This window comes from Arthrobacter sp. TJ-170, from assembly GCF_058269305.1.
In genome coordinates this window covers 1-335,721 of the sequence record NZ_JBZCNL010000005.1, presented here as the reverse complement: position 1 = coordinate 335,721, position 335,721 = coordinate 1, and the positions used below count along the sequence as shown (strand labels likewise).

At 63.8% G+C, this 335,721-nt stretch carries 298 protein-coding genes, 11 tRNA genes, 1 other RNA gene, 1 pseudogene and 2 riboswitches; of the genes and pseudogenes, 165 read left to right on the top strand and 146 right to left on the bottom strand.

From position 1 onward, the window contains the following. Together AC4D1W_RS11880 and AC4D1W_RS11875 are read left to right on the top strand one after the other, a co-directional pair. Window positions 1-570: beta/alpha barrel domain-containing protein (locus tag AC4D1W_RS11880; RefSeq protein ID WP_490898858.1), on the top strand; the 570-nt coding region annotated here is incomplete at its 5' end. 132 nt (window positions 571-702) lie between these two features. Then, the gene (locus AC4D1W_RS11875) at window positions 703-1,935 is read left to right on the top strand and encodes a CapA family protein (protein WP_490898857.1); all 1,233 of its coding nucleotides are present in this window, start codon (window positions 703-705) and stop codon (window positions 1,933-1,935) included. 10 nt (window positions 1,936-1,945) lie between these two features. On the opposite strand, the gene AC4D1W_RS11870 is transcribed toward AC4D1W_RS11875, so the two are convergent. Then, window positions 1,946-2,656: a GNAT family N-acetyltransferase gene (locus AC4D1W_RS11870; RefSeq protein ID WP_490898856.1), complete on the bottom strand. Its 711-nt coding sequence runs from the start codon at window positions 2,654-2,656 to the stop codon at window positions 1,946-1,948. Further along, window positions 2,653-4,671 (bottom strand): M3 family metallopeptidase, encoded by a 2,019-nt coding sequence (locus tag AC4D1W_RS11865; RefSeq protein WP_490898855.1) that lies wholly within the window; start codon window positions 4,669-4,671, stop codon window positions 2,653-2,655. The genes AC4D1W_RS11870 and AC4D1W_RS11865 overlap by 4 nt, the downstream gene beginning before the upstream one ends. A gap of 113 nt (window positions 4,672-4,784) precedes the next feature. Between AC4D1W_RS11865 and AC4D1W_RS11860 the strand changes: the two genes are divergently transcribed. Next, window positions 4,785-6,044 carry a CapA family protein gene (locus AC4D1W_RS11860; RefSeq protein WP_490898854.1) on the top strand — a complete coding sequence of 420 codons (1,260 nt, stop codon included), beginning with the start codon at window positions 4,785-4,787 and terminating at the stop codon, window positions 6,042-6,044. 18 nt (window positions 6,045-6,062) lie between these two features. On the opposite strand, the gene AC4D1W_RS11855 is transcribed toward AC4D1W_RS11860, so the two are convergent. After that, window positions 6,063-6,803, bottom strand: coding sequence for a type 1 glutamine amidotransferase (locus AC4D1W_RS11855; protein ID WP_490898853.1), 741 nt, complete (start codon window positions 6,801-6,803; stop codon window positions 6,063-6,065). Further along, window positions 6,800-8,080: a DUF1727 domain-containing protein gene (locus AC4D1W_RS11850; protein ID WP_490898852.1), complete on the bottom strand. Its 1,281-nt coding sequence runs from the start codon at window positions 8,078-8,080 to the stop codon at window positions 6,800-6,802. Before AC4D1W_RS11850 ends, AC4D1W_RS11855 begins: the two co-directional genes overlap by 4 nt. A gap of 113 nt (window positions 8,081-8,193) precedes the next feature. Here AC4D1W_RS11850 and pdxT point away from each other — a divergent pair, with 113 nt between their 5' ends. The 9 genes from pdxT to AC4D1W_RS11805 all read left to right on the top strand — a co-directional run bounded on the left by pdxT (window position 8,194) and on the right by AC4D1W_RS11805 (window position 18,337). Then, window positions 8,194-8,919 (top strand): pyridoxal 5'-phosphate synthase glutaminase subunit PdxT, encoded by a 726-nt coding sequence (gene pdxT / locus AC4D1W_RS11845; protein ID WP_490898851.1) that lies wholly within the window; start codon window positions 8,194-8,196, stop codon window positions 8,917-8,919. Continuing rightward, window positions 8,903-9,661: a YebC/PmpR family DNA-binding transcriptional regulator gene (locus AC4D1W_RS11840; protein WP_490898850.1), complete on the top strand. Its 759-nt coding sequence runs from the start codon at window positions 8,903-8,905 to the stop codon at window positions 9,659-9,661. Before pdxT ends, AC4D1W_RS11840 begins: the two co-directional genes overlap by 17 nt. A gap of 30 nt (window positions 9,662-9,691) precedes the next feature. After that, complete coding sequence (gene ruvC, locus AC4D1W_RS11835; protein WP_490891410.1) at window positions 9,692-10,264, top strand: crossover junction endodeoxyribonuclease RuvC; 573 nt, start codon at window positions 9,692-9,694, stop codon at window positions 10,262-10,264. Window positions 10,265-10,400: 136 nt separating this feature from the next. Beyond that, window positions 10,401-11,030, top strand: coding sequence for a Holliday junction branch migration protein RuvA (ruvA, locus tag AC4D1W_RS11830; RefSeq protein ID WP_490898849.1), 630 nt, complete (start codon window positions 10,401-10,403; stop codon window positions 11,028-11,030). Then, on the top strand, window positions 11,030-12,151 hold the full coding sequence (ruvB, locus tag AC4D1W_RS11825; RefSeq protein ID WP_490898848.1) for a Holliday junction branch migration DNA helicase RuvB: 1,122 nt from the start codon (window positions 11,030-11,032) through the stop codon (window positions 12,149-12,151). Before ruvA ends, ruvB begins: the two co-directional genes overlap by 1 nt. 228 nt (window positions 12,152-12,379) lie before the next feature. Continuing rightward, a complete protein-coding gene (locus AC4D1W_RS11820) occupies window positions 12,380-12,847 on the top strand; it encodes a preprotein translocase subunit YajC (protein WP_490891413.1) in 468 nt (155 codons plus the stop codon). Window positions 12,848-12,914: 67 nt separating this feature from the next. Continuing rightward, window positions 12,915-14,678 (top strand): protein translocase subunit SecD, encoded by a 1,764-nt coding sequence (gene secD / locus AC4D1W_RS11815; RefSeq protein WP_490891414.1) that lies wholly within the window; start codon window positions 12,915-12,917, stop codon window positions 14,676-14,678. After that, window positions 14,675-15,712, top strand: a complete 1,038-nt coding sequence (gene secF / locus AC4D1W_RS11810; protein WP_490898847.1) for a protein translocase subunit SecF — start codon at window positions 14,675-14,677, stop codon at window positions 15,710-15,712. Before secD ends, secF begins: the two co-directional genes overlap by 4 nt. 321 nt (window positions 15,713-16,033) lie before the next feature. Continuing rightward, entirely contained in the window at window positions 16,034-18,337 is a 2,304-nt protein-coding gene (locus tag AC4D1W_RS11805; protein ID WP_490891763.1) for a RelA/SpoT family protein, read from the top strand. Here the strand turns inward: AC4D1W_RS11805 and AC4D1W_RS11800 are convergent. From AC4D1W_RS11800 to AC4D1W_RS11790, 3 genes are all read right to left on the bottom strand, one after another. Next, window positions 18,334-18,945 carry a hypothetical protein gene (locus tag AC4D1W_RS11800; protein WP_490898846.1) on the bottom strand — a complete coding sequence of 204 codons (612 nt, stop codon included), beginning with the start codon at window positions 18,943-18,945 and terminating at the stop codon, window positions 18,334-18,336. The two genes, AC4D1W_RS11805 and AC4D1W_RS11800, sit on opposite strands and share 4 nt — an antisense overlap. Window positions 18,946-19,096: 151 nt before the next feature. Next, window positions 19,097-20,596 carry a DUF349 domain-containing protein gene (locus AC4D1W_RS11795; RefSeq protein WP_490898845.1) on the bottom strand — a complete coding sequence of 500 codons (1,500 nt, stop codon included), beginning with the start codon at window positions 20,594-20,596 and terminating at the stop codon, window positions 19,097-19,099. A 51-nt stretch (window positions 20,597-20,647) separates the two neighbouring features. Next, the gene (locus tag AC4D1W_RS11790; RefSeq protein ID WP_490898844.1) at window positions 20,648-21,421 is read right to left on the bottom strand and encodes a peptidylprolyl isomerase; all 774 of its coding nucleotides are present in this window, start codon (window positions 21,419-21,421) and stop codon (window positions 20,648-20,650) included. A gap of 196 nt (window positions 21,422-21,617) precedes the next feature. Here AC4D1W_RS11790 and hisS point away from each other — a divergent pair, with 196 nt between their 5' ends. Continuing rightward, entirely contained in the window at window positions 21,618-22,955 is a 1,338-nt protein-coding gene (gene hisS / locus AC4D1W_RS11785; RefSeq protein WP_490898843.1) for a histidine--tRNA ligase, read from the top strand. 2 nt (window positions 22,956-22,957) lie between these two features. On the opposite strand, the gene AC4D1W_RS11780 is transcribed toward hisS, so the two are convergent. Continuing rightward, window positions 22,958-24,196 carry an APC family permease gene (locus AC4D1W_RS11780; RefSeq protein WP_490898842.1) on the bottom strand — a complete coding sequence of 413 codons (1,239 nt, stop codon included), beginning with the start codon at window positions 24,194-24,196 and terminating at the stop codon, window positions 22,958-22,960. A 126-nt stretch (window positions 24,197-24,322) separates the two neighbouring features. Here AC4D1W_RS11780 and aspS point away from each other — a divergent pair, with 126 nt between their 5' ends. The 9 genes from aspS (at window position 24,323) to hisF (ending at window position 32,236) form a co-directional block, all read left to right on the top strand. Then, entirely contained in the window at window positions 24,323-26,161 is a 1,839-nt protein-coding gene (gene aspS / locus AC4D1W_RS11775) for an aspartate--tRNA ligase (RefSeq protein ID WP_490891422.1), read from the top strand. Window positions 26,162-26,308: 147 nt separating this feature from the next. Then, window positions 26,309-26,445, top strand: a riboswitch (FMN riboswitch). A 96-nt stretch (window positions 26,446-26,541) separates the two neighbouring features. Then, window positions 26,542-27,660 (top strand): bifunctional diaminohydroxyphosphoribosylaminopyrimidine deaminase/5-amino-6-(5-phosphoribosylamino)uracil reductase RibD, encoded by a 1,119-nt coding sequence (gene ribD, locus AC4D1W_RS11770; RefSeq protein WP_490898841.1) that lies wholly within the window; start codon window positions 26,542-26,544, stop codon window positions 27,658-27,660. Then, window positions 27,661-28,290 carry a riboflavin synthase gene (locus AC4D1W_RS11765; RefSeq protein ID WP_490891424.1) on the top strand — a complete coding sequence of 210 codons (630 nt, stop codon included), beginning with the start codon at window positions 27,661-27,663 and terminating at the stop codon, window positions 28,288-28,290. Next, window positions 28,287-28,970: a 3,4-dihydroxy-2-butanone-4-phosphate synthase gene (gene ribB / locus AC4D1W_RS11760; protein WP_490898840.1), complete on the top strand. Its 684-nt coding sequence runs from the start codon at window positions 28,287-28,289 to the stop codon at window positions 28,968-28,970. The genes AC4D1W_RS11765 and ribB overlap by 4 nt, the downstream gene beginning before the upstream one ends. Beyond that, complete coding sequence (gene ribA / locus AC4D1W_RS11755) at window positions 28,967-29,614, top strand: GTP cyclohydrolase II (RefSeq protein ID WP_490891426.1); 648 nt, start codon at window positions 28,967-28,969, stop codon at window positions 29,612-29,614. Before ribB ends, ribA begins: the two co-directional genes overlap by 4 nt. Before the next feature lie 78 nt (window positions 29,615-29,692). After that, on the top strand, window positions 29,693-30,184 hold the full coding sequence (ribH, locus tag AC4D1W_RS11750; RefSeq protein WP_490898839.1) for a 6,7-dimethyl-8-ribityllumazine synthase: 492 nt from the start codon (window positions 29,693-29,695) through the stop codon (window positions 30,182-30,184). An 81-nt stretch (window positions 30,185-30,265) separates the two neighbouring features. Further along, the gene (locus AC4D1W_RS11745; RefSeq protein WP_490891428.1) at window positions 30,266-30,529 is read left to right on the top strand and encodes a phosphoribosyl-ATP diphosphatase; all 264 of its coding nucleotides are present in this window, start codon (window positions 30,266-30,268) and stop codon (window positions 30,527-30,529) included. Window positions 30,530-30,609: 80 nt separating this feature from the next. Then, a complete protein-coding gene (hisG, locus tag AC4D1W_RS11740; RefSeq protein ID WP_490891429.1) occupies window positions 30,610-31,452 on the top strand; it encodes an ATP phosphoribosyltransferase in 843 nt (280 codons plus the stop codon). A gap of 13 nt (window positions 31,453-31,465) precedes the next feature. Then, window positions 31,466-32,236, top strand: coding sequence for an imidazole glycerol phosphate synthase subunit HisF (hisF, locus tag AC4D1W_RS11735; RefSeq protein WP_490898838.1), 771 nt, complete (start codon window positions 31,466-31,468; stop codon window positions 32,234-32,236). Between the two features lie 10 nt (window positions 32,237-32,246). On the opposite strand, the gene AC4D1W_RS11730 is transcribed toward hisF, so the two are convergent. Further along, complete coding sequence (locus AC4D1W_RS11730; protein ID WP_490891765.1) at window positions 32,247-32,891, bottom strand: TIGR03085 family metal-binding protein; 645 nt, start codon at window positions 32,889-32,891, stop codon at window positions 32,247-32,249. 145 nt (window positions 32,892-33,036) lie between these two features. Here AC4D1W_RS11730 and hisI point away from each other — a divergent pair, with 145 nt between their 5' ends. From hisI to pyk, 11 genes are all read left to right on the top strand, one after another. Further along, complete coding sequence (gene hisI, locus AC4D1W_RS11725) at window positions 33,037-33,438, top strand: phosphoribosyl-AMP cyclohydrolase (RefSeq protein ID WP_490891433.1); 402 nt, start codon at window positions 33,037-33,039, stop codon at window positions 33,436-33,438. Between the two features lie 82 nt (window positions 33,439-33,520). Next, a complete protein-coding gene (locus tag AC4D1W_RS11720) occupies window positions 33,521-35,083 on the top strand; it encodes an anthranilate synthase component I (RefSeq protein WP_490898837.1) in 1,563 nt (520 codons plus the stop codon). Then, complete coding sequence (locus tag AC4D1W_RS11715) at window positions 35,080-35,715, top strand: Trp biosynthesis-associated membrane protein (RefSeq protein ID WP_490898836.1); 636 nt, start codon at window positions 35,080-35,082, stop codon at window positions 35,713-35,715. Before AC4D1W_RS11720 ends, AC4D1W_RS11715 begins: the two co-directional genes overlap by 4 nt. 73 nt (window positions 35,716-35,788) lie before the next feature. Next, on the top strand, window positions 35,789-36,097 hold the full coding sequence (locus AC4D1W_RS11710; protein ID WP_490891437.1) for an HGxxPAAW family protein: 309 nt from the start codon (window positions 35,789-35,791) through the stop codon (window positions 36,095-36,097). Continuing rightward, complete coding sequence (trpC, locus tag AC4D1W_RS11705) at window positions 36,098-36,898, top strand: indole-3-glycerol phosphate synthase TrpC (protein ID WP_490891439.1); 801 nt, start codon at window positions 36,098-36,100, stop codon at window positions 36,896-36,898. It begins immediately after the preceding gene. 54 nt (window positions 36,899-36,952) lie between these two features. Beyond that, a complete protein-coding gene (gene trpB / locus AC4D1W_RS11700) occupies window positions 36,953-38,272 on the top strand; it encodes a tryptophan synthase subunit beta (protein WP_490898835.1) in 1,320 nt (439 codons plus the stop codon). Then, the gene (gene trpA / locus AC4D1W_RS11695; protein WP_490898834.1) at window positions 38,269-39,069 is read left to right on the top strand and encodes a tryptophan synthase subunit alpha; all 801 of its coding nucleotides are present in this window, start codon (window positions 38,269-38,271) and stop codon (window positions 39,067-39,069) included. Before trpB ends, trpA begins: the two co-directional genes overlap by 4 nt. A gap of 2 nt (window positions 39,070-39,071) precedes the next feature. Beyond that, window positions 39,072-40,127: a prolipoprotein diacylglyceryl transferase gene (lgt, locus tag AC4D1W_RS11690; RefSeq protein ID WP_490898833.1), complete on the top strand. Its 1,056-nt coding sequence runs from the start codon at window positions 39,072-39,074 to the stop codon at window positions 40,125-40,127. Between the two features lie 269 nt (window positions 40,128-40,396). Continuing rightward, window positions 40,397-44,992: a glutamate synthase large subunit gene (gene gltB, locus AC4D1W_RS11685; protein WP_490898832.1), complete on the top strand. Its 4,596-nt coding sequence runs from the start codon at window positions 40,397-40,399 to the stop codon at window positions 44,990-44,992. Continuing rightward, window positions 44,985-46,442, top strand: a complete 1,458-nt coding sequence (locus AC4D1W_RS11680; protein ID WP_490891445.1) for a glutamate synthase subunit beta — start codon at window positions 44,985-44,987, stop codon at window positions 46,440-46,442. Before gltB ends, AC4D1W_RS11680 begins: the two co-directional genes overlap by 8 nt. Before the next feature lie 59 nt (window positions 46,443-46,501). Then, window positions 46,502-47,995: a pyruvate kinase gene (gene pyk / locus AC4D1W_RS11675; RefSeq protein WP_490891447.1), complete on the top strand. Its 1,494-nt coding sequence runs from the start codon at window positions 46,502-46,504 to the stop codon at window positions 47,993-47,995. A gap of 86 nt (window positions 47,996-48,081) precedes the next feature. Here the strand turns inward: pyk and AC4D1W_RS11670 are convergent, their stop codons facing one another. Next, window positions 48,082-48,684 (bottom strand): ANTAR domain-containing response regulator, encoded by a 603-nt coding sequence (locus AC4D1W_RS11670; RefSeq protein ID WP_490891448.1) that lies wholly within the window; start codon window positions 48,682-48,684, stop codon window positions 48,082-48,084. A gap of 164 nt (window positions 48,685-48,848) precedes the next feature. On the opposite strand from AC4D1W_RS11670, the gene AC4D1W_RS11665 reads away from it, so the two are divergent. Further along, window positions 48,849-48,930: transfer RNA gene (locus AC4D1W_RS11665), tRNA-Leu, on the top strand. Between the two features lie 76 nt (window positions 48,931-49,006). Here the strand turns inward: AC4D1W_RS11665 and AC4D1W_RS11660 are convergent. Next, window positions 49,007-49,489, bottom strand: coding sequence for a PaaI family thioesterase (locus AC4D1W_RS11660; RefSeq protein WP_490898831.1), 483 nt, complete (start codon window positions 49,487-49,489; stop codon window positions 49,007-49,009). A gap of 163 nt (window positions 49,490-49,652) precedes the next feature. On the opposite strand from AC4D1W_RS11660, the gene polA reads away from it, so the two are divergent. From polA to rpsA, 3 genes are all read left to right on the top strand, one after another. Then, complete coding sequence (gene polA / locus AC4D1W_RS11655) at window positions 49,653-52,286, top strand: DNA polymerase I (RefSeq protein ID WP_490898866.1); 2,634 nt, start codon at window positions 49,653-49,655, stop codon at window positions 52,284-52,286. A gap of 54 nt (window positions 52,287-52,340) precedes the next feature. Beyond that, window positions 52,341-53,654, top strand: a complete 1,314-nt coding sequence (locus AC4D1W_RS11650; RefSeq protein WP_490898830.1) for a GNAT family N-acetyltransferase — start codon at window positions 52,341-52,343, stop codon at window positions 53,652-53,654. A gap of 259 nt (window positions 53,655-53,913) precedes the next feature. Beyond that, entirely contained in the window at window positions 53,914-55,392 is a 1,479-nt protein-coding gene (rpsA, locus tag AC4D1W_RS11645; RefSeq protein ID WP_490898829.1) for a 30S ribosomal protein S1, read from the top strand. 95 nt (window positions 55,393-55,487) lie between these two features. On the opposite strand, the gene AC4D1W_RS11640 is transcribed toward rpsA, so the two are convergent. Next, complete coding sequence (locus tag AC4D1W_RS11640; RefSeq protein WP_490898828.1) at window positions 55,488-56,651, bottom strand: class I SAM-dependent methyltransferase; 1,164 nt, start codon at window positions 56,649-56,651, stop codon at window positions 55,488-55,490. 212 nt (window positions 56,652-56,863) lie between these two features. On the opposite strand from AC4D1W_RS11640, the gene nhaA reads away from it, so the two are divergent. The 5 genes from nhaA to AC4D1W_RS11615 all read left to right on the top strand — a co-directional run bounded on the left by nhaA (window position 56,864) and on the right by AC4D1W_RS11615 (window position 64,690). Then, the gene (nhaA, locus tag AC4D1W_RS11635) at window positions 56,864-58,231 is read left to right on the top strand and encodes a Na+/H+ antiporter NhaA (protein ID WP_490898827.1); all 1,368 of its coding nucleotides are present in this window, start codon (window positions 56,864-56,866) and stop codon (window positions 58,229-58,231) included. An 83-nt stretch (window positions 58,232-58,314) separates the two neighbouring features. Next, window positions 58,315-59,535: a dephospho-CoA kinase gene (coaE, locus tag AC4D1W_RS11630; protein WP_490898826.1), complete on the top strand. Its 1,221-nt coding sequence runs from the start codon at window positions 58,315-58,317 to the stop codon at window positions 59,533-59,535. A 73-nt stretch (window positions 59,536-59,608) separates the two neighbouring features. After that, on the top strand, window positions 59,609-61,696 hold the full coding sequence (uvrB, locus tag AC4D1W_RS11625; RefSeq protein ID WP_490898825.1) for an excinuclease ABC subunit UvrB: 2,088 nt from the start codon (window positions 59,609-59,611) through the stop codon (window positions 61,694-61,696). A 3-nt stretch (window positions 61,697-61,699) separates the two neighbouring features. Continuing rightward, window positions 61,700-63,472, top strand: a complete 1,773-nt coding sequence (locus AC4D1W_RS11620; RefSeq protein WP_490898824.1) for a hypothetical protein — start codon at window positions 61,700-61,702, stop codon at window positions 63,470-63,472. A gap of 183 nt (window positions 63,473-63,655) precedes the next feature. Beyond that, window positions 63,656-64,690 (top strand): TerC family protein, encoded by a 1,035-nt coding sequence (locus tag AC4D1W_RS11615; RefSeq protein ID WP_490891459.1) that lies wholly within the window; start codon window positions 63,656-63,658, stop codon window positions 64,688-64,690. Window positions 64,691-64,766: 76 nt separating this feature from the next. Here AC4D1W_RS11615 and AC4D1W_RS11610 read toward each other — a convergent pair whose 3' ends face one another. The 3 genes from AC4D1W_RS11610 to AC4D1W_RS11600 all read right to left on the bottom strand — a co-directional run bounded on the left by AC4D1W_RS11610 (window position 64,767) and on the right by AC4D1W_RS11600 (window position 69,169). Continuing rightward, complete coding sequence (locus AC4D1W_RS11610; RefSeq protein ID WP_490898865.1) at window positions 64,767-66,035, bottom strand: alpha/beta fold hydrolase; 1,269 nt, start codon at window positions 66,033-66,035, stop codon at window positions 64,767-64,769. Window positions 66,036-66,070: 35 nt separating this feature from the next. Further along, window positions 66,071-66,553, bottom strand: coding sequence for a GNAT family N-acetyltransferase (locus AC4D1W_RS11605; RefSeq protein WP_490891460.1), 483 nt, complete (start codon window positions 66,551-66,553; stop codon window positions 66,071-66,073). Window positions 66,554-66,634: 81 nt separating this feature from the next. Beyond that, window positions 66,635-69,169, bottom strand: a complete 2,535-nt coding sequence (locus AC4D1W_RS11600; protein ID WP_490898864.1) for a DEAD/DEAH box helicase — start codon at window positions 69,167-69,169, stop codon at window positions 66,635-66,637. 94 nt (window positions 69,170-69,263) lie between these two features. On the opposite strand from AC4D1W_RS11600, the gene AC4D1W_RS11595 reads away from it, so the two are divergent. Continuing rightward, on the top strand, window positions 69,264-70,067 hold the full coding sequence (locus AC4D1W_RS11595; protein WP_490898823.1) for a trans-aconitate 2-methyltransferase: 804 nt from the start codon (window positions 69,264-69,266) through the stop codon (window positions 70,065-70,067). On the opposite strand, the gene AC4D1W_RS11590 is transcribed toward AC4D1W_RS11595, so the two are convergent. Then, window positions 70,053-70,691, bottom strand: coding sequence for an MBL fold metallo-hydrolase (locus AC4D1W_RS11590; protein WP_490898822.1), 639 nt, complete (start codon window positions 70,689-70,691; stop codon window positions 70,053-70,055). The genes AC4D1W_RS11595 and AC4D1W_RS11590 overlap by 15 nt on opposite strands. 86 nt (window positions 70,692-70,777) lie before the next feature. Here AC4D1W_RS11590 and AC4D1W_RS11585 point away from each other — a divergent pair, with 86 nt between their 5' ends. From AC4D1W_RS11585 to AC4D1W_RS11520, 14 genes are all read left to right on the top strand, one after another. Further along, complete coding sequence (locus tag AC4D1W_RS11585; protein WP_490891464.1) at window positions 70,778-71,155, top strand: GntR family transcriptional regulator; 378 nt, start codon at window positions 70,778-70,780, stop codon at window positions 71,153-71,155. A 122-nt stretch (window positions 71,156-71,277) separates the two neighbouring features. Then, window positions 71,278-74,133, top strand: coding sequence for an excinuclease ABC subunit UvrA (gene uvrA, locus AC4D1W_RS11580; RefSeq protein WP_490898863.1), 2,856 nt, complete (start codon window positions 71,278-71,280; stop codon window positions 74,131-74,133). A gap of 62 nt (window positions 74,134-74,195) precedes the next feature. Then, window positions 74,196-74,900, top strand: a complete 705-nt coding sequence (locus AC4D1W_RS11575) for an HAD hydrolase-like protein (RefSeq protein WP_490898821.1) — start codon at window positions 74,196-74,198, stop codon at window positions 74,898-74,900. Beyond that, window positions 74,887-75,552 (top strand): lysophospholipid acyltransferase family protein, encoded by a 666-nt coding sequence (locus AC4D1W_RS11570; protein WP_490891469.1) that lies wholly within the window; start codon window positions 74,887-74,889, stop codon window positions 75,550-75,552. Before AC4D1W_RS11575 ends, AC4D1W_RS11570 begins: the two co-directional genes overlap by 14 nt. Before the next feature lie 65 nt (window positions 75,553-75,617). Further along, entirely contained in the window at window positions 75,618-77,615 is a 1,998-nt protein-coding gene (uvrC, locus tag AC4D1W_RS11565) for an excinuclease ABC subunit UvrC (protein WP_490898820.1), read from the top strand. Window positions 77,616-77,688: 73 nt separating this feature from the next. Further along, window positions 77,689-78,588 (top strand): RNase adapter RapZ, encoded by a 900-nt coding sequence (gene rapZ, locus AC4D1W_RS11560; RefSeq protein WP_490891473.1) that lies wholly within the window; start codon window positions 77,689-77,691, stop codon window positions 78,586-78,588. Then, window positions 78,588-79,619, top strand: coding sequence for a gluconeogenesis factor YvcK family protein (locus AC4D1W_RS11555; RefSeq protein ID WP_490898818.1), 1,032 nt, complete (start codon window positions 78,588-78,590; stop codon window positions 79,617-79,619). The genes rapZ and AC4D1W_RS11555 overlap by 1 nt, the downstream gene beginning before the upstream one ends. Window positions 79,620-79,629: 10 nt before the next feature. Beyond that, window positions 79,630-80,610, top strand: coding sequence for a DNA-binding protein WhiA (gene whiA, locus AC4D1W_RS11550; RefSeq protein ID WP_490898817.1), 981 nt, complete (start codon window positions 79,630-79,632; stop codon window positions 80,608-80,610). Window positions 80,611-80,733: 123 nt separating this feature from the next. Then, window positions 80,734-81,360 (top strand): superoxide dismutase, encoded by a 627-nt coding sequence (locus tag AC4D1W_RS11545; RefSeq protein ID WP_490891477.1) that lies wholly within the window; start codon window positions 80,734-80,736, stop codon window positions 81,358-81,360. 219 nt (window positions 81,361-81,579) lie between these two features. Next, complete coding sequence (gap, locus tag AC4D1W_RS11540; protein WP_490891478.1) at window positions 81,580-82,590, top strand: type I glyceraldehyde-3-phosphate dehydrogenase; 1,011 nt, start codon at window positions 81,580-81,582, stop codon at window positions 82,588-82,590. A gap of 7 nt (window positions 82,591-82,597) precedes the next feature. Next, the gene (locus tag AC4D1W_RS11535) at window positions 82,598-83,845 is read left to right on the top strand and encodes a phosphoglycerate kinase (RefSeq protein ID WP_490898816.1); all 1,248 of its coding nucleotides are present in this window, start codon (window positions 82,598-82,600) and stop codon (window positions 83,843-83,845) included. 35 nt (window positions 83,846-83,880) lie between these two features. Beyond that, on the top strand, window positions 83,881-84,696 hold the full coding sequence (gene tpiA / locus AC4D1W_RS11530; RefSeq protein WP_490898815.1) for a triose-phosphate isomerase: 816 nt from the start codon (window positions 83,881-83,883) through the stop codon (window positions 84,694-84,696). Window positions 84,697-84,716: 20 nt separating this feature from the next. Beyond that, complete coding sequence (secG, locus tag AC4D1W_RS11525; protein WP_026543639.1) at window positions 84,717-84,968, top strand: preprotein translocase subunit SecG; 252 nt, start codon at window positions 84,717-84,719, stop codon at window positions 84,966-84,968. 135 nt (window positions 84,969-85,103) lie between these two features. Next, window positions 85,104-85,478: an RNA polymerase-binding protein RbpA gene (locus tag AC4D1W_RS11520; protein ID WP_490891486.1), complete on the top strand. Its 375-nt coding sequence runs from the start codon at window positions 85,104-85,106 to the stop codon at window positions 85,476-85,478. On the opposite strand, the gene pgl is transcribed toward AC4D1W_RS11520, so the two are convergent. Genes pgl through tkt form a run of 6 tightly spaced genes read right to left on the bottom strand, consistent with a single transcriptional unit; the run spans window position 85,475 to window position 93,731 of the window. Then, complete coding sequence (gene pgl, locus AC4D1W_RS11515) at window positions 85,475-86,284, bottom strand: 6-phosphogluconolactonase (RefSeq protein WP_490891488.1); 810 nt, start codon at window positions 86,282-86,284, stop codon at window positions 85,475-85,477. The genes AC4D1W_RS11520 and pgl overlap by 4 nt on opposite strands. After that, window positions 86,274-87,215 (bottom strand): glucose-6-phosphate dehydrogenase assembly protein OpcA, encoded by a 942-nt coding sequence (locus AC4D1W_RS11510; protein ID WP_490891490.1) that lies wholly within the window; start codon window positions 87,213-87,215, stop codon window positions 86,274-86,276. Before AC4D1W_RS11510 ends, pgl begins: the two co-directional genes overlap by 11 nt. Next, window positions 87,212-88,753 carry a glucose-6-phosphate dehydrogenase gene (zwf, locus tag AC4D1W_RS11505; protein WP_490891492.1) on the bottom strand — a complete coding sequence of 514 codons (1,542 nt, stop codon included), beginning with the start codon at window positions 88,751-88,753 and terminating at the stop codon, window positions 87,212-87,214. The genes AC4D1W_RS11510 and zwf overlap by 4 nt, the downstream gene beginning before the upstream one ends. Further along, window positions 88,754-90,391 carry a phosphoglucose isomerase-related protein gene (locus AC4D1W_RS11500; protein ID WP_490898814.1) on the bottom strand — a complete coding sequence of 546 codons (1,638 nt, stop codon included), beginning with the start codon at window positions 90,389-90,391 and terminating at the stop codon, window positions 88,754-88,756. It abuts the gene before it with no gap. 6 nt (window positions 90,392-90,397) lie between these two features. Then, window positions 90,398-91,510 (bottom strand): transaldolase, encoded by a 1,113-nt coding sequence (gene tal, locus AC4D1W_RS11495; protein WP_490898813.1) that lies wholly within the window; start codon window positions 91,508-91,510, stop codon window positions 90,398-90,400. Window positions 91,511-91,559: 49 nt separating this feature from the next. Beyond that, window positions 91,560-93,731 carry a transketolase gene (gene tkt / locus AC4D1W_RS11490; RefSeq protein WP_490898862.1) on the bottom strand — a complete coding sequence of 724 codons (2,172 nt, stop codon included), beginning with the start codon at window positions 93,729-93,731 and terminating at the stop codon, window positions 91,560-91,562. 441 nt (window positions 93,732-94,172) lie between these two features. Here tkt and AC4D1W_RS11485 point away from each other — a divergent pair, with 441 nt between their 5' ends. Both AC4D1W_RS11485 and AC4D1W_RS11480 read left to right on the top strand, forming a co-directional pair. After that, window positions 94,173-95,123, top strand: a complete 951-nt coding sequence (locus AC4D1W_RS11485; RefSeq protein ID WP_490898812.1) for a heme o synthase — start codon at window positions 94,173-94,175, stop codon at window positions 95,121-95,123. A gap of 30 nt (window positions 95,124-95,153) precedes the next feature. Next, window positions 95,154-96,059, top strand: coding sequence for a dihydrodipicolinate synthase family protein (locus AC4D1W_RS11480; protein ID WP_490898811.1), 906 nt, complete (start codon window positions 95,154-95,156; stop codon window positions 96,057-96,059). A gap of 3 nt (window positions 96,060-96,062) precedes the next feature. Here AC4D1W_RS11480 and AC4D1W_RS11475 read toward each other — a convergent pair whose 3' ends face one another. The 3 genes from AC4D1W_RS11475 to AC4D1W_RS11465 are packed head-to-tail and all read right to left on the bottom strand — an operon-like array spanning window position 96,063 to window position 98,702. Beyond that, window positions 96,063-97,013 carry a COX15/CtaA family protein gene (locus tag AC4D1W_RS11475; RefSeq protein ID WP_490898810.1) on the bottom strand — a complete coding sequence of 317 codons (951 nt, stop codon included), beginning with the start codon at window positions 97,011-97,013 and terminating at the stop codon, window positions 96,063-96,065. Between the two features lie 4 nt (window positions 97,014-97,017). Next, window positions 97,018-97,758 carry an ABC transporter permease gene (locus AC4D1W_RS11470; RefSeq protein WP_490898809.1) on the bottom strand — a complete coding sequence of 247 codons (741 nt, stop codon included), beginning with the start codon at window positions 97,756-97,758 and terminating at the stop codon, window positions 97,018-97,020. Continuing rightward, window positions 97,755-98,702 carry an ABC transporter ATP-binding protein gene (locus tag AC4D1W_RS11465; protein WP_490898808.1) on the bottom strand — a complete coding sequence of 316 codons (948 nt, stop codon included), beginning with the start codon at window positions 98,700-98,702 and terminating at the stop codon, window positions 97,755-97,757. The genes AC4D1W_RS11470 and AC4D1W_RS11465 overlap by 4 nt, the downstream gene beginning before the upstream one ends. A 176-nt stretch (window positions 98,703-98,878) precedes the next feature. On the opposite strand from AC4D1W_RS11465, the gene AC4D1W_RS11460 reads away from it, so the two are divergent. The 6 genes from AC4D1W_RS11460 (at window position 98,879) to AC4D1W_RS11435 (ending at window position 104,078) form a co-directional block, all read left to right on the top strand. Continuing rightward, window positions 98,879-99,718: a helix-turn-helix transcriptional regulator gene (locus tag AC4D1W_RS11460; RefSeq protein WP_490898807.1), complete on the top strand. Its 840-nt coding sequence runs from the start codon at window positions 98,879-98,881 to the stop codon at window positions 99,716-99,718. After that, window positions 99,718-101,190 (top strand): Fe-S cluster assembly protein SufB, encoded by a 1,473-nt coding sequence (gene sufB, locus AC4D1W_RS11455; protein WP_490891503.1) that lies wholly within the window; start codon window positions 99,718-99,720, stop codon window positions 101,188-101,190. Before AC4D1W_RS11460 ends, sufB begins: the two co-directional genes overlap by 1 nt. Next, on the top strand, window positions 101,190-102,500 hold the full coding sequence (gene sufD, locus AC4D1W_RS11450; RefSeq protein ID WP_490898806.1) for a Fe-S cluster assembly protein SufD: 1,311 nt from the start codon (window positions 101,190-101,192) through the stop codon (window positions 102,498-102,500). Before sufB ends, sufD begins: the two co-directional genes overlap by 1 nt. Continuing rightward, complete coding sequence (locus AC4D1W_RS11445) at window positions 102,500-102,874, top strand: non-heme iron oxygenase ferredoxin subunit (RefSeq protein WP_490898805.1); 375 nt, start codon at window positions 102,500-102,502, stop codon at window positions 102,872-102,874. The genes sufD and AC4D1W_RS11445 overlap by 1 nt, the downstream gene beginning before the upstream one ends. 71 nt (window positions 102,875-102,945) lie before the next feature. Continuing rightward, complete coding sequence (gene sufC, locus AC4D1W_RS11440; protein ID WP_490891506.1) at window positions 102,946-103,719, top strand: Fe-S cluster assembly ATPase SufC; 774 nt, start codon at window positions 102,946-102,948, stop codon at window positions 103,717-103,719. Window positions 103,720-103,748: 29 nt separating this feature from the next. Next, entirely contained in the window at window positions 103,749-104,078 is a 330-nt protein-coding gene (locus AC4D1W_RS11435; RefSeq protein ID WP_490891507.1) for a metal-sulfur cluster assembly factor, read from the top strand. 83 nt (window positions 104,079-104,161) lie between these two features. Here AC4D1W_RS11435 and AC4D1W_RS11430 read toward each other — a convergent pair whose 3' ends face one another. Further along, the gene (locus AC4D1W_RS11430; RefSeq protein ID WP_490898804.1) at window positions 104,162-104,695 is read right to left on the bottom strand and encodes an O-acetyl-ADP-ribose deacetylase; all 534 of its coding nucleotides are present in this window, start codon (window positions 104,693-104,695) and stop codon (window positions 104,162-104,164) included. Window positions 104,696-104,800: 105 nt separating this feature from the next. Between AC4D1W_RS11430 and AC4D1W_RS11425 the strand changes: the two genes are divergently transcribed. Both AC4D1W_RS11425 and AC4D1W_RS11420 read left to right on the top strand, forming a co-directional pair. After that, window positions 104,801-106,207 (top strand): class I adenylate-forming enzyme family protein, encoded by a 1,407-nt coding sequence (locus AC4D1W_RS11425; protein WP_490898803.1) that lies wholly within the window; start codon window positions 104,801-104,803, stop codon window positions 106,205-106,207. Further along, window positions 106,191-107,375, top strand: coding sequence for a thiolase family protein (locus AC4D1W_RS11420; protein WP_490898802.1), 1,185 nt, complete (start codon window positions 106,191-106,193; stop codon window positions 107,373-107,375). Before AC4D1W_RS11425 ends, AC4D1W_RS11420 begins: the two co-directional genes overlap by 17 nt. 14 nt (window positions 107,376-107,389) lie before the next feature. Here AC4D1W_RS11420 and AC4D1W_RS11415 read toward each other — a convergent pair whose 3' ends face one another. Genes AC4D1W_RS11415 through AC4D1W_RS11405 form a run of 3 tightly spaced genes read right to left on the bottom strand, consistent with a single transcriptional unit; the run spans window position 107,390 to window position 109,391 of the window. Beyond that, complete coding sequence (locus AC4D1W_RS11415) at window positions 107,390-108,043, bottom strand: energy-coupling factor transporter transmembrane component T family protein (RefSeq protein ID WP_490898801.1); 654 nt, start codon at window positions 108,041-108,043, stop codon at window positions 107,390-107,392. Beyond that, window positions 108,040-108,750, bottom strand: a complete 711-nt coding sequence (locus tag AC4D1W_RS11410) for an energy-coupling factor ABC transporter ATP-binding protein (RefSeq protein ID WP_490898800.1) — start codon at window positions 108,748-108,750, stop codon at window positions 108,040-108,042. The genes AC4D1W_RS11415 and AC4D1W_RS11410 overlap by 4 nt, the downstream gene beginning before the upstream one ends. A gap of 5 nt (window positions 108,751-108,755) precedes the next feature. After that, complete coding sequence (locus tag AC4D1W_RS11405; protein WP_490898799.1) at window positions 108,756-109,391, bottom strand: biotin transporter BioY; 636 nt, start codon at window positions 109,389-109,391, stop codon at window positions 108,756-108,758. A 141-nt stretch (window positions 109,392-109,532) separates the two neighbouring features. Between AC4D1W_RS11405 and AC4D1W_RS11400 the strand changes: the two genes are divergently transcribed. Continuing rightward, the gene (locus AC4D1W_RS11400) at window positions 109,533-111,131 is read left to right on the top strand and encodes an ABC-F family ATP-binding cassette domain-containing protein (protein WP_490898798.1); all 1,599 of its coding nucleotides are present in this window, start codon (window positions 109,533-109,535) and stop codon (window positions 111,129-111,131) included. On the opposite strand, the gene AC4D1W_RS11395 is transcribed toward AC4D1W_RS11400, so the two are convergent. Genes AC4D1W_RS11395 through AC4D1W_RS11385 form a run of 3 tightly spaced genes read right to left on the bottom strand, consistent with a single transcriptional unit; the run spans window position 111,128 to window position 112,619 of the window. Next, entirely contained in the window at window positions 111,128-111,943 is an 816-nt protein-coding gene (locus AC4D1W_RS11395; protein WP_490898861.1) for an SURF1 family cytochrome oxidase biogenesis protein, read from the bottom strand. The genes AC4D1W_RS11400 and AC4D1W_RS11395 overlap by 4 nt on opposite strands. Window positions 111,944-111,945: 2 nt before the next feature. Continuing rightward, the gene (locus AC4D1W_RS11390) at window positions 111,946-112,212 is read right to left on the bottom strand and encodes a hypothetical protein (RefSeq protein WP_490898797.1); all 267 of its coding nucleotides are present in this window, start codon (window positions 112,210-112,212) and stop codon (window positions 111,946-111,948) included. Further along, window positions 112,209-112,619 (bottom strand): DUF3099 domain-containing protein, encoded by a 411-nt coding sequence (locus tag AC4D1W_RS11385; protein WP_490891516.1) that lies wholly within the window; start codon window positions 112,617-112,619, stop codon window positions 112,209-112,211. Before AC4D1W_RS11385 ends, AC4D1W_RS11390 begins: the two co-directional genes overlap by 4 nt. A gap of 114 nt (window positions 112,620-112,733) precedes the next feature. Between AC4D1W_RS11385 and AC4D1W_RS11380 the strand changes: the two genes are divergently transcribed. Together AC4D1W_RS11380 and AC4D1W_RS11375 are read left to right on the top strand one after the other, a co-directional pair. Continuing rightward, window positions 112,734-113,477: a beta-ketoacyl-ACP reductase gene (locus tag AC4D1W_RS11380; RefSeq protein ID WP_490898796.1), complete on the top strand. Its 744-nt coding sequence runs from the start codon at window positions 112,734-112,736 to the stop codon at window positions 113,475-113,477. A 74-nt stretch (window positions 113,478-113,551) separates the two neighbouring features. Continuing rightward, a complete protein-coding gene (locus AC4D1W_RS11375; RefSeq protein WP_490898795.1) occupies window positions 113,552-114,295 on the top strand; it encodes an SDR family oxidoreductase in 744 nt (247 codons plus the stop codon). 29 nt (window positions 114,296-114,324) lie between these two features. On the opposite strand, the gene serB is transcribed toward AC4D1W_RS11375, so the two are convergent. Further along, window positions 114,325-115,206 (bottom strand): phosphoserine phosphatase SerB, encoded by an 882-nt coding sequence (serB, locus tag AC4D1W_RS11370; RefSeq protein ID WP_490898794.1) that lies wholly within the window; start codon window positions 115,204-115,206, stop codon window positions 114,325-114,327. A gap of 156 nt (window positions 115,207-115,362) precedes the next feature. On the opposite strand from serB, the gene AC4D1W_RS11365 reads away from it, so the two are divergent. From AC4D1W_RS11365 to lplAB, 5 genes are all read left to right on the top strand, one after another. Beyond that, window positions 115,363-116,148, top strand: coding sequence for an ABC transporter ATP-binding protein (locus tag AC4D1W_RS11365; RefSeq protein ID WP_490898793.1), 786 nt, complete (start codon window positions 115,363-115,365; stop codon window positions 116,146-116,148). Between the two features lie 17 nt (window positions 116,149-116,165). After that, entirely contained in the window at window positions 116,166-116,942 is a 777-nt protein-coding gene (locus tag AC4D1W_RS11360; protein WP_490891521.1) for a sulfite exporter TauE/SafE family protein, read from the top strand. Window positions 116,943-116,961: 19 nt separating this feature from the next. After that, window positions 116,962-117,756 (top strand): TrmH family RNA methyltransferase, encoded by a 795-nt coding sequence (locus AC4D1W_RS11355; protein WP_490898792.1) that lies wholly within the window; start codon window positions 116,962-116,964, stop codon window positions 117,754-117,756. 122 nt (window positions 117,757-117,878) lie between these two features. Continuing rightward, window positions 117,879-118,133, top strand: a complete 255-nt coding sequence (locus AC4D1W_RS11350) for a type B 50S ribosomal protein L31 (protein WP_490891523.1) — start codon at window positions 117,879-117,881, stop codon at window positions 118,131-118,133. Window positions 118,134-118,228: 95 nt separating this feature from the next. Next, window positions 118,229-119,302, top strand: a complete 1,074-nt coding sequence (gene lplAB / locus AC4D1W_RS11345; RefSeq protein ID WP_490898791.1) for a lipoate-protein ligase LplAB — start codon at window positions 118,229-118,231, stop codon at window positions 119,300-119,302. On the opposite strand, the gene pepN (AC4D1W_RS11340) is transcribed toward lplAB, so the two are convergent. Next, window positions 119,237-121,903: an aminopeptidase N gene (gene pepN / locus AC4D1W_RS11340; protein ID WP_490898790.1), complete on the bottom strand. Its 2,667-nt coding sequence runs from the start codon at window positions 121,901-121,903 to the stop codon at window positions 119,237-119,239. The two genes, lplAB and pepN (AC4D1W_RS11340), sit on opposite strands and share 66 nt — an antisense overlap. A 118-nt stretch (window positions 121,904-122,021) precedes the next feature. Here pepN (AC4D1W_RS11340) and AC4D1W_RS11335 point away from each other — a divergent pair, with 118 nt between their 5' ends. Genes AC4D1W_RS11335 through AC4D1W_RS11325 form a run of 3 tightly spaced genes read left to right on the top strand, consistent with a single transcriptional unit; the run spans window position 122,022 to window position 125,384 of the window. Continuing rightward, on the top strand, window positions 122,022-123,617 hold the full coding sequence (locus tag AC4D1W_RS11335; protein ID WP_490898789.1) for a circularly permuted type 2 ATP-grasp protein: 1,596 nt from the start codon (window positions 122,022-122,024) through the stop codon (window positions 123,615-123,617). After that, window positions 123,610-124,536 carry an alpha-E domain-containing protein gene (locus AC4D1W_RS11330; RefSeq protein WP_490891527.1) on the top strand — a complete coding sequence of 309 codons (927 nt, stop codon included), beginning with the start codon at window positions 123,610-123,612 and terminating at the stop codon, window positions 124,534-124,536. Before AC4D1W_RS11335 ends, AC4D1W_RS11330 begins: the two co-directional genes overlap by 8 nt. After that, window positions 124,533-125,384, top strand: coding sequence for a transglutaminase family protein (locus AC4D1W_RS11325; RefSeq protein ID WP_490898788.1), 852 nt, complete (start codon window positions 124,533-124,535; stop codon window positions 125,382-125,384). Before AC4D1W_RS11330 ends, AC4D1W_RS11325 begins: the two co-directional genes overlap by 4 nt. A gap of 47 nt (window positions 125,385-125,431) precedes the next feature. Here the strand turns inward: AC4D1W_RS11325 and glgC are convergent, their stop codons facing one another. After that, window positions 125,432-126,679, bottom strand: coding sequence for a glucose-1-phosphate adenylyltransferase (glgC, locus tag AC4D1W_RS11320; protein WP_490891776.1), 1,248 nt, complete (start codon window positions 126,677-126,679; stop codon window positions 125,432-125,434). A 79-nt stretch (window positions 126,680-126,758) separates the two neighbouring features. Here glgC and glgA point away from each other — a divergent pair, with 79 nt between their 5' ends. Then, window positions 126,759-127,952, top strand: a complete 1,194-nt coding sequence (gene glgA, locus AC4D1W_RS11315; RefSeq protein ID WP_490891778.1) for a glycogen synthase — start codon at window positions 126,759-126,761, stop codon at window positions 127,950-127,952. Here glgA and AC4D1W_RS11310 read toward each other — a convergent pair. Beyond that, window positions 127,949-130,036, bottom strand: coding sequence for an acyl-CoA dehydrogenase family protein (locus tag AC4D1W_RS11310; protein WP_490898787.1), 2,088 nt, complete (start codon window positions 130,034-130,036; stop codon window positions 127,949-127,951). The two genes, glgA and AC4D1W_RS11310, sit on opposite strands and share 4 nt — an antisense overlap. Next, window positions 130,033-130,731 (bottom strand): TetR family transcriptional regulator, encoded by a 699-nt coding sequence (locus AC4D1W_RS11305; protein WP_490898860.1) that lies wholly within the window; start codon window positions 130,729-130,731, stop codon window positions 130,033-130,035. The genes AC4D1W_RS11310 and AC4D1W_RS11305 overlap by 4 nt, the downstream gene beginning before the upstream one ends. Window positions 130,732-130,869: 138 nt before the next feature. Between AC4D1W_RS11305 and AC4D1W_RS11300 the strand changes: the two genes are divergently transcribed. From AC4D1W_RS11300 to AC4D1W_RS11275, 6 genes are all read left to right on the top strand, one after another. After that, window positions 130,870-132,210: an acetyl-CoA C-acetyltransferase gene (locus tag AC4D1W_RS11300; RefSeq protein WP_490898786.1), complete on the top strand. Its 1,341-nt coding sequence runs from the start codon at window positions 130,870-130,872 to the stop codon at window positions 132,208-132,210. A 2-nt stretch (window positions 132,211-132,212) separates the two neighbouring features. Further along, window positions 132,213-133,553, top strand: coding sequence for a 3-oxoacyl-ACP reductase (locus AC4D1W_RS11295; RefSeq protein ID WP_490898785.1), 1,341 nt, complete (start codon window positions 132,213-132,215; stop codon window positions 133,551-133,553). Then, window positions 133,553-134,482, top strand: a complete 930-nt coding sequence (locus AC4D1W_RS11290; protein WP_490898784.1) for a MaoC family dehydratase — start codon at window positions 133,553-133,555, stop codon at window positions 134,480-134,482. The genes AC4D1W_RS11295 and AC4D1W_RS11290 overlap by 1 nt, the downstream gene beginning before the upstream one ends. A gap of 87 nt (window positions 134,483-134,569) precedes the next feature. Beyond that, a complete protein-coding gene (gene kynU, locus AC4D1W_RS11285; RefSeq protein ID WP_490898783.1) occupies window positions 134,570-135,793 on the top strand; it encodes a kynureninase in 1,224 nt (407 codons plus the stop codon). An 85-nt stretch (window positions 135,794-135,878) separates the two neighbouring features. Next, window positions 135,879-135,962: transfer RNA gene (locus AC4D1W_RS11280), tRNA-Leu, on the top strand. Between the two features lie 678 nt (window positions 135,963-136,640). Further along, a complete protein-coding gene (locus AC4D1W_RS11275) occupies window positions 136,641-137,651 on the top strand; it encodes a 1-aminocyclopropane-1-carboxylate deaminase (RefSeq protein WP_490898782.1) in 1,011 nt (336 codons plus the stop codon). A gap of 110 nt (window positions 137,652-137,761) precedes the next feature. On the opposite strand, the gene AC4D1W_RS11270 is transcribed toward AC4D1W_RS11275, so the two are convergent. Continuing rightward, complete coding sequence (locus AC4D1W_RS11270) at window positions 137,762-138,364, bottom strand: DUF6318 family protein (RefSeq protein WP_490891535.1); 603 nt, start codon at window positions 138,362-138,364, stop codon at window positions 137,762-137,764. A gap of 183 nt (window positions 138,365-138,547) precedes the next feature. On the opposite strand from AC4D1W_RS11270, the gene AC4D1W_RS11265 reads away from it, so the two are divergent. Next, window positions 138,548-139,849 (top strand): M20/M25/M40 family metallo-hydrolase, encoded by a 1,302-nt coding sequence (locus AC4D1W_RS11265; protein WP_490898781.1) that lies wholly within the window; start codon window positions 138,548-138,550, stop codon window positions 139,847-139,849. Window positions 139,850-139,888: 39 nt separating this feature from the next. Further along, the gene (locus AC4D1W_RS11260; RefSeq protein ID WP_490898780.1) at window positions 139,889-141,007 is read left to right on the top strand and encodes an acyl-CoA dehydrogenase family protein; all 1,119 of its coding nucleotides are present in this window, start codon (window positions 139,889-139,891) and stop codon (window positions 141,005-141,007) included. 10 nt (window positions 141,008-141,017) lie between these two features. Here AC4D1W_RS11260 and AC4D1W_RS11255 read toward each other — a convergent pair whose 3' ends face one another. After that, window positions 141,018-141,251 (bottom strand): DUF5703 family protein, encoded by a 234-nt coding sequence (locus AC4D1W_RS11255; RefSeq protein WP_490891538.1) that lies wholly within the window; start codon window positions 141,249-141,251, stop codon window positions 141,018-141,020. Window positions 141,252-141,292: 41 nt separating this feature from the next. On the opposite strand from AC4D1W_RS11255, the gene AC4D1W_RS11250 reads away from it, so the two are divergent. Further along, window positions 141,293-141,538 (top strand): hypothetical protein, encoded by a 246-nt coding sequence (locus AC4D1W_RS11250; RefSeq protein ID WP_490891539.1) that lies wholly within the window; start codon window positions 141,293-141,295, stop codon window positions 141,536-141,538. Between the two features lie 23 nt (window positions 141,539-141,561). Here the strand turns inward: AC4D1W_RS11250 and AC4D1W_RS11245 are convergent, their stop codons facing one another. Next, window positions 141,562-142,497, bottom strand: coding sequence for an aldo/keto reductase (locus AC4D1W_RS11245; protein ID WP_490891540.1), 936 nt, complete (start codon window positions 142,495-142,497; stop codon window positions 141,562-141,564). Between the two features lie 50 nt (window positions 142,498-142,547). On the opposite strand from AC4D1W_RS11245, the gene AC4D1W_RS11240 reads away from it, so the two are divergent. Together AC4D1W_RS11240 and mshC are read left to right on the top strand one after the other, a co-directional pair. Continuing rightward, a complete protein-coding gene (locus AC4D1W_RS11240) occupies window positions 142,548-143,372 on the top strand; it encodes an undecaprenyl-diphosphate phosphatase (protein WP_490891541.1) in 825 nt (274 codons plus the stop codon). Window positions 143,373-143,437: 65 nt separating this feature from the next. Continuing rightward, window positions 143,438-144,721: a cysteine--1-D-myo-inosityl 2-amino-2-deoxy-alpha-D-glucopyranoside ligase gene (mshC, locus tag AC4D1W_RS11235; protein WP_490891542.1), complete on the top strand. Its 1,284-nt coding sequence runs from the start codon at window positions 143,438-143,440 to the stop codon at window positions 144,719-144,721. Here mshC and AC4D1W_RS11230 read toward each other — a convergent pair. Beyond that, on the bottom strand, window positions 144,718-145,614 hold the full coding sequence (locus tag AC4D1W_RS11230) for a proteasome assembly chaperone family protein (RefSeq protein WP_490891543.1): 897 nt from the start codon (window positions 145,612-145,614) through the stop codon (window positions 144,718-144,720). The genes mshC and AC4D1W_RS11230 overlap by 4 nt on opposite strands. 104 nt (window positions 145,615-145,718) lie before the next feature. Here AC4D1W_RS11230 and AC4D1W_RS11225 point away from each other — a divergent pair, with 104 nt between their 5' ends. From AC4D1W_RS11225 to AC4D1W_RS11140, 18 genes are all read left to right on the top strand, one after another. Next, the gene (locus tag AC4D1W_RS11225) at window positions 145,719-146,486 is read left to right on the top strand and encodes an HAD family hydrolase (RefSeq protein WP_490891544.1); all 768 of its coding nucleotides are present in this window, start codon (window positions 145,719-145,721) and stop codon (window positions 146,484-146,486) included. Then, a complete protein-coding gene (locus tag AC4D1W_RS11220) occupies window positions 146,483-147,637 on the top strand; it encodes a site-2 protease family protein (protein ID WP_490898779.1) in 1,155 nt (384 codons plus the stop codon). The genes AC4D1W_RS11225 and AC4D1W_RS11220 overlap by 4 nt, the downstream gene beginning before the upstream one ends. 56 nt (window positions 147,638-147,693) lie before the next feature. Then, on the top strand, window positions 147,694-148,788 hold the full coding sequence (locus AC4D1W_RS11215) for a tRNA (adenine-N1)-methyltransferase (protein WP_490891546.1): 1,095 nt from the start codon (window positions 147,694-147,696) through the stop codon (window positions 148,786-148,788). A gap of 135 nt (window positions 148,789-148,923) precedes the next feature. Further along, window positions 148,924-150,663 carry a proteasome ATPase gene (gene arc / locus AC4D1W_RS11210; protein WP_490891779.1) on the top strand — a complete coding sequence of 580 codons (1,740 nt, stop codon included), beginning with the start codon at window positions 148,924-148,926 and terminating at the stop codon, window positions 150,661-150,663. A 62-nt stretch (window positions 150,664-150,725) separates the two neighbouring features. Next, window positions 150,726-152,309, top strand: coding sequence for a depupylase/deamidase Dop (gene dop / locus AC4D1W_RS11205; RefSeq protein WP_490898778.1), 1,584 nt, complete (start codon window positions 150,726-150,728; stop codon window positions 152,307-152,309). Window positions 152,310-152,347: 38 nt separating this feature from the next. Continuing rightward, a complete protein-coding gene (locus AC4D1W_RS11200) occupies window positions 152,348-152,557 on the top strand; it encodes a ubiquitin-like protein Pup (RefSeq protein ID WP_490898777.1) in 210 nt (69 codons plus the stop codon). Window positions 152,558-152,563: 6 nt separating this feature from the next. Beyond that, on the top strand, window positions 152,564-153,379 hold the full coding sequence (gene prcB / locus AC4D1W_RS11195) for a proteasome subunit beta (RefSeq protein ID WP_490891780.1): 816 nt from the start codon (window positions 152,564-152,566) through the stop codon (window positions 153,377-153,379). Window positions 153,380-153,381: 2 nt separating this feature from the next. Next, window positions 153,382-154,113: a proteasome subunit alpha gene (gene prcA / locus AC4D1W_RS11190; RefSeq protein WP_490891549.1), complete on the top strand. Its 732-nt coding sequence runs from the start codon at window positions 153,382-153,384 to the stop codon at window positions 154,111-154,113. Then, on the top strand, window positions 154,113-155,474 hold the full coding sequence (gene pafA, locus AC4D1W_RS11185) for a Pup--protein ligase (protein WP_490891550.1): 1,362 nt from the start codon (window positions 154,113-154,115) through the stop codon (window positions 155,472-155,474). The genes prcA and pafA overlap by 1 nt, the downstream gene beginning before the upstream one ends. Window positions 155,475-155,604: 130 nt before the next feature. Next, window positions 155,605-156,540, top strand: a complete 936-nt coding sequence (locus AC4D1W_RS11180) for an FKBP-type peptidyl-prolyl cis-trans isomerase (protein ID WP_490898776.1) — start codon at window positions 155,605-155,607, stop codon at window positions 156,538-156,540. Between the two features lie 21 nt (window positions 156,541-156,561). Further along, window positions 156,562-156,957, top strand: a complete 396-nt coding sequence (locus AC4D1W_RS11175; RefSeq protein WP_490898775.1) for an FKBP-type peptidyl-prolyl cis-trans isomerase — start codon at window positions 156,562-156,564, stop codon at window positions 156,955-156,957. Between the two features lie 97 nt (window positions 156,958-157,054). Next, a complete protein-coding gene (locus tag AC4D1W_RS11170; protein ID WP_490898774.1) occupies window positions 157,055-159,034 on the top strand; it encodes a helix-turn-helix transcriptional regulator in 1,980 nt (659 codons plus the stop codon). A 9-nt stretch (window positions 159,035-159,043) separates the two neighbouring features. Beyond that, window positions 159,044-159,376, top strand: coding sequence for a hypothetical protein (locus AC4D1W_RS11165; RefSeq protein WP_490898773.1), 333 nt, complete (start codon window positions 159,044-159,046; stop codon window positions 159,374-159,376). Between the two features lie 40 nt (window positions 159,377-159,416). After that, window positions 159,417-159,710, top strand: coding sequence for a Sec-independent protein translocase subunit TatA (gene tatA, locus AC4D1W_RS11160; protein WP_490891555.1), 294 nt, complete (start codon window positions 159,417-159,419; stop codon window positions 159,708-159,710). 5 nt (window positions 159,711-159,715) lie between these two features. Continuing rightward, window positions 159,716-160,543, top strand: coding sequence for a twin-arginine translocase subunit TatC (gene tatC / locus AC4D1W_RS11155; RefSeq protein ID WP_490891556.1), 828 nt, complete (start codon window positions 159,716-159,718; stop codon window positions 160,541-160,543). A gap of 51 nt (window positions 160,544-160,594) precedes the next feature. After that, window positions 160,595-163,408, top strand: a complete 2,814-nt coding sequence (locus AC4D1W_RS11150) for a DEAD/DEAH box helicase (RefSeq protein ID WP_490898772.1) — start codon at window positions 160,595-160,597, stop codon at window positions 163,406-163,408. Window positions 163,409-163,446: 38 nt separating this feature from the next. Then, window positions 163,447-165,075 carry an amidohydrolase gene (locus AC4D1W_RS11145; RefSeq protein ID WP_490898771.1) on the top strand — a complete coding sequence of 543 codons (1,629 nt, stop codon included), beginning with the start codon at window positions 163,447-163,449 and terminating at the stop codon, window positions 165,073-165,075. A gap of 494 nt (window positions 165,076-165,569) precedes the next feature. Next, a complete protein-coding gene (locus AC4D1W_RS11140; RefSeq protein ID WP_490891560.1) occupies window positions 165,570-166,322 on the top strand; it encodes a polyprenol monophosphomannose synthase in 753 nt (250 codons plus the stop codon). A gap of 104 nt (window positions 166,323-166,426) precedes the next feature. On the opposite strand, the gene AC4D1W_RS11135 is transcribed toward AC4D1W_RS11140, so the two are convergent. The 4 genes from AC4D1W_RS11135 to AC4D1W_RS11120 all read right to left on the bottom strand — a co-directional run bounded on the left by AC4D1W_RS11135 (window position 166,427) and on the right by AC4D1W_RS11120 (window position 169,514). Continuing rightward, window positions 166,427-166,774, bottom strand: a complete 348-nt coding sequence (locus tag AC4D1W_RS11135; protein ID WP_026543576.1) for an RNA polymerase-binding protein RbpA — start codon at window positions 166,772-166,774, stop codon at window positions 166,427-166,429. A 236-nt stretch (window positions 166,775-167,010) separates the two neighbouring features. Next, window positions 167,011-167,961, bottom strand: a complete 951-nt coding sequence (locus AC4D1W_RS11130) for an SPFH domain-containing protein (RefSeq protein WP_490891562.1) — start codon at window positions 167,959-167,961, stop codon at window positions 167,011-167,013. Window positions 167,962-167,998: 37 nt separating this feature from the next. Next, window positions 167,999-168,478: an NfeD family protein gene (locus AC4D1W_RS11125; RefSeq protein WP_490891564.1), complete on the bottom strand. Its 480-nt coding sequence runs from the start codon at window positions 168,476-168,478 to the stop codon at window positions 167,999-168,001. A gap of 145 nt (window positions 168,479-168,623) precedes the next feature. Then, window positions 168,624-169,514 carry a putative RNA methyltransferase gene (locus AC4D1W_RS11120; protein ID WP_490891565.1) on the bottom strand — a complete coding sequence of 297 codons (891 nt, stop codon included), beginning with the start codon at window positions 169,512-169,514 and terminating at the stop codon, window positions 168,624-168,626. 64 nt (window positions 169,515-169,578) lie between these two features. On the opposite strand from AC4D1W_RS11120, the gene AC4D1W_RS11115 reads away from it, so the two are divergent. After that, window positions 169,579-171,594, top strand: a complete 2,016-nt coding sequence (locus tag AC4D1W_RS11115; protein WP_490898770.1) for a S9 family peptidase — start codon at window positions 169,579-169,581, stop codon at window positions 171,592-171,594. A 20-nt stretch (window positions 171,595-171,614) separates the two neighbouring features. On the opposite strand, the gene AC4D1W_RS11110 is transcribed toward AC4D1W_RS11115, so the two are convergent. From AC4D1W_RS11110 to AC4D1W_RS11090, 5 genes are all read right to left on the bottom strand, one after another. Next, complete coding sequence (locus tag AC4D1W_RS11110) at window positions 171,615-172,244, bottom strand: peptide deformylase (RefSeq protein ID WP_490891567.1); 630 nt, start codon at window positions 172,242-172,244, stop codon at window positions 171,615-171,617. A 9-nt stretch (window positions 172,245-172,253) separates the two neighbouring features. After that, complete coding sequence (locus tag AC4D1W_RS11105; protein ID WP_490898769.1) at window positions 172,254-173,522, bottom strand: MFS transporter; 1,269 nt, start codon at window positions 173,520-173,522, stop codon at window positions 172,254-172,256. Window positions 173,523-173,550: 28 nt separating this feature from the next. Beyond that, entirely contained in the window at window positions 173,551-174,714 is a 1,164-nt protein-coding gene (locus AC4D1W_RS11100; RefSeq protein WP_490891570.1) for an alpha/beta fold hydrolase, read from the bottom strand. A 202-nt stretch (window positions 174,715-174,916) separates the two neighbouring features. After that, a complete protein-coding gene (locus AC4D1W_RS11095; RefSeq protein WP_490891571.1) occupies window positions 174,917-175,336 on the bottom strand; it encodes a VOC family protein in 420 nt (139 codons plus the stop codon). Window positions 175,337-175,483: 147 nt separating this feature from the next. After that, a complete protein-coding gene (locus tag AC4D1W_RS11090) occupies window positions 175,484-175,756 on the bottom strand; it encodes a DUF2277 domain-containing protein (protein WP_490898768.1) in 273 nt (90 codons plus the stop codon). A 114-nt stretch (window positions 175,757-175,870) separates the two neighbouring features. Here AC4D1W_RS11090 and AC4D1W_RS11085 point away from each other — a divergent pair, with 114 nt between their 5' ends. Both AC4D1W_RS11085 and AC4D1W_RS11080 read left to right on the top strand, forming a co-directional pair. Further along, the gene (locus AC4D1W_RS11085; protein ID WP_490898767.1) at window positions 175,871-176,317 is read left to right on the top strand and encodes a DUF3054 domain-containing protein; all 447 of its coding nucleotides are present in this window, start codon (window positions 175,871-175,873) and stop codon (window positions 176,315-176,317) included. Beyond that, on the top strand, window positions 176,314-176,595 hold the full coding sequence (locus AC4D1W_RS11080; RefSeq protein WP_490891575.1) for an Lrp/AsnC family transcriptional regulator: 282 nt from the start codon (window positions 176,314-176,316) through the stop codon (window positions 176,593-176,595). The genes AC4D1W_RS11085 and AC4D1W_RS11080 overlap by 4 nt, the downstream gene beginning before the upstream one ends. Window positions 176,596-176,603: 8 nt before the next feature. Here AC4D1W_RS11080 and trpD read toward each other — a convergent pair whose 3' ends face one another. Further along, entirely contained in the window at window positions 176,604-177,662 is a 1,059-nt protein-coding gene (gene trpD, locus AC4D1W_RS11075; RefSeq protein ID WP_490891576.1) for an anthranilate phosphoribosyltransferase, read from the bottom strand. A 148-nt stretch (window positions 177,663-177,810) separates the two neighbouring features. Here trpD and ctaE point away from each other — a divergent pair, with 148 nt between their 5' ends. The 4 genes from ctaE (at window position 177,811) to qcrB (ending at window position 182,143) form a co-directional block, all read left to right on the top strand. Continuing rightward, window positions 177,811-178,449, top strand: a complete 639-nt coding sequence (ctaE, locus tag AC4D1W_RS11070; protein ID WP_490898766.1) for an aa3-type cytochrome oxidase subunit III — start codon at window positions 177,811-177,813, stop codon at window positions 178,447-178,449. 111 nt (window positions 178,450-178,560) lie between these two features. Next, window positions 178,561-179,355 (top strand): cytochrome bc1 complex diheme cytochrome c subunit, encoded by a 795-nt coding sequence (gene qcrC, locus AC4D1W_RS11065; RefSeq protein ID WP_490891578.1) that lies wholly within the window; start codon window positions 178,561-178,563, stop codon window positions 179,353-179,355. A 77-nt stretch (window positions 179,356-179,432) separates the two neighbouring features. After that, on the top strand, window positions 179,433-180,461 hold the full coding sequence (gene qcrA, locus AC4D1W_RS11060) for a cytochrome bc1 complex Rieske iron-sulfur subunit (protein ID WP_490891579.1): 1,029 nt from the start codon (window positions 179,433-179,435) through the stop codon (window positions 180,459-180,461). Continuing rightward, window positions 180,458-182,143, top strand: coding sequence for a cytochrome bc1 complex cytochrome b subunit (qcrB, locus tag AC4D1W_RS11055; RefSeq protein WP_490898765.1), 1,686 nt, complete (start codon window positions 180,458-180,460; stop codon window positions 182,141-182,143). The genes qcrA and qcrB overlap by 4 nt, the downstream gene beginning before the upstream one ends. A gap of 117 nt (window positions 182,144-182,260) precedes the next feature. Here the strand turns inward: qcrB and AC4D1W_RS11050 are convergent, their stop codons facing one another. The 6 genes from AC4D1W_RS11050 to AC4D1W_RS11025 form a co-directional block, all read right to left on the bottom strand. Further along, complete coding sequence (locus AC4D1W_RS11050; protein WP_490891582.1) at window positions 182,261-183,043, bottom strand: GntR family transcriptional regulator; 783 nt, start codon at window positions 183,041-183,043, stop codon at window positions 182,261-182,263. A gap of 177 nt (window positions 183,044-183,220) precedes the next feature. Continuing rightward, entirely contained in the window at window positions 183,221-183,622 is a 402-nt protein-coding gene (locus tag AC4D1W_RS11045) for a cytochrome c oxidase subunit 4 (RefSeq protein ID WP_490891584.1), read from the bottom strand. After that, window positions 183,623-185,344 (bottom strand): aa3-type cytochrome oxidase subunit I, encoded by a 1,722-nt coding sequence (ctaD, locus tag AC4D1W_RS11040; RefSeq protein ID WP_490891585.1) that lies wholly within the window; start codon window positions 185,342-185,344, stop codon window positions 183,623-183,625. 4 nt (window positions 185,345-185,348) lie between these two features. Continuing rightward, on the bottom strand, window positions 185,349-186,230 hold the full coding sequence (gene ctaC / locus AC4D1W_RS11035; RefSeq protein WP_490891587.1) for an aa3-type cytochrome oxidase subunit II: 882 nt from the start codon (window positions 186,228-186,230) through the stop codon (window positions 185,349-185,351). A gap of 217 nt (window positions 186,231-186,447) precedes the next feature. Next, window positions 186,448-186,831: a HesB/IscA family protein gene (locus AC4D1W_RS11030; protein WP_490891588.1), complete on the bottom strand. Its 384-nt coding sequence runs from the start codon at window positions 186,829-186,831 to the stop codon at window positions 186,448-186,450. Window positions 186,832-187,032: 201 nt separating this feature from the next. After that, the gene (locus AC4D1W_RS11025) at window positions 187,033-188,433 is read right to left on the bottom strand and encodes a dipeptidase (protein ID WP_490898764.1); all 1,401 of its coding nucleotides are present in this window, start codon (window positions 188,431-188,433) and stop codon (window positions 187,033-187,035) included. 138 nt (window positions 188,434-188,571) lie between these two features. Between AC4D1W_RS11025 and AC4D1W_RS11020 the strand changes: the two genes are divergently transcribed. Next, window positions 188,572-189,081: a DUF3043 domain-containing protein gene (locus AC4D1W_RS11020; RefSeq protein ID WP_490898859.1), complete on the top strand. Its 510-nt coding sequence runs from the start codon at window positions 188,572-188,574 to the stop codon at window positions 189,079-189,081. Between the two features lie 89 nt (window positions 189,082-189,170). Here the strand turns inward: AC4D1W_RS11020 and AC4D1W_RS11015 are convergent, their stop codons facing one another. Continuing rightward, window positions 189,171-190,247: a quinone-dependent dihydroorotate dehydrogenase gene (locus tag AC4D1W_RS11015; protein ID WP_490891593.1), complete on the bottom strand. Its 1,077-nt coding sequence runs from the start codon at window positions 190,245-190,247 to the stop codon at window positions 189,171-189,173. A 65-nt stretch (window positions 190,248-190,312) separates the two neighbouring features. Here AC4D1W_RS11015 and AC4D1W_RS11010 point away from each other — a divergent pair, with 65 nt between their 5' ends. Beyond that, window positions 190,313-191,407, top strand: coding sequence for an alpha/beta hydrolase (locus AC4D1W_RS11010; RefSeq protein ID WP_490898763.1), 1,095 nt, complete (start codon window positions 190,313-190,315; stop codon window positions 191,405-191,407). Here AC4D1W_RS11010 and AC4D1W_RS11005 read toward each other — a convergent pair. The 3 genes from AC4D1W_RS11005 to leuA form a co-directional block, all read right to left on the bottom strand. After that, entirely contained in the window at window positions 191,374-192,165 is a 792-nt protein-coding gene (locus AC4D1W_RS11005) for an isoprenyl transferase (protein WP_490898762.1), read from the bottom strand. The two genes, AC4D1W_RS11010 and AC4D1W_RS11005, sit on opposite strands and share 34 nt — an antisense overlap. Beyond that, entirely contained in the window at window positions 192,162-192,911 is a 750-nt protein-coding gene (recO, locus tag AC4D1W_RS11000; protein ID WP_490898761.1) for a DNA repair protein RecO, read from the bottom strand. Before recO ends, AC4D1W_RS11005 begins: the two co-directional genes overlap by 4 nt. Before the next feature lie 73 nt (window positions 192,912-192,984). After that, window positions 192,985-194,715, bottom strand: a complete 1,731-nt coding sequence (gene leuA / locus AC4D1W_RS10995) for a 2-isopropylmalate synthase (protein WP_490891598.1) — start codon at window positions 194,713-194,715, stop codon at window positions 192,985-192,987. A gap of 229 nt (window positions 194,716-194,944) precedes the next feature. Here leuA and AC4D1W_RS10990 point away from each other — a divergent pair, with 229 nt between their 5' ends. Further along, a complete protein-coding gene (locus tag AC4D1W_RS10990) occupies window positions 194,945-196,894 on the top strand; it encodes a M13 family metallopeptidase (RefSeq protein WP_490898760.1) in 1,950 nt (649 codons plus the stop codon). 6 nt (window positions 196,895-196,900) lie between these two features. Here the strand turns inward: AC4D1W_RS10990 and AC4D1W_RS10985 are convergent, their stop codons facing one another. From AC4D1W_RS10985 to AC4D1W_RS10965, 5 genes are all read right to left on the bottom strand, one after another. After that, complete coding sequence (locus AC4D1W_RS10985) at window positions 196,901-198,427, bottom strand: LCP family protein (protein WP_490898759.1); 1,527 nt, start codon at window positions 198,425-198,427, stop codon at window positions 196,901-196,903. Window positions 198,428-198,543: 116 nt separating this feature from the next. After that, on the bottom strand, window positions 198,544-199,473 hold the full coding sequence (gene era, locus AC4D1W_RS10980; protein ID WP_490891601.1) for a GTPase Era: 930 nt from the start codon (window positions 199,471-199,473) through the stop codon (window positions 198,544-198,546). Beyond that, a complete protein-coding gene (locus tag AC4D1W_RS10975) occupies window positions 199,470-200,789 on the bottom strand; it encodes a hemolysin family protein (protein WP_490898758.1) in 1,320 nt (439 codons plus the stop codon). Before AC4D1W_RS10975 ends, era begins: the two co-directional genes overlap by 4 nt. Window positions 200,790-200,820: 31 nt before the next feature. Continuing rightward, complete coding sequence (ybeY, locus tag AC4D1W_RS10970; RefSeq protein ID WP_490898757.1) at window positions 200,821-201,294, bottom strand: rRNA maturation RNase YbeY; 474 nt, start codon at window positions 201,292-201,294, stop codon at window positions 200,821-200,823. Beyond that, window positions 201,284-202,330 carry a PhoH family protein gene (locus tag AC4D1W_RS10965; protein ID WP_490891604.1) on the bottom strand — a complete coding sequence of 349 codons (1,047 nt, stop codon included), beginning with the start codon at window positions 202,328-202,330 and terminating at the stop codon, window positions 201,284-201,286. The genes ybeY and AC4D1W_RS10965 overlap by 11 nt, the downstream gene beginning before the upstream one ends. A gap of 377 nt (window positions 202,331-202,707) precedes the next feature. Between AC4D1W_RS10965 and AC4D1W_RS10960 the strand changes: the two genes are divergently transcribed. Continuing rightward, on the top strand, window positions 202,708-203,667 hold the full coding sequence (locus AC4D1W_RS10960) for a GerMN domain-containing protein (RefSeq protein WP_490898756.1): 960 nt from the start codon (window positions 202,708-202,710) through the stop codon (window positions 203,665-203,667). A 39-nt stretch (window positions 203,668-203,706) separates the two neighbouring features. Here the strand turns inward: AC4D1W_RS10960 and AC4D1W_RS10955 are convergent, their stop codons facing one another. The 3 genes from AC4D1W_RS10955 to hrcA all read right to left on the bottom strand — a co-directional run bounded on the left by AC4D1W_RS10955 (window position 203,707) and on the right by hrcA (window position 206,688). Then, window positions 203,707-204,462: a 16S rRNA (uracil(1498)-N(3))-methyltransferase gene (locus AC4D1W_RS10955; RefSeq protein WP_490898755.1), complete on the bottom strand. Its 756-nt coding sequence runs from the start codon at window positions 204,460-204,462 to the stop codon at window positions 203,707-203,709. A gap of 15 nt (window positions 204,463-204,477) precedes the next feature. Beyond that, window positions 204,478-205,605, bottom strand: a complete 1,128-nt coding sequence (dnaJ, locus tag AC4D1W_RS10950; RefSeq protein ID WP_490891607.1) for a molecular chaperone DnaJ — start codon at window positions 205,603-205,605, stop codon at window positions 204,478-204,480. 66 nt (window positions 205,606-205,671) lie between these two features. Further along, window positions 205,672-206,688, bottom strand: a complete 1,017-nt coding sequence (gene hrcA / locus AC4D1W_RS10945; RefSeq protein WP_490891608.1) for a heat-inducible transcriptional repressor HrcA — start codon at window positions 206,686-206,688, stop codon at window positions 205,672-205,674. Window positions 206,689-206,832: 144 nt separating this feature from the next. On the opposite strand from hrcA, the gene AC4D1W_RS10940 reads away from it, so the two are divergent. Further along, on the top strand, window positions 206,833-207,684 hold the full coding sequence (locus tag AC4D1W_RS10940) for a DUF3097 domain-containing protein (protein ID WP_490898754.1): 852 nt from the start codon (window positions 206,833-206,835) through the stop codon (window positions 207,682-207,684). Between the two features lie 114 nt (window positions 207,685-207,798). Then, a complete protein-coding gene (locus AC4D1W_RS10935; RefSeq protein WP_490898753.1) occupies window positions 207,799-208,230 on the top strand; it encodes a DUF4870 domain-containing protein in 432 nt (143 codons plus the stop codon). A 4-nt stretch (window positions 208,231-208,234) separates the two neighbouring features. On the opposite strand, the gene hemW is transcribed toward AC4D1W_RS10935, so the two are convergent. Beyond that, complete coding sequence (hemW, locus tag AC4D1W_RS10930; protein ID WP_490898751.1) at window positions 208,235-209,464, bottom strand: radical SAM family heme chaperone HemW; 1,230 nt, start codon at window positions 209,462-209,464, stop codon at window positions 208,235-208,237. A 27-nt stretch (window positions 209,465-209,491) separates the two neighbouring features. Then, the gene (gene lepA / locus AC4D1W_RS10925; RefSeq protein WP_490898749.1) at window positions 209,492-211,345 is read right to left on the bottom strand and encodes a translation elongation factor 4; all 1,854 of its coding nucleotides are present in this window, start codon (window positions 211,343-211,345) and stop codon (window positions 209,492-209,494) included. Window positions 211,346-211,486: 141 nt separating this feature from the next. On the opposite strand from lepA, the gene AC4D1W_RS10920 reads away from it, so the two are divergent. Both AC4D1W_RS10920 and rpsT read left to right on the top strand, forming a co-directional pair. Then, the gene (locus AC4D1W_RS10920) at window positions 211,487-211,942 is read left to right on the top strand and encodes a type II toxin-antitoxin system PemK/MazF family toxin (protein WP_490898748.1); all 456 of its coding nucleotides are present in this window, start codon (window positions 211,487-211,489) and stop codon (window positions 211,940-211,942) included. Window positions 211,943-212,143: 201 nt separating this feature from the next. Continuing rightward, window positions 212,144-212,407: a 30S ribosomal protein S20 gene (gene rpsT, locus AC4D1W_RS10915; protein ID WP_490891617.1), complete on the top strand. Its 264-nt coding sequence runs from the start codon at window positions 212,144-212,146 to the stop codon at window positions 212,405-212,407. Window positions 212,408-212,507: 100 nt separating this feature from the next. Here rpsT and holA read toward each other — a convergent pair whose 3' ends face one another. The 5 genes from holA to leuS all read right to left on the bottom strand — a co-directional run bounded on the left by holA (window position 212,508) and on the right by leuS (window position 220,604). Then, window positions 212,508-213,536 (bottom strand): DNA polymerase III subunit delta, encoded by a 1,029-nt coding sequence (gene holA / locus AC4D1W_RS10910; protein WP_490898747.1) that lies wholly within the window; start codon window positions 213,534-213,536, stop codon window positions 212,508-212,510. Window positions 213,537-213,585: 49 nt separating this feature from the next. Next, window positions 213,586-216,174, bottom strand: a complete 2,589-nt coding sequence (locus tag AC4D1W_RS10905; RefSeq protein WP_490898746.1) for a ComEC/Rec2 family competence protein — start codon at window positions 216,172-216,174, stop codon at window positions 213,586-213,588. Then, window positions 216,175-217,065: a ComEA family DNA-binding protein gene (locus tag AC4D1W_RS10900; RefSeq protein WP_490898745.1), complete on the bottom strand. Its 891-nt coding sequence runs from the start codon at window positions 217,063-217,065 to the stop codon at window positions 216,175-216,177. Window positions 217,066-217,158: 93 nt separating this feature from the next. Further along, window positions 217,159-218,082 (bottom strand): DegV family protein, encoded by a 924-nt coding sequence (locus AC4D1W_RS10895; RefSeq protein ID WP_490898744.1) that lies wholly within the window; start codon window positions 218,080-218,082, stop codon window positions 217,159-217,161. Between the two features lie 23 nt (window positions 218,083-218,105). Continuing rightward, the gene (leuS, locus tag AC4D1W_RS10890) at window positions 218,106-220,604 is read right to left on the bottom strand and encodes a leucine--tRNA ligase (RefSeq protein ID WP_490898743.1); all 2,499 of its coding nucleotides are present in this window, start codon (window positions 220,602-220,604) and stop codon (window positions 218,106-218,108) included. Between the two features lie 364 nt (window positions 220,605-220,968). Between leuS and AC4D1W_RS10885 the strand changes: the two genes are divergently transcribed. Next, window positions 220,969-224,439, top strand: a complete 3,471-nt coding sequence (locus AC4D1W_RS10885) for a bifunctional proline dehydrogenase/L-glutamate gamma-semialdehyde dehydrogenase (protein ID WP_490898742.1) — start codon at window positions 220,969-220,971, stop codon at window positions 224,437-224,439. 84 nt (window positions 224,440-224,523) lie between these two features. Here the strand turns inward: AC4D1W_RS10885 and glpK are convergent, their stop codons facing one another. The 3 genes from glpK to AC4D1W_RS10870 form a co-directional block, all read right to left on the bottom strand. Next, a complete protein-coding gene (gene glpK / locus AC4D1W_RS10880; protein ID WP_490891625.1) occupies window positions 224,524-226,038 on the bottom strand; it encodes a glycerol kinase GlpK in 1,515 nt (504 codons plus the stop codon). 81 nt (window positions 226,039-226,119) lie between these two features. Further along, the gene (locus AC4D1W_RS10875) at window positions 226,120-226,860 is read right to left on the bottom strand and encodes an MIP/aquaporin family protein (protein WP_490891626.1); all 741 of its coding nucleotides are present in this window, start codon (window positions 226,858-226,860) and stop codon (window positions 226,120-226,122) included. Window positions 226,861-226,997: 137 nt separating this feature from the next. Beyond that, entirely contained in the window at window positions 226,998-228,734 is a 1,737-nt protein-coding gene (locus AC4D1W_RS10870; protein ID WP_490898741.1) for a glycerol-3-phosphate dehydrogenase/oxidase, read from the bottom strand. A 212-nt stretch (window positions 228,735-228,946) separates the two neighbouring features. Here AC4D1W_RS10870 and AC4D1W_RS10865 point away from each other — a divergent pair, with 212 nt between their 5' ends. From AC4D1W_RS10865 to AC4D1W_RS10850, 4 genes are read left to right on the top strand one after another with little or no spacing between them, the layout of a single operon-like run. Beyond that, window positions 228,947-229,858 (top strand): sugar-binding transcriptional regulator, encoded by a 912-nt coding sequence (locus AC4D1W_RS10865; protein ID WP_490891782.1) that lies wholly within the window; start codon window positions 228,947-228,949, stop codon window positions 229,856-229,858. Between the two features lie 56 nt (window positions 229,859-229,914). Continuing rightward, a complete protein-coding gene (locus tag AC4D1W_RS10860; protein WP_490891628.1) occupies window positions 229,915-230,751 on the top strand; it encodes an aldo/keto reductase in 837 nt (278 codons plus the stop codon). A 1-nt stretch (window position 230,752) separates the two neighbouring features. After that, a complete protein-coding gene (locus AC4D1W_RS10855; protein ID WP_490898740.1) occupies window positions 230,753-231,634 on the top strand; it encodes an alpha/beta fold hydrolase in 882 nt (293 codons plus the stop codon). Beyond that, window positions 231,631-232,740, top strand: a complete 1,110-nt coding sequence (locus tag AC4D1W_RS10850; protein WP_490898739.1) for a glycosyltransferase family 4 protein — start codon at window positions 231,631-231,633, stop codon at window positions 232,738-232,740. Before AC4D1W_RS10855 ends, AC4D1W_RS10850 begins: the two co-directional genes overlap by 4 nt. On the opposite strand, the gene AC4D1W_RS10845 is transcribed toward AC4D1W_RS10850, so the two are convergent. The 13 genes and pseudogenes from AC4D1W_RS10845 to pyrR form a co-directional block, all read right to left on the bottom strand. Further along, window positions 232,737-234,821, bottom strand: a complete 2,085-nt coding sequence (locus AC4D1W_RS10845; protein ID WP_490898738.1) for a primosomal protein N' — start codon at window positions 234,819-234,821, stop codon at window positions 232,737-232,739. The genes AC4D1W_RS10850 and AC4D1W_RS10845 overlap by 4 nt on opposite strands. 16 nt (window positions 234,822-234,837) lie before the next feature. Then, a complete protein-coding gene (gene metK, locus AC4D1W_RS10840; RefSeq protein ID WP_490898737.1) occupies window positions 234,838-236,052 on the bottom strand; it encodes a methionine adenosyltransferase in 1,215 nt (404 codons plus the stop codon). Window positions 236,053-236,146: 94 nt separating this feature from the next. Beyond that, window positions 236,147-237,385: pseudogene (gene coaBC / locus AC4D1W_RS10835) on the bottom strand (bifunctional phosphopantothenoylcysteine decarboxylase/phosphopantothenate--cysteine ligase CoaBC); the annotation flags it as partial. Between the two features lie 24 nt (window positions 237,386-237,409). Continuing rightward, window positions 237,410-237,670 (bottom strand): DNA-directed RNA polymerase subunit omega, encoded by a 261-nt coding sequence (gene rpoZ, locus AC4D1W_RS10830; RefSeq protein WP_309070006.1) that lies wholly within the window; start codon window positions 237,668-237,670, stop codon window positions 237,410-237,412. 44 nt (window positions 237,671-237,714) lie between these two features. Then, window positions 237,715-238,284 (bottom strand): guanylate kinase, encoded by a 570-nt coding sequence (gmk, locus tag AC4D1W_RS10825; RefSeq protein WP_490898736.1) that lies wholly within the window; start codon window positions 238,282-238,284, stop codon window positions 237,715-237,717. Between the two features lie 14 nt (window positions 238,285-238,298). Further along, window positions 238,299-238,634, bottom strand: coding sequence for an integration host factor, actinobacterial type (gene mihF, locus AC4D1W_RS10820; RefSeq protein ID WP_490891635.1), 336 nt, complete (start codon window positions 238,632-238,634; stop codon window positions 238,299-238,301). A gap of 98 nt (window positions 238,635-238,732) precedes the next feature. Next, on the bottom strand, window positions 238,733-239,581 hold the full coding sequence (gene pyrF, locus AC4D1W_RS10815; RefSeq protein WP_490898735.1) for an orotidine-5'-phosphate decarboxylase: 849 nt from the start codon (window positions 239,579-239,581) through the stop codon (window positions 238,733-238,735). Window position 239,582: 1 nt separating this feature from the next. Continuing rightward, entirely contained in the window at window positions 239,583-242,894 is a 3,312-nt protein-coding gene (gene carB / locus AC4D1W_RS10810) for a carbamoyl-phosphate synthase large subunit (RefSeq protein ID WP_490891637.1), read from the bottom strand. Then, complete coding sequence (gene carA, locus AC4D1W_RS10805; protein WP_490898734.1) at window positions 242,895-244,139, bottom strand: glutamine-hydrolyzing carbamoyl-phosphate synthase small subunit; 1,245 nt, start codon at window positions 244,137-244,139, stop codon at window positions 242,895-242,897. Then, a complete protein-coding gene (locus AC4D1W_RS10800; RefSeq protein WP_490891639.1) occupies window positions 244,136-244,666 on the bottom strand; it encodes a PH-like domain-containing protein in 531 nt (176 codons plus the stop codon). The genes carA and AC4D1W_RS10800 overlap by 4 nt, the downstream gene beginning before the upstream one ends. Window positions 244,667-244,669: 3 nt before the next feature. Next, window positions 244,670-245,989, bottom strand: coding sequence for a dihydroorotase (locus tag AC4D1W_RS10795; RefSeq protein WP_490898733.1), 1,320 nt, complete (start codon window positions 245,987-245,989; stop codon window positions 244,670-244,672). Continuing rightward, the gene (locus AC4D1W_RS10790; RefSeq protein WP_490891641.1) at window positions 245,986-246,984 is read right to left on the bottom strand and encodes an aspartate carbamoyltransferase catalytic subunit; all 999 of its coding nucleotides are present in this window, start codon (window positions 246,982-246,984) and stop codon (window positions 245,986-245,988) included. Before AC4D1W_RS10790 ends, AC4D1W_RS10795 begins: the two co-directional genes overlap by 4 nt. Further along, window positions 246,981-247,556, bottom strand: a complete 576-nt coding sequence (gene pyrR / locus AC4D1W_RS10785) for a bifunctional pyr operon transcriptional regulator/uracil phosphoribosyltransferase PyrR (RefSeq protein ID WP_490891642.1) — start codon at window positions 247,554-247,556, stop codon at window positions 246,981-246,983. The genes AC4D1W_RS10790 and pyrR overlap by 4 nt, the downstream gene beginning before the upstream one ends. 99 nt (window positions 247,557-247,655) lie before the next feature. Here pyrR and AC4D1W_RS10780 point away from each other — a divergent pair, with 99 nt between their 5' ends. Next, on the top strand, window positions 247,656-248,927 hold the full coding sequence (locus AC4D1W_RS10780) for a PrsW family intramembrane metalloprotease (RefSeq protein ID WP_490898732.1): 1,272 nt from the start codon (window positions 247,656-247,658) through the stop codon (window positions 248,925-248,927). Between the two features lie 56 nt (window positions 248,928-248,983). Here the strand turns inward: AC4D1W_RS10780 and nusB are convergent, their stop codons facing one another. From nusB to AC4D1W_RS10715, 13 genes are all read right to left on the bottom strand, one after another. Next, complete coding sequence (gene nusB, locus AC4D1W_RS10775) at window positions 248,984-249,394, bottom strand: transcription antitermination factor NusB (RefSeq protein ID WP_490891645.1); 411 nt, start codon at window positions 249,392-249,394, stop codon at window positions 248,984-248,986. Beyond that, complete coding sequence (gene efp / locus AC4D1W_RS10770) at window positions 249,391-249,954, bottom strand: elongation factor P (protein ID WP_490891646.1); 564 nt, start codon at window positions 249,952-249,954, stop codon at window positions 249,391-249,393. Before efp ends, nusB begins: the two co-directional genes overlap by 4 nt. A 121-nt stretch (window positions 249,955-250,075) precedes the next feature. Then, a complete protein-coding gene (aroB, locus tag AC4D1W_RS10765; RefSeq protein ID WP_490898731.1) occupies window positions 250,076-251,167 on the bottom strand; it encodes a 3-dehydroquinate synthase in 1,092 nt (363 codons plus the stop codon). Continuing rightward, a complete protein-coding gene (locus AC4D1W_RS10760; RefSeq protein ID WP_490898730.1) occupies window positions 251,157-251,672 on the bottom strand; it encodes a shikimate kinase in 516 nt (171 codons plus the stop codon). Before AC4D1W_RS10760 ends, aroB begins: the two co-directional genes overlap by 11 nt. Before the next feature lie 41 nt (window positions 251,673-251,713). Continuing rightward, window positions 251,714-252,913 (bottom strand): chorismate synthase, encoded by a 1,200-nt coding sequence (gene aroC / locus AC4D1W_RS10755; protein WP_490898729.1) that lies wholly within the window; start codon window positions 252,911-252,913, stop codon window positions 251,714-251,716. A 31-nt stretch (window positions 252,914-252,944) separates the two neighbouring features. Then, the gene (locus AC4D1W_RS10750) at window positions 252,945-253,841 is read right to left on the bottom strand and encodes a shikimate dehydrogenase (protein WP_490898728.1); all 897 of its coding nucleotides are present in this window, start codon (window positions 253,839-253,841) and stop codon (window positions 252,945-252,947) included. Then, window positions 253,842-255,065, bottom strand: a complete 1,224-nt coding sequence (mltG, locus tag AC4D1W_RS10745) for an endolytic transglycosylase MltG (protein ID WP_490898727.1) — start codon at window positions 255,063-255,065, stop codon at window positions 253,842-253,844. Further along, the gene (ruvX, locus tag AC4D1W_RS10740; RefSeq protein ID WP_490891652.1) at window positions 255,062-255,640 is read right to left on the bottom strand and encodes a Holliday junction resolvase RuvX; all 579 of its coding nucleotides are present in this window, start codon (window positions 255,638-255,640) and stop codon (window positions 255,062-255,064) included. The genes mltG and ruvX overlap by 4 nt, the downstream gene beginning before the upstream one ends. 15 nt (window positions 255,641-255,655) lie before the next feature. Continuing rightward, on the bottom strand, window positions 255,656-258,334 hold the full coding sequence (alaS, locus tag AC4D1W_RS10735; RefSeq protein WP_490898726.1) for an alanine--tRNA ligase: 2,679 nt from the start codon (window positions 258,332-258,334) through the stop codon (window positions 255,656-255,658). A 71-nt stretch (window positions 258,335-258,405) separates the two neighbouring features. After that, complete coding sequence (locus tag AC4D1W_RS10730) at window positions 258,406-258,633, bottom strand: hypothetical protein (RefSeq protein WP_490898725.1); 228 nt, start codon at window positions 258,631-258,633, stop codon at window positions 258,406-258,408. A gap of 45 nt (window positions 258,634-258,678) precedes the next feature. After that, window positions 258,679-259,053, bottom strand: coding sequence for a DUF948 domain-containing protein (locus AC4D1W_RS10725; RefSeq protein ID WP_490891656.1), 375 nt, complete (start codon window positions 259,051-259,053; stop codon window positions 258,679-258,681). 150 nt (window positions 259,054-259,203) lie between these two features. Further along, window positions 259,204-259,830: a 30S ribosomal protein S4 gene (gene rpsD, locus AC4D1W_RS10720; RefSeq protein WP_490891658.1), complete on the bottom strand. Its 627-nt coding sequence runs from the start codon at window positions 259,828-259,830 to the stop codon at window positions 259,204-259,206. Window positions 259,831-260,072: 242 nt separating this feature from the next. Beyond that, the gene (locus AC4D1W_RS10715) at window positions 260,073-261,497 is read right to left on the bottom strand and encodes a replication-associated recombination protein A (protein ID WP_490898724.1); all 1,425 of its coding nucleotides are present in this window, start codon (window positions 261,495-261,497) and stop codon (window positions 260,073-260,075) included. 60 nt (window positions 261,498-261,557) lie between these two features. Here AC4D1W_RS10715 and AC4D1W_RS10710 point away from each other — a divergent pair, with 60 nt between their 5' ends. Then, on the top strand, window positions 261,558-262,232 hold the full coding sequence (locus AC4D1W_RS10710; RefSeq protein WP_490891662.1) for an acVLRF1 family peptidyl-tRNA hydrolase: 675 nt from the start codon (window positions 261,558-261,560) through the stop codon (window positions 262,230-262,232). Between the two features lie 38 nt (window positions 262,233-262,270). Here AC4D1W_RS10710 and rpe read toward each other — a convergent pair whose 3' ends face one another. From rpe to AC4D1W_RS10685, 5 genes are all read right to left on the bottom strand, one after another. Further along, window positions 262,271-262,924: a ribulose-phosphate 3-epimerase gene (gene rpe / locus AC4D1W_RS10705; RefSeq protein WP_490891664.1), complete on the bottom strand. Its 654-nt coding sequence runs from the start codon at window positions 262,922-262,924 to the stop codon at window positions 262,271-262,273. 40 nt (window positions 262,925-262,964) lie between these two features. After that, the gene (locus tag AC4D1W_RS10700) at window positions 262,965-264,464 is read right to left on the bottom strand and encodes an RsmB/NOP family class I SAM-dependent RNA methyltransferase (protein ID WP_490898723.1); all 1,500 of its coding nucleotides are present in this window, start codon (window positions 264,462-264,464) and stop codon (window positions 262,965-262,967) included. Continuing rightward, window positions 264,461-265,378, bottom strand: coding sequence for a methionyl-tRNA formyltransferase (fmt, locus tag AC4D1W_RS10695; RefSeq protein WP_490898722.1), 918 nt, complete (start codon window positions 265,376-265,378; stop codon window positions 264,461-264,463). The genes AC4D1W_RS10700 and fmt overlap by 4 nt, the downstream gene beginning before the upstream one ends. Further along, window positions 265,375-265,962, bottom strand: a complete 588-nt coding sequence (def, locus tag AC4D1W_RS10690) for a peptide deformylase (RefSeq protein ID WP_490898721.1) — start codon at window positions 265,960-265,962, stop codon at window positions 265,375-265,377. The genes fmt and def (AC4D1W_RS10690) overlap by 4 nt, the downstream gene beginning before the upstream one ends. Before the next feature lie 125 nt (window positions 265,963-266,087). Continuing rightward, the gene (locus tag AC4D1W_RS10685) at window positions 266,088-267,044 is read right to left on the bottom strand and encodes a cytochrome (RefSeq protein WP_490891669.1); all 957 of its coding nucleotides are present in this window, start codon (window positions 267,042-267,044) and stop codon (window positions 266,088-266,090) included. A 202-nt stretch (window positions 267,045-267,246) separates the two neighbouring features. Here AC4D1W_RS10685 and AC4D1W_RS10680 point away from each other — a divergent pair. The 4 genes from AC4D1W_RS10680 (at window position 267,247) to AC4D1W_RS10665 (ending at window position 267,645) form a co-directional block, all read left to right on the top strand. Then, a tRNA-Gly gene (locus AC4D1W_RS10680) sits at window positions 267,247-267,320 on the top strand. A 54-nt stretch (window positions 267,321-267,374) separates the two neighbouring features. Continuing rightward, window positions 267,375-267,448 (top strand) — tRNA-Cys (locus tag AC4D1W_RS10675). Window positions 267,449-267,468: 20 nt separating this feature from the next. Next, a tRNA-Val gene (locus tag AC4D1W_RS10670) sits at window positions 267,469-267,540 on the top strand. 31 nt (window positions 267,541-267,571) lie between these two features. Next, a tRNA-Gly gene (locus AC4D1W_RS10665) sits at window positions 267,572-267,645 on the top strand. Between the two features lie 64 nt (window positions 267,646-267,709). Here the strand turns inward: AC4D1W_RS10665 and AC4D1W_RS10660 are convergent. Then, window positions 267,710-268,024: a DMT family transporter gene (locus AC4D1W_RS10660; RefSeq protein ID WP_490891693.1), complete on the bottom strand. Its 315-nt coding sequence runs from the start codon at window positions 268,022-268,024 to the stop codon at window positions 267,710-267,712. A gap of 15 nt (window positions 268,025-268,039) precedes the next feature. Then, window positions 268,040-268,105: riboswitch (guanidine-III (ykkC-III) riboswitch) on the bottom strand. Between the two features lie 137 nt (window positions 268,106-268,242). Here AC4D1W_RS10660 and AC4D1W_RS10655 point away from each other — a divergent pair. Next, the gene (locus AC4D1W_RS10655) at window positions 268,243-268,494 is read left to right on the top strand and encodes an antitoxin (RefSeq protein ID WP_490891694.1); all 252 of its coding nucleotides are present in this window, start codon (window positions 268,243-268,245) and stop codon (window positions 268,492-268,494) included. A gap of 94 nt (window positions 268,495-268,588) precedes the next feature. Here AC4D1W_RS10655 and zapE read toward each other — a convergent pair whose 3' ends face one another. Beyond that, a complete protein-coding gene (gene zapE, locus AC4D1W_RS10650; protein WP_490891695.1) occupies window positions 268,589-269,623 on the bottom strand; it encodes a cell division protein ZapE in 1,035 nt (344 codons plus the stop codon). Between the two features lie 275 nt (window positions 269,624-269,898). Between zapE and AC4D1W_RS10645 the strand changes: the two genes are divergently transcribed. Beyond that, window positions 269,899-270,810 (top strand): sulfurtransferase, encoded by a 912-nt coding sequence (locus tag AC4D1W_RS10645; protein ID WP_490898720.1) that lies wholly within the window; start codon window positions 269,899-269,901, stop codon window positions 270,808-270,810. A 60-nt stretch (window positions 270,811-270,870) separates the two neighbouring features. After that, window positions 270,871-271,317 (top strand): SufE family protein, encoded by a 447-nt coding sequence (locus tag AC4D1W_RS10640; protein ID WP_490891699.1) that lies wholly within the window; start codon window positions 270,871-270,873, stop codon window positions 271,315-271,317. Here the strand turns inward: AC4D1W_RS10640 and AC4D1W_RS10635 are convergent. Beyond that, window positions 271,303-272,544, bottom strand: coding sequence for an alpha/beta hydrolase family protein (locus AC4D1W_RS10635; protein ID WP_490898719.1), 1,242 nt, complete (start codon window positions 272,542-272,544; stop codon window positions 271,303-271,305). The two genes, AC4D1W_RS10640 and AC4D1W_RS10635, sit on opposite strands and share 15 nt — an antisense overlap. Window positions 272,545-272,644: 100 nt before the next feature. Between AC4D1W_RS10635 and AC4D1W_RS10630 the strand changes: the two genes are divergently transcribed. From AC4D1W_RS10630 to AC4D1W_RS10590, 9 genes are all read left to right on the top strand, one after another. Beyond that, window positions 272,645-273,133, top strand: a complete 489-nt coding sequence (locus tag AC4D1W_RS10630; RefSeq protein ID WP_490891701.1) for a hypothetical protein — start codon at window positions 272,645-272,647, stop codon at window positions 273,131-273,133. 14 nt (window positions 273,134-273,147) lie between these two features. After that, window positions 273,148-273,582, top strand: a complete 435-nt coding sequence (gene msrB / locus AC4D1W_RS10625) for a peptide-methionine (R)-S-oxide reductase MsrB (protein ID WP_490898718.1) — start codon at window positions 273,148-273,150, stop codon at window positions 273,580-273,582. A 183-nt stretch (window positions 273,583-273,765) separates the two neighbouring features. Beyond that, entirely contained in the window at window positions 273,766-275,142 is a 1,377-nt protein-coding gene (locus tag AC4D1W_RS10620; RefSeq protein WP_490898717.1) for a DUF6421 family protein, read from the top strand. Continuing rightward, window positions 275,139-275,876 carry an SDR family NAD(P)-dependent oxidoreductase gene (locus AC4D1W_RS10615; RefSeq protein WP_490898716.1) on the top strand — a complete coding sequence of 246 codons (738 nt, stop codon included), beginning with the start codon at window positions 275,139-275,141 and terminating at the stop codon, window positions 275,874-275,876. The genes AC4D1W_RS10620 and AC4D1W_RS10615 overlap by 4 nt, the downstream gene beginning before the upstream one ends. A 17-nt stretch (window positions 275,877-275,893) precedes the next feature. Continuing rightward, on the top strand, window positions 275,894-276,967 hold the full coding sequence (locus AC4D1W_RS10610; protein WP_490891705.1) for a threonine aldolase family protein: 1,074 nt from the start codon (window positions 275,894-275,896) through the stop codon (window positions 276,965-276,967). A 100-nt stretch (window positions 276,968-277,067) separates the two neighbouring features. After that, complete coding sequence (locus AC4D1W_RS10605) at window positions 277,068-277,697, top strand: DUF3000 domain-containing protein (RefSeq protein ID WP_490891784.1); 630 nt, start codon at window positions 277,068-277,070, stop codon at window positions 277,695-277,697. An 86-nt stretch (window positions 277,698-277,783) separates the two neighbouring features. Beyond that, window positions 277,784-279,088: an HRDC domain-containing protein gene (locus AC4D1W_RS10600; RefSeq protein WP_490898715.1), complete on the top strand. Its 1,305-nt coding sequence runs from the start codon at window positions 277,784-277,786 to the stop codon at window positions 279,086-279,088. A gap of 74 nt (window positions 279,089-279,162) precedes the next feature. Next, the gene (locus tag AC4D1W_RS10595; RefSeq protein ID WP_490898714.1) at window positions 279,163-280,410 is read left to right on the top strand and encodes a thiolase family protein; all 1,248 of its coding nucleotides are present in this window, start codon (window positions 279,163-279,165) and stop codon (window positions 280,408-280,410) included. Then, on the top strand, window positions 280,407-282,518 hold the full coding sequence (locus AC4D1W_RS10590; RefSeq protein WP_490898713.1) for a 3-hydroxyacyl-CoA dehydrogenase NAD-binding domain-containing protein: 2,112 nt from the start codon (window positions 280,407-280,409) through the stop codon (window positions 282,516-282,518). The genes AC4D1W_RS10595 and AC4D1W_RS10590 overlap by 4 nt, the downstream gene beginning before the upstream one ends. Window positions 282,519-282,614: 96 nt before the next feature. Here AC4D1W_RS10590 and AC4D1W_RS10585 read toward each other — a convergent pair whose 3' ends face one another. The 6 genes from AC4D1W_RS10585 to AC4D1W_RS10560 all read right to left on the bottom strand — a co-directional run bounded on the left by AC4D1W_RS10585 (window position 282,615) and on the right by AC4D1W_RS10560 (window position 290,392). Continuing rightward, window positions 282,615-283,577 (bottom strand): aldo/keto reductase, encoded by a 963-nt coding sequence (locus AC4D1W_RS10585; RefSeq protein ID WP_490898712.1) that lies wholly within the window; start codon window positions 283,575-283,577, stop codon window positions 282,615-282,617. Window positions 283,578-283,637: 60 nt separating this feature from the next. Beyond that, window positions 283,638-284,054, bottom strand: a complete 417-nt coding sequence (gene ndk, locus AC4D1W_RS10580) for a nucleoside-diphosphate kinase (protein ID WP_490891711.1) — start codon at window positions 284,052-284,054, stop codon at window positions 283,638-283,640. Window positions 284,055-284,116: 62 nt separating this feature from the next. Beyond that, entirely contained in the window at window positions 284,117-284,575 is a 459-nt protein-coding gene (locus tag AC4D1W_RS10575) for a DUF4233 domain-containing protein (protein ID WP_490891712.1), read from the bottom strand. A 9-nt stretch (window positions 284,576-284,584) separates the two neighbouring features. Then, the gene (locus AC4D1W_RS10570; protein ID WP_490891786.1) at window positions 284,585-285,985 is read right to left on the bottom strand and encodes a bifunctional folylpolyglutamate synthase/dihydrofolate synthase; all 1,401 of its coding nucleotides are present in this window, start codon (window positions 285,983-285,985) and stop codon (window positions 284,585-284,587) included. 8 nt (window positions 285,986-285,993) lie between these two features. Then, entirely contained in the window at window positions 285,994-289,302 is a 3,309-nt protein-coding gene (gene ileS, locus AC4D1W_RS10565) for an isoleucine--tRNA ligase (protein ID WP_490898711.1), read from the bottom strand. Window positions 289,303-289,639: 337 nt separating this feature from the next. Further along, the gene (locus AC4D1W_RS10560) at window positions 289,640-290,392 is read right to left on the bottom strand and encodes an SDR family oxidoreductase (protein ID WP_490898710.1); all 753 of its coding nucleotides are present in this window, start codon (window positions 290,390-290,392) and stop codon (window positions 289,640-289,642) included. Between the two features lie 66 nt (window positions 290,393-290,458). On the opposite strand from AC4D1W_RS10560, the gene valS reads away from it, so the two are divergent. After that, entirely contained in the window at window positions 290,459-293,095 is a 2,637-nt protein-coding gene (gene valS, locus AC4D1W_RS10555) for a valine--tRNA ligase (RefSeq protein WP_490898709.1), read from the top strand. Window positions 293,096-293,177: 82 nt separating this feature from the next. Here the strand turns inward: valS and AC4D1W_RS10550 are convergent, their stop codons facing one another. From AC4D1W_RS10550 to AC4D1W_RS10525, 6 genes are all read right to left on the bottom strand, one after another. After that, entirely contained in the window at window positions 293,178-293,798 is a 621-nt protein-coding gene (locus tag AC4D1W_RS10550) for a mycothiol-dependent nitroreductase Rv2466c family protein (protein WP_490891717.1), read from the bottom strand. 116 nt (window positions 293,799-293,914) lie between these two features. Continuing rightward, complete coding sequence (gene clpX / locus AC4D1W_RS10545) at window positions 293,915-295,207, bottom strand: ATP-dependent Clp protease ATP-binding subunit ClpX (protein ID WP_490891718.1); 1,293 nt, start codon at window positions 295,205-295,207, stop codon at window positions 293,915-293,917. A 186-nt stretch (window positions 295,208-295,393) separates the two neighbouring features. Then, window positions 295,394-296,068: an ATP-dependent Clp protease proteolytic subunit gene (locus AC4D1W_RS10540; protein ID WP_490891719.1), complete on the bottom strand. Its 675-nt coding sequence runs from the start codon at window positions 296,066-296,068 to the stop codon at window positions 295,394-295,396. 46 nt (window positions 296,069-296,114) lie between these two features. After that, complete coding sequence (locus AC4D1W_RS10535; RefSeq protein WP_490891787.1) at window positions 296,115-296,711, bottom strand: ATP-dependent Clp protease proteolytic subunit; 597 nt, start codon at window positions 296,709-296,711, stop codon at window positions 296,115-296,117. A 195-nt stretch (window positions 296,712-296,906) separates the two neighbouring features. Then, a complete protein-coding gene (gene tig, locus AC4D1W_RS10530; protein ID WP_490891720.1) occupies window positions 296,907-298,334 on the bottom strand; it encodes a trigger factor in 1,428 nt (475 codons plus the stop codon). Window positions 298,335-298,444: 110 nt separating this feature from the next. Next, window positions 298,445-298,518 (bottom strand) — tRNA-Pro (locus tag AC4D1W_RS10525). 145 nt (window positions 298,519-298,663) lie between these two features. On the opposite strand from AC4D1W_RS10525, the gene AC4D1W_RS10520 reads away from it, so the two are divergent. Beyond that, window positions 298,664-298,737, top strand: a tRNA-Gly gene (locus AC4D1W_RS10520). A 59-nt stretch (window positions 298,738-298,796) separates the two neighbouring features. Here the strand turns inward: AC4D1W_RS10520 and AC4D1W_RS10515 are convergent. Further along, a complete protein-coding gene (locus tag AC4D1W_RS10515; protein WP_490898708.1) occupies window positions 298,797-299,693 on the bottom strand; it encodes an Fpg/Nei family DNA glycosylase in 897 nt (298 codons plus the stop codon). Further along, entirely contained in the window at window positions 299,693-300,166 is a 474-nt protein-coding gene (locus AC4D1W_RS10510; RefSeq protein ID WP_490898707.1) for a ribose-5-phosphate isomerase, read from the bottom strand. The genes AC4D1W_RS10515 and AC4D1W_RS10510 overlap by 1 nt, the downstream gene beginning before the upstream one ends. 176 nt (window positions 300,167-300,342) lie before the next feature. On the opposite strand from AC4D1W_RS10510, the gene AC4D1W_RS10505 reads away from it, so the two are divergent. After that, window positions 300,343-301,938 (top strand): multicopper oxidase family protein, encoded by a 1,596-nt coding sequence (locus AC4D1W_RS10505; protein ID WP_490891723.1) that lies wholly within the window; start codon window positions 300,343-300,345, stop codon window positions 301,936-301,938. Between the two features lie 274 nt (window positions 301,939-302,212). On the opposite strand, the gene AC4D1W_RS10500 is transcribed toward AC4D1W_RS10505, so the two are convergent. After that, window positions 302,213-305,596, bottom strand: a complete 3,384-nt coding sequence (locus AC4D1W_RS10500) for a chitobiase/beta-hexosaminidase C-terminal domain-containing protein (protein WP_490898706.1) — start codon at window positions 305,594-305,596, stop codon at window positions 302,213-302,215. Window positions 305,597-305,814: 218 nt separating this feature from the next. Further along, window positions 305,815-308,367, bottom strand: coding sequence for an IPT/TIG domain-containing protein (locus AC4D1W_RS10495; protein WP_490898705.1), 2,553 nt, complete (start codon window positions 308,365-308,367; stop codon window positions 305,815-305,817). Window positions 308,368-308,581: 214 nt separating this feature from the next. Between AC4D1W_RS10495 and pepN (AC4D1W_RS10490) the strand changes: the two genes are divergently transcribed. The 4 genes from pepN (AC4D1W_RS10490) to AC4D1W_RS10475 all read left to right on the top strand — a co-directional run bounded on the left by pepN (AC4D1W_RS10490) (window position 308,582) and on the right by AC4D1W_RS10475 (window position 312,941). Continuing rightward, complete coding sequence (gene pepN / locus AC4D1W_RS10490) at window positions 308,582-311,134, top strand: aminopeptidase N (RefSeq protein WP_490898704.1); 2,553 nt, start codon at window positions 308,582-308,584, stop codon at window positions 311,132-311,134. Window positions 311,135-311,200: 66 nt separating this feature from the next. Further along, window positions 311,201-311,722, top strand: a complete 522-nt coding sequence (locus AC4D1W_RS10485; RefSeq protein ID WP_490891728.1) for an OsmC family protein — start codon at window positions 311,201-311,203, stop codon at window positions 311,720-311,722. Window positions 311,723-311,853: 131 nt separating this feature from the next. Next, window positions 311,854-312,471: a mechanosensitive ion channel family protein gene (locus tag AC4D1W_RS10480; RefSeq protein WP_490891729.1), complete on the top strand. Its 618-nt coding sequence runs from the start codon at window positions 311,854-311,856 to the stop codon at window positions 312,469-312,471. Then, a complete protein-coding gene (locus AC4D1W_RS10475; RefSeq protein ID WP_490891730.1) occupies window positions 312,468-312,941 on the top strand; it encodes a globin in 474 nt (157 codons plus the stop codon). Before AC4D1W_RS10480 ends, AC4D1W_RS10475 begins: the two co-directional genes overlap by 4 nt. A gap of 22 nt (window positions 312,942-312,963) precedes the next feature. Here AC4D1W_RS10475 and AC4D1W_RS10470 read toward each other — a convergent pair whose 3' ends face one another. Next, entirely contained in the window at window positions 312,964-313,635 is a 672-nt protein-coding gene (locus AC4D1W_RS10470; protein WP_490891731.1) for a DUF8185 domain-containing protein, read from the bottom strand. A 220-nt stretch (window positions 313,636-313,855) separates the two neighbouring features. Between AC4D1W_RS10470 and AC4D1W_RS10465 the strand changes: the two genes are divergently transcribed. Continuing rightward, complete coding sequence (locus AC4D1W_RS10465) at window positions 313,856-314,812, top strand: acyl-CoA thioesterase (protein WP_490891732.1); 957 nt, start codon at window positions 313,856-313,858, stop codon at window positions 314,810-314,812. Between the two features lie 77 nt (window positions 314,813-314,889). On the opposite strand, the gene ettA is transcribed toward AC4D1W_RS10465, so the two are convergent. The 3 genes from ettA to AC4D1W_RS10450 all read right to left on the bottom strand — a co-directional run bounded on the left by ettA (window position 314,890) and on the right by AC4D1W_RS10450 (window position 317,723). Next, window positions 314,890-316,572: an energy-dependent translational throttle protein EttA gene (gene ettA, locus AC4D1W_RS10460; protein WP_490898703.1), complete on the bottom strand. Its 1,683-nt coding sequence runs from the start codon at window positions 316,570-316,572 to the stop codon at window positions 314,890-314,892. 70 nt (window positions 316,573-316,642) lie between these two features. Further along, a complete protein-coding gene (locus AC4D1W_RS10455) occupies window positions 316,643-317,137 on the bottom strand; it encodes a DUF6993 domain-containing protein (RefSeq protein ID WP_490898702.1) in 495 nt (164 codons plus the stop codon). 37 nt (window positions 317,138-317,174) lie between these two features. Beyond that, a complete protein-coding gene (locus tag AC4D1W_RS10450; protein WP_490898701.1) occupies window positions 317,175-317,723 on the bottom strand; it encodes a single-stranded DNA-binding protein in 549 nt (182 codons plus the stop codon). Between the two features lie 185 nt (window positions 317,724-317,908). Here AC4D1W_RS10450 and AC4D1W_RS10445 point away from each other — a divergent pair. Then, a tRNA-Arg gene (locus AC4D1W_RS10445) sits at window positions 317,909-317,981 on the top strand. A gap of 5 nt (window positions 317,982-317,986) precedes the next feature. Here AC4D1W_RS10445 and AC4D1W_RS10440 read toward each other — a convergent pair. Further along, on the bottom strand, window positions 317,987-318,397 hold the full coding sequence (locus AC4D1W_RS10440; protein ID WP_490898700.1) for a DUF3224 domain-containing protein: 411 nt from the start codon (window positions 318,395-318,397) through the stop codon (window positions 317,987-317,989). Window positions 318,398-318,449: 52 nt separating this feature from the next. Then, window positions 318,450-319,964: a polyprenol phosphomannose-dependent alpha 1,6 mannosyltransferase MptB gene (gene mptB / locus AC4D1W_RS10435; protein WP_490898699.1), complete on the bottom strand. Its 1,515-nt coding sequence runs from the start codon at window positions 319,962-319,964 to the stop codon at window positions 318,450-318,452. A gap of 212 nt (window positions 319,965-320,176) precedes the next feature. Between mptB and orn the strand changes: the two genes are divergently transcribed. The 4 genes from orn (at window position 320,177) to def (AC4D1W_RS10415) (ending at window position 322,878) form a co-directional block, all read left to right on the top strand. Further along, window positions 320,177-320,785: an oligoribonuclease gene (gene orn, locus AC4D1W_RS10430; RefSeq protein ID WP_490898698.1), complete on the top strand. Its 609-nt coding sequence runs from the start codon at window positions 320,177-320,179 to the stop codon at window positions 320,783-320,785. Between the two features lie 147 nt (window positions 320,786-320,932). After that, window positions 320,933-321,008 (top strand) — tRNA-His (locus AC4D1W_RS10425). 120 nt (window positions 321,009-321,128) lie between these two features. Next, window positions 321,129-322,283 carry an acyl-CoA dehydrogenase family protein gene (locus AC4D1W_RS10420; RefSeq protein WP_490891741.1) on the top strand — a complete coding sequence of 385 codons (1,155 nt, stop codon included), beginning with the start codon at window positions 321,129-321,131 and terminating at the stop codon, window positions 322,281-322,283. Window positions 322,284-322,308: 25 nt separating this feature from the next. Further along, the gene (gene def / locus AC4D1W_RS10415; RefSeq protein ID WP_490891742.1) at window positions 322,309-322,878 is read left to right on the top strand and encodes a peptide deformylase; all 570 of its coding nucleotides are present in this window, start codon (window positions 322,309-322,311) and stop codon (window positions 322,876-322,878) included. Here the strand turns inward: def (AC4D1W_RS10415) and AC4D1W_RS10410 are convergent. The 3 genes from AC4D1W_RS10410 to rnpB form a co-directional block, all read right to left on the bottom strand. Continuing rightward, a complete protein-coding gene (locus AC4D1W_RS10410) occupies window positions 322,875-323,504 on the bottom strand; it encodes an MFS transporter (RefSeq protein ID WP_490898697.1) in 630 nt (209 codons plus the stop codon). The two genes, def (AC4D1W_RS10415) and AC4D1W_RS10410, sit on opposite strands and share 4 nt — an antisense overlap. 29 nt (window positions 323,505-323,533) lie before the next feature. Next, complete coding sequence (locus AC4D1W_RS10405; protein ID WP_490898696.1) at window positions 323,534-324,058, bottom strand: MFS transporter; 525 nt, start codon at window positions 324,056-324,058, stop codon at window positions 323,534-323,536. Window positions 324,059-324,272: 214 nt separating this feature from the next. Further along, an RNA gene (gene rnpB / locus AC4D1W_RS10400) (RNase P RNA component class A) lies at window positions 324,273-324,656 on the bottom strand. Between the two features lie 98 nt (window positions 324,657-324,754). On the opposite strand from rnpB, the gene AC4D1W_RS10395 reads away from it, so the two are divergent. Further along, a complete protein-coding gene (locus AC4D1W_RS10395) occupies window positions 324,755-325,522 on the top strand; it encodes a YaaA family protein (RefSeq protein ID WP_490898695.1) in 768 nt (255 codons plus the stop codon). A 24-nt stretch (window positions 325,523-325,546) separates the two neighbouring features. Here AC4D1W_RS10395 and AC4D1W_RS10390 read toward each other — a convergent pair whose 3' ends face one another. The 3 genes from AC4D1W_RS10390 to AC4D1W_RS10380 form a co-directional block, all read right to left on the bottom strand. Further along, complete coding sequence (locus AC4D1W_RS10390; protein ID WP_490898694.1) at window positions 325,547-326,503, bottom strand: reverse transcriptase-like protein; 957 nt, start codon at window positions 326,501-326,503, stop codon at window positions 325,547-325,549. 19 nt (window positions 326,504-326,522) lie between these two features. Continuing rightward, window positions 326,523-327,263: a zinc ribbon domain-containing protein gene (locus AC4D1W_RS10385; protein WP_490891748.1), complete on the bottom strand. Its 741-nt coding sequence runs from the start codon at window positions 327,261-327,263 to the stop codon at window positions 326,523-326,525. Window positions 327,264-327,352: 89 nt separating this feature from the next. Beyond that, window positions 327,353-328,243, bottom strand: a complete 891-nt coding sequence (locus tag AC4D1W_RS10380) for a Nif3-like dinuclear metal center hexameric protein (RefSeq protein WP_490891750.1) — start codon at window positions 328,241-328,243, stop codon at window positions 327,353-327,355. Window positions 328,244-328,357: 114 nt separating this feature from the next. On the opposite strand from AC4D1W_RS10380, the gene msrA reads away from it, so the two are divergent. From msrA to epsC, 3 genes are all read left to right on the top strand, one after another. Further along, the gene (gene msrA / locus AC4D1W_RS10375) at window positions 328,358-328,882 is read left to right on the top strand and encodes a peptide-methionine (S)-S-oxide reductase MsrA (RefSeq protein ID WP_490891751.1); all 525 of its coding nucleotides are present in this window, start codon (window positions 328,358-328,360) and stop codon (window positions 328,880-328,882) included. A 74-nt stretch (window positions 328,883-328,956) separates the two neighbouring features. Beyond that, a complete protein-coding gene (gene cysK, locus AC4D1W_RS10370) occupies window positions 328,957-329,892 on the top strand; it encodes a cysteine synthase A (protein ID WP_490891752.1) in 936 nt (311 codons plus the stop codon). Window positions 329,893-329,917: 25 nt separating this feature from the next. Next, window positions 329,918-330,505, top strand: a complete 588-nt coding sequence (epsC, locus tag AC4D1W_RS10365) for a serine O-acetyltransferase EpsC (RefSeq protein WP_490891753.1) — start codon at window positions 329,918-329,920, stop codon at window positions 330,503-330,505. A gap of 65 nt (window positions 330,506-330,570) precedes the next feature. On the opposite strand, the gene gnd is transcribed toward epsC, so the two are convergent. Then, window positions 330,571-332,007: an NADP-dependent phosphogluconate dehydrogenase gene (gene gnd, locus AC4D1W_RS10360; RefSeq protein ID WP_490891754.1), complete on the bottom strand. Its 1,437-nt coding sequence runs from the start codon at window positions 332,005-332,007 to the stop codon at window positions 330,571-330,573. A gap of 287 nt (window positions 332,008-332,294) precedes the next feature. Here gnd and AC4D1W_RS10355 point away from each other — a divergent pair, with 287 nt between their 5' ends. Next, window positions 332,295-332,444, top strand: coding sequence for a hypothetical protein (locus tag AC4D1W_RS10355; RefSeq protein WP_490898693.1), 150 nt, complete (start codon window positions 332,295-332,297; stop codon window positions 332,442-332,444). A gap of 23 nt (window positions 332,445-332,467) precedes the next feature. Here AC4D1W_RS10355 and AC4D1W_RS10350 read toward each other — a convergent pair. The 4 genes from AC4D1W_RS10350 to AC4D1W_RS10335 form a co-directional block, all read right to left on the bottom strand. Continuing rightward, window positions 332,468-332,543, bottom strand: a tRNA-Val gene (locus AC4D1W_RS10350). 75 nt (window positions 332,544-332,618) lie between these two features. Beyond that, window positions 332,619-333,527 carry an NAD-dependent protein deacetylase gene (locus tag AC4D1W_RS10345; RefSeq protein ID WP_490898692.1) on the bottom strand — a complete coding sequence of 303 codons (909 nt, stop codon included), beginning with the start codon at window positions 333,525-333,527 and terminating at the stop codon, window positions 332,619-332,621. 44 nt (window positions 333,528-333,571) lie between these two features. Continuing rightward, a complete protein-coding gene (locus tag AC4D1W_RS10340; RefSeq protein WP_490891758.1) occupies window positions 333,572-334,057 on the bottom strand; it encodes a peroxiredoxin in 486 nt (161 codons plus the stop codon). Next, window positions 334,058-334,477 (bottom strand): DUF3052 domain-containing protein, encoded by a 420-nt coding sequence (locus AC4D1W_RS10335; RefSeq protein ID WP_490898691.1) that lies wholly within the window; start codon window positions 334,475-334,477, stop codon window positions 334,058-334,060. It abuts the gene before it with no gap. A gap of 396 nt (window positions 334,478-334,873) precedes the next feature. Between AC4D1W_RS10335 and AC4D1W_RS10330 the strand changes: the two genes are divergently transcribed. Continuing rightward, the coding region (locus AC4D1W_RS10330) for a thiamine pyrophosphate-binding protein (RefSeq protein ID WP_490898690.1) at window positions 334,874-335,721 on the top strand (848 nt) is incomplete at its 3' end.

Genomic DNA, 335,721 nt, shown 5'->3' with positions numbered 1-335,721 from the left:
GTGCTCACGCCGGCGGATTTCACCAACCACATTGATAAGTGGAAGTTCACTGTTCCCTTCGTGTGTGGTGCCACCAACCTGGGGGAGGCGCTGCGCCGTATCAATGAGGGGGCGGCGATGATCCGTTCGAAGGGTGAGGCCGGTACCGGGGATGTGTCCAACGCGACCATGCACATGCGCAAGATCCGTTCGGAGATCGCGCGGCTGAGTTCGCTGCCGGAGGATGAGCTGTACGTTGCTGCGAAGGAACTGCAGGCTCCGTATGAGCTGGTGAAGGAAGTTGCTGCTGCGGGCAAGCTGCCGGTTGTGCTGTTCACCGCCGGGGGTATCGCTACTCCGGCGGATGCGGCGATGATGATGCAGCTTGGTGCTGATGGTGTGTTCGTGGGGTCGGGGATCTTCAAGTCCGGTAACCCGGCTGAGCGTGCCGCGGCGATCGTGAAGGCCACCACGTTCCATGATGATCCGGACATGCTCGCGAAGGTCTCCCGGGGCCTGGGCGAGGCTATGGTCGGTATCAACGTTGAGGAGATCCCGCAGCCGCACCGCCTCGCCGAACGCGGCTGGTAAACGCTGCCGGAAAAATGCCCGTCCTGTGAAGGGCCGGACGCCTGGAAACTATCCGGCGTCCGGCCCTTCGTCGTCGGCGCGGTTCACCGCGACAATGGGTCTGACGGCCGGCTACGGCGTTAGGCTGACCGTGTGAGCCGTCGTCCCACCTCCATCATTCAGACAGCAGTACTTGCGGCGTTGCTGCTGGTTCCCGGGTGCTCGGGTTCCGCAACCGTTCCAGCGCCCGCAGGCCCGGAGAACAGTGGTTCAGTGCCGACGTCGTCGCCCGCACGGTCATCGGGACCTTCAAGCCCGCCGGAGGACGCATCCGCGTCACCGAGTCCGGAAGAGCCACCTCCATCCACCACCGTGGTGCTGACCGGGGATCTCCTCCTCCACGAAAGACTGTGGGAGCAGGCGGCAGTCGACGGCGGCGGCGATCTTGACTTCGGACCGATGCTCTCAGCGCAGGAAGAGTACGTGGCCCCCGCGGATCTCGCGATCTGCCACCAGGAGACACCACTGGCGAATCCCGAGGGCCCGTACTCAGGATTTCCCGCCTTCAACGTCCCACCGCAGGTCGCGGAGGCCGTAGCGGACCTGGGCTACGACGCCTGCACCACCGCAAGCAATCACACTCTTGACGCCGGGACAGCCGGTCTGAACCGCACGCTCGACGCCCTGGACCGTGCAGGTCTCGACCATACGGGTTCCTACCGCTCGCCCGAGGCAGCCGCTGAGCCTTTGATCGCCGAGACGGCGGACGCCCGGGTCGCGATCATCACGGGCACCTATGCGCTCAACGGGCTGTCACCGGAATTCCCCTGGCAGGTTGACCTGCTTGACCCTGCCTCGATGATCGCCAAGGCGCGGCTCGCCCGCGAGGCCGGTGCCGACGTCGTACTGGCGGCGGTTCACGCCGGCGACGAGTACGCCGACTACGCCAACGCCCAGCAACAGCAGGTTGCGCACGCGCTGGTGGACAGCGGTGAATTCGACCTGGTCTACGGTCACCACAGCCACTCCGTCCTGCCCGTCGAAAAGTACAACGGTGTGTGGATTGTCTATGGCCTCGGTAACACCATCGCCGCCCATCTGACGCCGGACATCCGCAACACGGAGGGCCTCCTGGTGGAAGTTTCCTTCGAGCAGAACGACGACGGCGGGTGGCATGCCGCCGACCTCCGCTGGCTTCCTGCCACCTGGAACGGACCAGGCCACCGCTGGTGCCCGGTCGCCGCCTACAGGCTGGAGCAGATGGCCGCGGACGGAACAGCCTGCGTTTCCTCCGAAGCCGACGCGGCGAGCAGGGAGCGCACCAGGGCAACCGTGGAGTCCATGGGCGCTGCCGAAGCGGGCGCCGTCGAGTGGTCGGGCGAATGATGCGCGCCGCTCACGCCAGCTGAAGCCACCAGGTCTGCCCGCGGCCGATGAGCTCGAAGCCGCGGTGCGAATACAACTCGTAGCCCTCGGGCGTGGCGTTCAGAGCAAGTTCCCGCGCTCCCGCTGCCGCGGCCTGCTGTGTGACTGACGCGAGCAGTGCGGTGCCCAGTCCGCGGCGCCGGAACTGGGGGAGCACCTCCATGTTGAAGATCCCGCCGAGTGCCCGCGGGTTGTCGGTCCCGTCGTAGAAGGAGTACGCCGCCCCCGCAAGGTCTCCCTGCTCGCGTGCTTCCGCGTGCCAGGCTCTTGCCGGTTCGCAGCGGGCGAGCGCCAGCTCCTTCGCCGGAGCGCCGGAATATTCAGGCACCGACGCCGTCACGGACGTGCCGGCAGTATCGAACGCGCTGACGGCGCTCACCGGGGCGCTCATCCACCATGGCTGCCCGCCGGGTTCAAACCCGAAGCCCACCAGCTCGCGGCCCCGAACGGCCCCATTGAGCCACACCCCAACGGTGCGGGCTCCGAGCCGGACACCCTCAGCGAGTCCAGGCCGGAGGCCCGCCGGGGACAGGGAGGTGGGAAACATCAGCATGAGCTCGCGCCGCGCGGGCAGCCAGATCCAGTCGCATTCGTGCGTAGAGAAGGTCCGGCCGCCGGTCGCCTCCGCCATTGCGGCGAACCAGGTCCGCTGCAGCCGCTGGCAACCGGCGATCGTGGTCATGAGTGCTCAGCCAGGCCTCGACGCTCGAGCAGCGGTTCGATGCTTGCTGCCCGGCCACGAAATGCAGTGAAAGCCTGCAGCGGATCAACGCTGTAACCCCGGGAGAGCAGCTCGCGGCGGAAGTGCTCCCCGTTCTCCCGCGTAAGGCCGCCCGACTCCTTGAACCACTCGACGCTGTCCGCGTCCAGCACTTCGCTCCAGATATAGGCGTAGTAGGCCGCTGAGTAGCCGCCGGCGAAGATGTGCTTGAAATAGCCGGTGCGGTAACGCGGGGGAACCGGTGCGTAGTCCACGCCGGCGTCGCGCAGTGCCTGCGTCTCAAACGCAAGGGGGTTCTCCACCGTGCTTCCCGGCGAAAGCTCGTGCCATGCGAGGTCAAGGAGGGCGGCTCCAAGGTACTCGGTCGTGGCGAAACCTTCACCCCATTGCCGGGCAGCAACGAGTTTGTCGATCGTGTCCTGCGCAAGTGGCTCACCCGTCTGGTGGTGGCGCGCGTAGTTGCCCACTACCTCGGGCCAGAGCATCCACATCTCGTTGACCTGCGAGGGGTACTCGACGAAGTCCCGCGGCACGCTGGTGCCGGAGAACAGCGGATACGTGACGTTCGAGAAGAGTCCGTGCAGCGCGTGTCCGAACTCATGGAAAGTGGTTCGCACCTCGTCGAAGGTGAGCAGTGTGGGCTCGCCCGCCGGCGGCCTGGAAATGTTGAGGTTGTTGACGACGACGGCCCGTGTTCCGGCCAGCCGTGACTGCTCCACGAAGGAGTTCATCCATGCACCGCCGTTCTTGGTGTCGCGGGTGTAGTAATCACCGAGGAAGAGTCCAAGCTCGGAGCCGTCCTGTTCGCGGACCTCCCAGATCCGTACGTCCGGGTGGTAGCCCTGCAGGTCCTCCCGTTCATGGAACGTGAGTCCGTAGAGCCTGTTCGCCGCGAAGAACACCCCGTCCTTCAATACCCGGTCGAGCTCGAAGTAGGGGCGCAGCGCGGCGAGGTCGACGTCATACCGTTCGGCCCGCACCTTCTCCGAGTAGAACGACCAGTCCCAGGCCTCGATCGGATGGCCGGCGACTTCCTCAAGCTGTTCGGCCTCCGCTCGCGCATTCCGGACGGCCGGTTTCGCGAGCCTGCCGAGCATGTCGTGGATCGCGTCCAGCGATGGCGCGGTCTGGTCATCCGTGGCCAGTTCGGCGTGGTTGGCGAAGCCGAGGAGGGCCGCCCGTTCGGCACGCAGTGCTGCCATGCTTGCTGCGACACCAACGGTGTTGTCCGCGTTATCGCGGGAACCCCTGTTGATGGAGGCTTCGTGGAGGCGTCGGCGGGTGTCCCGGTTGGTCAGTGATTCCAGCGCCGGTTGGGACGTGGGCAGGATGAGCGTCAGAAGGTACTTGCCGCCGTGACCGGCGGCTTCGGCGGCGTCCCGGGCGGAGGCGATGTCGTCTGCGGACAGGCCATCGAGCTCGGACGCATCGTCCACAAGCAGGGCCGAGGCATTGGTATCACGGAGCAGCCGCTGCCCGAACTCGGTGCCGAGGCGGGAGAGCTCGCCGTTCAGTTCGCGCAGTCGCTGCTGTGCGCCGCCGTCGAGCTGTGCGCCGGCACGGATGAAGCGCTGCCGGTACTCGTCGGCCAGACGAGCGGATTCAGGGTCGAGACCGGAGACATCGACAACTTTCACCCGCTCAAAGAGCGCAGCGTTGAGATAGATATTGTCCTCGTGGGCGGCCAGACGGGGCGCGATCTCTTTCTCCACCGCCTGAATTCCCTCGGTGGAGTGCGCGGACGAGTTGTTGTGGAACACCAGCGCGACCCGGCGAAGGGCCTGACCCGCGCGTTCCATCGCCACAATCGTGTTGTCAAAGGATGCGGGTTCGGGATTGGCAACAATCGCATCGATCTCGGCCAGGTGCTCATCGATACCGGTTTCGAAGGCCGGCAGGAAGTCCTCCTCGCGGATCCGCGCGAAAGGCGGCAGCTGGTACGGCAGCGTGCTCGGGTTCAGAAAAGGGTTGCTCATGGGAACCAACCTTGGCATAACGTGCAGCGCCGCTCCAGCAGGTATGCGCGTTTTCTCCGTTGTTTCACCCCGGGTCGCACCTATCATTGGGAGTCACATCTAGGGAGGTCTTCGTGTCTCAAAAGACGCTATTCCGGGGCAAATGGGCAGCGCTGGTGCTGGCTTCCACGCTCGCCAGTTCCGGCTGTATGGGCGCAGGCGAGGGGCCAACTACCCAGGGCGCGGAACCAACGACGACGGCGCCCTCCGCCTCTTCCGAGCCTGCAACTGCGCAGGCGACCTCCGAAGCTCCCGAGCCCACACCGGAGCCGACGCCCGGGAAGGGGCCTGACTGCCCCACCGACCGTTGTTTCTCCTTCATGGCTTCCGGCGATCTGCTGGTGCACCCGCAGCTGTGGGAGCAGGCCGCGGTCGATGCGCAGCAGACCGGCAAGGGCTCCCTCGACTTCGAGCCGCTCCTCGCCGGACAACGCCCGTATATCGAGGCCAGCGACCTGGCGGTGTGCCACATGGAGACGCCGGTGGCCACACCGGAAGGACCGTTCAGCGGCTACCCGCAATTCAACGTTCCCCCGCAGATCCTCGACGCAGCGAAAGCTGTCGGCTACCAGGCATGCACCACTGCCAGCAACCACACAATTGACGCCGGCACGGAGGGGCTGGTACGCACCCTGGACACGCTCGACCGGCTCGGGCTGGAACACACGGGCTCCTACCGCACCGAAGAAGACGCCCAGGAGTTGATGATCCTTGAGACGCCGGCGGCGCGGGTTGCGGTGATCGAAGCCACCTACGGGCTCAACGGACTGACTCCCGAGTTCCCGTGGCAGGTGGACATGCTCGACAGACCCACCATGATCGCGAAGGCGGAGAGGGCTCGCGAGGAGGGGGCCGACGTCGTTATCGCCGCCATCCACGCCGGCGACGAATATGCTTCGCTGCCCAACCAGCAGCAGGTCGACCTCGCCCACGCGCTGGCGGACAGCGGCGCGGTGGACTTCATCTACGGCCACCACACGCACTCCGTGCTGCCGATCGAGTACTACAACGACACCTGGATTGTCTACGGACTCGGTAACGGCGTCACTGAGCTGTCGCCGGTGTATGACGTCAACAACGAGGGGCTCACCATCCGGGCGCAGTTCGCGGCCGACGAGTCGGGGGAGTGGACGGTCAGCGACCTGGCCTGGCTTCCCTCGGTCATTGTGCGTGACCCGTACCGCTGGTGCTCGCTCGCCCCGGATCAAGAGCCCGGTGCCTGCTCAAGCCCCGAACATGAAGCGGCGGTCAAGGCGCGCACCCTGGCGACGGTGGACACCTTCGGAGCGTCCGATGACGGCGCTCACCAGTGGCTGGTGTCCGAGGAAGACTGACCGGCCTGCGGGCGAAGCTCAGCGCGGACGGGCGGCAGCGTGCCGGCGTGCGAGCTCGGCAATGTTGTCATCCACCTCACCGGGTTCGAACGAGCCGTACTTGCGGGTGGCAGCCTCACGAATCAGGAAGTCGGCAATTGCGGGATTCTTCGGCAGCAGGGAGCCGTGCAGGTAGCTGGCGACGATGTTGAGGTGTCTTGCCCCTTCATGGTCGTCCGTCGAGTTGTTCCCCTCGCCCTTGGTCACCGCGGCGAGCGGCCGGACACCCGGACCGAGGAAAGTCTGCCCGCTGTGGTTCTCGTAGCCATGGATGTCGCCGAACTCCTCGCTGCGGGCCACCACGTTCCCGATCAGCCGTTCGCTGCCGCCGTGCGTCTCGATGTCCAGGAGGCCGATCCCGGGAATCACCGTGCCGTCATGGGTCTTGAAGAACTTCCCGAAGAGTTGATAGAGGCCGCAGATCGCGAGCATCGGCGTACCGTCTTCAGCCAGCGCCCGAAGGCGCGCTGCGTTCGACTGAAGGTCTTGCTGGATCACTACCTGCCCGCTGTCCTGCCCGCCGCCGCCGATCAGGATGTCCGCGTCGTCCAGGAATGTGTCACCGGCGTTGTGTTCGAGAATGACAGCGTCATACCCGTGCCACGCAAGGCGTTGCTTGAGCACCAGTACGTTGCCCCAGTCGCCGTAGATGTTCATATCTCGCGGGTACAGCTGCAGGATCCGCAGGGTGCCTTTGCTGGCCGGAGTAGCGGAACTCATGAGACCACCTTCACGTCAGTAATTTTGGACAGGTCCCTGCGGATGGCGAGCATCGCGGTGTAGGTGCAGAAGATCCGCTTCGGCCGGCCTTTCGCGCTGCGGATGAAGGTGCGCAGCGCTGATCCGGTGTCAGGGTCGATGTCCCGGGCGGCGACGTCGTCGTACTGGAGGCGCAGCGCCATGTCATAGGCACGGACGCCGCTGACCATCTCAACTCCGCCGGCCGCCAGACTGTCGAAATCGACGTCCCAGAGCCAGGACATGTCCCGGCCGTCCGCGTAGTTGTCGTTGATGGCGATCATCGTCGCGTAGCCGACCGCGTCGAAGGATTTCAGGCCCAGCCGGAAGCCGCTCGGATTCTTCACGAGGACCAGCTCCAGGGGCTGCCCGTCCACCACCAGGGACTCACCACGGCCGAAAGCCGGCTCGACCGCTGCGAGCGAGCGCAGCATCGCGTCCCGCCTGGATTCACCGCCCAGGATGATCCGGGCCATTGCCAGCGCCGCAGCGGCGTTGAAGATGTTGTAGACCCCGCGGAGGGTGAGGTCCACGGTGCTTGCCTCACCGTCCATCAGGAACGTCGCAGTGTTTGAATTCACCGACTCAAGCACGACGTCGGCCGGCAGGCTCGAGGCGGGAGCTGTGCCCGTGGCACCGCGGAGGTCGTCGTCGCTGGGGAACGTGTCCCTGAGCGACTCGTCCAGTCCGAAGTAGGCCACAGAAGCGTCCCGCACCGATGACGCGATCGAGGCAACCCGTGGATCCTCCCGGTTCAGCACTACGGTTCCCGTGGTCTTCACCGCGATCTGCTCCAGCAGCCTCGTGGTCTTGTCGATTTCGCCAAAGCGGTCAAGCTGGTCCCGGAGGACGTTGAGCAACAGGCAATGGGTCGGGGGAACCAGGTTTACGAAGTGGACGGCATGTGCCTCGTCCAGTTCCAGAACGGCGACGTCGGCGCTGAGCCGTCCGCGCCAATCGACCTCGCCAAGGAGCGCGGCTGCCACCCCGCGGGTGAAATTGCTGCCGGTACGATTGGTGAAGACCTCCAAGCCCTGGCCCTCAAGGAGTTCCACCACCATTTTGGTGGTAGTGGTCTTCCCGTTGGTCCCGCTGACGACAATCACACCCTTGGGTAGGTTCCGTAGGGCCCGCGCCATGAATCCGGGGTCGATGCGTTCAACCACCAGACCCGGGAATGCCGAACCACCGCCGCGCAGACGCGAAAGTGCCCGAACTGTTTTGCCCAGGGGCACGCTCAAGCTAGACAGACCAGACATGGTCTCTAACTTATCGTGCTTTGAACGGCGCACAGGCATGACGTCTGTGGTCGAGGCGGCGGTGATGGAGGCCGATTCGCAGGGACCGCCCCGCGCCAAACTAGAATGGAGTGGTGACTTCCACCATTCCTTCCGAAGGCTCCACCCTGCGCGTCGGCGTTCTCGCCGTGCAGGGTGATGTACGCGAGCATATCCGGGTGATCGAATCCCTGGGCGGAGAAGCCTTTCCGGTCCGTCGTGCCAGCGAACTGGAGCAGGCCGAGGGCCTCATCATCCCCGGCGGTGAATCCACCACCATGGACAAGCTCACCCGCGCCTTCGACCTCGCCGAACCTCTGCGCCGGCGCATCCGGGACGGATTCCCGGTTTACGGGTCCTGTGCGGGGATGATCATGTTGGCGGACACCATCGCCGATCCCTCGCTGGATCTGAAGGGCAATCCGCAGCAGACGCTCGGCGGGCTGGATATTGTAGTCCGCCGCAATGCTTTCGGCCGGCAGCGCGAGTCCTTCGAGACGGACCTGCCGTTCGATGAGCTGCCAGGCGACGGCGTTGACGTCCACGCCGTGTTCATCCGTGCGCCGTGGGTGGAGAAGGTCGGGGAATCGGTCAAGATCCTTGCACAGGTCGACGCACCGGATACGCCGCCCGCAGAACACGGAGCCGGCCGCGACGCCGACAAGGATGAAGCGCGGCCGGTCGCTAGAATTGTCGCAGTCCGCTCGGGAAACCTGCTCGCCACCAGCTTCCATCCGGAGGTCACCGGTGAGCACCGCATCCACGAGCTTTTCCTATCGATGATCGCCAAAAGAAGGGCAGAGCATGTCGGGGCACTCTAAATGGGCTACCACCAAACACAAGAAGGCCGTGATTGACGCCAAGCGCGCAAAGTCCTTCGCCAAGCTGATCAAGAACATTGAGGTTGCTGCCCGCGCCGGCGGTGCGGATATGTCCGGTAACCCCGCGCTGGAACTTGCCGTACAGAAGGCCAAGAAGACCTCTGTGCCCAACGACAACATCGACCGTGCGATCAAGCGTGGCGCAGGCCTGACCGGCGAGGTCGTCGACTACTCCGAGATCATCTATGAAGCGCGCGGACCGCAGGGATCCGCTCTGCTCATCGAGTGCCTGACGGACAACAAGAACCGTGCAGCGTCAGAGGTCCGCGTCGCCATCACCCGCAACGGGGGTACGGTTGCAGATCCCGGCTCCGTTGCGTACCTGTTCGCACGCAAGGGCGTTGTCTCGCTGCCGAAGAATAACCTCTCGGAAGACGATGTCCTGATGGCCGTCCTCGACGCCGGTGCCGAGGAAGTCAAGGAATCCGGCGACTCGTTCGATGTTCATTCCGAACCGACTGACCTGCGCGCGGTCGTCGCGGGGCTCGAAGAGGCCGGCATCGAGTACGAGACCGATGAGATTGAATTTGTCCCGTCAATGCAGGTGGAACTTGACGCAGACGCGGCACGCAAGTTCCTCAAGCTGGTGGACGCGCTCGAAGAGCTTGACGACGTCCAGAACGTGTACTCGAACGCAGACCTGAACGAGGACGTCATGGCCGAGCTGGAGAGCGACGATTAGTTCTGTCGCCGCGCGCCCGGGTCAACACCGATGACGCTGCGCGTCATGGGGGTTGACCCCGGGCTCACCCGCTGCGGGCTCGCTGTGGTCGATGTCGAGCCGAACCGTCGCGCCACGCTTGTGGCGGTCGGGGTGGTCGGCACTCCCTCGGACCACACTCTCGACCGCCGGCTGTTGATGATTGCGGAGTCGGTGGACATCTGGCTCGACACGCACGCACCGGACGTTCTCGCCGTCGAACGCGTCTTCAGCCAGCTCAACGTGAGCACCGTGATGGGAACCGCCCAGGCTTCCGGGGTGGTGATTGCGGCTGCTGCGCGCCGGGGGATTCCGGTTGCCCTCCATACGCCGACTGAGGTGAAGGCCGCCGTGACCGGCAACGGTCAGTCCGATAAGGCGGCGGTCACCAAGATGGTTACGAAGATTCTGCGGCTCGCCTCCGCGCCCACGCCGGCGGATGCTGCCGACGCTCTTGCGCTTGCCATCACGCACGCCTGGCGCACCGGGTCATCCGCTTCCGTAAGGACGCAGGGCGGTTCCGGACAGACCGCAGCCCAACGGCTGTGGGCAGAGGCTGAAGCCAAAGCGCGACGACGGCGCTGAGCTGCCGCCTGCGGATCAGGCACCGATGGCTGGTCCCGGTGTGGCGGAAACGAAATAGTCGGTCCCTGCCCGTACGCTGATTCGTAGATATGTTCGGTGATATTCCTTTCCATCCTCAGCTCCTGGAGCCGCACACATGATCAGCTCTCTGACCGGGACAGTAAGCCATGTAGGCCTGCACTCGGCCGTTCTCGACGTCAACGGGTTCGGGATGCAGGTACAGGCAACTCCCCAGACCCTCTCCACCCTCCGTCTGGGCAGCCAGGCTAGGGTCTTCACCTCGATGATCGTCCGCGAGGACTCCATGACCCTCTTTGGATTCACTGACACGGAGGAGCGGGAGGTCTTCGAAACCCTGCTCGGAGTCAGTGGAGTGGGCCCCAGGCTGGCGCTTGCGGTCCTCGCGGTTCACCCGCCGGCCGCCATCCGGACGGCTGCGTCCTCGGGAGATGACAAGGCGTTCAGTAAGGTACCCGGAATCGGCCCCAAGGGCGCCCGGCGCATTGTGCTTGAACTCGCCGACAAGCTCGTTCCGCTCGAGACGGACTCCCCGACCACAGCAGCGGGCGCCTGGCAGTCCCAGGTCCTCGCCGCCATAATGGGCCTGGGCTGGTCGGAGAAGGACGCCGGCTCAGCCATCGACTCGGCGGTGAAGGAATCGCCGGAGATTGCAGCAACCGGTGATGTCGGTTCCATCCTCAAACTCACCCTGCGTAGGCTTGGCCAGGACGGGGCGCGCAGCTCGGCACGGGCCTCGGTGAACTGATGGCGGAAGATCAGGAACAGCCCCTTGTTTCTCCCTCGGTTGACCCCGAGGACCGCGCGGTCGAGGCAGCCCTCCGCCCCAAGAACCTGGACGACTTCGTCGGTCAGACCAGAGTGCGCCGCCAGCTGTCACTGGTTCTTGAAGCATCGCGTATGCGCGGCCGGAGCGCTGATCATGTGTTGCTCTCCGGGCCTCCGGGGCTTGGCAAGACCACCCTCGCAATGATCATCGCGGCCGAAATGAACGCACCGCTGCGCATCAGTTCCGGCCCCGCCATTCAGCACGCCGGCGACCTCGCGGCTATTCTTTCCTCGCTCACCGAAGGTGAAGTGCTGTTCCTCGACGAGATCCACCGTATGTCCCGCCCAGCCGAGGAAATGCTCTACATGGCCATGGAAGACTTCCGGGTGGACATTATCGTCGGCAAGGGACCGGGTGCCACGGCGATTCCGCTGGACCTTCCACCGTTCACCCTTGTCGGGGCGACTACGCGGGCCGGATTGTTGCCTGGACCCCTGCGTGACCGCTTCGGCTTTACAGGGCATCTGGAGTTTTACTCCACGGCCGAACTTGAACTCGTACTCCGGCGCTCGGCAATGATGATGGACATGAGGGTCAACTCCGCGGCCTTTGCCGAGGTGGCCGGGCGGTCGCGGGGCACACCCAGAATCGCGAACAGGCTGTTGCGCCGGGTGCGCGACTGGGCTCTGGTGAACAACGTGGATGTCATCGATGCCAGGTGCGCCGGTGCCGCGCTGGACATGTACGAGGTGGACGCCAAAGGGCTTGACCGTCTGGACCGGGCTGTCCTGACCGCATTGGTGACGAAGTTCAACGGCGGGCCGGTTGGCCTGTCCACCCTCGCCATAGCGGTGGGGGAGGAACCCGAGACGGTTGAGACGGTCGCTGAGCCGTATCTCGTCCGGGAAGGAATGCTTGGGCGGACCCCCCGCGGACGCATCGCCACCGCGGCTGCGTGGGAGCACCTCGGGCTCGCCATGCCTCCAACAGTGGCCGCTGCCATGCCGGAGGACCTGTTCTCCGTGTACCAGGAGGATTCCGTTCCGCAGATCGAAAGCGGGATGGGTGCTGAGACGGGGTGGAGCCGCAACGAGGGCTAGTGCGTAACTTGCTCCGTGTTCACCGTAGACTGATATGACGTGTGGCACACCGCGCGGTCAAAAGCTACGGAGTCGCTGTTGAAGGTTCCCTGCTCCGTTTTCGTCTTTGCGAAAACAGGGGCCGTGAAAGCAGTACTCCCGCAGACCGTGCGTGGCCGCGGAACTCGGTGTCGGTTCGCATGCATGGCGTCCGGCTGCGCTGACCAAATATAGAAACGGATTTTTTCTGTGCTCGCAAATGTAGTTGCCCAGACCACTCAGACAACGGGTGGCGGGTTTGATATCTTCAGCCTGCTCCTTCCGCTGGCCCTCGCCTTCCTGATCTTCACCATGTTCCGCAAGCAGCGGAAGATGAAGCAGGAGGTCGCCGCGCAGCGTACCCAGATGCTTCCGGGTACCGAGGTCATGACCAACTTCGGGCTGTTCGGCACCATCGTCTCGCTCGATGATGACAACAACAAGGCACTCATTGAGATCTCGCCCGGTGTTACCGCCACCGTTCACACCCAAACGCTGAGCAAGGTCGTTACTCCGGAGCCTGTGGTTGAGGAAGAGCACACGGTTCCCGATGACGCGTCGTCTCTGACCACCGCGGACACGGACGCGGACCGTCCCCTTCGCGAGGAGACTCCAGAGGAAACAGTTGAGCGGTTGAATAGGGAGAACCCCCGCAACCGAAACGACAAAGACCAGTAATCCTGATTCGGCCGCCCCGATGGCCGAAGTCAAGTCTCGAGTTCCAACACTTAAGGATTCACGCACCATGGCACGAACAGGCCCAGGCTCCGCCGCCAAACGCACCCTCGTGTGGCTCGGCGTAGTCTTCGCACTCCTTGCGCTGCTGCTCGGCGGCGGCTCGCTGTGGAGCAACGCCAGCTGGACACCAAAGCTTGCCCTCGACCTCGAGGGCGGTACGCAGATGATTCTTTCGCCGCAGGTTCAGGGAGGCAGTGACGAGATCACGCCCGAGCAGTTGGACCAGGCGGTTGAAATCATCCGCCAGCGTGTCGACGGCAGCGGTGTGGCTGAGGCAGAGATCAGCACCCAGTCCGGACGAAATGTGATCGTCGCGCTGCCGGGCATACCTGAACCGGAGACACGTGAACTGATCCAGGCGTCCGCCCAGATGGAGTTCCGGCCTGTACTGCTCGGTGGACCCGGGCTGGCTCCGGCGGCTGAAACGCCGACACCGGAAGATCAGCTGCCGACACCGACTGCGGAGCCCACGAACGCCAGCGACCCGAACTGGATCACGCCCGAAGTCCTGCAGGAATTCGAATCCACTGACTGCACCAGTCCAGAGGCCCTGCAGCCTGCAGTGGAGCCGGCTCCGGCTGATCAGCCCATGGTCGCCTGTGAACCGGATACCCAGGGCAAGTACATCCTTGGACCGGTTGAGGTTCGTGGCACCGAGATTGAGTCTGCTGATTACGGTATGGCCCGCAGTGCGCAGGGCCAGACCCTGAATGAGTGGGTTGTCAACATCGACTTCAACGATGAGGCAACTCAGACCTTCCGTGAGGTCACCGAACGGCTGTTCGCCATCGGCTCGGGAGACCCGAGGAACCAGTTCGCCATCGTGCTCGACGGCGTGATCGTCTCCGCTCCCACCACCAACGCTGTGATCCCCGACGGCCGACCGCAGATCAGCGGCAGCTTCACCGAGGAATCGGCTGCAGCACTGGCGGAGCAGCTCAAGTACGGTGCGCTGCCGATCAGCTTTGAAATTCAGAGCGAGCAGCAGATCTCCGCAACGCTCGGTGCTGACCAGCTGCGGCTCGGGCTCATTGCCGGCATCATCGGTCTTGTTCTCGTAGCGGCGTACTCGCTGTTCCAGTACCGGATGCTTGGCCTGGTGACAATCGCCTCACTCGTTGTCGCCGGCGCGCTCACCTATCTCGCGATTTGTATCCTCGGATGGACCGAGAACTACCGGCTGTCCCTCGCCGGTGTGGCCGGCCTCATCGTGGCGATCGGACAGACGGCAGACTCGTTCATCGTCTACTTCGAACGCATCCGTGATGAGCTCCGCGACGGCCGCGGTCTGGTGTCGGCTGTGGAGAACGGCTGGCGGCGAGCCAAGCGAACCGTGCTCGCGTCCAAGGCAATGAACCTGCTTGCCGCCGTCGTGCTGTACTTCGTGGCCGTCGGTAACGTGCGCGGTTTTGCCTTCACCCTCGGCCTGACAGCTATCGCCGACCTCGTCGTCGTGTTCATGTTCACCCACCCGGTAATGCGTCTGCTCGCCATGACGCGGTTCTTCGGGGAAGGCCACCGCTGGTCGGGAATGGATCCGACGCGCCTTGGCGCAATGCCGTTCTACCGCGGTGCCGGGCGCGTGCGGCACAAGCCTGCCGAGCGTCCCGTGGCGGTGGAACTGCGCGGCCGGAACAAGGCCTCTGCAGGAGAGGCCGAACGGCGGATGACCATCGCCGAGCGGCGCCTGGCGGAACAGCGGAAAGCTGCTGAAGAACAAAAGACCGTCGCTGCGCAAGCACGCGGATCCGAGAAAGGGGAAAACCGATGAGCCGTTTCAGCTTCGCCGAATTCGGAAATGAACTGTATACCGGCAAACGGTCCTACCCCTTTGTGGGGAAGCGGAACCTGTGGTTTGCGATCGCTGGCGTCGCTATTCTGCTGTCGCTTCTCATCCCGGTCATCAAGGGCGGGTTCAACCTGGGCATCGACTTCCGGGGTGGTTCCGAGTTCACCGTGTCCAACGTGCAGGACACGAGCATTGCAGCGGGCGAACAGGCCGTCACCGATGTTGTGCCAGATGCTGTTCCGCGCGTGACAAATATTGCGCCGGAAACCATGCGCATCCAGACAGAGCGCCTGAGCGATGACCAGACCCTGAGCGTCCGCGACGCGCTGATCGGCGCCTACGACGTCACTGAGGAAGATGTAACCTCCAACTTCGTGGGACCGACCTGGGGTGAGGACGTCAGCCGCCAGGCGATCATTGGCCTGATTGTGTTCGTGGCCCTCGCCGCCGCGCTGATGGCGATCTACTTCCGCACGTGGAAGATGTCGGTCGCTGCGATGGCGGCGCTCGTGGTGGTCATGATCACCTCCGCCGGAATCTATTCGCTCAGCGACTTCGAAGTTACGCCATCGGCGGTCATCGGTTTCCTCACGATCCTGAGCTATGCGCTGTATGACACGGTCGTGGTCTTCGACAAGATCCGGGAGAACACCGCTGACGTGGACGTTTCCAGCAAACGGACCTTCGGCGAGCAGGTCAACCTGGCGGTCAACCAGACTCTTGTCCGATCGATCAACACGTCGGTCGTCGCCGTCCTGCCAGTGGCTGCCATCTTGTTCATCGGTGCCATGCTCCTCGGGGCAGGAACCCTGAGGGACCTGTCGCTCGCGCTCTTTGTCGGCATCATCATCGGCACGCTTACCACCGTGTTCATCGCTGCCCCTTTGTACGCGATGCTGCGGATGAAGGAGCCGGAAATCCAGAAGCAGGAAAAGCGGGTGCTTCATCGTCGCTCGCTCGAAGCGAAGGAACCGGAACGGTCCCGGCTTAGCTGCGCTACAGCGTGGCGGCGCTGAGCGCTCGTACACGGATCCTGAAACGGCCCGGCACATCCTTGTGCCGGGCCGTTCTGCATGCCTCAGGCCCAGATAAATATTGATCCTTACGTTTCGAGGCAAAACGTGTAGGGGAGACCTCCAGCGGTGGATAAACTTGGATAGTCAACCAGGGTGTGGCATGTTGTAGCCTTACCTGTCCCGGTGGGGCTGGTTGGAACTGCAACGGAAGTGGGGTTTTGGGTGGCTGAAGCCAGTGGTCCCGGACGCCCGTCCGGAACCGGACCTTCCACGGGTTCGGGGGTTGAATCCCGCGCGCAACCAACCCGAGTGGTAGCGCCTGTGCCGGTGCGCCCCGGGCCGTCGTCGTCGGTTCCCACCGAGGGGCCGAGCGCCCCCGGCCGGAGGGAGCGCACGCGCGCCCGTCTCGCACGCCTGGCCGGGCTCGGAAGCACTGGCTATTCTCCTGTCCTGGAGCCGCTGCTGCGCACCGTTCGTGCGAACAACCCCAAAGAGGATCTGGAGTTCATCAAACGCGCGTATGAGGTGGCCGAGCGCAGCCACGAGGGACAGAAGCGCAAGAGCGGCGATCCGTACATCACCCACCCCGTAGCTGTTGCCACGATTTTGGCTGAGCTCGGCATGACCGGGACCACGCTGGCTGCAGCCCTCCTGCACGACACGGTCGAAGACACCAGCTGCACCCTTGATGACATCCGTCGGGACTTCGGCCAGGAAGTGGCCATGCTTGTGGACGGCGTGACCAAGCTGGACAAGGTTTCCTTTGGGGACGCAGCGCAGGCGGAGACTGTCCGCAAGATGGTCGTCGCCATGGCGAAGGACATCCGCGTCCTCGTCATCAAGCTGGCCGACCGGCTCCACAACGCGCGGACCTGGCGCTTCGTCTCACCGGAGTCCTCCGCCCGCAAGGCGCGGGAAACCCTTGAAATCTTCGCTCCGCTGGCGCATCGCCTGGGTATGAACACCATCAAGTGGGAGCTGGAGGACCTCTCGTTTGCGGCGTTGCACCCGAAGGTCTACGAAGAAATCGTGCGGATGGTCGGCGACCGCACCCCTGAACGTGAAAAGCACCTGAACCTGGTCCGGGACCAGATCGGCGAGGATCTTCGCTCGGTCAAGATCAAGGCCACGATCACGGGGCGGCCGAAGCACTACTACTCCATCTACCAGAAGATGATCGTCAGGGGTAAGGACTTCGACGACATCCATGACCTGATGGGCGTAAGGGTCCTCGTTGATTCCGTGCGCGACTGCTACGCCACCCTTGGCCAGCTCCACGCGCGGTGGAACCCGCTTCCGGGCCGGTTCAAGGACTACATCGCGATGCCTAAGTTCAACATGTACCAGTCGTTGCACACCACGGTGATCGGACCCGGCGGGCGGCCCGTCGAGATACAGATCCGTACGCATGACATGCACCGTCGCGCCGAATACGGTGTAGCTGCACACTGGAAGTACAAGAACCAGGGCGGAGCCGGCACCAGCGGTGCCCCGGACAACAGCGATATGGGTTGGCTGCGCAGTCTCGTGGACTGGCAGCAGGAGACGTCGGATCCTGACGAGTTCCTCGACTCGCTGCGCTTTGAAATCAACGCCCGCGAAGTATTCGTGTTTACGCCCAAGGGCGAGGTCATGGCGTTGCCGGCTGGGTCAACGCCCGTCGATTTCGCGTACGCGGTGCACACGGAAGTCGGGCACCGCACTATCGGTGCCCGTGTCAACGGCAAGCTCGTCCCGCTCAACAGCGAGCTGAACCACGGCGACTGGGTGGAGATCTTCACCTCCAAGGCGGAGGGTGCGGGCCCAAGCCAGGACTGGCAGGGATTCGTCAAGAGCCCGCGGGCACGCAACAAGATCCGTCAGTGGTTCACCAAGGAACGCCGGGAAGAAGCGATTGAAAAGGGCAAGGACCAGCTGACCCGCACCATGCGGAAGCAGAACCTTCCCCTGCAGCGCATGATGACCCACGACGCGCTCATGGCGGTAGCCCAGGAACTGCGCCACACAGACATCTCAGCGCTGTACGCTGCGGTCGGTGATGGCCACACCTCGGCCCAGAACGTCATCGAGCATTTGGTCACCCTGATGGGCGGCCACGCCGGCGCTGAAGAGGACATCGCCGAGGCGACGGTCGCCACCCAGCCGAGACGGCCCAAGTTCTCCGACTCCGGTGTGACTGTACGTGGGGTCGGAGATGTGTGGGTCAAGCTGGCCCGCTGTTGCACGCCCGTTCCACCCGACCCGATTGTCGGCTTCGTCACGCGGGGCTCCGGTGTCTCAGTGCACCGCAATGACTGCCGTAACGTCCAGGAGCTTCGGGACCAGCCCGACCGAATTGTCGACGTCGAATGGGCTCCTACGCAGTCGAGCGTGTTCCTGGTGGAGATCCAGGTGGAAGCGCTGGACCGGAAGAGCCTGCTTTCGGACGTGACCAGGGTGCTGTCCGAGAACCACGTGAATATTCTGGCGGCGAGCGTGAACACCTCGACTGACCGGGTGGCGATGTCCCGTTTCGCCTTCGAGATGGGGGACCCCAAGTACCTCAGCCACATCCTCAGCGCGGTACGGCGGATCGACGGAGTGTTTGACGTCTACCGCACCACAGGCTCTCAGCGCCGTATTTAGCGGCTCACACGCATAGCCTCGCGAAGCCTGCCCAATGCACGGGATTTGCCCGGGACGCGTGGTGAACTCTCCAGCGAGAGGATCACGAGGTGCAGCGGGCAGCGCAGTTCCGGCGCTGCAGCGATGTTCTTCAGCGTCTCCACGGCCCACGAATCCTGACCGTGCACTGCGACGTCGAGAGCCGTCCGCAGGGGAGAGGTTACGTCCACCCCGCCGATGGTGTGAAGATCGCAGGGCCCAAGCGTCACCTGATGCATGACCGCTTCACTGAATGGGGGAAGAGCGGTGGTGCGCCGGCGATGATCTGTGACAAGACTGACAACGGCGGGCGCAGGAGCGCACCCGTACACCCACGCTGCGCTCTGGCGGGCGAGCGCTACCCGCCGATGCAGCGACCTGGGAACGGCGTTGATGGCCGACTGCGCTCGAATGGCTGGAGTGGACGGCTGATCCGTGCGTACATAGGACTCTCCGCACACATGGACCATCAGGCCGTCAAGCCGCATTGCCTGCAGCTCCACGTGGCTGAAGAGGGTTCCACCATGGAACAGCACTCCGCCCGTGGAGTTGATGGCAAGGTCCCGCCGGGCGGATGTGCGCCCCTGCACGGGAGATCCTTGCGTGAATGGCATGCATACAGCTTCTCCAACATGCCGACAAAGAGAAAGTCCCGGTCGAGCCGCTGTGGATAACGGTTCGACCGGGACTCGCGTCCTCAGCGTGCGGTGCCTGTAAGAACCCGCCTGAGGACGCCAGTGCCTATGAGAAGTCCTGTGCGGACTTCTGCAACATGTCCAGCCACTGCCGCCGCGCCTCGAGCGCCTCGCGTGCTGCGGCAATCCGGCGGGCGTCGCCGTTTTTCTCTGCTGCGGCCAGATCCTCTTCGAGGGAGGCGATGGTGCTTTCCAGTTGGCTGAGGGCGCTGTTGGTGCGCGCCTTCGTCTCCGGGTTGGTGCGCTGCCAATGCTCCTGCTCGGCCGCCTGTACGGCGTCTTCCACTTCCCGCAGGCGCGCCTCAACGCGACCCATGTCGGCGCGGGGAACCTTCCCCGCGTCCTCCCAGCGATCCCGGATGGACTGCAACACCTTCCGGGCAGCAGTAGCGTCCTTGACCGGCAAGAGCTGCCGGGCCTCCGCCAGGAGGGCTTCCTTCACCGAGAGGTTGGCGCCGTACTCCTCGTCGATCGCCTCATTCGCCGCCTTACGCGCGGCGAAGAAGGTGTCCTGGGCAGCGCGGAAGCGTGACCACAGTGCGTCGTCGTCCTTGCGGCTCGCCCGCTTTGAAGCTTTCCACTCGTCCATAAGCTGGCGGTACTCGGCTGCCGTGTGGCCCCAGTCGGTGGAGGTGGACAGCTCCTCGGCACGACGGATCAGCGCTTCCTTGGCGCGTTTGGCCTCCGCGTTCTCATTGTCGAGCTGCGAGAAGTAGGCCCTCCGGTGCCGGTCGAAAACGGTACGGGCGGAGCGGAACCGCTTCCATAGGGCGTCTTCCGTGCCGCGTCCAAGCCGCATCCCTGACTTCTGGGCGGCTTTCCACTGCTCGAACAGTTCATTCATGCGGTTGCTGCTGGCCTTCCACTGCACCGTGGACGGATCCCGGCCCGCAATGTCCTCAGCTTCCGCAACGATCGCCTCGCGCGCTTCCAGCTCACGGGAACGAGCGGCATCCAGCTCCGCCTTCTCAGCGGATTCAAGTTCACTGATCAGGGTGATCAGCGCGTCCAAACGCGCTTCGAGCGCGCGGACATCGCCCACCATCTTCCGCTCGGCCACCTGCTCAGCCAGGTGCGCAGCGGTCTTTCGCATGTCCGTTGTAGGCGCCTTCGCGTGCACCCGCTGCTCAAGCAGCGTCACCTGGCCCGCGACGTCGTCGTACTTGCGGACGAAGTAGCCCAGTGCTTCCTCACGCGGTGCGTCAGGGTACTGACCGACGGGGAATTCCTCGCCGTCCACGAGAAGGAAGACGTGACCGTCCTCTTCGACGCGGGCGAACTTCTCCGCTTCTTCCAGCGGAGTGGTGTGGATCGGGGGCGCGGCGACGACGGTGGGCGCTGCAGGACCGCTGGACCGGGGGGCGATGGCGGCCGGCGTCGGGCGGGGCCGTGCGGGCTTGCCGGGAACGGGAACAGGGGTGGCCTGCTGTTCGGGAGCCGGATCAGCCTGCTGCTCAGGAGCAGAGGGGCCCTCGGCAGCGTCGGGTTGTTCGGTTTCGGCCGCTTCGGTTACAGGCGTTTCGTCGGATTTCTGACTGTTTGTCACCGCTAAAAGTCTTTCGCTCGATGGACGGCGCAGCGGCCGCCTCCCGGTTGATTACTGCAGGGTTAATGAGTCTATCGCCACAGGAGTAGCCGGGGCTCCGTCCTCGCCGCCGCCCTCCACACCGTTTTCGGCGATCTGCCGGACAACGTCCAGTCCTGAGGTCACGGAACCCATGATGGTGTATCCGCCCGTGTTCTGTGGAATCTGCGAGTCGTTGTAAACGATGAAGAACTGCGTGCCGTTGCTGTCTGTACTTGCTCCGCGGGCCACAGCAATGCTCCCGGCAGGGTACACGCCGTCCTCCGGCGTGTTCTCGACCGGCCCCCACTGGTAGTTTGGATCACCCGCGCCGTCGCCGTTGAGGGATCCGCACTGCAGCACGCCCATGGTCTCAGCGGTGGTCAGCCGGTGGCAGGTCTTGCCCGCGAAGAAGCCTTCCTCAGCCAGGGACGTGAAGACGGCGACGGCCTGCGGGGCAAGGTTCCCGTCAAGCTGTACGCCGATGTCGCCGGCACTGGTGGCAAGGGAACCGGTGAATACCTTCCCCTCGGCGACCGACGGATCCGGAATGTTCGCGCTGTTGGCTGTCGGCTGGGCCGTGGAGCTCTCGGTAGCTCCGGGAGCTTCCAGCTGTGCCGCGGTGGGATTCGAACTGAACCAGAACAACTGAAGAGCGAGGGCAAGGGCCAGGACCGCTATTGCCGCAACGCCGGCCACGGTGCTGTCCCTCCGGCGCCGTTTCTCCTGGGTACGCTTCAGCTCCCGACGTGCTTCGATCTGGCTGATATGACGGCGCATTTCGCGTCCGCGTCGGTCAATGGCCACGCGACCTCCTGGATCCGACGGTTCTTTCGCGTTGCTCGGGCATAGGACGGCGGGTTAGCGCGGCCCACCACGTACCCCTAAAATGAATGCCGCAGACAGTGTAGGCACAGCCGACCGTTTACCTCACGATTCCTCGCACGATCCCGAACCGCCTGGTTGGGGACGCAAGCGTCATTGCCCAAGGAGAGTTGCTTACATGGCACGAAAGTCCTCGTTGTCCGGATTCCCCGAATGGTTGCCTCAGGAGCGCCTCGTGGAGCTGCACATTCTGGACACCCTGCGACGGACGTTCGAGCTTCACGGCTTCTCCAGCGTCGAGACACGCGCCGTTGAGACAGTCGGGCAGCTGCTCCGCAAGGGCGAGATCGACAAGGAGGTGTATGCGGTATCACGGCTGCAGGATGAGGACGCCGCAGGTGTATCAGGCGATGACTCGCTCGCGCTTCACTTCGACCTGACTGTGCCGTTTGCCCGCTACGTAGTCGAAAATGCCGGCTATCTTGCGTTCCCCTTCCGCCGCTACCAGATCCAGAAGGTCTGGCGCGGGGAACGTCCCCAGGAGGGGCGTGCCCGCGAGTTCACGCAGGCCGACATCGACGTGGTCGGTGACGGGTCCCTGCCTTTCCGCTATGACGTCGAGCTTGCCCTCGTGATCGCTGAGGCGCTCGGTGCCCTGCCGATCCCCGATTTCCAACTGCGCATCAACAACCGCAAGCTCGCGGAAGGCTTCTACCGGGGGATCGGCCTAATTGACACCCCCGGTGTCCTCCGCAGCATCGACAAACTGGAGAAGATCGGAGCAGACCGGGTTGCCGAACTGCTGAAGACGGAACTGGGTGCTACGGACGAGCAGGCTAAGGCCGCGCTCAGCCTGGCGGCGATCCGCACCGAAGACACCTCGTTCGTTGAACAGGTGCGCGCCTTCGGTGTCGAAGACCCGTTGTTGGACGAGGGACTGGCGGAACTCGAGCAGGTCATCGCCGAGGCCTCGAAACGCGCTCCCGGGAAGGTGATTGCCGATCTCAGCATCGCCCGCGGCCTGGACTACTACACCGGCACGGTCTACGAGACGGTGCTGGTCGGCCACGAGGCCCTCGGATCCATCTGCTCAGGCGGGCGCTACGACGCGTTGGCGAGCAAGGGCAACCGGTCCTTCCCCGGCGTCGGGCTCTCCATCGGCGTCACCCGCCTGGTGACGCGTATCCTGAGCCAGGACTTCGCCACTGCAACCCGTCAGGTCCCGACCGCGGTGCTGGTCACCCTCGCCAATGACGACTCGTGGTCCGCAGCCCAGGACGTCGCCTCGGAACTGCGCGGCCGGGGCATCCCGGTGGAGGTTGCAGCGTCGGCGGAGAAATTCGGCAAGCAGATCAAATTCGCCGACCGCCGGGGTATCCCGTTCGTCTGGTTCACCTCGGAGGACGGCACCCACGAGGTCAAGGACATTCGCTCAGGCGAGCAGGTGTCCGCTGACCCGTCGTCATGGACGCCGCCCGTCGAGGATCAGTGGCCGGCGGTCCTGCCTCAGGGCTGACGCTACGTGTGACGCCGTCGTCTCCTCAGCAGAACCACGGCGGCGCGGCCCAGCAGCCCTAGCAGGAGTATGACGGTCATGGTCAGCACGGACTGGACCGGAAGAGTGAACGCCAGCACCAGGCAGCCCACCACTCCGAGCACATTCAGGGCCCGCGGCGCATACCAGGGCCGGGTGGTCAGCGTGAGCGCCGAGAGGTTGGCCACCGCGTAGTAGAGCAGCACACCGAAGCTGGAGAAGCCCACCACCGTCAGAATGTCTGTTCCCAGCAGCAGCCCAATGACGACGACGGCGGCCGCCAGTTCAGCGACGAACGGGGTGGCCCGGCGCGCCGAGACAGCGCTGAACACCCGCGGCAGGTCACCTTCGCGCGCCATCGCCATGGTTGTGCGCGCGATCCCGCTGATCAGCGCAAGCAACGCGCCGAGACTCGCCAGCGCAGCGGCCATCGCAACCGCCAGCACAGGTATCGATTGACCGCTCGAAAAGACTTCGGTCAGGGGAGCGGCCGACTCGGCGAGGGCGTCCGGTCCGACTGCACGCAGCAGGCCGAATGCGAGTAGCAGGTACAGCGCCAGGGTGAAACACAGTGCGCCGAAGATGGCGCGCGGTATGTTGCGTCCCGGCTCCCGCACCTCCTCGCCCATGGTGGCGATGCGCGCATACCCGGCAAAAGCGAAGAACATGAGCCCTGCCGCCTGCAGGACTCCGGTGGGTCCGGATGCCGGCGAACCGCCGTCGTTCGCGGGTTGTGTGAAGGCAACCACGATGACGAACGCGAGCACCGGCACCACCAGTGACACGATGATTCGCGTCATCGTCGCGGTACGCGTTATACCGAGCAGGTTCACGGCCGTCAGTGCCACCACTGCAGCCACTCCCGCCGCCTTCTCGAAGCCGGGGACCGCGTACAGCCCAAACGTGAGCGCCATCGCCGCGCACGAGGCGAGCTTGCCCGTGATGAAGCTCCACCCGGCGAGGAACCCGGGCCATTCGCCGAGCTGGCGCCTTCCATAGGTGTAGGTTCCGCCGCTCACCGGGTGAACCGTTGCCAGTTGGGCGGACGCCGCTGCGTTGGCGTAGGCGACCATCGCGGCGAGGGCGACGGCGAGGGGCAGCAGGGTGCCTGCAGCCGCTGCGGCGGGGGAGAAGACGACAAAGACCCCCGCCCCGATCATTGATCCGATGCCTACGGTTGTTGCATCGAAGCCGCCGAGTTGTCTGTTCAGCGCCTGCGGCATGCGCGGGCCCCCGTCCCGTGATGAGGTGTGGCCGGGAGTGCAGTACATCCGGCGGTAAACTCGAACATAGTGATTCAATCCAGCGATCTAATCCACTGATCTTAACCACACACCGGAAGGAATTCTGTGCTGCGCACACATGACCTTGGTTCCCTGCGGACCGGGCACATTGGACAAACCGTTACTCTCGCCGGATGGGTGGCCCGCCGTCGTGATCACGGTGGCGTGGCATTCCTCGATCTGCGTGATGCTTCCGGTGTCGCCCAGGTGGTGGTGCGGGAAGAGGATGTGTTCTCCAGCCTGCGCAACGAGTACGTGCTCCAGATCATCGGCACCGTCGAGAAGCGCCCCGAGGGCAACGAGAACCCGGCGCTGGCAACCGGGGAGATCGAGGTCATTGCCGAGAAGGTGACCATCCTGAACACCTCGGACCCGCTGCCGTTCCAGATTGACGAGCACGTCGAGGTGGGTGAGGAAGCGCGCCTCAGGCACCGCTACCTCGACCTCCGCCGTCCCGCTCCGAACGCTAACCTCCGCCTGCGCTCCGAAGCCAACCGGGTTGCCCGCGAGCTTCTGCACACGGACGGTTATGTGGAGATCGAAACTCCAACCCTCACCCGGTCGACGCCCGAGGGCGCCCGTGACTTCCTGGTCCCGGCGCGCCTGGCGCCCGGCTCCTGGTACGCGCTCCCGCAGTCGCCCCAGCTCTTCAAGCAGCTTCTCCAGGTGGGCGGCTTCGAGAAGTACTACCAGATCGCCCGCTGCTACCGTGACGAGGACTTCCGGGCCGACCGGCAGCCCGAGTTCACGCAGCTGGATATCGAGGCGAGCTTCGTTGAGCAGGATGACATCATCGCGCTCAGTGAGCAGCTCGTAGAAGCGTTGTGGAAGCTGATCGACGTCGAAATCCCGACCCCCATCCAGCGCATGACCTACGCCGACGCCATGGCGCGCTACGGCTCCGACAAGCCGGACCTGCGCTTTGGCCTTGAACTGACTGAGCTCACCGAGTACTTCAAGGACACCGAATTCGGTGTGTTCAAGGCGTCATACGTCGGCGCCGTCGTCATGCCCGGCGGAGCCGCCCAGCCTCGCCGGCAGCTCGACGCGTGGCAGGAATGGGCCAAGCAGCGCGGCGCCAAGGGCCTGGCGTATGTCCTCATCGACGACGACGGCAGCCTCCGCGGTCCCGTTGCCAAGAACCTGACCGACGCCGAACGCGAGGGCCTGGCCGACGCCGTCGGCGCTAAGCCGGGCGACTGCATCTTCTTCGCGGCGGGCGAGAAGTCTTCCTCGCGTGCGCTGCTCGGCGCCGCCCGCGTGGAGATCGGTCACCGGACCGGCCTGATCGATCCCGATGCGTGGGCATTCGTGTGGGTTGTTGACGCGCCGATGTTCGAACCGGCGTCGGACGCAGTGGCGGCAGGCGACGTCGCGGTGGGTTCGGGCGCATGGACCGCTGTCCACCACGCGTTCACCTCGCCGAAGCCCGAATTCGTGGACTCCTTCGACACCGATCCGGGCAGCGCGCTGGCGTACGCCTACGACATTGTCTGCAACGGCAATGAAATTGGCGGCGGATCGATCCGTATCCACCGCCGGGATGTCCAGGAGCGCGTCTTCGCGGTCATGGGTATCAGCGCCGAGGATGCACAGGAGAAGTTCGGCTTCCTGCTCGAGGGCTTCAAGTACGGCGCGCCGCCGCACGGCGGCATTGCGTTCGGCTGGGACCGCGTGGTTGCCCTCTTGGCGGGCAGCGATTCCATCCGCGATGTCATCGCTTTCCCGAAGTCCGGCGGTGGCTACGACCCGCTCACCGCGGCGCCTGCACCGATCACCGCGCAGCAGCGGAAGGAAGCAGGTGTCGACGCAAAACCGGACGCAAAGCCGGTTGTGAAGGCAGGCGTCAAGCCGGAGGCGTCGGCAGAGCCGAAAGCTGAAGAGAAAGCCGGCGCGAAGGCCTGACCGCGCCGCCGGGTGTGCACATAATGCTGGAATGCCAGCGTGTTTCCGCCATTATCTCCACATCCGGCTATGCGCAAAGCGGCGGTGGACGTCTTCAAACGTCATCCCCTGCGTTCGTCCAAAAATATGGAAGAATGAACGTCGTACAACGTGCTCCGGGGTCGGTGTAATTCCGAACCGGCGGTTATAGTCCGCGACCCGCGTGCAGCCTTTCGGGGCAGCAAACGGTTGAGCCGGTGAAATTCCGGCACCGACAGTTAAAGTCTGGATGGGAGAAGCACGTGCAGCCACGGCTGTGCCCTGTCGTCGGCGCTTCGCGCGCCCTCGCCGGCGCCGGCCCTGCCTGTCGTTCCCCGGAGCCGTAAGAGCTAGGTGAGGGAATGATATGGACTTTCAGCCGTCGCCTCCGCGTGGAGGCCGCCATGACCGGTGCTGACCACGCCTTCACCGCGCACGAAATGATGGCCATGGAGCACGCGCTGCTGCTTGCCGGCCAGGGTGTGCGCGGTGCCAACCCGCTGGTGGGGGCTGTGATTCTCGACGGCGACGGCGCGATCGTTGCCGCCGGCGCCCACCTCGGTGCCGGGACCGATCACGCGGAAGTCGCGGCACTGAAGGAAGCGGCCCTGCAGGGTGTGGACCTGACCGGCTGCACCATGGTGGTGACGCTTGAGCCGTGCAACCACACCGGACGCACAGGCCCCTGTACCGAGGCCATCCTGGCGGCCGGCATCACACGCGTGGTGTACGCCGCCTCCGACCCGAACCCTCACGCCGCCGGTGGAGACGCACTCCTCACCCGCCGCGGAATCGAAGTGGTTGGCGGGCTCCTCGCTGACCCTGCAACAGAGCTGAACCGCCGCTGGCTCGCCGCCGTCCAGGCCAGGCGTCCGTTCGTCACCGTCAAAGTGGCGCAGAGCCTCGATGCGCAATCTGCAGCTGCCGACGGTTCAAGCCAGTGGATCACCGGCCCGCATGCCCGCGCCGATGGGCACACCATCCGTACCCGGGTCGACGCCGTGCTGGTGGGCACCGGCACAGTCCTCACCGATGACCCCCGCCTCACGGCGCGGGCGCTCGACGGATCGGACGCGGACCGCCAGCCGCTGCGTGTCGCCGTCGGGTTGCGGGATATCCCGGAAGAGGCCGCCATGCGCGGAAAGGGCTTTCTTCACCTGCGCACCCACGATCCCATCGCCGCGCTGGAAGAGCTGTACGTCCGGGGTGTGCGGCACGTCCTGGTGGAAGGCGGCCCCCAACTGGTCGGGGTCTTCCTCATGGCGGACCTGGTGGACGAACTCTTCACCTACATCGCGCCCATGCTCCTCGGCGCCGGCGTACCGGCCTTCCAACGCCTGGGCGTCGCAACGCTGACCGATGCGCACGTGTGGCGTCTCGACCCCGACGGCGCCGCTGCAGTGACGCAGATCGGCGACGATGTCCGACTTCATTTCAAACCCATAGCGCCGGTTCCGGCGCCCTTCGTGAAAGGCCCTTGAGTGTTTACAGGAATTGTTTCCGGACGGGGCACAATTTCGTCCCTCCAACCTTCTCCGGACGGAGCGAGCGCGGTGCTTGTGTTCGACGCCGGTGCGACGGCAACCGGATTGGACCTCGGCGGGTCCATCGCAGTCGACGGCGTCTGCCTGACCGCCACCACCATCGATGGCGGTCGTATCAGTGTTGACGTGATGGGAGAGACCCTGGCCCGAACAACCATCGGCCGGCTGGCCGAGGGCGACCGCGTCAACCTCGAACGCTGCGTTCCGGCCACCGGCCGGCTGGACGGGCACGTTGTGCAGGGCCACGTCGACGGCGTCGGTACGCTTCTTGAGCGCGAGGACCTCGGCGCCTGGGAGCGTCTGCGCTTCAGTCTTCCTTCCCCGCTGGACCGTTATGCCGCGGAGAAGGGCTCCATTGCGGTCGACGGTGTCTCACTGACTGTGACCGCCGTGAGCGACGCGGGAGTACAGGACCCCTGGTTCGAGGTTGGGCTCATTCCGACAACCCTCAGTGAGACGGGGCTGGGTGCCAAGAGCATTGGAGATTTTGTAAACCTCGAAATGGATGTGCTGGCCAAGTACGCGGAGCGTCTGCTTGCTTTCACGGGGAATGGAGTTCGCGCATGAACGCCCAGGGAAACAGCGGCGCAGCGGACACGCCTGCCGGCGTCGTGCTGGAAATCCGCCTGGATTCAGTGGAGGCGGCAGTCGCCGCCATGGCAGCGGGCCGCGCCGTCGTCGTTGTTGATGACGCCAATCGCGAGAATGAAGGAGACATCATCTTCGCTGCCCAGTTCGCCACCGCGGAACTGACGGGATGGACTATCCGGTACACCTCGGGCGTCCTGTGTGTTCCACTCACCGGAGAGACCGCGGACAGGCTGGACCTGCCCGCCATGGTGCTGAACAACCAGGACTCCAAGCAGACCGCGTACACCGTCTCGTGCGACGCGGCGGTCGGCGTGAGCACCGGTATCAGTGCCGCGGACAGGGCGCTGACCGCGCGGGTGCTTGCCTCCGCTTCTTCGAGCCCGTCGGATCTCACCCGGCCCGGTCACATGTTCCCCCTGCGCGCGGTCGATGGCGGCGTGCGTGAGCGACCCGGGCATACCGAGGCCGCGGTCGACCTGTGCCGGCTCGCCGGAGTGGAGCCTGCAGCCGTCATTGCGGAGGTTACCCACGACGACGGCGGGATGATGCGCCTGCCTGCGTTGCGGGAGTTCGCCACGCGTTTCGGGGCGCCGCTGATTTCCATCGAGGATCTTGCGGACTATCTCGCCGGGAGCGGCAGAGGAGTCGCCGAATGAGCACGGTCACCGGGGGTCCCGTGGTCACCATTCCGACGGCGTTCGGATCGTTCACCGCGCAGGCCTGGATTGTTGCGTCCTTGGGCGTGGAGCACCTGACGCTGTCCGCGCCAGGGACCAACAGGGCCAATGGCGCACCGCTGGTACGCCTGCACTCGGAATGCCTCACCGGTGATGTCTTCGGCTCCTACCGCTGTGACTGCGGCGAACAGCTTGAGCAGGCGCTCGGACTGGTTCACGAGCAGGGCGGAACGGTGGTTTACCTCCGTGGTCAGGAGGGCCGTGGAATCGGCCTCGCCAACAAACTCCGCGCCTACGCCCTCCAGGAAAACGGCGCAGACACGGTGGAGGCGAATGAACAGCTCGGATTGCCCGTCGACGCGCGCGACTACCAGGCAGCAGCTGACATCCTCACCAAACTCGGCATCACCAGAATCCGACTGTTGAGCAACAATCCGGTCAAGCGGGAGCACCTCGAACGGTACGGCGTCACCGTGGCGTCCATGGTGCCGTCCGAAATCCCGTCAAGGCTCGAGAACCAGCATTACCTCGAGACCAAGCGTGACCGTCTCAACCACCAGCTGTCCCACCTGGAGGAACGGTTCCACAAGAGGCCGCAGGAGAAGATCGTTCAGCAGAGCTGACCGTCCGGCCTCCAGAGCCACCCAGATCGCATCCGCAATTCCCTACATCTTCCTACACCCAAATTCCAGAGGAGAACCATGGCCGGACACGGCGCCCCCACCATCGACATCACCAGCATCGCGCAGCAGCAGGAACAGCAGCAGCCGGTTCGGCTTGCGGTCATCGCCGCCAGCTGGCACACCGCGATCATGGATGGACTGCTCGACGGCGCCCGCCGGGCCGCCGCGGACGCGGGCATCGAACCCGACGTGCTCCGCGTACCGGGCAGCTTCGAGCTGTCCGTCGCGGCGGCGAGGCTGGCACCGCACTACGACGCCGTCGTCGCGCTCGGTGTGGTCATCCGGGGCGGAACGCCCCACTTCGATTACGTCTGCCAGGCTGCAACGTCGGGACTCACCGAGGTCAGCGTCCGCACCGGTGTTCCGGTGGGCTTCGGGGTGCTCACCTGCGACACGGAAGAGCAGGGCCTGGACCGCGCCGGCCTCGCCGGTTCGAGTGAGGACAAGGGATACGAGGCGACCGTTGCCGCGCTGGCAACGGCTGCGGTGCTGAGCCCATGGAGCAACTGAAGGCATAGCGGCAGATAGAGGTTCGTCACATAGAACGGGCGCGATACGGCGGATCCGGTGGAACCCAGTAACCTAGACAGAGTGAAATCCTTCGATACCCTCTTTGCCGAGCTGAGCGAGAAAGCTGCCGCCCGCCCATCCGGGTCACGGACCGTGGCTGAACTGGAGTCAGGCGTGCACGGCATCGGCAAGAAGGTCGTCGAGGAGGCTGCCGAAGTGTGGATGGCCGCCGAGTATGAGTCGAATGAGGCAGCCGCAGAGGAGATCTCCCAGCTGCTCTATCATCTTCAGGTCATGATGATCGCCAAGGGACTCACGCTCGAAGACGTCTACAAGCATCTTTAGCCGCGCGCCCGAGCCCTCGGAAGAACTCTCGCGCGGCAAACGCCTGCTTCAAGGAAACCCTCCTCACCGAAGGAAAACCCATGCTTCGAGTAGCAGTCCCCAACAAGGGATCCCTGTCCGAATCCGCCTCCGCAATGCTCAGCGAGGCGGGCTATCGCCAGCGCCGCGACACCCGCGAACTGGTGATGGTGGACCCCGAGAACGAAATCGAATTCTTCTTCCTCCGGCCTCGCGACATCGCGGTGTACGTCGGATCCGGAACGCTCGACGTCGGAATCACCGGACGCGACCTGTTCCTCGATGCCCAGGTGGACGCCGAGGAGCTCCTGCCTCTCGGCTTCGGTGCATCAACGTTCCGTTTCGCCGGCCCGGTGGGCCACTTCGCGTCCGTCTCCGAACTGGAGGGACGGCGTCTGGCCACCAGTTACGACGGACTGCTGCGCGCTTTCCTGGCTGAGCAGGGTGTCGAGGCGACAGTGGTCCGCCTGGACGGCGCGGTGGAGTCCTCCGTGCGCCTCGGCGTCGCGGATGCCATCGCCGACGTCGTCGAGACAGGGAACACGCTGAAGGCCGCCGGTATGGAGATCTTCGGTGAGCCGATCCTGCGCAGCGAAGCGGTCCTCATCGGACGCAAGGGCGCAACACCCGTGGGGCTGGACATCCTGATTCGTCGGCTTCAGGGTGTGCTCGTCGCACGGCAGTATGTCCTGCTCGACTATGACATCCGCAAGGAGCTGGTCGACCAGGCCGCGGCGCTGACACCGGGCCTTGAGTCACCCACCGTCTCGCCGCTGCGCGACTCGGAGTGGGTTGCCGTGCGCTCCATGGTGAAGCGTCACAGCACCAACCAGATCATGGACGAGCTCTACGATCTCGGTGCCCGTGCCATTCTGGTCAGCACCATCCACGCGTGCCGGATCTAGGACGGGGCAAAACATGAGCGTGGCAATACGGGTCATACCCTGCCTCGACGTGGACGCCGGTCGCGTGGTCAAGGGAATCAACTTCGAGGACCTCCGCGATGCCGGGGACCCGGTTGAACTGGCACACCGCTATGACCGGGCGGGTGCCGACGAGCTGACGTTCCTCGACGTCACAGCCTCTTCCGGCAATCGCGCCACCACCTTCGACGTGGTCGCGAAGACGGCCGAGGAAGTCTTCATTCCGCTGACGGTGGGAGGCGGCGTCCGGGAAATTTCCGACGTCGACCGGTTGCTGCGTGCGGGCGCCGACAAAGCGTCCATCAACACCGCGGCGGTTGCGCGTCCGCAGGTCATCGACGAGATCACATCCCAATTCGGGTCGCAGGTCCTGGTGCTGAGCCTCGACGCGCGCCGAACCCATGACGACTCGACGCCGTCGGGCTTCGAAGTCACCACGCACGGCGGCCGGAAGGGTACCGGAATAGACGCGGTCGTCTGGGCCCGCGAGGCGGCCGACCGCGGCGTGGGAGAGATTCTGCTGAACTCGATAGATGCCGACGGCACCCGCGAGGGCTTCGACCTGGAAATGATCAGGATTGTCCGCGCTGCAGTGAAGGTGCCGCTCATTGCCTCGGGCGGCGCGGGCGAGCCTGCACACTTCCCACCGGCTGTGGCCGCAGGGGCGGATGCGGTACTCGCTGCGTCTGTGTTCCACTTCGGTCCCGTCGACGCGATCGCCGAAGTGAAAAGGGCTATCCGGGACGCCGGATTTCCTGTTCGCTGAGAACCGGAGGTTAGAGTCCTACTTCGGCGCTCTCCAGAAGAGCGACGGCGTCAGGCTGTCCTTCAAAGGTGACCAACGCGTGGCGGGTACGCCCGTGGGCGTGCATGAGCAGCTCGCCGGGCTCGCCGACGATCGCCACTGAAACCGGTGCGCGTTTGGCGACGTGCCTCGGGCCGTCCGGCCGTACAAGCACAATGCCAAGGTCAACGCCGCGGTAAAGGATGGCGGCGCGCTTGATCAGTTCGTCCCAGAGCGCGCTCGAGTATTCCTCATCCAGGGCACGCGGCGCCCATCTGCTGGTCGCCCGGCGCACGTCTTCGGTATGAACGAAGTATTCAATGAGGTTGGTGCTGGTGTCTATGGAGCGCAGGCGCATCGGAGAATAGAACGGATGGCCCCTGCGGAAGTCGTTCACAAGTGCCTCGTAAGCCGGTGCGGATGCGGATTTGGCGGCGAGTTTGCGCGTTGCCTTCTCCGAGACGACCGAAAGCGGCTTGATGAGCGCGCCGATCCCAACGCTGGGTTTGTGGCCCCGGAGGTACAGGTGCGCGGCCAGTTCCTTCGTCTGCCAACCGTCGCACAGCGTGGGGGAGTGGGGCCCGGCCGCGAGCAGAGTTTCGGCGAGGACTTCACGGGAGGGGTCAACGAAATGCATCACTGTTGAAAATAGCATGATAAGCATCTCCATGCCCGGGTTCTGGCGCGTACTGCTCCGGCGGACGAACCTGAGGGAACTTCACACACCCCGTACACGGCGCCCGATGCGGCAGCCCGGTCCGGCACGACTAGAATCAGTTGCGATGTCACAACACCCCGAACCCGCCACATTCCCAGCTGCCGGCGAAACGCCCGAGCTAGATCCAGCGGTTGCCGACGCGCTCAAGCGGGACGCCGCCGGCCTCGTCGCCGCGATCGTCCAGGCCGATGACACGGGGGAGGTGCTGATGCTCGGTTGGATGGATGATGAGGCCCTTCGGCGGACCCTGACCAGCGGTCGCGTCACCTTCTACTCGAGGTCCCGCCAGGAGTACTGGCGCAAGGGCGACACCTCGGGCCACGTGCAGTACGTGAAATCCGTCGCGCTGGATTGCGACGGCGACGCACTGCTCGTGAGGGTGGATCAGGTGGGCGCGGCGTGCCACACCGGCACCCGGACGTGTTTCGACGGCAGGGATCTCGCCGCCGTCGTCGGCTCCGCATAAGCTTCGCCGCAGAGGAACACCGCAGGCAGGAACAACTACGCCCTTCAGAGCGATGGGCGCGAGGATTTAGGAAACGCATTTCATGGATGAGCTCGGAGTAATCACCCCCGGTCTGGAGGAGTTCCGCGCGCTGGCCCGGGACCGGCGGGTCATACCTGTCCGCCTGACTGTGCTCGACGATGCTCACACTCCGATCGGCATCTACCGGAAGCTGACCGACGGGCACCCGGGCACCTTCCTCATGGAATCCGCTGCAGAGGGCGGCGTATGGTCGCGGTATTCGTTCATCGGTGTCAACTCCCGGGCCACCCTCACCACCAGGGACGGCGAGGCGTGCTGGCTAGGGGAGCCTCCGGCGGGAGTACCCGTGGACGGCAACCCCGTCGAGGCCCTTCGGCGGACAGTGGAGGAACTCCAGACCGCGCGATTCGACGGGCTTCCGCCCTTCACCTCCGGCATGGTCGGATTCATCGGCTGGGAATCCGTCCGTCACTGGGAGAGGCTTACTTCCCCGCCGGAGGATGACCTCGAACTGCCTGAACTGGCAATGAACCTTGTCACGGATATGGCCATCCACGACAACGCAGGCGGCAGGGTCACCCTGGTGGCCAACGCCATCAACTATGACAACTCATCCGCCCGCGTGGATGAAGCCTGGCACGACGCCGTAGCCCGACTGCGGAGCATGCTTCAGCGGCTTGCCTCCGCGTCCAACCAGCCGGTGTCCGTCCTGGCCGACGGCGCCTCCGACAGTACAGCGCTGATGTCCCGCGTCCGGGAGCGCTGGGACCGGGACCGTTACCTTGCTGCGATCGAGCGCGGCAAGGAAGCCATCGTGGACGGCGAAGTGTTCCAGGTGGTCATTTCGCGCCGATTCGAACTGGACTGCGAGGCGTCCGCCCTCGACGTCTACCGGGTGCTGCGCACCACAAACCCAAGCCCGTACATGTACCTCTTCAGTCTTGAGGACGCGGCAGGACGGCCGTATTCCATCGTCGGGTCCTCACCGGAAGCACTCGTCACCGTCAAGGGCGCGGAGGTCATCACCCATCCGATCGCGGGCTCGCGGCCGCGCGGCAAGACCGCCGAGCAGGACCGGGTCCTTGCAGAGGAACTGCTTGCGGATGAGAAGGAGCGTGCCGAGCACCTCATGCTGGTGGACCTCGCGCGTAATGACATCTCCAAGGTGTGCCGGCCGGGAACAGTGGACGTTACGCAGTTTATGGAGGTCGAGCGGTTCAGCCACATCATGCACCTCGTCTCGACCGTCGTGGGACAGTTGGATCCGGCCCGCTCCGCTTATGACGTGCTGGCCGCGACCTTCCCCGCTGGAACCCTGTCCGGTGCGCCCAAGCCCCGGGCACTCCGGTTGCTCGATGAACTCGAACCGCACAAGCGCGGCATTTACGGCGGAGTGGTGGGGTATTTCGACTTCGCCGGTGACATGGATATGGCGATCGCGATCCGGTCCGCGCTGCTGCGCGACAACCGTGCCTACGTACAGGCCGGCGGGGGAATCGTCGCTGATTCGGAACTTGAGGCTGAGGCGCTGGAGACGGTCAACAAGGCCGCGGCTCCGCTGCGCGCGGCGCTGATGGCTGCGAGCCTGCGCCCGGTAACTGATACCGGCGAAGGCACGCCGTGAGCTCCGCCCCGGAGCCGGGCCCATCGGCTCAGTCCCGTACCCCCGCCCTGCGAAGCAAGGGCGTCGTCGTCCTCGCGACGGTCCTCGCGGCGCTGGTGGCCTTTGGCAGTACCACCCAGACATGGCTTTCGGTCACCCTGCCGCAAACCGACGTCCAGACTCCATCCATTCAGGTCGCAGGATCGGACGCTGCGACGGCAGTGACCGCGTTCGCACTGGTGGGCCTGGTGGCTGCGCTGGCCGCGTCCATCGCCGGACGAACCGCCCGCTGGATCATCGCGGTCATACTGACGGTGGCCGGCGCAGGCATCATCTTCAGCAGCCTGGCGGTCGTTACGGACCCGGCGGTCTCTGCCGCGCCCGCCATCGGAGAAGCACTCGGTGTCACCAGCCAGGACGGCGTGTCCGTTACGGCCACCGCCATGCCGTGGCTTGCAACCGTAGGGGGCCTGTTGCTGGTGTTTTGCGCGGTATGGCTGCTCATCGCAGGCAAGGGTTGGCGCTCGGCGCGCCGCTATGAAAGCCGGGTCGAACAGTCGGGCGTGCGCAACCGGCCAGGAAAGGCCGATACGAACGCTGATGAGATCGACAGTTGGGACAGGCTAAGCCGGGGAGAGGACCCAACCGGTTGAGTGTCCGGCCGAATCAACGCCCTGCCGAATCAATGGCAGAATGGACACAGACCACAGCACAAGGAGATACGCCATGGCTAGTACCGCGCCTGAAACCCGTTCCAATGAAACCCCTATGGCTGAGCATTCAGCGGCCCGCGATGAAACTATCGGACACGGCAACAGCCCGGCAGCGTGGACGTGCGTCTTCGTGATGCTCGCCGGCGCGGCACTGTCCTCATTCGCGTTCATCTTCGCCAGTACCGAGGGCAACATGGACGCCGGCACCATCCTGTTCTGGATCGGGATCCTCATCATGGTGATCGGCCTGGCCCTTGGAATCATCCTGAAGATGCTTGGATTCGGCGTAGGTGGCCACCGGCTCAAGAATTCCGGGCACTAAGTGAGCGTTCTCGACGAGATCATTGTCGGGGTCCGGGAGGATCTCGATGGACGCAGGCAGCACCTCCCCCTGGGAGAAGTACGCGCTATGGCAGAGCAGGCGCCTGCGCCGCGGAACGCCTATGCTGCCCTCAGCGCGCAGGGCAGCGGCGTGCGCGTCATCGCGGAGGTCAAGCGGAAGAGCCCGTCCAAGGGTGAACTTTCGGACATCCAGGACCCCGCTGAACTCGCCGCCGCTTACGAGCGCGGCGGAGCTGCGGTGATCAGTGTCCTCACCGAAGAGCGCCGTTTTGGCGGATCGCTGGCCGACCTCGACGCCGTCCGCGCAGCCGTGGATCTTCCGCTCCTGCGCAAGGATTTTACGATTGATGAGTACCAGATCTGGGAAGCGCGTGCCCACGGCGCGGACCTGATTCTCCTCATCGTCGCCGCGCTCGACGACGCCACCTTGGCGTCTTTCCTCGAGCTCACCGAACGGCTCGGCATGCATGCCCTCGTCGAAACGCACACGGCCGAGGAAGTGCAGCGCGCAATTGCCGTCGGCGCCCGGATCATCGGCGTCAACGTGCGCAACCTCAAGACACTGGACATCGACCGGTCGGTCTTCCCGGCACTGGCAGGGCTCATCCCGGCCAACGCCGTCGTGGTCGCTGAGTCAGGCGTCCGGGACACCGCCGACGTCGAACTCTATGTTGCCGAGGGAGCGAAAGCGGTCCTCGTCGGCGAGGCGCTCGTCCGTCACTCGAATCCCGAGGAGACTGTCCGCGAGTTCGCCCGCGCGGGCAGCGCACTGCACCACTGAAGCTGTCGCCGTCGACACGGACAGCAGCACACCATCACGAAGGACAGCAGGTTCATGACCGACATTCCACAGCCGCAGTCTGCAACTGACAACCCAGCGGAGGCATTTCTCGGCGGTGAATCGCTGCGCCACGCGCAGGGTCCGTACTTCGGCGCCTACGGCGGGCGATGGATGCCCGAGTCCCTGATCGCTGCGTTGGATGAGCTGGAGGACACTTTCGACAAGGCCAAGTCGGACCCGGAGTTCCTGGCGCAGGTCGCCGAGCTCAACCGGTCCTACTCCGGCCGTCCGTCCCTGCTGACTGAAGCGCACCGTTTCTCCGAGCACGCCGGCGGCGTCCGGGTTTTCCTCAAGCGCGAGGACCTGAACCACACCGGGTCGCACAAGATCAACAACGTGCTGGGTCAGGCACTGCTCGCCAAGCGGATGGGAAAGACCCGCGTCATTGCCGAGACCGGTGCCGGCCAGCATGGCGTTGCAAGTGCCACCGCTGCCGCCCTGCTTGGACTCGAGTGCGTTGTTTACATGGGGGCCGAGGACTGCAGGCGCCAGGCCCTGAACGTCGCTCGCATGCAACTGCTTGGTGCGGAGGTTATCCCCGTCACCAACGGATCGCAGACGCTCAAGGACGCCATCAATGACGCGCTGCGTGACTGGGTTGCCAACGTGGACACCACTCACTATCTGCTCGGCACGGCTGCCGGCGCGCACCCCTTCCCCGCGATGGTCCGTTACTTCCACGAGGTCATCGGCGAAGAGGCGCGGGAGCAGATGCTCAGCACCGCCGGCCGCCTCCCGGACGCGGTCTGCGCCTGCATCGGGGGCGGGTCCAACGCCATCGGAATCTTCCACGGCTTCCTGGACGACCGTGAAGTTGCACTGTACGGATTCGAAGCGGGCGGCGACGGGGTCGAGACCGGCCGGCACGCCGCAACGATCACGCTCGGCCGGCCCGGAGTGCTCCACGGCGCACGCTCATACCTGATGCAGAACGATGATGGACAGACCATTGAGTCACACTCCATCTCGGCCGGTCTGGACTACCCCGGCGTGGGGCCCGAACATGCCTTCCTGGCCGATATCGGCCGGGCGAATTACGAGCCGATCACTGACGCCGAAGCCATGGAAGCGTTCCGGCTGCTATGCCGGACAGAGGGCATCATTCCTGCCATCGAGTCCGCGCATGCATTGGCAGGAGCGCTGAAGGTCGGGCAGCGCCTTGCAGCAGAGCCTGGGGATCCTCGCGAGAAAATCGTCCTCGTCAACTTGTCCGGCCGTGGTGACAAGGACGTCGCTACGGCGGCGGAGTGGTTTGACCTGCTGCCTGAAGACAGCGCAGAGGCCGAGATCGGCGCCGAAGGGGAGCAGCTGTGAGTACCGGAACCGTAAGCAAGTCGGCCGCAGCGATCGAGCGCGCCCGCGCCGACGGACGCACCGCTCTGGTCGCCTACCTGCCTGCGGGCTTCCCCGACGTCCAGACCACGATCGATGCTGCTGTTGCGCTTGCTGAAAACGGGGTGGACCTGATCGAGATCGGTATTCCGTACTCTGATCCGGTCATGGACGGAGTGGTTATCCAGCAGGCAACGGTCGAGGCGCTCCAGAACGGTTTCGCCGTGCGGCAGATCTTCGACGTCGTCGCGGGAATCACCAGCCGCACCGACGCGGCCGTGCTTGTGATGACCTACTGGAACCCCGTCATGCGGATGGGCGTCCGCGAATTCGCGCGCCGCCTCGCCGAAGCCGGCGGCGCCGGCCTCATCACGCCGGACCTCATTCCGGACGAGGCAGACGAATGGATAACTGCGTCGGACGAGTTCGGTCTTGACCGCGTCTTCCTGGTTGCGCCCTCGAGCTCCCCGGAACGCATGCAGTCCACCGTCGACGCAACCCGCGGGTTCGTCTATGCGGTGTCCATTATGGGCATCACGGGCGCACGGTCCTCCGTCAGTTCAGCGGCACGCGAGGTCGTGGCTGCCGCGCACCGCGCCGGCGCCGAGCGGGCATGCGTCGGGCTTGGCGTCTCCACCGCGGAGCAGGTGCGCGAAATCGGTGCCTACGCGGACGGGGCGATCGTCGGCACTGCGCTGGTGGCCGCACTTCGGGACGGCGGCGTCCCCGCTGTGGCGGCCCTGGCCAAGGACCTGAGCACCGGAACCCCGAAGGGTTGAGCATGATCCCCGCCAGCATCCCCAGTCCGCCCGCGGAATGGGCAAGCTTCTCCATCGGACCGGCCACCATACACGCTTACGCGCTGTGCATCCTGGCCGGCATTATCGTCGCACTGCTACTCACCTCCGCCCGTTGGAAGCGTTACGGCGGCAACCCCGACGTCGTCTGGGATGTAGCCATCTGGGCTGTCCCCTTCGGTCTCGTCGGCGGCCGTCTTTACCATGTCTTCTCCTCGCCGGACGCCTACTTCGGTCCTGACGGAGATCTGTCCCGCATACCCAGGATCTGGGAAGGCGGTCTGGGCATCTGGGGGGCCGTGGCCCTGGGCGCGGTCGGAGCCTGGATCGGATGCCGTCGTGCGGGTGTCCGCCTGTCCGCCTTCGCCGATGCTGCCGCTCCGGGAGTCTTGCTGGCGCAGGCTATCGGCCGCTGGGGAAACTGGTTCAACCAGGAGCTGTTCGGCGCGCCCACCAACCTGCCCTGGGGTCTGGAGATCGATGCTGACAACCCCAACTTCCCTGCGGACGCTGCTCCGGGAACGCTGTTCCATCCCACCTTCCTCTACGAGTCGCTGTGGAATCTCGCGGGTGTTGCGCTTCTGCTCCTCCTGGACCGCAGGTTCACTCTGCGCGGCGGCCGTATGTTCTGGCTGTACGCCGCCTACTACACCGCCGGTCGTGTCTGGATCGAGGCGCTGCGAATCGATGATGCCGAAATGATTACCCTGCTGGGCGTGACACAGCGGCTGAACGTCTGGACGAGTGTGCTTGTACTCCTCGTTTCCCTCGCAATCTTCATCTACCTCACGGTGAAGCAACAGGGCGTCACGGAGCACTCCGTGTACCTGCCCGGACGTGCTCCTGCCGCCGCCGATGACACCGTCGCAGCCGTCCCTGTCACAGATAACGGATCGGGCACAGAGGTCCATAGTTCGGACACATCAGCTGAGACAGGTCCGGACCGTGGTAATCTTCCAGAAATAAAAGACGCCTCAGGTACGGCCGCCTCCGCGGAACCAAACCCCGAGGAATCCAGGGAATCAGACTCCCGCAAGTAGCGTCCAGCGGGGCCACCGCCCCTTCCCAAGGACGATGTCACAGCGTCGTGGCTCCGCTCGGTACATCAGCTAGCTCACCGGCTTTGCGCCGTATCGGGAATTGATCAGGCCCATCGCCATCAATCCGCGCCCGCAAGCCATGCTGGCGTGAGGTGTGTCGGCCCTACAATGTGCACTAAGAAAATGACGCGCCTCCCGGAAGGGCAAGCGCGCCTCGGGGCCGAAGCCGTCCCCTCCCGACGCTCCATCATGGGGGAAGGACTCTATCTATGACTGCACCCATCACCGGTACTCTGCCGGACAGTATCCACGCGGAATCGCCGTTCTCACGGTTCGCTTCCTACCCGAAGGCATCCGGGCTTTACAACCCGGAAAACGAGAAAGACGCCTGCGGCCTGGCCGTCATCGCCACGCTTCGCGGTGAACCCGGCCACGACATTGTCGATGCCGCCCTCACTGCGCTGCGCAACCTCGAACACCGCGGTGCCGTCGGCGCCGACGAGGGCACGGGCGACGGCGCGGGCCTCCTCACCCAGGTACCCGACGAGTTCTTCCGGGCCGTCGTTGACTTCGAGCTTCCGGCGCCCGGCAGTTATGCCGTGGGAACCGCGTTTCTTCCGGCTGAGGCGGGTGAGGAGTCAACCGCCCGTGCCGGCATCGAGAGCCTCGCCGAGTCCGAGGGCCTCACAGTCCTGGGCTGGCGCGAGGTCCCGGTGGCAGCTGACCTCGTCGGGTCCATGGCCCGGGCGTGCATGCCGCATTTCGTTCAGCTCTTCATCGCTCCTGTCGGCGGCAAGGTCGAGGACCTCGACGCCAAGGCTTTCCGCCTGCGCAAGCGCGCCCAGAACAAGTACGGGGTGTACTTCCCCTCGCTGTCGTCCAGGACGATGGTCTACAAGGGGATGCTCACCACCGCTCAGCTCGAGCCGTTCTACCCGGACCTGTCAGATCCCCGGTTCAAGACCAAGCTCGGGATTGTTCACTCGCGTTTCTCGACGAACACCTTCCCCTCATGGCCGTTGGCCCAGCCGTTCCGCAGCATTGCGCACAACGGCGAAATCAACACTGTGAAGGGCAACCGGAACTGGATGCGCGCACGCCAGTCGCAGCTCGCGCACCCGTTGCTGGGTGATTCGCCCGAGGAGCTGTACCCGATCTGTACCCCTGGAGCTTCTGACTCCGCGTCGTTCGACGAGGTGGCGGAACTCCTGATGCTCGCGGGTCGCCCCATCACCCACGCGATCATGATGATGATCCCGGAGGCGTGGGAAAACCACACCTCGATGGACCCCGCGCGGCGCGCCTTCTACCAATACCACTCCATGCTGATGGAGCCGTGGGACGGACCGGCAGCTGTGTCCTTCACGGACGGACGACTCGTCGGAGCGGTCCTGGACCGCAACGGGCTCCGCCCCGCCCGCTACTGGGTCATGGAGGATGGACTTGTAGTCCTGGCCTCGGAGGTTGGCGTCATCGACGTCGAACCTTCCAAGATCGTGCGCAAGGGACGCGTCTCGCCCGGCAAGATGTTCCTCGTTGATACCGAGGACGGCCGGATCATCGAAGACCAGGAGGTCAAGGCTGAGATTGCCGCCGCCAACCCCTGGGGCGAATGGGTCAAGGAAAACCTGCTCGATCTGAAGGACCTTCCTGAGCGCGAGCACGTCGTGCACACGAAGGCGTCCATCAACCGCCGGCAGCGGACCTTTGGTTACACCCAGGAGGAACTGCGTATCCTGCTGGGCCCCATGGCGAGGGCCGGGGCAGAGCCGCTTGGAGCCATGGGTTCCGATACTCCCATTGCCGTGCTGTCCAAGCGCCCGCGACTGTTGTTCGACTACTTCGTGCAGTCCTTTGCCCAGGTCACGAACCCGCCGTTGGACGCGATCCGGGAAGAACTGGTCACGTCCATGGGCGTCACCATCGGTCCCGATGGCAACCTTTTGTCCTCGAGCCGAGTGCGTTCCAAGCAGATCGCGCTGGACTTCCCGGTCATCAACAATGATGAGCTGGCGAAAATCGCCAATCTTGAGTCCGACGACGGCGACCGCCTCACAGTCCGAGTACGCGGCCTGTACCGGGTCGACGGCGGGGAGGCGTCCCTGCGTGCACGGCTGGCGGAGATCTGCGAGCAGGTGTCGAGCGCAATCAACCGCGGCATCCAGTATGTGGTCCTCTCAGATCGCGATTCGAACGCCCAGTGGGCCCCGATTCCTTCTCTGCTGCTGACCAGCGCCGTCCATCACCACCTGCTCAAGAGCGCCACCCGGACCAAGACCTCCCTGGTGGTCGAAGCGGGCGACGTCCGCGAAGTCCACCACGTCGCTGTGCTCATCGGGTACGGTGCCTCCGCCATCAACCCTTACCTCGCGATGGAAAGCTGCGAGGAACTGGTGCGCAACGGAGACATCACCGGCGTTACCGCCGAGCAGGCAGTCGCCAACCTGATCAAGGGCCTCGGCAAGGGCGTCCTGAAGATCATGTCGAAGATGGGTATCTCCACCGTCAGCTCCTACTGCGGTGCGCAGACTTTCGAGGCCCTCGGCCTTGCCCAGGACCTCGTGGACGAATACTTCCACGGCACGCAGACCCAGCTCGGCGGCGTCGGACTCGACGTGGTTGCCGCTGAGGCAGCGGCCCGGCACGAGTTCGCCTACCCGCAGGACGGCATCGAAGACCCGTACCGCAGCCTGGACAACGGCGGCGAGTACCAGTGGCGCCGTGAAGGTCCGCCGCACCTGTTCAACCCTGAAACGGTGTTCAGGCTGCAGCACGCCACGCGGGAACGGCGCTACGACATCTTCAAGTCCTATACCAGGGGAGTCGACGACCAGTCCCGCGAGCTGATGACCCTGCGCGGTCTGCTCGGCTTCAAGGCAGGGTTGCGCCCTCCGGTACCGCTCGAGGAGGTCGAGCCGGTCTCCAGCATCGTCAAGCGCTTCTCCACCGGCGCCATGAGCTACGGATCCATCTCGCAGGAAGCCCACGAAACCCTTGCGATCGCGATGAATCGTATCGGCGCCAAGTCGAACACCGGTGAAGGCGGCGAGGACGTGGACCGGCTGCTCGATCCTGAGCGCCGCTCCGCGATCAAGCAGGTTGCGTCGGGACGTTTCGGTGTCACCAGTCTGTACCTGACCAACGCTGACGACATCCAGATCAAGATGGCGCAGGGAGCCAAGCCCGGCGAGGGCGGCCAGCTGATGAGCCAGAAGGTCTACCCCTGGGTGGCCCGGACACGGCACTCCACTCCGGGAGTCGCGCTCATCTCTCCGCCGCCGCACCACGACATCTACTCGATCGAGGACCTGGCGCAGCTCATCTATGACCTGAAGCGCGCGAATACCTCGGCACGTGTGCACGTGAAGCTCGTTTCGGAGGTCGGGATCGGCACCGTGGCGGCTGGCGTCACAAAGGCCAAAGCCGACGTCGTACTTATTTCAGGGCATGACGGCGGAACGGGCGCCAGCCCGCTCAATTCCCTCAAGCACGCGGGTGTTCCGTGGGAACTCGGCGTCGCTGAAACACAGCAGACGCTGATGCTCAACGGACTTCGCGACCGCGTGGTTGTCCAGGTGGACGGTCAGCTGAAGACCGGACGTGACGTGCTGATCGCCGCACTGCTCGGCGGCGAGGAGTTCGGGTTCGCTACCGCTCCGCTGGTGGTCTCCGGCTGCATTATGATGCGCGTCTGCCACCTCGACACCTGTCCTGTCGGCGTCGCGACACAGAACCCCGAACTGCGGAGCCGCTTCACCGGCAAGCCTGAGTTCGTGGTGAACTTCTTTGAGTTCATCGCCGAGGAGGTCAGGGAACTGCTTGCGGAGCTCGGGTTCCGCTCACTCGATGAGGCCATCGGCCGCAGCGAGGTTCTCGATGTGCAGCGCGCCGTCCAACACTGGAAGGCGGACGGGCTGGACCTGGACCCCATCCTGCGGGGCAACGAGTTCGGCGAGGACGCTCCCCTGCGGAACATGCTCCCGCAGAACCACGAGCTGGACCAGCACTTCGACAACAAGCTGATCGACATGAGCAGCGACGCGCTGAACCACCGCGCTCCTGTGAGAATCACGCTCGACGTCGTCAACACCGACCGGTCAGTCGGCACCATGCTCGGTTACGAGGTCACGCGCCGGTTCGGCACGGATACGTTGGCGACGGACACCATCGACGTCACCCTGACCGGCCACGCGGGGCAGTCGCTCGGCGCCTTCCTTCCGGCGGGTATCACGCTGCGGCTGCTGGGAGACTCCAACGACTACGTGGGCAAGGGGCTTTCGGGCGGGCGAATCATCGTGCGTCCGGACAGGGCCAACGTCTTCGCCGCCGACCGCAACGTGATTGCCGGCAACGTCATCGGTTACGGCGCAACCAGCGGCGAGATCTTCCTTCGCGGTCAGGTGGGGGAGCGGTTCCTGGTACGCAACTCCGGTGCCACTGCAGTCGTAGAAGGCATCGGTGACCACGGGTGTGAGTACATGACCGGTGGCCAGACTCTCATCCTCGGCCGAACCGGCCGGAACTTCGGCGCCGGCATGTCGGGAGGCACGGCCTACGTCCTTGACCTCGATGAAACCCGGGTGAATGTCCAGGCGCTGAACAGCGGCGAACTGAAACTGGAGAAACTCGACGCGGAAGACATCGAGATTGTCCGGCAGCTGCTCCTGCGGCACCAGGAAGAAACCGAGTCGACGCTCGCTGCCAAACTACTCGAGGATTTCGAGGCAACTGTCCCGCGCCTGACCAAGGTGCTGCCGCGTGACTTCGCACGCGTTCTCGATGCACGGGCCGCTGCCATTGAAGAGGGACTCGATCCCGACGGCGAAGAGGTCTGGAACAGGATTTTGGAGGTTACCGGTGGCTGACCCACGCGGATTTATGAAGGTGCGCGAGCGGCAGACGCAGCCGCGCAGGCCTGTCCCGGTCCGGATCATGGACTGGAAAGAAGTGTACGAAGCCCAGGAAAAGGGCGTCCTCAAGAGCCAGGCGGGCCGCTGCATGGATTGCGGTATTCCGTTCTGCCACCAGGGATGCCCGCTCGGCAACCTCATTCCGGAGTGGAATGACCTGACGTGGCGTGACAAGGGCCGCGAGGCGATCGACCGGCTGCACGCCACGAACAACTTCCCCGAGTTCACGGGCAGGCTGTGCCCCGCTCCGTGCGAGGCATCCTGCGTGCTCGGAATAAACCAGCCTCCGGTCACGATCAAGCAGGTCGAGGTCTCGATCATTGACGAGGCGTTCGACAATGACTGGGTCCACCCGCATCCTCCGGAGCGGCTCACAGGTAAGACCATCGCCGTCGTCGGTTCCGGTCCCGCAGGCCTTGCCGCAGCCCAGCAGCTTACCCGGGCCGGTCATACCGTGGCCGTGTACGAGCGTGACGACCGCATCGGTGGCCTCCTGCGCTACGGAATTCCGGACTTCAAGATGGAAAAGATCCAGCTTGATCGCCGCCTTGACCAGATGAAGGCTGAGGGGACCCGCTTCCGGGCAGGCGTCGAGGTGGGCCGTGACATCAGCTGGGACCAGCTGCGCCGCCGGTACGACGCCGTAGTAATCGCCACCGGCGCCACAGTCCCGCGCGACCTGCCGATCCCCGGCCGCGACCTCGATGGCGTGCACTTCGCCATGGAGTACCTCGTGGACGCCAACCGTGTTGTCGCCGGCGAGGAAGTCGAAGACCAGATCCACGCTGAAGGCAAGCACGTTGTCATCCTGGGCGGCGGTGACACAGGCGCCGACTGCATCGGTACCGCACACCGTCACAAGGCTGCATCCGTCACCACCCTCGCAATCGGCCAGCAGCCGCCGAGTGAGCGTATGCCCAACCAGCCGTGGCCGACTTTTCCCACGCTCTTCGAGGTCGCCAGCGCACACGAGGAAGGCGGCGAACGCACTTATCTGGCGTCCACCGTTGAATTCGTTGGCGAGGACGGCAAGCTGAAGGCGGTCCGGGTCGCTGAAACCGAGTTCATCAATGGAAAGCGGCTCCCCAAGGCCGGGACCGAACGGGATATCCCGGCGGATCTGGTGTTCCTGGCGCTTGGCTTCACCGGCCCCGAACCCGCGGGAATTCCCGAGCAGCTCGACGCTGCTTTTGACGGCCGCGGTAACGTTGAGCGTGACGGATATTACATGACCAATACGCCCGGCATCTTCGTAGCAGGCGACGCAGGACGCGGACAATCGCTCATTGTGTGGGCAATCGCCGAAGGGCGGGCGTGTGCTGCCGCGGTTGATCAGTGGCTGATGGGTCAGACCAAGCTGCCTGCGCCAGTGGCACCGACAGACCGCGCTCTCAACGTCCTGTAATTCCTGCGGGCGCCGGAGCGAACAGCAATCCACGAACACGATACGACAGGCAAGGTTTTATGAGACGCGCAAAGATAGTGGCCACTTTCGGCCCGGCAATCGCGAGCTATGAGAACACCCTCGCAGTTCTAGAGGCCGGGGTGGACGTAGCTCGAATGAACATGAGTCACGGAGACCACTCCGTGCATAACCAGACCTACGAGTTTGTCCGGAAGGCGGCCGAAGAACTTGGCCGTCCAGTAGGCATCTTCGCTGACCTCCAGGGACCCAAGATCCGTCTTGGCCGCTTCGTCGATGGACCGCACGTCCTGTTTCCCGGTGACACCTTCACCATCACCACCGAGGACGTCGAGGGCACCGCGGAAATCTGCTCGACCACTCACAAGGGACTGCCGCAGGACGTCAACGTCGGCGACACCCTCCTGATCGACGACGGCAAGGTCGCGATGCGCGCGGTCGCTGTTGATGACGTCAAGGTCACCGCGGAGGTCACCGTTGGCGGCGCGGTCTCCAACAACAAGGGCATCAACCTGCCCGGCGTGGCCGTCAACGTCCCCGCACTCAGCGACAAGGATGAGGAAGACCTTCGCTGGGCAATCCAGCGCGGCGTCGACATGGTGGCGCTGTCCTTCGTCCGGAATGCCGGCGACGTCGACCGCGTGCACGAGATCATGGACGAGGAGGGCCGGCGTGTTCCGGTCATCGCCAAGATCGAGAAGCCGCAGGCCGTGGACGCGATCGAAGAAATCATTGATGCCTTCGACGCCATCATGGTGGCCCGAGGCGATCTCGGTGTTGAACTGCCTCTCCAGGACGTCCCCATCGTGCAGAAGCGCGCCATCGAGCTCGCCCGGCGCTGGGCCAAGCCGGTCATCGTGGCCACCCAGGTCCTCGAATCCATGATCGACAATCCCCGTCCCACCCGCGCCGAGGCTTCCGACTGCGCCAACGCCGTGCTCGACGGCGCGGACGCCGTCATGCTGTCCGGCGAGACCAGCGTAGGCAAGTACCCGATCGATACCGTCCGCACCATGGCCGACATCATCGAATCCACCGAAAAACACGGTCTTGACCGTGTTCCGCCGCTGGGCAGCAAGCCCAAGACCCGCGGTGGCGCAATCACCCGTGCGGCCGTGGAAATCGCCGATCAGCTGGATGCGAAGTACATCTGTACCTTCACGCAGTCGGGCGACTCCGCACGCCGTCTGTCCCGCCTGCGCCCGACGAAGCCGGTCTTTGCCTTCACCCCCGCGCAGTCCACGCTCAACCAGATGTCCCTGATCTGGGGTGTTCAGCCGATGCTCGTGGAGTACGCCGAGCATACTGACCAGATGACTGCGCAGGTTGACCGCGTGCTGTTCGAGCAGAAGCTTGTGGACCTGAACGATCTGGTGGTTATCGCTGCCGGGTCCCCTCCAGGCCAGGCCGGCTCAACGAACTCCATCAAGGTTCATAAGGTGGGCGACATCGCCGACGCGGGCCAGCTCCCCGATAACTACACGCCGAGCAAGGAGAAGGTCGGCCCCTGGCCGGTCAAAAACAAGCTCAAGTAGACGCAAAAACGTCATAGTGAAAAGGGACCCCGCCGAGGCGGGGTCCCTTTTCACATATGTTCAGCTGTAGAACCAGCTGACGGGCGTCAGTTGACCTGGTTGATGATGGTCTCTGCGACCTCGCGCATGCTGAGGCGGCGGTCCATGGACGTCTTCTGGATCCAGCGGAATGCCTCGGGCTCCGTGAGTCCCATCTTGGTGGTGAGCAGGCTCTTCGCGCGCTCAACGAGCTTGCGGGTGGCGAACTGCTCCTGGAGGTCCGTTACCTCGTTCTCCAGGATCTTGATCTCCTCGTGGCGGGAGAGGGCGATCTCGATCGCGGGCACCAGATCGGCGGGGGTGAAGGGCTTGACCACGTACGCCATCGCGCCGGCGTCGCGAGCGCGCTCCACAAGTTCCTTCTGGCTGAAGGCGGTCAGCAGCACGACGGGCGCGATACGCGCTTTCACGATCTGCTCGGCTGCGGTGATCCCGTCCATGACGGGCATCTTCACGTCCATGAGTACGAGGTCCGGCTTGTGCTCCTTTGCCAGCTCAACTGCTTTTTCGCCGTTGTCGGCTTCGGCGACGACGTCGTATCCTTCGCCACGCAGGATCTCCACAATGTCGAGGCGAATGAGGGTTTCATCCTCAGCGACGATGACGCGCCGTGCCGGGCTCGAGTTAGCTGAGTCGCGGTTCTGGGACACTGAGGCTCCTTGGTATGCGTTTATTGATTCTGCGCTATCCCGGCGGGGAGCTCTGCTCGGGAGTTGCCCTGCACCGGTTCATGGAACAGCCTATCGGCATGTAGAGTAGATTCGCGCACTCGGGGGTCCATGAGTCACGGAACTCACGTCGGGTGCACTGTTCGGCCCGAATGGCGGAATTGGCAGACGCGCTGCACTCAAAATGCAGTATCGAAAGGTGTGTGGGTTCGAGTCCCACTTCGGGCACCGTCCATGGTTCATGACTCAGCACGGGTCAGCTGGGAGCCGCTGCTCGCAGCCGCGCGTAATCTCGGCTCCTCGCTTAGCGCGCATCCCGAATCAAATTGGTGATGCGGGCAGTGGAGAGCCGCTTGCCCTCTTCATCAGTCATGACCACTTCGTGGGTGACAAGCGTGCGGCCCAGATGAATTGCGACGGCGGTTCCCGTCACCAGTCCTGTCGATGCGGACCGGTGGTGCGTAGCGCTGATTTCTATACCCACTGCCTGCCGGTTCGGGCCTGCGTGGATGCCGGCAGCGAACGAGCCGAGGGTTTCCGCGAGCACAAGGTGGGCGCCGCCATGCAGGATCCCGGCCACCTGCTGATTGCCCTCGACTGGCATGGTGCCGACCATTCTCTCCGCGCTCATCTCCTGGAAAACAATTCCCATCTTCGCGGCCAGCCGCCCAATGCCGTGGCCACGAAGCCATTCGTGCATGTGCTCCGGAACACCCGCTCCCGTCAGCTCGGCAAGATAGGGGTGCTCGCCGTCGGAACCGTGCTCCGGAGTGAATTTGTCATCCATGGGAACTAGGCTGGCACCTGTGAGCCAAACAAACCAAACCGTAGATTCGGATGTGCAGACCGACGTGCAAAGCAGCGTTCAAACCGACGTCAACGCGGGTGCAGCACCTGCGCCTGCGCACACTCTGGAGCGTTCGCGTCTTTTGGTCGTCGATGGCCACTCGATGGCGTTTCGGGCTTTCTACGCGCTGCCGGCTGAGAACTTCTCCACCGATACCGGCCAGCACACCAACGCGGTTTACGGGTTTACCGCCATGCTGATCAACCTGCTGCGCGATCAGGAGCCGACCCACGTAGCCGTAGCCTTCGACCTCGATACGCCGACCTTCAGGGACGCGGAGTACTCCGAGTACAAGGGCGGGCGGTCCCGCACCCCCGAGGAGTTCCACGGCCAGATCGACCTGATCATCAAGGTGCTGGAAGCCATGCGCATTCCCACCCTGTCGATGGAGGGCTATGAGGCCGACGACGTGCTCGCCACCCTCGCGGTGGATGCCGCCAACCGGGGTTGGGACGTCCAGGTAGTCAGCGGGGACCGCGATGTCTTCCAGCTCGTCAACGACCGCGTGACGGTGCTGTACCCGAAGCAGGGCGTCACCAACATCCCCCAGATGGATGCCAAGGCGGTGGAAGAGAAGTACTTCGTTCCGCCGCACCTCTACTCCGACCTGGCAGCGCTCGTGGGCGAGACCGCAGATAACCTTGCGGGTGTTCCGGGCGTCGGCCCCAAGACCGCGGCGAAGTGGATCCTGAAGTATGGCGGCCTTGACGGCATTCTGGAGAATCTGGAATCCATCGGCGGCAAGGTGGGGATTGCCCTGCGGGAGAACGTTGAGAACGTCAAGCGCAACCGACGCCTCAACCGCCTCCTGACGGATCTGGAATTGCCCGTCGACCTGCAGGCTATGGCCGCACAGCGTCCCGACCGCGACGCAGTGGAGGACCTGTTCGACGCGCTCCAGTTCAACGTGCTCAGGAAGCGCCTGTTCGATCTGTTCGGTGAGGAAGAGCCGGACACCGCCCGGGACGAAATGGCGCCACCCGACCACCACACTCTCACAGACGCGGATGAGCTGACCGGCTGGTTCAATGGAACCAACCAGTCCACCGCGGCCGTGCATGTGGTCACGCGGTCCACGAGCGGGGGAGAGGAGGCCATCGGCGTCGCTCTGGTCACGGCGTCGGCGGCGGTCTACATACCGTTCGAGGAACTTGACGCTGGAGCTGAGCGCGTCGTCGGGCAGTGGCTTCAGGATCTGGACGCACCCAAAGTGGTGCATGATTTCAAGGCAGCTTACAAGCTGCTCCACGCACGGGGCTTCACCCTGGCCGGAGAAGTGGATGACACGGCAATCTCCGGCTACCTCATCCAGCCTGACCGGCGCAGCTATGAACTTGCTGACCTCAGCCAGGTTCACCTGAAGCTCACGCTGCCGACGTCGGCGGCTGCCGCCGGCGGCCAGCAGGCTCTGGCACTTGAGGAGGAAGACGTCGCAACTCCTGCGGTTGCCGCCGCCTTTGCGGCGCTCGAGCTCAGCCGCCACTTCGCCGGCCAGTTGGTCGAGCGCGGCGCCAATCAGCTGCTCGCGGGACTGGAGCTTCCCCTCTCCGAGGTGCTGGCGCGCATGGAGCTGACCGGAATCAGCGTCGCCGTCGATGGTCTCGATCGCCTCTACGACGACTTCTCCGCGACGATGGCAAACACCAGCGCTGAGGCGTTCAGGATCATCGGCAAGGAGATCAACCTCGGTTCACCCAAACAGCTGCAGGCTGTGCTGTTCGACGAGCTCGCCCTCCCGAAGACCAAGAAGATCAAGACCGGTTACTCCACCGACGCGGATGCCCTCACAGATCTGATCGTGAAGACTGGGCATCCGTTCCTGGAGCAGTTGCTGGCCCACCGGGACGCCTCGAAGCTCCGTCAGACCGTGGAAGGCCTGCGCAAGTCAGTTGCCGACGACGGCCGCATCCACACCACGTACGTACAGACGATCGCGGCGACGGGGCGTCTCTCGTCAATGAACCCGAACCTGCAGAACATCCCGATCCGCTCCGACGAGGGGCGCAGGATCAGGGAGGCCTTCGTGGTGGGAGAGGGCTATGACTGCCTGATGACGGCCGATTACTCGCAGATCGAGATGCGCATCATGGCGCACCTCTCCGGTGACGAGGGTCTTATCGAGGCGTTCAATGAGGGCGAGGATCTTCACCGTTTCGTCGGCTCCCACATCTTCAACGTGGCCCCCGAAGCGGTCAGCAACGCCATGCGTTCCAAGGTCAAGGCCATGTCCTACGGGCTGGTTTACGGCCTGAGCTCGTTCGGGCTGTCCAAGCAGCTGGCGATCTCCGTGGATGAAGCCAGGACGTTGATGGGTGACTACTTCGACCGGTTTGGCGCCGTGCGGGATTATCTGCGCGGAATTGTTGAACAGGCGCGCAAGGACGGTTTTACATCGACCATCGAGGGGAGACGGCGCTATCTGCCGGATCTCTCGAGCGACAACCGCCAGCTTCGGGAGATGGCGGAACGTGCAGCCCTCAATGCACCCATACAGGGGTCAGCAGCCGACATCATCAAGAAGGCAATGCTCGGCGTTGACGATCAGCTGCGGTCCCGTGGGCTGATCTCGAGGATGCTGCTGCAGGTACATGACGAACTGGTCCTCGAAATTGCACCCGGGGAGCAGGATGAGGTGGAGCAGCTCGTGCGTGCTGAAATGGCCGGAGCCGCCGATCTCTCGGTTCCGCTCGATGTTTCGGTGGGCACCGGTGCGAGCTGGCACGAAGCGGCGCACTAGCACCGGGTACATGGGCATAGCCCGTCAATGTGGGGAGGGTTAGGCTGGGGTCTCGTGAGCACGCAAACATCCCCTGACACGTCAGCACCTCCGATCCGCATCGAAACTTTTTCAGTAGGTCCGGACACCGACACCTCCGCTGAGGGTCCGCTCGCTGCATGGTTCGAGGGCGTGAGCTTCGGCTTCCACGAAGGCCGGCTCGAGATCGAGGACCTGCCGAAGCTCGCTGAGGCGTATGCATCCGACCGGCGCATCCTGTGGGGCGCGTACGACAACAATCCCGGCCCCCATGCCTGGAACCCGCGGATTCCCGTCGCGACGTACGGCACCATGGTCAACTCGCTCAACGTGGGTGGCGGCAGGTTCCTCGATGCCCACCTGGTCACAGCCGTCACGGTCCGGCCTACACACCGGCGGCGGGGATTGCTCCGCCGCATGATCACCGCCGACCTGCAGGGGGCGGTCGAGCGCGGCCATGCCATCGCTGCCCTGACGGCGTCGGAGGCAACCATCTACGGCCGCTTCGGTTTTGGAACGGCAACCCACACCACTTCGATCGAGGTGGATGTCCGGGAACGGTTCGCCGTCACGTCCCCACCGTACGGGCGCATGGAGGTCGTAGGGGCGGATGCCGTCGAGATCACGCAAAGGGTCTTTGCCGGTTTCCACGCCCGTTCCAGGGGGTCGATCGGCCGCCAGTTCGCCTATGCCCGCCGGTCAGCTGGTCTGTGGGGGGACGATCGTCCGCAACCGGACAAGGCGCTGCGCACCGCTGTCCATTACGACGACGACGGCCGCCCGGATGCTTTCGTTTCCTACTCGTTCGCCGGGTGGGAGAAGACCCCGTACACGATGCGGGTGAAGGACCTCGTGGCCGTGTCGGATGCCGCCTACCTTGAGCTATGGCGCTATCTCGGCTCACTGGACCTGATTGACCGGGTGACCTTCGGCATGGCGCCGGTTCATGACCCGCTCCCGTGGGCCCTGACGGACCGACGCTGCCGGGAACTGAAGTCGGACGAGGACGCGCTGTGGCTGCGAATTCTTGATCCGGTGGCGGCTCTGGGCCAGCGCCATTACGAGCACGACGGCGCACTGTCCCTGTCGATCAGGGATGCGCTCGGCCACGCCGAGGGGGCGTTCCAACTCACCGTCGCGAACGGCGTGGGCACCGTGCGGAAGCTCGACGACGGCGCAGAGACCGACATCAACCTCGACGTCTCCGCCCTGGGTTCGCTGTACCTCGGAGGCGTGGACGCGGAGATCCTGGCGGCAGGTACCCTGACCGAGCGTTCGCCGGGCGGAGCCGAGCAGGCCGCGAAGCTCTTTGCGGTAGCCAGGGCGCCCTACTGCATCACGCACTTCTGATTCGCTGACGGGAGCCGTTGCCCGATCCGCCGCGCGGACAGTTCGTACACTTTGACCCGCGTTGCGGCACAACGCTAGACTGGGTGGGCATGTCCCGCGCACAGTGGGTCCTGCTATGTGTTCTGCACAGCGTTATTTCCATATTTCCATTTGTCCGCATCCGGGCAGGTTCCTCACGGTGGGTACATAAAGTGTGTCTCTCCGTGTGGTCCCGAAAGAGTCCGGATCAACTCATAATCCACAACGGAGCCCCAACTACATGACCATCACCACCACCGAGAAGCCAGGTGCCCCGCAGGTCGCTATCAACGACATCGGCACCGCTGAGGACTTCCTCGCAGCCATTGACGCCACCATCAAGTACTTCAACGACGGAGACCTCGTTGAAGGAACGGTAGTCAAGGTTGACCGCGATGAAGTTCTGCTCGACATCGGTTACAAGACCGAAGGTGTCATCCCTTCCCGCGAGCTTTCCATCAAGCACGATGTCGATCCGGGGGACGTGGTCTCCGTTGGTGACGAGGTTGAAGCGCTTGTCCTCACGAAGGAAGACAAAGAAGGCCGCCTGATCCTCTCCAAGAAGCGCGCACAGTACGAGCGCGCCTGGGGCGACATCGAGAAGGTCAAGGAAGAAGACGGTGTTGTCACCGGTACGGTCATCGAGGTCGTCAAGGGTGGTCTTATCCTCGACATCGGCCTGCGCGGCTTCCTTCCCGCTTCGCTCGTCGAGATGCGTCGTGTACGCGATCTCGCTCCGTACATCGGTCAGCAGATCGAAGCCAAAATCATCGAGCTGGACAAGAACCGCAACAACGTTGTGCTCTCCCGCCGTGCGTGGCTCGAGCAGACCCAGTCCGAGGTGCGCTCCACCTTCCTCAACAAGCTGGAAAAGGGTCAGGTCCGTCCGGGCGTTGTCTCGTCCATCGTCAACTTCGGTGCTTTCGTCGATCTCGGCGGCGTAGACGGTCTGGTTCACGTTTCCGAGCTTTCCTGGAAGCACATCGACCACCCGTCCGAGGTCGTTGAGGTTGGTCAGGAAGTCACCGTGGAGGTACTCGAAGTTGACCTGGACCGCGAGCGCGTTTCGCTGTCGTTGAAGGCAACCCAGGAAGATCCGTGGCAGACCTTCGCCCGCACTCACGCGCTGGGCCAGGTCGTTCCCGGTAAGGTCACCAAGCTGGTTCCGTTCGGTGCGTTCGTGCGTGTCGAAGACGGCATCGAGGGCCTCGTCCACATCTCCGAGCTCGCTGTGCGCCACGTTGAACTGGCTGAGCAGGTTGTCTCCGTCAATGACGAGCTGTTCGTCAAGGTCATCGACATCGACCTCGAGCGCCGCCGTATCTCGCTGTCCCTCAAGCAGGCCAACGAGGGCGTCGACGCCGACAGCACCGAATTCGATCCGGCTCTCTACGGCATGGCCGCTGAGTACGACGAAGAGGGCAACTACAAGTACCCCGAGGGCTTCGATCCCGAGTCCAACGAGTGGCTTGAAGGTTATGAGACGCAGCGCGCGGCATGGGAAGCTCAGTACGCTGAGGCCCAGTCCCGCTGGGAGGCTCACAAGAAGCAGGTTGTACAGCACGCGTCCGACGACGCCGCTGCAGCCAACGAGCCTGTTGACTCCGGCACCACCAGCTACTCCTCGGAGCCTGCCCCCGAGTCCAACGCAGCAGGGTCCGGTACCCTCGCGTCGGATGAGGCTCTTGCGGCACTTCGTGAGAAGCTGACCGGCAACTAGGTCGCATCAATGCAGGAAGCCTCCGTCCACCGGGCGGGGGTTTCCTGCGTTAACGGCGGTTTTCGACGCTCCGCCGGGGTGGGGTTGTGGAGGAATCAGGCTCTGCGCGTGGACACGGTGACGGTGAACTTCCGGTCGCGAGCCACCTGACGGGTGGGCCCCACGAGGCGTTCGAGGGCCCCACGGTACTGCAGGTGGCTGTTCCATACGGTCCATAATTCGCCTCCCGGTTCCAGAACCCGCCCGGCCTCGGCGAACAGCTTCAGCGCGATCCCCGCATGGACGGTATGACCGGAGTGGAACGGCGGATTCAGTACTACGAGCTCGTCTCCGGCATCGGCCCGCCCCGAGAGGGCATCATCACGTACGACGACGACCTGTCCGCCGACGCGGTTCGCCTCGACTGTAGCGCTGGTGGCAGCCACAGCCGCTGCCGAGGTGTCAGTGGCGGTCACCGGGAGACCCGGGTGAATCAACGCCAGATATGCGGCAATGGACCCATTCCCGCACCCGAGGTCCACGGCACGGGTTGCTGGGCGCACGTCGCTCAGGTGGGGCAGGAGGAACCGGGTGCCGGGATCGAGTTTCGCGCCTCCGAAAGTCGCGCCGTAGGCGCGCAGCTGGAGCGGATGGGGGAGCCCGACGTCGTACGCTGCTGCCGTAGGAAATGGCGGCGGACCCACCGGGACAGAGCGGGAGCCTGTGAGCACACGGGACTTCTGGCGTGCCAGCCCGGCGGTGACGGTGTGGAAGTAACGGCCCAGGACCGCAGTCATGGCGGGAGTCATGTGCTTGATCCTTCCCCCCGCCAGGACAGTGACGCCGGCGTCGGCACCTGCGGCGATACACCAGGCGATCTCCTCCAGCGCCTCGAGGGAACGGGGAAGCTGCAGCAGCACCAACCGGACGCCGTCGAATAGATTCTTGCTGAGAGCAGTGGAGGTGTACTGTCCGTCGAACCCGAAGGTGCGTGCGTTCGCGTGCAGAGCCCGTTCACCGGTGAGTGAGTCCTGATGGACGAGTATCCGCTCGGCGCCCGCATGCAGCGCTCCGAGGGTGAGAGCGCCGTGGGTGTCACCGACCACGGCGACCTCACCGGGGGCGGACTGGCGCAGGCCGTCGGCGGCGATATCCAGGAGGAGCCGGTCCGTTGCGTCGGCGGCAAAAAGGTTCTCTGCCTCAATGTCGGGCCACCGCCGCAGCGACTCGAAGCTGAACCCGCTAGTGCGGGGTTCGGGGCGTGCCGGCCGTTCAGTCACCACCCCAGTCTAGGCATTGACTGCGCCGACTTCGGTTTGCGCTTGCCCTCCCCGCGCAGCAGCGGACAGCGCCGCCGTCTTCCGTCGGATGCCTCGGGTGGGCGGGTCGTAAACTCGCCCTCAATGGGATTTCTCCGTAGACTGACGATCTGGAGAGCCGGGAAGTCTGGTCGGCGCGCACATTGTTGAGCCCGAATCCCAAGGAGTCGCCCATGTCGAGCCATGACCCCACTGTCCGCCCCGAGGATCACAGCCGCGACACGCTGAGGCGCGGCAGCTACCGTGAAGTCCTGCGCGTGAGGGAGATCCTGCGCAAGGAAACCGTTGGCGGCATACTGCTGGTGGTCGCAGCTCTGATCGCGATCGTGTGGGCGAACTCTCCTGCCGCGGACACCTACTTCGCTTTGCGTGACTACGAGATCGGCTATGAGCCCTGGCACCTGCGGCTCAGTCTTGGCGCGTGGGCGGCGGACGGGTTGCTGGCCATTTTCTTCTTCCTCGTGGGGCTGGAACTGAAGCGTGAGTTCGTTGCCGGTGACCTCCGGCAGTTCAGCAAAGCTCTCGTCCCGGTCGCCGCAGCAGTCGGCGGGGTTGTTGTTCCCGCGCTGATCTACGCCGGATTCAACCTGGCCATACCGGAGACGGTGAGCGGTTGGGCCATTCCCACAGCCACAGATATCGCGTTCGCCCTGGCGGTGCTGGCCATCATCGGTTCCCACCTGCCTCCGGCACTGCGGTTGTTCCTGCTGACTCTCGCGGTAGTGGACGACCTGCTGGCCATAACGATCATCGCCGTTTTTTACACCGATGACGTGGCGTTCACGCCGCTGCTCCTCGCATTGATTCCCTTGGCGGTCTTCGCCTTCCTCGCCCACCGCATGTCCCGGTTCTTCAGCCTGCATGCCTGGGCGGCCTGGGTGATTTTGCTGCCCCTTGGGATAGTGGTCTGGATACTGGTGCACGAGGCCGGTGTGCACGCCACCGTTGCCGGAGTTCTACTTGGTTTCGCAATCCCGGTGATGCGCAGCAAGGCCAGCGGAGGCCCTGAGGCCGGGCCCGGGCTCGCCGAAGAATTCGAGCACCGCTTCCGCCCTATCTCCGCAGGCTTCGCCGTACCCGTGTTCGCGTTTTTCTCCGCGGGTGTCGCAGTAGGCGGCTGGGAAGGGTTCACCACAGCGCTTGTCGCCCCCGTCACTCTGGGTGTCATCGTGGGGCTCATAGTCGGCAAGCCCATAGGAATTGTGGGCGCCACCTGGCTTACGACGAAGATAACCCGCCGACACCTCGATCCGTCTTTCCGCTGGATCGACCTGGTGGGAGTCTCGCTGCTGGCAGGCATCGGGTTCACTGTCTCGCTGCTTATCGCTGAACTCAGCTTCGCGGCCGGCAGCATAGAGACCGACTACGCGAAGGTCGCCGTTCTGACGGCATCGGTAGGTGCTGCGCTGTTGGCCGCGGTAATCCTTGTATCCCGGAACCGCCATTACCGCGAGGTCGAAGCGCTGGAGTCCGTCGATGCGGATCATGACGGTATTCCGGACGTCTATGAGGAGGACGAAATCTCCGATCGCCGCTCGTAGGAACGTGCTCTCCAGGGTAACCGTTTCCGCCGTTGTCAGGAGCGGGGCTCACCCCGTGGTTACCCGGGGGTAGCCTTGCACTCATGCTGAGAGTCGGATTGACGGGCGGGATCGCCGCGGGGAAGTCAGCGGCGGCGTCTGTGCTGCAGGAACTCGGAGCAGTACTCATCGACGCCGATCAGCTTGCGCGGGCCGTGGTGGAGCCGGGCACGGAAGGTCTTCGCGAGGTGGTCGCCGCATTCGGGGACGGGGTGCTTCAGCAGGACGGCTCCCTGGACCGGCCGGCATTGGGCGCAAGGATCTTCGCCGATCCCGACGGTCGTGCCACCCTGAACGCGATCATCCACCCTCGGGTCCGGCGGGAGGCTGCGGGAGCCGAGGCGGCGGCCCGCGCAGCGTCAGCGGGTGCCGTCGTCGTGCATGACATCCCGCTCCTCGTGGAGACCCGGCAGGAGGACAGCTTCCATCTTGTGATTGTCGTCGATGCACCGGCGGAGACCCGCGTGCGTCGAATGGTGGCGAACCGGGGGATGACTGAGCAGGAGGCACGGAAGCGTATCGCCGCGCAGACGGATTCAGCCACGCGGAACGCGGCGGCCGACGTCGTGCTTGATAACTCGGGATCACAGGAGGGCCTGGTCCGCGCGGTGCAGGGTCTGTGGACGGGACGGATTGTTCCCTTCGCCCGGAACATCGAGAAAGGCCAGCGGGCTGAACGCCGTGGGGGCCCCGTACTGATGCAGGACGGGGACTGGCCCCGGCAGGCGGCTCTCCTGTCCCGGCGGGTGGCCCGGATTGATCCCCGCGTACTCCGTGTGGACCACATCGGCTCCACATCGATTCCCGGGCTGCCGGCCAAGGACATCCTGGACCTGCAGATGACGGTCGCGTCGCTTGATGATGCCGACGCTCTCGCAGACCCTCTGGCCGAGGCGGGTTTCCCCCGCCTTCCGGGCACGTGGCATGACACTCCCACCAAGGAAGTGCCCGAGCAGGAGAAGTGGCAGAAGCGCCTTCACGGAAACGCCGATCCAGGGCGGCCGGTGAACCTGCACCTACGTGTGAAGGGCTCGCCCGGCTGGGAGTATGCCCTGGCATTCCGCGACTGGCTGCGCGCCGAACCGGACATGCTGGCCGCGTATGCGGCCGAAAAGGACCGGTGCGCCCGGATCCATCGGGACGACGCCGGTACCGCCGGCTACGCCGCCTGCAAGGAGGATTGGTTCACCACCTTCGCGGCGCCCCGGCTGCGCGCGTGGAGGAACGACGCCGGCTGGTCACCGGGACCTCCGGTGTCACCGTAAGCGACGTTCAGCCTCCAGCAAAGAGCCCCCTCTGCGGACTGAGTTTGTCCGGGGTGGGCGGTAACGTAAGACTATGAGTCTTGCGCAGGAGATCAACCGCGTTGTCGCCCCTTTCGAGGTGATCAGCGAGTATCAGCCGGCCGGCGATCAGCCCACTGCCATAAAGGAACTTTCCGAGCGCATCAACGCCGGTGAAAAGGATGTGGTGCTGCTTGGCGCCACAGGTACGGGCAAGAGCGCCACCACGGCGTGGCTCATCGAACAGGTGCAGCGGCCCACCCTCGTCATGGTGCAGAACAAGACCCTCGCAGCGCAGCTCGCCAACGAGTTCCGGGAGCTGCTGCCCAACAACGCGGTCGAGTACTTCGTCTCCTACTACGACTACTACCAGCCCGAAGCCTACGTACCGCAGACCGATACTTTCATCGAGAAGGACTCCTCCATCAATGAGGAAGTCGAACGGCTCCGGCACTCGGCCACCAACGCCCTGCTGACGCGGCGCGACGTCATTGTGGTTGCCACGGTTTCCTGTATCTACGGTCTGGGAACTCCTGAGGAATATGTCGCCGCCATGGTCACCCTCCGGCAGGGCCAGGAGATGAACCGGGATGACCTGCTGCGCCAGTTCGTCGCAATGCAGTACGTCCGCAATGACATGGACTTCCATCGCGGAACGTTCCGCGTGCGGGGAGACACCGTGGAGATCATCCCCATGTATGAGGAACTCGCGCTGCGCATCGAGTTCTTCGGCGACGAGGTAGAGCGGATCTACACGCTGCATCCGCTCACCGGCGAGGTGGTGCGCGAAGAAACGGAGATGTACGTGTTCCCGGCCTCGCACTACGTGGCAGGCCCGGAGCGCATGAGCCGCGCGATCACCCGGATCGAGGATGAGCTGCGGGTACGCCTGGAAGAGCTCGAGTCGCAGAACAAGCTGGTCGAAGCCCAGCGGCTGCGGATGCGCACCACCTATGACCTCGAAATGATGCAGCAGATGGGGTTCTGCAACGGCATCGAGAATTATTCGAGGCATATCGACGGGCGGATCAAGGGCAGCGCACCGCATTGCCTCATCGATTACTTCCCCGACGACTTCCTGCTCGTGGTTGACGAATCACACGTGACCATCCCGCAGATCGGCGCCATGTATGAGGGGGATATGTCACGCAAGCGCACGCTCGTGGACCACGGCTTCCGTCTGCCCTCCGCCATGGACAACCGACCGCTGAAATGGGACGAGTTCCTGGAACGTATCGGTCAGACGGTCTACCTCTCGGCTACCCCGGGCAAGTACGAGCTCAGCAAGTCCGACGGCTACGTCCAGCAGATCATCCGGCCCACGGGCCTGGTGGATCCGGAGGTCATTGTCAAGCCAAGCAAGGGGCAGATCGATGACTTGCTGGGAGAAATTCAGACGCGCGTCGAGCGGAACGAGCGGGTCCTCGTCACCACGCTGACCAAGCGCATGGCGGAAGACCTCACGGGGTACCTGCTTGAGCACGGCGTGAAAGTCGAATACCTCCACTCCGACGTCGATACCCTGCGCCGGGTAGAGCTTCTTCGCGAACTCCGGATGGGCACCTTCGACGTACTGGTGGGAATCAACCTGCTGAGGGAGGGCCTCGACCTTCCGGAGGTTTCCCTTGTCAGCATCCTGGACGCAGACAAGGAGGGCTTCCTGCGCAGCTCGACGTCGCTGATCCAGACGATCGGCCGTGCAGCCCGAAACGTCTCGGGACAAGTCCATATGTACGCGGACCGGATTACCGACTCCATGGCGAAGGCGATCGAGGAAACCAACCGTCGCCGGGACATCCAGATTGCCTTCAACAAGAAGAACGGCGTGGATCCGCAACCGCTGCGCAAGCGCATCGCGGACATCACCGACACACTGGCCAAGGAAGACGCAGACACACGTGCGCTCCTCGAAAAGACGGCAAAGACGTCCCGGGGCAAGGGTAAGGGCAAGGCATCGGTTGTTCGGCGGGACGGTCTTGCCGCCGTGCCGGCTGAAGATCTTACCGACCTGATCAGCCAGCTGACGGAGCAGATGCATGCTGCGGCCGAAGAACTCCAGTTCGAGCTCGCTGCACGCCTGCGCGACGAAGTGAGCGACCTGAAAAAGGAGCTGCGGCAGATGCAGTCCGCCGGGCACGCCTGACCCATGGTGGAGCAGGCAGGAACCGGCAGCGGGTCGTTCACCGAGATCCGGATCCACGGCATCGGGGACCACGAGTACTACACCAGCCTCGGGCTGCCCGTTGAGAAGCGGTTGAACGCCTGGGTCCAGGTCGCAACGCCGCCGCCGCTGCCGGATCATCGATTGCGCATCCTCAACTGGTCCCGGTCCCGCCGGCAGACAACAGGCTTCCTGTGGTACCTCGCGTTCCCGTTCACGCTCGCGAACGTGGCCGGGCGCATGGAGCCCGTCGGAGCAGGTGCCGCCCCCGCCGCCTTCCTGCGCGCAATCGTGGCCGCAGTCGCAGTAGTTCTGACCCTGTCGCAGCTTGCCTGGCTGATCGTGCTGGGTGAAACAATCCTGCGCTATCTCAACCTCCCGCCGTCCCTCCTGCGGGCTGTGCCGCTGATCGCGGGAGCCCTGCTCACTGCGTGGCTGGCGCACCGCTTCCTGACTGTGGTGAAAGCCCAGTCAGGCCAGCTTCGCTCCCATGTCCTGCCGCTGGCTCATGCAGCAGTCGTGATCGGTGCGGGAATTCTCCTGAGCCTCGCCCCACCTGCCCAGCTCATCCACGGCGGGTGGCCATCAACACCCATGCCCGATGGTGTTTCCCGGCTGGACGCCATGGCACTGTGGATCGCATTGAGCACTGGCATCGCTTTCGCTGCATCGCTTCTTCTGGCCATCCGCAGCAATGTCGGTTCTGATGGCGGAAACCGCCTGAGTGCGCCGCTCGCGGCCGCAGGCATCCTGCTTGCCGTCGCCGTACCGCTCATGCACGCGGTCACTGCTCTGGTCCGTATGGTTCTGGATAACCTGCTGGGTTATGTCACAGGCCTGTTCGGATGGGTCCGCGGGCCGCAGCCGCACTCGGGCATTCTCCTTCCGTACGACAATCCTGCTGACCCAGGCGACAGCCGGCTCGATCTCTTTCCTTTTCTCGCGCTCATCGCCGTGGTGGCGGCGCTGGTGGCAGCCGCAGTCGTGCTGGTTTCGGCTCCGGCTGCGGGGCCGGGCCTGCCGCCCGTCACCGGCGGCAGGGCGGCCCGCGGGCGCTGGTGGCACGACTTCTCTGCGGCGGCACCGCGGTTGCTGCCCCGGATACTCCCGCTCGCGATCGTGCTCGCGTTGGCCGCTATGACCGCGGCGGTGCTCCTTGGCGAAGGCCGACTTGGGGGTCCGTGGCTGGCTCTGGCTATTCTGGGTTTGCAGATCGCGGGTGCGGTAGTCGTGCTGGTGGTGCTTCTCGGCCAGCTCCGTACCCTGCGGGAGGTGCTCGGGAAGATTGCCGACGTCGCCGGTTTTTGGCCCGTAAGGGACCATCCGTTGGCCGGTTCGTCATATCGGGACGCAGTGGTCGACGGCATCTCCGAGCTCGTTGCCCGCCACTCCGGGGGTGAGGTGATACTCGTCGCCCACAGCCAGGGGTCGGTGCTCTGCGCGTGGCTCATTGCGCGGGCACGCACTGCCGCGGTGCGTCCGTACCTGGTCACGGCGGGGTCGCCGCTGGGCTCGGTGTACACCCGGTTCTTTCCAGCCACCTTTACGCCGCAGCTCCTGGCTGAGGTCGCGGCCGAGACCCGGAGCTGGACCAATTTCTGGAGGGACACCGACCCGGTCGGCTTCCCTGTTCCCCATGCCTCGAACCGCGAGCTTCCGGACCCGCGCGCCGACGGGATAGTCCGTAGCCACAGCGACTACTGGACCGAGCCGGAAATCGTTGCCCGCGTCGCGGCGCTTGCTCCGCGGCGTTTCTGACGCGCGACACGTTTCCACATCGGAACCGAAACGCAGGTACGATGGGGCGATCGTAGGGGAGTATCCTTTCGCGCTACGGACGTCAACACGCGGGCCGACGACGGCCCGCCGGGCGTAGCGGTCGCACACAGTATTGCGGCGGAGAGACTTGCGAATCCCGTCGTACCTTGGAAAGGGTCCCTTGTGCTTGAACTGCCCGCTGCCTTTCAGATAGGCACCTTTGTCGTCCTGGGTCTGATACTCCTGTTCGACCTCCTGCTCGTGGTGAAGCGCCCACATGAGCCGTCCATGAAGGAAGCCGGGCTGTGGGTGTCGTTCTATGTGGCACTCGCGCTTATCTTCGCGGCCATTATGTTTGCCGTCACCGGGCCCGAGTTCGGCGGCCAGTTCGTTGCCGGCTGGGTAACTGAATACAGCCTGAGCATCGACAACCTGTTCGTCTTCATCATCATCATGGCCAGGTTCTCGGTCCCGAGGAAGTATCAGCAGGAAGTGCTGATGGTGGGCATCATCATCGCCCTTATCCTGCGCGGTATTTTTATCATGCTCGGCGCCGCGTTGATCAGCAACTTCTCCTGGATCTTCTACATCTTCGGCGCCTTCCTCCTCTGGACCGCCTATCACCAGGCGAAGGACTCCGGTGAGGAAGAAGAGGAGAAAGAGAACAAGCTCATCGGTAAGCTGCGTGGCGTGCTGCCGATGTCCGAGCACTACGACGGCAACAAGCTCCGTACGGTGGTGGACGGCAAGAAGGTCTTCACTCCGATGATCATCGTGTTCATCACGATCGGCCTGACCGACCTGCTGTTCGCCGTGGATTCCATCCCGGCGATCTTCGGACTGACTCAGAGTCCGTTCATCGTCTTCACGGCCAACCTCTTTGCACTTATGGGCCTGCGCCAGCTGTACTTCCTCCTGGGCGGTCTCATGACCCGCCTGATCTTCCTCAAGCACGCGCTCTCGATCATCCTCGCCTTCATCGGCGTAAAGCTGATCCTGCACGCGATGCACGAGAACGAACTGCCCTTCATCAACGGTGGCCAGCACATCGAGTGGGCACCCGTGATCCCGACGTTCGCGTCGCTCGGCTTCATTGTCGCCACCATTGTCATCGCGGTCATCGCAAGCCTGCTCAGCCCGGCGGGCAAGCGGGCGAAGATCGACGCCGAACTCGCAGCGGACGCCGAGCGCGCACGCACCGGTGGTCCGGAGCACTGAGACACTCCTGACTGACAGCGCAAAAGGCGCCGGTCCTGCAACTGCAGGACCGGCGCCTTTACCTTGGCGGGAGGCTCTAGCCCGGGTGGGTCATTGCGAGCAGGCGGGAGAAGATGGCGTCGCCGTCGTCGTTGATCCCGTCGTGGTGGAATTCAGAGGTTTCCCAGACCCGCAGGCCCCGGATCGAGGCCGCCGTCTCCATGGACAGATCCCTGTCGACGTAGATGTCGTCGCTGTACACGGCGGCTGCTACCGGCACTGTGTTGGCGGCCAGCTGCGGGAGGTCGTACAGGGTTTCCCAATCGTCAACTGCGGCGATCAGCCGAGCCGTTTCCTTGAGCGGAACGAGCGCCGGGTCCTCGTCGAAATACCAGGGGTAGATCATCTCGCCGGTCAGCAACGGATCAGGTGCGTCGGGCGCAAAGTCCGGGTACTCCTCCAACACCCGCCACGCAGCCCAATTGGACGGTCCGCCCTGGCAGTAGATGGACTCGTGGAGGAGCGCGTAGAGCGGGTTCGAACGCCTGCTCACCACGGACTGCAGCTGGTCGAGGAAGGCGGGGGAGAGCCGATCGTCCCTGGCAGCTCCAGCGAACGCCTCCTCAAGGAGGTAATGGAGGGCATCGACCCGCGTGTTGCCACCCAGGTACGAGCCGACCATCTGGAAGCGCCGCGGGCTGAGGCGTTCACCACTGGGCAGGCACTCCTCGACACGCTCGAGGTGGCGCATGATGCGGGTGGTGATGGCCCTATCCTCGGGATAGCGGGCGAAGTACTCGGCATTGCGTTTGGCCACGCGCCCGAAAGTGGAGCGGTATACGCGTTCGGGTAGACCGGTCAGCGGCGCTAACCCGCCGGTGATGAGCGCACGCTCTACTCCTTCCGGCGCGAAGGACAGGTAGGAGAGGGTGCAGAATCCGCCGAAACTTTGCCCGAGCACCGTCCAGGGTGGTGAGTCCAGGGCCAACCGCATCAGTTCCGCGTCCCGAATGATGGAATCGGCGCGGAAGTGGCGTAGGTACTGCGCCTGCTCCATCGGAGTGCCACGGCAGGGAAGGGTCATCAGGTCTGCGGGAGTGGAGAGTCCCGTACCACGCTGGTCAAGCATCAGGATGCGGAAGTCGCGGGCAGCGGCCTTCATCCAGCCGGAGAGCTGTGTGGAGCGATTGCCGCGTACACCGGGCCCGCCCTGCAGGAACAGCAGCCACGGAAGCTGTGCGGCAGCGGCGTCGTCATGGTCCGTGGAACTGTATTCGCGCGCGAAGAGCAAAATATGCTCGCCGCCCGGGTTCCCATGATCAAGCGGCACAGTGAACCGGTGCGGAGTGGTCTGCACGCCACGCATCACACGGGTGGCTCCCGCCTGGTGCCTCGCGGAGCTCACGTGCCGGATCCCGCGAACTCAGCCAGCGGCGCTCCAGTCAGCCGGAAGGTCGTCCACTCATCCTGAGGCAGGGCTCCCAGGCTCCGGTAGAACTCAATGGAAGGCTCGTTCCAGTTCAGTACGGACCACTCGACCCTCGCGTACCCTCGTTCGGCGGCAATGCCGGCAAGGGTCCGCAAAAGCGCTTTCCCGTAACCCGACCCGCGCGCTTCCGGGCGCACATACAGGTCCTCCAGGTAGATGCCGTGGACACCTTCCCAGGTTGAGTAATTGAGGAACCACAGAGCGAACCCCTGGACGCCGCCGTCGTCCTCGGCCACGTGGGCGAAGATGCGAGGGTTCGCACCGAACAGTGCTTCCTCGAGCCCTTCGACCGTGTTGCGGACGGCGTCAGGCTCCTTCTCATAAATTGCGAGGTCGTGGATCAGTTGCAGGATGGTGGGCACGTCTTCACGACGTGCTTCGCGGATCGCAGTCATGGTTCCCAAGCGTACTGGCCGAGGGGGCCGCACCGAACGTCAGCGGGGTGTGGGAGGCCGGGAGGCGCTACGGGCCGAGGGTCAGGGGCCCCCGACCGACGCGACCGCGACGACCGGGAAACCGGCCTCGTCCGAGGCTGCCAGATCGATCACCGCGTTGATGCCCCAGTCCTGGTCACCCGCCGGGTCCTTGAAAATCTGGCGCACTTCCCAGCGGCCGGGAACCTGTCGGATGATGAGCAACGCCGGGCCGCGCGCGTCGGGGCCCTCGTCGATGTCGTCATGGGCGTCAAAGTAACCGTCCATGGCTTCGGCCCAGCGGTCCGCATCCCAGCCGGATGCCTCGTCCAGCCGGCCAAGCGCTTCGTCGTCCTCCGCTGCGAAAAGCTGCACCCGCTGGAACATTTCGTTGCGGACCATGACGCGAAAGGCACGCTCGTTGGAGGTGACCGAATCGGGCTCCGGCGGGAGGTCGACGGTTCCCGAAGTCGAACTGCCCGCGCCGGCGGCCAGCTGCTCCCATTCGTCGAGCAGGCTCGAATCCACCTGCCGGATCAACTCGCCGAGCCACTCGATGATGTCGGTCAGATCTTCGCGCAGCGCATCCCGGGGCACGGTCTGGCGGAGGGCCTTGAAGCAGTCAGCCAGGTACCGCAGGAGGATGCCCTCCGACCGTGCTAGGGAGTAGAACGCGATGTACTCGCCGAAGTTCATTGCGCGCTCATACATGTCGCGGACGACTGACTTCGGGGTCAGCTCGAAGTCACCGAGCCAGGGCGCGCCGGACCGGTAGGTTTCGAAAGCGTGCTGCAGCAACTCCGCGAGCGGCTGCGGGTAGGAAACCTCCTCGAGCAGGGCCATTCGCTGGTCGTAATCGACGCCGTCGGCCTTCATAGCGGTGATCGCCTCGCCGCGTGCCTTCTTCTCCTGGGCGCTGAGTACCTGCCGAGGCTTCTCCAGCGTAGCCTCGATGACGGAAACGACGTCGAGCGCGTAGGCGGGACTTTCCGGGTCAAGGAGTTCCAGACTGGCGAGGGCGAAGGGTGATAGCGGCTGATTCAGTGCGAAGTTGGCCTGCAGATGGACCTTGAGCCGCACTGTTCTGCCTTCCTCGTCCGGCTCGGGAAGTCGCTCCACGATGCCTGCGGTCACAAGCTCGCGGTAGATGCTGATTGCCCTCCGAAGGTGCGCGTACTGCCGTGCGGGCGGTTCGTGGTTGCCGCGCAGCAGGTTCTGGACAGCACGGAGGGGATCTCCGGGGCGCTCGAGAAGGTTCAGCAGCATTGAGTGACTAACGGCGAAGCTGGACCCCAGCGGCTCCGGAGTACCCTCGACAAGTCGGTCGTAGGTGGGTTTGCCCCAGGAGACGAAACCCTGCTGCGGCTTCTTGCGGACCACCTGGCGGAGCTTCTTCTGGTCGTCACCGAATTTTGCGACTGCCTTTGCCATGGCCTTGGTGTTCTCGACCACGTGGTCCGGCGCCTGCACCACCACCGTCCCGGATGTGTCGTAGCCTGCCCGTCCCGCACGGCCTGCAATCTGGTGGAACTCCCGCACGTTGAGCAGTCGGGTGCGGACGCCGTCGTACTTGCTGAGCGCGGTCAGCAGGACGGTGCGGATGGGAACATTGATTCCTACGCCGAGCGTGTCGGTACCGCAGATCACCTTGAGCAGTCCCGCCTGGGCCAGTTGCTCCACCAGCCGCCGGTACTTCGGCAGCATTCCGGCGTGATGCACACCGATGCCGTGGCGTACCAGCCGGTTCAGCGTCTTGCCGAAGCCGGACGAGAACCGGAAGTTCGCAATGAGCGCCGCAATCCGATCCTTCTCCTCACGCGTGCAGACGTTGACGCTCATCAGGTTCTGTGCGCGCTCAATCGCTTCCGCCTGGCTGAAGTGCACCACATAGACGGGCGCCTGATGCGTCGACAGCAGCTCCTCGAGTGCTTCCTGGAGCGGGTTTTCTGAGTAGTAGAAGTTGAGCGGAATGGGCCGGTCCGCGGAACTGACCAGCACCGTCGCACGCCCTGTCCGCTCAGTAAGTTCCTTTTCGAAACGCTCGACGTCGCCGAGTGTTGCGGACATCAGGAGGAACTGGGCCTGCGGAAGCTCCAGGAGCGGTACCTGCCAGGCCCAGCCGCGCTGCGGGTCCGAATAGAAGTGGAACTCGTCCATGATAACGGTGCCGACATCCGCGCGGTCACCCTCGCGCAGCGCGATATTCGCCAGGATTTCCGCGGTACAGCAGATAATGGGAGCGTCCTGGTTCACGCCCGAGTCACCGGTGACCATACCGACATTCTCAGCGCCGAAGATCGCGCACAGTGCAAAGAACTTCTCGGAGACCAGCGCCTTGATAGGAGCGGTGTAGTAGCTCCGGCGTCCTTCAGCGATCGCGTGGAAATGGGCCGCAACGGCTACCAGCGACTTCCCGGAACCGGTGGGAGTCGCGAGGATCACGTTGTTCCCGGATACGAGCTCGAGAACGGCCTCGTCCTGCGCGGGGTACAGGGTGATTCCCGTGCTCTCGGACCACGAATGAAAAGCTGAGTACACGGCGTCGGCGTCGAGTGTGCCCGGGCGCCCGGTCTGGGGGAGGTGGTCCTGGATGCTCATGTCCTCCCAGCCTATCCGGTCGACCTGACGTACGCTCACGGCGCCCGCCCCTCACGAGTGCTCGCCGCGGTCCCTCGACCGTAGGCTTAGGGTCATGCGCTGGGACCCCGCACAGTACGCCGTCTTTTCCGATTACCGTTCCCGACCCTTCTTCGACCTCGTGGGACGCATCGGCCATTCCGCCCCGCGGCAGGTCGTCGATCTGGGCTGTGGATCCGGTGAACTCACCGCTTTGCTTGCGCTCAGGTGGCCGGACGCCCCGGTGCTTGGCATCGATTCCTCCCGGGAGATGATCGAGCGCGCCGAGCGACTGGATGACACACCCTCGAACCTGTCCTTCGCCGTGGCGGATGTCCGCGACTGGGCGCCGGAGCCGGGCACCGACGTCGTTGTTTCCAACGCAGTGCTGCAGTGGGTCCCGGGCCATCAGGCCCTGCTCGCGCGATGGGCAGCGGAACTTGGGCAGGGCGCCTGGCTGGCGTTCCAGGTCCCCGGCAACTTCTCCGCGCCTTCGCACGTGCTGATGCGCACACTGGCGGAGTCGGAGCGCTGGAAAGCGCAGCTTGGTTCGGTCCTGAGGCACGACGACGCCGTCAGCGCACCGCACGAATACCACCGCCTTCTGCGCTTCGCAGGCCTGGATACCGACGCGTGGGAGACCACTTACCAGCATCTGCTCGCCGGAGCGGATCCCGTGCTCCAGTGGGTTCGGGGGACCGGCCTGCGTCCGGTGCTCGATGCGCTTCCTGCCGTAGAGGCGGCGGAGTTTGAGCGCACCTATGCCGACATGCTCGCCGATGCGTATCCCCGCGAGCCCGACGGCGGCACGATCTTCCCGTTCAGGCGGATCTTTGCGGTGGGCGTCAAGCCTGCACCTGCGGCCTCACCAGCCGCGTGAGCGCCATTCCGGGAGCGACGGCCGCTCCGCACCGAGCGTGGTCGGTTTCCCATGGCCGGGATGGACGATCGTATCGTCGTCAAACTTGTTGAAGAGGCGCTCCACCACGTCCTTGTACAGGGACTCGAAACGCTCCGGATCCCCGCCCGTGTTGCCGAGGCCACCGGGGAAGAGGGAATCACCCGTGAACAGGTGGACCGGACCGTTGGGGTCCCGGTAAGCGAGCGCCACCGACCCGGGAGTATGACCACGCAGTGAGATGGCTTCCAGCGTGAACCCGGCGAAGGTGCCGATATCCCCATTCCTGAGCGAAACATCGGTGGGCACCGCAATGTCATCGACATCGTCCACGCCAGCAGCGGTGCGGGCGCCCGTCGCGCCCACCACACCGGCCAGCGCACGCACATGGTCCCAGTGTGAGTGGGTCGTGACAATGAGGGCGAGCTTCGCGGGAACGTCGGCATCCTGTGCGCCGTCGGCGATCAAACGCTGGATGGCGGGAGCGTCGTCGGCGGCGTCGATGAGGACCTGCGCTCCGGTCGCCTTCGCTGTGATGAGGTAGACGTTGTTATCCATCTCGCTGACAGAGATGCTCCGGATGGTCACCTCGGAAAGGTCATGCATGCTGGCCACTCTAGTACCGATGGTGATGCACCACACCGCATGGCAGAATGTGAGCACCCTTCCACTGTCGTCCAGGAGCGCGCACCGTGAATTCTGATGTATCGGCGTGGCTGCGGATCGATTCGAACAGCTCAGTGCCTCCGTATGAACAGCTGCGTGTTCAGATCCTGGACGCTGCCAATGACGGCTCCCTGCCGGTTGGTACGCGTCTGCCGCCCGTGCGGACTCTCGCGGGGCACCTCGGCGTGGCAGTCAATACGGTCGCGCGGGCCTACCGGGAACTGGAACAGGCGCACATAGTTGTCACCCGCTCGCGGGCGGGGACCGTCGTCGCGGCGGCGGGGGACGAGGCACGGCGCAAGGCAGCGGAAGGCGCGGCCGAATACGCCCGCCTCATCAAGGCCAACGGACTCACCGAGGAGGAAGCAGTCTCCTACCTGCGCGCGGCTCTGCGCCGTCGGTGAACATTTTGCGCGACACGCCGCCTATGGCGCCGTTCGAACAAGTCTTCGAACGGTGTTTCCTCTAAAGTGGGATGGTGTCTATAGCAACCTCCGTGGATTCCGCCCTGTCCCACCCTGACAAAATGCCGCAGGACCTCTCGCGGCTCATCGTCAAGGGCGCACGGGAACACAACCTGCGCAACGTGGATCTCGACCTGCCGCGGGACGCGATGATCGTCTTCACCGGCCTGTCCGGCTCCGGTAAATCCTCCCTTGCCTTCGACACCATCTTCGCCGAGGGCCAGCGCCGCTACGTCGAGTCGCTCTCTGCCTACGCCCGCCAGTTCCTCGGCCAGGTGGACAAGCCGGACGTTGACTTCATCGAGGGCTTGTCGCCGGCGGTGTCCATCGACCAAAAATCCACCAGCAAGAACCCGCGCTCCACCGTCGGAACCATTACCGAGATCTACGACTACATGCGGTTGTTGTGGGCCCGCGTGGGGAGGCCGCATTGCCCGGTGTGCGGTGAAGCGGTCACCAAGCAGACTCCGCAGCAGGTCGTCGACCAGCTCATGGAACTCGAAGAGGGCACCCGCTTCCAGGTACTTGCGCCCGTGGTGCGAGGCCGCAAGGGCGAATTCGTGGATCTCTTCCAGGACCTGGCGGCAAAGGGCTACTCGCGTGCGCGGGTAGACGACGAACTTGTTCAACTGACCGATCCGCCCAAGCTGGGCAAGCAGTTCAAGCACACCATAGAGGTGGTGGTGGACCGGCTGGTCATCAAGCCCGGCATCCGGCAACGGCTCACCGATTCAGTCGAAACAGCGCTCAAACTCGCCGAGGGCCGGGTGCTTGCGGACTTCGTCGACCTGGACTCGGACGATCCCCACCGTTTGCGTGCATTCTCGGAGAACCTGGCGTGCCCCAATGAGCACCCGCTCGCGATCGACGAAATCGAGCCGCGATCGTTCTCCTTCAACAATCCCTTCGGGGCCTGTCCCGCCTGCACGGGCATCGGCACCAAACTCGAGGTTGATGAGGAACTCGTCGTTCCCAACCCCGACCTCTCGCTCCGTGAGGGAGCTATAGCGCCTTGGGCGCTCGGCACAGCCACGCTCGAGTACTGGACCCGTCTCCTGGAGGGACTGTCCAAGGAACTGAACTTCTCCATGGACGCGGCCTGGAAGAAGCTGCCCGCGCACGCCCGTGATGCCGCCCTGTACGGCAAGGACCACAAGGTCGTGGTGCAGTATCGCAACCGCTTCGGTCGCGAACGGAAGTACAGCACCGGGTTCGAGGGCGCCGTCCAGTACATTCACCGAAAGCACCTCGAGACGGAGTCCGACTACGCGCGGGATCGCTACGAGGAATACATGCGGCAGGTCCCATGCCCGGAATGCGGGGGAGCGCGGCTGAACCCGGCATCGCTGTCCGTCCTGATCAACGGGCGGTCGATCGCCGAGGTGGCTGCGCTGCCCATGCGGGACTGCGCCGACTTCCTGAACAACCTTGTCCTCACGGGACGTGAAGCCCAGATCGCGTCCCAGGTGCTGAAGGAGATCCAGGCTCGGCTCCGCTTCCTTCTCGATGTTGGACTTGAGTACCTCAACCTCGAACGGGCTGCGGGAACGCTCTCCGGCGGGGAGGCACAGCGCATACGCCTTGCCACCCAGATCGGATCCGGCCTGGTGGGAGTCCTGTACGTCCTGGACGAGCCCTCCATCGGGCTCCACCAGCGCGACAACCGGCGTCTGATTGAGACCCTGACCCGGCTGCGGAACCTGGGAAACACACTGATCGTCGTCGAGCATGACGAGGACACCATCAACGAGGCTGACTGGATTGTCGACATCGGCCCCGGCGCCGGTGAGCACGGGGGGCAGGTTGTCCACTCGGGTTCGCTGGAGGATCTCCTCCGGAACGAGCAGTCCATCACCGGCGATTACCTGTCGGGTCGGCGGAAGATCGAGCCGCCGGCCAAACGTCGCAAGATCGACCGCTCCAGGCAGCTCAAAGTCGTGGGCGCCCGCGAACACAATTTGAAGGGCGTAGACGCAACCTTCCCGCTGGGTGTGCTGACTGCGGTGACGGGCGTGAGTGGATCGGGCAAGTCGACGCTGGTCAACGAAATTCTGTACAAGGTTCTCGCCAACAAGCTCAACGGTGCAAAGCAGGTTGCCGGACGCCATCGCCGGATCGATGGACTGCAGCACCTCGACAAGGTAATCCACGTGGACCAGGGCCCGATCGGCAGGACCCCGCGATCCAATCCAGCCACCTACACCGGGGTCTTCGACAACATTCGCAAGTTGTTCGCGGAGACCACCGAGGCGAAGGTCCGGGGCTACCTGCCCGGCAGGTTCTCCTTCAACGTCAAGGGCGGGCGCTGCGAGGCCTGCTCCGGCGACGGCACGCTGAAGATCGAAATGAATTTCCTGCCCGATGTCTATGTGCCGTGCGAGGTGTGTCACGGCGCGCGCTACAACCGGGAAACACTTGAGGTGCACTACAAGGGAAAAACCATTGCGGATGTGCTGGACATGCCGATCGAGGAGGCAGCGGAGTTCTTTGCAGCGTTCACCCCGATCGCACGGCACCTGAACACCCTGGTTGACGTCGGTCTCGGCTACGTACGCCTGGGACAGCCGGCCACCACCCTCTCCGGCGGCGAAGCGCAGCGTGTGAAGCTCGCCAGTGAATTGCAGAAGCGATCTAACGGACGCAGTATCTACGTCCTCGATGAACCCACAACCGGGCTCCACTTCGAAGACATCCGCAAGCTGCTCCTGGTACTTCAGGGCCTGGTGGAAAAGGGAAACACCGTCATCACCATCGAGCACAATCTGGACGTGATCAAGAGTGCTGACTGGGTGATCGACCTCGGCCCCGACGGCGGTTCCGGCGGCGGTGAAATCATCGCGACGGGTACTCCTGAGCAGGTTGCGGCCACCGAGGGAAGCCACACGGGTCAGTTCCTTGCCGAGGTCCTGAGCGCATAACTCCATATTCCGGTACCGGAATGCAATTTCGGGCGCAGCACGCGCTATGGGAAACTTGCCCGGTGAAGAATACGCGGCTCCTCCTCCTTTTCGACCTGGACGGAACGCTGGTGGACCCGGAGGGCGCGATCACAGGGGGCATCTCCAGGGCCCTGCAGACACTGGGGCTGCAGGTGCCGGGTGCGGAGGAAATGCGACGCATGGTCGGGCCCGCGTTAGTGCGTTCGCTCACGGACATCGCCAAAGTGCCGCAGGACCGCATCGACGAGGTGATTTCCGTCTACCGTGCCGGTTACCGTGCGAACGGCATGGCGGAGAGCAGGCCGTACCCGGGAATCATCGACACAGTCCGCGCACTCCGGGAGCGTGGTCACCTTGTCGCCGTGGCCACTCAAAAGCCCGAACGCCTGGCTCGTGAGCTACTCGAAGTCCAGGGCATGACACAGCTTTTCGAGTCCATCCACGGCTCACCGGACGATGAGCAGGCCGCCGCCCTGCTGGATGGTAAAAAAACCATCATCGGCGCCGCACTGGCCGAGCACGAAGGCCGCTTTGACCGGGCATTGATGATCGGGGACCGTTCCCACGACATCGAAGGCGCCGCAGCCAACGGGCTGGACTGCATCGCAGTCGAATGGGGATTCGGCAGTGCACACGAGTTCGCGGCAGCCCAGCCCGCCGCCGTCGTGTCTTCCTCACCAGCGCTGCTCGAGCGCGTGCTCGCCTACGCCGAGCCCGACCGGGCGGTGAGCCATGGGCGTCTATGACCTCACGCGCAGCAGCACCCGCGGATTGATCGCGGGCCTGTGCCGACCCACCGTCCTCGGGCTGGAGAATGTTCCGGCCAGCGGCGGGTTCATTGTCGCTCCGAACCATCTCTCCTTCCTGGACAGCGTCCTCGTACAGGCGCTCATGCCGCGTCCCGTTGCCTTCTTCGCGAAGGCCGAGTACTTCACCGGCAGGGGGGTGAAGGGCACGCTGATGCGCTCCTTCTTCGAGGGGGTCGGGTCCATTCCCGTGCAGCGGGGCCAGCAGGCGGCGAGTGTCCAGGCGCTCAAGACCCTGCTTGAATTGCTCGAAGCCGGTGACGGCGTCGGTATCTACCCGGAAGGCACACGCTCCCGCGACGGCCTGCTGTACCGGGGAAGAACTGGTGTGGGATGGCTTGCCCTGACTACGGGGGCGCCGGTTGTGCCGGTGGGCCTGCTCGGCACCGATCGCCTTCAGCCGGCGGGCAGCCGCCTGATCCGGCCGCAGCACTTCACCATGACGGTGGGCGAACCGCTGTACTTCGAACGGACCGGGCCGGATCATTCGCTGCCGGCGCGCAGACAGGCAACTGACACGATCATGGACGCCATCGCGGCGCTGACAGGCCAGCGCAGGGCCGCCGGCTACAACAAGGGTCCAACCGAATGACCGGTGTTACCGGAATCAGTGGTGGGCCCAACCGATCGTCTGTAACGCGCCGGTAGGATATATGGGTGGCAGATCCAGCAATGTACCGCCCGAAAGCCGGTGAGATCCCACTGGGTCCGGGGGTTTATCGGTTCCGTGACCAGCATCGGCGGGTTGTGTACGTCGGTAAGGCGAAGAACCTTCGCTCCCGGCTCAATTCTTATTTCGCGAATCCCCAAGGGCTGATGCCGCGCACGCGCGCCATGGTGCATACGGCCGCCAGCGTCGAGTGGACGGTTGTCGGCAGCGAGCTCGAGGCGCTCCAGCTGGAGTACACCTGGATCAAGGAGTTCAATCCTCGTTTCAACGTGATGTTCCGCGACGACAAGTCCTACCCGTACCTCGCGGTCACGCTGGGGGAGAAGTACCCGAGGGTCCAGGTCATGCGCGGTGACCGGCGAAAGGACACCCGTTACTTCGGGCCGTTTTATCCGGCGAAGGCGATCCGCGAGACGGTCGATACCCTCCTGCGCGTCTTCCCCGTCCGGACCTGCAGCACAGGCGTGTTCAAGCGCGCCGAGCGCTCGGGGCGGCCGTGCCTGCTGGGATACATCGACAAATGCTCGGCGCCCTGCGTCGGACGGATCTCACCGGAAGAGCACCGCGAGCTCGCGGCCCAGTTCTGCGACTTCATGTCCGGTCAGGCCAACCGCTTCATTCGCGAGTTGGAGCAGAAGATGGCCGCTGCCGTCGCTGAGTTGGATTACGAGTCGGCCGCCCGCGTCCGCGACGACATTGCGGCGCTGAAGCGGGTGTTCGAACGCAACACGGTGGTTCTCAGTGAAGACACCGATGCGGATGTGTTTGCCCTCGCCGAGGACGAACTCGAGGCGGCCGCGCAGGTTTTCCACGTACGTGGAGGCAGAATCCGCGGCCAGCGCGGCTGGGTGGTCGAAAAGGTCGAGGACATGACCACCGCCGACCTCGTCGAGCACCTCCTGCAGCAGGTCTATGGCGAGGGCAGCAGCAGCAACAACCGCATCCCGCGGGAGGTCCTCGTCCCCGAATTGCCGAGCAACGAAGAGCAGATGCGCGAGTGGCTCCATGGGCTGCGGGGCGCCCGGGTGGATATCCGGGTACCCCAGCGGGGAGACAAGGCAACCCTGCTCGGTACGGTTGCCCAGAACGCGGCCGATTCATTGAGGCTCCACAAAAGCCGCCGTGCGGGTGACATCACTACCAGGTCCGCAGCGCTGCAGGAGCTGCAGGAGGCGCTGGACCTGCCCATGCCGCTCATGCGGATCGAGTGTTTCGACATCTCCCACGTCCAGGGCACCAACGTGGTGGCGTCCATGGTGGTGGTCGAGGACGGGTTGCCGCGCAAGGCTGACTATCGCAGGTTCTCCATTACCGGAGACGCCGCACGGGATGACACATCGTCCATGTACGACGTCATCTCGCGCCGCTTCCGCAACTATCTTGCCGAGCGGAATCCGCTCGATTCCCTCCCAGGCGACGACGGCGGCGCTTCCGGTCCGGTCACGGACGAGCCGACAGCACCGGTGCGCCAGAAGTTTGCCTATCCTCCCAACCTTGTGGTTGTGGACGGCGGCCAGCCCCAGGTGCGCGCTGCTGCGCGCGCGCTGGAGGATTTGGGGATCGACGACGTCTTCGTCATCGGACTGGCGAAGCGGCTCGAAGAGGTCTGGCTGCCTGAGGGGGACTTCCCGGTCATCCTGCCCCGTGCATCCGAAGGGCTGTTCCTTCTCCAGCGTATCCGCGACGAAGCCCACCGGTTTGCGCTGGCATACCACCGGCAGAAGCGCGGGAAGTCCATGACGGTGTCAGCTCTGGACGAGGTGCCCGGCCTCGGCCCGGCGAAACGCCGCTCCCTGCTGAAACACTTCGGGTCAGTACGGAAACTGAAGGCGGCAAGCATCGAAGAGTTGCAGGAAGTGCAGGGGGTAGGCCCGGCGCTGGCAGCAACAATACGACGTCAACTCGCCCAGGGCAGCGCTGAAGGGGCCGACAGGGCGCCTGCCCCTGCCGTGAATATGATGACCGGCGAAATACTCGATTCTTAGTTAGGGTAGACGTGGATGCCGGCCGCAAGGCCCGGCTTACATTGCGTGCAACGGTGGGACGGAAAACGAACACATGAATCAGACTGACGGTCTTACGCCGGTCAAACCTGCCGAATCCGAACTGCTTGTAGTGACGGGTATGTCAGGTGCCGGCCGTAGTACGGCAGCAAACGCCCTGGAAGACCACGGCTGGTATGTGGTGGAGAACCTTCCGCCGCAAATGCTGAGCACCCTCACCGAGATCGTGTCGAGAACCCCGGAATCCATCCCCAAGCTCGCCGTGGTCATTGACGTGCGGAGCAAGGAGCTGTTCCAGAACGTGCAGGGTTCCCTCGCAGCGCTGAGGGCGGCAGGAATCACCTACCGCATCCTGTTCCTGGATGCAGCAGATGACACCCTGGTGCGGCGTTTCGAGCAGGGCAGGCGCCCCCATCCGCTTCAGGGCGACGGTCGCATCCTTGACGGCATCTCGGACGAGCGGGAGGTGCTGAAGGAGCTGAAGCAGGCATCCGACGTCGTGGTGGACACAACACAGCTGAACGTGCACGCGCTGGCCACCACAATCACCGAACTGTTTTCCGAGTCCGGACCGATCGTTCTGCGGTTGAATGTCATGAGCTTCGGTTTCAAGTATGGGCTGCCGGTCGATGCCAACTTCGTCGCGGACGTCCGCTTCATCCCGAACCCCCACTGGGTGCCGGTACTCCGCCCGCAGACGGGCATGGATGGGCCGGTCCGGGATTATGTGCTCGAAGCGAACGGCGCTTCCCAGTTCATCGACCGTTATGTCAGTGCTCTCGAACCCGTGCTTGAGGGGTATCGCCGCGAGAACAAGCACTACGCCACGATTGCTGTCGGCTGCACCGGTGGTAAGCACCGATCCGTTGCAGTGACCGAGGAGATTGCAAAGAGACTCGCGCAGCTGCCCCGCCTGCAGGTGACTGCCCACCACCGCGACCTCGGGCGGGAATGATGGCGATCCTCACCGGATCGCTGCCGATGATTCCAGCGAACTCGGTTGTCCGTTCCGGATCCGGGTCGCAGGACAATGCTCCGTCGGTGGTCGCGCTGGGGGGCGGACACGGGCTGTCGGCGTCGTTGTCCGCCCTACGCCTGTTGACCTCCGAACTCACCGCCGTGGTAACAGTGGCTGACGACGGCGGCTCCTCCGGGCGCCTGCGCCACGAACTCGGCGTCCTGCCGCCCGGTGACCTTCGGATGGCGCTGGCAGCGCTCTGTGATGACACCGACTGGGGGAGGACCTGGCGTGACGTGATGCAGCACCGCTTCGCGTCCCGGGACGGTGTGGAGGGTTCGCTCGACAACCACGCGCTGGGCAACCTCCTCATCGTCACCCTGTGGGAGCTGCTGGGGGACCCCGTGGCAGGCCTGCAGTGGGCTGGCGCGCTCCTCGGCGCACGGGGACGTGTGCTGCCCATGGCGAGCGTACCCTTGACGATCGAGGGCGATGTACTGACAGAGGTGGACGGCGGCCTGCGGCTGCGCAAGGTATCGGGCCAGGCGCAGCTTGCCACGGCAGGAACCTCCGGGAACGTGAGCAAGGTGCGGTTGCTTCCCGAAGACGCTCCCGCCTGCGTTGACGCGCTCAATGCCATCGAACTGGCCGACTGGGTCATTCTTGGACCGGGGTCCTGGTACACCTCGGTGCTCCCGCATCTCCTTCTGCCGGAGCTGAGGGACGCGCTGTGCAACACCACCGCACGGCGCTGCCTGACCATGAACCTGAGTAACGACACCAGGGAAACGCAGGGAATGAGCGCGGTGGACCACCTCTCTGTGATCAGGCGCTATGCCCCCGAGTTCCGTATTGACGCCGTCGTCGCCGACCCTTCGGTGGTCGCGGACCGCGATGAATTCGAAGCAGCGGTGCGCGAGATGGGAGGCCGCGCTTTCTTGGGTAAAGTAGGGTCATCAAGCGGCGGACCGGTTCATGACGCGTTGCGCCTGGCAACGGCCTACCAAGACATGTTCGGCGAATTCTAGGAGGGTGTCTGTGGCGTTGACCGCGGATGTGAAAGAGGAACTTTCACACCTCAATGTGAAAAAGTCGTCGGTACGCAAGGCCGAGGTTTCCGCACTCCTGCGCTTCGCCGGCGGCCTGCACATCATTTCCGGGCGAATCGTTATCGAGGCTGAAGTTGACCTTGCTTCTACTGCGCGCAGGCTGCGTACAGCCATATCGGACGTCTATGGGCACAGTAGCGAGATCATCGTCGTGTCGGGCAACGGTCTGCGGCGTGGGAACCGCTATGTGGTTCGGGTGGTGCGGGATGGCGAGTCGCTCGCGCGGCAAACCGGGCTGCTGGACAACCGTGGAAGACCAGTGCGCGGGCTGCCGTCCGTCGTCGTCAATGGTTCCGCCGCGGATGCTGAAGCGGTATGGCGCGGAGCCTTTCTTGCCCATGGTTCGCTGACCGAGCCGGGCCGTTCATCCGCTTTGGAAGTCACCTGCCCCGGACCGGAATCGGCCCTGGCCCTTGTCGGTGCGGCGCGCCGGCTCGGCATTACGGCCAAAGCCCGGGAAGTCCGCGGCGTGGACCGCGTGGTCATCCGCGATGGTGACACCATCGCGGTCCTCCTCACCCGCATGGGTGCCCATGATGCCCTGATGGTGTGGGAGGAGCGGCGCATGCGCAAGGAAGTCCGCGCCACAGCCAACCGGCTGGCGAACTTCGACGATGCGAATCTGCGACGGTCAGCGCAGGCCGCAGTCGCCGCGGGGGCGCGCGTGGAGCGTGCGTTGGAGATCCTCGGAGAAGAAGTGCCCGACCACCTGAAGTATGCTGGGGAGCTTCGCGTGGCCCACAAGCAGGCGAGCCTTGACGAGCTTGGCCGGATTGCGGATCCGCCCATGACCAAGGACGCAATTGCGGGCCGTATCCGCCGGTTGCTCGCGATGGCGGACAAGCGCGCTGTGGAACTCGGAATCCCGGGAACCGATGCCAATGTGACCGCCGACATGCTGGATGACTGAATACGTGCATAGGATGGAAGTCCAAGGGGTTTCCGTGTGCCGTCAGGCAGGCGGGCCCCGCCTGGAGAACCGTAACAGCCGGGCTGCAAGTCCGGAACAGCAACACAGGACCTGGAGGATTTCGTGAGCGAATACGTACTGCCCGAACTCAACTACGACTACGCGGCGCTTGAACCGCATATCTCGGCGCGGATCATGGAGCTTCACCACAGCAAGCACCACGCAGCGTACGTCAAGGGAGCCAACGACGCCCTCGCGCAGCTCGCCGAGGCGCGCCAGAACGGGGACTTCACCAACATCCCCAAGCTGTCCAAGGACCTTGCGTTCCACACCGGTGGGCACGTCAACCACTCCGTCTTCTGGAACAATCTTTCGCCGGACGGCGGCGACAAGCCCGAGGGCGAGCTCGCTGCTGCGATCGATGATGCGTTCGGATCCTTCGATGCATTCCGCGGGCACTTCAACGCAGCCGCACTGAGCCTGCAGGGCTCGGGATGGGCACTGCTTGCCTGGGAGCCCATCGGCGGCAATCTCGTGATCGAGCAGCTCTACGATCAGCAGGGCAACATCCCTGTCGGAACGACCCCGTTGCTCATGCTTGATATGTGGGAGCACGCGTTCTACCTCGATTACGTCAACGTCAAGGCCGACTACGTCAAGGCGTTCTGGAACATCGTCAACTGGCCTGATGTGGCTCGCCGTTTCGAGGCTGCCCGCGCCAACGCGAGCGGACTGATCACTCTCTCGTAGTCCTCTTCCTGCGCCGGCGTAACCTTTCCTGCCCGACCGGACAGGAAAGGTGGCCGGTGCGTAAGATGTTCACTGTTGCCTGCGTCACACTCGGTGGTGTCAGACACGCTTGCTTTACAAACGCGCACAGTGCGGTGCATTGATTTCAGACGCCGGAACGGTCCGCCTTTTTGAGGGCAGCAGCCGCCGGCAGTAACCCCTATCAAGGAGATAGAAACAGTGACTACCCGTATAGGAATCAATGGGTTCGGGCGCATTGGGCGCAATTACTTCCGCGCAGCCCTCGAACAGGGTGCCGATCTCGAAATCGTCGCCGTCAATGACCTCACCAGCCCCGAGACGCTGGCCCACCTCCTGAAGTATGACTCCGTCACCGGCCGGCTTGGCGTCAGCGTGGAGGTTGCCGACGGCGGTCTCGTCGTAGACGGCAAGACCATCAAGGTGCTTGCAGAGCGCGATCCCTCGAACCTGCCGTGGGCAGACCTCGGAGTGGACATCGTCATCGAGTCCACCGGTTTCTTCACCAAGGCCTCGGATGCACGGAAGCACATCGACGCGGGTGCCAAGAAGGTCCTGATCTCTGCTCCCGCATCAGACGAGGACATCACTGTCGTGCTCGGCGTCAATGACGACCAGTATGATCCCGAGAACCACCACATCATTTCGAACGCGTCATGCACCACCAACTGCCTCGGCCCGCTGGCCAAGGTTCTCAATGACACCTTCGGCATCGAGCGCGGATTGATGACTACCATCCACGCCTACACCGCGGACCAAAACCTGCAGGACGGGCCGCACAAGGATCTTCGCCGCGCCCGGGCAGCAGCTATCAACATGGTTCCGACGTCCACCGGTGCGGCAAAGGCAATCGGCCTGGTTCTGCCGGAACTGAAGGGGAAGCTCGACGGCTACGCCATCCGCGTCCCTGTCCCCACGGGTTCCGCCACTGACCTCACCGTCACCGTCAGCCGCGAGGTTTCCGTCGAGGAAGTCAACGCTGCCTACAAGGCGGCTGCCGAGGAGGGACCGCTCAAGGGCTACCTCACCTACACAGAGGCGCCGATCGTGTCCTCCGATATCGTCACTGACCCGGCGTCGTCGATCTTCGACTCCGGCCTGACCAAGGTAATCGGCAACCAGGTCAAGGTCGTTTCCTGGTACGACAACGAGTGGGGCTACTCGAACCGCCTCGTTGACCTCACCGAAATCGTCGCGTCAAAGCTCTCCTAAGGAAAACGTGAGTTACTCATCCCTGGATGACCTGTTGAGTGTTGGCGTCCGCGGGCGGCGCGTACTGGTCCGGTCGGACCTGAACGTGCCGCTCGACGGCGACCTCCCCAACTTGCGTGTGACCGATGACGGCCGCATCCGTGCCTCCCTGCCGGTTCTGCGCAAGCTCACCGAGGCCGGCGCCGCGGTGATCGTGATGGCCCACCTCGGCCGCCCGAAGGGTGCACCCGAGGAAAAGTATTCACTCAAGCCCGCCGTCGACCGGCTTGCGGAGCTTGCAGACTTCGACGTGGTCTTCGCCGACGACGTGACCGGCGAAAGCGCCCGTGACCGTGCCGCGGTCCTCTCCGAGGGGAGCGTTCTTGTCCTGCAAAACGTTCGGTTCGATGCGCGTGAGACAAGTAAGGATGATTCCGAACGTGGAGCTTTCGCTGACGAGCTCGTGCAGCTCACCGGCGAGAGCGGCGCCTACGTGGATGATGCGTTCGGTGCGGTGCACCGTAAGCATGCGAGCGTTTACGACGTCGCATCGCGTCTGCCCGCCTATCAGGGTGATCTCGTCAAGGCTGAAGTTGACGTGCTGCAGCGGCTCACCACTGATCCGGAGCGGCCGTTCGTGGTTGTGCTCGGCGGTTCGAAGGTCTCTGACAAGCTGGCGGTGATCGAGAACCTCATCGGCACGGCCGACCAGCTGCTGGTCGGCGGTGGCATGGTGTTCACGTTCCTCGCCGCCCAGGGCCACTCGGTAGGTTCAAGCCTGCTGGAGGAGGACCAGCTCGATAGGGTCCGTGGCTATCTGGACCGCGCGAAGGAGGCAGGCACGGAGTTCGTGCTTCCCACCGACATCGTGGTGGCAGAGAAGTTCGCGGCCGACGCCGGCAGCGAGACCCTTGCGGCAGACGCCATGGAATCCGGGCAATATGGTGCGTCGGGGTTGGGGCTGGATATCGGACCCGAATCGGGCAGTGCCTTCGCCCGCCACATCTCGCAGGCACGCACCGTTTTCTGGAACGGGCCCATGGGCGTGTTCGAGTTCGATGCATTCGCGGCCGGTACCAAGGCTGTGGCGCAGGCACTGGCGGACGCAACCGCGGCCGGCGCGCTCACAGTAGTCGGCGGCGGTGATTCGGCCGCAGCGGTACGTGGGCTCGGCTTCGGTGAATCGAGCTTCAGCCACATCTCAACCGGTGGCGGCGCGAGCCTCGAATACCTTGAAGGCAAGGAACTCCCTGGCTTGACCGCCCTGCAGCGCTGACATCAACAAGCAGTACTTCTAGAACTGGAGACCCCATGACTTCCTCGACGAACGGCACATTTGACCGTCGTCCACTGATCGCCGGCAATTGGAAGATGAACCTGGACCATGTCCAGGGCATCACCCTGCTGCAGAAGCTCGCGTGGACCCTCGACGACGCCAAGCATGACTATTCGCGTGTTGAGGTGGCTGTGTTCCCGCCCTTCACCGACCTGCGCGGCGTACAAACGCTCGTAAAGGGTGATGACCTCGACGTCGTCTACGGCGGTCAGGATCTTTCGCCGGCTGACTCAGGGGCGTACACGGGGGACATCTCCGGGCAGTTTCTCGAGAAGCTCGGATGTACTTACGTGCTAGTCGGCCATTCAGAGCGGCGAACCATCCATGGCGAGTCCGATGAGCTTTTGAACCAGAAGGTTCAGGCCGCGTACCGTCATAACCTGGTTCCCGTCCTGTGCGTGGGCGAGGGGCTGGAGGTTCGCCAGGCGGAAAGTCATGTTGAGCACACGCTCGGCCAGCTCCGGACGGATGTTGCGGGCCTGAGCGCAGAGCAGGCAGCCGAGCTGGTCATTGCTTATGAGCCGGTGTGGGCCATCGGGACCGGAGAAGTCGCCGGTCCGGACGATGCACAGGAAATGTGTGCCGCCATTCGCGCGGAACTGGCCGCGCTCTTCGACGAGTCGGTCGCTGCGCGCGTCAGGCTTCTCTATGGAGGCTCCGTCAAGGCATCCAATGCTGCGGCGATACTCAAGGAACGCGACGTCGACGGTGTGCTCGTCGGCGGAGCGAGCCTCGACGTCGATGAGTTTGCTAACATTGTCAGGTTCGAGCACCATCTGGTGACCGACTAAGGTCACGTTGAAAGGTCACCGTGGAAATTCTCCGTATCATCCTGTTGGTACTGCTGGGTATCACCAGCCTGCTGCTGACACTGCTCATTCTGCTGCACAAAGGCAGGGGCGGTGGAATGTCCGACATGTTCGGCGGCGGCATGACAACCAGCATGGGATCGTCCGGAGTCGCTGAGCGCAACCTCAACCGTTTCACGGTGGCCCTCGGGCTCGCCTGGGGCGTCGTCATCGTTGCCCTTGGGCTGATACAGCGCTTCGCCGGAGACTCGTAACGGAGCAGCGCTGGATTCGGCCGAAGATCCAGCCCGCAGCGCTTTAGGGTACTCAAAGCTATCCCGCGTCCACCACTTCACGGCGTACACTGAACCTCGAACGCAGGTCGTGTGCGGTACTGATGGGAGAAATCCATGGTGAACGCGGGACACGCTTTTAAGGGAACACGGATCGGGTCGGGCTATAGCGACGGCGCATCCGGACGTCATCTTGACGCGGAACGCTCACAGGGTGTGGCTGACCGCACCGTAGTCAGCTACTGGTGTCTGGACAGCCACGAAACCAGGCCAACTTTTGCGAAGCTGAGTGAGGCCGAGATTCCCGAGGTCTGGGAGTGCGGTCGGTGCGGCCGGCCGGCCGGCCGTTCGCCGGGAGCGGATCTCAACGTCGACGGTGACGAGCCGTTCAAGAGCCACCTGCAGTACGTGAAAGAGCGCCGCACCGAGGCGGAAGCAACGAAAGTGCTGGAGAACGCACTGGCGCAGCTGCGCCAGCGCCATTCCCTCTAGCGGGCGTCGGCCTCGCCGGCGTCGATCAGACGACCAGGAAGCTGGCTTGCCGCTTCCTGGTCAATAAGCCACAGCGTCTTGCGTCGACCCCGTGCGCCTGCTGCGGGCACCTGGACAGGACCTGCTCCGGCAAGCGCGAGACCCACGGCCCCGGCCTTGTCTTGACCGGCAACTGCCAACCAAACTTCCTCGGCGGAGTTGATTGTTTCGAGGGTGAGGCTCACGCGTTCGGGCGGAGGCTTCGGAGCGTCGCTGACGCCCACCACCGTTTGTCCCTTCGTTCGGATTCCGGCCATCTCCGGGAACAGGGAAGCAACATGAGCGTCCGGCCCCACACCGAGCAGGAGGATGTCGAACCGGGGCAGACGCGGGTCGCGGAGTTCCACGCCGAGTGCGGCGTCCTTATCCGCAGCCGCCTGGAGACGTGCCGCGTAGTCGGCTGCGGCGTCGTCCTGGCTGCTGAAGGCGTCCGACGTTCCGAACTCGTGCACGCGGTCCTCGGAAACTTCAAGCTGGTCGAGAAGCGCGGCCCGGGCCTGGACAGCGTTCCGGTCCTCGTGGCCGGCAGGCAGGAACCGTTCGTCGCCCCACCAGAAATCCACTGCTGACCAGTCGACTGCTGAAAGTGCCGGGGACTCGGCGAGCGCACGGAGCGCACCGATGCCCAGCGTTCCACCCGTGAGCACCACAGTGGCCGTGCCGCGTTCATTCTGAACATCGACAAGCCGTGTGACGAGTCGGGCTGCTACTGACGCTGCAAGCAGCTCCGCGTGGGGGTGGATACTGACTTTCGGTTCAGTGTTCACTGGTCCGTACGCTCCTCAGGTTGGTTCGTGCGAGCCCCTCGGTGATGACTTCCCCGAATACGTCATCGGGATCGAGGCGGCGCAGCTCTTCCGCGAGACAGTCTTTCAGGCTACGCCGGGGGAGGGAAATCCTCTGCACCGGCTGGTCCGGCTGGTGCAGTTCCGCCACTGACCGCCGCGGACGGTTCAGTTCAACGTCTCCGGCAGGGCGAGACAGACACACGCGGTGCAGACCCGTCCCCGGCTCGCCCGCCTCGATGGACACAGGTGTGTCGAGCGCCAGCGTCAGCCAGGCCGCGAGCAGCACCGTGCTGGGGGAATCGGAGGCACCTTCGACTGTGACCGCAGTGATGGGCGACCCATCCAGCTGTTCCATGACGGCTGCGAGCTGGATGCGCCAGTTCGTCAACCGTGTCCAGGCCAGATCAGTGTCCCCGGCCTGGTACGTCCGGCGGATGTTGAACAACGCTGCCGTCGGATCCGGCTCATTGCCAGAGTCGGTGATGCGGCGGTGGGCGATGCTTCCGATGGAGGTCTGCGCTGCTGCTTCGGGTACTCCGTGCGGCCACCAGGCAACGATGGGCGCGTCCGGAAGCAGGAGGGCTGAGACCAGGGACTCGCTTTCCCCGGCCAGTTCGCCGTAACCCCGTAGCACAATTACCTCGGAAGCGCCGGCGTCACCGCCCACCCGGATCTGTGCGTCGAGCCGTGTCTCCTGCGAGTCCGTGCCCTCCGCGAGCACGATGATGCGGCAGGGATGCTCCCGGCTCGCTTCATTCGCTGCGAGGATAGCCTCCTCCTCATGACCTGATCGGGTGATGACAACGAGGGTCAGCACCCGGCCAAGGGCAACAACGCCACCCTTGTCCCGCATGGTCATGATTTCTTTTGAAACCTTGGAGGTTGTTGTATCGGGAAGATCGACGATCATGGCCGCCTCCAGGTCCTTCCGTCGCGTGCGAGCAATTCATCAGCGGATTCGGGGCCCCAGCTGCCGGGGACATACTTTTCAGGTGCTGAGGAGAGGGTCGACCAGTACTCCTCGAACGGATCGAGGATCTTCCACGACAGTTCCACTTCCTGATGACGCGGGAACAGCGGTGGTTCACCCAGCAGCACGTCGAGGATCAGACGCTCGTAGGCTTCCGGGCTGGACTCGGTAAAGGAGTGGCCGTAACCGAAGTCCATCGTTACATCGCGCACTTCCATCTGTGTCCCGGGTACCTTCGACCCGAAGCGGATCGTGGCACCCTCATCGGGCTGTACGCGGATAACCACTGCATTCTGCCCGAAATCGCCTTCGCCGTGATCCCTGAACAGCAGATTCGGCGCACGCTTGAACACGACGGCGATCTCAGTCACCCTGCGGCCCAGCCGCTTCCCGGCACGAAGATAGAACGGCACACCGCTCCAGCGCCGGGTATTGATGTCCAGTCTGACTGCGGCATAGGTCTCCGTCATCGAGTCGGCCGGGATGCCGTCCTCGTCGAGGAAAGCGTTGACCAGCTCGCCGCCCTGCCAGCCGCCTTCGTACTGTCCCCTCGCAGAGTGGGTGGACAGGTCGTCAGGCAACTTGACCGCTGCGAGAACCTTCTCCTTTTCGGCGCGGAGGTCTTCCGCGTTGAAAGAGATCGGTTCCTCCATCGCCGTCAAGGCCAGCAACTGCAGCAGGTGATTCTGGATCACATCGCGGGCCGCGCCGACGCCGTCGTAATACCCGGCCCGACCGCCGATACCGATGTCTTCCGCCATCGTGATCTGGACGTGGTCAACGTAGTTGGCATTCCACAACGGCTCGAAGAGCTGATTGGCAAAGCGGAGGGCAAGGATGTTCTGGACGGTTTCCTTGCCAAGGTAGTGGTCGATCCGGAAGACAGCATCGGGCGGGAACACCTCTTCAACGATGGCGTTCAGCTCGCGGGCCGATTCCAGGTTGTGCCCGAACGGCTTCTCGATGACAACCCGGCGCCACTTCCCTTCCTCGGGCTGAGCCAGGCCGTGCTCGGAGAGCTTCTGGCACACAAGCTCGAACGCCTTCGGCGGGATGGAGAGGTAGAACGCGTGATTACCGCGGGTCCCGCGCGTGGAATCGAGGTCCTCAACGGTCTTCTTCAACTCGACGAAAGCAGCATCGTCGTCGAAGTTTCCCTGGACGAATCGGACACCCGCTGAGAGCTGCTCCCAGACGGACTCATCAAACGGTGTACGAGCGTACTGCTTCACCGAGGAGAGGACCTCCTGCGCGAAGTCCTCATCGCTCCAGTTCCGGCGGCCGAACCCAACGAGCGCGAAACTCGGCGGCAGGAGCCCCCGGTTAGCCAGATCGTAGACCGCCGGCATCAGCTTCTTGCGGGCGAGATCACCCGTCACCCCGAACAGGACCAGGGACGCGGGACCCGCGATCCGGCTGAGCCGCCGGTCCCGCGGGTCGCGCAGCGGATTCCTGATTTTTGCGCTGTTGTCAGGCATCTATCCGTTTCCGTTTTCAGCTGATCGACCGGACAGCCGTTCGATGACTTCGTGAAGTTGCTTGATTCCCGCCGACCGGTCCGCCAGGTGAAGCCGGAGCACCGGTCGACCGGCGTCCTCAAGAACCTGGGCGTCCCCCGCGGCTTGGGCCGCGATCAGCTCACCGAAGCTGAAAGGGCGCTCGGGGATAGTCAGATCCTCGGATGTAGCTCCGGTGATCTGCAGGTAGGTGCCGACAGGAGTTCCGCCCTTGTGGAACTGTCCGGTCGAGTGCAGGAATCGGGGTCCCCACCCGAAGGTGACAGGACGGCCGGTGATTCTGCTCAGGACCGGGCGGATCTCTGCCAGTGGAGCCTCCGCGATGCGGTCAAGGTAAGCCTGCACCGCCAGGTAGCCGTTGGGCTCCAGCGCTCCGAAGAGAGCTTCCAGGGCTTCACCGAGGGTGCTCGCCGACCCCAGAAGGGTACCGCTGCCGCGCACCTCGACGGCTCCGTCAACGAAGTTCGGAGCTGCAGCTTCCGGCTGTGCGTCCAGCAGTCCTCGCGCAGCCTGCTTTGCCGCTTCGACATCGGGTTGGTCAAATGGATTTATGCCCAGAAGCCGGCCTGCGACTGCGGTGGCGAATTCCCACGCCAGCAGTTGACTGCCGAGGCTGCCGCCGACCGCGATGGCATCACCGGAAGGTTCGGTGTTCGACTCGGGCGATACCAGGTGTACCGCCAACACGTCCGTAGCGCCGGACGAAAGCTCCGGGGCGTCCTCCTCCACCACAACAGGGAGCACACCGGTTCCCAGCTTGCCCGTGGATTCGGCGATGAGTTGTTCAACCCAGTCGCCCAGGCCGATGATTCCGGACCCTTCGTCGACGAACACGATCTTGTCGCGCAACGGAAGGGTGCCGCCGAGGACCGCGCCGAGGCGCAGACCGACGTTGCCTGGGTCATCGTCGAACAGGAACTCCGAGATGGATTCCGCGTCATCAAGCAGGGTGGCAACATCGGCGCCTGCCAGCCCTGACGGCACGAGGCCGAAAGCCGTCAGCGCAGAGTACCTGCCGCCCACGTTCGGGTCCGCGTTGAACACGGCGCGGTAGCCGGCTGCCCGGGCGGACTCATCCAACGGCGAGCCTGGATCGGTGACAATGATAATCCGGCTCTTTGCATCGATTCCCGCGTCGGTGAACGCCTGCTCGAAGACCCGGCGTTGGGAGTCGGTTTCAACGGTGGAACCCGACTTGGACGAAACCACTATTGCGGTGCTCTCGAGGCGGTCGGCCAGTGCGGCGCGTACCTGCGCGGGATCGGTGGAGTCGAGCACAGTCAGCTCGACTCCGGCAGACCGGGTGATGACCTCAGGAGCGAGGGAAGAACCACCCATGCCGCACAGCACTATGTGGTTCACTCCCTCGTTCGACAGGTCGCTGTGCAGTTGCTCGATTTCGGGCAGCAGTGAGCGCGACGCATCAACAAGGTCAACCCAACCCAGACGGATGGCTGCCTCGGACTCCGACTCGGGACCCCACAAAGTGGAGTCCTTCGCCATGATGCGGGAAGCCACGTGCTCCTCCACCAGTTCGGGAATGGCCCGCTCAATCGCTTCGGCGGCGGCCCCTGACGCGTTGACAAAGAGGGTAGCCATAAGCGATCAGCCCTTTGCTGAGTCGAGCGCCGTGGTGACTGTCTCGAGAAGTTCGCCCCAGCTCGCAACGAACTTGTCCAGGCCTTCTTCCTCAAGCAGATTAACGATCTCCTTGTAGGAGATGCCGATGGTTTCAAGGCGGTCCAGGATCTCGTTGGACTCGGCGTAGGTGCCGGTGATCGTATTCCCGGTGATTTCGCCGTGGTCCGCAGTGGCCTCGAGCGTCTTTTCCGGCATGGTGTTGACGACGCCTTCTGCGACCAGACCCGTGACGTAAAGCGTGTCCGGGTAGGCCGGGTCCTTCACACCGGTCGAGGCCCAGAGCGGACGCTGCGGGTGCGCACCAGCTTCTGCAAGCACCTTCCAGCGCTCGGAGCTGAATGCCTCCTCGTAGACCTGGTAGGCGAGGCGGGCGTTCGCGAGGCCGGCCTTGCCGCGCAGTGCAGCGGCTTCCTCATTGCCGAGGGCATCGAGGCGCTTGTCGATCTCGGCGTCCACGCGGGAAACGAAGAACGAGGCGACCGAGTGGATCTTCGACAAATCGTGGCCGTTTTCCTTGGCCTGTTCCAGGCCCACCATAAATGCATTGATGACTTCGCGGTAGCGTTCCAGCGAGAAGATCAGGGTTACGTTGACGCTGATACCCGCGGCGAGGGTCGTTGAGATTGCCTCAAGACCCTCAACGGTCGCCGGAATCTTGATCAGGACGTTCGTCCGCTGGACCTTCGCGTGCAGGCGCTTGGCTTCCTCGATCGTTCCCGCAGTGTCTCGAGCAAGGCGGGGATCCACCTCGATCGACACCCGGCCATCGACGCCGCCGGTCCGCTCGGCCTCCGCGGCAAAGATGTCGCAAGCCTGCGCGACGTCGTGCGTGGTGATATCGAAGACGGCCCGGTCGACGTCGGCACCGGCTTCTGCAAGGGCACCGACCTGGGAGGCGTAGGACTCGCCCTGCTTCAGCGCTGCGGCGAAAATACTCGGGTTGGTGGTGACGCCGACTACGTTGAGGTCCTCGATCAGGCGCTTGAAGGCACCCGAGTTGATGCGCTCACGTGAGAGGTCATCCAGCCAGATGGACACGCCGGCCTGGGAAAGAGCGGCGGTAGGGGTGGGAGTCATGGGTTTTTCTCCTTGAACCAGGTGAATTGTGCTGTTCGGTGGGGGGCTGCTAGAGACGGTCGCCCGTTGTGGAGGCGGACGCGCCGGCTGCTGCCGAGGTCCCCTCCGGAGCGTTGCGTGTATCTGCGGCAGCAATGGAATCGCGGGCAGCCTCAACTACGGCTTCGGAGGTGATTCCGAATTCGCGGAAGAGGGTCTTGTAATCCGCTGACGCTCCGAAATGCTCCAGCGAAACGGACCTGCCGGCGTCACCGACCAGCTCCCGCCAGCCCTGAGCGATACCGGCCTCGACGGAAACGCGTGCCCGGATGCCGGAGGGCAGAACCGATTCGCGGTAGGACTCGTCCTGCTTGTTGAACCACTCGAGGCAAGGAAGGGACACAACGCGGGCGGCGACCCCTTCCTTCTGCAGTGCGGTGCGAGCCTCAACGGCAAGCTGGACCTCGGAACCGGTGGCGATCAGGATGACGTCCGGATCACCATTGGGTGCTTCCGCAAGCACGTAGGCACCCTTGGCGACGCCTTCCGCCGACGCGAAGGTGTCTCCGCTTGCTTCGCCGTCTCCGCGTTCCCAGGTGGGAATGTTCTGGCGTGTGAGAACGATGCCCGCAGGGTTGGACGTGTTCTCCAGGATGGTGCGCCACGCTACTGCAACCTCATTGGCGTCACCCGGACGGACAACATCGAGACCGGGAATGGCTCGCAGCGAAGCGAGCTGCTCGACGGGCTGGTGCGTAGGACCGTCTTCACCGAGACCGATGGAGTCGTGTGTCCACACATAGATCGCCGGGACTCCCATGAGCGCACCGAGCCGGATGGCGGGCCGCTGGTAATCGCTGAAGATCAGGAAGGTGCCCGAGAAGGCGCGAGTGCTGCTGTGCATCACAATGCCGTTCACGATGGCCGCCGCAGCATGCTCGCGGATTCCGAAGTGCAGAACCCGGCCGTAGGGGTTTCCGGACCAGGCATCGGTCTGCTTGCTTGCAGGGACGAAGGATGGGGATCCCTCGATCGTGGTGTTGTTCGACTCGGCGAGGTCAGCGGACCCGCCCCAGAGTTCCGGCAGAACCGGACCGATGGCGCTGAGGACCTTGCCCGAAGCGGCGCGTGTGGACATGTCCTTGCCGGCCTCGAATTCCGGAAGGCTGGACTCCCAGCCCTCGGGAAGCTCCCGCGCGGAGATCCGCTCGAGCAGCGCGGCGCTGTCCGGGTTGGATGCCTTCCAGGCGCTGAAGGTGTCTTCCCAGCTCTTGCGCTCTTCCTGTCCGCGCTCCACAACCTTCCGGGCGTGGGCCAGCACCTCGTCGTCGACCTGGAAGTCCTGTTCCGGATCGAATCCGAGAGTGGACTTGAGCGCCGCAACCTCGTCCTTGCCGAGGGCCGAACCGTGGATCTTGCCGGTGTTCTGCTTGTTCGGTGCAGGCCAGCCGATGATGGTGCGCAGTGAGATGATCGAGGGACGCGAGGTCTCTGCCTTCGCAGCGTTGAGTGCGTTGTACAGCTCGGCGACGTCTTCGACGTATTCACCGGTCTTGGTCCAGTCGACCCGCTGGGTGTGCCAGCCGTAGGCGGCGTACCGGTCGAGGACGTCCTCGGTGAAGGCGATGTCGGTGTCATCCTCGATGGAGATGTGGTTCTCGTCGTAGATCATCACCAGGTTGCCCAGTTCCTGGTGCCCGGCAAGGGATGACGCCTCGGAGGTCACGCCTTCTTGGAGGTCGCCGTCGGATGCAATCACCCAGATGGTGTGGTCGAAGGGGCTCTCACCCTGCGGCGCTTCGGGATCCAGCAGCCCGCGCATGCGGCGCTGGGCGTAGGCGAAGCCTACGGAGGAAGCGAGGCCCTGGCCGAGCGGTCCGGTGGTGATTTCGACGCCGGCGGTGTGGCGGTACTCCGGGTGGCCGGGGGTCTTGGAGCCCCAGGTGCGCAGAGCCTTCAGATCATCAAGCTCCAGGCCGTAGCCGGAAAGGAAGAGCTGGATGTAAAGGGTGAGCGATGTGTGCCCGGGGGAGAGTACAAAGCGGTCCCGACCGGTCCACTCCGGGTCGGTCGGATCATGGCGCATGAACTTCTGGAAGAGGAGGTAGGCCGCCGGGGCCAGGCTCATCGCTGTTCCAGGGTGGCCGTTGCCCACCTTCTCCACGGCATCTGCCGCGAGTACGCGAATTGCGTCTACCGCGCGCTCATCCAGTTCATTCCAGTCCAGTTCCTGCTTTTCCAGCTGTGGCACGTTCACCGGGCCCCTCTCTGTTACGTCACGGCCAGCGCCGCGGCGCCGAGTGAGACTGCGCCACGGACGCGAAAGTCCCCGCGGCCAGCCGGCCGTTCACCGTTGAAAACTTGAATAATGCTGCGTTTCGACCAAACCGGATCCCCGCACGTTGGGGTAGTGCTGACAACTCTCCCGAGAACCATGGCCCCCGGGTATTCGTCGTGCGTCCCGGCGTGCGGGAGTGATCCAGGTGATACATGCCACCTTAGCGCTTTCGGCTCCGAATGCGCGTGGACCAACCTTTTGTGAAGGGTCACACAAGGACACGAACGACGGCGGCGCGACGCCTGCCGTGTCGCCTCCATGTTTTCTACGAGCTGTAAAAAAGACATAACGACCGGGTATGATAGCGACGGACTTTAACCTCACAGAGAAGCAGAGCATCCTCCCGTGAATTTCGACCAGGCGGCAGTTGCGCCCAGCGTGCATCAGGCAGGCAGCGGCGTATCCCGCAAGCTTCGGGCGTATCTGGCACTGACCAAACCCCGGGTCATCGAACTGCTGCTGGTAACGACTCTTCCCACCATGATCTTCGCCCAGGGCGGCTTCCCATCGCTGGTCCTTGTTATTGCCACCATGGTCGGCGGCGCGTTCGCCGCGGGGAGCGCCGGCGCCTTCAACTGCTATCTCGACCGGGACATCGACAAGGTCATGAACCGCACGGTTAACCGGCCGCTCGTGACGGGCGAGGTGACACCGCGGGAAGCGCTGGTTTTCGCCTCGCTCCTCGGCGTTGCCGCCGTCGGCATCCTTTGGGTGGGGGCCAACCCTCTCGCCGCGTGGCTGGGAGTGGCGGCGATTTTCTTCTACGTCGTTATTTACACCCTCATCCTGAAGCGGCGCACCGCGCAGAACATTGTCTGGGGCGGCGCGGCGGGATGCATGCCTGTCCTGATCGCATGGGCTGCGGTCACGGGAACCATTGAGTGGCCGGCCGTGATCCTCTTCCTGGTCATCTTCCTCTGGACACCGCCGCATTACTGGCCGCTGTCGATGAAGTACAGCGACGACTACAACGCCGCGAACGTTCCCATGCTTGGAGCCATTGCGGGCCCCGGCGTCGTTTCCGTCCAGGTGGTTCTCTACGCCTGGGCAACGGTGATCTGCTCACTCCTCCTTGTGCCGGCGGGCGGGGCAGGCTGGGTATACACCGCCGCAGCAGTTCTCAGCGGCGGGTGGTTCATCCTCGAATCCCACAAGCTGCACGCCGCTGCCCGTGCCGGCACGGTGACCGGCAAGGGTGCAATGAAGGTCTTCCACGGTTCGATCAGCTACCTGACCATTCTGTTCCTTGCCCTCGCCATCGATCCCTTTGTAGGTGCGGCGGTTTTTGCCGCGTAGGTAGGGTGACTATCCACCTAGGATGGAGGAATGGTCTTCACCGGAGTGGTTGCGTACCCCCTGACGCCTTTTGATGTGAACGGCGGATTGAATTCAGCTGAGCTCACGCTGCTCGTCGACCGTCTGGCCCGCTCTGGGGTGAACGGCGTCACCGTGCTCGGATCCTCCGGCAGTTTCGCCTACCTTGACGCAGAGGAGCGGAAGCAGGTTCTGGCCACCGCCGTAGAGGCGGCCGCCGGGCGGGTACCCGTTGCCGCAGGAATCAGCGCCGTCGCAACCCGCGAGGTGGTGGCGGGTGCCCTAGCCGCCGAGCAGCTCGGAGCGGACGGAGTGGTTCTCTCACCGGTGTCCTACCTGCCGCTCACCGACGATGAACTCGTCGGCCTGGTCGAAGAGGTGGCCTCATCGACCACGTTGCCCATCTGCCTTTACAACAATCCGTCGACAACCCAGTTCTCCATCGAGGTGGAGCTCGTGGGACGGCTAGCGCATGTGCCCACCCTCGTCGCTTTCAAGGACACTGCCGCGACGCCTGCGGAATTCGCCGAACGGGCCGCCAGGCTGCGGGATGTGCTGGACCGGCCCATCAGCCACGGCGCCAGCGGGGATCCGCTTATTGCCTCCGGCGAGGTGACGGCTGATGCCTGGCATACGGGCCTGGCGGCGCTCCTCCCGGCGAGCTATCTGGCTTTCCGGGGCGCGGTCCTGGACGGCGATGCGGCGCGGGTTGCGGTAGAACGGTCCCGGCTGGTGCCGGTAGTCCAGGCGGTGCATCGGCTGCGGAAGCTCAGCGGCTTGCACGCCCTGGGCCGGGCCTGCGGGGTGGATGCCGGCGATCCGCGCCGCCCCCTGCTTCCAATCGCCGGTAGCGAGCAGCGGGACCTTGCACGGCTTGCCGAGGCGTTCGACGATATCGAGGACGGCGTCCTGCGCTGACACCTACCGGAGGTGAGCGGGCTGATCCACTCGCCGTCGGGTGAACCCGACATAGACGGCGTGTGCCATTGCTGCAGTGAGCAGGGATGCGCCCAGCATATGCAGTGCAACCAGGGCCACCGGCAGGTGGAGGAAGTGCTGCAGGTAGCCGATCGCTCCCTGCGCGAAGACGACGACGGCGAGAATGACCAGCGCGACCCGTAGCCGGCGCGCAACCCTCAGCCGATATGCAGCGACAACCAGGACAAGGACTGTCAACACAAGCAGGTACACCGGAGCGGCGTGGATGCGTGTCATAAGATCCGGGTTCAGATTGTTCCGCGCTGCGCCCGAATCCCCGGCATGCGGTCCGGATCCGGTGACGACGACGCCGAACAGCACCGCCGCTGCCACCAGTACGGCGGCGGCAACCAGAAGCTGCCGAAGCAGGGGTGTGGCGCGCGGTTCATTATCAGCGGCGGCTTCCGCGGCCGTGAGCCGACTGCGGTTGACCAGCACTGTCGCAACGGTGATCAGGATCATGGAGATGATGAAGTGCCAGCCGACAATCCAAGGGTTCAGCTGAGTCAGAACTGTGATTCCGCCGACGACTGCCTGCGCGGGTATGCCTGCGAGAAGCACGACGGCGGGCACGAACAGATCGCGGCGCGTCTTGCGCATGTTCCAGAGTGAAATCAGCATGGCAACCGCGATTGCGGTGAGGACAAACGTCAGCAGGCGGTTGCCGAATTCGATGACTCCGTGCATGCCCATCTCCGGGGTGCTGACAATGGAGTCGGCAGTGCAGCGGGGCCACTCAGGACAGCCGAGTCCGGAGGCAGTCAGTCGCACAGCGCCGCCGGTGAGCACGATGAGGATCTGGGAGATGAGGGAAGCCAGTGCCAGTCCGCGGACCGTCGGCGTAACCGTCCGTGGCAGGCGCACGTTCTTGCGGGTGGGGGAGAGCTGAGTCATGTTCCTAACTCCATTTGAACCAGCGGACGGCGGCCAGACCCACGACGGCGGCCCAGCCGCACAGCAGTGCGAAGGACCACAGGTCGAACGTGCCGGATGTCAGTGCCTCGCGCAATCCGTCTCCGAGGGCCGCTGACGGCAGCAGCGCGACGAGGGGCTGGATCGCTTCCGGAAGGCTGCTGCGCGGAATGACGGTGCCGCCGACTGCGGCAAGGAGCACCCACGCCAGGTTCGTTACGGCGAGAGTGGCTTCCGGCCGCAGGGTGCCGGCGATAAGCAAACCGAGCGCGGTGAATGCTGCGATTCCCGGAACAAGCATGGCGAGAGCGGGAAGGATCCCGCTGAGCGGGGGCTGCCAGCCGAGCAGGACCGCCGTCGTGCAGATGACAATGACCTGAATGGCAAGCACTGCGCCAACTGCGAGAACCTTGCCGAGGATCAGTCCGCTGCGGCCGAGCGGTGTGGTGGAAAGGAAACGAAGTACACCGTATCGGCGGTCGAAACCCGTCGCGATACCCTGCCCGGTGAAAGCCGTGGAGAGCACGCAGAGAGCGATCACACCCGGGGTTCCAGCCTCGAGGCGGGGCATGCCGAGTGCGTCGAAGAAAGGTGTAAAGGCAATGGCCATGAGGGCGAGCAGAGGCAGCACGATAGCGAGCACCAACTGCTCCCCATTGCGGAGCATGGCGACGGTCTCATACTTGCCGTGCTGCAGAACGCGCACGGGAAGGGAAGAGGCGCTCATCGGATGCTCCGTCCGGAGATATCGAGGAACACGTCCTCGAGCGAGCGGGAGGTCAGGTAGATCGAGGCCGGGAGGATGCCCTGCTCAGCCCACCAGGCTCCGAGCACGGCAAGGTCCCGGGGAGTAAGTGCTCCGCTGACCCTGTACTGGCCCGGGGAAGATTCAATAAGTTCAAGGTGGGGCAGACGTGCAGACGGAAGCGAAAGGCCTTCCCGCGTTTCGAACCTGAGTTCGCGCGTGGCGTCCGCGGCATGCGCTGTCAGCTCCGAAACGGTTCCGTGCCTGACCGTGCGCCCCTGGTCGATGATGTACACATAGTCGGCGAGCTTCTGGGCGTCGTCAAGGAGATGGGTGGTAAGGATGATCGCCAGTCCCTCTGCGCGCAGTTCATTGATCAGTTCGAACACGATGTTGCGGGACTGCGGGTCGAGTCCGGCGCTTGGCTCATCCAGGAAGAGCACTTCGGGGTTTCCCACGAGCGCGCACGCGAGCGCGAGGCGCTGCTTCTGGCCTCCTGAAAGCCGCCGTACCGGGGTTTGGGCGAACGAATCGATCCCGAGCCTGGCCGAGAGCTCATCTACCCTGCGGGGGGACGCGTACATGCCCGCAACGTGGCGCAGAAGGGAAAGTGGCCGAACAGCGGGAGGCAGGCCGCCTTCCTGCAACATGATCCCGACCCGGCTGCGCAACGCGGCACCCGCGCGCCATGGATCCTCTCCAAGCAGGCGCACACTGCCGCCGCTGGGTTTCTGAAGACCCTGTGCGCACTCGAGCGTTGTTGTCTTGCCCGCTCCGTTTGCACCCAGCAGCGCCGTGACGCGGCCCTTGTCTGCGCGTAGACTCACGCCGTCGAGCACGTGGGCCATCTTGCCGTCGAGTGATGAGACCGGGCCGAAGTCCTTGACGAGCCCGCTCACTTCTACGGCGGGGGAGGAGGAAGGCACCGCATAATTCTACGCCACGTAGTAACTGCCTTCATTCCGGAGCGTGGGTAGCCTCGCCTTACTGGAAGCCGGTGGTGATCTGGAATAGATTAGGTCACGGTTATGTTGTCTAAATTGGACAAAATTTCTTCGGTCGGGATCCCGGCCCGTTCCCCAGTGCACTAAGGAGGCCCGCGATGTCACAATCAGTTGCTCCCGGCCGGACCAAGGTGCACAGCGCATTCGTGGGAACTGATGACGTCGACTCACGGCGTGCTGTTGACGAACGCACGAGGGACAAGGTGCTCTCCGCGGTTCTTGAGCACGGACCTGTGAGCGCAGCTGAACTGGGTGATCGGTTGGGTTACACCCCGGCAGCCGTCCGGCGTCATCTGGACGCACTGTCCCGTGACGGCCTGATCGAGGTCAAGGTGGTCGGCAGTCGATCCCCGGGCGCCGGTCGTCCAGCCCGGCGCTATGTCCTCAGCCAGCGTGGTCAGACGCGCCTTGGCAATGACTACCTGCACATCGCCCAGGCTGCCCTGGGACAGCTGCGCGAGATGGCAGGGCCCGACGCCGTCCGCCAGTTTGCGGCAGGCCGGTTCGCCGACATGGAAGAGCGGTACCGACCCATCGTCGAGTCAGCAGGCGACAGCATTGAGGACAAGGCGGTAGCCCTTGCCGAGGCACTGAGCCTTGACGGCTTCGTGGGTTCCACCCGGGAAATCGGCCGCAACGCGCCGAACGCCGCGATGCTGAGCATCCAGCTGTGCCAGGGACACTGTCCCATCCAGGAACTCGCAACGCGCTTTCCGGACTTCTGTGATCAGGAAACCGCGGTGTTCGCCCGGCTCCTCGGCGTGGACGTCCGCCGGCTCTCGACCCTCGCAAGCGGCGGCCACGTCTGCACAACCCACATACCGATTGGCCGAATTGCACGCGTGAGCGGATCCGGCGGCCAACTACCCGACAGCGCCGTCCCGGCGTCGCACCCATACACGACAAACGTCTCCAACCATCAGCAAGGAAGGCCGTGATGACGGATCAGACAGAGAAGGCATTGGTTCCCGACGCCGTGCCGGCAGGAGTGATCAGCGACATCCTCGAGAGGAACCCGGAGCTCCACGGCATCGGCAACTACGAGTATGGCTGGGCCGACAAGAACGACGTCGGCGCCAACGCAAAGCGCGGTCTCGATGAGGAAGTCGTTCGCGACATCTCAGCCAAGAAGAGCGAGCCCGAGTGGATGCTCGACATGCGGCTCAAGGGCCTGAAGTACTTCGACCGCAAGCCCATGCCGGCGTGGGGCGCGGACCTGTCGGGCATCGACTTCGACAACATCAAGTACTTCGTCCGCTCCACCGAGAAGCAGGCGGGGAGCTGGGAAGAGCTCCCCGAGGACATCAAGAACACCTACGAGAAGCTCGGTATCCCCGAGGCTGAGCGTAACCGCCTGGTTTCAGGGGTCGCGGCGCAGTACGAGTCCGAGGTTGTCTACCACCAGATCAATGAGGAACTTGAGCGCCAGGGCGTCATCTTCATGGATACCGACACGGCGCTGCGCGAGCACCCGGAGTTCTTTGAAGAGTACTTCGGCTCGGTAATTCCTGTGGGTGACAACAAGTTCGGGTCACTGAACACCGCCGTATGGTCCGGCGGATCCTTCGTCTACGTCCCGCCGGGCGTTCACGTGGAAATCCCGCTGCAGGCGTACTTCCGGATCAACACCGAGAACATGGGCCAGTTCGAGCGGACGCTGATCATCGCGGACGAGGGCTCCTACGTTCACTACATCGAGGGCTGCACGGCGCCGATCTACACGTCCGATTCGCTCCACTCCGCCGTCGTTGAGATCATCGTGAAGAAGAACGCACGCGTTCGCTACACGACCATCCAGAACTGGTCCAACAACGTTTACAACCTGGTCACCAAGCGCGCCATCGCGCACGAGGGCGCAACCATGGAGTGGGTGGACGGAAATATCGGTTCGAAGGTCACCATGAAGTACCCGGCCGTGTACCTTGTCGGCGAGCATGCGAAGGGCGAGACTCTTTCGATCGCGTTCGCAGGCGAAGGCCAGCACCAGGACACCGGTTCGAAGATGGTTCACATCGCTCCGAACACCAAGTCCTCGATCATCTCCAAGTCGGTTGCCCGCGGTGGCGGACGCGCCGCCTACCGTGGCCTCGTGCAGGTCCGCGAGGGCGCGAAGCACTCGGCGAACACCGTCCGTTGTGACGCCCTGCTGGTCGACACGATCTCCCGGTCGGACACATACCCGTACGTGGACATCCGTGAGGACGACGTCACGATGGGCCATGAGGCCACTGTCTCCCGCGTGAGCGAAGAGCAGCTGTTCTACCTCATGTCCCGCGGTATGCCCGAAGACGAGGCGATGGCGATGATCGTCCGTGGCTTCATCGAGCCCATCGCCCGCGAACTCCCGATGGAGTACGCCCTCGAACTGAACCGCTTGATCGAACTCCAGATGGAAGGAGCCGTAGGCTAATGGCCGAAACCTCACAGTTGAGCCCTGAACTTTCAGAAATCACGACCGACGAGAAGGCCAGGATCGGAGCCCCGTCGACCGATGCGAAGGTGGCTATTGACGGCTTCACCGAGGAGGGCGAAAACCTTTCTCCGCTGAACACAGGCACTGAACAGCATGGCGCACGCCGGCACAGCCACGGCGACGAGCCGGTAGTGCCGGAGGCTTCGCGCGGCGAGCGTCTCAAGTCCTACCGTTTGGCGGATTTTGCGCCGCTGACAGGCCGCGAGGAGGACTGGCGGTTCACCCCGCTCAAGCGTCTTCGCGGATTGGACAGCGACCCGTTGTCCGGCCAGGGCCCCACCGTCACCGTAACGGGTGCCTCCAATGTCCAGATCGAGACCGTCGGCCGTGATGACGCGCGCTTCGGTTGCGCCGCCGTCCCTGAGGACCGGGTCTCCGCTGCCGCCTGGGAAGCTGTCACCGCCGCAACCGTGATCACCATCCCCGAGGAGACAGTCGCTGACTGCGAGGTCACCGTGAGTGTACGCGGCAACGACAACGCCGCTTCTGCACAGCACCTCATCATCGACGCGCGCAAGTTCTCGCGCGCAGTGGTGGTCCTCGACCACCAGGGCAGTGCTGTTCTCGCCCAGAACGTCGAAATCCTCGTCGGCGACGGCGCTGAACTCACGGTGGTGAGCGTCCAGGAATGGGACGACGACGCCGTTCACGTCTCCTCCCAACAGGCAAAGGTGGGCCGCGACGCGCGCTTCAAGCACGTGGTGGTCAGCCTCGGCGGCGACCTGGTGCGCCTGACCCCGTCGTCGTTCTTCACCGCCCCCGGCTCCGAAGTCGAAATGTACGGGCTGTACTTCGCCGACGCCGGGCAGCACCTTGAGCAGCGTCTGCTGGTTGACCATGCCGTTCCGAACTGCAAGTCCCGCGTGACCTACAAGGGTGCACTGCAGGGCAAGGACGCGCACACCGTGTGGGTGGGCGACGTCCTCATCCGCAAGGAAGCTGAGGGAACGGACACTTACGAGGTCAACCGCAACCTTGTGCTGACCGACGGAGCGCGCTCGGACTCGGTGCCGAACCTTGAGATCGAAACCGGTCTGATCGAGGGTGCCGGCCACGCCAGCGCCACCGGCAGGTTCGACGACGAGCACCTGTTCTACCTGATGGCCCGCGGTATTGATGAGAAGACCGCACGCCGGCTCGTGGTGCGTGGATTCCTCAACGAGGTCATCCAGCAGATCAAGGTGCCGGTTCTGGAAGAGCGTCTCACTGAAGCTGTGGAACGCGAGCTGGCTGCAGGGAACATCTGATGAGCGAATCACCGACAAACGGGGCGCCGAAGGGCGAGATTGTCTGCAACGTGAATGATATTCAGGTCAAGCAGGCACTGCGGATCCTGATCGACGATTATCCGGTAGCGATCGTGAAGGACTCCGACGGCGGTATCCACGCCATCGGTGACACCTGCTCGCACGCCGATATCTCCTTGTCAGAGGGCGATGTGGAGGGTTGCAGGATCGAATGCTGGGGACACGGGTCCCAATTCGATCTGCGCAGCGGCATGCCGCTCCAGCTCCCCGCCTACGAACCCGTGCCGGTGTTCGCGCTTGAGATCCACGGAGACGAGGTCTACGTGGATATCACCACGGTGACCAACTCCGCGCCGGTCCCCAATCGCGCCTGAACAAACACGCAGCTAAACTTTCGAATATTTGAGCAACCCTGCGCATGCAGGATGCAAAGGAGAATCCACAGATGTCCACCCTTGAGATCAAGGACCTGCACGTCAGCATTGTGACGGAACAGGGCACCAAGCCCATCCTCAAAGGCGTCAGCCTGACCATCAACACCGGTGAGATCCACGCCATCATGGGCCCGAACGGTTCCGGCAAGTCCACCCTCGCGTCGACGATCGCCGGCCACCCCCGGTACACCGTGGACAGCGGCTCAATCACGCTCGACGGCGAGGACGTCCTGGAGATGAGCGTTGACGAACGCGCCCGCGCAGGCCTCTTCCTCGCCATGCAGTACCCGGTCGAGGTCCCAGGCGTCACCATGACCAACTTCCTGCGGACTGCCAAGACGGCACTCGATGGTAAAGCCCCGAGCCTTCGCCACTGGACCAAGGACGTCAAGGAAGCGATGACTCAGCTGCGCATCGACGCCGACTTCGCGCAGCGCAATGTCAACGAAGGTTTCTCCGGCGGCGAAAAGAAGCGTGTGGAGATCCTCCAGCTCGAGCTCTTCAAGCCGAAGTTCGCCATCCTCGACGAAACCGATTCCGGCCTCGACGTCGATGCGCTGAAGGTCGTCTCCGAAGGCGTCAACCGTGAGCACAGCGGGGGCAAGATGGGCACGCTGCTCATCACGCACTACACCCGCATCCTGCGTTACATCAAGCCGGACTTCGTGCACGTCTTCGTTGACGGTCGGATCGCCGAGGAGGGCGGCCCTGAGCTTGCTGACCGCCTTGAGGAAGAGGGCTACGACCGCTTCCTCGTGCCCGGCGCGGCTACCGCCGGCGCCTGATTCACTTCCAGAAAGAAAGGCTCCTCCGCATGAGCGATGTGAACGCAGCACAGACATCCCTTGAGGACGTCGAAGAGGCGCTGAAGGACGTCATCGACCCTGAGCTCGGCGTGAATATCGTCGACCTGGGTCTCCTGTACGGCCTGAAGTACGCCGAGGACGGCGCGCTGCTGATCGACATGACCCTCACCACGGCAGCCTGCCCCCTCACCGACGTAATCGAGGAGCAGGTCGGTGAGGCGCTTGACGGAACAGTCGACGACTGGAGGCTGAACTGGGTGTGGATGCCGCCGTGGGGACCGGAGCGCATCACCGAGGACGGTCGCGATCAGATGAGGGCCCTCGGCTTCAACATCTAACCGATTCTCATAGCGGTTCCTTACCGGAGGGACGGCAGCGCACCGCGCCGCCGTCCCTCCGGTCTGTCGAGGATAGGTAAGAATCAGGCACCGACTTCAAGGTGTATCTGACGGAAGACGTCAGCGACCCTGTCCGAGAACAGGACGAATCTGACCTCCACGACGTCGCCGTCGTAATTCGCCATGGCCTTGAACGCGATCCTGGCCACTGCTTCCGGGTCCCAGCCATAGATGCCGGCGCTGATCGCAGGAAAAGCAACGCTTTGCGCTCCCAGCTCGTCCGCAACTTCAAGACTTCGCCGGAAACACGACTCGAGCAGCGCCGGGTCCGTCTGGCCCGCATGTCGGTTTGGACCGACGGTGTGAATGACCCAGCGGGCCGGCAGCCGGAATCCGGGAGTACCAACCGCCTGCCCCACCGGCAGACCGTCCGGCAGATAGTCACGCCGAACGGTGCGGCATGCCTCGAGGAGTTCCGGCCCCGCCGCGGCGTGGATGGCACCGTCGACTCCGCCGCCGCCGAGCAGCGAGGAATTGGCGGCATTGACGACGGCGTCCACCTCCTGGGTGGTGATGTCGCCCTCGACAATCTGCACGTTTACTGGCACCGCGGCCACGCACCGTTCCGCAGAGAGCCGCAATGAAGCGATTTCAAAGTCCTGAACATGTGCACCAATGTACTAACGTTTGCCGTACCGCCAGAAGAGGGAGCCTCCCTACTCATGCCCTTCATCAACCGCTTGCTGCACTGGGCCCGTACTGAGCCTGAACGTGCCGCCGTCGTCGTCGGCGACCGGCGGCTGACTTACGGCGAGCTGGCCGGCCGCGCGGCCGCCCTGCAGGTCTCCGCAGGCGGCATGACCGCCATTCAACTCCAGGATCCTGTCGACTTCGCCGTCACGTTCACCGCCGTCGTCGGACGGGGCGGATGCGCCGCTATCCTCGATCCCGCCTGGCCCGAGAGCCTGCGCTCCCGCGTTTTGGAAGCACTCCGTCCTGATGCAGTACTCACCTCAATACCTTCGATGGATGCGTCAGGTTCCCTGCCAATGGCCGACCCGCCTGCCGATGCACGCTTCTACTGCGGTTTCACTTCGGGCACGTCGGGTGTGCCGAAGGGGTTTGTGCGCACCTCCGGTTCCTGGTCGCGGTCACTGCAGCGCAGCGTCGACTGGTTCGGCATCACGCCCGGCCTTCGCGTCCTTGCGCCGGGTCCCCTGGCGGCAAGCCTGAGCCTTTACGCCCTCGCCGAGTGCCTCTACGCGGGTGCGACCTTTCACACTTTGGCACCGGGAAACGCAGCGGCTAAGGGACCCCGCATGGCGGAAATTCTACGGTCCGGGAACATCGAACACCTCGTCGGAGTTCCCTCCGCCGTACGGCTCGCCCTGGAGCGTGTGGAGGATGGACTGCCGCACCTGCACACGGTGGTCTCGGGTGGCTCCAAGCTCTCCGCTGCGGAGACCAGGATCATCCTGCGCGCGGCGCCCGCTGCTCGCATCTTCGAGTATTACGGCGCATCGGAGCTGAGCCTCGTCACCGTGCGGGGGGTTGACGGTGGTTCCGGCGACGACGTCGGACACCCGTTTCCGGGGGTGCAGCTCCGGATCGACAGGGATCGGGACGCGGATCGGCACGGCAAGGCGGGGACCGTCCTGGTGCGGACCGACACTGCCATCGAGGGCTACCTCTTCGGTGACGACGGACGCGCTTTCCAGCGGCACGGCGACTGGTTCACCGTTCAGGACAGGGGCTGGATTGACGACGACGGCGCACTCCACCTGACCGGCCGGCACGGCGACATGGTGGTGGTTGCAGGAACCAACGTGTATCCCGCCGAGGTCGAGGCAGCGCTGGCGCAGGAGGGCTTTCCGACCGCCGTCGTGCTGGGGGTTCCGGACGCGCGGCGGGGCTCTTCGCTTGCCGCTGTCATCGAGGCCCAGCCGGATGACACAATCGATGCGCATCGGCTTCGTTCCCGTTTGAAGGAGCTGCTGCCTGCGGCCCAGGTGCCGGGCTCGATCTTCCGCATTGGGCGCCTGCCGTTGACGGCAGCGGGCAAACCGGACCGGGCGGAGCTGGAAGCCGCGGTGCTCGCAGGGGATGGTGTCCTTGAGCCGATATTCTGATGACCGGCCGCCCGGGAGCCGGGCAGCAGTCGTCCTGTGCCGCCGCACGCCGTTCGGACGCCTTCGTGGCGTGTTCTCGACCACGGAGGCCCACGACCTGCTCGCCGCCGTCCTGCCTGCCGTGCAGCGGGACGCCGGATTGGCGGCGGGCGACATCGACGACGTCATCATCGGCAACGCCACCGGCGGTGGGGGTAACGTCGCGAGACTCGCCGCGCTCACGGCGGGCCTTCCTGCCGAGGTGCCGGGTCTCACCATCGACCGGCAGTGTGCGTCGGGACTCGATGCCATTGTGATTGCCTGCCGGTTGGCTGAATCGGGAGCCGGCTCCTGGTTCATCGCCGGGGGAGTGGAGAGCTGCAGCACCGCACCCCTGCGTGCCCACCGGTTGACGTCGCTGCCCGGGGCGCCGGACTTTTACGCCCGCGCCCGGTTTGCGCCGGACGCCCACGGGGATCCCGACGCCGGCCAGGCGGCCGAGAATGTCGCCTCTCATTTCGGCATCGACCGCCGGCAGCAGGACGAGTACGCCTTGCTCAGCTACAACCGCACGGAGGTTGCGCTTGCGGGTATGGCAGCGGAAATCGTTCCGGTAGCAGGGTGTGCCACGGACGAGACACCGCGCCGCGGGATGTCAGCGAGGCTCCTGTCCCGCTTCCCGCCCGCGTTTAATTCGGCGGGGAGCGTCACCGCAGGCAATTCGTGCGCTGACGCGGATGGCGCGGTGGTCGCCGTGGTCACAAGTGTGGAGCGCGCGCGGGCCGCTGGCTTCGGCACGGTGCTCGAATTCCACGGCTCAGCAGCCGCCGGCGGCCCACCTTCACAGTTTGGGACCGCAGGTGCCTATGCGGTGCGAAAGCTCCTTGACCGGCTCCATCTGAAGCCGGACGCTGTCTCCACGTGGGAGTACAACGAGGCGTTTGCTGCACAGGTGCTCGCCTCTGCTCAGCTGATCGGCGTTGCGCCGGGGAAGCTCAACCTGCATGGTGGTGCCCTCGCCTACGGCCACCCGTACGGAGCCTCCGGGGCGATGCTCGTCGCGAACCTCCTCCGGCAAGTATCCGCGACGGGGAATAGAGCGCACGACGGCGGCTGGTCGGTAGCGGCCGTCAGCGCCGCCGGCGGCGTCGGCACGGCAGCCGCGTTCCGTGCAGTAGAGCTGCAATAGACGCTCCCGCCGGCCTACGCGCGGTCGGTGGCCTCGTCGTCGTCCCCGGTTGTGTCTGCCAGCCCGCGCGCGGCGAGAGCCTCGCCGGTCTGCTGGGCATACGCCACGGCGCCGATGAAGACGGGAAGAATGAGTGCGCGCGGATTGCGCTCGAGTCCGCGCGCCCGGGCGGCGTCACGGGAATCTTCCGCCGCCCCTACCAGATAGGGGATGCTGCGCAGCATCAGTGCAACGGTGAGCCCGAAACGCTCGGGGTCCGCACCCAGCGGCCGCAGCGGGCGGGCCAGTGAGACCAGACCGTCGAGGAGGCGTTGGCTCTCGGTCGTCAGCGTCACCAGCAAGGCAGCGAGGACGCAGACCACGATGTTCCCCACCACGAGAAACGCCGTGAGGGGGCCCGCATTGAACCACTGGAACGCGCCGAGGATCAGGATGAGGGGCCACATCCGGGTGAGGGGCTGCACCAGTTCCCGGAAGGTAAGACGGCCGCCGACCAGATAGGCCAGGACCACCACCGCAAGGCCGGCGATAGTCGCCCACGCGGAGTTGAGGGCCAAGACCGCCATCGACAGGATGGCTACCGGCACGAACTTCGCCCACAGCGGAGCGGCGTGCAGCAGTGACTTACGCTCCACATAGGCGCCCAGCAGGCTGGCGTGCCCTCTCACAGCGGTCCTTCAACGACCGCACCATGCAGGCTGAGGTTGCGGTAGGCAGCAACGGCGTCGGCAGGCGGGCCGTCAAAAACAATCCGGCCCGAGTCCACAACCAGGGTGCGCTCTGCTTCCAGTGCGAAGTCGAGCGAGTGGGTGGTGAAGATGACCTGCTGGTCCAGGCCGCGGAACAGTCGACGTACGCGCTCTTCATTGCGAAGGTCAAGGAGGGTGGTCGGTTCATCAGCAACCAGTACCTTCGGGTCGCACGCCAGCACCACGGCGAGGGCAAGGAGCTGGCGCTCACCGCCGGACAGGTCATACACGCTTTGATCCGCCAGATGGAGGAGGCCGAACCGGTCAAGGACCTTCTCAGCTGCAGCGCGACGTTCCCAGCGATGACGGTACCGGCGCCGCAGGGACAGCTCCACGTCTTCACGTCCCGTGGGCATGACCAGCTGGGACAACGGGTCGGTGAACATGAACCCCACGCTGCGTCGAACCGCCGAGCCCTTGCGCGCCGTATCCTGTCCATCCACCCGAACGCTGCCGGACGTGGGCAAAACCAGGGAATTGATCAGTTTCAGCAGGGTTGACTTGCCTGACCCGTTTGCGCCGATGATGCTGATGCGGTCCTCAACCAGCGACAGGTGCAGTGGCGCCAGAATCTGTCGCGTTGCCGGATGCTCCGCCTGTACCGCTGCGCCGTCGAACTGGATCATGAAGATCAGACCCGGCTTGCCGGACGGGACTGGAGGCGGGGAAACGCCTTGACGACGCTGAGACCGATTGCGGCTGCGGCAAGATTTTTCAGGATGTCTCCCGGAAGGAAGACGACGTCGGCGGCGATGGCGGCGGCGAGGTCCAGTTTCGCGTTGATCATCATGCCGACGATCCCGAAGGGGTGGGTGATGGTGAGGCTCGTGACAGTACACGCAGCAAACAGAGCAAGGAAACGGTAGCGGGTCACCCGGCGGAACACGATCCGTGCCAGGAACCCGACCACGAATGCCGCGATCGGGAAGGCGATGATGTAACCGGCTGACGGGCCGAAGAGCACCCCGATCCCGCCGCGGAACTGGCTGAAGATCGGCAGGCCCGCGAGCGCGACGGCGACATACAGGCTGAGCGCTGCACCAGCCCGCCAGGGGCCCAGCACAATACCGGTCACCATGATCGCCAGGGTCTGGAGCGTAATGGGCACGCCCACCTGACCCACCGGGATAGCGGGTAGGATGGCACTGGCGGCCACAACGGCTGCGAAGACCGCGATCAGCGAGAGATCGGTTGCATTCCAGGAACGACGAGTCCGCCCCGAAGTATCGGCGGATGTGGAGTGCGGGGCCGGATTCGTCTGTTGCATCGTGAAGCTTTCTGTGAGATCTACACAACGGTGAGCTGTTACTTACCGAGATTAGTGCGGAGAGAAGCAAACACTTTTGTAGGATTCCTACAAATATTAATGCCCGGCCCTCGATGCCGGAACAGGAAAGGCCCAGCCACCGTGATTACCGTGTCGAATCTTGAATTGCGCGCGGGCGCAAGGCTGCTCATGGACCAGGTCTCCTTCCGGGTGGACCGGGGGGACAAGATTGGACTCGTCGGCCGCAACGGCGCCGGCAAGACCACCCTGACCAGGGTGCTGGCGGGCGAAGGCCTGCCCGCGGCAGGGGCGGTGACCCGGTCCGGGGAAATCGGCTACCTGCCCCAGGACCCGCGCACTCCGAATATGGACCAGCTGGCCCGCGACCGAATTCTCTCTGCCCGTAACCTGGATGTGGTTGTGGGAAAGCTCCGCGATACGCAGGACCAGATGGCCAGCGAAGATCCCGCGGTTCGCGACAAGGCCATGGGCCGATATGACCGCCTCGAGGCGGAATTCCTCGCCCACGGCGGTTACGCTGCCGAAGCTGAAGCGGCCGCCATCTCGTCGAACCTCGCGCTTCCGGAACGAATCCTCAACCAGCCGCTCAAGACCCTTTCGGGCGGTCAGCGCCGACGGGTCGAGCTGGCGCGCATCCTCTACTCCGGCGCGGAAACCATGCTCCTCGACGAACCGACCAACCACCTCGACGCCGATTCCATCACCTGGCTGCGGGACTTCCTGAAGAACCACCAGGGAGGGCTGATCGTGATCAGCCACGACGTCGACCTGCTTGAGGCCACGGTCAACAAGGTCTTCCACCTGGACGCCAACCGGTCCACCATCGACCTCTACAACATGGGCTGGAAGCGGTACGTCCAGCAGCGTGAGACCGATGAGCGGGCGCGGAAGCGGGAGCGGGCCAACACCGAGAAGAAGGCGCAGGTGTTGATCGATCAGGCCAACAAGATGCGCGCCAAGGCCACCAAGGCGGTCGCCGCCCAGAACATGGCGAAGCGGGCCGAGCGGATGCTCTCGGGGCTCGACGACGTCCGCGCGCAGGACAGGGTCGCAGCGTTGCGCTTCCCGGAACCGGCGCCGTGCGGCCGCACGCCCATGACTGCCGAAGGCCTGAGCAAGTCCTACGGCTCGCTCGAGATCTTCACCGACGTCGACCTGGCCATCGACCGTGGATCCAAAGTTGTGATCCTCGGCCTGAACGGCGCGGGCAAGACCACACTGTTGCGCATGCTTGCGGGCGTCGACCAGCCGGATACCGGAAAGATCGTTCCGGGCCACGGGCTGAAAGTGGGCTACTACGCGCAGGAACACGAAACGCTCGACACCGAGCGAACCGTGCTTGAGAACATGCGTTCTTCGGCCCCTGACATGCGTGACGCGGAGGTCCGCGGGATCCTCGGGTCCTTCCTCTTCTCGGGCGATGACGTCGACAAGCCGGCTGGAGTCCTCTCCGGTGGTGAGAAAACCCGCCTGGCCCTCGCGACCATTGTGGCGTCCTCCGCGAACGTGCTGCTGCTTGATGAGCCGACCAATAACCTGGACCCCGCGAGCCGCGCCGAAATCCTTGGAGCGCTGCGAAACTACTCCGGCGCCGTCGTGCTCGTCAGCCACGATGAGGGTGCCGTGGACGCTCTGAACCCGGAACGTGTTGTGCTGCTGCCCGACGGTGTCGAGGATCTCTGGAACGACGACTACCTCGAACTTGTGACCCTCGCCTAAAGACCCCGCGCGTCGAGGATGGCGTCCTCTTCCTCCTCGGAGGACGGCCGCCGTCGTGCTCGTGCAGGCGCAGGCTGCGCATCTTCGTCCTCGTGGTCGATGCGGTACTGCTGCCGCGCCGCATAGCCGAGCCCGACGAACAGCAGCACGCCGAAGGCAAACCACTGCATGGAGTAGGAAAGGTGCGGGCCCAGGTCAATGGTCGGTTTCGCGGGCGCGACAGGCGTTGTGGCCGGGGCCGGCGTTTCGCTCGCCAGGAGTCCGTACGCTCCCGTGGCAATCGGGTATTCCAGCTGCTCCCGGTAACCGGCCAGGTCGATAGACGCCAGTTGTCCCGCCGGCGCTGACCGGTCCAGCGCCGGCTCAGCCGGTCGGATACGCGCGACGACGGTCACCTCGCCGACCGGTGCCTGCGGCACCGTATCGGGGCGGCCTGCCTGGTTGTTACCGATGGGCAGCCAGCCGCGGTTTATGACGACGGCGGTCCCATCCTGCAGCTTGAGCGGAACCAGGACCTCGTACCCCGGCCGTCCGTTCAGCGGCCGGTTGCGGACGATGCGCTCATTGGCATGGTCGTATTCCCCGACGAGTGTGACGGGGGCCCATTCGCGTGTCTCCTCAAACGAGGCAAAGAGCGCGGGGGAGTAGGCGATCGGTGCCTGGTCGTAGTTGGCCGCCACGGTATCTACCGTGGCGGCTGCTTGGTCCCGCCGGTCGAGCTGCCACAGTCCCAGCGCGGTGCAGGCTGCAGCGAGCACCAGAACGAGCGCCAACCAGCCGAACCAGCGGGGTGCCGCCAGGTATTTCAGTATGTTCACGACGGCGCCGTACTGCCTTCCAGGGGCAGCGTCTGCTTCCAGAGGCCCCGGGTCGTGAGGTATTCCTGAAGCCACTCGCGGTGTTCAGTGCAGGCCAGCCATACTTTCCTGCGTTCCGGCGTGTGAATACGGGGGTTGTTCCAGAGGAGCTGCCAGGACGCGTTCTGCCCGCACGCCTTACGCGAGCAGATGGGGTCTCTGTTCGCACTGGAAGCTGCCGCCGCTGAAGGGGCTGCGCCGGGCAACTGGTCGAAAATGCTCACGTGGTCCCTTCCTTCTCCTGTGCTTGCTGGTCAGTATCTGGTTCTTCCGGGATGATCTCACCCTCCAGCGTGACGAACTCCTCGTTCTGGGCCACGGGTTGGGGTGACTCCAGTTCCGGCGCCGGTGCACGGTCCAGCAATGAGTCGCTGTGGGCCAGATTACTGGTGTCGCTTCCGCCGTTCGCGATGATCACCGCGAAATAGGGCAGGAACACCGCGCCCGCGATCATCACCCACTGCAGCCAGCCCTCCACCACGAAGACGAGGATCAGGCAAATCATGCGGATCCCCATGGAGACCGAATACTTGATCATGCGCTGACGCATCTCATCACTGTGCGCCTCTCGGGCATCACTGATGTTATGGACTTCCGGGCGGCGCTTGGACTGATGGCTCAGCTTGATCATGACACTCCAAAGGGGACTCTTACATTGTCTCACTCCGTTAGCCGTTGTTAAAGTTCCCGGCTTCGCCGTTAGGATCGAACGGACGCAGGCACCGCCCATCCGAAAGGACCCTCCGTGCAGGAACAAGACACCGCTGGAACGCCCGAAGAGAAGACCGGACGCTGCGTCCTGGTGACGGGGGGTAACCGCGGCATCGGACTGGCGATTGCCCAGTCTTTTCTGGCTAACGGTGACCGTGTGGCAATCACCTACCGCAGCGGGGAAGTTCCCGAGGGCATGCTGGGGGTAAAGGCCGATGTCACGGACGCCGAGCAGATCGACGCGGCCTTCCGCGAGGTCGAGAATGCCCACGGCACGGTTGAGGTGCTCGTAGCCAACGCCGGCATCACCCGGGACACCCTCCTGCTGCGCATGAGCGAGACAGACTTCACGGACGTCATCGACACCAACCTCACCGGGGCCTTCCGCGTGATCAAGCGGGCCTGCAGGGGGATGGTCCGCCACCGCACCGGCCGGATCGTCCTCATCTCGTCCGTCTCCGGGCTCTATGGAGCACCGGGGCAGATCAACTATTCCGCTTCCAAGGCCGGTCTTATCGGAATTGCACGCTCCCTGACCCGCGAGCTCGGGTCACGCGGGATCACCTGCAACGTGGTTGCTCCGGGCTTCATCAACACGGACATGACGGCCGCCCTTCCGCCCGAAACCCAGGAGAACTACCGTTCCTCCATCCCGGCAGGCCGCTTCGCAGAAGCAGACGAGGTCGCGAACGTTGTCCGATGGGTTGCCAGCGACGAAGCAGCTTATATCTCCGGTGCGGTCATCCCCGTGGACGGTGGACTCGGAATGGGCCACTGACTCCACTGAGAGGCTAAGCCGCTCACCGATCTTCAGAAGCTACAGGCAGAAACGAATCAAGGAGGCTCCCACACATGGGCGCACTGGACAGTACAACGGCAATCGTCACGGGATCCTCCCGCGGAATCGGCGCGGAGGTGGCGAAGCTGCTCGCTGAGCAGGGTGCCGCCGTCGTCGTCAATTATCGGCAGAAGGCGCCCCGTGCCAACAAGGTGGTAGCCGGAATTGAGACCGCCGGCGGCCGGGCCGTTGCCGTCGGGGCGGACCTCACAGCGCCGGACGGCGCCCAGGCTCTGGTCGATGCAGCGGTGCACAATTTCGGCGGGCTCAACCTGCTGGTGCTCAACGCTTCCGGCGGAATGGAAACCGGCCTCGGCGAGGACTACGCGCTCAAGCTGAACCGGGACGCACAGGTAGGCATGCTCAGCGCTGCGCTTGAGGTGATGCCCGCGGGTTCCCGCGTGGTCTTCGTCACGAGCCACCAGGCGCACTTCATCAACTCGGTTGCCACGATGGATGCCTACGAACCTGTTGCACGCAGCAAGCGGGCCGGTGAGGACGCCCTCCGGGACATGATTCCTGCGCTGACCGAACGGGGCATCAGTTTCGTCGTGGTTTCCGGCGACATGATCGAGGGCACCGTTACCGCCACGCTGCTCGACCGCGCCGCTCCCGGCGCCATCGAGGCACGCAGGCAGGAAGCCGGGCGTCTGTACACCGTCGAGGAATTCGCGGCGGAAATCGTCGCCATGGCCACCGCGGACGTTCCCACCGGTCACACCGAGTACGTGGGCGGCGCAGAGCACTTCGCGCGCTAGCTATACCCGCCGCTTCCGGTCAGAGATGTCTACAGCCGCACGAAGTGGCGGACCACATCCAGGTACGGGAAGTTGACCGCAACATCCGCAGCGGCCCGGACAGCGGGCTTGGCGTTGAACGCAACGCCAAGCCCCGCCGCGGCCAGCATGTCGAGGTCATTGGCGCCGTCGCCCACCGCGACCGTGCGCTCAAGCGGTATGCCGGCCGCCTCAGCCCAGGTCTGAAGGCAGCGCTCCTTCTCCGCCCGGTCAACGACGGGGCCGATCACCGAACCCGTCAGCGTTCCGGCATCCACACCGAGCTCGTTGGCCTTTGCATGGGTCAGCTTGAGCCGCGCAGCCAGCGGTTCAAGAATCTGGCTGAATCCGCCGGAAACGACCGCCACGAGATGCCCCGCACTCAGGAATGCCTCCACGAGGTGCTCCGCACCCTCGCTCAGCTCTATCCGTGTCCCGACGTCGTCGATGACGTTTTCCGCGAGCCCGGCAAGCACCGCCACCCGGGCGTGCAAGCTCTGCGCAAAATCGAGTTCACCGCGCATCGCGGACTCCGTGACCGCAGCGACTTCCGCCTCCCGGCCGGCATGGGCTGCGAGGAGCTCAATGACCTCCTGCTTGATGAGCGTGGAGTCGACATCCATGATGAGCAGCTTGGTTCCCTCGCCGAGGAGCGCCGGGGGCACGACGGCGATGCCGATCTCGTCCGACACCAGCGGGGCAACCGCAGTCCGCAGCGTGTCGATGCCGTCGTCGGAACTGACAATGAGGCTCGCGACCTGGTACCTGCCGGCGTCGTCATTGTTTTCTCCGACGACGACGGCGCCCGTTGCCTGCAGCGCGCGGCGCATTTTCGAGCGGTGGGATTCCTCCAGATGGGTGCCGAAGCTGACCACCCTGAACATCTCGGTCACGTGCGCCAACGGCCTTTCGTAGAGCTGACTTTCACCTGTCATTATGGTGCCCGGCTCGGCGGCCGTGAAACCGGCGACTCACCGGCCCCGGGGAGCCGGCGTCTGTTCGCGGTCCATTTAACGTTCAGGGCACCTCTTGGCCTAGTGTCTACTGTCATGAGTGATGTTCTGGAACTCTCCGGGGTGAGCCTTGTCCGCGGCGGGAAAGCGCTCCTGGATGACGTTGACTGGCAGGTCCGGGAAGGCGAGCGCTGGGTGGTCATGGGCCCCAACGGTGCGGGGAAGACTACCCTGCTGCAGGTCGCCGGCGCGCGGATCCACCCCACCCGCGGCGTGGCGGGGATTCTCGATGAGGTGCTCGGCGCCGTCGACGTGTTCGAGTTGCGGCCGCGCATCGGTCTGGCCTCCGCAGCGCTGGCCTCGCAGATTCCGGAACACGAAACGGTTCTCAATGTCGTGGTGACGGCCTCCTATGGTGTAACCGGCCGCTGGCGTGAACAGTACGAGAGGGTGGACGAGCGCCGCGCCTTCCGGCTGCTTGATGCCTGGGGTGTATCCACGTTCATGAACAGGCCTTTCGCATCCCTGAGCGAGGGCGAACGCAAGCGCGTCCAGATTGCACGGGCGCTGATGGTGGACCCGGAGCTCCTGCTCCTCGATGAACCTGCAGCCGGTCTGGATCTCGCCGGGCGCGAAGACCTGGTCGCCCGGCTCAGTGAACTGGCCGCGGATGAGGAGTCGCCGGCGATCGTCCTGGTGACCCATCATCTCGAGGAAGTGCCGCCCGGTTTCACGCACGCCATGCTGATGCGCGAAGGTGCGGTAGTGGCAGCCGGGCCCATCAGCGAGGTACTGGTGGCGGAACACTTGAGTCATGCGTTCGACATGCCCCTTGAGGTCACCCAGCGGGACGGCCGATACAGCGCCGTCGCGCGGCCCTAGCGCGGGGTAACACCTTCGTGGACCTACTGCACGATGGGCTGATCCTGCTTGGAGGCCTGTGGGCCGGAACCATCAATACCATCGTGGGTTCGGGAACGCTCGTGACCTTCCCAATCCTGGTTGCCCTCGGCTACGCACCGGTGACCGCCACCATCAGCAACGCCATGGGACTCGTGGCCGGAAACGTTTCCGGTGCATGGGGGTACCGCGAGGAGCTGAAAGGCAACGGACGCACACTCGCGGCACTGCTGCCCGCCTCGCTGATCGGCGGCATCACCGGTGCAGCGCTGCTCCTCAATCTTCCGGACACTGTCTTCGAGATTGTCGCGCCGTTCCTGATCGTGGTGGCTCTCGGCTTCGTGATTTTCCAGCCCAAACTCCAGCGCTGGGTGCGGCGCCGCGCTGAAGTGAAGCCGCCCACCCGCTCCCATCCACTGGCCCTGACCGTGCTCGTATTCCTGGCCGGAGTCTACGGCGGGTACTTCGTGGCGGCGCAGGGCATCCTTCTGGTGGGCATCCTGGGTGTCTTCCTGCACGGCACCATGCAGGCAGCCAACGCGATGAAGAACGTCCTCGTGCTGGGCGTAAACCTGATCGCCGCAATCTCCTACATGATTTTCGCCTTCGACCGGATCGTGTGGTGGGTGGTCCTGCTCATCGCTGTCGGATCGCTCATCGGCGGGATCATCGGTTCGAAAGTCGGAAGGCGGCTTTCTCCGGTCGTGCTGAGGAGCGTCATCGTGGTGCTCGGGCTGGTGGCTCTTTACACGATGATCGCGCGGCTGGTGAGCTAGCGTGCCGCTGGAGCGTCTCGTGGACGCATCAGACCCACGGGTCAGCGACTACACCGGCCTCACGGACACCCAGCTTCGCAGGCGCCGGGAGCCGGCGGAGGGTCTCTACATCGCCGAGAGCACTAAGGTCCTCCGGCGCGCCATCGACGCCGGACACACGCCACGGTCCTTCTTCCTGACGGACAAATGGCTGCCGGATCTCGAGGATGTCCTCGCCCGTTTCCCCGATGTGCCGGCATACGTCGGCTCTGAGTCGGTTCTGGAGGACATCACCGGCTTCCATCTCCACCGCGGAGCACTGGCGGCCATGAACCGCCCTGCCCCGCTTCAACTGGACGATGTGCTGCAGAACGCGCATCGCGTAGCCGTCCTCGAGGACATGGTGGACCACACCAACCTCGGAGCGGTTTTCCGTTCAGCTGCGGCGCTCGGAGTGGACGCGGTGCTCGTGACGCCGCGCTGCGCTGACCCCCTGTACCGCAGGGCGATCCGGGTGAGCATGGGGACTGTTTTCCAGGTCCCCTGGGTGAGGCTGGAATCCTGGCCGGGGAGTATCGGGACCCTGCGCCGTTTCGGGTTCCTGGTGGCGGCGCTGGCCCTTGAGCCCCGGTCGATCGAGCTGCAGGAACTGTCCCGGCGGAACCCGGACCGGCTGGCACTCATTCTTGGGACGGAGGGCGAGGGCCTGTCGCGGCAGACCCTCGAAGAATCGGACCTCAGCGTCCGCATCCCTATGAACCCGGCAGTGGATTCGCTCAACGTGGCGGCGGCAGGCGCCGTCGCTTTCTGGGAATGCCGACCGGTCGCGGGCTGACCACCAGCGGGGCTTTCGCTGTTCCGGCGCGCGTGCGGTAGAGTTGGTTGCTGGCCCAAGGGCCGCCAACTTTCAAACCACCGGTGTCTGGCAAAATCCAGGCAACTACAGAAGGTACCACTATGAAGTCTGAAATCCACCCCAAGTACGCATCGGTCGTTTTCCGCGACCTCGCTTCTGAGAAGTCTTTCCTGACCCGCTCAACCGTCACCTCTGACAAGACGGTCGAATGGGAGGACGGCAACACCTACCCGCTGGTAGAGGTGGAAATCTCTTCGGAGTCGCACCCGTTCTACACCGGCAAGCAGCGCATCATGGACTCGGCCGGCCGCGTCGAGCGCTTCAACCAGCGCTTCAAGGGCTTCGGCAAGAAGTAGTTCGTCCTGTGGTTTACTACTGGGCCCGAACCGGAATATCCGGTTCGGGCCCAGTAGTTTAAGCCCATGTAACCGAACCAGGGAGCGGGAAGATTATGGAGCAGGCGCCCGTGCGGGGGCACCACGGGGAATACAAGGTCCCCGGCGGCAAGCTGGTCGTGGTCGACGTCGACGTGGTCGAGGACAGACTTAGCGGGGTATCGGTGAACGGGGATTTCTTCCTGGAGCCGGACGAGGCCCTCGACGATATAAACGCCGCCCTCGAGGGCCTGCCCGCCGGGACGCCGCCAGGTGACCTTGCAGCAGCGGTCAGGCAGGGGTTGCGCCCGGATGCCCAACTGTTCGGCTTCTCTCCTGAAGCAGTAGCCACGGCCCTCCGGCGCGCAGTCGGAAAGGCCACCGCGTGGGCGGACCATCAGTGGGAAATCATCGGTCCCACCCCGCTCCCGACGGCGATGCACGTTGCCATGGACGAAGTGCTGACCCGTGAGGTGGGTACGGGTCAGAGGAACCCGACGCTGCGCTTCTGGGAGTGGGAAAGCCCGTCGGTGGTGATCGGCAGCTTCCAGTCCGTGCGCAACGAGGTCGACGCCGACGCCGTCCGTCGCCACGGCGTGAGCCTGGTCCGCCGCATCAGCGGCGGGGGAGCTATGTTCATGGAGCACGGAAACGCCATCACCTACTCGCTCTACCTTCCGCAATCGCTTGTGGACGGAATGAGCTTCGCTGATTCCTACCCGTTCCTCGACGACTGGGTGATGGAAGGGCTGAAAAAGATCGGTATCTCCGCGTGGTACCAGCCGCTGAACGACATCGCGACGGATCTCGGCAAGATCGGCGGCGCTGCACAGAAGCGGCTGGGCAACGGCGGGATGCTTCATCACGTGACGATGTCGTACGACATAGACGCGGACAAGATGCTCGAGGTGCTGCGGATCGGGCGCGAGAAACTTTCGGACAAGGGAATCAAGAGCGCCAAGAAGCGGGTAGACCCACTCCGCCGGCAGACCGGACTTGCCCGGGAAGAGATCATCCGTGTGCTCAGCGATACCTTCCGCGAACGCTACGGGGCGGTGGATGGAACACTGCAACCCGCGGAGATTTCAGCGGCGGAGTCGCTGGTGGAAGAGAAGTTCGGAACCAACGAGTGGCTCTTCAGGGTTCCCTGAGTCGGCTGCCTGGGCGCGCAGTGCGCGCACCAGATGATCGCGCTCCTCCAGCACAATGCGCCGCAGCGACTGCGGAGCATCAGCATGTTCGTTGAGCCAGGAGTCAGTCAGGACCAGAACCGGGTGGGCCTCCGGTGCGCTGCCTGCCTCGAGGTCCTGGTCGCCCGGATACAGCCCGCGCACAATCCGGGCCGACATCTCGATCGGCAGTTCGCGCCAGACACGGTCAATCTCCCGGAAGTAAGCATCCACGTACGGTTCATGCAGCGATGCGGGACCCTCCTTGAAGCCGGTGATGGTGGCGCTGAGAAGCTCGTTGGACAGGCGATTCCCGAACACCGCCTCCTTCCAGGCCTTGGCCTTGACAGCAGCGTTGGGAAACGCGGTGCAGGCGGTGGTGAAGCCGGTACGTCCCGACGCAGTATGGTCGCGCTGCAGCGCAGCTTCAAGCTCGTCGACCGTTGCCAGGTTCTGGGCGGAGAGGGCCTGCCAGAACTGCCATCCCAGTTCGTCGTCAATCGTCAGGCCCTCAACCGGGTCTGTCCCCTCAAGCAGCGCACGCAACAGAGGCCCGTGCGTTGCGGTTTTCCGGGTGATGGCAGCGAGGGCCCGCGCCCACACCAGTTGATGGTCGGAACCGGGTTCGGCGGTCCTCAAACCGTCCACCAGGAAGGCTGCGAACCGCTCGCGCAGGGCCGGCCGCACTGTCGCAGGTGCGAAGCGTTCGATTGCCTGCCGCGCGTTTTGCAGCAGTTGTTGAAGAATGCCGATGGCCTCTTCGCCGGGCGCTGTCCGCTCCACCGCCTCCACGTAGTCCGCTGCGCTTAGCAGGGCGTCCCGGGTCGAAGACCACAGCGCGGCCAGGCATACTGCCCTCGCCAATGGTTCCTCAAGTCGATCGGCCGATGACAGGAGTGTCGCCAGGGAACGCTCATCGAACACGAGCTTCGCGTAGGTGAGGTCGTCGTCGTTGATGAGCAGCAGATCGGGTTGCGGGAGTCCCTCGAGTGCGGCGATTTCGGTGCGGTCCCCGTCCACCAGGACGCTGTGGGAGCCGGTGCGTAGCAGGCGGCCGTTCGGGTCCAGGGAGTAGAGCCCCACGCGGACACTGTGCGGGAGCGGGGCGGCGTTGAAAGTGACAGGGTCACGCGCCTCCTGGAGGACCGCCACTGAGGTGTACACGCCGTCGTCGTCCGTTTCCACCTCGGCCGTGAGCTGAGGCACCCCGGAGGTCTGCAGCCACCGCCGCGCCCAGTCCGACATGTCCCGGCCCGAGGCGGCGCTCAGTTCTGCCAGGAGGTCGTTGAGTGTCGTATTCGAGAAGGCGTGATTGCGAAAGTAGGACTGCGCCGCGGAGGCAAATGCGTCGAACCCGGCGTAGGCGACAAGCTGTTTGAGCACCGACGCGCCCTTGGCATAGGTGATGCCGTCGAAGTTGAGCTTCGCCGCCTCCAGGTCGACTATGTCGGCGACGATCGGATGGGTGGACGGCAGCTGGTCCTGAAGATACGCCCATCCCTTCCTGCGGGTAGCGAAGGTGACCCAGGACGTGGCCGAATCGAGTGCCTCGGCAACGGCGAGCGCGCCCATGAAGTCGGCGAATGATTCCTTCAGCCACAGGTCATCCCACCAGGTCATGGTCACGAGGTCGCCGAACCACATGTGCGCCATTTCGTGCATGATCGTGTTGTCGCGCGCCTCGTACTGGGCGTGGGTCGCCCGCGATGTGAACACGTAGGACTCGGTGAAGGTCACCAGACCGGGGTTTTCCATGGCGCCGAGGTTGTATTCCGGGACGAACGCCTGATCGTACTTGCCGAACGGGTAGGGATAGCGGAACAGGTCGTGGAAGTAGGTGAGTCCGCGCCGGGTGGTGTCGAAGATGCGCACCGCGTCGAGGTGGTCGCTCAGCGACCGCCGGCAGAAGAGGGATAACGGAATGGTCAGCACCTGGCCGTCGCCGACGATGCCGGTCCATTCGTCCGTCACGGAGGCGTACGGGCCGGCCAGCACGGTCGTGATGTAGGTGGAAATGCGCTCGGTCGGCTGGAAGTGCCAGGTGGCTGAGCCGTCGTCGTGTTGGTCACAAGCGCTTTCGGCCCCGTTCGACGCAACGGTCCACGACGCGGGAGCGCGAACGTGGAAAGTGAACGATGCCTTGAGATCGGGCTGTTCGAAGCATGCGAAGACGCGGCGTGCGTCGGCCGGTTCGTACTGGGTGTAGAGGTAGGTGGCACCGTCGGCGGGGTCCTGGAAACGGTGCATCCCTTCACCGCTGCGGCTGTAGAGTGCCGTTCCCTCGACGACCACCGTGTTGTGCGCCGCCAGGTTGGGCAGAACGATGCGTGCTCCGTCGACTGCTTCAGCCGGGTCCAGGGAAGTGCCGTTGAGGGTGACCGCGTCCACGCCGGAGTGGATGAAGTCGAGGAACGTGTCGGCGCCGGGCGATGAACATGCAAAGGTCAGGACTGTTCGAGAAGCGAACCCGGTGCTCTCATTGTCCTCGGCCGTGCGCAGGTCCAGAGTGACGTCGTAGCTGTGGATGCTGATGATTGCTGACCGGCGCGCCGCCTCATCGCGACGCAGATTCTCGTTGTGCACCGGTTTATTCAACCACGGCCCGCGTGGCACGGGCCGACCGGATGGGGCGGCCTGTTCATGACACGGCCGTACACCGTGCCGGTAGGTATTCGCGCCCGATGCATGGCAATGTGGAGCCATGTCCGAGCTCTTTGCAGACTACGCAACCGCCGCCCGCCGTTCTGTCGCCTATGACGAAATGTTCGACGGCGTGAACCAGGCGCGCGCCGAGTATCGGCCCGTGGCGGCCGCCCTCGGGGAGCTCAACCTTGCGGACGTGACCGCTCGGGCGGATTCGATGGCGCGGACCTTCCTCGACCGTGGCGTGACGTTCGATTTCGCGGGGGAGGAGCGGCCTTTCCCGCTCGATATCGTGCCGCGGGTCATCGCTGGTTCGGACTGGGAGGAGCTTGAGCGCGGCGTCGCCCAGCGGGTCCGCGCGCTCGAAGCGTTCCTGAACGATATCTACGACAAGATGACCGTGGTGAGCGACGGCGTCATTCCCCGTCGCCTGATCACCTCGTCGGCACATTTCCACCGGGAGGCGGCCGGCTTCGACCCCGCGGGCGGGGTGCGCGTACACATTTCCGGTATCGACGTGGTGCGCGATGACGAGGGCACTTTCCGCGTTCTCGAGGACAACGTCCGGGTGCCCAGTGGCGTGAGCTACGTGCTGGAGAACCGGCGCGCCATGGCCAAGGGCCTGCCTGAAGCGTTTGGCCAGCAGCACATCCGCCCTGTCGAGGAATATCCTCGCCGCCTGCTCGCCGCCCTGCGGAAAACGGCGCCGCCGGGGGTGGAGGATCCAACCGTCGTCGTGCTTACGCCGGGCGTCTTCAATTCGGCATATTTCGAACACACACTACTGGCCGGGCTCATGGGGGTGGAACTGGTCGAGGGGCGCGACCTCATCTGCAGAGGCAACCGGGTGTACATGCGCACGACCGCCGGCGAACAGCGTGTGGACGTAATCTACAAACGCATCGACGACGAGTTCCTCGACCCGCTGCAGTTCCGCGCGGATTCCGTCCTTGGCTGTCCCGGGATAGTCAATGCGGCGCGTGCCGGCATGGTGACCATCGCGAACGCGGTAGGCAACGGCGTCGCCGATGACAAGCTGGTCTACACCTACGTGCCGGACCTGATCCGCTACTACCTCAGCGAAGAGCCGATTATCGCCAACGTTGATACGTTTCGTCTCGAGGAGCCGGAAGCCCGCGAGGAGGTGCTCGATCGGCTCGACGAACTGGTCGTGAAGCCGGTGGACGGATCCGGCGGCAAGGGTCTGGTCATCGGCCCCGACGCGTCGGCAGATGAGCTCGAGGCCCTCCGCGGCCGCATCCTCGCGGACCCGCGAGGCTGGATTGCCCAGCCTGTCCTGCAGCTTTCCACGGTGCCCACCATGTCCGGTGGGCAGTTCAGTCCCCGCCACGTCGATCTGCGTCCCTTTGCAGTGAACGACGGCGAGAACGTGTGGGTCCTTCCCGGCGGGCTGACGCGGGTGGCGATGAAGGAGGGCTCCCTCATCGTGAACTCGAGCCAGGGTGGCGGGTCTAAGGACACCTGGGTGGTCGACGGCCAGTCGGACAGCGCCCCGGCTCCTTCGGAAGTGGAGCCCCGACAGGAGCGGGTCAGCGTCTGGCCCGTTGAGTCCGGCTGGCGGGATCGGCAGCCGGAGCAACAGCAACAGCAACAGCAGCACAATGGCGAGGGAGAGGTGCCGGCCGATGCTTAGCCGAATCGCAGAGTCCCTGTTCTGGATTGGTCGGTACGTCGAGCGTGCTGACGGCACCGCCCGGATCCTCGACGTCCACCTTGAGCGGCTGAACCAGATGCCGCGTCCCGTCCAGCGGGACGTCTCACGCCAGCTGCTCGGAGTCATGGGTAGCCGCCCCGATTCCGAGGACTTCGGCCTGCCCGAGCTACTTGAAGCGCTGGCGTTCGACCGGAGCAGCACCACCTCGATTGCCGGTGCCCTCGGCGCCGCACGCGAGAATGCGCGCCGAGCCAGGGAGACGGTATCGGGCAGCGTATGGGAAGGCCTGAACACCACCTGGTACGGGCTGACCCAGCACCGGAAGGACGTGGTGGGCACCTACCGCTTCTGTCACTGGGTCATTGAACGCACCGCCATGGTTCGAGGGCTTTCGGACACCACCATGAGCCATGACGAGAGCTGGCAGTTCCTTGTTTTGGGAAGGAGCCTCGAACGGGCGGACATGACCGCCCGAATGCTCTCGACAAGGGACGTCCATGCATCCGGTTTGTCCTGGGTGAACATGCTGCGCTGTGCCGGCGCATACGAGTCCTTCCTCCGCACCCGGCGCGCCTCCTTCGGCGAGCAGCACGCAGCGCAGTTCCTGCTCCTGGACCGGCTGTTCCCGCGCTCGATCGTTTATGCACTGAGCGACGCCGAGAAATGCCTGACGAACCTGAATCCCGCCTACCAGCGCGTCGGCTTCATCAACGACGCCAGCCGCATCGTCGGCCAGGCACGTACTTTCCTCGAATTCCACCAGACGGATGACCTGATGCTGGAGTTGCCCGAGCATATGGAAAGAGTCCAGAAAGCGTGCGCACGTGCCTCCGATGCCGTCTCGCGCACATACTTCTCGCAGGAAGCGGAGCTGTCCTGGGTTGGGGAGGTCTCATGACCCGCTTGCTGATTGAACACCGGACCGGTTACGACTACCTGCGCCGTGTGTCGCTGTCCTACAACGAAGCGCGCATGACGCCGCTGACTGATTCGCAGCAGGTGGTGCTCGAGTCCACCATCGCCCTCAATCCGTCCGGCGCCTCGATGGCCACCTACCGTGACTACTGGGGAACCCGTGTCACCTCGTTCGACGTGCACGTTCCGCACGACCGGCTGGAGGTATCCGCCAGGACGCTGGTCGAGGTGAGCCGTACCGAACGCATCCCGTCTCCGGAGGAAGTGACGAGCTGGGAGCAGCTAGCGTCTGACGCCGTCGTAAACGACTTCGCCGATTGGCTTCCCGACACACACCTGACTGAGCCGGACGCTGAGATTCGCGCCCTGGTGAAGGATGTCGTCGCGGGGCAGGATCCGCATGCCGCCGCGCATTCGGTCTTCGACTGGCTCAAGGGTGAGATGCAGTACGTGCAGGGGGTCACCGGTGTGCAGTCCAACGCGCGTGAAGCGTGGGCCGAACGCCAGGGCGTCTGCCAGGACCTTGCGCACGTTGCGATCGGAGCGCTGCGGAGCCTCGGCATTCCGGCCCGGTACATCTCGGGGTATCTCCACCCGCGCAGGACTGCGGCCGTCGGCGAAGCGGTAGCCGGCCAGTCACACGCCTGGGTCGAGTGGTGGGACGGCGAATGGCGCGGCTGGGATCCGACCAACAGCGGCCCGGTAAGCGACTTCCACGTTTCAGTTGCCCGCGGCCGTGATTACCGCGATGTCTCGCCGCTGAAGGGGATCCTCTCCGGCGGCGGCGGGTCGACTCTCAACGTGACGGTTGAGATCACCCGCGTCGCCTGACCGGACGGAGTGCCGGATGCCCGGCGGTGGGGGTACCGGTTCTCCGGTTAACCCTCCACCACCTGGCCCTTGCTGAGGATGGTAAGACCTGAATCGGTTACCGTAAAGCCTCGGCTGAGGTCGAGCTCGCGGTCGATACCGATCTTTGCGCCCGGCGGAACGTAGACGTTTTTGTCGATGATCGCCTTGTGAACCACTGCTCCTGCACCGATCGTCACGTGATCCAGCAGCACCGAACCGGTCACGTCCGCCTCTTCATCGACGAACACATCCGTGGCCAGAACCGACCCCTGCACGGAGCCGCCCGAGATGACCACGCCGTTGGACACGATGGAATCGTGTGCAACCCCCGAGACGCCCGTGGCGCTGCGCACGAACTTGGCGGGCGGGGAGATGCTCTGGCGGGTGTAGATGGGCCACTCAAGGTTGTAGAGGTTGAACAGCGGCAGTGGAGTGATGAGGTCCATGGTGGCGTCGTAGTAGGAGTCGAGCGTCCCGACGTCGCGCCAGTACTGGCTGTCCCGGTCGGTTGAGCCGGGAATGTCGTTGGTGGTGAAGTCATACACGGCCGCATCCCCACGCTCCACGAAGTGCGGAATGATGTCGCCGCCCATGTCATGTTTGGTGTTCAGTCGTGCGGCGTCGATCTCCAACGCCTCGATCAGCGCATCGGTGTTGAACACATAGTTACCCATGGAGGCCAGGAAACTGTCCGGGTCATCGGGAAGACCCGGCGTGGAGGAGGGCTTTTCAACGAAGGCAGAGATGCGGCCGGGGTCCTTCGAATCGACCTCGATCACGCCGAACTGGTCGGCGAGGTGCAGCGGCTGGCGCACTGCCGCGACGCTCACCGAGGCACCGCTCTTGATGTGCGCCTGGACCATCTGCTCGAAATCCATCCGGTAGACGTGGTCGGCGCCGATCACGACCACGATGTCCGGGCGGGCATCGTGGATCAGGTTCAGGGACTGGTAGATGGCGTTGGCGCTGCCCAGGAACCAGCTCTTGCCCCGCCGCTGCTGGGCGGGCACAGACGCGATGTACTGCTGCAACTGGGTGGACATCCGCCAGGTCTCGGAGATGTGCCGGTCCAGGCTGTGCGACTTGTACTGAGTGAGCACTACAATCTGCAGGTAGCCGGAGTTGACCACATTGGACAGGGCGAAATCTATCAGGCGGTAGCTTCCGGCGAACGGAACTGCGGGTTTTGCCCGGTCCGCTGTAAGCGGCATGAGCCGTTTTCCTTCGCCGCCTGCCATTACCACCGCGAGCACTTTTTTGGCTGCCACGGTTATTCCCCTTCCGCTCGTCCTTGAGTATGACCTCTTGCGACTCACACTAGAGGACTCGCCCGGCCTGCACTACGTTGGAAACGTGCGAATAGACATTGTGACGAAAGAGTTCCCGCCCGAAATCTACGGCGGCGCAGGTGTTCACGTCGCGGAACTGGCCCGCGTGCTTGCCGGGCGTGTCGAGCTGGACGTGCACTGCTTCGGTGCGCCGCGTCCCGCCAATTATCATGGGGCGCGTGTGAGCACCTACGGCGTGCCGGACGGACTCATCGAATCGAACGCCGCGGTCCAGACCCTGGGAACCGATCTGTCCATCCTGCAGGGCATCAGCGGCTCAGACCTTGTGCACTCCCACACCTGGTACGCCAATATGGCCGGCCACCTTGCCTCGCTGCTGCACGGAATACCGCATGTGCTCAGCGCTCACAGTCTGGAGCCGTTGCGTCCGTGGAAGGCGGAGCAGCTCGGCGGCGGCTATGCCCTTTCCTCCTGGGTTGAGAAGACAGCGTACGAGGCAGCTGCCGCTGTCATCGCAGTCTCGGACGGTATGCGCCAGGACATCCTGCGCTGCTACCCGGACGTTGATCCGGCGCGCGTCCAGGTAGTCCATAACGGTATTGACACCGAAGCGTGGACGCCGGACCGCAATGACGACGCCATCCGGGCGCTGGGCATCGATCCTGCCCGTCCGAGTGTGGTCTTCGTTGGCAGGAATACTCGCCAAAAGGGCGTGCCGTACCTGTTGCGCGCCGCTGCGAAGCTTTCCGCCGATGTCCAGCTGGTGCTGTGCCTCGGCGCCGCAGATACGCCGGAACTCGCAGCAGAGACTGCGCGCCTGATCGACGACTTGCAGGCGAGACGCGGTTCGGTGATCCTGATCGAACGCATGCTTCCGCGGGACGAGCTCATCCAGGTGCTCAGTCACGCCACTGTCTTTGCCTGCCCGTCAATCTATGAGCCGCTTGGGATCGTTAACCTGGAGGCCATGGCGTGCGGAGCAGCCGTTGTTGCAAGTGCAACGGGCGGAATTCCGGAGGTGGTCGACGACGGCGTCACCGGCACTCTTGTTCCCCTCGAACAGGTCCAGGACGGCACAGGGACTCCGCTGGACCCGGAAGGGTTCGTGAACGATTTCGCCGACGCCCTCAATGTGCTGGTTGCGGATCCCGAGCGCGCCCGCGCGATGGGCAAGCGCGGACGCATTCGGGCGGAGGAGCACTTCTCGTGGGACTCCATCGCGGAGTCCACACTGAATGTCTACCGTTCGGTTCTCTAGCCCGCTTCGGCCTTCCTTGCGATGAGGATTTTCTCGTCCAGCGGTGCATCGGGGCCGGCCCGCCGGATCCGGGCGTAGTTGCGGGACTCTTCCTGCCGCTCGTGTTCGGCGCCGGTCGCGATGGCTGCGCGGAGGTGTTCCGGACCGTAACCGAACGCGTCGACCAGGTCGACGGCGTGGCGGCGCAGCTTCAGGAGCAGCCGGTTGATGTACGGGCCAAGCGTCCGGGCGCGCTGGGCCGAGAGCCGGCCGTTCATCAGGTACCAGCCCAGATTGTCCTCGATGAGGCAGAGCCCAAACAGGTCGCGGAGCCAGGTCAGCACCTGCCGTGTGCCGGTGTCTTCGGTCTCGGCGAGCGCCGCCGTGAACGCCTCCCACTGCAGCAGTTCCGCGTGGGCACGTGCCGCCTGGATCAGTTCGTGTTGGTGCTGGTTGAACACTGCGGCAGCCTGCGCCGGCGGGAGTCGGCGCGCGCCCCGCAGGGCACCCGCAAGTTCACCGACCATGGCGTCAACACGTCCACAGAGAAGCTCGTGCTGGGTCTCCTCATCACGCAGCGCGATCGCCGACTTTCGCTCGGAACCGGTGTCGACGACGGTCTGCAGCACTCGGCGCAGGCCTGTTCGGTGCAGGGTGCGGTCGGCGGCCTGGGTTGCTACGAACCTCGCCAGTACACCGAAATCGACGCCCTGGAACTCCTTGGCATAGTCGGCGAGCAACCGCTTGGCAACGAGCTGGAGCAGGACATTGTTGTCGCCCTCGAACGTTGTATACACGTCGAGATCGGCGCGCAGGGAGGTGTACCTGTTCTCTGTGAGGAAGCCTGCTCCTCCGCTGGCTTCCCGGCATTCCTGCAGGGTGTCGAGCGCGTGCCAGGTGGACAGCGGCTTCAGCGCCGCTGCGAGGGTCTCGAGATCCTGGCGGTCCTCATCCGTGTCATGCTCACCCGAGAACACACCGTCCAGTTTCTCGAGCAGCTCCTCATGCGCGAATGATGCGGCATAAGTGGTCGCGAGGAGGGGGAGAAGGCGGCGCTGGTGGAGCTGATAATCGAGCAGAACCTCCTCGGACAACTCCGAGCCAGTGGTGAACTGGCGGCGCTCAACCGAATACTGGATTGCCGCCTTCAGCGCCAGTTTGCTGGCTGCGACAGCAGCGCCGTCCAGGGAAACCCGACCCTGCACGAGCGTTCCGAGCATCGTGAAAAACCGGCGGCCCGGTGATTCGATCGGCGAGGTGTATGTCCCGTCTTCGCTGACGTTCCCATACCGGTTGAGCAGGTTCACCCGGGGGACCCGCACGTGGGTGAAGTGCAGCCGTCCATTGTCGATGCCGTTCAGTCCGCCCTTGAGCCCGTCGTCTTCGCCGCCGATTCCCTCCAGGAAATTCCCCTCGTCATCACGCAACGGCACGTACAAGGCATGGACGCCGTGGTTCACACCGCGGGTGATCAGCTGGGCAAACACCACCGCCGCCTTGCCATCTTTCGCGGCGTTGCCGATGTAGTCCTTCCACGCGGCGCGGAACGGCGTGTGGAGTATGAACTCGTCGCTTTCCGGCTCGAATGTAGCGGTGGTGGCGATACTGGAGACGTCTGATCCGTGCCCGGTCTCGGTCATCGCGAAGCAGCCGGGAATGTCCATATCCATGATGCCCGGTATCCACTGCCAATGGTGCTCCTCGGTGCCAAGGTGCAGTACGGCGGCTCCGAACAGTCCCCACTGGACACCTGCCTTGATCTGGAGCGAAGGGTCTGCGACAACCAGTTCCTCGAATCCGGCAATATTGCCGCCGTGGTCATCGGACCCGCCCAGCGATGAGGGAAAGGCGCGGTGGACTGCCTTGGTCTGAACCAGGAGATGGAGTTGGTCCAGGCACCGCTCACGAGCCTCCGCACAGGAGGCACCTTCCACCTTGTGGAGTGCCGGGTCAGCGACCAGCGCGCGCGCCGTTCGGCGGGTGTCCGCCCATCGCCCCAGCAATTGCTCGCCAAGTGCTGCGACGTTCACGACGGCGGCGTCGTCGTCGTGAATCGGAAGGGTTGCGGGTACCGAGAATTCGGGACGCGTTGTTGTTTGGGTCATGAGTCGTCCTTCGAACGTGGGCTGCGGAGGGGAGTATCGGCGAGGGAGACCTGCGGCACGGCTGCTGCGATCCCATCGAAAAGCCAGGTAGTGATGGCGTCCGCGAGGTCGGATTCGCTGGGGCGGTCGGGGCCCGAAGGCATGGAAAGCCATTGCTCTCCGGCGGCGCGGACCATGCCGATCGCCGCACGGGGCCACAGCGCGAGCGGCCGCGGCACGGTAGCTGACGGCTCCTCAGCAAGATAGCTCTCCATGGGGCTGGCAAGCATCGCGGAGATCGCGTCGAAGAAGGAACTGAGCGTAGAGGAGCCCTCAAGCGCAGACCCGGGTTCCGGAGCTGCCTGCGTAACGAAAACGTAGACGTTCGGCGAGGACTCAGCCATTTGGAGATACGCCGAAACCATGGCCCGCAGCCCCTCCCTGGGGGTGCCGGCTTTCCTAGCGGCTTCGATCAACTGCTCCTGCATCCGCCCGACAACAACTTCGCCCATGGCGCGCTGCAACCCGGCCTTATCTCCGAAATATCGGTAGAAAACCGACTTCGAGGTGTCCGCTGCGGAAGCGATGTCCTCCATGGAAGCGCCGGGACCGATCCGGTGTACTGCCTTACGGGCGGTCTTTATCAGCGCGACCCGCCTGGCTTCGCGATGCTTTGACCACCTGCTGGCTCTCCCGTCAATAGCGGAATGCCTCACGGGTGCTATCAGCTGATTCACGATACCCAGCGTATCAGGTACGCTGGGTATCGATAACTGGCATCAGCATGCCCCCAGACGCGGGCTTGCAGGGTTCCGCCCTCCGATCCACGCACACGCGCCAGCCAAGGAGCAACAGTGAACACTCTTCCCCTTCAACCGAACCCCACACCGGAGCGCAATGGTGGCAGCACGGGGCAGCCAAGGGCCGCCGTTGTCATCGGGGGAAACCGAATCCCGTTTGCCCGTGCCGGGGGACCGTACGCTTACGCCTCCAACCAGGACATGCTGACGGCGGCGCTGGACGGCCTCGTCGCTCGATTCGGCTTGCAGGGCGAACGGATCGGCGAGGTCGCCGCCGGCGCCGTGCTGAAGCATTCCCGGGACTTCAATCTCACCCGGGAGGCGGTGCTTGGCTCCGCGCTCGCCGCCGACACGCCTGCCTACGATGTGCAGCAGGCCTGCGCAACCGGCCTTGAGACCGTCGTCGGACTGTCCAACAAGATCAAGCTTGGCCAGATAGAATCGGCGATCGCCGGCGGGGTCGATTCCGCTTCGGACGCTCCCGTGGTGGTCAGTGAAGGGCTGCGGCGGGTGTTGCTCAATCTTTCACGCGCGAGGAGCACACCCCAGAAACTCGCCGCTCTTAGCAGGCTCCGTCCGGCAGATCTCAAGCCCAATGCACCCACAACCTCGGAACCGCGGACCGGACTGTCCATGGGGGAGCATCAGGCGATCACCACCGCGCGCTGGGAGATCAGCCGCGAGGCGCAGGACGAGTTGTCGCTGGCCAGCCACAAGAACATGGCATCTGCCTACGACCGTGGATTCTTCGATGACCTTGTCACGCCCTTCCGGGGGGTGTCCCGGGACGGCAACCTGCGGGCGGACACCTCCCTTGAGAAGCTGGCATCGCTCAAGCCCGTATTCGGCCGCAATCTGACGGCCGAGGCGACTATGACCGCCGGCAACTCCACCCCGTTGACTGACGGCGCAGCGGTGGTGCTGTTGGGCTCGGAGCAGTACGCAAGAGAGCACAACCTCCCCATGCTGGCAAATGTCGTGGACGCTGAAGCAGCGGCTGTGGACTTCGTGAATGGCAAGGAAGGACTCCTCATGGCGGGGGCCTACGCCATGCCGCGATTGCTGGAGCGAAACAACATGACCTTCGAGGACTTCGATTTCGTCGAGATTCACGAGGCCTTTGCCAGCACCGTTCTCAGTAACCTCGCCGCCTGGGAGGACGACGACTTCTGCCGCACCCAACTCGGGTTGCCGGGGGCCCTTGGAAAGGTTGACCGCACCAAGCTCAATGTCAACGGCTCATCACTCGCCGCTGGGCACCCTTTCGCAGCAACCGGTGCGCGCATCGTGGCGTCGCTCGCCAAGTCGCTCGCTGAAAGAGGTTCCGGGCGAGGGCTCGTCTCCATCTGCGCCGCCGGTGGTCAGGGCGTAGTCGCGATTCTGGAAGCACGCTGATCATGGCGGACACTTACCTCAAACTCGTCAATGCCCAGCCCTTCGGCAGGGTCGCCAAAGCGGCCGGTCTACCGCGTCCCGTCCCGTTGCGCCGATACGTACCGGGGGCACCGCTTGTTCCGGGACCCGTTCTGGTGCTCGGTGGTTCTACTGCCACCCAGGCCATCGCGTCGACCCTGCTCGGGTGGAACCAAGATGTACGCAGGCACGTACCGCCGAAAGAGAAACTGGGGGCTGCCGTCGTCGTGCTCGACGACCTCGCACACCCCACCGACCTCTCGAGTATCTTCCTTGAGCTCGGCTCGGTACTCCGTCAGCTCCTCCCCGGTGGGCGCATCATCACCGTCTCCCGGCCCGCGGGGACCAGCGGCCGGCCGGAGACTGCCGCCGCACGGCACGCAGTCGATGGCGCCCTTCGGAGCGTCGGCAAGGAAGTGCGGGGAGGTGCGACGGCGAACGGCATCCTCCTCGGTGCCGGAGTCGAGGCGACCGCGCCCGGTGTGAGTGCAGCCCTTGAATTCCTGCTTTCCGGCAAGAGCGCCTATGTCGACGGGCAGTTCCTCCTTGTGAGTTCCGCTGATGGGGAAGAACGCCTGAGCCCTGAGGCGCCGCTTGCCGGTCGTACCGCAGTGGTCACTGGAGCAGCCCGTGGAATCGGGGCGGAGATCGTCAGGGTACTCCGGCGCGACGGGGCACAGATCATCGCCGTGGATGTGCCGGCGGCGGGGGAGCAGCTCGCTCGCGTGGCGAATGATGTCGGCGGCACCGCCCTGCAGGTCGATGTCACCGCGCCCGATGCCGCACAACGGATCCTCAACCACGCTGCGGTCCGCTACGGAGGTCTCGACATCATGGTTCACAACGCAGGCATCACGAGGGACCGGCTGCTGGTGAACATGGATTCGGCCCGCTGGGACTCGGTCCTGGCTGTCAACCTGGAGTCGCAACTGCGGATCAACGAGCAACTGCTGGCGTCGAACGATTTCAGCACGGACGGCAGTATTGTGTGCCTCGCATCGACAAGCGGGATCGCCGGCAACCGCGGTCAGGCAAATTATGCCGCGTCCAAGGCCGGGGTCATCGGCATGGTCCGCGCAACGGCCGACGGAATGGAAGGCTCACAACGCAGGATCAACGCCGTGGCCCCCGGATTCATCGAGACGGATATGACGGCGAAAATCCCATTCGCCACCCGCGAACTCGCGCGTCGCCTCAGCAGCCTGCAGCAGGGCGGCCTTCCGTTGGACGTGGCTGAAGCGGTTTCCTTCCTCGCTTCCCCCGGTGCTGCCGGAATCAACGGCCAGGTGCTGCGCGTCTGCGGGCAAAACCTTGTGGGTGCGTGATGGACCGTGTGCTTCAGACCCCGCCGCGCCTTACCCCTCTCTATGCGAAGGCCCTGGCCCGCTCCGCACGTGAGAGTCTGCACCGAAAAAACGGCGTCCTCGGCCTGCCGGGCGCCACGCATCGGCTTGAGAACCTCACGGCATCGCCGGAGAAGGTCGGTGAATTCCAAGAGCTGATGGGCCGGCCGCAGGGCGAGTTTCTGCCTTCCGGCTACATCCACATCCTCACGTTTCCGGTGGCCGTCAGCGTTCTTGCGCGCCCGGATTTCCCGCTGCCGCTGCTCGGCATGATCCACCTCCGCAACGAGATCCATCATCTGCGTCCGATCGCGCTCGATGAACGCCTGAGTGTTACCGCATGGGTGGAGAACCTGCTGCCGCATCGCAGCGGCACCCAGGTAGACGTGGTGGTCGATGTTGAGAGTGCTTCCCAGCCAGTGTGGAAGGGCCGGTCAACCTACCTGGCGAAGGGTATTCATTCGGCCGTCACCGGCTCGGATTCCGTGGCCGCGGCTGCAGAGTCCGGGAATGGAACGGAAGAACCGCCGGACTACCCAACGGGCGAATGGTCGTTGGCCAAGGACGCCGGGCGCCGGTATGCGGCGGTGTCCGGGGACTACAACCCGATCCACCTGAGCGTCCTGTCAGCGAGGGCTCTGGGAATGAAGCGACCGATCGCCCACGGGATGTACCTCGCCTCCCGTATGGCAGCGGACGCAGGTCCGGGAGAGGCATCACCCTTCCGCTGGACCGTGGAGTTCCGTGCGCCCGTCACCCTGCCGTCAAGGGTATTCATCTCTGCAGACGTGGACAGGTCTTCCACTGCCCAGTGGCAGAGCGCGAGCGTGACCGCGTGGGATCCGCGCCGCCCTCGTACGCATTTCTCCGGACGCCTGGAAAGGCTGGACGGCGACACGATTGCGAGATAGCTGCATGACCACTCCTTGAAGTCCGCGGGGAAGCCAGCTCCTTCGTGTAGCCGAAGGAGCCGCCTCCGGCCCACCTACACTGATCTCATGAATGACGACTCCAGGCTCGGTCTCGCCCGTGACCTCGATGCTCAAGATCCACTCGCGTCGTACCGGTCCCGCTTCGAAGGTCATGACGATACAGCGATTGCGGCGTACCTCGACGGCAACTCCCTCGGCCGGCCGCTCAAGGTGACGACCGAACGCCTCACGGAGTTTGTTCGTAAGGAGTGGGGCGGTCGGCTCATCCGCGGCTGGGATGAGCAGTGGCTGCAGCTCCCGCAGAAGGTGGGGGACAGGATCGGCCGCATCACCCTTGGCGCTGAGGCAGGCCAGTGCGTAGTGGCTGATTCCACCAGCGTGCTGCTGTACAAAGTCATCCGCGCCGCCCTCGCGGCACGGCCTGACCGTACCGAGATCGTCATTGAACGCGACAACTTCCCCACCGACCGCTTCATCGTGGAGGGCATAGCGACCGACCGCGGGTTGAGCATTAGCTGGGTGGACGCAGCTTACGACGCCGGCCCCGCCCCACAGGAGGTGGGTGAGGCACTCGGCCCGAACACGGCCGTCGTCGTCCTTAGCCATGTTGCTTACCGTTCCGCCCACATTGCCGACATGGAGGCGATCACCCGGCTGGCTCACGATGCCGGAGCGCTCATTGTGTGGGACCTCAGCCACTCGGTGGGATCAGTCCCGGTGGAACTGGACGCCTGCAGGGCAGATTTCGCCGTAGGTTGCAGCTACAAGTACCTCAACGGCGGCCCGGGGGCGCCCGCGTGGGCGTACGTTGCCCGGCGGCATCTCGCCGACCTCTCTCAGCCCATCCAGGGTTGGCTGGGAAGCGCAGACCCGTTCGGGATGGGATCGGGTTACCAGCCGGCGGAAGGGATCCGCCGCATGGTGTCCGGTACTCCGCCAATCCTTGGAATGCTTGCGCTGCAGGACATGCTGGATGTCCTTGAAGATGCCGGCATGGAGGCAGTCCGAGCGAAGTCGGTGAAGCTCACGTCCTTCGCGATCGACACCGTAGAGGAACTGATGGGTGCCGATGAAGTGAAGGTTTCTTCACCTCGTGATCCCGGGCAGCGCGGAAGCCACATAACGATCGATCATCCGTCATTCAAAACGATCCTCCCCGCGCTTTGGAGCGGTGGCGTCATCCCGGACTTCCGTAACCCCCACGGACTCCGTCTGGGACTGTCGCCGCTGTCGACGTCGTTCGAGGAGACGTTTGTCGGTATTCGGGCGATCGCGGAGAAGCTGCAGTGAGCGCCCCGATTAAACTCTTGGGCCATGATCGTGTTAGAGTTTTTCTCGCTGCTTTCGAGAGTTTTGAAGCTCGAAATCACCACCTGCGCGGGTGGCGGAATGGCAGACGCGCTAGCTTGAGGTGCTAGTCCTCTTATTGAGGGTGGGGGTTCAAGTCCCCCTCCGCGCACAACAAAAACCCCGGTCTTCCGGGGTTTTTTTGTGCCCAAAACCATGCTCGGTCCGTGTCCAACCACGCGGGTGCTGATAGTTGTCCGCTGACGCCCACAGAGTGTCCCCGTGTCAGACCGGCCCTGTCCGCCGTGCGGTTACTGAAAGGTAACCTCAAGAGCACCTCAAGTATCTCCATCAGATGGAGAAGTGCTTGACCGCCTTGCCAATAGCGGTGGATGCTGAAATCCTGCATCGGAGTGGGACTAGTTTTTGGGGCGGATATGGGAACAATCAAGTGCAAGACCTGTCCGGGTACATGGACGGTTTCAACGACGAGGACCGAAACGGTCATTGCGCAAAACCACACCTACCTGCATCCCGGACACAGGACGGTCACCGTCTGGGAGGCCCCACGCGAAGAAGCCGAAGCCTCCTAGGGGCCGCGCCGGGAACGTACCGAAACGCATCCGCCCGATGTGACGAATGACGGGTGCTGTCTGTTCCCGGACTTCCCTGATTACCGGGCTGTCGAAATTCCCGCGCCGATAATCGCGCCGCCAACTCGTGCATCGCCGCGACGACCTGCTGGGGCGCTCGCCGGCCTGTGAAATACTTGCTCCCCCGTGCACCTAGACAGGCTGGAGAGTTGCCGCAGCGCGCCCATGTAATGCCGGACTTGAAGAAGGAATCCCCGATGGCCATCACTGACTTTGAGCGGTACCCCCTGACGTTCGGGCCGAGCCCGATTCATCACCTCCCGCGGCTCACTGCCCACCTGGGCGGTGCCGAGATCTGGGCGAAACGAGAGGACGTGAACAGCGGCCTGGCCTTCGGCGGCAACAAGACCCGCAAGCTGGAGTACTTCATCCCGGATGCGATCGCGCAGGGGGCGGATACGTTGGTGTCCATCGGCGGGTATCAGTCGAACCACACCAGGCAGGTCGCTGCTGTGGCGGCGAAACTGGGCATGAAGGCGCGACTCGTCCAGGAGAACTGGGTCGAATGGCCGGACCCGCTGTCTGATCGCGTGGGAAACATCCTGCTCTCCAGGATTATGGGCGCCGATGTGCGCCTCGACCGCGCCGGATTCGACATTGGAATACGCAGCAGCTGGCAGAACGCCATTGAAGAGGTCAAAACGGCCGGGGGGACGCCCTACGCCATTCCCGCCGGCGGTTCGGACCATAAACTCGGGGGACTGGGCTTCGCGAACTGGGCGTATGAGGTCGAAAAGCAGGAGTGCGAACTCGGTGTTTTTTTTGACACCATCGTCGTCTGCACGGTTACCGGGTCCACTCACGCAGGCATGATCGCAGGGTTCGCCGGCCAGGACCGGCCGCGCAGGGTAATCGGGATTGATGCCTCTGCGACACTCCAGAAAACGCGGGAGCAGGTTGAACGCATCGCACGGAATACTGCGGAGCTGATCGGGCTGGGCCGTGAACTCCGTGACGACGAGATCAACGTCATGGAGGGTTGGGCCGGGGACCTCTACGGGATTCCCGTCGAATCCACCCTGGAAGCAATAAGGCTTGGCGCCTCACTGGAAGCCATGATCACTGACCCGGTGTACGAGGGCAAATCGCTGGCCGGGCTGATCGACCTGGTGAAGAGCCGCGACATCCCGGCCGGCAGCAATGTCCTGTACGCCCACCTCGGCGGTCAACTCGCACTGAATGCGTATAGCGGGCTGTTTCGCTCCTAGCAGGTGCTACCCGGAAGCGGCACCAATAGCTGAAGCCTGTCGTCCCCAAACGAGAACACCCGCTCTCCGCAGGAAGCGGTGAGCGGGTGCAACCGTGCAGCGTGCAGGTCCTACTCAGCGGCAGGCAGCTCGGCGTCCGGCGTTTCTTCGAGGTAGGTCGCCTTCCAGGCGCCGTCGGAGTAGACAACGGTGGCCGAGTAAAGGGAGCCGGCCGAATCAAACGGACGGGTCTCCTCTACTTCGCCGGCCTCGTTGAATGCCGTGTAGGCATCAGGGTTGACGGGAATCAGTGCGTCAACCTCCACGCCCTCGGCAACCTCGTCGGCAGGAGTCGTAACGAGGATCTGCTTCACTTTGGGTTGCCCACCCAGGACCCAGCCGCCATCGTCGTAGATGGCCTTGACTGTTTCCGCATCAGCAACCGCTGCGTCTGCCCCGTCGAAAGTGGCGAGCAGCGGTTCGATATCACCGGTCTGCAGAGCGTAGGACTTGAGTTGGAAGACATGGTGCAGGAACGCTTTCGCCCCGTCCGCGGTCGGCGAGCTCATGAGGTCGTTGACTGCCGGCTCGGCAATATTTTGCGCGGGTGCGGTCGAGCTTGCAGGCGCTGGCGCCGGATTCGATGGTGTGGCGGCGGAGTCGGTCGACTCACCACAGCCGGCCAGCACAGCGAGGGCGACGGCGGCGGTGGCCGCGATCTTGATGGTCTTCATGTTCTCCCCAGGGAAGGTAATTTACGCGCCTGATTGGCGCCGACGCCCAACAGACTAGCCGTAGCCTGAGGCAACAAGAGTCAAAGAGGCGCCCAACGTGGTGCAAATCACAGCAATCGGAGATCGACTGCGCCTGGCATCGGTAGGCTGGTCCTACCTACCTACTACCAATGGAGGTCTGCCATGGGCGTCGCCCCTGAAGATGAAGTCGTCCGGATCTGCCGCGACCTCATCCGAATCGACACCTCGAACTTCGGCGACAACGAAGGACCGGGGGAGCGCAAGGCGGCCGAATATACGGCCGGGCTCATCGAAGAAGTTGGCCTGGAGGCGCAACTGTTCGAATCAGCTCCCGGGCGGGCTTCGGTTCTGACCCGGATTACGGGCAGCGACTCGAGCCTTCCCGCCCTGGTGGTTCATGGGCACCTGGACGTAGTTCCCGCGCAGAAGGAGGATTGGAGCGTCGATCCTTTCAGTGCAGAGGAGCGCGACGGACTGATCTGGGGTCGTGGCGCGGTGGACATGAAGGATATGGACGCCATGATCCTCTCGGTCCTTCGGTCCATGCAGCGCGAGGGCACCCGGCCCAAGCGCGACCTGATTTTTGCATTCTTCGCCGACGAGGAAGCAGGGGGAAACTACGGCGCCTCGTGGCTGGTGGATAACAAGCCGGAACTGTTCGACGGCGCGACGGAAGCTATCTCGGAGGTCGGAGGCTTCTCTGCAACGATCGGTGGTCAGCGCACGTATCTGCTGCAGACGGCGGAAAAGGGTATCTCGTGGCTTCGTCTGGTTGCGCACGGCCGTGCCGGTCACGGATCCCAGATCAACACCGACAACCCGGTCACACAGCTCGCCCGGGCAGTGGCGCGGATCGGCGAGCACCAGTGGCCCGTCGAGTTGACGCCCACCACGCGCCAGTTCCTGGACGGCGTCACGGAACTCACCGGCGTCGAGTTCGACGCCGACAACCCCGAGACAATCCTGAAGGAACTGGGCACAGTTGCCCGCTTTGTGGGCGCCACCCTGCAGAACACCTCCAACCCGACTGTCCTGAAGGGCGGCTACAAGCACAACGTCATTCCCGGCAGCGCCGAAGCGCTCATTGACGTCCGCACGCTCCCGGGGCAGGAGGAAGAGGTACTGGCGACCATCAAGTCCCTTGCAGGAGAGTCTGTGGACGTCACTTACGCCCACAAGGATGTTTCCCTTGAGGTGCCGTTCGCCGGTAACCTGGTTGACCGCATGGTGGACTCGCTGCTTGCTGAGGACCCAGGTGCCAAGGTTCTGCCATATACGCTTTCAGGCGGCACCGATAACAAGTCGTTGAGCCGGCTCGGCATCACCGGCTACGGCTTCGCTCCGCTGCGGCTGCCCGATGATCTCGACTTCACGGGCATGTTCCATGGCGTGGATGAAAGAGTTCCCACCGACTCCCTCCGCTTCGGGGCGCGTGTGCTTAACAGGCTGCTCACGAACAGCTGATGTTATCCGTCGCCGAAGAGATCCTTCCCGCAGACCTTCTTGACCGTTTTCGCGCGCGCTGTCGATTATGACGCCCGCAACGTGTTCTGCCGAGAGGATTTCGACGAGCTCGTCTCACGCGGCTATCTGCGTCTCTTCTGCGCCGAGCACGACGGCGGGGCAGCCGTGGGCATGGCGGCGGCGGTTGCGTGCCAGCGAAGGCTGGCGGCGGCGGCTCCGGCAACCGCCCTTGCGGTCAATATGCACCTGGTCTGGACAGGGGTAGCACGGCTCCTTGAGCAGGGTGGCGACTCATCGCTCGGCTTTATTCTCAGCGAGGCCGCCGCAGGTGAGGTGTTCGCTTTCGGTCTGTCCGAGCCCGGTAATGATGCAGTGCTGTTCGATTCAAGGACCGTCGCTGAGCAGCGGGCGGACGGTGGTTACGCCTTCACCGGCACCAAAATCTTCACCAGCCTCTCGCCTGTGTGGACGCGCCTCGGCGTCGTCGGCAAGAGTGCGGACGGGGAGGGTGAGGAGCTCATCCACGGTTTCATCACCAGGGGCTCGGCCGGCGTCGAGATTGTCGAGGACTGGAACACCGTCGGGATGCGGGCGACGCAATCGCACACAACACGTCTGAACGGCGTCGTGATCCCACAGAAGCGGATCTTCCGGCACTTGCCGGTCGGACCAAACGCGGACCCGCTCGTCTTTGCAATTTTCGCCGCGTTCGAGACGCTGATCAGCGCCGTCTACGCCGGCGTAGCGGACCGCGCTCTTGAGCTGTCGGCGCAGGCTCCGCTTCAGCGCCCTCCGGGGTTGGACGGCCTTCCCGTCGCATCGCGACCCGGGGTGCGGGCAACGGTAGCGGACGCGGGAATGAGGTGGGAGGCACTCGACGCCCATGTCCGGATGCTTACCGCAGACCTCGATGCCGGCGTCGATCACGGGGACCGTTGGTTCGCCAAGTTGGTGTCCCTCAAGATTCACGCCACCGGGGTCGCCCGCGAGCTGGTGGACGCTGCGGTGTCATTATCCGGCGGCAGGGGCTACTTCAACGACAGCGAAATCAGCCGCCTGTCGCGGGACGTGGCAGCTGGTTCCTTCCACCCCTCCAGCCTGGAGTCAGCGCGCCGGACGGTCGCGAGCGCATGGTTGGGACCGGAACAGCAGGATTAGTGCCTGCTGATCAGGCCGTACGCTGCACCCGCAGCACCTTTCGCCTGAGCCAGAACCTCCGGTGGCCGCCGATATAGATACAGCTACGCTCCAGTTCCCACTTGCCGTACTCCGCGTGCTCGGTGAGGAGCTGGCGTGCCGCAGACAGCGGTTCGCCCGCGCTGATGGTGACTACGAGGTACTCATACTGGCGGCCGTAGTCACGTTCCCGAATGGCGGTTGAGTTCAGAAATTGTTCGCGCATTTCCCTCCAATTTGCTTCACTTTACCGATAACGTCTAGACCATGAGCATCGATCCGCGTGTCGCATTGCAATCGCTGGTTTCCGCACTGGAAGAACACCTCGCCGCGGCAGCATCGCGCAGGGGAGACGATGACCCGGCAGTCGAGTCTGCCTATCTTTCGATCGCGGATTCCTTTGAGGCCTACGAGGAATCGCTGTACGACGCTTACGGTGAAGTGACCCCGCTCGTCATTTACGAAGACGACGAAGAGGAAGAAGTAGAAGGGGAAGCAGTCAGCGGTTCCTGACTGACTTCCCACCACCTGATCAGCTAGCGGGGCGCAGAGATCTCGTCGAGCGCCTCCGATATCTGCGCGGGCAGCGGTTCCTGCGAGCATCCCAGAAGTTCCTTCAACTGTGCTCCCGTACGTGTCCCGAGCAGAGCCGAGGCGACCGATGGCCGATGAAGCAGCCAGCGAAGCGCGACCTCCGCAGGTGAAAGTTCCAGTCCGCGGGCAGCAGTTGATACCGCATCGGTGATTCGAGCGGCCCGGCCGGCCAGGTACGGTTCGAGGTACCCGGCCCAGTCGTCCGACGCAGCGCGGGAATCGGCTGGCAGCTGCGAACGGTATTTCCCCGTCAGTGCACCACGTCCGAGCGGTGCCCAGGCGAAAGTTCCCACAGCGTATGCGCCCGACGCCGGCACCACTTCGTCCTCGGCACGTCGGTTCAGCAGGGAATACTCAGTTTCATGAACGGAGACTGGGAAACCCGCTGTGGAACACAGCCGGGCCAGTTCCCAGCCTGTGTAGTTGGTCACACCCACATAGCGGGCGCGCCCCGAGCGGTAGGCACACTCCAGCGCGGCCAGAGTCTCGTCGACAGGTACCTCTGCGCCAGCCGCCGGGGCCATCCAATAATCGACGCTGTCCGTTCCCAGCCGTGAGAGGGAGGCGTCGAGCGAATCAAGCAGACCTTTGCGTGAGGCGTCAAGACGGCCCTCGGACCAGTGGCGCGGAATGCCGCCGAGTACGGCAAGAACCACCTCGGAACGGGCAACAACGTCGCCCAGCAGTGAACCGAGTACAGCCTCTGCCTGCCCGTCAGAGAATCGTGCGGCAGTGCTTACCAGGGTTCCGCCGGCTTCCACGAACAGGCGTAACTGCTCCCGCGCTGCTTCCTCATCGACGTCGATGCCCCAGGTCATTGTTCCAAGCCCGAGCACGGATACCAGTTGCCCGCTGCCACCCACTTTTCGCCACTGCATACGCCAAGCCTAAAGCCTGCGTTCGAAACGGTGACGTAGGGTCTTAACTTGTGAATTGGATAGAAGCGGCCGTTCTGGGCCTTGTTCAGGGGCTTACCGAATTCCTGCCAATCTCATCGAGTGCACACCTGCGGATCGCCGGAGAGCTGCTTCCGAGGGAACAGGACCCGGGGGCCGCCTTCACCGCCATCACCCAGCTTGGAACCGAAACCGCGGTGATTGTCTACTTCTGGCGGGATATCCTCCGCATCATCAGTGCATGGTTCGGTTCCCTTACCGGCAAGGTTGCGCGCGATGACCCGGATGCTCGGATGGGTTGGCTCGTTATCATCGGCAGCGTCCCGATCGTCGTCCTTGGGCTGCTGTTTCAGGACCAAATTGAAAGCACGTTCCGGAGCATGTGGCTGGTGGCCACAATGCTGGTGATTTTCGGCGTGATCCTCGCCACAGCAGATGCCGTCGGGCGGCAGCGGCTCACCCTCGACCGCCTGACGTACAAGCACGGAATCCTGTACGGCCTGGCGCAGGCGCTGGCTCTCGTTCCAGGTGTGTCACGCTCAGGCGGAACGATCACTGCCGGTCTGCTGATGGGCTATACCCGGGAGGGTGCGGCCCGATACTCGTTCCTGCTCGCGATTCCCGCAGTTTTCGGCAGTGGCCTGTACCAGCTGTACAAGAGCGCCGGTACGCCGGGCCCCTACGGTGCCCTCGAAACGCTTCTCGCAACAATCATCGCGTTCGGGGTGGGGTATGTGATCATCGGTTGGTTCCTCAAGTTCGTATCGACCCGAAGCTACGGAATCTTTGTGTGGTATCGAATTGGACTCGGATTGGTGATTTTCCTGCTCCTCGGCTTCGGTGTCATTTCCGCGTAGCGATCCCTCCTGGTCCTCTGGGAGGTCCCATCGAAAGCCAAGTCCCGACCCCGTAAGGTAGAAGCGTGATTTCCTGGAATTCCCGGACCGTTCCGAGCCTGCCCGGCAGCCCACCGCCCATCCGCCTCTGGGACAGCGTGCGGGAAAATCTTTCGGAGATCGCCACGGGATCCAGGCAGGGACTGTACGTCTGCGGGATTACGCCGTATGACGCCACGCACATGGGTCACGCAGCAACTTACGTGGCATTCGACATGCTGAACCGGCTCTGGCGCGATGCGGGCTACGACGTGGATTATGTCCAGAACGTCACCGACGTGGACGATCCGCTGCTGGAGCGCGCCACTGCGACCAACGTTGACTGGATGGATCTGGCGCGTTCGCAGACGGACCTCTTTCGGACGGACATGGAGGCCCTCAACGTTCTGGCACCTTCCCATTACGTGGGGGCGGTGGAGTCGGTGGCGGCCATCGTCCCGGTGGTCGAAGACCTCCTTAAGCGCAACCTTGCCTACCGCGTGCCGGGATCTGAAACGGATCCTGACGGAGACGTCTACTTCTCGGTGGACCGCGCTGCACAGCTGTCGGCAACTTCCGGCGAAGCTCAGTGGAAGCCGGGCTTCATTTCCCACCTGAGCGAAGAGGAGATGATTCCGACCTTCGCTGAGCGAGGCGGCGATCCAGCCCGACCCGGCAAACACAACCCGCTGGACCCGCTCCTGTGGCGCGTTGCCCGGCCGGGAGAGCCCTCGTGGGACGGTGCTTCCCTCGGCTCCGGACGGCCCGGATGGCACATTGAATGCTCCGTGATCGCGCTCCAGCACCTGCCGGCGCCCTTCGCAGTCCAGGGCGGGGGAGCAGACCTGATGTTCCCTCACCACGAAATGAGCTCCGGACATGCCCAGGCGGTTTCCGGTCTCCCGCTCGCCCGTCATTACGCGCACGCAGGCATGGTCGGGCTCGACGGCGAGAAGATGAGCAAGTCCAAGGGCAATCTGGTGCTTGTGTCGGCGCTGCGTGAAGCCGGCACTGATCCTGCCGCCATTCGCCTCGCGATTCTCGCCAATCACTACCGTTCTGACTGGTCGTGGACCTCGGAGGGCCTCGACGCCGCACATTCCCGCCTCGACACCTGGCGTGCCGCTGTTGCCGGGGCGACCGTGGAGTCCGTTCAGGATCTCCTTGCATCGCTACGAGGAGCGCTGGCGAACGATCTTGATGCTCCGGCCGCACTGCAGGCGGTGGACCGGTGGTGTGCCGAGACGGCACACCTCACGGGAACCGACGACGGCGCTCAGTTGGCTGCCGACGCATTCGATGCGCTGCTGGGCATCCGGTTGAAAGACTAGTCTTTCCGTCGTTTCTTGAGGTAGCGCTCGAATTCGCGAGCGATCGACTCGCCGCTCGCCTCGGGGAGGTCCGCCGTGTCTTTCGCTTCCTCCAACTGCCGCACGTATGCTGCGACCTCCGGGTCTTCCGTGGAAAGTTCGTCGACGCCTCGCTCCCACGCTTCAGCTTCCTCCGCCAGCGCGGCGGTATCCAGGCTGACGTGAAGCAGTTCTTCGAGGCGATTCAACAGTGCCAGCTGTGCCTTCGGCGACGGAGACTGACCGACATAATGGGGGACCGCCGCCCACATCGACAGCGTCGGGATGTCAGCGAGCTGGCCGACCTCCGCAAGAACCCCCACAATTCCTATGGGGCCCTCATAGGTTGAGGACTCTACGTTGAGTGACTCACGAATCAGGTCATCGTCGGAGGAAACAGTGACCGGAATGGGACGGGTATGAGGCACATCCGCGAGCAGGGCACCGACCAGCACAAGGCAGTCCACGTCGAGTTCCTTCGCCATACCTACGAGTTCCGCGGTGTACGCACGCCACTTATAGGAGGGCTCGACTCCGTGAACCAGGATGACGTCGAGATCGCCACCCGGGACTGAAGCCCTGCTGATGCGCGTGGTAGGCCATTTGATGCGTCGCTGCCCCGAACTGTTGCGTTTGATGACTGGCCGGGTGAATTGGAAGTCGTAGAACTCGTCAGCATCGATGGTCGAGATTTTTTCCCCGCCCCACTGCTTGCCGACAAACTTCAGGGCATCGCTCGCTGCCTCACCGGCGTCGTTCCATCCTTCGAACGCGGCAAGCATGACCGTAACCCGGCGCTCGCCATCCCGCTCGGGAAAGAGCCCGGGAAGGCCGTCAGGAACGCCCTGGGTCTGGTTGTCTTCGAACGTACTCACCGTTTCACCCTAGACCTCCGCCGCGGCCGTTGTCAGGCGTACCACGCGTCTTCGCGTAGAGCGGACCCGCCGGTCGGCCCTGCGTGGCCACGTAGACTTGGGGCATGGTCACCCCTTCCAGCGATACGGCTGTGCCCTCAAATATTGAACAGCGTGCTGAGCACGATGCGCCCGCGATGCTTGACCTGCAGGCGGTGCTCTGGGACATGGACGGCACTATCGTCGATACGGAACCGTACTGGATTGAGGCCGAGTATCAGCTGGTTGCTGCCCATGGCGGCTCCTGGTCGGAAGCGCAGGCCGAGGGGCTGGTCGGACAGGCACTTACCTTTTCCGCCGGCGTGTTGCAGGCCGCAGGCGTGGATCTCAGCGTACGCGAGATCATCGATACGCTCACGGAACAGGTGACCGCAAAGGTGCGCGAGTCAGTGCCATGGCGGCCGGGTGCGCGCGAACTTCTGCTCGCCCTCCGCGATCAGGAAATTCCCTGTGCAATGGTCACGATGTCGGAGCAGCAGCTGGCCGCTGAAGTGGAACGCCATTTGCCGGCCGGCACCTTCGAACTGCTCGTAACCGGCGATCGGGTCGCGAAGGGTAAGCCCGATCCTGAGGCTTACCAGGCGGCGTTTGATGAGCTCTCGAAAGCCCGGTTGCTGAGCAAGGATCGCGTCATAGCCATCGAGGATTCCCTCCCGGGGGTCACTTCGGCCCGGGCAGCCGGAGTGATCACCCTCGGCGTGCCCCACTTCGTTGCTTTGCCCCCAGACGCCGCAGACCACCTGTGGCCCACCCTCGCCGGCCGCAGCGTCGAGGACCTCGAAACCCTGGTTGGGTCCTATTCCGACCGTGCCGGTGGCAGGCGGACCGCGTGAACGAGCCACGGCAACCTGAGGCAACCCGGCAGGACGGTATACCGCTGGGGCGCATCCTCGGCATCCCTGTTGTGCTGGCGTGGTCGTGGTTCATCATCGCGGCCTTCGTGGTCATAGTCTTCGGGCCTCAAGTGGCAGAGCTGTATCCGGCACTGGGCCTCGGTGCCTACGGCGTTGCTCTCGCATACGCAGTACTGCTCGCTGGCTCAGTCCTGATCCATGAACTTGCCCATGCGCTGTCTGCACGCCGTTTCGGGTGGCCGACCACGCGTATCGTCCTGAACCTTTGGGGCGGCCATACGCAGTTTGAGAATTTCGCTGCAAGCCCCGGGCGCTCACTCATCGTTGCCCTTGCAGGTCCTGCGGCGAACTTCGTGCTTGCCCTTGCCGGATGGGGAGCGATCGTACTCATAGAGCCTTCCGGAGTGACCAATCTCCTCGCCAACATCCTGGTGTGGGCAAACTTCCTCGTTGCGGCGTTCAATGTACTGCCGGGCTTGCCGCTCGACGGCGGTCGGATCGTCGAGTCCGCGGTCTGGCGGGCTACCGGCAGCCAGGAAAAAGGGACGGTGGCAGCCGGATGGACGGGCCGGGTGATCGCCGTCGGCCTGGTCGCAGCCGTCGTTCTTGTGCCGCTCCTGATCGGCGTCCGGCCCAGCGCTATCACGGTGATCGTCGCCGTCGTGATGGGCGGTTTCCTCTGGCTGGGAGCCAGCTCTGCGATTGCCAACGCAAAAATGCGCCTGAGGCTCCCCGAGGTGAGCGCGGGCAGACTGAAAAACCCGGCCGTGGGCATGCCGGCCGGTACCACCGTGCAACAGGTCAAGCGTCTGCTCACTGACCGGCCGGGCGTCGACATCGTTCTGACCAGTCCGAACGGCCTGCCGGAAGCCGTCGTGGACCGCGGGGCACTGGCGGCAGTGCCGGACTCCCAGGCAGACGCGACACCGGTGAACGCCGTGGCCCGCGCGCTTGCCCCCGGGGCGTATGTTCCGGAGTTCGCCGAAGGCCAGGAACTCGTACAGTATCTAGCCCGGCTCGCGGGCAGCGAGTATGCGGTGACGGACAGGCAGGGAACGGTCACCGGTCTGCTGCACCAGTCCGTCGTCATCGCGGCCATCACCGGCCGCTCTCATCCAGGCAGTAACTGACACCCAAAGCACGCGGGCGCCTTCGGGCTGCCTCAGCAGAACCACCGGAGGACCTTATGAACACCAGCCAGTTCGAGACGGAGGCTGAACCCCAGTCTGAGCACCACGCGGCACAGCAACCCCACGGAGCAGCGGCGCGCCGTGGACCCCTGCGTCCCGGTGAGCGCGTGCAACTCACCGATGAGAAGGGACGGATGAACACCATCACCCTGACTCCCGGCGGTGCGTTCCACACACACAGGGGTTTCCTCAGCCATGACCAGCTGATCGGGGCGTCCGAGGGGACGATCGTTACCAATACCACCGGTGCGCAGTACCAGGCGCTTCGCCCATTGCTCTCCGACTTCGTGCTCTCGATGCCGCGTGGCGCTGCCGTGGTGTACCCCAAGGACGCGGGCCAGATCGTCACAATGGCCGACATCTTCCCGGGGGCACGGGTGGTGGAAGCTGGCGTCGGCTCAGGAGCGCTGTCCATCTCACTCCTGCGTGCCGTCGGTGACAGCGGGTACCTGCACTCATTCGAGCGGCGCGAAGAGTTCGCGGACATCGCGAAGGGCAACGTAGAGACGATCTTCGGCGGCGAACACCCCGCCTGGCAAATCACGCTCGGTGATTTCCAGGAGCAGGTCCTCGAAGCAGAGGAGCCCGGAAGCGTCGACCGCGTTGTCCTTGACATGCTTGCGCCCTGGGAGTGCCTCGACGCGGTCGCCACGGTGCTGGCGGCAGGAGGGGTCTGGATCAACTACGTCGCTACGGTGACCCAGTTGTCCCGTACGGCCGAGGCAATACGGGCCGATGGCCGATTCACCGAGCCGGAAGCGTGGGAATCTATGGTGCGCGGGTGGCATCTGGAGGGCCTGGCGGTCCGACCCGATCACCGAATGGTGGCACACACCGGTTTCCTGCTCACCACACGGCGGCTTGCGCACGGTGTGACCGGTATCAGCACGAAGCGCCGACCGTCGAAGACCGGTTTCAGCGAAGAGGACCTCAATGCGTGGACCCCGCAGGCGGTGGGGGAGCGGGCGGTATCAGACAAGCGGCTTCGGCGGGTAGCCCGGGATGCCAGTTCCACCATCCAGCGCGGCGCGCTTCCTCCCGAGGAGGCACAGGCGCGGCGCGACTCCCAGGGTACCGAACAGGCTGACTGAGCCGACCTCAGCTGAAAGTGACGAAGTTATCACTTTCAGCCTAATCCGATGTCCACTGCGCTATGGTCAAAAGAGAACGCAACAGCAACGGAGAAGGTGGCGATCGCGGTGGATACATCGAATAACGACTCCGGAATGCCCCAGTCAGCGCCGGAACCAGCCCGCACTCCCACTGAAGGGCAGCTTGCAGTCGCCCAGCGCCAGATCAACGTTTTGCGTGACAAGCTGCGGCATATCGACCGGCAGTTGGCGTCCGCAACCCAGAATAACTCCAAGCTCGTATCGGCATTGGAGGCCGCACGAACCGAGATCGTCCGGTTGAAGGGTGCGCTGGAGAAGGAAGGGGCAGCGCCGTTCAGCTTCGCAACCGTCATCGAGGTGAACGAGCGTACCTCCCAGATTGGGGCCAACGGTGCGGAAGCCGCGCTGCAGGACAGCGCGGACATCTTCCAGTCGGGCCGGAAGCTGAGGGTTGCCGTCAGCCCGCTAGTCAACGTTGACCAGCTCATGCCTGGGCAGGAAGTCCTGCTCAACGAGTCCCTCACGATAGTTGCAGCGCTTTCTTTCGAACGTTCCGGCGAACTTGTGACCATCAAGGAGCTGCTGGGCAAGGACCGGGTGCTCGTGATCGGCCGCGCTGACGAAGAGCGCGTCGTCCGCCTGAGCGGGCCGCTCCAGCAGCAGAAGATCCGGGTCGGGGATGCTCTGTCCGTGGATAACAGGACCGGCTACGCCCTGGAGAAAATTGCTCGCAGCGAGGTCGAAAACCTCGTCCTGGAAGAGGTGCCGGACATTGCGTACGAGGATATCGGCGGGCTGGGCCCGCAGATCGAGCAGATTCGCGACGCCGTTGAGCTGCCCTTCCTTCATCCGGACCTGTACCGCGAGCACGGCCTGAAGGCACCAAAGGGCATCCTCCTCTACGGCCCGCCCGGGTGCGGTAAGACGCTCATTGCCAAAGCAGTCGCCAACTCGCTGGCGGCGAGGGCTATTGAGCGGACAGGCTCTGAGGAAACCCGCAGTTACTTCCTCAACATCAAGGGGCCCGAGCTCCTGGACAAGTATGTCGGTGAGACAGAGCGACACATTCGGCTCATTTTTGCCCGCGCTCGGGAAAAGGCATCGGACGGTTCGCCCGTGGTCGTCTTCTTCGACGAGATGGACTCCCTGTTCCGCACCCGCGGCACCGGCGTTTCATCCGACGTGGAAACCACCATCGTTCCGCAGCTTCTCAGCGAGATCGACGGCGTGGAGAAACTTGAGAACGTGATCGTCATCGGCGCATCCAACCGCGAGGACATGATCGACCCGGCTATTCTCCGGCCCGGGCGGCTTGATGTGAAGATCAAGATCCATCGTCCCGATGCGGAGGGCGCAGCGGAGATTTTCGCCAAGTATGTTACCGGCAATCTACCGTTGCACCGGGATGACCTGGCTGAGTACGGCGGAGACATTACAACCACCATCCAGGCGATGATCCGCCGCACGGTGGAGAAAATGTACTCAACGGAGAAGTCAAACGAGTACCTTGAGGTCACCTATGCCAACGGGGACACGGAGATGCTGTACTTCAAGGACTTCAACTCGGGTGCCGTCATCCAGAATGTCGTGGATCGCGCCAAGAAGAGCGCCATCAAGGATCTCCTGCTGAACGGGCAGAAAGGCTTGCGCATCGAACACCTTCTGCAGGCCGTGGTGGACGAGTTCCGCGAGCACGAGGACATGCCGAACACCACCAATCCGGACGACTGGGCGCGCATCTCGGGCAAGAAGGGCGAACGTATTACGTACATCCGGACGATCGTGCAGGGCAAGGCCGGTCAGGAACCTGGCAAGACAATCGAGACTGCGGCCAACACGGGGCAGTATCTGTGACAGGAAATCCCTCCGAATCTGCACCAACGACCGATCTGCCGCCCCTGACCGTACACCGGGTCATGGGCACCGAAACCGAATACGGCATCATTGCTCCCGGGATCTCGGACGCGAATGCCACTGTGCTTTCAACGCAGGTGGTGAACGCTTACGCGGCAACCCTGCGGGAAGGCCTGGGCAACCTCGCCGGAACCCGCTGGGACTATACGGATGAAGCTCCGCTGTCCGACGCCCGCGGATGGCAGGTTGGCCGCACCTCCGCTGAGCCCTCGCAGCTCACCGATGAGCCGCCCGTCCTGACGGCAGAACAGGTCGCGCTCGTGGACCAGGGGACCGGTGACCCCGCGGAAGATCCCGCGGTACTGATGAATCTCGTCCTGAGCAACGGAGCCCGGCTCTATGTGGACCATGCGCACCCCGAGTACTCAAGTCCGGAAGTGACGAGCCCCCTCGATTCCGTGCGCTGGGACCGTGCCGGCGACGTCGTGGTGCAGCGGGCGATGGCGCGTATCGCTGCGACGCCCGGTTTTGCGCCAGTGGTCCTCTACAAAAACAACACGGACAGCAAGAGCGTCTCCTACGGATCCCACGAGAACTACCTTGTACCGCGGAGCGTTCCCTTCAGCAGGATCGCTACCGCGCTGATTCCATTTTTCGTGACCCGGCAGGTGATTTGCGGAGCCGGACGGTTGGGTATCGGCGCCCTGAACCAACAGCCCGGCTATCAGCTCAGCCAGCGGGCAGACTTCTTCGAGAATGAGGTGGGTCTGGAGACAACCGTGCGCAGGCCGATCATCAACACCCGGGATGAACCGCATGCAGTCGCCGAAAAGTACCGCCGTCTGCATGTCATCATCGGGGACGCAAACCTGAGCGAGGTGTCCAATTACCTGAAGCTGGGCACAACCTCGCTGATCCTTTCACTGATCGAAAATGAGCTCCTTTCGGTCCCTGCTATCGCGGAACCCGTCCGGGAACTCCAGGCTATTAGTCACGACCCGACGCTGCGCCACCTCGTCACTCTTTCTGACGGCCGCAAGGTTACAGCCCTCGATATTCAGGAGAAGTACCTCGAAGCAGCGCGTAGCGCGGTGGACCACCAGGGCGGCGGGGATGAGCAGACTGCAGACGTGCTGGGCCGTTGGGAATCCCTGATTGCCGTGCTCCGCCGGGATCCCATGGAGGCTGCACGGCAGGTGGACTGGGTTGCTAAATTGAAGGTCCTGCAGGCCTACCGGGACCGGGATTCTCTCGAGTGGAACGATCCCCGGCTCGCGTTGATCGACCTGCAGTACGCGGACCTCCGACCGGACAAAGGCATCTACTACCGGCTTGCAGCCCGGGGCTCAATGGAGCGGCTGGTGAGCGACGACGACGTCGTTGCGGCCGTCGCAGATCCGCCACGGGACACACGCGCCTACTTCCGCGGTCGCTGCATCTCCTCTTTCCCGAAGGAGGTGGTCGGCGCGAGCTGGGACTCAATTATCTTTGAGCTGCCTTCACAGCGCAGACTGCAGCGAATCCAGACCCGCGAACCCCTTCGCGGAACAGCAGCACTGACGGAGGAACTATTCTCAGGTTCGCGGACGGCTGAGGAATTTGTCTCCCGCTTACAGGGCGGTCCGGAACCCAGCATGGCACCATAGAAGTAGCCGACAACAGGCCGAAGAGAAGGGCACTCATCATGGCAACACAGGATCAGCGGAATACCGGATCGCGCCCCGAAGAGCAGGACGAGGTCAGTCCCGACCTCGCGCCAGCCCCAGCCGCCGGCCAGTCGCAGGACAATGCCGAGACAGAAGGAGTCGATGATCTCCTGGATGAGATCGACGGTGTCCTGGAGTCCAACGCGGAGGAGTTTGTCCGGGGATTTGTGCAGAAGGGCGGACAGTAACGCATGCTGCCGGAAGACGCGGCCGCAACCATAGGCCGGGCCGCATCCACCTCCTTCTCTGAGTACATAGCCGCGCAGAACCCAGCCGCACTTCCCTCTGGCCGCGACGCAGGAAATCACTCCGGCGGCGCAGACCTTGCTCCGCACGCCACAACGATCGTGTCGCTGACCTATGCCGGCGGCGTCCTCATGGCCGGTGACCGCCGGGCTACGATGGGCAACGTCATTGCCAGCCGTCACATAGAGAAGGTGTTCCCCGCGGACATGTTCTCGGTCCTCGGAATCGCCGGAAGCGCCGGAATCGCTCTTGATATCACGCGTCTGTTCCAGGTTGAGCTTGAGCACTACGAGAAGATTGAAGGCACCCGGATGAGCCTCGACGGCAAGGCAAACCGGCTTGCCGCCATGATCAGGGCGAACCTTCCCCTTGCTCTCCAGGGTCTGGCCGTTGTTCCCCTGTTCGCGGGGTTCGACACCACGCGCAGGGTCGGGCGCCTCTTCTCCTATGACGTCACCGGCGGGCGTTACGAAGAGCAGGAACACCATTCGGTCGGATCCGGGTCTGTCTTCGCCCGGGGTGCTCTGAAGAAGCTGTGGAAGCCCAACCTCGGAGAGGACGCGGCGGTGAAAGTCGCGGTGGAGTCCTTGTATGACGCCGCTGATGACGATTCCGCGACCGGCGGCCCCGACGTCGTCCGTCAGCTCTGGCCGGTGGTCTACACCGTAAACGGAGCAGGAGCACGGCGTATCCCCGAGCGGAGCCTTGCCCAGGCGGCCGAGGAGATCATTGCATCGCGATCGGTATCAGGGCGGGAGGCCTAACGATGACTCAGCAGTTCTACGTCTCGCCGGAACAGCTCATGAAGGACCGCGCCGATTTCGCGCGGAAGGGCATTGCACGCGGTCGTTCCGTTGCCGTCCTCTCCTGCAGGGAAGGCATCGCGCTGGTGGCGGAGAATCCCTCACCGTCGCTGCACAAGCTAGGAGAAATCTATGACCGCATCGGGTTCGCTGCGGTGGGGAAGTACAACGAGTTCGAGAGCCTGCGGCAGGCAGGCGTTCGATACGCGGATGTCCGTGGCTACTCCTATGACCGCGAGGACGTCACAGCGCGAGGTCTCGCAAGTGTCTACGCGCAGAGCCTCGGTGCGGTGTTCACCGCCGAGAGCAAACCGTTCGAGGTCGAACTCGCTGTCCCTGAAGTGGGCATGACGATCGCCGAGGACCACATCTACCGTTTGACCTTCGACGGCTCCATTGCTGATGAGACCGGGTTTATCGTGATGGGCGGCCAGGCAGACGCCGTCGTTGACGCGCTTAAGGGCCGCTGGAGTGCTGAACAGGACTTCGGCGAGACAATCCGCGCCGCTGTCGACTCCCTTCGGGAGAGCGGCGGAACAACCCCCGAACCGCGAGTGCACCTCGGCTCCAAGACCCTTGAAGTAGCCGTTCTGGACCGAGATCCGCTCACCACCCGGGGGAGTGTCCGGGCGTTTCGCCGCATTTCGGGACACGAGCTGGACGCCATGCTGAACAATGAGCGGGTGTCGCTGTAATGGATCGCCGGATCTACGGGATCGAGACGGAGTTCGGGATCGCCTACTCCGGTCCGAATTCGCGGCCCCTGTCTCCCGAGGAAGTTGCCCGCTACCTCTTCCGAAAGGTGGTCAGCTGGGGACGTTCTTCGAACGTCTTTCTGACCAATGGGTCCCGGCTCTACCTGGACGTGGGATCCCACCCCGAGTACGCCACTGCCGAGTGCGACGACGTCGCACAACTAATCGCGCACGATCGAGCCGGCGAACTCATCCTCGAGGACCTGATCGCCGAGGCCCAGCGCAAACTCGGTCAGGAAGGCTACGACGGCCGGGTCTATCTATTCAAAAACAACACAGATTCTGCGGGTAACTCCTACGGCTCCCACGAGAATTACCTCATCCCACGCAAACTGGAATTTTCGCGGTTGTCCGACATCCTGATTCCGTTCCTTGTGACGCGCCAGCTCCTGGTCGGAGCCGGGAAAGTTCTGAAGACCCAGTCCGGCTCCCTTTACGCCTTCTCCCAGCGGGCGGACCACATTTGGGAGGGTGTTTCTTCGGCGACAACCCGTTCCAGGCCGATCATCAACACGCGCGATGAACCGCACGCTGATGCTGAGTTCTACCGTCGGCTCCACGTCATCGCCGGTGACTCCAACATGTCGGAGACGACCACACTCCTGAAGGTCGGGTCCGTTGACCTGATCCTTCGCATGATCGAAGCAGGAGTCATTATGCGGGACTTCCGGCTTGAGAACCCGATCCGGAGCATCCGCGAGATTTCCCACGACCTCACCGGCAGGCAACCGCTCAAGCTGGCCAACGGCAGGCGGGTGTCTGCCCTTGACATCCAGCATGAGTACCTCAACCGTGCCCGCTCCTTCGTTGAAGCGGAAGGCGCGCATACACCGCACCTTCCCCGGGTACTGGAGCTGTGGGAACGTACCCTGCGGGCAGTGGAGACAGACAACCACGCGTTGATCGATCGGGAGGTTGACTGGGCAATCAAGAAGAAGCTTGTTGACCGCTATATGGAACGAAACAACCTGGACCTGGATTCTGCGCGGGTTGCGCAAATCGACCTGACCTACCATGACATCTCGCGGTCACGCGGCCTGTTTTTCATGCTGCAGGCACGCGGAGAAACGGCGCGGGTGGTGGACGATGTCGACATCAAGGCTGCCGTGGACATCCCCCCGCAGACCACCCGCGCCCGGCTGCGTGGGGAGTTCGTCCGCCGCGCGAAGGAAGCCAACCGCGACTTCACCGTCGACTGGGTGCACCTGAAACTCAATGACCGTGCGCAACAAACTATCCTCTGCAAGGATCCTTTTGCCTCCGAAGATGAGCGGGTCAGCGCTCTGCTGGAGCATCTGTAAGCGTCGTTACGTTCACCGGCCTAGGAGAAATCTCCCAGCCCAACCCGTTAGGGTAGGTAAAGTCCGGTGCCGAGAGGACGACCGGCAGGATCGCGGAACCGCGTTCTCCACTCCACTTGAAAGAAATACCGTGCGAAAAGTATTAGCATTCCTGCTGCCCGCAATGCTGTTCCTGACCGCTTGCGGCGGGCCAACCACCCCTGCGGATTTTGGAGCAGACGGCAAGTCCGCCGGTGTAGCCGACACCCTGGAGTCCGTTGAGGTTTCCGACGCCGGCCCGGACACCGCGCCCGAGGTTGAGTTCGATGCACCGCTTGACATCGCAGAGCAGGGCGCACGCGTCGTCGCCGAGGGGGACGGCGCCGTTATTGAGGCAGGCCAGAATCTCCAAGTTCATGTCCTCTCACTCAATCCTGAGGACGGCAGCGCACTTCGGGACTCCTATGAGGAGGGCGCCCCGCAGGGCTTGCCCCTCGACGACCAGCTTCAGGAGGTCTACCCCTCGCTGTACGAGGTCATGGTGGGGTCGACGGTCGGTTCCCAGATTGCGTTCGCTATCCCTGCTGAGGAGGAGCAGCCCCAGTCTCAGAACGTGCTGCTCGTACTGCAAGTTATCAGTGCCGAGAATCCCCCGAGGAAGCTCTCCTCGGAAGAGGTTGCGGAGCTCGAGGAAGCAGGGCAGCTTCCCACCGTGACGCTTGACGGCGAGGGTGTTCCCTCGATCGAGTTCCCGGATAATGAAGCCCCGTCGGATCTCGTCGTCAAGGTCATCGAAGAGGGGACCGGCGAGGAGATCACCGAAGCGGACACCATCGCCGCAAACTACACCGGGTGGTCCTGGCAGGGCGAGCAGTTCGATTCCAGCTTTGATCGAGGCGAGCCGACGGAGTTCCCGCTCAACGGGGTCATCCCGGGCTGGACCCAGGGTCTGTCCGGCTTGAAAGTCGGCTCCAAAGTCCTGCTCGTGATCCCGTCGGCCATGGCCTACGGTGACCAGCCCGCCCAGGGACCGGCGGGTCCGCTCGCCTTCTACGTCGAAATCGTCGAAAAAGTAGCCGCAGAGTAAGTAGTAAGTAAAGGAGCCACCATGTCGTTCGGACAGCGCGAATACGACCGCACCAAGCCCGAGGTCGATTTCCCCGGCGAAGCCCTGCCTGAGGACCTTGTCATCAAGGACCTGATCGAGGGCACAGGGCGGGAAGCTCAGGCGGGGGATACCGTCTCAGCCCACTATGTCGGAGTGGCATTCTCCACCGGAGAGGAGTTTGACTCCTCCTGGAACCGCGGCACGCCGCTGGACTTCCGCATCGGCGTCGGGCAGGTCATCCAGGGATGGGATCAGGGAATCTCGGGCATGAAGGTCGGCGGCCGACGCCGTCTGGAAATTCCACCGCACCTCGCGTACGGAGACCGCGGCGCGGGTTCCGCTATCGCACCCGGCGAATCTCTCATTTTCGTCGTGGACCTCATGGGCGTTCGCTAACACCATTGATAGAAAGGGCGGGCAGCAAACACCGAAAGGGAATGCTGCCCGCCCTTCGTCGTCTTCCCAGTGTTCCCGAGAAGGTATCCTTGCCACCGTGTCAGCGAAACGTACAGAACGCCTGCTCACCCTGGTGATGCTGCTCCTGTCCTCCCGGCAGGGGTGGACCAAGGAGGAGCTGTTTCGTGAGATCGAACAGTACGACCAGGCATCCACCGTGGCCGCGCGTGAGAAGCTCTTCGACCGCGACAAGGCAACGTTGCGCGAACAGGGCATCCCGCTTGAGTCATTCACCGAGGACCGCCTGTTCGAGAATGACAATGCGTCCACCCGCTATCGGATCAACGCGGAAGACTACCGTTTGCCCGGCATGAGCTTCACCGCGGCAGAGTCAGCGGCACTCACCATCGCTGCAGGCATGTGGGAGGAAGCCTCGTTGGGTTCCGCGGCATCGCGGGCGCTACGGAAGCTCCAGGGCAGGGGAGTAGGCGCGGAGTCGGCCTCCCGGTCGTCGATCGAGGCGCGGATCCGAACGAATGAACCGTTCTGGGACGAACTCTGGCAGGCCACCACCGGGCGCCGCGTCATTCGTTTCGGGTATCGGGCGGCGAGCACCGGCGAAGAGCGTGATCGCACCGTGCAGCCCTGGGGAATGGGCAGTCGGTTCGGGCACTGGTACCTGGTGGGCTTCGATATTGATCGCCAAGCGGAGCGCTGGTTCCGCCTCACCCGAATCACCACGCCGCCCACCACACAGGCCGGCACCTACAGCGTGCCCCCGGACTTCTCGATGTCTGCTTCCCTCGCCACGCTCACTGCGGATGCGCTGGGCCAGCGCGCGGCCGTCGCCGTCAGGACGGGAACCTGCCACATCCTAAGGGCACGGCCGGGTGCTATTTCGACGGTACGAAGCGACGGGTGGGACACTCTCGAGTTCAGCTATTCGGATGAGGCTACGGCTGCCGGTGAGATCGCATCCTTCGGCCCGAACGCCGTAGCACTCTCCCCGGACTCGCTCGCAGCGGAAATACGACGTCGGCTGAAAGGGGCAGCGCGTGCGCTGCGGGAGGTGCCGCCGTCGTTTGCTTTCGACGGGACAGTAACCCGGTCTGCGCCCGTGCGGCCCGGCGGTTCGACGGAGGATCGCCTGTTGCGCCTGCTCGATCTGGTGCCTTACCTGCTGAACCACCCCGGAGTCGAGGTCGCCATTGCGGCCCGGGACTTCGGCGTGTCACCGGCTCAATTGATCAGAGATGTTGAATTGCTCTTTGTCAGCGGTCCGCGCTTCTATCCGGACGGCCTGATCGACATCCAGCTTGAGGACAACCGAATCCATATCACCGACCCGCAGTCGCTGGGTGATCCGATCCGGTTCGGCCTCGATGAGGTGTGCGCCCTCCTGGTGGGACTGGACACGCTGATCAACCTTCCGGGCCTGCCCGATGACTCTGCGGTCCGCTCCGCCCGGGAGAAACTCCGCGCTGGAGCAGGGGACGCAGCGCGAATGAACGACTCGATCGCAACCAGGATCACCGAGGACGAGGTTGCCCCGGTCCTTGCGACAGTGCGCGCGGGGATCGAACAGCACAGACAGCTGCACTTGCGCTACGTGGTACCTGCCCGGGATGAGGTGACCGAGAGGTTCATCGAGCCGCTGAGGGCCTTCCTTCACGAGGACGCCTGGTACCTCGATGCCTGGTGCCACAGTGCAGGCGGCCGGCGTAACTTCCGCCTGGACCGCGTGCAGCACGTCGAGCTGACTGAGCGGCCGACTACCGTCGAGGCGGAGTCACCGTCCGTCATCTTCGACCATTCCAGCGCGGACCGCGCCGTCGTACTCCTCCTGGGTGCGGGCGCGCGCTGGATCGCCGAGTCGTATGCCGCCGAGCTCACCGCGCAGACAGGCGACGGCAGGCTGGCTGCGGAGATCAGGGTCGGCACAACCACGTGGCTGCCGGGGCTCGTGGCGAGTCTCGGCGGTGAGTGCACCGTGGCGGAACCGGAGGCAGAGCGGGAGATTGCCCGTGAATTCGTTGACGCTGCACTGGCCGTCCACCGGCAGCGCACCGGCAACTAGACTGGCCGTATGGAATGGTGGACGTGGATTATTCTGTGGGTGGCGCTTGCCGCGCTGACACTTCTCTTTCTGGGTTTCCTTGCCTGGCGCCTGTTTCGCGGCTTCACCGCCCTTATGGACGAAGCAGGACGGGCCTCCGAGCTGTTGACGCCTGATTTCGACGCTGCGGAAGCCGGAGAATTGCGGCCCGTCCCGCTTGCGGTTTTCACGTCGCCGGCAGTTGTTCGGGCTGAAAATTCCCTCGCCTCCCGGGCGCGCGCTTGGCAGCGGCTGGAGCGCAGGGTACGACGGCGGTCCCTTCGTGGACAGCCTCAGCTCCTGCGTGACTTACCGCACCTATGACCTAGACTTGAACGTAGACTCACCGAGAGGACATTTAGTCATGCAGATCCAGGGTTGGCACATTCTTATCATCATCGTCATTGCGATTCTGCTGTTTGGTGCGCCCAAGCTTCCGGGTCTGGCACGCAGCGTCGGCCAGTCGCTTCGCATCTTCAAGTCGGAGGTTCGACAGATGAAGGAAGAAAACAACTCCGATGACGCGGACGGGTCCTCGCCGGTCGAAGGGCGCGTGGTGAATCAGCCGGGCCACGACGAACCCCGGCGCAGCCACGACGATCCCCAGCATGGGACCACCCGCTCCTCGGGCCCGGGTAGCACGTCCTCCACCAGCTGAGCACCATGCCGCGGGTGAAAGGGCGCAAAGCGAATCCCGAAGGGCGGATGGCGCTCAAGGAACACCTAATCGAGGCGCGTAACCGACTCTTCAAATCGGCCATCGCCGTTGTTGTGGGCACCGTCATCGGATTCTTCATCTACAACCCGGTGCTTGAAGCGATGGCAACACCGGTGCGCAATATCAACCAGATCGACGGCAGAAACGCAGCGCTGAACTTCGACGGCGTCGGGTCTCCCTTCGACCTGATGATCCAGATCTCGGTCTTCCTCGGTCTCGTCATCGCCAGCCCGGTGTGGCTTTACCAGCTGTGGGCGTTCATCACCCCCGGGCTTCGCTCGAAAGAACGGCGCATTGCGCTCGGCTTCATCGCCGTCGCTGTCCCGCTGTTCATCGCGGGTCTCTATCTGGCCTGGCTGATCCTGCCGAGTGCCGTGCGAGTGCTGACCGACTTCACGCCGGAAGGCTTCGCGAACCTCATCTCCGTCCCCGTGTACATAACCTTCCTGCTGCGGCTGATGCTGGCCTTCGGCATCGCCTTCCTCCTGCCTGTGGTGCTGTTCGGACTGAACCTGGTGGGCATCATCAAGGGCAAGCAGGTGCTCAAGTCCTGGCGCATCACAGTGTTCCTCATCTGCCTCTTCGCGGCGATGGCGGCACCGGGCGGCGATGCCATGAGCATGTTCTACCTGGCCATACCGCTGTTGCTGCTGTTCTTTGTCGCCATTGGCTTGTGCCTCCTTAATGACAAGCGCCGCGACAAACGGAACGCGGCGCGGGAGGCAGACATCGAGGCAAACGCGGACACCGCATCGAGGATCGACGGAATCTGACGCCTGCTCCGAATGCAGTAGCCGGACGTCCGGAGAGTCTAGGCTTGAACCATGACCTCCCCAGCCGAGCGGTATCAGGCAGCGCAGGCGCGTAACCGGTATGAAAAAACCCGTCTGCATCAGTTCGAACAGACGCTTGGTTTCGACCTGGACGAGTTTCAGCGGGACGCCTGCACCTCCCTGGAGGCCGGCAGGGGAGTGCTGGTGGCGGCGCCTACCGGTGCAGGCAAGACGGTCGTCGGGGAGTTCGCGATCTTCATGGCACTCAGCCAGGACCTGAAGGCTTTTTACACGACGCCCATCAAGGCGCTCAGCAACCAGAAATACGCTGAGCTCGCCGCCCTGCACGGAGCTGACCGTGTTGGACTGCTCACCGGAGACACGAGCATCAACTCGGAAGCTCCCGTCGTCGTCATGACCACAGAAGTTCTCCGCAACATGCTGTACGCGGACTCTGACACCCTGGCGGGCCTGGGGTACGTCGTCATGGACGAAGTGCACTACCTGGCGGACCGGTTCCGCGGCGCGGTGTGGGAGGAAGTGATTATCCACCTGCCGACCGAGGTCAAGGTCGTCTCCCTGAGCGCGACCGTGTCCAATGCTGAGGAGTTTGGAGCCTGGCTCCATACCGTGCGCGGCCACACCGACGTCGTGGTCTCGGAGCACAGGCCAGTCCCGCTGTGGCAGCACGTGATGGTCGGTCAGCAGTTGCTCGACCTTTTCGCGGGCGAGGTCGCTTTCGACGAAGCGGCCGCCGAGGGATCGTCCAGCGGAGCCGAGGACAAGTTTGCAGTGAACCCGGAGTTGCTGGACCTCGCCACCACTGAAACACGACTGAATCAGAGGGCGCGTTGGGGAACAGGCGCCAAGCGCGGGCGAGGGCAGAACCGCTACCAGCAACCGCAGACAGCTGTGCGGCGGGCAAGCCGGCCACAGGTGATCACCGCCCTTGACCGGGGCGGGCTCCTCCCCGCGATCACCTTCATTTTCTCGCGTAACGGCTGTGAGGCGGCAGTCAGCCAGTGCCTTGACGCGGGACTATGGCTCACCACCGAATACGAGCGCGGCATCATCAGCGACCGGATCGAGGAAGCAACCCTCGACATACCCGAGGAAGACCTGGAAGTGCTGGGCTTCTGGGCCTGGCGGGAAGGGCTGATCAGGGGATTCGCAGCGCACCATGCGGGGATGCTCCCGACTTTCAAGGAAGTGGTCGAGAAGCTCTTCGAGGAAGGGCTGGTCAAAGCGGTTTTCGCCACCGAAACGCTGGCGCTCGGCGTCAACATGCCCGCCAGATCCGTTGTGCTGGAGAAGCTCGACAAGTTCAATGGGGAAGCCCACGTAAACATCACGGCGGGAGAGTACACGCAGCTCACGGGGCGGGCAGGCCGGCGCGGCATCGATGTGGAGGGCCACGCCGTCGTACTGTGGCAGCCGGGGACCGACCCGGGAGCGGTGGCAGGATTGGCGTCGCGCCGCACCTATCCGCTGAACTCCAGCTTCCGGCCCACGTACAACATGAGCATCAATCTGATATCCCAGTTCGGGCAGCACCGGACGCGGGAAATCCTGGAAACCTCCTTCGCACAGTTCCAGGCCGACCGTTCGGTGGTGGGCCTCGCCCGACAGGTCCGTACGCGCGAAGAATCCCTGAAGGGTTACGCCGAGGCGATGACGTGTCACCTCGGCGACTTCTCGGAGTACTCAGCAATCCGCCGGGAACTGTCCGATCTCGAAGCTGCCGCGTCGAAGGCCGGTTCCCGTAACCGTCGAAGCGCCGCAGCAGCCTCGCTGGAAGCGCTTCGCCCCGGCGATGTCGTCGACATCCCAGCCGGCCGGATCACCGGTTACGCGGTTGTGCTCGCCGGAGATGCAGCCCGCGATCCACGCCCCACCGTCCTCACCCTGGAAAAGCATGTGCGGCGGCTGTCGGTTCAGGACCTCGACGGGCCTGTGGAGGTGCTCTCGCGGGTTCGGGTTCCGAAACAGTTCGATGCGCGCAAGCCCAAGGACCGCCGGGATCTCGCTGCTTCCCTCCGGAACTCCCTGAGCGACCGGCGGCCACCCACCACGAGGACGCCGGTGGAGTTCCCGACCGTCGGCACCGAACGCCAGGAGAAAGCCATCGCTGACCTGCGCCGACGGTTGAGGGCTCACCCCTGCCACGGCTGCAGCGACCGGGAGAATCATGCCCGGTGGGCTGAAAGATGGTGGAAGCTTCGGCGGGAGACAGACCGATTGGCCCAGCAGATCCAGGGCCGCACGAACACCATCGCGAAGACGTTCGACCGGGTCTCCGAAGTTCTCCTCAGCTACGGGTACCTGCAGGAACACAACGAGCACGGCTTGGCGATCTCGCCTGCGGGGCAGAAGCTTCGCCGTATCTATGGCGAGAAGGATCTCCTGATCGCGCTGTCCCTTGAGCACGGCGCCTTCCAGGATCTCGATGCGGCCGAACTTGCGGCGCTGGCCTCCGCACTGGTCTACCAGGCCAAACGGGAGGAACGCGGCCTTCGCCCGCGCATGCCGTCGGTCTCGCTGGAAACTTCCATCGACGTTGTGATCCGCCAATGGTCCCGACTAACCGACCTCGAGGAGCAGTACCGCCTGTCGGTCACCAGCGAACCCGATTTCGGGCTGGTTTGGCCGGTGTACAAGTGGGCACGCGGCAAGGGGCTTCAGAGCGCGCTGCAGGGCACCGACCTCGCAGCAGGCGACTTTGTGCGCTGGGCCAAGCAGATCATCGACCTCATCGATCAGCTGGCGAAAGTGCCCGACCTGCCGCCCGGATTCCGCCGGCTGTGCATCGACTCGATCGAGCTGATCCGGCGTGGCGTCGTCGCCTACTCCGCTGTAACCGAATAGCCCTTCCTCGTTCTCAATCCGAAAGTAGTTACACGCCTGTGTCACCACATGACCCGAAGCCCATCCTGTACCGCAACGGCTCCGTGTACAGCGCCGCTGATCCGTTCGCCACTGCCATGCTGGTCACGGGCGATACGGTGGCCTGGGTCGGGTCCGAGCACGCGGCGGCTGCCCTGGCGGACAGCACCATGGAGGTGGTCGACCTGCAGGGAACGCTCATCGCGCCCGGGTTCGTCGACTCGCACGTACACACCACCGAGACGGGCCTCGCGCTCACGTCACTCGACCTCAACGGGATCAATAGTCTCGGTGAGCTGCTGGACCGAATCGCGCAGGCGGGCGCGGGTACGACAGGAACGATCATGGGCAACGGTTGGGACGAATCACGGTGGTCCGAGCGTCGCCCGCCAACTGCGGCTGAACTCGACAATGCCTCCGGTGGACGCGACGTCTACCTGGTCCGCGCTGACGTCCACTCCGCCGTCGTCTCCGCGTCACTTGCCCAGCGGCTTTCCCTGGATGCCTACGACGGGTGGGACGACGGCTTCGTGGTGCGCGACGCGCACCTGGCTGCCCGCAGTGCCGTCCGGAACCTGGGGGCCGATGAGCGGAAGGACCTACAGCGGACAGCGCTGAATCACGCAGCGGCCAACGGGATTGTTGCCGTGGTTGAAATGGCCGCCCCCCACATCGCGCCCCGCGAAGACGTCCTGTCGCTGTTCGCGCTCGAGGGTCCGCACCCGGAGATCCTCGCGTACTGGGGGCAGTCTGCGACGTCTGAAGAGGAGATGCGCAGCATCCTTCAAGGCTTCGGCGGGCAGATTCTGGGGCTCGGCGGAGACCTGAACGTTGACGGTTCGATCGGCTCACACACGGCGCGCATGCGGGTTCCCTATGCTGATGCGCCGCACTCCTGCGGAACCAGTTTCATGAACGCCGACGACGTCGCAGCGCACCTCGGAGCAGCGACGGCGGCCGGCAGGCAGGCCGGGTTCCACGTCATCGGTGACGAGGGACTGGATACGGTCATCGCCGCGCTGGAGAAGACCGCTGCTGTTCATGGAATCGAGAGGGTGCGAGCCTCGCGGCACCGCCTGGAGCACGTGGAAATGGCCGATGACGCAGCTATCCGCAACCTGGTGCACTTCGGTGCCATCGTGAGCGCCCAGCCGGGCTTTGACGCGCTGTGGGGGGCTCCTGGCGGATTGTACGAACAGCGTCTCGGCCGGGACCGCTACATCCCGATGAACAGGGTGGGAAGCCTGCTGAGTCAAGGAGTGCCGGTGTGCCTTGGGTCCGATTCGCCCGTCACGCGTATGTCGCCGTGGCAGTCAGTCCGGGCCTGCATAGCGCACGCCAGCCCGGAGGAACGGATCTCGGCGCGTGCTGCTTTCCTGGCGCACACTCGCGCCGGGTGGCGTGCGGTGGGAGCAGAGAACCCGCTCCTCGGTCAGCTGGTTCCCGGCGCGCCAGCCTCCTACGCCGTGTGGGAGGTGGAAGAGCTGATGGTGCAGACGCCTGACAGCCGGGTGCAGTCCTGGAGTACGGATCCGCGGGCCGGTACGCCGCTGCTCCCTGCGCTGGATGACGGAAAGGAGCCACGCTGCCTGGAAACGGTGCACTGGGGCCGGCAACTCTATAGCTCCGATGTAGTCGTCGCCCGGTAAACGCCATCCAAAGACCAATCCGCTTACCGGCCGGCACTTCGGCTGACCTGCGCAAACGAATGAAGCAGCAGGTCAAACGGCTGTTGACACGTCCTGCACAGGCCGTAAGCTTTTAGGTCTACGGGTCGGGGTCCGGCACTCCCGGACAGACCTGACCGAGCCACCGCATACGTGACGCCAAGGGGGACCGAAACGTAAATGTTAGGCTCTTTCGCGCGGTGGAAGGCTCGGTACTCACAACGGGTAGGTTTGCACGTCAGTAGAAAACAGCGCCGATCGGTTGATCACTGCTGGCCCGAAGGCGTGCGAACCTACCCCCAGAACCGGGCTCTGAGGCACCTTCGCACTGATGCTCTCTAGTACGCTCGCTGCCGGAGGTGGAGGCAACGCCCACGGGGTGAAAGGGCTGCTCGAGTCCTCGGCCTATACTGGTAAGCCGGTCCGGATACTGAGCTGCTGCGCCATGCGCACCTGCCCCATCGAAAGGTTCATGAGTGCGCGTTGTCACCATCATTCCTACCTACAACGAGCGCCAGTCACTCCCTCTGACTCTTGACCGGCTCCGGGCAGCGGTGCCCCACTCAGACGTACTGGTAGTGGACGACAACAGCCCTGATGGCACTGGAGAGCTGGCCGATGCCAGAGCGTCCAGCGACACCGCCGTGCACGTCCTGCATCGTCAGGGTAAGGAAGGTCTCGGCGCAGCATACATCGCGGGTTTTCGCTGGGCTCTTGAGCGTCGGTACGACGTCATCGTCGAAATGGATGCGGACGGTTCCCACCAGCCGGAGCAGCTTCCTGCCCTCCTCGACGCAGTTTCCGGCGCTCACCTGGTGATTGGCTCTCGCTGGGTTCCCGGTGGATCCGTGGTCAACTGGCCGTTCCACCGGAAGATGCTCTCCCGTGCCGGAAGTCTGTACTCGCGCACGATGCTGGGACTGTCTGTGCATGACATCACAGCCGGCTACCGTGCGTTTCGGCGCGAGACCCTCGAAAGCATAGACCTCTCCACTGTGGATTCTGTCGGGTACGGGTTTCAGGTCGACATGACCTTCAGGGTGGCAAAGAAAGGACTCCGCATCGTCGAAGTACCGATCACGTTTGTCGAGCGTGAGTATGGGGATTCCAAAATGAGCGGCAATATCGTTTTTGAAGCCATCGCCAGTGTCACCCGCTGGGGCCTGGCCGCCCGATGGCGCGCGCTGACAGGCCGGCTCTCAACAGGCCGCAAGCCAGCAGATAGGTAGGTAAGCCAGCAGAGCAATGGAGGGATTTATCGCTTCGTATATGTCCTGCTGACACCAAAAAGCCCGGGTACTTCCATGAAGTACCCGGGCTTCTTTTGAAATAATCAGGCGGAGCGGCGCTCTCCGCGGCGCTCCCTGAGGATGTTGAGGCGATCTTCAAGAATCTGCTCCAGCTCCTCCATGGAACGACGCTCCAGCAGCATGTCCCAGTGGGTGCGAACCGGCTTGTCTCCGGACGTGTCGGGACGCTCTCCATCAACGAGCAGCGCCTCCTTGCCCGTTTTGGAGACCCACACCGGGGGAATCTCCGCTTCGGCGGCGAACGTCACGAAGACCCGCTCTCCGTCCTCGCAACGGTACTCAATACGTTGCCGGGGTGCCGGCTCGACGCCGGATTCGGTCTCCATGCTCTGGGCGCCAAGGCGCATACCCCGCAGGCTACGGTCGCTCATCTTTTCTCCCTAACTACGTATGGCATCCTGGACTTCCAGTTGCCCCTGCTGCACACCCAGCGGATGCGCAACACCACGACGTTCACGCCGCGTTACCACAGGTATAACGCCGGTGGACCGCCGTCTGTTCCCGGCGGCGCTTCATCCGGCAAACACCCAACTATACCGAACGCGGGATGAATCACCCAATTCGGGTGCTGCTAGGAATCGGAGAGACCGACGTAGACGTAGGGGAGTCAGGACCGAGAGTTGTCCTCAGCAGTAGCGGTGAGGGGGGAGCTGCGCTCGGAGTTCTCACCGTCCTGGGCACCGAGCACATTCCCGATACCCTTGAGCGCTTCCCCTACTTCGCTCGGAATGATCCACAGCTTGTTCGAGTTGCCCTCCGCGAGTTTCGGCAATGTCTGCAGGTACTGATAAGCGAGGAGCTTCTGGGTGGGGTTGCCCTTGTGAATGGCGTCGAAGACTTTCTGGATAGCCTGTGACTCGCCGTCGGCCCTCAGGATGGCGGCCTTGGCATCGCCTTCGGCAGCAAGGATAGCCGCCTGTCGCTGTCCTTCAGCAGTAAGGATCTGCGACTGCTTGGTTCCTTCAGCAGTAAGAATGGCAGCCCGGCGGTCTCGTTCTGCACGCATCTGCTTCTCCATGGAGTCCTGGATGGAGTGCGGCGGGTCGATCGCTTTGAGCTCTACCCGCGAAACCCGAATGCCCCATCGCCCGGTGGCGTCATCGAGGACTCCCCGGAGCTGGCCGTTGATTTGGTCACGCGAGGTCAGGGCCTCTTCCAGATTCAGTCCACCAACAACGTTTCGAAGCGTCGTGGTTGTCAGTTGCTCGACCGCTTGAATGTAGTTGGCGATCTCATAAGTTGCGGCGCGCGCGTCTGTCACCTGGAAGTAGACCACCGTATCAATGGACACCACCAGGTTGTCCTCGGTGATCACTGGTTGCGGAGGGAACGAAACAACCTGCTCGCGCAGGTCGAGCAGCGGCAGCAGCCGATCGACAAACGGGATGAGGATCGTTAGCCCCGGCAGGAGCGTCCGCTGGTACTTTCCGAGTCGTTCAACCACACCTGCTCGAGCCTGCGGGATGATCCGCACGGATTTCACCAGGATGATCAGAACGAAAACGATCAGAACAACCAGGACGATGGTGAGTCCGATTGCGCCTGAATCTGTGAACATGGTTCCCCTTGTGTTGTGGATGGTGCCGGATCTCGGCTCAGGACGAGGTGATCGGATCGCTTCCGGTCTGGTGAATACCGACGACGACGGCGGTCGCCCCGTCGATACGGGAAACCGTCACCTGGCTTCCTGCGGGCAACGATGAACCGTCGGCGCTGCGAGCAGTCCAGGTATCACCGCCGATCTTGACTGTTCCGGACCGCCCGGTTACAGGTTCCAGGGCGAGGGCGGGCTCACCGATCAGTCGGTCGATATTGCTCGCCTGCTCGGCTGAACCGCCTTTCAGGTGCTTCAGCGCCACTGGCCTGACCAGCAGGACCATCATGAGCGAGACCACGCAGAAGATGAGTACCTGGATGAAGAAGGTGGTTCCCGCTAATGCGCCAACGAGCCCCGCAAGCGCACCGGTCGCGAGCATGAGGAAGAAGAGGTCAAGGGTGAGTGTTTCAACAGCGGCCAATCCGAGCATGAGCACGAGCCACAGGATCCAGGTGTTCTGTACAAGCCAATCGAACATTGCGTTTCCCCTCGGTGTCGACACCTGCTGACGCTGTAACCGTATGCATGGTGCCTATTACCATCATGCCAAACCGGCGCAGGGGAATATAGCCCTACGGGAATATCCTTCGTGTAACGCTCGCCGGATTGGTCCAGGCAGCGACTTACCCCTCTGAGCTACCCATGGGGCGAACGCGGCGTCGGAACGCCTGAACGGTGAAAGCCGCTGTAACCGGCAGGCTTCCCGGAAGCGCATCAACGTCGACAGAGCCTCCGTGGTGTCCGGCCGGCCCCATGGCCGCCACATTGCGCACATCCCCGGGCGAGAGGACCATGGTGAATTCGACGACCCTGGTTGACGCCACCTCGAACGAGTCGCCCAGGCTGGCGGCGACACCCTCGTCCTTACCGGGGCGTATTCCGAGGAGGCCCGCGATCTCTGCGATCTCCTGCAGGTGTTGGGGCAGGGGAGTAACAACCAGCAGGATTCCCCCGTCTCGCAAAACGCGCGCAAACTCGCCGGGATTGCGCGGAGCGAAGATATTGATGAGCAGGTCCACGCTTCCCTCTGCGACCGGCAGCGGTCTCCAGACGTCCCATACAAGGCAGAGTGCACCGGGGAGAAGCCTGGCTGCACGCCTCAGCGCGAACTTGGATATGTCGAGTGCGACAGCTGCAGACGGCGGCATCCGTTGCTGTAGAGCGTCCAGGTAATAGCCCGTGCCAGCCCCGACATCAAGGATCACCGGCCGGTCAGCGGCGAGTTCAATTGCCGCTTCGCACACCGCGTGCGCAAGGGGCAGGAAGTGTCCACTGCCGAGGAAATCAATCCGCGCCTGGACCATCTCTGCGTTATCTGCCTCGAAGCCGGTTCCCCGTCCCGTCAGAAGGTTGAAGTAACCCTGTCTCGCGGCATCGAACCGGTGGCCTTGTTCACACCGGAGAAGACTTGGTACGCCGTCGTTCTCCGAGGTCGGCGGCCAGTCGGAAGGCTCCGCAATCAGTCGGTCCTGACAGACCGGACAGAGGAGGACAGATTCCGCGAAAGGCGACACTGGACCATCCTAGGTGCGCCCTTCCACTTTGAGCAGCGGCACCTTGGAGGCATAGTCTCGGTTTGTGAAACCAAACACACTCAACCTGTTGAAATCAGTGGGCACACCCTCGCTCCATCCGGACGCCCGACGATGCGTAGTCTCCGTAACCCGGCCGGATTACGACGCCGACGCTTACGTCGGCCAGTTGTGGGAGGTGCCTTTGGCTGACGGTTCGCCACGCCGCCTTACACAGGGCTTCCGGGACACCACCCCGAAATACTCATCGGACGGCGCAGCCATAGCCTTTCTAAGGGCCGTCCAGGACGGCAAGCCGCAGCTGTTCATCACCGACAGCAGGGGAGGGGAGCCGCTGCAGCTGACGGACCGGCCGCTCGGCGTGTCCGGCTTCGAATGGTCCCCCGATTCCCGGCACCTCGTCTTCAGCGCCCGTGCACCCGAAGACGGTCGCTGCGGCACGGTGGAGGGTATTTCAGCCGGCCAGGAGGACCCGCGGCTAATCAGCGGGTACAAGTACCAGATGAACGGGGTCGGCTATACGGGGGACAAGCGGACCCAGCTGTTCCTCCTGGACGTGCCGTCGCTGGGGAAGGAGCCGTTCGTCCAGCCGGTGGGACGTGCAGCACGTTCAGCGGAGGAGGACACGCCGTCGGCATTCTCCGAACCGAAGCAGCTCACCGACGCGGATGCGGACCACTCTGGACCAAGGTTCTCCGCTGACGGATCCCGCATCCTGTTCAGTGCATCGCTTGAACCTGACTCCGCGACGAACCTCCGCTCGGATATCTATTCCATCGCGCTGGACGGATCCGACCGGGAACGTCTGAGCAATTTCACGGACGAGTTGCTCAGCTGCGGCAACCCCGTCCACAGCGAAGACGGCCGATGGCTCTTCTACCTCGGAAGCTCGCTCTCACCCAGCGGCGTCGATTTCGTTGCCCGCAACACGGCTCTGTACGTCGCGCCGGTCGAGGACCCCGCTCAGGTACGACTACTCACTGACCCCGACACCCTTGATCTCGGCGAGGTCGGCGAAATCGTCCCGGCGGGGGCCGACAGCGTTCTCGTCTTCAACCGCAGTCGCGGCGCCGGTGACCTGCATCGGGTCGATTCGGAGGGAGTCGTACAGACCGTAGTGGACGGCGAGTACATCGTGACCGGTGCCGCGAGCGTCGCCGGCGCCGTCATCGTCGCCTACACCGATCCACGCACCATGGGTGACGTTGCACGCATCGACGGCGGGGCGCTGACGCGGCTGACGGACTTTTCCGCTGAGCTGCGCAGCGAAACCACGGTGGTCGAGCCCGTCGAGGAAACGTTCGCCGCACCCGACGGATATCCGGTGCACGGATGGGTTCTGGTGCCGGAGGGCGAAGGGCCGCACCCGGTTCTGCTGAACATTCACGGCGGACCGTATGCGCAGTACGGGTGGGGTTACTTCGACGAGGCGCAGGTCTACCTGGAAGCCGGATACGCGGTTGTCATGTGCAATCCCCGCGGCGCAGCAGGTTACGGCCAGGAACACGGCCGTGTAATCAAGGAAGCCATGGGGACGGTGGACATGCAGGACGTCCTTGCCTTCCTCGAGGGAGCGGTCCAGAAGTACGACCAGCTCGACGGCGACAAGCTGGGCGTGATGGGCGGTTCATACGGCGGCTATCTCACGGCCTGGCTGATCGCCAATGACCACCGGTTCCAGGGCGCCATTGTGGAGCGGGGTTTCCTTGACCCTGAGTCCTTCATCGGCTCCTCGGACATCGGGTGGTTCTTCTCGGAGGCCTACACGGGTGAGGACCCCGAGAAGGTTTTGGCGCAGAGCCCATATGCGCACGTTGAGAAGGTGCGCACTCCCACCTTCGTCATCCATTCGGAGGAGGATCTGCGCTGCCCGCTCGAACAGGCGCAGCGCTACTACACGGCCCTGAAACGTCACGGCGTGGAGACCGAAATGCTGATTTTCCCGGGGGAGAACCACGAACTATCGCGTTCCGGCACTCCCTGGCATCGCCGTCAGCGGTTTGAACACATCCTGCGGTGGTGGGCGGAGAAGCTGCCCAGCAAGAAGAACCAGCCGGCCTGACCGGTAGTAGGCAGGGCGCACTAGAAGTTGAGCGCGCGCTGGGCCAGTTCGATTCCGGGCTGCGCCCAGCGCTCGCCGTACGCGGCGCTGCTTACGAGCGACCGTGTGTTTGCCTTGTCGATGTAGATCATCCCGTTGAGATGGTCGGTCTCATGCTGGACGATGCGGGCGGGCCACCCGGTGAACTGCCTGGTGGCGTGCAGCCCGTCAGGAGTTCGGTAGTCGAGCTGGACCGTTCGGTGCCGCGTGACCACGGCCTGCCAACCGCTGAAAGACAGACAGCCTTCAAAGAACGACGCCGTGTCGCGCCCCACCGGTGTGTACGTCGGATTGATCACCGCGAAGTAGGGCAGGGGCGGGCGTTCGCGAAGCTCGGCAATTTCCTCCGGCTGGGGGATGACATCCTCGATCACCGCTAGTCGCAGGGGGATTCCGAGTTGCGGCGCAGCCAGTCCGACTCCCGGCGCGTCATGCATGGCCTTACGCATGATGGCAAGGAGCCCGGCAAGCTCTGTGTCATCGAGTTGGCCGTCAAACGTCGCGGCGGGGGTCCGCAGCACCGGGTCGCCCAGCTGGACAATCGGCGGCTGCTCCTGCTCAACGACGTTGCGGACCAGCGCCCGTATATCCTCGCGCGTGTAATTATCCATCGCTCCATCCTAGGTTCGCGTTTCATCGCGGGGGACGGCGCGCGGCACGCTGTAGAACGCCAGCAGAACCGCGACGGCGTTGATCCCGGCGAGAACCAGGAAGGCGCGGGAGTAGCTTCCAAAGATGGCGGCGAGCCCGGCTCCGGCCCAGGGCCCCAGCGCTGTGGCGAGGGTGATCGGCGAGGCCACAAGTGCTGTGAGGCGCCCGTAGTTGGCCGACCCCCAGCGATCAGGTACGGCAGTTGCGTGCAGCAGGGTGAATATCCCGCGTGCCACACCGGCCGCAAGGGCGATCAGTAATGCGGCGGTGAAGGTTTCCGTTAAGCCAAGAAGCGCGGTCGTGAGCGTTGTTGCGAGCAGGACAAGCGCCGTTCGGAGCCGGAGCGGAAGCCGCTCGAAAAGGCTGTAGCCAAGCCTGCCGAGCACCTGTCCGATACCGCCGACTCCCAGCGCTGTCGCCGCGAGGGTGGTGTCGATCCCGCGCTCTGTCAGCAGCGGAACAAGATTGACGACGGCGGCGAATGACGCCAGGGCAGCCAGGCTCACAGCCGCGATGAGGGCAACGAAGGGCACGCTCCGGATGATGGCCGCAGGCGGGCTATTCGTGAGCGACGGCTCATCGGAGCTGTCGCGGTGCGGCTCCCACGGCCTACGGAGCCCGAAGAAGTGCGCCGGAACGGTCACCACAAGAAGCACGGCCGCGAGGATCAGATAGGTGGCGCGCCAACCGACGCCAGCGGACAGCACGGCAGTCAGGGGTGCAAAGACGGTGCTGGCAAGCCCACCCACGATGGTGAGGATTGTCAGTGCGCGCGTACGGCGGTTGGTCCACCACCGAGTGACGGCCGCGAACGCCGGTGGATATAAAACCATACCCATGGCAATGCCCGCCAGGATCCAGCCACTGAAAAACATCTCCAGGCTGCCGGCCGTAGCGACCAGGCACATTGACGGTACGGCCAGAACGGATCCCGTGGTCATTACGGCCCGCGGACCGCGGCGATCCAGAACGCGTCCAACCACCAGTCCAGTGAGCGCCGAACACGCGAGGCCGACGGAGAATGCTCCGGTGACTACCGGCAACGACCAACCGGTGGTCGAGCTGATCTCACCGGCAAGTACCGGGAAAGCGTAGAACAGGATGCCCCAACTGGTGATTTCCGTCAGGCACAGGACAACCAGAACGCTCCGTTTGGATACGGGTGGTCTGCCCTTTCCGGACTGTCTGCGTAAGTTGGCAGCGGGACGTTTAGAAGTAGGGCGAGTGCGTCTCGTCACTTGAGAGCCCTGGGTGAGCGGGACCGAATCATTGCTTGGAAGCACCCAAGTTGGTGTCTGTGGACCGCAGCCAGGTGGTGAGAACCTCGCAGGCGAGCTCGAGGTTCCCCATTTGGCAGTGCTGGTCGGCCTGCTCGGCTCGGGTGAAAGTGCGGGTCGTGACACTTCGGGCCGCAACGAGCGCTTGAGCCTGAGCGTGGGTCAGTGCTGGTGGTTGGAAGGCGTCGTGTTCGCCGCACATCAGCAGCACATCCTGGTTCACCCGCCCGCTGTCGAGGTGGTCGGCATTCATGCCCAGAAACCACTCGGCAACATCGGCCGGGTCATCGCTGTCGAGCATGTACAGGACGCGCTCGACAACAAAGCGCAGGGTCGGCGACAACCGCGCACGTGTACGCACACTCCAGCGCATGAAGCGCCGGTGCTGCACCATCGTGCGAACCGGGACGCGCAACACGGACGGGACCAGGTGAAGCCAGTCGTACACAGGCGGCCAAGCAACAACACGGCGAATGCGGGGTTCGCGTCCTGCTGCATGCAACGCCCAGTGCCCGCCCATCGAGATACCGACCAGGGTTGCCCGGTCGAGGCTGAAGTGGTCCAATATCGTCCCGACCGGCTTTTCCCAGTCGTGGTCGAAGGTGAGCCCGTGCAACGCTCGCGCGCCACCTTGTCCCGGCCCTTCGAAGGCAATCACGTCGAAGCCGGCAGCAGCGACACGCTGACAAATGGGGAAGAACTCTTCGATCACGGAGTCGAACCCGCCGAGCAGCAGCACCGTCTCGCCGGTTGGTGTCCCGGTAGCCGGGAGCGAATAAGCCGGCAGTGCCGCCTCCGCATAGGGAATCTCATGCCGCACGAGGAGAGCATCGGCGAATGCGGTGTCGAAGAGCTTCAGAAAGCGGCGGTAGCGATTCGTTTTCTCCGCGGACCGGGGCGACGTGAAGAATTCAGCGATCCTTGCATAACCGGCCGCGTTCCGGGGCCGGGCCTCTGTGGCTGCACGGCTCGACAAGGCCTCGAAGACAGTGACGCAGTCATCGAATGACCGTACGCTTGCCGCGGCGTCAACCAACTCCTGGCGGTCGGCGAAGCCCAGTGCGTGCGCCCGGTTGAGCTGATAGTTGACGAAGTCCCGCCGATGGAACCGTTCGAATCCTTCTGGGAACGCCACAAGTTCGGGATCGCTCACATCGCCAGCGTACTCTTGGCGGCGCGGGCGCAGTAGGTTAGCCGCTTTTGGGGAAAATTCAATCCGCATAAAGTGCCGATAATCGACATTATGTCAACTAGCGGTTCGGAAGGACGAGAGGGACCACCGGATACATGCTCCCCCTCACCTCTTCATACAAATTCCCAGAAGACCCTACGCCGACAACTCACAGGGGTTTTCGTTATTGCTGGGGACTGCCTGCAATGTTGATCAGCCAGGCGACTCCGAACTTGTCGGTACACATTCCGAATCGATCACCCCAGGGAGCAACCTCGAGCGGAACGGTGACTGTGCCGTCTCCGGAAAGGCGGTCCCAATAACCGCGCAGCTCGTTCTCGTCCTCACCGCTAAGGGAAATTGAAAACGTATTGCCCGGGTTGTATTCCATGCTGTTCGGGGTGTCAGCCGCCATGAGGACCATTCCGTTCTCGGTGGTCAACATCCCGTGCATGATCTTGTCCAGCTCGCTCTCATCCTCCGTGGCATGAAGATCCCGGAAGGTGCTGAGGGTGAGTTCACCTCCGAAGACGGACTTGTAGTAGGTCATGGCCTCCCTGGCTGTGTCACGGAAGCCAAGGTACGGGTTCAGGCGTGTGCTCATATCGGTCTCCTCGTGTCGCATCGGTTGGGCGACCGGTGCCTCTCGTGTGTGACACGCTTGCGGTGCGCTCCGTCACCATAATGCACCACGGGGGTTTAGAGTCCCAGTACCGCCGCTGATCCCCCGGCATCAACGGCAATCCGCGGGTCAGGCGTTGGCGAAGCGACGCGCGGAACGCTCTTTCGCCTTTGCTGCTTCTTCGTCCCGGTCTTTCGGCGGCGACGTGGTGACCAGCTCGGACAGCAGCCGCTCGGTGATGAATCCGATTTCCTCAACGGCCCTGTCAAAGGCCTCCTGGTTTGCCCGGGAGGATTTAGTGACACCGCTGATCTTTCGGACGTACTGAAGGGCTGCCGCGTGCACTTCTTCACTGGTTGCTGCCGGCTCAAAATTGTGGAGCGTCCTGATATTCCTGCACATGTCTCAAGGGTAGATCCGGGGTCGCGTCCATGGAACAGATTTGCGCGGGTTCTTCCCGTATCGGCCGTCATTGGCAGGAGCCGGTTCCACCGTGGGAACCAGTAGGCTGAACCCATGACGAGCGTGAGGGTCCGCAGGCGTGATGAGGACGGACGGGGCTATGGAGCCTGGCTGACCGCCGACGTCGTGCTGATCATGTTCTTTGCGCTCCTCGGTCACCTTTCCCATTACGGGACGCTCTCCGCCTCCGGCATCGTGACGACCGCACTCCCCTTTATCCTCGCGTATCTAACAGCTACGGCGATTCTGCGTCCCTGGCATCGTCCCATCGCGCTGTTGCGCACCGCGTGTCCCCTCTGGGTCGGCACGGCCGCCGGCGGCCTGGTCCTTCGCGTTCTCTTCGGAGAGAGCGCGGCACTGTCTTTCCAGATCGTCGCGGTTTGTGTACTGGGACTGTTCCTCGTCACCCCCCGGACAGTCGCCGCGCTGGCGCGCAACCGTCGTCGTAGTCATCCGACCGTCCCTCAATCCCCCAGCCATAACCAAGGAGCAGCCACATGATCACCGCTTTTGTACTCATTCAGACCGATGCCTCCCGGATCCCTGAGTGCGCCCAGGAGATCTCGGAACTCGAAGGCATCAGCGAGGTGTATTCAGTCACCGGCGAGTGGGACCTGATCGCCGTTGCACGGGTAAATCGCCACGAGGAACTTGCGGATGTTATTGCTGACCGGCTTTCCAAGGTGGAGGGCGTCGAATCGACCACCACTCACATCGCATTCCGGTCCTACTCGAATCACGACCTCGACGCCGCTTTCTCCCTCGGCTTCGAAGGCTGATCCGGAATTCAGCTGCTGGTGACGGCAACCCATCGATCCAGCGCTGCCTGCGCGGCGCCGGAATCGATGGCTTCCTGAGCGCGCCGCATGTTCGCCCTCATTCGTTCCACGAGCGGCGCGGAGTGCTCGGTGTCCAGTGCTGTGAGCCCGGCTGCCGCATTGAGTACGACGGCGTCGCGCACCGGACCCTTCTCCCCCGCCAACAGAGCCCGCACCACTTTTGCGTTGCTTTGCGCGTCCGAGCCCCTCAGTGCCTCAACTGTCGCGACTGGGAGGTCAAAGTCTTCCGGATGAACCGTGTGCTCTGTGATGACGCCGCCGCGCACCTCCCAGACAGTCGATGAGCCGCTGGTGGTCAGTTTGTCCCGACCGTCGCTACCCCGAAAAACAAGCGCACGAACTCCCCGGGCGGCAAGCACGCCGGCCATCAGCGGAGCCATCCGCTCGCTTGCACAGCCCAGCGCCTGGGCTTCCACGCCTGCCGGATTGCTGAGCGGGCCGAGGAAGTTGAAGGCCGTGGGAACACCCAGTTCCCTTCGCGGCACAGCGACGTGCCGCATTGATGGATGAAAGACCTGCGCGAAGCAAAAGGTGATGTTGGCTCGCTCCGCCGAGCGTGCGACGTCCTCCACGGAGAGGTCCAACCGGACCCCCAACGCTTCGATGACGTCCGCGGCTCCTGAGGACGAGGAAGCACCGCGGTTTCCGTGCTTGATCACCCTTGCGCCTGCACCGACAGCAACCAGCGAAGACATGGTGGAGATGTTCAGGGTGTTCAGTCCGTCTCCCCCAGTGCCCACAATGTCCAGCGCCGGTCCTGCCACCTCTATACGATGGGCCCGGGCCAGCATGGCTTCCACCAGTCCGGTAAGCTCCTCGACTGACTCGCCCTTTGACCGGAGGCCCACGAGGAACCCCGCGATCTGGGCGTGCGAAGCGATTCCTTCCATGATGGAATCCATCGCCCATCGGGCCTGCGGGGCCGTGAGATCCTTTCCCTCAATGAGCTTCGAGATCAGCTGCGGCCAGCTTGTTGCAGGGGCTTCGGGGGCGGAAATCGCAGTCACTCCCCTAGGTTATCTACGAATTGTAGAAAGTCATCACGCTATTACTCCCGCGCCATTACGGGCAAGTCCAGCGCTGGAGGGTGCGCACGGGCGCGCCGACGCCGTTTCGCATTGGTGAAGTGGGAACTTTTAGAGACATAATGTCAGGGTGACGACAGCGACCCATGCCCCCAGCTCCACTGCGCATCCAACACTCAACCGGCCCAACATGGTTTCGGTTGGCACGGTTGTATGGCTATCCAGTGAACTCATGTTCTTTGCCGGACTCTTCGCCATGTACTTCACATTGCGCTCCACATCAGGCGAACTTTGGGCTGCCGAGACCGAGAAGCTCAACGTGCCCTTCGCCTTGATCAACACCATCATTCTGGTGTCGAGCTCTTTCACCTGCCAGATGGGAGTGTTCGCTGCTGAGCGCCTCCAGCCGCGCAGGGTCGGAGGAATCTTCAACTTCACCAGATGGGGAATGGTCGAGTGGTACCTGCTGACCTTCCTGATGGGTGCAGTCTTTGTCGCTGTCCAGGCATACGAGTACGCCGAGCTGGTCGCCGAGGGTATCACCCTGTCCGCCAATGCCTACGGCTCGTCTTTCTACATCACCACCGGCTTCCATGGCCTGCACGTGATCGGAGGCCTGATCGCGTTTCTGTTCATCATTGGACGGGCGTACGCAGCCAAGCGGTTTGGTCACTTCGAAGCAACATCGGCCATCGTCACCTCGTACTACTGGCACTTCGTCGACGTGGTGTGGATCGGGCTGTTCATCATCATCTACTTCTTGAAGTAGATTTCTCTTGAACCCTTTTCTACCCGGGGTAGAATTAGCGTGGCGGTCGCGACGGTGGCTGACACCAATCGTGGAACGTACCAAGGCAATACAGAAGGCAGGAAACAGGACGTGAAGGCACTTTCGCAGAGGCGGCGTCACCCCCTGGCAGCGATAGCGCTGCTGCTCATGGGCTTGTTGCTAACAGGCGGCATCTACGCCGTCGCGAGCGACGCGAACGAGGCCAAAGCACAAACCTCGTTTTCGGCCAGCGACATCGAGGAAGGCGAGAAACTCTTCATAGCCAACTGCGCAACCTGCCATGGCATGGGCGCCGTAGGTACGGAGGACGGCCCGTCACTCGTTGGTGTGGGAGCCGCAGCTGTTGACTTCCAGGTCGGCACGGGGCGCATGCCGCTTCAGATGCAAGGGCCGCAGGCGCTGCAGAAGCCCGTTCAGTTCACTGAAGAGCAGATTCAGCAGATGTCCGCCTACGTGGCCTCACTTGGTGCAGGTCCAGCCATCCCGGGTGAAGACCTCCTCGACACCTCCGGCGAGGGTATCGACCCCGCTGCCGGCGGAGAACTGTTCCGCGTGAACTGCGCCATGTGCCACAACGCAGCAGCGGCCGGCGGTGCTCTCACCCGAGGGAAGTTCGCGCCGACGCTCGAAGGCGTCAGCGAGAAGCACATTTATGAGGCCATGGTTACAGGCCCGCAGAACATGCCCGTGTTCAGTGATGCGAACATCACGCCCGAAGACAAGCAGGACATCATCGCCTTCCTGAAGACCATCGAAGAACAGGGCTCGCCGGGCGGAGCGGACCTCGGTTCTCTCGGACCGGTCTCCGAAGGCCTCTTCATCTGGGTAGCCGGACTTGGAGTGATCATTGCCTTTACCGTCTGGCTGACATCCCGCTCCTCGTAACGGGCCCGTCGGCGCAGCAGAAGAACCAATTACACAGGATTGATGAGTGAAGTTTCTAAAGAAAGATGAGAGGGATCATGGCCGACCATAGTCACGGCAGCCCGGAAAACGCGGTTACCGTAGCTAAGCCTGGTCAGGGCGGCGTTCAGAGGTTCCAGGATCCTGGACTCCCGCCGCACCGGCCGCGTTTGGCTGACAGGGATCCTCGCGCAGAGAAGCGCGCGGAGCGTCAGGTTGGAGTGTTGTTCCTTATCTCCATGCTGGGAACGCTGATCTTCTTCTTCGGGTACTTCTTTATCCCGCTCGACCAGACAATCGGGACCCTGCGGCTCCAGAACCTTCTGCTCGGTCTGGGGACCGCCTTCGCGATGCTCGGCATCGGGGTAGGCATCGTGCACTGGGCGAAAACCCTGATGCCTGACCATGAGATCGCCGAGGACCGCCACGAGATCCGCCCCGAGGCTGACCGTGCGGATGCCGCGATGATCGTCGGGGACATCCTCGAAGAATCGGGGATCAAGCGCCGCCCGCTTATCCGGAACACGCTGCTTGGCGCCGGAATTCTGGCTATTTTCCCGGCGATTGCAATCTTCCGCGATCTCGGTCCATTGCCAGGCGATGTGCTGCGTCACACGATGTGGGACGACGGTGTGCGCCTGACCCGCGACCCGAGCGGGACTCCGATCAGAGCTTCTGATGTCACCATCGGCTCGGCGTTCCACGTCATTCCTGAAGGCTTGAACGAGTTGGAGCACAAGCTTGAGGAGAAGGCCAAGGCTGTGGTTCTCCTGATGCGCCTGGACCCGGAAGACCTGAACCCTTCGCCGGGTCGCGAGGACTGGGCTTACGAAGGCATCGTTGCTTACTCCAAGATTTGTACCCACGTGGGCTGCCCTGTAGCCCTTTACGAGCAGCAGACTCACCACCTGCTCTGTCCGTGCCACCAATCGACCTTCGACGTCACGCAGGATGCCAAGGTTATTTTCGGCCCGGCCGCCCGCCCGCTCCCCCAGCTTCCCATCTCTGTGGATGAGGAAGGCTATCTTGTGGCGACGAGCGACTTCCAAGAACCCGTAGGACCAAGTTACTGGGAGCGTGGCATATGAGCAGCTCAGCAGCCGGACAGCAGTACCAGCCCAAAACCAGCGTCGGCAAGATCACCAACTTCGTAGATACCCGCGTTGGCGGGTCCGCCATTGTGAAGGAGTTCGGGCGGAAGATCTTCCCCGATCACTGGACGTTCATGTTTGGCGAGGTCGCGCTCTACTCGTTCGTGATCCTATTGCTTTCAGGTACCTTCCTGACTTTCTTCTTCGACCCATCGATGGCCGAAACGCACTATGACGGAAGCTACGTACCGCTACGGGGCATCGAAATGTCCATGGCATACGCCTCCTCCCTTGATATCTCCTTCGATATCCGCGGCGGGCTCTTCATGCGGCAGGTCCACCACTGGTCGGCATTGCTCTTCGTCGCGGCAGTGTCCGTGCATATGCTCAGGGTCTTCTTCACCGGTGCTTTCCGCCGGCCGCGTGAGCTCAACTGGGTCATCGGTGGGGTCCTCCTCATCCTGGCGATGGCTGCAGGTTTCACCGGCTACTCACTCCCGGACGATCTGCTCTCCGGTAACGGCCTCCGCATCATCGACGGCGTTGTGAAGTCTATTCCGGTTGTCGGTACCTACATCAGCTTCTTCCTCTTCGGAGGTGAATTCCCCGGTACCGTGATTATCCCGCGCCTCTATGTGCTTCACATCTTGCTCATTCCGGCACTGATTCTCCTGCTGATCGCTATGCACCTTTTCCTGGTTGTCGTTCACAAGCACACGCAGTTCCCCGGCCCTGGCCGTACCAATGACAACGTAGTGGGCTACCCGGTTGGTCCCGTTTACGCGGCCAAGGCAGGCGGTTTCTTCTTCATCGTCTTCGGTATTATCGCGGCAATCTCCGCCGCGTTCACTATCAACCCGATCTGGAACTACGGACCGTATGATCCCTCCCCCGTGTCCGCCGGCACCCAGCCGGACTGGTACATCGGATGGGTTGACGGCGCTCTGCGGCTCATGCCCGGTGTTATCGGCAACTTCCCGTTCGAGTGGACCATTCCGTTCCCCTGGGGTACGAACACGCTCTCGATGAACGTACTGTTCCCGGCACTCGTGCCGGCGGGCATTGTGTTCACGCTCCTGTTCGCTTGGCCCTGGATTGAAGCCTGGGTAACCAAGGACCGCCGTGAGAAGCACCTGCTTGACCGGCCACGCAATGCTCCTACCCGCACCGGCATCGGTGTCGCGGGTGTCGTCTTCTACTGCGTCATGTGGGCAGCAGCCAGCTCCGACCTGATTGCAACGCACTTCATGGTTTCGCTCAACGACGTGACCTACTGGCTGCGTGCTCTGGTCATCATCGGTCCGTTCATTGGCTTCATTGTCGCCCGGCGCATTGCACTCGCTCTCCAGCGCAAGGACCGCGAAATCGTGCTGCATGGACGCGAAACCGGGCGCATCGTACGGCTTCCCCATGGCGAGTTCATTGAGGTTCACGAGCCCGTAGATGAGTACAAGCGGTATAAGCTGGTCAGCTTCGACTCCCCCGAAGCCCTGGCTGCCCAGCCAGACGTCAACGGCCACGTATCCAGGAATGAAAAGAGCCGCGCGTGGGCGTCTCGGTTCTTCTTCGAGGATCGCGTTGCGCCTGTTACGCCGAGGGAACTCGAGGAGGCACACTCGCACGGCCACCACGGCGAGGTCGCCGGCGAACACGACAAGGCTTCAATTTCCAGCCACTAGTCGAGTTGGCAATTACCAAAGGAGCGGGGTGCACGGATTGTGCGTCCCGCTCTTTTGTGTCTGGTCGGGGCGCCCCTGTAATCACAGACAGAGGACCTTTCCAGCCTAAGCGGCCTTCTAGCTGAAGCGCTTGGCCGTGTATGTCCTCGGCGTCCGCACACCGGGGCGCTGGAGCGGAACCCACAGTTTGTACCTATCCGCCCGGTAGTACGAGACGGAATAGTCCACCATCGCGCGGGCAACGTAGGCGTGCCGCTGGATCTTCAGGAGCGGCGCACCCATCTCCACGTTCAACAAGCGCGCAATGGAGGGCGAGGCAGCAGTGGCTTCCACCGTGTCTTCCCCCCACTCCATCACTAGCCCGTACCTCTCGCTGAGCACGTTGTACAGGGAGGTGGGTGGATCATCATCAAGGATGCCAGGTACACGGTGAGCCGGTATGAAGTTTTCGTCTACGCTCATGGGTTCGCGATCCGCCAGGAGCTGGCGCCGGAAGCGCACAACGGGCGCTCCCTGGTCGATCTGAAGCTCCCGCGCGATCAGCGGCGTAGCTGCCATCTGTTCGAAGCTCAGAACGCGAGCGTCCGGCACCATGCCTCGCCGGTGCATTTCCTCGCTGTAGGAGGTGAGCTTCATTTGTAGGTCCAGCTTCGTATGAGCAACGAACGTCCCCAGACCGACAATCCGCTCCAGCACTTCTTCCGCGACCAGCGCATCGATCGCGTGCCTTACCGTCATGCGCGCGACACCAAAGTGTTCGGTCAATTTGCGTTCCGACGGAATGGCCGTGCCCGGCTCGGCGTGCTGCAGGATGTAAGCCCTCAGCAGCTCCCGGAGCTGCACGTGTTTGGCGCCCTCGCCATCAAGCGCGGTGCTCAGTCCGCTGAGCTGATCTGGCATGGTGAGCTCCTCAATGCGCCGACAAGCGTCCCCCGTAAAAGTTGGACCGGTCTTGTTACTCAATTCTATCGCTCCGGACTTCGTACACCGGCGCGGCGATAGGGGGATCAAACGCCCGAAGGGCCCCACACACGGTGTGTGGGGCCCTTCGTTAGTGCAGCCTGCCTGCTGCTACGCCTAGTGGGCGTGGTCTCCCCTGCTGTACTCGTAAACCCAGCCGACAAGTGCGATGGCTGCGAGCCCTGCGGAGATGTAAAGGATCCACCAACCGGCGGCGAGGCCAAGGAACCCGCCTGCTGCTGATAATCCGAGCACCAACGGCCACCAGCTCCACGGGCTGAAGTGTCCCTGTTCACCGGATCCTTCGTGGATTTCAGCGTCGCGACGATCCTCGGGCCGCAGGCCAACACGGCGCCCGGTGAAGCCCAGATAGAAGCCGATCATTCCGGCGAGACCGCCCACGAGGAGAATACCGAGAATGCCTACCCATTCAGACCAGTTGGTCAGGAATCCGTAAACCAGGGATACCGGGACGAAGAAGGGTACTCCCCAGAAGAAGAGCCGAGATTCTACCTTCACTTACGCGTCCTTCCGATCAGCGGATCCGAGCAGCTGACCTGCCGGTGAACTTGGGGTATGCCATTGCGCGAGCTCTGGGTGGTGCAGGTCCAGCGCGGGCCGCTCAGAACGGATGCGGGGCAGCGACGTGAAGTTGTGCCGCGGCGGCGGGCAGGAGGTTGCCCACTCGAGCGATGCACCGAAGCCCCACGGATCATCAACCTCTACCTTGGTTCCGCTCCGCCACGTCACGTAAACGTTCCAGAAGAACGGAATCAGTGAGGCGCCGAGTACGAACGAGGCGATGGTCGAGAACTGGTTCATTGCGGTGAACATGTCCTCGGGCAGGTAGTCGGCGTACCGGCGGGGCATGCCGATGACACCGAGCCAGTGCTGGATCAGGAACGTGCCGTGGAAGCCGAGGAACAGGAGCCAGAAGTGAATCTTACCCAGGCGTTCGTTCAGCATCTTGCCGGTCCACTTAGGCCACCAGAAGTAGAACCCCGCGAACATCGCGAACACCACGGTGCCGAAGACCACATAGTGGAAGTGCGCTACCACGAAGTAGGTGTCGGAGACGTGGAAGTCCAGCGGCGGTGAGGCCAGGATGATTCCGGTCAGCCCGCCGAAGAGGAAGGTCACAAGGAATCCGAGGCTCCACAGCATCGGGGTCTCGAACGTGATCGATCCCCGCCACATAGTGCCGATCCAGTTGAAGAACTTCACGCCGGTAGGTACTGCGATCAGCATGGTCATAAACGCGAAGAAGGGTAACAGCACCGCGCCGGTCACGTACATGTGGTGTGCCCACACAGTCACCGACAGTGCAGCAATGGCGATCGTCGCGTAAACAAGGCCCTTGTAACCAAAGACCGGCTTGCGGCTGAAGACCGGGAAGATCTCGGACACAATTCCGAAGAACGGCAGCGCGATGATGTACACCTCGGGATGCCCGAAGAACCAGAAGAGGTGCTGCCAAAGAATGGCACCCCCATTGTCCGGGTCGAAAATATGCGCACCGAACCGGCGGTCAGCGCCGAGCGCGAAGAGTGCGGCAGCCAAGGGCGGGAATGCCATCAGCACGAGGATCGATGTGACCAGTGCGTTCCAGGTGAAGATCGGCATGCGCCACATCGTCATGCCGGGAGCGCGCATGCAGATGATTGTCGTGATGAAGTTGACGGCGCCCAGGATGGTACCGAAGCCCGACAAGGCGAGCCCAAAGACCCATAGGTCACCGCCAACACCCGGTGAGAAGGTTGTGTTCGACAGCGGCGCGTACGCGAACCACCCGAACGACGCGGCTCCCTGCGGGGTGATGAACCCCGAAACGGCAATTGTGCTGCCGAAGAGGAAGAACCAGAAAGCCAAAGCGTTCAGCCGCGGGAAAGCGACGTCAGGAGCACCGATCTGCAACGGCATGATGACGTTAGTGAAGCCGGCGAAAAGCGGGGTTGCGAACATCAGCAGCATCACTGTGCCGTGCATGGTGAACAGCTGGTTGTACTGCTCCTTGGTCTGCAGGATCTGCATACCCGGCTCGAACAGTTCGGCGCGGATGACGAGTGCCATCACTCCGCCCAGGCAGAAGAAGACAAACGACGCGATCAGGTACATGTACCCGATCGTCTTGTGGTCGGTCGAGGTGATCCAGTTGACGACGATGCGTCCCTTGGACCTCGGGACCACCCGCGGCGCAACAGTAGTGCCGGCGTCCGTGGCGGTGTATTCGTAAGTAGACATCTAATTAATCACGCCCAATTTGCTCGTCGGCTCCACTGGGGTCCTCGCCGGTAATGGTCTGCGGATTGCGGTCATACTCTTCGCCCAACTGGCCGTCCTCAAGGGTTTCCAGATGCGCTTGGTATTCCTCTTCGGAAACAACGGCCACGTTGAACAGCATTTCCGAGTGGTACTCGCCGCACAGCTCGGCACACTTGCCTTCGAAAAAGCCTTCGCGGGTAGGGATCAGCGTGATGTAGTTCTCGCGCTCGGGAATCATGTCCCGCTTCTGGAGAAAGGCCGGAATCCAGAAAGAGTGGATGACGTCACGGGCGTTGAGGCGAAATTCAACGGTTTGGTTCACCGGCAAGACAAGCGTCGGCAGTGTCTCGGCGACGCCGAACTCGCCATCAAGCTGGGCCTGAACTCCGGCCACATACTTGTCTTCGAGCACGTAGTTGAAGTCCCACGACCACTGCTTCCCGCGGACGTCGATGATGACATCGGGTTCCTGGACCCGGGTGTCAATCGCCTGCTGGTCTCGGTCGGTGAAGTAGAAGAACACCAGCACCATGAACAGCGGGATGGTCAGGTAGAACACTTCCAACGGAAGGTTGTAGCTGATCTGGCGCGGGTAGCCGGTCTCATCCCGACGACGGCGGTATGCCACGATGCACCAGATGATCAGGCCCCAGGTAATCACGCCGACTATAAGGGCGGCGATCCAGGAGTTGACCCAGAGGTCAATGATCCGGCCGGTGTGGTTGGTGTTGTCGCGCTCAGCGGGCAACCAACCTTTTTGGACTTCTGATGAACAACCAGACAAGAACAGCGCAGCCACGACCACGAGGCTTGAGACCTTGAAAATCTTTGCGCGTCGGCTGCCGGTTCGGTCCTGCGAACTCACAGACGGCCCTTCCTTTTCTTACGTGCGGTGCCACCGACGGTGGCAGCATCTCGGTGCACGCCGCTACTCGAGCTACTGCTCAAAAGCGATGCACTTTCAGTTTTACTACTCACTGTAGAGCTTACCCGTAACGGCAGCCATCGTGTGACAACAAAGCCCCCGTCACGTACCCGTTTGGATACATGACGGAGGCTTTATCATCTCGCGGTGAGGACTCCTAGTGGAAGGAGTCGCCGCAGGCGCAGGAACCGCCTGCGTTCGGGTTGTCGATCGTGAAGCCCTGCTTGGAGATGGTGTCCTCGAAATCGATGGAGGCTCCGGCGAGGTAAGGGACGCTCATCCGGTCGACGATCACTTCCACGCCGTCGAAATCGCGAACGGCATCGCCGTCGAGCACACGCTCATCGAAGTAGAGCTGGTAGATCAGTCCGGAACACCCGCCGGGCTGCACCGCAACCCGAAGCCGAAGGTCAGTGCGGCCCTCCTGCTCCAGAAGACTCCGTACCTTATCGGCGGCGACATCTGACAGGTTGACCTCGTGTACCGGCAGTTCGGTGTCTGCGGCCGTCTCTGTGGTCGGTTCGCTTGTTGATGTGCTCATGATGTGCGTTCTCCTTAGCTTTGTGCCTACCCCGCCGGTTCCGTGCCTGTAACTACGACGACGGCATATGGCCATTAGCGCCTCGCGGCGCTGTCCGTTCCATGGTACGTCCGGTCGTCACGGCCTGCCCAGCTATGTAACGAAATGCTCTCTCGAAACATTCCGTCGCCCGGCACATGCCCTGACTGATACGTGAAGAGGTCAGCCGGCGTCGTTGAACCGCGCGAGCATCAGCGCCTCGGCGAGCACAGCGCGGCTGAACTCCCCCAGATGAAGCGATTCGTTTGCGCTGTGCGCCCTCGAATCAGGATCCTCCACTCCGGTCACCAGTATCTGCGCGTCAGGGTAGACCTCAGTCAGATCCGCAATGAACGGTATGGATCCTCCGATACCCGCCTCGACGGCTTCGGTCCCCCACGCCGTCCGCAGCGCCCACATGGCGATCTGGGCAGCAGGCCGGGTGGTGTCGGCAGAGAAAGGATTGCCGGACTCTCCGGGGGTGAATGTGACAGCGGCGCCGAACGGGGCATTGGCCTTCACATGGCGTTCGACGGCGGACATCGCCTCCAGCGGATCCTGACCGGGTGCCAGACGAAGGCTGAACTTCGCTCTCGCGCTAGGCAGCAGGGTGTTTGACGATAACGCCACGCTCGGAGCGTCGATGCCGATGATGGAGAGCGCGGGTTGGGTCCACAACCGTGAGACAAGGGAACCGGTACCCGCCAGCTGCACGCCGTCAAGAACGGACGCGTCTGCGCGGTAATCCGCCTCCGGGTACTCCACCTCGGCGGTGTCTGTAGCGAGCAGGCCTTCGATGGCGACGCTGCCGTTGTCGTCATGCAGGGTTGCGATCAACCGGGAAAGCAGCGTAGGTGCGTCGAGCACCGGGCCGCCGAACATACCTGAGTGCACCGCATGTTCGAGAACCCGAACCTCAATTGTGCCGTCCACCAGGCCGCGCAGGCTGGTGGTGAGTGCTGGTACACCGACCTTCCAGTTGCTCGAGTCGGCAACTACTATGACGTCGGACCGCAGCAGCTCGCGGTGTTCCTCCAGGAACCGGCGGAACGTGGGAGAGCCTGCCTCCTCCTCACCTTCTACGAAAAGGGTGATGCCAACGCCGAAGTCATCACCCAGGACATCGGAGACCGCACGGAACGCGGCAATGTGCGCCATGATCCCGGCTTTGTCATCGGCTGCTCCCCTGCCGTACAACCGGCCTCCACGCTCCTGTGGAGCGAAGGGCTCGCTCTCCCACAGCTCCCGCGCTCCCGGCGGCTGCACATCGTGATGCGCATAAAGCAGAATGGTCGGCTTCCCCTTGGCAGCCGGGCGCCGCGCGACGACGGCAGGACCGCCGGGTGCGCCATCGTTGTCCACTCGCAGGATGCGCACGTCCTCGATACCTGCGGAACGCACGAGAGACGCGACCGCTTCCGCACTGCGGTCAAGTTCCGCAGGGTCGAACGCTTCCCACGCCACTCCCGGGATGGCGACAAGTGACTTCAACTCCTCGACTGTCTGGGTGAACGCGGAGTCGACGCTGGACCGCAGGGCATCAATGATCGTGTCCGACAGCGCCTCAGTAGATAGCTTGCTCATGCCACCGAGCCTACACACGCGGGCGGAAATTGCTGCCCCGGGGCCGGGTATCCTAGAGGGGTGTTTGGACGAAAAAAAGACGCTGCCGTTGTTGAGACCCCCGCCGAGCGAGCTGCTGAGGAGCAACGCCTGAGGGCGGTGGGCAAAGGCGCCCCGACGCCGAAGCGAAGTGTCCAGCAAGCAGCGCGCAAGCGTCCGCTCGTGCCCAACGACCGGAAGGCAGCACGAGAAGCCAACCGCCTGGCCCGACGTGAGGAACAGATGCGCATGCGTCGCGCCCTCGAGAACGGCGATGAACGGCACCTGCCGTTCCGGGACAAGGGCCCTGCCCGCCGTTACGTCCGCGACTACGTGGATGCACGGTGGAACGTTGCCGAGTTCCTGATGTTCGCGGCGCTGGTCTTCGTCTTCCTCAGCTTCATCCCGAACCTCACGCTTCAGGGTTACATCATGCTCACCTTCTGGGTGATCATCGTTGCCGTTGTTATTGACTGCCTGCTCCTGCGCCGCAAGCTCAAGAAGCTCCTCGCTGAGAAGTTCGGCGAGCCGGGGCGCGGTGATCTTTGGTACGGCATCTCGCGCGCCATGCAGATCCGGCGTCTCCGCCTGCCCAAGCCGCAGGTAAGCCGCGGCCAGTACCCCGCCTAGCCGGACCTTCTACCGCGCACTTCACGTCCGGCAGTTCGCATCAAACGGCAGTTCGCATCGAAGCGCCCAGCTTCAGCGGCCGGCGGTTATCAACGGCTCAGCGCAACGCGGTCTTTCAGCGCGCGGTTGATTGACGCGGCCCAGAACGGACCTTCGTAGAGGAACCCTGTATAACCCTGCACAAGGGTGGCTCCAGCCTCCAAGCGCTCAGTGACGTCCTCGGCGGTTTCCACCCCGCCCACCGAGATCAGGGCAAGATCCGGACCGGCGGCCAAACGCAGGCGTTTAAGGACTTGCAGCGAACGCTCCTTGAGCGGCGCACCGCTCAAGCCGCCGACGCCGCACGCCATCACGGCTTCGTCGTCGGTAGTGAGTCCTTCACGCGTAATGGTGGTGTTGGTGGCGATGATGCCGTCCAGTTCCAGCTCCAGGGCCAGGGACGCAACCTCGTCAATATCCTCGTCGCTCAGGTCAGGAGCGATCTTCACCAGCAGCGGGACGTGGCGGCCCGCACTCTCATCCGCTGCTTTCCGGACGGCTTTCAGGAGCGGCCGGAGGGAACGAACACTTTGCAGTAACCGTAGCCCGGGTGTGTTCGGTGAACTCACGTTCACCACCAGGTAGTCGGCCAGCGGAGCCAACGCCTCCGCGGAGATGCGGTAGTCGGCAATGGCGTCGCGCAGGTCGACTGTCTTAGTCTTGCCGATGTTCACCCCTATGACCGGGCGCTGTGTGGGATAGCGTCGCTCAAGAGTTCGCCGTGCTGCCGCGATCCGTGGCGCAACGGCGGCTGCGCCGTCGTTATTGAATCCCATCCGGTTGATGACCGCACGGTCCTTCACCAGGCGGAACAACCGTGGCTTCGGGTTGCCCGGCTGGGCCTGCCCCGTGATCGTTCCGACCTCTATATGGCCGAACCCCAGATCCGTGAGGGCGGCAATGCCGTGACCCTCCTTGTCGAAACCGGCGGCCAGACCGAACGGGGAGGGAAAGGTGACGCCGAACGCCGTCGTGCTCAGTTCCGGAGCCGGCTGCGTGATGCGGCGCAGCACGCTGCCCGCGGGCGTCTTGCCTGTCCACCGGATCAGCCGGAAGCCGATGCGGTGCGCGCGCTCAGGGTCCATGCCGCTGAAAACGACGCGAAAGAAGACGGGATAAATACGCATGGTTCAAAGTTGCCACGGGGCCTGCCGCTTCACCAAGTTGATGGTTGGATCGATATCCTCGATTCATGGGCATCATCTGGCAGCCGGACCATCTCGGTGACGGCTTTGCCCTGACGGAGCTTGACCTCGGTGCAGATGAGGAGGGCCCCTGCGTTGCAACGCTTGTCTCCTACACCCCGCCTCCGGTTGAGACGCCGACCGACTTCCTGAGTACAGCGCAGCGGATGCTGAGGCTTCCCGGCCGGCGCGGTGAGGCCGCCGAGCCGGTCCAGGCGGTACTGTATCTTCACGGTTGGAGCGACTACTTCTTCCAGCACGAATTGGCGCACTTCTTCACGGAACGGGGTATCGCGTTCTATGCGCTGGACCTGCGTAAATACGGACGAAGCCTCAGGCCGTGGCAGACACCCGGGTATGTAACGGACCTGTCGGATTACGACCGCGACATCGACGCCGCTCTGGCCGCCCTCGCGGAGGACATCGAAGCCGGCACCGGGGCACCGCCGTCGGGGATCACCCTCATGGCGCATTCCACCGGAGCTCTGGTCGGATCGCTGTGGGCTCACCGTTTCCCCGGCCGCGTCTCGAGCCTCATTCTCAATAGCCCGTGGCTGGACATCCAGGGCAGTGCGATCCTGCGCACCACCACCCAGGGCCTGCTGGAACCGATCACCCGGTTCAGACCGAAAGCCCGTCTCAAGTTGCCGGAGTTCGGCTTCTACTGGCGGAGCATCAGCAACCAGGCCGACGGCGAATGGGAACTGAACGGTCAGTGGCGGCCGCAATTCGGGTTTCCCATTCGGGCGGGTTGGCTTACCGCGGTGCTGACCGGGCACGCGCAGGTGCGTCGGGGGCTCTCGATCGACGTCCCGGTCCTGGTGCTGGCCTCCTCGAGGTCAACCATCAGTCCTGTGTGGAACGACGCAATGCTCTCATCCGACAGCGTGCTTGACGTGACCGTCATGACGCAGCGTGCGCTCCAGCTTGGACCTCACGTCACGGTCTGCCGGTTCGACGGCGCCCTCCACGACACGCTGTTGTCACCGGCACCGGTGAGGGAGAAGGTATATGCCGAGCTTGATCGATGGATGAGCTGCTACAGCAAGCCGGCGGCGGAGGGCGAAAGTCAGGCCCGGGCCCGGTCAACCGCCCCGCCGTAACGGCGGTCACGGGCGGCATACTCCTCAACCGCCTTCCAGAGGGTGCGACGGTCGACGTCGGGCCACAGGACATCCATGAACACCATTTCAGCGTAGGCCGACTGCCAGAGCATGAAGTTGGATGTGCGCTGCTCGCCCGAGGTCCGCAGGAAGAGGTCGACGTCCGGCAGGTCCGGTTCGTCCAGGTACCGCTGGATTGTCCTTTCCGACACGGATGACGCCTTGAGGCGCCCGGCCGCCACATCCTCGGCAATGGCGCGCGCAGCGTCGGCAATCTCCGCCCGTCCTCCATAGTTCACGCACATGGTGAGGGTACAGACCGAGTTGGAGCGGGTGCGTTCCTCCGCCACCTCAAGTTCGTTGATGACGGAGCGCCAGAGACGCGGGCGGCGGCCGGCCCACCGTATGCGCACTCCCCACTCGTTGAGCTGGTCACGCTGCCGCCGCAGGACGTCACGGCTGAACCCCATGAGGAACCGCACCTCGTCCGGGGAACGCTTCCAGTTCTCCGTGGAGAAGGCATACACGCTCACATGACGCACACCGATGTCAATGGCACCTGCCACCACGTCCAGCAGTGCCGCTTCACCCGCCCGGTGTCCCTCGGTACGGGGCAGCCCGCGCTGATTGGCCCAGCGCCCGTTCCCATCCATGACTATCGCCACGTGCGCCGGAACCAGTTCGGCGGGGATCGCCGGCGGGAGCTCACCGCTGGGATGGGGCCACGGCTCCAACGGCTCTCTTTGGGATGTTGTCACACACGCTCCACATGTTTGAGGGACTTGACTGCTCGTTCCAGATGCCACTGTACGTAGGCGGCCACCAGTCCCGCACTTTCCCGCCGCGCGAAATCCTCGGCGGCGTCGGCTACTGCCCAGTCGCCCGACAGCAGGGCGCCCAGCAGGGCCATGGCATCGGGTGACGGTGACGCCGCGCCCGGCGGCCGGCACGCGGCGCACACAGCTCCGCCCAGGGCGGCTGAAAACGCCGTATGCGGGCCGGCTGCGCCGCAGCGCGCGCAGTCGGTGAAGCTGGGTGCCCAGCCGGCTGTTGCCAGTGCGCGGAGCAGATAGGAGTCCAGGATCAGTTCCGACGGATGGAGCCCTCTGCTCAGAGCCGACAGGGCACCGATAACCAGACCGTACTGCGCCCCGGCGGATTCGCCGTCGGCGTCCGTGAGCTTCTCAGCCGTTTCAGCTATTGCGGCTGCTGCCGTATAGCGGGAATAGTCGGCCGCGATACCGTGTCCATAGGCACCACGCGTCTGCGCCTGAGTGACGACGTCAAGCGTGCGTCCGGCGACGAGTTGAAGATCCACCGTCATGAAAGGTTCGAGACGTGCCCCGAACTTGCTGCTCGTTCGTCGAACACCCTTCGCAACTGCCCGGACCTGGCCGTGCTCACGGGTCAGGAGCACAATGATGCGGTCGGCTTCGCCGAGCTTATACGTACGAAGGACCACGCCTTCCGTAAGGTAGGTCCGCGACGCGAATGATCTGGCCACGTTCTATTTTCCCATCCGGCGGGTTGGGTGCAGCCCTCGCCGCGCCCGGCCCCCGAGTTCGTCTCCAGGAATCCTAGCTAAGGTCCCGAATGGCACGGTTGACCGCAGAAACGACCGCCTTCAGCGATGCCATGGTCGAGTTGGAATCGATGCCGATGCCCCAGAGCACCCGCTCCCCCACAGCGCACTCCACATACGCGGCAGCGCGGGCATTCCCGCCCGAAGAAAGCGCATGTTCCGTGTAATCAAGGACGCGTACGTCCACGCCGTCCTGACCGAGGATGGATACGAGCGCGTCGATCGGCCCGTTGCCCTGCGCGGTGCGCCGCTGCTGGACGCCGTCAATCATCAGCGTCGCCGTCAGATTGAAGCGCCCGTCCTCGGACGCGTCGGTGTTGGTCGAGGTAAGTACATAGTGGCCCCAGGAGCCGTTACGCGACGGCAGGTACTCGTCCTGGAAGATCTCCCACAGCGCGGCCCCGCTGACTTCACCGCCCACGGTATCCGTGCGGCGCTGTACGACTCCGGAGAATTCGATCTGTGCCCTGCGCGGCAGGTCCAGGCTGTGCTCGTGCTTGAGCAGATAGGCGACGCCGCCCTTGCCGGATTGCGAATTTACACGGATCACGGCCTCGTAGGAGCGGCCGATGTCCTTGGGATCGATCGGCAGGTACGGCACCGCCCAGGGGATTTCCTCGACCGTCTTTCCAACGGCAGCAGCGTCCTCCTCCATCCGCTCGAAGCCCTTCTTGATGGCGTCCTGGTGTGACCCGGAGAAAGCGGTGAATACCAGGTCTCCACCGTACGGTGAGCGCTCGGGCACGTTGAGCTGGTTGCAGTACTCTGCCGTGCGGCGGATATGGTCCATGTCCGAGAAGTCGATCTGCGGATCAATGCCCTGCCCGTACAGGTTCATCCCCAGCGTCACGAGATCGACGTTCCCGGTTCGCTCCCCGTTGCCGAACAGGCATCCCTCGATGCGGTCAGCACCGGCGAGGTAGCCGAGTTCAGCCGCTGCTACACCGGTGCCGCGGTCGTTGTGGGGGTGAAGGGACAGGATCACGGCGTCCCGGTTGGCCAGGTTGCGGCACATCCATTCGATGGAATCGGCATACACGTTCGGCGTGGCCATCTCAACAGTTGCCGGCAGGTTCAGGATCATCTGCCGATCGGAAGACGCTTCGAAGACAGCAGCGACCTCGTTGGAGATGCGCGCGGCGAATTCGAGCTCAGTGCCGGTGAAGGATTCCGGGGAGTACTCATAGGTGATATGCGTGTCACCCATGTTCTCCTCGAACTTCCGGCACAGCCGCGCACCGGTCAACGCGATATCGACGATGCCGTCCATGTCCTGGTTGAACACGACACGGCGCTGGAGCACTGAAGTCGAGTTGTAAAGGTGCACGATCGCACGGTCCGCGCCCTCAAGGGACTCGTAGGTCCGCTCGATCAGATGCTCACGCGCCTGGGTGAGCACCTGGATAGTGACGTCGTCGGGAATGCGGTCGCCCTCGATGAGCTGGCGGACGAAATCGAAGTCGGTCTGCGACGCCGAGGGGAAACCGACCTCGATCTCCTTGTAGCCCATCTTGACGAGCAGGTCGAACATCTTGTGCTTGCGCTCGGGACTCATGGGGTCAATAAGCGCCTGGTTGCCGTCGCGGAGGTCGACGGCGCACCAGCGCGGGGCCTTCGTGATGATTTTGTCCGGCCAGGTCCGGTCCGGCAGTTCCACGGTGATCTGATCCTGGAACGGAACGTACTTGTGGAACGGCATTCCGGCGGGTTTCTGTGCGTTGCGCATGGCGGTGGTGGCCTTTCCTTGGGTGAGCTTCTCAGGCTCTGGCTTCACAGGATGGCGGCCGGCAACACAAACTCCGCAGCGGGGGTTCGGCCTGCGATCGGGTAGTCAGCGTGTGACTAGCCGGTCGGTTGAGCCCCGCCACGGCAGCTAAGAAGGAGCAGCTCTGCGCGCACAATTCAACACTAGCACGGCCCCTAGGATGAGAAGACGCACCAACCAAGGAGCTTCCATGACCGCAGCAGGCATTAATCTCGCGAACGTCGATTCCACCGTTCGCCCGCAGGATGACCTCTTCCGCCACGTCAACGGCGTATGGCTTCGCAACACGCCCATTCCTGATGACCGGGCTCGGGAAGGCTCGTTCTCCCAACTCGCGGATGCAGCGGAGCTGGCCGTGCGCGCCATCGTCGAGGATGCCGCGGCGGACAAGGAGGACGACGGCGACCGCTTCCGTATCGGCGCCCTGTTTGCGGACTTCATGGATACCGCGCACCTCAACAGGGAGGGTGCAGCGCCGGTCCAGCCGCTGCTCGCCGCCATTGACGCGGCCAGCACGATCGAGGAGTTCGTCAGGCTGGACGCTGAACTGACGCGCTCCGGCGCAGCAGGGATAGTTCTCCCCTACGTGAGCAATGATGCAGGCAACCCTGAGCGTTATCTGCTCCACCTCTACCAGTCGGGCCTCGGGCTGCCCGACGAGTCCTACTACCGCGAGGGAAAATTCGAAGAGGCACGCCTGGCCTACGTCGAGCTGCTGCACCGGCTCTTCGAGCTCGCCGAATGTCCGGAAAGCCGGGCAGCGGCAGCCGGCGTTTTCGACCTCGAAACAAGACTGGCGTCGTCGCACATGGACACCGTGGCCCGGCGCAATCCGCAGGCTACCTACAACCTTCGCCGCATCCCGGAGCTGAACGCCCATGCCCCGCTTTTGGGGAGGTGGCTCACGGAACTGGCTGCCGGCGTCGGGCTTGGCGACGAGGTGATCTTGAACCAACCGGACTACGTGGCAGGGCTGATGAATGCGCTGGACGAGGTCCCCCTGCCCGTATGGAAGAACTGGCTCGCCGCAAGGGTACTGCTGCATGCAGCCCCCTTCCTCAGCGACGAGTTTGTGGACGCCCACTTTTCGTTCTACGGAACCAAGCTCAGTGGCACGCCGCAGCTGAAGGAACGCTGGAAGCGCGGTGTTGCGGTTGTCGAAGGCGCCCTTGGCGAGGCGGTAGGCCGCGAATACGTTTCTCGTCACTTTCCGGAAACGCACAAGGCGACCATGCAGGATCTCGTTGACAACCTTCTCGCCGCGTACGGCGAGCGGATCACCCGGCTGGACTGGATGAGCGCTGACACGCGCCAGCGGGCACTCGGAAAGCTGCGGCTCTTCACGACCAAAATCGGTTACCCGGAGCGCTGGATCGACTATTCGACTCTGCGGATCACTCCCGGCGACCTTCACGGCAACGTGCGGAGGGCGACCGAGTTTGAGACGAACCGGCAGCTGGCCAAGCTCGGCGGTCCCATCGACCGTGGCGAGTGGCACCTCACTCCGCAGACAGTCAACGCCTACTACATGCCGACCATGAACGAAATAGTCTTCCCCGCCGCAATCCTGCAACCCCCGTTCTTCGACGCCGATGCGGACCCCGCCGCGAACTACGGGGCGATCGGGGCCGTCGTCGGTCACGAGATCGGGCACGGATTCGACGACCAGGGGTCGCAGTTCGACGGGACGGGAGCCCTGCACAACTGGTGGACCGAAGCGGACAGAACGGCGTTCGAGGCACTTACCGGCCAGTTGGTCAGTCAGTACGCTGAGCTGGCGCCCACCGAGACGCCGGATCACCCGATCAACGGAAAGCTCACCCTTGGCGAAAACATTGGAGACCTCGGCGGACTGGGAATCAGCCTCGCAGCATATCTGATCAGCCTCGACGGAGCGGAGCCGCCCGTCATTGACGGCCTGACAGGCATCCAGCGATTCTTCTACTCGTGGGCCGAGTGCTGGCGCCAGAACATCCGTCCGGAGGAGGCAGCGCGCCGCATCGCGATTGATCCGCATGCGCCGAATGAATACCGATGCAATCAGGTGGTGCGCAACCTCGACGAATTCCACGACGCGTTCGATGTGACGCAGACGGACGGACTCTGGCTCGCTCCCGAGGACCGCGTCAGGATCTGGTAGCCACCGTCAGGACTGGCAGGTGACCTGCGCGGCTGTCTGGCCCCGCAGGTCGCCGGCCACACCCTCCGTCTTGATTGTCTTTCCCTCGGTGAAATCACTGCCGACGGAGAGCTCAAGCCCGACAGTGTCAGCGCTTGGAATCACCTGGACTTCAGTCAGTCCGAACAGCTCGGCGATCACAGGCGCAATTCCCTCGTACCCGGGACCGACGAACAGCTGGGTAGCCGGGCGATCATCGGCGTCCGCGGCGGCCGCCTGGGTGTACCCCTCCTCAAGAAGTACATCCTGAAGTTCCTGCCCGCGCTCCGATTCCCCGGACGCGTTGAGCACGGTGATGGGAACCAGCGCGGGATCGAATCCGAGCTCCTCCGCGGTCGGCGTCGGCTCGGGCTCCTGTGTGGGCTCAGGCTCACTCGACGGGTCGGTGCTGGGGCTCGGACTCGCTGAACGCGAGGGCTCCTGGACGGGCTCGGTGATGTCGCGGTCGGCGCGGAGGGCCTCAAAAAGATCATCTGCCTTGTCCTCGTCCAGCACGAGGCGGTTCACATTGGCTTCGTACGGAACGACCGGGACAGTCACGAAAGCGACATTGCCCAGATCGACCTCCTGCAGCCGGCCGGCAAGCTTGAGCAGTTCGGGGATTTCGCCCAGGCCGTCGTCGACCGTGAGGTTTTGGGTAACCGCTTCGGCGATCGAGTACAGGCGCGGAATGTTGGTCAGCGTCCCTTCCTCTTTGATCTTCCGTGCCAGCGAGGCAAGGAAAGCCTGCTGGGCGCGGATGCGCCCTTCATCTCCCCCGGTACCGAAGCTATGCCGTGTGCGCAGGAATGCCAGCGCCTGCTCGCCCTCAATCTCGCTGGTGCCGGCGTCGAGCTTCAGCCCGGAATATTCGTCGTCGACTGCTTGATTCACACAGACTTCTACTCCCCCGACTGCCTTCGACAGCTCGGTAACGGCCTTGAAGTCGGCCATCATGAAATGGTCGATCTGGAGTCCGGTGACTTCGTTGATGGCCGCCACCGTGCAGCCGGGACCGCCGTTCGCGAGGGAGCTGTTGAGTTGACCGAGCGCCCTGGAGTCGCTGCTCGCTCCGGTGTCGGGATTGAAACATTCCGGCAGCGGCACCAGCAGGTCACGGGGGAAACTCACCATCGTGACATTGCTTCGGTCTGCGGACATGGTCATGAGCATCATGACGTCCGCCTGGCCCTCTTCATCCTCCGGATCTTCGTCACCGCCCTGCCCCGCGCGGGTGTCACTGCCGATGATGAGGATCTGGACAGGATCCCGGCTCAGGTCCACCGGCAATTGCGTCTCACCGCCGGCCCCGAGGTTCAGGCGTTCAGTGGCGACGTTTCCCTGCAGGCGAACCACGGAAAAGGCCACGATTCCGACGGCCGCCACGAGCACGGCGACAAGCGAGATCGCCACGATCTGCAGGACGGACGGCCGTACCCTGCCGAGATGCCGTCCGCCGGCCCCCAGCCGGATGCCATCCGGGGAGCCCGTCTGCTCACCGCCGGATTCACTCATGACGCTCGGCCCTTTCGAATTGATTCTGAGACTTGCTGCCCCTGCGAGCGGGACATCTGTAGCTCAACGAGCACCTGCTGCCCGAAGTGCCCGGACTGCGAGCGGCCCGGCAGCGGCTAGAAACCGAGCTTCACGAGCTGCCTGGGATCTCGCTGCCAGTCCTTCGCTATCTTTACGTGCAGGTCGAGGTAGACCTTCGTGCCCAGCAGGGCTTCGATCCCCTTCCTCGCCACAGTGCCCACCTCGCGCAGCCGCGCCCCGCCCTTGCCGATGATGATTGCCTTCTGTGACGAACGCTCCACGTAAAGATTGACCCGGACGTCGAGCAGCGGGTTGTCTTCCGGGCGGCCTTCGCGCGGAACGATCTCCTCCACGACCACGGCCAGGGAATGAGGGAGTTCGTCCCGTACCCCCTCGAGGGCAGCTTCCCGCACCAGTTCGGCGACCATGACGGCCTCAGGTTCATCGGTCAGCTCACCATCAGGATACAGCGGAGGAGATTCCGGCATATGGGAAGCGAAGACGTCTGCCACGGTGGTGACCTGGAAGCCGTCCACCGCCGAAACAGGCACGACGTCGGCCCACCCCTCTTCTCCGAGCACTTCCCGGCCCAGTTCGGTCACCGCGAGCAGCTGGCGCAGCAGCGCCTCTTTGCTGACGAGGTCGGCCTTTGTGACCACTGCGATGATCGGCTTCCCCTTCAGCTGCGCCAGTTGTGCCGAGATATAGCGGTCGCCCGGTCCAACCTGCTCGTTTGCGGGGAGGCAGAAGCCGATGGCGTCCACCTCGGCCAGGGTGTCGGCAACGAGGTCGTTGAGGCGCTGGCCGAGCAGGGTGCGGGGCCGGTGGAGACCCGGCGTATCGACGAGGATGAGCTGTGCATCTTCGCGGTGCACAATGCCGCGGATGGTGTGGCGGGTCGTCTGGGGTTTGGCCGAGGTGATTGCGACCTTGTGTCCGACCAGCGCGTTGGTCAGGGTCGACTTTCCGGCGTTGGGCCGACCGACCAGCGAGATGAAGCCCGCCCGATACTGCTGGGTGCTCATTTGTTGTCCACCGTTTCCCTCGAATCTTCATTGACCTGGTCTGCGTGCACGTCCTCGTCCGAGGGCAGTTCCACCCTCCAGGCGAGGATGTGCGAAACGCGGTTACGGCGCCCCTCAACCCGCTCTGCACGCAGGGCAATATCGCCCACCTGAACCTCGCTCCCGACAATCGGCACACGACCGAGGGTCTTGGCGAGGAGCCCGCCCACCGTGTCTACCTCATCATCCTCGAGGTCCATGTCGAAGAGCTCGCCCAGGTCATCAATGCTCATGCGGGCGCTGACACGGAAGCCGCCCTCGGGCAGTTGTTCCATCTCGGGAACTTCGGAGTCGTACTCGTCGACGATCTCGCCGACGATTTCCTCGATCAGGTCCTCAAGCGTCACGAGACCTGCGGTGCCGCCGTATTCGTCGATGACGATGGCAACATGGGTGGATTCCCGTTGCAGTTCCTGGAGGAAATCCCCGACCGGCTTCGACTCGGGCACGTATCGCACGTCGCGGCAGACTCCGTCCACGGGGTCCTGGTCACCACTATGATCCGCGTTCAGCACCGCGACGACGTCCTTCATGTACAGGATTCCCCGGACGTCGTCGGCGTTGTCTCCGATGACCGGAACGCGAGAATACCCGGAGCGGAGAAAGAGAGACATCGCCTGCCGGAGTGTGGATCCGGCCTCAATGGAGACCATGTCGGTGCGCGGGACCATCACGGACCGCACCTTGGTGTCTCCGAGCTCGAAAACTGAATGGATCAGCTCGGCTTCACTGTCCTCGATCATTTCGGCCTCGCTCGCCCGCGAGAGCAGCTCCCGGAACTCTTCCTCCGTGAAGAATGCTGCCTCTGCTCGGGCTGACCCGGGGGAGATAGCACTTCCGACGCCGACGAGCCAGCGCGGAATGGGTCCGAGGACGGCGCGCAGGACGCCCACCATCCGCGCAGTGAGCGGTACCAGTGTGGCCGCGTGGGTTCGGCCGAGCTGACGGGGCGAAACTCCGACGAGAACAAAGCCGAGACCGGCCATCGTCACCGTGGCCAGCAGACCGGCAATCCAGATGTTTTCCAGCACATCGGCGAACAGGAGGGCGACCGCAACCGCCGCGGCCATCTCGAACCAGACGCGCCAGAAGCGGAGTGCATGCATATGCGCCACCGGAGATTCCAGGATGCGCCGGACGGGCTCTCCCATCGGTCCGTTGAGATGCGCCTCGGCATCCTGGCGTGGCAGAAAACTGAAGGCCGCCTCTGCGGCAGTTACCAGCGCGGCAATAAGTACGAAGACGATTGCCATCAGCGCCAAAAGGAAAACGATCATCGGCTGGACTGGTCCGTTGCTGCGAGGACGGTCACTGGGTTGTTTCCGTGGGGGCGGTGCCGCCGAGGAAATCAGCGAGGAGCTGGCGCTGCAGGCCAAACATTTCCTTTTCCTCTTCCGGCTCGGCATGATCAAAGCCCAGTAGATGAAGCATGCCGTGGGTGGTGAGCAGGAGAAGCTCCTCGCCGATACTGTGTCCGGCATTGGCGGCCTGGGTGCCCGCTACCTCAGGGCACAGGACAACATCACCCAGAATGCCCGAGGCAGTGGGACGGGCAGCCGTACCCGGCCGCAGCTCGTCCATCGGAAATGACAGAACGTCAGTTGGTCCCGGCTCATCCATCCACTCGATGTGGAGCTTCTCCATGGCATCAACGTCCACAAGAATGATGGACAGCTCAGACTCGGGGTGCACATAGAGCCGTTCGAGCACGTGGCGGCCAAGCCTGACCAGGGATTCTTCGTCCACCTCGACACCGGACTCGTTGTTGACCTCAATGCTCATTGCGGCCCGTCTTGCCGGGGCTTCGGCGGCCATTCAGGGCAACCCGCTGGGATTCATCCCATTTGCTGTAGGCGGACACGATGTCCCCGACCAGGCGATGGCGCACTACGTCGGTGGCGTCCAGCGGAGAGAAGGCGACGTCGTCGACCCCCTGCAGGATTTCGCTCACGACGCGAAGCCCGGAACTGGTCCCGCCCGGCAGGTCCACCTGGGTCACGTCGCCGGTGACCACCATCCTGGAACCGAAGCCCAGCCTGGTGAGGAACATCTTCATCTGCTCAGGAGTGGTGTTCTGCGCTTCATCGAGGATGATGAACGCATCATTCAGGGTACGGCCGCGCATGTAGGCGAGCGGTGCGACCTCGATTGTTCCGGCAGCCATAAGGCGCGGAATGGAATCGGGATCCATCATGTCGTGAAGAGCGTCGTAGAGCGGGCGCAGGTACGGGTCGATCTTGTCGTTCAGCGTTCCGGGGAGGAATCCCAGCCGTTCCCCCGCCTCAACAGCCGGACGGGTAAGGATGATCCTGTTGACTTCCTTGTGCTGAAGAGCCTGAACCGCCTTGGCCATTGCCAGGTAGGTTTTGCCGGTGCCGGCCGGGCCGATGCCGAAGACGATGGTATGCGTATCAATCGCTTCGACATATTTCTTCTGGTTGACCGTCTTCGGGCGGATGGTACGGCCGCGTGAAGAGAGGATATTCATCGACAGGACTTCGGCCGGCTTCGCAGCGCCCTGCGTCTTGAGCATGAAAAGCAGCTGCTCCAACACCTGCGCTGTCACCGGTGTCTGGCTGGCGGCGAGGGTACGTATCTCGCTGATCAGGCGCTCGGTGCGCCCAACGTCCGTCGCGGGACCGGTGATGGAGAGATCATTGCCGCGTACGTGGAGGCTTACGCCGGGGAAAGCTCCCTCGATCATGGCGAGAGCCTCGTCATTTGCGCCGAGAGCCTGCACCATCTGGTCGGCTGAATCAAACTCGATGACCCGGCTGTCCAGGCCTGCTGCCCCCATACCCACTGCAGAATCCGTCATATTATCGGCCCGTGGGCCTTCCATCTCTCCTCGTGTCGCCGGAATTTCCGGTTAGGTGCTGGTCCAGGCCTTTGAAGAAGCCTTCTACTAGCGTACCGCCGCAGGCCTGTTACCGCTCGCATCCACTTCGCGAGAAACCGTTCACCGGCTGGGCGGACAAAATATCTCAGGAACGCAACGGCCCGATATCAATCGCGTCTCAGTCCTGTGGCGATTGGGGAAAACCGGCCGGTAGCGCACACTTCCTATGCCAAGCTGGATTACTGCTGCGCCGGGCAGCTCCGGCTCCTACTCTCATCATCCCTGATGGTGAGATTTGAGCCCGGTGCTGGAACCCCAGCCATTGGACACTGTAAACGGAGAGGAGATGGGAACGCATGGCCGCCATCCCTCTTTCTGGACAGACGAAGGTGCGCCGCTGGAAGGTATCCGTACTTCTCGCGACGGCGCTGGGACTGCAGGCCTGCACTATCGGAGGCCCGCCCGAGTCGACGGCGGAGATCGCGCCTCAGTCAGAAGTGCTGCTGGAATCCGCGGCGAGTATGCCGGAGCTCGCTCTGCGAAGCCCCGAAGCCACAGACGCCGCTTCCCTCCTTCCGGTCTACTGGCTGGGAGAGGCGAACGGACTGCTTTACCGCGAATTCCTGCCGGCCGAATCGACAGGAGACCCGATCGCCGCTGCAGTCTGGGCGATGACCAGCGCTGAGCCGCTGGACGACGACTACTACAGCCCCTGGCAGAATGCCTCCGCTGTCAACACCTCGATCTCGCCGGACAACGTCATCACGGTGGACATTTCCTCCGATTCATTCACCACGGAGGTCGACGCGGAGACGGCTGTGCAGGCAGTGCAGCAACTCGTTTACACCGCGACAGCCGCAGCAGCCAATTCCGGCCTGATTGCCAGCGGAAGTCCGAGCAGCGTTCGCCTGCTGGTGGACGGCAAGGCGGGCTACAACGCATTCGGACATATCGCGCTGGGTTCCGTTCTGCGGCGGGACGTCAGCGCAGTGGCGCCTGTCTGGATCATCAACCCGCAGGAGAGCTCGGTCCGCACCGATCGGACTGTCATCATCCAGGGCAGCACGACCACGACGGACACAAGCCTTCAGTGGAGGGTCCGGCGCGTGGACGGGGGCGGTGTACCCGCTGAAGATGTTGTCGACGGAACCGTACCGGTGGAGGCGGGAACGGGCGCGGTAGGGCTGTATGAGTTCAGTGTGGCCCTGGAACAGGGAACCTATCTCGTTGAGGTGTACGAGGCGTCGGAGACGGATCCCGGATCCGGGCCTGCTGCCGACGACGTCGCCGATGACAAGCTGGTCAGCATCCGCTGACCGCCGGCTATCAGCCGCCAGCTGCCGGAAATCCGAGGGCTACCAGCGGCCGGAGAGCTGGTTGAGCACAGCAAGCGCTGCCGGCCCGGCCGTCGAGGCGCGCAGGACATTATTTCCGAGTTGCACCGGCAAGGCTCCGTGCTCGGCGAACAGCTCGACCTCGTGCGGGGCGACTCCCCCTTCCGGGCCCACGATTACGGCCAGCGTCCCTTTTCTGCCTCCCGGGTCACGGTTCCAGTAACCCGCGAGAGATTCTTGCGCTTCCTCGTGGAGCAGGATCGGGTGATCAACGCTGTCAAGCCATCGCCCGAGGCCCCGGCTGTCCAGCACATCGAGGACGTCCGGAACCCGGGTGCGCCGACTTTGCTTCGACGCGGTGCGGACCAGGGCTTCCCACTTCGCGCGTCCCTTTACAGCTTTGTCGGCACGCCACCGCACAATGCTGCGGTCTGCCTGCCAGGGCAGAACAGCGTCAACGCCGAGTTCGGTAGCTGCCTCGACTGCCAGCTCCGCGCGGTCCCCCTTCGCCAGGGCCTGGACCAGGACAATGCGGATTTCAGGGAGTGGATCGAAGGAGATCCTGTCCACCGTTACTACGACGGCGGCAGGCGCCGCATCGACGACGGTGCAGCTCAGACGGCGCCCCTGCCCGTCCACCACGTCGATCGTTTCTCCGGGAACCACACGCTTCACGGTTGCAGCGTGATGGGCTTCCTGACCTCGCAGGGTGATGCTTGCGCCGGTGACAGCGCTTTGAACGTCTTCGGGTTGACCGAAGAAAGCCTGGTTGGTCATTGTCCGGGCTACCGCTCAGAGATTTCCGAGGCGCTCGCGCAAGCGGGCGAATACCCCTGATCCGCTGCTGGCCAGCTGACCTTCGGCGAACTGTTCGCCGCGCATTTCCGCCAGACGTCGAAGGAGCTCCTCCTGAGCGCCGTCGAGGTTCCGGGGGGTCTCGACGCTCAGGTGTACCAGGAGATCTCCCCTGCCATATCCGCGCAGATGCGTAACTCCAAGACCTTTGAGCGCGATCACTTCGCCGGACTGGGTACCGGACTTGATCGTGAGTTCCTGATCACCGTCGAAGCTGGTCATGGTCACGGTGGTGCCGAGAGCTGCCGCTGTCATGGGCACGCTCAAGGTGGCGTGGAGGTCGTCGCCCTCCCGCAGGAAAGTCGGGTCGCTGTTGACCCGGATTTCGACGTAAAGGTCCCCCTGGGGGCCGCCCGCCGTGCCTGCCTCCCCCTGACCCGAAAGCTGGATTCGCGTACCCGTTGAAACACCGGCGGGCACCTTGATCGTCAGGCTGCGGCGTGATCGTATACGCCCGTCCCCGTTGCACTCGTTGCAGGGGTGCGGGATGACGGTTCCGTACCCCTGGCAGGTGCCGCAGGTCGCCGTCGTCATAACCTGGCCCAGGATGGACCGGACCGCGCGCTGGACCTGCCCGGACCCACCGCAAATATCGCAGGTTCTCGGCGACGTCCCGGGCTGTGTGCAGGATCCGTCACAGGTGGGGCATACTGCCGCAGAGTCCACTTCGATCTTCTTGTTGGAGCCGAAGACCGCATCCTTCAGATCGATACGGACGGCGATGAGGGCATCCTGGCCGCGCTGGGTACGTGACGGCGGACCGCTGGGACCGCCTCCTCCGAAGAAGGTCTCGAAAATGTCGTGGAAGGCGAAGCCCGGGCCGGCATAGCCGCCGCCGAACCCGTTGTCGGTGCCGTTTTCGTTTCCGGTGGTGTCATAGACGCGCCGCTTCTGCGGATCCGAAAGCACCTCGTATGCGCGGGTGACCAGCTTGAACTCCTCAGCCGCTTCAGGGCCGACGTTGACGTCCGGGTGGAGTTTGCGGGCGAGCTTGCGGTACGCCTTCTTGATTTCTTCGCCGCTGGCATCGCGTGCAACGCCAAGGACATCGTAGTGATTACTCACTCCTGCACATCACTTCCTGTTATCTCACCGCGTGAGCGGCTGCTGTTCATGGGATCCGTCATCCGGTCACGATTCATCGAGGATGCGGGAAAGGTAACGGGCTACCGCTCTGACGGCAGCCATGGTGGTGGGGTAATCCATTCTGGTGGGTCCGAGTACCCCCACCTTCGCCAGCGCGTCCGGTCCGTAGCCGGTGGCAATCACGGACGCCTCGGCGAGACCGCCGTAAGGGTTTTCCCGACCTATGCGGACAGAGACACCGAGGGCGTCCTGCTCCATCTCCGAAAGGAGGCGAAGCATGACTACCTGTTCTTCAAGTGCTTCCAGGACGGGGCCGATGGTGAGGGGAAAGTCCAGCGTCGAACGGGCAAGGTTGGCCGTGCCGGCCAACACAATGCGATCCTCGCGGTTGGCAGCCGACAACTGTTCCAGACCGTGTGCGAGTGCCTGGCCCAGCGGCTGCAGCGCTGGGGAAAGCTCCGCAGCGCAGGCGCCAAGTTCCTGCGGTACCGATGGGAGCCGCACGCCCGACACCTTCTCAAGGAAGCGCTGACGCAGCTCGGCAAGTGCAGTCTCGGTCGCATCGGCGGGGACGGGCACTACCCGCTGCTGTACCGCGCCGTTGGTGGAAATGAGCACCACGAGTACGCGGGTCGGTGCGAGCAGGACGAACTCGATGTGGCGGACGGACGCTGCGCCCAGGTGCGGGTACTGCACCACGGCCACCTGATTGGTGAGCTGCGCGAGCAGTCGAACGGTGCGGTCCAGGACATCATCGAGATCTTCCGCGTTTTCGAGCAGCGCCCGGATAGCCCGCTTCTCCGGTGCCGACAGGGGCTTCACCTCGGCGATCCGGTCAACGAACAGGCGGTATCCCTTATCTGTGGGGATACGGCCCGAACTGGTATGGGGGGCGGTAATGAGGCCTTCTTCTTCCAGAAGCGCCATATCGTTGCGGATAGTCGCCGAGGACACACCCAGCTTGTGGCGTTCAACCAGAGCCTTGGAGCCCACCGGCTCACGGGAATGAACGTAATCCTCAACGATGGCTCGCAGGACTTCAAGCCGCCTGGGCTCACTCATGTTCACCTCCGATGTACTTCGCTGCCCGCTTCTTGAGTTAGCACTCAACACGCCTAAGTGCCAAGTCTAATACGTCTGAGGCGATTGTTAGCATTGGCTCTGCCTGTCCGGACGGCAGGGATTTGCGGAAGCGAGAGAAGTCACATGTCTTATCACCAATGGGGCGCACAGGACCTCTCCCAGCCCCGACGCGCCGTAATTGAGAAGATCGAGGCCCGCCCCGGCGTCGTTCTGGAAGATGTCCAAAGCGGGTTCGTGGGCGAGATCCTACGGACCGAGAAGTCCGGCGGGATGCACGTGATGATCCTGGAGGACCGCCGCGGCAAGCGGCGCACATTCCCGCTCGGATTCGGTTTCCACTACGAAGGTTCGCCCGTTGAGCTGATTCCTGCCCTGAAGCAGGCCGCGGTATCACAACGGACTGCTTCAGGTTCCGTTCGGGTTGCGGGCCAGCGGGCACGCACTGCACGGGCGAGCAGGATCTGGGTTGAAGGCCGCCACGACGCCGAACTCGTGGAAAAAGTATGGGGAGACGACCTGCGCGTCGAGGGCATCGTCGTCGAGCCGTTGCACGGAGTCGATGATCTTGCAGGCGTGGTGCGTGATTTCGCACCGTCCAGCGGCCGCCGCCTGGGCATCCTTGTAGACCACCTTCTGCCGGGTACCAAGGAAGCCAGGATAGCGGCCGAAGCCATGAAGGTACCGGGTGCTGCGCACAACGTGCTGATCGTGGGACACCCCTACGTTGACGTCTGGCAGGCCGTCAAACCCCGGGCACTCGGACTCGAAGCGTGGCCGGTCATTCCCCGCGGCGAAGACTGGAAGACCGGGATCCTGAACCGCCTGGGCTGGCCGCACTCCACCCAGGCAGATGTTGCGGCCGGCTGGAAGCGCATCCTGGGCGGAGTCAATACCTATGCTGATCTCGAGCCGTCACTGCTGGCCCGCGTCGAGGAAGTCATCGATTTCCTTACCATACCGGGATCAGACGCATAGGCGCCGGGCACCGACAGGTGTGGGCGACCCCGTGCGGCCTGTCCACCAAGTACCCTTAGGAAGTAAGTTCTGCGCGAATGCGCGGTGAAGTCCTCCAGTTTGAAGGAAGTTTCGTTGTCTAACAGCGCAGACCGGCACAGTGACGCGTCGTCACGCCCTGCACCCCCGGACAATGTCCCCGCATTCCAGGGTGCCAGTCCCAGCGCTCCACCGCTGACTCCGGCGGAGGACCGGCAGTGGGCAACGCTCGCCCATTTCCTCGGCATCCTGGGCTTCGTCCCATCGCTGATCATTTTCCTGATCTACCGGGACCGCGGGCCCTTCACGGAGCAGGAATCGAAGGAAGCGTTCAACTTCACCTTCCCCCCGAGCATCGCTGCCGCGGTCTGCCTGCTGTTGTCCCTGCTACCCGGAATCGGCGGGATTTTCGCAGTCCTCAATGCCCTCATCTGGGTGACCCTCGCCGGGTTCGCAGTTGCGGCAGGAATCCACGTGAACCGCGGCCGGCCGTATCGCTACCCGTTCAACCTGCGGATCTTCCACTAGAAGATCAGTCGGGCAGGAGGCGGCGAACGACGGCGTCAGCAAGCAGCCGCCCCCGCCCGCTCAGGCGCACAGTCCCCTTGAATGCCGCGCTGGGCTCGATCAGTCCGTCGGCAATCAGTCCGGCGACCGCACGGCGTCCCTCCGGCTGCAGTGCGGTGGTTGGATACCCCTCGGCAAGCCTGCTGCGCAGGAGGACATCCTCGACATAGCGGGCGTTGTCGTCCAGTATCTCCCTGCCCGCAGCGGGTGAAGCGTCCGAGCCCAGACGCTGGGCGTAGGCAGATGGATGCTTTACGTTCCACCAGCGCGTTCCGCCTACATGAGAATGGGCCCCCGGACCGGCACCCCACCAGTCATGCCCTTTCCAGTAGGCAATATTGTGGCGGCACTGATCCCCTTCGGTACGCGCCCAGTTGCTCACCTCATACCAGGACATTCCAGCTGACTGGAGCATCTTTTCGGCAAGTTCGTACTTGTCGGCGTGGTCGTCGTCGTCGACCATTGGAACCTCACCGCGCCGCATCCGCCTCGCCAGCGCAGTGCCGTCCTCAATGATGAGAGCGTATGCGGACAGATGATCCGGCTCGAGGGCAAGCGCGGCTTCGAGGGAGGTCTGCCAGTCCTGGAGCTCCTCACCGGGCGTGCCATAGATCAGATCAAGGCTTACCTTCAATCCGGCAGCGCGCGCCCACTCGACCGCAAGGGGCACCCTCGCCGGTGAGTGGGTCCGATCCAGTACGGCCAGCACGTGCGGCACCGCGGACTGCATGCCGAAGGACACCCGGGTGAAACCCGCACGGGCCAATTCCTCGAGCGATTCGGGAGTTACCGAGTCGGGATTTGCTTCCGTAGTCACCTCGGCTCCGGGTGCCAGGCCCCAAACGTCCTTCGCGGTCTGCAGCACCTGCGCCAGTTCCTGCGACGGCAGGAGCGTGGGCGTTCCTCCACCGAAGAACACCGTACTCAGCGGACGCTCGGCAACGCCGGAAGCGGTCAACACCCCGGCAGCGAAGTTGAGTTCCCGCTGAACAGAGAGCGCATAGTTGGCCTGCGACGCTCCCCCGCCAAGCTCGGCCGCTGTGTACGTGTTGAAATCGCAGTAACCGCAGCGGACAGCGCAGAAGGGTATGTGCACGTACAGCCCGAAGTCACGATCGATCGCACCGGCCGCCGCCGCCGGAGGCAACACGCCGTCGGACGGAGCCGGGTCTCCGAGCGGCAGTGCGCTAGGCATGGTTGCCCTCCCGGCGGAGTACTGCAGTCACTTCTTGGCTTTGTCCTTCGACTCGTCCGACGACAACGCTGCGATGAACGCTTCCTGGGGAACCTCCACACGGCCCACCATCTTCATGCGCTTCTTGCCTTCCTTCTGCTTTTCCAGAAGCTTGCGCTTCCGGGTGATGTCACCGCCGTAGCACTTGGCCAGAACGTCCTTGCGGATGGCCCGGATGTTTTCCCTCGCGATGATGCGCGCGCCGATCGCGGCCTGAATGGGGACCTCGAACTGCTGCCGTGGAATCAGTTCGCGCAGCTTTCCGGTCATCATGACGCCATAGGAATAGGCCTTGTCACGGTGCGTAATGGCGGAGAAGGCATCAACCTGCTCTCCCTGGAGCATGATGTCGACCTTGACCAGATCAGCTACCTGATCGCCGTCGGCCTTCCAGTCCAGCGAGGCATACCCGCGGGTCCTGGATTTGAGCATGTCGAAGAAGTCGAAGACGATCTCGGCAAGCGGGAGCCGGTAACGTATCTCCACCCGATCCTCCGACAGGTAGTCCATTCCGCCCATGACGCCGCGCCTGCTCTGGCACAGCTCCATGATGGTGCCGACGAACTCGTTGGGCGCGAGGATTGTCGCAGAAACCATCGGTTCGCGGACCTCCGCGATCTTGCCGACGGGGTACTCGCTGGGATTGGTGACGTGGACGATGTTCTTGTCCTCGAGCGTCACTTCATACTCGACGTTGGGTGCAGTGGAAATGAGGCTCAGGTTGTATTCCCGTTCCAGGCGTTCGCGGGTGATCTCCAGGTGGAGCAGACCGAGGAACCCCACGCGGAAACCGAATCCCAGCGCGGCGGAGGTCTCCGGCTCATACACGAGGGCGGCATCGTTGAGCATGAGCTTTTCCAGCGCATCACGAAGCACCGGATAGTCAGCGCCGTCCAGAGGGTAAAGACCGGAGAAGACCATCGGTTTTGGATCCGCATAACCGCTTAGGGACGCGGCTGCAGGCTTGGCCAGGTTGGTGACGGTGTCCCCGACCTTGGACTGGCGGACGTCCTTGACCCCGGTGATGAGGTAGCCCACTTCGCCAACCCCCAGTCCCTTGGACGGCGTGGGCTCCGGTGAACTGACACCGATCTCGAGGAGCTCATGGCTGGCACGCGTCGACATCATCTGGATGCGTTCACGCGGGCTCAGGTGTCCGTCGACCACCCGGACATACGTCACGACGCCACGGTAGGTGTCGTAAACCGAGTCGAAGATCATGGCCCGGGCCGGTGCATCAGCGTCGCCCACGGGCGGGGGCAGGTCACGGACAATCTTGTCCAGCAGCGCTTCGACTCCGACGCCGGTCTTTCCTGAAACCAGCAGAACGTCCTCGGGCTTGCCGCCGATCAGGTTCGCCAGCTCTGCCGCGTACTTCTCGGGCTGGGCCGCCGGCAGGTCAATCTTGTTCAGCACGGGAATGATCGTGAGATCGTTTTCCATCGCGAGGTAGAGGTTGGCCAGGGTTTGCGCCTCGATCCCCTGTGCGGCATCCACCAGGAGGATTGCCCCCTCGCACGCGGCCAGCGATCGTGACACCTCATAGGTGAAGTCCACGTGGCCTGGAGTGTCGATCATGTTGAGGGCGTGGCTCACGCCGTCAAGTTCCCAAGGGAGTCTCACGGCCTGTGACTTGATGGTGATCCCGCGTTCACGCTCGATATCCATGCGGTCCAGGTACTGGGCCTTCATGTCCCGCTGCTCCACCACGCCGGTGAGTTGGAGCATGCGGTCGGCCAGTGTGGATTTGCCATGGTCGATATGGGCGATGATGCAGAAGTTCCTGATGATCGCGGGATCCGTGGCGGAGGGCACCGGAGCGGTGCGGGCCATGGGTGACACTCGGTACCTCTTACTTTGTGGGACTTCGGGATGTCCGCGGGAGAACGACGACGCCGGCGCCGCAGACCGCGCGGAAATGTGCAGATCCCATTCTCCCATGGGGACGTCTCGAGCCTGCAATCTGGCGGGTACGCTGGCCCCATGTCATCCCTCGGGCAGTCACTGTTCCGTTTTGCTGCATCGGCATTGAAGTCGATCGCCACCCGTCCGCGCCGAGCCCGCAGCGCTCCTCAGGGCCGCTATAACCCGCAGCCCGGGAACACCGCCGATCCCGGGGAGATCGTCTGGACGTGGGTGCCGTACGAGGAAGACCCGAGCCAGGGTAAGGACCGGCCCGTTCTGATCATCGGGCGCGACGGCGGTGCTCTCCTCGCTCTCATGCTCACCTCTCGGGACCGAAACAACGCCGAGTACCAACATGATGGATACGTTGATATCGGGAGCGGCGCGTGGGACAAGCAGGGCAGGCCCAGCGAGGTCTACCTGGACCGTCTACTCACGATCAACCCGCGGGACGTACGGCGCATCGGCGCCACCCTTGACCGTCAACTCTTCGATAACGTCATGTACCGGCTGGAACGCGCGTCCGGACAGTAAGACTGTCAACCGCCGTTCGCGAATCGCCGACCAGGGCTCTGGAAGCGAGGGCCCTCGAGTTCTGGTAGCCTATATAGCTGTGTGTCCGCGCAGGTCGACGGGCACTTCGGCTCGGTCGCCACGGTATCCCCACGCCGCTCAGTCTCTGGCCGCACCGAAAATCCCTCACGACCAGTCCGCAATACAAAGAGAGTCTTATACGTGGCAAATATCAAGTCCCAGAAGAAGCGCATTCTCACCAACGAGAAGGCGCGTCAGCGCAACAACTCGGTCAAGTCCGAGCTGAAGACGGCCATCCGCGCCGTCAACACCGCTGTCGAGTCCTCCGACAAGGATGCAGCGGTGGCTGCGCTCGCCGTTGCCGGCCGCAAGTTGGACAAGGCCGTAAGCAAGGGTGTTCTGCACAAGAACAATGCAGCCAACCGCAAGTCGGGAATCGCCAAGAGGGTTAACAACCTCGGCTGATTGCCCTTCAGTTTCAGCGTGCTGTGGCCGGCCCCCAGGGGCCGGCCACAGCTGTTTAACCTGTGTCGCCGATTCAGCTGTCAGGCCGCGGCTAACTCCATCAGCGGGATCCGCCCGTTGCGGATCCACCCAGTGCTATGGCCGTGACTGCGCGCTCCACCGCGTAGATTGGATCCTTCGCCTCACCCTTGACCTGGGCATCAGCTTCCGCGAGGACCTGAATGCAATGGTTGAGACCCTCGGGAGTCCACCGTTGGGCTTCGCGCCGCGCCTGGTCCACCTGCCAAGGTGCCATGCCTAACTCCTTGGCCAGCTGGGCAGAACTGCCCCTGACTCCATAAATCTTCGCGACGGCGCGGAGCTTCATGGCCAGTGCCGCAACCAGCGGCACGGGGTCGGCACCGGTCGAGAGCGCATGGCGAAGCATGGCGAGCGCCTGTCCGCCGCGGCCGGCCAAGGCGGCGTCAGCCACTTTGAAACCCGTTGCCTCGATCCGGCCGCCATAGTATTTCTCCACCGTTTCTGCGGAAATCACTCCGTCCGCATCCGAGGCGAGTTGATGGCAGGAGGCCGCCAGTTCGGAGAGGCTGGACCCCACCGCGGCGACGAGTGCGCGCACTGCCTCAGGCTCGATGCGGCGCCGTGCGGAACGGAACTCCGCGGCAACGAATTCAGCCTTGTCGGAGTCCTTCTTCAGGGGCTGGCACTCGACCAGGACCGCCTTTCCTGCCTTCAGTGCATCGAGCAGCTTCTTGCCGCGGGTACCACCGGCATGGTGCATGACGAGCACCACATCCGGGGCGGGATCTGTGATGTAATCCAGCGCGTCCTGCAGAAACGCATCATTCATCTGGGCAAGCCCTCGGGCTTCGATGATCTGCGTGCCCCCGAAGAGCGACGGACTGCCCAGCACAATCAGTGATCCGGCCTCATACTGCGCGGCGTCCAGACGGACTGTCTCGGCGTCGGGCTCAGCTTCCCGCATGCGCCGCCGAACGGATTCGAAGCCGCGGGAGGCGAGGTACTCTTCCGGACCGAGCAGCAGGATGACAGGTGCCGGGGCAACCTCGCGCCAGCTTGTAGCAACCGAAATTGCAGGGCTTGGGGACACAGACGGGCTCCTGATCATGAGGAATGGGCTGGCTCAACTTTGCCATGGGCGTGCGGAGCATCCAAGCTCAGCGCGTGGCCTTGATCTGCACGGCATTGCCCTCCAGGGAAAGCAGGATGGTTCCGCTCAGGTCTGTACGGAGAACTTGCACACCCGCCGCCTCGAGCGCGTCGAGTGTTTCGGGATGCGGGTGGCCATAGTCGTTCCCGCTACCGACGGATATGAGCGCCAGTTGCGGGGCGAATGCATCGATCATGCTCGCTCCACCATTGCGGGCGCCATGGTGCGCCACCTTCAGGACGTCCACCCCAACGTTAGTGAGCTTGGCATGGCCGGCCAGGAAGCGGCGGGCGGCATCTTCCTCGAGATCACCGGTGAACAGTATGTCGAGACCGGGGCTTCCCCGGTCTCCGGCCGCCGTCACGAGCACAACGGCGGAGGCATCATTCTCGGAGGTCATGACGGGTCCAGGCTTGGGCCACAGGACGGTCCAGTCAACGTTGCCAACGCTCCCTGTAACCCCGGCGCTTACCTGTTCGCCCGTGATGCCGACGCGGGCTGTCACCTCGGACACGATGGAAGGCAAGGACTCCTCGGCCGTTGAGTAAAGCAGGCGGTTAACCGAGCGGTCCTGGAACACCCCCGCAATTCCGCCGTAGTGGTCCTCATGGAGGTGGGTCAATACAAGCACGTCGACCGTATCCACACCCAGACGGTCGAGACAGGCATCCATCAGTGCGGCTTCAGGTCCGGCGTCGAACACCATGGCGCTGCGCGGACCGGTCCTGACGGCAAGCCCATCTCCCTGGCCAACGTCGCACGCGACGACCGTCCAGTCCTCGGTTTGATGACCGTAGGCGCCGTTCCACACCCAAAGGGCGGCGACACCGAGGATGCAGCCCCCCGCTACCCAGACCGCGGAACGCATCACCGGGCGGGACGTGACCGTTCCTGGCCGCCCGGCGCATTCACTGGCAACCGCCTGACGTGCTCTGATGAGTACAGCCCGCGTTCCGGCAACAACCTCCGAGCCCTGCGCCACAGCCGCCAGCACGACGGCGCTTGCCAGCGTTGTCAGGGCCACGCCCCCAATTCCGGCCGGCCAGGGTATCGCCGCAAACGGGGCGGAGGCGAAGAATCGAGCGATTTGGGCGACACCCGCTGCCACCCATCCTGCCCCGACTGCAAAAGGCATAGCTGCCCATGGCGCCAGTGCCACGAGTACAACCGACACCATCCCGGTGATGGTGATGAAGGGAACCAGCGGTGAGGCCGCGATGTTCGCAGGCAGCGAGTACGTCGGCAAGCTCGGCTGAATGAGCGCCAGCACCGGAGAACAGAAGAGTTGGGCTGAGAGTGGAACGGCAACCAGCTGCGCTGCCCACGTCGGTAGCCATACCGCCAAATGCACCGCAATGAGCGGACCGACAAGCACCAACCCGCAGGTGGCGGCAACGGACAGGATGAACGCGTATTCGACGCTCAGCCAGGGGTCCACGGCCAGCAGGGCAGCAATGGAAAGGAACAGCAGTGTCATGGAAAGCCGGCCGCGTCCGCTGAGAACGGCGAGCACACCGATCGCGCCCATGACGGCGGCCCGGAGGACACTGGGCTCCGGCCGGACGAGCAGGACGAACCCCACAAGAGCTGCAATACCGGCGACGGCGGCGGCCCACTGTGGAAGCCTGCATCCCCTGCAGAGGACAAAGACGAAAGCGAGCACGTAACTGCAGTTGGCCCCCGATACCGCCGTGAGATGAGTCAGGCCGGTTGCCTTCATCGTCTCCACGAGGTCCTGGCTCACCGAGGATCGGGCGCCGATGACCATGCCCGGCATCAGACCATCGTCAGGTACACCAGTGGAAGAGGATAGAGACAGGAATTGCTGCCTTAAACGCTCAATTGGTGATCCTGCCGCGGGCTGCTCCTCGAGCCGTGCAGGGCCTCTCGTCGCGATCAGCAGTGCTTCCGCACGATCGCCCGGATCTGTGGCCAGCGGCTTCCCTGCCGTCCGCACGACGTCCCCGTGAGTGATGGAGCTCCACTCCGGCCCGCCAAGCACCACAACCGGCGTGCTTGAGGTAAATCGCGATCCGTTGAAGGTCCCATCGAGAAGCTCCGCTTCAAGGAGCCATCGTGGAGCCCCGTCCGGACCGGCGGTTGAGGCTTCCCGCGGATCCGCGGTAGCCCGAAGTGTGGCCGTGACCTGTGCCTGGGCTGAGATGGCGGCGCTCAGTGAGGGAGAGTAGCGCTGTTCCAGGTGCGCGGCTGCGGGAACGCACACCATGGCTGCCACAGCGAGAGCAAGGAGTAACACCTGCGCTGCCGGGTTCTTTCTCCTGCTCACTACAGCGAGGGCGGCGCAGCACAGGGTGCCCAGCACAAGCAGGCTGCCGAGCAGCAGCGCACCCTGTGCGTCCAGCCGGATCGCGAGCGCCGCAGTGCCCCACGCAGCAGCCGCCGCCGGAAGAAGCCGGAGGTCCCGCGCGGGACTCTGCCTGGCTTCGACTGGCTTTGTCCGCCCCTGGGCAGCCCGTCCAGTCCGTCGTCCGCTCTCCCGTCCCTGCTGTGCCGCCCCGGCGTGCAGGGTGTGTGCCTGCGTGCGGGCTGCGGAATGGACGAAGCGCTCCCACGGCGCTGACTCGGTGCGTCCCATTCAGACCGTCACCAGCGGCAGCAAGGATTCGAGCATCGCCGGACCTATTCCGGGCACGGCGTCAAGGTCTTCCGGCTGCGCGAAGGGGCCGTGCTGGGCGCGCCACTCCACAATGCGCTCGGCCAGGACCGGCCCTACCCTGGGGAGCTCCTCCAGCTCGGTGACATCGGCGGTGTTGAGATTCGTGAGTCCGCTCCCGGTCGCGGAGTCCGGCGCTGGGGCAGCATCAACCGGCGGTACCGGTTCTCCGACGCGGGGAATGACGATCTGCTGCCCATCTTGAACTACGGCAGCGAGGTTGACAGCAGCGAGCTCCGCGTCCGGCAGCGCCCCTCCGGCCTTCTCCAACACCTCGAAGACCCGTGACCCGGCAGCCGCCTCTACGACGCCGGGTGCCTGCACCGCCCCAGCAACATGTACGACGACGGTCCCTGCGTCTGCATCATCCGCCCCCTCGCCCTCGCCCGGCTGGGGAACTGCCTGCTCCCCTTCCGCAGGTGGAGCAGCTTCAGCGGAAGGGTCCGCGCCGGCCGGCGCGCCGGTCGCCGAGGGCGGGCCGATCGGAACTACTTCAGTGGATCCACGGTCGGCGTTGACAAATTGCCAGCCTCCGACCGCGAGGGCGCAGCCCGCAGCCAGCAGCGCCGCACGGCGCGTAGCTACCCAGCGTCTGCCGGCACGCCGACGTTGGCTATCCTCGGGACCGGCGCCGTGTGCGGGAGGATGGATGGGATCAAAAGGACCTTCGTCATACGCGCGGTCCTCACCGTTGTGAATCTCTCCCCAGTCCCGTTCGGCGTCCGAATCCGGCGCGCGACTGAGTTGGAGGACACGCTCCAGCCGGTCCGGGGCCGAGGTGCGCTCCCCCGTCGCCCAGCGGTGCCTTGCCATGGGATCAGCATAGGGACGCAACCTTCCCTGGCGGCCGCACCCGGTCCTTATGTGCACAATCCGCATTCATCCCTGCGAATGTGGAGCGAAAGATCAGGCGGGCGTCGGTATCAACGGATCGGAGATAGCGACCGCCAGAACGCCCAGCCCGGTGTGGGCGGCGAGAACGGCCGGCAGCTGCGTCAGCACGGCATCGGCATCCTCAGGCACACGGGAGGCTGCGGCTTCCGCGTCCGCCCGGTTGCCAAAATAATGGAACGCCGCAATGCTGCCGCGCGGCCGGCGCTGAAGGTCTTCGCTCACCAGTTCGTCGAGGCGCTGCCTGGCTCGCACGGCGGTGCGCACCTTCTCCAGGGGCTCGATTGCTCCGTTCCTGACGGTCAGAAGCGGTTTTACCGCGAGCAGGTTCCCGAAGAACCCCGCCGTCGCGCCTATCCGGCCGCCCCGGCGCAATTGCTCAAGGCTCGGAACATAGAACAACAGGCTTGTCCGCGCGAATGTAGCTGCGGCGCGGTCGGCTGCCTCTAATGCGGTGGCTCCGTCCTGCAGCGCGAGGACCGCTGCGGCGACCCCGCACCCCTGCGCCATTCCAACGGTCCTGCTATCGACCACGTGAACAGGCACGGACACTGTACGCGCTGCCCAACGTGCGGCCTCAACCGTTCCGGATAGTTTCCCGGAGAGGTGGATGGAGACGATCTCGTTCGCCCCCTCCCGCTCCAGGCGCCTATACACGCTCTGGAAGTGACCCGGCGACGGGCGCGACGTTCGCACTTCCGACCCCTCGGCCAGCGCTACCGACAGCGGCTCCAGCAGGTTATCCGCGCCCTCGCCGTAATGGCGGTCAGAGATGATCACCGGCATGGGGACAATGGTGACGCCCGCGGCAGGACCAGACCCGGTTATCCACGCAGGAGGGAAGGCGGCAGCGGAATCCGTGACGACCGCCGTCGTCGGTTCAGGCGTTGGTCCTGTCCCGACGATGGTGCGGCTCGCTCGGCGATCAAACCAGGCCACGGTGAGATTCTCTCCCCGACCGATCAGGCCGGAACGATGTTCACCAGTTTCGGCGCCCGGACGATGACCGTCCGGATGTCCCTGCCCGCCAGCGTCCGCTGCACCTGCGCGGTTCCGAGTGCCAGCTCACGCAGGGCATCTTCGGTGATGTCGGCCGGTACTTCGAGGCGGTCGCGCACCTTACCCTGTACCTGCACAATGGCCGTGACCGTGTCCTGAACCAGCAGCGACTCATCCACAGCGGGCCAGCCGGCCGCCGCCACCGAGGCGGGGTGACCGAGCCGTTCCCACAGATCCTCTGCGGTGTACGGCGCAAAGAGACTCAGGATGATGGCGGTGGTCTCCGCTGCCTCACGGACAGCCGGATCCGCGCCTCCAACTCCCGAGTCGATCGCCTTGCGGGTAGCGTTCACCAGTTCCATGACCTTCGCGACCACGACGTTGAACTTGTTGTTCTTCAGCAGGTCTGCGGCATCTGCCACGGTCCGGTGCGTAACCGAACGCAGCGCCCGGTCCCCCGACTCTGGATCAGCGCCCGGTTCGGACGTTACGTCGGCACCGAGGCGCCAGGCACGGGCGAGGAACTTGGCCGAACCCGACGGCGATACATCGGCCCAGTCGACGTCATCTTCCGGTGGGGAGGCAAACACCATGGTCAGCCGGATTGCATCGACGCCGTAACGGTCGAGCTGTTCGCCCAGGTTGACGCCGTTGCCCAGCGATTTGCTCATGGCCTTGCCGCCGTTGAGGACCTGGCCCTGGTTGAGCAACGCCGAGAACGGCTCCGTGAAGTTGACCAGGCCCAGATCGAACAGGACCTTGGTGAAGAACCGGCTGTAGAGCAGGTGCAGGATGGCGTGCTCCACACCGCCGACGTACTGGCCGACCGGCAACCACTGGTTGACCTTCCCGGAGTCGAACGGCGCGTCCGTGGACTGCGGGTCGACGAATCGGAGGTAGTACCAGGACGAGTCGACGAATGTGTCCATCGTGTCGGTATCCCGTGTGGCGGGTCCTGAGCACTGCGGGCACTGCACGTTGACCCAGTCCGTCGCAGCGGCCAGCGGTGACGTTCCCTTGGGTGCCAGGTCTTCCCCGCGAAGGTTGCTGGGGAGGCGCACCGGCAGCTGCTCATCAGGAACCGGAACCTCACCGCATGCCGGGCAGTGAATGATCGGGATGGGCGTGCCCCAGAAGCGCTGCCGGGACAACAGCCAGTCCCGCAGCCGGTAGTTCACTGTGCGCTCGCCTGTGCCCTGGGCCGCGACGAGTTCGATCGCGCGCTGGATGGCTGCCTCCTTGCCGAGCCCGTTCAGCTCGTCGGAGTTGACCAGCGTCCCCTCGCCGGTGGTCGCCATGCCCGTGACCGCCGGGTCCTCTTCGCCTGTGTCCACCACCATGCGGACGGGCAGGTCGAAGGCACGCGCGAAGTCGAGGTCCCGCTGGTCATGGGCGGGAACGGCCATGATGGCGCCCGTACCGTAGTCCGCGAGTACATAATCTGCCGCCCAGACGGGCAGCTTCTCGCCGTTGAGGGGATTCACGGCGTAGCGCCCGGTGAAGACGCCGGTCTTCTCCCGTTCGGTGGACTGGCGCTCGATATCGCTGAGCGCATTCACGCTCTCCCGGTATTCGGCGAGGGCGGAAGCATGCTCGGGGGTGGCGAGGTCAGCGGCCAGCTGTGCGTCGGCGGCAACAACGAAGAAGGTGGCGCCGTGCAGGGTGTCCGGCCGGGTGGTGAAGACGGTGACGTCGGTCGCCGGCAGGTCGCCGTCGGCTTCGATGGTGAAGGTCACGTGGGCACCTTCAGAGCGGCCGATCCAGTTCCGCTGCATTGCCAGCACCCGGTCCGGCCAGTGTCCCGTCAGGGGCCCCATGTCCTCGAGCAGCCGGTCGGCGTAGTCAGTGATGCGGAAGTACCACTGGTTGAGGCTCTTCTTGGTGACCGGGCTCCCGCACCGCTCACAGGCACCGTTCACCACCTGCTCGTTGGCGAGCACCGTCTGGTCCCTGGGGCACCAGTTCACCGGGTGGTCCTTGCGGTACGCGAGACCCTTCTCGAAGAACCGCAGGAAAAGCCACTGTGTCCACCGGTAGTACTCGGGGTCCGAGGTGTGAACCCGGCGGGACCAGTCAGCACTGATGGCGTAGCGCTTGAAGGACGCTGCCTGCGTGTCGATGTTCGCGTAGGTCCACTCGCTGGGGTGCGCGTTGTGCTTGATCGCCGCGTTCTCGGCGGGCAGCCCGAAGGAGTCCCAGCCGATCGGGTGCAGGACGTCGTAGCCCAGCTGACGCCAGTAACGGGCGACGACGTCTCCCATGGCAAAAGCTTCCGCGTGTCCCATGTGGAGGTCGCCGGAAGGATAGGGGAACATGTCGAGAACGTAGCGGCGTTCCCTGCTCCCGTCGTCAACCGGGGTGAAGGTGTCGAGCTTCTCCCACACCGAGGGCCATTTCGCTTCGATATCCGCGAAACTGTACGCGCCGGCGTCCGACTCTTCGGTCGTGGGATTGATACTCACTGTTTCTTGCCCTGTCTGTTGATCACTGGTGACCGTCTTCAAATTCGCTCCGCTGCTCCCCTGAATGTGTCTGTGAAACCGAATCAGGTCCCGGACATACAAAAGCCCCTCGACACAGGAGGGGCTGCCGCGCGGAAATGCGCGGCTAGGTAAGGAGCAGTTGGGCGAACATGGTTCAACCTTAGCGCAGTTTGGTATGGGCAGCGTGCTGCAAGAGTTACCATATTTCCATTGGGCGCAGATTTCTGTTATCGCACCCAGCATGCCGAGGCGGAATGCGCCCGCGGCTGATCGGCCAGCCACCCTCAGGAGGTGGACTGCGATGCAGTTACCTGGCCCGTCGTCGTTAGGTAGACGAAAAACAATGACACAGACCATTCCCACCGCAGATCCATTGCCGCAGACCCTCGGCGATGATGCGGTTGCCCTCGTCCGGCGATGGCTCCATCTGGATGACCACGACGGCAACGCTGAGCGGGCGGTAAGCGCCGGCGCCACACGCGGGTCGAAGTCGGCGCAGCTTCTGGCGGAAGTCCTCAAGGATCAGAACGGCCTGGATTTCACGATCGGTTTCGTGGACAGGGTGATTCGTCCCGAGGACCCAGCCGTTGCAGCGCGAAACCTCGCGCAACTGGCCCGGAAGGCGCCGTCGTTTCTGCCCTGGTACATGAAGGGTGCGGTGCGGCTCGGCGGCGTCATGGCCCCGGTTCTGCCACGGGTCGTAGTGCCCGTCGCGCAGCGCGTGCTACGCGAAATGGTCGGCCACCTCATCGTTGACGCCCGTCCGGCTCAGCTCGGCAAGTCTATCGCTGCCCTCCGCGGCGAGGGCGTCCGGCTGAACATCAACCTCCTCGGTGAAGCTGTCCTGGGTGACAAGGAAGCAGATGCCCGGCTCAACGGAACCAGGGAACTGCTGGCGCGCGACGACGTCGACTACGTCTCCATCAAGGTCTCCTCCGTGGTCAGCACCTTAAATCTGTGGGATTTCGAGGGAACGGTTGAGCGGGTCGTTGAGCGGTTGCTTCCGCTGTACCACCTTGCGGCCTCATCACCGGCTCCCAAGTTCATCAACCTCGACATGGAGGAATACCACGACCTCGACCTCACGGTCGCGGTATTCAAGCGCATCCTTGAGAAGCCGGAACTGCACAATCTCGAGGCAGGGATTGTGCTGCAGGCATACGTGCCGGACGCACTCGCCACTCTCCGGGATCTCACTGCGTGGGCGCAGGAACGGCGTGCCGCCGGAGGGTCGGCCATCAAGGTTCGACTCGTCAAGGGCGCCAACCTCGCAATGGAACTGGTGGACGCGGCCGTCCACCACTGGGCGCCCGCAACCCTGCCGAGCAAGCAGGCCAGCGACACCAACTACAAGCGTTGCCTGGACTGGGCGTTGCGTCCAGAAAATGCCGACGCGGTTCGGCTCGGCGTTGCCGGACACAACCTATTCGACATCGCCCTGGCGCGCACCCTCTCGGTTGCACGTGGGGTCGAGGACCGGATTGAGTTCGAGATGCTGCTGGGTATGGCTGAAGACCAAGCCGCAGAAGTCCGCAAGGAGGTAGGCTCCCTGCTCCTCTATACGCCCGTGGTGAAGCCCGCGCAGTTCGACGTCGCCATCAGCTACCTGATCCGCCGCCTCGAGGAGAACGCGAGCCAGGAAAACTTCATGAGCGCAGTCTTCGAGCTCACGAAGAGCGAGGAGCTTTTCGAGCGTGAGAAGAACCGCTTCCTCACCTCTCTCGCGGAACTCGATTCCACTGTTCCGGAGCCGAACCGGTCGCAGACCCCGGACCGCTTCACCGCAACAGGCCCCGGCGAGTTCGAGAACCAGTCGGACTCCGATCCCTCGCTGCCCGTGATCCGTGAGTGGGCCACCAACGTTCTCAGCCGCGTTCCCTCGTCCGCCCTCGGCGTTGCGCTGGTCGAGGCATCCACGCTTGAAACCAACGACGACGTCGACGCCGCCATCCGTTCCGCACGCGCCGCCCAGCGCGATTGGGCCTCGAAGTCGGGAGCGGAGCGGGCAAAGGTGCTGCGCAGCGCCGCCGCGGAACTCGCCGCCCGACGTGGTGACCTCGTGGAGGTGTCGGCAAGCGAAACCGGAAAGACAGTGGCCGAGTCTGATCCGGAGATCTCGGAGGCGATCGACTTCGCCAACTATTACGCCCTGCTCGCCGAAGAACTCGACACCGTCGAAGGTGCACGCTTTGTACCGTCGACGTTGACCGTCGCTACCCCGCCGTGGAACTTCCCCGTCGCCATTGCGGCCGGTTCTGCGCTCGCCCCGCTGGCTGCCGGCAGCGCCGTCATCCTCAAGCCGGCACCGCAGGCCAAGCGGTGCGCGGCAGTCATGGTGGAGGCGCTTTGGGATGCAGGCGTACCCAGGGACATCCTCGTGTTCGCTGACGTCGCTGAGGGACCGGTCGGGCAGCACCTGATCTCCCATCCCGACGTCGACCGGGTCATCCTTACGGGCGCGTACGACACCGCGAAGCTCTTCAGATCCTGGCGGCAGGACCTGCCGCTGCTGGCCGAGACGAGCGGGAAGAACTCGCTCATCGTCACGCCCAGCTCGGACCTGGACCTGGCCGCAGCCGACGTCGTCCGGTCCGCATTCGGCCATGCCGGCCAGAAGTGCTCCGCCGCGTCGCTAGTGATTCTCGTAGGCTCTGCCGGTACATCAGCGAGGTTCCGCAACCAGCTGGTCGACGCCGCGGCTTCCCTGCAGGTCGGCTACCCGGAAGATCCGGAGACCGAGGTGGGCCCGATCATCGAGCCGGCCGAGGGCAAGCTCAAGGATGCCCTCACTACGCTCGGCGACGGGGAGTCCTGGCTCGTCAAGCCCAGGCAGCTTGACGACACCGGCCGGCTCTGGAGCCCGGGCGTACGCACCGGTGTAAAGCCCGGCAGCTACTTCCATATGACGGAGTTCTTCGGCCCGGTGCTCGGGATCATGCACGCCGACACGCTCGAGCAGGCTATCGAGTGGCAGAACGCCAGTGCCTACGGTCTGACCGGCGGCATTCACACTCTGAACCCCGATGAGGTGTCACAGTGGCTTGACTCGGTCGAGGCAGGGAACCTGTACGTGAACCGTGGGATTACCGGCGCGATCGTTCGTCGACAGCCGTTCGGAGGCTGGAAGCGGTCGGCCGTCGGACCGGGCGCCAAGGCGGGCGGACCCAATTACCTCATCCACCTCGGCACCTGGGAGCGCGAGGAACTGCACCCGGGGAATGTCCATGCTCCGCTGAGCGAACCCGTTCGCCGGCTTCTGCACGCAGCCGACGTGCCCGACGGCGATCGGGGCTTCCTCGCACGCTCTGCTGCGGACGACCAGCGTCACTGGGCACGTACCTTCGGCACCCATGAGGATGTCTCAGCCCTCGGCGTCGAGCGGAATGAGTTCCGCTACCTGCCGGTGCCGGTAACCGTACGGCTCAATGAAGCCGGAACCATGAGCGACTTTCTCCGTGTGGTTGCGGCTGGAATGAGAAGCGGATCGGCCATGTCGGTTTCGACGCCGGAGCCGCTGACACCGGCCCTCGCAGCGGTCCTGTCCGCCAACAATGTCAGCCACCGTGTGGAGGACGACGACACGTGGCTGGCGGCAGCGCCTTCAGCAAAGCTCGGTCGCGTGCGTCTCATCGGAGGCGGCTACTCGGAGCTCTGTGCGACAACTGATGGCGATCCGGACGTGTCGATCTACAGCGGGCCGGTTACGGAGGCGGGCAGGATCGAGCTTCTGCCGTTCCTGCGTGAGCAGGCAGTGACAATCACGGCGCACCGTTTCGGTAACCCGGACAACGTCTCAGGGGAAGTACTGCGCTAGCCGCCGCACTCCCCCACGTACCCAGACGAAAAGAAGGGCGGAGCGGACAGTGTCCGCTCCGCCCTTCTTTTCTGCTATTGCGCCTTAGCTGACGTCCTCGTCTACCCAATCGAAGGTCTTGGTGACGGCCTTCTTCCAGTTACGCAGCTGGCGGTCGCGTTCGGCGTCGTCCATGGTTGGATTCCAGCGCTTGTCTTCGGACCAGTTGGCGGCCAGTTCGTCGGTGTCTTTCCAGAAGTCGACGGCGAGACCAGCAGCGTAGGCGGCGCCCAGCGCGGTGGTTTCGGTGACTTTCGGCCGGATGACGGGGATACCGAGGATGTCAGCCTGGAACTGCATCAGCGCGTCATTGGCGACCATGCCGCCGTCGACCCTGAGGTCCTCCATGTTGACACCGGAATCGGCATTGGCGGCGTCGAGCACTTCGCGGGTCTGGAAGGCAGTTGCTTCGAGCGCTGCGCGGGCGATGTGGCCCTTGTTCACGAAGCGTGTGAGGCCGACGATCGCGCCGCGGGCGTCCGAACGCCAGTACGGCGCGAAGAGGCCGGAGAACGCCGGGACAATGTAGACCCCGCCGTTGTCGTCAACGGATTTGGCGAGCTGCTCAACCTCGGGAGCGCTCTTGATGATGCCGAGGTTGTCCCGTAGCCACTGGATGAGGGAACCCGTGACGGCGATTGAGCCTTCGAGCGCGTAGACAGGCTTGGCATCGCCGAGCTTGTAGCAGACGGTCGTTAGCAGGCCGTTCTTGGAATGGACAATTTCTTCCCCGGTATTGACGATCATGAAGTTGCCGGTGCCGTAGGTGTTCTTTGCACCGCCCTTCTCGAACGCCGCCTGACCGAAGGTCGCAGCCTGCTGGTCGCCAAGGATTCCCGCTACCGGCACCTCGCGGAGGAGCTGGGAGCTGTGTACCTTGCCATAGACCTCGGAGGAGGACCTGATCTCGGGCATCATCGAGGCGGGTACGCCGAATGTGTCCAGGATGGAGGAGTCCCAGCTCAGAGTCTCGAGATCCATGAAAAGGGTGCGGGAAGCGTTGGTGACGTCGGTGATGTGCACGCCGCCGTCTGTGCCGCCCGTGAGGTTCCAGATCACCCAGGAGTCGGTGTTACCGAAGACGAGGTCGCCGGCTTCAGCCTTCTCCCGGGCGCCTTCCACGTTGTCGAGGATCCACTTGATCTTGGTTCCGGAGAAGTAGGTTGCCAGCGGCAGGCCAACAGTCTGCTTGAACCTTTCCACTCCACCGTCGGCTGCCAGTTCGTCGACGATCGGCTGTGTGCGGGTGTCCTGCCAGACAATTGCGTTGTACACCGGCTCACCGGTGTTTTTGTCCCACACCACTGCCGTTTCGCGCTGGTTTGTGATGCCCACCGCGGCAATGTCATGCCGGGTCAGGTTTGCTTTTGAGAGTGCGTTGCCGATGACCTCGCGGGTGTTGTCCCAAATTTCGCGCGGGTTGTGCTCCACCCAGCCTGCTTTGGGGAAGATCTGCTCGTGCTCCTTCTGCCCGGAGGAAACGATGTTTCCCTGGTGGTCGAAGACGATTGCGCGGCTCGAGGTGGTTCCCTGGTCAATGGCGATTACGTACTGCGGCATTACTGCTCCTCTTTGAGTGTGGTGCTGTTGTATGCGACGGCGGTGTCCCCGGATCGGCCGGGACCACCGGTTGGTTGTTGCTCAGACTCCCGGGTAGGTGATGAGCATGGCGCCAAGACCACCCAGCAGGCCACCGATGATCGGTCCTACAACCGGAACCCAGGCGTAGCCCCAGTCGCTGCCTCCCTTGCCCTTGATCGGGAGGAATGCGTGCGCGATGCGGGGGCCGAGGTCACGGTTGGGGTTGATGGCATACCCGGTGGGTCCGCCAAGCGAGGCACCTATACCGACGACGAGAAGGGCGACCGCGAGCGGGCCCAGGCCTGAGGGGGTTGAAGCGAACGCCAGGATGACGAATACGAGAACGAAGGTACCGATGATCTCAGTCACCACGTTCCAGGCGTTCGACCGGATGGCAGGGGCCGTCGAGAACACGCCGAGCTTGTTGGCGGGGTCCGGCTCAGCGTCGAAGTGCTGCTTGTATGCGAGCCAGCAACCCACGGCACCGAGGATCGATCCGAGCATCTGCGCGCCAAAGTAGGCCAGTGCATTGATGACGTTCTTGTCGACGCCGGGAGCGAATTCCCCGACGTCCGCGTTCACCCAGAGGCCGACCGTGACAGCGAAGTTCAGGTGGGCTCCTGAGAGCGCCGCGACGAAAACACCGGCAAAGACGCCAAGGCCCCAGCCGAAGTTCACCATCAGGAACCCTCCGTTGTTGCCCTTGGTTCCCGCCAGCGCGACGTTGGCCACAACTCCTGTACCAAGCAACAGCAGCATGAACGTGCCGAACATTTCGGCGACGAATACTTCCAGAGACATCTTTGACTCCTCTACTTATTCAAACGGTAGGCCACGTTGGCCCCGGTGCCGTGATGGTCGCGGCACCGCGCTACTCCTCCGGCAGAATCTGCCGTTGTTTTCCAGCTGCCCGCGGGCGACCGGAGGTTGCTGGATGCTTACGCAACCAAGCTATGCACACTTACCTTGTGTTGTTCCTGCAATATTCGGCGGGTATCTTCGACTTCGTTCTTCCGGTCGGACGACGACCATCCGAGGAGACCGCCCAAAACATCCGCAAGTTCATGGATGAGCTCGGCACTGGCGAGCCCGTCGAAGGCCAGCGCGGTCCGCCGGATCAGGACGTCGGAAATGTGCTGCACCTGTTCGTGCCGCACCATGTACTCGAGTTCGCGGGTTGAAACCTCCTTCGTGGTGTGCAGGTGGATGTCCTCACCGGCCGCAATGAAAGCGGCGACATCCGCCGCCCGCGTGCCGTACCGGCCAAGCAGGAGCCTGACCCGATCGGCGGGCAACCCCGCGCCGTTGGCTTCGATCCAGGCAGCGACGTCGAGCGGCTGCTGGGGGAACCCCAGCCCACCCCCGATCGGAAGAGCGGAAGTGGATACAGTCCTGCTGCGCTGCAGCAGACCGAGGACCTCGTCCGCGAGGTGTTCCGAGAGCGCGCGGAAGGTGGTCCATTTGCCGCCGATGAGGCTGAGCATGGGGCGCCCGGCAGTGGTTCCACGTTCGATCCGGTAGTCGCGGGATACGAAGCCGGGCTGCGTGTCATCGTGACGGGGCAGCGGGCGAACGCCGGAGAAACTGTAGACGATACTGTCGCGCCCGACCCGTACCGTGGGAAACACGTGATGAATCAGATCGAAGAAGTAGTCGATCTCGGCATCGGTGCAGACAGCTGGGGTATCCATATCCGTGTCGATGTCGGTGGTGCCGACCAGCACACGCTCACCCATGGGATAGATGAGGACGATGCGCCCGTCCGAGTGCTCGAAGAAAATCTCCCTCCCCGCACAGGCAGCCAGCAGCTCCGCGTGGTCGAGAACGATATGTGACCCCTTGGTCCCACCCATGAAACGGGTCGGCTGTCCCAGCGCGCTGTTGGTGCCGTCCACCCATGCGCCTGAGGCATTGACGACGACGTCCGCCTGAACCGGAAAGACGTCACCGGTGAGTTCGTCGCGCAGAACGATGCCCTCAGCGTTGCTTCCCACCGCGCTGACGTAGTTGATAGCACGGGACCGGGGATTCGCGGCGAGTCCGTCCCTGAGGACGTCGAGGGTCAGACGCTCGGGGTTGTGCACCGAGGCGTCGAAATAGGTGGCGGTGTACTTCACGTCCGGGCGGAGCTTGGGAAGCTGAGCCAGGGAGGACTTTCGCCCGACGAACTTGTGGCGGGGCACGGTGCCGCCTGCGCGGGAGAACGCGTCGTAAAGCGTCAGCCCTGCCTTGATCAGAACGGCGCCGCGCTCGCGGTGTGCACCCTGGCGGTGGGTCAGGAATCGCAGCGGGGCGGAGAGGATGCCGGAGAAGGTGCTGAAGACCGGGATCGTCGTCTGGAGCGGTTTGACGTAATGGGGCGCGAGCTTCAACAGCGCATTGCGCTCGACGACGGACTCACGCACCAGTCGGAACTCGCCGTTCTCGAGGTAGCGGATGCCGCCGTGAATCATGTGGGAGGACGCTCCTGAGGCACCCTGACAGTAGTCACCCCGTTCAATGAGCGTGACGTCGATACCCTGTAGCGACAGGTCCCGGAACGTCCCAACCCCGTTGATGCCGCCGCCGATGATGAGGACGGACGTATTCGGTCGATTCTTCAGCTCCTGGACGCTGTCGCGGGCTTGACGGTTTTGTTCGGCCGACGGCGTCGTCGGCCCGGTGCTGTTCCTCACGGGCGGCGGGGCTCCTCAACTAGTGGTCAAATCGGGTTCCGCAACCTATTCTTTGGAGCGTTGGGAATATTCGTCAACCACATTGCACAAACGTGCAGACTCTCCCGGAGAAACCAGTGAACACACCTGCACGAACCACCCCGGACCGGGAAAATGTCCCATCCACCGAGCTCGCGCCGCCCCGCAGCCGCGACGCCCTGCGAGCCGCCCAGATGTACTACCTGCAGGACCTGACCATGAACGCCATCGCGCGGGAACTGCGGACTTCGAGATCCACCGTGTCGCGGCTTCTTTCCATGGCCCGCGACACGGGCCTCGTCCAGATCCAGATCAACAATCCCCTCGACCGGGCGCCCGCACTTGAACGGGAGATCGGGACCCGCTTCGGTGTGGAAGCGCATGTGGTTCCGGTGACGGATCTCGTGAGCGATTCGGATGCGCTGGACCGGGTCGCCATCCAGGCTGCCCGGACCCTTGGTCCGCTCGTCGATTCGAACGCCATCATCGGCGTCGCCTGGGGGTCGACAATCAGCGCCGTGAGTCACCACCTGACGCGCAAGACCACGCACGACAGCACTATCGTTCAGCTGAACGGCGCGGGCAACACCCAGACCACGGGTATCACCTACGCCAGCGAAATCCTCCGGCGCTTCGGTGCCGCCTATGGTGCGCGGGTTGAGCAGTTTCCGGTCCCGGCTTTCTTCGATCACGCCGGGACGAAGACCGCGATGTGGGCTGAGCGCAGCGTCAGGCGGATCCTCGACCTGCAGGAGCGGATGACCATGGCGATCTTCGGCGTCGGATCAACCGGCTCCGGTATACCCAGCCATGTGTACGCCGGCGGCTACCTCGACGAGGAAGATCTCGACATCCTCCGTGAGCACGATGTCGTGGGCGATGTGGCCACCGTCTTTTTCCGTGCAGACGGCTCGCACAGCGACATTGTGCTCAATGAACGAAGCACCGGTCCGGACCTGGCGATGCTTGCACAGGTGAGTCGGCGCATCTGCGTCGTGTCCGGTGAGTCGAAGATCAACGGTCTGCGCGGAGCGCTCGCGGCCGGCCTGGTCACCGACCTGATCCTGGACGAACGGTCGGCACGCGCGCTCGTCCGTCAGACGTAGTCCGGCGCGTGCCGGCCTCGACCGCATCTGCCCGACACGCTCGGTAAAGTCAGAGTATGCATAAACCCGGCAAGGTATCTCTCTCCAACGGCGTCCTGCTGGACCGGTTGGGTTACGGTCTCTATAAGGTTCCCTCGGAGGATGCCCACGGACTCTGCGCCCTTGCGCTCGAAGCCGGGTACCGGTTGCTCGACACCGCGGCCATGTACGGCAATGAGGAGGGCGTGGGCCATGCCCTCCGGGATGCCGTCAGTGCCGGCTATGTTGCTCGCAGCGACGTCTTCGTGACCTCAAAGGTCTGGAATGACAGCCATGGTTACCGCGCCACCCTTGCGGCGTTCGAAGACTCCCTCAAGCGCCTCGGTCTTGACTACCTGGATCTCTACCTGATCCATTGGCCGTGCCCCGGCAAGGATCTGTATGTCGATTCCTGGCGGGCGCTGGAGGAGCTTTATGCCAGGGGCAAGGTCCGGGCGATCGGTGTATCCAACTTCCAGCGCCACCACCTCGAGAAGCTCATGTCCCAGACAGAAGTTGTGCCCGCAGTCAACCAGATCGAGTTCCACCCGCTCCTCCAGCAGCAGGGGCTCAGGGAGTTCAATGCCGAAAACGGCATTCTCACCCAGGCGTGGAGCCCGCTCGCCCGCGGGACACTGCTTACCGACTCCACCATCACGCACATCGCCGCGAAACATTCCCGTTCCCCGGCACAGGTCATCCTCCGCTGGCATCTGCAGATCGGTGGGACGGCGGTAGTCAAGGCGAGCACGCGGGAGAGGATCGCGGAGAATCTTTCCATCGACGACTTCACGCTCGATGCCGTCGACATGACCGCCATCGAACAACTCAACACGGACAGCCGAGTCGGTTCCCACCCGGACCTGGTCAACTGAGGTGGTAATCCTGACACGCACCGCGACGGTGCGAACACTGTACCTGGACGGCAAGCGTCAACGGTTCTGGGATTTCCCCGCGGCTCGTGAGACCCCTGACGCCCCTCCGATCTTCATGGTGCACGGGTTCCGGGGTGACCACCACGGGCTGCTGCGCATCATCGAGGCGCTTCCTGCCCACCGCGTAATCGCACCCGACCTTCCGGGCTTCGGTGAGTCCGAGCCCCTGGGACGAACGCACGATGTGGCGGCTTACGCAGCATTCGTCCGGAACAGCGTCGAGAAGCTCGCCCTCGGTCCGGAGACGGTCCTCGTGGGGCATTCCTTCGGATCCATCATTGCAAGCAGGGCAGCGGCGGAAGCTCCGGACGCTTTCGCTGCTCTCGTGCTGATCAACCCGATCAGCGCACCGGCCCTCGAAGGCGCAAGCCGGATTGCCACCCGACTGGCCGAGCTGTATTACCGCCTTGGAGCGGCCCTACCCGAGCAGGCTGGGCAGGCGCTGCTGCGCAATCGGGCCATAGTGCGCGCAATGAGCGAGCTGATGGCGAAGACACGGGACCGCCCGCTGCGCCGGTGGATCCATGCCCAGCACCGTGCCTACTTCAGCGCCTTCGCCTCGCGCGATGTAGTGCTACAAGCGTTCACAGCGTCGATCAGCGCAACCGTGAGGGACAGCGCCGCCCGGTTGCGGCTGCCAGTGCTCCTGATCGCTGCGGAAAAGGACGATCTCGGCACGGTGCAGACGCAACAGGAGCTTGCGGCGTTGATTCCCGATTCCACGCTCGTGGTCCTTCCGGGGGTGGGTCACCTCATCCACTACGAAACGCCGGATACCGCCGCCGGGCATATCACCGATTTCGTGAATGCGAGGACTCCATGAAAGTTGTGATCGACGCCAGGTTCACCCGCTTTGATCACCATGACGGCATCAGCCGCTACGGCGCCAGCCTGATAGAGGCGCTCTCGCACCGCACTGACGTGACCATGCTCATCCACGATCGCCGCCAGCTGGCACTGCTGCCGGACGTACCGCACGTGTTGATTAACAGCCCCCTCTCCCCCGCTGAGCTGTTCGTGGCCCGACGGATCAACCGACTCAACGCCGACGCAGTGTTCTGCCCCATGCAGACAATGGGGTCCGCCGGCCGCCGCTACCCGCTGGTCCTCACACTGCATGACCTCATCTACTACCAGAACCGCACTCCCCCGGGGTTCCTTCCGCTGCCTGTCCGGCTTCTCTGGCGGCTGTACCACCTGGCCTACTGGCCGCAGCGGCTGCTGCTGAACCGTGCCGACGTCGTCACCACCATTTCGGAGACCACGCGCAGCCTGATGCAGCGACACCGGCTGACGCAGCGCCCGATCCGCATAGTCGGCAACGCGCCTCAGCCCGGAGCGACGCCCCGGTCGACGGACATTCCGCCCGAGAAGTCCGTGCTGTACATGGGCTCGTTCATGCCCTATAAAAACGTCGAGACCCTGCTGGCGGGAATGGCGGGGCTGCCCGATTACACACTTCACCTCCTGAGCCGGATCACGCCCGAGCGCCAGCGTGAGCTGCAAGCTATTGTTCCTGCCGGAGCCACAGTGGTCTTCCACAATGGTGTCAGCGACGATGAATACGAAGGGCTGCTGCGATCCGCAACGGCCCTTGTAACCCTTTCCCGTGCCGAGGGTTACGGACTTCCCGTCATAGAGGCGATGGCGCTCGGCACACCCGTAGTTGCGGCGGATACACCGATCTTCCGTGAGGTCGGGGGAACAGCAGCGCTGTATGTCGACCCTGACTCCCCCGAAGAATTCACCGGCGCCGTGCAGTCGCTCGATGATCCGCTGCACTGGAAAAGCGCGTCCATAGCTGGCCGTGCGCAGGCCAATACCTTCTCCTGGGAGGCCTCAGCGGACTCACTCGTCGCGGCCCTTGAAGAAGCCGTCAATCTGCATGCCCGGCGACGCGGCCGCACCGCACCGGTACAGAGGCACTAGAGCACGTCGATGCCGTCCACCCGCACATGCACCGGCTCAGTGGTTCGTCTGGCCGAGAGGGAGGCCCGACGGGCGCGCAGGGCGCCGACCACACTGGCAGCGTCCCGGTAGCGGAAGAACAGCAGGGTCCGATGTGAACCGGCTGCTGACTGCTGGCCCGGCTTCTGCGCGGCCGGTGGCCCCGCCGCCGCACGCACTGCCGTCGGTCCCACCATCCTGCACGACGGCGGCACGTTCAGTCCGTCAATGAAGGCAGCCAGTGCTTCCATCGAGCCGGTCAGCGCTGCGTACCGCACCGCCGGCGGCAGCCCCAGCTCAGTTCTCAGAGCAAGTTCGCGTGCTGCGGCCCCGGTTGGGTCCCAACGAACGAGGTGCCCGGCGGCGGCGTCGTCGTCTGCGGTCACCACTACAACACCGCCCGCCGATGCGGGCCGGGCAAGCACAGCCGCGTTGAACCAGCGCTGCAGCGTGCTCTCAAGGGAGCGAAGGGATTCCCTGCCGAGGAGGGCATTCCCGTCCAGCAGGAGCACCGCGGCGTAGCCTGAAGCGCAGACCGGCTCGGCACCCGGCGTTGCCACGACCACCCGGGGAGAATCGTCAATCTCATCAAGAATGTGGTCACCGGATGAGGAGACGACGACGGCTCCGGGAAATGCCCGTCCCAGCTCATCCGCGGTCCGGGCGGCGCCGCTCACTGTGGAGCGAAGCCTGCCGCCGGAGCAGTGCGGGCAGCGCCACGCGTGTTCGGGACGTCCGCACCAACGGCACGCGACCGTTGACCCGCGGCCGGACTGCGCCAGCGGACCGGCGCAGTGTCTGCACCGTGCGGGTTCCCGACAGTCCTCGCAGGCCAGCGCGGGCGAGAAACCGGTTCGCGCCACCTGAATCAGGACGGGCCCGCGCTGCAGTCCGTCGCGGGCTGCGCGCCAGGCCACCGGAGGAATGCGGACCTGGTGCGTCAGGGGTTCCCGGTCTGCGTGGTACGTGTCCGCTGAGTGGAGGACACGCGGTGTCAATTGCCGGACGGTCGGCCTGTCCGCCTCAATGGACTGTGCCCACCCGCTGTCGACCAGCCTCTGGGATTCAACGCTTCGCGAGGCCGAGGCAAAGAGCAGGGCACAGTCCTGCAGTTCGCTGCGCAGCAGAAGCACGTCGCGGGCGTGCTGGTACGGGGCACGTGGTTCACTGTGGGATTCATCGCCGTCATCCCAGAGGCATACGAGTCCCAGATCCTGTACCGGCGCATAGGCTGCCGACCGCGTCCCCACTGCCACCCGGACCTGCCCGTGCAGGAGCCTGAGGAAGTTGCGGTAGCGCGGAGTGGGGCCGTCTTCTGCGGTAAGGCGGACAAAGCTGTCCGGACCGATGCGCTCCTGCAGCGCCTCTTCCACCCGCATGAGGTCGCGCTGGTCAGGAACAACGACGACGGCGCCGCGCCCCACCGTCCAGGCTGCGTGGACCGCTTCAGCCAGCTCCTCCGGCCAGCCGGCCGGCCCATAACCGGCCAGTGTCGTCAACACCGCACGTGGACTCTCACCGGCGGCAACCCGGGACAGGAACGGGTTGCCATTGGCATACCGGGCGAAAAGTGAGTCCCCGCCCTCTTCACTGTGGCTACCGGCGGCGGCGCCCGCGACCTGGTCGGCGCTGAATTCCTTCTCCACGCGGGCCACACGCGGTGGCACCGCCGATCGAAGGACGTCGCTGGTGGACCCGGCGTACCGGGCAGCGACCGCGGCAGCCAAGGCCAGGATCTCGGGGCTGGCAACCGGCTGACCGGAGACCACCTTCGTCAGGGGCAGCAAACGCGCGGGGCTGTCGGAGACAGCTCGACGCTCCACCAGGAACGCCGCGTGCTCGCGGCCCGCGAACCGGACTTTCACCCGTGCGCCGGGGACGGCGTCGTCGTCGTAATCCGCGGGCACGAGGTAATCGAACGGACGGTCCAGATGCGGCAACGGTGAATCGATGATGACCCGGGCGACGGGCAGCCCGGCGGCAACGGGGGACTTCCCGCGGGGTGCTGCCGGTGCAGTGAAGCCCTGCAGCAGCGACAGCTGCTGCCCATTGTTGGAACTCATCGGCTCGAGGCGGTTCCTAGGCGTTGAAGTAGCTCTTCAGTTCATCAGTGCGGTCGGTGAGCTCCCAGTTAAAGCCCTCACCCTCGCGCCCGAAGTGCCCGTGTGCGGCGGTCTTCTGATAGATCGGCCGGAGCAGATCAAGCGAATTGATGATGGCCAGGGGACGAAGGTCGAAGATCTCTGTGATGGCCGAACCGATTGCGGCGGGATCGACCTGCTCGGTTCCGAATGTCTCCACATAGATGCCGACCGGGTGCGCCATGCCGATGGCATAGGCGATCTGGATCTCCGCGCGGCGGGCAAGCCCGGAGGCGACCACGTTCTTGGCCACCCAACGCATGGCGTACGCCGCCGAGCGATCCACCTTTGACGGGTCCTTGCCGCTGAACGCACCGCCGCCGTGGCGTGCCATCCCGCCGTAGGTGTCAACGATGATCTTGCGCCCGGTCAGGCCGGCATCACCCACCGGCCCGCCGATCACGAACTCTCCGCCGGGATTGAGGATGTGCCGGACATTCGAGATATCCAGGTGGGAGGTCGAGAGAACCGGCGCGATCACGTGTTCCACCAGATCGGAACGCAGGGTCTCAAGATCGACACCCTGCGCGTGCTGGGAGGAAATCACCACCGAGTCCACACTGACCGGCTTGTCGCCGTCGTAACCGATCGTGACCTGCGTCTTGCCGTCCGGACGGAGGTAAGACAGCGTGCCGTTCTTCCGTACGTCGGTGAGCTGCTCGGACAGCCGGTGGGCCAGCCAGATGGGGGTGGGCATCAGGACGGGCGTCTCGTCGCTGGCATACCCGAACATGATGCCCTGGTCGCCTGCGCCCTGCGTATCGTAGGCATCGGTGCCGGTACCCTCGCGCGTCTCGAGTGACGTGAACACACCGGAGGCGATCTCCGGCGACTGCTGGCCTATGGACACCGATACACCGCAGCGCGCGCCGTCGAACCCGTTCGCCGAGGAGTCGTAACCGATCCCGAGGATGGTCTTGCGGACGATCTCGGGGATTTCGACGTAGGCGTCAGTGGTGACCTCACCGGCGACGTGGACAAGGCCCGTGGTCACGAGGGTTTCCACCGCCACACGGGAGCGCGGATCCGCTTCCAGCAGCGCATCCAGGATGCCGTCACTGATCTGGTCACAGATCTTGTCGGGATGGCCCTCCGTCACCGATTCCGAGGTGAACAATCGCAAGGAAGGGCTAGGCGTATGGGGTGAATTCACGTGATCACTCTACTTGGTCGGGTGAGGTATCCAGCGGCTTGTGTGACCGGGCACTACGACGACGGCGGTCTGGCGGCGGGAGCGCCGGGAGCCCTCAGGTGGTCTGGCCCGCGGGATCGAGGGCTGCGGCGACCCGTGCGACAACCACTTGGGCAACGCTGGACTTGCTGCCGCTGATGGTCTCCGGTTCAGCGCCTCCCGCATCCAGGATGGTTATCTCGGTGGAGTCCTGGCCGAAGACAAGGGTCCTGCCCACCCGGTTCAGGATAAGCAGGTCGCAGCCCTTGCGTTCGAGTTTCTGCATCCCGTGCGCGAGCGGTGTGGTGTCGTCGTCACCGGTTTCAGCTGCGAACCCCACGATCACCGTGGGTGAGCCAAGCGCGCGCCGCTGCTGCACGGTCTCGACGAGGATATCGGGGTTCCGGATAAGCGTGATGACGGGGTTTTCGCCGTCGTCGCGCTTTTTGACCTTGGTGTCCGAGACGGTTTCAGGCCGGAAATCCGCAACTGCCGCCGCCATGATGAGGGCGTCCGATTGCTGGGCCAGCTTCAGCGTGGCCTCCCGCAACTCTTCGGCGGTCTCGACGATCGTCAGTTCCACACCCGCCGGCAGCGGCACCTCCATATGCGCAGCGATGAACTGGACCGTCGCGCCTGCCTCGAGAGCGGCTTGGGCCAGAGCCACACCCTGCTTTCCCGAGGACCGGTTGCCGAGGAAACGGACCGGGTCGAGCGGCTCGCGGGTGCCGCCGGCAGTGATGGTGACGGTGCGGCCGGCCAAGGGCCGGGCGGCGGGATCTCCAGGTGCTGCCACTGCCTGCAGCGCGGCGGCGAAGATAGCTTCGGGCTCCGGCAGCCGGCCGGGGCCGCTGTCCGTGCCCGTAAGGCGGCCGGTGGCCGGCTCCAGTACGACGGCGCCGCGTTGCCTCAGCGTCGCGACGTTGGCGACGGTGGCCGGATGCTGCCACATTTCCGTGTGCATCGCCGGTGCAAAGACAACCGGTGCGCGGGTCACCAGGAGGGAGCCGGTCAGTAGATCGTCAGCCATACCGGCTGTTGCACGGGCCAGCAGGTCAGCGGTCGCGGGAGCAACCACCACCAGATCGGCTTCCTGACCCAGGCGGACGTGGCGCACCTGGTCGACGGCGTCGAAGACGCTGTTGCTGACCGGATTACCCGAGAGCGCTTCCCAGGTTGCTGTTCCCACGAAGCGCTGTGCTGCCTCGGTGGGTATGACCGTCACACTGTGACCGGCTTCAGTGAACAAACGCAGGAGGGACGCCACCTTGTAGGCGGCGATCCCTCCTCCAACTCCCAGGACGATACGCACGTCGGTGTTTTTGCTGCCCGTCGGGGCTTACTCCGAAGCTTCGGCGGGGGCCGCGACGAGCATGCCCTCGTTGATCTCGCGCAGGGCGATGGACAGCGGCTTCTCGTTCAGCTTCGTCTCAACAAGCGGACCAACGTACTCGAACAGGCCCTCATGCAGCTGCGAGTAGTATGCGTTGATCTGCCGGGCGCGCTTGGCTCCGTAGATCACGAGGGCGTACTTCGAGTCCGATGCCTCCAGCAGGGAGTCGATCGGCGGGTTGATGATGCCTTCGGGGTGAGTAGACACAAAATCTCCAATAGTCGCTGGGCCGTAAAGCTACTGCGCGTGCTTTAGTGCGAGTGCGCGGTCAGGCCCATCAATGAAACAAGCTCATCTGCTGCACGCTGAACGTCGTCATTAATCACGGTGTGGTCAAATTCCGGTTCGGCAGCAAGTTCCAGTTTAGCGGTTTCAAGGCGCTGCTGCTGTTCCTCGGGAGTTTCGGTGCCCCGACCGACGAGGCGACGCACCATTTCCTCCCAGCTGGGGGGCGCAAGGAACACAAAATTGGCATCCGGCATGTTCTTCTTGACCTGCCGCGCTCCCTGGAGATCAATCTCCAGCAGAACGGTCTTTCCAGCTTCCATGGCCGCAATCACCGTGCGCCTCAGTGTGCCGTAACGGTTACGCCCGTGCACCACCGCCCACTCCAGCATCTGGCCGCTTTCCACGAGGAGGTCGAACTCCTCAGGTGAGACGAAGTGGTAGTGGACGCCGTCCGTCTCACCCGGTCGGGGCGGACGGGTGGTGGCCGAGACGGACAACTCCACCTCGGGGTAGTTGTCGCGGATGTAGGTTGAAACGGTCCCTTTGCCCACAGCCGTTGGGCCCGCAAGCACGGTCAGCCGCGGCTGATTCACGAATACTTCCTTCTCTAGTGGCGATTGTTCGCCGGATGATGCATCAGATGCTCAACGAGAGCCTTGCGCTGGTGGATGCCGAGACCCCGAACCCTCCGGGTGGCAGCGATTCCGACGGCGTCCATAATCCCTGCGGCCCGCTTCTCCCCCACGCCGGGTAATGCCTTCAACAGGTCCAGGACCCGAAGCCTTCCGATGGCTTCGTCCTGGCTGGAGCCGTTGATAACGTCAGCGACGGTGATCTCGCCGGACTTCAGCCGGGACTTCAGCTCCGCTCGGGCGGCCCTCGCCGCCGTTGCTTTTTCCCGCGCCAGTGCTCGTTCGCTATCAGTGAGAGGCTTCAGGCTCACTCGGGCTCCCTAGGCAGTTGAACCGTCGGCCAAGCACCGGCAGTCACGGGTCTGGAGTTTGGGCTTGCACTGAACCTATCTGCTCGGCTGGCCGAAAATCAATCCGTCCCAGAACGGCCGTCGCCGGACAGGTCCACCGAACGCTGAGTCGCCGTGATGGCCTCGCGCAGTCCCTCGACCGTGGGCCCTGCACTAAGAATCTCCCTGCTCGAATTGGGCAGGACGATACCTGAGGCACCGGCGAAGGTGTCGCGAAGCTCCTGCCGCCCGGCACCCTGCGCCCCTACTCCGGGGGCAAGGATGGGGCCGTTCAGCGCCGTGAGATCAAGGCTGAGGCGCCGCACGGCTTCCCCGGCGGTGGCACCGATCACCAGGCCGACCGAGCCGGGGACGCCGCCGTCGTTCTCGGCTGAGGCCGCCTCGACGATCCGGCGGGCAACTGAATTCTCGCCGCCCACGTGCTGCACCGACGCGCCTTCAGGGTTGGAGGTCAACGCCAGGACGAACACCCCGCGGCCCGACTCCCGCGCCGCAGTCAGCGCCGGGCGCAACGACTCGAAGCCGAGGTAGGGACTCAACGTGAGAGCATCAGCTGCCAGGGCGGACCCGTCGCGCAGCCAGGCGTCGGCATAACCGGCCATGGTCGACCCAATGTCTCCGCGCTTGGCGTCGGCGATGGTCAGGACCCCGCTCTCGGCGCTGCGGGCCAGCAAACGCTCGAGCGCAGCCATTCCCTGCGAACCGAATCGCTCGAACAGGGCGACCTGCGGCTTGATGATCGCAACCCTGCCCGCGACGGCATCCAGCACCGTCGCGGAGAACCGGTCGACGCCGGCAGGCGTATCGGGAAGCCCCCACGCCGCAAGCAGCGCCGGGTGCGGATCAATTCCCACACACAGGTTCCCGAAACGCCCGACGGCGGCATCCAGCCGCAGACCGAACGTCACCTTATGCTCCAACCGGGTCAGGAACAGCTTCCCCGCGGATGGCGCGCGCGTGGTCCTGCAGGCTGGTGACGGACCACTGGTAGGTACGCAATGCCTCGATCGCCTGGACCGCCGCATTGAACTCGGCGACGGTGGTAATGCACGGAATGCCGATCGACGTGGCTGCGGCGCGCAACTGGTACCCATCGCTGCGTGCCTCACCGCCCGACGGGGTGTTGAACACCATGTCGATTTCACCGCCAATCACCAGATCCGCGATCGTGCCCTCGCCTTCGGCGCTGCTGCCTTCGGCGACCTTGCGGACCGGTGTCGCCTGAATGCCGTTGCGGCGCAGGACGTCGGCGGTACCGCCGGTGGAAACGATCTCGAAGCCCAGGTCAGAGAGCCGCTTGACGCCCATGATCACCGAACGCTTGTCGCGGTTGGCGACGGAGACAAACACCTTGCCCTGTGTCGGCAGGGCATTGTTCGCTGCGGCCTGGCTCTTGGCGAAGGCGGTATCGAAGTGCTTGTCGATTCCCATCACCTCGCCCGTGGAACGCATTTCGGGACCGAGGAGCGAGTCCACGACGGTGCCTTCCGGCGTGCGGAATCGGCTGAATGGAAGCACCGCTTCCTTCACCGACACCGGAGCTGACAGCGGCAGCCGTGAGCCGTCACCGGTCTCAGGCAGCATCTTGTACGCGGTGCGGAGCTGGTGGATGGTGACGCCGGTGCCGATGAGGGCGGCGGCTTTCGCCATCTGCACACCTGTTGCCTTCGATACGAACGGCACCGTGCGTGAGGCGCGCGGGTTTGCTTCAAGCACGTAGAGCACATCGGACGCGAGGGCGAACTGAATGTTGATGAGCCCCAGGACGCCGACGCCCTCGGCAATCGCATGGGTTGCCACTCGGACCCGCTCGAGCACATCGGTTCCAAGCGTGATCGGCGGCAGCACGCAGGCGGAGTCGCCGGAGTGGATTCCGGCTTCCTCAATGTGCTCCATGATTCCGCCAAGGTAGAGGTCCTTGCCGTCGTACAGCGCATCCACATCGATTTCCACGGCATCTTCGAGGAAGCGGTCGATCAGGACCGGGTGGTCCGGGGTGATCTCCGTGGCGTTGGAGATGTAGCGGGACAGGTGTGCCTCGTCGTACACGATCTCCATCCCGCGGCCGCCCAGCACGTAGGACGGGCGGACCAGGACCGGGTAGCCGATCTCGTCGGCGATGGCGCGGGCGTCCTCAAAGGAGACAGCTGTGCCGTTCTTCGGTGCAATCAGTCCGGCTTCGGCCAGAACCCGCGCGAACTCACCGCGGTGTTCAGCCAGGTCGATGGCTTCAGGGGAGGTACCGAGGATCGGTATACCGGCGTCGGCGAGAGCCTGGGACAGTTTCAGCGGAGTCTGGCCGCCGAGCTGTACGAAAACGCCCATGACGCCGCCGGTGCGTTCCTCCGCCGCGATGACTTCGAGCACGTCCTCAAGGGTGAGGGGCTCGAAGTAAAGCCGGGTGGAGATGTCATAGTCGGTGGAGACGGTCTCGGGGTTGCAGTTGATCATCACGGTCTCGTAGCCGGCCTTGCGCAGCGCCATCGTGGCGTGAACGCACGAGTAGTCGAACTCAATGCCCTGTCCGATGCGGTTCGGGCCGGAGCCGAGGATGATGATGGACGGCTTGGCGTGCAGGCCAACCTCGTCCTCCTCGTCGTAGGAGGAGTAGTGATAGGGGGTGTACGCCGCGAACTCGGCCGCGCAGGTGTCCACGGTCTTGAAGACCGGTCGGATATCGAGTGCATGGCGCACTCCACGCACCACAGCCTCCGGAGTGTGCGTCAGGAGGCCGATCTGCTCGTCCGAGAAGCCGTGCCGCTTCGCCAGCCGCAGCGTGTCAGGCTTGATTCCCTCCTTGCGGACGGTAGCCGCCACCTCGTTGAGGAGGACAAGCTGGTCCAGAAACCAGGGATCAATGCCGGTGGCCTCGTAGAGATCTTCGACGCTTGCACCGCCCAGCAGCGCACGCTGGACCTGGGAGAGGCGTTCCGTCGTCGGGCGCTTGGCGGCCTCGATGAGTTCGGGGACATCAAACTCGCTGACCGAGTCGAACGTCAGCTGTGACCCCTTCTGCTCAAGTGAACGCAGCGCCTTCTGGAGCGCCTCGGTGAAGTTGCGGCCCATGGCCATGGCCTCACCGACGGACTTCATGGTGGTGGTGAGCGTCGGGTCCGCCGCGGGGAACTTCTCGAATGCGAACCTCGGGACCTTGACCACGACGTAGTCGAGGGTCGGCTCGAAGGATGCAGGGGTCTGACGGGTGATGTCGTTCGGGATCTCGTCAAGCGTGTATCCGAGGGAGAGTTTCGTGGCGATCTTCGCGATGGCGAAGCCGGTGGCTTTCGATGCCAGGGCTGAGGAACGGGACACGCGGGGGTTCATCTCGATGACCACCACGCGGCCGGTGTCAGGCTCCACCGCGAACTGGATGTTGCAGCCGCCCGTGTCCACGCCCACCTCGCGGATGACGGCGATGGCAATGTCCCGCATGCGCTGGTACTCGCGGTCGGTGAGGGTCAGCGCGGGAGCCACGGTGATGGAGTCACCGGTGTGGACCCCTACCGGGTCGAAGTTCTCGATCGAACAGACGACGACGACGTTGTCGTTCCTGTCGCGCATCATCTCCAGCTCGTATTCCTTCCACCCGAGGATGCTCTCCTCGAGCAGCACCTCGCTGGTGGGGCTGTACTGCAGGCCCTGGCCCACGATGCGGCGCAGGTCCTGCTCGTTGTAGGCGAGACCGGAACCCAGGCCGCCCATGGTGAAGGATGGGCGCACCACCATCGGGTAGCCCAGGTCCTCTGCTGCGTCCAGCGCCGCAGCAAGCGTGTTGATGATGCGCGACCGGGCCGACTCGGCCCCGCAGCGTTCCACGACGCCCTTGAACTTCTCGCGGTCCTCGCCGAGTTCGATAGCGGCGATGTTGGCGCCGATGAGTTCCACGCCGTACTTCTCCAGGACGCCGTTCTTGTCCAGGGCGATGGCGGTGTTGAGCGCCGTCTGGCCACCGAGGGTGGGAAGGATCGCGTCGGGGCGTTCCTTGGCGATGATTTTCTCGACTACTTCCGGAGTGATCGGCTCAACGTAGGTTGCGTCGGCGAACTCCGGATCGGTCATGATCGTTGCCGGGTTCGAGTTGACCAGGATGACCCGGAGGCCCTCCTCCTTCAACACGCGCAGCGCCTGGGTGCCTGAGTAATCGAACTCGGCGGCCTGCCCGATGACGATGGGTCCCGATCCGATGACCAGGACGGAGGTGAGATCGGTTCTGCGGGGCATCTAGTTTTCTTCCTGCGCGGGGGTGGGAGCTTTGGAGACCTCTGAAGCATCAAGCTCGTTAGAGCCGCCGCCCGTGCGGGCAGCCTCGGCCATGAGGTCGATGAACCTGTCGAACAGGTATGCGGAATCGTGCGGACCGGCCGCCGCTTCCGGGTGGTACTGCACGGAGAACGCCGGCAGGTCCAGGCACGCCAGGCCTTCGACGACGTCGTCATTGAGGCTCACGTGGCTCACCTCAACCTGTCCGAAGCGCTCCTCGGGGGCGGTAACCGGCCCGTCGAGCGGCGCATCCACGGCGAAGCCGTGATTCTGGCTGGTGATCTCGACCTTGCCGGTGCGCCGGTCGAGCACGGGCTGGTTGATCCCACGGTGTCCGTAGCGCAGCTTGTAGGTGCCGAAGCCCAGAGCGCGGCCGAGGATCTGGTTGCCGAAGCAGATACCGAAGAACGGCTTTTTCGCGTCGAGGACCTGGCGCAGCAGCGAAACCTGGGCATCGGCGGTGGAGGGGTCTCCGGGACCGTTCGACATAAAGACACCGTCGGCACCTACCGCTGCGACGTCGTCGTATGTTGCGTCCGCGGGCAGCACGACTGTGCGCACGCCGCGCTCGGCGAAGTGCTTGGGAGTCATGGCTTTGATTCCGAGGTCCAGCGCAGCGACGGTGAACCGGGGCTCGCCTTCCCAGCCGTGGTCCGAAGGCTCGACGACGTAGCGGGAGTCGATGCTCACTTCTTCCGCGAGCCGTGAACCCTCCATGCTGCGCTGGCCGTTTACCTCTGCAAGCAGCTCAACGTCCCTGCGGTCCGCGTCAGCTCCGGAAAAGATGCCGGCTTTCATGGCGCCGCGCTCGCGCAGGTGGCGGGTGATGGCACGCGTATCGACGCCCTGGATCCCGACGACGCCCTGCTCGACCAGCTCGTCGTCAAGGCTTTTCTCCGAGCGCCAGTTGGACGGACGTCGTGCTGCGTCGCGCACGATGTAGCCGGCTACCCAGATCCGGCGGGACTCGGCGTCGTCGCGGTTCACACCGGTATTACCGATATGCGGCGCCGTCTGGACCACGAGTTGCCGCGCGTAGGACGGGTCCGTGATCGTTTCCTGGTAGCCGGTCATGCCGGTCGCGAAGACCGCTTCGCCAAGCGCCGTGCCGAGCGCGCCGTAGCTTTGTCCCCGGAACGTCCGACCGTCCTCAAGGACCAAAACCGCCGCGGCACCGGCTCCTGTTACTCCCGCGTGTGTTGTCACTGTACTTCCTTGCTTGTGGGGTTGTTGAGGGGATCGGTGTCCTCGATCAGTGCACTGATCGCTGCCAGGAGCTGCGTCTTGTCCGCGGCGTACCTGGTTCGGAAACCGGTATCGAACGTCTGTGAATCCATCGTCCAGGACACCACCACCAGTCCGTCCTTTTCGACGAACTTTCCGGCCATGCCCCGCTCCAGTCGCACGCCCGTCAGGTTCTTCCTGGCGATGTACACCTCGGTGTCACCGGAACGGTCGAACAGGAGGCCATGTGGGTAGACGGCGGCGGTTGCCGTTGCCTTGTTCCCGAGACCGTGCGCGGTGATGCGGTCCAGCCAGTCTCCCCCGGTTGTGGTGACCACGTACTGGCCTTCAGCGGCGTAGAGGGGCGCCCCGGGATCCTCCGGGGCGTTGGGCGGCGCCTGCACTGCTTGCTGGCGCCTCAGCCGGCTACGCCAGCCAAGAGCCATGAGACCAATCAGCAGCACGATGGCAACCAGTGAGGAAACAATGGCGGTTGTAGCTATGTCCACGCTTCAGTCCCCTTGCACATCGGGATGCGGTGTATTGAGCCGCCCCTCCAGCACCGTGGGATGCCCGGCGAAGAAGGTTGCGATGACTGCGCCTGGCAGCTCGAGGCCGGCGAAGGGACTGTTACGTCCCTTGGTAGCCATCCTATGGGGATCGACTGTCCACCGGGCGGAGGGATCCACCAGTGTGAGATTCGCCATCTCCCCGGATTCCAGCGGTGTTCCCTGCGTTGCCACCCGGCCGATTCTTGCGGGAAGGATGGACGTTGCCTCTGCGAAGCGCGACCAGTCCATCAGCCCCGTCTCGATCATGGTGTGCTGCACCACGGACAGCGCGGTCTCAAGACCCGTCATTCCCATGGCGGCCTGAGCCCATTCGCACTCCTTGTGTTCGGAAGGATGCGGGGCGTGGTCCGTACCGATGACGTCGATGGTCCCGTCGGCCAGCGCCTCACGGAGAGCCGTGACGTCGTTGTCAGTGCGCAGGGGCGGGTTGACCTTGTACACCGGGTTCCACGTGCGGACGAGCTCATCGGTGAGCAAGAGATGGTGCGGCGTGACTTCGGCAGTCACGTTGACGCCGCGCTGCTTCGCCCATCGGATGATCTCGACCGAGCCGGCCGTCGACACATGGCAGACGTGCAGGCGCGAGCCGACGTGCTGGGCCAGCAGGACGTCCCGGGCGATGATGCTTTCCTCGGCAACCGCGGGCCAGCCGGCCAGGCCCAGGACAGCGGACACCGAACCTTCATTCATTTGGGCACCCTCGGTGAGGCGCGGTTCCTGCGCGTGCTGGGCGACAACGCCGTCGAACGCTTTCACGTACTCGAGCGCGCGGCGCATCAGCACTGGATCGGAGACGCAGATGCCGTCATCCGAGAAGACGCGAACTCCCGCCCGGGATTGCGCCATGGCTCCGAGTTCTGCGAGCCTCTCCCCCGCAAGGCCCACCGTGACGGCTCCGACGGGCCGGACGTCGACCCAACCGGCACGCCGGCCCAGCGCGTGGACCTGCTCCACCACGCCGGCCGTATCGGCAACCGGCATGCTGTTGGCCATGGCGTGCACCGCCGTGTAGCCGCCCATGGCAGCCGCACGTGTGCCGGTCTCCACCGTCTCGGAATCTTCGCGGCCGGGCTCGCGGAGGTGTGTGTGGATATCCACCATGCCCGGCAGCAGGACCAGCCCGCCAGCGTCCACGACGACGGCGCCCCCTGCCGACAATGACCGTCCCCGCTCGGCGATGCGACCGTCTGCAATCAGTACATCAACGCCCGTCTCACCGCTTGCGGTCGTGGCGCCCCTGATCAGGTAACGGGTGCTCATACTGTTGCCTCCTGGGCGGGGGTTGGCTGTGCGGAGTCATCGCCCGACAGCAGTAGATAGAGGACGGCCATCCGAACAGATACGCCGTTACGTACCTGTGCAAGGACCGTTGAGCGGGGTGAGTCGGCCGCAGCTGACGAAATTTCAAGGCCGCGGTTCATGGGACCCGGATGCATGATGATCGTGTCCTTGCCCGCCGATGCCTCGAGCGTAGCCAGCCGCTCGTCGTCGAACCCCCAGGTGCGGGTGTACTCACGGGTGGAAGGGAAGAACGCGGCGTTCATCCGCTCGCCCTGCACCCTGAGCATCATGATCGCGTGGGGGCCGGTTGCAAGGACCTCATCGAGGTCGAAGCTGACCCTGCACGGCCAGTCGCCGATGCCGACAGGGACCAGCGTGGGAGGCGCAACGAGCGTTACCTCCGCACCGAGCGTCGTAAGGAGCCACAGGTTGGAACGGGCGACCCGGGAGTGCAGGACGTCCCCCACGATTGCGATGCGCAACCCCCGTAGATCTTCACCAAGGGAGGGACGACCGGCAACCTTCGACCAGTGCCGACGGAGCGTGAACGCATCCAACAGGGCCTGGGTTGGATGCTCATGAGTACCGTCGCCGGCATTGATCACAGCCGCGTCGATCCAGTCCGAGGCGGCAAGCCTCGCGGGAGCCCCGGATGCCCAGTGCCTGATGACCACAGCATCGGCGCTCATAGCCTCGAGGGTCTGCGCTGTGTCCTTGAGCGATTCACCCTTGGACACCGAAGAACCCTTGGCGGCGAAATTGATCACGTCCGCCGACAGCCGCTTCGCTGCCGCTTCGAACGAAATTCGGGTCCGGGTCGAGTCCTCGAAGAAAAGGTTGACGACGGTGCGTCCACGCAGCGCTGGAAGCTTCTTGACTTCCCTTTCACCGACCTCGGCCATTTCCTCGGCTGTATCGAGAATACGGATTGCGTCGGTGCCCGTCAGACTCTCTGTGGACAGGAGGTGCTTCATGCCGGACCCTCGATCACTACTTCGTCGACGGAGTCAACCTCGCTGATCCTCACGCGGACCTTCTCGGCGGAGGAGGTGGGGAGATTCTTTCCGACATGGTCGGCGCGGATGGGCAGTTCGCGGTGTCCACGGTCCACCAGCACGGCGAGGCGGACGATCCGCGGCCGGCCGATGTCGACGATCGCGTCCAGGGCGGCGCGGATGGTGCGGCCGGAATAGAGCACGTCGTCCACCAGCACCACAACCTTGTTGTCGATGCCGGCGGGAGGGAGCTTGGTGGGGCCGGGCGGGCGGGTTGGATGCTTGCGCAGGTCATCACGGAACATCGTGACGTCGAGGCGGCCCACCATGCGCTCGGGATCCACAGCAGGATCGGTGCGCGCAATTTTGCGCGCCAACCGCTGGGCGAGCGGGAACCCCCGGCGGGGAATGCCCAGTAGCACAAGGTCCCGGGAGCCCTTGTTGGCTTCGAGGATCTCGTGGGCGATCCGGGTCAGGGCCCGGTCAATATCAGCATCACCGAGGACCGTACGGAACACGGACCCTCCGGATTCAGGGCTGGATACACTCATGGAACGCGTCCTCCTTCTCCGCCTCACAGGACGGCCTTTAAAGGGGTTGGGTGCGGCTTCAAAACTACCATAGGCATCCCGGGCACCTATCCTGTGTGGATGAGTATGAACTCCGGGAGTGCGTACACGGAACCGGGCGGCGAGGTCCTTTCAGGAGAGCAGCCGCCTCTGGGAATGTGGCAGCAGGTACACCCCGGGCCCCCGGTTCCGCCATCCCCCGAGGTCCACGCGGGCCTGAACCCGCCTGTTAGGAAGCGTGCCTACCCGCCGCGCTACGCCGTCGTCAATGCCCTGTTGCTCATCTGCGCGGCGCTGGTCCTTGCCGGTGTGGCCGCGATGGTTGCTGCACAGCTCGGGCCCGCCGCGCTTGCTCTCTGCGCCGCACTGGCACTGGTACCGCTCACCATCTGTCTGGTCGGGATACGGTGGGTGGACCGCTGGGACCCCGAGCCCCGTGGAGCACTGGCCTTCGCCTTCCTGTGGGGTGCCGGAATGTCGGTCGGCGTCACATTCCTGCTCGGCCCCACCGTCACCACCATGCTTCTCAGTGCGGGTTTCAGCGGAGCGGGTCCCGACATTGTGGGTCCGGTCTTCCAGGCCCCGATCGTCGAAGAACTGGCGAAGGGCCTGGGCGTCCTCATCCTCGCTCTCTCCCGTCGCAGCCACTTTGACGGGCCCGTCGACGGCATTGTCTACGCCGGCACCATTGCTGCGGGATTCGCCTTCACCGAGAACGTGTTGTACTTCGGGTCAGCACTCACTGACCCGGCCGGACTCGGCGGACTGATCACGGTGTTTGTGATGCGCGGGCTGTTCTCACCCTTTGCCCACGTGATGTTTACCGGCGCGCTGGGTCTCGTACTGGGAATGGCGGTCGCGAAAGGCCGCACCAGGGGTGGACTGGTCGTTGCATTCGTGATCGGCCTTATCCCCGCGGTTGCCGGTCACATGCTGTGGAACGGCGGACTGGTGGTCCTCTTCACAGACTTCTTCTCGTTCTACTTCCTGGTTCAGGTGCCGCTGTTCATCGCTGTGATCGCGGTTGTATTCGCTCTCCGTCGCGCCGAACGCGCCGTGACCCACCAACGGCTCGCCGAATACGCCCGCTCCGGCTGGATCACGGGGCAGGAGGTAGACATGGTGGCTTCGCCGCGTGGCCGTTCATCGGCACTCGCCTGGGCCCGACGGGTAGGAGCCGCTCCCGCCATGAAAAGCTTTATCAGCACAGCGGTGCGGCTGGCTTTCGTGCGCCAACGATTGCGAGCCGGCCATGCCAGCGGTTCGGATCCGGCCCTGGAAGTACACCTGCTTCACGACCTCAACGCGGCCCGCCGGCAAATCATCTCCGCGGCGTCTGCGCGCCGATTCTGACATACCGGCGCGCTTGTCCGGACACGAACGAAGTCCGACGCTGGTCAGTCCGCGGACTACGCCAGCAGAGTGGGCTTAAGCTGCTGAAGACGGCCGAGCAGGCCGTTGATGAAGGCGGGTGACTCGTCTGTCGACAGCATGGTTGCAAGCTGCACGGCCTCGCTGACAGCGACAGTGTCCGGCACGTCCTCGTTGTACAGCAACTCCCAGGATCCGACTCGCAGAATCATCCGGTCCACGGCAGGCATCCGGTCGAGCGTCCAGCCCTGCGAATAGGTGCTCAGGAATTCGTCGATCTGCGCGCCGTGGGCCATCACGCCTTCAATGATCTCCACGGAGTACTCGTTGATGACGGTGTCCGTCTTTTCGCGGCGGCCCTGCAGTGCCTCGATAGGCGACACGGACCGCTGCTCGGCCTCGAACAGGATATCCAGCGCCCGACGCCGTGCTTTGCTACGTGCGCTCACTCGTTGACGCGTCCCAGGTACTCACCGGAGCGGGTGTCTACCTTGACCTTGGTACCGGTTTCCAGGAAGAGCGGCACCTGGATCTCATATCCGGTTTCGACAGTGGCAGGCTTGGTGCCGCCGGTCGAACGGTCGCCCTGAAGGCCCGGTTCGGTGTACGTGATTTCAAGAACAACCGACGGCGGCAGCTCAAGGTAAAGCGCTGAACCCTCGTGCATGGCGATCGTTGCCATCTGGCTCTCGAGCATAAAGTTCTCGGCGTTGCCCACGGTTGCACCCGGGACGGTGATCTGGTCGTAGTCCGTCGTGTCCATGAACACGAAGTCGTCGCCGTCCTTGTACAGGTACTGGTAGTCGCGGCGGTCCACGGTGGCGGTCTCGATCTTGAGGCCGGCGTTGAAGGTCTTGTCGACAACCTTGCCCGAGAGGATGTTGCGGAGCTTGGTGCGGACAAAAGCGCCACCCTTGCCGGGCTTCACATGCTGGAACTCAAGCACATTCCAGAGGTTGCCCTCGAGCTTGAGGACGGTGCCATTCTTGATGTCGTTCGTGGTGGCCACGGATTCTCTTTCGTCGATTGACTGATGTTTGGCTTACGTCGCAGCAGGCGCAGTGCACGACTGCTCAGGATTCGCCCGCCAAAAGACCAGAGTCCAGTCTACCCTGCCGGATGGAACCGGATCAGGAAGCGATCTCCTGGTACGCGGCGAACAGGAGTGATGTGTCCGGCACCTCAAGGATTCCGGGGCGGGCGACGCCGTCGAGCACTACGAAACGCAGCAGGTCACCGCGTGCCTTCTTGTCCCGCCGCATGCCGTCCAGGAGCGCTGCCCAGCGGTCCCGCCGGTAGGTCACCGGAAGACCGAGTGTTTCCAGGATGGCGCGGTGCCTGTCCGCGGTCTTGTCGTCAAGCCGGCCGACCATGCGGGAGAGCTCCGCCGCGAAGACGAGGCCCACCGAAACGGCTGCGCCGTGCCGCCAGGAGTACCGTTCCGCCAGCTCGATCGCGTGCGCCAGCGTGTGGCCATAGTTCAGGAATTCCCGCCGCCCGGATTCCTTGAGGTCCTCCGACACGACCGCGGCTTTGACCGCGATTGAACGCTCGACCAGTTCTCGGACGGCATCGCTGGTCGGGTCCTTGACGGCCTCAGGGTCGGATTCGACCAACTCGAGGATGCGTGGATCGGCGATGAACCCGCACTTCACAACTTCGGCCATGCCGGTGATCAGCTCGTTGGTGGGGAGTGTCTGCAGCGCGTCCAGATCGGCGAGCACACCCGCCGGCGGGTGGAAGGCACCCACGAGGTTCTTCCCCTCTGCGGTGTTGATCCCGGTTTTGCCGCCCACAGCTGCATCGACCATGCCAAGCAGCGTGGTGGGCAGATGTACCACCTTGACGCCGCGAAGCCAGGTCGCTGCCACAAAGCCGGCGACGTCGGTGACAGCACCTCCCCCGACGGCCACAATTGCGTCAGACCGCGTGAAATCATTCTGCCCGAGCACCTGCCAGCAGAACGCCGCCACCTGAATGTGCTTGCCTTCCTCGGCATCGGGGATCTCCGCCGTGACCGCGGTGAATCCTTCCGCCGCCAGCTGCTCCCGCACGGTGTCCCCTGTCGATCGCAGGGCGCGGGGATGGATCACCAGCACGCGACGGACCCGCTCGCCCAGCAGTGGTGCCAACCGGTCCAGCAGTCCACGTCCAACCACGACGTCGTAGTTCTCGGACGGGGTACTGCCTGTGACGCGGATGGCAGTAGATTCAGCGGTCATTGCCGAAGGTTCCTTCCTCAGTAAACATGGTCCGGTGCAGCTGCGTCTCAAGACGGTCAACCACGGTATCGGGTGAAGCGTCGCGTGTGTCTATCACCGCGTCCGCCAGTGCTTCGTAGATCGGGCGACGTTCCCGGTCAAGGCGTGCCCAGGTTCCGCCGGCGTCTTCGGCCAACAAAGGCCGGCCGGTGTTGCCGGCGAGCCGCGGCAGAACCGTTGCAAGATCGGCGTCGAGGAAAACCACAAAGGCATCTTTCAGCAGGCGCCGCGTGTCGTCGTGGAGAACCGAACCTCCTCCGAGGGAGATAACGGCGCCGGCACCCGCTTCAGAAAGGACTTCGCGAACGACCTCAGCCTCAATCCGCCGGAAACCGGGCTCACCCTGTTCAGCGAAGATTGCCGGTATGGGGCCATGCCGGGCGGCGATCACGGCATCTGTGTCGACGAATTGCCAGCCATGCCGTGAGGCGATCCGCCGCCCGATGGTCGATTTGCCGGTGGCCATGAGGCCGATGAGTACCAGCGGTCCATGAGCCGCCGGCAGCATCAGGGCGCGACCGAATTCAGGGACGCCGGGATGCTCTCGAGGTAGGAATCGAGGTTGCGCTTTGTCTCCTCCACCGAGTCACCGCCGAACTTCTCCGTTACCGCTTCTGCAAGAACAAGGGCGACCATAGCTTCGGCAACCACTCCGGCCGCAGGGACCGCGCACACGTCGGACCGCTGGTGGTGCGCCTTGGCGGCGTCGCCGGTACTCACGTCGATTGTCTGAAGTGCACGGGGGACGGTGGCAATGGGCTTCATCGCAGCGCGCACTCGCAGGACGTCGCCAATGCTCATGCCGCCCTCGATACCGCCGGCCCGGTTGGTTGAGCGGCCGATCCGCCCGGTTTCCTCACGGACTATCTCGTCATGAGCGGCCGATCCGCGACGTCGCGCGGTCTCGAAACCGTCACCGACCTCAACGCCCTTGATCGCCTGAATGCCCATGAGCGCGCCGGCCAGACGCGCATCCAGGCGACGGTCCCAGTGCACGTAGCTTCCAAGTCCGGGAGGGAGACCGTAGGCCAGGACCTCGACGACACCGCCGAGGGTTTCGCCCTCCTTGTGAGCGGCGTCCACCTCGGCGACCATCGCGGTGGACGTCTCGCGGTCGAAACAGCGCAGCGGGTCCTCATCCAGTGCGAGGAGATCGCGGGGTGCGGGAAGCGGCGATCCTTCCGGAACGGCAACGGAAGCAACAGCGACAGTGTGGCTGACTAGTTCGATGCCCAGAGCGGAAAGAAATTGAGCCGCGACGGTACCAAGGGCTACCCGCGCAGCAGTTTCCCGCGCACTTGCGCGTTCCAGCACCGGCCGGGCCTCATCGAAACCGTACTTCTGCATGCCGGTGAAATCAGCGTGGCCGGGGCGGGGCCGGGTGAGGGGAGCGTTACGCGCGGAATCCCTGAGAATGCCGGCGTTGACCGGATCCGCGGACATGACCTGTTCCCACTTGGGCCATTCGGTGTTCCCCACCTCGATGGCCACCGGACCGCCCTGTGTCAGGCCGTGGCGGACACCTCCGATGATCCGAACCTGGTCCTGTTCGAACTTCATGCGGGCACCGCGACCATAACCCAACCGGCGACGTGCCAGAGCGGCCTGAATGGCCTCACTGGCTACTTCAACGCCTGCGGGCATTCCCTCGATGATTCCGACCAGAGCAGGGCCGTGGGATTCCCCGGCCGTCAACCAACGCAACATACATCCATCCTGCCACGGGCCACGACCCCAACTAGCGCCGGGGAGCCCCCACCGCGTCACACATCACATTTATGACAGCAGACTCATCGCGGAAAGCATCACCGGCGAAGAGCTTCACCTGGGCCACTGCCTGGTAGAGCAACATTTCCAGGCCGGGAACGATGACTCCACCGCCGGCGGACCATGCCTCAGCGAGCGCACTGGGCCACGGGTCGTACGCCACATCAAGGAGCACGCGTGGTTCCCGTGGCTCGGGCTCATCGGCGGAAGACGGTGCGACGAACAGCTGAGCAGCCAGTTCGTCCGCGCCGTGGGGCGGCAGCGTCGAGATAACCAGCGGAGACGCACCGCACAACCCTGCGGCCGCATCGAAATCTCTCAGGTTCACATCAATGCCGAGCCGGTGACCCAGGTCCATCAGGGAGCCGGCTTTCCGCGGTGACCTGACGCAAACATCGACCTCCTGAACACCCATTTGGGCAAGGGCTGCGACAGCCGCCGAAGCGGTGCCGCCCCCACCGAGGACGAGCGCCTGCTCCGGGCGTCCGGCGCCGGCATGGCGAACCGCACGGACGATCCCCTCAACGTCCGTGTTGTAGCCCATTAGCCGTCGCAGTTCGCCATCATCCACGGGAAGCACGGTATTGATCACGCCCAGAGCGGCGGCGTCCGGCGCCACCTCATCCAGGTAACTCAGCGCCGCACCCTTGTGCGGCATTGTGACAGACAGCCCGCGCCACGCAGGGTCATCCCGGACCTCCCTCAAGATGGTTCCAAGGGATTCAGGAGCAGTATCAATCGCCGTGTAGCTGCAGTCGAAATCCAGAAGGGCGTACGCAGCGCCGTGAAGCTGAGGGGACTTCGAGTGCGCTATGGGGTGACCGATGACACCGGCCCGATATGGGGCCGGCGTCCGGTCGGGGACCACCTATTCACACCTTCCGGCGTTATCAGCGCACCATGCCTGGTACTCCTGAACGTACTGTGCATGCTCGGCAAGAGTTTCGGAGAACTTGGTCTCACCGCTGTCGAGGTTGACCGTGACCCAGTAGTAGTAGGGCACGTCCTCCGGGTTGACCGCGGCCTCGATCGCTTCCGCGCTCGGGGATCCGATTGGTCCGACCGGCAAGCCGGGAATCGCGTACGTGTTGTACGGGTTGGACTTGTCGGCCTTTTCCTCGTCGGTCAGGTTGTAGCTCTTGCGGTCAAGCCCGTAGGTCACAGTCGCGTCAGACTGGATCAGTCCGTTCGTCTCGGTATTGTCCGGACCCAACCGGTTCATGATCGAACCGGCTACCTGACCGTAATCGGCCTGGCCGGCCTCAGCCTGCACGATGCTGGCGATGGTCAGGATGCGGTACTGCTCTGCAGGATCGGTGACCCCGGCCTCTTCGAGCGCCGCGTAAGTATTGTCCACCATCTGCTGGATGACCTCGGCTGCAGTGATGTCGAGGTCGAATCGGTACTCGCCGGGATACAGGTAACCCTCCAGGCTCGGCGACCGCTCCGGAATGCCGAACTGCGTTGGATCCTTTGCCAGTGCTTCGAACTCTTCGCGGGGTATCCCGGTGGATTCCGCCAGGATATCGAAGACCTCGTTCTGCCTGAGGTCCCTGGCAACAGCGGCATAGTGAACCATCGAGTCGCCCTCGGCGAGCAGCGCTCGGGCTGCCTCCTCCGAGCTCATCTGGTACTTCATCTCATAGTCGCCGGGCTGAATCACGCGCCCGTCGGCGACACCACCGAAGGCCTTCAGGAATTCCTCTGAACTGGCGACAATGTCCTGCTGCTCAAGGCCGCTGCCAATAATCAAGGGACCCGCGCCTTCCTCGACGGTGAAGGTCACTGACCCTGTGCCGGGCCCGGCGTAGTCGGTGACTTCACCGACTCCAAGCAGACTCCTGAGAAACATCGCGACGGCGACCACCACTCCGACGAAACCGAGCACCACGATCAGCATGACGATTGTCCGGCGTCTGCGGCGGCGCTGACGCGCCTTGGAAGGAGCGCGTCTGCGGCGGGACGGAACGTCTGCCTCGAAAAACTGCTCCACCGGCTCAGGATGCTCCGGGTAGTGCTCGTCCAGATATTCGTCCGGGTGCTGCTCGGATCCGTGATCGGCTGCTGGGGAAGGAGGATGACGATGGCTCACTGCTCCTCTTTCCTCCTACTGTTGGTGTGCGAAATTTCTAACTCCTCGGATGAGGCCGGCGTCGGATGGTCATGACTCCGCCGCCGATGCTGAACGACCGGCTCCCCCACGTCCCGCTCAAGGTTTCGTTGCATATCTATGGCGTGTTGCAGTATCTCCACGGCTGCCACCTGATCTACCACCTTACGGTGTTCACGACTGTTCAAGCCAGCCTGCCGAAGCGATCTATGCGCTGAAACCGACGTGAGCCGTTCGTCCACCAGCCGGACGGGTACGTCCAGACCCGCGTCGAACAGCATCTCCACGAGCGCTGCGGCGTAGTCCCGGGCCATGGCCGTGGAAGCAGATTCGGTTCCGCTCAGGTTACGGGGCAACCCGACGAAGACTTCAACGGCCCCCAGCTCCTGGATGTTCCCGAGCAGCAGGCGCAGGTCGTGGTTCTTCCGGGTATCGCGTCGCATGGTACGAACCGGGGTCGCAATAGAACCGTCCCTGTCGCTCGCCGCAACCCCGACACGGACCATGCCGACGTCGACGCCGATCTTGACGCCGTACGGATATTCTCCGGGTGCCACAGTAAGCAGTTCTTGCTACCGGCCCGCGACAGCTGCGCGGATGGACTCCAACGCCGCCGGGACCTTTACGGGGTCGGACCCACCGCCCTGTGCCATGTCGTCCTTGCCGCCGCCTCCGCCGCCGAGGATGCCCGCAGCGGTACGCACCAGCGCTCCTGCCTTGATCCCTGCGTCGCGCGCTTCGTCGTTGGTGACCACAAGGACCACCGGGCGATCCTTGCTGACACCCGCCACAGCGACCACACAGGCACCCGCGCCGAGCCGTCCCCGCAGGTCCAGCGCGAGATTCCGGAGGTCATCCGCACTGCCGACCGTACCGGCGTCGTGAGTGATTAGACGCACGCCATCGATGTCCTCTGCCGTATTGACCAGTCCGGCAGCAGCGCTCGAGAGCTGTTCCTTCCGCAGCCGTTCCAGCTCTTTCTCGGCAGCCTTGAGCCGGTTCAGCGTTGCGCTCAGGCGTTCAGGCAGCTGCGGCGAGGGTACCTTGAGCATTTCGGACAGCTCTGTGACGAGCGCGCGTTCCGCAGCAGCATGCCTGAAGGCGTCCATACCGACGAGCGCCTCAACCCGGCGGTTGCCGGATCCGACCGACTGCTCACCGAGCAGCGTCAGCGTCCCGATCAGCGACGTCGATTCAACGTGGGTGCCACCGCAGAGTTCACGCGACCATGCACCATCGATTTCGACGACCCGCACACGGTCCCCGTATGCCTCTCCGAACAGTGCCGTCGCACCGAGTGCCTTGGCATCATCCAGGCCCATCACCTTCGTTTCGACGGCGTGGTTACTGCGGATGGCCAGGTTCGAGACTTCCTCGATCTCCGATCGCGCCGAGGAGCTGATGCCCTCGCCCCACGAGAAGTCGAAGCGCAGGTATCCGGCTTTGTTGAAGGAACCGCGCTGCAGCGCCTCAGGGCCGAGGACCTGATGAAGGGCAGCGTGAACGAGGTGCGTACCGGAGTGCGCCTGCTCCCCCGCATGACGACGCTGACGGTCGACGGCCGCGGTCACCGGGGCGTCCTGCGTGATTTCTCCCTCGCGCACCAGCGCACGGTGGACGCTCAGTCCCTTGATCGGCCGCTGGACGTCGGTGACTTCCACGGTGAAACCGTTTCCGGTGATGACCCCGACGTCGGCTGCCTGCCCGCCTGCTTCGGCATAGAACGGAGTACGGTCGAGGATCAGTTCAATTTCTTCGCCCGCACGAGCGACCGGAACTGACGCGCCGTTGCTGATGATGCCGCGCACCACCGCTTCGCTGGTCAGCTCGTCGTAACCTGTGAACACGGTTTCACCGGTTGCAAGCAACTCGTTGAACACCGTCATGTCGGCGTGCCCGGCCTTTTTCCCGCGGGCGTCTGCCTGGGCGCGTTGCCGCTGCTCGAGCATGAGCGCGCGGAATCCTTCGGCATCGACCTTCACACCGGCCTCTTCAGCCATTTCGAGTGTCAGGTCAATAGGGAACCCGTAGGTGTCATGGAGGCTGAAGGCGTCTTCGCCGGACAGCGCACGGCCCGCGCCCCTGGACTCGCGGACAGCTTCTTCGAGCCGGGCTGTTCCCGAGGCGATGGTGCGCAGAAACGCCTTCTCTTCTGCATACGCGATCCTGCTGATGCGCTCGAAGTCGCGCGCGACCTCGGGGTAAACGCCGTTCATGGCGTCACGCGAGACTGGCAGGAGGTCTGGCAGGCAGGCCTTCTCGACACCCAGCAGGCGCATGGCGCGGACTGCGCGGCGGATGAGCCGGCGCAGAACGTAGCCCCTGCCCTCATTGGACGGCGTGACGCCGTCGGTGATGAGCATCAGGGCCGAGCGAATGTGGTCAGCGACCACCCGCATCCGCACGTCGTCCTGGTGGTGAGGGTCGTCGTCGGACTCTGCACTGGTGTATTCGCGACCCGACAGTTCCGCTGCCTTGTCCAGGACCGGACGCACCTGGTCGGTCTCGTACATGTTTTCGACGCCCTGCAGCACCATTGCCAGCCGTTCGAGCCCAAGGCCGGTGTCAATGTTTTTTTGCGGCAGTTCCCCGGCAATGTCGAAATCCTCTTTGCTGCGCACAGCAGAGAGCCGGTACTGCATGAACACGAGGTTCCAGATTTCGATGTAACGGTCTTCGTCAGCCTCCGGTCCGCCATCGCGGCCGTACTCCGGGCCGCGGTCGTAGAAGATTTCCGAGCAGGGACCGCCCGGACCGGGCTGGCCCGTGTTCCAGTAGTTGTCCTTCTTGCCGAATTTCTGGATGCGCTCGGCCGGGAATCCTACTTCGTCCCGCCAGATCGCTAGCGCTTCGTCGTCTTCCTGGTACACCGTGACCCACAGGCGGTCGGCAGGGAGTCCGAAGCCGCCGTCTTCCACGCTGCTCGTCAACAGGTCCCACGCCATGCGGATGGCGTTCTGCTTGAAGTAGTCGCCGAATGAAAAGTTTCCGCACATCTGGAAGAACGTGCCATGGCGGGCGGTTTTGCCGACTTCTTCGATGTCGGCCGTGCGAATGCACTTCTGGATGCTCGTTGCGCGGTTGTACGGAGCTACTTCCCGCGCTGTCAGGTAGGGAATGAACGGGACCATGCCTGCGACGGTGAACAGCAGCGACGGGTCGCTGGATATCAGGGAGGCGGACGGCACGCGCGTGTGCCCCTGGCGCTCGAAGTAGTCAAGCCAGCGACGGGCAATCTCTTGCGACTTCATGGGGATCCTTCGGTGTTGCGCGCGGGTGGTGCGCAGCGGCGATGTCTGGTGTTCGGGTGCCTGATCGGGAATCAGAGGCGGGGCTCTGATTCAATGCCGAGGGCGGTGCGCAGATCGGTCTCGCGCTCCTGCATTCCCTGCCGGAACGCGTCGGCGAAGTCGGCGACACTGTCCGTGAGTTGCGCTACGGCGCGGTTCAGCCCTTCCGGGCCTACCACCGACTTCATCGCAGATACTTTACGTACCGCTACGGCACCGATGGCCGCGCCTGCTGCGAGCCAGAAAACCCTCTTGATCATCAAGAATTCCTTTGTTGTGCGTGCGTCTTGTGCTTCAGCTTGTGATCAGCGACTACGACGGCGGGAGGTGGGCCTGCGTCTGGAGGCCAGCGCATTGCGCACGCCGTAGGAAAACGCTGCCACCTTGATGAGCGGGGATCCGACCGTGGCCGCGACCAGCGAAGACAGGGCCGAGATGTTGGCGGAGGCATCCGACACGTTCGAGGTGATCCCGTCGACGTGCTTCAATTGCTGGTGCGTTGTGGACACTGTGCTGGTGACCTCGTCGATGAGGGGCGTGGTGCCCTCAGTCACCGAACGGATGGCCTGACGGAGCTCATCGAAGACCTTCCCGAGCTTCCACACCGGAATGGCAAGCAATGCGACCAGGACCGCAAAAACTCCAGCGGCAATAAGTCCGGCGATATCTCCACCTGACATTCGTGAACAACTCCTTAGCCTTCGCGCATGGCGGACGGCTGCCCGCAATTCCCTATGTACCTTACCTACTCAAGAGCCCGCGGCGTGCGCCGCGGGCTCCTGGTAACTGATGTTCAGTTGTACTGCCGAAACGCCGAGGTCGGCGCTGGATCAGCGTGCGTAGTATTCCACCACGAGCTGCTCTTCACAGGTCACGGGGACCTCGGAGCGCTTAGGGCGGCGAACCAGGCGTGCCTGAAGCTTCTCGAGCTGGACGTCGAGGTAGCCGGGGACAGCCGGAAGCACGTCGCGGTGGGCACCGGCAGCAGCAACCTGCAGCGGAACCATGGTTTCGCTGCGGCTGTGCACGTGGATGAGCTGGCCTTCCTTGACACGGAAGGACGGGCGGTCCACGCGTGCGCCGTCAACCATGATGTGGCGGTGAACCACGAGCTGGCGTGCCTGGGCGATGGTGCGCGCGAAACCGGCGCGCAGCACCAATGCGTCGAGACGCATTTCGAGCAGTTCGATCAGGTTCTCACCGGTCAGGCCGGAGGTACGGCGGGCTTCCTCGAAGACGCGGGTCATCTGCGCTTCGCGGATACCGTACTGGGCGCGCAGACGCTGCTTCTCGCGCAGACGTACTGCGTAGTCGCTGTCCTGCTTGCGGCGGGAACGGCCGTGCTGGCCCGGCGCGTACGGACGACGCTCCAGGTACTTCTCGGCCTTGGGGGTCAGAGCAATGCCGAGGGCGCGCGAAATGCGCACCTTACGGCGGGCACGTGTGTTGTTAGCCACGTTTACCTTTCACTGTTTGCGGCGAATCAGTCCACGACGGCGAACACCGTGTGAACTCTTTCTTGTGTCGCTGGCCTCCACGTTCGGAGAGCCGGAAGGGGCCGCTTTCCGGTACTACAGTTCGCGGGTTCTCACTTCGCCTGCACCTTTCCACTGGGCCAGATGGAAATCACCTGATGTGGATTGGACAAGGGGCATGAATGAGCCGCGACTTGCCAGTCAACGAACAATCCTAGCAGTGCTCAGCGGTTCCGAATAATGGCGCGGAGTTTCTCCAGCCGGGTGGCAACTGCGCGTTCTGTACCCCGGTCGGTGGGAAGGTAGTAGTCGGTACCGACGAGATCGTCAGGCGCGTATTGCTGGCGGGCGATCCCGTGTGGTTCATCATGGGAGTACACGTATCCCTTGCCATGGCCCAGTTGGCTGGCGCCGGGGTAGTGGGCGTCGCGGAGATGTGCGGGTATTCCCTGTCCCTTACCGGCCCGAACGTCTGCGATGGCGCGATTGATTCCGTTATAGGCGGCGTTCGACTTCGGCGCGGTTGCGATATGCACCACCGCTTCCGCAAGGATGATCCGCCCCTCCGGCATCCCGACCAACTGGACCGCCTGCGCTGCTGCGACAGCGGTCTGCAGGGCGGTGGGATCGGCCATGCCGACGTCTTCCGCAGCGGAGATCATCAATCGGCGAGCCACGAAGCGGGGGTCTTCGCCGGATTCGAGCATGCGTGCAAGATAGTGCAGGGCTGCGTCGACATCGGAGCCGCGCAGCGACTTGATGAACGCGCTGGCCACGTCATAGTGCTGGTCCCCCGCCCGGTCATAACGCAGAGCGGCGACGTCTACAGCCTTCTCAGCGTGGTCCAGGGTGATGCGGACCGGGCCGGGATGATCATCGCCATCCTCCAAATCCCGCGGCTGTTCAGCCGCCGCTTCCGCTGATTGCGCGACGCCGGCAGCTGCCTCCAGTGCTGTCAGCCCCCGCCGCGCGTCACCGGCCGCCAGCCTCACCAGATGGTCCAGGGCGTCCTCGTCGACTGTGACCTCCCCCGCGAGGCCGCGGGGGTCATCCACAGCACGTTGAAGCAGTGACCTTATGTCTTCTTCGGTGAGCGGCTTCAGCGTCTGCAGGAGCGATCGCGACAGCAGCGGGGACACCACCGAGAAAGACGGGTTTTCCGTAGTGGCAGCTATAAGCACTACCCAGCCGTTTTCGACGCCCGGCAGGAGTGCATCCTGCTGTGCCTTGTTGAACCGGTGGATCTCGTCGAGGAAGAGGACCGTTGTGATGCGGTGCAGGTCCCGGTTGGAGAGCGCCTCGTCCATTACCCGGCGGACATCCTTGACGCCGGCGGTGATGGCGGAGAGCTCCACGAACTTGCGACCGGGACCCCTTGCGATGACGTGCGCCAGGGTGGTCTTCCCTGTTCCCGGCGGACCCCAGAGGATGACCGACGTCGGGGCGCCCGTGCGCACGGCAGGCTCGCCCCCCGCCAGCGTTCGCAACGGCGATCCGGCTCCGAGCAGGTGCTGCTGCCCGACGACTTCGTCGACCGTTCGCGGACGCATGCGTACCGGCAGCGGACTGCGGGGACGGTTCCGCTCATTCCCGGCGAACGCGGCCGGCTCGTCATACGCGTCGGAGTCGAGGCTGAATAGGTCATTCACAGAGCCAAGGCTACTGTGATCCTCTGACACCGAACGCCCAGGATTCCGTAAGGAGGCGAAGTGCAGGACAACCGGACGGTACTGGTCCCGCCCGACCGCCTTGCCGGCTGGGTGAGGCGCTTCGGTGAACGCAACGGGCCCTTTCACGCCGAGCGTCCTGGCGGCACACCCGGCGTTGTAGTCCTGCGCGCTGCCAACGGTTGCACGGCCGAAATCGCCGCACCCCTGGCAGGCTCGGGCCAGGACGGGGTTCCCGAGACGGTGCATTGCGATCCGGAGAGCGCGGTGGACGAGCTGATCCGGCAGGCGTCCGTTCCGCTGACCGTGGGGCTGCTTCTGATACGCCGCGGCGGTTACGGCGTCGGGCTTGCCAGGGCCGGTGTCCTCATCGTCTCAAAAAACGGTACGCGCTATGTCCAGTCCCGTACGGCGGCCGGTGGCTGGTCCCAGCAACGGTTCGCCCGGAGGAGGGCTAACCAGGCCGATGCGCTGGTCGATACCGCAGCTGAGCGTGCGGCAGCCCTCTTCGCCCAGGATCCGCCGGACTGTCTGCAGCCCGGCGGCGACGCCAAGCTGTTCTCCGAGTGCCTGGCGCACACGAAGCTGGCCTCATACCGCGTTCTCCCCCGCCTGCCGCTCCTGCCGGTTCCCGACCCACGCCAGGATGTGCTCCGGCAGGCAGCCGCCGACACACGCAGCCTCCGGATCAGCCTGACGGGCATACCCGACAGCTAGCTCCGTGGCTCAGCTGATCAAGGCTAGACCGGTCGCGGTCAGGAGGCGGCCTGCCGAAGCCCGGCGATCGCAGCTGCCGGATTGTCGGCACCATAGACGGATGAACCCGCAACGAACACCGTGGCGCCGGCCTCTGCCGCGCGAACTATGGTTTCTTCGGTGATACCCCCGTCGACCTGGATGGCAACGGGCAAGTCCCCGCCGCGGATAGCGTCGGCGGCGCGCCGGATCTTCGGGAGCGTCGAGTCAAGGAAGGACTGCCCGCCGAACCCGGGCTCCACCGTCATGATGAGCAGCATGTCCAGCTCACCGAGCATGTCCAGATAGGGGTCGACCGGGGTTGCCGGGCGCAGCGCCATACCGGCGCGGGAGCCTGCTGAGCGCAATTCGCGAGCCAGCCGGATTGGGGCCTGCGCGGCTTCGGCGTGGAACGTCACCGATGCTGCCCCGGCGGCGGCGTACTCGGTGGCCCAGCGGTCGGCGTCGTCAATCATGAGGTGAACGTCCAGCGGGACGGGGCTCACCGCCTGAATGCGCTTCACCACCGGAAGCCCCAGGGTCAGATTCGGAACGAAGCTGTTGTCCATCACATCCACATGCACCGCGTCCGCAGTGGAGATGCGTTCCAGCTCGGACTGTAGATTGACGAAGTCCGCCGACAGAATGCTCGGGTGGATACAGCAGGCTTTCATACTCGACCTTTCGTTGAGGGTGGCGTCCTTCGTGCTGAAGCTAGACCGCTGCCCGGCGGATGAGGGCAAGGAACATGGCGTCGGTGCCGTGAACATGCGGCCACAGTTGTGCCGTCATGTCGTGGCCCGCCTGCAGGGAACCGCTCTTGCTCACACCATCGAGTACGTCACCGGCATCGATCAGCGAGAACCCGTCCCTGCCGCGAAGACCGTCCTGAACGACGGCGGTTGTTTCGGCGGGATGCGGAGAGCAGGTTACATACGCCACCACCCCGCCCGGTCGCACAGTGTCGAGTGCCTCCGACAGGAGGGCGCGCTGCAGCGGCCCCAATTCCGCCAGATCCGACGGCTTACGACGCCACCGTGCCTCGGGCCTGCGGCGCAGTGCGCCTAGCCCCGTACACGGCGCATCGACCAAAATGCGGTCGAAGCCATTCGGGTATGCCTCCCCGATGGTACGGCCGTCGCCCACTCGTACGCTCCAGACGGCGGGATCCACCGCTGCAAGCGCCTGCCGAACGAGGGCCGCACGATGTTCGGCGGGTTCGTTCGCTACCAGGGCGTGCCCGCGCTGGGCAGCGATCGCGGCGAGCAGGGCCGATTTACCGCCGGGACCGGCGCAGAGATCCAACCAGTCCTCGCTGTCGCGTCCGGAACGGTCGAGCTCGACGGCGGCCAGTGCACGTGCAACGACCTGGGACCCGGCGTCCTGCACCCTGACCCTGCCTGACCGGACGGATTCGAGCCGCCCAACATCACCAGAGGCGTAGAGTGCCGACCCTTCCACGAATTCCCCGGCGCGGGCACCGGCTTCCATAGCCTCATCGAGTGATCCGATTCCGGGCAGCGCGACCAGATTGACGATGGGCGCAGCGTTGTCTGCCTCAAGCAGGTCATCGATCTCGGAAACGGAACGCCCGTGCCCTACGAGGCTCTGCCTCATGGTGCGGACGATCCACTCCGGGTGGCTGTGTCGGAGGGAGCTGACTCGAATCGGATCCTCGACGCCTTCGGTCAGCACCTCCAGCCACTCTGCGAAAGACTTGCGGGAAACCTTCCGGAGCACCGCGTTCGTCAGCGAGGAGGGTCCGGCTCCGATCACGGCTCTCGCGAGGCCCACGGTCTGATCGAGCGCAGCGTGGGGCGGCACCCGCATGGCCATCAACTGGTGGACACCCAGACGCAGAGCGTCAAGGATAGCCGGATCGAGCTGGACGAGCGGACGGTCAACGCACAGCTCGAGGATGGCGTCGTAGGTGCCCTGGCCCCTGAGCGCGCCGTACGCCAACTCAGTGGCGAACCCTGCGTCCTGGCGGCCTAGCCGGTGCTTACGGATGCTGGCCGGCAGTACCAGGTTGGCGTACGCGTCCTCAGCAGCAACAGCACGAAGGACCTCGAAGGCAACCAGACGCGCAGGGTCCGCTCTACGGGTACGTTCAGCCGGCGCCGTCGCGGAAAATTGGCGGGTACCGGACCGGTTGCGCTCCCTCCCCCGCTCGTTGCGCCGGTTTGGCCCTCCCGGGCGATGTTCGGGTGTCATGCGAACTCCAGATCCTCTTGGCGTGCTCCGCGGAACCAGTCGGGCGCGGCTTGCATGGTACGTCCTGCGGGCTGGACTTCCGTGAGTTCCACGGCGTGTGAGCCCGTTCCCACAAGCACCACTCGGTCCCGTTCGAGAACGACGCCGGGAGGAACCTCCTGGACCTCGGGACGGAGGACCACCGGTCCAAGTTTGAAGCGCTGACCGCCCAGGAGCGTCCACGCTCCCGGTTCGGGTGTCACGCCGCTGATCCGGCGCTTGATGGCAAGCGCAGGATCACTCCACCGGATACGCCCGTCAGCGCTTGAGAGCTTCGGCGCGAGGGACACCTCCCCCTGCTGGGGCACTGCAACGGCGCGACCCTGCTCCAAAGCGGACAGGGTTTGGGCGAGAAGGACGGCACCGGTCTCCGACAGGCGCTCAAGGAGGGCGCCGCTCGTATCTTCAGGCCGGACGGCCTCCGTCAGCGTACCGAAGACGGGCCCGGTGTCCAGACCCTGCTCAAGGAGGAACGTGGAGGCACCTGTTATGTCATCCCCGTTGATCAGGGCGTGCTGCACGGGTGCGGCGCCGCGCCAGGCGGGCAGCAGGGAGAAATGCAGGTTGATCCAACCATGCCGAGGCACTTCGAGGGCACCTGGTGGAACAAGACCGCCGTAGGCGACGACCGCCGCCGCATCCAGGTCCAGCGCGGCGAGACGCGAGATGACCGGCGGGTCGATGCGGTTGGCCTTGATGATTTCAAGGCCGGCATCGGACGCTGCACGTGCAACAGGACTGGGCGTGAGGACTTTCTTCCGGCCTGTAGGGGCGTCTTCGCGGGTGAGGACGGCAGCCACCTCGTGACCGGCCCGTCGGAGTTCGCTCAATGATGGCACCGCGACCTGTGGCGTTCCGGCGAAAAGTATTCTCATGCGCCGGTTTCCTTGTGTTCCTGTGCGTGCGCACCGATACCGAATACCGATCCGACTGTTGTGGAGCGCTTGTTCAGGGTCTCCGAAGTGACCGCACTGTACTGGGAGTGCCGAAGGGCGCGCATCGCAGTACGGCGATCTTCTCCCTGCAACCGGTCGATGTAGAGACGGCCGTTCAGATGATCCGTCTCATGCTGGAAACACCGTGCAAGCATGCCCGTAGCTTCAAGGAAAACGGGGCGTCCGGTGACATCGAACCCCCGAAGCTGGACTTCATCGGCGCGTGGAAGCGCGAAACCGATACCGGGGACTGAGAGGCAGCCTTCCTGATCATCGGTCTGGAGTCCATCGGAGAGGGTCAACACAGGATTGACGACATGCCCCTCCTCCCCGTCGATTGCATACGTGAAAACACGCAGCCCCACTCCGACCTGGGGGGCCGCGAGACCTGCTCCGTTGACACTGTGCATGGTCTCAACCATGTTCTGCACCAACCGGGCCAGGTCAGGACCGTACTCGGTCACCTCTGCCGCGGGCGTCCGCAGTACGGGATCCCCGATCATCCTGATACTCAGAACCGCCATCCGGTTGTGCGTCCTCACCTGTTGTCATGGGAAATTGATTCGAAGCGGCGTCGGAGGGCCAGGTCCACTGATGGGCCGGCGCCCACTTCCAAAACGCTTGGTCAATTCTAGGCCAGGCGGGGTCCTCAGCTGCCCATCGAATGGGCCGGGGCACCTGTGTGGCCGCCGTAGCCCGGACTGGCAGCTTTCGGCTCGTGTTCCATACGGGCAGGTTCTTCCACAGGAACCACCTCAGCCGATCGGGGCGGCGGCGGCACTGCAAGGAGAGGCCGACCGGCGCCGGCAGCGTTGCCACCGGCTTCCCATGCGCGCCGGAGAGCGCAGAACTTGAACCAGTGTTCCTTGAGCACATCCGGGTTGGCGCGGTGCGCCCGCACCTCGGTCTGGCCGATTGCCACGCCGAGCAGGATGGGGTCGTTGCCGTATTTCCATGGTTCCCAGGTGCCGGTTTGTGGGTTTACCAGCGACTCCTGCGCTTTCATACCGGCAACGAGCTGCATCACCACCTTCTCATCAAGCGGTTTCACCATTCCGTCCCTGTCGGTGGCGCGGGTCTTGAAGTCGAGGATGCACAACCGACCGGCGATGCTGGCCACGAGGTCAAGGGTGCCTGCATAACCCAGTTCTGAGTTCCAGACCGTGATCTCGGGAGCTATCGGCCTGACTTGGTAGAGGTCCCACCATTCGTCGAACCGTGCAGCGAAGGCATCTTCCCCGTGCTGGGCAAGATCAGTGCGGGCTTCCTCGACGCGATGCGGTCGGCCGAGATCCCGCAAGGCCACCTGCTCACAGTAGTAGTGGACCCTTGTCCCCCGCCGCGCTGCGTCATTCCGGTAGCGTTCAGCGGCCTTCGATGCATCCTGGATGACGGCGCGCATCTCACTTGGATTTCCCAGCGATGAGGCGAGACGTGGATCCTGCGCAAGGGCACTGGCGGCCATGTACCCGAACCAGCCATCGAGCGATGAATTCTGTGCCTGCGAGATGACGGTCGTGATGGAAGGGACCAGGGGTGGCTCCGAAACGGATCTGGAATACATGCGCCCGCGTTCTGTGGCGTGCGCGAGGAGCGGCTCGGTCATGCTTCAAGTGTGTCATCCCTGTATGACACTTCTGCATCGGAGAGAATGTTCTGCGGCCCATACCGCATAACGGCGGAAGCCGGGGGAGGCGCTCCGTGCGCTTCCCAATTGGACGAACCTGTCTTCCTCCGATATTGTTTTTACTCGTTGGAAAGACGCCGAAGGCAGTAGGGAAACCTCCTGACGCTCGGCGATTTTCTCTGCGGACGTAGCTCAGCTGGCTAGAGCACCACCTTGCCAAGGTGGATGTCGCGGGTTCGAATCCCGTCGTCCGCTCGCAAGTCACTGTATTCGCTGGCTTCGGCCGGTGATCCTGCTTCGGTGGGTCACGGTGGGGTGGCCGAGAGGCGAGGCAGCGGCCTGCAAAGCCGTATACGCGGGTTCGAATCCCGTCCCCACCTCCATACGGTGAATTGCAAGACCTGGGCGATTGGCGCAGCGGTAGCGCGCTTCCCTGACACGGAAGAGGTCACTGGTTCGATCCCAGTATCGCCCACCCAGGGCGCCTCGATGAGAGGCGCCTTTTCGCGGACGTAGCTCAGCTGGCTAGAGCACCACCTTGCCAAGGTGGATGTCGCGGGTTCGAATCCCGTCGTCCGCTCTGATAATCGACAAGCAGGCTTCATCCTCCCGGATGGAGCCTGCTTGTTTTCCGGGCGCGAAACTCACTGGATAACCTTCAGCCCTATGACGCAGCCGACAATTCCAAGCACCAACAGGACCTTCAGCAGGGAAGCAGCCTCCCCGTCGAAGAGCATTGCGTAGGTGACCGTCAACGCCGCTCCGATGCCAACCCACACTGCATAGGCTGTGCCAGTCGGCAGGGTGCGCATGGCCCAGGCAAGACCGGCCATGCTCAACACCAGCGCGACCGCAAAAACAACCGTCGGACCTATCTTGCTGAAACCATCGGACTTCCCGAGCGCAGTAGCCCACACGGCCTCGAGTACTCCCGACACAACCAGTACCACCCATGCCATGGTCGATCCGCTCCTCAAGCGCCGTCTTTTCACTCGCCGGGTACGACGCACCTCGTCCGGTGCCGGCTTGGCCCGCTTAGGCTCTCATAGTGCCCCTCCCGCGGCAAGACGGATCACGCTCAGGGCGAAAGCCAGATCCCTTGGCCGCGGGTGACCGGCTCCTTATGATGGTTGATGCGGTGGAACAACCGGTTCCACAGGAAAGAAAGGAGGTGTCTGTGTCTGTAATTGACGGGCTCAAAGGCAGGGCTGGAAAGTTGAAGGACAAGACAGCCGGACTCGTGGGCAAGAATTCAGGGAAGATCAAGGAGAGCATCGGACACGCTGGCAGTTTCATTGACAGCAAAACCGGTGGCAAGTACTCCGACAAGATCGCCTCTGTTCAGTCCAAAGCCTCCTCGATGGTCGACACTGTGGACAGTCGGGACGGCCGGCGGCCGGCTGGTTCCCCCGACGCTTCCGCCCAATAACAGCCTTTAGCACGACAAGAAGGCGCCGACCCTGCCGAGAGGCAGTGTCGGCGCTTTGTCTTACCGGGTGAGGTTTCCCAGGCGTACCGGTTACTCAGGCGCCCGACTCTCCGCCCTGTCGAGCGAGCGCCGTCAAACGCGAAACCGCGCGATAGTACTTCTTCATGTGCCCGCCGGACATCATCTCCGTTGTAAAGAGGTCGCTCAAGGGGGCGCCGCTGGCGAGGATGGGCACATCACGGTCGTAGAGACGGTCAGCCAGCACAACGAACCGCAGGGCGACCGCCTGTTCCGTAATGGTTTTCACCTCATGCCACGCAACGGCGTCGATACCGTCGATGAGTTGCCGGTACCGGCTGGGATGAACGCCCGCCAAGTGCTTGATCAGGTCCCCGAAATGGTCTTCGGCGACGGTTACATCGTCCGGGAAGTTTCGTGCACGACGACGCACCTGCTGTTCTGTCAACGGAGCGGGGGCTTCGGGAAGCCCCCGATGACGGTAGTCCTCTCCGTCAATTCTGATGACGTCGAACTGGTCCGCAAGGACCTGTATCTCCCGCTGGAAGTCCACGGCGGCGAACCTGCCCTCCCCCAGCGATCCCGGCAGGGTGTTGGATGTCGCTGCGAGCTTCACACCGGCGTCGGCCAGCTCGCGCATCAACCGGGACATGAGCACGGTGTCGCCCGGGTCATCAAGCTCGAATTCATCGATGCAGACCAGCTGGTAGGTGCTCAGGGCGTCCACGGTGTGCCTGAAGGAGAGTGCACCGACGAGGTTTGTGTATTCCACGAAGGTGCCGAAGGCCTTCTTGCCCGAAGTGGCATGCCAGAGCGACGCGAGGAGGTGGGTCTTGCCCACTCCGAATCCGCCGTCCATGTAGATGCCGGCTCGGCTCTCGTCCCGCTTTGCACCGAAGAACTTGCGCAGGCCGCTCGGCTTGGGCGTATTCACGGTCGCGGCAAAGCGTCGAAGTTCCTTGACCGCCGCTGCCTGGGACGGCTGCTGGGGATCGGGCCGGTAGGACTCGAAGGACACATCGCCGAATCGCTGTGATGGGAAGAAACCGTCCAGCAGTTCATCCACCGAAACCCGGGGCGATCGTTGGGTCAGGTGCTCAATGGTGGCCACAGATGAGTGCGTCTTTCGTCAGAGGTCGTAAGGAGCACGCCGTCGGAAGACGTGCTAGGCAAGGATACGCCAGCAGCCTTCCACGCAACCGCATCACCGATGTCCCCATATACCGGGATCCGCGCTTCGCGGGCACCCCACCGGTGCTGCCGAGCACCCTCCGGGTCAGGCACCGGCAATATGGCGTCCTATGACCTGACCGGAAGCAATCGGCAGAACGCGTGGTTACGCTAGGTGGGAAAGAGCAATCGTCTATGCAGGAAGGCTCCCAACGGATGAGTGTCGCAACAGATCCCAACGAGAAGTTTGCCCAGTATGCCCACCCCGAGCGCCTCGTCTCCACCCAGTGGCTCGCGGACAATATTGATACGCCCGGGCTCGTCATTGTTGAGTCCGATGAGGATGTACTCCTTTACGAGACCGGCCATATTGAGGGCGCTGCCAAGATTGACTGGCACACCGACCTTAATGACGAGGTGACCCGTGATTACGTCGACGGCGAAGGTTTCGCCCGCCTGATGTCGGCCAAGGGCATTTCCCGGGACAGCACCGTTGTGATCTACGGTGACAAGTCGAACTGGTGGGCCGCTTACGCATTGTGGGTTTTCACCCTGTTCGGGCATGAAGACGTACGTCTGCTCGACGGTGGACGCGACAAGTGGATCGCCGAGGGCCGTCCCCTTACCACTGACGTGCTGCAGCCGGAGCTCACGGACTACCCCGTGGTCGAACGCAATGACGCTCCTATCCGGGCGTACCTCTCAGACGTTCTGGATCACTTCGGTAACCCGCTGATCGACGTAAGGTCCACTGACGAGTACACCGGTGCCCGTACGCACATGCCGGCTTATCCGGAGGAAGGTGCGCTTCGCGGCGGACACATTCCTTCGGCGGTTTCAGTGCCCTGGGCCCGGGCTGCCGCGGAGGACGGATCCTTCCGTACGCGCGACGAACTGGATGTGATATACCGCGGTGAGGCAGGATTGAATGAGGGCGACGACGTCGTCGCCTACTGCCGTATCGGCGAGCGTTCCAGCCACACCTGGTTTGTGCTCCAGCACCTGCTTGGTTTTGAGAATGTGCGCAACTACGACGGATCCTGGACCGAGTGGGGCAATGTAGTACGTGTACCGATCGTGAAAGGCGCCGAACCCGGTGTAGCGCCCGTGCCCGCCGGGCGACGGTAAGCGCGTCCAGCAAGTTGAAGTCGCCCCGGGCACATGCCCGGGGCAGTCGTGAGGATCACAGTGGAGACAACCGCATTACCCCTACAGCTCGCCGAAATCGTGGACGATTTCCAGGCACTGTCCGAACCGGACCGGCTTCAGTTGCTCCTTGAGTTCTCCCGGGGACTGCCCGCGTTGCCCGAGCACCTGAAGGACCACCCGGAGCTTCTGGAGCAGGTCGTTGAGTGTCAGAGCCCGCTCTTCCTCACGCTCGACATCGCTGACGACGCCGAGAGGTCGGTGTCCCTGTTCTTTTCAGCGCCTCCGGAGGCGCCTACAACGCGTGGTTTCGCCGGTGTCCTCCAGGAGGGTCTGGACGGGCTGCCGGCCGCCCAGATTCTCGCGGTGCCCGACGACGTCCCTGAACGCCTTGGTCTGACGCGGGCAATAACGCCGCTCCGCATGCGCGGCATGGCTGCGATGCTGGGCCGGATCAAGCGCAAGATCCGGGAGTCAGGGGCGGCTTAGCGCCCGCTTCGGCTCAGTACGACCGAACACCTGGTGGCGCAGCCAGTTGGCTGTGACATTGTGCCAGCGTTCGGAGTCCACGTTCCACTCCTTGGTATGCCGCGCCCGGTGGAAACGCTCGAAAGTGACGAACGTGGGATTTCGTTCAGCCAGCTCAGCGGAGGGCCCCACGGGAACGAATTCGTCATCTTCGCTGTGCAGTATCAGGGTCGGAACAGTCACCTGGTCGGCTCGGGAGACCCAGTCCATGCTCTTGAGGTTCACCGGTGTGGACAGTCCCGTCACGACCCGGCCGAGGCTGTTCGCGATGAGCCACTGCCCGAGCCTGCCCGCCGGTGCAGGGATACGGTTAAGCTCGGCCTGGTGGGTGAGCACATCCATCCAGTCGATCACCGGCCCATCCAGCACCAGGGCCCGGATCCGCGTATGGTACTTCGATATATCGGCCGCCTGCAGGCAGATTGCACCTCCCATCGACCAGCCGAACAACACAACGTCCTCGGCCCCGTGGTTGAACGCGTACTCCATCGCCGACTCGATATCCTGCCACTCGGTCATACCGAGCCCGTACCTGCCGTCGGCAGCGAGGGGCGCTTCGCCGTCGTTCCGGTAGGACACCAGCAGGCTGGTCATACCCAGCTCCCGTGCTGTTCGCACTGCCCGCAACCCCTCGCAGCGCTGCACTCCTCTACCGTGCACCATGATCGCCCAGGTGGCTGCCGGCGTCTCTGCACGCACCAGCCAGGCCGGGGCAGTTCCTCCTGTGACCGGCACATCGACGGGTTCGTCGGCGAAACCGAGGGCGGAAGGCGTTGGATACACAGCGCCGCTCCACCAACCGCGCACTGCTGACCGGATGTCGCCGGAGTAGACCGCCTCCACCTCACGCTGCACGGTCCCCTCCCGCGGGACGAACGACCGTATGGCACCAATCCGCGCGTGCCCACGGCCCTCGTCGAAGTAAAGGCTGTAGGTGCCTTCGACCGTGGTGTCCTCGTTGGCGGGCAGAATCACTTCCATGCCATCGCCGGTTTGGACAACCGCAAGGATCGCGAGGTTTTCGTCACGCTTGCGGGGGCTTACCACCTCTTTCGCGAAGTGGGCGGCGAGCGCGGCAGTGGCGCCCGCGATCACGGAGCTGACAGCGGCGCCGGTGCCGATTCCGAGTACCGCCCAGCGAAGCCACGCTTGACGGTCCGCAACGGCCGGAGGAGAAGTGAATGGCATAGCCCTATTCTTGCCCACATGCAGGGTGCGGAAGCGAACAATCCCACGCGGAGTGTCGTTGACCCTAGGAGGCGGCCGTGCCGGGGTCTAGGGTTGGCATATGGAGGAAACAATCGTTGTACTCGCCGAAGTCCCCCTGACCGAGGCGGACGCCGCTAATCTTTCCGCCCTGGTCGACGGCGGTGACACTGCCTATACGGTGGTGGTGCCCGAGGACCATCACACAAACGTGCTGGGTGAGTTCCTTCACCACCTGAGCCTGCTCGAAGTCAGCGAGGCGTTCCAGAGCCTTTCCCACCGCCCCAGCGACGACGAGGTTCGTGTCACAGCCGATCATGCCCTGCAGAGCTCCCTCGACGCCCTGAGGGCAGCCGGGCTGAAAGCCGATGGCCTGACGGGCCGGGGAAGCGCCGTCGACATGGTGGTCAATACGGTTCGGGAACGGGGAGCCCGCCAGGCCGTGGTAATCACGCGGCCCCATGCGGTGGCTGACACTCTCCACAGGGACTGGGCCACCCGCGCGCAGGACAAGCTTGGCGTTCCCGTCCTGCATCTTTATGCGGGCTCGGGATTTATCGGAGACTCCTAGGCGTTTACCCAGTCATGAGCACACCAGAATCCGCACCACGCACTGACAACTCCCCCATCGACAAGAGCGACGAGGAATGGCGGCGGGAACTGACGCCTGAGGAGTACTACGTGCTCCGCCAGGCAGGCACCGAGCGACCGTTCACCGGCGAATACCATGACACGCACGCGAAAGGCGTGTATCAGTGCCGGGCATGCGGCCACGAGCTGTTCACCAGTAACGAGAAGTTCGATTCACACTGTGGATGGCCCTCGTTCTGGGCGCCATTGGCCGAAGACAGGGTCCGGTATATCAAGGATCGTGCCCTCGGCATGGAGCGGATCGAGGTTCGCTGCGCCCGCTGCGATTCACACCTCGGCCATGTCTTCGAGGGCGAAGGATACGGCACGCCTACTGACCAGAGGTACTGCATCAATTCCATCTCGATGCGGCTTGTCCCCCAGAACTGACGCTCTCCTCCGCCCACGGCAGGGGCACCCGCGGACTACCTCAAGGACCGCTGTGCCTCTTGCACGATGGACCGTCGTAACACATAAGACTTACTTACTCTTGTACTTCTCAAGGATCAGCTGAGCTGTTCTGTTGTTACGCTCGTGACAACAGAACAGCTCACCTACATCTGAGGGGAAATCGTGACCCAGACGCTCGACTCCGACGTCCGCCGCCAGCCATCCAACAGCCCGGAGAACCTCCCGGCATGGAAGCAGCTCAAGCATGCGGCAGGCTCGCTGCAAACGCTTCAGGCGAAGGACGGATCGATCGCAGAGCCGACCGATGTCGCTGCTGCGGGTGGCCACGTAGACACCATCATTGAATCAATCCGCGAGCTGAGTTCCCTCTTCCCGCACGATGCCCGATACCACGAGGCATTGCTGCGCGACTTCGCGCAGTGGAAGGCTTCCGGAATGGGCGTGCCCGATTTCCTCGACTCCCTGGTGGAGTTCCAACCGCAGCTTGATCGGGTCGATGGACGCCGGCACCTCGTCGTCTTCCCGATGTACACGCAGAACGGCAGCTCCAACCGGTTCGTCGAAGCAGTCCTCATCGAAGTTCTGTGGCCCGATTTCATTGCTGAGCTTGAGTCGGGCGCGTACTCGAACAAGCTCTTCGTTCCGATCCGGTTCCTTGATTTCACGCCGGGCTACGACACCAATTCGGCCGTATTGTTTCCCGAGACCGTTGCGGTACGGCAGACACCACAGTTCACCTGGGGCGCTATCTTCGCCGACCGGGAAGCGGCGCGGTTCCGCCGCGTGGTCACGGCAGCGGCAGGTATCACCCGCCTCGAGCTGCCCGAAGAAGCCCGACAGCTCATCGAGGACCAGCAACTGGCGGAGGAGACCTTCGTCATGTGGGATCTGATCCACGACCGCACGCATATGCGCGGTGATCTGCCGTTCGATCCGTTCATGATCAAGCAGCGTATGCCGTATTTCCTGTACTCGCTCGAGGAGCTGCGGTGCGACCTCACGGCCTTCCGCGAGTCCGTGAAGATAGCAGCCGACGACGACGCCTCCGACGAGGCCCGCCGCCATGCCCGCCTGGTCCAGTACGCGGTCATTTTCGACCGCATCTTCCGCTTCGCAATCACCGGCAGCCGCGTGCGGAACTACGACGGCCTCGGCGGACAGTTACTCTTCGCGTGGCTGCACCAGCACCATGTCCTGCACTGGACAGACACCACCCTGACCATTGACTGGGAGGAAGTCCCCGACGTCGTCATTGCGCTGGGTGAGAAGATTCAACAGCTGTACTGGCGGTCGATCGACAGGCCGAAGATCGCGCACTGGCTCGCGGCCTACGAACTGGTCTCCGAGACCGTCACACCGCATCCGGCTTCGGTATGGGCGAAGGGCCCCGACGCGCTGCCCCTGGACGGCCCTCCACGCGGACTCACCGACGCGGTCCTCGATGACGAATTCCCGCTGTCGATGTTCTTCGAGGCGCTCGACAGGAAGATGAAGGACATCATCGAATCAACTGCCGGCATCACCGGAGCGACTGCATGACGGGGTCCCCTGATCTTTCGGGGCTGAACGTACTCATTGCGGGCGCAACCAGCCAGGCAGGCATAGCCACGGCGGAGGCCTTCCTCGCGGCCGGTGCTCACATCGTCGCGGTCGGCTCCGATTCCAGGCGCCTGGACCGATCCCTTGGGCATCTTCAGTCCGTCGACCTGCGGACCTGCGACCTTATGGACTTCTCTGCGGTGCAGGCATTGGCTCAGGACCTCCGCGCGGGTGGGACCACTGTGGACGGGCTCATGCATTTGGTGGGCGGCTGGCGCGGGGGCACCGGGATTGCAGGGCAGTCAGACGAGGACTACGACTTCCTCCACCGTTCCGTGCTCACCACCCTCCGCAACACCTCAAGAGCGTTCATCGGCGATCTTGCAAAGTCCCCGCGCGGCAGGCTCGCGATTGTTTCGGCCACAGCCGTGGATTCTCCTACCGCCGGCAGCGCCTCGTACGCTGCGGTCAAAGCCGCGGCCGAAACGTGGATGCGTGCGGTAGCCCAGGAGTTCGGATCAAACGGGGAAGCACGCGGTGCCGCATCCATCGTGGTGGTCAAGGCACTTGTCGATGACAGGATGCGTGCCGAAAGCCCCGATCGCCGTTTTCCGGGCTACACCCATGTCACAGACCTGGCCGTAGCGATGACCGGCCTGTTCGAACTTCCGACCGCAGTCGTCAACGGCCAGCGGCTTGATCTGACCGCTGATGCCCCTACACGGCTCCCCTGATACGAGATACTGGACTAGTGACTGACACCATTTCCGCTCCTGCCCGACTCCATGATCCCAACGTGCGCGGCTTCGCTTCGGATAACTATTCCGGTGTGCACCCCGAGGTCCTGGCCGCGCTGGCCGCTGCCAATGAGGGCCACCAGGTCGCCTACGGGGAAGACGCCTACACCAGCCGGCTGCAGGAACTCATGCGGGAGCACTTCGGAGAAGGCACCCTCGCTTACCCCGTGTTCAACGGAACCGGAGCGAACGTACTCAGCCTTCAGTCCCTCCTGCCGCGCTGGGGTGCGGTCATTTGCGCCAAGACGGCGCACATCAATGTGGACGAGAACGGCGCCCCGGAGCGCATCGGCGGGATCAAGCTTCTGGCTGTGCCCACGCCCGACGGAAAACTGACTCCGGAACTGATTGATCAGGAAGCCTGGGGCTGGGGCGATGAACATCGGGCACAGCCACTCGCAGTCTCCATCACCCAGACCACCGAACTGGGCACGCTGTACACACCCGAAGAGGTCCGTGCGATCGCCGACCACGTGCATGCCAGGGGCATGCATCTCCACATGGACGGAGCCCGCATCGCCAACGCCGCTGCCGCGCTTGACGTGCCGCTGCGAAGCTTCACCAGAGACGCCGGAGTGGACATCCTGTCGTTCGGCGGGACGAAGAACGGACTCATGTTCGGTGAATGCGTGGTCGTGCTCAACCCGGTTGCAGCAACCGGCCTGGAGTACCTCCGGAAGATGAATATGCAGCTCGCTTCCAAGATGCGGTTCGTGTCCGCGCAGTTGGTCGCACTGCTGGAAGATGGCCTGTGGTTGCGCTCAGCCGCACATGCCAACGCCATGGCGGCGCGCCTCACCGCTGCCGTCTCCGAAATCAACGGCGTCAAGCTCACCCAGGCGACGACGGCGAACGCAGTCTTCGCCATCCTCCCCTCTGGAGCCGCAGACCGGATTCGGGAACAGTTCCGCTTCTACGACTGGAACCAGGCGACCGGCGAGGTTCGGTGGATGTGCACCTTCGACACGACTCCAGAGGACGTCGATGCTTTCGCGGAGGCCATCCGCCGCGAAGCCGGCAGCGCCTGATTTCTGCCATTCGGCCTGAACAGCGCCTGTTTGCCCGCCTGTGCGGCGTGGCTGTCCGCACGGGAAGCCGATTTGGGTTTAACCTGCGAAGGTGAGTGCAATTGGTGACCTCTCGCAGGTTCCCCCTGAATTCCTTAAAGCCCTGGCCGATTTACGGCAGGCGAGATGCCGCAACGAGCTTCGCCTCGACGAGATTCCGGCTCCCTCCCGCCTCGCGCCCTACGCAGTGGCGCTTGGAGCCGAAGTACTGCAGGATGCCCAGCCCGGTCCGCTTCCCGTCCACGGGCCGGCTCGGGCCGCCTTCCAGCATGACCATGCCGAAGAGCTCGCCACCGGCCGATTCATCCTCCTCTACGATCCCGAAGGCTCCGAAGTCTGGGATGGAACGTTCCGCATCGTCACTTACATCCGCGCTCAGCTGGAGCCGGATATGGGCAATGACGCACTGCTCGGATCGGTAGCGTGGACCTGGTTGGTCGAGGCACTGCAGAACCATGACGCCACCTACAGGTCCGCCGGAGGCACGGCGACGCGCATACTGTCTGAGAGTTACGGGTCCCTGGCCGACCGCACGGACACCATCGACATTGAGCTGCGGGCATCCTGGACTCCCGAATCGGGCAGCGTCCAGAAACACCTGGAGGCGTGGGCGGATATGGTGTGCACCTTCGCTGGTCTTCCTCCTCTGCCGGAGGGCGTGGCGGCACTACCGAACCGGCGCCGGAACTAGAACCCCATCGCTACTACAGCCCCGTCACCGCGCACACGCAGAGATTCCCCGGATCTTCCGGGTCACCCGGTTAGACTTGCATCATCATGACCGTGCACTCCGAGCCTGACAGCCGCATCCCAGGCGACGGCGCATCCACTCCCGATCCGACCCCTGTCCTGCCGCTTCTTGATGAACCGCAGGACGGCGTTCCCTTCGTCATCGACACCCAGGCAGGTCTGGAACGGGCGGCACGTGCGCTCGCTTCCGGGACGGGCCCGGCAGGCGTGGACGCGGAACGCGCGTCCGGCTTCCGCTACGGGCAGCGTGCTTTCCTGGTGCAGATTCGCAGGGAAGGCGCCGGAACATGGCTGATTGACCCGGAACCATTCCCGGACCTGCGCATTCTTAATGAAGCACTCTCGGGCGTGGAATGGATCCTGCATGCGGCGTCGCAGGATCTGCCGTGTCTTTCCGAGCTCGGAATGTGGCCGGACAAACTGTTCGACACCGAGCTTGCAGCCCGGCTGGCAGGCTTTCCCCGCGTCGGATTGGCCGCGGTCATTGAGCATCTGCTCGGCTTCACCCTCGCCAAGGAACATTCCGCCGCAGATTGGTCCCAGCGCCCATTGCCTGAACCATGGCTCCGCTATGCAGCCCTGGACGTGGAGGTGCTGGTTGAGCTTCGTGACCGGCTTACCGAGGTGCTGGTCGAGGGCGGCAAGCAACAGATCGCCGAGGAAGAGTTCGAGTACATCCGCTCCAGCCCGCCGTCGGCGCCGAAAACCGATCCCTGGCGGCGAACGTCCGGCGTTCATCAGGTCCGCGACCGGCGGCAGCTCGCCGCTGTACGCGAACTGTGGCAGGAGAGGGAGATGCTGGCGCAGAAGCGCGACGTCGCTCCCGGACGCCTGATTCCTGACGCCGCGATTGTGGCCGCGGCGAAGGCAATGCCGCAAACGGTCCCTCAGCTGCTGGCCGTCAACGGTTTCCACGGACGAGCAGCCCAAAGGGAAGCGCCGCGGTGGCTACGATGCATCTCGGCGGCGCGTACAACCCGTGATCTCCCCGAACTCCAGCTCCCTACGAATGCTCCGCCCCCGCCCCGGGTGTGGCCGGAGAAGGATCCGGCCGCTGCTGCACGCCTTCAGACTGCTAAACCGCGTATCACAGCGGTTGCCGAGAAACTGAACATGCCGGTGGAGAACCTGTTGACGCCTGACTATTTGCGGCGGCTCGCATGGCGTCCGCCGATGCCGATCGATCTCGACTCGATTTCTGTCGCGCTGGCTGACCTCGGGGCCCGCGCCTGGCAGATTGAGCAGGTGGCAGCGGTGATCACGGTGGCGTTCCTCGATCCGGACCCCCTCCAATCGAAACAATCGAAGCAACAGAAGGCGCCGACGCACTAGGCACCGCATGTTGCAGCGTGATGTTACCGGCGAGTAACATAAGGGCTGTCCCGGTAACTCGATGAGGAGCGATTGTGCCTACACCAGCGACAGCAGCACGGCAACAGATCAGGGATGTCGTCTTCGTTGACGGCGTCCGGACCCCGTTCGGGAAGGCCGGAGAAAAAGGGATTCACGCCGGCACCAGGGCGGATGACCTGGTGGTCAAGTGCATACGGGAGCTCCTGAGGCGCAATCCTTCCCTGCCGCCCCAACGGATCGACGACGTCGCCATCGCGGCCACCACGCAGACGGGCGACCAGGGTTTGACCATCGGCCGTACCGCGGCCCTTCTGTCGGGACTGCCGCGAACCGTGCCTGGATTCGCCATCGACCGCATGTGCGCCGGCGCCATGACCGCCGTGACAACGACGGCCTCGGGAATCGCATTCGGCGCCTATGACGTGGTCGTGGCAGGCGGTGTTGAACATATGGGCAACCACCCCATGGGTTCAGGTACAGATCCCAACCCGCGGTTCCTCTCCGAACGCCTGGTGGATCCCGCAGCACTGAACATGGGCAACACCGCCGAAAACCTGCACGACCGGTTTCCGGCAATCACCAGGGAACGCGCCGACTCGTATGCGGCAGCAAGTCAGAACAAGCTCGCGGCAGCATATGAACGGAACCAGATCCAGCCGGATCTCGTTGCCGTTGCCGGCAGAAAGCCGGGCTCCGGCTGGACTTTGAGCCAGCATGACGAGCCGCCGCGGCCGGGCACAACGGTCGAGGACCTCGCAACGCTCCGCACGCCGTTCCGCCCTCACGGGCGGGTCACTGCCGGCAACGCGGCAGGGTTGAACGACGGCGCCACGGCGGCGCTGCTTGCTTCCGCTGATGCCGCAGCCGAACTGGGGCTTCCCGTGAAGATGCGCCTGGTCGCCTACGCGTTCGCCGGCGTCGAACCGGAGGTCATGGGCATCGGCCCCGTTCCGGCTACCGAAAAGGCGCTGAACCAGGCCGGCCTGACAATCGATGACATCGGCCTGTTCGAGATCAACGAAGCGTTCGCGGTCCAGGTCCTGTCATTCCTCGACCACTTCGGCATTTCCGACGATGACCCCCGCGTGAACCGCTATGGCGGAGCCATCGCGGTAGGGCACCCTCTTGCCTCTTCGGGAGTGCGCCTCATGACTCAGTTGGCGCGGCAGTTCGAAGAAGACCCGCAGGTCCGCTACGGCATAACCACCATGTGTGTCGGACTGGGCATGGGCGGAACCGTCATCTGGGAGAACCCGCACCACGCAGACTACTCAGGAAACACGACGGAGGAAGCATCATGAGTTTCGATCGCTTCGAGGAATTGGCTGCCCTGGTCCCGGACGAAGTCATTACGCACTCGCTCGTGGAGGATGTCCCGCTTCCCGGCGGCGCCGGAACAATGGCACTCATCACCCTCGACAATGGGCTGGATCATAACCGGCCCACAACACTGGGACCCAGCACGCTCATTGAGTTCGGCCGAACGCTCGAGAGCCTGCGGGCCCGTGCGGCGGCAGGTGATATCGCGGCAGTGGGGCTGACCGGCAAGCCGTACTTCCTTGCAGCGGGAGCGGACCTGTCCACGGTCAAATCACTGAAGGTTGCCGAACACGGTCGCCTTATGGCGGAACTTGGCCATACAGCGTACAACCTCCTCGGTTCCCTTGGTGTCCCGAGCTTCGCCTTCATCAACGGTGTGGCTCTGGGCGGCGGACTCGAGATCGCCCTGGCCGCGGACTTCCGCACCGTCTCAACCGGCGCGAACGGTATTGGGCTCCCCGAGGCCTTCATCGGTCTGGTTCCGGGATGGGGAGGGGTTTACCGGCTTCCCCGGCTGACCGGCCCCCGCGCCGCAGTGAAGATCATGATCGAGAATCCGCTGAGCAACAACCGCACCCTCGACGGGCGCTCAGCCTATGAGGTCGGTATCGCTGACGCACTGTTCGAACCGGCTGATTTCCTCGAGGAGTCAGTCCGCTGGGCGGCTGACGCTCTGGCTGACTCTTCCGACATAGCGGAGCGTCGCGCTGCACTGTCACAGTACGACGACGGCGAGTGGGAAGCGGCAGCCGCGGCCGGCCGCGCGTTCGTGGAGGCAAAGACCTCGAACGCCGCTCCTGCGCCCGGCAAGGTTCTGGACCTCTTCGAGGCGGCCAGGGACCGGACGCAGGCAGAGTCCGCTGCGGCCGAATGCGAAGCCCTGACTGAGCTGATGCTCACGCCCCAGTTCCACGACACGGTGTATGCCTTCCTCGACCTCGTACAGAAGCGGGCGAAGCGCCCGGCAGGCGCACCGGACCGATCGCTGGCCCGGCCCGTAACCAAGGTCGGTGTGGTGGGAGCCGGCCTGATGGCCAGCCAGCTCGCACTGCTGTTTGCCCGTCAACTGAGCGTTCCTGTTGTCCTCACCGACATTGATCAGACTCGGGTGGACAAGGGGGTGCGCTGGGTTCACTCGGAAGCCGACAAGATGGTGGCAAAGAAGCGGCTCTCCCCCGACAAGGCCAATCGCATCAAGTCGCTCGTCTCCGGGTCGGTCTCGAAGGACGTCTTCGCCGACGCCGACTTCGTCATCGAGGCAGTATTCGAGGAGCTGAGCGTCAAGAAGGCAGTCTTCGCTGAAGTTGAGCAGGTGGTCTCCGCCGAGTGCATCCTGGCGACCAACACTTCGTCGCTCTCTGTCGCCGCCATGGCTGAAGACCTCCAGCATCCGGAGAGGGTCGTCGGCTTCCACTTCTTCAACCCGGTCGCCGCCATGCCCCTGCTCGAGATTGTGAAGGCGCCGCGCACCGCTGATGAGGTGCTCGCAACTGCGTTCGCCGTCGGCAAGGAACTCAAGAAGAACGCGGTGCTCGTGAAGGATGCTCCGGCCTTCGTGGTGAACCGGATACTTGGGCGCATGTTCGGAGAGATCACCGCTGCGTTCGATGAAGGCGCCGATGCGGCCACCGCGGACAATGCGCTGCGCTCCATGGGCCTACCCATGACGCCCTTCAAGCTGCTCGCGCTTGTAGGCCTGCCGGTGGGCCAGCATGTGCAGGAGTCACTGCATACCGCCTTCGGCGACCGCTTCTACCTCTCCCGCAACCAACAGATCCTGATCGACACCGGGAAGAAGGGACTGTGGGAACAGGACGACGCCGGCAACGACGTAGTGCCCGAATCCACGCTTGCAATGCTCACTTTCGGCACGTCACCGTCGTCGAGCGAGGAGGTGCTCCGGCGCACGCAGGATGCCCTCGCCGACGAGATCGGCCGTATGCTCGCGGAGGGTGTCGCCACGGCGCCGGAGGACATCGATCTCTGCATGATCCTTGGTGCGGGGTGGCCCATGCACCTCGGCGGCATCACGCCCTACCTCGACAGGGTGGGAGCGTCGACGCGCGTCAATGGGAAGACCTTTCACTGACCTGAGGGCTGCAAACGCACCGAGCGGGCAGCGATGACCACCACTCGCAGAAAAGAGGTCACTGCTGCCCGCTCGATGTGTTCAGGCCAGATCCCGTTACGCCCCCGACGGAAAGATGTAATCCAGTTCGTCGAGGTCAGCCGCGGAGGGAACCCATCGGGCTGCCTCGGCATTCTGCCGAACCTGCTCGGGTTTTGTTGCTCCCGCGATCACACTGGACACGGTGGGTCGGCTCGCAAGCCAGGAGAACGCGACTTCCAGCTCGGTCAGGGAGCGTGCACGGGCATACGCGCTGAAGTTAGCTAACTGCTCCCAATTCGCCTGGTCGAGCAGATTGGTCCGGGTGTGTGTCAGTCGGCTGCCCGCGGGTGCGTCCCCCGCGGCGTACTTTCCGGTCAGCAGCCCATTGGCCAGCGGGAAGTATGGGAGAAGGCCCAGCCCGTAGGACTGCGCCGCCGGAACAACCTCGCGCTCGACCGCGCGCTCCAGCAGGTTGTAGTGGTTCTGTGCGGAGATGAATCGCGTTGTACCGAGCTGGCGAGCGACATACTCGGCCTCCGCTACCTGCCAGCCGGCGAAGTTCGAGTGCCCGATGTAACGCACTTTTCCGCTCTGGACGAGCTGGTCCAGCGCAGTGAGGGTCTCGTCCACCGGCGTCGACGGATCCGGTGCGTGGTACTGGTAAAGGTCGATCCAGTCCGTGTTCAGCCGCTTCAGTGAAGCTTCCACAGCCTTCAGGATGTAGCGCCGCGAGCCACGCGCGCCCCAGTCCGGACCGTTGGCGCCTTTGAGATCAAGTCCGAACTTGGTGGCAACGACCACGTCGTCACGGTTCCGGCCCAATGCACGACCGAGAAGTTCCTCGCTGACGCCGGGAGACCGGCCGTAGGAATCCGCGACGTCGAACAGGGTGATTCCTGCTTCCAGGGCGGCAGTCACGACGGCGGCGGCGCCTCGCTGCGATTCAGAAGGGGTCCCGGTCCGGCCCAGGTTGTTGCACCCCAGGCCGACCACCGAAACACTCAAGCCTGATGTGCCAAGTCTGCGGTATTCAGTCATGGCACCACGCTACCAATCAGTCCGGGGGCTCAGGCGGAAGTCAGAAACGCCGCGCTGGAGTCAGCTGAACCAGATCGAGATTTCCTTCTCAGCCGATTCGGCCGAATCTGACCCGTGCACGAGGTTCTGCTGAACCTTAAGTCCCCAGTCGCGGCCAAAGTCACCGCGGATGGTCCCGGGCGCCGCCGTCGTCGGTTCCGTAGTTCCGGCCAGCGAGCGGAAGCCTTCGATGACGCGTTCGCCCTCGAAGACTGCAGCAACCACGGGGCCGCTCAGCATGAACTCGACGAGTGGCTCATAGAAGGGCTTGCCCACATGCTCGGCGTAGTGCGCTTCCAGGATGTCGCGGGTGGCGCTAACCAGCTTCAGGTCGACAAGTTTGTAGCCCTTGGCCTCCACCCGGGAAAGGATTGTCCCGGACAACCCGCGGGCAACGCCGTCGGGCTTGACCAGTATCAGGGTCCGCTCTGCACTCAATTTTGCTCCTCCGATTATGTCTTGCTTTGACCGGTGATCCGGTCAGGTCCACGTCGACTCTACTAAACGGCCTGCGGACCGCCGTCGTCGTCGGCGCGGTTCGCGCGCTCCCACTCGGCCTGCGCCCGGTCCCGCTCCGCGTTCTCGCGGTCCAACCGCGCACCGGTGCGAATCCCGTACAGCCAGGTGAGCGCGAAGAGGACGCCGACTATGAACATCATCGGTTCCACAATGCCCGTTGCGATGATCAGGACCTGCAACACCCAGCCGAGCAATATTCCATAAGGCTTCGTGAGCAGTGCGCAGGCGGCGATAAGCGCAACGCTGAGCGCGAGCCCGACGCCCAGGATCACGCCCACCGGGATGGTGTCCGAACGGAGACCGAAGACCACCAGGGTCGCGAACAGGACCACGAAGGCTTCGAGCAGAAGCACCGTGGACGCGAACATCACCTTGATGGAGCGCCGCTTCTTCGGCATTCCGGGGCGCCACTCACGCTGCGCTTTGGTCTGGCGAGCCATGGACCCTCCCTACTTGCCCAGGAGTGTGCGGGCCTCGCCCACCACTGTGATTGAACCCGTCACCAGGATGCCGCCACCGAGCTCGCCGCCCTCCTCGACGGCCATGACGGCCCACTCGAGGGCATCGTCCAGACGCTCGGCAACGTGGATGCGATTGTCGGCGAAACCTGCGCTGAGCGCCACCCGCCGCAGCTCCTCGGCAGGTATGGCGCGCGGTGAGGTCGACTGGGTCAGGCAGATGTCCTCGAGCACCCCGCCGAGTTCATCATGCAGTTCGCTGAGGATGGCTCCGGCGTCCTTGTCCCCGAGGGCACCGAACACCAGAACGAGTTTGCTGAATTCGAAGGCCTCACTGATCGCCTTGGCCGACGCCCGGGCGCCGGAAGGGTTGTGGGCCGCGTCCACGAGGATGCTGGGGGCGGTGCGCACCAGTTCCAGCCGGCCCGGTGAGGTGACGGCGCCCAGCCCGTCCCGTACAACGTCGGTATCGAGCTCCCGTGACCCGCCGCCGAGGAACGCCTCCACGGCGGCCACGGCGACGGCCGCATTCTGTGCCTGGTGCTCGCCGTGGAGCGGAACGAGCAGGTCCTCGTAGCGGCCCGCGATTCCGGCCAACGTCACCTGTTGACCGCCGACGGCGATGCGCCGGTCCTCCACACCGAACTCAACTCCCTCGAACCGGAACTCGACGCCGGTTTCACGCGCCTTTTCCAGCAGCACCTGAGCCGCGTCGGCTGGCTGCGCAGCGCTGATGAGGAATCCGCCCGGCTTGATGATCCCGGCCTTCTCGATGGCGATCTCCCCGGGCGTGTCGCCCAGAAGCTCAGTGTGGTCGAGGGAGATCGGTGTCACGACTGACACGACGCCATCGCCGACGTTCGTGGCATCAGTGATGCCTCCTAGCCCCACCTCGATGATGGCAACGTCCACCGGCTCGTCCGCGAAGACGGCAAATGCGAGGATGGTGACGCATTCAAAGTAGGTCAACCGCGGTTCACCCGATGCATCCAGTTCGGAATCGACGATCTGCAGGTAGGGCCGGATCTCATCCCAGACGCGCACGAACGTCTCATCCGAGACGGGATCGCCGTCGATGCTGATCCGCTCCGTCACGCGCGAGAGGTGAGGACTGGTGTACCGGCCGGTACGCAGATCATGCGCCCGCAGGAGGCCCTCGATCATCCGCGCCGTTGAGGTTTTGCCGTTGGTACCGGTGATGTGGATGATCGGGACGGCCTTGTTCGGCTCGCCCAGGATCTCCATCGCCCGGAACAGTGGAGCCATGCGGGGCTCCATCTTGTTTTCCGGTGCCCGGCTCAGCAGTTCGGCGTAGACGCTTTCGACCGAGAACTGGTCAATTGAGCCGGTTCCACCCTGGCCGCTTTCGGTCTGGTTACCGTCCTGGTTCATCTCGGGATTCATGCCTGCCGCTCCACTCTCACCGAAACACCGTCTGCCTGCGGTGATGCCGCAACGACGAGCTCAAGTGCATTCGTCAATGTTTCCTGCTTGACCAGCTCAACGTGGGCCTCAAGGGCGGACAGCGTCTCTGCATCGGCCTCGACTGTGGTGACCACCCGATCGCTGATGTGAAGGTCAGCGTCGCGGCGCGCCTGCTGGATGGACCGGATGATGTCGCGCGCTGTGCCCTCCGCCGCCAGTTCGGGGGTGACCTCGGTGTTGAGCACGAGGAAGCCCCCGCCCGGCAGCACCGTCACTGCGGTGCTTCCACCTGCGGCGTCGTCGCTCTCGACTACGGTTTCCAGCGTGTACTCGCTGGGCTCCAGTGCCAACCCGCCCGCGGTGACCGCGCCGGCGTCGTCCACGACCCAGTCCCCCGCCTTGGCTGCCTTGATGGCGGTCTGGACGTTCTTGCCGAGCCGCGGACCGGCGGCGCGGGCGTTGACCACGAGCTTCTGCGAGATACCGAATTCCTCTGGGGACGCATCGGCGGAGTCGATCAGGCGGACGGCCTTGATGTTCAGTTCATCCGCGATGATTGCCCGGTACTGTCCGTCCAAATCGGCTGCGTGCGGAGCGACGACGGTGAGCTCGGAGAGCGGCAGGCGCACGCGGAGGTTCGCGGCCTTCCGCAGGCTCGAACCCGTGGAACAGATCTGCCGGGTCCGCTCCATCCGCTCCACCAGTTCCGGCGCAGCAGCGAACGACGACGACGACGCCCAGTCGGTCAGATGTACCGAGCGGCCGCCGGTAAGGCCTCGCCAGATTTCCTCGGTAACGAGCGGAAGCAGCGGCGCTGCGACCCTGCTGACTGCCTCGAGACAGGTGAAGAGGACGTCGAAAGCATCGGTGTCCTCGTCGAAGAACCGCTGCCGGCCACGGCGGACGTACCAGTTGGTGAGCGTGTCCAGGTAGCGGCGCAGCGCTTCACACGCATCGCTGATGTTGAAGGCGTCGAGGGAGGCCGTCATGTCCTCCACCAAATTCCCCGTGTACGCGAGGATGTAGCGGTCCAGCGGCTCGACCAGTGTTTCAGCGGTCTCTGCGTCAACGGTTTTCGCCTCGTACCCAGTTCCCCCCGCTGCCGCATTCGTGTAGAGGCGGAAGAAGTGCCATACGTTCCACAGCGGCAGGATGACCTGCCGGACGCCGTCGCGGATGCCCTGCTCGGTCACGACGAGGTTTCCGCCACGGAGGATCGGGGAGGCCATCAGGAACCAGCGCATGGCGTCCGAGCCGTCGCGGTCCAGAACCTCGGACACATCGGGGTAGTTCTGCAGGCTCTTGGACATCTTCTGACCGTCCGAGCCGAGAACGATGCCGTGGCTGATGACGTTCTTGAACGTCGGCCGGTCGAACAGCGCCGTAGCCAGGATGTGCAGCGTGTAAAACCAGCCGCGCGTCTGGCCGATGTACTCGACGATGAAGTCGGCAGGGTTGTGGGACTCGAACCAGTCCTCATTCTGCATCGGGTAGTGGACCTGCGCGTACGGCATGGATCCTGAGTCGAACCACACGTCCAGTACATCGGCCACCCGGCGCATGGTCGACCGGCCCTCCTCAGGGCTCCGGCGATCGTCCGGGTTGGGGCGGGTCAGCTCGTCGATGAATGGCCGGTGAAGGTCCACCTCGCCGGCCGAGTTGCGGGGCAGGCGCCCGAAGTCCCGCTCGATTTCCGCGAGAGAGCCGTACACGTCGGTGCGCGGATAGTTCGGATCATCCGATACCCAGACGGGGATCGGGCTGCCCCAGTAGCGGTTGCGGCTGATTGACCAGTCGCGCGCGTTCTCCAGCCACTTGCCGAACTGGCCGTCCTTGACGTTGTCCGGGATCCAGTTGATCTGCTGGTTCAGCTCGACCATACGGTCCTTGATCTTCGTGACCTCAACGAACCAGGACGACACCGCACGGTAGATGAGCGGGTTGCGGCAGCGCCAGCAGTGCGGGTAGCTGTGGACGTAGCTTGCCTGGCGGACAAGCCTGCCGCTGTCACGCAGGACCCGGGTGATGGTCTTGTTCGCTTCGAAGACCTGGACCCCGACAATGTCCGCCAGCGGTCCGTCCTCAAAGGTCCGGAGGAAGCGCGCGCCCTCGTCGACTGAGAGGATCACCTGGATACCGGCGTCCTCACAGATCTTCTGGTCTTCTTCACCGTATGCCGGCGACTGGTGCACAATGCCGGTACCGTCCGTCGTCGTAACGTAGTCGGCCACCAGGAACCGGAAGGCATTGCGGTAGCCGCCCCGCTCGGGATCCGTGTAGTAGTCCCAGAGCGGCTGATACTCGAGGCCGCCGAGTTCGGTGCCGCGGTGGGTACCGGCGACGGCGGCGCGCGCCTCCTCGACGGAGGCATACCCGAAGTCCTTCGCGTAGCCGGACAGCAGTTCCTCGGCGATGAGGAAGCGGCGCCCTTCGAGATCCCCGGCTCCCGGCACGAGCGCGTAGTGGATATCAGGCCCAACGGCGAGTGCCGCGTTGGTGGGCAGCGTCCAGGGCGTCGTGGTCCAGGCAAGCGCCTCGACGCCGGCAAGCTCCCGGGACAGGGCCGCCTCGCCGGCGATGATCGGGAAACTCACGGTGACGGTCTGGTCCTGACGGTCCTGATAGACGTCGTCGTCCATACGCAGCTCATGGTTGGAGAGCGGCGTCTCGTCCTTCCAGCAGTACGGCAGCACCCGGTAACCGTTGTACGTGAGGCCCTTGGTGTGCAGGGTCTTGAAGGCCCAGAGCACGGACTCCATGTAATCGACATTCAGCGTCTTGTAGTCATTTTCGAAGTCCACCCAACGGGCCTGGCGGGTGACGTAGTCACGCCACTCCCCCGCGTACTTCATGACCGAGGCGCGGCACGCGTCATTGAACTTGTCGATGCCCATGGCTTCGATCTGCTTCTTGTCGCTCATTCCGAGCTGCTTCATCGCTTCGAGCTCCGCGGGAAGTCCGTGGGTGTCCCAGCCGAAGCGGCGCTCTACCCGGCGGCCGCGCTGACTCTGGTAACGCCCCACGAGGTCCTTGGCGTACCCGGTCAGCAGGTGCCCGTAGTGAGGCAGTCCGTTCGCAAAGGGAGGCCCGTCGTAGAAGACGAACTCGTTTGAGCCGTGCTGGCCACCGGGCAAGTCAGAGCCGCGCTGGTCGATGGACGCCTGGAAGGTGCCGTCCTTCTCCCAGTAGGTGAGGACGCGTTCCTCAAGCTCGGGGAACCGCGGGGAGGCAGAGCCGGAGACAGCCGGATCTGCGGCGGAGGCCTTGGGATAGATCTGTGACATGTGGTGTGTCCTGAAGCTGGCAAGAAATTCGGCGGGCAGGGGCGGTCATTCTGCAAGGACGAATCCCACACCGGCGCCGAAGCTCCGGCCGCGGACCCGCGGTACCACCTCGCTTGCCCGCGCCCCCTCCCGTATCCGGGAGGAACGGCGCAAGCCGCTTCATGTCTGCTGTCACGGGCTTACCCGTCCGGTTCTACTAATCCATGCCTACCAACTCAGGCGACGGGCGTTCTTCCGGAAGCTCACCGGTGATGGCCGGGTCACTGCTGCTGCATCAATTCTAGCTGGCGGCGTTGTATTGAGCGAACCATACAACTCGCCCTTGGCACGGCCAGGGTTAGCCCCTTCGGATCACCTTGTGCGCGGCCGCCTGCGCCAGCGGCCGGACAACAATCTCGTCCAGATTGACGTGGTGCGGGACGGAGACCGCATAGGCGACGACGTCGGCCACGTCGGCCGCCGTGAGCGGGTTCTCGACGCCGGCGTAAACCTTCTCCGCCGCCGATTCATCGCCCAGCCGATTGAGCGAGAACTCTTCCGTATGGACCATGCCGGGGAGGACCTCCACCACCCGCACGTTGTGCTCGACCTCCTCGAGCCGCAGTGCCCGGGTCATCGCCCGCTGGGCCGCCTTGGCGGCGTTGTAACCGCCGCCGCCCTCGTAGGCGACCAGTGCCGCCGTCGACGTCAGGTTCACCACGGTGCCCTGCCCGTGTTTCCGAAGCATCGGCAGGAAGGCACGAATCAGCTTCATGGTTCCGAGGACGTTCGCGCCGTACATCCATTCCCAGTCCTCGGTGCGCGCATTTGCCACCCAATCCGTGCCGCGCGCGCCGCCGGCGATGTTGATCAGGGTGTCGATGCCCCCTGCTTCGGTGACGCGCCCGACCAGGCGGGCAATGCCGTCGTCGTCGGTAATGTCCAGAGCCACCGGCACTGCTCCGGTCTCTTCGGCGAGCCGTTCCAGCCTGTCCGCACGACGGGCAACCGCCCACACACGCCAGCCGTCCGCCGCCAGCCGGCGAACGGTGGCTTCACCAATCCCGGAGCTCGCTCCGGTTACAACCGCTGCCCTGTCCTGTCCTGTCATGGACTCAAACTAGCCCACAAGCGGCGCCGACGCAGGTCGGGACAGCCAGCATGGAACAATTGATCCATGGCACACATCAACGAGGGTACAGACACGCCCACACCCGCCCCCATCAACGTTCCCGACAAGCCCGCGCTTGAGGGCCTGGAAGCCGCCCTGAACGAGCGCTGGCGCACCGAGGGAACGTACACCTTCAACACCGAGACGTCGCGCGAGAACGTCTACTCGATCGACACCCCGCCCCCCACCGCCTCCGGTTCCCTGCACGTGGGCCATGTGTTCTCCTACACGCAGACTGACGTCATTGCGCGTTACCAGCGCATGACCGGCAAGAACGTCTTCTACCCGATGGGCTGGGATGACAACGGCCTCCCCACCGAACGGCGTGTGCAGAACTACTACGGCGTGCGCTGCGATCCGTCCGTGCCGTACAACTCCGACTACCGCCCGCCGGCCCAGCCCGCGAAGAACCAGCGCGATTTCGACGTCGTCTCCCGGCGCAATTTCATTGAGCTCTGTGAGGAACTCGCCGTCGAGGACGAGAAAGTCTTCGAAAACCTCTTCCTGTCCCTCGGGCTGTCCGTGGACTGGAACCTCACCTACCGCACGATCGACTCGACCTCCCGTGCCGTGTCTCAGAGGGCATTCCTGGCGAACCTCAAGCAATGCGACGCCTACCTCGCCGAAGCCCCCACGCTCTGGGACGTCACTTTCCGCACTGCCGTCGCGCAGGCTGAGCTTGAGGACCGTGAGGTACCCGGGGCCTACTACCGCTATCCCTTCGAGGCGGCGGACGGCACGCAGATCCACATCGAGACCACCCGCCCCGAACTCCTCGCTGCCTGCGTGGCCCTCGTGGCACACCCGGATGACGAGCGCTACCAGCCTCTCTTCGGCAAGACCGTGACCTCTCCCGTGTTCGGCGTGGAGGTTGAGGTTAAGGCGCATCCGCTCGCCAAGCCTGACAAGGGCGCCGGTATCGCCATGGTCTGTACTTTCGGTGACCTCACCGACGTCACCTGGTGGCGCGAGCTTGAACTGCCCACGCGTGCGATCGTCGGCCGCGACGGCCGCATCATCGCCGACACACCGGACTGGATTACAACGGCGGCGGGCCGGGACAACTACGCCCGCATCGCCGGCAAGACCGTGTTCTCGGCGAAGGAAGCCGTGGCAGAGATGCTCACTGAGGCGAATCTTCTGGACGGCGAGCCGAAGAAGATCTCCCATCCCGTGAACTTCTTCGAGAAGGGCGACAAGCCCCTGGAGGTCGTCACGAGCCGCCAGTGGTATATCCGTAATGGTGGAAGGGACGCCGATCGCAGGGAACGCCTGATCGCCCGTGGCCGTGAGATCGATTTCCATCCCTCGTTCATGCGCAGCCGCTACGAGAACTGGATCGAGGGCCTCAACGGCGATTGGTTGATCTCCCGCCAGCGGTTCTTCGGCGTGCCTTTCCCTGTCTGGTATGCGCTCGATGACAGTGGGACGCCGGATTACGAGAACCCGATCCTCCCTTCGGACGAAATGCTCCCCGTGGATCCGGCAGCAGAACCTGCTCCAGGCTTTGATGAGGCCCAGCGGGATCAGCCGGGCGGGTTCATGGGAGATCCGGACGTCCTGGATACGTGGGCAACATCGTCCCTTTCGCCTCAGATCATAGGTGGCTGGTCCCGGGACGAGGACCTGTTCGCCAAGGTCTACCCCTTCGACCTGCGCCCGCAGGGACACGACATCATCCGCACCTGGATGTTCTCCTCTGTGGTGCGCGCAGATTCAATCCTGGATTCCGCACCGTGGAAGCACGCCGCGATCTCCGGCTGGATCCTGGACCCGGACCGCAAGAAAATGTCCAAGTCCAAGGGCAACGTTGTCGTTCCCACCGATGCCCTGGACCAGTTCGGTTCCGACGCCGTTCGCTACTGGGCAGCATCCGCGAAACTCGGCGCAGACACCGCCTACGAAATCGCACAGATGAAGATCGGCCGCCGGCTTGCCATCAAGCTATTGAACGCCTCCAAGTTCGTGCTTGGTCTCGGTGCGACGGAAGCGGACATCGTCGCGGAGGATACAGCGACGGTCACCAATCCACTCGACCGTTCCCTGCTGGCTTCGCTTGACGAGGTGGTGCAGCAGGCCACTGCTGCATTTGAGAAGTACGACTACGCGCGGGCACTGCAGCTGACTGAGACCTTCTTCTGGTCGTTCACCGACGACTATGTCGAGCTCATCAAGGACCGAGCCTATGGGAGCGCGGGAGATGCGCAGAAAGCGTCAGTACTGGCCGCTCTGGCCACAACCCTCGACCGGCTGCTCCGCCTCTTCGCCCCTGTCCTCCCCTTCGCCACCGAAGAGGTATGGAGCTGGTGGCGGCATGGATCGGTTCACCGTGCACCGTGGCCCTCGGCCGGGTCACTTACCTCTGCTGCATTGGACGCGGATACCGGCATGCTCGCCACTGTCGGTGCCGCGCTGGGGGGTCTGCGGAAGGCGAAGTCAGAGGCCAAGGTCAAGCAGCGCACGGAGGTGCTCTCAGCGGTCATCAGCGGATCGGACGCGCAGGTTCGCCAGCTCGAGGCTGCGCTATCCGACCTGAGTGCGGCCGGCAATGCAACCGAAATAGAACTCCGCGTTCACGACGGTGATCTGTCGGTAAGCGAGGTCCGTCTGGCTCCGGCGGAAGAAGCCGCAAACCCATCCTGATCCGGGCCGGACGCAAGAGGAAGCCCTTCCAGCGATGCGCTGGAAGGGCTTCCTCTTGGCGTGACGAGCTTTAGCGACCGTCTTATTCGAAGGACGGGCTTGAGGTGCGGGAGCGCTTCAGCTCAAAGAACTCTGGGAATTCCGCCATCATCACCGCACCATCGAAGATGCGTCCGGCTTCTTCTCCGCGGGGGATGCGGGTGAGCACCGGGCCGAAGAAGGCAGTACCTTCGAACGCGACTACCGGCGTTCCTACCTCATCGCCCACCTGGTCGATTCCTTCCTTGTGCGATGCCCGAAGCTGCGCGTCGTACTCCTTGCTCGTGGCGTACTCAGCCAACGATGCCGGAAGGCCGGTCTCCTCAAGTGCCTCCCGGATTACCGCCTGGTAGTCCGCGTTGCCACCGCCATGGATCCGGCTGCCCATGGCGTCATAGAGCTTCTTGATGTTCTCGGGGCCGTGCAGCTCTGAGGCGGCGATAATTACCCGGACAGGTCCCCAGGCACGGTTCATCATGTCCAGGTAGTCCTCGGGCAGATCGCGCCCTTCATTGAGGACGGACAGGCTCATCACGCGCCAGTCCACTGAAACATCACGGACCTGTTCGACCTCCCCCATCCAGCGGGAGGTGATCCAGGCAAACGGGCAGACCGGATCAAACCAGAAGCCGGCCTTCTTGGTGGTCTCGGTGGCAGCAGTCATGAAAACTCCTTGGGTTGCACGGGAACTACTTGGAAAGAGGCTGCGATCGCAGTCTCTTCTTCTTCGTGCAACCCTGATGCAGGCTGCGGGTATTCCCGCGGGTGGTTCCAGCCGGGTCAGGCTGACTTGTTGCGGCGCTTGGCTACGACGTCGTGAGATATGAGCGTGGGCTCAGCGGTCTTGTCTACGACGGCGGCACTGATCACCACTGTGGCGATGTCCTCGCGGCTCGGCAGGTCAAACATCACCGGGAGGAGTACCTCCTCCATGATGGCCCGGAGGCCGCGGGCACCTGTTCCGCGCTCAAGAGCCTGATCGGCAATTGCCTCGAGCGCCTGCGGCTCGAATACGAGCTCAACGCCGTCCAGCGCGAACATCTTCTGATACTGCTTCATCAGGGCGTTCTTCGGCTCGGTGAGGATCTGCATCAGGGCAGGGCGATCGAGGTGCGTCACGGTGGTGATGACCGGAAGCCGTCCGATGAACTCAGGGATCAAGCCGAACTTGAGGAGATCCTCCGGCATGACATCGCCGTAGCTCGCTTCCTCGTTCTTGAGGGAGCTCAGCGGAGCCCCGAATCCAATACCCTTCCGCCCTGCCCGTGACCCGATGATCTCCTCGAGACCGGCGAATGCGCCGGCAACGATGAACAGCACGTTCGTGGTATCGATCTGGATGAATTCCTGGTGCGGGTGCTTGCGTCCGCCCTGCGGCGGCACGGAAGCTACGGTCCCCTCGAGGATCTTCAGCAGCGCCTGCTGGACGCCTTCGCCTGAGACATCCCGGGTAATCGAGGGGTTCTCGCTCTTGCGCGAGATCTTGTCTATTTCATCGATGTAGATGATGCCCTGCTCGGCCTTCTTGACGTCATAGTCAGCGGCTTGGATGAGCTTCAGGAGGATGTTCTCAACGTCCTCGCCAACGTAGCCGGCCTCGGTCAGCGCCGTGGCGTCTGCAACCGCGAAGGGCACGTTGAGACGCCGGGCGAGGGTCTGCGCGAGGTAGGTCTTGCCGCAACCGGTCGGGCCGATCAACAGGATGTTGGACTTCGCTATCTCGACGTCCTCCGCCGGAGACGCGTCCGAGAGGTTCGCCGACGCCCGGGGGGTATGTCCGGACTGGATGCGCTTGTAGTGGTTGTAGACAGCCACAGCGAGCGACCGCTTGGCGGGCTCTTGCCCAATTACGTATTCCTGCAGAAAGTCGAAGATCTCACGAGGCTTGGGCAACTCGAACGTGCCGAGGTCGGCAACTTCGGACAGCTCTTCCTCAATGATCTCGTTGCACAGTTCGATGCATTCGTCACAGATGTAGACGCCCGGGCCCGCAATGAGCTTCCGGACCTGCTTCTGGCTTTTGCCACAGAAAGAGCACTTGAGTAGATCGGTGCTCTCACCAATGCGAGCCATGTGTCAGTCCCCTAACGTGGTCCTGTAGTGTTCCGCCCAAGTCTTCGGCCGCTACCAACTGCTGTGATGGGACGGTCTCCATGCGTCGACTAAGTTCCACTCTAGGCCACTTGGCGGCCTGAATCAGCTATATGGCGCCCGTGGTCTTTCCCTGTTGGGAGGGACCACGGGGCGCCATCGCAGCAGCTACGGCTTGTTGATCTTGGGCGGGCTGATTTTCCGTGATGTAAGTACCTCATCGACAAGGCCGTAAGCCTTGGCGTCTTCGGCAGTCAGGATCTTGTCCCGTTCAATGTCAACGTTGACCTGCTCCGAGGTCTTCCCGCTGTGCAGTGCCAGCGTGTCCTCGAGCCAGGCTCGCATACGCATAACTTCATTGGCCTGGATCTCCAGGTCGGATGCCTGGCCGCCCTGTCCGCCACCCAGCGCCGGCTGGTGGATAAGCACGCGTGCGTTCGGAAGCGCAAGGCGTTTGCCGGGTGCGCCGGCCGCGAGCAGCACGGCCGCAGCGCTGGCCGCCTGGCCGAGGCACACTGTCTGGATTTCGGGACGGATGAACTGCATCGTGTCGTAGATGGCCGTCATGGCGGTAAAGGATCCGCCCGGCGAGTTGATGTATAACGTGATGTCCCGCTCGGGATCAGTGGACTCAAGGACGAGCAGCTGAGCCATTACGTCGTCCGCGGAAGCGTCATCGACCTGGACGCCCAGGAAGATGATGCGGTCCTCGAACAGCTTGGTGTAAGGGTCCTGGCGCTTGAAGCCGTAGGGAGTGCGCTCCTCGAACTGCGGAAGGACATAGCGGTTGTTCGGCAGCTCGGGAGCCCGGCCGCCGGCCGCGGCATGGAAATCGTGGTTCATGGTGCCTCCTGTGTGGGCAGGTCAGTGGAAGTGGGCTTGAAGCGGATTAGTCGCGGTTGGTTCCGCCGCCGCCGGAGACGGATCCTGCGTGGGCCGAGATGTGGTCGAAGAACCCGTACTCGAGGGCCTGCTTCGCCGTGAACCACTTGTCGCGGTCATTGTCCTTGAGGATGGTCTCAACCGACTGGCCCGTCTGCTCTGCGGTGAGCTCAGCCATGACCCGCTTCATGTGCAGAATCAGCTCTGCCTGGATCTTGATGTCCGAGGCAGTGCCGCCGATCCCGCCTGAAGGCTGGTGCATAAGGATCCGGGCATGCGGGGTGGCGTAACGCTTACCCTTGGTCCCGGAGGACAGAAGGAACTGGCCCATTGATGCGGCGAGTCCCGTGGCGACCGTCACGACGTCATTCGGGATGAACTGCATGGTGTCGTAGATAGCCATGCCCGCGGTAACCGAACCGCCCGGTGAGTTGATGTAAAGGAAGATGTCCTTGTCGGGATCCTCGGCCGACAGCAAAAGCAGCTGTGAGCAGATGGCGTTCGCGTTCTCATCACGTACCTCGGAGCCGAGCCAGATGATGCGCTCCCGGAGGAGTCGGTTGTATATGTAGTCGTCGCGGCTGGCAGGATCAACAGTTGCCATGGTCGGTGTGGTGGATTCGGATGCCATTGCTGATTGACCTCTCACTCAGGTTTTTCTCTCACTGGACACTAACCTGTTTGGTTGTTGTTTTGCTCCCGTGCCTTGAGCTGTTCGCTGACGGCGTTAGGAAGTAGGACCCTTAACGGCAGATGCCGCCAGCGCACGGCTGACGGCATCTACTGAAACGATTGAAAGCTAGGCTTTCGTGGACTCCGCGTCCGCATCCGCGGCGTCGGCATCCGGAGCGTCGGACTCGACGACTGCGGCATCGGTTTCCTCACCGGAAGCGTCCTCCACGGGCGACTCGTCCTCTGCCTGCTCGGTGTCCCCTGCCGGGCGCACGAAGTCGGAGAGGTCCACTGTTTCACCGTTTGTGTCCGTCACGACCGCGAGCTCCAACACCTTGGCCAAGGCCTTGCGCCGGCGCACTTCCCCGACGATCATCGGAACCTGGCCGCTCTGGTCGAGCATCTGCGCAAACTGGTTCGGCTCCATGCCGTACTGGCTGGCCGAGGTGACAATGTAGTCGATCAGCTCGTTCTGGCTGACGCCGATTTCTTCCTTTTCAGCGACCGAATCCAGGACGATCTCATTTCGGAAGGCCTGCTCGGTGTTCTTGCGAACCTCTGCGCGGTGCTCTTCGGTGTCGTGGTCCTCGCCTGCCGAATGGCTGCTCTCAGAGTTGAAGTGCTGCTCGAGCTGCTCTTCGATGACCGACTCCGGAACCGGAACCTCAACGAGCTCCAGAAGCTTCTCGAGCACCTTGTCACGGGCTTCCACACCCTGCTCGACAAGCTTGTCCTCTGCGGAGCGCTTGGCCAGATCGGCGCGCAGCTCATCGATGGTATCGAACTCAGATGCCAGCTGGGCAAAGTCATCGTTGGCGTCAGGGAGCTCGCGCTCCTTGACTGCCTTCACGGCGACCGTAACCTCAGCGGTCTTGCCGGTGTGCTCGCCCCCGGCGAGGGTGGTCTCGAAGGTAGAGGACTCACCGGCGCTGAGACCCGTTACAGCTTCGTCCATGCCTTCAAGCATGGTGCCGGAGCCAACCTGGTAGGAGATGTCAGCGGCGGAATCCACTTCCTCACCGTCGATCTTTGCCGTCAGATCAAGGGTGAGGAAGTCACCGTCAGTCGAGGGACGGTCCACTTCCTTGAGCGTTCCGAAGCGTCCGCGGAGCTCGTCAAGAGCCTTCACGACGTCCTCATCGGATGCTTTGGCGGCCTCAACGGTGACCTCGAGGCCCGAGTATTCGGGAAGCTCGATCTCGGGACGGACATCTAGTTCCACGGTGAAGAGGAGCTGGCCATCCTGCGCTGAGGGATCGGGAACCTCGGTGATTTCCACCTCGGGCCGGCTCAGGGGGCGGATCTTCGTCTCCTGGACCGCGTTCTGGTAGAAGCCGTTCAAACCATCGTTGATCGCCGTCTCTATGACGTAGCCGCGTCCAACGCGCTGGTCAATGAGCTTGTTGGGAACTTTGCCCTTGCGGAAACCCGGAACCTGCACCTGGCTGGCGATGGTCTTGTAGGCAGCTTCGATGTTCGGCTTGAGTTCCTCGAAAGGGACCTCCACGTTGAGCTTCACTCGCGTGGGAGTGAGGTTTTCGACAGCGCTCTTCACAGCCTAGTACTCCTGAATGATAGGGATCGGTTCTGCACCGGGTAATCAGATCCCGCAAAGGATCAGTTCTGCACCGCTTGATACAGATTTCTGCACCGTTTAACACAGAGTCGGGGTGACAGGATTTGAACCTGCGACTTCCTGCTCCCAAAGCAGGCGCTCTTCCAAGCTGAGCTACACCCCGGTTAGTGCAGAGGCAAGTCTACGAAAGAAACCGCACGGTTGCACATTTTGAGATTTCGATAGGCTTGTGATGTAGTTATATGCGTTCCAACCGACCACCAAAGTGGCCCAACACCCTTGGCGCCAAGCCTCAAGTGGCCGGATCCGGGGATGTAGCTTAATGGTAAAGCCTCAGTCTTCCAAACTGATTACGCGGGTTCGATTCCCGTCATCCCCTCCATTCTCAAGCTGGATCAGCCACAGTCCACTCTCGGCCGAGTCAGCCAAGTACGGCACGGATCACGCTGCCTGGCAGTAGGGACACCAGTAAAGCTTCCGGGCCCCCATCTCCGCCATAGCCACCGGAGTAGCGCAGATACGGCACTCCAACCCAGTCCGTTTGTAGACGTAGTGGGCATCCTCCGTCCGAACAGTGCCGCTCCTCGAACCGTCGGCTGAGCGGTGGTTCGGCGTTGTCGTAATAATGCGACCTACTCGTACTCCCTCGTTCATCAGGACAACGAGATCTTCCCATAGCGCCAGCGCTTCGCTGTCACCAAGTGCCACGCCCTGAAGCCACGGATGCACCCGACGCCGGAAAAGCACCTCCGCACGATAGACGTTGCCGACGCCGGCAATCACGGCCTGATTCATCAGCGACAGGCCCACCGCAGTCCGGGTACGCCGCACGCGCTTGATGAACTCGGCAGGACCCGAGTCGGCGTCCAGGGGATCAGGTCCAAGCTTCCCGATGACCGCGTCGCGTTCCGCGCCGGTGATGAGTTCGCACGCCGTCGGGCCGCGAAGGTCCGCCCAACCGTGTTCGGAAACCAGCCGGGCACGGACCGCTCCCACAGGAGGCGGTGGGCCGGTGTAGGAGGAGGGGACGTCGTCGTCGGCTGTTTCCCGTTCGCCCACCCTTCGAGGTGCGCCGATGCTGGAAGCTCCGCGGAACTGACTGTCTCCCCCAAAGCTCCACGCGCCGTACAGACCGAGGTGGACGCGCATCACCAGGTCATTGTCGAATTCCAGGAAAAGCTGCTTTCCGTGCGCCCGGGCACTGGTGAGAACAGATCCGTCAAGACGCTCCGCGCCGGCCAGGAAGCGGCCCTGGGGGCTGCTCACCCTCAACCGCTCACCGGTGAAAACCGACGTGAACTGACGGGCAAGCCGATGGATGGAGTGACCCTCAGGCACTACGCGAGGATTTCGCGGGTGGTCTCGTAGGCGGCAATCTTGCGGATTCGCCGGACATGACGCTCGGCACCGCTGAAAGGTTCGGCAAGGAAGGCTTCTACGATGTCCGTAGCCTCTTCCAGCGAATGCTGACGTCCGCCGAGCGCTACAACGTTTGCGTCGTTATGCTGCCGGGCGAGCCGCGCCGTGTCGAGGTTCCACGCCAGCGCCGCACGTACGCCCCGGACCTTGTTCGCTGCAATCTGCTCGCCATTGCCTGAACCGCCCAAAACGATCCCGAGGGCCTCACGACCCGAAAGCTGGTCGTCAACCACCGCAAGCGCCGCATTGATGCAGAAGGCCGGGTAGTCATCCTCGGGGTCGTACACCGACGGACCATGGTCCACCATCTCGTATCCCTTGGCGCTAAGGTGCGCGACGAGGTGTGCACTGAGCTCCATGCCGGCGTGGTCGGTTGCGATATGAACGCGCATGTAGGGTCCGTTCGGGGAGGTTCGGGTAGGTTCCGATTCAAGATTAGTGCCTGTTGCGGGACCGGCTCGTATGTGTCAGGATCCCGCGACACCGGACCCCAGGCCCGTACGGGAGTCCTAGTTTTCTCCAAGTAGCGGGGTCCATCCTTTCCATACATCCTAGGAAAGGAACACCGATGTCTGTTTCTCGGCGTCAGGTCCTCACGTTCGGGGGACTAGGAGTCATCGGAGCCGGGGCGCTGTCCGTCCCCTTCAGCTCCATCAGCGCCAAGTCAGCGAGCAAGCTGGCAGACAGCGACATGCCGTTGCCATACCGCGTACCGCTCACGGTTCCACCGATCCTCGATCCGTACGCAGTCGGACGCGCACCTGACGGCGCAAAGGTCCACTACTACAGCGTGACCCAAAAAGCCGGGACTGCGAAGATTCTCCCCCGCCTCAACACTCCGATTCTGGGATATAACGGCATCTTCCCCGGACCCACAATCGATCTGCTGCAGGGAACGCGGGCAGTGCTCAAGATCCGCAACCAGCTGCCGCAGACTCATCCCCAGCACGGCCACACGCTGTCCACGTCTACTCACCTACACGGTTCAGCGTCGCTTCCCCAGTTCGATGGCTATGCCAGTGACGTAATCCCTCCCGGGTTCGCCAAGAATTACGAGTACCCAAACTTCCAGTCGGCACGAACCCTCTGGTACCACGACCACAACGTGCACACCACTGCGGAAAACGCGTATTCAGGCCTCTCGGCCCAGTTCTGCATGCATGACCCCGCGGAGCGGGAGTTACTGCCGCAAAACGAGTTCGATGTGCCGCTCACCCTGTCGGATGCCATGTTCGCCGCCGACGGAAGCCTCGCCTATGACGACAACTCGCATTCGGGGCTCTGGGGCGACGTGATCCTGGTTAATGGCAGACCCTGGCCGGTAATGAAGGTGCAGCGCCGCGTATACCGCTTCCGCATTCTCAATGCGTCCATCTCCCGGTCGTTCCGCCCGACTCTGAGTACAGGAGAAGCTGTCCACATTGTCGCGACCGACGGCGGGCTCATGCCGAAGACGCAGTCAGTTGACTCCTGGCGCCACGCCGGCGCCGAACGCTACGAAATTCTGGTCGACTTCTCGGGATACCAGCCGGGCCAGCGGGTCGAACTGCGGAACCTCTCCAACAAGAACAACGTGGACTACGACTTCACGGACCGCATCATGGCCTTCGATGTGACCGACCAGCCCGTGGACACCTCAGACGGTACCTGGAAGACCATCCCGCAGACGCTGGTTGGTCATGAAGTGATGGATCTCCGCCCTGCCCGCGACACCCGCGTCCGCAGGTTCAGGGTGAAGCGCGACGACAGCGTCTGGGTCATCGGAGAGGATTCCTGGGCGGACATCATCGCCAGCGGATACCGTCGAGTGTGTGCCGACCCTGAGCTGGGGGCAACGGAGATCTGGGAGTTCGAGAACAGCTCGGGTGGCTGGTTCCACCCCATACACATTCATCTCGTCGATTTTCAGATCCTCAGCCGCAACGGTCGCGCCCCGTTCTCCTACGAAATGGGTCCCAAGGACGTTGTGTACGTCGGCGAAGGCGAGACCGTTCGCCTGCTCATGAAATTTGGGCCACACCGTGGCAAGTACATGATCCACTGCCACAACCTGCCCCATGAGGACCACGACATGATGACCCAGTTCAGCGTCGGCCTGAAACCCGGCACCGTAGACCTCAATGATCCGATGAAGGCCGCACCGGCCTTCTGGGACGGCGCGTAGGGCCGAACGTCCTCACCGCAGGTCCAGGCAACCTTCCCATTGATGGGGAGGCTGCCTGGACTCTTTTGCGTGCAGGAGCACGGGCTCCGGATGCGTGAAGGCGGCGGCGAAGAGACGGCTCAGAGGCCGCCCCACGCTTGCTCACTGGAGCCTCTGGGTGCAAGACCGCTTGGAACCGGCCGGGAACGCGCTGAGCAGACAAGGAAAAGCCTCCCGCACCCTGTGAGGTGCGGAAGGCTTTCCTGTCTGCTCCGGAGCGGTCACCCCGTCCTGATTAGAGGATGCTGGTCATACCGTTCCAGCCGGTGCCGATCAGAGTCCTCGTCAGCCACCCGCCGGTGCCGTTGCCTGGGTACAGCCACAGCCTGCCCGAAGAGTCACGAGCCAGAACATCGACCTTCCCGTCACCATTGAAGTCACCCGGACCAACGATGCTGGTCATCGTGTTCCAACCCGAACCGGCCTGCGTCCTGCTCAACCACCCGCCGGAACCGTCACCCGGGTACAGCCACAGCCTGCCCGAAGAGTCACGAACCAGAACATCGACCTTCCCGTCACCATTGAAGTCACCCGGACCAACGATGCTGGTCATCGTGTTCCAACCCGAACCGGCCTGCGTCCTGCTCAACCACCCGCCGGAACCGTTACCCGGGTACAGCCACAGCCTGCCCGAAGAGTCACGAGCCAGAACATCGACCTTCCCGTCACCATTGAAGTCACCCGGACCAACGATGCTGGTCATCGTGTTCCAACCCGAACCGGCCTGCGTCCTGCTCAACCACCCGCCGGAACCGTCACCCGGGTACAGCCACAGCCTGCCCGAAGAGTCACGAGCCAAGACGTCTGCCTTCTTGTCACCGTTGAAGTCGCCCGGGGTGAGGATGGTCGTCATGGTGTTCCACCCCGAACCGACCTGTGTTCGCGGCTGCCAGCTGCCGGAACCGTTACCGGCATATAGCCAGAGCCGGCCGTCCCTGTCGCGCGCGAGGACGTCCACTTTCCCGTCGCCGGAGAAGTCGTGGCCCCCGCCCCCCGCCGGGGCCTTGATCACGAACTCCCACTGTCCGAGCGCACTGACGTTGCCGGCCGCGTCGACTGCAATCGCGCGAAGCGTGGTTGTCTGAGGGATGGCAATCGGCCCGGTGTACAGGGCGCTGGCCACAGTGGGTTCGGTTCCGTCAGTCGTGAACCGAATGACTGCGTCCTCGCTTGCGGCGAGGGTTGCCGTCGTCGCCGCGGTGAAGGTGCCGCCCGGCGTCGTCGTTGTCAGCTCCGGGGCCGTCAGGTCGAGCGTGTAGGTTTCGGTGGCAATGTCCGAAGGCACGCCCTGGTTCACGGCGATGAACCTGAGAACGGTGGTTCCCTCCGTGCCGATCTCGATCGGCACGGTGTACGGGGTGCCGTTATCAACTTCGGGATCAGTGCCGTCGGTGGTGAAAAGGATCTGCGCTGTTTCCGGAGTAGCAGTCAGTGTGACGGTCTGCGCCGTGTTGAATGTTCCTCCCGGAGTACTTACCTCGACAACCGGCGCTTCCGGTGGCGTAGCGCCGACCGTGCGGCCCTGGACTACAAAGTCGGTCGTCCTTCCCAGGGAAATGTTCACCGGTTCGCCCAAGGTGTCGCGAACCTTCCGGATCTCAAAGAAGTTGGTGTCGTAAGGGCTGCCCATGACGGCGTGAGGCGTGCTGCCGTCACCGAGGTAGCCCTCTGGAGCTCCCTCAGTCCACCGCAGGAAAGGCCCGATCTTCGCTACGAGCAACGGTGTGAAGTCTCCGTTGCCGTTCATGCTGCCGAGGTCTTCCGTGTAGCGGAGGCTACCTGTGTCATCGGCTTCGACCAGGAACTTTCCATAGGGATGCGTGATCTCGTAGGTTGAACCGAACTCGAACACCTCGTCGCCGCGTACCCGGATGCGACCGAAAGCGACTTCGTCGCCCGCAGCGGCTCCCTCACCGGTGAACGCCGCTTCAAGGGCGAGCGTCAGCCGGACCTCTTCTCCGTCAACCGGCAGGAATGCCTCTGCGGCCCACCAGAATGATTCACCGGGGAAGTTCCTTGGGAACTCCATCGGATCGAGCGGGAAAGGCAACTCTTCGATGATGGGGCACAGCGGATCGTCCAGGCACAGGTCGAGCTGAACTGGTTCCTGTGCTTCCACGCCCTCCCGTGCTGCCCATCCGTTGTCCTCGACCCATGACGGGTACCCGTGGCCGCCCGGAACAACCGGACCGATGGCCTTCAGGTTGTGAATGACGTACCGGAAGTCGCGGATCTCACCTGCCTTCCCCGTTTCGTCAACGGAGACTGCGCGGATCAGAGTGGTGCTGCCGATCAGGATGGGATCTCCGTCGTACTGCATCGTCGATCCGGTGGGGCCTTCGTCATACGTCGGTTCGGATCCATCGAGCGTGTAGTAGATTCGCGCAGCGGCACCCGACTGCGTAGTCCCGGTCAGGGTTACCTGCTGGGGACCGGCGTGAGAGGGCAAGGATGCGTCCGGCGATGCGTCAATCCAGGGGCTGGTAGCGTCCAGCTCGTAGGTCTCGCTCTGAATCCCAGTTCGCTGGGCCGGGTCCGTCAAGCTGACCGCCAAGTACTTCAGTACGGTGGTGCCTGGGGTGGCAAGCTCTACCGGGGCCACGTCGTTATCGCCCGCGGTCGGTTCCCATTCCGTTCCGGTGGTTACCGTACCGTCCTCAGCGACCACAGGGTCTGTGCCGTCGGTCGTGTAGACAACCTTCGCCTCGTCCGGGAACGACGCCTGAATGTTGACTGTCAGCGCCTGATTGTAGGTGCCGCCTGGCTTGTCCACGCCGGCACGTACGGTGGCGATTTTGCCCTGCACCGCGAAGAGGTTCGTTTCCACCGGGGTCGCGATACCCGGTCCTTCAATACGGAAGAAGTTCGTATCGAACGGGCTCCCCGTAACGGTGTGCTCGATGTTGGGGTCGCCGATGGACCCGGCCGGTGCAGCGGGCAAGGTGGAGTCCCACCGAAGGAACGGACCGACCTTTCCGCTCAGCGGCTCAGTCCAGTCGCACGGCTGCTGCAGGCATCCAAGGTCCTCAGTAAAACGGACCCGCCCACGATCGTCTGCTGTGACTTCGAACACGCCATACGGCGTCGTCGCCGTATAGTTCGCGTTCGGTGTCATGCCCTCCATGCGGATGCGCATGCGTGCGAATGCGTTTTGCTGACCCTGCGCCACGTCGCCGGCACCTCCGAACGCTGCTTCCGTGGCCATGATGAGGCGGGCCTCTTCACCGTTCGGCAACAGCAGCGACGCTTCACCCGACCACCAGAAGGACTCCTCCGGGAAGTTTCCAGGCATCTCCAACGGCAGTGCCGGATTGTAGGCTTCCCCAACCACCGGGCAGACCGAAGCTACGTCAATGCATAGCTCCAGCCGAAGGCCATTGTTGTCCCCATACCAGTAGGGGTAGCCGGTATCCGGATTGACCGGGCCCACACTTCCCTGCGGGCCGGTTGCAACAGCGGCGGGAAGTACAGCGGCGGGCTGGGGCAGAGCCCCCGCAAGCGGAGGCGGACCAAATGTGGAGAGGAGCACAACCGCCGAGGCAGTAACACCGGTCCCCCTCCATATCCTGCGTGTGCGCGGGGTTGGGCCCGCAGCGGTATGTGTACCGTCCGATTTCATGTTTGTGTCTCCCTGATGGTTCCGAGTCCCCCAGCTAACGAGACCCGCTGCCAGGTAGGGCGGATGGCAACATGCCCCGGGACCACTGTGGCGGGGTGAGGCTAGGAATACCTTGAGCCGGGTGACGCAGCTCAAGCCGCTCGCCGCGCACTGAGGAGGGCCTCTCATGTCGTGTAGGACACGGGAGGCCCTCCTCGTCGGAGGTAGTGCGGGTCCGTTCAGAGAATGCTGGTCATGCCGTTCCAGCTGGAGCCGACCTGGATTCTCTTCAGCCAACCGCCGGAACCGTTGCCCTCATAGAGCCACAGCCGCCCATCGCGATCACGGGCCAGCACATCAGCCTTTCCGTCACCGGAGAAGTCACCGGGACCGACGATGCTCGTCATGCCGTTCCAACCGGATCCGGCCTGAACCCGCTTCAGCCAACCGCCGGAACCGCTGCCCTCATAGAGCCACAGCCGCCCATCGCGATCACGGGCCAGCACATCAGCCTTTCCGTCACCGGAGAAGTCACCGGGACCGACGATGCTCGTCATGCCGTTCCAACCGGATCCGGCCTGAACCCGCTTCAGCCAACCGCCGGAACCGCTGCCCTCATAGAGCCACAGCCGCCCATCCCGATCACGGGCCAGCACATCAACCTTCCCATCACCGGAGAAGTCACCGGGACCGACGATGCTCGTCATGCCGTTCCAACCGGATCCGGCCTGAACCCGCTTCAGCCAACCGCCGGAACCGCTGCCCTCATAGAGCCACAACCGCCCATCCCGATCACGAGCCAGCACATCAGCCTTCCCGTCACCCGAGAAGTCACCCGGAGCGAGGATGGCGGTCATCGTGTTCCAACCCGAACCGACCTGAACCCGCTTCAGCCAACCACCGGAACCGTTGCCCTCATAGAGCCACAACCGCCCATCCCGATCACGAGCCAGCACATCCGCATTGCCGTCACCCGAGAAGTCATGTCCTCCCATACCGGCGGGCGGCGGAGGAGCGGCCAGATAGGTGAAGCTCAGCGTTCCCGAGCCACCGTTCGGGGTCGAAACCACGACGTCGGCGCTGCCTGCTGCATGGGCGGGAGTGGTGAACGAGAGTTCCGTGGCCGAGGCGACCTTGACGCTCTCCACAGGGACGTTTACTCCTCCCACTGTCACGGAGGTCTCCCCTGTCATGAAGCCGTCTCCGACAACGGTCACCAGCGTTCCGCCTTCGGCCGGCCCCGAGGTCGGTGACAGCGCGGTCGCTGTCGGTGCCGACGGGATCACAGGCTCCGTGTAGGTGTAGACCACCTGGTTGGAGGTGCCCGCCGCCGTTGTGACATCGATGTTCACCGGCCCTGCTGTGCCTGCCGGAACAGTGAAGGAGAGTTCCGTATCGGAAACGACCGTGACGTCGTCGTCCAGGAACGAGGAGGTATCCATGGTCACCATGGTTGCCGCCGGCACAAAGCCTGTGCCCTTCAGCGTCACCACCGTGTTCCCGGTGAGTGGACCAGACTCGGGGGTGATGGAGGAGATAGTCGGAGGCACAGCTACCGCAACGTAGTTCAGGTCGATTGTGCCGCTGGTGCCGACAGGAGTGGTCACGCTGAGCGGTACCGGTCCGGCCGCGTGCGCCGGTGCCGTGACGATGAGTGTGCCCGTGTTCAACACGTCGACGTCCGAGGCCGATATGACCGTCTGACCCACGGTGACGCTTGTCCGGTCCCTGGCGAAGCCTGAACCGAAGACCCAAATCTCCTCACCGCCAGTCGCTGCCGTCTCATCCGGATCGATCTCCTCGACCACGGGTTCCTCCGGCGCAGGTTCGTTGTAGGTGAACTCAAGACCGCCTGTAGTTCCGGAGAGGGTTGTCGCCGTCACCATCGCCGTGCCGGCAGGATTGGCCGGAGTTGTGAAGGTGAGTTCACTGTCCGAGAGAACGACGACGTCGGTAGCTGCGTTCTCGCCGACAGTCACGGTTGTATCCGCCGTAAAGCCGGAGCCGCGAAGGGTTACGGTGTCCCCACCGGTGCTCACACCGTTGGCGGGCACCAGTTCCTGTGCCGTTGGTGCCGGCGGCGCGGCCAGGTGCTCGCAGCTCACGTCACCGATGGTGACGTTGCCCAACCAGATCGCCGCGACCATCCCAACGCCGGGAACGGTCCCCTTGAGTGTGAGGTTGACGGTGACCCCTGTGGCTTTCGCTGATGACGCATTCCGGGTGGTAATTCCGGGCCGTACCTTCGCGAGGATTTCGGCGCTGGTCATCCCCGGAACGGTTGCGGGGGTGGACACCTGCAGACCTTCCGCCGGAATCTCGGCCAGATCGACCGGTGTTCCGAGCACGGCTACGTCCTGGGAATCCGTTTCCGCTATAGGAAGGGCACCGGGCAGACAATCCGCTGAGGATGACACCTCCTTAGCCTCAACCGCTTGAACACCGAGCACCGACACAGAGAGGTCCTCGACCAAAGCGGAGCTGGTCGTTCCCGCTGCACCGGAGGTGGTGGACAGCTCCGCGGCACCTGCCACGCTCGCACCTGTCAGCGCACCGACATGGGCTGAGAGGTCGGGAATCACCGTCTCTGCGGGCGGACCGTCCGCTGCCGCAATTGCGTCAACGTCCAGAAGGTTCGCGCCCAGGAGCTCCAGCGAGAGCTCCATATTCACCGCTGACGCGGCCGCGTCACCCGGTGCGGCGAGCGCCGGCGTCGCAACGACGGCGCTACCACCGATCGCAAGAGCTGACGCAATTGCGGTAGCCCTCGCACTGCTCCATCTCGGGGACATGTTCACTCTCCTATGCAGTCCGGACAGCCGCATGGCATGCCGCCGCAGGTGGCGGGACGTTGCACGGCTGTCGTGCTGCTGCAACGGTAAGGAAAGGACCTTGGGAACAGGTTGAGCTCGTTTCCCGAAGGTGCGCAGTTCTGCGTATGGTGGGTCACACCGTGTAACCGCGGTACGTCCACTCCCAACTCCCGGAGGCACTACCTTGCCAGGAATGAACCTGACGCGGGACGAAGCACGCCAACGCGCGGCCACAGTCAGCGTCCACAGCTACGCCATCAACCTCGATCTGACCCGCGGCGACTCGGTGTTCCGATCGACAACCGTGGTGTCCTTCGACGCCGAGCAGGGTTCTTCCACCTTCATTGACGCCGTCACCGACTCCGTCCACCGTGTGACACTCAACGGTGTGGACCTGGACGTCGGGTCCGTCGCCGACGGCATCCGGATCCGTCTGGATAATCTTGCGGCCTCCAACGAGCTGGTTGTCGATGCGGACATGCTTTACATGAATACCGGCGAGGGGCTGCACCGCTTTGTCGATCCCGTCGACAACGAGGTCTACCTATACACCCAGTTCGAGGTCCCGGACTCCCGCCGCGTCTTCGCCGTCTTTGAGCAGCCGGACCTGAAGGCGACATTCCGCTTCACCGTGACAGCGCCGTCGCACTGGGATGTCATCTCCAACTCCCCCACTCCCCAGCCCGTCGCTGCGAGCTCAGCGGACGACGGCAGCACCAGCTCCACCTGGGCATTCGAACCAACGCCGGTGCTCTCCTCCTACGTCACTGCGCTGATCGCGGGGCCGTACCAGTCCGTGCGCAGCGAGCTGACAAGCTCGGATGGACGCACCATCCCGTTGGGCGTGTTCGCCCGCAGATCGCTCATGCAGCACCTCGACGCTGAGAACGTATTCGAATTGACCCGCCAGGGCTTCGAGTTCTTCGAAGCCCAATTCGGCACGCCCTACCCGTTCGAGAAGTACGATCAGCTGTTCGTCCCCGAGTTCAACGCCGGAGCGATGGAAAACGCCGGCGCAGTGACCTTCCTGGAGAGCTACGTCTTCCGCTCGCGGGTCACAGAGGCAACCGTCGAGCGCCGGGCGATCACCATCCTGCACGAACTGGCGCACATGTGGTTCGGAGACCTGGTCACCATGCGCTGGTGGAACGACCTCTGGTTGAATGAATCCTTCGCAGAATTCATGTCCACCCTTGCCTCTGCAGAAGCGACGAAGTTCACGCAGTCGTGGACCACGTTCGCATCCCTCGAGAAGGCCTGGGCGTACCGTCAGGACCAGCTCCCCTCCACGCACCCCATCGTGGCGCCGATCAATGATCTGGAGGATGTGCAGGTCAACTTCGACGGGATCACCTACGCGAAGGGCGCTTCCGTCCTCAAGCAGTTGGTGGCCTGGGTAGGCCAGGACAAGTTCATGGAGGGCGTACGCGAATACTTCGGCAAGCATGCCTGGTCCAACACCGAGCTCTCCGACCTTCTCGTCGAGCTGGAAAGAGCGAGCGGCCGCGACCTCACGGAGTGGTCGGCTCAGTGGCTGGAGACAGCCGGCGTGAACACCCTCCGCCCGGAGATCGAATGGGACGACGACGGCGCCATCACCTCGTTCGCCGTCCTCCAATCCGCTGTTGCCGAGTATCCGACGATCCGTTCACACCGCTTGGCGATCGGTTTCTACGACCTGACAGAGGATGGGCAGCTTGAGCGCTCCCACCGGGTGGAGCTTGATGTTGCGGGCGAACGCACGGATGTCGAAGAACTGGTCGGCATGCAGCGGCCTGACCTGGTGCTCCTCAATGACGATGACCTCGCCTACGCCAAGATTCGCCTCGATGACCGGTCGCTGCGCACCGCTACCCGTCATCTGAAGGACTTCAGTGCTTCCCTGCCGCGCACCCTGGTGTGGGCTTCCGCATGGGACGCCGCCAGGGATGGTGAAACGCCTGCACGCAACTACGTTGAGCTGATTCTGCAGAACATCGCCTCGGAGTCCGACTCCTCCGTGGTCCTGGTACTCCTGCGGCAACTCGCGACCACGTTGACGTTCTACGTAGATCCCGAAGATCGCCAGGCTATGGAGATAGCTGCAGCGGACAGCCTTTGGGAGTTGGTGGAAGGCGCTGACGCCGGCTCCGACTCGCAGCTGCAGTTCGTGAAGGCATTTGCTGTCCATGCGCAGACGGATCCCCAGCTGGACATCGTCGAGAAGATTTTTGATGGTTCCGATGCGCCGGAAGGACTCACAGTCGATGCTGACCTGCGTTGGGAGCTATTGACCAGTCTCGTGGTCGGCGGCCGGAAGACGCAGCAGGACATCGATGCCGAGCTCGAACGGGATGCTACCGCCACGGGCGCCCTGGCTGCCGCGCAGGCCAAGGCCGCAATTCCCACGGCCGAGGCCAAGCAAGAGGCGTGGGCGGCCGTCGTCGAACGCTCGGATATGCCGAACGCTGCCCAGCGTTCAGCGATTGCCGGATTCACGCGCGTCCACGACACGGCCCTTCTGGAGCCCTTCGCCGCGAAGTACTTCGCCGCGGCTAAGGAAATCTGGGCGGACCGCACACATGAGATCGCCCAGCAGATCATCGTTGGGCTCTATCCCTCCCGCCTGACAACGCGGGCCACCCTGGACGCGACCGATGACTTCCTGGCCACGCTTGATTCGGACATGGCTTCCCTCCGCCGGCTCACCCTGGAGAACCGCGACGGCGTAGCCAGGGCCCTCCGGGCTCAGGCAGCAGACAAATAGCAGCCCACCCGCAGGCCCGGAAGCTGCACACCTGCGCTTCCGGGCCAACGGGTGTACTTTGTGCCTATGAACCTCTCTGAGCATCACTATCGTGTCAGTGTGGTGTGGACCGGAAACCGCGGCGAAGGTACAGCCACGTACCGCTCCTACTCCCGGGACCACGAGGTGTCCTCACCCGGCGTGCCGGTAATCCTAGGGTCGGCGGACCCGACTTTTCATGGCAATCCCGACCGCTGGAACCCGGAGCAGCTCCTCCTCGCCGCACTCTCGCAGTGCCACATGATGTCCTATCTGCACATGGCCGTGAAAAACAACATCACCGTGACCGCCTACGAGGACGCCGCCGAAGGCACGATGCGGCTCAACCCTGACGGCAGCGGCCAGTTCACCAGCGTTACGCTCCGGCCGCGTGTCACGATCACGGACAAGAAGTCCAAGCGCACGGCGCAGTCAATCCACAGCGAGGCTGCTGCGGCCTGCTTCATCGGCCGGTCGGTCAACTTTCCCGTCCTGCACGAGCCCGTTGTGACGGTCGGCGGTAACGCAGGGCCGCTTGCCGAGCCTCCTCATGCTATGACCACAGCCTGATCCAGGTTCCGGGAGAGGCAACCGCCCAGGGCAAGAATGCGTCTGCGCCCAGCCTGCGACGGTAATCTTGAGCTGCCCCGACGTACCGTGAACCCCCCGGCACGCGAGCGGCTCCAATGAAAGGTGTCCCCATGCAGTTCCTTGACCAGCTCGGTTACGGCGGCAACATCATCGCTGCCACGCTGATCCTGCTGGCCGCCCTCGTGCTATGGCTGATCCTGCGTGTGCTGATCAACCGTATGGTTCAGCGCGTGCAGAACGGGTATGACATGTTCAAGAAACCGCATTTTCGGTGGGCGCAGCCGGTGTTGCGGACGCTGGATCACAAGCGCCGTATACAGCGGGCTGAAACCATTGGGGCGCTCCTGCGCAGTGCTACGGCGGTAACGATCGCGCTCGTCGCATTCATGACCGCGATTGAGCAGCTCGGAGTCAATATCGGCCCTATCCTCGCAAGCGTGGGGATCGTTGGTATAGCCATTGGCTTCGGCGCGCGGGAAGTAATCCGGGATGCTTTCCTCGGATTCTTCATCACCATCGAGGATCAGTACGGCATCGGGGATGTCATCGAAGTGGGCGACACCGTGGGGGTCGTGCAGTCGGTCGGACTACGGATAACCCGCATGGTGGATGAGAACGGAGCAATCTGGTACATCCGCAACGGTGACATCATGAAGGTAGGCAACAGATCCCAGGGGAATTACGTGCCTCCCGCGACAGACGACGAAAAAATGGAAAAAAGCCAATGAGCAGTGAAACACCCGGCCCCATCCCCATCCCGTCCCGATTCGGTGAACCCATCGCGCGTTTGACGCCGGTGGGTCCGCGGTTCGACCAGCCTTCCTACACGGACAACTTCTACGAAGCCGTTGGCGGACACGAAACATTCGTCCGCCTGGTCGATGCCTTTTACGACGGTGTGGCATCGGATGAACTACTGCGCCCCATGTACCCGGAGGAGGACCTGGGTCCCGCCAAGGAGCGCCTCCTGCTCTTCCTGGAGCAGTACTGGGGAGGCCCGAGAACGTACGGCGAGACACGCGGCCATCCCCGCCTGCGGATGCGCCACCAGCCGTTCCGGGTGACGCCGGCGGCTCGTGACCGCTGGCTGGTGCATATGCGGGACGCGGTCGATTCCCTTGAGCTCTCACCCCTGCATGAGTCAACGCTGTGGGACTACCTTGAACGGGCTGCGCACTCCATGGTCAACTCTGCCTGACCAGTTCCGCGGCTGTTGCCGCTCAGAGAACAGCAGCCTGACGGACCAGGACATGCCCGCTCCCGGTGCTGAGCCGCGTCCAGCGGCCATTTGTGTAAACACCGGCCTGCTCGCCCGGTACCAGGAACCCGAGAGCGAAAGCTCCGAACGCGGCGCCGGCCGGCAGGTCCGCCGGGGATCCTTCAATCGGCCGGGCCCAGATGATTCCGCGGGCATTGTTGACGACGATAGCTCCCGGCGACTGCGGCACGGACTCAGCAACTTCCCTGATCCCGTCCGATGCCGCGGCGAGCAATTGGTTTGATGGAATTGTGCCCTGCGGCTGCCAGCCTGACCGCGGCGGCAGGACCCCTGCCCAGATCTCGGTGACAGTCGTGGGCGGAACCGGCAGGACGACGTCGTTCTCCCCCATGTGTGCCAGGCGGTCCGACACCGAGGCAAGCGCCACCGTTGTGTCGAGCCGCGCAGGTTCGCGCAGCGGCATGGTCCGCAGCCCAAGCACGGTGGGCGTGGCCTCCCCGAGGACCCGCGGCGCGAGGATGCATACGTACGCAGCAAGGACCTCCCCGACCGCCTGAAGCCGCACAGCGCCGTCCTGGGCGGCGCGGGCGCGACCGACATAGGTGCGCAGGTCCAGCATCACCTGTCGTTCGGCAACGGTCAGTTCTCGGGCCATCGTGGAGGATTGGGACATGGTGCAATACTCTCACCTGCCCACCCGCCGCTTCCATTTGCGTAATGTCCAGGGCATTACAGCGGTTGCTGTCGGATAGTGCGGCGCAGGCACCGGCCGGTTGAGGCCGCAAGCCGCGCAGTCTAATGTCGGTCATGGTTCCCCTGACGGCGCTTCGCCGGATGAGCACGGAGCCGTCCAGGGGACACCGCCCCCGCAATACAAGGAGCCAATCATCACCATGTCCGCGCAACCTGTGCAGGATCCCACCGCCGCCCTCGTCAGCCTCCTCGACCTGGACAGTGCCGCCGGAGCCCAGACGGATGAGGAGATCTACGTCGCGACGCCGGTGAAACAGCCGGGCAAGCGGGTTTTCGGAGGGCAGGTACTCGCGCAGGCGTTGATTGCCGCAAGTCGAACCGTGGAACCGGTGCGTTCCGTGCACTCGATGCACGGCTACTTCCTCAGGGCCGGTGATGCCGATCTTCCTATCACTTTCGGCGTGCAGCGGCTGCGTGACGGGCGCTCATTCTCGGCGCGGAGGGTTCATGCTTACCAGAACGGCGTCCCCATCCTGTCCATGATCGCGTCCTTCCAGCAGCCGGACGAAGGGATCACCCACCAGGAAGCCATGCCGGCAGACCTTCCCGATCCGGAGTCGCTGCCCTCCACGGCGGATCTGCTGGGCCGGTTCGATCATCCGGTCGCGCAGGCGTGGGCTTATGACCGCCCTTTCGACATCCGCCATATCGACTCTCCCCTCTATGTCGAGAACTCCGGTTCCAGGGAACCGGTCAACGCGGTCTGGATGAAGACGTTCGGCTCGATGCCCGCAGATCCGGCGATGCATCAGGCCGCCCTGGCGTACGCGAGTGATTACACCCTGCTCGAATCGATCCTGCGTCCGCACGGGCTCACCTGGATACAACCGGGAATGAGCGTGGCAAGCCTCGACCACGCCATGTGGTGGCATCGTCCGGTCAGTGTCGACGAGTGGCTGCTGTACGTTCAGGCATCGCCGAGCGCCTCGGGGGCACGGGGGCTGGCGCTGGGTAAGATCTACAACCGGGTCGGGGACCTTGTTGCAACCGTGGCCCAGGAGGGAATGATCCGCGTGCCCGACGACGCCGGGAGCCGCTTCAAGGGCGCAGTACAGAAAAAACTGATGGACCAGAAGATGCGTCGCTGGAAGAACTGACCAAGTCGCCGGCAACTGGTAAAGGGAGCGTGCTGATGCACGCTCCCTTTATGAGTGGCTTACCGGATCGCGAAGACTCAGTCGCGGGTAAGACGCCGATGGGTCACACGGTGCGGCTTGGCTGCTTCTGGGCCGAGACGCTCGATCTTGTTTTCCTCATACGCTTCGAAGTTGCCCTCAAACCAGTACCAGCTTGCCGGGTCTTCCTCAGTGCCTTCATAGGAAAGGATGTGGGTGGCTACCCGGTCGAGGAACCAGCGGTCGTGGGAAACCACCACTGCACAACCCGGGAACTCGAGCAGCGCGTTCTCGAGGCTGGAGAGTGTCTCCACGTCCAGGTCGTTGGTGGGCTCATCGAGGAGGAGCAGGTTGCCGCCCTGCTTGAGGGTCAGCGCGAGATTCAGACGGTTGCGCTCACCGCCTGAAAGCACTCCTGCTTTCTTCTGCTGATCGGGGCCCTTGAAACCGAACGCGGAGACGTACGCACGGGATGGCATTTCGACCTGACCGACCTGGATGTAATCCAGGCCGTCGGATACCACTTCCCACAGTGACTTGTTCGGGTCGATACCGCCACGCGACTGGTCCACGTAGGAGATTTTGACCGATTCGCCGATCCGCAGCTCCCCGTCGTCGAGCGGTTCAAGTCCGACGATGGTTTTGAAGAGTGTGGTCTTGCCGACGCCGTTCGGCCCGATGACTCCAACGATGCCGTTTCGGGGCAACGAGAAGGACAGGTCGTCGATGAGGATGCGGTCGTCGTAGCCCTTCTGGAGATCGTGTGCCTCGATGACCTGGCTGCCGAGGCGCGGGCCCGGCGGGATCTGGATCTCCTCGAAGTCCAGCTTCCTGGTCCGCTCCGCTTCGGATGCCATTTCCTCGTAGCGGGCAAGGCGCGCCTTGGATTTGGTCTGCCGGCCCTTGGCATTGGAACGCACCCATTCGAGCTCTTCCGAGAGCCGCTTGGAGAGCTTCTGGTCCTTCTTGCCCTGGATCTCGAGGCGGGCGCGCTTCTTCTCAAGGTAGGTGGAGTAGTTGCCCTCGTAGGGGTACAGATGTCCGCGGTCTACTTCAGCGATCCACTCGGCTACGTGATCGAGGAAGTACCGGTCGTGGGTGACCGCGAGTACAGCACCCGGGTACGCGGACAGATGCTGTTCCAGCCAAAGCACGCTCTCGGCGTCGAGGTGGTTGGTGGGTTCGTCAAGCAGCAATAGATCGGGCTTCTGGAGCAACAACTTGCAGAGCGCGACCCGGCGTCGCTCACCGCCGGAGAGGATGGAAACATCAGTTTCCGGAGGCGGACAACGCAGAGCGTCCATCGCCTGCTCGAGCTGGGAGTCAAGGTCCCACGCATCTGCAGTGTCGATGGCTTCCTGCAGCTTGCCCATTTCGTCCAACAACTTGTCGTAGTCGGCGTCCGGGTTAGCCATTTCCTCGGAGATCTCGTTGAAACGCTGGATCTTGCCGTAGATCTCGCCCACGCCTTCCTGGACGTTGCCGAGCACCGTCTTTTCCTCGTTCAGGGGCGGTTCCTGAAGGAGGATGCCCACGGTGTAACCGGGGCTGAGCCGTGCCTCACCGTTCGAGGGTGTATCCAGGCCTGCCATGATCTTGAGGATGGTGGACTTACCCGCACCATTGGGCCCCACCACGCCAATCTTGGCGCCTGGGTAAAAGGACATGGTCACGTCGTCGAGAATTACTTTGTCGCCAACAGCCTTGCGGGCCTTGGTCATCGTGTAGATAAATTCCGCCATAGGACAAGGCTAGTGCGTTGAGACCTCCAGAACATATTCGGGCGTGGCCGGACAGGCGCTGCCCGTCCGGCTACCTCTGGTCTCCGACGAAGCACCGTCCGTCGGCCAGCACCGGAAGTTGCGTCGCTATCGCGGCGCCGTCGCGGATGTGCCCGAAGACGCAAGTCTCCCCGACAGGCACGGCCGCGGTCATTGCGTCCACTTCGAGGCCGGTCGGAGTTATGTCTATGGACACCTCAACGGAGTCCGCATCGACGCCCGCTGACTCGAAGGCAGCCCGCAGTGCTTCTGCGTCCGGTTTGGAGGTCTCGGCTGCCAGCGAGTTCAGGGCGTCGGCGATGCGGGACGTGATGGCGTCTGCCGTCGAAGCATCCGACGGCGGAGTCGATGCAGGATCAGGGCTTGGCGCTGCCGGCGGCACCCTTGGAGCCTGGGCAGGAATCCCGACCGCGGCGGCTCCGCACCCGCTGGTCAGGACAGAAAACCCTGCAGCGAAGAGGCACAACGCCACAACCGTTCGTTTCCCTCTGGTTTCGGTATCCGGCCGTGTCCGATATCCCCGCATGACCCAATTCTGACACGGCGCGCCGGTACGAGCCGGCTTAGAAGGGCGCCGAAGCCAGCTCCTCATCCATCCCGGACTCGGCGTCAGCATCGGGGTCGGACCGGTTTTCCTGTGGCTCGACAGCTGTTCCCGGTGCACCGAAACCTGCCGATAGTTCACCGGTGTCGTAGTCCACGCCCGAGAATCGGTCATCCGTTCCCGTCTGCACCGAGGGGTCGTTCCGGTCTGCTCTGGAACGTCTGAAACTCGCCGTCCCGAACAACAGGTCGTGGCCGGCGGAGTCGGCGTCGATCTCGACCGTGGTGCCGCTCTTTCCTTCATCATTGACCCAGGTCCTGACTCGAAGCCGGCCGGTCACGATGACGCGATCGCCCTTCTGCAAGCTGACCCCGGCGTTCGTGGCCAACTGGCGGAACATCGAAACGGAATACCAGTTGGTGTCCCCATCCACCCAGGCATTCGCCTTCTTGTCGAAGTATCTGGCGGAGCTGCCCAGCCTGAACTTGGTGATCGGCAATCCGCTGCTTGCCACGGAACACTTGACATCGGTACCGACGAAGCCACGAATCGTCACATAGTTGCTCATCATTCTTCCCTTCAGAGGTTCAAGGGCCGACGCGGCGCGTCGACTGGCTCCAGTCTCTGACAGGGCGTTATTGGCCTGATCGGTGCCAGCGGCTATGTGGGCATCCGCAGTGAAATTTGTCCGCTGTGGAGGAGATAACGCAGACTAAGAACCGCTAAACTTGTGTGGGCGCTCCGCCCACACAAGCCCCCGTAGCTCAATGGATAGAGCAACGGCCTTCTAATCCGTAGGTTGCGCGTTCGAGTCGCGCCGGGGGCACACGATCACCCGGGGAATGTCACTCGCAGTTCAAGATAGTGCTGACCGGAAACGTCCTGCGAGTACTCCACGCGACCGGCAATCCCCTCCAGCTCCCCTGTCCCGGATCCGGGGATGATGTGTCCCGAACTGGCCGCTGCGGTCCCTTCCGCGAGCCCCCAGTGCTGTACGATCATGCTCCCTCGTCGGCCAAGGACGCTCCCGCTGAAAACCTCCGACGCCACATAACCGGCCCCGCGGTTGTTGCCTGCCATGAGCAGCTCAGCCACTGAGGATCCCTTAATGTCGCCGACGAACTCTTTCGTTGCACTCACTCGCGTCAGTTCGCTGTCAACGCCGTCAACCGAATACGACTCAGGTGCCCAGTGCGAGATGTCGAATGCTGCCCGTATGACCTGTTCCTGCAGTTCGCTCATCCCACCAGTATTGCCCCATTGAGCGCCCTTCGCATGTTCGCGCGACTGCGGTCTATCGGCTAAGAGGAACCTGATCCTTTGACCGCTGCCCTCGGAAAAGTGTCTTGGTCCGCGGGTCGAGCACAACGAGATAAGTTGCGAATGCCACCCCCACCACGGCGGCAAGTTGCCGTGCAGTGTCCAGACTCAGCTCGATGTAGGGGAAGATGTCCAACTGATCCGAGATCGCATAGATCATGAAGAAGGATACGGCGAAGTACAGGATCTTGACCTGCCAGTCGTCCCGAATACCGGTCACCGCGAACAGCGGAATCAGCCACACGACGTACCAGGACTGGATCATCGGGGCCAGGAGCACGACGGCGGAAAGGGCCAGCGCCAGCCGGCGCATGAGGTAGACGTGATTGCCCTTGAAAATGAACCATGCGATGAGGGCGAGGGATATCAGGGTGCCGATGGTATGCACGACATCTGCCCAGGACCAGCCATCGAATCCGAGGGCGTCCCCGGTGAGGGCAACAACCATCCCGAGGAAGCCGACGGGCGCGTACCACACCCACACGCTTCCGGGCGTGCTGAGAGCACCGACCCAGCCGAACCCGAACCCGTTCATAATCCCGAGGACCCACAGGATGCCAAGCGAGAGCCCCGCCGTGATCGCCCAATACAGGATCTTGCGGGGCCAGCTCGCACCGCGACCGGCCCACATCAAACCGATGAACGGCAGGAAGATCAAGGTTATTGGCTTGATGCCGATCGATAGTGTCACGAGGACGATCGCCACAACGTACCGCCCTTTGGCAGCGAGGTAAAGCGCGGCCAGGGCAAGACCCACCATGAGGGAGTCGTTATGGATGCTGGCCACGAAATTGGTGAGGAACAGCGGGTTCGCCACCGTCAGCCAAAGGGCCCGGTTGGGGTTGACGTTGTGCAGTTCGGCTAGCCGCGGCACGTAGTACACGCACAGTACGACGCCAACGATTGCGAGCAGCCGGAAAAGCAGGATTGACAGGTCCGGCTGACCACCGGTGAGGCGCACGACACCCTCTTCCAGCCAAAGGAAGATGGGCCCGTACGGTGTGGGACTCTGCGCCCACAGATCATCCGCACCGATCTGCAGGTAGTTGGAAATCTGCGAATAGCCGTCCTTGTACGGGTTCAGTCCGCCGACCATGACCTGGCCTTGAGCGATGTAGGCAAAAACATCCCGGCTGAACAATGGGAGTGCAAAGCACATTGGCGCGGCCCACGCCACGGTGGCGGTCAGGATTGTACGTCTCGACCCGGGACCCCATCCCTGCAGACGCTGACCGAGTCTCAGCCATGATCGAACGAGGAGCATCCCACCAAGTGCCAGTAGGAGGACGGAGAGCACAGCGCCAACAGGTTCGAACCGCAACCAGATGATCACCGGCACCTGACGGAGTTCGCGGGACGCAAGCGAGAGCCAGCCCACCCCGAAGGATCCAACAAGCATGAGCATGGACCCGACGAAGCCCTGGATGATTGCTATCCGGGGACGCCCGATGTGCGCGGTTGCAACAGAAGCAGGCGCAGGGGCCGTCATTTCAGGGGGATCCGATCGTCGGTCTGACACGGGCGGTAATGGGGATCGAGGTCGATCGATTTTACCATTTGAGCGGCCGCAGGCTGCCGTGCCGCACGTTGCGGCACGGCGCGCCCACCGCTGCCAACATCCGCGCAGAGCGGTCTCCTCCAATGGAGCCACTCCGGAGCTGATCCGGCTCCTCCCAGTGAATAACCCGGTACATTTGTCGGGTGCCGATAACAAGTGAACCCATCGTCTGGATCGACTGTGAAATGACGGGTTTGGATCCTGTCGCAGATGCCCTGATTGAGGTGGCGGTCATCGTCACTGATTCAGAACTCAACATCCTGGGCGAGGGTGTCGACGTCGTCATTGCACCGCCGCCGGGCGCGGTCGAATCCATGGGTGATTTCGTTCGCAACATGCACACCGTCTCCGGCCTGCTCGAAGAGCTCCCGCACGGAGTGACGTTGCAGGAGGCGCAAACCCGCGTGCTCGAGTACATCACTGCGCACGTCCCGGAACCACGGCGTGCTCAACTGGGCGGAAATTCGGTGGGTACCGACAGGGTCTTCCTTGTCCGGGACATGCCCGCCGTGGTGGAGCACCTGCACTACCGCGTGGTGGATGTGTCAACAATCAAGGAGCTGGCTCGTCGCTGGTATCCGCGCGCCTATTTCCAGGCGCCGGAGAAGAGCGGGAACCACCGCGCGCTCGGAGACATCAAAGATTCCATCCGCGAATTGCAGTACTACCGGAGCACCATCTTTGTCCCAGGCCCCGGACCGGATTCCGAGACCAGCAGGGCAGCAGCGCGGGATCTGCTCGCCGGAACCTGAGCTGCAGCACGGGCCGCCGAGCCGTGTGTCGGAGGGGGCGGAAAAAGTGCGCAGAAATGTGTGTAGAATTGTCTGCGCTGCCTCGTTCAGCCCCGGTAAGCCCGCTTCCTAGCGAGTGACACACGGGCCGGTTATTCGAGGCGCATGGTGGGTATAGCTCAGTTGGCAGAGCGCCTGGTTGTGGTCCAGGAGGTCGCGGGTTCAAACCCCGTTACTCACCCCATTGGCCCGCCGGCAGTAGCCGCAGGCTTCGGTGGCCGCCCTGGATCCTCGGGGCGGCCATTGGTATTTCTTCGGTCTGTTCCCGCGTGTGGGACGAAGCCTCATCAGAAGGGAAAGCTGCATGAAACGCACTCTGTTCGAGGAGGACCATGAACTCTTCCGCGAAGTGGCGCAGGAGTTCAACTCACGCGAAGTCGCCCCGAACTATGCCCAGTGGGACCGCGAGCATATGATGCCGCGCACCATGTGGAGCGCCGCGGGAGAACAGGGGCTGCTGGGCCTGGCTGTGCCCGAAGAGTTCGGTGGAGCCGGGATGCCGGATTACCGCTTCCGTGTAGTCCTCGACGAAGAGTTCGCCCGCGCCAACCATCTGGCAACAGGGTTGGCTTTCCACCTGCACGACGACCTGGTCCTTCCCCATTTGCTTGCCTACGGATCAGACGAGCTGAAGCAGAACTGGCTTCCCGGCATGGTCACCGGTGAGAAGGTCACGTCTGTGGCCTGGACAGAGCCCGGCGCCGGGAGTGACCTGCGCGGCGTCCGCACCAAGGCAGTACGCGACGGCGGCGACTGGCTCGTAAGCGGACAAAAAACGTTCATCGGTAACGGCATAAGCGGTGATGCCTCGCTGGTTCTCGCCCGCACTGACGGCTCCACCGGGAGGGGCGGCAGCGAATCCTTCTCCATGTTCATGGTGGAAAAGGGTCAAGGCTACGAAACCGGCAGGCAGCTCGACAAAATGGGGCTGAAGGCTTCCGACACGGCTGAGCTTTTCTTTGACAACGTGCGCGTCCCCGCGGCGAACCTCGTGGGCGAGGTTGGACAGGGTTTGAGGTATGTCACGGAGCAGCTGCCGCAGGGACGTCTGGCCATCGCCGTCGCCTCCTCGGCCGTCGCGCGGACGATGTATGAGGCGACGGTTCGGTACACGAAGGAGCGCAACGCCTTCGGCGAGCGTGTCATCGACTTCCAGAACACCCGGTTCGAGCTCGCGGACATCCTGACCGAGGTGGAGGTCACCGAGACCTATGTCGATCGGGCCGTCCTCGCCTTCAATGACGGTGCGCTCGATGCCGTCAGCGCGGCTCGGGTGAAACTGTGGGCGAGCGAACGGGTGAAATTGATCACGGATCGTTGCCTGCAGCTGCACGGAGGATATGGCTACATTCTGGAATACCCCATAGCGCAGGCATTCCTTGCTGTCCGTCTCCTGAGCATCTTCGGGGGCACCAGCGAAATCATGCGCGAGACCATCGGCCGCAACATCGCCCGCTAAGCCCCGGAGCAAGGAAGAGTTCCCCATGCCTGTTCGCCCCATCACCATTGCCGGCGAGCCCGTCCTTCACCGGCGGGCCGTCGACGTCGAACTGTTCGATGATGAGCTGCGGTCCCTCATTTCGGACATGTACGAGACGATGGACGAGGCCAATGGCGTGGGCCTCGCGGCCCCGCAGATCGGCGTCGGCCTGCGCATCTTCGTCTACGGAATGGTGAACGACGACGACGTGCCGCCGCGTGGGGTTCTGGTGAATCCCACGCTGGTCACTTCGAAGGTCTCCGGTGCTGAGCCGGACGAGGAAGAATCAGAAGGATGCCTCTCCTTCCCCGGCGAGGCCTTTCCGCTCAAACGCGCGGAATGGGTGAAGGTGAACGGTTACGACGGTGACGGCAATGCGGTCGAATTCGAGGCGACAGGTTGGTTCGCCCGCTGCATGCAGCACGAGTTCGACCACCTGAACGGGACCCTGTACGTAGACCGCCTCAATCCTCGATTCGCACGCAAAGCGAAAAAGGCCGTCAAGGTCAACGGCTGGGGCGAGCCCGGACTGACCTGGATGCCGGGTGTGGATCCGGATCCCTTCGGCCACTAAGCAGCCGGCATCGGCTCGCGGTCAAGATCTTCCAGGCGGTGAACCGACCGCAATGGTCCGAGAAGCGCAATGAGCGGTGCTGTGGCCGCCAGCAAGACACCTGCAAGGACTGCAGTGGTGATGCCCCGCGTCTCGGCGAGGATCCCGCCAAGGATGCTGGCTATGCCCAGCATGCCCCAACTGACCATCCTCGTCGCCGCTCCCAGCCTGCCCATCATCGCCAGCGGGCAGACACGCTGACGGAAACTCGTGCCGACCACAATGCTCAGCGCAATCGAGATCCCGATGACGAACATTCCGATGAGCCCAAAAATCATCCCCGGCCCGGGTGTCATGACGAGTAGTGATGCGTAGCCCAACACTCCGGGCGCCATCGACCATCGCCACACAGGACCGGACCCGAGCAACTCAGTAAGCCGTTTGGCGCCCAAACCGCCAACTGCCCCGCCCACGGACGTTGCGGCCATCAACAAGCCCAACCAAATCTCTGACTCTTCCAGTACACGCACCACCAGCAGTACCATCAGCGAAGCAACCATGCTGCCGCCAAGGTTCCACAGCGCAGCGTTGAAGAGGATCGCCCGGAGCGGGGCCGTACTGAAGGTATACCGCAGCCCGTCCATCATCTCTGCAAAAATGCGCCGCTCCCCTCGGGCTACGGGCGTTTCCTGGATCCGAAGTGAGGATATGCAGCAAGCGAGGCAAAGGACGCTCCCACCTGCACCAGGAGCGTGTTGGAGGCTCCCAATACAACCGTGAGCCACCCGGCGATACCCCGTCCTCCCGCGTCCGTGGAGGCCCCGGATGCCGTAATGACGCCGTTCCCCTCGACCAGTTCATCTCCGGTCAGGGCCCGCTGCACCAAAGCCTGGTCTGCCAGGCTGAAGAACACCGATGACAGCCCGGCGATGAAGGTCACGATGAACAGCTGGGTTACTGTGAGCATCCCCAACCAATAGGCCACCGGCAGCGTGACGAGCGCCACTATTCGCGCCGCAAGTGACCTGACAAGAACCGGTTTGCGTGGCCAACGATCCACCCACACGCCGATCGGCAGACCAAATAGCAGCCAGGGCAGGAAAGCCATCCCCGAAAGCGCAGCCACGGCGAAATCACTGGCGTCGAGTTCCACCGCCGCGATGATGGGGAGAGCAACGGCGGCAACGGCTGTGCCGAACACTCCAGCCGTGGCGGATAATTACAGAGCTCTGAAGTTCGTATTCCGACGCACCAGGGACGCGCTGGGTGCAGTCGTCTCGGCCATTCCCTCAGCGTAATGGAATGTAGTCCGCGATCAGCCCGTTGTGGATGACCGGCCGCGAAAGGGCTCAGCACCCTTGACTAAACGGCAAAGCCGTCGGACCATGTCGCACGATGACTCAATCCGGGAGAAATGGATGGGTTGGCCGATACGCCGGGTTCTGTCCCGCAGCTCTCAAGGAGCTGCAGTGGCGGCCATCCATCTACGGACGCCGTTGCCGACGCCCTCCAGCGGCCTACCCGGGCACTCGGGCGGGCAGCCCTCAATCGTGCCCTGTCTGGCCTTGCTCCGGGTGGGGTTTACCTAGCCGCTCCGGTCGCCCGGTGCGCTGGTGGTCTCTTACACCGCCGTTTCACCCTTACCCGTCTGGACGAACCATCGGGGCGGTCTCTTTTCTGTGGCACTTGCCTGCGGGTTACCCCGAGTGGGCGTTACCCACCACCCTGCCCTTCGGAGCCCGGACGTTCCTCGGGAGAAGCTCAAAAGTGGCTTCCCACGCGGCCGCCTGGCCAACCCATCCACCACGATTCTACGTGTCGCTCGACAGGGTGTGCGCCGAGACAAGTGCCGGGTCGCCTGCGGCTGCCCCTGACGGGGCACAGGTAGAGTATTGAGGTGCTTATTCTGCTACCGCCCTCCGAAGGAAAAACGGCTGCAGGAAAGGGGCACCCGCTCGATCTCGACTCCCTGGCATTTCGGGAGCTGACTGCTGCCCGTTCCGAAGTACTCGCCGCGCTCGCGAAGGTGAGCGCACACGATGACGCTCATGCCGTCCTCGGAGTCGGAGCCTCGCTGGCGGAGGAAGTACGCCGAAACATCGAGTTACGCCAAGCTCCCGCGGCGCCGGCGCATACCGTTTACTCAGGCGTCCTGTACGACGCTCTCGGGTACCGGAGTATGACTCCCGCCCAGAAGCGCAAGGCAGACGCCGCCGTCGTTGTCATTTCGGCGCTCTGGGGCGCTCTGGGCTTCGCCGACGCCGTACCGGCCTACCGGCTATCCATGTCCGTCGAGCTTCCCGGCACCGGAAAGCTGGCCCCCTTCTGGCGCAAGCACCTGGCGGCCGTTCTGGACGAGCGGGCCGGTGACTCGCTCATCGTCGACTGCCGTTCAAGCACTTACGCGACGGTGTGGGCGGGGGCACCGGAGCGGTCGGTAGCAGTCAATGTGTTTCAGGAACGGAATGGGCGCCGAACCGTGGTCTCGCATTTTGCGAAACACACCCGCGGCGAATTGGCCCACCATCTGCTGACCCGCCGGGGAAAGCAGCCTGCCACCGCAGAGCAGCTGCTTCGCGCGGCATCGGAGCGGTGGACCTGCGAGCTTGTGCCTGCCACTGCAAGGAAGGCCGGGCAGCTGAATATCGTCCTCACGGACAGCTGACCGGCGCCGTCCCCAGCGTGGGTGCTAGGCGTCTGAGCGCGCGACCAACTCGACCTCGAACCCTTCAGCGTTCTCAAGGTACGCCGCGTAATGGTCCTGCCCGCCGGCGAAGGGATGCCTATCGCTGAACAGCAGGGTCCACCCGTGGCTGGCCGCCCGACGCGCGAGGAGGTCAACTTCAGCCCGCGTGCCCGCGTTGAAGGCGAAATGGTTGACTCCCTGTCGACGGCGTTCGTGCGGTCCGGGCAGGACATCCGGACCTGACTCCAGCACGAGGTACACACCGTTCCCTTCCCAACTCGAACCGTCGTTCCAGGTCTCCTTCAATACGAAGCCCAGCCGTTCGAACAGCCAGCCCATGCTATTGCGCGCGGCGGCTAGATCCTTGACCCAGATTTCAACGTGATGGAGCGTTCCGGTTGGCACGCGGGGAGGATCGACGGCGGCGGCCTTCTCGCCGGTCTGGGCAGCCGGCTTCTCTGCCACTGCGTTTTTGGGCTTCCATTCGACGCCCGCCATTCCGGCGTCCATGGCTTCATTGGACAGCCTGTCGGCGTCCTTGTTGCGTTCGCGGGGAATCCACTCGTACCGCACGCGACGGGGGTCTACGATGCGGCGGGCCTGCCCTGCCAGCTTCTGCATGTCCGCGTGCTTGATCTTCCAGCGCCCACTCATTTGCTCGACAACGAGCTTGGAATCCATCTTGACGAGAATGCGGCATTGCGGGTCGATCTCATTCACCAGTTCAAGGCCGGCAAGAAGTCCGGAATACTCTGCGACGTTGTTGGAGGCGATCCCGACGTAGCCGGCCTTCTCCACCAGAATGACGCCGGTCTCCGGGTCGCGAACCAGCGCGCCGTAGCCCGCGTGCCCCGGGTTGCCGCGCGAGCCGCCGTCGGCTTCGACGATGAGGAGATCGTGGATGGGGCGACCGGTGCATTCGTCCGCAGCGGAAGGGAACGCGTCGTCGAAAAGGGTCACAGCGGAACCGTGCACCCTTTCAGCTTCCCCACTCTGCGGAACGCACAAGGATGCATCCGGAGTCGGGGCAAATCACAACGTCGTCGTCAGCGGCGCGGGAGATGTCGGCGAGGTCGCCGGGACTGAGCTGCAGACCTGACCCTTCGGAACGGCCGTGGAACAACCGCGCCGCGCCGACCCCGCGCTTGGCCAGTGTCCTGTCGTAGAGCGCAAGCAGAGCAGGTTCGAAGGAAGCTGACAGTTCATCGCGCGCTGCCTGGACGTCCGCGCGTTCTGCTTCGATGCGGGCCAGCTCCTCGTCGCGGGCCATCTCAAGTTTGCGGAGCTGGCCCTGAACGGACTCAGCACGCTCCCGGGCCTCATCACGTGCTGTCCGGGCGGCTTCGACCCGCTCCATCACCTCAAGTTCAATATCCTCAAGATCAGACCGACGGCGGGTCAGCGAAGCGACTTCGCTCTGCAGTGCCGTCAGGTCTTTCGATGACCCGGTTCCGCTGTTCAGCCGCTGCTCGTCGCGTTCAAGCCTGGTGACAACTGCTTGCACGTCATCTTCCGCGCGGGTGAGGTCCCGCTCTGCGTCGCTGAGACTCGTGGCCGCTGTGACCTGTTCGGATTCTGCGCTGGCCACCTGCGCGGCGAGGGCCGCCAGTTCGGGGTTCGCCCTGACGGTAGCTGCCTGCCGCTGCAGTTGGTTGAGCTTTGAATCATAAGCCTGCAGATCAAGAAGCCGCAGCTGTTCCGCCTGAGGTGCTTTTGCCACCGATAGTCCTCCGCCGTCGCCATATTCCGTTCTCCCTACCTTATGGCACGAAGCTAGGGGCCGGACACGTTGGAAAGGCGGGTGAAGAACTAGTCCCCACCGGGGGTGAGCACGAAATCCCAGGGATCGGAATTGACCGTACTTACCCGCACATCAATGATGAAGCCCTGATCGGACAGGACGTTGGACAACGCGTTGGCGGCGGGGGTCAGCCACAGCCATTCGCTGCCGAAGTGCGAGACATCAATGAGATAGGGCCGGCCGTTCACGGCCGCTTCCCGCGCTTCCAGCGCAGGGTGATGCCGAAGGTCCGCGGTGACATAGACGTCCGCTTGGCTCGCTCGCACCCGGTCAAACAGGTTGTCCCCCGCTCCGCCGCATACCGCCACACGCCGGACAAACCCATGGCGGTCGCCCGCGACGCGCATTCCACCGGCCACCGCCGGTAGCAGGCCGAAGACGAGTTCCGCGAAGTCCCCCAGCGAGGTCACATCCGGCAGCTCCCCCACGCGGCCGATTCCTTCCTCCGGCAGCCCGTCCGCCGACCCGGCAAGGGGCTCGACGTTGGACAGCCCGAACGCGTCGGCGAGCACATCGGACACGCCTCCGACGGCACTGTCTCCGTTGGTATGCACGGTAACCAGCGCGCAGCCCGCCTCGATGAGCCGGTGCACCGCAGCACCTTTGGCATGGGTCGCCGCCACCGAATTCACGGGTTTCAGCATGAGCGGATGATGGGCGACTATCAGATCCGCACCCCGCCCCACGGCGTCTTCAATGACGGCCTCCGACGGGTCCACGGCGAAGACGATCGTAGACACTTTCCGGTCCGGACGGCCCACCACAAGGCCAACCGCATCCCAGTCCTCAGCAAGTGATTCGGGCCACAGCTCCTCGATCGCGAGCAGCACGTCCCCGACTGTGGGCCTCGATACACTCGCCTCGTCAAGACCAGAGGCATGTTCTTCGTCAGCTTCCATAGCCCTAGTTCTACCAGCTTTCCACGTTGTTTCCGGGTTCAACGGCACCCTTCCGCGGGGGCCCGGTATCGGTGGTCGGGAATCATCACGCGCGCCGAAGCATTGTTAAGAGGCATGATGACTTTCGTTCTGGGTGGGGGCTGCTTTTGGTGCCTCGATGCCGTCTACCAAAAGACCCGAGGCGTTACCGATGTGGTTTCCGGTTATACCGGTGGACACGAGCCGGATCCGCACTACGAATCAGTGTGCGCGGGAATCACCGGCCACGCCGAAGTTGTCGCCGTTACCTTCGACGAGACGGTTGTTCCGGTTGAAGTGATCCTCGGTATCTTCTTCGCCTCACACGACCCCACCACACTCAACCGTCAGGGTTACGACGTCGGCACGCAGTACCGCTCGTCGATGTTCTATCAGGACGTCGAGCAGAAGGAACTGTTCGAGCGCGCCATCGAGCGGCACCAGGGAGACTGGGCAAACCCGATTGTGACCGAGGTTGTACGCCTTCCGAAGTTCCACGTAGCGGAGGAATACCACCAGAACTTCTATGCCAAGCACCCCGAGCAGGGGTACTGCCAGGTGATTATCAATCCGAAGCTTGCCAAGGCGCGGAAATATTACGCTGAATGGCTCATCGCATAGTTCTGCATCTGGTCGCTGACTAGGCTGGGCACAGTTTTGCTGCAATCCGTACGTAAACCCCAGACAGGAATCCCATGGCACCGATTTACGACGACGTCACCCAGCTGGTAGGCCGCACTCCCCTGGTGCGCCTGAACCGCCTGACCGAGGGACTGGATGCGGAGGTCGCGGTCAAACTCGAGTTCTACAACCCCGCCAACAGCGTCAAGGACCGCATCGGCGTAGCGATCATCGATGCAGCTGAGAAGGCCGGCGCACTGAAGCCCGGCGGCACCATTGTCGAGGGGACCTCGGGCAACACCGGTATCGCGCTGGCCATGGTGGGCGCTGCCCGCGGCTACAAGGTTGTCCTCACGATGCCCGAGACCATGTCCACCGAACGCCGGGTCATGCTGCGGGCCTACGGTGCGGAGATCGTTCTGACACCCGGCTCGGAAGGTATGCGCGGCGCCGTCGACCGTGCCAAGGAAATCGTCGCCTCCAGCGACAACGCTGTCTGGGCGCGCCAGTTCGCAAACGAAGCGAATCCTGCAATCCACCGCGCAACGACTGCCGAAGAAGTGTGGAATGACACCGACGGCAAGGTGGACATCTTTGTCGCCGGCGTCGGAACCGGCGGCACCGTAACCGGCGTCGGACAGGTACTAAAGGAACGCAAGCCGGACGTCCAGATCGTCGCCGTGGAACCGGCAGACTCCGCGATTCTCAACGGTGGCGCCCCGGGCCCACACAAGATCCAGGGACTGGGCGCCAACTTTGTCCCCGAGATCCTCGACACCTCCATCTATGACGAAGTCATTGATGCGAGCGTGGAGGATTCCGTACGTGTCGCGCGTGCGCTCGGCACCCAGGAAGGCATCCTCGGCGGCATTTCCTCGGGAGCCATCGTCTGGGCTGCCCTGGAACTGGCTAAGCGCCCGGAGAACGCCGGTAAGCTCATCGTGGCTGTTGTGTGTGACTTCGGTGAGCGCTACATCTCCACGGTGCTTTTCGACGATATCCGGGGTTAGTCATTCCTTCAACAGAGAGTGATCTGTGAGCTTCCTAGCGAGACTGCGAGAAGACCTCGAAGCCGCCCGGGTGCACGATCCGGCGGCCCGGGGCGACGTCGAGAACGGCATTGTCTACTCAGGCCTGCACGCGATCTGGGTACACCGCCTGACGCACCGCATGTGGCAGGTTCCGGTGCTCCGGTTCCCGGCGCGTGTCCTTGCCCAGATGGCACGGTTCCTCACCGGGATCGAGATCCACCCTGGAGCCACCATCGGCCGGCGGTTCTTCATTGACCATGGCATGGGAGTGGTCATCGGCGGCACCGCGGAAATCGGCGACGACGTCATGATGTATCAGGGCGTCACGCTCGGCGGGCGCTCCCTGGAGAAGGTCAAGCGTCATCCGACCATCGGCGACCGCGTCACAATCGGGGCCGGTGCCAAGGTGCTGGGTCCAATCACCATCGGCGCCGGGAGCGCGGTCGGTGCCAACGCCGTCGTCGTGAAGGACACGCCTCCGGACTCGATCGTCACGGGTATCCCCGCGACGTTCCGGCACCGTGACTCGGCACGCGAGACGCTGCCGGCAGTGGACCCGGCCGAGTACATCGATCCGGCCCTGTATATCTGAACCGTAATCGCGAACGGAAAGGCCCCGGCGGATTCTTCCGCCGGGGCCTTTCCGTGTCCTGGATCCTAGTGGGTGTCCACTGCTTCGACTTCCGAGCGGTCTTCGCCCCAGAGCGTGTGGAAGGTTCCCTCAGCGTCCACGCGGTTGTAGGTGTGGGCCCCGAAGAGATCACGGAGGCCCTGCGTCAGGGCAGCAGGGAGGCGTTTACGGCGCAGTCCGTCGTAGTAGGCCAGCGACGAAGAGAACACCGGGACCGGGATACCCAACTGCACTGCAGTCGACACAACACGACGCCAGGCGGGAACCGCCCCGGCAATGGACTCGGCAAACGCCGGTGCCAGAAGCAGGTTGGCAGGCTTTTCGTCTGCCGCGTATGCCTTCATGATGTCATCGAGCAGCTCGGCACGGATGATGCAGCCGGCGCGCCAGAGAGAGGCGATTTCGTCGAGCTTGAGGTCCCAGCCGTATTCCTTGGCTGCCGCGGTGAGCATATCAATGCCCTGCGCGTAGCTGACCAGCTTCGATGCGTACAGTGCCAGGCGGACGTCCTCGACGAAGCCCTCGGGTAGCTCGACGGCGCCCTCGTGGCCCTCGAGGATGCCCTGCGCGAGCTCTCGCTGGTCCCGCTGGGAAGAGAGTCCGCGCGCGAATACGGATTCGGCGATGCCGGAGGTCGGGCTGCCGAGCTCGAGCGCCGAAACAACAGTCCAGCGACCCGTACCCTTCTGGCCGGCTGAATCGACGACAACGTCGACGAACGGCTTCCCGGTGCGGGAATCAGTATGACCGAGCACTTCAGCAGTGATTTCAATCAGGAAGGACGAGAGGGTCCCGCTATTCCAGTCCGTGAAGATCTTGGCCTGCTCTTCAGGCTCGATTCCCGCAGCCGTACGAAGAACATCGTAAGCCTCGCCGATGACCTGCATATCGGCGTACTCGATCCCGTTGTGGACCATCTTGACGAAGTGTCCGGCACCGTCGGTGCCGACCCAGCGGCAGCACGGCTCTCCGTTGTACTTCGCGGAGATCTTCTCGAGCATGGGACCCAACGAGTCATAGGATTCCCGTGAACCGCCCGGCATGATGGAGGGGCCAAGAAGTGCTCCCTCCTCACCGCCTGAGACGCCTACGCCCACGAAGTGGAGGTTCTTCTCGGCCAGCGCCGCTTCCCGGCGACGAGTATCTTCATAGTGCGAGTTGCCTGCGTCGATGACGATGTCACCCGGCTCCAGCAGCGGCTCGAGCTGTTCGATCACGGAGTCGACGGGCGCGCCCGCCTTGACCATGATCAGGACCCGGCGTGGCTTTTCCAGCGAGTCAACGAGTTCCTTGAGCGACTCCGTCCGGATGAACTCGCCCTCGTCGCTGTACTTCTCAAGCAGGGCGTCGGTCTTCTCGACCGACCGGTTGTGAAGGGCCACCGTGTAACCGTTCCGAGCGAGGTTCCGGGCCAGGTTCGCTCCCATGACGGCAAGGCCGGTCACGCCGATTTGTGCACTCATCAAGTCTCCATCTGCAGGTTTGCCCCGTGGTCAGGGGCACATCACTTAGCGACGCCCCTGTGCGCCTTGGCCCTCCCACCCTATTACCGGCGTCACGTTTGAAGCCAGACGGCCCTCCAGCTCTGAGGTAATCCGTCGCAACAATCCATTCGAAGATCCGCGGGCAAAGGTGCAACCTTCTTTACCAAATTGATATGTTCGATAGGATGTGCCGCCCACCAGAACATCCAGCAACCGATCGAGCGGCCCGAATCCCAGCCGGCTTCCGACCGGATGTGGATTGCCCGGTGATCATCGGTGACATCCTCACCTACCGGGACGCACACCACCTCTCGGCGCCGATGGGCGAAGCACTCGCGCCGCGGCTCGAGGAGGAACTACGTCGGGCCAATGTGACGGCCGACATACATGAAAACCCCGCTGTTCCGGCCCGTTAAGGCTGAAACAGCGGGGTTTTCTGTGGTGGGTCCTACCGGGATCGAACCGATGACATCCACGGTGTAAACGTGGCGCTCTACCAGCTGAGCTAAAGACCCTTACGCGGCTGGACCGGAGGTACCGCCCTTTGCCACGATCAATTACTGTACCGGATCGACGTGCTCCAATGCCAATCAGGGTATCGAGGTTCCTGTCCAGTCCGTTTGAGGGCTGGGCAGCGCCTCTGCAAGGTATGCCAACGATTCCGAGACACCCAGTTCGAGCTTCAGTGACGCGAAGTCGTCGCCGCGTGTTGCTCCCCTGTTGATGATGACGACGGGCCTTTCATGCTTCGCTGCGTGCCGAACGAAGCGAAGCCCGCTCATCACTGTCAGCGACGATCCGGCAACCAGCAGTGCACCGGCGTCGTCCACCATCGAATAGGCACGCTCCACCCGGTCCTTGGGCACGTTTTCTCCGAAATAGACAAAGTCCGGTTTCAACATCCCGCCGCATACCGGGCAGGGCGCAATGGTGAAGTCTGAGGTGTCGTCAACATCGGCGTCTGCATCCGGCGCCACATCGCCTGCATCACCCATGCGCTCAAGGTAACCGGGGTTCAACCGTTCGAGCAGGCGCGCAATCTCCTGGCGACCGAACGAGGTGCGGCAGCTGAGGCACACTACGCGGTCATACGTTCCGTGCAGATCCACCACATTGGTGCTGCCGGCAGTTGTATGCAGCCTGTCCACGTTCTGGGTGATCAGCCCGGTGAGGAGACCGCGCTGCTCCATCCGAGCCAGCGCCCGGTGTCCGTCGTTCGGGTCCGCGCGCCGCAGGTGGTACCAGCCCACATGATTACGGGCCCAGTAGCGCCGTCGCAAGGCCTCATCACCTGTGAACTGCTGGTAGGTCATTGGGTTTCGAGGAACGGAGTCCGGTCCTCGATAGTCCGGGATACCCGAGTCGGTGCTCAACCCAGCCCCGGTCAGGACCGCCAAGCGCTTACCGGCGAGAAGACTGACGGCGGAACGAAGGTAGCCGATCTGGTCCTCCGACAGGGCACCGGCCGCAGCTGCTTCAGCCCTGGCGAATCCGGTCATTCCGAATCCAGGAAGTGAGGAGGCATGCGGCAGCGGCGAGGACGTCATTGCGAAGGTGCAACTGTCGGTTCAGGGAGGTCACGCAGAGCCGCCCGGTAATCCTCGAACGACCTGCCCCGCGCCAACGGAGCATCGATACGCGATCTCAGGAGGCCCGTGGAATCGATGAAGAACGTGGCCCGCCGAGCATAGCCGTCGGTCGTGTCCAGGACGCCGTACCGTTCAGCAACCTCCCCATGAGGCCAAAAATCGGCCAGGAGATCGAAGTCGTATCCTCGCTCCTCCGAGTACGTGCGGAGGGCGTACTTGTGGTCGACCGAAATTGCCAGAACCTGCACATCCCGCCGGCGGAACTCGTCAAGATTCTCCTGCAGTTCGTTCAGTTCATCGGTGCAGACCCTCGAGAACGCGAACGGATAGAACACCAGCACGACGGCGGTGCGAAGCGCGCCCAGGCTGATTGGTTCCCCGTGCTGGTTGCGAAGCTCAAACCCGGGAGCGGGCTCGCCGAGCGCAGGCAGAACAGACATTTACTGCTTGCGGCGGGCCACGAGGCGCGTTGCAGCCCAGTCCTGGGAGACGCCAGCTGAGGAAGTGGCATGAAGACCGGCAGTCGGCGCTGCCTCCTGGATCTCCGACGGAGGTACGTAACCGTCCCGCCCGGACTTGGGGGTGAGGAGCCAGACGACGCCGCCATCATCCAGGCACGTCAGGGAGTCGACCAGCGCATCCACCAGGTCGCCGTCGTCGGAGCGCCACCATAGGACCACACCGTCAACCACATCCTGGTCATCCTCCGTGAGCAGCTCGGACCCGATCTCGTCTTCCAGGTCGCCGCGGAAGTCGAAATCAACATCCTCGTCATACCCAAGTTCCTGAACAAGGTCGCCGTCCTTGAAACCCAGTTTGTCCGCCACGCTTCCTGCTGTGGCGGCTTCGGCCTCGCTCACTTTATTCCTCCCGAAAGGCTGTGTTGATCCCGGTGATATCTCTGACCCCGGACCCACAGTACGTTGATATGCATTATTACCAGCCAACACCCTTAAGCGCTACGCTTCAACCCGCGCCTCCAACAGCCGGTAACGACGGCGCCCGTCGGGCCTTCCCCCGCCCAGCGCTGCGGCAGGACCCCCGCCAGTCCGGGCATGAGGCCCGCCATGCGGGCGTAACCTAGCCCAACTACCGATCATTCAGCTACGCATCAAACACCCCACAGGGCTAGAGTGTCACAGTGAATCCAAGGTCAGGCGAACGCCGATCGGATTCTGACCGCTTCGACGAGCAACGGCCCGAAGCACAAAGTCGTAGACGTCGCAGACATAATCTGCGGATTGGGAGGGTTTGGCATGGTTGCTGATCAGGGGATTGTGGGTTCGGGTACCGGTGGGGACACGGATCCGGAGGAAACGGCTGAGTGGGTTGAGTCCTTTGATCAGCTGGTTGACGTGCGTGGTTCTGAGCGTGCCCGTGAGGTTTTGGGACGTCTGCTTGCCCGTGCCGGAGGACGGTCGGTTGGTTTGCCGAGCGTGGTCACTACCGACTATGTGAACACCATCCCGGTTGATGAGGAGCCTGAGTTCCCCGGCGATGAGGAGATCGAGCGCAAGTACCGTGCATGGATGCGCTGGAACGCCGCGGTCATGGTGCACCGGGCGCAGCGCCCCGAGATCGGCGTCGGCGGCCATATCTCCACCTATGCCGGCGCGGCGACCCTGTATGAGGTGGGTTTCAACCACTTCTTCAAGGGCAAGGACCACCCTTCCGGCGGGGATCAGGTGTTCTTCCAGGGCCACGCCTCCCCGGGGATGTACGCGCGGGCATATTTGGAAGGCCGGCTCACCGAAGAGGACCTGGACGGGTTCCGGCAGGAGAAGTCCAAGGAAGGCCACGCCCTGTCCTCGTACCCGCATCCGCGGTTGATGCCGGAGTTCTGGGAGTTCCCCACGGTGTCGATGGGCATCGGGCCGATGAACGCGATCTACCAGGCGCAGAACAACCGGTACCTGCAGAACCGGGGTATCAAGGACACCAGCGGGCAGCAGGTGTGGGCGTTCCTCGGTGACGGGGAGATGGACGAACCCGAATCCCGTGGGTTGCTGCAGTTGGCCGCTAATGACGGCCTGGACAACCTGAATTTCGTGATCAACTGCAACCTGCAGCGCCTGGACGGGCCTGTCCGGGGTAACGGGAAGAT

Bases quoted from the DNA above. Each gene is read 5' to 3' on its own strand.
- AC4D1W_RS11870 (WP_490898856.1), bottom strand. From the start codon at position 2,656: ATGACCACGATCGCCGGTTGCCAGCGGCTGCAGCGGACCTGGTTCGCC.
- AC4D1W_RS11865 (WP_490898855.1), bottom strand. From the start codon at position 4,671: ATGAGCAACCCTTTTCTGAACCCGAGCACGCTGCCGTACCAGCTGCCG.
- AC4D1W_RS11855 (WP_490898853.1), bottom strand. From the start codon at position 6,803: ATGAGTTCCGCTACTCCGGCCAGCAAAGGCACCCTGCGGATCCTGCAG.
- AC4D1W_RS11850 (WP_490898852.1), bottom strand. From the start codon at position 8,080: ATGTCTGGTCTGTCTAGCTTGAGCGTGCCCCTGGGCAAAACAGTTCGG.
- AC4D1W_RS11840 (WP_490898850.1), top strand. From the start codon at position 8,903: ATGTCGGGGCACTCTAAATGGGCTACCACCAAACACAAGAAGGCCGTG.
- ruvC (WP_490891410.1), top strand. From the start codon at position 9,692: ATGACGCTGCGCGTCATGGGGGTTGACCCCGGGCTCACCCGCTGCGGG.
- ruvA (WP_490898849.1), top strand. From the start codon at position 10,401: ATGATCAGCTCTCTGACCGGGACAGTAAGCCATGTAGGCCTGCACTCG.
- ruvB (WP_490898848.1), top strand. From the start codon at position 11,030: ATGGCGGAAGATCAGGAACAGCCCCTTGTTTCTCCCTCGGTTGACCCC.
- secD (WP_490891414.1), top strand. From the start codon at position 12,915: ATGGCACGAACAGGCCCAGGCTCCGCCGCCAAACGCACCCTCGTGTGG.
- secF (WP_490898847.1), top strand. From the start codon at position 14,675: ATGAGCCGTTTCAGCTTCGCCGAATTCGGAAATGAACTGTATACCGGC.
- hisS (WP_490898843.1), top strand. From the start codon at position 21,618: ATGGCACGAAAGTCCTCGTTGTCCGGATTCCCCGAATGGTTGCCTCAG.
- AC4D1W_RS11780 (WP_490898842.1), bottom strand. From the start codon at position 24,196: ATGCCGCAGGCGCTGAACAGACAACTCGGCGGCTTCGATGCAACAACC.
- ribD (WP_490898841.1), top strand. From the start codon at position 26,542: ATGATATGGACTTTCAGCCGTCGCCTCCGCGTGGAGGCCGCCATGACC.
- ribB (WP_490898840.1), top strand. From the start codon at position 28,287: ATGAACGCCCAGGGAAACAGCGGCGCAGCGGACACGCCTGCCGGCGTC.
- ribA (WP_490891426.1), top strand. From the start codon at position 28,967: ATGAGCACGGTCACCGGGGGTCCCGTGGTCACCATTCCGACGGCGTTC.
- ribH (WP_490898839.1), top strand. From the start codon at position 29,693: ATGGCCGGACACGGCGCCCCCACCATCGACATCACCAGCATCGCGCAG.
- hisG (WP_490891429.1), top strand. From the start codon at position 30,610: ATGCTTCGAGTAGCAGTCCCCAACAAGGGATCCCTGTCCGAATCCGCC.
- hisF (WP_490898838.1), top strand. From the start codon at position 31,466: ATGAGCGTGGCAATACGGGTCATACCCTGCCTCGACGTGGACGCCGGT.
- AC4D1W_RS11730 (WP_490891765.1), bottom strand. From the start codon at position 32,891: ATGCATTTCGTTGACCCCTCCCGTGAAGTCCTCGCCGAAACTCTGCTC.
- hisI (WP_490891433.1), top strand. From the start codon at position 33,037: ATGTCACAACACCCCGAACCCGCCACATTCCCAGCTGCCGGCGAAACG.
- AC4D1W_RS11720 (WP_490898837.1), top strand. From the start codon at position 33,521: ATGGATGAGCTCGGAGTAATCACCCCCGGTCTGGAGGAGTTCCGCGCG.
- AC4D1W_RS11710 (WP_490891437.1), top strand. From the start codon at position 35,789: ATGGCTAGTACCGCGCCTGAAACCCGTTCCAATGAAACCCCTATGGCT.
- trpB (WP_490898835.1), top strand. From the start codon at position 36,953: ATGACCGACATTCCACAGCCGCAGTCTGCAACTGACAACCCAGCGGAG.
- lgt (WP_490898833.1), top strand. From the start codon at position 39,072: ATGATCCCCGCCAGCATCCCCAGTCCGCCCGCGGAATGGGCAAGCTTC.
- gltB (WP_490898832.1), top strand. From the start codon at position 40,397: ATGACTGCACCCATCACCGGTACTCTGCCGGACAGTATCCACGCGGAA.
- pyk (WP_490891447.1), top strand. From the start codon at position 46,502: ATGAGACGCGCAAAGATAGTGGCCACTTTCGGCCCGGCAATCGCGAGC.
- AC4D1W_RS11660 (WP_490898831.1), bottom strand. From the start codon at position 49,489: ATGGATGACAAATTCACTCCGGAGCACGGTTCCGACGGCGAGCACCCC.
- polA (WP_490898866.1), top strand. From the start codon at position 49,653: ATGGCGTTTCGGGCTTTCTACGCGCTGCCGGCTGAGAACTTCTCCACC.
- rpsA (WP_490898829.1), top strand. From the start codon at position 53,914: ATGACCATCACCACCACCGAGAAGCCAGGTGCCCCGCAGGTCGCTATC.
- nhaA (WP_490898827.1), top strand. From the start codon at position 56,864: ATGTCGAGCCATGACCCCACTGTCCGCCCCGAGGATCACAGCCGCGAC.
- coaE (WP_490898826.1), top strand. From the start codon at position 58,315: ATGCTGAGAGTCGGATTGACGGGCGGGATCGCCGCGGGGAAGTCAGCG.
- uvrB (WP_490898825.1), top strand. From the start codon at position 59,609: ATGAGTCTTGCGCAGGAGATCAACCGCGTTGTCGCCCCTTTCGAGGTG.
- AC4D1W_RS11620 (WP_490898824.1), top strand. From the start codon at position 61,700: ATGGTGGAGCAGGCAGGAACCGGCAGCGGGTCGTTCACCGAGATCCGG.
- AC4D1W_RS11610 (WP_490898865.1), bottom strand. From the start codon at position 66,035: ATGCGTGGCGTGCAGACCACTCCGCACCGGTTCACTGTGCCGCTTGAT.
- AC4D1W_RS11605 (WP_490891460.1), bottom strand. From the start codon at position 66,553: ATGACTGCGATCCGCGAAGCACGTCGTGAAGACGTGCCCACCATCCTG.
- AC4D1W_RS11600 (WP_490898864.1), bottom strand. From the start codon at position 69,169: ATGAGCATCCAGGACCACCTCCCCCAGACCGGGCGCCCGGGCACACTC.
- AC4D1W_RS11595 (WP_490898823.1), top strand. From the start codon at position 69,264: ATGCGCTGGGACCCCGCACAGTACGCCGTCTTTTCCGATTACCGTTCC.
- AC4D1W_RS11590 (WP_490898822.1), bottom strand. From the start codon at position 70,691: ATGCATGACCTTTCCGAGGTGACCATCCGGAGCATCTCTGTCAGCGAG.
- uvrA (WP_490898863.1), top strand. From the start codon at position 71,278: ATGCCGCAGGACCTCTCGCGGCTCATCGTCAAGGGCGCACGGGAACAC.
- AC4D1W_RS11570 (WP_490891469.1), top strand. From the start codon at position 74,887: ATGGGCGTCTATGACCTCACGCGCAGCAGCACCCGCGGATTGATCGCG.
- rapZ (WP_490891473.1), top strand. From the start codon at position 77,689: ATGAATCAGACTGACGGTCTTACGCCGGTCAAACCTGCCGAATCCGAA.
- AC4D1W_RS11555 (WP_490898818.1), top strand. From the start codon at position 78,588: ATGGCGATCCTCACCGGATCGCTGCCGATGATTCCAGCGAACTCGGTT.
- tpiA (WP_490898815.1), top strand. From the start codon at position 83,881: ATGACTTCCTCGACGAACGGCACATTTGACCGTCGTCCACTGATCGCC.
- AC4D1W_RS11520 (WP_490891486.1), top strand. From the start codon at position 85,104: ATGGTGAACGCGGGACACGCTTTTAAGGGAACACGGATCGGGTCGGGC.
- AC4D1W_RS11510 (WP_490891490.1), bottom strand. From the start codon at position 87,215: ATGATCGTCGATCTTCCCGATACAACAACCTCCAAGGTTTCAAAAGAA.
- zwf (WP_490891492.1), bottom strand. From the start codon at position 88,753: ATGCCTGACAACAGCGCAAAAATCAGGAATCCGCTGCGCGACCCGCGG.
- AC4D1W_RS11500 (WP_490898814.1), bottom strand. From the start codon at position 90,391: ATGGCTACCCTCTTTGTCAACGCGTCAGGGGCCGCCGCCGAAGCGATT.
- tal (WP_490898813.1), bottom strand. From the start codon at position 91,510: ATGACTCCCACCCCTACCGCCGCTCTTTCCCAGGCCGGCGTGTCCATC.
- AC4D1W_RS11480 (WP_490898811.1), top strand. From the start codon at position 95,154: ATGGTCTTCACCGGAGTGGTTGCGTACCCCCTGACGCCTTTTGATGTG.
- AC4D1W_RS11475 (WP_490898810.1), bottom strand. From the start codon at position 97,013: ATGACTCAGCTCTCCCCCACCCGCAAGAACGTGCGCCTGCCACGGACG.
- AC4D1W_RS11470 (WP_490898809.1), bottom strand. From the start codon at position 97,758: ATGAGCGCCTCTTCCCTTCCCGTGCGCGTTCTGCAGCACGGCAAGTAT.
- AC4D1W_RS11460 (WP_490898807.1), top strand. From the start codon at position 98,879: ATGTCACAATCAGTTGCTCCCGGCCGGACCAAGGTGCACAGCGCATTC.
- sufB (WP_490891503.1), top strand. From the start codon at position 99,718: ATGACGGATCAGACAGAGAAGGCATTGGTTCCCGACGCCGTGCCGGCA.
- sufD (WP_490898806.1), top strand. From the start codon at position 101,190: ATGGCCGAAACCTCACAGTTGAGCCCTGAACTTTCAGAAATCACGACC.
- AC4D1W_RS11445 (WP_490898805.1), top strand. From the start codon at position 102,500: ATGAGCGAATCACCGACAAACGGGGCGCCGAAGGGCGAGATTGTCTGC.
- sufC (WP_490891506.1), top strand. From the start codon at position 102,946: ATGTCCACCCTTGAGATCAAGGACCTGCACGTCAGCATTGTGACGGAA.
- AC4D1W_RS11435 (WP_490891507.1), top strand. From the start codon at position 103,749: ATGAGCGATGTGAACGCAGCACAGACATCCCTTGAGGACGTCGAAGAG.
- AC4D1W_RS11425 (WP_490898803.1), top strand. From the start codon at position 104,801: ATGCCCTTCATCAACCGCTTGCTGCACTGGGCCCGTACTGAGCCTGAA.
- AC4D1W_RS11410 (WP_490898800.1), bottom strand. From the start codon at position 108,750: ATGATCCAGTTCGACGGCGCAGCGGTACAGGCGGAGCATCCGGCAACG.
- AC4D1W_RS11405 (WP_490898799.1), bottom strand. From the start codon at position 109,391: ATGCAACAGACGAATCCGGCCCCGCACTCCACATCCGCCGATACTTCG.
- AC4D1W_RS11385 (WP_490891516.1), bottom strand. From the start codon at position 112,619: ATGATCAAGCTGAGCCATCAGTCCAAGCGCCGCCCGGAAGTCCATAAC.
- AC4D1W_RS11375 (WP_490898795.1), top strand. From the start codon at position 113,552: ATGGGCGCACTGGACAGTACAACGGCAATCGTCACGGGATCCTCCCGC.
- AC4D1W_RS11365 (WP_490898793.1), top strand. From the start codon at position 115,363: ATGAGTGATGTTCTGGAACTCTCCGGGGTGAGCCTTGTCCGCGGCGGG.
- AC4D1W_RS11350 (WP_490891523.1), top strand. From the start codon at position 117,879: ATGAAGTCTGAAATCCACCCCAAGTACGCATCGGTCGTTTTCCGCGAC.
- lplAB (WP_490898791.1), top strand. From the start codon at position 118,229: ATGGAGCAGGCGCCCGTGCGGGGGCACCACGGGGAATACAAGGTCCCC.
- AC4D1W_RS11335 (WP_490898789.1), top strand. From the start codon at position 122,022: ATGTCCGAGCTCTTTGCAGACTACGCAACCGCCGCCCGCCGTTCTGTC.
- AC4D1W_RS11330 (WP_490891527.1), top strand. From the start codon at position 123,610: ATGCTTAGCCGAATCGCAGAGTCCCTGTTCTGGATTGGTCGGTACGTC.
- AC4D1W_RS11325 (WP_490898788.1), top strand. From the start codon at position 124,533: ATGACCCGCTTGCTGATTGAACACCGGACCGGTTACGACTACCTGCGC.
- AC4D1W_RS11310 (WP_490898787.1), bottom strand. From the start codon at position 130,036: ATGACCCAAACAACAACGCGTCCCGAATTCTCGGTACCCGCAACCCTT.
- AC4D1W_RS11295 (WP_490898785.1), top strand. From the start codon at position 132,213: ATGGCGGACACTTACCTCAAACTCGTCAATGCCCAGCCCTTCGGCAGG.
- AC4D1W_RS11290 (WP_490898784.1), top strand. From the start codon at position 133,553: ATGGACCGTGTGCTTCAGACCCCGCCGCGCCTTACCCCTCTCTATGCG.
- kynU (WP_490898783.1), top strand. From the start codon at position 134,570: ATGAATGACGACTCCAGGCTCGGTCTCGCCCGTGACCTCGATGCTCAA.
- AC4D1W_RS11275 (WP_490898782.1), top strand. From the start codon at position 136,641: ATGGCCATCACTGACTTTGAGCGGTACCCCCTGACGTTCGGGCCGAGC.
- AC4D1W_RS11270 (WP_490891535.1), bottom strand. From the start codon at position 138,364: ATGAAGACCATCAAGATCGCGGCCACCGCCGCCGTCGCCCTCGCTGTG.
- AC4D1W_RS11265 (WP_490898781.1), top strand. From the start codon at position 138,548: ATGGGCGTCGCCCCTGAAGATGAAGTCGTCCGGATCTGCCGCGACCTC.
- AC4D1W_RS11255 (WP_490891538.1), bottom strand. From the start codon at position 141,251: ATGCGCGAACAATTTCTGAACTCAACCGCCATTCGGGAACGTGACTAC.
- AC4D1W_RS11250 (WP_490891539.1), top strand. From the start codon at position 141,293: ATGAGCATCGATCCGCGTGTCGCATTGCAATCGCTGGTTTCCGCACTG.
- AC4D1W_RS11245 (WP_490891540.1), bottom strand. From the start codon at position 142,497: ATGCAGTGGCGAAAAGTGGGTGGCAGCGGGCAACTGGTATCCGTGCTC.
- AC4D1W_RS11225 (WP_490891544.1), top strand. From the start codon at position 145,719: ATGGTCACCCCTTCCAGCGATACGGCTGTGCCCTCAAATATTGAACAG.
- AC4D1W_RS11215 (WP_490891546.1), top strand. From the start codon at position 147,694: ATGAACACCAGCCAGTTCGAGACGGAGGCTGAACCCCAGTCTGAGCAC.
- arc (WP_490891779.1), top strand. From the start codon at position 148,924: ATGCCCCAGTCAGCGCCGGAACCAGCCCGCACTCCCACTGAAGGGCAG.
- dop (WP_490898778.1), top strand. From the start codon at position 150,726: ATGGGCACCGAAACCGAATACGGCATCATTGCTCCCGGGATCTCGGAC.
- AC4D1W_RS11200 (WP_490898777.1), top strand. From the start codon at position 152,348: ATGGCAACACAGGATCAGCGGAATACCGGATCGCGCCCCGAAGAGCAG.
- prcA (WP_490891549.1), top strand. From the start codon at position 153,382: ATGACTCAGCAGTTCTACGTCTCGCCGGAACAGCTCATGAAGGACCGC.
- pafA (WP_490891550.1), top strand. From the start codon at position 154,113: ATGGATCGCCGGATCTACGGGATCGAGACGGAGTTCGGGATCGCCTAC.
- AC4D1W_RS11175 (WP_490898775.1), top strand. From the start codon at position 156,562: ATGTCGTTCGGACAGCGCGAATACGACCGCACCAAGCCCGAGGTCGAT.
- AC4D1W_RS11165 (WP_490898773.1), top strand. From the start codon at position 159,044: ATGGAATGGTGGACGTGGATTATTCTGTGGGTGGCGCTTGCCGCGCTG.
- tatA (WP_490891555.1), top strand. From the start codon at position 159,417: ATGCAGATCCAGGGTTGGCACATTCTTATCATCATCGTCATTGCGATT.
- tatC (WP_490891556.1), top strand. From the start codon at position 159,716: ATGCCGCGGGTGAAAGGGCGCAAAGCGAATCCCGAAGGGCGGATGGCG.
- AC4D1W_RS11150 (WP_490898772.1), top strand. From the start codon at position 160,595: ATGACCTCCCCAGCCGAGCGGTATCAGGCAGCGCAGGCGCGTAACCGG.
- AC4D1W_RS11135 (WP_026543576.1), bottom strand. From the start codon at position 166,774: ATGAGCGACCGTAGCCTGCGGGGTATGCGCCTTGGCGCCCAGAGCATG.
- AC4D1W_RS11130 (WP_490891562.1), bottom strand. From the start codon at position 167,961: ATGTTCACAGATTCAGGCGCAATCGGACTCACCATCGTCCTGGTTGTT.
- AC4D1W_RS11125 (WP_490891564.1), bottom strand. From the start codon at position 168,478: ATGTTCGATTGGCTTGTACAGAACACCTGGATCCTGTGGCTCGTGCTC.
- AC4D1W_RS11110 (WP_490891567.1), bottom strand. From the start codon at position 172,244: ATGGATAATTACACGCGCGAGGATATACGGGCGCTGGTCCGCAACGTC.
- AC4D1W_RS11095 (WP_490891571.1), bottom strand. From the start codon at position 175,336: ATGAGCACACGCCTGAACCCGTACCTTGGCTTCCGTGACACAGCCAGG.
- AC4D1W_RS11090 (WP_490898768.1), bottom strand. From the start codon at position 175,756: ATGTGCAGGAATATCAGGACGCTCCACAATTTTGAGCCGGCAGCAACC.
- AC4D1W_RS11085 (WP_490898767.1), top strand. From the start codon at position 175,871: ATGACGAGCGTGAGGGTCCGCAGGCGTGATGAGGACGGACGGGGCTAT.
- AC4D1W_RS11080 (WP_490891575.1), top strand. From the start codon at position 176,314: ATGATCACCGCTTTTGTACTCATTCAGACCGATGCCTCCCGGATCCCT.
- qcrA (WP_490891579.1), top strand. From the start codon at position 179,433: ATGGCCGACCATAGTCACGGCAGCCCGGAAAACGCGGTTACCGTAGCT.
- qcrB (WP_490898765.1), top strand. From the start codon at position 180,458: ATGAGCAGCTCAGCAGCCGGACAGCAGTACCAGCCCAAAACCAGCGTC.
- AC4D1W_RS11050 (WP_490891582.1), bottom strand. From the start codon at position 183,043: ATGCCAGATCAGCTCAGCGGACTGAGCACCGCGCTTGATGGCGAGGGC.
- ctaD (WP_490891585.1), bottom strand. From the start codon at position 185,344: ATGTCTACTTACGAATACACCGCCACGGACGCCGGCACTACTGTTGCG.
- AC4D1W_RS11030 (WP_490891588.1), bottom strand. From the start codon at position 186,831: ATGAGCACATCAACAAGCGAACCGACCACAGAGACGGCCGCAGACACC.
- AC4D1W_RS11025 (WP_490898764.1), bottom strand. From the start codon at position 188,433: ATGAGCAAGCTATCTACTGAGGCGCTGTCGGACACGATCATTGATGCC.
- AC4D1W_RS11015 (WP_490891593.1), bottom strand. From the start codon at position 190,247: ATGCGTATTTATCCCGTCTTCTTTCGCGTCGTTTTCAGCGGCATGGAC.
- AC4D1W_RS11010 (WP_490898763.1), top strand. From the start codon at position 190,313: ATGGGCATCATCTGGCAGCCGGACCATCTCGGTGACGGCTTTGCCCTG.
- leuA (WP_490891598.1), bottom strand. From the start codon at position 194,715: ATGCGCAACGCACAGAAACCCGCCGGAATGCCGTTCCACAAGTACGTT.
- AC4D1W_RS10990 (WP_490898760.1), top strand. From the start codon at position 194,945: ATGACCGCAGCAGGCATTAATCTCGCGAACGTCGATTCCACCGTTCGC.
- AC4D1W_RS10985 (WP_490898759.1), bottom strand. From the start codon at position 198,427: ATGAGTGAATCCGGCGGTGAGCAGACGGGCTCCCCGGATGGCATCCGG.
- era (WP_490891601.1), bottom strand. From the start codon at position 199,473: ATGAGCACCCAGCAGTATCGGGCGGGCTTCATCTCGCTGGTCGGTCGG.
- AC4D1W_RS10975 (WP_490898758.1), bottom strand. From the start codon at position 200,789: ATGATCGTTTTCCTTTTGGCGCTGATGGCAATCGTCTTCGTACTTATT.
- ybeY (WP_490898757.1), bottom strand. From the start codon at position 201,294: ATGAGCATTGAGGTCAACAACGAGTCCGGTGTCGAGGTGGACGAAGAA.
- AC4D1W_RS10965 (WP_490891604.1), bottom strand. From the start codon at position 202,330: ATGACGGATTCTGCAGTGGGTATGGGGGCAGCAGGCCTGGACAGCCGG.
- AC4D1W_RS10960 (WP_490898756.1), top strand. From the start codon at position 202,708: ATGGCCGCCATCCCTCTTTCTGGACAGACGAAGGTGCGCCGCTGGAAG.
- AC4D1W_RS10955 (WP_490898755.1), bottom strand. From the start codon at position 204,462: ATGACCAACCAGGCTTTCTTCGGTCAACCCGAAGACGTTCAAAGCGCT.
- hrcA (WP_490891608.1), bottom strand. From the start codon at position 206,688: ATGAGTGAGCCCAGGCGGCTTGAAGTCCTGCGAGCCATCGTTGAGGAT.
- AC4D1W_RS10940 (WP_490898754.1), top strand. From the start codon at position 206,833: ATGTCTTATCACCAATGGGGCGCACAGGACCTCTCCCAGCCCCGACGC.
- hemW (WP_490898751.1), bottom strand. From the start codon at position 209,464: ATGCCTAGCGCACTGCCGCTCGGAGACCCGGCTCCGTCCGACGGCGTG.
- AC4D1W_RS10920 (WP_490898748.1), top strand. From the start codon at position 211,487: ATGTCATCCCTCGGGCAGTCACTGTTCCGTTTTGCTGCATCGGCATTG.
- holA (WP_490898747.1), bottom strand. From the start codon at position 213,536: ATGATCAGGAGCCCGTCTGTGTCCCCAAGCCCTGCAATTTCGGTTGCT.
- AC4D1W_RS10905 (WP_490898746.1), bottom strand. From the start codon at position 216,174: ATGGGACGCACCGAGTCAGCGCCGTGGGAGCGCTTCGTCCATTCCGCA.
- AC4D1W_RS10900 (WP_490898745.1), bottom strand. From the start codon at position 217,065: ATGGCAAGGCACCGCTGGGCGACGGGGGAGCGCACCTCGGCCCCGGAC.
- AC4D1W_RS10885 (WP_490898742.1), top strand. From the start codon at position 220,969: ATGACACAGACCATTCCCACCGCAGATCCATTGCCGCAGACCCTCGGC.
- glpK (WP_490891625.1), bottom strand. From the start codon at position 226,038: ATGCCGCAGTACGTAATCGCCATTGACCAGGGAACCACCTCGAGCCGC.
- AC4D1W_RS10875 (WP_490891626.1), bottom strand. From the start codon at position 226,860: ATGTCTCTGGAAGTATTCGTCGCCGAAATGTTCGGCACGTTCATGCTG.
- AC4D1W_RS10865 (WP_490891782.1), top strand. From the start codon at position 228,947: ATGTACTACCTGCAGGACCTGACCATGAACGCCATCGCGCGGGAACTG.
- AC4D1W_RS10860 (WP_490891628.1), top strand. From the start codon at position 229,915: ATGCATAAACCCGGCAAGGTATCTCTCTCCAACGGCGTCCTGCTGGAC.
- AC4D1W_RS10850 (WP_490898739.1), top strand. From the start codon at position 231,631: ATGAAAGTTGTGATCGACGCCAGGTTCACCCGCTTTGATCACCATGAC.
- AC4D1W_RS10845 (WP_490898738.1), bottom strand. From the start codon at position 234,821: ATGAGTTCCAACAATGGGCAGCAGCTGTCGCTGCTGCAGGGCTTCACT.
- carB (WP_490891637.1), bottom strand. From the start codon at position 242,894: ATGCCCCGCAGAACCGATCTCACCTCCGTCCTGGTCATCGGATCGGGA.
- AC4D1W_RS10795 (WP_490898733.1), bottom strand. From the start codon at position 245,989: ATGAGCACCCGTTACCTGATCAGGGGCGCCACGACCGCAAGCGGTGAG.
- AC4D1W_RS10790 (WP_490891641.1), bottom strand. From the start codon at position 246,984: ATGAAGCACCTCCTGTCCACAGAGAGTCTGACGGGCACCGACGCAATC.
- pyrR (WP_490891642.1), bottom strand. From the start codon at position 247,556: ATGAGTGTATCCAGCCCTGAATCCGGAGGGTCCGTGTTCCGTACGGTC.
- AC4D1W_RS10780 (WP_490898732.1), top strand. From the start codon at position 247,656: ATGAGTATGAACTCCGGGAGTGCGTACACGGAACCGGGCGGCGAGGTC.
- aroB (WP_490898731.1), bottom strand. From the start codon at position 251,167: ATGACCGCTGAATCTACTGCCATCCGCGTCACAGGCAGTACCCCGTCC.
- AC4D1W_RS10760 (WP_490898730.1), bottom strand. From the start codon at position 251,672: ATGGCCACCGGCAAATCGACCATCGGGCGGCGGATCGCCTCACGGCAT.
- aroC (WP_490898729.1), bottom strand. From the start codon at position 252,913: ATGTTGCGTTGGTTGACGGCCGGGGAATCCCACGGCCCTGCTCTGGTC.
- alaS (WP_490898726.1), bottom strand. From the start codon at position 258,334: ATGAAGTCGCAAGAGATTGCCCGTCGCTGGCTTGACTACTTCGAGCGC.
- AC4D1W_RS10730 (WP_490898725.1), bottom strand. From the start codon at position 258,633: ATGATCAAGAGGGTTTTCTGGCTCGCAGCAGGCGCGGCCATCGGTGCC.
- AC4D1W_RS10725 (WP_490891656.1), bottom strand. From the start codon at position 259,053: ATGTCAGGTGGAGATATCGCCGGACTTATTGCCGCTGGAGTTTTTGCG.
- rpe (WP_490891664.1), bottom strand. From the start codon at position 262,924: ATGAAAGCCTGCTGTATCCACCCGAGCATTCTGTCGGCGGACTTCGTC.
- AC4D1W_RS10700 (WP_490898723.1), bottom strand. From the start codon at position 264,464: ATGACACCCGAACATCGCCCGGGAGGGCCAAACCGGCGCAACGAGCGG.
- fmt (WP_490898722.1), bottom strand. From the start codon at position 265,378: ATGAGAATACTTTTCGCCGGAACGCCACAGGTCGCGGTGCCATCATTG.
- def (WP_490898721.1), bottom strand. From the start codon at position 265,962: ATGGCGGTTCTGAGTATCAGGATGATCGGGGATCCCGTACTGCGGACG.
- AC4D1W_RS10685 (WP_490891669.1), bottom strand. From the start codon at position 267,044: ATGACCGAGCCGCTCCTCGCGCACGCCACAGAACGCGGGCGCATGTAT.
- AC4D1W_RS10660 (WP_490891693.1), bottom strand. From the start codon at position 268,024: ATGGCATGGGTGGTACTGGTTGTGTCGGGAGTACTCGAGGCCGTGTGG.
- AC4D1W_RS10645 (WP_490898720.1), top strand. From the start codon at position 269,899: ATGAGTGTCGCAACAGATCCCAACGAGAAGTTTGCCCAGTATGCCCAC.
- AC4D1W_RS10635 (WP_490898719.1), bottom strand. From the start codon at position 272,544: ATGCCATTCACTTCTCCTCCGGCCGTTGCGGACCGTCAAGCGTGGCTT.
- AC4D1W_RS10630 (WP_490891701.1), top strand. From the start codon at position 272,645: ATGGAGGAAACAATCGTTGTACTCGCCGAAGTCCCCCTGACCGAGGCG.
- msrB (WP_490898718.1), top strand. From the start codon at position 273,148: ATGAGCACACCAGAATCCGCACCACGCACTGACAACTCCCCCATCGAC.
- AC4D1W_RS10615 (WP_490898716.1), top strand. From the start codon at position 275,139: ATGACGGGGTCCCCTGATCTTTCGGGGCTGAACGTACTCATTGCGGGC.
- AC4D1W_RS10600 (WP_490898715.1), top strand. From the start codon at position 277,784: ATGACCGTGCACTCCGAGCCTGACAGCCGCATCCCAGGCGACGGCGCA.
- AC4D1W_RS10590 (WP_490898713.1), top strand. From the start codon at position 280,407: ATGAGTTTCGATCGCTTCGAGGAATTGGCTGCCCTGGTCCCGGACGAA.
- AC4D1W_RS10585 (WP_490898712.1), bottom strand. From the start codon at position 283,577: ATGACTGAATACCGCAGACTTGGCACATCAGGCTTGAGTGTTTCGGTG.
- AC4D1W_RS10575 (WP_490891712.1), bottom strand. From the start codon at position 284,575: ATGGCTCGCCAGACCAAAGCGCAGCGTGAGTGGCGCCCCGGAATGCCG.
- AC4D1W_RS10570 (WP_490891786.1), bottom strand. From the start codon at position 285,985: ATGAACCAGGACGGTAACCAGACCGAAAGCGGCCAGGGTGGAACCGGC.
- ileS (WP_490898711.1), bottom strand. From the start codon at position 289,302: ATGTCACAGATCTATCCCAAGGCCTCCGCCGCAGATCCGGCTGTCTCC.
- AC4D1W_RS10560 (WP_490898710.1), bottom strand. From the start codon at position 290,392: ATGACAGGACAGGACAGGGCAGCGGTTGTAACCGGAGCGAGCTCCGGG.
- valS (WP_490898709.1), top strand. From the start codon at position 290,459: ATGGCACACATCAACGAGGGTACAGACACGCCCACACCCGCCCCCATC.
- AC4D1W_RS10550 (WP_490891717.1), bottom strand. From the start codon at position 293,798: ATGACTGCTGCCACCGAGACCACCAAGAAGGCCGGCTTCTGGTTTGAT.
- clpX (WP_490891718.1), bottom strand. From the start codon at position 295,207: ATGGCTCGCATTGGTGAGAGCACCGATCTACTCAAGTGCTCTTTCTGT.
- AC4D1W_RS10540 (WP_490891719.1), bottom strand. From the start codon at position 296,068: ATGAACCACGATTTCCATGCCGCGGCCGGCGGCCGGGCTCCCGAGCTG.
- AC4D1W_RS10535 (WP_490891787.1), bottom strand. From the start codon at position 296,711: ATGGCAACTGTTGATCCTGCCAGCCGCGACGACTACATATACAACCGA.
- AC4D1W_RS10510 (WP_490898707.1), bottom strand. From the start codon at position 300,166: ATGCGCGTTCATATCGCAACCGACCACGCCGGCATGGAGCTCAGTGCA.
- AC4D1W_RS10505 (WP_490891723.1), top strand. From the start codon at position 300,343: ATGTCTGTTTCTCGGCGTCAGGTCCTCACGTTCGGGGGACTAGGAGTC.
- AC4D1W_RS10500 (WP_490898706.1), bottom strand. From the start codon at position 305,596: ATGAAATCGGACGGTACACATACCGCTGCGGGCCCAACCCCGCGCACA.
- AC4D1W_RS10495 (WP_490898705.1), bottom strand. From the start codon at position 308,367: ATGTCCCCGAGATGGAGCAGTGCGAGGGCTACCGCAATTGCGTCAGCT.
- pepN (WP_490898704.1), top strand. From the start codon at position 308,582: ATGAACCTGACGCGGGACGAAGCACGCCAACGCGCGGCCACAGTCAGC.
- AC4D1W_RS10485 (WP_490891728.1), top strand. From the start codon at position 311,201: ATGAACCTCTCTGAGCATCACTATCGTGTCAGTGTGGTGTGGACCGGA.
- AC4D1W_RS10480 (WP_490891729.1), top strand. From the start codon at position 311,854: ATGCAGTTCCTTGACCAGCTCGGTTACGGCGGCAACATCATCGCTGCC.
- AC4D1W_RS10475 (WP_490891730.1), top strand. From the start codon at position 312,468: ATGAGCAGTGAAACACCCGGCCCCATCCCCATCCCGTCCCGATTCGGT.
- AC4D1W_RS10470 (WP_490891731.1), bottom strand. From the start codon at position 313,635: ATGTCCCAATCCTCCACGATGGCCCGAGAACTGACCGTTGCCGAACGA.
- AC4D1W_RS10465 (WP_490891732.1), top strand. From the start codon at position 313,856: ATGTCCGCGCAACCTGTGCAGGATCCCACCGCCGCCCTCGTCAGCCTC.
- ettA (WP_490898703.1), bottom strand. From the start codon at position 316,572: ATGGCGGAATTTATCTACACGATGACCAAGGCCCGCAAGGCTGTTGGC.
- AC4D1W_RS10455 (WP_490898702.1), bottom strand. From the start codon at position 317,137: ATGCGGGGATATCGGACACGGCCGGATACCGAAACCAGAGGGAAACGA.
- AC4D1W_RS10450 (WP_490898701.1), bottom strand. From the start codon at position 317,723: ATGAGCAACTATGTGACGATTCGTGGCTTCGTCGGTACCGATGTCAAG.
- AC4D1W_RS10440 (WP_490898700.1), bottom strand. From the start codon at position 318,397: ATGAGCGAACTGCAGGAACAGGTCATACGGGCAGCATTCGACATCTCG.
- mptB (WP_490898699.1), bottom strand. From the start codon at position 319,964: ATGACGGCCCCTGCGCCTGCTTCTGTTGCAACCGCGCACATCGGGCGT.
- AC4D1W_RS10420 (WP_490891741.1), top strand. From the start codon at position 321,129: ATGAAACGCACTCTGTTCGAGGAGGACCATGAACTCTTCCGCGAAGTG.
- def (WP_490891742.1), top strand. From the start codon at position 322,309: ATGCCTGTTCGCCCCATCACCATTGCCGGCGAGCCCGTCCTTCACCGG.
- AC4D1W_RS10410 (WP_490898697.1), bottom strand. From the start codon at position 323,504: ATGATGGACGGGCTGCGGTATACCTTCAGTACGGCCCCGCTCCGGGCG.
- AC4D1W_RS10380 (WP_490891750.1), bottom strand. From the start codon at position 328,243: ATGGAAGCTGACGAAGAACATGCCTCTGGTCTTGACGAGGCGAGTGTA.
- msrA (WP_490891751.1), top strand. From the start codon at position 328,358: ATGATGACTTTCGTTCTGGGTGGGGGCTGCTTTTGGTGCCTCGATGCC.
- cysK (WP_490891752.1), top strand. From the start codon at position 328,957: ATGGCACCGATTTACGACGACGTCACCCAGCTGGTAGGCCGCACTCCC.
- gnd (WP_490891754.1), bottom strand. From the start codon at position 332,007: ATGAGTGCACAAATCGGCGTGACCGGCCTTGCCGTCATGGGAGCGAAC.
- AC4D1W_RS10345 (WP_490898692.1), bottom strand. From the start codon at position 333,527: ATGACCGGATTCGCCAGGGCTGAAGCAGCTGCGGCCGGTGCCCTGTCG.
- AC4D1W_RS10340 (WP_490891758.1), bottom strand. From the start codon at position 334,057: ATGTCTGTTCTGCCTGCGCTCGGCGAGCCCGCTCCCGGGTTTGAGCTT.